The 461373-nt window shown below is 68.8% G+C and carries 440 protein-coding genes, 3 pseudogenes and 1 riboswitch (1 of these 444 only partly in view); of the genes and pseudogenes, 240 read left to right on the forward strand and 203 right to left on the reverse strand.

The features are described from left to right. Positions 1-104 precede the first annotated feature (104 nt). On the reverse strand, positions 105-644 hold the full coding sequence (locus SK803_RS00005; protein ID WP_319963574.1) for an MOSC domain-containing protein: 540 nt from the start codon (positions 642-644) through the stop codon (positions 105-107). Positions 645-907: 263 nt separating this feature from the next. Here SK803_RS00005 and SK803_RS00010 point away from each other — a divergent pair, with 263 nt between their 5' ends. From SK803_RS00010 to SK803_RS00045, 7 genes are all read left to right on the forward strand, one after another. Then, positions 908-1903, forward strand: coding sequence for a LacI family DNA-binding transcriptional regulator (locus tag SK803_RS00010; RefSeq protein WP_319963575.1), 996 nt, complete (start codon positions 908-910; stop codon positions 1901-1903). Positions 1904-2018: 115 nt separating this feature from the next. Further along, positions 2019-3662, forward strand: coding sequence for an ABC transporter substrate-binding protein (locus SK803_RS00015; protein WP_319963576.1), 1644 nt, complete (start codon positions 2019-2021; stop codon positions 3660-3662). Continuing rightward, complete coding sequence (locus tag SK803_RS46460; RefSeq protein ID WP_406601456.1) at positions 3662-4567, forward strand: ABC transporter ATP-binding protein; 906 nt, start codon at positions 3662-3664, stop codon at positions 4565-4567. Before SK803_RS00015 ends, SK803_RS46460 begins: the two co-directional genes overlap by 1 nt. Beyond that, positions 4564-5544, forward strand: a complete 981-nt coding sequence (locus SK803_RS00030; RefSeq protein ID WP_319963577.1) for an ABC transporter permease — start codon at positions 4564-4566, stop codon at positions 5542-5544. The genes SK803_RS46460 and SK803_RS00030 overlap by 4 nt, the downstream gene beginning before the upstream one ends. Positions 5545-5551: 7 nt before the next feature. Continuing rightward, positions 5552-6370: an ABC transporter permease gene (locus tag SK803_RS00035; RefSeq protein WP_319963578.1), complete on the forward strand. Its 819-nt coding sequence runs from the start codon at positions 5552-5554 to the stop codon at positions 6368-6370. Then, positions 6367-7323, forward strand: coding sequence for an ABC transporter ATP-binding protein (locus SK803_RS00040; protein ID WP_319963579.1), 957 nt, complete (start codon positions 6367-6369; stop codon positions 7321-7323). The genes SK803_RS00035 and SK803_RS00040 overlap by 4 nt, the downstream gene beginning before the upstream one ends. Beyond that, complete coding sequence (locus tag SK803_RS00045) at positions 7316-8650, forward strand: GH1 family beta-glucosidase (RefSeq protein WP_319963580.1); 1335 nt, start codon at positions 7316-7318, stop codon at positions 8648-8650. Before SK803_RS00040 ends, SK803_RS00045 begins: the two co-directional genes overlap by 8 nt. Before the next feature lie 66 nt (positions 8651-8716). On the opposite strand, the gene SK803_RS00050 is transcribed toward SK803_RS00045, so the two are convergent. Both SK803_RS00050 and SK803_RS00055 read right to left on the reverse strand, forming a co-directional pair. After that, positions 8717-9082: a DUF4345 domain-containing protein gene (locus SK803_RS00050; protein WP_319963581.1), complete on the reverse strand. Its 366-nt coding sequence runs from the start codon at positions 9080-9082 to the stop codon at positions 8717-8719. Further along, positions 9079-9459, reverse strand: a complete 381-nt coding sequence (locus SK803_RS00055; RefSeq protein WP_319963582.1) for a hypothetical protein — start codon at positions 9457-9459, stop codon at positions 9079-9081. Before SK803_RS00055 ends, SK803_RS00050 begins: the two co-directional genes overlap by 4 nt. A 19-nt stretch (positions 9460-9478) precedes the next feature. On the opposite strand from SK803_RS00055, the gene SK803_RS00060 reads away from it, so the two are divergent. The 3 genes from SK803_RS00060 to SK803_RS00070 all read left to right on the forward strand — a co-directional run bounded on the left by SK803_RS00060 (position 9479) and on the right by SK803_RS00070 (position 11661). Further along, the gene (locus tag SK803_RS00060; protein WP_319963583.1) at positions 9479-10108 is read left to right on the forward strand and encodes a helix-turn-helix domain-containing protein; all 630 of its coding nucleotides are present in this window, start codon (positions 9479-9481) and stop codon (positions 10106-10108) included. An 86-nt stretch (positions 10109-10194) separates the two neighbouring features. After that, entirely contained in the window at positions 10195-11445 is a 1251-nt protein-coding gene (locus tag SK803_RS00065; protein ID WP_319963584.1) for a lysine N(6)-hydroxylase/L-ornithine N(5)-oxygenase family protein, read from the forward strand. A gap of 21 nt (positions 11446-11466) precedes the next feature. Further along, the gene (locus SK803_RS00070; RefSeq protein ID WP_319963585.1) at positions 11467-11661 is read left to right on the forward strand and encodes an MbtH family protein; all 195 of its coding nucleotides are present in this window, start codon (positions 11467-11469) and stop codon (positions 11659-11661) included. On the opposite strand, the gene SK803_RS00075 is transcribed toward SK803_RS00070, so the two are convergent. Beyond that, complete coding sequence (locus tag SK803_RS00075) at positions 11651-12331, reverse strand: SDR family oxidoreductase (protein WP_319963586.1); 681 nt, start codon at positions 12329-12331, stop codon at positions 11651-11653. The two genes, SK803_RS00070 and SK803_RS00075, sit on opposite strands and share 11 nt — an antisense overlap. After that, positions 12328-13146, reverse strand: coding sequence for a DMT family protein (locus tag SK803_RS00080; RefSeq protein WP_319963587.1), 819 nt, complete (start codon positions 13144-13146; stop codon positions 12328-12330). The genes SK803_RS00075 and SK803_RS00080 overlap by 4 nt, the downstream gene beginning before the upstream one ends. A 65-nt stretch (positions 13147-13211) precedes the next feature. On the opposite strand from SK803_RS00080, the gene SK803_RS00085 reads away from it, so the two are divergent. From SK803_RS00085 to SK803_RS00095, 3 genes are read left to right on the forward strand one after another with little or no spacing between them, the layout of a single operon-like run. Next, complete coding sequence (locus SK803_RS00085) at positions 13212-13577, forward strand: GntR family transcriptional regulator (protein WP_319963588.1); 366 nt, start codon at positions 13212-13214, stop codon at positions 13575-13577. Further along, the gene (locus SK803_RS00090; RefSeq protein WP_319963589.1) at positions 13577-14452 is read left to right on the forward strand and encodes an ABC transporter ATP-binding protein; all 876 of its coding nucleotides are present in this window, start codon (positions 13577-13579) and stop codon (positions 14450-14452) included. The genes SK803_RS00085 and SK803_RS00090 overlap by 1 nt, the downstream gene beginning before the upstream one ends. Further along, on the forward strand, positions 14449-15105 hold the full coding sequence (locus SK803_RS00095) for a hypothetical protein (RefSeq protein ID WP_319963590.1): 657 nt from the start codon (positions 14449-14451) through the stop codon (positions 15103-15105). Before SK803_RS00090 ends, SK803_RS00095 begins: the two co-directional genes overlap by 4 nt. A gap of 4 nt (positions 15106-15109) precedes the next feature. Here SK803_RS00095 and SK803_RS00100 read toward each other — a convergent pair whose 3' ends face one another. Both SK803_RS00100 and SK803_RS00105 read right to left on the reverse strand, forming a co-directional pair. Further along, positions 15110-15601, reverse strand: a complete 492-nt coding sequence (locus tag SK803_RS00100) for a hypothetical protein (protein ID WP_319963591.1) — start codon at positions 15599-15601, stop codon at positions 15110-15112. Next, a complete protein-coding gene (locus tag SK803_RS00105; protein WP_319963592.1) occupies positions 15574-16413 on the reverse strand; it encodes a DUF1996 domain-containing protein in 840 nt (279 codons plus the stop codon). Before SK803_RS00105 ends, SK803_RS00100 begins: the two co-directional genes overlap by 28 nt. 191 nt (positions 16414-16604) lie before the next feature. On the opposite strand from SK803_RS00105, the gene SK803_RS00110 reads away from it, so the two are divergent. Next, positions 16605-18308, forward strand: coding sequence for a discoidin domain-containing protein (locus SK803_RS00110; protein WP_319963593.1), 1704 nt, complete (start codon positions 16605-16607; stop codon positions 18306-18308). On the opposite strand, the gene SK803_RS00115 is transcribed toward SK803_RS00110, so the two are convergent. Beyond that, positions 18292-20217, reverse strand: a complete 1926-nt coding sequence (locus tag SK803_RS00115) for an endo-beta-N-acetylglucosaminidase (RefSeq protein ID WP_319963594.1) — start codon at positions 20215-20217, stop codon at positions 18292-18294. The genes SK803_RS00110 and SK803_RS00115 overlap by 17 nt on opposite strands. Positions 20218-20458: 241 nt before the next feature. On the opposite strand from SK803_RS00115, the gene SK803_RS00120 reads away from it, so the two are divergent. Further along, positions 20459-21286 (forward strand): dienelactone hydrolase family protein, encoded by an 828-nt coding sequence (locus SK803_RS00120; protein ID WP_319963595.1) that lies wholly within the window; start codon positions 20459-20461, stop codon positions 21284-21286. A gap of 102 nt (positions 21287-21388) precedes the next feature. Here SK803_RS00120 and SK803_RS00125 read toward each other — a convergent pair whose 3' ends face one another. Next, complete coding sequence (locus SK803_RS00125) at positions 21389-21823, reverse strand: VOC family protein (RefSeq protein WP_319963596.1); 435 nt, start codon at positions 21821-21823, stop codon at positions 21389-21391. Positions 21824-21876: 53 nt separating this feature from the next. On the opposite strand from SK803_RS00125, the gene SK803_RS00130 reads away from it, so the two are divergent. Next, the gene (locus SK803_RS00130; protein WP_319963597.1) at positions 21877-22500 is read left to right on the forward strand and encodes a TetR/AcrR family transcriptional regulator; all 624 of its coding nucleotides are present in this window, start codon (positions 21877-21879) and stop codon (positions 22498-22500) included. A 58-nt stretch (positions 22501-22558) separates the two neighbouring features. Here the strand turns inward: SK803_RS00130 and SK803_RS00135 are convergent, their stop codons facing one another. The 4 genes from SK803_RS00135 to SK803_RS00150 all read right to left on the reverse strand — a co-directional run bounded on the left by SK803_RS00135 (position 22559) and on the right by SK803_RS00150 (position 27555). After that, complete coding sequence (locus tag SK803_RS00135; RefSeq protein ID WP_319963598.1) at positions 22559-25078, reverse strand: ABC transporter permease; 2520 nt, start codon at positions 25076-25078, stop codon at positions 22559-22561. Continuing rightward, complete coding sequence (locus SK803_RS00140) at positions 25071-25862, reverse strand: ABC transporter ATP-binding protein (protein ID WP_406601465.1); 792 nt, start codon at positions 25860-25862, stop codon at positions 25071-25073. The genes SK803_RS00135 and SK803_RS00140 overlap by 8 nt, the downstream gene beginning before the upstream one ends. Positions 25863-26045: 183 nt before the next feature. After that, positions 26046-26531, reverse strand: a complete 486-nt coding sequence (locus SK803_RS00145; RefSeq protein ID WP_319963600.1) for a hypothetical protein — start codon at positions 26529-26531, stop codon at positions 26046-26048. A 46-nt stretch (positions 26532-26577) separates the two neighbouring features. Continuing rightward, positions 26578-27555, reverse strand: coding sequence for an LLM class flavin-dependent oxidoreductase (locus tag SK803_RS00150; protein WP_319963601.1), 978 nt, complete (start codon positions 27553-27555; stop codon positions 26578-26580). A 38-nt stretch (positions 27556-27593) separates the two neighbouring features. On the opposite strand from SK803_RS00150, the gene SK803_RS00155 reads away from it, so the two are divergent. Genes SK803_RS00155 through SK803_RS00175 form a run of 5 tightly spaced genes read left to right on the forward strand, consistent with a single transcriptional unit; the run spans position 27594 to position 30242 of the window. After that, the gene (locus tag SK803_RS00155) at positions 27594-27863 is read left to right on the forward strand and encodes a GNAT family N-acetyltransferase (protein WP_406601457.1); all 270 of its coding nucleotides are present in this window, start codon (positions 27594-27596) and stop codon (positions 27861-27863) included. Between the two features lie 33 nt (positions 27864-27896). Then, positions 27897-28886 carry an MBL fold metallo-hydrolase gene (locus SK803_RS00160; RefSeq protein ID WP_319963603.1) on the forward strand — a complete coding sequence of 330 codons (990 nt, stop codon included), beginning with the start codon at positions 27897-27899 and terminating at the stop codon, positions 28884-28886. Further along, the gene (locus SK803_RS00165) at positions 28883-29608 is read left to right on the forward strand and encodes a lysophospholipid acyltransferase family protein (RefSeq protein WP_319963604.1); all 726 of its coding nucleotides are present in this window, start codon (positions 28883-28885) and stop codon (positions 29606-29608) included. The genes SK803_RS00160 and SK803_RS00165 overlap by 4 nt, the downstream gene beginning before the upstream one ends. Next, positions 29605-29757: a hypothetical protein gene (locus SK803_RS00170; protein ID WP_319963605.1), complete on the forward strand. Its 153-nt coding sequence runs from the start codon at positions 29605-29607 to the stop codon at positions 29755-29757. The genes SK803_RS00165 and SK803_RS00170 overlap by 4 nt, the downstream gene beginning before the upstream one ends. Positions 29758-29801: 44 nt before the next feature. Next, the gene (locus SK803_RS00175) at positions 29802-30242 is read left to right on the forward strand and encodes a ClpX C4-type zinc finger protein (RefSeq protein WP_319963606.1); all 441 of its coding nucleotides are present in this window, start codon (positions 29802-29804) and stop codon (positions 30240-30242) included. On the opposite strand, the gene SK803_RS00180 is transcribed toward SK803_RS00175, so the two are convergent. From SK803_RS00180 to SK803_RS00190, 3 genes are all read right to left on the reverse strand, one after another. Then, complete coding sequence (locus tag SK803_RS00180) at positions 30217-30657, reverse strand: response regulator (RefSeq protein ID WP_319963607.1); 441 nt, start codon at positions 30655-30657, stop codon at positions 30217-30219. The genes SK803_RS00175 and SK803_RS00180 overlap by 26 nt on opposite strands. Then, positions 30650-32107 carry a sensor histidine kinase gene (locus SK803_RS00185; RefSeq protein WP_455032239.1) on the reverse strand — a complete coding sequence of 486 codons (1458 nt, stop codon included), beginning with the start codon at positions 32105-32107 and terminating at the stop codon, positions 30650-30652. Before SK803_RS00185 ends, SK803_RS00180 begins: the two co-directional genes overlap by 8 nt. Positions 32108-32169: 62 nt before the next feature. Continuing rightward, positions 32170-33315 carry a PP2C family protein-serine/threonine phosphatase gene (locus tag SK803_RS00190; RefSeq protein WP_319963609.1) on the reverse strand — a complete coding sequence of 382 codons (1146 nt, stop codon included), beginning with the start codon at positions 33313-33315 and terminating at the stop codon, positions 32170-32172. A 66-nt stretch (positions 33316-33381) separates the two neighbouring features. On the opposite strand from SK803_RS00190, the gene SK803_RS00195 reads away from it, so the two are divergent. Beyond that, positions 33382-33882, forward strand: coding sequence for a GNAT family N-acetyltransferase (locus SK803_RS00195; RefSeq protein ID WP_319964040.1), 501 nt, complete (start codon positions 33382-33384; stop codon positions 33880-33882). Here the strand turns inward: SK803_RS00195 and SK803_RS00200 are convergent. From SK803_RS00200 to SK803_RS00215, 4 genes are all read right to left on the reverse strand, one after another. Then, the gene (locus SK803_RS00200; RefSeq protein ID WP_319963610.1) at positions 33817-34287 is read right to left on the reverse strand and encodes a YkvA family protein; all 471 of its coding nucleotides are present in this window, start codon (positions 34285-34287) and stop codon (positions 33817-33819) included. The two genes, SK803_RS00195 and SK803_RS00200, sit on opposite strands and share 66 nt — an antisense overlap. A 179-nt stretch (positions 34288-34466) precedes the next feature. After that, positions 34467-34877, reverse strand: coding sequence for a hypothetical protein (locus SK803_RS00205; protein ID WP_319963611.1), 411 nt, complete (start codon positions 34875-34877; stop codon positions 34467-34469). Positions 34878-34960: 83 nt separating this feature from the next. Continuing rightward, positions 34961-35704: an anti-sigma factor family protein gene (locus SK803_RS00210; RefSeq protein WP_319963612.1), complete on the reverse strand. Its 744-nt coding sequence runs from the start codon at positions 35702-35704 to the stop codon at positions 34961-34963. Beyond that, entirely contained in the window at positions 35701-36270 is a 570-nt protein-coding gene (locus tag SK803_RS00215; RefSeq protein WP_045315736.1) for a sigma-70 family RNA polymerase sigma factor, read from the reverse strand. Before SK803_RS00215 ends, SK803_RS00210 begins: the two co-directional genes overlap by 4 nt. 113 nt (positions 36271-36383) lie before the next feature. Between SK803_RS00215 and SK803_RS00220 the strand changes: the two genes are divergently transcribed. From SK803_RS00220 to SK803_RS00240, 5 genes are all read left to right on the forward strand, one after another. Beyond that, entirely contained in the window at positions 36384-36983 is a 600-nt protein-coding gene (locus SK803_RS00220) for a hypothetical protein (RefSeq protein WP_319963613.1), read from the forward strand. Positions 36984-37062: 79 nt separating this feature from the next. Continuing rightward, positions 37063-37773: a DUF4142 domain-containing protein gene (locus tag SK803_RS00225; RefSeq protein ID WP_319963614.1), complete on the forward strand. Its 711-nt coding sequence runs from the start codon at positions 37063-37065 to the stop codon at positions 37771-37773. Between the two features lie 163 nt (positions 37774-37936). Beyond that, positions 37937-38764, forward strand: coding sequence for a 4Fe-4S domain-containing protein (locus SK803_RS00230; RefSeq protein WP_319963615.1), 828 nt, complete (start codon positions 37937-37939; stop codon positions 38762-38764). Further along, positions 38761-40149, forward strand: a complete 1389-nt coding sequence (locus SK803_RS00235; protein ID WP_319963616.1) for an NAD(P)/FAD-dependent oxidoreductase — start codon at positions 38761-38763, stop codon at positions 40147-40149. Before SK803_RS00230 ends, SK803_RS00235 begins: the two co-directional genes overlap by 4 nt. Positions 40150-40484: 335 nt before the next feature. After that, positions 40485-42608 (forward strand): fibronectin type III domain-containing protein, encoded by a 2124-nt coding sequence (locus tag SK803_RS00240; RefSeq protein WP_319963617.1) that lies wholly within the window; start codon positions 40485-40487, stop codon positions 42606-42608. A gap of 40 nt (positions 42609-42648) precedes the next feature. On the opposite strand, the gene SK803_RS00245 is transcribed toward SK803_RS00240, so the two are convergent. Next, positions 42649-43542 (reverse strand): helix-turn-helix domain-containing protein, encoded by an 894-nt coding sequence (locus SK803_RS00245; RefSeq protein ID WP_319963618.1) that lies wholly within the window; start codon positions 43540-43542, stop codon positions 42649-42651. Positions 43543-43685: 143 nt separating this feature from the next. Next, positions 43686-44627: a beta-ketoacyl-ACP synthase III gene (locus SK803_RS00250; protein ID WP_319963619.1), complete on the reverse strand. Its 942-nt coding sequence runs from the start codon at positions 44625-44627 to the stop codon at positions 43686-43688. 80 nt (positions 44628-44707) lie between these two features. Between SK803_RS00250 and SK803_RS00255 the strand changes: the two genes are divergently transcribed. Continuing rightward, entirely contained in the window at positions 44708-45310 is a 603-nt protein-coding gene (locus tag SK803_RS00255) for a TetR/AcrR family transcriptional regulator (protein WP_319963620.1), read from the forward strand. On the opposite strand, the gene SK803_RS00260 is transcribed toward SK803_RS00255, so the two are convergent. The 4 genes from SK803_RS00260 to SK803_RS00275 form a co-directional block, all read right to left on the reverse strand. After that, on the reverse strand, positions 45297-46019 hold the full coding sequence (locus SK803_RS00260; RefSeq protein WP_319963621.1) for an alpha/beta fold hydrolase: 723 nt from the start codon (positions 46017-46019) through the stop codon (positions 45297-45299). The two genes, SK803_RS00255 and SK803_RS00260, sit on opposite strands and share 14 nt — an antisense overlap. After that, positions 46016-46480, reverse strand: coding sequence for a hypothetical protein (locus SK803_RS00265; protein WP_319963622.1), 465 nt, complete (start codon positions 46478-46480; stop codon positions 46016-46018). Before SK803_RS00265 ends, SK803_RS00260 begins: the two co-directional genes overlap by 4 nt. A gap of 328 nt (positions 46481-46808) precedes the next feature. Beyond that, complete coding sequence (locus tag SK803_RS00270) at positions 46809-47738, reverse strand: hypothetical protein (RefSeq protein ID WP_319963623.1); 930 nt, start codon at positions 47736-47738, stop codon at positions 46809-46811. A 244-nt stretch (positions 47739-47982) separates the two neighbouring features. Further along, positions 47983-49605 (reverse strand): C39 family peptidase, encoded by a 1623-nt coding sequence (locus SK803_RS00275; RefSeq protein ID WP_319963624.1) that lies wholly within the window; start codon positions 49603-49605, stop codon positions 47983-47985. A gap of 63 nt (positions 49606-49668) precedes the next feature. Here SK803_RS00275 and SK803_RS00280 point away from each other — a divergent pair, with 63 nt between their 5' ends. The 9 genes from SK803_RS00280 to SK803_RS00320 all read left to right on the forward strand — a co-directional run bounded on the left by SK803_RS00280 (position 49669) and on the right by SK803_RS00320 (position 59834). Then, entirely contained in the window at positions 49669-52218 is a 2550-nt protein-coding gene (locus SK803_RS00280; protein WP_319963625.1) for an AfsR/SARP family transcriptional regulator, read from the forward strand. Then, positions 52215-53195, forward strand: a complete 981-nt coding sequence (locus SK803_RS00285; RefSeq protein ID WP_319963626.1) for a methyltransferase — start codon at positions 52215-52217, stop codon at positions 53193-53195. Before SK803_RS00280 ends, SK803_RS00285 begins: the two co-directional genes overlap by 4 nt. A gap of 4 nt (positions 53196-53199) precedes the next feature. Continuing rightward, complete coding sequence (locus tag SK803_RS00290; protein ID WP_319963627.1) at positions 53200-54132, forward strand: hypothetical protein; 933 nt, start codon at positions 53200-53202, stop codon at positions 54130-54132. Between the two features lie 24 nt (positions 54133-54156). Next, positions 54157-55065, forward strand: coding sequence for a LysR family transcriptional regulator (locus SK803_RS00295; RefSeq protein WP_319963628.1), 909 nt, complete (start codon positions 54157-54159; stop codon positions 55063-55065). 115 nt (positions 55066-55180) lie between these two features. Then, the gene (locus SK803_RS00300) at positions 55181-56329 is read left to right on the forward strand and encodes a CaiB/BaiF CoA transferase family protein (protein WP_319963629.1); all 1149 of its coding nucleotides are present in this window, start codon (positions 55181-55183) and stop codon (positions 56327-56329) included. Next, on the forward strand, positions 56326-57069 hold the full coding sequence (locus SK803_RS00305) for a crotonase/enoyl-CoA hydratase family protein (RefSeq protein ID WP_319963630.1): 744 nt from the start codon (positions 56326-56328) through the stop codon (positions 57067-57069). The genes SK803_RS00300 and SK803_RS00305 overlap by 4 nt, the downstream gene beginning before the upstream one ends. Before the next feature lies 1 nt (position 57070). Further along, positions 57071-57790 carry an acetoacetate decarboxylase gene (locus SK803_RS00310; RefSeq protein ID WP_319963631.1) on the forward strand — a complete coding sequence of 240 codons (720 nt, stop codon included), beginning with the start codon at positions 57071-57073 and terminating at the stop codon, positions 57788-57790. Continuing rightward, positions 57787-58641, forward strand: a complete 855-nt coding sequence (locus tag SK803_RS00315) for a 3-hydroxyacyl-CoA dehydrogenase NAD-binding domain-containing protein (RefSeq protein ID WP_319963632.1) — start codon at positions 57787-57789, stop codon at positions 58639-58641. Before SK803_RS00310 ends, SK803_RS00315 begins: the two co-directional genes overlap by 4 nt. 2 nt (positions 58642-58643) lie before the next feature. Beyond that, the gene (locus tag SK803_RS00320) at positions 58644-59834 is read left to right on the forward strand and encodes an acyl-CoA dehydrogenase family protein (protein ID WP_319963633.1); all 1191 of its coding nucleotides are present in this window, start codon (positions 58644-58646) and stop codon (positions 59832-59834) included. Positions 59835-59837: 3 nt separating this feature from the next. On the opposite strand, the gene SK803_RS00325 is transcribed toward SK803_RS00320, so the two are convergent. The 4 genes from SK803_RS00325 to SK803_RS00340 are packed head-to-tail and all read right to left on the reverse strand — an operon-like array spanning position 59838 to position 62800. Next, positions 59838-60866 (reverse strand): ABC transporter ATP-binding protein, encoded by a 1029-nt coding sequence (locus tag SK803_RS00325; RefSeq protein ID WP_319963634.1) that lies wholly within the window; start codon positions 60864-60866, stop codon positions 59838-59840. Continuing rightward, positions 60863-61642, reverse strand: a complete 780-nt coding sequence (modB, locus tag SK803_RS00330; protein WP_319963635.1) for a molybdate ABC transporter permease subunit — start codon at positions 61640-61642, stop codon at positions 60863-60865. The genes SK803_RS00325 and modB overlap by 4 nt, the downstream gene beginning before the upstream one ends. Further along, entirely contained in the window at positions 61639-62391 is a 753-nt protein-coding gene (gene modA, locus SK803_RS00335) for a molybdate ABC transporter substrate-binding protein (RefSeq protein ID WP_319963636.1), read from the reverse strand. The genes modB and modA overlap by 4 nt, the downstream gene beginning before the upstream one ends. Before the next feature lie 10 nt (positions 62392-62401). Next, positions 62402-62800, reverse strand: coding sequence for a TOBE domain-containing protein (locus SK803_RS00340; RefSeq protein WP_319963637.1), 399 nt, complete (start codon positions 62798-62800; stop codon positions 62402-62404). Between the two features lie 306 nt (positions 62801-63106). Here SK803_RS00340 and SK803_RS00345 point away from each other — a divergent pair, with 306 nt between their 5' ends. From SK803_RS00345 to SK803_RS00360, 4 genes are all read left to right on the forward strand, one after another. After that, positions 63107-64222 (forward strand): hypothetical protein, encoded by a 1116-nt coding sequence (locus tag SK803_RS00345; RefSeq protein ID WP_319963638.1) that lies wholly within the window; start codon positions 63107-63109, stop codon positions 64220-64222. A 110-nt stretch (positions 64223-64332) separates the two neighbouring features. Further along, entirely contained in the window at positions 64333-65481 is a 1149-nt protein-coding gene (locus SK803_RS00350; RefSeq protein ID WP_319963639.1) for an ABC transporter substrate-binding protein, read from the forward strand. A gap of 61 nt (positions 65482-65542) precedes the next feature. Next, the gene (locus tag SK803_RS00355) at positions 65543-66808 is read left to right on the forward strand and encodes a hypothetical protein (protein WP_319963640.1); all 1266 of its coding nucleotides are present in this window, start codon (positions 65543-65545) and stop codon (positions 66806-66808) included. Then, entirely contained in the window at positions 66790-67839 is a 1050-nt protein-coding gene (locus tag SK803_RS00360) for a hypothetical protein (protein WP_319963641.1), read from the forward strand. Before SK803_RS00355 ends, SK803_RS00360 begins: the two co-directional genes overlap by 19 nt. Here the strand turns inward: SK803_RS00360 and SK803_RS00365 are convergent, their stop codons facing one another. Next, positions 67840-68805: an aldo/keto reductase gene (locus SK803_RS00365; protein WP_319963642.1), complete on the reverse strand. Its 966-nt coding sequence runs from the start codon at positions 68803-68805 to the stop codon at positions 67840-67842. A 177-nt stretch (positions 68806-68982) separates the two neighbouring features. On the opposite strand from SK803_RS00365, the gene SK803_RS00370 reads away from it, so the two are divergent. Then, entirely contained in the window at positions 68983-69987 is a 1005-nt protein-coding gene (locus SK803_RS00370; protein WP_319963643.1) for a polyprenyl synthetase family protein, read from the forward strand. Here the strand turns inward: SK803_RS00370 and SK803_RS00375 are convergent. Continuing rightward, entirely contained in the window at positions 69893-70744 is an 852-nt protein-coding gene (locus tag SK803_RS00375) for an NAD-dependent epimerase/dehydratase family protein (protein ID WP_319963644.1), read from the reverse strand. The two genes, SK803_RS00370 and SK803_RS00375, sit on opposite strands and share 95 nt — an antisense overlap. Before the next feature lie 15 nt (positions 70745-70759). Continuing rightward, positions 70760-71665, reverse strand: a complete 906-nt coding sequence (locus SK803_RS00380; RefSeq protein WP_319963645.1) for an NADP-dependent oxidoreductase — start codon at positions 71663-71665, stop codon at positions 70760-70762. 139 nt (positions 71666-71804) lie between these two features. Between SK803_RS00380 and SK803_RS00385 the strand changes: the two genes are divergently transcribed. Beyond that, a complete protein-coding gene (locus tag SK803_RS00385; protein WP_319963646.1) occupies positions 71805-73058 on the forward strand; it encodes a helix-turn-helix transcriptional regulator in 1254 nt (417 codons plus the stop codon). 45 nt (positions 73059-73103) lie between these two features. Here the strand turns inward: SK803_RS00385 and SK803_RS00390 are convergent, their stop codons facing one another. Next, positions 73104-73445 (reverse strand): iron chaperone, encoded by a 342-nt coding sequence (locus SK803_RS00390; RefSeq protein ID WP_319963647.1) that lies wholly within the window; start codon positions 73443-73445, stop codon positions 73104-73106. Between the two features lie 138 nt (positions 73446-73583). Between SK803_RS00390 and icmF the strand changes: the two genes are divergently transcribed. Further along, on the forward strand, positions 73584-76790 hold the full coding sequence (gene icmF / locus SK803_RS00395; RefSeq protein WP_319963648.1) for a fused isobutyryl-CoA mutase/GTPase IcmF: 3207 nt from the start codon (positions 73584-73586) through the stop codon (positions 76788-76790). Between the two features lie 6 nt (positions 76791-76796). On the opposite strand, the gene SK803_RS00400 is transcribed toward icmF, so the two are convergent. Beyond that, positions 76797-77477 carry an MOSC domain-containing protein gene (locus SK803_RS00400; protein WP_319963649.1) on the reverse strand — a complete coding sequence of 227 codons (681 nt, stop codon included), beginning with the start codon at positions 77475-77477 and terminating at the stop codon, positions 76797-76799. 4 nt (positions 77478-77481) lie between these two features. After that, complete coding sequence (locus SK803_RS00405; protein ID WP_319963650.1) at positions 77482-77916, reverse strand: nuclear transport factor 2 family protein; 435 nt, start codon at positions 77914-77916, stop codon at positions 77482-77484. Between the two features lie 82 nt (positions 77917-77998). Between SK803_RS00405 and SK803_RS00410 the strand changes: the two genes are divergently transcribed. From SK803_RS00410 to SK803_RS00420, 3 genes are all read left to right on the forward strand, one after another. Next, a complete protein-coding gene (locus SK803_RS00410) occupies positions 77999-78562 on the forward strand; it encodes a CGNR zinc finger domain-containing protein (protein WP_319963651.1) in 564 nt (187 codons plus the stop codon). A gap of 82 nt (positions 78563-78644) precedes the next feature. After that, a complete protein-coding gene (locus SK803_RS00415) occupies positions 78645-79802 on the forward strand; it encodes a hypothetical protein (protein WP_319963652.1) in 1158 nt (385 codons plus the stop codon). A 111-nt stretch (positions 79803-79913) separates the two neighbouring features. Continuing rightward, positions 79914-80603 carry a family 16 glycoside hydrolase gene (locus SK803_RS00420; RefSeq protein WP_319963653.1) on the forward strand — a complete coding sequence of 230 codons (690 nt, stop codon included), beginning with the start codon at positions 79914-79916 and terminating at the stop codon, positions 80601-80603. A gap of 91 nt (positions 80604-80694) precedes the next feature. Here the strand turns inward: SK803_RS00420 and SK803_RS00425 are convergent, their stop codons facing one another. After that, entirely contained in the window at positions 80695-81345 is a 651-nt protein-coding gene (locus tag SK803_RS00425) for a hypothetical protein (RefSeq protein WP_319963654.1), read from the reverse strand. Positions 81346-81502: 157 nt separating this feature from the next. Between SK803_RS00425 and SK803_RS00430 the strand changes: the two genes are divergently transcribed. Beyond that, positions 81503-83074, forward strand: coding sequence for a GAF domain-containing sensor histidine kinase (locus SK803_RS00430; RefSeq protein WP_319964041.1), 1572 nt, complete (start codon positions 81503-81505; stop codon positions 83072-83074). 8 nt (positions 83075-83082) lie between these two features. Here the strand turns inward: SK803_RS00430 and SK803_RS00435 are convergent, their stop codons facing one another. Then, a complete protein-coding gene (locus tag SK803_RS00435) occupies positions 83083-83733 on the reverse strand; it encodes a response regulator transcription factor (protein WP_319963655.1) in 651 nt (216 codons plus the stop codon). 84 nt (positions 83734-83817) lie between these two features. Between SK803_RS00435 and SK803_RS00440 the strand changes: the two genes are divergently transcribed. Then, entirely contained in the window at positions 83818-84621 is an 804-nt protein-coding gene (locus SK803_RS00440; RefSeq protein WP_319963656.1) for a universal stress protein, read from the forward strand. Here the strand turns inward: SK803_RS00440 and SK803_RS00445 are convergent. After that, entirely contained in the window at positions 84608-85165 is a 558-nt protein-coding gene (locus SK803_RS00445; protein WP_319963657.1) for a YceI family protein, read from the reverse strand. The genes SK803_RS00440 and SK803_RS00445 overlap by 14 nt on opposite strands. 208 nt (positions 85166-85373) lie before the next feature. On the opposite strand from SK803_RS00445, the pseudogene SK803_RS00450 reads away from it, so the two are divergent. After that, positions 85374-85562, forward strand: a pseudogene (locus tag SK803_RS00450) (MarR family winged helix-turn-helix transcriptional regulator); the annotation flags it as partial. 135 nt (positions 85563-85697) lie between these two features. Here the strand turns inward: SK803_RS00450 and SK803_RS00455 are convergent. Then, positions 85698-86642, reverse strand: coding sequence for a GlxA family transcriptional regulator (locus SK803_RS00455; protein WP_319963658.1), 945 nt, complete (start codon positions 86640-86642; stop codon positions 85698-85700). Positions 86643-86713: 71 nt separating this feature from the next. Here SK803_RS00455 and SK803_RS00460 point away from each other — a divergent pair, with 71 nt between their 5' ends. Beyond that, positions 86714-86863, forward strand: coding sequence for a hypothetical protein (locus tag SK803_RS00460; RefSeq protein ID WP_319963659.1), 150 nt, complete (start codon positions 86714-86716; stop codon positions 86861-86863). Here the strand turns inward: SK803_RS00460 and SK803_RS00465 are convergent. Then, entirely contained in the window at positions 86856-87980 is a 1125-nt protein-coding gene (locus tag SK803_RS00465) for a citrate synthase/methylcitrate synthase (protein ID WP_319963660.1), read from the reverse strand. The two genes, SK803_RS00460 and SK803_RS00465, sit on opposite strands and share 8 nt — an antisense overlap. Before the next feature lie 42 nt (positions 87981-88022). Between SK803_RS00465 and SK803_RS00470 the strand changes: the two genes are divergently transcribed. Further along, positions 88023-89144 (forward strand): citrate synthase, encoded by a 1122-nt coding sequence (locus tag SK803_RS00470; RefSeq protein WP_319963661.1) that lies wholly within the window; start codon positions 88023-88025, stop codon positions 89142-89144. Between the two features lie 103 nt (positions 89145-89247). Further along, positions 89248-90354 (forward strand): acyltransferase family protein, encoded by a 1107-nt coding sequence (locus SK803_RS00475; RefSeq protein WP_319963662.1) that lies wholly within the window; start codon positions 89248-89250, stop codon positions 90352-90354. Here SK803_RS00475 and SK803_RS00480 read toward each other — a convergent pair. The 9 genes and pseudogenes from SK803_RS00480 to SK803_RS00520 all read right to left on the reverse strand — a co-directional run bounded on the left by SK803_RS00480 (position 90317) and on the right by SK803_RS00520 (position 100918). Further along, positions 90317-92023, reverse strand: coding sequence for a 1-deoxy-D-xylulose-5-phosphate synthase (locus SK803_RS00480; protein WP_319963663.1), 1707 nt, complete (start codon positions 92021-92023; stop codon positions 90317-90319). The two genes, SK803_RS00475 and SK803_RS00480, sit on opposite strands and share 38 nt — an antisense overlap. After that, complete coding sequence (locus SK803_RS00485; protein ID WP_319963664.1) at positions 92013-92954, reverse strand: 4-hydroxy-3-methylbut-2-enyl diphosphate reductase; 942 nt, start codon at positions 92952-92954, stop codon at positions 92013-92015. The genes SK803_RS00480 and SK803_RS00485 overlap by 11 nt, the downstream gene beginning before the upstream one ends. A 25-nt stretch (positions 92955-92979) precedes the next feature. Further along, entirely contained in the window at positions 92980-94014 is a 1035-nt protein-coding gene (locus SK803_RS00490) for a family 2 encapsulin nanocompartment cargo protein polyprenyl transferase (RefSeq protein ID WP_319963665.1), read from the reverse strand. A gap of 27 nt (positions 94015-94041) precedes the next feature. Beyond that, positions 94042-95400 (reverse strand): family 2B encapsulin nanocompartment shell protein, encoded by a 1359-nt coding sequence (locus tag SK803_RS00495; RefSeq protein WP_319963666.1) that lies wholly within the window; start codon positions 95398-95400, stop codon positions 94042-94044. 54 nt (positions 95401-95454) lie between these two features. Then, positions 95455-96516, reverse strand: coding sequence for a terpene synthase family protein (locus SK803_RS00500; RefSeq protein WP_319963667.1), 1062 nt, complete (start codon positions 96514-96516; stop codon positions 95455-95457). A 40-nt stretch (positions 96517-96556) separates the two neighbouring features. Then, positions 96557-97591 (reverse strand): annotated as a pseudogene (locus SK803_RS00505) (terpene synthase family protein); the annotation flags it as partial. 35 nt (positions 97592-97626) lie between these two features. Beyond that, positions 97627-99033, reverse strand: coding sequence for a family 2B encapsulin nanocompartment shell protein (locus SK803_RS00510; protein ID WP_319963669.1), 1407 nt, complete (start codon positions 99031-99033; stop codon positions 97627-97629). Positions 99034-99437: 404 nt separating this feature from the next. After that, a complete protein-coding gene (locus tag SK803_RS00515; protein WP_319963670.1) occupies positions 99438-99905 on the reverse strand; it encodes a heme-degrading domain-containing protein in 468 nt (155 codons plus the stop codon). Then, a complete protein-coding gene (locus SK803_RS00520; protein WP_406601458.1) occupies positions 99902-100918 on the reverse strand; it encodes a Gfo/Idh/MocA family protein in 1017 nt (338 codons plus the stop codon). Before SK803_RS00520 ends, SK803_RS00515 begins: the two co-directional genes overlap by 4 nt. 28 nt (positions 100919-100946) lie before the next feature. On the opposite strand from SK803_RS00520, the gene SK803_RS00525 reads away from it, so the two are divergent. The 6 genes from SK803_RS00525 (at position 100947) to SK803_RS00550 (ending at position 108610) form a co-directional block, all read left to right on the forward strand. After that, positions 100947-101921, forward strand: coding sequence for an ROK family transcriptional regulator (locus SK803_RS00525; protein WP_319963672.1), 975 nt, complete (start codon positions 100947-100949; stop codon positions 101919-101921). 115 nt (positions 101922-102036) lie between these two features. Then, the gene (locus SK803_RS00530; RefSeq protein ID WP_319963673.1) at positions 102037-102837 is read left to right on the forward strand and encodes a helix-turn-helix domain-containing protein; all 801 of its coding nucleotides are present in this window, start codon (positions 102037-102039) and stop codon (positions 102835-102837) included. After that, positions 102834-103232 carry a VOC family protein gene (locus tag SK803_RS00535; RefSeq protein ID WP_319963674.1) on the forward strand — a complete coding sequence of 133 codons (399 nt, stop codon included), beginning with the start codon at positions 102834-102836 and terminating at the stop codon, positions 103230-103232. The genes SK803_RS00530 and SK803_RS00535 overlap by 4 nt, the downstream gene beginning before the upstream one ends. A 63-nt stretch (positions 103233-103295) precedes the next feature. Further along, on the forward strand, positions 103296-106709 hold the full coding sequence (locus SK803_RS00540) for a S8 family serine peptidase (RefSeq protein ID WP_319963675.1): 3414 nt from the start codon (positions 103296-103298) through the stop codon (positions 106707-106709). Positions 106710-106896: 187 nt separating this feature from the next. Next, on the forward strand, positions 106897-107805 hold the full coding sequence (locus tag SK803_RS00545; RefSeq protein WP_319963676.1) for a TIR domain-containing protein: 909 nt from the start codon (positions 106897-106899) through the stop codon (positions 107803-107805). A gap of 52 nt (positions 107806-107857) precedes the next feature. Then, positions 107858-108610, forward strand: a complete 753-nt coding sequence (locus tag SK803_RS00550) for a methyltransferase domain-containing protein (protein ID WP_319963677.1) — start codon at positions 107858-107860, stop codon at positions 108608-108610. A 107-nt stretch (positions 108611-108717) separates the two neighbouring features. On the opposite strand, the gene SK803_RS00555 is transcribed toward SK803_RS00550, so the two are convergent. Both SK803_RS00555 and SK803_RS00560 read right to left on the reverse strand, forming a co-directional pair. Beyond that, positions 108718-110379: a DEAD/DEAH box helicase gene (locus tag SK803_RS00555; protein ID WP_319963678.1), complete on the reverse strand. Its 1662-nt coding sequence runs from the start codon at positions 110377-110379 to the stop codon at positions 108718-108720. A 59-nt stretch (positions 110380-110438) separates the two neighbouring features. Continuing rightward, positions 110439-113561: a phosphodiester glycosidase family protein gene (locus SK803_RS00560; RefSeq protein ID WP_319963679.1), complete on the reverse strand. Its 3123-nt coding sequence runs from the start codon at positions 113559-113561 to the stop codon at positions 110439-110441. Positions 113562-113584: 23 nt separating this feature from the next. Here SK803_RS00560 and SK803_RS00565 point away from each other — a divergent pair, with 23 nt between their 5' ends. Together SK803_RS00565 and SK803_RS00570 are read left to right on the forward strand one after the other, a co-directional pair. After that, positions 113585-114430: a DODA-type extradiol aromatic ring-opening family dioxygenase gene (locus SK803_RS00565; RefSeq protein ID WP_319963680.1), complete on the forward strand. Its 846-nt coding sequence runs from the start codon at positions 113585-113587 to the stop codon at positions 114428-114430. 280 nt (positions 114431-114710) lie between these two features. Further along, complete coding sequence (locus SK803_RS00570; protein WP_319963681.1) at positions 114711-114911, forward strand: hypothetical protein; 201 nt, start codon at positions 114711-114713, stop codon at positions 114909-114911. Between the two features lie 117 nt (positions 114912-115028). On the opposite strand, the gene SK803_RS00575 is transcribed toward SK803_RS00570, so the two are convergent. Further along, a complete protein-coding gene (locus SK803_RS00575; RefSeq protein WP_319963682.1) occupies positions 115029-115280 on the reverse strand; it encodes a hypothetical protein in 252 nt (83 codons plus the stop codon). After that, a complete protein-coding gene (locus SK803_RS00580; protein ID WP_319963683.1) occupies positions 115262-115474 on the reverse strand; it encodes a zinc finger protein in 213 nt (70 codons plus the stop codon). The genes SK803_RS00575 and SK803_RS00580 overlap by 19 nt, the downstream gene beginning before the upstream one ends. 103 nt (positions 115475-115577) lie before the next feature. On the opposite strand from SK803_RS00580, the gene SK803_RS00585 reads away from it, so the two are divergent. Together SK803_RS00585 and SK803_RS00590 are read left to right on the forward strand one after the other, a co-directional pair. Beyond that, positions 115578-116408: a helix-turn-helix domain-containing protein gene (locus SK803_RS00585; RefSeq protein WP_319963684.1), complete on the forward strand. Its 831-nt coding sequence runs from the start codon at positions 115578-115580 to the stop codon at positions 116406-116408. A 10-nt stretch (positions 116409-116418) separates the two neighbouring features. Continuing rightward, on the forward strand, positions 116419-116580 hold the full coding sequence (locus tag SK803_RS00590; RefSeq protein WP_319963685.1) for a DUF397 domain-containing protein: 162 nt from the start codon (positions 116419-116421) through the stop codon (positions 116578-116580). Here SK803_RS00590 and SK803_RS00595 read toward each other — a convergent pair. The 4 genes from SK803_RS00595 to SK803_RS00610 are packed head-to-tail and all read right to left on the reverse strand — an operon-like array spanning position 116577 to position 123227. Beyond that, on the reverse strand, positions 116577-120209 hold the full coding sequence (locus tag SK803_RS00595; RefSeq protein ID WP_319963686.1) for a hypothetical protein: 3633 nt from the start codon (positions 120207-120209) through the stop codon (positions 116577-116579). The two genes, SK803_RS00590 and SK803_RS00595, sit on opposite strands and share 4 nt — an antisense overlap. After that, positions 120202-121128: a hypothetical protein gene (locus SK803_RS00600; protein ID WP_319963687.1), complete on the reverse strand. Its 927-nt coding sequence runs from the start codon at positions 121126-121128 to the stop codon at positions 120202-120204. The genes SK803_RS00595 and SK803_RS00600 overlap by 8 nt, the downstream gene beginning before the upstream one ends. Continuing rightward, positions 121125-121985 (reverse strand): AAA family ATPase, encoded by an 861-nt coding sequence (locus SK803_RS00605; RefSeq protein ID WP_319963688.1) that lies wholly within the window; start codon positions 121983-121985, stop codon positions 121125-121127. Before SK803_RS00605 ends, SK803_RS00600 begins: the two co-directional genes overlap by 4 nt. 9 nt (positions 121986-121994) lie before the next feature. Then, a complete protein-coding gene (locus tag SK803_RS00610; protein ID WP_319964042.1) occupies positions 121995-123227 on the reverse strand; it encodes a toll/interleukin-1 receptor domain-containing protein in 1233 nt (410 codons plus the stop codon). Positions 123228-123316: 89 nt separating this feature from the next. Between SK803_RS00610 and SK803_RS00615 the strand changes: the two genes are divergently transcribed. Continuing rightward, complete coding sequence (locus SK803_RS00615; RefSeq protein ID WP_319963689.1) at positions 123317-124174, forward strand: ornithine cyclodeaminase family protein; 858 nt, start codon at positions 123317-123319, stop codon at positions 124172-124174. 97 nt (positions 124175-124271) lie between these two features. On the opposite strand, the gene SK803_RS00620 is transcribed toward SK803_RS00615, so the two are convergent. After that, positions 124272-125492, reverse strand: a complete 1221-nt coding sequence (locus tag SK803_RS00620; RefSeq protein ID WP_406601459.1) for a family 16 glycosylhydrolase — start codon at positions 125490-125492, stop codon at positions 124272-124274. A gap of 199 nt (positions 125493-125691) precedes the next feature. On the opposite strand from SK803_RS00620, the gene SK803_RS00625 reads away from it, so the two are divergent. The 3 genes from SK803_RS00625 to SK803_RS00635 are packed head-to-tail and all read left to right on the forward strand — an operon-like array spanning position 125692 to position 128026. Further along, positions 125692-126870, forward strand: coding sequence for an MFS transporter (locus SK803_RS00625; RefSeq protein ID WP_319963690.1), 1179 nt, complete (start codon positions 125692-125694; stop codon positions 126868-126870). 32 nt (positions 126871-126902) lie between these two features. Next, on the forward strand, positions 126903-127466 hold the full coding sequence (locus SK803_RS00630; RefSeq protein ID WP_319963691.1) for a TetR/AcrR family transcriptional regulator: 564 nt from the start codon (positions 126903-126905) through the stop codon (positions 127464-127466). Then, positions 127463-128026 carry a hypothetical protein gene (locus SK803_RS00635; RefSeq protein WP_319963692.1) on the forward strand — a complete coding sequence of 188 codons (564 nt, stop codon included), beginning with the start codon at positions 127463-127465 and terminating at the stop codon, positions 128024-128026. The genes SK803_RS00630 and SK803_RS00635 overlap by 4 nt, the downstream gene beginning before the upstream one ends. On the opposite strand, the gene SK803_RS00640 is transcribed toward SK803_RS00635, so the two are convergent. Both SK803_RS00640 and SK803_RS00645 read right to left on the reverse strand, forming a co-directional pair. After that, entirely contained in the window at positions 127982-128404 is a 423-nt protein-coding gene (locus tag SK803_RS00640; protein ID WP_319963693.1) for a nitroreductase family deazaflavin-dependent oxidoreductase, read from the reverse strand. The two genes, SK803_RS00635 and SK803_RS00640, sit on opposite strands and share 45 nt — an antisense overlap. Beyond that, positions 128405-129199 carry a LuxR C-terminal-related transcriptional regulator gene (locus tag SK803_RS00645; RefSeq protein ID WP_319963694.1) on the reverse strand — a complete coding sequence of 265 codons (795 nt, stop codon included), beginning with the start codon at positions 129197-129199 and terminating at the stop codon, positions 128405-128407. It abuts the gene before it with no gap. 93 nt (positions 129200-129292) lie between these two features. On the opposite strand from SK803_RS00645, the gene SK803_RS00650 reads away from it, so the two are divergent. The 3 genes from SK803_RS00650 to SK803_RS00660 are packed head-to-tail and all read left to right on the forward strand — an operon-like array spanning position 129293 to position 132985. Next, positions 129293-130948, forward strand: coding sequence for an AMP-binding protein (locus SK803_RS00650; protein WP_319963695.1), 1656 nt, complete (start codon positions 129293-129295; stop codon positions 130946-130948). Between the two features lie 30 nt (positions 130949-130978). Next, positions 130979-131794 carry an SDR family NAD(P)-dependent oxidoreductase gene (locus SK803_RS00655; RefSeq protein WP_319963696.1) on the forward strand — a complete coding sequence of 272 codons (816 nt, stop codon included), beginning with the start codon at positions 130979-130981 and terminating at the stop codon, positions 131792-131794. 3 nt (positions 131795-131797) lie between these two features. After that, on the forward strand, positions 131798-132985 hold the full coding sequence (locus SK803_RS00660; protein ID WP_319963697.1) for a hypothetical protein: 1188 nt from the start codon (positions 131798-131800) through the stop codon (positions 132983-132985). On the opposite strand, the gene SK803_RS00665 is transcribed toward SK803_RS00660, so the two are convergent. Together SK803_RS00665 and SK803_RS00670 are read right to left on the reverse strand one after the other, a co-directional pair. Continuing rightward, positions 132963-133826, reverse strand: coding sequence for an AraC family transcriptional regulator (locus SK803_RS00665; RefSeq protein ID WP_319963698.1), 864 nt, complete (start codon positions 133824-133826; stop codon positions 132963-132965). The two genes, SK803_RS00660 and SK803_RS00665, sit on opposite strands and share 23 nt — an antisense overlap. A gap of 29 nt (positions 133827-133855) precedes the next feature. Further along, on the reverse strand, positions 133856-134524 hold the full coding sequence (locus tag SK803_RS00670; protein WP_319963699.1) for a nitroreductase family protein: 669 nt from the start codon (positions 134522-134524) through the stop codon (positions 133856-133858). A 71-nt stretch (positions 134525-134595) separates the two neighbouring features. Between SK803_RS00670 and SK803_RS00675 the strand changes: the two genes are divergently transcribed. Further along, a complete protein-coding gene (locus tag SK803_RS00675) occupies positions 134596-135501 on the forward strand; it encodes a LysR family transcriptional regulator (RefSeq protein ID WP_319963700.1) in 906 nt (301 codons plus the stop codon). On the opposite strand, the gene SK803_RS00680 is transcribed toward SK803_RS00675, so the two are convergent. Beyond that, positions 135491-136222, reverse strand: a complete 732-nt coding sequence (locus tag SK803_RS00680) for a glycosyltransferase (protein ID WP_319963701.1) — start codon at positions 136220-136222, stop codon at positions 135491-135493. The two genes, SK803_RS00675 and SK803_RS00680, sit on opposite strands and share 11 nt — an antisense overlap. Positions 136223-136303: 81 nt before the next feature. Between SK803_RS00680 and paaZ the strand changes: the two genes are divergently transcribed. Then, positions 136304-138325, forward strand: coding sequence for a phenylacetic acid degradation bifunctional protein PaaZ (gene paaZ, locus SK803_RS00685; protein WP_319963702.1), 2022 nt, complete (start codon positions 136304-136306; stop codon positions 138323-138325). Positions 138326-138537: 212 nt separating this feature from the next. On the opposite strand, the gene SK803_RS00690 is transcribed toward paaZ, so the two are convergent. Continuing rightward, the gene (locus tag SK803_RS00690; RefSeq protein WP_319963703.1) at positions 138538-140016 is read right to left on the reverse strand and encodes an FAD-dependent oxidoreductase; all 1479 of its coding nucleotides are present in this window, start codon (positions 140014-140016) and stop codon (positions 138538-138540) included. Positions 140017-140058: 42 nt separating this feature from the next. On the opposite strand from SK803_RS00690, the gene SK803_RS00695 reads away from it, so the two are divergent. The 4 genes from SK803_RS00695 (at position 140059) to SK803_RS00710 (ending at position 143856) form a co-directional block, all read left to right on the forward strand. After that, positions 140059-141318 (forward strand): NAD(P)/FAD-dependent oxidoreductase, encoded by a 1260-nt coding sequence (locus tag SK803_RS00695; RefSeq protein ID WP_319963704.1) that lies wholly within the window; start codon positions 140059-140061, stop codon positions 141316-141318. A gap of 113 nt (positions 141319-141431) precedes the next feature. Beyond that, positions 141432-141938, forward strand: a complete 507-nt coding sequence (locus SK803_RS00700) for a helix-turn-helix domain-containing protein (RefSeq protein ID WP_319963705.1) — start codon at positions 141432-141434, stop codon at positions 141936-141938. 26 nt (positions 141939-141964) lie between these two features. Further along, positions 141965-142867, forward strand: coding sequence for an SRPBCC family protein (locus SK803_RS00705; RefSeq protein WP_319963706.1), 903 nt, complete (start codon positions 141965-141967; stop codon positions 142865-142867). Positions 142868-143013: 146 nt separating this feature from the next. Beyond that, positions 143014-143856, forward strand: a complete 843-nt coding sequence (locus tag SK803_RS00710; protein WP_319963707.1) for an extensin family protein — start codon at positions 143014-143016, stop codon at positions 143854-143856. Positions 143857-144012: 156 nt separating this feature from the next. Here the strand turns inward: SK803_RS00710 and SK803_RS00715 are convergent, their stop codons facing one another. The 5 genes from SK803_RS00715 to SK803_RS00735 all read right to left on the reverse strand — a co-directional run bounded on the left by SK803_RS00715 (position 144013) and on the right by SK803_RS00735 (position 148763). Next, the gene (locus SK803_RS00715) at positions 144013-144639 is read right to left on the reverse strand and encodes a DUF4360 domain-containing protein (RefSeq protein WP_319963708.1); all 627 of its coding nucleotides are present in this window, start codon (positions 144637-144639) and stop codon (positions 144013-144015) included. Between the two features lie 400 nt (positions 144640-145039). Further along, positions 145040-145552 carry an ATP-binding protein gene (locus SK803_RS00720; RefSeq protein ID WP_319963709.1) on the reverse strand — a complete coding sequence of 171 codons (513 nt, stop codon included), beginning with the start codon at positions 145550-145552 and terminating at the stop codon, positions 145040-145042. 200 nt (positions 145553-145752) lie between these two features. Beyond that, a complete protein-coding gene (locus SK803_RS00725) occupies positions 145753-146373 on the reverse strand; it encodes a DUF4360 domain-containing protein (protein ID WP_319963710.1) in 621 nt (206 codons plus the stop codon). 447 nt (positions 146374-146820) lie between these two features. Beyond that, the gene (locus tag SK803_RS00730) at positions 146821-148101 is read right to left on the reverse strand and encodes a HAMP domain-containing sensor histidine kinase (RefSeq protein ID WP_319963711.1); all 1281 of its coding nucleotides are present in this window, start codon (positions 148099-148101) and stop codon (positions 146821-146823) included. Further along, complete coding sequence (locus SK803_RS00735; protein WP_319963712.1) at positions 148098-148763, reverse strand: response regulator transcription factor; 666 nt, start codon at positions 148761-148763, stop codon at positions 148098-148100. The genes SK803_RS00730 and SK803_RS00735 overlap by 4 nt, the downstream gene beginning before the upstream one ends. A gap of 25 nt (positions 148764-148788) precedes the next feature. On the opposite strand from SK803_RS00735, the gene SK803_RS00740 reads away from it, so the two are divergent. Beyond that, positions 148789-149349 (forward strand): hypothetical protein, encoded by a 561-nt coding sequence (locus tag SK803_RS00740; RefSeq protein ID WP_319963713.1) that lies wholly within the window; start codon positions 148789-148791, stop codon positions 149347-149349. Between the two features lie 59 nt (positions 149350-149408). On the opposite strand, the gene SK803_RS00745 is transcribed toward SK803_RS00740, so the two are convergent. The 3 genes from SK803_RS00745 to SK803_RS00755 all read right to left on the reverse strand — a co-directional run bounded on the left by SK803_RS00745 (position 149409) and on the right by SK803_RS00755 (position 152813). After that, positions 149409-150614, reverse strand: a complete 1206-nt coding sequence (locus SK803_RS00745; RefSeq protein WP_319963714.1) for a glycoside hydrolase family 88 protein — start codon at positions 150612-150614, stop codon at positions 149409-149411. Positions 150615-150826: 212 nt separating this feature from the next. Next, a complete protein-coding gene (locus SK803_RS00750) occupies positions 150827-151813 on the reverse strand; it encodes a GNAT family N-acetyltransferase (protein WP_319963715.1) in 987 nt (328 codons plus the stop codon). Positions 151814-151817: 4 nt separating this feature from the next. Continuing rightward, on the reverse strand, positions 151818-152813 hold the full coding sequence (locus SK803_RS00755; RefSeq protein ID WP_319963716.1) for an alkaline phosphatase family protein: 996 nt from the start codon (positions 152811-152813) through the stop codon (positions 151818-151820). Positions 152814-152935: 122 nt separating this feature from the next. Here SK803_RS00755 and SK803_RS00760 point away from each other — a divergent pair, with 122 nt between their 5' ends. Beyond that, positions 152936-153817: a Ppx/GppA phosphatase family protein gene (locus SK803_RS00760; protein WP_319963717.1), complete on the forward strand. Its 882-nt coding sequence runs from the start codon at positions 152936-152938 to the stop codon at positions 153815-153817. Here SK803_RS00760 and SK803_RS00765 read toward each other — a convergent pair. From SK803_RS00765 to SK803_RS00775, 3 genes are all read right to left on the reverse strand, one after another. Next, entirely contained in the window at positions 153814-154173 is a 360-nt protein-coding gene (locus tag SK803_RS00765) for an STAS domain-containing protein (protein WP_319963718.1), read from the reverse strand. The genes SK803_RS00760 and SK803_RS00765 overlap by 4 nt on opposite strands. Before the next feature lie 92 nt (positions 154174-154265). Continuing rightward, complete coding sequence (locus SK803_RS00770) at positions 154266-154496, reverse strand: DUF6480 family protein (protein ID WP_319963719.1); 231 nt, start codon at positions 154494-154496, stop codon at positions 154266-154268. Between the two features lie 20 nt (positions 154497-154516). After that, the gene (locus tag SK803_RS00775) at positions 154517-154912 is read right to left on the reverse strand and encodes an ATP-binding protein (RefSeq protein WP_319963720.1); all 396 of its coding nucleotides are present in this window, start codon (positions 154910-154912) and stop codon (positions 154517-154519) included. A 95-nt stretch (positions 154913-155007) separates the two neighbouring features. On the opposite strand from SK803_RS00775, the gene SK803_RS00780 reads away from it, so the two are divergent. Then, on the forward strand, positions 155008-155376 hold the full coding sequence (locus SK803_RS00780; RefSeq protein ID WP_319963721.1) for an STAS domain-containing protein: 369 nt from the start codon (positions 155008-155010) through the stop codon (positions 155374-155376). On the opposite strand, the gene SK803_RS00785 is transcribed toward SK803_RS00780, so the two are convergent. Beyond that, positions 155349-159497 carry a HAMP domain-containing protein gene (locus SK803_RS00785; protein ID WP_319963723.1) on the reverse strand — a complete coding sequence of 1383 codons (4149 nt, stop codon included), beginning with the start codon at positions 159495-159497 and terminating at the stop codon, positions 155349-155351. The two genes, SK803_RS00780 and SK803_RS00785, sit on opposite strands and share 28 nt — an antisense overlap. Positions 159498-159634: 137 nt before the next feature. Here SK803_RS00785 and SK803_RS00790 point away from each other — a divergent pair, with 137 nt between their 5' ends. From SK803_RS00790 to fxsT, 4 genes are all read left to right on the forward strand, one after another. Beyond that, on the forward strand, positions 159635-161020 hold the full coding sequence (locus tag SK803_RS00790; protein WP_319963724.1) for a PP2C family protein-serine/threonine phosphatase: 1386 nt from the start codon (positions 159635-159637) through the stop codon (positions 161018-161020). Between the two features lie 85 nt (positions 161021-161105). Further along, complete coding sequence (locus SK803_RS00795) at positions 161106-162737, forward strand: PHP domain-containing protein (RefSeq protein ID WP_319963725.1); 1632 nt, start codon at positions 161106-161108, stop codon at positions 162735-162737. Between the two features lie 36 nt (positions 162738-162773). Then, positions 162774-162986, forward strand: a complete 213-nt coding sequence (locus SK803_RS00800) for a hypothetical protein (protein WP_319963726.1) — start codon at positions 162774-162776, stop codon at positions 162984-162986. 55 nt (positions 162987-163041) lie between these two features. Further along, positions 163042-165606, forward strand: coding sequence for an FxSxx-COOH system tetratricopeptide repeat protein (gene fxsT / locus SK803_RS00805; RefSeq protein WP_319963727.1), 2565 nt, complete (start codon positions 163042-163044; stop codon positions 165604-165606). Here the strand turns inward: fxsT and SK803_RS00810 are convergent. Further along, the gene (locus tag SK803_RS00810; protein WP_319963728.1) at positions 165599-166207 is read right to left on the reverse strand and encodes an alpha-ketoglutarate-dependent dioxygenase AlkB; all 609 of its coding nucleotides are present in this window, start codon (positions 166205-166207) and stop codon (positions 165599-165601) included. The genes fxsT and SK803_RS00810 overlap by 8 nt on opposite strands. Before the next feature lie 37 nt (positions 166208-166244). Continuing rightward, positions 166245-166784, reverse strand: coding sequence for a TetR/AcrR family transcriptional regulator (locus tag SK803_RS00815; protein ID WP_319963729.1), 540 nt, complete (start codon positions 166782-166784; stop codon positions 166245-166247). A 49-nt stretch (positions 166785-166833) separates the two neighbouring features. Here SK803_RS00815 and SK803_RS00820 point away from each other — a divergent pair, with 49 nt between their 5' ends. Next, complete coding sequence (locus SK803_RS00820) at positions 166834-168432, forward strand: AMP-dependent synthetase/ligase (RefSeq protein ID WP_319963730.1); 1599 nt, start codon at positions 166834-166836, stop codon at positions 168430-168432. A gap of 76 nt (positions 168433-168508) precedes the next feature. On the opposite strand, the gene SK803_RS00825 is transcribed toward SK803_RS00820, so the two are convergent. Both SK803_RS00825 and SK803_RS00830 read right to left on the reverse strand, forming a co-directional pair. Then, positions 168509-169246 carry a PRC and DUF2382 domain-containing protein gene (locus tag SK803_RS00825; protein WP_319963731.1) on the reverse strand — a complete coding sequence of 246 codons (738 nt, stop codon included), beginning with the start codon at positions 169244-169246 and terminating at the stop codon, positions 168509-168511. 128 nt (positions 169247-169374) lie between these two features. After that, positions 169375-170079, reverse strand: coding sequence for an SDR family oxidoreductase (locus tag SK803_RS00830; protein WP_319963732.1), 705 nt, complete (start codon positions 170077-170079; stop codon positions 169375-169377). A gap of 84 nt (positions 170080-170163) precedes the next feature. Between SK803_RS00830 and SK803_RS00835 the strand changes: the two genes are divergently transcribed. Further along, the gene (locus SK803_RS00835; protein ID WP_319963733.1) at positions 170164-171021 is read left to right on the forward strand and encodes a LysR family transcriptional regulator; all 858 of its coding nucleotides are present in this window, start codon (positions 170164-170166) and stop codon (positions 171019-171021) included. Here the strand turns inward: SK803_RS00835 and ilvD are convergent. The 4 genes from ilvD to SK803_RS00855 form a co-directional block, all read right to left on the reverse strand. Further along, positions 170998-172686: a dihydroxy-acid dehydratase gene (gene ilvD / locus SK803_RS00840; RefSeq protein WP_319963734.1), complete on the reverse strand. Its 1689-nt coding sequence runs from the start codon at positions 172684-172686 to the stop codon at positions 170998-171000. The two genes, SK803_RS00835 and ilvD, sit on opposite strands and share 24 nt — an antisense overlap. A gap of 19 nt (positions 172687-172705) precedes the next feature. Then, on the reverse strand, positions 172706-173878 hold the full coding sequence (locus tag SK803_RS00845; RefSeq protein WP_319963735.1) for an alginate lyase family protein: 1173 nt from the start codon (positions 173876-173878) through the stop codon (positions 172706-172708). Positions 173879-174044: 166 nt separating this feature from the next. Further along, positions 174045-175511, reverse strand: a complete 1467-nt coding sequence (locus SK803_RS00850) for a DUF1996 domain-containing protein (protein WP_319963736.1) — start codon at positions 175509-175511, stop codon at positions 174045-174047. Between the two features lie 87 nt (positions 175512-175598). After that, positions 175599-176504: a DUF4142 domain-containing protein gene (locus SK803_RS00855; RefSeq protein ID WP_319963737.1), complete on the reverse strand. Its 906-nt coding sequence runs from the start codon at positions 176502-176504 to the stop codon at positions 175599-175601. A gap of 142 nt (positions 176505-176646) precedes the next feature. On the opposite strand from SK803_RS00855, the gene SK803_RS00860 reads away from it, so the two are divergent. The 8 genes from SK803_RS00860 to SK803_RS00895 all read left to right on the forward strand — a co-directional run bounded on the left by SK803_RS00860 (position 176647) and on the right by SK803_RS00895 (position 184075). Then, a complete protein-coding gene (locus SK803_RS00860; RefSeq protein WP_319963738.1) occupies positions 176647-177405 on the forward strand; it encodes an SGNH/GDSL hydrolase family protein in 759 nt (252 codons plus the stop codon). Next, positions 177402-177710 carry a hypothetical protein gene (locus SK803_RS00865; protein WP_319963739.1) on the forward strand — a complete coding sequence of 103 codons (309 nt, stop codon included), beginning with the start codon at positions 177402-177404 and terminating at the stop codon, positions 177708-177710. Before SK803_RS00860 ends, SK803_RS00865 begins: the two co-directional genes overlap by 4 nt. Positions 177711-177881: 171 nt before the next feature. After that, positions 177882-179282, forward strand: a complete 1401-nt coding sequence (locus tag SK803_RS00870; protein ID WP_319963740.1) for an ABC transporter substrate-binding protein — start codon at positions 177882-177884, stop codon at positions 179280-179282. A gap of 70 nt (positions 179283-179352) precedes the next feature. Beyond that, positions 179353-181170, forward strand: a complete 1818-nt coding sequence (locus SK803_RS00875) for a branched-chain amino acid ABC transporter permease (protein ID WP_319963741.1) — start codon at positions 179353-179355, stop codon at positions 181168-181170. Further along, complete coding sequence (locus SK803_RS00880; RefSeq protein ID WP_319963742.1) at positions 181167-181859, forward strand: ABC transporter ATP-binding protein; 693 nt, start codon at positions 181167-181169, stop codon at positions 181857-181859. The genes SK803_RS00875 and SK803_RS00880 overlap by 4 nt, the downstream gene beginning before the upstream one ends. Beyond that, positions 181856-182509 carry an ABC transporter ATP-binding protein gene (locus tag SK803_RS00885; protein WP_319963743.1) on the forward strand — a complete coding sequence of 218 codons (654 nt, stop codon included), beginning with the start codon at positions 181856-181858 and terminating at the stop codon, positions 182507-182509. The genes SK803_RS00880 and SK803_RS00885 overlap by 4 nt, the downstream gene beginning before the upstream one ends. After that, entirely contained in the window at positions 182506-183759 is a 1254-nt protein-coding gene (locus tag SK803_RS00890; protein ID WP_319963744.1) for a choice-of-anchor P family protein, read from the forward strand. Before SK803_RS00885 ends, SK803_RS00890 begins: the two co-directional genes overlap by 4 nt. Before the next feature lie 4 nt (positions 183760-183763). Beyond that, entirely contained in the window at positions 183764-184075 is a 312-nt protein-coding gene (locus tag SK803_RS00895) for a hypothetical protein (protein WP_319963745.1), read from the forward strand. Here SK803_RS00895 and SK803_RS00900 read toward each other — a convergent pair. Beyond that, positions 184072-184839 carry a methyltransferase domain-containing protein gene (locus SK803_RS00900; protein WP_319963746.1) on the reverse strand — a complete coding sequence of 256 codons (768 nt, stop codon included), beginning with the start codon at positions 184837-184839 and terminating at the stop codon, positions 184072-184074. The two genes, SK803_RS00895 and SK803_RS00900, sit on opposite strands and share 4 nt — an antisense overlap. Positions 184840-184966: 127 nt before the next feature. Between SK803_RS00900 and SK803_RS00905 the strand changes: the two genes are divergently transcribed. Then, positions 184967-186313, forward strand: a complete 1347-nt coding sequence (locus tag SK803_RS00905; RefSeq protein WP_319963747.1) for a cellulose binding domain-containing protein — start codon at positions 184967-184969, stop codon at positions 186311-186313. Between the two features lie 174 nt (positions 186314-186487). Further along, positions 186488-187504, forward strand: a complete 1017-nt coding sequence (locus SK803_RS00910) for an MFS transporter (protein WP_319963748.1) — start codon at positions 186488-186490, stop codon at positions 187502-187504. Here the strand turns inward: SK803_RS00910 and SK803_RS00915 are convergent. Next, entirely contained in the window at positions 187423-188124 is a 702-nt protein-coding gene (locus SK803_RS00915; protein ID WP_319963749.1) for an LLM class flavin-dependent oxidoreductase, read from the reverse strand. The two genes, SK803_RS00910 and SK803_RS00915, sit on opposite strands and share 82 nt — an antisense overlap. A 5-nt stretch (positions 188125-188129) precedes the next feature. Next, a complete protein-coding gene (locus SK803_RS00920) occupies positions 188130-188951 on the reverse strand; it encodes an NmrA family NAD(P)-binding protein (protein ID WP_319963750.1) in 822 nt (273 codons plus the stop codon). Between the two features lie 109 nt (positions 188952-189060). On the opposite strand from SK803_RS00920, the gene SK803_RS00925 reads away from it, so the two are divergent. Together SK803_RS00925 and SK803_RS00930 are read left to right on the forward strand one after the other, a co-directional pair. Further along, complete coding sequence (locus SK803_RS00925; protein ID WP_319963751.1) at positions 189061-189930, forward strand: bile acid:sodium symporter family protein; 870 nt, start codon at positions 189061-189063, stop codon at positions 189928-189930. 33 nt (positions 189931-189963) lie between these two features. Then, on the forward strand, positions 189964-191373 hold the full coding sequence (locus tag SK803_RS00930) for a carboxylesterase/lipase family protein (protein ID WP_319963752.1): 1410 nt from the start codon (positions 189964-189966) through the stop codon (positions 191371-191373). Here SK803_RS00930 and SK803_RS00935 read toward each other — a convergent pair. Further along, positions 191370-192884 carry a M28 family peptidase gene (locus SK803_RS00935; protein ID WP_319963753.1) on the reverse strand — a complete coding sequence of 505 codons (1515 nt, stop codon included), beginning with the start codon at positions 192882-192884 and terminating at the stop codon, positions 191370-191372. The genes SK803_RS00930 and SK803_RS00935 overlap by 4 nt on opposite strands. A gap of 168 nt (positions 192885-193052) precedes the next feature. Here SK803_RS00935 and SK803_RS00940 point away from each other — a divergent pair, with 168 nt between their 5' ends. After that, on the forward strand, positions 193053-195056 hold the full coding sequence (locus SK803_RS00940; protein WP_319963754.1) for an RNA-guided endonuclease TnpB family protein: 2004 nt from the start codon (positions 193053-193055) through the stop codon (positions 195054-195056). Here SK803_RS00940 and SK803_RS00945 read toward each other — a convergent pair. Together SK803_RS00945 and SK803_RS00950 are read right to left on the reverse strand one after the other, a co-directional pair. After that, positions 194973-195761, reverse strand: a complete 789-nt coding sequence (locus SK803_RS00945; RefSeq protein WP_319963755.1) for an ABC transporter permease — start codon at positions 195759-195761, stop codon at positions 194973-194975. The two genes, SK803_RS00940 and SK803_RS00945, sit on opposite strands and share 84 nt — an antisense overlap. Next, entirely contained in the window at positions 195758-196660 is a 903-nt protein-coding gene (locus tag SK803_RS00950) for an ATP-binding cassette domain-containing protein (protein WP_406601466.1), read from the reverse strand. Before SK803_RS00950 ends, SK803_RS00945 begins: the two co-directional genes overlap by 4 nt. Before the next feature lie 136 nt (positions 196661-196796). On the opposite strand from SK803_RS00950, the gene SK803_RS00955 reads away from it, so the two are divergent. Together SK803_RS00955 and SK803_RS00960 are read left to right on the forward strand one after the other, a co-directional pair. Next, positions 196797-197546 carry a TetR/AcrR family transcriptional regulator gene (locus SK803_RS00955; RefSeq protein WP_319963757.1) on the forward strand — a complete coding sequence of 250 codons (750 nt, stop codon included), beginning with the start codon at positions 196797-196799 and terminating at the stop codon, positions 197544-197546. 205 nt (positions 197547-197751) lie between these two features. Then, entirely contained in the window at positions 197752-198513 is a 762-nt protein-coding gene (locus SK803_RS00960) for a hypothetical protein (protein WP_319963758.1), read from the forward strand. Positions 198514-198605: 92 nt separating this feature from the next. Here the strand turns inward: SK803_RS00960 and SK803_RS00965 are convergent, their stop codons facing one another. The 4 genes from SK803_RS00965 to SK803_RS00980 are packed head-to-tail and all read right to left on the reverse strand — an operon-like array spanning position 198606 to position 204132. Next, a complete protein-coding gene (locus SK803_RS00965) occupies positions 198606-200021 on the reverse strand; it encodes a nickel/cobalt transporter (protein ID WP_319963759.1) in 1416 nt (471 codons plus the stop codon). Next, positions 200018-201322 carry a tetratricopeptide repeat protein gene (locus SK803_RS00970; protein ID WP_319963760.1) on the reverse strand — a complete coding sequence of 435 codons (1305 nt, stop codon included), beginning with the start codon at positions 201320-201322 and terminating at the stop codon, positions 200018-200020. The genes SK803_RS00965 and SK803_RS00970 overlap by 4 nt, the downstream gene beginning before the upstream one ends. Continuing rightward, positions 201319-202917 (reverse strand): DUF4331 domain-containing protein, encoded by a 1599-nt coding sequence (locus SK803_RS00975; RefSeq protein ID WP_319963761.1) that lies wholly within the window; start codon positions 202915-202917, stop codon positions 201319-201321. The genes SK803_RS00970 and SK803_RS00975 overlap by 4 nt, the downstream gene beginning before the upstream one ends. Positions 202918-202959: 42 nt before the next feature. After that, positions 202960-204132, reverse strand: coding sequence for a pyridoxal phosphate-dependent aminotransferase (locus tag SK803_RS00980; RefSeq protein ID WP_319963762.1), 1173 nt, complete (start codon positions 204130-204132; stop codon positions 202960-202962). A 678-nt stretch (positions 204133-204810) separates the two neighbouring features. Here SK803_RS00980 and SK803_RS00985 point away from each other — a divergent pair. Both SK803_RS00985 and SK803_RS00990 read left to right on the forward strand, forming a co-directional pair. Next, positions 204811-208317 carry an ATP-binding protein gene (locus tag SK803_RS00985; protein WP_319963763.1) on the forward strand — a complete coding sequence of 1169 codons (3507 nt, stop codon included), beginning with the start codon at positions 204811-204813 and terminating at the stop codon, positions 208315-208317. Positions 208318-208348: 31 nt separating this feature from the next. Continuing rightward, complete coding sequence (locus SK803_RS00990) at positions 208349-212122, forward strand: DNA topoisomerase (ATP-hydrolyzing) (protein ID WP_319963764.1); 3774 nt, start codon at positions 208349-208351, stop codon at positions 212120-212122. A 7-nt stretch (positions 212123-212129) separates the two neighbouring features. On the opposite strand, the gene SK803_RS00995 is transcribed toward SK803_RS00990, so the two are convergent. Together SK803_RS00995 and SK803_RS01000 are read right to left on the reverse strand one after the other, a co-directional pair. Beyond that, a complete protein-coding gene (locus SK803_RS00995; protein ID WP_319963765.1) occupies positions 212130-212849 on the reverse strand; it encodes a type 1 glutamine amidotransferase domain-containing protein in 720 nt (239 codons plus the stop codon). A gap of 61 nt (positions 212850-212910) precedes the next feature. After that, positions 212911-213462, reverse strand: coding sequence for a DivIVA domain-containing protein (locus SK803_RS01000; protein ID WP_319963766.1), 552 nt, complete (start codon positions 213460-213462; stop codon positions 212911-212913). Between the two features lie 96 nt (positions 213463-213558). On the opposite strand from SK803_RS01000, the gene SK803_RS01005 reads away from it, so the two are divergent. From SK803_RS01005 to SK803_RS01020, 4 genes are all read left to right on the forward strand, one after another. After that, on the forward strand, positions 213559-213930 hold the full coding sequence (locus SK803_RS01005) for a YchJ family protein (protein WP_319963767.1): 372 nt from the start codon (positions 213559-213561) through the stop codon (positions 213928-213930). Next, positions 213930-214610 (forward strand): hypothetical protein, encoded by a 681-nt coding sequence (locus SK803_RS01010; RefSeq protein ID WP_319963768.1) that lies wholly within the window; start codon positions 213930-213932, stop codon positions 214608-214610. The genes SK803_RS01005 and SK803_RS01010 overlap by 1 nt, the downstream gene beginning before the upstream one ends. A gap of 215 nt (positions 214611-214825) precedes the next feature. After that, positions 214826-217162, forward strand: coding sequence for a hypothetical protein (locus SK803_RS01015; RefSeq protein WP_319963769.1), 2337 nt, complete (start codon positions 214826-214828; stop codon positions 217160-217162). A gap of 193 nt (positions 217163-217355) precedes the next feature. Then, positions 217356-218234, forward strand: coding sequence for a carboxylesterase family protein (locus SK803_RS01020; protein ID WP_319963770.1), 879 nt, complete (start codon positions 217356-217358; stop codon positions 218232-218234). On the opposite strand, the gene SK803_RS01025 is transcribed toward SK803_RS01020, so the two are convergent. Continuing rightward, positions 218218-219225 carry a GDSL-type esterase/lipase family protein gene (locus SK803_RS01025; protein WP_319963771.1) on the reverse strand — a complete coding sequence of 336 codons (1008 nt, stop codon included), beginning with the start codon at positions 219223-219225 and terminating at the stop codon, positions 218218-218220. The genes SK803_RS01020 and SK803_RS01025 overlap by 17 nt on opposite strands. A gap of 93 nt (positions 219226-219318) precedes the next feature. Between SK803_RS01025 and SK803_RS01030 the strand changes: the two genes are divergently transcribed. Further along, positions 219319-220281, forward strand: coding sequence for a GlxA family transcriptional regulator (locus SK803_RS01030; protein WP_319963772.1), 963 nt, complete (start codon positions 219319-219321; stop codon positions 220279-220281). Next, a complete protein-coding gene (locus tag SK803_RS01035; RefSeq protein WP_319963773.1) occupies positions 220281-220901 on the forward strand; it encodes a DJ-1/PfpI family protein in 621 nt (206 codons plus the stop codon). The genes SK803_RS01030 and SK803_RS01035 overlap by 1 nt, the downstream gene beginning before the upstream one ends. On the opposite strand, the gene SK803_RS01040 is transcribed toward SK803_RS01035, so the two are convergent. From SK803_RS01040 to SK803_RS01065, 6 genes are all read right to left on the reverse strand, one after another. After that, positions 220887-221126, reverse strand: coding sequence for an AMED_5909 family protein (locus tag SK803_RS01040; protein ID WP_319963774.1), 240 nt, complete (start codon positions 221124-221126; stop codon positions 220887-220889). The genes SK803_RS01035 and SK803_RS01040 overlap by 15 nt on opposite strands. A 62-nt stretch (positions 221127-221188) precedes the next feature. Further along, positions 221189-222112, reverse strand: coding sequence for a helix-turn-helix domain-containing protein (locus SK803_RS01045; protein ID WP_319964044.1), 924 nt, complete (start codon positions 222110-222112; stop codon positions 221189-221191). Next, positions 222045-222587: a DUF6879 family protein gene (locus SK803_RS01050; RefSeq protein WP_319963775.1), complete on the reverse strand. Its 543-nt coding sequence runs from the start codon at positions 222585-222587 to the stop codon at positions 222045-222047. Before SK803_RS01050 ends, SK803_RS01045 begins: the two co-directional genes overlap by 68 nt. 2 nt (positions 222588-222589) lie before the next feature. Next, positions 222590-222820 (reverse strand): hypothetical protein, encoded by a 231-nt coding sequence (locus tag SK803_RS01055; RefSeq protein WP_319963776.1) that lies wholly within the window; start codon positions 222818-222820, stop codon positions 222590-222592. Between the two features lie 68 nt (positions 222821-222888). Then, the gene (locus tag SK803_RS01060; RefSeq protein WP_319963777.1) at positions 222889-223533 is read right to left on the reverse strand and encodes a response regulator transcription factor; all 645 of its coding nucleotides are present in this window, start codon (positions 223531-223533) and stop codon (positions 222889-222891) included. Further along, positions 223530-224585 carry a sensor histidine kinase gene (locus SK803_RS01065; protein WP_319963778.1) on the reverse strand — a complete coding sequence of 352 codons (1056 nt, stop codon included), beginning with the start codon at positions 224583-224585 and terminating at the stop codon, positions 223530-223532. The genes SK803_RS01060 and SK803_RS01065 overlap by 4 nt, the downstream gene beginning before the upstream one ends. A gap of 99 nt (positions 224586-224684) precedes the next feature. Between SK803_RS01065 and SK803_RS01070 the strand changes: the two genes are divergently transcribed. Both SK803_RS01070 and SK803_RS01075 read left to right on the forward strand, forming a co-directional pair. Further along, complete coding sequence (locus SK803_RS01070) at positions 224685-225545, forward strand: ABC transporter ATP-binding protein (RefSeq protein ID WP_406601460.1); 861 nt, start codon at positions 224685-224687, stop codon at positions 225543-225545. Then, the gene (locus SK803_RS01075) at positions 225545-226360 is read left to right on the forward strand and encodes an ABC transporter permease subunit (protein ID WP_319963779.1); all 816 of its coding nucleotides are present in this window, start codon (positions 225545-225547) and stop codon (positions 226358-226360) included. The genes SK803_RS01070 and SK803_RS01075 overlap by 1 nt, the downstream gene beginning before the upstream one ends. Before the next feature lie 335 nt (positions 226361-226695). Here the strand turns inward: SK803_RS01075 and SK803_RS01080 are convergent, their stop codons facing one another. From SK803_RS01080 to SK803_RS01095, 4 genes are read right to left on the reverse strand one after another with little or no spacing between them, the layout of a single operon-like run. Further along, the gene (locus tag SK803_RS01080) at positions 226696-227766 is read right to left on the reverse strand and encodes a molybdopterin-dependent oxidoreductase (protein WP_319963780.1); all 1071 of its coding nucleotides are present in this window, start codon (positions 227764-227766) and stop codon (positions 226696-226698) included. After that, on the reverse strand, positions 227763-228362 hold the full coding sequence (locus SK803_RS01085; protein WP_319963781.1) for a class I SAM-dependent methyltransferase: 600 nt from the start codon (positions 228360-228362) through the stop codon (positions 227763-227765). Before SK803_RS01085 ends, SK803_RS01080 begins: the two co-directional genes overlap by 4 nt. Continuing rightward, positions 228359-229024, reverse strand: coding sequence for a TIGR04282 family arsenosugar biosynthesis glycosyltransferase (locus tag SK803_RS01090; protein WP_319963782.1), 666 nt, complete (start codon positions 229022-229024; stop codon positions 228359-228361). Before SK803_RS01090 ends, SK803_RS01085 begins: the two co-directional genes overlap by 4 nt. Further along, complete coding sequence (locus SK803_RS01095) at positions 229021-229659, reverse strand: glycosyltransferase family 2 protein (protein ID WP_319963783.1); 639 nt, start codon at positions 229657-229659, stop codon at positions 229021-229023. Before SK803_RS01095 ends, SK803_RS01090 begins: the two co-directional genes overlap by 4 nt. Positions 229660-229780: 121 nt before the next feature. Here SK803_RS01095 and SK803_RS01100 point away from each other — a divergent pair, with 121 nt between their 5' ends. Further along, positions 229781-230965: a hypothetical protein gene (locus tag SK803_RS01100; protein WP_319963784.1), complete on the forward strand. Its 1185-nt coding sequence runs from the start codon at positions 229781-229783 to the stop codon at positions 230963-230965. Here SK803_RS01100 and SK803_RS01105 read toward each other — a convergent pair. The 4 genes from SK803_RS01105 to SK803_RS01120 all read right to left on the reverse strand — a co-directional run bounded on the left by SK803_RS01105 (position 230952) and on the right by SK803_RS01120 (position 235232). Beyond that, a complete protein-coding gene (locus SK803_RS01105) occupies positions 230952-231992 on the reverse strand; it encodes an NAD-dependent epimerase/dehydratase family protein (protein WP_319963785.1) in 1041 nt (346 codons plus the stop codon). The two genes, SK803_RS01100 and SK803_RS01105, sit on opposite strands and share 14 nt — an antisense overlap. 45 nt (positions 231993-232037) lie before the next feature. Next, positions 232038-233366, reverse strand: coding sequence for a HAMP domain-containing sensor histidine kinase (locus tag SK803_RS01110; RefSeq protein WP_319963786.1), 1329 nt, complete (start codon positions 233364-233366; stop codon positions 232038-232040). Further along, the gene (locus SK803_RS01115) at positions 233363-234034 is read right to left on the reverse strand and encodes a response regulator transcription factor (RefSeq protein WP_319963787.1); all 672 of its coding nucleotides are present in this window, start codon (positions 234032-234034) and stop codon (positions 233363-233365) included. The genes SK803_RS01110 and SK803_RS01115 overlap by 4 nt, the downstream gene beginning before the upstream one ends. Before the next feature lie 82 nt (positions 234035-234116). Beyond that, positions 234117-235232, reverse strand: coding sequence for a beta-1,3-glucanase family protein (locus SK803_RS01120; RefSeq protein WP_319963788.1), 1116 nt, complete (start codon positions 235230-235232; stop codon positions 234117-234119). A gap of 117 nt (positions 235233-235349) precedes the next feature. On the opposite strand from SK803_RS01120, the gene SK803_RS01125 reads away from it, so the two are divergent. Then, entirely contained in the window at positions 235350-236339 is a 990-nt protein-coding gene (locus SK803_RS01125) for an alcohol dehydrogenase catalytic domain-containing protein (RefSeq protein ID WP_319963789.1), read from the forward strand. Here the strand turns inward: SK803_RS01125 and SK803_RS01130 are convergent. Beyond that, positions 236257-237309, reverse strand: coding sequence for a YbfB/YjiJ family MFS transporter (locus tag SK803_RS01130; protein ID WP_319963790.1), 1053 nt, complete (start codon positions 237307-237309; stop codon positions 236257-236259). The genes SK803_RS01125 and SK803_RS01130 overlap by 83 nt on opposite strands. Beyond that, positions 237306-237596, reverse strand: coding sequence for a muconolactone Delta-isomerase family protein (locus SK803_RS01135; protein ID WP_319963791.1), 291 nt, complete (start codon positions 237594-237596; stop codon positions 237306-237308). Before SK803_RS01135 ends, SK803_RS01130 begins: the two co-directional genes overlap by 4 nt. A gap of 75 nt (positions 237597-237671) precedes the next feature. Between SK803_RS01135 and SK803_RS01140 the strand changes: the two genes are divergently transcribed. The 3 genes from SK803_RS01140 to SK803_RS01150 all read left to right on the forward strand — a co-directional run bounded on the left by SK803_RS01140 (position 237672) and on the right by SK803_RS01150 (position 239744). Beyond that, on the forward strand, positions 237672-238604 hold the full coding sequence (locus SK803_RS01140; protein ID WP_319963792.1) for a LysR family transcriptional regulator: 933 nt from the start codon (positions 237672-237674) through the stop codon (positions 238602-238604). Between the two features lie 107 nt (positions 238605-238711). After that, entirely contained in the window at positions 238712-239410 is a 699-nt protein-coding gene (locus tag SK803_RS01145; RefSeq protein ID WP_319963793.1) for an SDR family NAD(P)-dependent oxidoreductase, read from the forward strand. A 1-nt stretch (position 239411) separates the two neighbouring features. Then, positions 239412-239744, forward strand: a complete 333-nt coding sequence (locus SK803_RS01150) for an SgcJ/EcaC family oxidoreductase (protein ID WP_319963794.1) — start codon at positions 239412-239414, stop codon at positions 239742-239744. A gap of 9 nt (positions 239745-239753) precedes the next feature. On the opposite strand, the gene SK803_RS01155 is transcribed toward SK803_RS01150, so the two are convergent. From SK803_RS01155 to SK803_RS01170, 4 genes are read right to left on the reverse strand one after another with little or no spacing between them, the layout of a single operon-like run. Beyond that, positions 239754-242093 (reverse strand): glycoside hydrolase family 65 protein, encoded by a 2340-nt coding sequence (locus SK803_RS01155; protein WP_319963795.1) that lies wholly within the window; start codon positions 242091-242093, stop codon positions 239754-239756. Then, positions 242090-242767: an HAD family hydrolase gene (locus SK803_RS01160; RefSeq protein ID WP_319963796.1), complete on the reverse strand. Its 678-nt coding sequence runs from the start codon at positions 242765-242767 to the stop codon at positions 242090-242092. The genes SK803_RS01155 and SK803_RS01160 overlap by 4 nt, the downstream gene beginning before the upstream one ends. A gap of 7 nt (positions 242768-242774) precedes the next feature. Further along, complete coding sequence (locus SK803_RS01165) at positions 242775-242993, reverse strand: hypothetical protein (RefSeq protein ID WP_319963797.1); 219 nt, start codon at positions 242991-242993, stop codon at positions 242775-242777. Positions 242994-243018: 25 nt separating this feature from the next. Further along, the gene (locus tag SK803_RS01170; protein ID WP_319963798.1) at positions 243019-243720 is read right to left on the reverse strand and encodes a VIT1/CCC1 transporter family protein; all 702 of its coding nucleotides are present in this window, start codon (positions 243718-243720) and stop codon (positions 243019-243021) included. Positions 243721-243899: 179 nt separating this feature from the next. Here SK803_RS01170 and SK803_RS01175 point away from each other — a divergent pair, with 179 nt between their 5' ends. Continuing rightward, positions 243900-244544 (forward strand): hypothetical protein, encoded by a 645-nt coding sequence (locus SK803_RS01175; RefSeq protein WP_319963799.1) that lies wholly within the window; start codon positions 243900-243902, stop codon positions 244542-244544. 507 nt (positions 244545-245051) lie between these two features. Further along, positions 245052-245360: an iron-sulfur cluster biosynthesis protein gene (locus tag SK803_RS01180; RefSeq protein WP_319963800.1), complete on the forward strand. Its 309-nt coding sequence runs from the start codon at positions 245052-245054 to the stop codon at positions 245358-245360. Between the two features lie 72 nt (positions 245361-245432). Here the strand turns inward: SK803_RS01180 and SK803_RS01185 are convergent, their stop codons facing one another. The 6 genes from SK803_RS01185 to SK803_RS01210 form a co-directional block, all read right to left on the reverse strand. Next, positions 245433-245996, reverse strand: a complete 564-nt coding sequence (locus SK803_RS01185; RefSeq protein ID WP_319963801.1) for a LysM peptidoglycan-binding domain-containing protein — start codon at positions 245994-245996, stop codon at positions 245433-245435. A 186-nt stretch (positions 245997-246182) separates the two neighbouring features. Beyond that, entirely contained in the window at positions 246183-247127 is a 945-nt protein-coding gene (locus SK803_RS01190; protein ID WP_319963802.1) for a C40 family peptidase, read from the reverse strand. Between the two features lie 264 nt (positions 247128-247391). Then, on the reverse strand, positions 247392-248363 hold the full coding sequence (locus tag SK803_RS01195; protein WP_319963803.1) for a C40 family peptidase: 972 nt from the start codon (positions 248361-248363) through the stop codon (positions 247392-247394). An 80-nt stretch (positions 248364-248443) separates the two neighbouring features. After that, positions 248444-248761 (reverse strand): hypothetical protein, encoded by a 318-nt coding sequence (locus SK803_RS01200; RefSeq protein WP_319963804.1) that lies wholly within the window; start codon positions 248759-248761, stop codon positions 248444-248446. A 30-nt stretch (positions 248762-248791) separates the two neighbouring features. Further along, positions 248792-249097 (reverse strand): hypothetical protein, encoded by a 306-nt coding sequence (locus tag SK803_RS01205; RefSeq protein WP_455032238.1) that lies wholly within the window; start codon positions 249095-249097, stop codon positions 248792-248794. Positions 249098-249147: 50 nt separating this feature from the next. Beyond that, positions 249148-249492, reverse strand: a complete 345-nt coding sequence (locus SK803_RS01210) for a hypothetical protein (protein WP_319963805.1) — start codon at positions 249490-249492, stop codon at positions 249148-249150. Between the two features lie 79 nt (positions 249493-249571). Between SK803_RS01210 and SK803_RS01215 the strand changes: the two genes are divergently transcribed. From SK803_RS01215 to SK803_RS01245, 7 genes are all read left to right on the forward strand, one after another. Further along, positions 249572-250564: an ABC transporter substrate-binding protein gene (locus SK803_RS01215; RefSeq protein ID WP_319963806.1), complete on the forward strand. Its 993-nt coding sequence runs from the start codon at positions 249572-249574 to the stop codon at positions 250562-250564. A gap of 76 nt (positions 250565-250640) precedes the next feature. Next, on the forward strand, positions 250641-251783 hold the full coding sequence (locus SK803_RS01220; protein WP_319963807.1) for a sensor histidine kinase: 1143 nt from the start codon (positions 250641-250643) through the stop codon (positions 251781-251783). Further along, the gene (locus SK803_RS01225; RefSeq protein ID WP_319963808.1) at positions 251780-252436 is read left to right on the forward strand and encodes a response regulator transcription factor; all 657 of its coding nucleotides are present in this window, start codon (positions 251780-251782) and stop codon (positions 252434-252436) included. The genes SK803_RS01220 and SK803_RS01225 overlap by 4 nt, the downstream gene beginning before the upstream one ends. A gap of 160 nt (positions 252437-252596) precedes the next feature. After that, positions 252597-254240 (forward strand): hypothetical protein, encoded by a 1644-nt coding sequence (locus tag SK803_RS01230; protein ID WP_319963809.1) that lies wholly within the window; start codon positions 252597-252599, stop codon positions 254238-254240. Between the two features lies 1 nt (position 254241). Then, a complete protein-coding gene (locus SK803_RS01235) occupies positions 254242-256365 on the forward strand; it encodes an LPXTG cell wall anchor domain-containing protein (RefSeq protein WP_319963810.1) in 2124 nt (707 codons plus the stop codon). Between the two features lie 127 nt (positions 256366-256492). Then, positions 256493-257692 (forward strand): MFS transporter, encoded by a 1200-nt coding sequence (locus SK803_RS01240; protein ID WP_319963811.1) that lies wholly within the window; start codon positions 256493-256495, stop codon positions 257690-257692. A gap of 99 nt (positions 257693-257791) precedes the next feature. After that, the gene (locus tag SK803_RS01245) at positions 257792-258412 is read left to right on the forward strand and encodes a YCF48-related protein (RefSeq protein WP_319963812.1); all 621 of its coding nucleotides are present in this window, start codon (positions 257792-257794) and stop codon (positions 258410-258412) included. Here the strand turns inward: SK803_RS01245 and SK803_RS01250 are convergent. Together SK803_RS01250 and SK803_RS01255 are read right to left on the reverse strand one after the other, a co-directional pair. Then, positions 258339-260177 carry a recombinase family protein gene (locus SK803_RS01250; RefSeq protein ID WP_319964046.1) on the reverse strand — a complete coding sequence of 613 codons (1839 nt, stop codon included), beginning with the start codon at positions 260175-260177 and terminating at the stop codon, positions 258339-258341. The two genes, SK803_RS01245 and SK803_RS01250, sit on opposite strands and share 74 nt — an antisense overlap. Before the next feature lie 116 nt (positions 260178-260293). Then, a complete protein-coding gene (locus tag SK803_RS01255) occupies positions 260294-261016 on the reverse strand; it encodes a hypothetical protein (RefSeq protein ID WP_319963813.1) in 723 nt (240 codons plus the stop codon). Positions 261017-261633: 617 nt separating this feature from the next. On the opposite strand from SK803_RS01255, the gene cutA reads away from it, so the two are divergent. Beyond that, positions 261634-261960: a divalent-cation tolerance protein CutA gene (gene cutA, locus SK803_RS01260; protein WP_319963814.1), complete on the forward strand. Its 327-nt coding sequence runs from the start codon at positions 261634-261636 to the stop codon at positions 261958-261960. On the opposite strand, the gene SK803_RS01265 is transcribed toward cutA, so the two are convergent. Then, positions 261957-263438: a helix-turn-helix transcriptional regulator gene (locus SK803_RS01265; RefSeq protein WP_319963815.1), complete on the reverse strand. Its 1482-nt coding sequence runs from the start codon at positions 263436-263438 to the stop codon at positions 261957-261959. The genes cutA and SK803_RS01265 overlap by 4 nt on opposite strands. Positions 263439-263700: 262 nt before the next feature. Between SK803_RS01265 and SK803_RS01270 the strand changes: the two genes are divergently transcribed. The 3 genes from SK803_RS01270 to SK803_RS01280 are packed head-to-tail and all read left to right on the forward strand — an operon-like array spanning position 263701 to position 265387. Further along, positions 263701-264048: a hypothetical protein gene (locus SK803_RS01270; RefSeq protein WP_319963816.1), complete on the forward strand. Its 348-nt coding sequence runs from the start codon at positions 263701-263703 to the stop codon at positions 264046-264048. A gap of 14 nt (positions 264049-264062) precedes the next feature. Beyond that, positions 264063-264980, forward strand: a complete 918-nt coding sequence (pip, locus tag SK803_RS01275) for a prolyl aminopeptidase (RefSeq protein WP_319963817.1) — start codon at positions 264063-264065, stop codon at positions 264978-264980. Further along, positions 264977-265387: a DnaJ family domain-containing protein gene (locus tag SK803_RS01280; protein ID WP_319963818.1), complete on the forward strand. Its 411-nt coding sequence runs from the start codon at positions 264977-264979 to the stop codon at positions 265385-265387. The genes pip and SK803_RS01280 overlap by 4 nt, the downstream gene beginning before the upstream one ends. On the opposite strand, the gene SK803_RS01285 is transcribed toward SK803_RS01280, so the two are convergent. Continuing rightward, positions 265388-265906: a lytic polysaccharide monooxygenase auxiliary activity family 9 protein gene (locus tag SK803_RS01285; protein WP_319963819.1), complete on the reverse strand. Its 519-nt coding sequence runs from the start codon at positions 265904-265906 to the stop codon at positions 265388-265390. A 349-nt stretch (positions 265907-266255) separates the two neighbouring features. Between SK803_RS01285 and SK803_RS01290 the strand changes: the two genes are divergently transcribed. Together SK803_RS01290 and SK803_RS01295 are read left to right on the forward strand one after the other, a co-directional pair. Beyond that, positions 266256-268292 carry an ATP-binding protein gene (locus tag SK803_RS01290; RefSeq protein ID WP_319963820.1) on the forward strand — a complete coding sequence of 679 codons (2037 nt, stop codon included), beginning with the start codon at positions 266256-266258 and terminating at the stop codon, positions 268290-268292. Continuing rightward, complete coding sequence (locus SK803_RS01295) at positions 268289-269461, forward strand: helix-turn-helix transcriptional regulator (RefSeq protein WP_319963821.1); 1173 nt, start codon at positions 268289-268291, stop codon at positions 269459-269461. The genes SK803_RS01290 and SK803_RS01295 overlap by 4 nt, the downstream gene beginning before the upstream one ends. Here the strand turns inward: SK803_RS01295 and SK803_RS01300 are convergent. Beyond that, positions 269448-270095, reverse strand: a complete 648-nt coding sequence (locus SK803_RS01300; protein ID WP_319963822.1) for a DedA family protein — start codon at positions 270093-270095, stop codon at positions 269448-269450. The two genes, SK803_RS01295 and SK803_RS01300, sit on opposite strands and share 14 nt — an antisense overlap. Before the next feature lie 23 nt (positions 270096-270118). Between SK803_RS01300 and SK803_RS01305 the strand changes: the two genes are divergently transcribed. From SK803_RS01305 to SK803_RS01315, 3 genes are all read left to right on the forward strand, one after another. Further along, positions 270119-270910 (forward strand): cytochrome c biogenesis CcdA family protein, encoded by a 792-nt coding sequence (locus SK803_RS01305; protein ID WP_319963823.1) that lies wholly within the window; start codon positions 270119-270121, stop codon positions 270908-270910. Between the two features lie 7 nt (positions 270911-270917). After that, on the forward strand, positions 270918-271394 hold the full coding sequence (locus SK803_RS01310; RefSeq protein ID WP_319963824.1) for a redoxin domain-containing protein: 477 nt from the start codon (positions 270918-270920) through the stop codon (positions 271392-271394). Between the two features lie 152 nt (positions 271395-271546). Then, positions 271547-271840, forward strand: a complete 294-nt coding sequence (locus tag SK803_RS01315; protein ID WP_319963825.1) for an HPF/RaiA family ribosome-associated protein — start codon at positions 271547-271549, stop codon at positions 271838-271840. Positions 271841-271886: 46 nt separating this feature from the next. Here SK803_RS01315 and SK803_RS01320 read toward each other — a convergent pair whose 3' ends face one another. Beyond that, entirely contained in the window at positions 271887-274115 is a 2229-nt protein-coding gene (locus SK803_RS01320) for a PEP/pyruvate-binding domain-containing protein (protein WP_319963826.1), read from the reverse strand. 60 nt (positions 274116-274175) lie between these two features. Here SK803_RS01320 and SK803_RS01325 point away from each other — a divergent pair, with 60 nt between their 5' ends. Beyond that, positions 274176-274523, forward strand: a complete 348-nt coding sequence (locus tag SK803_RS01325) for a YciI family protein (protein ID WP_319963827.1) — start codon at positions 274176-274178, stop codon at positions 274521-274523. Then, positions 274523-275755 (forward strand): RNA polymerase sigma factor, encoded by a 1233-nt coding sequence (locus SK803_RS01330; RefSeq protein WP_319963828.1) that lies wholly within the window; start codon positions 274523-274525, stop codon positions 275753-275755. Before SK803_RS01325 ends, SK803_RS01330 begins: the two co-directional genes overlap by 1 nt. On the opposite strand, the gene SK803_RS01335 is transcribed toward SK803_RS01330, so the two are convergent. The 3 genes from SK803_RS01335 to SK803_RS01345 are packed head-to-tail and all read right to left on the reverse strand — an operon-like array spanning position 275654 to position 277942. Then, positions 275654-276205, reverse strand: a complete 552-nt coding sequence (locus tag SK803_RS01335) for a copper resistance CopC family protein (RefSeq protein WP_319963829.1) — start codon at positions 276203-276205, stop codon at positions 275654-275656. The genes SK803_RS01330 and SK803_RS01335 overlap by 102 nt on opposite strands. 52 nt (positions 276206-276257) lie before the next feature. Beyond that, entirely contained in the window at positions 276258-276770 is a 513-nt protein-coding gene (locus tag SK803_RS01340; protein WP_319963830.1) for a 2'-5' RNA ligase family protein, read from the reverse strand. Then, positions 276767-277942, reverse strand: a complete 1176-nt coding sequence (locus SK803_RS01345; protein WP_319963831.1) for an MFS transporter — start codon at positions 277940-277942, stop codon at positions 276767-276769. Before SK803_RS01345 ends, SK803_RS01340 begins: the two co-directional genes overlap by 4 nt. Before the next feature lie 120 nt (positions 277943-278062). On the opposite strand from SK803_RS01345, the gene SK803_RS01350 reads away from it, so the two are divergent. Continuing rightward, complete coding sequence (locus SK803_RS01350; protein ID WP_319963833.1) at positions 278063-278458, forward strand: ATP-binding protein; 396 nt, start codon at positions 278063-278065, stop codon at positions 278456-278458. An 82-nt stretch (positions 278459-278540) separates the two neighbouring features. Then, the gene (locus SK803_RS01355) at positions 278541-278942 is read left to right on the forward strand and encodes an ATP-binding protein (protein ID WP_319963834.1); all 402 of its coding nucleotides are present in this window, start codon (positions 278541-278543) and stop codon (positions 278940-278942) included. Positions 278943-278946: 4 nt separating this feature from the next. Here the strand turns inward: SK803_RS01355 and bla are convergent, their stop codons facing one another. The 4 genes from bla to SK803_RS01375 are packed head-to-tail and all read right to left on the reverse strand — an operon-like array spanning position 278947 to position 285270. Next, positions 278947-279840: a class A beta-lactamase gene (gene bla, locus SK803_RS01360; RefSeq protein WP_319963835.1), complete on the reverse strand. Its 894-nt coding sequence runs from the start codon at positions 279838-279840 to the stop codon at positions 278947-278949. 56 nt (positions 279841-279896) lie between these two features. Then, complete coding sequence (locus SK803_RS01365; protein WP_319963836.1) at positions 279897-280583, reverse strand: GntR family transcriptional regulator; 687 nt, start codon at positions 280581-280583, stop codon at positions 279897-279899. Positions 280584-280617: 34 nt separating this feature from the next. Then, on the reverse strand, positions 280618-284133 hold the full coding sequence (locus SK803_RS01370; protein WP_319963837.1) for a BTAD domain-containing putative transcriptional regulator: 3516 nt from the start codon (positions 284131-284133) through the stop codon (positions 280618-280620). Between the two features lie 21 nt (positions 284134-284154). Next, complete coding sequence (locus SK803_RS01375) at positions 284155-285270, reverse strand: alpha/beta hydrolase family protein (RefSeq protein WP_319963838.1); 1116 nt, start codon at positions 285268-285270, stop codon at positions 284155-284157. Between the two features lie 134 nt (positions 285271-285404). Between SK803_RS01375 and SK803_RS01380 the strand changes: the two genes are divergently transcribed. The 5 genes from SK803_RS01380 (at position 285405) to SK803_RS01400 (ending at position 290221) form a co-directional block, all read left to right on the forward strand. Then, entirely contained in the window at positions 285405-286784 is a 1380-nt protein-coding gene (locus tag SK803_RS01380) for an extracellular solute-binding protein (RefSeq protein WP_319963839.1), read from the forward strand. Positions 286785-286855: 71 nt separating this feature from the next. Then, positions 286856-287722: a carbohydrate ABC transporter permease gene (locus SK803_RS01385; protein ID WP_319963840.1), complete on the forward strand. Its 867-nt coding sequence runs from the start codon at positions 286856-286858 to the stop codon at positions 287720-287722. Further along, positions 287719-288540 (forward strand): carbohydrate ABC transporter permease, encoded by an 822-nt coding sequence (locus SK803_RS01390; RefSeq protein ID WP_319963841.1) that lies wholly within the window; start codon positions 287719-287721, stop codon positions 288538-288540. The genes SK803_RS01385 and SK803_RS01390 overlap by 4 nt, the downstream gene beginning before the upstream one ends. After that, a complete protein-coding gene (locus SK803_RS01395) occupies positions 288540-289523 on the forward strand; it encodes an ABC transporter ATP-binding protein (protein WP_319963842.1) in 984 nt (327 codons plus the stop codon). Before SK803_RS01390 ends, SK803_RS01395 begins: the two co-directional genes overlap by 1 nt. 5 nt (positions 289524-289528) lie before the next feature. Further along, entirely contained in the window at positions 289529-290221 is a 693-nt protein-coding gene (locus SK803_RS01400; RefSeq protein WP_319963843.1) for a phytanoyl-CoA dioxygenase family protein, read from the forward strand. On the opposite strand, the gene SK803_RS01405 is transcribed toward SK803_RS01400, so the two are convergent. After that, on the reverse strand, positions 290197-291330 hold the full coding sequence (locus SK803_RS01405) for a mandelate racemase/muconate lactonizing enzyme family protein (RefSeq protein ID WP_319963844.1): 1134 nt from the start codon (positions 291328-291330) through the stop codon (positions 290197-290199). The genes SK803_RS01400 and SK803_RS01405 overlap by 25 nt on opposite strands. Before the next feature lie 74 nt (positions 291331-291404). Here SK803_RS01405 and SK803_RS01410 point away from each other — a divergent pair, with 74 nt between their 5' ends. Further along, entirely contained in the window at positions 291405-292226 is an 822-nt protein-coding gene (locus SK803_RS01410) for an ABC transporter permease (protein WP_319963845.1), read from the forward strand. On the opposite strand, the gene SK803_RS01415 is transcribed toward SK803_RS01410, so the two are convergent. Further along, complete coding sequence (locus tag SK803_RS01415; protein ID WP_406601461.1) at positions 292195-293046, reverse strand: RNA-guided endonuclease InsQ/TnpB family protein; 852 nt, start codon at positions 293044-293046, stop codon at positions 292195-292197. The two genes, SK803_RS01410 and SK803_RS01415, sit on opposite strands and share 32 nt — an antisense overlap. A 57-nt stretch (positions 293047-293103) precedes the next feature. After that, the gene (locus tag SK803_RS01420; RefSeq protein WP_319963846.1) at positions 293104-293448 is read right to left on the reverse strand and encodes a transposase; all 345 of its coding nucleotides are present in this window, start codon (positions 293446-293448) and stop codon (positions 293104-293106) included. A 62-nt stretch (positions 293449-293510) separates the two neighbouring features. On the opposite strand from SK803_RS01420, the gene SK803_RS01425 reads away from it, so the two are divergent. The 6 genes from SK803_RS01425 to SK803_RS01450 all read left to right on the forward strand — a co-directional run bounded on the left by SK803_RS01425 (position 293511) and on the right by SK803_RS01450 (position 303878). Next, entirely contained in the window at positions 293511-294518 is a 1008-nt protein-coding gene (locus SK803_RS01425) for an ABC transporter substrate-binding protein (protein ID WP_319963847.1), read from the forward strand. Beyond that, positions 294515-295309 carry an ABC transporter ATP-binding protein gene (locus SK803_RS01430; protein WP_406601462.1) on the forward strand — a complete coding sequence of 265 codons (795 nt, stop codon included), beginning with the start codon at positions 294515-294517 and terminating at the stop codon, positions 295307-295309. The genes SK803_RS01425 and SK803_RS01430 overlap by 4 nt, the downstream gene beginning before the upstream one ends. 254 nt (positions 295310-295563) lie before the next feature. Further along, the gene (locus SK803_RS01435) at positions 295564-298479 is read left to right on the forward strand and encodes a PQQ-dependent sugar dehydrogenase (RefSeq protein ID WP_319963849.1); all 2916 of its coding nucleotides are present in this window, start codon (positions 295564-295566) and stop codon (positions 298477-298479) included. Positions 298480-298605: 126 nt separating this feature from the next. Further along, entirely contained in the window at positions 298606-300645 is a 2040-nt protein-coding gene (locus SK803_RS01440; protein WP_319963850.1) for a PQQ-dependent sugar dehydrogenase, read from the forward strand. Beyond that, entirely contained in the window at positions 300645-301574 is a 930-nt protein-coding gene (locus tag SK803_RS01445; RefSeq protein ID WP_319963851.1) for a hypothetical protein, read from the forward strand. The genes SK803_RS01440 and SK803_RS01445 overlap by 1 nt, the downstream gene beginning before the upstream one ends. Positions 301575-301847: 273 nt before the next feature. Next, complete coding sequence (locus SK803_RS01450; protein ID WP_319963852.1) at positions 301848-303878, forward strand: NB-ARC domain-containing protein; 2031 nt, start codon at positions 301848-301850, stop codon at positions 303876-303878. 132 nt (positions 303879-304010) lie between these two features. On the opposite strand, the gene SK803_RS01455 is transcribed toward SK803_RS01450, so the two are convergent. Both SK803_RS01455 and SK803_RS01460 read right to left on the reverse strand, forming a co-directional pair. Further along, positions 304011-304547, reverse strand: a complete 537-nt coding sequence (locus tag SK803_RS01455; RefSeq protein ID WP_319963853.1) for a DUF4232 domain-containing protein — start codon at positions 304545-304547, stop codon at positions 304011-304013. A gap of 90 nt (positions 304548-304637) precedes the next feature. Then, positions 304638-305813 (reverse strand): SGNH/GDSL hydrolase family protein, encoded by a 1176-nt coding sequence (locus SK803_RS01460; protein WP_319963854.1) that lies wholly within the window; start codon positions 305811-305813, stop codon positions 304638-304640. Between the two features lie 66 nt (positions 305814-305879). Between SK803_RS01460 and SK803_RS01465 the strand changes: the two genes are divergently transcribed. The 3 genes from SK803_RS01465 (at position 305880) to SK803_RS01475 (ending at position 308714) form a co-directional block, all read left to right on the forward strand. Continuing rightward, on the forward strand, positions 305880-306410 hold the full coding sequence (locus SK803_RS01465; RefSeq protein ID WP_319963855.1) for a class I SAM-dependent methyltransferase: 531 nt from the start codon (positions 305880-305882) through the stop codon (positions 306408-306410). A gap of 70 nt (positions 306411-306480) precedes the next feature. Next, positions 306481-308175, forward strand: a complete 1695-nt coding sequence (locus tag SK803_RS01470; protein ID WP_319963856.1) for a hypothetical protein — start codon at positions 306481-306483, stop codon at positions 308173-308175. 146 nt (positions 308176-308321) lie between these two features. Further along, entirely contained in the window at positions 308322-308714 is a 393-nt protein-coding gene (locus tag SK803_RS01475; protein ID WP_319963857.1) for a hypothetical protein, read from the forward strand. Positions 308715-308720: 6 nt separating this feature from the next. Here the strand turns inward: SK803_RS01475 and SK803_RS01480 are convergent, their stop codons facing one another. Beyond that, entirely contained in the window at positions 308721-309542 is an 822-nt protein-coding gene (locus SK803_RS01480) for a LysR family transcriptional regulator (RefSeq protein WP_319963858.1), read from the reverse strand. A gap of 82 nt (positions 309543-309624) precedes the next feature. On the opposite strand from SK803_RS01480, the gene SK803_RS01485 reads away from it, so the two are divergent. Next, positions 309625-310494 (forward strand): MBL fold metallo-hydrolase, encoded by an 870-nt coding sequence (locus SK803_RS01485; protein WP_319963859.1) that lies wholly within the window; start codon positions 309625-309627, stop codon positions 310492-310494. Between the two features lie 28 nt (positions 310495-310522). Here the strand turns inward: SK803_RS01485 and SK803_RS01490 are convergent, their stop codons facing one another. The 3 genes from SK803_RS01490 to SK803_RS01500 are packed head-to-tail and all read right to left on the reverse strand — an operon-like array spanning position 310523 to position 313289. Next, a complete protein-coding gene (locus SK803_RS01490; RefSeq protein ID WP_319963860.1) occupies positions 310523-310873 on the reverse strand; it encodes an MmcQ/YjbR family DNA-binding protein in 351 nt (116 codons plus the stop codon). Beyond that, complete coding sequence (locus tag SK803_RS01495; RefSeq protein ID WP_319963861.1) at positions 310873-312006, reverse strand: serine hydrolase domain-containing protein; 1134 nt, start codon at positions 312004-312006, stop codon at positions 310873-310875. Before SK803_RS01495 ends, SK803_RS01490 begins: the two co-directional genes overlap by 1 nt. Then, entirely contained in the window at positions 312006-313289 is a 1284-nt protein-coding gene (locus SK803_RS01500) for a serine hydrolase domain-containing protein (RefSeq protein ID WP_319963862.1), read from the reverse strand. The genes SK803_RS01495 and SK803_RS01500 overlap by 1 nt, the downstream gene beginning before the upstream one ends. A 112-nt stretch (positions 313290-313401) precedes the next feature. On the opposite strand from SK803_RS01500, the gene SK803_RS01505 reads away from it, so the two are divergent. From SK803_RS01505 to SK803_RS01515, 3 genes are all read left to right on the forward strand, one after another. Beyond that, positions 313402-314136 carry a carbonic anhydrase family protein gene (locus SK803_RS01505; RefSeq protein WP_319963863.1) on the forward strand — a complete coding sequence of 245 codons (735 nt, stop codon included), beginning with the start codon at positions 313402-313404 and terminating at the stop codon, positions 314134-314136. Positions 314137-314297: 161 nt separating this feature from the next. Then, positions 314298-315509 (forward strand): MFS transporter, encoded by a 1212-nt coding sequence (locus SK803_RS01510; protein WP_319963864.1) that lies wholly within the window; start codon positions 314298-314300, stop codon positions 315507-315509. 55 nt (positions 315510-315564) lie between these two features. Continuing rightward, positions 315565-316773, forward strand: coding sequence for an MFS transporter (locus tag SK803_RS01515; RefSeq protein WP_319963865.1), 1209 nt, complete (start codon positions 315565-315567; stop codon positions 316771-316773). Here SK803_RS01515 and SK803_RS01520 read toward each other — a convergent pair. Next, positions 316680-317273 (reverse strand): DedA family protein, encoded by a 594-nt coding sequence (locus SK803_RS01520; protein WP_319963866.1) that lies wholly within the window; start codon positions 317271-317273, stop codon positions 316680-316682. The genes SK803_RS01515 and SK803_RS01520 overlap by 94 nt on opposite strands. Positions 317274-317538: 265 nt before the next feature. On the opposite strand from SK803_RS01520, the gene SK803_RS01525 reads away from it, so the two are divergent. The 3 genes from SK803_RS01525 (at position 317539) to SK803_RS01535 (ending at position 321005) form a co-directional block, all read left to right on the forward strand. Beyond that, positions 317539-318321, forward strand: a complete 783-nt coding sequence (locus SK803_RS01525; protein WP_319963867.1) for a hypothetical protein — start codon at positions 317539-317541, stop codon at positions 318319-318321. Between the two features lie 88 nt (positions 318322-318409). Beyond that, positions 318410-319762 carry a gamma-glutamyltransferase family protein gene (locus SK803_RS01530; RefSeq protein WP_319963868.1) on the forward strand — a complete coding sequence of 451 codons (1353 nt, stop codon included), beginning with the start codon at positions 318410-318412 and terminating at the stop codon, positions 319760-319762. A 64-nt stretch (positions 319763-319826) separates the two neighbouring features. Next, positions 319827-321005: a sugar efflux transporter gene (locus SK803_RS01535; RefSeq protein ID WP_319963869.1), complete on the forward strand. Its 1179-nt coding sequence runs from the start codon at positions 319827-319829 to the stop codon at positions 321003-321005. On the opposite strand, the gene SK803_RS01540 is transcribed toward SK803_RS01535, so the two are convergent. Beyond that, a complete protein-coding gene (locus tag SK803_RS01540; RefSeq protein WP_319963870.1) occupies positions 320983-322092 on the reverse strand; it encodes a hypothetical protein in 1110 nt (369 codons plus the stop codon). The genes SK803_RS01535 and SK803_RS01540 overlap by 23 nt on opposite strands. 590 nt (positions 322093-322682) lie before the next feature. Between SK803_RS01540 and SK803_RS01545 the strand changes: the two genes are divergently transcribed. Both SK803_RS01545 and SK803_RS01550 read left to right on the forward strand, forming a co-directional pair. Beyond that, positions 322683-323600 carry a hypothetical protein gene (locus SK803_RS01545; RefSeq protein WP_319963871.1) on the forward strand — a complete coding sequence of 306 codons (918 nt, stop codon included), beginning with the start codon at positions 322683-322685 and terminating at the stop codon, positions 323598-323600. Next, positions 323597-324124: a histidine phosphatase family protein gene (locus SK803_RS01550; RefSeq protein ID WP_319963872.1), complete on the forward strand. Its 528-nt coding sequence runs from the start codon at positions 323597-323599 to the stop codon at positions 324122-324124. Before SK803_RS01545 ends, SK803_RS01550 begins: the two co-directional genes overlap by 4 nt. Here the strand turns inward: SK803_RS01550 and SK803_RS01555 are convergent. Next, positions 324111-325265 carry a metallophosphoesterase gene (locus SK803_RS01555; RefSeq protein WP_319963873.1) on the reverse strand — a complete coding sequence of 385 codons (1155 nt, stop codon included), beginning with the start codon at positions 325263-325265 and terminating at the stop codon, positions 324111-324113. The genes SK803_RS01550 and SK803_RS01555 overlap by 14 nt on opposite strands. 198 nt (positions 325266-325463) lie before the next feature. Between SK803_RS01555 and SK803_RS01560 the strand changes: the two genes are divergently transcribed. The 3 genes from SK803_RS01560 (at position 325464) to SK803_RS01570 (ending at position 329407) form a co-directional block, all read left to right on the forward strand. After that, entirely contained in the window at positions 325464-325853 is a 390-nt protein-coding gene (locus SK803_RS01560; RefSeq protein WP_319963874.1) for a hypothetical protein, read from the forward strand. A 24-nt stretch (positions 325854-325877) separates the two neighbouring features. Next, a complete protein-coding gene (locus SK803_RS01565) occupies positions 325878-326315 on the forward strand; it encodes an SRPBCC family protein (protein WP_319963875.1) in 438 nt (145 codons plus the stop codon). 80 nt (positions 326316-326395) lie between these two features. Then, on the forward strand, positions 326396-329407 hold the full coding sequence (locus SK803_RS01570) for an amidohydrolase family protein (protein WP_319963876.1): 3012 nt from the start codon (positions 326396-326398) through the stop codon (positions 329405-329407). A gap of 255 nt (positions 329408-329662) precedes the next feature. Here the strand turns inward: SK803_RS01570 and SK803_RS01575 are convergent, their stop codons facing one another. After that, a complete protein-coding gene (locus tag SK803_RS01575; protein WP_319963877.1) occupies positions 329663-330583 on the reverse strand; it encodes a DUF6461 domain-containing protein in 921 nt (306 codons plus the stop codon). Positions 330584-330701: 118 nt separating this feature from the next. Here SK803_RS01575 and SK803_RS01580 point away from each other — a divergent pair, with 118 nt between their 5' ends. Then, the gene (locus tag SK803_RS01580) at positions 330702-331640 is read left to right on the forward strand and encodes a phosphotransferase (RefSeq protein ID WP_319963878.1); all 939 of its coding nucleotides are present in this window, start codon (positions 330702-330704) and stop codon (positions 331638-331640) included. Here the strand turns inward: SK803_RS01580 and SK803_RS01585 are convergent. From SK803_RS01585 to metH, 3 genes are all read right to left on the reverse strand, one after another. Continuing rightward, a complete protein-coding gene (locus tag SK803_RS01585; RefSeq protein WP_319963879.1) occupies positions 331631-333553 on the reverse strand; it encodes a putative bifunctional diguanylate cyclase/phosphodiesterase in 1923 nt (640 codons plus the stop codon). The two genes, SK803_RS01580 and SK803_RS01585, sit on opposite strands and share 10 nt — an antisense overlap. After that, on the reverse strand, positions 333550-334584 hold the full coding sequence (locus SK803_RS01590; RefSeq protein WP_319963880.1) for a sugar ABC transporter substrate-binding protein: 1035 nt from the start codon (positions 334582-334584) through the stop codon (positions 333550-333552). The genes SK803_RS01585 and SK803_RS01590 overlap by 4 nt, the downstream gene beginning before the upstream one ends. Positions 334585-334677: 93 nt before the next feature. Continuing rightward, positions 334678-338250 carry a methionine synthase gene (gene metH, locus SK803_RS01595; protein ID WP_319963881.1) on the reverse strand — a complete coding sequence of 1191 codons (3573 nt, stop codon included), beginning with the start codon at positions 338248-338250 and terminating at the stop codon, positions 334678-334680. Between the two features lie 13 nt (positions 338251-338263). After that, positions 338264-338345: riboswitch (S-adenosyl-L-homocysteine riboswitch) on the reverse strand. A gap of 64 nt (positions 338346-338409) precedes the next feature. Here metH and SK803_RS01600 point away from each other — a divergent pair. The 4 genes from SK803_RS01600 (at position 338410) to SK803_RS01615 (ending at position 343126) form a co-directional block, all read left to right on the forward strand. Continuing rightward, positions 338410-339240, forward strand: coding sequence for a patatin-like phospholipase family protein (locus SK803_RS01600; RefSeq protein WP_319963882.1), 831 nt, complete (start codon positions 338410-338412; stop codon positions 339238-339240). 115 nt (positions 339241-339355) lie between these two features. Next, positions 339356-341038: a glycosyl hydrolase family 8 gene (locus tag SK803_RS01605; protein ID WP_319963883.1), complete on the forward strand. Its 1683-nt coding sequence runs from the start codon at positions 339356-339358 to the stop codon at positions 341036-341038. A 23-nt stretch (positions 341039-341061) separates the two neighbouring features. Beyond that, positions 341062-342687, forward strand: coding sequence for a HEAT repeat domain-containing protein (locus SK803_RS01610; RefSeq protein ID WP_319963884.1), 1626 nt, complete (start codon positions 341062-341064; stop codon positions 342685-342687). 19 nt (positions 342688-342706) lie between these two features. Then, on the forward strand, positions 342707-343126 hold the full coding sequence (locus SK803_RS01615; RefSeq protein WP_319964047.1) for a serine hydrolase domain-containing protein: 420 nt from the start codon (positions 342707-342709) through the stop codon (positions 343124-343126). On the opposite strand, the gene SK803_RS01620 is transcribed toward SK803_RS01615, so the two are convergent. Next, positions 343051-343497, reverse strand: a complete 447-nt coding sequence (locus SK803_RS01620) for a hypothetical protein (protein WP_319963885.1) — start codon at positions 343495-343497, stop codon at positions 343051-343053. The two genes, SK803_RS01615 and SK803_RS01620, sit on opposite strands and share 76 nt — an antisense overlap. Between SK803_RS01620 and SK803_RS01625 the strand changes: the two genes are divergently transcribed. Then, entirely contained in the window at positions 343481-344305 is an 825-nt protein-coding gene (locus SK803_RS01625) for a MerR family transcriptional regulator (protein ID WP_319963886.1), read from the forward strand. The two genes, SK803_RS01620 and SK803_RS01625, sit on opposite strands and share 17 nt — an antisense overlap. On the opposite strand, the gene SK803_RS01630 is transcribed toward SK803_RS01625, so the two are convergent. After that, positions 344302-345372 (reverse strand): methyltransferase domain-containing protein, encoded by a 1071-nt coding sequence (locus SK803_RS01630; RefSeq protein WP_319963887.1) that lies wholly within the window; start codon positions 345370-345372, stop codon positions 344302-344304. The two genes, SK803_RS01625 and SK803_RS01630, sit on opposite strands and share 4 nt — an antisense overlap. Before the next feature lie 81 nt (positions 345373-345453). On the opposite strand from SK803_RS01630, the gene SK803_RS01635 reads away from it, so the two are divergent. The 3 genes from SK803_RS01635 to SK803_RS01645 all read left to right on the forward strand — a co-directional run bounded on the left by SK803_RS01635 (position 345454) and on the right by SK803_RS01645 (position 350925). After that, entirely contained in the window at positions 345454-346314 is an 861-nt protein-coding gene (locus tag SK803_RS01635) for a DUF5829 family protein (RefSeq protein ID WP_319963888.1), read from the forward strand. Between the two features lie 875 nt (positions 346315-347189). Then, positions 347190-349871 carry a helix-turn-helix transcriptional regulator gene (locus tag SK803_RS01640; RefSeq protein WP_319963889.1) on the forward strand — a complete coding sequence of 894 codons (2682 nt, stop codon included), beginning with the start codon at positions 347190-347192 and terminating at the stop codon, positions 349869-349871. 40 nt (positions 349872-349911) lie between these two features. After that, positions 349912-350925, forward strand: coding sequence for an alpha/beta fold hydrolase (locus SK803_RS01645; protein WP_319963890.1), 1014 nt, complete (start codon positions 349912-349914; stop codon positions 350923-350925). Between the two features lie 16 nt (positions 350926-350941). Here the strand turns inward: SK803_RS01645 and SK803_RS01650 are convergent, their stop codons facing one another. Together SK803_RS01650 and SK803_RS01655 are read right to left on the reverse strand one after the other, a co-directional pair. Continuing rightward, the gene (locus SK803_RS01650; protein WP_319963891.1) at positions 350942-352378 is read right to left on the reverse strand and encodes an amidohydrolase family protein; all 1437 of its coding nucleotides are present in this window, start codon (positions 352376-352378) and stop codon (positions 350942-350944) included. A gap of 86 nt (positions 352379-352464) precedes the next feature. After that, positions 352465-353484 (reverse strand): sugar ABC transporter substrate-binding protein, encoded by a 1020-nt coding sequence (locus SK803_RS01655; RefSeq protein ID WP_319963892.1) that lies wholly within the window; start codon positions 353482-353484, stop codon positions 352465-352467. 177 nt (positions 353485-353661) lie between these two features. Between SK803_RS01655 and SK803_RS01660 the strand changes: the two genes are divergently transcribed. After that, positions 353662-355632 (forward strand): putative bifunctional diguanylate cyclase/phosphodiesterase, encoded by a 1971-nt coding sequence (locus tag SK803_RS01660; protein ID WP_319963893.1) that lies wholly within the window; start codon positions 353662-353664, stop codon positions 355630-355632. A gap of 6 nt (positions 355633-355638) precedes the next feature. Here the strand turns inward: SK803_RS01660 and SK803_RS01665 are convergent, their stop codons facing one another. From SK803_RS01665 to SK803_RS01680, 4 genes are all read right to left on the reverse strand, one after another. Further along, a complete protein-coding gene (locus SK803_RS01665; RefSeq protein WP_319963894.1) occupies positions 355639-356970 on the reverse strand; it encodes a M28 family peptidase in 1332 nt (443 codons plus the stop codon). Between the two features lie 56 nt (positions 356971-357026). Then, the gene (locus tag SK803_RS01670) at positions 357027-358037 is read right to left on the reverse strand and encodes a YbaB/EbfC family nucleoid-associated protein (protein ID WP_319963895.1); all 1011 of its coding nucleotides are present in this window, start codon (positions 358035-358037) and stop codon (positions 357027-357029) included. A 169-nt stretch (positions 358038-358206) separates the two neighbouring features. Beyond that, positions 358207-359511 (reverse strand): PepSY-associated TM helix domain-containing protein, encoded by a 1305-nt coding sequence (locus SK803_RS01675; protein ID WP_319963896.1) that lies wholly within the window; start codon positions 359509-359511, stop codon positions 358207-358209. Positions 359512-359576: 65 nt separating this feature from the next. After that, a complete protein-coding gene (locus SK803_RS01680) occupies positions 359577-360089 on the reverse strand; it encodes a hypothetical protein (RefSeq protein ID WP_319963897.1) in 513 nt (170 codons plus the stop codon). A gap of 72 nt (positions 360090-360161) precedes the next feature. Between SK803_RS01680 and SK803_RS01685 the strand changes: the two genes are divergently transcribed. Next, the gene (locus tag SK803_RS01685; RefSeq protein ID WP_319963898.1) at positions 360162-360596 is read left to right on the forward strand and encodes a GNAT family N-acetyltransferase; all 435 of its coding nucleotides are present in this window, start codon (positions 360162-360164) and stop codon (positions 360594-360596) included. On the opposite strand, the gene SK803_RS01690 is transcribed toward SK803_RS01685, so the two are convergent. Both SK803_RS01690 and SK803_RS01695 read right to left on the reverse strand, forming a co-directional pair. Next, complete coding sequence (locus SK803_RS01690; RefSeq protein WP_319963899.1) at positions 360550-360858, reverse strand: hypothetical protein; 309 nt, start codon at positions 360856-360858, stop codon at positions 360550-360552. The genes SK803_RS01685 and SK803_RS01690 overlap by 47 nt on opposite strands. A gap of 15 nt (positions 360859-360873) precedes the next feature. Further along, positions 360874-361446, reverse strand: a complete 573-nt coding sequence (locus tag SK803_RS01695) for a PadR family transcriptional regulator (protein WP_319963900.1) — start codon at positions 361444-361446, stop codon at positions 360874-360876. Positions 361447-361503: 57 nt separating this feature from the next. Between SK803_RS01695 and SK803_RS01700 the strand changes: the two genes are divergently transcribed. Then, positions 361504-361899: a nuclear transport factor 2 family protein gene (locus SK803_RS01700; RefSeq protein WP_319963901.1), complete on the forward strand. Its 396-nt coding sequence runs from the start codon at positions 361504-361506 to the stop codon at positions 361897-361899. Between the two features lie 101 nt (positions 361900-362000). Here SK803_RS01700 and SK803_RS01705 read toward each other — a convergent pair whose 3' ends face one another. Next, entirely contained in the window at positions 362001-363731 is a 1731-nt protein-coding gene (locus SK803_RS01705; RefSeq protein WP_319963902.1) for a metallopeptidase domain-containing protein, read from the reverse strand. A 61-nt stretch (positions 363732-363792) separates the two neighbouring features. Continuing rightward, the gene (locus SK803_RS01710) at positions 363793-364515 is read right to left on the reverse strand and encodes a class I SAM-dependent DNA methyltransferase (protein ID WP_319963903.1); all 723 of its coding nucleotides are present in this window, start codon (positions 364513-364515) and stop codon (positions 363793-363795) included. A 52-nt stretch (positions 364516-364567) separates the two neighbouring features. On the opposite strand from SK803_RS01710, the gene SK803_RS01715 reads away from it, so the two are divergent. Beyond that, positions 364568-365314, forward strand: coding sequence for a DinB family protein (locus tag SK803_RS01715; protein WP_319963904.1), 747 nt, complete (start codon positions 364568-364570; stop codon positions 365312-365314). Here the strand turns inward: SK803_RS01715 and SK803_RS01720 are convergent. The 4 genes from SK803_RS01720 to SK803_RS01735 form a co-directional block, all read right to left on the reverse strand. After that, positions 365295-366545, reverse strand: a complete 1251-nt coding sequence (locus tag SK803_RS01720) for a cytochrome P450 (protein WP_319963905.1) — start codon at positions 366543-366545, stop codon at positions 365295-365297. The genes SK803_RS01715 and SK803_RS01720 overlap by 20 nt on opposite strands. Positions 366546-366638: 93 nt before the next feature. Next, the gene (locus SK803_RS01725) at positions 366639-367115 is read right to left on the reverse strand and encodes a nucleotidyltransferase domain-containing protein (RefSeq protein WP_319963906.1); all 477 of its coding nucleotides are present in this window, start codon (positions 367113-367115) and stop codon (positions 366639-366641) included. Between the two features lie 97 nt (positions 367116-367212). After that, a complete protein-coding gene (locus SK803_RS01730; protein ID WP_319963907.1) occupies positions 367213-369543 on the reverse strand; it encodes a hypothetical protein in 2331 nt (776 codons plus the stop codon). A gap of 64 nt (positions 369544-369607) precedes the next feature. Beyond that, positions 369608-370135 carry an isochorismatase family protein gene (locus tag SK803_RS01735; protein ID WP_319963908.1) on the reverse strand — a complete coding sequence of 176 codons (528 nt, stop codon included), beginning with the start codon at positions 370133-370135 and terminating at the stop codon, positions 369608-369610. Positions 370136-370218: 83 nt separating this feature from the next. Here SK803_RS01735 and SK803_RS01740 point away from each other — a divergent pair, with 83 nt between their 5' ends. From SK803_RS01740 to SK803_RS01755, 4 genes are all read left to right on the forward strand, one after another. Then, entirely contained in the window at positions 370219-371091 is an 873-nt protein-coding gene (locus SK803_RS01740) for an SGNH/GDSL hydrolase family protein (protein WP_319963909.1), read from the forward strand. 158 nt (positions 371092-371249) lie between these two features. After that, entirely contained in the window at positions 371250-372158 is a 909-nt protein-coding gene (locus tag SK803_RS01745; protein WP_319963910.1) for a helix-turn-helix transcriptional regulator, read from the forward strand. A 97-nt stretch (positions 372159-372255) separates the two neighbouring features. Further along, positions 372256-372624 carry an STAS domain-containing protein gene (locus SK803_RS01750; RefSeq protein ID WP_319963911.1) on the forward strand — a complete coding sequence of 123 codons (369 nt, stop codon included), beginning with the start codon at positions 372256-372258 and terminating at the stop codon, positions 372622-372624. A gap of 11 nt (positions 372625-372635) precedes the next feature. Continuing rightward, a complete protein-coding gene (locus SK803_RS01755; RefSeq protein ID WP_319963912.1) occupies positions 372636-373910 on the forward strand; it encodes a tannase/feruloyl esterase family alpha/beta hydrolase in 1275 nt (424 codons plus the stop codon). Between the two features lie 30 nt (positions 373911-373940). Here SK803_RS01755 and SK803_RS01760 read toward each other — a convergent pair whose 3' ends face one another. Further along, the gene (locus SK803_RS01760) at positions 373941-374933 is read right to left on the reverse strand and encodes a LacI family DNA-binding transcriptional regulator (RefSeq protein ID WP_319963913.1); all 993 of its coding nucleotides are present in this window, start codon (positions 374931-374933) and stop codon (positions 373941-373943) included. Between the two features lie 123 nt (positions 374934-375056). On the opposite strand from SK803_RS01760, the gene SK803_RS01765 reads away from it, so the two are divergent. The 7 genes from SK803_RS01765 to SK803_RS01795 all read left to right on the forward strand — a co-directional run bounded on the left by SK803_RS01765 (position 375057) and on the right by SK803_RS01795 (position 383871). Continuing rightward, a complete protein-coding gene (locus tag SK803_RS01765; protein WP_319963914.1) occupies positions 375057-376097 on the forward strand; it encodes an ABC transporter substrate-binding protein in 1041 nt (346 codons plus the stop codon). Beyond that, complete coding sequence (locus tag SK803_RS01770) at positions 376087-377601, forward strand: sugar ABC transporter ATP-binding protein (RefSeq protein WP_319963915.1); 1515 nt, start codon at positions 376087-376089, stop codon at positions 377599-377601. Before SK803_RS01765 ends, SK803_RS01770 begins: the two co-directional genes overlap by 11 nt. Next, entirely contained in the window at positions 377558-378514 is a 957-nt protein-coding gene (locus SK803_RS01775) for an ABC transporter permease (protein ID WP_319963916.1), read from the forward strand. The genes SK803_RS01770 and SK803_RS01775 overlap by 44 nt, the downstream gene beginning before the upstream one ends. After that, on the forward strand, positions 378511-379479 hold the full coding sequence (locus SK803_RS01780; protein ID WP_319963917.1) for an ABC transporter permease: 969 nt from the start codon (positions 378511-378513) through the stop codon (positions 379477-379479). The genes SK803_RS01775 and SK803_RS01780 overlap by 4 nt, the downstream gene beginning before the upstream one ends. Positions 379480-379486: 7 nt before the next feature. Then, the gene (locus SK803_RS01785; RefSeq protein WP_319963918.1) at positions 379487-382201 is read left to right on the forward strand and encodes an AbfB domain-containing protein; all 2715 of its coding nucleotides are present in this window, start codon (positions 379487-379489) and stop codon (positions 382199-382201) included. A gap of 10 nt (positions 382202-382211) precedes the next feature. Beyond that, positions 382212-383285 (forward strand): S1 family peptidase, encoded by a 1074-nt coding sequence (locus SK803_RS01790; RefSeq protein ID WP_319963919.1) that lies wholly within the window; start codon positions 382212-382214, stop codon positions 383283-383285. A 79-nt stretch (positions 383286-383364) separates the two neighbouring features. Then, complete coding sequence (locus SK803_RS01795; protein WP_319963920.1) at positions 383365-383871, forward strand: SRPBCC domain-containing protein; 507 nt, start codon at positions 383365-383367, stop codon at positions 383869-383871. Here SK803_RS01795 and SK803_RS01800 read toward each other — a convergent pair. Then, positions 383868-384896 (reverse strand): NAD(P)/FAD-dependent oxidoreductase, encoded by a 1029-nt coding sequence (locus SK803_RS01800; protein ID WP_319963921.1) that lies wholly within the window; start codon positions 384894-384896, stop codon positions 383868-383870. The two genes, SK803_RS01795 and SK803_RS01800, sit on opposite strands and share 4 nt — an antisense overlap. Positions 384897-385063: 167 nt before the next feature. On the opposite strand from SK803_RS01800, the gene SK803_RS01805 reads away from it, so the two are divergent. From SK803_RS01805 to SK803_RS01815, 3 genes are read left to right on the forward strand one after another with little or no spacing between them, the layout of a single operon-like run. Then, positions 385064-385840, forward strand: coding sequence for a Tat pathway signal sequence domain protein (locus SK803_RS01805; protein WP_319963922.1), 777 nt, complete (start codon positions 385064-385066; stop codon positions 385838-385840). A 40-nt stretch (positions 385841-385880) separates the two neighbouring features. Then, positions 385881-386246 (forward strand): hypothetical protein, encoded by a 366-nt coding sequence (locus SK803_RS01810; RefSeq protein ID WP_319963923.1) that lies wholly within the window; start codon positions 385881-385883, stop codon positions 386244-386246. Beyond that, positions 386243-386677: a hypothetical protein gene (locus SK803_RS01815; protein ID WP_319963924.1), complete on the forward strand. Its 435-nt coding sequence runs from the start codon at positions 386243-386245 to the stop codon at positions 386675-386677. The genes SK803_RS01810 and SK803_RS01815 overlap by 4 nt, the downstream gene beginning before the upstream one ends. A gap of 28 nt (positions 386678-386705) precedes the next feature. Here the strand turns inward: SK803_RS01815 and SK803_RS01820 are convergent, their stop codons facing one another. Next, positions 386706-387092, reverse strand: coding sequence for a RidA family protein (locus SK803_RS01820; RefSeq protein WP_319963925.1), 387 nt, complete (start codon positions 387090-387092; stop codon positions 386706-386708). A gap of 96 nt (positions 387093-387188) precedes the next feature. Between SK803_RS01820 and SK803_RS01825 the strand changes: the two genes are divergently transcribed. Both SK803_RS01825 and SK803_RS01830 read left to right on the forward strand, forming a co-directional pair. After that, positions 387189-387557 (forward strand): winged helix-turn-helix transcriptional regulator, encoded by a 369-nt coding sequence (locus SK803_RS01825; protein WP_319963926.1) that lies wholly within the window; start codon positions 387189-387191, stop codon positions 387555-387557. Between the two features lie 32 nt (positions 387558-387589). Further along, positions 387590-388531, forward strand: a complete 942-nt coding sequence (locus SK803_RS01830; protein ID WP_319963927.1) for an NmrA/HSCARG family protein — start codon at positions 387590-387592, stop codon at positions 388529-388531. Here SK803_RS01830 and SK803_RS01835 read toward each other — a convergent pair. The 11 genes from SK803_RS01835 to SK803_RS01885 form a co-directional block, all read right to left on the reverse strand. Further along, entirely contained in the window at positions 388515-388928 is a 414-nt protein-coding gene (locus SK803_RS01835) for a MarR family winged helix-turn-helix transcriptional regulator (RefSeq protein WP_319963928.1), read from the reverse strand. The two genes, SK803_RS01830 and SK803_RS01835, sit on opposite strands and share 17 nt — an antisense overlap. 10 nt (positions 388929-388938) lie before the next feature. Next, on the reverse strand, positions 388939-389613 hold the full coding sequence (locus tag SK803_RS01840) for a DUF4328 domain-containing protein (RefSeq protein ID WP_319963929.1): 675 nt from the start codon (positions 389611-389613) through the stop codon (positions 388939-388941). Between the two features lie 82 nt (positions 389614-389695). After that, positions 389696-390031: a VOC family protein gene (locus SK803_RS01845; protein ID WP_319963930.1), complete on the reverse strand. Its 336-nt coding sequence runs from the start codon at positions 390029-390031 to the stop codon at positions 389696-389698. A gap of 64 nt (positions 390032-390095) precedes the next feature. Beyond that, the gene (locus tag SK803_RS01850) at positions 390096-390887 is read right to left on the reverse strand and encodes a carboxymuconolactone decarboxylase family protein (RefSeq protein ID WP_319963931.1); all 792 of its coding nucleotides are present in this window, start codon (positions 390885-390887) and stop codon (positions 390096-390098) included. Beyond that, on the reverse strand, positions 390887-392083 hold the full coding sequence (locus SK803_RS01855; RefSeq protein WP_319963932.1) for an RNA polymerase sigma factor: 1197 nt from the start codon (positions 392081-392083) through the stop codon (positions 390887-390889). The genes SK803_RS01850 and SK803_RS01855 overlap by 1 nt, the downstream gene beginning before the upstream one ends. Continuing rightward, a complete protein-coding gene (locus tag SK803_RS01860; RefSeq protein WP_319963933.1) occupies positions 392080-392451 on the reverse strand; it encodes a YciI family protein in 372 nt (123 codons plus the stop codon). Before SK803_RS01860 ends, SK803_RS01855 begins: the two co-directional genes overlap by 4 nt. Before the next feature lie 73 nt (positions 392452-392524). After that, positions 392525-392788, reverse strand: coding sequence for an ABC transporter permease (locus tag SK803_RS01865; protein ID WP_406601467.1), 264 nt, complete (start codon positions 392786-392788; stop codon positions 392525-392527). Positions 392789-392920: 132 nt separating this feature from the next. Beyond that, a complete protein-coding gene (locus SK803_RS01870) occupies positions 392921-393829 on the reverse strand; it encodes an LLM class flavin-dependent oxidoreductase (protein ID WP_319963935.1) in 909 nt (302 codons plus the stop codon). A 17-nt stretch (positions 393830-393846) separates the two neighbouring features. After that, positions 393847-394260, reverse strand: coding sequence for a hypothetical protein (locus SK803_RS01875; protein ID WP_319963936.1), 414 nt, complete (start codon positions 394258-394260; stop codon positions 393847-393849). A gap of 46 nt (positions 394261-394306) precedes the next feature. Further along, positions 394307-394594, reverse strand: coding sequence for a muconolactone Delta-isomerase (locus SK803_RS01880; protein ID WP_319963937.1), 288 nt, complete (start codon positions 394592-394594; stop codon positions 394307-394309). A gap of 198 nt (positions 394595-394792) precedes the next feature. Further along, on the reverse strand, positions 394793-395299 hold the full coding sequence (locus SK803_RS01885; protein WP_319963938.1) for a DinB family protein: 507 nt from the start codon (positions 395297-395299) through the stop codon (positions 394793-394795). Between the two features lie 116 nt (positions 395300-395415). Here SK803_RS01885 and SK803_RS01890 point away from each other — a divergent pair, with 116 nt between their 5' ends. From SK803_RS01890 to SK803_RS01910, 5 genes are all read left to right on the forward strand, one after another. Beyond that, the gene (locus SK803_RS01890) at positions 395416-396447 is read left to right on the forward strand and encodes a hypothetical protein (protein WP_319963939.1); all 1032 of its coding nucleotides are present in this window, start codon (positions 395416-395418) and stop codon (positions 396445-396447) included. Positions 396448-396520: 73 nt separating this feature from the next. Further along, positions 396521-397384: an RNA polymerase sigma-70 factor gene (locus SK803_RS01895; protein WP_319963940.1), complete on the forward strand. Its 864-nt coding sequence runs from the start codon at positions 396521-396523 to the stop codon at positions 397382-397384. A gap of 79 nt (positions 397385-397463) precedes the next feature. Then, positions 397464-398210 (forward strand): SDR family oxidoreductase, encoded by a 747-nt coding sequence (locus SK803_RS01900; protein WP_319963941.1) that lies wholly within the window; start codon positions 397464-397466, stop codon positions 398208-398210. Between the two features lie 120 nt (positions 398211-398330). Continuing rightward, on the forward strand, positions 398331-399311 hold the full coding sequence (locus SK803_RS01905; protein WP_319963942.1) for an SLAC1 family transporter: 981 nt from the start codon (positions 398331-398333) through the stop codon (positions 399309-399311). 66 nt (positions 399312-399377) lie between these two features. Then, positions 399378-400382, forward strand: a complete 1005-nt coding sequence (locus SK803_RS01910; protein WP_319963943.1) for a hypothetical protein — start codon at positions 399378-399380, stop codon at positions 400380-400382. A 12-nt stretch (positions 400383-400394) separates the two neighbouring features. Here SK803_RS01910 and SK803_RS01915 read toward each other — a convergent pair whose 3' ends face one another. Beyond that, positions 400395-403067, reverse strand: a complete 2673-nt coding sequence (locus SK803_RS01915; protein WP_319963944.1) for a helix-turn-helix transcriptional regulator — start codon at positions 403065-403067, stop codon at positions 400395-400397. A 106-nt stretch (positions 403068-403173) separates the two neighbouring features. On the opposite strand from SK803_RS01915, the gene SK803_RS01920 reads away from it, so the two are divergent. The 6 genes from SK803_RS01920 to SK803_RS01945 all read left to right on the forward strand — a co-directional run bounded on the left by SK803_RS01920 (position 403174) and on the right by SK803_RS01945 (position 408745). Then, complete coding sequence (locus SK803_RS01920) at positions 403174-403620, forward strand: VOC family protein (RefSeq protein ID WP_319963945.1); 447 nt, start codon at positions 403174-403176, stop codon at positions 403618-403620. Beyond that, positions 403620-405026, forward strand: a complete 1407-nt coding sequence (locus SK803_RS01925; protein WP_319963946.1) for a dihydrolipoyl dehydrogenase family protein — start codon at positions 403620-403622, stop codon at positions 405024-405026. The genes SK803_RS01920 and SK803_RS01925 overlap by 1 nt, the downstream gene beginning before the upstream one ends. Then, a complete protein-coding gene (locus SK803_RS01930) occupies positions 405023-405631 on the forward strand; it encodes a VOC family protein (protein WP_319963947.1) in 609 nt (202 codons plus the stop codon). The genes SK803_RS01925 and SK803_RS01930 overlap by 4 nt, the downstream gene beginning before the upstream one ends. Positions 405632-405789: 158 nt before the next feature. Beyond that, positions 405790-406758, forward strand: a complete 969-nt coding sequence (locus SK803_RS01935; RefSeq protein WP_319963948.1) for an NAD(P)-dependent alcohol dehydrogenase — start codon at positions 405790-405792, stop codon at positions 406756-406758. Positions 406759-406810: 52 nt separating this feature from the next. Then, positions 406811-408268 (forward strand): carboxylesterase/lipase family protein, encoded by a 1458-nt coding sequence (locus SK803_RS01940; protein WP_319963949.1) that lies wholly within the window; start codon positions 406811-406813, stop codon positions 408266-408268. Between the two features lie 27 nt (positions 408269-408295). Beyond that, positions 408296-408745 carry a tetratricopeptide repeat protein gene (locus SK803_RS01945; RefSeq protein ID WP_319963950.1) on the forward strand — a complete coding sequence of 150 codons (450 nt, stop codon included), beginning with the start codon at positions 408296-408298 and terminating at the stop codon, positions 408743-408745. Here SK803_RS01945 and SK803_RS01950 read toward each other — a convergent pair. From SK803_RS01950 to SK803_RS01960, 3 genes are read right to left on the reverse strand one after another with little or no spacing between them, the layout of a single operon-like run. Further along, entirely contained in the window at positions 408742-410355 is a 1614-nt protein-coding gene (locus SK803_RS01950; RefSeq protein WP_319963951.1) for an SDR family oxidoreductase, read from the reverse strand. The genes SK803_RS01945 and SK803_RS01950 overlap by 4 nt on opposite strands. Positions 410356-410357: 2 nt before the next feature. Beyond that, on the reverse strand, positions 410358-411254 hold the full coding sequence (locus tag SK803_RS01955) for a PDR/VanB family oxidoreductase (protein ID WP_319963952.1): 897 nt from the start codon (positions 411252-411254) through the stop codon (positions 410358-410360). After that, positions 411254-412111, reverse strand: coding sequence for a metal-dependent hydrolase (locus tag SK803_RS01960; RefSeq protein ID WP_319963953.1), 858 nt, complete (start codon positions 412109-412111; stop codon positions 411254-411256). The genes SK803_RS01955 and SK803_RS01960 overlap by 1 nt, the downstream gene beginning before the upstream one ends. Positions 412112-412182: 71 nt before the next feature. On the opposite strand from SK803_RS01960, the gene SK803_RS01965 reads away from it, so the two are divergent. Beyond that, complete coding sequence (locus SK803_RS01965) at positions 412183-412794, forward strand: TetR/AcrR family transcriptional regulator (RefSeq protein ID WP_319963954.1); 612 nt, start codon at positions 412183-412185, stop codon at positions 412792-412794. Between the two features lie 27 nt (positions 412795-412821). Here the strand turns inward: SK803_RS01965 and SK803_RS01970 are convergent, their stop codons facing one another. Continuing rightward, on the reverse strand, positions 412822-415377 hold the full coding sequence (locus SK803_RS01970) for a BTAD domain-containing putative transcriptional regulator (RefSeq protein WP_319963955.1): 2556 nt from the start codon (positions 415375-415377) through the stop codon (positions 412822-412824). A 63-nt stretch (positions 415378-415440) separates the two neighbouring features. Between SK803_RS01970 and SK803_RS01975 the strand changes: the two genes are divergently transcribed. After that, a complete protein-coding gene (locus SK803_RS01975; protein ID WP_319963956.1) occupies positions 415441-415956 on the forward strand; it encodes a DUF4386 domain-containing protein in 516 nt (171 codons plus the stop codon). Here SK803_RS01975 and SK803_RS01980 read toward each other — a convergent pair. Next, the gene (locus SK803_RS01980) at positions 415953-417542 is read right to left on the reverse strand and encodes a hypothetical protein (protein ID WP_319963957.1); all 1590 of its coding nucleotides are present in this window, start codon (positions 417540-417542) and stop codon (positions 415953-415955) included. The two genes, SK803_RS01975 and SK803_RS01980, sit on opposite strands and share 4 nt — an antisense overlap. Positions 417543-418458: 916 nt before the next feature. Here SK803_RS01980 and SK803_RS01985 point away from each other — a divergent pair. The 4 genes from SK803_RS01985 to SK803_RS02000 all read left to right on the forward strand — a co-directional run bounded on the left by SK803_RS01985 (position 418459) and on the right by SK803_RS02000 (position 420103). Beyond that, a complete protein-coding gene (locus tag SK803_RS01985) occupies positions 418459-418878 on the forward strand; it encodes a hypothetical protein (protein WP_319963958.1) in 420 nt (139 codons plus the stop codon). A gap of 376 nt (positions 418879-419254) precedes the next feature. Further along, on the forward strand, positions 419255-419596 hold the full coding sequence (locus SK803_RS01990) for a hypothetical protein (RefSeq protein ID WP_319963959.1): 342 nt from the start codon (positions 419255-419257) through the stop codon (positions 419594-419596). A 57-nt stretch (positions 419597-419653) separates the two neighbouring features. After that, positions 419654-419863 carry a hypothetical protein gene (locus tag SK803_RS01995; RefSeq protein ID WP_319963960.1) on the forward strand — a complete coding sequence of 70 codons (210 nt, stop codon included), beginning with the start codon at positions 419654-419656 and terminating at the stop codon, positions 419861-419863. 45 nt (positions 419864-419908) lie between these two features. After that, positions 419909-420103 (forward strand): hypothetical protein, encoded by a 195-nt coding sequence (locus tag SK803_RS02000; RefSeq protein WP_319963961.1) that lies wholly within the window; start codon positions 419909-419911, stop codon positions 420101-420103. A gap of 142 nt (positions 420104-420245) precedes the next feature. On the opposite strand, the gene SK803_RS02005 is transcribed toward SK803_RS02000, so the two are convergent. Next, positions 420246-421199 (reverse strand): class I SAM-dependent methyltransferase, encoded by a 954-nt coding sequence (locus SK803_RS02005; protein ID WP_319963962.1) that lies wholly within the window; start codon positions 421197-421199, stop codon positions 420246-420248. Between the two features lie 177 nt (positions 421200-421376). On the opposite strand from SK803_RS02005, the gene SK803_RS02010 reads away from it, so the two are divergent. Genes SK803_RS02010 through SK803_RS02020 form a run of 3 tightly spaced genes read left to right on the forward strand, consistent with a single transcriptional unit; the run spans position 421377 to position 424094 of the window. After that, positions 421377-421907, forward strand: a complete 531-nt coding sequence (locus tag SK803_RS02010) for a hypothetical protein (protein WP_319963963.1) — start codon at positions 421377-421379, stop codon at positions 421905-421907. Next, positions 421888-422532 (forward strand): response regulator transcription factor, encoded by a 645-nt coding sequence (locus SK803_RS02015; RefSeq protein WP_319963964.1) that lies wholly within the window; start codon positions 421888-421890, stop codon positions 422530-422532. The genes SK803_RS02010 and SK803_RS02015 overlap by 20 nt, the downstream gene beginning before the upstream one ends. After that, complete coding sequence (locus tag SK803_RS02020; RefSeq protein WP_319963965.1) at positions 422529-424094, forward strand: sensor histidine kinase; 1566 nt, start codon at positions 422529-422531, stop codon at positions 424092-424094. The genes SK803_RS02015 and SK803_RS02020 overlap by 4 nt, the downstream gene beginning before the upstream one ends. Here the strand turns inward: SK803_RS02020 and SK803_RS02025 are convergent. The 3 genes and pseudogenes from SK803_RS02025 to SK803_RS02035 all read right to left on the reverse strand — a co-directional run. Continuing rightward, entirely contained in the window at positions 424033-424899 is an 867-nt protein-coding gene (locus SK803_RS02025) for an SGNH/GDSL hydrolase family protein (RefSeq protein ID WP_319963966.1), read from the reverse strand. The genes SK803_RS02020 and SK803_RS02025 overlap by 62 nt on opposite strands. Positions 424900-424937: 38 nt before the next feature. After that, on the reverse strand, positions 424938-425777 hold the full coding sequence (locus SK803_RS02030) for an SGNH/GDSL hydrolase family protein (protein ID WP_319963967.1): 840 nt from the start codon (positions 425775-425777) through the stop codon (positions 424938-424940). 107 nt (positions 425778-425884) lie between these two features. Then, positions 425885-426118, reverse strand: a pseudogene (locus tag SK803_RS02035) (heavy metal translocating P-type ATPase); the annotation flags it as partial. A gap of 254 nt (positions 426119-426372) precedes the next feature. Here SK803_RS02035 and SK803_RS02040 point away from each other — a divergent pair. Continuing rightward, positions 426373-428307, forward strand: coding sequence for a potassium transporter Kup (locus SK803_RS02040; RefSeq protein ID WP_319963968.1), 1935 nt, complete (start codon positions 426373-426375; stop codon positions 428305-428307). A gap of 8 nt (positions 428308-428315) precedes the next feature. After that, positions 428316-428873 (forward strand): AAA family ATPase, encoded by a 558-nt coding sequence (locus SK803_RS02045; RefSeq protein WP_319963969.1) that lies wholly within the window; start codon positions 428316-428318, stop codon positions 428871-428873. Positions 428874-428975: 102 nt separating this feature from the next. Here the strand turns inward: SK803_RS02045 and SK803_RS02050 are convergent, their stop codons facing one another. Then, positions 428976-430748, reverse strand: coding sequence for an FAD-binding dehydrogenase (locus SK803_RS02050; RefSeq protein ID WP_319963970.1), 1773 nt, complete (start codon positions 430746-430748; stop codon positions 428976-428978). Positions 430749-430923: 175 nt separating this feature from the next. Between SK803_RS02050 and SK803_RS02055 the strand changes: the two genes are divergently transcribed. Continuing rightward, on the forward strand, positions 430924-432054 hold the full coding sequence (locus SK803_RS02055; protein WP_319963971.1) for a PucR family transcriptional regulator: 1131 nt from the start codon (positions 430924-430926) through the stop codon (positions 432052-432054). Positions 432055-432059: 5 nt separating this feature from the next. On the opposite strand, the gene SK803_RS02060 is transcribed toward SK803_RS02055, so the two are convergent. After that, entirely contained in the window at positions 432060-432476 is a 417-nt protein-coding gene (locus SK803_RS02060; protein ID WP_319963972.1) for a ribonuclease domain-containing protein, read from the reverse strand. Positions 432477-432711: 235 nt separating this feature from the next. Between SK803_RS02060 and SK803_RS02065 the strand changes: the two genes are divergently transcribed. Continuing rightward, a complete protein-coding gene (locus SK803_RS02065; protein WP_319963973.1) occupies positions 432712-433545 on the forward strand; it encodes a cellulose binding domain-containing protein in 834 nt (277 codons plus the stop codon). A 3-nt stretch (positions 433546-433548) separates the two neighbouring features. Here SK803_RS02065 and SK803_RS02070 read toward each other — a convergent pair whose 3' ends face one another. After that, on the reverse strand, positions 433549-434364 hold the full coding sequence (locus tag SK803_RS02070) for an alpha/beta fold hydrolase (protein ID WP_319963974.1): 816 nt from the start codon (positions 434362-434364) through the stop codon (positions 433549-433551). A 66-nt stretch (positions 434365-434430) separates the two neighbouring features. After that, complete coding sequence (locus tag SK803_RS02075; protein ID WP_319963975.1) at positions 434431-435003, reverse strand: TetR/AcrR family transcriptional regulator; 573 nt, start codon at positions 435001-435003, stop codon at positions 434431-434433. Positions 435004-435110: 107 nt separating this feature from the next. Between SK803_RS02075 and pcaH the strand changes: the two genes are divergently transcribed. The 5 genes from pcaH to SK803_RS02100 are packed head-to-tail and all read left to right on the forward strand — an operon-like array spanning position 435111 to position 438966. After that, a complete protein-coding gene (gene pcaH, locus SK803_RS02080) occupies positions 435111-435848 on the forward strand; it encodes a protocatechuate 3,4-dioxygenase subunit beta (protein WP_406601463.1) in 738 nt (245 codons plus the stop codon). After that, complete coding sequence (gene pcaG / locus SK803_RS02085; RefSeq protein WP_319963976.1) at positions 435841-436332, forward strand: protocatechuate 3,4-dioxygenase subunit alpha; 492 nt, start codon at positions 435841-435843, stop codon at positions 436330-436332. The genes pcaH and pcaG overlap by 8 nt, the downstream gene beginning before the upstream one ends. 2 nt (positions 436333-436334) lie before the next feature. Continuing rightward, positions 436335-437462, forward strand: coding sequence for a lyase family protein (locus SK803_RS02090; protein ID WP_319963977.1), 1128 nt, complete (start codon positions 436335-436337; stop codon positions 437460-437462). Continuing rightward, positions 437429-437800 (forward strand): 4-carboxymuconolactone decarboxylase, encoded by a 372-nt coding sequence (gene pcaC, locus SK803_RS02095; protein WP_319963978.1) that lies wholly within the window; start codon positions 437429-437431, stop codon positions 437798-437800. Before SK803_RS02090 ends, pcaC begins: the two co-directional genes overlap by 34 nt. Further along, positions 437797-438966 carry a 4-hydroxybenzoate 3-monooxygenase gene (locus SK803_RS02100; protein ID WP_319963979.1) on the forward strand — a complete coding sequence of 390 codons (1170 nt, stop codon included), beginning with the start codon at positions 437797-437799 and terminating at the stop codon, positions 438964-438966. The genes pcaC and SK803_RS02100 overlap by 4 nt, the downstream gene beginning before the upstream one ends. On the opposite strand, the gene SK803_RS02105 is transcribed toward SK803_RS02100, so the two are convergent. Further along, positions 438942-440183 carry a molybdopterin molybdotransferase MoeA gene (locus SK803_RS02105; RefSeq protein ID WP_319963980.1) on the reverse strand — a complete coding sequence of 414 codons (1242 nt, stop codon included), beginning with the start codon at positions 440181-440183 and terminating at the stop codon, positions 438942-438944. The genes SK803_RS02100 and SK803_RS02105 overlap by 25 nt on opposite strands. 62 nt (positions 440184-440245) lie before the next feature. On the opposite strand from SK803_RS02105, the gene SK803_RS02110 reads away from it, so the two are divergent. After that, entirely contained in the window at positions 440246-441493 is a 1248-nt protein-coding gene (locus SK803_RS02110) for an MFS transporter (RefSeq protein ID WP_319963981.1), read from the forward strand. Between the two features lie 154 nt (positions 441494-441647). On the opposite strand, the gene SK803_RS02115 is transcribed toward SK803_RS02110, so the two are convergent. Continuing rightward, positions 441648-441881 (reverse strand): hypothetical protein, encoded by a 234-nt coding sequence (locus SK803_RS02115; protein WP_319963982.1) that lies wholly within the window; start codon positions 441879-441881, stop codon positions 441648-441650. A 17-nt stretch (positions 441882-441898) separates the two neighbouring features. Between SK803_RS02115 and fdhD the strand changes: the two genes are divergently transcribed. From fdhD to SK803_RS02140, 5 genes are all read left to right on the forward strand, one after another. Continuing rightward, on the forward strand, positions 441899-442738 hold the full coding sequence (gene fdhD / locus SK803_RS02120; RefSeq protein ID WP_319963983.1) for a formate dehydrogenase accessory sulfurtransferase FdhD: 840 nt from the start codon (positions 441899-441901) through the stop codon (positions 442736-442738). A gap of 76 nt (positions 442739-442814) precedes the next feature. Continuing rightward, complete coding sequence (locus SK803_RS02125; protein ID WP_319963984.1) at positions 442815-443684, forward strand: ABC transporter ATP-binding protein; 870 nt, start codon at positions 442815-442817, stop codon at positions 443682-443684. A 1-nt stretch (position 443685) separates the two neighbouring features. After that, positions 443686-444765 (forward strand): ABC transporter permease, encoded by a 1080-nt coding sequence (locus SK803_RS02130; protein ID WP_319963985.1) that lies wholly within the window; start codon positions 443686-443688, stop codon positions 444763-444765. Positions 444766-444769: 4 nt separating this feature from the next. Further along, on the forward strand, positions 444770-445681 hold the full coding sequence (locus SK803_RS02135; protein ID WP_319963986.1) for a Gfo/Idh/MocA family protein: 912 nt from the start codon (positions 444770-444772) through the stop codon (positions 445679-445681). Between the two features lie 34 nt (positions 445682-445715). Continuing rightward, positions 445716-446834, forward strand: coding sequence for a macrolide family glycosyltransferase (locus SK803_RS02140; RefSeq protein ID WP_319963987.1), 1119 nt, complete (start codon positions 445716-445718; stop codon positions 446832-446834). Here the strand turns inward: SK803_RS02140 and SK803_RS02145 are convergent. Then, entirely contained in the window at positions 446809-447651 is an 843-nt protein-coding gene (locus SK803_RS02145) for an alpha/beta fold hydrolase (protein WP_319963988.1), read from the reverse strand. The genes SK803_RS02140 and SK803_RS02145 overlap by 26 nt on opposite strands. 109 nt (positions 447652-447760) lie before the next feature. On the opposite strand from SK803_RS02145, the gene SK803_RS02150 reads away from it, so the two are divergent. After that, positions 447761-448480 carry an SDR family NAD(P)-dependent oxidoreductase gene (locus tag SK803_RS02150; RefSeq protein ID WP_319963989.1) on the forward strand — a complete coding sequence of 240 codons (720 nt, stop codon included), beginning with the start codon at positions 447761-447763 and terminating at the stop codon, positions 448478-448480. Here SK803_RS02150 and SK803_RS02155 read toward each other — a convergent pair. Next, a complete protein-coding gene (locus SK803_RS02155) occupies positions 448443-449009 on the reverse strand; it encodes a DedA family protein (RefSeq protein ID WP_319963990.1) in 567 nt (188 codons plus the stop codon). The genes SK803_RS02150 and SK803_RS02155 overlap by 38 nt on opposite strands. A 120-nt stretch (positions 449010-449129) precedes the next feature. Here SK803_RS02155 and SK803_RS02160 point away from each other — a divergent pair, with 120 nt between their 5' ends. The 8 genes from SK803_RS02160 to SK803_RS02195 all read left to right on the forward strand — a co-directional run bounded on the left by SK803_RS02160 (position 449130) and on the right by SK803_RS02195 (position 456163). After that, positions 449130-451253 carry an XRE family transcriptional regulator gene (locus SK803_RS02160; RefSeq protein WP_319963991.1) on the forward strand — a complete coding sequence of 708 codons (2124 nt, stop codon included), beginning with the start codon at positions 449130-449132 and terminating at the stop codon, positions 451251-451253. A 99-nt stretch (positions 451254-451352) separates the two neighbouring features. After that, positions 451353-452729: a hypothetical protein gene (locus tag SK803_RS02165; protein WP_319963992.1), complete on the forward strand. Its 1377-nt coding sequence runs from the start codon at positions 451353-451355 to the stop codon at positions 452727-452729. Beyond that, entirely contained in the window at positions 452726-453028 is a 303-nt protein-coding gene (locus SK803_RS02170; protein WP_319963993.1) for a hypothetical protein, read from the forward strand. Before SK803_RS02165 ends, SK803_RS02170 begins: the two co-directional genes overlap by 4 nt. Then, positions 453025-453642, forward strand: a complete 618-nt coding sequence (locus tag SK803_RS02175) for an ESX secretion-associated protein EspG (RefSeq protein ID WP_319963994.1) — start codon at positions 453025-453027, stop codon at positions 453640-453642. Before SK803_RS02170 ends, SK803_RS02175 begins: the two co-directional genes overlap by 4 nt. A gap of 13 nt (positions 453643-453655) precedes the next feature. Continuing rightward, positions 453656-454000: a YbaB/EbfC family nucleoid-associated protein gene (locus tag SK803_RS02180; RefSeq protein ID WP_319963995.1), complete on the forward strand. Its 345-nt coding sequence runs from the start codon at positions 453656-453658 to the stop codon at positions 453998-454000. Then, positions 453997-454296, forward strand: a complete 300-nt coding sequence (locus SK803_RS02185; RefSeq protein ID WP_319963996.1) for a type VII secretion target — start codon at positions 453997-453999, stop codon at positions 454294-454296. Before SK803_RS02180 ends, SK803_RS02185 begins: the two co-directional genes overlap by 4 nt. Then, positions 454293-455108 carry a hypothetical protein gene (locus SK803_RS02190; protein WP_319963997.1) on the forward strand — a complete coding sequence of 272 codons (816 nt, stop codon included), beginning with the start codon at positions 454293-454295 and terminating at the stop codon, positions 455106-455108. Before SK803_RS02185 ends, SK803_RS02190 begins: the two co-directional genes overlap by 4 nt. Beyond that, positions 455105-456163, forward strand: a complete 1059-nt coding sequence (locus tag SK803_RS02195; RefSeq protein ID WP_319963998.1) for a serine hydrolase domain-containing protein — start codon at positions 455105-455107, stop codon at positions 456161-456163. The genes SK803_RS02190 and SK803_RS02195 overlap by 4 nt, the downstream gene beginning before the upstream one ends. 7 nt (positions 456164-456170) lie before the next feature. Here SK803_RS02195 and sucD read toward each other — a convergent pair whose 3' ends face one another. Then, positions 456171-457079 carry a succinate--CoA ligase subunit alpha gene (gene sucD, locus SK803_RS02200; RefSeq protein ID WP_319963999.1) on the reverse strand — a complete coding sequence of 303 codons (909 nt, stop codon included), beginning with the start codon at positions 457077-457079 and terminating at the stop codon, positions 456171-456173. Further along, on the reverse strand, positions 457079-458185 hold the full coding sequence (sucC, locus tag SK803_RS02205) for an ADP-forming succinate--CoA ligase subunit beta (protein WP_319964000.1): 1107 nt from the start codon (positions 458183-458185) through the stop codon (positions 457079-457081). The genes sucD and sucC overlap by 1 nt, the downstream gene beginning before the upstream one ends. A gap of 126 nt (positions 458186-458311) precedes the next feature. Here sucC and SK803_RS02210 point away from each other — a divergent pair, with 126 nt between their 5' ends. The 3 genes in view from SK803_RS02210 to SK803_RS02220 are tightly spaced (at most 32 nt apart) and all read left to right on the forward strand, a layout consistent with a single transcriptional unit that may run on beyond the window. Beyond that, positions 458312-460021 (forward strand): thiamine pyrophosphate-binding protein, encoded by a 1710-nt coding sequence (locus tag SK803_RS02210; protein WP_319964001.1) that lies wholly within the window; start codon positions 458312-458314, stop codon positions 460019-460021. A 14-nt stretch (positions 460022-460035) separates the two neighbouring features. Continuing rightward, complete coding sequence (gene frc, locus SK803_RS02215) at positions 460036-461277, forward strand: formyl-CoA transferase (RefSeq protein WP_319964002.1); 1242 nt, start codon at positions 460036-460038, stop codon at positions 461275-461277. Positions 461278-461309: 32 nt separating this feature from the next. Then, positions 461310-461373, forward strand: partial view of an acetate--CoA ligase family protein gene (locus tag SK803_RS02220; RefSeq protein WP_319964003.1) — the start only. The gene runs 2087 nt beyond the window's last position; the window shows 64 of its 2151 coding nt (coding positions 1-64); it begins with the start codon at positions 461310-461312; the stop codon falls past the right edge of the window.

Consider the following 461373-nt stretch of genomic DNA (forward strand, 5'->3'; position numbering starts at 1 on the left):
CCTGCTGGCGTTGACCGCCGCGATCTGGCACAACCGCGCCACCGGCCAGCCCGTCACCCGATCCCTGATCGCCTTCGATCACTGATCAGTTAGGACTTACTCGTCTAGACCTTCTCCAGCGGGCGGTGCGGTTCGGCGGGCAGTTCCACCTGGATCTCGTCACCAGGACTCACGACGCCGCCCACGAGCACGACCGACATGATCCCCGCGCGCCGGATCAGCTCGCCGGCCGACCCCTTGCCCACGACCTCCTTGAGCAGCCCCTTCGAGAAGCCGTCGATCTGCAGGCACGGGTTGCGCAGCCCGGTCACCTCGACCACGGCCTCGGGTCCCAAGTGGAGCAACGTCCCGGTGGGCAGACCCAGCAGGTCGATGCCGCGGGTCGTGACGTTCTCGCCGATCTCGCCCGGTTCGACGGCGTGACCCTTGTCCCGCAACTCGTCGAAGAGTTCGGCGTGCATCAGGTGCACCTGGCGCAGGTTCGGCTGCGTCGGATCCTGCGCCATCCGCGAGCGGTGCTTCACCGTGACGCCCTGGTGGACGTCGCCCTCGACGCCGAGCCCCGCGAGCAGGGTGATGCTCGAACGGACGGGCTTGGTGAACGTGTACTCCTCGTTGCGGCAAACCGCTGTGACAACCCCCATGCACCTGATTGTGCACGATCGGCGGCGGGGCTTTCAGTGCTCCGTTCGGCCTAGGGGCACCGGAAACGCGGACTCGATCAAGTAGTCTCAATTCGAGTCACCTGATCAGGTCTCACCTGCGGTGATGTGAGCCTCCGTGGAAACGCTCTCACGAAGTTCGGGCAAGAGTCTTGACTAATCCTCACGTCAGGCTGTTGACTCCGTCACACCTCGTCGGAACCGGTACCGAAACCGGTTTCAGAGGCGGCGGAAGGAAGTTCGGCATGCGTGTCACGATCGCAGAGGTCGCCCAACGCGCCCAGGTGTCCAAAGCGACCGTGTCACGTGTGCTGAACGGTAAGCCGGACGTGGACGCCTCCACCGCGCAGCGCGTCCGCAAGGTCATCGACGAGATCGGGTACGTGCCCAGCGCACGTGCGGTCGGCTTGGCGCGGGGTCGTACCCGCACGGTCGGCATGCTGGCGCCGTCGCTCACCTGGCCGTGGATGGGCGAGGTCCTCCAGGGGATCGTCGACACGCTCGAGGCCGACGGGTACGGGCTGCTGCTCTACACGATCAACCGCGGGCCGGAGTCGCTGAACCAGTTCGCGAACCACGTGTCCGCCAACGCTTTCGACGGCCTGCTCGTGGTCGAGCCGCCGGACACCCTGCACTACATCTCGACGCTCTACCGGGCGGGTCTGCCGGTCGTCATGATCGACGATCGCGGATCGCACCCGGAGTTCCCTTCGGTGACGACGACGAACCGGCAGGGAGGCGCGGATGTCGCGAGGCATCTCGTCGCGGCCGGCCGCCGCAGGTTCGCCGTCGTCACCGGACCACCGCACTTCGGGTGCACTCAGGCGAGGCTGGACGGGTTCCGGCTCGCTTTGGCGGAAGCGGGCCTGACGCTGCACCCGGACCTCATCGTCGACGGCGACTTCACCACCGAAGGCGGGGAAGTCGCCGTCGACAAGCTCATCGCGAGCGGAATCCCGTTCGACGCCGTGTTCGCCCACAACGACCTTTCCGCGGTCGGTGTGCTGCGGGCGCTGCGTGAGGCGGGCAGGACCGTCCCCGACGACGTGTCCGTGGTCGGCTTCGACGACGTCCCGGTCGCGAACCACACCGAGCCCCGGCTGACGACGATCCGCCAGCCGGGACAGGAGATGGGTGCCGCCGCCGCGCGGATGCTGCTCTCCACGCTGGAGGGACAGCCGATGCCCGACCATCCGCTGGTGCTGCCGACCTCCTTGATCGTGCGCGAATCCGCGCCCTGACCCACCCGCTCCACCACAACTGAACGAACTCGCCAGGCCACCGCATGCGGCCTGGCCAGTTCGCCGTACGCATGAGAGAGCGCTCTCATGCATCGTCGTATCGGGAGATTCCCCCATGCGCAGAACAATCATCGTCGCGTTAGCACTGGCGCTCGCGGCGACAGGTTGCTCCTCCGGCGGCGCTACCAAGGCCGCCGGAGTGTTGACCGTGGGCATGCCCAACGGGCCGCTGACCGAGAACCACAACCCGTTCCTGCCCACGTCGGCAGCGGGTTCGCTCGGCTACCGCTACCAGATCTACGAGCCGCTCGCGTTCGTGAACAACACGCGGCCTGCCCAGGAGCCCGTGCCGTGGCTCGCGACGAAGTGGGACTGGGCGGACAACTACAAGAAGGTCACCTTCACGCTCCGGGAGAACGTGAAGTGGTCCGACGGCAAGCCGCTCACCGCGGCCGACGTCGCCTTCTCGTACGAGATCCTCAAGAAGTGGCCGGCGCTCAACAACCGCGACTCGCTCAAGGTCGAGACCGCGACGGCGACGCCGGACGGCAAGGTCGAGGTCACGTTCGCCTCGCCGCAGTTCGTGAACCGCAACAAGGTCATCAGCGCGATGGTGATTCCCCAGCACGTCTGGAGCACCGTCCCCGACCCGACGACCTACACGAACCCGAACCCCGTCGGCACCGGCCCGTACCAGCTGAAGTCGTTCACCTCGCAGACCGTCACGATCGCGCGGCGGACCGAGTACTGGCAGGAACTGCCCAAGGTTCCGGAGATCCAGTACACCTCGTACAACGACAACACGGCGCAGACCACCGCGCTGGCGTCGGGTGCGAGCCAGTGGTCGTACGTCTTCATCCCGGACTACCAGAAGCTCTACGTCGACAAGGACCCGGCCAACCACAAGCTGTGGTTTCCCGCCGGTCTCGGCATCCACGGCCTGTGGCTGAACACCACGGTCGCGCCGTTCGACAACGCCGCGCTGCGCTCGGCCATGAGCGACGTGATCGACCGCGAAGCGATCTTCGTCCGCGGTGAGGCCCGCCTGTTCCCGAAGCTCGAGTCGCCCACCGGAATGCCGTTGCCCGCCGGTGAGTCGTTCCTCGCGCCGGAGTACAAGGACGCGCGGTTCAAGATCGACGTCGACAAGGCGAAGCAGAAGCTGGCGGGTGCCGGGTTCACTTTGGACGGTGGCGTGCTCAAGGCGCCCGGCGGCAAGCCGGTCACGATCGAGCTGACCAACCCGTCCGGCTGGTCCGACTACCTGACGGTGCTCGACATCATCAAGAGCGACCTGAAGAAGATCGGCATCGAGGCGACCGTGCGCACGCAGACCGCGGACGCGTGGACGACCGACTTCGCGAACGGCGCGTTCCAGGGCTCGTTGCGCTGGACCAACACCGGCGCGACGCCGTACGAGATGTACCAGAACATCATGGACGGCGCGGAGATCAAGCCGGTCGGGCAGACCGCGGCGGTGAACTTCGGTCGCTACAACAGCCCCCAGGCGACCGCTGCCCTGGCCGAGTACGCGAACGCCGCCGACGACGCGACGCGGGCGAAGAGCCTGGCGGTGCTGCAGAAGATCATGGTCGAGCAGGTGCCGATGATCCCGACGTCCGCCGGTCCGATCGGTGCGGAGTACAGCACGAAGAACTGGGTCGGCTGGCCGACCGAGGAGGACCCGTACGGCCCGCCGCAGGCCACCCTGCCCAACGCCCTGCAGATCGTCATGAAGCTGAAGCCCGCGGGGTCGTAATGAATGAAGTCGCGCTTGAAGCGAAAGGTCTGGTCAAGACCTACAAGCGCGTGCGCGCGGTGCAGGACGTCTCCATCGTCCTGCGCCGCGGGCGCGTGACCGCCCTCGTCGGCGAATCGGGATCGGGCAAGTCGACGGTGGCGAAGCTGCTGGCGCGGCTGGTGGATCCCACCGCGGGCGAGATCCTGCTGGACGGCAAGAAGGTGCGGCGGGTCCGGGAGTACCGGCGCAAGGTCCAGATGGTGTTCCAGGACCCGTTCGCCTCGCTCAACCCGATCCACACGATCCGCTACCACCTGACCCGGCCGCTGAAGATCCACAAGCGGCAGGAGACGGTGGAGGAGCTGCTGGAGCGGGTGAACCTGCCCGCCGACTTCGCCGCGCGGTACCCGCACGAGCTGTCGGGCGGTCAACGGCAGCGCGTGGCGATCGCGCGGGCGCTGGCTGCCCACCCCGAGGTGCTGCTCGCCGACGAGCCGGTGTCCATGTTGGACGTCTCGATCCGGCTCGGCGTGCTGAACCTGTTGCTGGACCTCAAGGAACGGCTGAAGCTCGCGGTTCTCTACATCACCCACGACATCGCGTCGGCACGGTACTTCGCGGACGAGACGTTCGTGATGTACGGCGGGCAGATCGTCGAGGGCGGCGACAGCGAGACCGTGACGCAACGGCCGGCGCATCCGTACACACAGCTGCTGATCGAGTCCGCGCCTGATCCGGAACGATCGGTGATCGCGCTGGACGCCCCGCCGGAGGAGGTCGCGGCGGTGTCCGCGGGCTGCCAGTTCGCGCCGCGCTGCCCGAAGGTGCAGTCGCGCTGCTGGACCGACGCGCCGCCGCGCACCGAGGTCGACTCCTACGGGCACTGGGCGGCCTGCTGGCTGTACGTGGAGGCGGCGGCATGACGTTCCTGTTGCGCCGTGCGCTGTTCTACCTGGTCACCCTGTGGGCGGCGATCACGGCGAACTTCATGTTGCCGCGCCTGCTGCCGGGCGACCCGGTGCAGGCGATGATCACCAAGCTCGGCGGCCGGTTGAACAGCGACGCGATGGCCTCGCTGTACATCCTGTTCGGGCTGGACGAGAAGAAGTCGATCTGGGAGCAGTACCTCGACTACTGGGGCGCGCTGCTGAAGGGCGACCTCGGGCTGTCGTTCACGTTCTTCCCGACGCCGGTCGCCGACGTGCTGTCGCAGTCGCTGCCGTGGACGCTCGGGCTGGTCGGCGTGACCACGATCATCGCGTTCCTGCTGGGCACCCTCATGGGCGTCTACGCGGGGTGGAAGCGCGGGTCGTGGATGGACTCGCTCATCCCGGTGACGACGTTCCTGTCGTCGATCCCGTACTTCTGGCTCGGGCTGATCGCGATCTCGGTGTTCTCCGTGACGTGGCCGCTGTTCCCGGCGTCCGGCGGGTACGCGGCCGGGCTGGTGCCGGAGTTCTCCGGTGAGTTCATCGGCAGCGTCCTGGAACACGCCGTGCTCCCCGGCATCACGATCGTGGTGAGCTCGGTGGCCGGCTGGATCCTGGGCATGCGCAACATGATGGTGACCGTGACGGCCGAGGACTACGTGCTGGTCGCGCGGGCCAAGGGCCTGTCGCAGCGGCGGATCATGTTCGCCTACGCCGCCCGCAACGCCGTGCTGCCGTCGATCTCCGGATTCGCGCTGTCGCTGGGTTTCATCGTCGGCGGCGCGTTGCTGGTGGAGATGGTCTTCTCCTATCCCGGCCTGGGATACGTGCTGTTCCAGGGCATCGGTGCGAAGGACTACCCGTTGATGCAGGGCGTGTTCCTGGTGATCACCCTGGCGGTGCTGGTGGCGAACCTGCTCGCGGACGTCGGCTACCTGCTGCTCGACCCGCGCACGCGGCGGGAGGGCTGATTCCGCGATGAACTTCAAGACCAAGCTGGGCCTGGGAATTCTGGCCTTCTTCGCGCTGATCGCCGTGATCGGCGAGTGGATCGCGCCGTACGACCCGTCCGCGATGGGTGACGACCTCCTGTCACCACCCTCGGGCGCGCACTGGTTCGGCACGACCATGACCGGGCAGGACATCTTCTCCCAGGTGCTCGTGGGCACCAGGGGAGTGATGATCGTCGGGCTCGTCTGCGGTGTGCTGGCGACCTTCCTGTCGATCCTGGTCGGGGTGACCGCCGGGTTCCTCGGTGGTGCCGCCGACGAGGCGTTGTCCATGCTGTCCAACGTCTTCCTGGTGATCCCGGCGCTGCCGCTGATCATCATCGTGGCCTCGATGCTGCCGTCGGCGGACACCGTGCTGATCGCGGCGGTGATCAGCCTGACCGCGTGGGCGTGGGGCGCCCGCATCCTGCGCGCGCAAACGATGTCGTTGCGGCGCAGGGACTTCGTGGAGGCCGCGCGAGCGTCCGGGGAACGGACCTGGCGCATCATCGTGTTCGAGGTGCTGCCGAACCTGCTGGCCGTGATCGGCTCGGGGTTCGTCGGCACGGTGATCTTCGCGGTCATGCTGCAGATCACCCTGTCGTTCGTCGGCGTCGTGTCGCTGTCGACCTGGAACTGGGGCACGATCCTGTTCTGGGCGCAGAGCAACCAGGCGCTCGGCCAGGGCGCGTGGTGGTGGTTCGTCCCCGCCGGCCTGTGCATCGCACTGCTCGGCACGGCGCTGGCGCTGATCAACTTCGGGATCGACGAGTACGCGAATCCCCGGCTGCGGAAGGTGCGCGCATGAGCCCGGTGCTGGAGATCCGCGATCTCTCGGTGGACTACGGAACCCTGCGAGCCGTGCACAACGTCTCGTTGACGTTGAACGCGGGCGAGGTCCTCGGACTGGCGGGGGAGAGCGGCAGCGGCAAGTCCACTTTGGCCTACGCCGCGACCCGCCTGCTGCAGACGCCGGGCAAGGTGCCGTCCGGCCAGGTGCTGTTCAAGGGGCAGGACCTGTTGTCGCTGACCGAGAAGCAGCTGCAGGTGCTGCGCTGGAACGAGATCGCGATCGTGTTCCAGGGCGCGATGAACGCCCTGAACCCGGTGATCTCGGTCGGCACGCAGATCGACGACGTGCTGCGCACCCACCGGCCGGGCATGAAGCGCCCGGAACGGACCGCGCGTGGCCGCGAACTGCTGTCGCTCGTCGGGATTCCGGTCGACCGGCTCGCGTCGTACCCGCACCAGCTGTCCGGTGGCATGCGGCAGCGCGTGATGATCGCGATGGCGCTGGCGCTGGAACCCGAGATCGTCATCATGGACGAGCCGACCACCGCGCTGGACGTGGTGGTGCAGCGGCAGATCCTCGGTCAGATGATGAGGCTGCGCGAGACGCTCGGCTTCTCGATCGTCTTCATCACCCACGACATCTCGCTGCTGGTCGAGTTCTCCGACCGCATCGCGATCATGTACGGCGGACGGGTGGTGGAGGAGGCTCCGGCGGCCGAGATCTACCGCGCCGCCAAGCACCCGTACAGCCAGGGGTTGCTGTCGTCGTTCCCCGCCCTGCGCGGGGCCAGGCGGGAGCTGAAGGGGATTCCCGGCTCGCCGCCGGACCTGCGCTCGATGCCCACCGGATGTCCGTTCCACCCCCGTTGCCCCCAGGCGCTCGACGTCTGTGGTGAGCGGATGCCGTCGCTGGAGATCGTCGAGGAACGGCGCCGGGTGGCCTGTTGGCTGGAGGACGTGCGTGTCTGAGGTGACCGCCGGGCTGCCGGCCGACTTCTTCTGGGGCGTGGCCACCTCCGCCTACCAGATCGAGGGCGCGTTCGACGAGGACGGCCGCACCCTGTCCATTTGGGACACCTTCTCCCGCAGGCCGGGAGCGGTGGCCAACGGTGAGAACGGCGACGTCGCCTGCGATCACTACCACCGGATGCCGTCCGACGTGGCGATGATCGCCCGGCTGGGCGTGGACAAGTACCGGTTCTCGGTGTCCTGGCCGCGTGTTCAGCCGGGTGGCCGCGGACCGGTCAACGCCAAGGGGATGGACTTCTACTCCCGGCTCGTGGACGAGCTGCTGGAGAAGGGCGTCGACCCCTGGCTGACGCTGTACCACTGGGACCTGCCGCAGGAGCTGGAGGACGCCGGCGGCTGGCCGCACCGCGACACGGCCTACCGCTTCGCCGAGTACGCGGGACTGGTGCACGACGCCCTGGGCGATCGGGTGCCCACCTGGACGACGCTGAACGAGCCCTGGTGTTCCGCGGTGCTGGGCTACGACACCGGACGGCACGCGCCTGGCCGCCAGAACTTCGCCGAGTCCATGCGAGCGGTCCACCACCTGTTGCTGGCGCACGGTCTCGCCGCGCAGGAACTGCGGTCGCGCGGCGTGGCGTCGTTGGGGATCACGCTCAACATGGGCGTCCACACGCCCGCGTCCGATGATCCTCGCGACGTCGACGCTGCCCGGCGTGCCGACGGGCTGGGCACCCGGATCTACCTGGATCCGCTGGTGCACGGGCGTTATCCGGAGGACGTGCTGGTCGACATCGCCGCCCGCGGCGCCGAGATACCGGCGCGGTCCGGTGACCTGGAGATCATCTCCACGCCGCTGGACGTGCTCGGGGTCAACTACTACACCTCGCACGTGCTGAAGGCGACCGATGACCCCGCCGCGGCCGAGGTGGTGCCGCAGGGCCGGCCCGTCACGGCCATGGACTGGGAGATCGTGCCCGAGGGGTTCACCTCGTTGCTGGTGCGGTTGCAGCAGGACTACGGCGTGCCGATGGTGATCACCGAGAACGGTGCCGCCTTCGACGACCTGGACGTCGAGGACGGGTACGTCGCCGACGTCGACCGGGTGTCGTACCTGGAGTCGCACATCTCGGCGGTGGCCGCTGCCGTCCGGGCCGGTGCGGACGTGCGCGGGTACCTGGCGTGGTCCCTGATGGACAACTTCGAGTGGGGCTACGGGTATGCCAAGCGTTTCGGCATCGTCCGGGTGGATTACGAGACTCAGGCGCGGACTTTGAAGCAGAGCGCGCAGTGGTACCGGGATCTGATCACGCGGTCCCGGGCTTAGGTTGCCCGTTCTCCGGCCCGGTCGTCGTGGAATCTCTGCGCCCCCACGGCGACTGGGCCGGTTCCATCACGCGACGCTGAACAGCAGCGCGGCGGTGACGACCTCGACCCAGAAGTAGAACCAGACCGGGTAGAACGGCGTGGCGGCGTCGGCGAGCCGGGAGAGCACCCGGCCGAGGGCCATGCCGGCCAGGGCGGCCCCGACGGTGATGACCGCGCCCGTGCGGATGCCGCCCACGTCCAGCGCCGCCGCGGCCAGCACCGCGGCGATCGCGACGCCGAACCCGCCGTAGACCGCGCGGATCTCGGACCGGCTCTCCGGTGTGCCGGCGACGATGCGGAACGGCCGGACGAGGGCTGCCGGTGCGACGAGTGCGTAGACGCCCATGCCGAGGAAGAACACTCCGGCGATGACGATGACCGCTGTCGTCATGCGCGCACTCCGGCCCTGAGCAGGACCGCTGCCGACGCCGGCACGAGCAGCGCCACGGCATCCACCTGCGCCACCCGGACCAGCTGGTGGTTCAGCGCCGGGGTGGTCAGCGCGAGGAGCAGAAAGGTGCCCGTGCTGACCGTGTTGCCGGTGATCGCGGCGGGACGCAGGGCCGGGCGGAACGCGGACACGATCGCGAACGCGCCGACCAGGGCGAGCAGGATCGCTCTGTGCCGCAGGAGCACCTCCAGGTCCGCGCCGGCCACATCGATGCCGTAGGCCGCTCGCATCCACTCCGGCGACACGGCGCCGGCACCTGGCAGCACGTTGATCAGGCCTGCTGCCACCAACAACGTTTGTCCCGCTCTGGTTCGCACGCGTGGAATCATCGGTCGCGTGACCGACGCCGCGCTTCCGGAAACGTGCTGCCCGCGGGAGCGGGCGACGATCTGGATCTGGCCCGGCCAGGCCGCCTACCTGGGACCGTCGCTCGACCTCGACCCGCACTCCGGTTCCGTGCACTGCTTCGCGCTGGGCGTCGACGCGCCGTTCCTGCTCCGGTGCGGTGGTGACGAGCGGAAGGTGCGCAGCGCCCTGATCCCGGCGCGGACGCGGCACCAGGTCGTCTCGGACGGCGGCCGGATGCTGTTCCTCTACCTGGAACCGGACCTCTCGGACGACCGGATCCGCACCGCGCTCGGCATCCTCCTGGCGCACCCGTGCCTGAGCGCGCCGCAGGTCGCGGCCGAGCTCAGCCTGTCGACTTCGAGGTTCCTGCACCTCTTCTCGGCGCAGGCGGGCACGAGTTTCCGCCGCTACCGGCTGTGGGCGCGGATGCTGCGCGTCGCGGCGGCCACGGCCGGGGGTGCGGACCTGACCAGGGCGTCCGTCGAGGCAGGGTTCGCCTCGCCGAGTCACTTCAGCGACAGCTTTCACGACATGTTCGGGCTGACCGCGAGCACGTTGCTCGGGAAGAACGCCCGCGTCGTCCTCGACTCCGGGTCGAACGGCGCTCCAGCGGCGTAGATCACGTCCGAATGTACTAGCTAAGGCATACCTTAGTTAAGTTAGGGTTACTTTACGCTGCCCGGGAGTGCCTGGAGAGGATCGCGATGGAACCGGTGTTAGACCTGGCCGGCATTGGCTTCGGCCCGTCCAACCTCGCTCTCGCGATCGCCGTGGAGGAGCACGAGCGGCCCGTCCGGGCGCGCTTCTTCGAGAGGCAGGCGCGGTTCGGCTGGCATCGGGGGATGCTGCTGGAGGACGCCACCATGCAGGTGTCGTTCCTCAAGGACCTGGTCACGCTGCGGAACCCGACCAGCGCTTTCAGCTTCCTGTGCTACCTGCGCGACCGCGGGCGGCTGGTGGACTTCGTCAACCACAAGAACCTGTTTCCGCTGCGCAAGGAGTTCCACGACTACTTCGAGTGGGCCGCGGAACAGGTCGCGCACCACGTCTCGTACGGCGCCGAGGTCACCGGGGTCCGCACCCACGACGACGGGTTCGAGATCACCGTCGGCGCGCAGTCGGTCAGGACCCGCAACCTCGTGCTGGCCACCGGGCTGGAGGCGAACCTGCCGGACGGCGTCGAGGCCGGCGAGCGGGTCTGGCACAACAAGGACCTGCTGACGCGGATCGACAGCCTGCGGGATCCCCGGCACGTCGTCGTGGTCGGTGCCGGGCAGAGCGCGGCGGAGACCGTGGCGTTCTTCCACGACCGCTTCCCCGCGGCCGAGGTGCACGGGGTCTTCGCGCGGTACGGGTACAGCCCCGCCGACGACAGCTCGTTCGCGAACCGGATCTTCGACCCCGCCGCGGTGGACGACTTCTACTCCGCGCCGGAGGAGGTCAAGCGCAGGCTGATGGGCTACCACGCCAACACGAACTACGGCGTGGTCGACCAGGACCTGATCGAGGAGCTGTACCGGCGGGTGTACCGGGAGAAGGTCGTCGGGCAGCAGAGGTTGTTGCTGCACAACACGTCCCGGCTCACCGACGTGAACCCGGACGGCAAGTGCGTGATCGAGTCGCTCGCGGACGGCGGCCAGCTGCCGATCGACGCGGACGTGATCGTCTACGCGACCGGGTACCGGCCGGCGAACCCGGTCAGGTTGCTCGGTGATCTCGCGGACCATTGCGAACGCGACGAGCACGGCCGGTTGAAGGTCACCCGCGACTACCGTGTCGTCACGAACAACGAGATCTCCGGCGGCATTTATCTGCAGGGCGGTACGGAACACACGCACGGCATCACGTCGTCGTTGCTCTCGAACACGGCCGTGCGCGTCGGCGAGATTCTCGACTCGGTTCTGCGGCGGGTGCAGCAGCACCAGGCAGAACTGAAGCTCCAAGCAGTCAAGTAGTTCCATCAGGAAGGGCTAGTGATGACCAACCCGTTCGAGGACCCGCAGGGCCGTTTCTTCGTGCTGGTCAACGAAGAGCAGCAGCACTCGCTGTGGCCGGCGTTCGCGGAGGTGCCCGCCGGGTGGACCCAGGTGTTCGGCGAGGAGAGCCGCGAAGCGTGCCTGGCGTACGTGGAGGAGAACTGGACGGACCTCCGTCCCGCCTCTATCCGCTGAGGTAGTCGCTGAACGTTCGCTCGCCCACCGCGCGGCCGGGAGTCAGGTTCCCGCCCGCGCGGTAGGCGCGGTACGTCGCTCCCGGCACCTTCAACGGCACCAGCGTGCGCTTCTTACCCGTTGCGGCCAAATAGGTTCGCGCGAGATCGACGGCTTCGCGGATCTCCGGCCCGCCCATCTCCGGGGCCGTGCCCACAGGTGCGCCTTGGGCCAGCACCGCCAGTTCCAGGGCCACCTCGGCCTCGTCGACGGGCTGGAAGGCGAACCCCGGCACGAGCATGAGCGGCAGCTTCGACGCGGCGTCGAACATCCTGCGCAGCAACGAGTGGAACTGCGTGGCCCGCAGGATCGTGTGCGGCACACCGGACTCGGCGATCACCCGCTCGGCCGCGTGCTTCTGCTTGTAGTAGGGGAGTGGGACCTGGTCGCAGCCGACGATCGAGATGTACACCAGGTACGCGGGTTTGGCCGCGAGCACCACCCGTGCCATGTCGACCTCGCGCCGGAACGACGTGGCGCAATGCACGACCACGTCCGCGCGCAGTGCGCCCAATCCGGTGCCCCGCAACAGATCCGTGCCGGTGGACCGGGAGACGGACCTGGCGCCGGGCAGTGCGGCGACGACATGCCGGCCGAGCGCGCCGTTGCCGCCCGTTACGACGAAGGTCATGCCTCCACCCTGACACGGTGGTAGTAGGCCAGCACGACGGTTCCGCAGACCGCGGCTGTCGCGCTGATCACCAGGCCTGCCTGCATGAGCCCGCTCATGCCCGTGCCCTCGCCCACCAGCTTGATGCCGATCCAGGCCGCGACGATCGGGTTGACCACGGTCTGCCCGGCCACGACGAGGTCCGGCGGGCCGGCCGCGTACCCGAGCTGGATGAACCAGGCGCCCACGAGGAACGCCACCGCCAGCCCGGTCAGCGACACCCACTCGATCGCCGGCAACGCGGTGGTGACGTCCCGGACCAGCACGGCGACCAGGCCGTAGAGGATTCCGGCACCCACGGAGAGCGAGAACGCCCGCACCGCCCCGGTGCTGAACGTCGCCGCGACCGTGCAGACCAGGACGCCGGCGACGACCAGCTGGCCTGCCTGCAGCACGATCTTCGGCGAGATCTCGGCCGGCACCGCCTCGCCCGCCGTGATGGACACGAACACGACGATCCCGGCCGTCGCCACCAGCACCGCCACCGCGAGCAGACCGGTCAGCCTGCGTGCCCGCGCGACGGCGATGAGCGGGATGGCGAGCGCGTTCAACGGCGCGACAACGGAAACCGGGGCCAGTGCCAGCGCGATGACCTGCAGAACCGCGCAGCCGAACAGCACCAGGAAGCCGTAGACCCAGCGGCGCGACGACAACAGCCGGTGCGCCGAGGTCAGTTTCAGGTCGGTCAGTTCCCGCACCCCGGCGTGCTGCCAGAGCGCGCCGAGCGCACTGCACCCGGCGGCGAGCACCGCGCACAGAATCGCGATCCCGACCACGTGGCCAATGCTACGCCGCCACTGCTATGGTTCATTACATGAGTAACGAACCGAGGAAGTAAGCCATGTTCGACGACCGGAGCCCGATCTACCGGCAGATCGCCGACCGGATCAAGGCGGACGTGCTCAGCGGGGCGTTGAAGGCGGACGAACAGGTCATGTCGACCAACCAGTACGCCGCTTACTACCGGATCAACCCGGCCACGGCGGCGAAAGCCTTTCAGCAGCTCGTGGACGAGCAGGTGCTCTACAAGAAGAGGGGGATCGGGATGTTCGTGAGCACGAGGGCTCGCGACATGCTGCGGGCACAGGGGAGGGAGACCTTCTTCGGCGAGGTCGTGGATCCGATGGTCGCGGAGGCGCGCGCCATCGGCATTCCGCTCGCCGAGGTCGTCCGCCGCATCGAGCAGCACGAGAACGGAGACGTGTGATGCGGGTTGACGTGCAGGGCGTGACGGTGCGCTACGGAGACGTCACCGCCATCGACGACATGAGCTTCTCGTTGTCCGGCAACAAGATCTACGGCCTGCTGGGCCGCAACGGCTCCGGCAAGACCAGCCTGATGTCCGCGCTCGCCGGTTATCGCAGGCCGCACGGATCGGTGCTGCTCGACGGCACGCCGGTGTTCGAGAACGCCACCGCGATGCGCCAGGTGTGCTTGGTGCGTCACTCCGCTGATGCGGCCGACAAGGGGGACAAGGTCTCGTACGTCCTCGAGTACGGGGCGGCTTGGCGTGACACGTGGGACAACGACTACGCGCTTGAGCTGACCGAGCTGTTCAAGATCTCGTCGAAGACCAAGGTGGGCGAGCTGTCGCTGGGGCAGCGGTCCGCGCTGGGCGTGGTGATCGGGCTGGCCAGCCGGTCGCCGCTGACGATGCTCGACGAGTCGCACCTCGGCATGGACACGCCGACCCGGTACGCGTTCTACGACGCGCTGCTCAACGACTTCATGGCGCACCCGCGCACGATCATCATCTCCACGCACCTCATCGAGGAGCTCGCCTCGTTGCTGGAGGAGGTTGTGATCATCGACAGCGGCCGCCTGGTGTTGCAGGAGGAGGCGGACGTGCTGCGGTCGCGTGGCACCGAGGTCACGGGGAACGCTTCGGACGTCGACGAGTTCACCGCGGGGCTGACCGTGCTGAGCGAGAAGTCGTTGGGGCGCACCAAGGCCGCGATGGTCTACGGCGCGCTCGACGACGCGCACCTCGTCCGGGCCCGTCAGCTGGGGCTGGAGCTCGGGCCGATCGCGTTGCAGGACCTGTTCGTCCACCTCACCGAACCGGTCGGAGGGAAGCTGTGAAGGTCTTCCGGCACCTGACCACGTCGCTGGTGTCGTTCGGCGCGATCGTGGCCGGCTGCGTCTTCCTGCTGGTGCTCGCCGTCTCGTTCGTCATCTCGCTGTTCGCCGACATCGTCTTCAGCGGGTGGATGCTGGTCACCGTGCAGATCGCGCGCTGGTTCGTGCTCTGGGTGGGTGTGTACACGATCCACAACGTGCTGCCGATCGCGATCGCGCACGGCCGCACGCGTCGCGAGTTCCTGGTGGCGGCGACCGGCTTCACCGCGGTCTTCGCGCTCGCGATGACGCTGCTGGCGTGGCTCGGGTTCCTAGTCGAAGGCGGCGTCTACGACCTGATGGACTGGCGGACCACCCCGCACGGGTCGCCGCTCGCGTACTTCCTGATGTTCCTGGTGTGGTGCGGTGTGGGCATGTTCGTCACCGCCGCGTTCGACCGGTGGGGCCTGGGCGGGGTGCTCTCGCTGCCGGTCGGCCTGGCGCTGGTGCTCGTGCCGGGGATCACGATGCCCGGCACCGGGGACATGCCGTTCATCAGGGACGCCCCGGACTTGCTCGGCTCCGGCTGGCACGTGGTGTCGCTGCTCGCGTGGGTGGTCGCGGTTGCCTGCACGTGGGCGGTCGCGCGGGACATGCCGGTGCGCGCGCGGACGTGACTCTTCACCCGCCGGCGAGCTCCGCGGTGCGGTGGCGTTCCATCAGCTCGACCACCTCCGCGGTCGGCTGGTGGGTGATCGCGGAACCGGCCGAGCGCAGCACCTCCAGCGACTCGGTGAGATGCGTGCGCACGAACTGCTTGCGCGCGTCCGGGCTGGTCGAGGCGAGCTGGATCTCCGCATCCGTTGGCATGCCAGGCATGTCGTGGCCCGCGTGGTTGTTCACGTACGGCGCGTCGAGCAGTTTGCGCAACTCCACGAGCTCGGTGCGGCGGTTCTCGATCAGCGCGGTGTTTCCGTCGAGCTCCACCAGTTTCAACGCCTGCTCGTCCGTCGCGATCGCGAGTTCGACGAACGCGCGTTCCGTTGCGCCGTAACCGTTGGCGGCAGAAGTGGGCGACGGCGGGCCGGCGGGTGTGGGTTCCTGCTGGCAGGCCCCGAGGAGGAGGCCTGCCAGCAGGACCACGATCAGCCGTGGTTGCCGGCGTGATCGCATTTCATCACCACGTTGATGCAGTTGCGGACGCGGCGCTCCATCTCGGCGCGCGGCCACACGTTGAAGAAGTCACCGTGCATCGTCTGCCCTGTGCCGGAGGCCAGACGCAGTCCCGAGGTGCTGCCGCTGACCGGATACCGCAGCACCATCCGCAGCTTCGGCACGGAAACCGGGTGCGAGGACGGGCATCCGCCCGCGACCGGGTAGGACATGTGCGACTTGTGGTCGGCCGAGTCGAGGTTGCGGCCGTCCCAGCACTGCGGGAAGTCCAGGTAGGTCTCCAGCATCGTGCCGGCCGGGCACGTCACGAAGTTCTTGGACGGGTTGACGTGCCCGGCGTGCAGACAGGACCAGCGGGCGATGCTGTCGTGGTCACCGGTGGCCTTCGCGTTGCCCGCGACGATCTTCAGCCCGTACGGCGTGGGCTGGATCGCTCCCGGGTTGTTCACTCCTTCGCCCAGGTAGTAGAAGGTCACACCGGTCGGGGCGATCGCCGTGTTGTTCCGGTACAACGTCGGCACCCAGTACGACGAGATGTCCGAGACCGGGTTGCAGTTGCCGGACTGTCCTTCCAGCGACTGCGGGGTGGTCGAGCGAGCGGTCGTCGAGTGGTTGCCGAAGAAGTCGTGCGAGTGGGACGCACCGGCGAGGTTCGGCAGGACGATCGGGTCGTCGGCCAGCCGGTGGCTGATCGGACACTCCGCGAGGAACTCGGCGACCCGTACCGGTTCTCCTTGCGCCGCAACGGGAATGCTCAGTGCGGCGGCGATCAGTCCGATGATGGCGGCTAGGTGCAGAACAGGCTTCTTCATTGAAGCTTTCCTCTCCACAGCAGGATTGGGAGAGCGCTCTCACGCAGATCGAGCATGACGCAGGCCGTAATCCGCAGTCAATCCGCAAGAAACGTTCAGTAAGTCCCGGTTTTCTTGACATCACGTGTCCGCTGCGTTGACGCTCAGGTCAGGAGGGCGCTCTCACGATCCCTCCGGCCCCAGGAGCATCCATGTCAGGAAGGCTTCACCGCGCAAGACTGCCGCTGCTCGTCGTCGCGGTCCTCGCGGCCGCGATGATCACCCCGGCTCACGCCGCCGGCCCGCTCATTTCCCAGAACCGTCCGGTCACCGCCTCCACCAGCGAGAACGCCGTCTTCGGTGCGACGGCGGCGGTGGACGGCGATCTCGGCACCCGCTGGTCCAGCGAGTTCAGCGACCCGCAATGGATCCAAATAGATCTCGGTTCCACCGCGAAAGTCGACCAGGTCACGCTCTCGTGGGAAACCGCGCACGCCAGGGCGTTCAGTCTCAAGATCTCCCCGGACGGCAACACCTGGAACGATCTCTACAACACGACGACCGGTCCGGGCGGCACGCAAACCCTGCCGGTCACCGGCACCGGCCGGTACGTCCGGCTCGACCTGACCCAGCGCGCCACCCAGTGGGGTTATTCGCTCTGGGAGTTCCAGGTGTTCGGCACCAGGGACACCGGAAACGCCGAAACCCTGCTCTCCTACGGCAAACCCGGTGCCGCGTCGACCTTCCAGGACGACCCGAACTGCGGCGGGTGCACGCCCGCCAAGGCGTTCGACCGCGACCCCGCCACCCGCTGGGCCACCAGCGCCACGACGGGCTGGGTCGACCCCGGCTGGATCTCGGTCGACCTCGGTGCCCCCGCCACGATCTCGAAGGTCGTCCTGCAATGGGATCCGGCGTTCGCGACCGCGTACCGGATCGAGGTCTCGGGCGACAACTCGAGCTGGCGCGAGATCTACTCGACCACCACCGGCCGTGGCTTCAAGGAGACGCTGACGGTCAGCGGCACCGGCCGGTACGTCCGGATGTACGGCACCGCCAGGTCGAACGGCTACGGCTACTCGATGTGGGAGTTCCAGGTCTACGGCACCGGCGGCAACCCGACGCCCGCCCCGTCGCTGCCGCCGAACCCGGCGTTCCCCGGCCGGCTGGTGTGGGCGGACGAGTTCAACGCGCCCGCGGGCACCGGGCCGGACGCCGCGAAGTGGCAGCCGGAGACCGGACCTGGTGTGAACAACGAACTTCAGTACTACACGAACAACAACAACGCCCGGCACGACGGCAACGGCAACCTGGTGCTGCAAGCACGGCGTGAGGTCATGCCGGGCAGCGCCTGCCCGCCGGACCCGGTCAGCGGCAGCACGACCTGCCAGTACACCTCGGCACGGCTGAACACCTACGGCAAGTTCACCTTCACCTACGGCCGGGTGGAGGCGCGGATCAAGGTGTCGTCGACGCAGGGGTTGTGGCCGGCGTTCTGGATGCTGGGCGCGGACTTCTTCGACAAGCGCACGCCGTGGCCCGCGTGCGGCGAGATCGACATCATGGAACACGTCGGCAAGGAGCCGAACCGGGTCTACTCGACGCTGCACGCGCCCGCGTACTTCGGCGCGGGCGGGGCAGGGGCGCCGCTCGACCTCGGCCAGCCGGCGTCCTCGGCGTTCCGGACGTTCGCGGTCGAGTGGGACTCCAGCCACATGACGTTCAGCGTGGACGGCAACAGGTTCTTCACCGTCGACCGGAACCAGCTGGAGACCACCCGCGGGCCGTGGGTCTACGACCACCCGTTCTTCATCATCATCAACAACGCGGTGGGCGGCGACTGGCCCGGCCCGCCGGGGGCCGGGACGCAGCTGCCGCAGGACATGGTGCTGGACTACGTCAGGGTGTTCCAGTGACGGAGATGCGAGCGGGCGGTGAGACGTCGAACGCCTCGGTGACCGCCTCGACCTCGATCTGCGCGGTCTCGCCGTTCGTCAGCGGGATGGCGGGCACGAAGTACGCGTCGTTCGTCGTGCCACCGAGGAAGATCCGCTCGGAACCGGTCCACTTGTAGACCCGGTACTGCCGAACGGAACCGGGCGAGCGAGTCCAGGTGAGCCGTGCCGACACCGTCGTGGCGTTGGTGCGGCTCACCTGCTCGACCCGCACGTTCGACGGCGCGACGGGCGGCGTCAGCACCGGGTTCGTGACGCCGATCCGGCCGATCAGCGCCGTCACCGCGGCACCGGGCAGCACCCGCAGCGAGATCTCGGTGAGCGTCGCGCCGGAGTGCTCGCCGAGTGGGAACACGCTGCGCCGCCACGCCCCGGAGACGCCGCCGAGGTCCAGGACCTTCTCCACGGCACCGAACCGCAGCACCGCCTGCAGCCGCGACGGCCCGGTGCCGGTGCGGTGGACGATCTCGAACTGGCTGCTCCCGGTCAGCTTCAACGACGTGGCGAACAGCCTGACGTCGTTGGCCGACAGGGGAGTACCGGTGATCTTCAGCGCGGTGCCGCCGTCGTACGGGTCGTCCCAGTCCAGCGACGGCACGACCTTGGTGCCGGTACCGGTGACGCTCCACCGCCACGTCGGCAGCACGTCCTGCAGCGACAGGTTGTTCCACGCCTGACTCGATCGCACGGTGCCGTTGACGGCGAACTTCCCGCCGTGCCCGGTGTTGAAGTTCGTCACGAACGGCAGCGAGGTGATCGGCGTCAGCTCGGTGATGTAGTGCGCGATGCCCTTCCAGTTCGCCGTCGTCGTGGTGTTCGACGGATCACCGTTGGGGCCGACCCAGAACCTGTTGTCGCGGGCGTAGAAGTCGGCGGGACCGGTCGACGACTTGAACGTCCACTCCGGACGGTAGAAGCCGAGCGAGGTCGTGTGCGGCTTGCCCTCGGGGAACACCGAGGCCCAGCCGATGCTCGTGTTGTAGCCGTTCGCCTCGACGTCCACACCGGACGCGAGGTCGTACGGGCTGCGGCCCATCTGCCGCGCGAGTGAGGCCGAGTTCGCCAGGCCCTGCGTGCTCCACCAGAAGTTCAGGAACATCTCGTCGGACTGCTCGAAGAACATCCGGTTCCGCTCGGTCAGCGCGTTCTGCCAGCTCACACCTCCGCTGTCGGTCATCGCGTCGTACCAGATGACCCGCAGCCCGCTCTTGCGCAGGTAGACGATGAAGTCGCGCATGTCGTTCGCGAGCTGGGTGTTGCCGCCGGCGGTCTCCTGGTTGAGGAACCAGCCGTCGAACCCGTGGTGGCGCGCGACCTGGATCATCTTGTCCGCCACCGGGAACCGGTCGCCCTCGCGCCTGACGAAGTCGCGGACCCACTGGATCTGGCCGCCGTACGCGGTCGGCGGGAGGAAGACGTTGCCGATCACGCGGACACCGTTGCGGTGCGCGGCGTCGGTGACGGTCGGGTTCGGCGCGAGGATCAGGCCCTCGGACGCGGAACCACCCCAGAACACCAGTTCGTCGATGTACTGCCAGTAGTTCGTGGCGTAGTAGTTCATGTCGAGCGAGCCCTGCGCCGGGTTGTTGCTCGTCGGCGCGTACGCCACCAGCGCCTGCACACGGGCTTCGTTCGGGTGGGCGTGCGCGTTGGCCGGTCTGGCCGGGACCACCCTCCGTGCCAGCGGGACGGTGCCGCGGTTGTACCTGGCGTCCCGGTCGGTCGCCGGATCCCAGTCGAGGATCGTGGCCGGGTGCCAGTAGGACGCGTACGGCTGCGCGACCTCGGCTGCGGACGCGGGAGTCTCGGACAGCAGACCGGTGAGCGCTGCTGTGGAGCTCAGGACGAGGAACTGTCTCCGGGTGGGCACGTGATCACCCTCGTGCGCCGTCTGATTCGCCGCATACCGCCGCTGCGGTGACTGAACAGGACGACAACGTCACGGTCTGCTGCGCTGGGTAACCGGCTCGTCCTCGATGACTTTCTGTCGAACATCGTCGAAATGTCCCGGTAACCATCCGAGTGGCCGAATCCCCGCCGGGCTACTGGGCGGTAGCGTGAGCCTCGCCGTCGCTTTTGGTTCCCCTGCAACCAATCGAGGTGTCCTCGTCGTGCGCATCAAAGCTGTGCTTGCGGCGCTCATCCTGGCGCTGATCCCGGCCACCGCCACCGCGGCGGCCAATCCCTACGAACGCGGTCCGGTACCCACGGCCGCATCTGTCGAGGCCTCCCGCGGCACCTTCGCGGTGACCTCGGCCGCCGTCGCCCGCCAGTCGAACTTCGGCGGTGGCACCGTTTACACCCCGACCAGTGGCCTCACGTTCGGCGCTGTCGCAGTCTCACCCGGCTTCACCGCCACCCAGTCGTCCGTCGCGCACTTCGGCCCGCGGCTGGCGTCCTACGGGTTCGTGGTGATCACCATCAACACCCTGTCCGGCTTCGACGACCCCGACAGCCGGGGCCGTCAGCTGCTCGCGGCACTGGACTACGTGGTCCGCACCAACCCCCGTGTCGACGCCTCGCGCCTCGCCGTGATGGGCCACTCCATGGGCGGTGGCGGAGCGTTGCGCGCCGCCGCGACCCGTCCCGCCCTGCAGGCCTCGATCCCGATGGCCGGCTGGCACACCACCAAGAGCTGGCCGACGGTCGCGGTGCCGACCATGGTGCTCGGCGGCCAGAACGATCCCACCGCACCCAACTCCCAGCACTCGACGCCGTTCTACAACTCGATGACGGCCGCACCCGACAAGGCGTTCCTCGAACTGCGCGGCGGCGACCACTCGGCGCCCCGCAGCGACAACGTGACGGTCCGCAAGTACACGCTGTCGTGGCTCAAGCGGTTCGTCGACGACGACCTGCGTTACGACCAGTTCCTGTGTCCGGCCCCGGTGGCGAACACGCTCATCTCGGCGTACCGGGACACCTGCCCGCACGCCTGATCGTCGACGGGTTGCTGTGCCAGAGCGCGACGGCCTGGCACAGCGCCCGCGGCAACACCGCGGGAATCGGCGCGGTTCTGCCTTTCGTGGCAACCGAAGCAGTCATGACTCTCGCACCATCAGACCGGCGCCTTCCGGGATCTCCAGCGGCACGGTGTAGAAGCGGACGTCGTAGCCGTCCGGGTCGGTGATGCCCGACAGCAACCAGCCGACCTGAGTCCGCATCACGCCGTTGTGCGCCACGCCCTGCGCGGCGAGGTGTGCCGCGAGCGCGTTGATGGCGTCCTCGCCCGGTACGCCGATGGCGAAGTAGTCGAACCCGGACGCCGCCGCGGCCTTGTCCGGGTTGAGGCGGATGGCGTAGCCCGGCCCGCCGTTGGGGTGGGCCAGCGCGATGCCCATCAGGACGCTCTCCTCGACGAAGTGCATGACGGGGACGTAGCCGAGGTGGTCCTGGTACCAGGCCAGCGACTTCTCCAGGTCGGACACCGGCAGCTTGATGTGGTGGATGCCCTCCAGAAGCGGTGCGTTGTTCATCCGTGACCCCTTGATTGCAGTGGAACTGCACTTATGCAGTTAGACTGCAACATGTGGCAGAAGACGTCAACAGGGATTTGCGGGCGGCGCGCCGGGCGGACACCGAGGTCCGGATCATCGAGGCGGCGACGGAGCTGTTCACCGAACGCGGCTACGTCGCCACGACACTCGCCGACGTGGCGAAACACGCCGGAGTGGGGGCTCGCACGGTGTACGTGCGGTTCGCGACGAAGGCCGTGCTGTTGCAGCGCTGCCTCGACGTGGCGATCGCGGGGGACTACCACCGCGTGGCCGTGCCGGACCGCGACTGGTTCCGGCAGGCGATGAACGCGCCGACGGTCGAGGAACGCATCGCGCGGATGGCGCGGATCAGCGCGATGCTGATGGGGCGCACCGGCCCGCTTCTCCAGGTGGCGCAACAGGCTGAGGCGATCGAACCCGAGATCGCCGAACGCGCGCAGGCGGCCCGCACGCAGACACATCAGGCCATCGGCGGCTTCTTCCGGAAGCTGGCCGCCGACGGCCTGATCTCAAAGCGGAACGTGGACTGGCTCGCGGAGACCGGTGCGGTGCTCGGCCAGGCCGAGACCTACCTGCTGCTCACCAAGACCACCGAGTGGACCATCGAGCAGTACGAGTCGTGGCTGGTGGAAACCTGGACCCGCCTCGTTGGCTAGTGGCGTCTGCAAGTACTCCCAACAGCGAGTTGGTGGTACTTGCAGACGCCGTCAGCCATCACTCGTAGGCGATCGCGTCCAGCACGTTGAGGCGCGCGGCGCGGATCGCGGGCAGGATCGCCGCGATCACGCCGACGAACGCCGCCACCACCAGGTACTGGACCATGGTGGCCCAGGGGAACCCGATCTCCGAGATGCCCTGGTCCTTCAACGCCTGCACGGTCGCGACGCCGAGCGCGAGACCGACCGCGAGGCCGAGCACCGCGCCGAACACCGAGATCACCACGGACTCGACGGTGATCATCCGCATCACCTGCGACCGCCGCATGCCGATGGCCCGCAGCAGACCCAGTTCACGGGTCCGCTCGATCACCGACAGCGCCAGCGTGTTGATGACGCCGAGCACCGCGATCAGGATCGCCAGCGCCAGCAGGATCTGGATCATCAGCAGGACCGTGTCGAACTGCGACGTCGTCTGCTTCACGAACGCGCTGCGGTCCTGGACGGTGATCTCCGGGTTGTCCGCGAGCAGCGGCTCGACCCGCTTCTGCACGTCCGCCGCCGACACTCCCGGCTGGACCTGCACGAACGCCTGGGCGATCTGGTCGGACCGGAAGTTCTTGCTCGCCGACTCCGGCAGCACGAGCGCACCCTGCAGCACCTGCGACTTCGCCCAGATGAAGCCGACCGTGAACGTCTGGGGATCACCCTTGGGCAGTTGCAGCGTGACCTTGCTGCCGACCGACCAGCCCTTCTCCGCCGCCATGTCCTCAGGCAGCGCGAGCTGATCGTTCTTCAGCGACCCCATGTCCCCGGACTTCGGCTTGAGCGCGAACATCGTCACCATCGCGGGCACGTCGGTGACGGAGACGGCGAACATCTGGTTCTCGCCCTCCAGCACGCCGTCCTGCGACCAGCCGAGCGCCGACTTGACGCCGTCGGTCTTCTCGATCCTGGTGAGCACGTCGCGCTGGAACGTCGCCGGTGAGCCCTCCGCCTGGCCCTCGCCGGAGATGATCAGGTCGGTCTGGAGCTGGCCGGAGGCGAGCTTCTCGATCGACTTGGTCGCCGACGTCAGCACCACGCTCACGCCGGTGATCAGCGAGATGCCGACCATCAGCGCGGCCGCGGTGATCGCGGTCCTGCGCGGGTTGCGCGCGGAGTTCCGCCGCCCCAGCAGACCCGGCATCGACCACGACAGCAGGCGGCCGATCAGCGACACCATCGGCTTGGACAGGATCGGGGTCAGCAACGCCACCCCGACGAACGCCACCAGGATGCCGCCGAAGATCAGCGGCAGCGACGCCAGGTTGAAGCCGAAGCCCAGCGCCGTACCGCCAGCGGCGGCCACGAGAGCACCGATGATCGTGATCTTCGTCAGCGGGCGGTCCGGCGTCGCCGCCTCCCGCATCGCCGCGACCGGCGCGATCCGCGACGCGCGCAGCGCCGGCATGACCGCCGCGATCACGGTGACGATCATGCCCACCGCGAACGACGAGATGATCGCCGACATCGGCACACCGATCCCCGCGAGACGCAGGTTCGTGCCGCCGACCGAACTGAAGATGTTCGCCAGCAGCGCCCCGATGCCGACGCCCGCCGCGAGGCCGACGATCGACGCGATCAGGCCGATCACCAACGCCTCCAGCACCACGGACCCGATGACCTGGCCGCGTGAGGCGCCCATCGACCGCAGCAGCGCCAGTTCCCGCGTGCGCTGGGCGACGATGATGGAGAAGGTGTTGAGGATGATGAAGATGCCGACGAACAACGCGATGCCGGCGAACCCGAGCAGCACGTAGTTGAAGAACTTCAGGCCCTCGTTGATCTGGTCGGACTGCTCCTTCGCCAGCGTCGCACCGGTCTTCACGTCGTAACCGGAGCCCATCCTGGCCGCGACGGAGTCGCGCAGCGCGTCGTCCGTCGTGCCGTTCGCCGCCGTCACGGTGATGCCCGAGTACGCGTCCTTCTTGCCCAGCATCAACTGCTGCGCGACGGGTTCGGTGAACGCCACCGCCAGCTCGCCGCCCATCGAGTCGCGGCCGCCCGCGTACTCGAAGACACCGGTGATCCTGAAGGTCTTCTTCGGCTCCAGCGTCAGCAACGAGATGTCGTCGCCGACCTTGAACCCACCGCTCGAAGCCAGGAACGCGCCGACGATCACCTCGTTGTCGGCCTGCGGTGCCTTGCCGTCGCGGATCTTCTCCTGGCCGGTGCCCGTCCAGTTGAAGCCGTACCGCGGCGCCCCGGACGTGGTCATGACCTTGCCGTTCTTGCCGATCGGCCGTGCGGAACCCTGCACGTCCCCCACGGCCGAAGCCACGCCCGGCACCGTCTTCACGTCGGCGATCGCCTGGGGCGCCAGCGGTTCCGGCTGCTTGCCCTTCTCCGCCTTCGGCGCCACCGAAACGTCCACATTGGCGAAAGCCGACGAGAACAGGTCGGTGAACGAACGCTGAAGCGTGTCGGTCAGCACGAACGAACCGGACACGAACATCACGCCCAGCACCACCGCGAGCGCGGACAGCACCAGCCGGAGCTTGCGCGACAGCAAGCTCTTGATAGTCGCCTTAAACATGCGGCACCGCGACGGAGTCGAGGTGCTTCATGGTCTCGAGGACCTCTTCGGCGTTCGGCGCCAGCAGCTCGCGGACGATGTGGCCGTCCTTGAGGAAGATCACGCGGTCGGCGTACGACGCGGCGTTCGGGTCGTGCGTGACCATCACGATCGTCTGCCCGAACTCGCGGGCGGACCGCTGCAGGAACCCGAGCACCTCGGCACCGGACTGCGAGTCCAGGTTGCCGGTCGGCTCGTCCGCGAACACGACGTCAGGCCGCGACACCAGCGCACGCGCACACGCGACGCGCTGCTGCTGGCCACCCGAGAGCTGCGTCGGCCGGTGGGTCAGCCTGTCCCTCAGACCCACCGTGTCGACGACGACGTCGAACCACGCCCTGTCGACCTTCTTGCCGCCGATCGCGAGCGGCAGCGTGATGTTCTCCTCCGCGGTCAGCGTCGGCAGCAGGTTGAACTGCTGGAAGATGAAACCGACCTTGTCGCGCCGCAGCTCGGTGAGACCGCGGTCCTTCAACCCGGTGACCTTGGTGCCCCCGACCCACACCTCACCGCTCGTGACGTCGTCCAGCCCCGCGAGGCAGTGCATCAACGTCGACTTGCCAGACCCCGACGGGCCCATGATCGCGGTGAACCTGGACTTCTCCAGGTCGACGCTCACCCCCGCGAGCGCGGTCACGGCAGCGTCGCCGGACCCATAAGACTTCCAAACGTCGACGGCTCTGGCCGCGACTCCATCGGACGCGCTCACTTTTCTGTCCCCTCCTATGGCTTTCGTGCGCACCATCTTCGGTGACACGGGCACACCGAAGGGTCAGGTCTTCCACTGAGATCGACCCTGAGATTAACCCCGGTGCCCCCGCCCGAGTCACCACGCTGAGAGAACTCTCAGCTGCGCTGCGTGTGCGGATGGTTGCTGCGGAGGAAACAATATTTCACTGCTGCGGCAATGTCTTCAGCCTTCGGAGGACTACGCCGTCAACTTCCGTCGCATGGGGACGGTCGGTTCCATCAGCCATGAAACCAATTCGACGCGCAGGCCTTCGCGCAACGCGTTCTCGGCGAGCCAGTGGTCCACGTCACCGAGGTAGGCACTCGCCGGCCGCGGCCAGCACGCCAGCCATTCTCCGAACGCCGCGTTGAACGCGATCGGGCCGCCCGGCGGTCGCACGCCGAGCACGAGCACGGGGTCCTCTCCAGTGGCCATGGAGGCGGCGATGTCGTACGCACCACCGAAGAGGATCCGATCCGCACCCAACTCACGGGCTTTGTCCGCCACCCCGAAAAAAGCCGACCCGCGCCCGTGTGCGCGCACCACGAACTGGTGCGCACGGAAGTCGGTGTCGAGGAACTCGTCGGCGTACGTGCCGTCATCGGCCAGCACCAGCACGTTGGTGCCGTCGGGGAGCGCCCCGACCTGCCCAGGATGCGTGATGCCGATGACGTTGATGCCCACGACCGCAATCCTGCCGCGCCAGTGTTAACCCTTGGCAGCGCTCACGTTAAACAAGTTTCGGCAGCACTTCCGCGCCGAACAGCCGGATCGTCTCGATGACCGACTCGTGCGGCATGCCCCCGATGTCCACCATCACCAGGTGCGTGTCGATGGACAGGTGCTCCGCCAACGCGTTCAGCCGCGCCGCCACCTCGTCCGGCGTCCCGCACACCGCCGAGCCGTCCATGATCGCGTCGACGTCGATGTCGCCGTCCCCGCGCCACGGATCCGCGAACCGCGCGTACTCGGCGAGGTGCGGCCGCCACCGCTCGCGCGCGTTGTCGTTCGCCACGAACACGTGACTCGGCACGCCGACCCGCCCGCCGGGGAAGTGCTCGCGGTAGCGCTCCACGACCTCGCGGTAGATCGACGGGTCCCGCAGCGTCGACGGCAGCATCAACGGCATCTCCAGCTCGGCCCCGAGATCCGCCGACACCGCCGACCCCGAGCCGATCCACACCGTCGGCCGCGGCGTCTGCACCGGCCGCGGGGTGGTGGTCACCTCGCTCAGCTGGCCGCGGAACTTGCCGTCCCAGCTCACCGACGGCTCCTCCAGCAGCTTGAGCAGCAACCGCAGGTGCTCCTCGAACCGCGCCCGCAACTCACCCGGCTGCACCCCGAACGCCGCGTCCGTCTGCTGGTCGACGCCACGCGCCACGATGAGCTCGGCCCGCCCGTTCGACAGCACGTCCAGCGTCGCCAGTGACTCGGCCACCAGCACCGGGTCGCGGTGGGCCAGCAGGGTCACGCCGGTGGAGAGCCGCAACGTCCGGGTGCGCGCCGCCACCGCCGCCAGCAGCAACTCGGGCGCCGACACGATGTAGCGGGTGAAGTGGTGCTCGCCGATCGCGACGCCCGCGAACCCCGCCTCCTCGGCCACCACGGCCTGCTCGACCATGGCGCGCAGCCGCTCGGCCTGGGGCACCTCCTCGCCCGTGCACGGATTGGGCAGGTGGTCACCCAGGATGAGCAGGTAGACGTCCATGCGGGCCATTTTCCATCGTCCGGGGCAAGATGGTTGACGTGGTCACCAACAACGAGGCCGAGAGCCGCTACGAGGTTCACGTCGAGGGTGCGCTCGCCGGGTTCCTGGAGTACCGGATCATCGGTGACGTCATCGCGCTCGTGCACACCGAGGTCGACGAGGCCTACGCCGGTCAGGGGCTCGGCGCCCAGCTCGCCAAGTACGCGCTGGACGACGCCGTCGCCCGGGATGTCAAGATCTCACCGCTGTGCCCGTTCGTGGCGAAGTACATCGACAAGCATCCGGAATACCGGGTTACTATCCGGTAGATAGTTGCGGGCGCTAACAATGAGGTGAGCGGCGTGTGGAGTGAGCCGGGCGCGTTCGAGGTGGCACCAGGTGTGCACCGCATTCCGCTGCCGCTGCCGAACGACGGGCTGCGCGCGGTCAACGTCTACGCGATCGAGGACGGCGACGGCCTCGTCCTGATCGACTCGGGCTGGGCGCTCGACGAGGCCCGTGACCAGCTCGAAGCCGCGCTCGGGACGCTGAACAAGGGCTTCGAGGACATCCGTCGCTTCCTCGTCACGCACGTGCACCGCGACCACTTCACGATGGCCGTGTCGTTGCGCCGGCTGTTCGGCAGCAAGATCGGCCTCGGTCTCGGCGAGCAGCCGTCGCTGATGCACATGCTGCACGGCCAGGACGACCAGCACGTCGCCGACCTGCGCAAATGGGGCGCCGGCGAGCTGGCCGAGACGTGGATCAAGATCATGCATCACGTCGACCGGGGTGAGGCCCTGCGCGACTACGAGGAGCCCGACGAGTGGCTCACCGCGTCGACGCTCGACCTCGAACACCGCAGGCTGGAGGTCGTCCCGACGCCCGGCCACACCCGCGGCCACGTCGTGTTCGTCGACCACACCGCGAAGGTGCTCTTCTCCGGCGACCACGTGCTGCCGCACATCACGCCGTCGATCGGCTTCGAGCCGTTGCGCCCGGAACTGCCGCTCGGCGACTACATGACGTCGCTCCGGCTGACCCGCGAGTTGCCGGACCTGAAGCTCCTGCCCGCGCACGGCCCGGTGACCGACAGCTCGCACGCCCGCGTCGACGAGCTGTTGCAGTTCCACGAGCAGCGGCTGGAAGAGATCCTGAAGGCCGTGAGCGGCAGCGCGTTCGAGACCGCCCGCAAGATCGGCTGGACCCGCCGCCAGCGCCGGTTCGACGACCTCGACATGTTCAACCAGGTGCTGGCCATCGGCGAGACGGCCGCGCACCTCGACGTTCTGGTCGAACGTGGTGAATTGACCCGAACGGACAACGCCGGCGTGCTCGAATACCAAACGTGACACCGCTTGAGCTGGCCGCCTGGACCTGGAAGATGCCCCGCAGGGGCCGGGGATTCTGGTTCTCGCTGGCGATCGACGTGCTGTGGCCGATCGTCGTGCTGTTCGTGCGCCTCAGGGTGCGCGGCAGGCAGCACGTGCCGGGCAACGGTGGCGTGATCCTCGCGTTCAACCACCTCTCCAACTCCGACACGGTCGCGGCCGTCGTGTTCGCGCTGATGTCGCACCGGGTGCCGCGCGTGCTCGCGAAGGCCTCCCTGTGGCGCACACCGGTCATCGGGTGGGTCATGCGCTCCGGCGGGCACATCCCGGTCGAACGGGGCACTGTGAAGGCCTCAGAGGCCCTCAAGCCCGCCGTGGACGCGTTGCGAAAGGGGGAGTGCGTGATGGTGTTCCCCGAGGGCACGTTCACCACCGACCCCGACCACTGGCCGATGAGGGGCAAGTCCGGTGTCGCGCGGATGGCGCTGGAGAGCCGTGTCCCGGTCGTACCGGTGGCCGAGTGGGGCACGCAGGACCTGCTGCCGAAGGGCACGATCCTGCCGAGGTTGTTGCCGCGCAAGAACATCGAGGTGGTCGCGGGCGCGCCGGTCGACCTTTCGGACCTGTACGACCGCGAGCTGACGGCGGAGGTGCTGGACGAGGCCACCGCGCGGGTCATGGACGCCATCACGACGATGCTGTCGGGCATACGTTCCGCGCAAGCGGGTAGCCCGAAGGCATGACCGCGTTAGAGGAAGTACTTGTCAGCAAGGACGTCGTCCGTCCGGGTGGGACGGGGATCTGGGCACCTGTCGTCCCCGAACCGCGTGAGGCTCAGCAGTGGGTGGTGCAGGCGGACGACGATCCGTCGATCGTGCGCAGCCTGGACTGAGTGACTGTCTAGCCACCCTAGACGCGTCTAGGTACGCTAGACGCATGACTCTCGACGAGGAATTACTGGCGGCGGCGCGCAAGGCCGGCACCGCGTCGGTGGCTGCCCAGGAGCAGGCCGACATCGCCAAGGCCGTCTACCACCACTCCGTGCTGCGACTGCACCGCGCCGGAGGGTCGATGCGCGAGATCGCGGAGGCGCTGAAGATCAGTCACCAGCGCGTGCACCAGATCGTCGAGCAGTCCAAGCGGACCGAGCGCTGCTGGTTCTGCGGGCGCGGCGCCGACGAGGTCGACAAGATGATGGCCGGCCCGGCCGCGCTCATCTGCGACGTCTGCGTCCGCGAGGCTCAGGTCGCCGAGACCGGCGACTGCTCGTTCTGCAGCGAGACCAGGGCTGTTCACCAGGGGGCGGAGGCGCGGATCTGCCGGTCCTGCCTGGACTTCAGCGCCGCGGTGATCAGCGGGGCAGCTTCACCACGGTGACGAAGAAGTCGTCGATCTGGCGGACGACCTCGATGAACCGGTCGAAGTCCACCGGCTTGGTGACGTAAGCGTTGGCGTACAGGCTGTAGCTGCGCAGAACGTCCTCTTCGGCCTCCGAGGTCGTCAGCACGACCACGGGGATCGACCGGAGCTCGGCGTCGGCCTTGACCTCGCTCAGCACCTCGCGGCCGTCCTTGCGGGGCAGGTTGAGGTCCAGCAGGATCAGCCCCGGCCGCGGCGCGTTCTCGTACTTGCCCTGGCGCCGCAGGAACTCCAGCGCCTCCACGCCGTCCTTCACGACGTGCAGCGTGTTGCGGATCTTGTGGTGCTCGAAGGCTTCCTGGGTCATCAGTGCGTCGCCGGGGTCGTCCTCGACGAGCAGGACGTCGATCACGTTCAGCGGTGACTCAGACATGTACTTCCTCAGCTTGTGAGACCGGTTCGGGGACAGCGGGCAGGGTGAACTCGAACCTGGAGCCGGAGTCCACATCGGTCTTCAGCCAGATCGTGCCGCCGTGGTACTCGACGATCTTCCGGCACATCGCCAGTCCGATGCCCGTGCCCGGATAGGCGTCCTTCGGGTGCAGACGCTGGAAGATGACGAAGATCCGGTCAGCGTACTCCGGCTCGATCCCGATGCCGTTGTCGCGCACCGAGAACTTCCACATCTCGCCGTCGCGCTCGACCTCGATGTCGACCACCGGGTCCGACGGGCCCTTGAACTTCAACGCATTGCTTATCAGGTTCTGGAACACCGCGCTGAGCAGAGTCGGCTCACCACGCACGGAAGGCAGGTCCTCGGCGACGACGACGGTGGCGCGGGTCTCCTCGATGCGCTCGGAGAAGCTGTCCACGACCTGGCGCACGATCTCGTTGAGGTCGATGACCATCTGCTCGCGGGTGATGCGGCCGACGCGGGAGAACGCCAGCAGGTCGTTGATCAGGCCCTGCATCCGCTTCGCGCCGTCGACGGCGAACTCGATGTACTGGTCGGCGCGTTCGTCCAGCTGTCCGCCGTAACGTCGTTGCAGCAGCTGGCAGAACGACGCCACCTTGCGCAGCGGCTCCTGCAGGTCGTGCGACGCGACGTAGGCGAACTGCTCCAGCTCCGCGTTCGAGCGTTGCAGCTCGGTCTTCGCCTCGTCGAGCGTGGCGAGCTCCTGCACGATCCGGCGGCGCATGGCGTTCACGTCCTCGCCGAGCATCACGGTCTCGCGTGGACCGGTCACGTCGATCTCGTGCTGGAAGTCGCCGGACGCGACCTGCCGGACCTCCTCGGTCAGCTTCGACAGCGGGGCGACCAGCAGGCGGTGCAACAGCAGCGACAGCCCGCCGATCACGGTGACCAGCAGCACGCCCATGCCGATCACCAGCCACAGCACCACTTTCGCCGCGTGGTCGAGCTCCGTGCGGGACTCGCGCCCGAGCTGGGCGATGTCGTTGTCCAGCGCCGCGACCTCGGTGCGGAGCTGGTCGAACAGCACCTTGCCGCGGTCGATGTCGTTGGCAGGCGTGATGGTGGGGCCGGACAGGCGGATGCCGATGATCGTGGGTTCCGCGTACTGCGAGCGCCACTGCCGCGCGAGCTCCTCGATGCGAGTCACCCTGCCGTTGACGTCGCCCACGAGGCGGCGCACGCCCTCGGCGGCCTCCACCTCGGCCGCACGCCCCTCCGTGTACGGCGTGAGGAAGTCGTCCTCGGCGGTCAGCACGAAACCGCGCAGACCGGTCTCCTCGTTGAGCAGCGCGCGGTTCAGGTCCTTCGCACGACGCCCGGCGGGTTCGATCTGGTCCACCGACCGCGCCCGCGTGTCGCCGAGCGCGTCCAGCGCCACGACCGTCGAGGCGATCGCCACCGCCGTCATGGCCAGCAGGACCGCGACGATGCCGATCAGCAGACGACTCGCTGGCAACTTCTCCGGCAGCGTCAATTTCCGTCCCTCAGCAGCAGAATGGCCACATCGTCGTCTAGCGCGCCACCGTTGAGCTCCGTCACCTCCGCGATGACGGAGTCCATCCAGTCCGGGCCGGCCTGCAGGTGCCGATGCAGGATGTCGCACAGGCGCTCGACACCGAGCCGGTCGATGTCGTCGGGTACCCGGCCCTCGATCAGTCCATCCGTGTAGCACGCCACAGCCCAGCCGGGCGGCAGCTGCACGTCCACACCGGTCCACGCGTAGTCGGGCAGCACCCCGAGCGGTACCCCGATCTTCGACGGGGGCAGGTCCACGATCTGCTTGCCCACCAGCAGCAACGGTTCGGGGTGCCCGGCGAGGAAGTAGCGCGCGGAACGCCGGTCCGGTGCCACCGTGACCATGCACGCGGTGGTGAAGATGCCGTCGCCGTGCCGTTCCGCGACCAGTACCTGGTCCAGCGTCCGCAGCACCTTCTCGGGCGGTTCACCGGCGAGCACCAGCGCACGCCACGCGATGCGCAGGCAGACACCCAGCGCGGCCTCGTCCGGGCCGTGCCCGCAGACGTCGCCGATGACCGCGTGCACGGTGCCGTCAGGCATGCCGACCGCGTCGTAGAAGTCGCCGCCGAGCAGCATCCGCTGGCCGCCGGGCTGGTAGCGGACCTCGAGGTCGAGGTCCGAGTTCTGCAGCAGCGGGGGAGGGAGCAGGCCGCGTTCGAGGCGGGCCCGTTCCGAGGCGAGCAGTTCGGCCTCGCGCAGCTTGCGTTGAGCGTCCTCGGCACGGCGCCGTTCGACCGCGTACCGGACGCCGCGCAACAGCAGTTCGCCGTCGACCTGGCCCTTGATCAGGTAGTCCTCGGCACCGGCGGCGACCGCCTCGATGCCCTCGCGTTCGTCGTCGAGCCCGGTCAGCACCAGGATCGCCGGCGCGTTCTGCTTGCCGAGCAGCCGGTGCAGGCCTTCCAGCCCCTGTGCGTCGGGCAGGCCGAGGTCGAGCAGCACGCACTCGGCGTCGCCGAGCATCCGCTCCGCCTCCGCGAGCGTGCCGGCCCGCGACAGGACGAAGGGCGCGCTCGCCTCGTCGAGCAACGCCTCGACGAGCACGGCGTCGCCATCGTCGTCCTCGACCAGGAGGACCCGCACGGTCTTCGTTCGCATCAGGTCGGAACTTTAACGTTATTGGGCTGCGGGGTCCGCGTCCGACCTACCAGGATGTCGGGCGTGTTGATCCGTCTCGCCCAACCAGCCGAACTGCCGTACCTCCAGGAGATCGAAAACGCCTCCGGAGAAGCGTTCCGCGACATCGGAATGCCCGAGATCGCGGACGACGACCCGATGTCCCTGGAGGACCTCGCCGAGCACGACGTGTGGGTCGCCATCGGCGCGGAAGGCGTGCCGGTCGCGTTCATCGCGGCCGGCGACGTCGACGGCGCCGTGCACGTCCACCAGGTCAGCGTGCATCCGTCGCACGCGCGCCAGGGGATCGGTGCCGCGCTGATCGAGCACGTCACCCGCAGCGAGCGCGCCGTCACGCTGACGACGTTCCGCGACGTGCCGTGGAACCAGCCGTACTACGAGCGCCTCGGGTTTCGCGCCATGGAGTTCCACGCCGTGGCCGAGGCTTCTCCCGGCCTGGCCGAGATCATGCGCGAGGAGGCCTCACGGGGACTCGATCCCGCGACTCGTGTCGCGATGGCCCTTCTCCCAGCGAAGGAACGACCCTGAGGTGATGGAAAGGCTGCTGAGCAGCCACACCAGCACGCCCGCGTCGTCGGTCACGCCGATCACCGGCAGGAACTCCGGCAGGAAGTCGATCGGCGACACCAGGTAGACCAGCGCCACCGCCCACATCACCACCTGGCTGCGCGGCAGCTCCGGATAGTTGCCGCCGCGCCAGGCCTTCCACAACCGCGGCAGGGCCTTCGCGCGCTGGATCGGGTTGCCGACCGGGCCTGGGCCCTTCTGCGCGCGCTTGCGGCGGTTGCGCAGGATTCCCAGGACCACGAACACCAGGCCCAGCGGGATCATCACCCAGCCGACGACGGCGGGGCTGAGCCCGCCCAGGCTCGCGGTGCGGAACAGCAGGATCAGCAGGCCTGCCAGTGAGATGAACGATCCGAAGACGACCACAGTGCCGCGGCCTCCAGCCTTTGCCTCGTATTTCGCCGTTCAGACGGGTGCATCGCGGTGCCGGCCCCGGATCCTCATACTGGTTGTCTGTGGGTGCGGGGCCGGTACCGCGAGGCGCCCTGCTGGGCGCCGAAAGACGCGGTGAAGGCTGGTGGCCGCGGCACGGGGCACGGGCTCCTTCAGCTCGGCTCCTGGAAGAGCATGGTCGGAATGGCCTTGTGGGGCTGCTTGAGCTCCTGTGGTTCCGGCTCCCGCAGGTCGATCACCGGCTCGGGTTCCTCGACGGGAACCTCTTTGACCGCCGGCTTGCGCGCAGCCTTCACCGGCGGGGGCGTGACCGTGTCCAGCGCGACGCGCGCGTTGGCGATCCACACCTTCTGCATGGCCTCGTCCTTGCTGCCGGCCGCCGTCGCGCTGAGTCCGGAGAGGACGCCGCGGATGCGTGGTACCAGAGCTGGATGACGCCGGATCGCCTGCCACACCGCGTGATCACCCGGTAGCCGGGCGGACACGAGCCGAGTGACCTGCGCGCGCAGCTCCTCAGTGGACAGATCGAGCCAGCGTTCGACCGCTGACGGGCCTATAGCCACGTGTAATGCCTCCCCAAAAACGACAACCGCCCCTACAGGATCTCACGGATCCCGCAGGGGCAGTGGTCTGGTGTCGGGAAGTGTCAGGAAGCGACGACTTCGAGGAGCGTCTTGCCGTTCTCGTCGACGATCCGGAACGTCGCGATCTCGTGCCAGCGCATGGCCACGTTCGCCTGCAGCCGGATGGTCTTCCGGTCGCCCGCCACCGGTTCCGGCGCGTACCAGGACGTGACCTGGGCGACGCGGCCCGCACGGCCAACGGCGACGAGAGAACCCCTGCTGGGACCGGACATGCCGCTGACCTCGATGTCCATCGAGGTGCCCCACGGCTCGTCGGAGGCGGTGATCTTCGTGAAGACACCGCTGTTGGGGTCCTGCTGCTGCACCTTCATCGACGAGTCGGTGGAGTTGTTCGCCACCGGAGTCTGCGACGTCGTCGTGTTCGTGTTCGGTCCGGCCGCCTGGTTCGAGCCGTCACCGCTGCCGCGCACGACCAGGGTCGTTGCGACGATCGTCACCGCCACGATGCCGGCGGCGGCGGCCGCGACACCCTGGGCGACGAACCACCGCCGGCGCTTCCTGCGCGCCGAGACGGCGTCGAGCATCACCCGCACCGACTTGCCGTCCGGGCGTTCCGGAGCTGTTCCGCGCAGCATTCCGCCCGCGTCGGCCTCGTCGATGAGGTCCGGCACCACCGCGAAGTCGCGCAGGTCAAGAGCACACCGCCGACATTCGGTCAGGTGGTTCTCGAACGCCTCCACCTCATCGGCATCGAGGATGCCGAGCACGTAGGCGGCGACGTCGAGGTGATCTGGTGCCGTTGTCACCGCGTCTCTCCCCGATCGTGCAACGCACGCCGCAACGCACGTAGCGCGTAGTACACCCTCGACTTGACCGTTCCCGGTGGCACACCCAGTGCCGCCGCGGCCTCACCGACGGTGCGGTCCCGCAGATATGTCTCGAGAATAGCCTCCCGATGTTCTTCAGAGAGACCGTTCATCGCCTCAGCGACGACGATCGCCGCGAGGGTGCGATCCTCTTCGCTGCCGGAGGGCGACTCGTCCGAAGGGGTCAGTTCGAACTCCTGCGGACGGACGCTTCTCTTACGTCTGTCGTCGATGACCAACCGCCTTGCCACCGTGAACAACCACGACCGCAAGAGCACGGGGTCACGCTCGAGTTTCTCGGCGTTGCGCCATGCCCTGACCAGGGTTTCCTGCACGATGTCCTCGGCCCACTGACGATCATGGCCCGTCAACCTCATGCAGTGTCCCAGCAGGGCACTGCCGAATTCCTCGTACAGCCGACGGATCAACTCTTCCTCGAGAGACCCCGGTCTTGGTGATTGCTCGTCTAACTCACGTTGACGTCTATGCCGCGCCACGGGGGACATCCTTGCCCTATCAACCGTCTCAAGTCGAGAGGCAAATATTCCTCACGAAGTTCGTGAACCGTTGCCGGAACGTGTCCGTACTCCTCGGTACCCCCGCCGAGAAAGGACTGCCGATGCGACGTGGACCAGCCATCACCGCCCTGGCGGCACTGGCTATCTCCCTCACGGCGTGCGGTAGCACCCAGACTCCCCCAGGGGGCGAGGTCGCTCCTGGTGCCTTGAAGGCGAAGCCCGCTGATCTGAGCGGCGCGAACATGTACTTCATCTCGAACACCGAGCAGATGGGGTGGTTCGTCACCGACGCCGACGGGCTTCCGCTCTACCGCTTCGACAAGGACGTCCCGAAGCCGTCCAAGTCCAACTGCGAGGGCGAGTGCGCGAAGGCGTGGAAGCCGGTCCTCGCGGACAAGGCGCCGATGGCGACCGGCGTGGATCCGATCTCGATGGGCGTCCTGACCAGGCCGGACGGCACCAAGCAGCTGACCATCGCGGGTTATCCGCAGTACACCTACGCCGAGGACAAGGCCGCGGGTGACATGAAGGGGCAGGGCAAGGGCGGGACCTGGTGGGTCACCGCCCCCAACGGCGCCAAGATCACCGGCGGAAAAGCGCAGAACAACAGCAACAAGAGCAGTAGCACGCCGAGCACGTCCCCCAGCTCCGGCGGCCGGACACCGCAGTCCGCGCCACCCCCGGCAGCGCCCGGCTACTGAGCGCCTCGCTCCTGGGCCTCACTGCTCGAGCCCCGAAATCCCCCTACCGACTCCCTTGGACAACGAGGACATCAAGACGATGACCAGAGCCCTCGCCACCGTCTTGGCGATGTTGTTCCTCTTCTCCGGCCTGACCGCCACGGCTGCAGCGCAGCCCGCGGACACCGGGGGAGTGATGGACACCCCGAGCGGACCGCTGACCGCGAACGACCGCGAACTGCTGAACAAGGTGCGCCAGGCAGGCCTGTGGGAAATGCCCATGGGTGAGCTCACGGCCACCAAGGCGTCGAACGCCAGGGTCAAGCAGATCGGCAAGATGATCATGCTTGACCACATGATGCTCGACAACCTGACGAAGAAGACGGCCGCGGGGTTCGGGCTCACCACCCCGGACGTGCCGACCCCCGCGCAGCAGTCGTGGATGGACGAGCTGAACGGTCTCGAAGGAGACGCGTTCGACCAAGCGTTCGTCGCGAGGTTGCGAGCGGCACACGGTCAGGTCTTCATGTTCATCGCGAAGGTGCGCTCCGGAACCCGCAACGACACCATCCGCGGGTTCGCGCAGGCCGGCATCGACGTGGTGATGAAGCACATGACGTTGCTGGAGAGCACGGGTCTCGCGGGTGATCAGTCCTTCGCGGAACCCCAGCCCGCCGGCGGCATCGTCAACGCCAGCCTGGCCTCCGGTGAGGGGCCGAACATGTGGGTGATCCTCACGGTCACCGCCGCGGGAGCGGTCCTCACGGTCCTCCTGCTCCGAGTACTCCGCCCGCGACGACCGGTGCGGTGAGTCTGCAAGACCCCGTTAGGCAACGGGAAACGGAGGTGGTGTCCCAAGGTCAGAGGCACTCCAACGCGGACCTGTTCCCACCCGCCCGGCCCTGATGTGTCCACTCCTGCACGACAGGACCGGGCGGGTTCCCGCGAGAAAGTCTTTTCCGGAGGAAGAGTTGTTGTCGAGCCAGATTCCGCTCCTGGTGGCCCAGGCCTCCGAGTTCGACTCGGGTGTCAAGAAGATGGCCCAGCTGTCCGCCAGGCTGGCTTACGTGATGATGTGCGCCACCTTGTCCTGGGGCGTGCTGATCGCGACCGGATGGGCCGAGAAGCTCACCGGCCGTGAAGGCCTGAAGAACGGGCACATGGTGCTCGCCTCGCTGGCGATCGCGTTCGGCTGCATCCACGCGATCGCATTCACACTGATCCAGACCGGCACGTTCAGCGTCATCAAGCTGATCCTGCCGTTCGTCGACGGCGGCCTGTTCCGGCACGCGCTGGGCATCCTCGGCCTCGAGGTCATGCTCGCGATCGCCGTACTGGCATCGATGCGACACAAAGTCTTCTACCGCAAGTGGTTGAGGTTCCACCAAACGGCGTACATCGCGGTGACCATCACCGTCGTGCACTCCTGGTTCGGCGCCATCGCGAACGGCAACCTGTCCGTTCTCTGGCTGGCCGGCCTCACCGTCCTCGTCCCGACCGCGACCCTGGCCCTGGCCCGGTTCCTGCCGCCGGAGGTGCTGATCCGCATCGGCATGCTCGACACCGAGCGCGGCAAGGAACCCGGCATCGGCGAGGGCGACGCGATGGACGTGAGCGTCAACAACGAGAAGTGCCACCGCTACGGCACCTGCCAGGCGGAGGCCCCCGATGTTTTCCAGTTGATCGAAGACAACCGCCTGACCTACAACCGCCGGCCGCCGGAGGAGCACTTCGCTCAGGCCCGGTCGGCAGCCCGCGCGTGCCCGATGCGCGCGATCGAGATCAGGGAGCGAGTGAAGTGAGCGAACGGATCGTGGTCGTCGGCGGCGGGCTCGGAGGAGTCCGTTCCGCGGAACGGCTGCGGGAGATGGGTTTCGACGGGCAGATCACGATCCTGTCCGCCGAGCGGCACCTCCCGTACCACCGCCCATGCCTGTCGAAGCAGATCATCACCGGAGAGTGGACCCCGGACGACTCGATGCTGTCGTTCTCGGGTGACCTCGACGCCGAGTGGCGGCTGAACTCCCCGGCCCTGCACCTGGACCCGAAGACGCAGTCCGTCTGGGTGCCCGGCGGCGAGGAGATCAAGTACGACGGCATGATCATCGCCACCGGCGTGGACGCCAGGGCGATGGGCGGAGCACCGCGCCACGACCCGCGGGTGCACGTGCTGCGGACCCTGGACGACGCGGTCGCGATCCGCAAGAACATCCGGCAGTCGCAGGGCCTCGTCGCCGTCATCGGCGGCGGGTTCATCGGCTGCGAGCTCGCCTGTTCGATTCGTCACATGGGCCGCGACGTGGCCCTGATCGTGCGCTCGCCCGCGTTGCTGGGCGGCGTCGTCGGTGACGACATCGGCAAGAAGATCACCGAGGCGCACGTCGAGCACGGCGTCCGTCTCGCCACCGGTGTCGGCATCAAGCACTGGGTGCGCCAGCCCGGCGGCATCGGCATCCACCTCTCCGACGGCCAGGTCTTCTTCGCCTCGTGCGTCGTGCTGGCCGTGGGCGCTTCCCCGGCCGTCGACTGGCTGCGCGGCTCCGGCCTGGTGATCGAGGACGGTGTGTTGTGCGACGCTACGAACCACGTGGTCGGCGCCGAGAACATCGTCGCCTGCGGTGACGTGGCCCGCTGGCCCAACATGCGCTTCAACGGCGTGGTGCGCCGAGTCGAACACTGGCTCAACGCCGTGGAGGGAGGCCGTGCCGCGGCCGAGAACCTCCTGGTGGGCCGACAGCACGCCAAGGCGTACACGCCGGTTCCTCGGTTCTGGACCGAGCAGTACGGCATGCGCGTCCAGGGAGCCGGCCTGCCCGTGCTGGGCACCGACACCACGGACGTCAACGGCCTCACCGGCTTCATTGCCGACGGCAAACTCGTCGGCATCGTGGGTCTCGAATCGCCCGGCAAGATCATCACCGAGACCCCGGAGCTGTTCCGTCAGAACCAGGTGGACCCGAACCGCTCGGTCTGGACGCAGCCAGAGGTCGAGGAGACCCCTGCCGCCGCGGCCGCCCCGGAAGTTCTGCCCACCACCCAGATTCCGGTTCCCGAACCGGTCGCCGCCCGCGCATCATCGGTTCCCCCGTCAGTCTCGTCGTCGATGTCCCCGCCTTTGCAGCGGCGGCGGCATTCACGTTCGAGGCCGGAGATGGTGCGAGTGGGCGGAGGACGCGCGAGGCCTTAACCAGGTCAGGAGGTTGTGTGCCTGCTGGCACAGGGCAAGCGGTGACGAGCGAACTCCGACGTCGCTGTCGTGGCCAGGTGGCGGACCGATGACGTCACGCGGCGATGCGCTCGATCCCGCGCCGGCAGGCCGAATCTCCATCTCGTGCGTCACCAACGGTGTGGCGGCTCGGCGGGCTCCCGAGCCGTCACACCGGCCTCGTTTCCCCCGCGTGTGGCTGGGGGCGAAACAAATCAGTGAAATCCCCGAACTGAACTGTTAAACGCGTTCGCGGCTGTCCGCGGGCCGGGTGCCGGACATATTTTCCCGGAACCCTGCCTGAAGGAGTTCCAGCCATGCAATTGCGCAGAATCATCGCCGCCGCGTGCGGACCGGTCCTCGCGATCGGTGTCCTAGCGGCAATCCAAGGCAGCCCGGCAGCAGCCGGACAGCCCGACACGCCGGGCGCTCCACCCGCCGCCGTGAACGGCGTCGCGAAAGCGTTGGGCATTTCGCCGCAGCAGGCCCGCACCCAGCTCAATGCGCAGGACGAGGCGCACAAGCGGTTCAAGAGCCTGCCGCCGTCCCTGCTCGGTCAGCTCGCCGGCCACTGGTTCGACGCCGAGGCCGGCGTGCTGACCGTGGCGGTCACATCAGACGAAGCCGCGGCCCAGGCGCAGGCGCGGGGGGTCAGGGCGACCAGGGTCCAGCGGAGCAAGGCGGATCTCGACCGGCAGCTCGACGAGGTGCGGACGTTGGTCGGCAACGGCGTGCCCGGGGTGTTCAGCTGGGGCGTCGACGTCAAGAACAACCAGGTCAGCGTCACGGTCAACACGACCAGGACGACCCAGGCCACCGAACGGTTCGTCGCCGCGGTCAGGAAGCTGGGGGTCAAGGCCGTCGAGACCGACTCCCAGCAGCGGCAGCAGGCCGGGACCGTGCAGACCGGCAGCCCGTGGTGGCCGGGGTCGGAGTCGAACTGCTCGGTCGGGTTCGGTGCGACGGATACCAACGGGGGCAAGCACTTCCTGACCGCCGGGCACTGCACGAACGACGCCGGCCAGGCCGCCTACGGGCAGAGCGGGCAGCAGAACCGCATCGGCACGTCGAACGTGGGTGGCTCGCGCAGTGTGAACGCGCGGGAGGGCGACATGGGGGTTGTCGCGGTGACCGAGGCCGGGTGGAACCTGTCCGCCGCGGTCAACACGTGGGGCGAGCCCGCGATCACGGTGACCGGATCGGCCGAGGCGATGGTCGGCGACCGGGTGTGCCACTCGGGCAACACGTCCAAGTGGAAGTGCGGCGAGGTCAAGTACACGAACAAGGCCGTCGACTACGGCGGCGGGCTGGTCATCGAGGACCTGACCTGGACGACGGCGTGCTCGCTCGGTGGTGACTCCGGTGGCGGATGGTTGCTCGGAGACAAGGCGGTCGGGCTGCACGACGGCGGGCCGTCGCAGTGCGTGCAGAACCCGGCCGACGACGACATGTCGATCTTCCAGCCGGTCAACGAGGCGCTGCGGAAGTGGAACCTCACGCTGGTCACCGGCGGTTCGAACGACACCACCGCACCCAGCGCGCCGGGCAACCCGCGGTCGACCGGAACCACCTCGTCCAGCGTCTCGCTGCAGTGGGACGCCTCGACGGACAACGTCGGTGTGACGGGTTACGACGTCTACAACGGCAGTGCGCTCGCCACGACCGTCACCACCACCAACGCGACAGTCACCGGGCTCAAGCCGGACAACGGCTACACGTTCACGATCAAGGCGAAGGACGCGGCGGGCAACGCGTCCGCGGCCAGTGCGGCCGTCAACGCGCGCACGCAACCGGGTACGGCGGACGGCGAGCCGCCCACGACGCCCGGAAACCCGAGGTCAACGGGTGTCACGGCGTCCAGTGTGTCGTTGGCCTGGGACGCGTCTGTCGACAACGTGGGCGTCGCGAGCTACGAGGTGTTCAACGGCAGTGCGCTCGCTACGACCGTCACCACCACCAGCGCGACGGTCACCGGCCTGACCGCGGACACGGCGTACTCGTTCACAGTCCAGGCGACGGACGCGGCGGGCAACAGGTCGAAGCCCAGCCCGGCGGTGTCGGCGCGCACGTCACCCGGTGACACCGGTGGCCGGACGTTCACCAACGACACCGACTACCCGATTCGCGACTTCCAGGTGGCGGTCAGCGCGGTGCGATCCACCGCGACCGGGACCGCGAACAACCCGATCACGGTCAAGGTGGGTGCCACGCACACCTGCCTGGAAGACCTGAACGTCACGCTGGCGGCACCGAGCGGCCGCTGGTACCCGTTGCTGCGGACGCCGGGAGGCAGCTACTCCTGCACGCCGTTCCCCGCGGGCAGGACGTTCACCGTGGTCCCGGTGGCAGGGGAGGCCGCGGGCGGCACGTGGACGTTGCGGATCGGGGACAACGGCCCTGGTGACGTCGGCGTGCTGAGCAGCTGGTCGGTCACGCTCTGACGACCAGCGGAGCGGGTCCCGCATCCCCGGCGGGACCCGCTCACCAACTCCACTCGAACCCGTAGCAGCCCGGCCCGAACCTCAGCGCGACGCCGATCACGGAGTTGCCCTCGTCTAGCCGCACCCGATGCGACTGCCGCGCGCCGTCGACGTCCTGCACGTACTGCGTGCAGGTGGCGGGCAGCGCGGCGGCGTCGAAGTTCACCTCCAGCGCGTACTCGTGCACTGGGCGGCGGAACTTGCGCTCGTAGTTCGTCGCCGGCGGGTACGGGGCGCGGTTGACCAGCTCGTGCTCGGTGATCACGCTCTGGCCGCGTCGCAAGGGGGCGCGGAACAGCAGTTCGGCCACCAGCAGGCCGTCGTGCGGGCGGGTGACCACGCGGCCGAGCCGGCAGTTGCGCAACGGCCTGATCAGCGGCATCGGCCGGTCGTGCTCGTCGAGGTGCAGGATCACCACCCACCGGTCCGGCCCGTCCTCCTCCGCGCGCAGCACCTGCCGTGACACGTAGGAACGCTCGCCGCGCTCCGGGCCCACCGTGACGTGGTCGTGCTGGCTGATCCGGGTGAGGCGGACGTCCCAGCGCGTGTCGACCTCGTCGACCACGTCGTCGATCACCGACGGGACCGGCCACAGGGCGCTGATCGCGTTGTCCTCACGGCGCCTGCCGCGGTGGGCGGGTGCGGCGAGCCGTTCGGCCAGCGTGCCGGGCTCGAGCGCGAGCACCTCCTCCAGGTGCCGCAGTGCCACCAGCGACGCGCGCCGCTCCGGCTGACTGCGCCCGGTCTGCCAGTAGCTCAACGTCGCCAGGCTCACCGACACGCCCCGGCGGGCCAGGTGGTCGCGGATCCGTTCCAGCGACAGGCCGCGCGCCGCGATGGCCGCGCGCAACGTGTCGGCGAACGTCGGTTTCGGCTCGCAGGGCGAAATCGACATGACGCCTCCTCGTGGCCGTGAGTTGTCCGACCGTATTCCGGAGGATGGCGCAACGGAAGACTTGACTTAAATGTGAACAGCGCAGTCAAGAGTTAGGCGTGCGAGGTGAAAACAATGCGATTGATGTCCTCTCTTGGCTTTTGCTACGGGCAGGTGATGACCTGGCCGGCCCACGACAGCCCGCCGCCGAAAGCGAACAGCAGCACCGGCTGGCCGGACGGCAATTCACCGCGTTCGACCATTTTGGACAGTGCGAGCGGCACGGACGCGGCGGAGGTGTTGCCAGAGCGCACGACGTCGCGCGCGATCACCACGTCGTCGCGCAGCTTCAGCTTGCGGGTCATGGCCTCGATGATCCGCAGGTTGGCCTGGTGCGTGACGATGCCGGCGAGGTCGGTGGTGGCGATGCCCGCCCGTTCGCAGGCCTGCGCCGCGACGGCGGGAAGTTCGCTGGTGGCCCAGCGGAACACGGACTGCCCTTCCTGGGCGAACCGCGGCTGCCACTCGTCGACGAGCCGCACGGCGTTGTTGCGGGTGGGGTCGGAACCCCAGGTGACAGGCCCGATCTGGGCGTCGTCGGTGGCGCTGATCACCGCGGCTCCCGCGCCGTCGCCGAGCAGGATGCAGTTGGCGCGGTCGGTCCAGTCGACCAGGTCGGACATCTTCTCGGCACCGACGACCAGTGCGTGCTTGGCCGCACCTGCCCGCAGCGTGTGGTCGGCGGTGGCGAGCGCGGTGCAGAAGCCGGCGCAGGCGTTGTTGAGGTCGAAGCAGACCGCGCTGGGGATGTTCAGCCGATTCGCCACCTGCGCGGCGATCGAGGGACAACGGTCCTTGGCGGAACAGGTCGCGACGATGACCTGACCGATGTCGGCGGGCTGCAGCCCGGACGCCGCGAGCGCCTTGGCAGCCGCCCCCGCCGCCATGTCGGTGACCGACTCGTCGTCGGCGATGCGTCGCGTCGAGATCCCGGTCCGCTGGCGGATCCACTCGTCGCTGGTGTCCACCATCTTCTCCAGGTCGGCGTTGGTCAGCACGCGTTCGGGCTGGTGATGGCCGAGCGCGACGACACGGGATCCGGACACGGTGAACTCCTTCGGCGAGGCTGCGACCCGGCGAATATAGCAACCGATCGGTCGGTAGCTAAAGAGGTTAGGATCTCACTGTGAGCCCGCGCAGATCGGTTGCCGACACCCTCGAGACGCGGCAGCGCATCCTCGACCACAGCCTCGCCATCGCCTCGGCGGAAGGTCTGGAGGGTCTGACGATCGGCCGGCTCGCCACCGAACTGGGCATGAGCAAAGCCGGACTGCTGGGCCACTTCGGCACGAAGGAGACCCTGCAACTCGCCGTCGTCGACCAGGCGGCGGAGGTCTTCCAGCGCGAGGTGCCGGGCCGCGTCAAGCAGGCACCGTCCGGCCTGCCGCACCTCCGGGCGGTCTGCGAGGCCTGGGTCTCCTACCTCGAACGCGAGGTGCTGCCCGGCGGCTGCTTCTTCACCGCCGCGACCACCGAGTTCGACGGCCGCAGCGGCCGCGTCCGCGACGCGCTGGCCGGCATGAACGCGTTGTGGCGCAGGGACCTGCGCATCCACGTCCGCCGCGCGATCAGCTTCGGCGAACTGCCCGCGGACACCGATGTCGACCAGCTGATCTACGAGGTGGTCGGGATCATGCTGGCGCTCAACCACTTCCTGCAGCTCGAACACGACAGCACCGCGCCGGCCCGTGCCCGCCTCGCCCTGGACCGCCTCTTCACCGTGCGATGAAGTCGTTGACGATGGCGGCTGTCCGCGCGGGCTGCTCGAACACCATGCCGTGCGTCGCGTCGATCTCGTGCACCTGGACGTTGGGGCACGTCAGCGGCAGGTCGCGGCGCAATCCGGCGCGGTGAGCGTCCATCAGTGGCAGCAGATCCGGCGGCACGGGCAGGTTCCTGGTGGCCAGCACGAGCAGGAACGGCGACTTGACCTCTGCGAACACGGGCAAGGCGTCCAGGAACTCCGGTGCCGTGCGCAGCGCGTCGGTGATCTCGCGGTTCGGCCGGGTGATCGTCTGTTGCTGGGCGGAGAAGATGGCGTTGAGCTTCGCGAGGTCCGCCTCGACCTGGCTGTCCGGCATCCCGGCGTAGTTCGCGGGATTTGTCGCGGCGGAACGATGTCCGTCCAGGCTCACGGCCGCCGGGCACTCCGGGTGCCTGCGCGCCCACATGCCGGCGAGGATGCCGCCGAGCGAATGCCCGACGACGACCGGGTTGTCGAGTCCGAAGTGGACGGTTGTGGCTTCGAGGTCGTCCAGTGCCGCCTCCCACTCCCACGGCCCGTCGGGCGACTCGCCGTGCCCACGCAGGTCGACCGCCACTTTGTGTCCGTTAAGTTGTGGCGCAAGCGTTTTCCACGCCTCTTTGCTGCCGCCTGCGCCGTGCAGGAGCAGGATCGGCGGTCCGCCGCCGCCGTGATCGGTTGCTGCGAGGTTCACTGCTCTCTCCTCAAGCCGAGTCGTGCGCGGATGGAGGCGACGGTGACGCCGCCGTCGGGGTGGCGGAGCAGCTTGTGGCGGTTGACCAGGTCGTGGACGCCCTGTCGGGTGATGCCGAGCATCGCGCCGGCCACCGCGAACGACACGCCGTCTTTGCTGGGGTGACCCGCGCGGCGTGCGGTGACGCGTCCGAGCGGCGTCGCCCACCAGGTGTCGGGCGGGTCGAACGGGGTGTCGCCGGGGTAGAGCACGGACATCAGGCGGATCACCACTCGTCTGGCCAGTGCGTCGTCCTCGCCGAGCAGCTGGGCCGCCCACATCTCCGCGTCGATCCTGACCCTTTCGCGGAGGTCGTCGAGGTCGGCTTGCGGCAGGAGGATCTCCAGCGGGTCGAGCAGCCGGATCCTGACGAGCCGGGTCAGGTCGTCTCTCAGGTCCACGTGCTCCGAGGTGGTCGCCACCTGATCGATGGTAGCAACTACTTGACACCAGACGTCAAGTAGTGGTCGACAACATGTTGGGGTGGCGAGCCGTGTGGTCGGATCATGTTGTGGCGCGGGTGGCGTTCACAGTTTTCTTTGACCCCCCGGTGATTCGGGTGGATGGGCTCTGATCTAGCATTTCGACGGGGCGCCCAAGGGGGTGCTGGGCTCATTGTCGGCCCATTTTCCACTGGTTGTGAAAAATGGGAGAAGTGTGTCCAAAATCAATTCAACAGGGAGTTGAACCGTGCGCGGCTTTGGTGGAGAAGGCGGCAGTGGTGGAGCTGATGACAAGTAGGCCTCCCGCCTACTTGATATCCAGTTTCATGCCCACACGTGCGCCGTTGCGCACGCGATCAGCGATCAGGCTGATCTCCTCGCGGCCGCTCGTGTTCGTGCGCCGTTGAATGGAATATCGCTCGGTACCCGACTTCAGGCCGACACCGTCCCAGTAGCCGCTGCAGCCAGGTGGCAAGACGACCGTGTACTCCAGATGTTCGGGTCCCGGCGAGAACCTCTTGACGAACTCCTCTGGCGCGCCCTGCACAAATGGCTGGCACTTCGCGGGAAAGCTGAACTCGGCCACCAGGCTGATCTCGGTGTCGCGAAGTGCGGGTTCGCTGAGGTGCACCAGCACCTTCAACCGCCCTCTGCTCAGCCAGCAGGTGGTCGCGTCGAAGCGGGTGCCGCCTTCGCCTTCGAGTTCGACGCTGCGGACGTGAACTTGGGTCTTGCGCTGGTACCTCGCCGGCCAGTCCCAGTTCGGGCCCTCCCAGAACGTCAGGAAGTCGAGGGCGTCGCAGTCCGGCACGGCGGTGAAGGTGATCTTGTCGTGGGTGTCGCCGTTCGCCTCGATCGTCACCACCTGCCTCCAGTCGGTGACGCGCCACGTGAAGTTGCACCGCTCGTGGAGCAGGTTGCAGTAGCGCAGCAGGAGCCGCCGGTCCAGTTCGGTGCGTCGCCGCCACTCCAGCTTGTTCGCGGCGAGAAGTGCGAACAACCCAAGGACGGCGACAATCACCGCGACTATCGCGGCAGCACGAATGCTGGTCCGCCCCAGCAAGGCCGACAAGATGCCGCCGAACGCCAGAATGCCGAGCAGGCCTTCCACGACACCGATGACACCGGCGTTGAGCACGTAGGACTGCAGGGCTTCCACAGTGGATCCCAGCATTGTGGATTGCCCTGTCTTCAACCGCTTGCGGCGTTTCCTGCGTATATTCGCTCCGAGCGTCATCGGCTACATCCTCATGGCCCCCTCGGCGGGTGCACCCGCTGCTGATTCGCACGATACTTCCGGGTCGAGGGGCCACGATCAGGTTCACACCAATGGGCAGGGTGGCTCTGCTCCGGATCGGTGACGCTGTCCCGCGGCAATCGGTTTCGCGTTAGAATCCTTGCTTCGCCGTGAGGTTTTGAACTGAACGGCCTAACCCCTCCTGCCTGCGTTGCGCGGACAGGAGGGAGATGTTCCAGCTGGATCAGGCCGCCCACATCTGAACGGGCGCGATGTAGTTCCACGTGTAGAGCTGGTTCGCCCCGTCGTAGCTGCCGTCAGTCCCCGCGCCATAGGTGTCGTGGACGTAGAACGAGCCGTTGTCGTGGTAGCCGATGACCACCGACAAGTGCCCGGCGGTCGAGCCCCACGTGCCGCTCATGATGACGAACTTGCCCTGGTCGAGGAACGCGCGGACCTGGGCCGGGGTGAAGTTGCCCTGCTGGACGGCGGCGCCGTTGCGGGCCAGGAAGTCGCGCTCGGACTCCCAGGAGGCGCAGGGGCGGGCCGGGTTGCCGCCGCAGTAGTAGCCGGTGATCCAGCCGTGGGCGCCCTTCCAGCTGCCGGTGCGCGACCAGTCGTTCATCGTGCGGTTGAAGGTGGTGCCGCGGTTGGAGAACTCGTCGGTGATGTAGCGGCCCCACTTCGAGTAGTGCGAGGACGGTTGTGAGACCTGGACGCCGAACTCGTTCGGAAGCTGGTAGGTGACGAGGTCGATCACCGCGCTGGTCGGGCCGCAGGACGAGTTGCCGTTGAACTCGTTGCGCGTGTCCCACAGCTGGTGGATGTACTCGGCGCGGTTCAGGCGGCCCATCGTGGTCACCTGGCCGTCGAGGGAGGCCGCCTTCAGGCCGGACGCCTTCACGTAGCCCTTCGCAGGGCTGCCGATGACGGCCTCACCACCCGAGATGCCGGTCAGCGCGTAGTTGAACGACAGGCCCTCGACCACCCGCGACGCCTTGCGGGTGGCCAGATCCTGCACGTAGACGCCGTTGAACCCGGCGAACTGGTCAGGTCCGCGCGTCTTGTCGGACACACAACCCATGACCTCGTACGCCACGCGCGACCCGTCGGTGCTCCACACCGCGCTGCGGTAGTGGTGGCGGGTCTCGCCGATCAACGGCTGGACGACGCCGTCCTCGGAGACCAGGCCCAGCCACTGCGGGTCGGCGCCGCCGCAGCGGTAGATCTCGTTGTGCTTGATGAAGCTGACGTGCCGTTCGCCGCGCACGTCCACGAGCTTGAAGTCGCGGTAGAGCGCTGTCGCGTCTGAGGTGACCAACGGCTTGGCGGCGCCGGACTTCAGGTCGAACCGCACGAGCGAACCGACGAACGTGCTGTCGTCGGCCGCGTCCGGGTGTTCCACGGCGAGCAGGCCGGTGCCGTCGGAGGTGAAGCCGAGGAGCTGGGGTGCGCGGCCCTTGAGCCTGCCCACGGGCACGCCGTCGACCACCACGTTCTCACCGTCGGCGTAAGCGAGGACCGAACCGTGGAAGACGGCCGAGGTGATCGCGCCGCGAGCCACGAAACGGGACTTGCCGTAGCGGTCAACTGTCTGCAGGACAGCACCGGACGTGCCGTCGAAGTCGGAGATCACGGCGGCCTGGGTGCCGTCGGCCGAGGAGGTCGAACGGACTGTGTAGGCGGGGTCGCTGACGTTGACGGTGGCTCTCTTCACGCCACCGACGAGCACGTCGTAGCCGGTGCCCGAACGGACGGCCACGGACTGGGACGGGCTCTCGGAGTAGGGCTCGGCAGCCTGGGCGGGGGACACGGCCGCGGCCAAACTGCCGAGTGCCACCACCAGGGCCAGTGCGGTTTTCGTCATGGGTCAAACGTGATGACGCGTGGCATGTGTCCGGTATGCGTCCGGTAGATACGATCAGGAGTTGTGGAGTTCCGGGTGCTCGGGCCGGTGGAGTGTTACGCCGATGACGGCGTGCGCCTGAGCCTTGGGCCGCCCAAGCAACGGGCCGTCCTCGCGCTGCTGCTCGCGCAACCGGGGCGGGTGCTGTCGGTCGACCGGCTGATCAGCGTGCTGTGGGACGACGCGCCGCCCAAGACGGCCCTCAAGAACCTTCAGGTGTACGTCTACCAGCTGCGCAAGATCGTCGGATCACGGCTGCTGTCGCGGCCGCCCGGCTATCTCATGTCGGTCGACCCTGCCGAGCTCGACCTCACCCGGTTCACCGAGCTGCTCGACGTCGCCCGCAGGGAACGCACGCCGCAGCGCTATCGGGAGGCGCTCGCGTTGTGGCGCGGGCCCGCGCTGGCCGACCTCGCGGCGTCCGGGTTGCTGCGCGGGGTCATCGCGCAGCTGGAGGAGTTGCGGCTGGCCGCGCGGGTCGAGTGCGCCGAGGCGGAGCTGGACCTCGGGCGGCACGTCGAGATCGTCGCGGACCTCAACGAGTGGGTGCGCGAGCATCCGCTGAACGAACGCCTGCGCGAACAGCAGATGGGCGCGCTGCACCGGGCGGGACGGCCGGCGGAGGCGTTGGCGGCCTACCAGGAGTGCCGAAGGGTGCTCCTGGACGAGCTCGGAGTCGAGCCGGGGGAGTCGCTGAGACGGCTCCAGGCCGAGATCCTGCGGGCGAAACCCGTTGGCGCGTCGGCGATCCGGCAACTGCCGCCCGACGTGGTCACGTTCTCCGGACGGTCGCGCGAGCTGACGTTGATCAAGGCGCAGACCCGCCGCCAGGACCGCGTCGCGGTGTGCGTGATCACCGGGCAGGCGGGCATCGGCAAGTCCGCGCTCGCGGTCAGGGCGGCGCACGAGATCGCGGCGGGCTTCCCGGACGGCCAGCTCTACGCGGACCTCTCCGACGGCGCCTCCGACCGGATCCTCAGCCAGTTCCTGCGGGCACTCGGCGAACGGCCCGGCGACGAGGAAGCCCTGCGCTACCGGTCTCTCACCGCTCAACGACGGCTGCTCGTGGTGCTGGACAACGTCGCTACCGCCGCCCAGGTCAAGCGCCTGCTGCCGACGGGTCCCGGCTCGGCGGTGCTGATCACCTCACGCCGCCCGCTCACCTCGCTGGACGGCGTCTCCTACGTCAAGCTCGGCGCTCTGCCGTTGGAGGAGGCCTTCCAGCTGCTGGAAGGTGTCGCGGGGAAGGTTGACGACGCGGCGGAACTCGTGCGCTGGTGCGGCGGACTGCCGCTGGCGCTGCGGATCGCGGGCGCCCGGCTCGCCGCCCGTCCACAGTGGACAGCGCCGTTGCTCGCCGCGCGGCTGGCGGACGAGGCGCGCCGGCTCGACGAGCTCCGGCTCGGTGACGTCGCGGTGCGGTCGGCGTTCGAGGTCAGTTACGCCGAGCTGGGTTCTCCGGCCGTGGCAAGGGTTTTCCGGCTGATCGGGCTGCTCGACGGACCGGATTTCGCGGTCGCGGCGGCACGGGCGCTGACCGACGTGCCGGACGTCGAGGAGCTGCTCGCCGAACTGGCCGACGCGCACCTCGTCGAGGAACCGGTGCCGGGCCGGTTCGCCCTGCACGACCTGTTGCGCCTCTTCGCCCGCGAACGCTGCCGTGGTTCGGAGTCGCCAGAGGAACGGTCGCTGGCGCTGGAGCGCCTGCACAAGCACTACCTGGAAGCCCTGGCGGACAACCCGACGGACCTCTGGCTCGCCGAGGAGCGCGACAACCTGATCGCCGCCGCCCACCAGGCCTCGCCGGCCGACGCGATCGCGTTCGCCGCCGGGCTGTCCTGGTACTTCCGCCGCCGCTCCGAGGTCGCGGACTGGGCCGCCCTGAACACCCTCGCGCTGGAAGCAGCCCGTTCGTTGGGGGACATCCGTGCGGAAGCGTTGGCGTTGAAGGAACTCGGCGCGGCCTGCGAGCGCGGGTTCAAGTTCGCCGAGGCGCAGCAGCACTGGGCGGCCGCGCTCACCCTGGCCCGCGCGCTGCACGACCGCCAGCTCGAAGCCGTGACGCTCAACAACCTCGGCATCGTGCACTGGCGCCGCCGCGACCTGCCCGCCGCGCTGACCTCGCTGGAAGCCTCGCTGACGTTGCGCGAGGAGCTGGACGACTCGCAGGGCGCCGCTTACGTGCGCACGAATCTGGGGCTGGTGCACGCGGCGCTGGGTGATCTGCCGGCCGCGCTGGTCTGCTACGAGGAGACGCTGACGACGTTCCGGGTGTGCGGCGACCGGTCTGGCGAGCTGCACGCGCTGGCGAACATGGCCGACGCTCACCGCCAGCTCGGGTCGTTGGACCGCGCCCTGGAACTCGCGGAGGAAGCGCTGCGGCTGGCGCGTTCGGTGGGGGACAGGCAGATCGAGGCTGGCGTGCTGCTCGATCGCGGCATCGTGCACGAACTGGCCGGCCGGACGGCGGACGCCAAGCAGTCCTATGGCGAGGCCGTCGAGTTGTCGCGCCGGATCGGGTTCCGCTGGGGCGAGTCGGAGGCAACACGGCGACTGGCGGGGATGGACGGATGAATCCGGGGCTGCTGATCGAACTGACGACCGGGTACTGGCGGTTCAAGGCGATGGCGGCCGCTGTCGACATCGGACTGTTCGCCGCCGTGGATCGGCGTGGTGCGGCCACCTCCGCCGAGCTGGCCGCGGATCTCGGTCTGCAACCACGTCCGCTGCGCGTGTTGTTGAGCAGCTGCACCGCGCTCGGGTTCCTCACCAAGGACGGTGATCGCTACCAGAACGCCCCGGTCGCGGCGGAGTACCTGGTTCCCGGCAAGGAGCAGTACTTCGGCGGGTTCGTGCGGTACAACGACATGGTCGGCTATCCCGCGTGGGGCAGGTTGCAGGAAGCGTTGCGCACCAACGCTCCCACGACTTCGCACGCTTCGTTCATGACCTCCGACCCGGTGGTGCTGGACAACTTCTGGGACGCGCTGTTCGCGATCTCGTCGTTCACCGCGATGGCACTCGCCGACGCCTATGACTTCGGGCGCCACCAGAACCTGCTCGACCTCGGTGGCGGGATGGGCCCGTTCCCGGTCGTCCTGTGCGAGCGTTACCCGGACCTGCGTGCGACCGTCTACGACCTCCCGCACGTCGCCGAGAAGGCCAGGGCGAAGGCCACGGACCGGATTTCCGTGCACGCCGGTGACTTCCTCGCCGACGAGGAGTTCCCGGCAGGGCACGACGTGATCCTGCTCAGCATGATCCTGCACGACTGGGACGAGCAGACATCGCGCGAGATCCTGGGAAAGTGTTACGCCGCACTGCCTTCGGGCGGCGCGATCATCATCTGCGAGCTGGTGCTGGACGACGACGAGACCGGCCCGCAGCTCGCCGCGCTGATGGGCCTCAACATGCTGGTGGAGACCGGCGGCGGGCAGAACTGGACCGGCGCCGAGTACCGCGAGTGGCTCACCGGTGCGGGTTTCCGCGACATCACCACGATTCCGATGCTTTCGGCCGGAGCGAACGCCGCGATCGTCGCCTACAAATAGGTGCATGACGAGAATCCTGATCTCGCTGCTGATCCTCCTGCTCACCCCGATCACCGCGCACGCGTCGACCCGCTGCGAACCGGTGATCATGGGCAACGGTCCCTCGCTGCACCCGGAAGGCGTCACCTACGACCCGATCCGGCACCGGTTCCTGGTCGGCTCCGTCACGCACGGCACCGTCTCCCGCGTCGAGAACGGCCAGGCCCGCACCCTCGTCGACGACCCGTGGCTGATCACCACGATGGGCCTCGCCGTCGACGCCCGCCGCGGCCGTGTCCTCGTCACCAACGCCGACCTGGGCCTCGCCGACCGCAGCAAACCGGAGACCACCAGGGCGTTCGCGGGCTTGGGCATCTACGACCTGCGCACCGGTCGCGCCCTGCACCGCCTCACGCTCGCCACCGGACCCGGCCACTTCGCCAACGACGTCGCGCTCGCCCCGGACGGCACCGCGTTCGTCACGGACTCCATCTCCGGCACGATCTACCGCGTCACCCCGGACGGCACGTCCTCGACGCTCGTCCAGCACCCCGACCTCGCGCAGCCGTCCACCGGCGGCTGGGGCCTCAACGGCATCGCGCACGTCGGCGACAAGCTCCTCGCGGCGCTGTCCGGCGCCCGCAAGCTCGCCGTCATCCCGCTGGCGAACCCGCGGAACGTCACCACCATCACGGCTCCGATCGGCGCCCCGGACGGCCTGCTGGCGTTGTCCCGCAACCGCTTGCTGCTCGTCGACAACACCGCCGCGAATCGGGTCGCCGAGGTCCGCACGCACGACCGGTGGCAGACCGTCGAGGTCGTCCGCGAGGTCGCATGGCCGGACAAAGCCCCCACAACGCTCACGAACACCCCGTGCGGTGCCTACGCCGTGGCGGGCAGGCTGGACGTGTTGCTGGGCGGTGGGCGCAGCGACGAGTTCGTGCTCAGGAAGGTTTGAGCCGGACGGCCTAGTGTTGATCGGGTGGAACTGCTGCATCTGAGGTACTTCGTGGCGGTCGCCGAGGAGCTCAACTTCTCGGCGGCCGCGCGGAAACTGCACATGGCCGCCTCGCCGCTGAGCCAGCGCGTCAAGGACCTCGAACACGAGCTCGGCAACCAGTTGTTCGACCGCAGCACCCACCACGTGGCGCTGACCGAGGCCGGTGCCGCCCTGTTGCCCATCGCGCGGGACGTGCTCGACCGGGTCGGATCCATCAAGTGGCAGCTCGACCAGGCCACGAAACCCGCCCGCGCCACGGTGTTCGTCGGCATGCCCGCCGGGATCCACCCGGCGCTGCGGGAGCGGGTGTCCCTGCTGGCCGAGCGCGTCGAGGAGCGGTTCGAGGTCAAGCGGTGGCCCGGCACGACCACGGACCTCGTCGCGGCGGTGAAGGAAGGGAAGCTCGCCCTCACGCTGGCACGTCTGCCGGTGCAGGAGGCCTCTCTCGACACCCTGCACGTGATGTCGGAACGACTTGGCGCGGTGGTGCCGGCCGACCAGTTCAAAGGCCGTGAATCGGTCAAACTGGCAGATCTCACCGGTCTCGCGTACGCGAAGTCGCCGGAAGAAATCACGCCCGCGTATTTCGAGCAGCTGGACCGGCAATTGGCCGAACTGGGCATCAAAAAGCGCATTCAGCTGAGCAACACCGGCTACCAGGGCACCTCGGAGATCGTGTCCAGCGGGCTGGGGTTCTCCGTCTCGATGCTGGACGAGGGCAGCGCGATGCGTGGCTACCAGCTGGAGAACATGGCGGTCCTGCCGTTCGAGGACTTCCGTGCCCAGCTCGACACCGGGCTGCTGTGGCGGCGCGATCGCGGCGATTCGGGCGATCTCGCCGAGATCGTGCGAGCCGCGCGGGAGGTTTTCGTGGAACCGCTGGTCAAATAGAGAATGGTGTGACCGCTGTGGTCATACCATTGTTCGTGACATGATCGTTCCCTTTCGTCGAATTCGCTACTAGCTTCGGTGCTGCAAGAACGAAGCAGGTGCGAAAGGACGAACGATGAAGGACATCACCGCCGGTCCGCTGGACGGCGTGCGCGTGATCGACCTCTCGACCGTGGTGATGGGCCCGTACGCGGCCCAGATCCTCGGAGACCTCGGCGCCGACGTGATCAAGATCGAGTCGCCTGTGGACACCGTCCGCAACGGCCGCTACCGCACCACGCCGGGCATGACGCCGCTGAGCCTCAACGTCAACAGGAACAAGCGCAGCGTCGCCCTGAACCTGAAGGACGAGGACGACCGCGAGAAGGCCCTCAAGCTGATCGACACGGCCGACGTGCTGATCACCAACATGCGCCCCGGCGCGCTGAGCAGGCTCGGCCTGAACTACGCCGACGTCGCCGAGCGCAACCCCGGCCTGATCTACGCCCACGCCCAGGGCTTCCGCGGCGACTCCGACCGCGCCGGGATCGCCGCCTACGACGAGACGATCCAGGGCGCGTCCGGCCTGGTCGACATCGCGAACCGCGCGATCGGGCGGCCCGTCTACCTGCCGACGATCATCGGCGACAAGGTGTCGTCGCTGACCATCGCCTACAGCGTGCTCGCCGCGTTGGTGCACCGGAACAACACCGGCGAGGGTCAGCGCGTCGAGATCCCCATGGCGGACACGATGATCGCGTTCAACCTCGTCGAGCACCTCGCGGGCCACGCGTTCGTGCCGGAGGAGGGACCGACGGGCTTCAACCTGTCGATGGCCAAGGGCCACCACGCCGTGCACACCAAGGACGGCCTCGCCTGCGTCGTGCCCTACAACCCGCCGAACTTCCGCGACTTCTTCGCCGCCGCCGGACGTCCCGACCTGGTCGGGGACCCGCGCGTCACCGGCGAGAAGATCGATCCCGCCGACAGCGACGACCTGATGGGCCTCGTCGACGAGTGCGCCTCCGCGCTGACCACCGGCGAGTGGGCCGAGGTGTGCGCCAAGCACAGCATCCCGTTCGGGCCGGTGCTGGAGCTCGACAAGGCGCACGAGGACGACTACGTCCGCGAAGGCCACCTGCTCGACGTCGTGCGGCACCCCACCGAGGGAGCCGTTCGCTCGATCGGCATCCCGGTCCGGTTCTCGGCCACGCCCGCCACCGTCCGCCGGCTCGCCCCGCTGCCCGGCCAGGACACCGCCGAAGTGTTGAAGGAGCTGTCATGAACGAGGTTCGCACCGAGCGCGTCGGTTCGGCAATGCTGATCACGATCGACCGGCCGGCGGCCCGCAACGCCGTCAACGCGGCCGTCGCCGCCGAGCTCTCCGCCGCGTTGGACGAGCTGGAAGCCAGTCCGGAACTGCGCGTGGGCGTGCTCACCGGAGCGGGCGGCACGTTCAGCGCGGGCATGGACCTCAAGGCCGCGTTGCAGGGCGAGTCGCCGGAGATCGCGGGTCGCGGGTTCGGCGGGCTCACCGAGGCCGAGCTGACCAAGCCGCTGATCGCCGCCGTCGAGGGTTTCGCGATGGGCGGCGGGTTCGAGATGGCCCTGGGCTGCGACCTGATCGTCGCCGCCGAGGACGCGAAGTTCGGGCTGCCGGAGGTGAAGCGCGGCCTGATCGCCGCCGGTGGGGGAGTCGTCCGCCTGCCGGAACGGATTCCGCACCACATCGCGATGGAGATCCTGCTGACCGGCGAGCCGATCGACGGCGTGCGCGCCGGGTCGCTGGGCCTGGCGAACCGGGTGGTGCCCGCCGGGGAGACCGCGGCCGTGGCGTTGCAGCTGGCCGAACAGATCGCGCTGAACGCCCCGTTGGCGTTGGCAGCCGTGAAGAAGGTGGTGCGTTCGGCTGATCGCTGGGCCGCGCAACGCACTGAGATCGCCCGGCTGATGATCTCCGCAGATGTTCGCGAGGGCATGACCGCGTTCGCCGAGCGCCGCGCTCCACAGTGGACGGGGCGCTGACATGCTCGGGATCACGCCCTTGACCGCTCCCGCGTTTCCCGCGGTGCGGCCCCGGTTCTTAGACCGCGAGTACCTGAACATCGTCTACCGCACGGATGCCGACGCGTTGCGTGCCGTGGTGCCCGCGCCGTTGGAGATCGACGAACCGCTGGTCCGGTTCGAGGTCATGAAGATGAACGACGTCACCGGCTACGGCCCCTACACCGAGGCCGGACAGGCGATCCAGGTGGTGTTCGACGGCGAACGCGGCGAGTACCTGCACGCGATGTACCTGGACAGCTTCGCCGCCACCGCGTCCGGCCGTGAGGTCAGCGCCTACCCGAAGGTGATGGGTTCGCCGACGCTGTACGCCGACAACGGCGCGCTGGTGGGGACGTTGGACTACGGCACGCTGCGGGTCGCCACCGCGACCATGGGCTACAAGCAGTTCGAACTGGACCGCCGCGAGGCTGAGGCGGAGATCACGGTTCCGACGTTCATGCTGAAGACCATCCCTGACTATGACGGAACGCTTCGGGTCCAGGAGCTCGTGCGCACGGAGATCACCGACGTCGTGGTCAAGGCCGCTTACACCGGGCCCGCGCGGTTGCAGCTGTTCCAGCACGTCCTCGCGCCGCTCGCCGACCTTCCCGTGCTGGAAGTCATGTCCGCCAGCCACATCATCACCGACCTGACGCTCGCTCCCGCCAAGCCGGTTCACAACTACTTGGAGGAAGCATGAAGCCCAAGAAGGAATCCAGCACCGTTGCAGTCGTCGGGGCAGGTGTGATCGGCCTGTCGTGGGCCCGCCTGTTCGTCGAGCACGGTCTGACGGTGCGGATCGCCGACCCGCGCCCCGACCTCGCTGAAGCCGTCCCGGACGGTGTGCGGATCGCTGCCACGGTCGCCGACGCCGTGCGGGACGCGGACTTCGTGCAGGAGAACGGGCCGGAGAACCTGGAGTTCAAGAAGAACCTGTTCGCCGAACTGGTCCGCGTCGCACCTGAGCACGCCCTGTTGCTCAGCTCGTCGTCCGCGATCCCGTCCACCGCGTTCGCCGAGGGCATCGACGGTTCGCGGATCCTGATCGGGCACCCGTTCAACCCGCCGCACGTGATCCCGCTGGTCGAGGTCGTGCCTGGTGCGCGGACTTCGGAGGAGTCCGTCCAGCGCGCCGTCGAGTTCTACCGCTCGCTCGGCCGCACGCCGGTCGTGGAACGCAAGGAGATCCCCGGTTTCGTCGGCAACAGGCTGCAGGCCGCGTTGTCCCGCGAAGCCGCTTACCTGGTCGAACAGGGCGTCGTCACACCCGCCGACCTCGACGCCGTCGTGACGAACTCGCTCGGCCTGCGCTGGGCGACCGTCGGCCCGTTCCTCGGCGCCCACCTCGGTGGCGGCCCCGGCGGCTACCGGCACCTCGCCGGGCACATCGGCAAGTCCATGCAGGGCCTGGAGCTCGGCACCCCCTCACAAGATCCCGAACGGCTGATCGAGGCCGTTGAAGACGCTTACGGCTCCTCCACGTACTCGGCGCTGGCCGAGGCGCGCGACCGCAAGCAGCTCGCCGTTCTGACGGCATTGGAGGAGAACTAGTCATGCAACGCTTGGAAGACCAGCTCGTCGCCGACTTCTACAACTACGAGGCGTTGCTCAGCGACGAAGAGCGCAAGATCCTGCTGAGCGCCCGCGAGTTCATGGCCACCGAGATCAAGCCGATGGTCAACGAGTACTGGGCCAAGGGCGAGTTCCCTCCCGAGCTGATCGAGAAGTTCCGCGGCGCGCGCCTCACCGCGTTGTCCTACGAGGGCTACGGCGAACACCCCGGAGCCGTCAGCAACCTGCTCACCGGCATGCTGGCCATGGAGCTGACCCGCACCGACGCGTCCGTGGCCACGTTCTTCGGTGTCCACAACGGACTCGCGATGTACTCGATCTACGCGGGTGGCGACCAGGAACAGCGCGACCGCTGGCTGCCGGCGATGGCCGCGATGGACAAGATCGGCGCGTTCGCGATGACCGAACCGCTCGGCGGTTCCGACGTGGCGGGCGGCATGCGCACCACGGCGAAGCGCGACGGTGACACGTGGATCCTCAACGGCGCCAAGAAGTGGATCGGCAACGCCACGTTCGCCGACTACGTGATCGTGTGGGCGCGCGACCTCGACGACAACAACGTCAAGGGGTTCGTCGTGGAGAAGGGCACGCCCGGCTTCGTCGCGGAGAAGATCGAGGGCAAGATCGCGTTCCGGATCGTCGAGAACGCCGAGATCACCCTCACCGACGTCCGCGTGCCGGAAGCGAACCGGTTGCAGCGCATCAACTCGTTCCGCGACGTGGCCGAGATCCTGCGCGCCACCCGCGGCGGCGTCGCCTGGCAGGCGCTCGGCGTGATGATCGGCGCCTACGAGCTCGCGCTGGCCTACGCCCAGGAGCGCGAGCAGTTCGGCCGCCCGATCGCCCGGTTCCAGCTGGTGCAGGACATGCTGGTGAAGTCGCTCGGCAACATCACCGCCTCGTGGGGCATGCTCGTGCAACTGGCCAGGCTGCAGGACGCGGGCATCTTCCAGGACGAGCACTCGTCGCTGGCCAAGGCGTTCGTCACCTCCCGGATGCGCGAGGTCGTCGCCTGGGCCAGGGAGATCTTCGGTGGCAACGGCATCGTGCTCGGCTACGACGTGGCCCGGTTCTTCGCCGACGCCGAGGCGATCTACTCGTTCGAGGGCACCCGCGAGATGAACACGCTGATCGTCGGCAAGGCGATCACCGGGCAGAGCGCCTTCGTCTGATCGCTAGCGGGGATAGGTGTGGATCTCCGTTGCTTTGAGTGAAACCCACAACAGGTCGCCGGGCTGCAACCGCAGCTCGGCGACTGTCGCTGTGGTGATGTCCGCGAGCACGGCGGGGGAGCCGTCGAGATCCACCCGAGTGGTGTGGGCGTGCTGCTCGATGCCGGAAACGACGGCCTGCCAGGTGTTTCGCGGACTGCCGGCGGGCTTCTCCGGGTAGAGGCTCACCGCGGACGGCGGGAACACCACGTGCACCGGGCCCTCCGCCGGTTCCGCGATGGTGAGCGTGCCGCCGTCGTCGAGGCGGACCTCGGTGCCGGACGCTGTGCCGCGATAGAAGTTGAGGCCGACGAGGTTGGCGACGTAGTTCGTGCGTGGCTGCCGGACGACCTCGCGTGGCGTGCCCTGCTGGACCACGCGGCCGTCTTCGAGGATGACGATCCGGTCGGCGAGAACCATGGCGTCCAACGGGTCGTGAGTGACCAGCAACGTGTGGCCGGGGTAGTTCTGCAGGTGCCTGCCCAGGTCGGAGCGCACGCGCAGGCGGGTGCCGGCGTCCAGCGCGGCCAGGGGTTCGTCCAGCAGCAGCAGTTCCGGTGACGTGGCCAGGGCGCGGGCGAGAGCGACGCGCTGGGCCTGGCCGCCGGAGAGCGTGCGGGGCTTGGCCTTCGCGAACTCGGCGAGCCCGACCTGGGCGAGCCAGCGCAGCGCGATCGCGTTGGCCTCGGCCTTGCGGGTGCCGCGGGCGCGCAGGCCGAACGCGACGTTGTCGAGCGCGCTCATGGTCGCGAACAGCAGGTAGTCCTGGAAAACCACGCCGACGGGCCGTTTCTCGGCGGGCAGCTCGTCCCAAGTGGACTCGCCGACGCTGATCCGGCCGCCGTCGAGCAGCCCGGCCAGGGCGCGCAGGGCGGTGGTCTTGCCGGCGCCGTTGGGGCCGAGCAACGCCACGACCTCGCCCGGCTCGATCGCGAGGTCGAGTTCGAGCGAGAAGCCTTCGCGTTGGACGCGGAGTTCGGCGTGCAGGGTCATGCGCGGATCCACTTGTCCCGCAGCCCGGCCAGCACCGCGACGGACACCAGCAGCAACACGATGCTGAGCACGATCGCGGCGTCCGGGTCGGTCTCCAGCGCCAGGTACACGGCCAGGGGCATGGTCGTCGTCTTGCCGGGGAAGTTGCCGGCGAACGTGATCGTCGCGCCGAACTCGCCGAGCGCGCGCGCCCAGCACAGCACGGTTCCCGCGACGACACCCGGCATGACGCTGGGCAGCGTCACCCGCCGGAACGTCAGCCAGCGAGAGGCACCGAGCGTCGCGGCGGCTTCTTCGTAGCGCGGATCGGCGGCCCTGAGCGCGCCCTCGACCGAGATGACCAGGAACGGCATCGCGACGAACGCCTCGGCGAGCACGACTCCCGTCGTGGTGAACGGAAGTGAGATCCCGAACCACTGATCGAGGTACTGGCCGACCAGCCCGCGCCGCCCGAGCACCAGCAGCAGCGCGACACCGCCCACCACCGGTGGCAGGACCAGCGGAACCGTGACGAGTGCACGCAGAACGCCCCGTCCCGGCAGTTCGCTGCGCGCCAGCAACCACGCCAGCGGCACACCGAGGACGAGACAGACGATCGTCGCGAGCGAGGCGCAGATCAGGGAGAGCTTGAGCGCCTCACCGACCTCCGCGCTGAACAGCTGGGACGGCAGCGTCGCCCAGGGAGCCTCGACGAGCAGGCCAGCCAGCGGCACGAGCAGGAAGGCGAGCCCGACCAGCGCGGGCAGGACCAGGGCGACCGGCAGCCTCGACCTCACGGCGCCGCGAAACCGGCTTCGGTCAGGACCTCGCGCCCCTTCTCGGACAGCACGTAGTCGACGAAAGCCTTGGCAGCAGCCGCGTTCGGCGCCTTGGCGGTAGGCGCGATCGGGTAGTCGTTGACCGCCTTGTCCGCCTCGGCGAAGTCCAAGCCCTCGACCTCGGCGTTGGCCTTCACGTCCGTGCGGTAGACGAGCGCCGCGTCGACCTCACCCAGCGACACCTTGGTGAGCACCGCCTTCACGTCCTGCTCCAGCGTGTCCGGCGCGGCGGTGATCCTGGCCCCCTCGAACACCTTCTTCGACGCCGCACCACACGGCACCTGCTCCGCGCACAACGCGATCTTCAGGTCCGCCTCGGCGAAGTCCGCCAGCCCGGTGATCCTGCCGGGATTGCCCTTGGGCACCGCGATCTGCAGCGAGTTCTTCGCGAACGTCGTCGGCGCCGCCGTGATCGCCCCGGTGTCGGTCACCTGCTTCATGTTCGCCGGCGCCGCGGACGCGAACACGTCGGCCGGCGCCCCCTGGTTGATCTGCTGCGCGAGCGCCGAGCTGCCGGCGAAGTTGAAGGTGACCTTCGAACCGGGGTTCGCGGCCTCGAACTCCTTGCCCAGCGTCTTGAACGACTCGGTGAGCGACGCGGCCGCGAACACCGTGATCCCCCCGGTCACGCCGGTGCCCGTCGGGGTGGCCGCCGGTGTCGGCGATCCGCAGCCCGCCAGCACCAGTGCCGCCGCGACTGCGAGCACGCTCCTCAACTCAGGCCTCCGGGATCTCGACGACGACGTGGGTGGACTTGATGGAGGCGACGGCGACACTGCCCACCTCGAGACCGAGCTCGTCCGCGGACTCGCGGCTCATCAGCGACGTGATGCGGAACGGCCCCGCCTGCATGTCGACCTGGGCCATCACCCCGTCCTTGATGACCCGCGTGACGATGCCCTTCATCCGGTTGCGCGCCGAAGCCGCCACCGTCGCCCCCGGCTCGGCGATGTCCGTCATGGTCTGGGCGAACGCGGCGAGCTCCGTCCCGCTGACCCCCTTGCGCCCGTTGTCGAGCACAACGGACTCCAGGCGTCCCTGATCTATCCACCGGCGCAGGGTGTCGTCACTGACCCCGAGCAGCGCGGCGGCCTCACTGATCCGCAGATTCGGCACAGGAGGGAGTGTATGTCCGCTTCCGCGGAGGATTCAACTGCGGTTGGCAGTGCCTGCGGCTTTGTGGTGGGTGGGTCATCTCAACCGCTGACATGGATGCCCACGCGAGCGCCAGCGTCGACGTTCCGTGCTCACGCGCGCTGCTCTCGTGGGCGGAGGTCGATCCGGAGTTCGGCGCGTGCGCGGCGCTGCTCGCCACTCGGTACAACGGGCGGGCCAGCCGGTACTTGCGAGACGTGTGCCAAGTGCGGTTCACGCGGACCTGGCTCCGGAAACTTTCTGTGCTCTGGCTACGACAACCGAGGCATGGACTCAAGCTTCGACCCGGCCGACTATCGGCTCCTCTGGCCGCGCTCGTTGTTCAAGAAGGCCGCTGTTGATCTACTCGGCAACCTCACTGCCGTCGAGTGGGATGACCGTTGTGCACTCCTGCTCAAAGACGCTTTCACCGGCCAGGTGAGCAGCGGCCCGTTCGACGCCTTCAGGCGGATCCCTGCACAACAAGACTCGTCGGGCCGGTGGAGCGGGCGCGGTCTCTCGGACAGGCAAAGGTTCCTCGAGCACCTGTGGCGCAACATCGACCTGGTGAACGAAGGCCGTTCGTCCCGCAAAAGGTACTGGTCACAGCGCAAGAACGGCGGTCGCGCGCTGACCGGGCAAGGGGAAACCGCGCTTGCATGTGTCGCGTTGATCGATGAGCTCGACACAAAGGGGTATTTCGAGGGGCTGCTCAAGAACAACAAGGTCGACGGTCCGCGGGAGGCGGGCTTGGCCGCCGTCTTCGAACGGGCGATCGGGGTTGGTGGCCTGTGGCCGCCGCAGGCGGATCGGCTCGCAGGGGACTTGGATCTATTTTGTGACGTGATCGAGGTTGTGCACGATCTGGTGGCTCGTCCCGTCGCCCGCTCCATTCCCGGCACTCGGCGGTACTCGGCCTTCTCCGTCGAGACTGGTCGTTCGGTTTATCGGTGGCGTGTCAACGAGTTGCTGGAGCTGAGCGATCTCGGGCTCCTGCTGGCCGATGAGGGTGAGGACATCGGTCGGATGGTGACCGTGACGCCTGACGCTCGGGGCGACCTCGTGGAAGCCGTCGCCGCCATGGAGGAAGGTGGCACAAAGGATCAGGTTGGCCACGCTGTGGCGTTGTTCCGTGCGCGTGGCGCGGACCGGCACCAGAAGCGGTCCGCAGTGGTCGTGCTCGCCCGAGTCCTCGAGAGCGAGCGGAAGCTCCTGAAGGACGAGTTGCTGAGCAAGGACGAAGGCGCACTCTTTCAGATCGCCAACCAGTTCGATCTCCGGCACCAGAACGAGAAACAGCTCTCCGGTTACGACGTTGCGTTCCTCGACTGGATCTTCTGGTGGTACCTCGCCACGATCGAGCTGGTCAACCGCCTGAGTATCAAACAACAGCAGGATCAATAACTTCAGTGTTGACCGAAAGTCATAGTTGTCGCGGGAACCCCACTTATCGGTGGCTTCTCACCTCGTGACCATCGGCGCTTCGCATCACCGCCGATGCTCATAGGGGAGTCATGCTTTCCAGGGTCGTAGCCGTCGTCCTCCTGCTCGCCACCGGATGTGCCGCGGAGCAGGGCGCCGGTCCCAGCGGCGAACCCGTCAAGATCGGATACCTCAACAACGCGTCCGGCGCGTTCGCCGTGCCGGAGCTGCAGACCGGCGCCGAGGTCGCCGTCGCCCACCTCAACCGCGGGGGCGGGGTCCGCAACCGTCCGTTCGAGCTCATCACCTGCCCCACGGACGGCACGCCCGAGCAGTCCGACCAGTGCGCCGCGAAGTTCGTCGCGGAGAACGTCGCGGTGGTGGTGCAGGGCGTGGACACCGGCGCCGACGCCGCGATGCCCAAGCTCGCCGCGGCCGCCATCCCGCTGGTCGGGCACGTGCAGTTCACGCCGGGCCTGATGAACCACAAGAACGCCTTCTTCTTCGGCGCCGCCGCCGTCGCGTACGGCACCGCGGCGCTCAAGTACTACGCCGACCAGGACGTGAAAACGGTGGCCTGGCTGCTGCCGGAGTCGCCGACCACCCGCGCCTTCACCGACACCGTGCTCGCCCCGGCGGCCCAGCGGTTCGGCCTCGGCTACCGCTCGGTCTACTACCCGGCGGACCACCCGGACTGGGAGAGTCTCGCCCGCACCGTCATGACCGCGGAGGCGTCGGGCAGCATCGCCGCCACCGAAGATCAGTGCACGCACATCGTCAGGGCGTTGCGGGAAGCCAGTTATGACGGACGGATCCTCGCCGCGTCGTGCACCGGGTTGTCGAAGTCCGTGGGGAACCAGTCGATCGGCGTCGAGCTGTCCGCCGACTTCTGGCACCCCACGGACCCGATGTCCGCGCCGCCCGCGAACCAGGACGAGATCGAGGAGTACCGGCAGGCAATGAAGGACGCCGGTCACGACGAACCGGTCGCTGGCGCGGTGGTGTCGTTCGCGGACATCATGACGCTCGCGCGCGTGCTGTCCACTTCGGACGGTACGCCGGAGCAGGCGTTGCGGGCCGTGAAGAACCTCGACAGCTTCCTCGGTCCGCAGATCACCTGTGACCACGCCTGGTTCGGCAACTCGGCGTGCAGCACCGCCGTTCTGTTCTACCGATTCCAGCCGAACGGGGCGCTGAAAGCCCAGATCCCGGACTTCATCGAGGTCGCCAAGCTGGGTTGAACGGGCCGTAACGAAGCCGTCCGCACCCGCGACAGGTAATCACTGGCTTCCGGGTGGAGACGTGACTTCCTTGAGTGGTGTTGACTTCGCGATCGATCGGCTCGCCGCGTTCCTCAGCGGCATCGCGTCGCCACCAACGCCGCAGGAGCTCGCCGCGGTGCGGGCGGGCGACGACCTCGAACTCGGCACGATGGCGTGCATCTACACCGCATCCGCCTGGTACACCGACCAAACCAAGTCGACGGACCTGGTCGGGATGACGTTGACACGTGCCGTGGAATTGGACGCCGTGGTCGGCGAGATCCGGCCGTTGATCGACATCGTGCTCGACGACGTGAACCTGCACGACGACGCGATGGACGCGTTCGAGCAGATCGACTCGTTCGTCGCCGACTGCGCGGACGCGAGCCTGGACGAGGCGATCGAGGTGCTCGGCGAGGTCAGGGACCGCGGGCACCGGCTCGCGATCAGGCCGCACTGCGTCGCCGCGCTGATGACCGCGTTGTGGTTGCGGTGGCAGGACATCGGCCGGTCGGAGGACCTCGGCGAGGTGATCGCCGCCGGCGGAGAGGAAGGCGGTGCGCTGGCCGGTGCCGCGATCGTGGAGCGCGGAGACGAGGACCGTCCGGCGTTCGCCACCAGCGAGGTGTGGCGGCAGGTTCGCTTCGACATCGCGATGAGGCTGCGTGGCGCTCGTGCCTCCGCGTATGCCCGGACGCGCGACGCCGTGCACTTGGACGAGGTGGTGCGCCTGGGATCGGTGGCGATGCCGTTCGTGGCAGGCAGCGACAAGCCGTACCTGATGGCCTCGCACGCCGACGCGTTGCAAACGCGGTATCGGTCGACCGGCGACGTCGAGGACCTCGACGGCGCGCTCACCGCTCGGCGCAGGCAGCGGATCCTGTTCCCGCACAACGAGGACGGCTGGCTGCACGCGACCGCGATGTTGTGCGACCTGCTGCACGACCGGCGTGAGATCGGTGAGGTGCCGACCGATCTCGACGAGATCATCGACCTCAACGACGACCTGCTGCGAGACCCGCGGATCCAGCCGGAGCACCGGAACGACCTGCTGTCGAACCAGGTCCAACGGCTGCGCGAGCGGTGGACCCGGTCGGCGTTCGAGGACGATCTCGGCAGGGCGGTCGCGCTCGGACGTGAACTGGCCGGCTCGGCCAGTGACCCCGGGACGTTGTCGTCGGGCCGAGACCGAGCTTTCCAGTGCCAGATGCCAGGTCTGCGGCAGGAGGTCGAGCTACCTCGGATTCGGCCACCTGGAACCGATGCGGGAACGAAAGGAAGTGCGCGATGCGACCCTCGGTCGTGATCAGCGGCAGCGGTGTCCTGGACCGTCGCTACGTGCCGGAGCTCAAGGACGGGGAGACGATCCCTGCCGCGAGCGAGGCGATCGGTCGTGAACTGGCCCTCGCGGGATTCGACCTGGTCGTCTTCTCCAGCAGCGAGAACTTCATCGAGCGACACGTGGTGAAGGGCTACCTCGGCGCGCTCGACGCCGAGCATCCTGGCAACATCGTCGCCCACACGCCCCTTGACCGCGAGGTGGACTTCGACGTCCCCGCGCACCTGAAACACGTGTTGAAGGTGCGGACGGATCCGGCTTCGGAGTGGGAGATCTCCTACTACCGGGCCTTGTTCAACGCGGACAGCCTGCTGCTGATCGGCGGTGGCCGGGCGACCCGGATCGCGGGTGTCATGGCGGTGGCGAGGAGGATGCCGATCGTCGCGGTCGCCTGCTTCGGCGCGAGCGCGCAGACCGTGTGGAGAACCTTCGGCGGACCCAAGAACGACGTCACCCAGGACGATCTCGACGTGATGTCGGCGAAGTGGAGCGATGATTCGGCCGCGCTGCTGGTGAAAAGCCTGCAGGGCCAGCTGGCCCGGCGCGACGAGCATCTGCGTGCGGAGGAGCAGCGGGAGAAGAGCGCCGATCGCTCACGCACCGTGCGCGGACTGGTCGCGATCTTGTCGCTCGTCCTGGCGGGGCTCTCCGTCGTGCTGGCGGCCAAGGCCCAGTCCACTCCCGAGGCCATCGCCTACCTCTTCGCCGGACCGGTGCTGGCGGCGGTCTTCGGCGCGATCATGCGTGACGGCGGGGAGAAGAGCCCGAACATCGTCTGGACGGCCGCGCGAGGTGCCGGCGCGGGAGCGGGCGCCATGCTGCTGTACGTGCTGTCACAGCAGCTGACGGCCGCGCCCGTGCTCGACGTCGAGGCTGTTCGTCGTTTCTGCTGGTTCGCGGTCCTGATCGGGCTGTTCGCCGGTGTCACGGTCGACCTGGTGTGGGCCAGGATGCGCAACGTCGACGTGCTGTCCGATCAGCCGACGAAGGTCAACTGATCAGGAGTGCCCCGCGATGCGGTGCGGCACATACGCTTCCTCCAGCAGCCGCACCTCGTCGTCGGTCAGCGACACCTCCAGCGACGCCACCGCGTCGTCGAGCTGCGCGGGCTTGGTCACACCGAAGATCGGGGCCGTCACGACCGGGTTGCGGTGCAGCCAGGCCAGCGCCACCTGTGCCCGTGACACGCCACGGGCGGCAGCCACCGCGGCCACCCGCTCGACGATCACGCGGTCCGAGTCGGCGTACAAAGTGGACCCGAACTCGTCGGTCTCGGCGCGCGCCGTCACGGCGTCCCAGTCGCGGGTAAGCCGGCCGCGGGCCAGCGGGCTCCACGGGATCACGGCGATGCCCTGGTCCGCGCACAGCGGCAGCATCTCGCGCTCCTCCTCGCGGTAGAGGAGGTTGTAGTGGTTCTGCATCGACACGAACTTCGTCCAGCCGTTCTGCCGTTGCGTGAACAACGCCTTGGCGAACTGCCACGCGTACATGGACGACGCACCGATGTAGCGCGCCTTGCCGGACTTCACCACGTCGTGCAGCGCTTCGAGCGTCTCCTCCAGCGGGACGGACGCGTCGAAGCGGTGGATCTGGTACAGGTCCACGTAGTCCGTGCCCAGGCGGCGCAGCGAGTTGTCGATCTCGGCGAAGATCGCCTTGCGGGACAGACCGGCGCCGTTCGGGCCCTGGTGCATCCGGTGGTTCACCTTGGTGGCGAGCACGATCTCCTCGCGGTTGCCGAACTCCCGCAGAGCGCGGCCGGTGATCTCCTCCGAGGAGCCGTCGGAGTAGACGTTGGCGGTGTCGAAGAAGTTGATGCCGGCGTCGAGCGCGGCCTTGATGAACGGCCGGGAGTCCTCCTCCGGCAACGACCACGGATGGCCGCCCCTCGACGGTTCTCCGTAGCTCATCATGCCGAGGCAGATCTCGGACACGTCCATGCCGGCGAGCTTGGTGTAACGCACGGTCAGCCCCTCAGGAAAAAGGCGGTCACGGTCGGGTGATGGTGGCGACAACCCGTTCAACATCAACGTAGTCCGGCTCGCCGGATCGTGCCTCTGTTCAACACGACAGTGGAAACCAGGCATGTGCACCTGACCAGCGGGTTTAGCTTCATTTCCCGGGGTCTGAGAGGAACGCGCATGACGAGCATCGACGTGGTCGCGCCGCCGCGGGACGTGCTGGAGCGCACCAGGGCCATGGTCGAGCCGCTGCTGCACGCCGTGCTCGCCCAGCTCCCGGACGAGACCCGCGAGGTGGTCGAGTACCAGCGAACGGACTTCGCCACGGCGGCCCTCACGCTGCTGGCCGCCGAGACGGTCGGCGACGTGGGCAACGCGATCAGGGTCGCGGTCGCCCTCGAACTGGCGCACCAGCACGAACAGCTGCACGCGGACCTGATGTCCCGCGCGGTCAGCCACGGCCACCAGCCGAGCGCGTGGGTGGAGTTCGGCGACGACCGGGTCGTGTCCGCGGCGGACGCGTTGCTGTCGCTCGCCTTCGCGCAGCTCACCAAGCCCGAGGTGATGGTCCTCAACGTCGCACTGCTGTCCGTTGTGGACGGTTATGTCCAGGAACTCGAGATGGACGAACGGGACGACGTCGACATGGCCGAACATCTGGGCGTGGCGGCGGCGAAGCACTCCGCGCTGACGGCCTGTGCGTGCGAGCTGGGAGCCCTGGCCGCCGGTGCGAGCAGGAGCCAGGCCGGTCACCTCAGGGAGTTCGGTGACGACATCGGCCTGGCGCGCAAGCACGTGGACGACGTGATGGCCATCTGGGGCGGCGCCGCGGTCAGCGGCCGCCCGCTCTACGACGACCTCGCGCACCGCCGCCGCACCCTCCCGGTCGTGGCCGCGATCAACGCCGGCACCGACGTCTACGCGACCGACGCCGAGCCCCGCGAGCTGGCCGATCTCGTCGATCGGGCCGGCGGGCGGAAGTGGTGCGAGCAGCAGGCCGAACTGCTGCTCGCCCGCGCCCTCAACCACCTGCGGCAGGTGAAGCCGAGGGCGCGGGCGGCGGACGAGCTGTTCGGGCTCGCCAGGGAGGTCACGACCGCCAGGTGTGCGCGGGCTCGAACCCCAGCACCCGTCGTGCCTTCTCAATCGACAGCAGAGTCTCGTGCGGACCAAACTCTCGCTTGAGCGGCACGCCGGGGTAGACCTTCGCCACCAACTCGTCGTTCGGCGTCGTCATGCACGTATCGGCGTTGGCGATGATGAACACGTCGAACCCCGTCGCATCGTGCGCGAGAGCCTTCCGCACGGCCTGAGCACCGTCACGCGCGTCGATGTACGACCAGAGGTTCCACTTGCGCGAGAGAGGGTCGGCGTCGAACGGGAAACGCTCGTAGTCGTGCGGCTCCATGACGTTCGAGAACCGCAGCCCGATGATCTTCATCTCGGGCTCCCACCGGCAGAACTGCTGGGCGAGCGTCTCGTCGACCAGCTTGCCCAGCGAGTACGACGTCTCCGGCCGTCCCGCGTACTCCTCGTCGATCGGGATGTACGGCGGGGGAGTGTCGAACGGCAGACCGAGCACCGTCTCGCTGGACGCCCACACGACATTGCGCACGCCTGCTAGCCGTGCCGCCGCAAACACGTTGTACGTGCTCGTCACGTTGTTGTGGAACGTGCGCGCGTTGGGCGCCACGCCCGGCCCCGGAATCGCCGCCAGGTGCACCACGGCGTCCAGCCCGGCGTACCTGTCGTCGATGCCGCTGATCGCCTCCACGACCTGGCCGTAGTCGGTCAGGTCGACCCGCGTGAACTCGCACCCCTGAGCTGCGGGAGGAGTGGCCTGGTCGAGGTTGTGGACCTCCCAGCCGTGCTCCAGCAGGTCGGCCACGACAGCTCGCCCGAGTTTCCCGCTGCCACCGGTCACCGCGACACGTTGAGTCATGGCTCAATTATCGCCTCACGACGACGTCCGCAGCACCAGCTTGCCGTTCGCGTGACCGCTCGCGCTCACCTCCTGCGCCTTGCCGGCGTCGGCCAGCGGAAGACTCTGCGCGACCCGCACCGCGAGCTTGCCGTCGGCGGCGAGGCGCGCGTACTCGGTGAGCCGGTCGCCGAACGGGCCACCGCCGGCGGAGAACGTGACGCCCAGGTCGGCGGCCTGGGGGTCGGCGATCGTGATGATCCGGTCGGTGCCGCCGCGCAGCTCGATCGACACCGGCAGGTCGCCCTGCCCGGCGGCGTCGTAGACGGCGTCGACGCCCTGGGGTGCGGCGGCGCGGACGCGGTCGGCGAGGCCTTCCCCGTAGGCGACCGGCACGGCGCCCAGTGAACGCAGGTAGTCGTGGTTGGCGGGGGAAGCGGTGCCGATGACCGTGGCGCCGCGGGCCACCGCGAGCTGGACGGCGACGGCGCCGACCACACCGGCGGCCCCGTGCAGCAGGAGCGTGTCGCCCTCGCCGACCTTCAGGGCGTCGAGCACGCGGACCGAGGTCTCGACGGCCACGGGCAGCGCGGCGGCGGTGTCCCAGTCGAGGTCCGCGGGCTTGGCGGCGAAGTCGGTGGCCAGCGCGTACTCGGCGTAGGCACCGGTGACGGTCCAGCCGAGCACCTCGTCACCGACCGCGACGCCCGTCACGCCGTCGCCGACCTCGTCGACGACACCGGCCGCCTCCAGGCCGGGGATCGCGGGGAAGGACGGCGCCATGTGGGGCATCCAGCCGTTGCGGATCTTGTGGTCGAGCGGGTTGACGGCTGCCGCCACCACCTTCAACCGCACCTGTCCGGGTCCGGCGTGCGGCTCCTCGACCTCTTGCAGGCGCAGGACTTCCGGGCCGCCGAACTCGCTGTAGGTGATCGCCTTCATCGTTGACTCCGGGTGTTCGTCATTTGGTTGATGTGTCAACCCTAGCGACCCGGCGCTGGTGCCCGAGCCGGTACTTCGGCTAGTCCCGGCTGTCCGAAAGGTCAGTCTGGAACCCGTCCGGACGGGCTACGCTCGAACCATGGACCTGCAGACGGCCGTCGAGGTGATTCAGGCGCCGCTGGGCGAGATGCTGCCCCGGTTGTCCGAGGCGATCGCCGAGACCATTCCCCACCGGGCGGTCGCCGAGCTGTCCAACTGCTCGTTCGCGCCGTTCAAGTTCCGCGGCGAGTCGCCTGGGCCGTCGGCCACGATCGCCGACCTCGACGCGCTGCGGCCGCTGGTGCCCGTGCGGGGGACCTGGCAGGGGCGAGCGGTCATGGCCGGTGCCGAGGTCCCCGTGGTGGTCCTGTCGAGCGCTGTCTCCGAGCCCAACGCGCTGCTGGTGCTCCTGCGCGCCGAGGACACGCCGGTGCCGGAAGAACTCCTGGCGCCGGCGCGAGCGCTGTTCGACGTGGTCACCGCGCACATGGAAGGCCTGCGCAACGAAGCCGTCCCCGCGACGCTCGCCGTGTCCCGGGCAGCCGCGGCGGCACGTGCCATGACCATCTCCGACCTGGGCGACGCCTACGGAACCGTGCTGACCGCACTGCTCGACGTGTTGCGCGACCGCACAGTGGACGCCGCCGCCGCCCGCACACGTGCCGTCGACCTCGCCGTCACCGCACTCGTCGACCTGCGGTCGCGGGCCGAACTCGAGCGGGCGCTGACCGAGGAACGCGCCGACGACGCCTTCCAGCGCCTCGCCGAGTCGTTGCGGAGGGTCCTGCGCGGCCGCGGCGTGCAGCTGGATTTGGGCACACCCGGTGCGGAAGAGGGCGCGGACCGCGTCCTGCCGACGGAGGTCGCCTCGACGGCCGGCGCCGTCGTCCGGTCGGCCGTGCACGCGATGCTGGACGACCAGCGAGGCGTGCGGCGCGTCCACATCGCCTGGAAGGTCGTCGCGACCGTGCTCAGGGCGACCGTGCGCGACGACGGCCCCGGCACCCTGTCCTGCGGCAGCCTCGACACCCGCCGCGTCCCGGAACGCCTCGGCCCGCTCGGCGGAAAGGTGGAGGTGGACGCGGTCCCCGGCTGGGGCACGACGGTGACGATCGAGGTCCCGCTCGGCCCACCGGAGAACCCGCGCGAGGACCCGCTGACCGTGCTGGGCACGCGGGAGCTGGAGGTGCTCGGCCACCTCGCCCGCGGCCGCCGCAACCGCGACATCGCCGGTGACCTGCACATCAGCGAGTCCACGGTGAAGTTCCACGTGGCGAAGATCCTGGAGAAGCTGGCCGTCGGCTCCCGCGGCGAGGCGGCGGCGCTGGCGCACGAGTGGGGCGCCGCGCGCTAGCCAACTCAAGCCTGCTGAACGTGGACGAGTTTCGGGCGCGGCGCGCTAGCCGATCTCGCCCAGGCGCTGCCGCACCAGGTCGCGCACCACGTCGTCGGGCAGCGGCGTCTCCGGCGTGAACCGGACAGTGCCCTTGGAGAGCGAGAAGCCGGCCAGCCGGTCGCGCACCGCGTCGACGGCGGCCGGGCTGAACGGGAACACGGCCAGGTGATCTTTCGAGGCCTTGAACCCGAGCAGCGGCTTGCCGTGGTGCCGCAGCGCCGCCATGCCGTAGCTCATGCCCTGCTCGGCGTCCGGCGCCGACTCCTCGGCCAGCGCGCGGACCCGTTCGAACGCGGCCCGCGCCGGAGCGTCGAGTCCGGCGAAGTAGTCGTCGACAGCGGCCATGGCGGCCACGCTACCTGCACGAAGTGCTCCGCGAGCGAATCTGTGGCCGGTCCGGCGAGCATGTGATGTTCCGGCTCGATACAGAGACCTGGACCACGCTCAGTTGCACGTCCAATAGTAGGAAGTCAAACTATTCTCATGGCGACCACTCTGCACAAGCCGGCGAACCCGGTGCGCTTTGTGACCGCGTCCAGCCTGTTCGACGGCCACGACGCGGCGATCAACATCATGCGGCGCATCCTGCAGTCGCAGGGCGCGGAGGTCATCCACCTCGGCCACAACCGGTCGGTGGCGGAGGTCGTCAACGCCGCGATCCAGGAGGACGCGCAGGGCATCGCCATCAGCGCCTACCAGGGCGGGCACGTCGAGTACTTCTCGTACCTGGTCGAACTCCTGCGGGAACGCGGCGCCGGGCACATCAGGGTCTACGGCGGCGGTGGCGGTGTCATCGTCCCCGAGGAGATCGAGCTGCTGCACTCGCGCGGTGTCGCGCGGATCTTCTCGCCGCAGGACGGGCAGACGCTCGGCCTGGCTCGCATGATCAACCTGATGATCGAGGAGTGCGACCACGCGCTGACGGCGCCGTTCAGCCACGACGCGTTGCTGACCGGTGCGGACGACGCCCTGGCGCGCGCGATCACGCACATCGAGGCCGGTACCGCCGAAGGCATCGAGACCACCCGCAAGGTGCCGGTTCTCGGCATCACCGGCACCGGTGGCTCCGGCAAGTCGTCGCTCACCGACGAGCTGGTCCGCCGGTTCCGGCTCGACCAGCAGGACAAGCTGCGCATCGCCGTCCTCGCGGTCGACCCGACGCGGCGCCGCGGTGGTGGCGCGCTGCTCGGCGACCGCATCCGGATGAACTGCCTCGACGGCGACCGCGTGTTCTTCCGTTCGCTGGCCACGCGCCGTGCGGGCAGCGAGATCCCGGACGGGCTGGAGCAGGCCATCGTGGCGTGCAAGGCGTCCGGCGCGGACCTGGTCATCGTCGAGACGCCCGGTATCGGTCAGGGCGACGCGGCCATCGTGCCGTTCGTCGACTTCTCGCTGTACGTGATGACGCCGGAGTTCGGTGCCGCGTCGCAGCTCGAGAAGATCGACATGCTCGACTACGCCGACGCCGTGGCGATCAACAAGTTCGAGCGCCGCGGTGCCGAGGACGCGCGCCGCGACGTCGCACGGCAACTGGTGCGCAACCGCGAGGCGTTCGGCGTGAAGTGGGAGGACATGCCGGTCTACGGCACGTCCGCTGCGACGTTCAACGACGACGGCGTTACGGCGCTTTACCAGTTCCTGCGTGACGGCCTCGTCGAGCACGGCCTCCAGGCAGAAGAAGGCGCGCTCGCGACGGTCAACGGCAAGACGTCCACCAGTGCGTCCACGGTCGTGCCTGCCGCACGCGCGCGCTACCTGTCCGACATTGCTGACACCGTGCGCGGCTATCACCGCAAGACCGACGAACAGGTCGCCGCGGTCCGCACGCACACGCAGCTCACCGGTGCGCAGAAGGCGTTGGAAGCAGCCGGAAAGGCCGTCGCGGACATCTCCGAGCTGGCCGACGTGGCGGAGCGCAAGGTCGACCGCGAGACCGCGGACCTGCTGGGAGGCTGGGAGCAGACCCGCGAGCAGTACTCCGGCGACGAGCTCGTGTTCAAGGTGCGGGACAAGGAGATCCACACCAGGTTGACGCGGGAGACGTTGTCCGGCAACCAGGTCCGCCGGGTCAGCCTGCCGCGCTACGACGACGAGGGCTCGCTGCTGAGGTTCCTGCGCAAGGAGAACCTGCCGGGCTTCTTCCCGTTCACCGCGGGCGTTTTCCCGTTCAAGCGCGAGGGCGAGGACCCGGCGCGCATGTTCGCCGGCGAGGGCGACGCGTTCCGCACCAACCGCCGCTTCAAGTACCTCTCCAAGGGCAACCCGGCCACGCGCCTGTCGACCGCGTTCGACTCGGTGACGCTCTACGGCCGCGACCCCGACACCCCGCCGGACGTCTACGGCAAGATCGGCACCTCCGGCGTCTCCATCGCGTCGCTGGACGACATGAAGGCGTTGTACGACGGCTTCGACCTCGTCGCGCCGACGACGTCCGTGTCGATGACGATCAACGGCCCGGCGCCGACGATCCTCGCGTACTTCCTGAACACCGTGATCGACCAGCAGGTCGAGAAGTTCAAGGCGGACAACGACCGCGAGCCGGACGCCGACGAGTACGCGCGGCTGAGGGCGTTCGCGCTGGCAGGCGTCCGCGGCACCGTTCAGGCCGACATCCTCAAGGAGGACCAGGGCCAGAACACCTGCATCTTCTCCACGGAGTTCTCGCTGCGGATGATGGCGGACATCCAGGAGTGGTTCATCCAGCAGCAGGTCCGCAACTTCTACTCGGTGTCGATCTCCGGCTACCACATCGCCGAGGCCGGCGCGAACCCCATCAGCCAGCTCGCCTTCACGCTCGCCAACGGCTTCACCTACGTCGAGTCGTACCTGGCGCGCGGCATGAACATCGACGACTTCGCGCCGAACCTGAGCTTCTTCTTCTCCAACGGCATGGACGCCGAGTACAGCGTGATCGGCCGGGTCGCCCGCAGGATCTGGGCCGTGGCCATGCGCGACCGCTACGGCGCCGCGGAGCGTTCGCAGAAGTTCAAGTACCACGTGCAGACGTCGGGCCGTTCGCTGCACGCGCAGGAGATGGACTTCAACGACATCCGCACCACCCTGCAGGCGTTGTGTGCCCTGTACGACAACTGCAACTCCTTGCACACCAACGCGTACGACGAGGCGATCACCACTCCCACGGAGTCGTCCGTCCGCCGCGCGATGGCCATCCAGATGATCATCAACAAGGAGTGGGGCCTGTCCGCGAACGAGAACTCGCTGCAGGGCTCGTTCGTCATCGACGAGCTGACCGACCTCGTCGAAGAGGCGGTGCTGATGGAGTTCGACCGCATCTCCGAACGCGGCGGCGTGCTCGGCGCGATGGAGACCGGCTACCAGCGCGGCCGCATCCAGGACGAGTCGATGCTCTACGAACAGCGCAAGCACGACGGCTCGCTGCCGTTGATCGGCGTCAACACCTTCCTGCCAGAGGGCGGCGAGCGCGAGGTCGTGAAGATCGAGCTCGCCCGCGCCACCGAGGAGGAGAAGGAGTCGCAGGTCGAACGCACGCGTGCGTACCAGGCGGCGCACCGCGACGAGGCCCAGAAGGCGCTCGCCCGTCTGCGTGAGGTGGCGCAGACGAACGAGAACGTGTTCGCCGTGCTGATGGACGCGGCGCGGGTGTGCACGCTCGGTCAGATCACCGAGGCGTTCTTCGAGGTGGGCGGCCAGTACCGCCGCAACATCTAGACGGCGCTAAACGGCGTAGGGCCGGCCGACGATCCACCCGCCCACGTGGTCGGGAAGCTCGTCGGTCGGCACCACCTCGACGGTGTCGCCGACCTCGACCACGCCGGGCTGGATCACCCAGCTGTCCAGGCACAGCACGCCACCGAACTCGTGCCGGATCCGGCGGTGCACGTCCAGGTCCTGCGCCCCGGTGTCGGGGTCGATCGTCGTGACCACGCACCGGGCCCGCTTCTGGTACATGCCGATCACAACGTCACCGACCGCCAGCGCGTGCCCCGGCCAGCTGTCCTCCTCGCCCGCCTCGACGCCGCCGATGAGGATGTTCGGCCGCAACCGCCGCACGTCGACGCCCGCCGCCTCGACCTGGCCGTCCGTGGCCACGAGGACGTTGAGCACGTCGAACCGCTCCGGCCCGGCGTAGCGGGTCAGCCTGCCGCCGTACGGGAGCACCAGCTCGTGCGCCGCCCAGCTGTCCCACGGGTGCCCGTCGACCAACGGGCCGTCCGGGCCGGTGGAGGCGGGGATGGTGAGCAGGCCGTACCGCGTGCGCCCAGTCAGGACACCGCGCGGCCCCTGCACGTGCACCAGCCGGTCGCCCTCAACCCCGTCGGAGGTGAACCTGGCCTCCTGCAGCGGTTCGCCGCCCAGCGACTTCACCGGGTAGCGCCACAACGCTTCGACATGCATCTCGCTACTCCGTCGGGATGTCGTAGGTCGACCCGGGGTCGATGCGGCGGTCGGATTCCGAGATCTTCACGTCGTTGATGCTCGCCTCGCGCCGCGACATCAGGCCGGACGGCGCGAACTCCCAGTTCTCGTTGCCGTAGCTGCGCCACCACTGGCCCTCGTCGTCGTGCCACTCGTACTGGAAGCGCACGGCGATGCGGTTGTCGCCGAACGCCCACAGCGACTTCCGCAGCACGTACTCGTGCTCGCGCTCCCACTTCTTCGTCAGGAACGCGACGATCTCGCCGGTGCCGCGGACGAACTCGGACCTGTTGCGCCACACCGAATCCGGCGTGTAGGCGCCGGCCACGCGGTGCGGGTCGCGGGTGTTCCAGGCGTCCTGGGCCGCCTGCACCTTGAGCCGGGCGGTGTCGGCGTCGAACGGGGGAACGAGCTTCACGAGAGGTCCTTCCAACGGTTGGGCGACGTTGTAAACGTTAGAACGTGAGCCTAACGGATGCAAGCCTGTGTTACCGTTAGACGTGCTGACGCCCGACGAACCCCGTCCGGTCCTGCTGATGAACACGGTGTGGGCCAATCGGTCACAGGTGCACGACGACCTGACCACTGTGAGCGGGCTTCGCGAGTTCCTGGGCGTACCGGCGGATCAGGGTGATCTCACGGCTTTTCGCGCACTGCGGCAGGCACTCCGCGACCTCGCCGGCGTGCTCACGGAAGACACGCGTGCGGTCGCGCAGGACCGTGACCTGGAACGCGCGGTGGGCGAGGTGAACCGTGCGGCGAGGAGTGCGCGGCAGTGGCCGCAGCTCGCCGTGCATGACGGGGAACTGTTGCGGCACAACGAAAGTGAGGGAACGCCTGCACGTCAGGCGCTCGCCTCGATCGCCGCGGAGGCAGTGGAGCTGTTCACCGGTGAGAACCGCGTTCTGTTGCGCGCCTGTTATGCACCGGGCTGCGTGCTGTACTTCGTGAAGGACCATCCACGCCGCGAATGGTGCTCGCCGTCGTGCGGCAACCGGGTCCGCGCGGCACGCCACTACCGGCGCAATCGGGGTGAATCCCCTGGTCCGAACGGGTTTTCCTGATCGCGGAGGCTACACAAGAGCCGCCCCAGTTCCGATATACGGAAGAACGAGTTGGGCGCGTTTTGTGTGGTGGTGATCCGCGATGTCCCGAGAATCCGTGCCAGGCCACGACATCGGCTATCACCTCGTCTGTTTCGACGAGACCGGCAACGAGCGGGGGCGTGAAAGCGCTGACGTCGTCTACGACGCCCGCGGTGGTGTCACCGATGTCTTCTTCTTCATCCACGGGTGGAACGGCGATGTGCCCGCCGCCCGTGAGCAGTACGGGCAGTGGGTCAAAACGATGGCCGACTGCCGCGCCGAACGTGAAGCGGCGCACCGGCTTCCCGGCGGCTTCAAGTCGTTGCTCGTCGGCCTGCACTGGCCGTCGAAGGCGTGGGGCGACGAGGACGTCCGGTCCGATGACTTCATCAAGGCGCAGGCGCAGCGCCTCGGCGGAGGTGCCGGCCGCACCGCCGCGGTGCGCACGATCGTCGAGGCCGCGCGCGAACATCCGTGCCGGATGTCGGCGACGGTCAAGCAGGCCTACGACTACCTGGAGAGCTCGGTTCCCGACCTGCCGGGCGACGACGGGATGGTGTTCGACGCCGAGCAGCTCTACCGGGCGTGCCTGGAGGATCCGGCGCTGGGCGGGATCCTGTCACCGTTGCGGATCCTGACGTTCTGGAAGATGAAGCGGCGCGCCAGGGTGTTCGGCGAGAGCGGTGCCGCGCGCATCGCCCGCGAGGTCGCCCAGGCCGCCCCGAACGCCCGCGTCCACCTGATGGGCCACAGCTTCGGCTGCATCACCGCGACCGCGATGGCGAACGTGGTGCCGGCCGCGACGCTGACCCTGGTGCAGGGCGCGATGTCGCTGTGGTCGTTCGCGGAACGGCTGCCCGGCGAGCCCGGCTCCGGTTACTTCCGCGGCGTGCTCGGCCGGGTACCGGGTCCGATCATCGTCACGACCTCCCAGCACGACCACGCGATCGGCCGGTTCTACCCGCTGGCCGCGAGGTCGGGCCGCCAGGTCGACCTGGACGAATACCCGAAGTACGGCGGCATCGGCTCGCACGGCGTGCAGGGCACCTACGTGCACGGGCACAACATCGGATCTCCTGGTGAGCTGAGCCGGGGGCAGGTGCACAACGTCGACTGCACCTCGGTGATCCGCCGTGTCGACGGGATCGCCGGTGCGCACAACGACATCTGCCACCCGGAACTGGCCCGCCTGCTGTGGCGGGCGGTGCTGACGCGGTAGAGGTTGTCCGTTTTCAGAAACACGCGTTTTCGTTGACTGCTCCGATGTCTCGGTTCTACGGTGGGTTGCACCGTCGCTGCCGAAAAACCTCGGAGCCGAGGACGGTAACAAATGTTTCGTCGTCCATTGTGGATAGCCGCTGCCTTCGTGCTGGCGCTCGTCGCGGGCATGACCCCGGCGCGAGCCGCGGATCCCGTGCTGGTGCCCATCTTCGACGGCAAGACGCTCGACGGGTGGACCGCCCACGCGAAGGACGCTTTCGTCGTGAAGAACGGCGCGATCCACAGCCAGAAGAACGCGTCGCGCGGCTGGATCTACTACAACAAGCAGCAGTACAAGAGCTTCCGCTGGATCTTCAAGCTGCGCCAGGTCTCCGGCAACCACAAGCCGACCGTGCTGATCTGGGGCAAGATCGCGACACCGGCGTTGAACGGTCTCGGCGCCATCCAGTTCCAGCCGCCCAACGGAGGTGCGTGGGACTACCGGCCGGGCCACAACAACGGCGGCGGCAAGCTGTTCACGAAGTACCCGCACCCGAGCTGGGACGTCAAGAAGTGGGCGCAGTGCGAGATCCTGGCCAATGGTGAGACCGGAATCGCGCGCATGGCGTGCTGCCCGCTGCCCGACGGCGCCACCAAGTGCAAGGCGCAGGAGGTCCTGAAGTTCGAGGACAAGAAGGAACCCGCCGGCCGCGAGGCGCCGCTGGCGATCCAGATCCACAACAAGGGCATCGAGGACGAGTACAAGGACCTCGTCGTCGAGTCACCGGTCGCCGACCCGACGAAGTTCATCACCACATGACCAACGAGAACGGAGCCTCCGGGTAGAGGGAACCGTGCCCGCCCCGCGCCGCGAGTCAGATGACCCCCGCGCGACGTGGGGCGGCCACGGTCTACTCCGCGCCCAGCCGCAGGACCATCTGCGGCACCAAGGTGCTGCCGAGGCACGGACGCAGGTCCGCGCGCAACGCGGACAGGCTGATCGGTTCCGGTGGCGGGGAGACGGCGATCCCGACCGTGCCCGCGGTCAGCACGACGCGTTGCATCGCCTGCCCCGCACGGATCTCCGCCGCGGCCCCCTGGTTGAACGTGCACAGGACCAGCTCGCACCCGTTCTTCACGTGCACCCACGCTCGCTCCACTTCGGCCGCGCGCGACAACAACCCGCGCCACAAGGCCAGTTCGGGGAACGCCGTCCACCTGCGACGGTTCGTGCGCAACGCGTGCAGCAAAGCCAGCACGTCCGAGCTCGGCTCCTGGTAACCGCCGAGCCGCACGGCCGCCGCCGCGTCCGAGGCACTCGGGCCGGGCAGCAGCGTCACGAGTGGACGGATCCCGTGTCCTTGCAGGGCCAGCCGGACGTTGAGCAGCGCGACACCGCACGCGATCCGCGTTTCCCTCGTGTGCGGTGAGGTCGTGTGCAGCTCGATCTGCTCGGAACGCACCTCGAAGCGCACGTCGGGCGTCGACGCTCTTGCGAGAGCCAGGACGCCGCGCACGTCCTCACCCGCGAGTCCGAGTGCGTCGGGCACAGCGATGGTCATGCCCACACTGTCCGGGCGGGGCCGTTGGCGGGCCACGGTCGAAGGTCCTCAATTGCTAGGGCCGTGCGGGGCCGAAAAGTGTGCGAATCTAGTCGTCGTGTCTGACGTGCCTGGTCGCCGTGACCTCGACGAGCTGCTCGACGAGGTGCGTGATCGCATGGACGAGATCGTCACCACCCGCGACCACATGCAGGAGCTGCTCGGCGCCGTGCTCGCCGTCGCGTCCGGGCTCGAGCTCGAATCCACGCTGTTGCGGATCGTCCAGGCGGCCGTCGACCTCGTCGGGGCCCGCTACGGCGCACTCGGTGTGCTCGGCACGCGTGACGACCTGTCGGAGTTCCTCCACGTGGGCGTGGACGCCGAGACCCGCTCGTCGATGGGCCACCTGCCGGAGGGCAAGGGTCTGCTCGGCCTGCTCATCAAGGACCCGACGCCGCTGCGGTTGCGCGATCTGGCCCAGCACGACATGTCGGTCGGCTTCCCGCCGAACCACCCGCCGATGCACAGCTTCCTGGGCGTGCCCGTGCGCGTGCGCGACGAGGTCTTCGGCAACCTCTACATGACCGAGAAGATCGACGCCGCCGAGTTCACCGCCGATGACGAGGCCGTCCTCCTGGCGCTGGCCGCGGCCGCGGGCATCGCGATCGAGAACGCCCGGCTGTTCGAACGCTCCCGCATGCGCGAGCGGTGGCTGGAGGCGATCGGCGAGGTCAACTCGGAACTGCTCGGTGGCGCGTCCGGCGAGTACGCCCTGCGCCTGATCACCCAGCGCACCGTGGAACTGACCGGTGCCGACTCCGCCCTCGTCGTGCTCGGCGACGGCCAGCACACGCCGTTGCGGGTCGCGGCGAGCGCGGGCGTGAAGATCGACGACTTCAACGCCTCCGACTACGCCGTCGACGAGGTCGTCCGCTCCGGCATCCCGCTGCTGGTGGACGACCTGGGCTCGGCGTTCGGCCCCGCCCTGGCCGTTCCGCTGCGCTCGGGCCCGGAGGTCACCGGTGCCCTGGTGGTGTTGCGGAAGGGCGGCGAGACGCGGTTCCTGCCCGACCAGGTGCCGGTGCTGGCGTCGTTCGCGGACCAGGCGGCGGTGGCGCTGGAGTTCGCCGAGCAACAACGCTCACAGCGCCTGCTCGACGTGCTGGAGGACCGCGACCGCATCGCCCGCGACCTGCACGACCACGTCATCCAACGCCTGTTCGTCACCGGCCTCACGCTGCAGGCGACCATGCGCCGCATCACCGAACCGGAGGTCGCCGCCCGCCTGCAGACCGCCGTGGAACAGCTCGACGAGACCGTGCGCGAGATCCGCACGTCCATCTTCGACCTGCACTCGACCGACAACACCTCGCTGCGGCGCAGGCTGCTGGACCTCGTCGCGGGCCTGACCGAGGACACGCACCTGTCGCCCGCGGTGCGGATGTCCGGCACCGTCGACAACTCCGTGCCCCCGGAACTCGCCGAACACGTCGAGGCAGTGGTGCGCGAGGCCGTCACGAACTGCGTGCGGCACGCCGAAGCGACCGAGCTGACCGTGCTGATCGACGCCGCCGAGGACGTCGTGATCACCGTGCAGGACAACGGCATCGGCATCCCGCCCGACACCGCGCGCAGCGGCCTGCGCAACCTCGCCCACCGGGCGTCGAAGTTCGGTGGCTCGCTCGCGGTGCGGGCGACGGAAGGCGGCGGCGCCTGTGTGGTGTGGAGAGTTCCGCTGTCAGCCGAGTAGTGGCGTGACTAGTGGGGCTTCTCGACGTCGTTGCGGAACTGCGAGGCGAACACGGCGGCCTGGGTGCGGCGTTGCATGCCGAGCTTCGCCAGCAGGTGTGAGACGTAGTTCTTGACCGTCTTCTCGGCGAGGAACATGCGCTCGGCGATCTGCCGGTTGGTCAGGCCCTCGCCGATGAGGTCGAGCACCGTGCGCTCCTGCTCGCTGAGCATGCGCAGCGGGTCGCCCTCCTCGCGTTCCCGGCGGATGCGGTTGAGCAGGGCCGAGGTGGTGCGGGCGTCCAGCAGGGACTGGCCGGCGGCGACCGTGCGGACGGCGTTGACCAGGTCGGCGCCCAGGATCTGCTTCAGCACGAAGCCGGAGGCGCCCGCCATGATCGCGTCGAACAGGGCCTCGTCGTCGGCGAAGCTCGTCAGCATCAGGCACTGCAGGCCGGGCAGGCGGCTGCGGAGCTCGCGGCACAGCTCGATGCCGTTGCCGTCGGGGAGCCTGATGTCGAGCACCGCCACGTCGGCACGGGCGGAGGGCACTTTGGCCAAAGCCTCCGCCACCGACGCGGCGTCGCCGACCACTTCGAGGTCGGATTCCTCGCCCAGCAGGTCCGCGATGCCGCGGCGGACGATTTCGTGGTCGTCGACCAGGAAGACTCGCGTCGCCATGAAGGTCACGGTAGCCCAAAGACCCTGACATGAGGGGACCAACGGCACGCGGCTCGCTACATCATCTGGGCTTACTTTGAGATCATGAGCGGTCTTCCCGTTGTCGTCGGAGTCGACGGTTCCTCGTCCGCGCTGGCCGCGGTGGCGTGGGCGGCTCGGTCCTGTGCGCGGCACTCGGTGCCGTTGCGGCTGGTGCACGCGTACACGCTGCCGACGCGGGGCTACCCCGAGGTCATCTCATCGGCGCGTGAGCTGCGGTCGGCGATGTACGACCAGGGGCGGATGTGGCTCTCTCAGGCCGTTGCCGTCGCACGGGCGGAAGCGCCTGATGTGCCTATTGAGCACGACCTCCGGATGGAACATCCCACGCCCGTGTTGCTCGCGGAGTCTGCACGCGCGCGGGAAGTCGTGGTGGGGTCGCATGGGCTGGGCGGGTTCACCGGAGCGCTGGTGGGCTCAACGGCTGTCGCGCTGTCGGCGCACGGAGAGTGCCCGGTAGTGGTGGTGCGAGGCAACGGACATGACGGGCCCGTGGTGGTGGGTGTCGACCTCTCGCCTGGTTCGGACCCGGCTCTGGGCTTCGGGTTCGAGGAGGCGGCGGCGGCCGGAGTGCCGTTGGTGGCGGCGATGGCGCACGTCGACGAACAGTCGTCACTGCTGAACACGCGAATGTCCGGGTGGCTGGAGAAGTACCCGGACGTCGCGGTGGAACAGCTCGTGGTGGGGGAGCGGCCGATCCCCCTGCTGCTGGAGCTGGGGGAACGCGCCGGACTGCTGGTGGTCGGTGCACGGGGGCGTGGCGGATTCGCCGGGATGCTGCTCGGGTCTACCTCGCAGGCCCTGATCTACCACGCCCCGTGTCCGGTGGCCGTGGTCAGGCCTGCTTGACCGCGGAGATCTCGAACTCGAGGACGACCTTCTCGCTCACCAGCACGCCGCCGGTCTCGAGCGCGGCGTTCCAGGTGACGCCGTAGTCCTTGCGGTTGATGGTGTGCGAGCCCTCGAAGCCCACGCGGGTCTGGCCGTACGGGTCGACGGCGACGCCCTCGAAGGCGAACGGGATCGTGATGCTCTTGGTGATGCCCTTGATCGTCAGGTCACCGGTGATCTCGAAGTTGTCCTCGTCGACCTGCTTCGCGGAGGTCGAGACGAACGTGATCTCCGGGTGGGTCTCGACGTCGAGGAAGTCGTTGGTGGTCAGGTGACCGTCGCGCTGCGCGTTGCGGGTGTCGATGCTCGCGACCTTCAGGGTCACCGCGGCGGTGGTGTTCTCCGGCTTGTCACCGTCGATGGAGATCTTGCCGTCGAACTCGTTGAACGCACCACGAACCTTGGTGACCATCGCGTGGCGTGCGACGAAGCCGATGCGGGAGTGCGAGCCGTCGATGACGTAGTCGCCGGTCAGTTCGGAGAGGTTGGTGGCGGTGGTCATGGTGGTGTGTCCTTCGGTTGCTCGATTTGGTTGAAGTGTCATCCACCCTGCCGGAACGTGGATGATGTGTCAACTATTCCCGTATGCTGAACGAGTGACACGATGGTTGGAACCCGAGCAGCAGCGGGCGTGGCGTGCGTACGTCCGCATGCAGGGGGAGCTCAACGCGCACCTGAACAGGCAGATGTCGGTCGATTCGGAGATCTCGATGGCCGACTTCGCCGTCCTCGTTCAACTCACGGACAGGCCGGACGGGCGTGTGCGCGTGTTGGAGCTCGCGCGGTACCTGCACTGGGAGAAGAGCCGCATCTCACATCACGTGGCCCGGATGGAGAAGCGCGGGCTGGTGCGCAGGGAGAACTGCAGCAGTGACGGGCGTGGCTCGTTCGTCGTGCTGACCGATCAGGGCCGGTCCGCGATCGAGGCGGCCGCGCCCTCGCACGCCGAGATCGTCCGGGCGCTGGTGTTCGACCAGCTCTCCGACACCGAGGTCGAGGCGCTGCGGGAGATCTCCGAGAAGATCTTCACGCGCCTAACGACAGGAGAATGTGCGTCGGTAATCGCTCGGGGCGACGCCGACGACCCGGTGGAAGTGATGCCGGAGGAGGGCGGCTGTCCCGAAGCCGGAGCGGGCCGCGACGGCGTCGACGTCCAGGTCGGTCTCCTCGAGTAGACGGCGCGCGTGCAGCACCCGCTGCAGTGACAGCCACTTGTTCGGGGTGGTGCCGGTCTCCGCGACGAACCTGCGCGCGAACGTCCGCTCGGACATGACGGCGAGCTTCGCCATCGTGGCCACCGTGTGGTTGTCCGCGATCGTGCCGAGTACCTGCTCCAGCACCGGTTCGAGGCTGTCCGAGCTGCACTCCGGGATCGGGAGCTCCACGAACTGGCGCTGACCGCCGTCGCGCTGCGGCGCCACGACCATCCTGCGCGCGATGATGTTGGCGACCTTGGTGCCGAGCTCCCGGCGGACCAGGTGCAGGCACGCGTCGATGCCCGCGGCCGTGCCGGCGCTGGTGATGATGTCGCCGTCGTCCACGAACAGCACGTCCGGATCGAGCTGGGCCTTCGGGAAGCGTTCCCGGAACCGCCGCACGTCGTGCCAGTGCGTGGTGCAGTGCCGGTCGTCGAGCAGGCCCGCCGCGCCGAGGATGAACGCCCCGCTGCACACGCTGAGCAGCGTCGCGTCGGTCTCTTTGAGCGCCTTGACCAGCTTCTCCGGATAGTGGTCGCGGACGCGCGCGGCCGGGAGTGCGACGAGGTCGACGCTCTGCAGCGCGTCGAACCCGTACTCCGGCGTGATGCTCACGCCGCGGATGCTCGTCGGCACCGGTTCGTGCGGGGTCTCGCCGCACACGCGGAAGTCGACCAGCGGCACGCCCTCCTCGGTCCGGTCGATGCCGAACACCTCGCAGAGCAGGCCGAACTCGAACGGCGCGACGCCGTCGATGAGGGGAACCGCCACCGATCGCAGCATGGCAGGATATTAGCGCGCCACGTCAGATCTGCCACTGTTGGCAGGATCTGGTAGGTCGCAAACTTAGTGCCATGACTCTTGCAGCGATCGTCCTCGCAGTGGCCGCCATCTCCGTCTGGCTCGACCGGCACCGTGACCGCACCGCCGGCCTGGCGGGTTCAACCGACGTCAACGACCGTGACCGCACCCGCGTGCGCAACGACCTGCGGTACCTCACCTGAGAGTGGGCCGCGTGATGGTCGGCTGGGGTCCCGTGTAGCGGGCGACCGGGCGGATGATCTTCGTGTCCTCGGACTGTTCGAGCGCGTTGGCACACCACCCGATCACCCGGCTGCACGCGAACGTCGGCGTGAACATCTCCCGCGGGATGCCGCACAGCTCCATCACCACGCCGGCGTAGAACTCAACGTTCGCGTACAGCTGCCGGCCGGGCTTGAGCTCGGCCAGCAGCTCGGTCACCCGCTGCTCGACGGTGACGGCGAACTCGGTCAGCGGCGTCGGGTTCTCCAGCGCGATCTCCTTGAGCAGACGTGCCCGCGGGTCCTCCGTCCGGTAGACGGCGTGCCCGAAGCCCATGATCCGGTCGCCCTGCTCGATGCGTTCCCTGACCCAGGCGTCGATGTTGTCCGGCGTCCCGATGAGGTCGAGCGCCTCCAGGGCCCGGTCCGGCGCGCCACCGTGCAGCGGTCCGGAGAACGTCCCGATCGCCGCGGTCACGGCCGACACGACGTCGGCGCCCGATGACGCGACCACGCGTGCGGTGAACGTGGACGCGTTGAACCCGTGGTCGATCGTGGCGATCAAGTACTGCTCGACCGCACGGCTCGTCCATGTTGACGGCTCCAGTCCAGTCAACATGTACAACCAGTTCGCCGACGTTGACAAATCAACCCTGGGGTTGACGGGATCAAGTCCGAGCTTGAGCCGGTGCAGCGCCGCGAGGATCGTCGGCGTCATCGCGCTGACCCGGAGCGCGTCCGCCTTCCTGGTGCTCATCGGCGCGTCCCACATCGGCTGCGCCGGCAGCATCGACAACGCGGTCCGGAGCCCGGCCAGCGCCGTGCAGCCCGAGCGTGCGATCGCCGGCAGCACCTCACTGATCGCCGCTGGTAGCTGCCTCAGCGCCGCGGTCTGCGTCGCGAACACTGCGGCCTCGTCCCGGCTCGGCAGGCGGCCCTCCGCGAAGAGGAACCACACCTCCTCGAACGACCGGGTCCTGGCCAGCTCGATCGCGTCGTGCTCGCGGTAGTGGTAGTAGCCGGCGGCACCGTTCACGTCCCCGATCAGGGTCGTGGTGACGACGACGTCTTTAAGCCCTTTGGGTGCATCAATCAACATGGACAACAGGCTCCGTCAACATGTCTTGTACAGTCAACGTTGATGGAATCAATGTTGACGACGAATCAAGCTGCCCGGCGCCTGGGCGTGAAACCGGCGACGGTCTACGCGTACGTCAGCCGTGGACTCCTGACCAGCACCAAGCTCAACCGGCAGAGCATGTTCGGCGTCGCCGAGGTGGAAGCCCTGGCGCAACGCACTGGTGCCCGCGGAGCAGTGGCCGCTGTGACCGATCGCATCCGCACCCGCATCTCGCTGCTGGAGAACGACCGCCTCTACTACCGCGGCCGTTCGGTACCGGAGCTCAGCGGCACCAAGCGCTTCGAGGACGTCGCCCACTGGCTGTGGACCGGGATCGACTCGACGGGCGTGCAGTTCCCCGAGGGCCAGGAGATCTGGATGGCCCTGCCCGAGAGCGCCACCCTGACCGACCGCATCCGCGTGGCCGTGGCACTGGCCAGCGCCGGCGACCCGTTGCGCTTCGACCTCGACCGCTCGGTCACCACGGCGAAGGCCATGATCGCCGACGTCGTCGAATCCCTGCCGCTGGTGGGCAAGCCCCAGGGCACCGACATCGCCGAACGACTGTGGGCCCGGCTGTCACCCCTGCCGCCACAACCGGACGTCCTGAACGCCGCCCTGATCCTGCTCGCCGACCACGACCTGGCCATCTCGACGATGGCCGCCCGCGTCGCCGCTTCGGCCCACGCGCACCCGTACGCCGTGGTGTCGGCGGGTCTGGGCGCGATGGAGGGGCAGAAGCACGGCACCGCAACGACGATCGCGCACCGGTTCCTGGCGCAGGCCGAGTCCGACCCGATGGGCACCGTCGCCGAGCACCTGAGGTCGGGCCAGCCGATCCCTGGCTTCGGCCACCGCGTCTACCAGGCCCGCGACCCGCGCGCCGACCACCTGCTGGCGCTGCTGCGCGGCCACGGTGATCTGGTGGCGGACAAGGTGATCGCCACCCAGCCGCAGATGTTCCCCAACGTGGACCTGGCGCTGGCCCAGCTGGGGCTGACGTTCAAGATGCCGGCGGACGCGGGGGAGGCGATCTTCGCGATCGCCAGGATCGTGGGCTGGATCGCGCACGCGATGGAGGAGTACCGGGAGCCGGGTCTGAGGTTCCGTACGCTCGGCGTCTACACCGGCGACCGCCCGTGACCTGGCGCTGAGTGGTCGACGCGAGGCCGAGCACCGACGCCGCGGGCGAACGGGAGCCGTCCGCCCCCTTGGCCGCTGGCGTTCCGCGGCCCGGAAGCGGAGCATGGAACGCGTGAGAGTGTCCGCTGTGGACAACCTGAAGGTGATCCTCGTGGCGTGGGTCATCGGCGGCCACGCGCTGCTGGGCTACGCCGCGATCGGCGGCTGGCCGTACGACGAGGTCAACGAGGTCACGTTCCGTCCCGGCGTCGAGACCGTGCTGGCGGCGTTGATCGGGCCGTCGGGGTTGTTCTTCATGGGCACCTTCTACTTCATGGCCGGGATCTTCACGCCCGGCTCGATCGAGCGCAAAGGCGCCGGGCGGTTCATCACCGAACGGCTGATCCGGCTCGGCACGCCGTGGATCGTCAGCGCCGTGGTCGTCTGGCCGACGTTCGTGTGGATCGCCTACAACGGGGCCGGGCGGAGCGTCTCGTGGTGGCATGCCTTCACGCACCGCGATCCGTTCCTGGACAGCGGGTCGTTGTGGTTCGTCGGGGTGTTGCTGATCTTCTCGATCGCGATTGCCCTGGGGCCGCCGATCAAAGAGCGCGCCATCACCCCGAAAACGGTGGTGGGCATGACGATGATGGTGGCGGGCACGACGTTCCTGACGCGGCTGGTGTTCCCGGCCCGCAGCGGACAGGTCGGCGACCTGCACCTGTGGTGGTGGCCGCAGTGCCTCGGCATGCTGCTGCTCGGCGCGATCGGCGGGCACAAGCTCGCGGAACGGGTGCCGGACGAGATCTACCGGATGACCCGCAACGTCGTCATCGCCACCATCGCGGTCCTGCCGATCGCCGCGGCGCTGCTCGGGGTGCTGGACCTCGCGCGGAACGCTGATCCGTTCCTCGGCGGATTCACCTGGCAGGCACTGGCACTTGCCCTCATCGAGGGAATCCTGGTGGTGGCGGGCAGTTTGTGGCTCATCGGGCTCGCACAACGCAGGCTGACCCGCCAGGGGCCCTTCGCCGAGGGGCTGGCGCGGTCCGCCTACGTCGCGTTCGTCGTGCAGGGACCGGTCCTGCTCAGCCTCGCGACCGCCATGCGCCCGCTGGAGCTGCCGGCCGAAGCCAAGGCGCCGCTGGTGGGTGCTGGGGCGATCGCGTTGTCGTTCGGGATCGGCTGGTACGTCACTTCACGCCGAGGCGCTTCAGCACGCTCGTCGTGATGCCGGCCGCGTCGAGCCCGTGCGCGCGCAGGATGCGGGCGCGAGAGTCGTGCGGCAGAAAACGGGGCGGTAGTGCGAAGGTCGCCACACAGGTCGACGTACCGGTCAGCGCCTGACCGAGCCGTGCGCCCAGTGCGCCCGTTGACGTCGTGTCCTCGACGGCGAGCACCAAACGGTGTTGGCCGCTGTACTTGACGAGGTGCGGATCCAACGGCGCGGTCCAGCGCGGATCGACCACGTTGACCCGCACGTCGTGGGCGGCCAGCTCCTCGGCGGCGGCCAGACACGGACCGGCGAGAGGGCCGACCGCGATCAGCAGCACCTCGGCGTCCGGTACCTCGTGCAGCAAGTCGAAATGGCTCACCCGGCGCACCGCGGGCACGTCGGCGCCGACGGAAGCCTTCGGGTAGCGCACGACCGTCGGACCGTCCGACACGTCGACGGCTTCACGCAGCAACTCGGCCAGCGAGGCCGGATCGCGGGGAGCCGCCAGCCGCAGACCGGGCACGACGGGCAGGATCGAGGCGTCCCACATGCCGTGGTGCGAGGCACCGTCCGGGCCGGTCACGCCGGCGCGGTCCAGCACGAACGTCACGGGTAACCGGTGCAGCGCCACGTCCATCAGCAGCTGGTCGAACGCACGCGACAGGAAGGTCGCGTAGACGGCGACGACCGGGTGCAGCCCGCCCATCGCCATGCCGGCGGCGGACGTCACGGCGTGCTGCTCGGCGATGCCCACGTCGAAGACGCGCGACGGGAACTTCGAGGCGAACGGCCGCAGCCCCACCGGTTCCAGCATCGCCGCGGTCAGGCAGACGACGTCGGGACGTTCCGAACCGATCGCCACGATCTCGTCGGAGAACGCGTCGGTCCAGGTCCGGCCGCCGGAGGCACCGGAAGCGCCGACCGCGTGCATCCGGTCGGCCTCGTCGGTCTCCGCGGCGTCGTAACCCTTGCCCTTCACGGTCTTGCAGTGCACGACGACCGGACGCCCCAGAGCTTTCGCCTCCCACAGGGCGTTCTCGACGGCGTGCACGTCGTGGCCGTCGACCTCGCCGATGTAGGCCAGCCCCAGCGCCTCGAAGAGACCGCGGGCCGACCCGTTCAGCAAGGACGCCGCGAACCCGCCGGCAGTCGGGTCGTAGGAGCGGCCGTTGTCGTTCAGCAGCACCACGACCGGACGGGAGGAGCCGCCGATGTTGTTCAACGCCTCCCAGCACATCCCACCGGTCAAAGCCCCGTCACCGACGATGGCCACGACCCGGCGCTCGGCACCGCCCAGCTCGAACGCCTTGGCCAGACCGTCCGCATAGGACAGTGCGGTGGAGGCGTGCGAGTTCTCGATGACGTCGTGCGCGGACTCGGCCGCGGACGGGTAGCCGGACATGCCACCGGCCTGGCGCAAGGAGTCGAAGTCCGAGCAACGGCCGGTCAGCATCTTGTGCACGTACGACTGGTGCCCGGTGTCGAACAGCACCACGTCGGTGGGCGAGGTGAAGACCCGGTGCACCGCGATGGTCAGCTCGACAGCGCCCAGGTTCGGCCCGAGGTGGCCGCCGGTCCGGTGCACCTTGGAGATCAGGAACGACCGGATCTCGCCGGACAACGTGCTGAGCGAAGCGGAAGGAAGTGCCCGGACGTCCGCGGGCGAGGTGATGTCAGCCAGCACGGCGCACCGCCAGCGGCAGCGTGAAGGCGATCGTCTCGGTCGCCGCCGTGTGCGTCGACACGGACACCGAGCCCAATGCCTCCAACGCGGACACCACCTCGTCCACCAGTTCGGGAGGAGCAGAGGCGCCGGCCGACAACCCCACCGTCGACACCCCGTCCAGCCAGGCCGGGTCGATCTCCGACGCGTCGTCGATCAGGTAGGCGGGCGTGCCGCCACGCACCGCCAGTTCGACCATCCGGACCGAGTTGGAGGAGTTCTTCGAGCCCACCACCAGCACCAGGTCCGACCGCGCGGCGACGTCCCTGATCGCGACCTGCCGATTCGTGGTGGCGTAACAGATGTCGTCGGACCCAGGTCCGCGCAGCTGCGGGAACTTCCGTTCCAGAGCCTCGATCACCTCGAGCGTCTCGTCGACGGCCAGCGTCGTCTGCGTCAGGTACGACACCGGGCCGGAGATCTCCAGCGCGTCGACGTCCTCGACGGTCTCGACCAGCACCATGCGTTCGGGAGCTTCTCCCAAGGTGCCTTCGACTTCCTCGTGCCCGGCGTGTCCGATCAGCACGATCGTGTCGCCGCGGTCGGCGAAGCGCCGGGCCTCCGCGTGCACCTTCGTCACCAGCGGACAGGTCGCGTCCAGCACGTCCAACGACCGTTCCACAGCTTCAGCACGCACAGCGGGAGAGACGCCATGTGCGGAGAAGACCGCCGTGGCACCACGAGGTACTTCCGACAGCTCCTCCACGAACACAGCGCCACGCGCCTCCAGCCCACGCACGACGTGGACGTTGTGCACGATCTGCTTGCGCACGTAGATGGGGCCGCCGCGCTGGTCGAGAAGTCGTTCCACGATCTCGATGGCCCGCTCCACCCCGGCGCAGAACGACCGGGGTGAGGCGAGCAGCACCGAACGCGGCGGGTGTTCCGTCATCGAGTGCCTTCCGAAGGATCTTGATTCAGTGGTCTCGGTGGGTGACCAGCTGGGCGAGCGTGCCGAGCTCCACGGCCGCACGCGCGGTCGGGGACGCCTCGCCGAGATGGAGCAGCGCCCGCGTGTGCAGCTCGTCGGCCTGCGTCTGGCTCCACGCGCGTCCGCCGGCCGCGTCGACCAGGTGAGCCGCCCGCGCAAGCGTTTCCGCGTTCATCTCCTGGGAACCGAAGTAGAACGACGCCAGCTCGGCGGAGGCGGGAACGCCGTTGGTCAGCGCGTACACGACCGGCAGGGACTTCTTGTGGTTCGCCAGATCCGAGTGCGCCGCCTTGCCGGTCACCACCGGGTCGCCCCAGATGCCGAGCAGGTCGTCCACGTGCTGGAACGCCAGTCCCAGCTCGGCGCCGTAACCGCGCATGGCCTCGATCTGCTCGTCGGTCCCGTCGCCGTACAACGCGCCCAGCGCCGTGGAAGCGCCCAGGAGCGCACCCGTCTTGCCGCGCGCCATCCGCTCCACTTCGGACACGACGACATCGGACCGCGTCTCGAAGTCGAGGTCGTAGGCCTGTCCGTCGAGCAACGCCACCACGGCGTCGCCCAGCGTCCTGATCGCCTCCAGCGCACGCGGATGTCCTGATGCCGCGAGGACGTCCACGGCCAGCGCCTGCAGCGCGTCGCCGGCCAGGATCGCCGCGTTGACGCCGAACACCGTCCACGCCGTGGCCCGGTGGCGCCGGGTCGTGTCGCGGTCCATCACGTCGTCGTGCAGCAGTGAGAAGTTGTGGATCAGCTCCACCGCGACCGCCGCCGGGACAGCGGCGGAGGCGGCGCCGCCGACGGCCTCGGCCGCCAGCAGCACCAGCGCGGGACGGATCGCCTTGCCGCCGTTCTCCAGCACCGGATTGCCGTACTCGTCGCGCCACCCGTGGTGGTACTCCGCGATCGTGCGCATCGACGGCGGCAGCTGCTCGACGGCCTTGCGCAGAGCCGGAAGCACGAGGCTCCGGCTCCACGCGAGCACCTCACCGGCGGGCCTGCCGGCCGCCAGTGGTTCGGTCATCCCAGGAGATGTCTCTGCTGTCATGACTTAGAGACCGATCTCCACGTTCTCCAGCACACCCAGCGCGTCCGGCACCAGCACGGCGGCCGAGTAGTACGTGGACACCAGGTACTTGAGCATCGCGTGCTCGTCGATGCCCATGAACCGCACGTTGAGGCCGGGCTCGTACTCGTCGGGGATGCCGGTCTGGCGCAGGCCGATGACGCCCTGCTTCTCCTCGCCCAGGCGCATCGCGAGGATCGACGTGGTGCCGTTCTTGTTGACCGGGATCTTGTCGCACGGCGCGATCGGGATGCCCCGCCACGACTGCATCGGCTTGCCCTCGAGCTCCACCGTCGGCGCGTAGAGCCCGCGGGACGACAGTTGCCGGCCCAGCGCGGCGATCGCCTTGGGGTGCGCCAGGATCAGCTTGGTGTTGCGGCGCCGCGAGATCAGTTCGTCCATGTCGTCCGGCGTCACCGGTCCGGACTGGGTGCTGACCCGCTGCTTGAGGTCGGCGTTGGCGAGCAGGCCGAACTCCTTGTTGTTGATGAGCTCGAACTCCTGCCGCTCGCGCAGGGCCTCGATCGTCAGCCGCAACTGGTGCTCGACCTGGTCCATCGGCTGGCTGTAGAGGTCCGCCACACGCGTGTGGACGCGCAGGATCGTCTGCGCCACCGAGAGTTCGTACTCGCGCGGCCGCAGTTCGTAGTCCACGAACGTGCTCGGCAGCGTCGGTTCGCCGTCGTGGCCCGACGCGATGTCGATCTCCGCCTCGCCGTGCTTGTTCGACGCGTTCGACGGGTTCGCCAGCTGTAGCGCGATGTGGTCGCGCAACGGCTCGATCTGCCCGTTGAGCTGGTTGAACATCGCCCGCGTCAGCACCACGGCGGTCGTCGGCGTCAACGCACGCGCGGTGAAGCTCCACTGCTTCTCGGTACCGGACAGCACCGGCTCGTCGCCGATGTACTCGCCGTCCGCGATCGTGCCCAGCGCCACGTCGTCGCCGTACTCGCCGAGGCCGGTCTTGGTGACCTTGCCGTGCGCGATGACGATGATCTCGTCGACGGACCCGCCGCGTTCGGCGATCACCTCACCCGGCTGGTACTCGCGCTGCTCGAAGCGGTTCGCCACCGCGGTCAGCGCTTCCTCGTCGTCGAACCCGCGCAGCAGCACGAACTCCGCCAGCTCCTGCGGCACGATCCGCACCTCGGAACCGACGCTGGTGAACGTCACCCGGCCGTCGCCGATCGCATAGGTGAGCCGCCGGTTGACGCGGAACGCCCCACCCTTCGCCTCGACCCACGGCAGCATCTTCAGCAACCAGCGGGGGGAGATCCCCTGCATCTGCGGCGCCGACTTGGTGGTCGTCGCGAGGTTGCGAGCCGCTGCCCTCGACAGGGACATCGGCTGGTCCTCGACCCCAAGACCCGGATCGGTAACGGTCACTGCGAATCCAATCTATTGACGAACAAGAACGGTGTTAGTGGTCGTGCCGACATGCTTTTCGTCGGCACGACCACTAACACCTGCTTTTGGGTGTATCTGGTGTGACTGGGTGCCGAGTCCTGCGGGGGAGTGGAACGACTTCCGGGTGGGGGAGGGGGAGAAGCTGAAACGGCCGGACCTCTGCGACCAGAGCAGCTCGCCTGCCAGCCACGACTTCAAAGCCTCGACATATCGGTGCAGCCCGGCCTTCGCCTCCGCGTCGAGGGCGTACTCGTCGGCGATCGAGGGAAGTTCGGCGATGATCGAGCCGATCTGCCGCAACCGTGCCGCGACGAGATCTCCGACCACGGACACGGCCTGTTGCGGCTCGCACTCGAAGAACTGCCGCACCGCCAGCACCGCGCTCGTCGTGCTGGCGCCGGAGCCGTAGACGGTGTCGAACCCGAGGATCTCCTGACGCAGACCGGGAACATCACCGAACGAGTCGACCAGCGCGCGCATCGTGGAGTTGCGCAACAACTCCGCGGGCAGGTCGGCGCCCACGGACTTCATCGCGAGCGCCGCGGACAGCTCACCGGCGTTGGTCTTGCGGCGCATCTCGACCAGGTCGATCGGGTCCGGCACCCGGCCCTGGGCGGTGTTGTGCAGCTCCCACAACAGTCCGTCCAGGAGATCCGTGACGCCCGCGCAATCGTCGTCGTCCAAAGTGGAACGGGAGACGAGGTCGGCCAGACCCTGCTCGGCCGGGTTCAGCGACACTGCCGATCCCGAGCCGAGAACGTCCTTGAGCCGTGCGATGAACGTCCTGCCGCCGGGCACGTTGCGCGTCCGGAGGAAGCCCTCGCGGAACGCGTCGTGCAGGTAGAAGCCCCACGTGTGCCAGTCGTTGATGTGTTTCAGGTCGTCCAGCGACGCCGTGGGGTGGGTCAGCGGGCCGAAGCCGCCGTAGTCCGCCGCGTCGTAGAACGCCTCGGACCACGGAGCGCCGCCCAGCATGCCCATGTCCCGCACCCACGTCTTGGTGTGCTGGCGCACCCGGTCGACGTGCGGCGAGAGCCTTGCCGCGAAAGGCATGTCGAACTCAACCACGGGCCGCCCCCAGCCACGCGGCGGACGTGCCCAGGCCGGTCGGCCCGCGCAGGATCGTGCGGAAGAACGCGCTGTTGCCCGCACCCGCGTTCTCGGCCTTGGTGTAGCGACCCGCGTGCAGGTGCCACTCGTGCCCGCCGGACTGCCAGTCCTGCAGGCCCTTCACGTACCTGAGCACGCGGGCCTGCTCCAGCGGGTCGACGCCGTGGTCGGTGAACAACGTCGGCAGCTCGGTGAACACGGTGTTCTCGAACTGGTGCAGTCGCGAGGTGAGCAGGCTGTTCACGGCCTCGACCGCGGTCTGCGTGTCGTGGCCGAAGAACTTCTCGAACACGAGCACTCCGTTGGAGTTCTCGCCCTCGCGCAGCACTTCCCGTTCGTACGAGAAGATGTCGTTGCGCAGGTGGATCGCGTCGGAGAACGTGTCGGACAGGACCCGCAGCGGCCGGGTGCCCGCGATGGATGCGGGCACCTCGGCTGCTTCGGAGACCTCCACCAGGTTCGCCGACCACGGCGCGCCGCCGACCTTGCGGCGCATCTCGATGTACTCGATGGGGTTGGCGACCGTGCCGCTCTCGATGTTCTTGATCTCCCACATGCACTCGAGCAGCAGGTTGTGGGTGCTCGTGGTGAACCGGCGCCGCCAGTCCTGCGACATCAGCGGAATCGTCCGCTGCCACAGGTCGACGAGCCCGCGTTCGGTCGGGTTCCGCGGCTCGGGTGACGGGTCCGTGCCGTTGATGGGCATGAACGCCGGCAGCCGGTCCAGATACGCCTTCGCCCCGGACACGTCCTTGGTCTGCTTGAACTCCGCGAAGAACTCGTCGTCGAAGTAGAAGACCCAGACGTACCAGTCCGTGATGAGGTCGAGGATCTCCGCGGGCGCGTCCGGATGGGTCCACGCGCACATGAACCCGTAGTCGTCGCCCGCGAGGATCTCGTCGGTCCACACCCCGGTGTCGAGCATCCCCATGTCCCGCGCCCACCGCGTCGAGTGGGCGCGGGCGCGTTCGAGGTGCGGGTTCATCCGCGCCGGGTGCGGCACGTAGAACTCCGGCATGGTGAAGGAAGCCGCCCGTCCAGAACTCAATTTGGCTAGCCCTCGCGACCGAGCTCGACGTGCTCCAGCACACCGATCGCGTCGGGCACCATGATGGCGGCCGAGTAGTAGGCGCTGACCAGGTAGTTGATGATCGCCTGGTCGTTGATCCCCATGAACCGCACCGAAAGACCCGGCTGGTACTCGTCCGGGATGCCGGTCTGGTGCAGGCCGATGACGCCCTGGTTCTGCTCGCCGGTGCGGATCAGCATCACCGACGACGTGCGGGTGTCCGAGATCGGGATCTTGTTGCACGGCAGCACCGGGATGCCGCGCCAGGCCGGCACCTGCTGGCCGTTGAAGTCGATGTGCTGCGGGTAGATGCCGCGCTTGTTGAGCTCACGGCCGAACGCCGCGATGGTGCGCGGGTGGGCGAGGAAGTAACCGGGGTCCTTCCACACGATCGACAGCAACTCGTCGAAGTCGTCCGGGGTGGGCGGGCCGGTGCGGGTGTGGATGCGCTGCTTGAGGTCCGCGTTGTGCAGCAGGCCGAACGACCTGTTGTTCACGATCTCGTGCTCCTGGCGCTCGCGCAGGGCTTCGATCGTGAGCCGCAACTGCTGCTCGACCTGGTCCATCGGCTGGTTGTAGAGGTCCGCGACCCGGCTGTGGACCTGCAGCACCGTCTGCGCGACGCTCAGCTCGTACTCGCGCGGCGAGAGCTCGTAGTCGACGTACGTGCCGGGCAGCACGGGCTCGCCGTCGTGGCCGGCCGACATGCCGATCTCGGCCTCGCCGAAGTCGTTCTGCGGCTTGTTGCGGCTGTTGAACGCCTGCTGGATGTGCGCGCGCAGGCCGCCCGCTTCGCCGTTGAGAGCCTGGAAGTCCTGCCACGACAACGTGAGCACGGTGACCGGGGTGACGGCCTTGGCGGAGTACTCCCACTCGCCCTGCGGCCCGGCCAGCACGGTCTCGCCGAAGTACTCGCCGTCGGCCAGGTTGCCGAGCACGGTCTCGCCGCCGTACTCACCGGTGCCGATCTTGTCGACCTTGCCGTGCGCGATCAGCACGACCTGGTCCTTCGGCCGGCCCTTCTCGACGATGACGTCGCCGATGCCGTACTCGTGCTGCGTGAAGCGGCCGGCGAGCGCGGCGAGGACGGCCTCGTCGTCGAAGCCGTGCAGCAGCGACAGCTCGGTGAGCTCCATCGGCACGACGCGGACCTCGGCGCCCGTGTTCGTGAACGAAACGCGGCCATCGCCCAACGTGTAAGTGAGACGGCGGTTGACGCGGTATGCACCACCTGCGGCCTGAACCCAGGGCAACACCTTGAGCAGCCAGCGGGAGGTGATTCCCTGCATCTGCGGGACGGACTTGGTCGTCGTGGCCAGATTACGTGCGGCGGCCGTGCCCAAACTCAGCTGCTGACGGCCCTCATTGAGGTCAGAATCCGTCACAGTCACAACCCACACCCACCTATCTCAATGCGCTAATGGTCCAATCGATAAGCCGGAATGGACGTTAGTTCTCGCGAATGAGAGCTGTGAAGGGGCCAAAAAGGCGACATTCGGGTGGGTGGTTTACGCCTACCGTTGCTACGGAGCGTACAACTACTGGCCCGCGCAACTACTCCGGTATCGGCAGGCGAGTGACCTGTCTCTATTCGTACATGTGTGGAATAGGGTACTCGTTTGGCCCAGTAGGATCACCCTTTTGAGCGCATTGGTGACGCATGTGCTGCTGCTACACAGCACCACTCCGAGTGGGTCGAAATCCACTCGAAGCGGTGTGTGCCAAAGCGCAATAACACCTCTCGGTACGACTTCGAACTCAGGTCCGAATTTTGTACCAACGACTATTCGTGCTATTACGCGTCACGGGAGTTCAGGAACGATTCCACCTGAGTCACGACGAACTCGTGGTCATCGGCCTGCGGCAGTCCGGAGACACCGACGGTGCCCACCGGTCCGGTGCCGCGCAGGATGACCGGGAAGACCCCGCCGTGCGCCGCGTACAGATCCGGGTCGAGACGTGACTCCGCCTCGAACGTCGTCCCCTTTTCGCGGAACGTTTCCCCGACGTAGAACGAACTGTGGCCGAACAGCTCGACCACGCGGGCCTTGCGCTCCAGCCACCTGTCGTTGTTCGGCGCGGTCCCGGGCAGTGCCGCGTGGAACAGCCGGTGTCCGTTGCGCTGCACCGAGATCGCGATCGGGAGACCCTGCTCGCGGGCGGCGTCGAGCAGGTGCAGGCCGAGCTCGATCGCGACGTCGTTGCCGAAGCGGGTGAACTGGAGACGCCGCTCCTGGGCGAGGAGTTCTTCGCTGGTGCTCACAGCTCCACCACCCGGTTCTCGCGCGCGGACGTGAACGCGGCCTCGATGACATCGAGCGCGTCGACCGCGCTGGAGGGGGCCACGGGGATCCGCCCGGCCCGCAGTTCGGCGTAGAAGGTCTGGTATGCACCGGGTTCCACGGGGATCTCGGTGGTGTGGTCGAGGATGCCGAGCCGGCCGGTGCGGGCCTCGCGGCCCCAGTGGGAGTCGGTCGGGCGGCGGCCCGCGGCGAGCGCGTCCTCCTGCTCGTCCAGGCCGTCGACCACGAACGCGCCCTCGCTGCCGAGCACGCGGAACCGCGGCCCGTTGTTCGCCGCGTGCGCACTGGCCCACAGGTGGGAGCGCACGCCGTTCTCGTGCGTCAACGCCACGAACACGTCGTCGTCGACCTGGACGCCGGGGCGGCGCAGGTCGAGTTCCGCGTAGACGCTTCTGACCGGCCCGAACAGCTGCAGCGCCTGGTCGACGAGGTGGGCGCCGAGGTCGTACAGCAGGCCGCCGGCCTCCTCCGGCGAGCCGAACTCGCGCCAGTTGTCCCAGATCTCCGGCACCCAGCGCTCGTATCGAGACTCGAACCGCCGAACTTCGCCCAGTTGGCCGATGATCTTGCGGACGGTGAGGAAATCGCTGTCCCAGCGGCGGTTCTGGAAGACCGTGAGCGGCACCCCCTTCGCCCGCGCCGAGGCCACGAGTTCCTTCGCCTCGGCGCTGCTGGGCGCGAACGGCTTGTCGACGACGACCGCGACGCCCTTGTCGATCGCGCGCTTCGCGTACTCGACGTGCGTCTTGTTCGGGGTGCCGACGACGATGAGGTCGAGGTCCAGCTCGAACAGCTCGTCCGCCGTGACGATCTTGGCCTCGGGGTGCGCGGCACGGGCCCGCGCCTGCCGCTCCGGGTTCGCGGTGACGATCGCGACGAGGTCCATGCCCTCGGTCGAGGCGATGAGCGGGGCGTGGAAGACCCGTCCCGCGATGCCGTAGCCCAGCAGTCCGACTCGTGTCATGCTTCTCATTAAAGCAACGCTGTTGCATAATCGCCACGTGGACCTCACCTCGCTGCGTTCGCACAACGACCGGACCGTGCTCCGGCTGGTCCGCTCAGGAGCTCTGAGCAGGGCTTCCATCGCCGCGGAGGCCGGGCTGACCCCGCAGGCGGTGTCGAAGATCGTGGCGCGGCTCATGTCGGCGGGGCTGCTGGAGGAGACCGGCGCGGTCCGCGACGGAGGCCGGGGCAAGCCCAGGATGTCGCTCCAGCTGGTCGCCGGCGGGGCGTACGCGTACGGGGCGTACGTCGACCGCGACGAACTGCGGGTGGTGCGGCTGGACCTGACCGGTGAGGTGGTGTCGGCGTCGGTCGTGCCGCTCGCGCCGATGTTCACCCCGGACGACGTCCTGGACGCGCTGGCCCCGTTGATCACCCCGGACGAGAAGGTGCTCGGGCTCGGCATCGGGATCGCGGGCCCGCTGGACTTCCGCGACGGGGTGGTGTCGCCGAACGGCCTGCCGGGCTGGTCCTCCGTGCCCCTTCGAGCGCTGGCGGAGAAACGACTCGGGCTCCCGGTCGTGGTCGACAAGGACACCAACGCCGCGGTGCTCGCCGAGGCGTGGCGAGGACCTCTGCGGGACGCGGCACTCGTGTTCGTCGGCACCGGCCTGGGTGTCGGGCTGCTGCTCGGGGGAGAGGTGCACCGCGGCGCGCGGTCGGGCGCGGGCGAGTTCGGGCACACCACGATCCAGCTCGACGGGCCGCTGTGCGTGTGCGGACGGCGGGGCTGCGTGGAGGCGGTGCACGCCGCCGCCACCGGAGCGGAGGCCGCGCGGGTGCTCGCCGCCGCGGTGACGAACCTGGTGCAGCTGCTGGACCTCGACCAGATCGTCCTGAGTGGACGGAAGGTGCTGGAGTCGCCAGAGCTGTACCTGCGGGCGATGCGGGACGTGGACGTGAGCGTCACGTCGTACGGGGCCGATCTGGTACCGGTGGGCGCAGGACTGCTCGTGCTAGGAGAATTGTTTTAGTGCCGTGGCCTGAAAACCTGCCGGCCATTTCGCGGTCAGACGGGTGCCGCGAGGTGCCCTGCTGAGCGTGAAGTTGCACGCCAGGTTTTCGGGCCACGGCGCTAGCATCGGACACGTGGACGTCGAGCACGTCGTCGGCCTGCCGCACCCGCGGCTGCGGCCGTTCGTGACGCGGTACTCCGGGTATCGGATGCGGACCGAGCCCGGGACGCACCGCGGCCTGCCGTCGCGCTCGCTCACGCTCGTCGTCACGCTGGACGGCACGGTCGACCTCCCCGACGGCCGGTTCGCCACGCTGTGCGGCGGGCTGCACGACGAGGCCGTGATCATCACGCACGACGGGTTCCAGCACGGCGTCCAGTGCGACCTCACGCCGTTGGGGATGCGGGCGTTCTTCGGCATGCCGGCCGGTGAACTCGCCGCGACCACGGTCGGCTTGGACGTTCTCGACGCACCGGCCGCTGAGCTGCGCGAACGGTTGCAGGACGCGACGACGTGGACCGATCGGTTCGCGCGGCTGGACTCGCTGCTCGGCAGCCTGGTCAGGCCGGTGCGGCAGCAGGTCGAGGTGGCGTGGGCGTGGCAGCGGCTCGCGTCCGGGGCGCCGGTCGCGGAGATCGCCGCCGAGGTCGGGTGGAGCCGGCAGCACCTCAGCGCGCGGTTCGCCGCGGAGTACGGCCTGACGCCCAAGGTGATGGGGCGCGTGATGCGGTTCGAGCGGGCGAACCGGATGTTGCGCGGCGAGCGGCGGCCCACGCTGACCGAGGTGGCCGCTGCCTGCGGTTACACCGACCAGGCGCACTTCAACCGGGACTGGCGGGCGCTGTGCGGGGCGACCCCGACCGAGTGGATCGCGGCCGAGCTTCCATTCGTACAAGGCAGCGAGCACGGTCAGGGCGCAGAGTTGCCGTCATGAGCACACCACCACCTACCTGTTGGCCCACTTTGTCCTATCAGGACGCTCCCGGCGCGATCCGCTTCCTCGTGGAGGCGTTCGGGTTCAAGGAACATCTCGTCGTGCCCGGTGAGGCCGACGGCGAGGTCGTGCACTGCGAGATGGTCTGGCCAGAGGGCGGCGGCGTGATGCTGGGATCCGTCGCCCGTTCGGTCGGCGAGGTCGAGGCGACCAGGGCCGGCGCCGGATCGATCTACGTGGTGACCGACCGGCCGGACGAGATCCACGCGCAGTGCACGGCCCGCGGTGCCACGGAGATCCGCGGTCTGCGCGACGAGGACTACGGCTCGCGCGGGTTCACCGTGGCCGATCCCGAGGGCAACCGCTGGAGCTTCGGCACTTATCGCGGAGCGTGAGGCAACCTTCACACGGCGTTTGGAGTCTCCTGGGTGGAGAGGTTCACACCTAGGGGAGGACACGTGCGCCTTGCACGATGTTTGGTGATCGCCGCGCTCGCCGCCGGGCTGCTCAGCCCGGCGGCGACGGCGCAGGCAGAACCGTTGAGAGCTCAGCGGACGTCGGCCATCACGCTCATCAGCGGTGACAGGGTCGTCGTCAACGAGCGCGGCGAACTCGTCCGGGTCGAGGGGCGGCCCGGCATGCAGTTCGCCCAGTACGTGCAGAACGACCACCAGTACGTGGTGCCGGCGGACGCGATCGACGCGGTGGGGCAGGATCGCGTCGACAAGCGTTTCTTCGACGTCACGTCGTTGCACGGCTACGGGTACACCGACGACAAGATCGACCGGATTCCGTTGCTGAGCAATGGTTTCCGTGCGGCCGGCGCGGTGCAGAAGAAGGACGCGGCCCAGCAGTGGACGGCGCGGCGCACGAATGCGTTGCGGGCGGAGAAGCTGTGGCTCGACGGCAAGTCGAAGATCTCGTTGAGCGAGAGCGTGCCGATGGTGGGCGCGCCCGGCGCGTGGCAGGCCGGGTTCGACGGCACCGGTGTCACGGTCGCCGTCCTCGACACCGGGTACGACCAGAAGCATCCCGAACTCACTGGCGTCGTCGCCGTGGCGAAGGACTTCACGCCGACGGGCATCCAGGACGACATCGGGCACGGCACGCACGTCGCGGCCACGGTCGCGGGGCGCGGCGGCCAGTACGTCGGTGTCGCGAAGGGCGCGAAGCTCGCCGTCGGCCGCGTCTGCGAGGCCGAGTACTGCTTCGACAGCGCGGTGATCGCCGGCATGGAGTGGGCGGCGCGCGAGGTCAAGGCCAAGGTCGTCAACATGTCGCTGGGCGGCGACCAGTCCGACGGCACGGACCCGTTGTCCCTCAAGGTCAACGAGCTCACCGCCGAGACCGGCTCGCTGTTCGTGGTGGCGGCGGGCAACTCGGGGGTCTACCGCAAGGTCGGTTCACCGGCTTCGGCGGACTCGGCGCTGGCCGTGGCCAACCTGACGAAGGCCGGTGGCGTCAACGAAGGATCGTCGCGCGGGCCGCGGCTGAGGGACTTCGCGGTCAAGCCGGACATCGCCGCGCCGGGCACGGACATCGTGGCCGCGCGGGCCGAGGGGACATTGCCGGAGCACGCCGTGGACGACCTGCACGCGCGGCTGACCGGCACGTCGATGGCGGCGCCGCACGTGGCGGGCGCGGCGGCGGTTCTCGCGCAGCGCAACCCTTCCTGGACCGCGGCTGAGCTGAAGGCGCACCTGATGTCGACGGTGAAGCCGATCGCGGACACGCCCGCGAACGTCGGCACCGGTCTGCTCGACGTCGAACGCGCGGTGAAGCAGCAGGTGCGGGCGTCGGCGGGCAGTCTGTCGTTCGGGCTGCTGGAATGGCCGCACACCGGGACGTCCACGAAGACGATCACCTACTCGAACGCGGGCACCGAGCCGGTTTCGCTGGTGTTGCGGCACAACCTCGGGGCGGACTTCACGGTGCCGGCCTCAGTCACCGTGCCGGCTCAGGGCAGCGCCGCGGTCGACGTGGTGCTGGATCCGCGCAAGGGTGACGGCACGTTCTTCGGGCACGTCAAGGCTTCCGGTGCGGGCGTCGAGCTGACCACGTCCGTCGGCGTGTACGTGCAGGAGGAACGGCACGCGCTGACGTTGTCGATGATCGGCCGCGACGGCAAGCCGGTCCCGTCCGAATTCGTCGTCGTGGTGAACATGACGACGCGGGAAGCGTCGGTGATCTCCATCGTGGACGGCACCGGCTCCGCGCGGTTGCCGGTCGCGGACTACGCGGTGATCGGCCGGATCGACGAGCTGACGCCGAACTACGCCTGGTTCGCCCCGGTCTCCGCGACCGAGGTGGCCGGCCGCGTCTCGCTGCGGGCGGACCTGTCCGTGACGCTGGACGCGAGGCAGGGCAAGCAGATCAGCGTCGAGCTGCCCGAACGCGACTCGGTCGTCTGGTACCGCGAGGCCCGGCTGCGCGTGCCGTTCGCACCCGGCAAGATCAGCGGTGTCGCGAGCGTCATCGACGGCCGGGTTCCGTTGTACGGCCTGTCCTTCGGCGCACCGCTGCCGGAGCTGACCTACGACTCCGGGCTCAAGGGCGGACAGCCCCTGATCTCTGTGCCCGGCGGGTTTCCGGTGCGCTACTACGAGAGCAGCAAGTACCTGCCGCCCGGTGAGCACGAGTTCGACGTGGCCGAGCGCGGCACGGACGTGCGCGGCAAGCTCGCCCTCGTCCGGCCGGAGGCCGAGGACGTATACGCGGTGGCCCAGGCGATGAAGGACGCCGGAGCGGCCGTGGTGCTGTGGGCGGGACCGGTGCCGTTCGGTTTCGACGAGCAGACCGCCGTTCCGGTGGTCACCGTCTCGGAACACCACGTGGCCGTCACGCCCGCCAAGCTCACGTTGCGCGCCATCGCGGGTTCGCCGGTCTCGTACACGTTGTTCCTGCAGGAGAAGGGCGCGTTGCCGGCCGGGACAAAGAAGATCCGGCACGCGGAGCTCGCCGAGGTCAAGGCGCGGTACCACACGTCCGGTGGCGACGGCTCGATCAACCAGCGCAACAACCCGCTCGTCAACGGTGAGCTCGGCATGGTGCTCGACGAACGGCTCTCCGCTCCCGCGCAGCGCACCGAGTACTTCAGCGCGGGCAAGGGAATCAGCTGGTACCAGGAGGGCTTCGACGGTCGCAGCTTCGGCGGCGGCGACGACCCGCTCACGACCTCGTGGGCGGACCTCGAACCGGTGACCTTCCAGCCTGGCAGGAAGTACGAGCGGACCAACCTCCGCGCGGTCTCGTCACCCCGGCTCGGCGGCTCGTCGCTCGTGACGTGGGCGGAGGGCGGCGGTGTCGACCGGGCGGGCGACCTGATCAACACCCGGATCTCGCCGTTCGGCGGCTCTGGCTGGGTGGAGAACTGGCGGCGCACCGGCGGCGGCTGGCTGGAACTGCGGCACAACGGCGTCACGCAGGGCTATTCCGACGTCCGGCGGGGTTCCTTCCACGCCCCAGCTCGCGACGGCAGGTACCAGCTCCTGCTGGACGCGTCGCGCGACACGTTGGCGTTGTCCACCAACGTGAAGACGACGTGGGAGTTCTCGGCCGCGGCCGACGGCAGGTTGCCGTTGCTGGAGGTCGACTACTCGGTGCCGGTCGACCTGCGCAACACCTGGAAGGCCGGTGCCCCGATGCCGGTGAAGTTCTCCGCGGCACGTCAGAGCGGAGCCGGCAAGGCGGCCCTGCGTGACCTGTTGGCTTACGCGTCGTTCGACGACGGGATCACCTGGGTGCCGGTGAAGTCGATCGTTCCCCCTGGTGGTCAGGCGGGCGGGTTCGTGTCGCTGCGCGTCGTCGCCAGTGACACCGAGGGCAACACGGTCGACCAAACGGTCCTGAGGGCGTACCGCCTTCGGGCGTAACCAGACGGCTGTTCGGTCGTTGTAACCACCTGCGGCACCTGCCTTGTCGTGCGCGAGACGAACCAGGGACGCGGCGTCTCGCCGCCCGAGGCAGGTGCCGCCATTTCGGGGCGAAACGATGTCGATCGCGGGCGCGATGAATTGGGCATCGCGCCCGACGACCTCGGATCGGACACCGTTGTCTCACGTGTTCATCAGCTACAGCCGCAAGCACCGGACGTACGTCCGGCGGCTGGCTGACCACCTCGTCCAGGTAGCCGGGGTCGAGGTCTGGTTCGACTACGAGCTGGTGACCGGAGAACGCTGGGACAACGTTGTTCGCCAGAAGATCGACGACTGCGCCGCGCTGATCGTGGTGATGACGCCCGACGCGGAGAACTCGCACTGGGTGGCCGAGGAGGTCGCGCGAGCGCGTGACCAGGGCAAGCTGCTGCTGCCGCTGCTGCTCAAGGGATCTCCGATCTTCGGCTTCATGACCGTGCACCACGAGGACGTGCGCGACAGGAGCATGCCGGGCGACAGGTTCGTCGCGGACCTGCGCAAGGCCGCCGCGCTGGAACCACGTCCACCGGTCGAACCGCCACCACGACGGCGAACCAGGTGGTTGCCTGCTCTGCTCCTCGCACTTGCCGTGACGGCCGCTTTCCCTCTGGGCAACATGGTCTGGTCGCTGGTCGACAACCCCCAGTCCACGGACAAGCAGACGAGCGCGGGATCGAGCACCACCACGGCACCGTCGACAACCACCACCATCACCACCTCGTCGACAGCGACCTCATCACCCACGTCGGATGCGGCAAAGGTAGTGGTCCGCATCTACAACAACGCCACCGTCGCCGGTCTGGCCGGCCGTGCAGGTGATGACGCGAGGAAGTTCGGCTGGACCGTGGCCGAGACCGGCAACTACACCAGCGGGATCATCCCCACCAGCACCGTCTACTTCGGCCCCCGCCCTGAGGAAGAGGCCTCTGCGAAGGAACTTGCGTCGCTTCTCCGCGCGAGGGCTGAGCCGAGGTTCGACGCCATCCGCAGCGCGGCTCCCGGTCTGATCCTGATCGTCACGAACGACTATCAGGGGCCGACGACGAACAGTTGACGTCGGAGTATTCCGGTGGCCTCAGCAGGGTGGCTGTGCTGACATTCAGGCCATGAGGTCGTTCGAGGAGCTGGTGGCGGAGGGCGCGGCGGTCCCGCTGGAGGGCTGGGACTTCTCGTGGTTCGAGGGCCGCGCCACCGAGGAACGCCCGCCGTGGGGTTACGCGGCGCTGATCGCGGAGAAGCTGGCCGCCGTGGAGTCCGCGCTGGACCTGCAGACCGGCGGGGGAGAGGTGACGGCGTCCGCGCCGGTGTGGCCTCCGCTGCTCGCGGCCACCGAGTCGTGGCCGCCGAACGCGGCCGTGGCCAAGCGGAACCTGCCGGACGCGTTCGTCGTCCAGGCGCCCGACGAGGGGCCGCTGCCGTTCCACGACGCGTTGTTCGATCTCGTGATCAGCCGGCACCCGGTGGTGACGCCGTGGGCGGAGGTCGCACGGGTGCTCAAGCCCGGCGGCACGTACTTCTCGCAGCAGATCGGCGCCGGTACGAACCGTGAACTGACGGACTTCATGATGGGCCCGCAGCCGGTGAGCGAGGCTCGCGGTGCGGAACGGGCGCGGGCGGACGCCGAGGCGGCCGGGATGGAGGTGCTGAGGCTGGAACCGGTGGCGTTGCGCGTGGCGTTCTTCGACGTCGGTGCGGTGGTGCACTTCCTGCGCAAGGTGCTGTGGACGGTGCCCGGCTTCACCGTCGAGGGGTATCGGGACCGGCTCCTGGACATGCACGAGCACATCCAGGAGCACGGTGAGTTCGTCAGCACCTCGACGCGGTTCCTGATCGAGGCGCGCGAGCGGCAGGAGAGGTAGAAGCGGGCGCAGGCGTGGCATGTCATGGCCAGGCCCGCCTGATCCGCTGACAACGAAAAACGGCTCCCTCCCCGTTCGCCGGGAGGGAGCCGTTTTCGTTGCCGGTACTAGCGGGGCTGGCGCTCGCGGCGGATCGTGACGCGCTTGCCCTTGATGGTGGCGTCGCGCAGCTGCTCGATCACGTCGGCCGCGGCCGTGCCCGGCACCTCGACCAGCGAGAACCGGTCCGCGATCTCGATCGCGCCGATGTCGCGGCCCTTGAGCCCCGTCTCGCCGGTGATGGCGCCGACGATGTCCTGCGGCCGGATGCCCGACGAACGGCCGGCGCCCAGGAACAACCTGGTCATGCCCTCGGACGGACCACGGCGCTCGCGGCGCGGGCCTGCCGGGGCACCGTCGCGGCGCGGACGGTCCTCGCGCGGGCGCACCTCCGGGATCTCCTCCTCGTCCGCGGCGGCACCCGAGGCCTCGTGGGCGAGCTTCACCGCGGCCAGCGCGATGTCCATGACGTCGAACTCGTCCGCCAGGGTCTCGACGACCACGCGGAACCGCGAGAGGTCGTCCTCCATCAGCGACTCCTGCAGCGAAGAGCGGGTCAGCTCCAGCTGACGGGCGCGCAGGTCGGCGACGGTCGGGACCTTCTCCATCGGGATCTTGGTCTTGGTCACGCGCTCGATGGTCTTGAGCATCGAGTTCTCGCGCGGCTCGACCAGCGTGATCGCGACGCCCTCACGGCCCGCGCGGCCGACGCGTCCGATGCGGTGCGTGTAGGCCTCGGGCGCGGACGGCACGTTGTAGTTGACGACGTGCGTGAGCTGCTCGATGTCGAGACCGCGGGCCGCGACGTCGGTGGCCACCAGCAGGTCGGCGGTGCCGCCGCGCAGCCGGCCCATCACGCGGTCGCGCTGCTCCTGGCTGATGCCGCCGTGCAGCGACTCGGCGCGGTAGCCGCGGCCGTTGAGCGTCTCGGTGAGCTGGTCGACCTCGTCACGGGTGCGGCAGAAGACGACGGCGGCGGTCGGCGACTCGACGTCCAGCACGCGGCCGAGGGCGGCGGGCTTGTGCTCGCGGCGCACCAGGTACGCGGTCTGCCGGACGCGCGGGGCCTCGCCCGGCTCGGTCTTCTCGCGCTCGATCTGGATCAGCACCGGCGTGCGCAGGTGGCTCTTGGCCATGCGGTCGATGCGCGGCGGCATCGTGGCCGAGAACAGCACGGTCTGCCGCTCGGCGGGCGTCTCGCTCAGGATCGCGTCGATGTCCTCCGCGAAGCCCATGTCGAGCATCTCGTCGGCCTCGTCGAGCACGACGACCTCCAGATCGCCCAGCTGCAGCGTGCCGCGCTGCAGGTGGTCGATCGCGCGGCCTGGGGTCGCGACCACCACGTCGACGCCGCGGGACAGCTCGCGCAGCTGACGGCCGATCGGCTGGCCACCGTAGATCGGCAGCACGCGCGTGCCCATGTGCCGGCCGTAGCGGTGCACCGCCTCGGAGACCTGCACGGCCAGCTCACGGGTGGGGGCGAGGACGAGAGCGAGTGGCTTCTCACCCTTGCCGATCTTGTCAGCGATGCGTTCGAGCAGAGGCAACGCGAAGGCCGCCGTCTTGCCCGTGCCCGTGGCGGCCTGCCCGAGCAGGTCGTTGCCCGCGAGCAGTGGCGGGATCGCTTCGCTCTGGATCGGCGTCGGCTCCTCGTAGCCCAGGGTGGTGAGTGCGTTGAGGATGTCGGAGCGCAGCCCCAGGTCGGCGAAACCGTTGTCGGCGGTGGTCATGGCGAGTATCTTCCCCCACCGCCCGACATCGCACTCACTCAGCACTCCTTCAGGCCAGGTCAGGCCACCTCCCGCAGGCTCACGCGGACGTCGGCGCTGCTCGTCACGCCGTTCACGGTGGCGGAAATCTTGACCTGACCAGGCCTTATCGCGGTGAGGACGCCGGAACCGGGATCGAGCCACGCCACGTGCCACGGCCTGACGCCGCTCCGCTCGCCCACGTGCAGACCGGGTGACCCTTCCCACACCGCGACCATCGGATACTTCACCGGCAGCGTCCGCGAACCCTGTTTCAACGTCGCCGCAACCGTTTCCCCGGTGCCGGACCTCAGGTTGGCCGGAGCCTGGACCTGGAGCGAGTCCACATGCGGCCGGATCTCGGCCTTGACGTTGTTCCCGGTGACGCCGACGAGCGTCCAGCCGGTGAACCCGCCCGCTTCCGCCGGTGCCTTGCCGGAGTTGCCGTTGATCACGCTCGGCACGCCGTCCACAGTGGACGCGAAGAACCCGCCGACGTGCCCGCCGATGAACGCCGTCGGTTTGTCGCGTTCGGACAGCAGCTTCTCGAAGTAGGCCGCCTCCATCCGGTCGGACAGCTGGCTCGTGCGCGCGGGCGTGGGGTCGCGCGGTGGGTGGTGCATCATCACGACGGCCTGGCCCTCGGCGGTGCCCAGTGCGGTCCTGAGCATGTCCATCTGGTCGAAGCCACCGCCTCTGAGGGTTCCGGTCGACGAGTCGAGCAGCACGAACCGCGTGCCCTTGTGGTCGAACGTGCGGTGGGTGGCGCCGAACTCGCGGCGGAAGTTGTCGATCGTGCCGGGGCCCATGATCTCGTGGTTGCCGGGCACGTAGTGCCAGGGGAAGTCGCCGAGTTCCTCGGTCAGGATCCGCCTGGCGAGCTTCAGGTCCTCCGGCGACGCCTCGTCGACCAGGTCGCCGTTGATCACGACGAACTCGGCGCCGGAGGCCCTGATCTCCTTCAGCGTGCGGCGGGCGGACCTGACCAGGTCGCTGTCCGGGTTGCGGGCAACGAACTGCGCGTCGGACATGACGGCGAACTTCCAGCCCGTCGCCGGTCCGATCACGTCCTCGCGCGGTTCCGGTGCGGGCGGCAGGGACACCTCGGGCGGGACTCGTGCGGTGATGTCGTCGACGAGCACCTCGCCTTGATAGGAACGATCCGCCTTGGTCTCGATCGTGTAGAACCTGTTGACCTGGATGGGGAACTTCAGCTCCGGCGGGACCGCGACCTCGAGCTGCTTCCAGCCGTTCCAGGTGATGTGGGGGCCGTAGAGCGAGCGTGACTGGCCGGTCGCGTCGGTGACGGTGAACGCCGTCCACTCGCCCTTGCCGCTGCCGTTCACCCAGGCCGCGAGCGAGAGGGGCTGCCCGTCGATCCGGAGCGGCTTCGGTGGCACGGCATAGGCCGTGCGCGTGCCGGACGACTGGGTGAAGTCGTAGCTCAGCTTCAGTCCACTGCCGGTGTGGCCATTGGGGTCCGATGTGACCGAACCGGTCGCGCGGGCCGATCCGAAGGTCCACTGTGGAGCGTCGTCGAACCCGGCGATCAGCTCGTCGTTCACCCCGACGGTGACCGCCAGCTGGGTCTCCTCGCCCTGGGAGCGCGCCTTGATCGTGGTCGCGCCGGTGGCGAGCGCCCTGATCCGCAGGTCCGGCGTGACCTCGACGATCTTCCGGTCGTAGCTGAGGTCGAGGTCGGCCCGCTCGATCGGCGCGCTGAAGCCCTTGGCGTCGAAACCGTTGATCTGCAACGGTTTGCGCTCGTCCAGGTGCAGGCTGATCCTGGTGCTCGCCGGTGCGAGCCGGGAGAGCTTGCCCAGCACGGTCAGTTTGGTGGTCTTGGTGGTGAGGCCGCGAAAGGCGGTGAAGGACGCCGGTCCTGCGTGGGGTGCCGCGTGGAAGGTGTCGCCGATCGCCCACCCGCCGGTCGCGCGCGTGACGTGCTCGTTGTTGGCGGCTGGACCGTACGTCTCGTCGTGGCCGCGCACGGTCATCCGGCGGGTCATGCCCGGGAAGACGCGCTTGTCCTTGGTCTGGACGTCGAACCCGACGAGCTTCCCGGTGCCGGCGGGGGAGTAGAGCGCGAGGCCGTTCGGGACAGGACGCTCACCGCCGTCCGACGGCGTGTTGACGACCTTCAACTCGGTCGTGCCGGGTTCGCGGGCGAGCATGGTCGACGAGCCGCCGCCGTCGAGGTTGAGGGCGTTGTGCGCGCCGAGCTCGATCATGGCGTCGGCGAGGTCGCGGAGGTTCAGGCCGAGCAGGAACGCGCCCTGCCTGCCGTCGACGGTCAGCATGTACATCTTCTTGCCGTTCTGCGAGAACCCGACGGCCGTGCGCGGGTGCAGCGGATCGGCCGGCGCGACGTTCCTGCCGTCCTTGACCAGCAGCTGCCGTCCGCCGATCGCGGTCCTGGGCTCGCTGCCGTCGCTGGTGCGGCTGCGGTAGTCGACAGTGAGCCTGTCACCCGGTTTGAGCGCCTTGAGAACATCCGCGCCCTTGTCCCGGCCCACGAGCGCGTAGCCCTGGACGGGTTCGGCGCTGGGCGTGCCGATGCGTTGCACGACGTCGTCTTTGACGATCACTTCGGCCGTGTTGGTCGCACCTTGCGTCGCGCGCGCTCTGCTGTAGGTGCCCCACAACGGGTTGAAGACACCGATCCCGTCCACGTCGATCCGCGCGCTGTTGAGCTGCGTCAGCTTGTGCGTGCCGTTGAGCGTGCCTTCGAAGAAGGTCTCCATGACGCTGCCGACACCCGCCGCGTCGATGCCCACGGCTCTGCCCTGCCCGGACTTCCTGAGCTGCCCGTTCTGGACGCCGATGCCCTCAGGTGCGTTGGAGTTGTTGATGTCGAAGAAGTCGCCGTTGATCGCCGCAACGGCTCTGGTCGTCTGCTGGGAGAGCGGCGCCGCCTGCGCGACCGTGCCGTTGTCGACGTAGCCGACCTGGGCCTTGGTGAGGTCGACGGCGAGCGCGTCACCGCGGATCCAGCCACCCGACCCGCCCGGCTCGTACCAGTCGAAGGAGCTCAGCGTGACACCCGCCGCGACGGGTCTCTCGGTCCGCTCGGTCTCGATCCGTCTCGTGATGTCGGCGTGAGCAGGGAAAACAGGCGCAAGTAGGGCAGCGGTGATGATCACCGCAAGTGCACGTCTCGTCACGCCCCGGAACCTAGACTGGCCCGGTGAAGAATCGCCTAACGGTCTGCGCCTCGCACCTGATCACCCTGCCAAGTGCTCCCCACGGCCCGGTCCGCGCAGCGATCGCCGCGGCCCGCGACGCCGTTGCCCGGTTCGACCCGGAGCTCGTCGTCTTCTTCGGCACCGACCACCGCCGTGCGTTCCGTTCTGTCGTCCCGACCTTCGCCGTGGTTCTGGAGGCAACGGCCCAAGGCGACGTCGCCGGCCCAGTCGGTTCGTACGACGTGCCTTCTTCTTTGGGACGTGCGCTGATCGCGGACCTGGTGGCACACGACTTCGACATCGCCACCGCCTACCGCGCCGAGTTGGACCACGCGTTCGGCCACACGACCCGCGACCTGCTGGTGTCGCTCGACGCGAAGCCCGTGCTTCCCGTCTTCATCAACTGCGCCTCACCACCACACGCCTCCTTCCGCCGTGCGGCATCGCTGGGACGCCGCGTCGGGGAGTTCTTCGCCGATCGGCGCGTGCTCTACGTCGGTTCGGGCGGCCTGGCCCACGACCTACCGGGCTTCCGTGAGCCTGAAACCGGCGTGGTGCTCACGGAGGAGGAGCGCCAGGCGTGGATCAAGTCGGTCAACGAGCGCGCCCGCTCCGAAGGCACGATCCGCTCGCTGGTGCAGGCGTGGGACGAAGCCTTCCTCTCCGGCATCGGTGACACGTCCTGGGAGTGGCTCGACACGATCGGCGACGACCTGGTCGAGCGCGGCGGCAACGGCGCCGCCGAGTGCCTGACCTGGACAGCCGCGTGGGCTGCCGGTGGTCAGGCGCTGACGACGCTCGCGCACGAGTTCGACACCAACGGCCGTGCGGTCGTGATGTCGCAGTAGCAATAGCTCTCCGCAAGGGCGCGATCCCCTTTCGCGTACCCGCGCGGAGAGCCGTAGTGACACAGACCGACGGTCACGCGCCGTGGCGATCTACCCGGTCGACCTGCTGGGGCGTCGCAACCGACGGCAGTCTCGATGCAGAGACGCGCCAACGGGTGATGCTGCGGCGGGTGTGCGGGGAGGTGCGGCGCTGCCGTCCGCTCTTCCTGGGCGTGCTGGGCGGTGAGTACGACTGGGTGTCGCCGACCCGTCTCGGGAAGGGAGCGCGCATCGCCGCAGGGTGGCAGATCTCGGTTTTCCGTTGTCCGTCACGGCGCTGGGGATCCTCCCGGCGGTGCGGGCGAGCCACTCCGACGGCGTGGCGCCGGTGTTGCTCGCGCGGGCCTCGGCTCGCGAGGAGCCCGAGCAAACGAGATTCCGGCAGCATCTCGGGAACCTGCCGATCAACTACGAGCCCGACACCTTCTCGGCTCCGTGCTAGCTGTGCCGGCGCCGCGCGACTGGCTGAACGACGAGCTACGGGCGCACCGATGGGCGGCGGGGCAGGAAGTCCAGCAGTTCGTTGGTAGGGACGCCGAGTCGGGCCACATCGGTGGGTTCATGGCTGGCGGGGCATGTCCACGGTGCACAGCGCGTCGGCCTCCGCCAAGTAGAGGCGGCCGAGGTCTATAAGGAGCGTGCCGAGCTCCCTATAGTGCTCCGCGCGCTCGACATCGGGAATAAGGCCGCACGTGCGCAACATATTCTGCGCGAGCAACTCGCCGAACTGTGGATAAGTCTTCACCACCTCACGCGAGAGGCGCTGAAGAGATATGCGCAGCAGGTCTTCGGTCAGGATTTCCGCGGCCATGGCAGGATCCCCTCGTACTCGCGCCAGACGCCGTCGCAGTCCCAGCAGGTCGGCCAGGTGTTCTTCTCGCGCCACATGCTCACCTGGTGCGGCACAACAGGATTGCCGCACAACGTCTCGACGGGCTGCCCCCTGGTCAGCTCGTCGGGGATGGCGTGACGTCGCCCCTCGTGGGGCGTCCAACGGAACTTCACCTATTTATTGTGCGTCTTGGAAGAGCTCCAAGCTAACGCCCTTTTGGGTTGTGTTGCCATCAAATGTTCTGGAATGGTCGAGAACGGGTCTACGGTCCTCGCCATGCCGAAAAGATTCTCCACTGTGAGGGGCCGTGAGTTCGGGGACGGCCTCCGTGCGGCCATCGCCGCCACGGGCATGACCGCGCGCAGGGTCGCCGAGCTCGCCGACTGGCAGGAAGCCAAGCTGTCCGACCTCGTCAACGGCAAGGGTGGCGCGACGGAACTGGAACTGGCCGTCCTGCTGGGCATCTGCCGGACGCCGTCGGCGGAACGTGAGCATCTGCTGACGCTCTTCCGGGCGACGAACGTCAAGGGCTGGCTCCAGGAGCACGGCGCTGCCGAGCCGATCCTGCCGCGCACGCTCGTTCAGCACGAGGCCACGGCGAAGACGCTGGTGAGCTGGCAGCCGTTGGTGGTGCACGGGATGTTGCAGGTTCCCGACTACACGCGGGCGGTGCTCGGGGCGAACCCGAACGTGCCGCAGGACGAGGTGGAGGAGCGGGTCGAGGCGCGGGCCGCGCGGAAGGAAGCACTTCGACCGGGGCTGAAGGCGACCTTCTACCTCCACGAGTCCGTGTTGAGGACGCCGGTGGGTGGCGAGGAGGTGATGCGAGCCCAGCTTCGACACTTGGAGCAGGTGTCGAAGCGGCCGTACGTCGTCGTCAGGGTCGTTCCGACGTCGATGGGCGCGCACGCCGGGCATTCCGGGCCGTTCTGCCTGTTGCGGTTCCACAAGGTCGAGCCGGTGGTGTTCGTGGAGAGCGAGAACGCGAGCCTGATCATCGAGGCGCCGCTGCCGCTGAAGAGCTATGACGCGGTCGTCGAGTCACTCGCACGGACGGCGTTGGACGAGGAACAATCGAGGAGTCTGATCAAAGACATCGCCGGCTGAGGAGACGTAGATGACCGAGTGGCGCAAGAGCACCCACAGCGCGAACGCCAGTGACTGTGTGGAAGTCGCCACCGGCATCGGGATTCGGGACAGCAAGGCGCCCACCGCCCACGTCGAGGTGGGCGCCGCCGCCTGGTCCTCGTTCCTGACGGTGGTGAAGCGGGACCGCTAGAGCTTCCGCACCGGGGCGGCCCTCGGGAGGATCCGTGTCAACTCCCGCAGCACCTCATCGTTGCGGTGCAGGCGGTTGTGGCTCGCCTCCACCTGTATCGCTCTCGAGGTCGCCGTGTCGGGATGGCACGCGGAGAAGGTCGGTACGTACGAGTCGCCCTGCCAGTGGTTGTCCCCCAACTGATCGGACACTCGAAGGTTGCGGCGCACGATCCGTGCCGTCACCGGGGTCGCGTGCCCCGTGCCGATGATGCAGTGCGTGTTGTCGAGCGCGTGTGGACGGCTCGACTCCGCACTGAGCAGGTCGGTCAGGAACGCCATGCCGTCCTCGACGCGGTGCCGGTCCAGCACGGGCACGGTGACTTCGTTGAGGGGCACGCGACTGCCGCGGTCGTCGACGCAGTTGTAGATCGGCAGCGTCTGGTACATCGACGGCAGGCTGCGCCAGAAGTCGGTGACGACGGGATCGTCCGCGCCGTTGACCAGTTGTTCGAGGTCGCGCATCGTGCCGCGGTACGGGGTGCCGATCATGATCATGCCCGCGGTGATCTCCGCGCCGCCGCACCGCTCGACGTACCAGCGCGCGGGCAGGCCGCCGGTGGAGACGCAGACGAACACGACCTGCGCGTCGGGATCGCTCTTCTCGCGCCACCCGGCGAGCGCGACCTCGACCTGCTCACCGATCCAGCGGCCGGTCCACCGGTGGGAAAGCCGCCAGTCGTACGGCAACAGCAGCAGGTTGCCCTTGCTTCGCGTGTAGCCGTGCGCGTGCAGGCCGTCCAGCAACCTGGCGTAGCCCACCAGGTCCAGTTCCCCGGCGACGACTCCGTCACCGGGGTGGTCGTCACCGATGTCGAGAGGCAGCGAGGCGAAGGCGACAGGTGCGCCGCCGGATGTCCGCAGGACGTTGTGCGTGACACCGGGTACGACGACGACCATGTCGTAGGAACGCATCGGACGGCGCGATGGTGCTGTCGTTGGTGCCTGTATCCGAGTGTCCTGCACCCATCGGGCGAGGTCGTCGGGCAGCCGGCGCATCGCGTCCGGCCAGACCTGGTCGGCCCGCTTCCTCTCGCCGACGGCGCGCAGACTCGACGTGAGCTGGTCCAGAGCGGAGCTGAGTTCGCGCCGGTACCTGCGCTCGTTGGCGACGAGCTGGGTGTAGGCCTGGACCGCGGTTTCCGCGCACTCGACGCGTTGGTCACCCGTGGTCGTGGTTGCGAGAGTTGCCGCGGCGGCACCGAGTTCCCGCAGCCAGCTCGGATCCTGCCGCGCGATCTCCCGGAAGTACGCCAGCGCGTCGGCGCCGCCGTCGATCACGTGGTGGCGCAGTGACCCGCGCAGGTACGGGCTCGAATCCCCGTACCGCAACACCATCGTCGCCAGCGCGAGGGCGATCTGCCTCGGCAGTTCTGGCGCTGACTGCTTGCGCAGATACGCGACGAGCTCGGGATGGCTGAGGCGGTGGCCTCTGACATTGCTCGCCACATAGGCGCTGAACCTGCTTACCAAGCGCGACACGAAGGTCCCGGCGAGATAATCCGGGGGATAGTCGCCGACCTCGGTGGCGCATGCGCGCCATTCCTCGATCGGCATGCCGGAGCCGTGTGACCACGCCAGCACCATGAACAGGAGGCGTTCGCCTCGGATGTCGTCCTCGAGTGCCGAGTGCAGCCTGCTGAGCACCTGATCGGCCCAGAAGCCTCTGGGGCGAGTGGGGACCGGGTCGTTTGCCAACTCGTGCGTCACGCGGCGGGTCAGCAGCGGTGGCAGCTCCAGGGTCTCGATGAGGTGCCAGGCCATGGCGTCGGCGTTCATGTCCGGGTGCACGTCGGTGAGCCTGCGGATCACGTGTGCTCGCAGGTCGTCCAGATCGATGTACGCGCCGGGCTCGGCGAGTTCCCGCAGCAGCGGTGCGGTGGGGCGCATCGTCACCACCGCGCGTCCGCCTCCGCTGAACAGCCACCCGATCGCCGACACCCACTCGGTGTCCTCGCTGTCCAGTCCGTCGACCACCACGACCGGAGGGACGAGCTCGGTGTCGAGAACGTCGTTGAGTTCTTCCAACGTGGAGAGCCGGACTACGGACACCTGTTGAGCGACTCCGTCGAGAATCGCGCTCTTGCCCGTTCCGGCTGATCCGGCGATCACGAACACGCCGGGCTCGCCGTCGCGCACCCAGCGGACCACCGAGTCCACCTCAGCGCTGTTGTCGAGCCACCGCAGCGTGTCGTCAGCGCGGCCGTGCAAGGGGTTGCGGAACATCGGCCCCGGCGTCTCGTTGCCCTGCATCAGGATGAGGCTCGAGAACTCGTCGTTGACGTCCCGGACGGTGATGTGCTGGTCGCCCGCCGACCATCGTCGCCTGGCCGCTGCGGCCGACGGGCCGGAGGTGAGCAACGTGGCCAGCTTCGAAGGCGGGGATTCCTCGTCGGTCGTTCCCGTGCTGACCAAAGCCATCCACACGTTCGGCACGTCCTCGAACACGTTCAGCCGCTGAGGGGCAGGATCGACCATCACGAGGATCTGCGTGGAGCCGGACGAGACGCACACCCGCAGAATCTCGTCGATGGGCACGCCGTGGTCCCACTCCTTCAAGTAGACGACGAGCGGTGCGTCGTTGCGCTGGTTCTCGCGCAACCACACTTCGAGATACCGGGCCACTTCGCGTTCCGTGTCGCCTAGCAAGGTCGTCAGGGTGTAGTCGTCGCCCAGAACGCCGTCGAGGGCTTCGAAGCCGTCCATCAGCGTCATCGACTTGACGCCGGGCACGACCTCGACAGCAACGAACTGGCCGGCGACGGACGATCCGGTGGCCAGTTCGAACACCGTGCCCCGCGCGGTTCTCACCCGGACCGTGCCCGCGGGAACGGCCACCGACGTGCTCGCGCCTCGCCGCACGGCCACCGTCGGGTTCGCTCCGACGTCCAGCAGGCGGGGATCGGTGTCGGGGACCATGATGCCGACCGTGTCGGCGTCGGGGGTGAAGTCGCCGATCTCCAGTGTGTTCCCGTTGCGGCGCAGCAACAGCCGGGCGTCGGGCAGCACGTCCACGATGTCCGAGAGGTCCGGACCGGACTCCGGGGCGCGCAGGAGGGTCAGTGGCGGAGCGGTTCCGTTGAGATCCGGGCGCACGACCTGGGCGAGCTTCCACGCGGTGAGGGACTCGCGGGCGTTGGCCGGCAACCTGTGCCAAGCGGCGGTGAACCAGTCCGCGACACCGCTGCGGTTCTCCCGCACCAACGCTTTCAAGGCGGGCAGCAGCTCTTCGTCGATCGCTTCGTCGCGGCCGTTGACAGCGAGCCAGGTGACTCGTTCCTCCAGTGCCAGAGCGGGCGACAGTCGCTTGTGGACGGACGAGAGCACCTCGCCGACGCGGTGCACCGGATCGGAGTCGGGGGTCGAGCGCAGCCACGACGTCAGCTTCGCGCGCAGGCCGACGACCGCGTCCTCGTCGAAGACGATGCCGTGCGGGCCGCGTGACCGCACCAGCGGGCTGAACCACAGGTCGGCTTCGGCGGAGACGTCGAACTTCGGGAACACCGCGAGCCGGACGGCGCGGATCAGTTCGGGTTCGATGCGGACCGCCACGCTGAGCGCGGTGGCCAGCTTCTCGTACGGCTCAACCACGTCGCACCGCCATGGAGGCGCGGCCCGCAGTGGTGCCGCGGTCCCAGAGCAGCACCGGCATCGAATCGGAAAGCCAGGCAGGCCGGCGGGAAGGCGGATACGGCGCGAGCCCGACGGGGGAACAGCCCGCCCGGCGGACCGAGGTGATGAACTCGCGCCACTCCGCGGGAGTGCCGCGGCGGTCGTGGAAGACAGGGCCGCCGATGCCGAAGTCCGACAGCAGCAACACGCGGGTACCGCGGCTCGGTGGGGTGTAGTCGCGCCAGGTTCGGCGGCCGCGGGGGCCGGTGCCGCGGGTCGGGACGTCGGCGAAGTACGCGACGGACGTCGTCTCCACACCGGCGACCGCGCGGATGCGGGTGACCAGGTCGTGCTGGTCGCGGGCGAAGAGCTCCATGGCCTCGCCGACGTCGACGAGCACCTGCACGCCGAACCTCAAGGTCGGGCGCGGGTGGCGGGGCAGGATGCGCATCGGCTTGCCCTGCGCCCACAGTTCGCTGATGGCTTCGACATCGGGCTCGCCGTCGTCGGTGAGCGTGGCGAGCAGCGCGTGCAGCACCGCGGCGGTGGTGCGCGGGGCCAGCAGCGGCGTCGGTTCGGGGGACTGGTCGGCGCCCGGCAGGGGGAGCGACGGGCCCGGCGCCCAGTCCGTGACGCCGGCGGGTTCGCGGCGGAGTTCGGGCAGCATCGGCACTTCCCCGAGCGCGGTCGCGGTGGTGTCGACGGTGTCGACGGGCTCCGGCGGTGCCGGGCTCGGCGTCGGGGCGGCCGGTTCGGAACCGGTGACCACAGCCGCCGGTTCGGCAGCGGCTGTCTCGGCGGACTCAGGCACCAGGCCGAGCATTTCGGCGGCACGACGAGGCTCCGCGCCCGCCGCGATCGCGCGCAGCAGGTCGCCGAGCCACACCTGGGTCGTCATCCGCCCGACTGCTGCTTCACGAGTGCCATGTCGCGAAGCTCCCGCCACTGCGGGCTGCTCGTGGTGATGCCCAGCTCACGGCACGCACGCAGCGCGTCCAGGAACTCGGCCGTGCTCGGCGGGCGGGAGGCCTCGCGTTCCATTTCCTTGCGCAGCTCGACGACGGACTCGGCGAGCTCGCGCGCCAGTTCCTCGTCGGGTGCGGTCATGCCGCCCTCGTAGGTGTCGAGGTGCTTGCGGGCGATGGCGACCAGGCCGTCCGCGTCGGGGTGGTCGAGCCACACGACCACGCATCGGCGCAGGAACGCTTGGGGGAGCTCGCGTTCCTCGTTCGTGGTCACGATGACGAGGTGACTGCCCTCTTCGAGACGGACCTCGTCGGCCGTCTCGGTGACCTTGAACTGGTTGGAGCCCAAGGGGGTCAGCAGGCCGTTGGGCACGTCGGGGTCGGCCTTGTCGATCTCGTCGACGAGCACGACCGAGTGCGTCGGCAACCTGCTGGAGTTGCTCTCGGTGTCCGTTGCGTGCCGAGCGGCCGACCGGCGCGCGAACGCCCACCACAGCACGCCGGGTTCGACGTAGTCGTGATCCTTGACCGGGCGGCCGAGCTGGGCGTCGGCCAGGCGGCGGACCGTGTCGAACGTCCACAGCAGGTCCTGTGCCTGGGTCCGGCTGGTCACCACGTGTTCGTAGTAGCGAGCGTCCTTCTCCCGCGCGATGTGCGCGGCGAGCGACGACTTGCCCGATCCGGGATCGCCCCGCAACAGCAACGGGCGCCCGGTCGCGTAGGCGATGTCGACCGCGAGCTCCAGCTTCGGCGACATCACGTAGGCCAGGCCATCACGACGATCCGGCATCCCCGCTCCTCAACTCGCGATTTCCTGTTGCAACGCCAGCAGCCGCCGTGTCACCCGCGACGCCAGCTTCTCCTGGCCCGCTCCCAGCGCGGGCAGCACGATCGCCTCGGCCAGCCGCCACTCGTCGAGCTGCGGCCTCCCGGCGGTCGACTCCCCGGTCAGCACGATCACGTTCAGCCAGCGGAACCGCTCCAGCAGCGTCCTGACCACACCGGCGACCGGCGCGAGCGGGGCGTGGTTCGGGTTGATCAGCAGGAAGCAGACCTGGCCGTCGAGAGGTTCGTCGTCGTCTTCGAGTTCCATGCCGGGCGGCAGGTCCAGCAGTTCGCGGACCGCGTCCAGGCAGTCCCGCAGAAGTTCGGTCGCCAGGCCCTCACCCACGACCGCGGACACTTCCTTCGTGCGGTAGCTCAACGAACAGCACGCGGCCCGGCGCACGTACTGCTTGGCCGTCTCGGGGTAACGGGCGTTGAGCACCGCGCACGTCCGGTGCTGTTCCGGCAGCAACGCGCGGGCGGCCTCACCGTCCACCCACGCCGGCATGACCAGGCCGACGAGCTGGCCGAGCTTGCCGGAGACGGGACGGGCGATGTGCTCCATCGCGGTGTGGATGCGGGCGGAGTGCATCGGCCCGAGCAACCAGTGGGCGAGGAACCGCTGTGCCTCTCGCACCGAGGGGAAGTCCCAGTCGTCCTGGTGCGCGTCGAGTGCTTCGACCGCCGCCCGCAACGGCTCGTGCTCGGTCACGTCACGGAGGCACGACACCACGTCGATCAGCCAGTGGCGCATGCGGTCCGTGGTGTCCGTGACAGGTGCCGACAGGTCAGGCAGGCGACCGGCGATGGCGCCAGCGAAGGACTTCGGGGTGGCGTCGTTGGAGACGAACTGCAGTTCGCGCAGGTCGCGGAGTTCCGGCGCACCTGTGTCCCTGGTCGGGGACAACATGGCCGGCACGATCGTCAGCGGGGAGCCGAGAGCACGGCGCCACAGCAGCAGGTTGATCTCGCGGCGGACCCAGTCGGACGCCAGCGCCCGGTCGCTCATCAGCACGACAGCGGCGTCGCAGTCCGCGATCCAGTGGTAGAGGACGCCGCGCCAGTCTTCGCCGCCGCGCAGGCCGTCCTCGTCGACCAGCACCTGCCAGCCGCGGGCGGTGAGCTCCGATTCCAGCTGATGGCGCATGACCAACGCGCCGGGATCGCCCTTGGTGCTGTGGCTCAGAAACACCGTCGGGCGATACACCAAGTTCGTTCTCCTCTGCGCGTGTTGCTCGACTAGTAGTTCGCACGGCGGGCGGAAATCGTAACGGCCCGGTCGTTACGATCCGAACCATGACCATGCCCGCAGCGATCGAAGCCGTCCGCGCCGCGTTCATCGGGCTCGCCGCGGAGGAGTTCGACCTGCCGCCGCGGCTGGCGTTCAGCGAGAGCGGTTCGCTCGTGATGGCGGTGCACCACCGGCCCACGCGGTCAACGGCGGTCAAGGTGATCAGCATCGAGATCGAGCGCGATCCGGTGATCACGGGCACGGTCGTCTACTCGCATCCGGACGGGCAGTTCGTCACGGACGCGGTGCCGCTCACGACGCTGCGGACCGGTGCTGTTGTTGGTGTGGCAACGGATTTGCTGGCCGACGAGGACGCCTCACACCTGGCGTTGCTGGGGGCTGGGGCGCAGGCGGCGGACCAGGTGCGGGCGGTGCATGCGGTGCGGCCGTTGAAGAAGCTTGTTGTGTTCAACCGGAACGCCAAGAAGGCTGAGGCGTTGCTGGAGGATCTCAAGGACGAGTTGCCGGACACGGTGATGGATGTCGCGTCCAACGCGGATGAGGCCGTTGAGAGTGCGGATGTCGTGTGTTGTGCCACGGCGTCGACGGTGCCGTTGTTCCGGTGCGACTCGTTGAAGGAACGGGTGCACGTCAACGCGATCGGGTCGTATCGGCCGGTGATGCGGGAGTTGCCCGAGAACCTGCTTGCCACGGCGGAAGTTGTGGTGGTGGACCAGGTCGAGGCGGCGTTGAGCGAGGCCGGGGAGATCATCCGGGCGGTGCGGAGTGGCGTGCTGCGGTTGGAGTCGCTGGTCGAACTCGGTGCGGCGCTGGGGAATCCGCCGCTCAGGGAAGGCCGGACGGTGTTCAAGTCGGTCGGGGTCGCGGTGCAGGACTGGGCGGTGGCAAGGCTGCTGGCATAGCAAGAAGCGCTGGACGTGAACCCATCCGCCGCAGGGGTTCACGTCCAGCGCTGTGATTCTCCTGGCCCGATCATGCGCTACCGGGCTGGGAGAAGCTTCACACCTGCCACTTCTGGCTGGCGACGCCGAGGCAGTCCCAGATGTGGAGTCTTGTGCCATCGGCCGAGGAGCCACCGACGGCGTCCAGGCACTTGTTGGCCTGCGGGTTCACGATGTCCTGTGCCCCGCTGACGACCCATTGCTGGGCGCCCGAGCCGTTGCAGTCCCAGAGTTGGACCACTGTGCCGTTGCCGGTGCCGCCGCCGTTGACGTCCAGGCACTTGCCCAGTGCGCGGATCGTGCCGTCGCCGGGACGGCTCCACTTCTGCGCCGCGTTGCCGTTGCAGCCGGTGATCTGGATGGGCGTGCCGTTGGCGGTGTTGGCCCAGGGCACGTCAACGCACTTGCCGCCGATGCCGCGGATCTCCGAGCCACCGCTGGGCGGCGGGCTGTCGTTGGAGACGCGGACCCAGTCGATCACGAGTTGCTGCGGGAACGTCGTGCTGGCGTCGGGGTAGCCCGGCCACTCACCACCGACCGCGAGGTTGATGATGATGAAGAACGGCTTGTTGAACACCCACGGGTTGCCGTTGACGTCGGTCGGGGTGTTGCGGGCGTAGACGTTGCCGTCCACCGACCACGTGATCTCGCCGGGCTTCCAGTCAACCGCGAAGTTGTGGAAGCCGTCGGAGAAGTTCGGGCCGTTGTAGGCGTGGGACTTGCCGCCCGCGCCGCTGTAACCGGGGCCGTGGATCGTGCCGTACACGGTGTTCGTCTGGTGTCCCAGGAACTCCATGATGTCGATCTCGCCAGAGCCTGGCCACGGGTTACCGCTGTTGATGTCCGCACCCAGCATCCAGAAGGCCGGCCAAATGCCCTTGCCGCGCGGCATCTTCATGCGCGCTTCGAACCGGCCGTAGGTCTGGGTGAACTTCCCGGCGGTGTTGATGCGGGCGGAGGTGTACTGACACCTGCCGTACCAGCAGTTGTAGTTGCCCGGGTTCTCGCGCTTGGCGGTGATCACGAGGTTGCCCTGGCCGTCGTGCGCCGCGTTCGACGTACCGGCCTGGTACCACTGGTGTTCTTTGTTGTTGCCGTTGTTGTTGCCAACTTCCATTTGCCACTTGCCGCCGTCGACACCGGTGCCGGCGGGGGCGTTGAACTCGTCGGCCCAGGTCACCGCCGCATTGGCAGGGGGAGCTTGGGTGGTGGTGGCGACGGTGATCCCTGCGGCCACCATCAAGGCGGCAGCGAGGGCCGTCCCGATGCGTCGCTGCATCGAACCGACCTTTCCGGGTGTTTAGTTGTGCGCCCAGTGGTTCGGAAGTGTTGTCGCGCCGTGACTCTCGGTCAACGTGTAAACGTTTTCACGAATTTGTCAGATGAGAGCGCTCTCAAGTGATCTAGAGCGTGACCAGCGGCTGGGCGGGCGATCAAAACCGGTTGCGGCGAGTTGTGGTGGACGACAGGTTCGAACCATGACTCGGGGAACGCTCTGGCTGCCGGCGGTGGCGTGCGGTGTCGCGGTCGGCAACGTCTACTTCCCGCAGGCGGTCACCCCGCTCGTGGCGGAGGGTCTGCGGCTGCCCGTCGACAGAGCGGCGCTCGTCGTCACCGCGGCGCAGATCGGGTACGCGTGCGGGATCTTCCTGCTGGTGCCGCTGGGCGACCGCGTGCCGTACCGGCCGCTGCTCGCGACGCTGTTCGCGGTGACCGGGCTGGGCCTCGCGACGGCGGGGCTGGCGCCGTCGTTCGGGCCGTTGCTCGCCGCGGGGGTCGCGGTCGGGGTGACCACGGTGATCGCGCCGATCATCGGCCCGATGGTCGCCGGGATGGTGGCGCCCGCGGCCAGAGGCGCGGCCAGCGGGACCATGCTCGCCGGGTCGATCGGCGGGATGCTGCTCGCCCGCACGTTCGGCGGAGCGCTCGGGGAGTGGCTGGGCTGGCGCGCGCCGTACCTGGTGGCGGCGGGGCTGGCCGTCGTGATGGCGGTGGCGCTGTGGCGGACGTTGCCGGTGACGAAGCCGCACACCCTGCAGTCCTATCCGGACCTGTTGCTGGAACCGTTGCGGCTGCTGCGAAGCGAACCGGAGTTGCGGCGATCCTGCCTGTACCAGGCCATGATCTTCGGGGCGTTCAGCGCGGTGTGGGGGAGTGTCGCGTTGCTGCTCACCGGGCCCTCGTACGGCTACGGCGCGCAGGCGGTGGGGCTGCTGGCGCTGGTCAACGCCGCCACGATGGCCGCCACCCCGATCGCGGGGCGGGTCGTGGACCGGCGCGGATCGGATCCGGTGAACCTCGTGTGCATGATCGCCGTGATCGGCTCGGCGGTCGTGCTGGCGTTCGCGACGGCGGGTGGAACCGGTGGGCTGGTCGCGCTGGTGCTCGGCACGCTGGTGCTCGACGTCGCGATGCAGTGCGGCATGGTCGCGAACTCGATCCGCATGTACGCGCTGAGCGACACCCACCGCGGCCGCCTGAACACCGCCTACATGACCTGCGCGTACCTCGGTGGTGCGGTGGGCTCGTGGCTCGGCGTGCGGGCGTACACGACGTTCGGGTGGCATGGCGTGTGCGGCCTTGTCGTCCTGATGGCGGCCGTGGCACTCGCACGCCACGCCGTCGCCGTCAGGAGTCGTAGCCGATCTCGCGCTTGACGAGTGAGGCTAATGCCATTAGCTTTTGGGCTATGGCCGTTCGCTCACGTCTCACCACCGCCAAGGTCGTGGACGCCGCGCTGGAGCTGGTCGACGAGCAGGGCGTCGAGGGACTGACGCTCGCCGCCGTCGCCGCTCGCACCGGTGTCGCCACGCCCTCGCTGTACAAGCACGTCGCGAGCCTCGGCGAGCTGCGAGGCCACGTCGGCCTGCGGGTGCTGGAGGAGATGACCGCCCGGCTCACCGAGACGGTCCTGGGCCGGGCGGGCGACGACGCCGTGGAAGCGCTCATGCACGCCTACCGGGCGTACGTCCAAGAGCGGCCGAAGCGCTACGCGGCCGCGCCGATGGATCCGCTGCACGACGAACTGCAGGCGGCGGCCGGCATGAAGTTCATGGAGGTCATCCTCGCGACGTTGCGGCAGTACGGCCTGGAGGGCTCAGTGGCCATCCACGCCACGCGACGGCTGCGGGTGATCGTGCACGGCTTCGCGTCGATCGAGTCCAACGGCGGGTTCGGCCTGCCGGAGGGGCTCGACGAGACCTACGACCAGCTCGTTCAGATGTATCTCAACGATCTCAGGGGGACATTGTGAGACTGACACTCGCCGCCGCCGGCCTGCTTTTCCTGCTGTACCCGGCATTCCGGCCGTGGGAGGACGAGACCACCGCCGCGGGTGCCGCGGCCGCGATGGGATCGAGCGCCTGGGTCGCGTCGCACCTGTTCGCGATGATCGGGTTCATCCTGGTGCCGATCGCGTTGCTGGAGATCCACCGCACCGCGGCCATCACGTTCTGGGTCGGCGCCGGGCTCACGTTGCCCTACTACGGCGCGGAAAACTTCGGCCTGCACGAGATCGCCGGGCAGCCGAACATCCTCGAGCTCGCCGAGGCCGTGCGCTACAACCCCGTAGCTGTCACGACTTTCGCCATCGGCCTGGTGACGATGGGCGTCGCGGCGGTCATGGTCGCGCTCAAACTCCGCACCACGGCGGCGATTCTGTTCGCGGCCGGGTTCGCGTTGTTCCTGCCGCAGTTCTTCACCCCGCCCGCGGCGAGGATCGCGCACGGCGTGCTGCTCGCGGTCGGTTGTGCGTGGCTGGCTTGGGAATCAACGCGGCGTGAGGCGAAAGACCCTCAGCTCGCGGCCACCTGACCGCTCGACGTAGTCCTGGAACGCGGGCCAGGCCGCCACCATCTTGCGCCAGGCGGCCTCTCGCTCGGCTCCTTCGAGGAGCGTTCCCCGCACGTCCCGAACGTCGCCGCGCACGTTCACCTGGATGTCCGGGTGCTTCAGCAGGTTCGCGGTCCAGCCGGGGTGGTGCGGCTTGCCCCAGTTCGAGCCGACGACCAGCATGCCGTCCCCGTCGGCGACGTACTGGACCTGGTTCTCGCGCCGCTCACCGGACTTCGCGCCCATGGTGATCAGGGTCAGCCCGGTCTGCTTGCTGAACGAGACGGTCATGACCTTGCCACCGGTCAGCTTGTACAGCAGGCGGTCGGTACCGATCACGGCCTTCTCGAACCAGGACATTCAGAGCGCTCCCGTCGACCTCGCCGCGTGGACGGCGGCGGTTCTGTTGTGCACCCCCAGCTTGCGCATCGCGCCCCGGAGGTAGGCCTTGACGGTTTCGGTGCTCAACCCGAGCTCGGCGGCGATCTCCCGGTTGGACGCACCGACCGCGGCCAGCCGAAGCGTATCGAGTTCGCGCGGGGTCAGTCCGGTGGGGACGGTGACGGCGGATTCCCCGCCGAGATCCTGGTGGACCCGGCGAAGGCGTTCGCGCAACGCGGGATCCCCGACGAGCTTGGCGACCTCGGCGAGCTCGCGCAGTGCGGCTTGCGTGTGCAGCGTCTGATTCTGCTGGGAAGGCATGTCCAGGTCCTGTGCGAAGCCCTGCGCGATGGCGCCGGCCATCCTGATGGCCCGGTCACCGACTGTCGTCTGCCCTCGCACGGCCCCGTAGAGCACGCCGTGGACGATGCCGCGGACCGCGACCGGGTAGGCGAACACGGAGGTCAGTCGCTCGTCGACGACGACCATCTGGTCGAACTCGTGGGTGATCGCGCGGGTGGAGGCGTAGTCGTTGACACGCACCGCCGTGCCCATCGCGATCGCCGTGCCACCCAGACCGCGGCCGGTGCCGACGCGCAGTCCGTGCAACGAGGTGCCGTGCGTGCCGAAGAAGTGGCTCAGCACCAGGTCACGACGAGGCGTGACGGCGCCGCCGAACACCACGGGCAACCCGGTGGCACGGCGGAGCATGTCCAGGCGTTGTGGCAACAGAGCCTGGAAACGGTCTGGCAGCACGCTGGCAGTTTCACCCACGAACGCACCCTCGAAAAGGGGTGCACCCCCATCCGGGGGTATCCCGCGGGCCCCGGTCCTCCCACCCTCTGGAGCCAGTGAAGGAGGCCACCGATGTCCAGCCACGACACCTACCGCGCGGCCCGCGACCTGATGCTGACCGACCCCGAGTCGTTCACCTGGCCGAGCTTCGAGAAGAGCTTCAACTGGGCGCACGACTGGTTCGACGTGATCGCCGAGGGCAACGACACCACGGCGTTGCACATCGTCGAGGAGGACGGGACCGGGCGCGCCTACACGTTCGACGAGATGCGCCGCCGGTCGAACCGCGTCGCGCGCTGGCTCGCCTGGCACGGCGTCGGCAAGGGCGACAGCGTGATGATCATGCTCGGCAACCAGGTCGAGCTGTGGGAGTCGATGCTCGCCGTGATGAAGCTCGGCGCCGTGATCATGCCGACCACCACCGCGCTGGGCCCCGCCGACCTCGCGGACCGGCTGCACCGCGGCTCGGTCCGGCACGTCATCGCGCGAAAGGAGGACGCGGACAAGTTCGAAGATGGTCCGGTCCTGATCGCGGTCGGCGGCGTCACCGCGGGCTGGCTGGACTTCACCGAGACCACGGAGGCACCGGACAACCCGTTGCCGCATCCCAAAACCAGGGCGGACGACCGGCTGTTGCTGTACTTCACGTCCGGCACGACCAGCAAGCCGAAGCTGGTCGAGCACACCCAGGCCTCGTACCCGGTCGGGCACGTCACGACCATGCGCTGGATCGGCATCAGGCCCGGCGACGTCCACCTGAACATCAGCTCACCGGGCTGGGCCAAGCACGCCTGGAGCTGCTTCTTCGCCCCGTGGATCGCCGAAGCGACGATCTTCGTCTACAACTACGCCCGGTTCGACGCGGCCGCGTTGCTCGGCCAGATCCGGGACAAGGCAGTCACCACGTTCTGCGCGCCGCCGACCGTGTGGCGGATGCTGATCAAGGCCGACCTCAGCGGCGGACCGGGCGCGCTCCGGGAGGTCGTGGCCGCCGGTGAACCGCTCAACCCCGAGGTGATCGAACAGGTCCAGCAGCAGTGGGGCCTCACGCTGCGGGACGGCTTCGGGCAGACCGAGACCACGCTGTCGGTCGGCAACGTTCCCGGCGCACCGGTGAAGCTCGGTTCGATGGGCACACCGCTGCCGGGCGTTCCGGTGGTGCTCGTCGACCCGATCAGCGGCGAACCGGCCCAGGAGGGCGAGATCTGCATCGACCTGAAGCAACGGCCGATGTCGCTGATGGTCGGCTACCACGGCGACGAGGAGCGCAACGCCGAGGCGATGGCCGGCGGTTACTACCACACCGGCGACATCGCGAGCCGGGACGAGGACGGCTACCTGTTCTACATCGGGCGCACTGACGACGTGTTCAAGGCGTCGGACTACAAGATCTCGCCGTTCGAACTGGAGAGCGTGCTGATCGAGCACCCGGCCGTCACGGAGGCCGCCGTGGTCCCGTCGCCCGACCCGCTGCGGCTCGCCGTGCCCAAGGCCTACGTGGCGTTGAGCGCGGGCTGGGAGCCGAACCGGGACACCGCGCTCGCGATCCTGCGGCACGCCCGCGCGAACCTGGCTCCGTTCCAGCGGATCCGGCGGCTGGAGTTCTTCGAGCTGCCCAAGACCGTGTCCGGCAAGATCCGCCGCGTCGACCTGCGCGCGCGGGAGGAACAGGGCGTCGGTGGAACAGGGGAGTGGCGGGACGACCAGTTCCCCGAACTGCGCCAGTAGGGCGCTTGCCCATGGTGATCTACTGGTCACATGGTGCGAAAGATCGCGGGCCGCCCGGCGGTGATCACCGGGGCCGCCTCGGGAATCGGCCGCAGCCTGGCGCAACGGCTGTCCCGGCACGGCTCACCGGTGGTCATCGCCGACGTCAACGAGGCCGGCCTGGAGGAGACCGCCAAGTCGCTGAACGGCCCGGTGCTGAGCCGGGTGCTCGACGTGCGGGACGCGGACGACTGGAAGCTGTTCGCCAAGGAAGTGCGGGACTGGCTCGACCTGCCCCTTGCCGCGGTGTTCAACAACGCGGGCGTTGCCACGTCCACGACTGTGCAGAACTCCGTGCCGGAAGACGACTCCTGGCTGTTCGACATCAACTACTGGGGTGTCGTCAACGGGACGCGGGCGTTCCTGCCGCAGCTCGTCAAGCAGAACTACGGCGTCATCGTGAACACCTCCAGCGTGTACGGGCTGCTCGGCATGCCGAAGAACAGCGCCTACTGCGCCGCGAAGTTCGCCGTCCGCGGGTTCACCGACTCGTTGCGCCAGGAGCTGCGCGGCACGGGTGTCTCTGCGGTCACCGTGCACCCCGGCGGCATCAAGACCAACATCGTCCGCAACGCCCGCATCCACACCGATCCCGACGGGCAGGGCCGGTCGCTGGAGGAGATGGCCGCCGACTTCGACAAGGTCGCGCTGACCACCCCGGACAAGGCGGCCGAGATCATCCACCGCGGCGTCGAACGCGGCAAGGCGCGGATCCTGGTCGGGCCGGACGCCTACGTGTTCGACGCGCTCTCCCGGATCGCCCCGACCTCGTACTTCAACGTGATGGCGCGCCTGTTCGAACGGTGAGGCATGATCCACGCCGTGGATTCCTCGACGGTGGCGCGGCGGACCGAACAGTGGTTCGTCCAGCAGGGTGCGCCGACCATGATCGAGGGCTATGGCTTCCGGTCGCACGTGCTGCCGCGGATGCTGCCCGCGCTGACGTTCGTCGCGGTGGGCAGCCTCGCGTGGCTCGTGCTGCTCAAGCCCACCGGCCTGTCGAAGTGGGTGCTGCTCGGCGTGATCGCCGCGGTGATGGTGTCCGCGTGGATCCTGCTGTCGTTGTTCGTGCGGCGGCTTCCGAGCTTCTCGCCGCGCACGACCGTGTTGTTGTTGGTCGCGTACGCGGCGATGCCGGTGATGGTGCCGGTGTTGCAGATGATCATCAACGACAAGCTGACCGCGCCAGGAGCTCCGGAGTTCGACCCCGAGTACAAGTGGCTCGTCGCCCTGGTGTGGTTCGTCCTCCTGTTCGGTCTGGCGTTCGTGGCGACGATGCTGGCGACCACGTACGGGCTCGGAGCGCTGCTCAAGGCGGCCATCCGGCACGTGATCGCCGACTTGAGAAACAGCGTGCACCTGCTCGGCCGGGCGCTGCCGCCGATGCTGTTCGTCACGCTGTTCCTGTTCTTCACCGGCGAGCTGTGGCAGGCGATGAACCGGCTGCGCTGGCCGCGGGTCAGCCTGGTCGTGCTGCTGTTCGCCGCGATCACCGTGCTGGCCGCGGCGGCGCGGTTGCGCGACGAGATCGGCAGGGTCGAGCAGGACCTGCGGCCGGAGATCCTGACCGCCGCGTGCAAGGGCACCCCGCTGGCCGGGGAGGAGATCGCCGAACCGTTGCAGCCCAAGCGGTTGAACCCGCGCCAGCAGCGCAACCTGCTGGTGATGCTCGCGATCCGGCAGCTCGTGCAGGCGGCCGTTGTCGGGCTCGGGCTGTTCGCGTTCTTCGTGGTGCTCGGTCTGATCGTCGTCACGCCGGAGATCGCCGAGCAGTGGATCGGGGCGCCGGCGGAGCCGTCGGTGATTCCCGGCCTGCCGTCGGCGATGTTGCGCAACGCCACGCTGTTCGCGGCGTTCGGCAGCATGTACTTCTCGGTGATCTCGATGAGCGACGGCGAGCACCGGCGGCAGTTCTTCGCGCCAGTGCTGGAGAAGGTCGAACGGACCCTGGAAGTGCGCGCGGTGTACCTGGAGGTCAGAAGGCGGGCTCAGGCCTGAGCATCGCGTCCCGGCTGGGCGGCGCCCCGAACTGACGGCGGTACTCGCGGCTGAACTGCGACGGGCTGTCGTAGCCGACCCGGTGGCTGACCGTCGTCACGTCCCGGTTCGTGGCGAGCAGCAACCTGGCCTCCTGCAACCGGATCTGCTTCTGGAACTGGATCGGGCTCATCGCTGTGACGGCCTGGAAGTTGCGGTAGAACGCCGACTCGCTCATGCCCGCGATCCGCGCGACGTTCTCGACCTTGAACGACTCGGCGAAGTTCTCGCGGATCCACTTCACCGCCTTGGCGATGTGGCTGAGGCTGCTGTCCTGCGACCCGAGCTGGCGCACGACCGCGCCCTGCTCGCCGGTCATGACCCGCCAGAGGATCTCCTGCTTGATCAACGGCGCCAGCGCCCTGGCGTCGCGCGGCTGGTCCAGCAGCCGCGCGAGCCTGGTCACGGCGTCGATCAGCTCCGGGGTGGCGTCGCTGACGGCCAGACCTTCCGGAGTACCCGGTGTCGTCGGGACGTCGTTGCTCAGCAGCAGGTCGGCCACCGCTTCCGGACGCAGGACCAGGCCGATGCCGAGCGCGGGTTCGGACGGGCTGATGTCGACGTAGTTGCCGGTGATGGGCATGTCGATCGACGCGACGAGGTACTGGCCCGCCCGGTAGTCGTAGACGCGGTCGCCCAGCGCGATGCGTTTGCGGCCTTGGGCGACGAACGCGAGGATCGTGCCGCTCATGCTCGGCGTCGGCGGACCGCCCAGGGTGGTCCGCGAGACCAGGACGTCGTCGATGGACGTGGTCAGGTCCGGCCGGGCGTGCTTGGCGAGCAACGCGCGTAGTTCGTCCACGCCGCCGATGCTCCCCGCTGGTGGGACGATCAGGCAAGTCCGTCGACGAAGGTGAGCGCCTCCGCGAGCGGTTTGCGGCGCAGGTCCGGCACCTCGCAGTCGTCGGCCGGGTAGCCGACGGGGAACAGGATGTACGGCCGTTCGCCGGGCCGTCCCAGCAGGTCGCTCAGGAACGTCATCGGGTTCGGCGTGTGCGTCAGCGTCGCCAGGCCCATCGAGTGCAGCGCCGCGATGAAGAATCCGCACGCGATCCCGACGCTTTCGTTGGTGTAGTAGGTCTTCCGGCCGTCCTGCTGCTTCTGCGCGAACGCCACCACCAGCCACGGCGCGATGTCCAGGAACTCCTTCGTCGCGTCGGTCTCCAGCGGTGCCAGCGCCGCACGCCACTCCGGGATCTCGCGCTCGTGGTAGAAGCGGCGTTCCTCTTCTTCCGCCGCCTCCCGGATGCGCGCCTTGAGCTCGGGGTCCTGGGTGGCGGCGAACCGCCACGGCTGCTGGTGCGCGCCGCTGGGGGCGGTGTTCGCGGCCAGGACCGCCAGCTCGATCGCCTCCGCCGGAACGGGATCGGGCGAGAACCACCGCACGGACCGGCGCCCGTCGAGCAGCTGGTGGAAGGCCCTGCCGCGGTCGAGCCCGTGCTCGATCGGCAGCCGTGGCGGTGAGTACGGGACGAACGGGTGGCGGTGCGGTCGGTTCACGGTTCGGACGATGCCCCGATCCGACTCTTCTGGCCAGCTCAAGTTTCTTGTCCGAGTTATATGGTCAGCTCATGAATCTGCCGAACGTGACGCTGCGGCAGCTCGAGTACCTGATCGCGGTGGCCGAGACCGGGTCGCTGACCACCGCCGCCGCCCGGTGCCACGTCTCCCAGTCGGCCATCTCGCTGGCGTTGAGCGAACTGGAACGCGCACTGGACCTCCGGCTGGTCGTCAGGTCACCACGCCGGGGCGCCGCGTTGACGGCGGCGGGCACGCAGGTCCTCGCCGACGCCCGCCGGGTGATCGGCGCGATGGGCGACCTGGGTCTTGAGGCGCGCGGACTCAGCCGGCAGGTCAGCGGGGTGCTGACGGTCGGCTGCTACGCGCCGATCGCGCCGTTCCACCTGCCCGCGGCGATCGCCACGTTCGAACGCGCGCACCCGGACGTGTCCGTGCGGTTCGTCGAGGGGAGCCTGCCGGAGATCGGCGAGGACCTGATCGCCGGACGCTGCGAGATCGCGTTCCTCTACGACCAGGACCTGCTGCCCGGCATCGCCTTCCGCACGCTGTACGACCAGGCGCCGAAGGTCCTGCTGCCGACCGGCCACCGGCTGCGCCGACGCCGTGCGGTCGCGTTGCGCGAGCTGGCGGACGACCCGTTCATCCTGCTCGACGTCTCACCGAGCGAGCGCTACTTCCGCTCGGTGTTCGCGGCCGCTGGCGTCGAGATGGTCGTGACTCATCGGGCTCGCAGCTTCGAGCTCGCCCGGTCGCTCGTGGCGCGCGGGATCGGTTACTCGATGACCGTCCAGCAGCCTGCCGTGAGCTCGTCGTACGAAGGGCTGGAGGTCGTCGCCGTGCCGTTGCGCGACGCCGTGCCCACCACCCCGGTCGTGCTGGGATGGGCCGGTGGCGGACCGCTGACGCGCCGGGCGCAAGCGTTCGCCGACCACTGCGAGACGTTGTTCAGGCCCTGAACTCGCCGAGGTCGACGCCGTGGCGTTCGAGGACCCGGCGCAGCTCGGGGTCGGGGTCGTGGACGGCCTGCCGGTAGACCGGTGGCCGCGTCGGGTGCAGGTCCGTCAGGTCGTGGTCGGCGTCCCAGCCGAGCCAGACCTTGTCGTACCAGTCCGGGACGATCTCGTGGGCGTGCCCGAACAGCCGCAGCTTCTCCCGCAGCTCGGCGTCCGTGCGCACGTACGACAGGTGCCGCAGCCAGATGTCCGAGAAGTGCGGTTCGGCGTCGACGTACCGCGTGCCGGTGAACCGGGCGCCCTTGCGGACCGCGATCGGGGCGGTCAGGTTCTCCGGCGGCTCGACGCGGTGCTCGATGGTCTTCCAGTACGTCAGCAGGTGGGCGCTGATCGCCGAGTGCTCATCCGCTTCGCAGAGATTGACCAGCTTGCCGAGGTCGGCGTCCAGCAGGATCTCGTCGGAGTCGAGGCACAGCACCCAGTCGCAGTCGGCCAGCGCGTCCAGGCCCGCGTTGCGGGTGTCCTGCTCGCTGCGCCACTCCGCCTCGACGACCTCGATCCGCGGGTCGAGCGGCGGGACCGGTGTGAGCGTGGTGGGCGCGCCGGACTGGGCACGGGTGCCGCGCAGCACCACCAGCCGGTCCACGACCTGGAGCAACTGGCCCGCGACCGCGGGCAGGAACCGCCACTCGTTGAGGACAGGAACGGCGGCGCCGAGCTTCATGGTGATCATCCTATCCACTGCTACCGTGCGGGAACGAGGTCGGCGCGGACCCGCCGGCCCAGCGTGAGAAGGGTTGGCTCGATGAGCTTGCTGCGCAGCTACGTGTCGGGTGGATGGCACACGCCTTCCGTGGAGGGCGCGCCGTTGCACGACGCCGTGACGGGTGAGGAGATCGCCCGGATCTCGTCCGCGGGCGTCGACATGGGCGCCGCACTGGCCTACGGGCGTTCGGTGGGCGGCCCCGCGTTGCGCGAGCTCACGTTCCACCAGCGCGCGCAGCTGCTGAAGGCTCTCGGGTTGTACCTGAAGGAGCACAAGGCCGAGCTGTACGCCTTGTCCGCGCGTTCGGGCGCCACCAGGTCGGACTCGTGGATCGACATCGACGGCGGCTTCGGCGTGCTGCTCGGGTACGCGTCCAAGGCCAAGCGCGAGCTGCCGAACGACAAGGTCTACGTCGACGGCCCGGTGGAGCCGTTGGGGCGTGGCGGCACGTTCGTCGGCCAGCACATCTGCACGCCGTTGCACGGTGTCGCGGTGCAGATCAACGCCTTCAACTTCCCCATGTGGGGGCCGTTGGAGAAGTTCGCGCCCGCGTTCATCGCAGGGGTGCCGTCGCTGATCAAGCCCGCCTCGCAGACGGCGTACGTGACCGAGAAGCTGGTCGAGCTGATGCTCGCGTCCGGGTTGCTGCCGGAGGGGTCGCTGCAGCTGGTCTGCGGGTCGGCAGGCGATCTGCTGGACCACCTGACGCCGCAGGACCTGGTCGGCTTCACCGGCTCCGCCTCGACCGCCCAGCACCTGCGCACGCACCAGGCCGTGATCCGGTCGTCCGTGCGGTTCAACGCTGAGGCCGACTCGCTGAACTGCTCGATCCTCGGGCCGGACGCGGTGGCGGGGACGCCGGAGTTCGACCTGTTCGTGGGTCAGCTGGTGTCGGAGATGACCACCAAGGCCGGGCAGAAGTGCACCGCGATCCGGCGTGCGCTGGTACCGGCCTCGTTGATGGACGCGGTGGCGGAGGCGACGGCGGCGAAGCTGGCCGAGGTCGTGATCGGCAACCCGGCCGACAAGTCGGTGAAGATGGGTGCGCTGGCCGGTCTGGAGCAGCGCGAGGAGGTCCAGCGGTCGCTCAAGGCGTTGCGGGAGAACGCCTCGGTCGTCTACGGCGACGGCACTCTGTCTCTTGTGGACGCCGACGCCGAGCGCGGCGCGTTCATGTCGCCGATGCTGCTGCGCGCCGCGGCCGACGCCGTGCAGCCGCACGAGGTAGAGGCGTTCGGGCCGGTGTCGACGCTGATGCCGTACGACTCGGTTGACGATGCGGTCGAGCTGGCGGCTCGGGGTGCCGGCTCGCTGGTCGGGTCGATCGTCTCCGCGGACACCGACTTCGTGCGTGACGTCGTGATCGGTGTGGCGCCGTGGCACGGACGTTTGCTGGTGCTCGACCGCGACGACGCGGGCGAGTCGACCGGGCACGGGTCGCCGTTGCCGATGCTGGTGCACGGTGGTCCCGGCCGGGCCGGTGGTGGCGAGGAGATGGGCGGCATGCGCGGCGTGCTGCACCACATGCAGCGCACCGCCGTGCAGGGCAGCCCGAAGGCGTTGTCCGCCATCACGAACCGCTGGGTGACCGGCGCGCCTCGTAATGAGGACTCGGTGCACCCGTTCCGCAAGACGTTGGCGGAGCTGCGATTGGGCGACACGGTGGTGGCCGGTCCGCGCGAGGTGACGCTGGAGGACATCGAGCACTTCGCGTCGTTCACCGGCGACACGTTCTACGCGCACATGGACGAGGAGGCCGCCGCGGCCAACCCGTTCTTCGGCGGCCGGGTCGCCCACGGCTACCTGGTGGTGTCGTTCGCCGCGGGCCTGTTCGTCTCGCCGGAGCCAGGGCCGGTGCTGGCCAACTACGGGCTGGAGAACCTGCGGTTCGTCACGCCCACGTTCCCCGGTGACACGCTGACGGTGACGTTGACCGTCAAGCAGATCACGCCTCGCGAGGACCAGGAGTACGGCGAGGTGCGCTGGGACGCGGACGTGGCGAACCAGAAGGGCGAGTCCGTCGCCAAGTACGACGTGCTGACGTTGGTGGCCAAGAACTAGCGCCCTGCGCCGCGTCCAGATCGGCTGAACGGCGTCTGCAAGTACCGCCAACTCTTGATCAAATCGCATCTAACTACACCCAACAAGCGGTTCCACGGTTCGTGGCCGCCGGAGCGGACAAGCTGGTTGGGTGTAGTTAGATGCTCGATGATCTTCGGTTGGTGGTACTTGCAGACGCCACCCAGCTGGCCGCGGATCAGCGATTCAGGCCACTAGCGGGGTTCGCGGCGGGGGAGGGGCTTGGTGGCAGGCCCCTCCAGCACCTCGCCGTCCACGTCGAAGCGCGAGCCGTGGCACGGGCAGTCCCAGCTGCGTTCGGCCGCGTTGAAACGCACCAGGCAGCCGAGGTGCGTGCAGCGCATCGAGACGGCGTGCAGGTCGCCGTCCTCGTCGCGGTAGACGCCGGTCTTGCCCAGGCCGTCGCGGATCACGTGCGCGTGGCCGCGGGGCAGGTTCTCGCTGGAGGTGGCGTCGGCGGGAACGACCCGGTCGCCGACCATCTGCACGGCCACCTCCGCGTTCTTCTTCACCAGTTCCGGCAGGGACTTCAGCGAGAAGCGGTGCGGGCTGAAGCGTTCGGCCAGGTCGTTCGGCTTGCCCGTGACCAGGTCCGCGAGCAACGACGCCGCGAACGTGCCGCTGGTGAGGCCCCACTTCATGTAACCGGTGGCGGTGAAGATCGTGTCGTTGCCCGGGGTGTAGGTGCCGATCATCGGCAGGTGGTCGTAGGACGTCGGGTCCTGAGCGGACCAGCGGTGGGTGACTTCCTGCACCTGCCAGTGCCTTCGTGCGAAGTCTTCGAGGCGGCGGAACGGTTCCACGGCCGGCTTTCCGGTCGGGTGGCTCTGGCCGGCCAGGATCAGCTTGTCCTCGTGCGCGGAGATGGACCAGGACGGGCTGCCGGTGCTGATCGCCAGGGTGGTCGGCGGGGTGGCGACGCGGGCGGCGACGCAGTAGGCGCGGGTCAGCTCCAGGCGGGCGAAGTACAGGCCGCGGTCCAGCGTCGGGTAGTGGGTGGCGATCACGATCTTCGCGGCCTCGACCTGTCCGTCCGCTGTGGACACTCGGTTGCCGGACACGTCGAGCACGCGGCTGTGTTCGCGGACGGCGCTGCCGTCGCCGTCGATCGCGGCGGCGAGACCCAGCAGGTACTTCACCGGGTGCAGCGCGATCTGGTCGTCCAGCCGGACGGCCGCGTGCACCTCGAACGGCAGGTCGCCGTCGACGCTCGCGCGCACGGGCAGGCCGACCTGGCGGGCGGTGATCAGCTCGTGGTCGACGTCGCTGACCTCCGACTCGGTGTAGGCGTAGGTCACCGCCGGGGCGCGGCGCAGGTCGCAGGAGATGCCTTCGGTTTTCACGAGGTCGGCGACCTGGGCGACGGCGGCAAGAGACGCCGCGGCGTAGTCGGTCGCGGCGGCCAGACCGTGCGTCCGCCGGATCTGTGAGTACACAGTGGACTGGAGGGCGGTCACCTTGGCCGTGTTGTTGCCGGAGACGCCGGACGCCACCCGGTCGGCTTCCAGCACCACGACCCGCAGGCCGCGGCGCTTGAGCAGCAGCGCGGTGGTCAGTCCGGTGATGCCACCGCCGACCACCGCGACGTCGAACTCGTGCTCGCCGGTCAGCGGTGGGCGCGGGGTCGTGGGCAGCGCGGAGAGCCAGAGCGACTGGTCAGCGGTGGTGGTCATGGCGGCCGGATACCCGGCGGGTGGAATGGGTATGCGACATCCATGGGCAAGCACCGGGTAGTCGTCGTCGGCGGCGGGTTCGGAGGGCTGGGCGTCGTGCGCGGGTTGAAGCGCGCGGACGTCGAGGTCACGTTGATCGACCGCACCAACCATCACCTGTTCCAGCCGTTGCTCTACCAGGTGGCGACGGCGTTGCTACCTGCCGGAGACATCGCACCGGCGTTCCGGGCGATCCTGCGCAAACAACGCAACGCGCGGGTGCTGCTGGGTGAGGTCACGGGGTTCGACACGAAGGCGAAGCGCGTCCACGTCGACCTGCCGGACGGCACGACGAAGAACGTCGAGTACGACACGCTCGTGGTGGCGGCCGGATCGAGGGACAGCTACTTCGGGCACGACGACTGGGCCGAGTCCGCGCCGCCGATGAAGACCCTGGAACAGGCCGTCGACCTGCGGTCGAAGCTGCTGCGAGCGTTCGAGACCGCCGCGGTGGCGGACGATCCGAAGCAGTGGCTGTCGTTCGCCGTGGTCGGTGCCGGGCCGACCGGCGTCGAACTGGCCGGGCAGCTCGCCGACCTGGCGCGCAGGGCGTTGAAGGGGCAGTTCCGCGAGATCGACCCGCGCGACATCCGGATCACGCTGCTGGACGCGGTGCCGCACGTGCTGCCGCCGTTCTCCGCGCCACTGCGCGAGCACGCCCGCGTCAAGCTGGAACGGCTGGGCGTGACCGTGATGACCAACGCCATGGTCGAGTCGATCGACGAGGAAGGCCTCACCACCAGGGACGGCGACCGGGTCGAGGCGCGGACGATCATCTGGGCGGCCGGTGTGCAGGCCTCGCCGCTGGCCCGCAAGCTCGCGGAGGCAACAGAGACCGACGTGGATCGCAAGGGCCGGATTCTGGTGAACCCCGCGGACTGCTCGGTCGCCCGCGACGTCTACGCGATCGGCGACATGGTCAACCTGAAGGACCTGCCGGGCATCGCCGAGCCCGCGCTCCAGGAGGGCCACCACGTCGCCCGCGTGATCAAGGCACGCCTGCAGGGCCGCGAGACCAAGCCGTTCAGGTACCTGGATCTCGGCACGATGGCGACCATCTCGCCTGGTGACGCTGTCGCGGACATCAAGAAGCTGCGGCTCAAGGGGATCATCGGCAAGGCGGCGTGGCTGGTCGTGCACATCGCGTTCCTCGTCGGGTGGCGCAACCGGATCGCGGTGCTGACGCAGTGGGGCTGGAACCTCGTCACCGGCCGCCGCACGCAGCCGATCATTCTGGAGCCGATGCATGCGATAGAGCGGTAATAGCAGGCGCGGCTACCGTCCACGAAAGCCGAAGGCCAGGGCCACGGCCCGTGCCGCGGCCACGGCATTGGGTCGGCTGGTGCTCTCCGTGGTGGACAAACGGAAGTGGACGCATGTCGAACCTGGTGAACCAACTGCCCGTCGAGGTGGTGCGGTGGCCGTTGGACGCGGCGACCCGGGAAGCGTGCCAGCGCAGCGGGACGTTGTGCCTGCTGGTGCTGGAGAAGAACGTGCCCGCGCCGGTCCTGACGGACATGCGGGAGGACTGGGTGCGCGCTCCGGTGCCGCACCAGGACCTCGCTGTGCGCATCGCGATGTTGCGGGCCCGTGCGGCGCGCTACGCCGTGCCGGAGCTGGACATGTCCGGCATCCTGCGCTTCCGCACGCGGTCCGTGGTGCTCTCGCCCACCGAACGCGCCCTGGTCGCCGAGCTGCTCAGACGGTTCCGGTCGCTGGCCTCGCGCGAGGACCTGCTGCTCTGCCTGCCCACCAAGGACGGCGACACCAGCAACGCCCTGCACCTGCACATCATGCGGCTGCGGCGGCGGATCGCGCCGCTCGGCCTGGTGATCAAGACGCTGTGGAACCAGGGCTACCAGCTGGGTCCGGCCGGTTCGTAGGGTTCGGCGCGGGGTAACCGCCCGGTGTGAACACGGAGCTGCTGAGCATCTACCTCAACGACCACCTGGCCGGGGCGATGGCGGGCACCGAACTCGCCCGCCGGATCAGCCGCACGCACCCCGAGCTGCGCATCCTCGCGGACGACATCGAGGCCGATCGCAAGGAGCTGCTCGACGTCATGACCGAGGTCGGCGTCGAGCAGCGCCCGCACAAGGTCGCGATCGGCTGGCTCACCGAGAAGGCGGGCCGGCTCAAGTTCAACGGCAGGCTGCTGGGCCGCTCGCCGCTGAGCGACGTCCTCGAACTGGAGACGCTGCGCATCGGCATCGAGGGCAAGTCCGCGATGTGGCGGGCGCTGCAGGCGCTGGGGGCCGTCGACGCGGAACGGCTGGAGCGACTGCTGCAGCGGGCGGCCGGCCAGGCGGAACTCGTTGAGACGTACCGGATCCACCTCGCGCCGAAGGCGTTCAACTCGCCGCACGTGTCCGGCGTCGACGTCGAGCGCGCGTTCACCGTCGCGTCCCCGCCCGAGGGCGTCGTCGAGTACCTGCGCGACTTCTCCCGCGCCGAGCAGTGGGATCCGGGCACGGTGACCTGCACGCGCCTCGACGGGGGGCCGGTCGAGGTCGGCTCGCGCTGGCGCAACGTGTCGACGTTCCTCGGCCGCAAGACCGAGCTGGTCTACGAACTGACCCGCGAGGACGCCCACGGCCTGCAGTTCGTCGGCCGCAACGACACGGCCACCTCCACCGACGACATCTCGATCACCGCGGGACCCGCGCCCGGCACGACCCGGATCGGCTACCACGCCCACGTCGAGTTCAACGGCCTCGCGAAGCTCGGGGCACCGGTCGCGAAGCTGGCCCTGGAGAAGCTCGGCAACGACACCGAGAAGAACCTGATCCGCGTGCTCGGCGGTGCGGGCTAGCGTCGGCCGCGCGGTAAAGAGAACGGAAAACCCCAGCTCAGCCCGGATTCCCCGGGCTGGGCATGATCCCTAGACTGCCTCGCGCCGGTTCGTGAGACAGGCCTTCCTCCTGTCCGCTCCGGCTAGGACACAGAGGGAGAACTGGGGTGTTCGAAAACAACGTCAGCAGGCGCGGCTTCGTCACGGGCGCGGCGGCTGTCGCCGGTCTCGCCGGCCTGTCCACCATCGCGCCGGGGCTCGCCGGTGCGGCTCCTGCCCAGCCCAACGAGCACGGCAACGACCAGCACACCGACGCCGAGATCCGGGCCGCCGAGGTCGGCGCGCTGGCGATGATGACGTTCCAGAAGATCGACGGCACGCCCGTCTACTACTGGCGCTCCAACCGCGGCAACACGACCGTGCGCAACTGGCAGGCCACCGACGCGTTCTACAACGCGCTCGTCGCGTGGATCCGGGACCTGCGTTCGCTCTCGTCGAGCTACGGCTCGATCAGCTACATCGTCTCCGCCGGTTTCTACGTGGACAAGCCCGGCCAGCACGGCGCCGGCACCGCGATGGACCTCGACCACGTGCGCTGGTCCAACGGCAACGTCACCTCGCCGCTCGACCAGCACCACGCGTCGGGCACCGCGGCGCTGCGCAAGCGCTACCTCGCGACGGAGGCCGTGTGCCGCCGCCGGTTCCGTTATGTGCTCGACGGCTGGTACAACGCCGACCACCGCGACCACATCCACGCCGATTTCGGTGGAATGCCGGTGCGCGTGCTCAAGGATTCCGAGGCCGACACCAAGTTCGTTCAGGGCACCTGCAACAACTTCCGCGCATCGGGCCTGGCGATCGACGGTATTTGGGGCCCCAACACGCAGAGCGCTTTCAACGGCCTGAAGTCGGCGCTCGGCGTGACGGGTGACCCGCACACCAGCAGCTCCGTGTGGCAGGGAATGCTGTCGAAGATTGCGACCAAGGGCTTCGCGAACCAGAACATCTGATCCGCGGCAGCCGAATCAGAAGCAGTCGAACCGAAGACAGCAGAAACGGCAAGGCCGAAGCCCGTAGACGCGGGGGCTTCGGCCTTGCCGTGCGAGGGCCTGCTCAATCGTTCAGCGGGGGTACTTCTGCCTGAGTGCCTTCATTCGGGGGCACTTTTACTTGGGGCACTTCTTCCACGCGAAGTGGTAGATGGTCTCGATCGAGCCGTCCGTCGAGTCCATCGCCATGAAGCTGGTCTTCTTCGGGTCCGACGTGCCCTTGTCCACGCGGAGCTCGGTGTTGATGTTGAAGTTCCGCTTCGCGCCGCACGGGTGGTAGATGATGGACGCGATGTCGGTCTTGTGCGTCACCTGGAAGCTGTCGCTCATCGCGCCGCTCCAGGTCTTCGACCGCTGGTCGTTGTCGGACATTCCCTGGAAGTAGTAGCTGGCCTTCTGTGTTCCCTTCGCACCCTTTTCCAGGTGTGCGAATCCTCTGTAGTCGGCCTGCGCGATGCCGTAGGTGAACCCGCCCGGCACGTTGACTTTGAGGTTCAGCTGGCAGTTCTTCCGGAAATCGGTCGGCTTCGCCTGCGGGCCGACCTGGGCCAGGTAGTCGCTGTAGGTGACCGTGAACGCCTTGTTGTCCGGGGAGACGGCGATGGCGGCCGTGCCGATGCGGCAGCCGGAGCCGTTGACGGTGACGACGTCGATGGTGATCTGGCCCGTCGGGGGCGGATCCGCGACCGGGGGAATGACGATGGTGGACAGAGCCAAGCCGGCCGCAGCCAACGTGCTAATCATGGGACACCTTTCCGAATGTGCAGGACATGTCGGGCGGCGTGGTACGAGACCGTATCGGAAAGGGTGTTAACGAACGTCCGCCAACCAGAGCAACATGGCCCATCGTTAGTGCAGGTGAATGCGCATCGACCATTTGTCACCATTTGTGTTGGATCGGTTACCGCACTAATGGGCGGGTCCGGGCCTGCGTCGGTCAATTTCCGCCCGTACCGAAAGAACGGCATTCAGAAACCTGATGGTCCAGGCCTCGCCCGAATGTAACACGCCTCGAACGGAGTACTGGGCGTCTGGGATGTGGAACTCAATTCGTGAAGCGTCCACACCTGTGAACCCCCGAGCACGACAAAGGCGCATCCACGGATGGATGCGCCCTTGTGGGTGAAACTCGAGATGAAGCGGTTTAGCGCTGGTTCCCGTTGCCCATCGAGCCGCCGAGGCCGAACAGGATGCGCTGGATGAGCTCCGGATCGACGTCCGGCTCGTCGCCCAGCGCCTCGGCCGCGGGGGAGCGGCGCTTCTCCCGCCGTGGCAGCGGCACGGCGTTGGCGTTCACGCCGGTCGGCAGCTGCAGCTCGCACCAGATCAGCTTCACGCCGTTGCCGAGTTGCAGCTCGCCGGTGCGCAGGTCAGGAGAGGTGGGCGGCATCGTGAACCTGGCCGCCTCGAGCTCGACCACCAGGTAGTCGCCGCTCAGCCGCAGCCGGAGTGTGATCAGTCGTGACGTTTTGGGGTCGGCGGATTCAATTGCGGCCTCGACCAGGGCGCAAGCCACGGCCGAGCACTCGCCGATCATGTTGCGGAGCCGCCATTCACCGAGCGTGAAGCGGACGAACAGATCTGCGCAGTTCACCGCGGTGGGCAACGCGATGAGTGTCAGGTCGTCGACCTGGGCAGTCTGGGCGTTCACCGGCATGCAGCCTCCGTTCGCGTGCGGCGCGCGATCCAGCGACGGTCACCCGAATGGCCGTCGCGGTGTGCGGGAATCTACATGGGTATACGCGGGAAGCAATGGCCTGGTTGACTCACCCGTCAAAAGTCACGTCCGGGTCACGGGTAGAGGCCCCGGCACTCACTGTGAGTAGAGCGCCGGGAGCACTCAGTGATCAAATTCGTTCAGCATCGCTTCCAGGCGAACTGGTAGCGGGTGTTGACGCTGCCGTCGGTCGAGTCCATGGACACGAACGCCGGCTGGTTCGAGGTGTTCGTGAACGCGCGGACCTCGGTGTTCACGTTGAGGTGCCGCACCATGCCGCACGGTGCGAAGACGATCTCCGCGACGTTGGTGGTGTCGGTGAACTGCCAGTTGTCGGTCTTGGGGCCGGCGATGTTGTGCGTGCTCGCCACCGTCGAGGACTGGCCCGCGAAGTAGTAGCTCGCCTTCTGGACGCCCTTCGCGCCTCTGGGTAATTGTGCGAACCCGCGGTAGTCGGCCTTCGCGATCCCGAAGGTGAAGCCCTGCGGGTAGTGCACGCGCAGGTTCAGCTGGCAGTTCTTGCGGAACTGCGTCGGTGTCGAACCGGCACCGGCCTGTGCCGTGTAGTCGCTGTACGTCACCGTGAATGCCGTGTTGTCGTCGGAGACCGCGACGGCGGCTGTTCCCGCGGGGCAACCCGAACCGTTGACCGTCACGACGTCGACGGTGATTTTTCCGGGAGGAACATCCGCGGCGCTCGACGCCTCGGGGGCGACGAGGAGTGACAGTGCCAAAGTCGTAGCTGCCATCACACTGAGCATGAGGCGCCTTCCATTTCGGGGGATGGATGGCGGCGGAGTGGCAGTGACGTTATCTTAAATGGACTTAAGGCGCGGACAGCCGACCGGGCGAACTTAAATATATTTAAAACGGATTAATCGTCTGAACGGTGGATTGGCGACGGCGGGCCGTGGGCTAACTTCGTGTCAGATCAGAAAAACGATCACACAGACCAAGGTGAATACACCGGTCCCCACACCCGGCGCCGAGAGCCCCGGCTGATCCACCTCGTTACACCGGTGTGGGAAGGCAAGCGCGCACTGCTCATCGGGTTCCTTCCTCCTGCTCGGAGCTCGGTGGTGCGGCAGCGGTGCCGCGCAGCCGGCTGGTGCCCGCCGGCGGCGTCGGACCCATCCCACGGTCCGAACGCCGCCGGCGGTGTTCTTTTTCCGGCCCTGCATCCCCCTGCCAGGGCCGGGGAACGGTCCCTAGAGCCTCCGGAGCCTCAATTGCACGCGCGCCCCACCCAGCGGCCCGCGGTCGACGTGGAGAGAGCCACCCGTGCTTTCCGCGGCGCGGCGGGCGATGTCGAGCCCCAGCCCGGTGGAACCACCACCGCTGGCGCCGCGTCGCACGGCCTGTTCGGTGTCCGCGATGCCGGGACCGGCGTCCTCGACCACCAGCGCGACCAGGTCGGCCTGGTGCACCAGCGTCACGGCGAACCGGGTGCCCTCCGGCGTGTACCGGAAGACGTTGCCCAGCAACGCGTCCAGCGCGGCGGCGAGGTCGGTGCGGGCGAGCGGCACGTGTGCGGGCCGATCGGCGCCACGGATCGTCCAGGGTCGTTCCTGGTCGTCGGCGAGCGCGGACCAGAACACCAGCCGGTCGCGCACGACGCTCGCCGCGTCGGCACCGGTGTCGTCGGGCTGCAGGCCGGAACGGGCCGCCTTGATGATCTCGTCGACCTCCCTCTCGAGGCCCTGGACGGCCTCTCGGACGCGGTCCGCGCCAGGACCCCTGCCGAGCGTGTCCGCGTCCAGGAGAAGGGCCGTGAGAGGCGTTCTGAGGCGGTGCGAGAGATCGGCGACCACCTCGCGTTCGGCGGCGAGCAGGTGCCGGACGCGCTCTGCCATGGCGTTGAACGCCTTGCCGACCTCTGCGAGCTCCGGCGGTCCCTTGACCGGCACGCGGACGGTGAGGTCGCCCTGGCCCATCCTGCGGGCCCCTTCGGCGAGCCGCCGGGTGGCCTTGACGGCCCGCGCGCCCAGCCGGTCGGCGACGAACACCGACCCGGCGACGAGCCCGACCGCGACCCCGGCCAGCAACCACCACGTGCCGATCACGCCGCGGGTCAGCTGTTCGTGCGGGACGAACGCCTCGATGATCGCGACCCCGCTGGCACTGGTGGCCAGCGGCTGGAGATAGGAGATGCCATCAGGCCGTTCGACCGTGGACGCCCTGGCGAGGTTTCGCGCCTCCTCGAGGTTGGCGCCGGTGATGTGCGAAGTGCCGTAGGTGCCGGCCGGAACGGCGATGTGCACGGCGAGCCGCTGCTGCGCGCCGTACTGAGTGGTTCTCATGGCCTGGCGGATGTCCGTGGGCTTCTGGGAGATCACCAGCACCGGGATGAGCGCGTTGGCCTGCTTCTCGGCCTCGCCGAGTGCGCGCTCGTACGCCGCGTTCTTGACGACGAGAGCGAGTGGGATGAGGAAGGCCAGCGCCACCATGCTGGTCGCCGCGAGAGCGACCAGCACCAGTGACCGCCTCATCTCGGTGCGACCAGACGCACACCGACACCCCGCACGGTGTGCAGGTAACGCGGCTGCGCGGCCCGTTCACCGAGCTTGCGGCGCAACCACGACAGGTGGACGTCGAGCGTCTGGTCGTCGCGGGTGGACGGCCACAGGCTGGCGAGGATGTCGGCCCGCGGCACCACCTCACCGGAGCGTGCGGCGAGGAAGGAGAGCAGTTCGAACTCCTTGTGGGTCAACGAGAGCTCTCGTCCGTCCACACTGGCCCTGCGGTGCTGGACGTCGATCTCCAGGCCGCCGATGACGAGCTGCTTGCTGTCCCTGGCCCTTCTGAGCACCGCCTGCAGGCGTGCTTCGAGGTGTTCGCTGGAGAACGGTTTGACGAGGTAGTCGTCGGCGCCCGCGTTGAGCAGGCGGATGATCTCCGCCTCGTCGTCGCGGGCGGTCGCGATGACCACGGGGGTGTTCGTGACGCCTCGGATCATCCGCAGCGCGTCACCGCCGTCGAGGTCGGGGAGCCCGAGGTCGAGCACCACGACGTCGTAGTTGTTGGCGGTGACTTCGCGCAAAGCCTCGATCGCGAGCGCGACACCGTGCACGATGTGGCCCTGGCCGGTGAGGGCGCGCGTGATCGCCGCCCGCACCACCGGGTCGTCCTCGACCAGCAGCACTGATGCCATGAGCCGCTACAGGAGGTTTGCCGCAGTGAGACGGTCGATCGGATACCTCGCCGCCTGGGCGGTGGTGACCGCTGTGGCCGTCGGCCTGTCGTGGTTCGGCATCCGGTCGGCGATGGAACCCACTCCCGTGGCCGGTGTGGGCGCCGCGGACGCCACTTCGGGCCCAGGTGTCCTGCCGATGCCGACCATCACGTCGATCAGCGTTGCGGTGCCCGAAGCGGGCCCCCCGATCAGCACGCCGCCTGTCACGCCCTCGTCCACCAGGCCTCCTGTGGTCAGTTCGTCAGTTCCGGTTCCTCCCAGTAGTACGGATGCGCGTCCCACCTCGGCTCAACTCCAGGAGGGGGAATGGCAGTCGGACGGCTCCTACGTCCACGCGTTCCACCTGCGAGGTGGTGACGTGGTGGTGCGGTACCGCTCAACGGGTGTGGAGGCGCTGTCGGCCACACCCGCGGACGGGTGGTCGGTGTCCGTGGAGCAGCCCGGTGGCCCGTTGGTGGTGAACTTCCGCAACGCCGCCGGCCGCCTCTCCCGGCTGGAAGCCACCTGGTCGAACGGCCCCACGGCACGCGTCGTCGAGCAGTAACGGCGTCTGCAAGTACTACCAACAGGGGGTGTTGGTAGTACTTGCAGACGCCAGAAGAGCTACAGGCCGATGGCCTTGGCGATCTGCGCGGGCTTGAGCACGCGCAGGATCGCCTCGTACAGGTAGTAGTCGCCGTACGGCAGCGAGACCTCGACGCCGTCCTCGGCCGGCCGGTTGCGGGTGCCACGCGCCATGATCGCCTCCGCGCGCGTCGACCTCGTGGTGAGGCAGGTGCTCGTCAAGCCGTCGAGGATCTTCAGCGCCCGCTCCCGGTAGCGGTCGCCGCCGGTCGCCCTGGACAGGTCGAGCAGGCCGCACGCCATGATCGCGCCCGCCGACGAGTCCTTGATGTCGTTGGCACCCAGCGGCGAGCGGTAGTCCCACACCGGCACGTGGTCCGGGGTGAGCACCGACAGCGCGAAGTCGGACATCTTGCGCGCGGTGTCGCGGAACTCCCGCAGGCCCGTGCGCCGGTACATCGTCGTGAAGCCGTAGATGCCCCACGCCTGACCGCGCGCCCAGCACGAGGTCGGGCTGTAGCCCTGCACGGTGTTCGGGCCGATCGCCGCGCCGGTGTCCGGGTTGAAGTCGAACACGTGCGGGGTCGAGCCGTCCGGGCGGACGAAGTGCGTCTGAGTGGTTCTGGCGTGGGCGATCGCGATGTCGAGGAACTTGCGGTCGCCGGTCTGCTCGGTGGCGAACGCGAGCAGGTCCAGGTTCATCATCGTGTCGATGATGACGCGGCCCGCGTTGCCCGGCGTGCCGAGCCGGCCCCACGCGCGGATGTACCTGCCGACCGGGTTCCAGCGCTGGATCAGCGTGTTCGCCGCGTCGATCGCGCCGTCACGCCACTTCGTGTCGCCGGTGAGCCGGTACGCGGTGACCCAGGACGGGTAGAAGAGGAACCCCAGGTCGTGGTCGCGCGGCTCGAGCCGGCGCGGAGCCAGCCGGTCGTTCGCGGCCTCGGCCAGCGCGCGCAGCTGGGCGTCGCCGCTGTCGAGGTGCGCGAGCCACAGCGTGCCCGGCCAGAAACCGCCGATCCAGCCGCCGTCGGCGACGTAGGTCCACTTCTCGGCACGGGTGATCTCCGGGAACGACGTGATGCCCGGTGCGACCGCCTTCAGCTTGGTGTTGCCGTAGTCGAGCGCCGCGCGGAGCTTGGCGGGGGAGGCAGCCGCTTCCCCGGCACCGAGCGCGACACCGGCTCCGGTGAGCAGAGGAGTGGCCGCGGCAGACGCCAGAAGGGTGCGTCGAGACAGATTCACGAGACCGTCCAGTCCCTTTCATGTCCTTGCGCCCGGCGTCACCCTGCCAGATCCGATCAAGGTCTGTAAAGGGAAGTCAAAATTGATTCCTTCGCCTTGTCGCAGGCCGCTGACCGGCCTAAAGGCCTGATGTCAGGCGAATCAGATACATGAACTCGCAGGATTCCGACGTTGTAAAATGAATTGTTCACAAGGGTGAACGAATTCGGTCCTCAGACCTGGAACAGAACGGCGTCGAGAGGGTGCGGGCGCAGGCCGTGCCGCTTCTTGAACACGGCGTTGCCCCTGCCGCCTTCGAGGGTGGTCCTGCCGAGGCTGATCGCGTGCTTGACCGACTCCGCGAACAGCACGCCGTACGGGCTGTAGCTGCCGTCGACGGCGTAGTCGACGCCGCACGTCCACGTGTGGAAGCGGGTGGCGTCGGTGAGACAGATGCCGGCCGCGACGAGCTTTCCGCGCTGCCGCACCTCGATCACGTGCGCGAGGTCGCCCAGTGCCCGCACGAACCTCGTGAAGGTGGAGCCGGGGTAGTACCCGTTGTTCTCGAAACGGCTCGCGGTCTTCACGCACAGCGGCGTGATCTCGTCGAGCGAGGCGTGGTCGACAGGGAGAACCTCGACCGTGACGCCCGCGTCCCTCGATCTTCGCTCGTTGCGCCGCAGGTTCGCTCTCGCGCGCAGACCCAGTCCCGAGAGGTAGTGCTCGTAGGTGGTGAGGTCGGTGACCCACCTGTCCGTGAGGTGGCGCGCGGGCAGGCCGGCCGCCCGCAGCGCCTGCGACAGGGCGTTGCCGCGCTGGACGTTCACGAACCCGCACCACCGCGCCCCGATGGCGGACGCGACCTGGGTCATGGCGTCCAGCAGCGTCGGCAGGACCTCGGTCTTGCCCGGCACATGTGCGTCGTAGCAGTGCCAGGTGTGGCTGAGCAGCGCGGGCTGGCCGAGTGCCTCCGGGTAGACCTCGTGCAGGCGGCGCAACGGATTCGCCGCCGACTGGAGGTAGGCCGGGATCACCGCGATCGGCCTGTCGCCGTCGCGCAGCACCAGGTACACGAACCCGTCGGCATTCGTCAGCGGCGCCTGCTCGTACGCGCTGATGTACGCGTGCTGGTAGAAGACCGGTGCGCCGCCGTCGGTGACGACCGAATCCCAATCGGCAGCATCGATTTCGCTTATGGAGCTTAAGATTTCGATGCGCACGCGTTTACTGTACGGCCTGCCAGACCGCGTAGGGCACGTCGATTTCGTCGCGGCTCAGGCCACCGTGCTCGAACTTCGCGGACGGATCGGGGATCGGGAACCTCGGCGAGGCCGCGACCGCGACGACCGGACCGGCCTCCGGCTGCGGCAGACCGAGGTCGGCGGCGTGGTGCACGGTGGCCGTCGCACCCAGAGTCGTTGCCACGCGGTCGAAAACGGCCTCCAGGCGATCCGCCTTCGGGTACAGCCACCGGGTTCGTCCCGCGCCGCCCGACGGGATCACGCACTCCTCGCGCACGATCGCGTCCCAGGCCTCGACGAGCTCCGGGTCGGGATCGACGGCGACCTGACCGTGGTCCGAATGCGCGACGACGGTCCAACCCTGTGCGGCCCAACGGGAAGCGTGCGCGTCGAGGCGCAGCATGGCCTCGTGCACCGATTCGTCGTACCCGTGGCGGTGCACGTGGTCGTCGATGTTGACGTAGGTCCAGAGGAACCTGGCGTCCGGCCGGGTCTTGTCCTGGGCCTTGTCCAGGTCGGCCACGACGTTCGCGACGAGCAGCGGCGGGTCCTCTGCCTGGGCGGTGAGTTTGTGCCGCGGGGGCGCGGGTATCCGGTTGCACCCTCGCAGGAGGGCGTGCGCCCACGTGCCTTCGAGCAGGTCCAGTTCCCGGGCGAGGACGGTGGCTCCGTGCCGTTCGAGCACCGTCGGCAGGTCCGGGATCGCGGGCATGCCGTTGATCGCGTGGACGAGGCCGGATCCGTTGCGGTACACCGTTCCCGGCACGCGGTGGACGTCGGGCGGAGCGCCGGTCAGCGCGGTCAGCAAAGCCGTCGCGGACGTCGTCGGCATCGTCGAGGAGAGGGTGGAGATGGAGGCGGAGAGCCACGACTGTTTGGCCACGTCCGAGGAGAGGCCGTCCACTGCCAGCACGATCACGCCGCGTTGTGCCTTGCCGAGGGCGTTTTCGAGCAGGGCAGGGATCTCCGCCAGTGACATCGGGCGACTGTAACGCATCTCATCAGGCCCGGATTGCCTGTTCGGTGGCCAAGTTCCGCAGAATGGGTGCCGATGAGGTGAAGAACACTTGGTAAAAAGTATTCGGTGAAGGAAGGTGGCGGATGTCGGTCGGGGTTCTGGACGTCGGGTGCTTCAGCGCACACCTGGTGGTCGTGGAACGAGACCTGATGCGTCCGCTGGTGTCCCACAAGGTCCGGCTGAGGCTGGACCGGGAACTGGATTCCGAGGGGGCCATCAGCCGCGACGGCATCGAGTCGTTGTGCGCCGCCGTGCTCGCCGCGCGCAAGAAGGCGGGCGACGTTCCCTTCCTGCCCTTCGCCACCTCGTCCGTGCGTGACTCCACGAACGTCGACGAGGTCATGCGCAAGGTGCACAGACGCACCGGCGTCGAGCTGAAAGTGTTGTCGGGCAAGGAAGAAGCACGCTATTCGTACACCGCGGCGCGGCACTGGTTCGGCTGGGGCGCCGGTCCGATGGTCGTGCTGGACGTCGGCGGTGGCACCGTGGAGCTGGCGGCCGGATCCGGCGCCGAACCCGAGTTCGCGGTGTCGTTGCCTTTGGGGGCAAGGACTTTGACCAGGTCCGGGCTGACCGTGCAGGACATGCGAGCCGAGGTCCACGGCCGGATCTCCAAGGCTTTCCCGCGCGATGAGAGCGCTCGCGCGGTGGGATGCTCCAAGGTGTTCGAGCAACTCGCCCGGCTGGCCGGAGCGCGCACCGATCCGTACGCGCCGCGGCAGCTTCGGTTGAAGGACCTGGAGAAGTGGATTCCGCGGCTGGCGAAGCTGTCGGTTCGCGAACGTGCCGCTCTGCCGGGGATCTCGCGGCACCGGGCCCAGCAGTCACTGGCGGGCGCGGTGGTCGCGGAGGGGTTGATGATGGTCGCGGGACACGAGGTGGTGGACATCTCGCCCTGGTCCACCAAGGAAGGCCTGCTGCTGGATCTCGTGGAGCGGTCGCGCGGGCGCCGTTCGGCGGCTTAGCCCGCTCCGCAGCCGCGCAGCGCCGTCACGGCGTCGTTCACGTCGCTGAACAACAGCAGCAGCTGGTCCACGGCCGTCATTTCCAGGGGACGCAACACGACTCTGCTGTCGCTGACGACGCCGAACTTGACGCCGAGCTCGTCGGCCTGGTGCTGGGTCTCCACCAGCGTGCGGATGCCCTCGGACCCGAAGAAGCGCACTTCCCGCAGGTCTATGACCAGCGCGGGCGGCTTGCGGTCGAGCAGCTCGGCGAGCCTGCTGTTGACCGGCGCCGAGGACATCATGTCGATCTCGCCGGTGAGAGCGACGATCGGGATGGACTGGACGTAGGTAGTTCTCTGTCGAAGCTGGTTCATAAGGACTCCCGTCCGGACCGACCGTACGCGTCTCGCGGTGAGGACCACAACCTGAACCGGTTCTTCCAGGCACGTCCCCGCGAGTCACGGAACTAGCCGAGCAGGAAGGCCTTGGTCAGCAGCATCGCGGCCACCAGCACGGCGAACAACAGGATGATCGCGATCACAACGCGCCCGGTGGTCGCCTTGGGCGGAGTTCGTTCGCGATGGGACAGACCCGAGGTCTGCCCGGACTCCGGCGGGGTGTCTCCCGGTCGCACGCCGCCACCGGGCTCCAGCCCTGGCGTGCGGTCCGGGTCGGGGTCAGGCGGGGTGGCGGTCATACGGGTTGAAGTACCCGTTCTCAGGCTTCCAACTCGGCCCACACGACTTTTCCGCGCCCGTCCGGAATGATGCCCCAGCGCACGCTCAGCGCCTGAACCAGCTGCATACCGCGCCCCCTCGCACTGTTGGGGTCCACGGGTCTGAGCTGAGGCTGCTTCGAAGACTCGTCGTGCACCTCGACGAGCATGCCGGCGGGCTTTCTGCTCACGGAGAGTGTGATCGGTCCCTCACCGTGATCGATCCCGTTCGACACGAGCTCGGTCACCACGAGCTGCGCGTCGTCGGTGAGGTCCTCCGAGAGGCCCCACGAGGCAGCGGCGTCGCGCACCACCTGACGTGCACGAGCGCACGACCCGCCCTCGGCGGTCAGGATCACCCGCACCTCTGCCAGTGGGTCGTTCAACACAAGGCGCATCGTCGCACATCCGGCGCGTCGTTCGGATCTTTCAGCCCCCCGGTGGTCGCATGGTCGGACGTCGTGCTGCACGATTTGGGTCGCACGAGTCGGGCGTGGCGGAAGGAACGGCGACGATGGAGCTCAACGTCGGCAGCGAGGTCCAGCGGGGATGGCGAGTGCTCGTCGTCGCCGGTGAGCTGGACATCGACACCGTCCCCGTGCTGGCCGCACGGCTCGATTCGGACGTGACCGGGACGCACGCCGTCCTGGACCTGTCCGGGTTGCAGTTCATGGACTCGACCGGGCTGGCACTGGTGCTGGAGTGGCATCGCAAGCTCGCCGACGCCGGAGGTCAGCTGCGGATCGCCTCGGTGCAGGGGCCGGTCCGCCGGTTGTTCGAACTGGCGGACGTGGCCGGGGTGCTGAGCCTGCACGACACGGTGGATCTGGCGGTTCAGGCCTCCGCGGAGACTCCCAGGTAGTAGGCGATCAACCGGATCAGGTGCTCGGTGTCGACCGGCTTGGTCACGTAGTCGGTCGCGCCGGAGGCCAGTGACTTCTCGCGGTCGCCCTTCATGGCCTTCGCTGTGACGGCGATCACCGGCAGGTCCGCGTAGCGCTCCATGGCGCGGATGGCCGAGATCGTGGCGTTGCCGTCCAGCTCCGGCATCATGATGTCCATCAGGACGATGGCCACGTCGTCGTACTGCTCCAGCGCACGCACGCCCGTGATGCCGTTGTCGGCGAAGATCGCTTCCAGGCCGTGCAGCTCCAGCACACTCGTCAGGGCGAAGACGTTGCGCAGGTCGTCGTCGACGACCAGCACCTTTTCGCCGTGGAAGCGCATTGAGCCGGACGAGGCCAGCACCGGCGGCGCCGCCACGATCGGGGTGGGTTCCGGCAGCACGACGGTGTCGGAGATCAGCTTGCCGAGCGGCAGGCACAGGGTGAACGTGGAGCCGATGCCCGGCTCGGAGCGGACCCGCAGGGCGCCGTTGAGCAGCTGGGCCAGCTCCCGGCTGATGGACAGGCCCAGACCCGTGCCGCCGTACTTGCGCGACGTGGTGCCGTCGGCCTGCTGGAACGCCTCGAAGATGACCGCGAGCTTCTCGGCCGGGATGCCGATGCCCGTGTCGTGCACGTCGAACGCCACTGTGGACGGATCGTCCATGCGCACGTGCAGGCGGATGCCACCGTCATGGGTGAACTTGACGGCGTTGGACAGCAGGTTGCGCAGGATCTGCTGGAGGCGGTGTTCGTCGGTCCGCAGGGTCTCCGGCACGTTCGGGTCCACCCGGACGGAGAACTCGAGGTTCTTCTCCGCGGTCAGCGGCAGGCAGAGGGTCTCGACGTAGCGGACCAGCTCGTCCAGCCGGACCGGGTCCTCGTGCAGCGTCATGTGGCCCGCCTCGACCTTGGTGAGGTCGAGGATGTCGTTGATGAGCTGCAGCAGGTCGGAGCCGGACGAGTGGATCGTGCGGGCGAACTCGACCTGCTTGGCGTTGAGGTTGCCGTCGAGGTTGTCGGCCAGCAGCTTCGCCAGGATCAGCAGCGAGTTCAGCGGCGTGCGGAGTTCGTGGGACATGTTCGCCATGAACTCGGACTTGTACTTCGACGCGGTCTGCAGCTGACGCGCGCGGTCCTCCAGCTCCTCGGAACCGGCGCGGAGCTCGGTCGTGAGGCGCTGGGACTCGACCAGCAGGGCGTCGGTGCGGGAGTTGGCGAGCATCGTGTTCACGTTGACGCCGATGGCCTCTTTGAGCTGGTCCAGCAGGTCCAGGTGGACGTCGGTGAACGTGTTCAGCGAGGCCAGCTCGATCGCGCCGAGGGTCTCGCCCTGGAACAGGATCGGCAGGATCACCAGGTTGACCGGCGCGGACTCGCCCAGCGCCGACGACACGGTCAGGTAGCCGGGGGGCACCTGGGTGACCAGGATCGTCTTCTTCTCCAGTGCGGCCTGGCCGACGAGCGACTCGCCCATCGTGACGCGGGTGGAGCGGGCGTTGTCCAGCCGGAACCCGTACGAGGCGGTCAGCTCCAGGGTCTGCTTGCTGTCGTCGTCCTCCTGGACCTGGAAGAACGCGCCGTGATGGGCGCTGACCAGCGGCGTCAGTTCGCTCATGATCAACGACGCCAGCGCCCGCAGGTCGCGGTGGCCCTGCATCAGGCCGGACAGGCGGGCCAGGTTGGTCTTGAGCCAGTACTGCTCGCGGTTCGCGCGGGTGGTCTCCTTCAGGTTCGCGATCATCTGGTTGACGTTGTCCTTGAGCTCCGCGAGCTCGCCGGACGCGTCGACGGTGATCTGCCTGGTCAGGTCGCCCGCGGTCACCGCGGTGGCGACGGCGGCGATCGCGCGGACCTGGGTGGTCAGGTTGGACGCCAGCTGGTTCACGTTGTCGGTCAGCTTCGACCAGGTGCCGGCCACGCCGTCGACCTCGGCCTGGCCGCCGAGCTTGCCCTCCGTGCCGACCTCACGGGCGACACGGGTGACCTCGTCCGCGAACGACGACAGCTGGTCGACCATCGTGTTGATGGTGGTCTTGAGCTCGAGGATCTCGCCGCGGGCCGAGACGTCGATCTTCTTCGTCAGGTCGCCCTGCGCGACGGCCGTGGTGACCTGGGCGATGTTGCGGACCTGGTTGGTCAGGTTGTCCGCCATGAAGTTCACCGAGTCGGTGAGGTCCTTCCACGTGCCGGCGACGCCGGACACGCGCGCCTGGCCGCCCAGGATGCCCTCGGTGCCGACCTCGCGGGCGACACGGGTGACCTCGTCACCGAACGCGCGCAGCGTGTCGACCATGCCGTTCAGCGTCTCGGCGAGGGCCGCGACCTCGCCCTTCGCCTCGACGGTGATCTTCTTCGAGAGGTCGCCGTTCGCGACGGCGGTGGCGACGGCGGCGATGTTGCGGACCTGGTTGGTCAGGTTGTCCGCCATCAGGTTGACGTTGTCCGTCAGGTCCTTCCACGTGCCGGCGACGCCCTGCACGCGGGCCTGACCGCCCAGGCGGCCGTCGGTGCCGACCTCGCGCGCGACGCGGGTGACCTCCTCGGCGAACGAGCTGAGCTGGTCGACCATCACGTTCAGCGTGGACTTGAGCTCCAGGATCTCGCCGCGCGCGTCGACGGTGATCTTCTGCGACAGGTCGCCGTTCGCGACGGCGGTGGCGACGTGCGCGATGTTGCGGACCTGGTTGGTCAGGTTGTTCGCCATGAAGTTGACGTTGTCGGTCAGGTCGCGCCAGGTGCCCGCGACGCCGGGCACCGTCGCCTGACCGCCCAGCCGGCCCTCGGTGCCGACCTCGCGGGCCACGCGGGTGGCCTCGTCGGCGAAGCTCGACAGCTGGTCGACCATCGTGTTGATGGTGGTCTTGAGCTCGAGGATCTCGCCGCGGGCGTCGATCGTGATCTTCTGGGTCAGGTCGCCCCGCGCGATGGCGGTGGTGACCGAGGCGATGTTGCGGACCTGGGTCGTCAGGTTGTTCGCCATGACGTTCACCGACTCGGTCAGGTCGCGCCAGGTGCCGGCGACACCGGGGACCTGCGCCTGACCACCGAGGCGGCCGTCCGAGCCGACCTCGCGGGCGACACGGGTGACCTCGTCCGCGAAGCTCGACAGCTGGTCGACCATCGTGTTGATCGTCGACTTGAGCTCGAGGATCTCGCCGCGGGCGTCGACCGTGATCTTCTGGGTCAGGTCGCCCTGCGCGACGGCGGTGGTGACCTGAGCGATGTTGCGGACCTGCGTGGTCAGGTTCTCCGCCATGAAGTTCACGTTGTCGGTCAGGTCGCGCCACGTGCCGCCGACACCGGGCACCTTCGCCTGGCCGCCGAGCTTGCCGTCCGTGCCGACCTCGCGGGCGACGCGGGTGACCTCGTCCGCGAACGACGACAGCTGGTCGACCATCGTGTTCAGCGTGTTCTTGAGCTCCAGCATCTCGCCGGAGACGTCGACCGTGATCTTCTGGGTCAGGTCGCCGTTCGCCACCGCGGTCGCGACCTGGGCGATGTTGCGGACCTGGTTGGTCAGGTTGTTCGCCATCGAGTTGACGTTGTCGGTCAGGTCGCGCCAGGTGCCGGCGACGCCGGGGACCTTCGCCTGACCACCCAGGCGACCGTCCGTGCCGACCTCGCGGGCGACGCGGGTGACCTCGTCCGCAAAGGACGACAGCTGGTCGACCAGGCCGTTCACCGTCGACCCGAGCGTGGCGAACTCACCGCGCAGCGTCTGGTCCGACATGCGCTTGGTCAGGTCGCCCTCGGCGACGGCGGCGAGCACCCGGCTCAGCTCACTCGTCGGCCGCACCAGGTCCTCGACCAGGCCGTTCACCGAGTCGGCCATCAGCGACCAGCCACCGGCGGTGCCCGCGGGCGCCACCCGTTCGGTGAGCCTGCCCTCCTGGCCGACCGCCTGCCGGACCCGGCCCAGCTCACCGGCGAGCCACTGGTTGCGCTCCGCGATCTCGTTGAACACGTCCGCCAGGGCCGACAGAGGCCCGTTCCCCGGCACCACGAGCCTGCGGCGGAAGTTGCCGTCACGCAGATCTCTCATGGCGGAGAGAACCCGTTCGAGGGTCGCGTCCGTCTCTTCGTTGGCCGTGGTCACTCCAAGCCTCCGTGCCTCGGTGGTCGCAGCCAAGCCTGCCACGTTAGGTTGGGAGCGAGGTAACTTGATGCCGCGATGCACGCCAACTACCCGCAGGAGGCCGTGATGATTCGGCCGAGTGCGCTGGACAACACCGGATGAGCAGCGCCGTGGGGATCGACCTCGACGGCTGGCAGCGCCTGGTTGACGGGCTCCGCGAAGCCGTCCTCGTCGTCGACCCCGCCGGGGTGGTCCGCGTGCGCAACGCCGCGGCCGCCGCGCGGTTCCCCCGCCTGGGCCTCGGCGGGCACTTCGACATGCACGTCGCGGGCCGCCAGCACGACCTCGGCGAGGGCTGGAGTGCCTGGTACTTCACGGACTCCGCGCTCGATCACGCCCATCTGCGGCTCGCCGGCGGAACCTCGCGCGAGGCGACGCTGAAGACGATCGTGCGGCTCGCGGCGGAGCTGCTGGGGGAGCACTGCGTCGCCGTGGTGCCCGCGACGCGGGATCGCCTGGAGTGGTGGCGGTGCGGCGGCGGGGAACCGACGGTCTTGCGGTCGCCACGGCGGGCGACCTCGATCTCCGAGGTGCTGACGGGCACCTCCACACTGACCAGGATCACCTCTTTGGGTGAAGGTAGCTGGGGAGTACCTGAAGATTTCGGCTGCGCGCTGGCCGTGCCGCTGGGCGTCGGCGGCGCGCTGGTCGTGCTGCGCCAGGGTGACTTCGCGCCGAACGACGTCGAGCGCATCCGGCTGTTCGGCAAGCACGCGGCCGTCGCGCTGGAGTCCGCGTCGAAGCTGACCGAGCAGCAGCGGACGATCGACGTGCTGCGGTCGGCGTTGCTGCCGTTGCCGTTGCCCGAGGTGCGTGGCGTGTCGATGGCCTCGGTGTTCATCCCGGCGCACCAACGCGCGTTGGTCGGCGGCGACTTCTACGACGTGCACCCGCGCACGGACGGTTCGGCGACGTTCGCGCTGGGCGACGTCTGCGGCCACGGCCTGGAAGCCGCGGTCCACAGTGGACGTGTGCGGCAGTCGTTGCAGGCGCTGTCGCTGGTCGAGACGAACCCGGTGCGGCTGCTGCACCTGCTGAACACGTCGTTGCGCGCCACCGGTTCGAAGCTGTTCACCACGATCGTCGTGGGTGAGATGGTGCCGCTGTCGACCGGCGGCATGCGGCTCTCGCTCGCGTCCGGCGGGCATCCCGTGCCGTTGGTCCTGCGCGCGGACGGCACCGTGCAGGAGGTGAGCGCTCCTGGTGCGATTGTCGGCATCCTGTCCGATGTCCGGTTCTCCGGCGAGCAGATCACGCTGGCGCCGGGGGACACGCTGGTGCTGTATTCCGACGGCTTCACCGAGGCCCGCGCGCACACCGACCGCACCGAGCTGTTCGGCGAGCAGCGGCTGCGGGCGGTGCTGAAGGAGTGCAAGGGGCTGTCCGCGGAGGAGATCGCCCGGCACTGCGAGGAGGCCGTGCTCAAGTGGCTCGACCGCGATGACCACGACGATCTCGCTCTGCTGGCCGTCCAAGCCCAATGATCCGGGCGCTGTGAATGAAATTCCCGGTACAAGCGTTCATGAGCCGTTCGTTTGCCACGACAGATTGACCGGCTGAGATCTGCCCATGTCCCACTCTCACGATCACTCGCACGGTGATCACACGCACCACCACCACGAGGTAGAGCCGGTTGAGGGCAGCTGGCTCGACCCCGGGGACGACCGGCCGTCGTCGGTCGAGCGCCGCAAGTTCCTCGCCGGCCTGGGCATCGCGGCCGGTGCCGTCGGTGCGGTCGCCGTCGGCACGGGCAAGGCCGAGGCCCACGTCCCCGTCAACCCGTGGGGCGGCGGTGAGCGCTGGTACTCCGGCGACCACCACATCCACACCCAGTACTCAGACGACGGCCAGTACACGATCGCGCAGCAGGTCGGGAAGGCCCACGAGTTCGGCCTCGACTGGATCGTCATCACCGACCACGGTGGCGTCGCGCACCAGAAGTTCTCGATCGACCAGATCACGCCGGACATCGAGCGCGTCCGCCGGTCGCAGCGCGACGTGCTGGTCTACCAGGGCCTGGAGTGGAACATCCCGGGCGCCGAGCACGCCACCGTGTTCATGCCGCCCGGCAAGCACACCGTCGACATCCTGAAGGCGTTCGAGCTGTCCTACGACGGCCGCATCGCCGGCAACGGCGAACCTCTCGCCCTGGCCGCGCTGCGGTACCTGGAGGCGCAGGTCCTGTCCGGACGGACCGAGATCGCCCTGATGTTCGCGAACCACCCGTCCCGGCGCGGCGTGGACAGCCCGCACGAGATCCGCGGCTGGCGCGACGCGGCCCCCGGCGTCGCGGTCGGCATGGAGGGCGCGCCCGGCCACCAGGCCGCCGGCATGCCGAAGTCCGCGGGCGGCCCCGGCCGTGCGCGCGGCTACTACGACACGCCTGCCCCCGGACCGGAGTCGTTCCCCGGCTACCCGTTGGAGTCCTACCGCACGCACGGCGGTTTCGACTGGATGACCGCCAAGGTCGGCGGCCTGTGGGACTCCCTGCTCGCCGAGGGACGCCCGTGGTGGATCACCGCGAACTCGGACGTGCACCAGGTGTTCGGCGACACCCTCACACCGGGCAAGCAGGACTACGCCACGACCGGTTCGAAGGGCGCGCCGATCGACTCGGGCGTCAAGCAGACCGGCTACGGCGACTTCTTCCCCGGCCAGTACGGCGCGAACGTCGTCGGCGCCCGGTCGAAGTCCTATGTGGACATCATGCGCGGCTTGCAGTCCGGCAAGGTGCTGACCGTGCACGGCCGCCTGATCGACGGCCTGGAGCTGCGCGTGCGCTCCCGCGACGACCTGCGCGGCGTGACGCTGGGCGGGCGGACGTTCGTGCGCCGCGGCGGCGACGTCGAGGTCACGATCGAGATCGACCGCGCCTCTGGCCCGAACTTCGCGGGCGCCAGGCCCGTCCTGGCCAAGGTCGACCTGATCTCGGGCCCGGTGACCGGCCCGTCCGCGGACCGCGACCGGTTCCTGGCGCCGGAGACCGCGGTCGCGAAGACGTTCGAGGTGCCGCGCACGGGCAAGATCCGGTTCACGCACACCTTCAAGAACATCGAGCGGTCGTTCTACCTGCGGCTGCGGGGAAGCGACGGCAAGCGGCTCACCTCGTCCGGTGACCCGATGGTCGACGAGATCGCGAACTCGGACCCCTGGGCGGACCTCTGGTTCTACGCCAACCCGGTGTTCGTGGACGTGATCTGACGCCTTCTGTCCTTTGAGGACCGCTGGTCGCCGGCGGTGCTGAACACGGTTGCCGCCGTGCTCAGCCCGTCGGCGCGCGGCTCCGATGACGGACAGCAGCTGCAGCTTCTCGTAGCTCTCGCTGCCCGGCGTGGCGGTGTAGACCAGCAGGTAGTGGGACTGGAACGGGTCGAGCAACGTCTGGCAGTGCAGTTCCAGCGCTCCGACGCCCGGTGGTCCGGCGCCGCGGTCCGCGCTGGAGTCCGCTGATGCCTGCACGCTTGGAATTGCAACAATCCGGGCGGCTCAAACGATCTGAGAGGGCATGGCGGACGGCAATCCCCGGCGGGTGTTCATCAGTCACACCTCGGAGCTGCGCAGGTATCCGGCGGGCAAGTCGTTCGTGGCGGCTGTGGAGTCGGCGGTGAACCGTGCGGGCGACGCGGTGACCGACATGGCCTACTTCGCCGCGCGCGACCAAGCCCCCGCGGAGGTGTGCCGTGAGGCGGTGACGGGCGCGGACGTGTACGTGCTCATCGCCGGGTTCCGCTACGGGTCGCCGGTGCGGGACCGGCCCGAGCTGTCCTACACGGAGCTGGAGTTCGAGGTGGCGAGCGAGCTGGGGCTGCCGCGGTTGGTGTTCGTGCTCGACGATGACGCGGAGGGACCTGGCGGGTTGTTCCGCGACCCTGAGCACGGGGCGCTGCAGGAGGGTTTCCGGCGGCGGCTGCAGGACAGCGGCGTGACCACGGCCTTCGTGTCCTCGCCGGACGGACTTGAGACAGCGGTGCTGCACGCGTTGACCACCCTGCACCGCCCGCAGACCGCCGTGGCGGGCAGAGTCGTGACGCGCGTGTGGAACGTGCCCAGCCGCCCGGCCACGTTCACCGGCAGAGAGGGCTTGCTGGCGGAGTTGCGGCAGACGCTGGCCGGTGACGGTCCCGCGGTGGTCAGGGCACTTCACGCGATGGGCGGAGTCGGCAAGACCACCACCGCCATCGAGTACGCCCACCGGTTCGCCGGCGAGTACGACGTCGGGTGGTGGATCTCCGCGGAGCGTCCTGAGCTGATCCCGGAGCAACTGACCGACCTGGCACAGGCGTTGCGGCTGGCGGTGCCGGGTGAGCCGGTCGAGGTGGTTCTCGCACGACTGCTGGGCCACCTGAAGAACCACCCGAGGTCGCTGCTGGTGTTCGACAACGCCGAGTCGCCCGGCGACCTGGCACGGTTCCTGCCGGGTGGTGCGGTTCGGGTGCTGATCACGTCACGCTGCCCGGATTGGCAGGACGTGGCGACCCAGGTCGAGGTCACGGTGTTCTCGCCGGAGGAATCCGCCGCGCTGCTGAGGAAACGGGTCGTGGGCCTCGGTGATGCCGATGCACGACGGCTCGCAGAGGCGTTGGGACACCTGCCGCTCGCGCTGGATCAGGCTGCCGCTCTGCTCGCGGACGGCGGGTTGACCCCCGACAGCTACCTGAAGCTCCTGGAGACCCGAGCTGTCGAGCTCCTGGGTCATGACTTCGCCAACAGGAACACCGTGGGCGGCCGACTGTCGGTGGCGGCGTCGTGGTCGGTCGCCTTCGAGGCTCTCGCCGCCGGCGACCCGGCTGGGTTGCAGCTGCTGAACCTGATGGCGTGGCTGGCGCCGGAACCCGTTCCGCTGACGTTGATCACCGATCACCCGGACGTGCTGCCCGAGCCGCTGGCCACCGTCGCCGCCGACCCCCTTGCCGTTGCCTCGACCCTGCACGGCCTCAAGCGCCGGGCGCTGGCTCGTGTCGAACCCGGCAGCATCCTCCTGCACCGCATTCCCGCCGCTCTGCTGCGAGACGCGGTGCACGACAGTTCGTCCGTGTCCGCGCCGGACGCCGGATGGCCCGCTCTTGCTTTGCGCCTCTTGAGCGAGGTCGTTCCTCGCGATCCGTGGAACAACCCGTCTGGGTGGCCCGTCTGGCATCGGCTGCTCCCTCATGCCCTGACTGCCACCGCACCTGATCGGGGCACTCTCCTCGCGTCGGAGGTTGCGTGGCTTCTCGGTCGCACGTCTGTGTATCTGCGTGCTCGCGGTCAGCATCGTCAGGCTCTGGATCTCGCCCAACGTGCATACGACCTGAGTGGTCCTCACGGGGAGAACGACGATCGCGAAGTTCTCATCTACGTCGACAATCTCGCTGTTTCCCTTCGAGACGTCGGGGAGTATCCGAAAGCACGGGCGTTGGACGAGGGCCTCGTCCAACGCAGTCGTCGCGACTTCGGCGACGACCACCCTTCCACTCTCCGAGCTGTCAACAGCCTTGCCTTGGATCTCCGCGGTCTGGGAGAACACCTGAAGGCGTGGGAGTTGAACGCGGAGAACCTTCAGCGACGGCGCCAGGTGCTCGGTGATGATCACTCTGACACCCTTGGATCGGCTACCAACCTGGCCTGCAGTCTCCGCGATCTGGGTGAGTATGCGAAGGCGCGGGAGTTGGACGAGGACACTCTTCGTCGTTGCCGTCGGGTGCTGGGTCATGATCACCCCGACACCCTCATGTCCTCCTACAACCTTGCCGGAGTCATGTCGGATCTGGGTGAGTATGCGAAGGCGCGGGAGTTGGGCGAGGACACTCTTCGTCGTTGCCATCGGGTGCTGGGTCATGATCACCCCGACACCCTCATGTCGGCCAGCAACCTTGCCGGATTCATGTCGGATCTGGGCGAGTATGCGAAGGCGCGGGAGTTGGACGAGGACACTCTTCGTCGTCGCCGTCAGGTACTGGGTGACGACCACCCCGATACCCTCAGGTCCGCCCGCAACCTTGCCATCGACCTGCGTCACCTGGGGGAGCACCATGCGGCGGAGGCCCTCGAACAGTGGGCCAAAGACCGCGAGAGCCGTTCTGCTACCTGACGCCGTGCGGGCGGAACTGGATGCTGATGCGCGGCCCCACGACCTTCGCGGTCTTCGGGATCGCGTGCTCCCAGGTCCGTTGGCACGAGCCGCCCATCACCAGCAGGTCCCCGTGCCCCAACGCGTACTTGTGCGTCTCACCGCCGCCGCGCGGCCGCAGCAACAGAGCCCGCGGCGTGCCGACGGACAGGATGGCGACCATCGTGTCCTCGGTCTGCCCGCGACCGATCGTGTCGCCATGCCACGCCACGCTGTCGCGCCCATCGCGGTAGTAGCAGAGACCGGCGGTCGTGAAGGGCTCGTGCAGCTCGGGCAGGTAGTGGGCCGAGAGCGCTGAGCGGGCTGTGGTCAGGACGCCGAACGGCAACGAACCGCTGTAGAAGCAGAGCAGACGCGGCACGTCCACCACGTTGTCGTACATCTGCCGGCGTTCGGCGCGCCACGGCACCTCGTCGACGAGTTGGTCGAACAGTGCGTCGGCGCCCGCGAGCCAGCCTGGCTGGACGTCGATCCACGCGCCGTGGCCCAGTTCGGTGCGGCGCGGGTCGAGCGGGGCCAGTTCCGGCTCCGCGTCCAGGTCGAACAGGGATCCCTGGCGCATGGATCGCAGGATAATCGAACATGTGTTCTACGGCCAGTCAGGGCTTCAGGACGGCCCAGACGGCGTCCGCGACGATCTCGCGGGCTTCGGCCAGGTCGAACACCCCGAGCAGGAACCGGCGCACCGACTCGTGCGCCGGTCCCATCACCACGGTCTCCAACGCCCACGGCGGGACCGTGCGCAGTTCGCCGGACGCCATCCGGTCGAGGAACCAGGCCAGCACCGGCGCGAACTCCGCCATCTTGGCGGCCGGGTCGGCGTGGTCCGGTGCGGCGTAGAGGAAGCGGGCCCTGCTGGGGTTCGCCATGACCCAGTCGAGATAGTTCAGGGTCACGGCGCGCACGCCCGCGGAGGCCGTCGGTGCGTCGAGGGCGGGGAGCATCGCGGCGACGCAGCGGGCGTAGCTGTCGGCGTAGAGCTGGGCGAAGACGCCTGCGCGGCTGCCGAAGTGGTGGTAGATGCTGCCGTTCGACATGCCGGACCGCTCGGTCAGTGCCGCGATCGTGACGGCGTCCAGGCCGCCTTCTTCGACGAGCTTCAGTGCCGCGTCGAGGAGAGACTGTCTTCGGTCGGCCACGAGGGTTAGAGTACCGCTCTGGAGCAACGCTCCAGAGAAGGGGAGAGCAATGGCGCTGTCGATTCCCGACCTGCTGCGCGAGCGGGTCGCCCGCACGCCCGATGCCGAGGCGATGCGGTATCGCGGCGAGAGCGGCTGGGTCTCGCTCACCTGGGCTGAGCTGCAGGAGCGTGTCGCCGCGGAGGCGTTCGGGCTGCGGGGCGCCGGTCTGGGCAAAGGGGACCGGGTCGCGTTGATGGGCGGCACGAGCATCGAGTGGATCGTCACCGATCTCGCTGTGCTCGCGGCCGGTGGCGCCACCACGACGATCTACCCGAACAGCACGAAGAGCGAGGTCGCGCACATCGTCAGCGACTCCGGCAGCCGCATGGTGGTCGTCGAGACCGACGAGCACGCGGAACTGATGCCCGCGGACGTCGAGGTGCTGCGGTTCGGCGCGATTCCGCGGGGCGAAGGCGACTACGACGCGTTGATCGGCGAGATCGCGCCCGGCGACCTGGCGACGTTGATCTACACGTCGGGCACGACCGGCACGCCCAAAGGCGTCGAGCTCACCCACGACAACTGGCTGACGACGTCGGAAGCCATTGCGTCCCTTGGCATTCTGCAGCCCACCGACCTGCACTTCCTGTGGTTGCCGCTGTCGCACGCGTTCGGCAAGGTGCTGACGATGGCGATGATCGCCGCGGGCGTGCCCACCGCGATCGACGGCAAGGTCGAGCGGATCGTCGACAACCTCGGCGAACTCAAGCCCACGATCGTGGCCGCCGCGCCGCGCATCTTCGAGAAGATCCACGGGCGGATCGTCGCGGGTGCGCGGGCCAAGGGCGGGCTGACCGAGAAGATCTTCCGGTGGGCCGATCGTGATCACGGGCCCGCGACGCGCTGGCTCGCGGATCGGTTGGTGTACCGCAAGTTGCGCGACCGCGTCGGTGGGCGGATCCGGTACTTCGTGTCGGGCTCGGCACCGCTCGCCGGGGAGATCGCGGAGTTCTTCGAGCGGGCCGGGATCACGATCCTCGAGGGCTACGGGCTCACCGAGTCGTCCGCGGGGTCGTTCTTCAACCGGCCGGGCATGATCAAGATCGGCACGGTCGGGCCGCCGATCCCGGGCATGGAGGTCAAGATCGCGGACGACGGCGAGGTCCTGCTCAAGGGGCCCGGCGTCATGCGCGGCTACCACAACCGGCCGGACGCCACCGCCGAGTCGGTGGTCGACGGCTGGCTGCACACCGGGGACATCGGCGAGCTCGACGACGCGGGGCGGCTGAAGATCACCGACCGCAAGAAGGAGCTGATCAAGACCTCGGGCGGCAAGTACGTGGCGCCCACCCGGATCGAGAGCATGATCAACGCGGCGTCGCCGTACATCAGCAACGTGATCGTGCACGGCGACCGCCGCAAGTACTGCGTCGCGCTCGTGACGCTCGACCCGGACACCGCGAACGGCCTGACCAACGCGGACGACGAGGTCGAGAGCGCCATCAAGTCCGTCAACGCACAGCTCGCGCGGCACGAGACGATCAAGCGCTTCGCCGTGCTGGAGCACGACTTCAGCGTCGAGGACGGGTTGCTGACCGCGTCGCTGAAGCCGCGTCGCCGCGAGATCGAGAAGCGCTACGCGGACGTTCTCGACAGCTTGTACTAGGCCAAGGCACCAGCGAGCCGCCCACCGGCGGAAGTGGTGGGCGGCTCGCTGGTGGTTCCGCAAGCGGTCGTCGCGGTCAGCGGCGGCCGCGCGGTTCGTCGTCGCGTTCGACCTCGACGCGTTCCTTGCGGACCTCGCCCTTGATGTCCTTCTGCTCGGTGACCGCGTCTTTCTCCAGCCGCACCCGCTCCACGGCCTCGGTGCGCTTCTGCACCACCGGTTCCTCGCGGTGCAGGGTGATCTCCGCCTGTTCGTCGGCGAACGCCTTGCCCGTGCTGCCTTCCGCCGGCTCGCGGACGACCCTGACCTCCTCGTGCGTCACCGGCACGGTGACGTTGCGCTGTTCGGTGACCGTGTGCTTGACCAGCCGCACCCGGCCCGTCTCGACGCTGCGGGTGCCGACGTCGAGCTTCTCCTCCGAGAGCGTGACCTCTGCCGCGTCACCGGTGCCCCGGCCCCGGCCGGCGAGCCGGTCGTGCTCGCCGGTCTTGGCCTGCGGGATCCTCATCCCGTAGTGCCGGTAGAGCGCTTCCTGCTCCTGGTCGGACATGTGGTCGCCCGAGGTGTGCAGGCTCGGCGCTTCCTTCACCTGCTCCTTGGTGACGGGGACGGTGATCGCGCCACCCGCCACCTGTCCCTGCTGGATCGGGACGAAGCTCTCCTTCATGCCGAACAGTCCGGTGTGGACCTCTGCCCACATGGGTTTGCCGGTGCCGTCTTCCAGCCACACCCGCTTGACCGAACCGATCTTCTCGCCCCTGTTGTCGATCACGTCGCAGTCGTACAGGGCCTGAACGTGCGTCTGATCGATCATCGCGCTGTCCCTCCGCGTTGGCTGTCGGCTTGCAAACGCGAAATACCCGCCGCTGTGAGCTCGATCTCGGGTGCCCTCCGACCGGGTTACCGCGCCCTCACGAGCAATTCAGTCGAGTGGGTGACCTTTCACCAGGCGACGACGCCCTCGTCGTCGAAGAAGCCGCCGCGCGGCCCGTCGTCCGGCAGGGTGGCGAGCCGGAGCGCGATCGCGGCGCCCTGCTCGGGCGTCCGCGGTGAGGCGAAGCCGGTGAAGTCGGTCGCGACGTAGCCGGGGCAGCAGGCGTTCACGATGACGTTCGTGTCGGCGAACGCCCGCGCGTACTGGACGGTGATGCTGTTGAGCATCGACTTCGACGGCGCGTACGCGGCCATGATCGGACCGGTTCGCAACGCCAGCGAACCCATGTTGCTCGACACGTTGACGATCCGCGGCGAGGTGGCGCGGCGCAGCAGCGGGAGCATCGCGTTCGTCACCCGGACCACGCCGAACACGTTCGTGTCGAGGACGGTGCGGACGACGTCGAGGTCGAGCGTCGCAGGGTCCTGCGCTCCCGCGTCGGTTCGCCCGCCGATGCCGGCGTTGTTGACGATCACGTCGAGTCGCTCGATCGTCGCCGCGGCCTCCCTGACGCTGTCGTCGGAGGTGACGTCCAGAGCGATCCCGAACGCGTCGATTCCGTTGGCGCGCAGGCGTTCGACGGCGTCCTTGCGGCGGACGTCGTCGCGTGCGCCCACCGCGACCCTGAAGCCGATCGCGCCGAGCCCCTGGGCGATGGCGAAGCCGATTCCCTTGTTCGCGCCGGTGACCAGCGCGGTTCTCGTGTCCTTCACGCCTCCATGCTCGGCGGGCCGCCCGCCCGCTGTCCAAGATCGATTCAGTAAGCTCTGATACCTGCCGGGTATTAGGCTTCGGTCGTGGACGATCTCGAAACCCGCGAACTCCGGTACTTCGTGGCCGTCGCGGAGGAGCTCCACTTCGGACGCGCCGCCGAACGGCTCGGGATCGCGCAGCCGCCGCTCTCCCGGGCGATCCTCCAGCTGGAACGGCGGCTCGGCGTCAAGCTCCTCGACCGGGACCGTCGCGGCGCGGCGCTCACCGACGCGGGCCGGGTGCTGCTGCGGGAAGCGAGAACGGCCCTCGACGCGGTCGCGGCCGCTGTTCGCCGGACGCGCCGCGCGGGGGACCCGGAACGGCCGCTGGTGCTCGTGACGAAGGCCGGAGCGTCCCACGAGCTGTTGCGCGTGCTCCTCGACGCGCTGGCGGGTGAACCCGGCGCGGCGCCGGTCGAGGTCCTCCTGTGCGAGGTGGGGGAGCAGGCCCACCGGCTCCGCGACGGGCAGGCCGACGTGGCGCTCATGCACCGCCCGTTCGACGACCTCGCCGGGTTCGACACCGAGGACCTCCACACCGAGGGCCAGGTCGCGATCGTGCCCGCGGCGCATCCGCTCGCGGCACGTGATCAGCTCACGATGGCGGACGTCCGCGACGTGCCGGACCTGCCGATCGCCCGCTGGCCCCGGCTCGACGGGACCTACCCGGACGGGCCGGGACCGGAGGTGCGCACCCAGTCGCAGCTCGCCCAGCTCGTGGCGCTCGGCAGGGCCCTGCTCGTCATCCCCGCCTCCAGCCGCGCCTGGCAGTGGCCGGAACACGTCGCGGTGCCCGTCGTCGACGCGCCGGACGTCACCACGGTGATCGCCTGGCCGCGGGGCGGTCACGCCGCGGCCAGGCTCCGTGACACCGCGCGTCTAGTCGCAGACCGCCCCGCGTGACGCCGAACCGACGAGCTTCGCGTACTTGGCCAGCACGCCGCGTTCGTAGCGCGGGGGCAACGGCGCCCAGCCCTCGCGGCGGCTCTCCAGGTCAGCGTCGACGTCGAGCGTGCCGGACGCGACGTTGAGGGTGATCTGGTCGCCGTCGCGGACGAACGCGATGGGCCCGCCGTCGACCGCCTCCGGTGCCACGTGCCCGACGCACAACCCCGTGGTGCCACCGGAGAACCGGCCGTCGGTGAGCAGCAGGACGTCCTTGCCGAGACCCGCGCCCTTGATCGCCGCGGTGATGGCGAGCATCTCGCGCATGCCCGGCCCGCCCTTGGGGCCCTCGTAGCGGATCACCACGACGTCGCCGGCGGTGATCGTGCCGTCCTCCAGCGCGTCCATCGCGGCACGTTCGCGGTCGAACACCCGCGCGGTGCCGGTGAAGACGTCCGAGTCGAAGCCGGCCGACTTGACCACGGCGCCCTCCGGGGCGAGCGAGCCCTTCAGGATGGTGATGCCGCCGGTGTGGTGGATGGGCTTGTCGAGCGCCCGCAGGACGAGGCCGTCGGGGTCGGGTGGCGCGATGTCGGCGAGGTTCTCCGCGACCGTGCGGCCGGTGACGGTGAGGCAGTCGCCGTGCAGCAGACCTGCGTCCAGCAGCGCCTTCATCACCACGGGCACGCCGCCGATGCGGTCGACGTCGGTCATCACGTGCCGCCCGAACGGCTTCACGTCGGCCAGGTGCGGCACCCGCGCGCCGATGCGGCTGAAGTCGTCCAGGGTGAGCTCGACGCCGGCCTCGTGCGCGATCGCGAGCAGGTGCAGCACCGCGTTGGTGGAGCCGCCGAACGCCATGACGACGGCGATCGCGTTCTCGAACGCCTCACGCGTCATGATCTGGCGCGCCGTGATGCCCTTGCGCAGCATCTCGACCACGGCCTGGCCGGAGCGGCGCGCGAACCCGTCGCGGCGCCGGTCGGTGGCAGGGGGAGCGGCACTGCCGGGCAACGACATGCCGAGGGCCTCGGCCGCGCTGGCCATGGTGTTCGCCGTGTACATGCCACCGCACGCGCCCTCACCGGGGCAGATCGCGCGTTCGATCAGGTCGACGTCCTCGCGGCTCATCAGCCCGCGCGCACAGGCCCCGACGGCCTCGAACGCGTCGATGATCGTGACTTCCTTCTCGGTGCCGTCGGTCAGCGTGACCCGGCCGGGCAGGATCGACCCGGCGTAGAGGAACACGCTCGCCAGGTCGAGCCGCGCCGCCGCCATCAGCATGCCCGGCAACGACTTGTCGCAGCCCGCCAGCAGCACCGAGCCGTCGAGCCGCTCGGCCTGCATCACCGTCTCGACGCTGTCCGCGATCACCTCGCGCGACACCAGCGAGAAGTGCATGCCCTCGTGGCCCATCGAGATGCCGTCCGACACGGAGATCGTGCCGAACTCCAGCGGATACCCGCCCGCCGCGTGCACGCCGTCCTTGGACGCCTTCGCGAGGCGGTCCAGCGACAGGTTGCACGGCGTGATCTCGTTCCACGACGAGGCGACGCCGATCTGCGGCTTCTCCCAGTCCTCGTCGCCCATGCCGACGGCCCGGAGCATGCCGCGCGCGGCGGTGCGCTCCAGGCCGTCGGTCACGTCGCGGCTGCGTGGCTTCACGTCCGGTGTTTCGGTCATGAGGGCACGCTAGTCGGTCCTAGCTGGGGTTGGCTGCGTGAGTCAGCGTCTCCCAGGCGATGAACAGGTTGTCGGTCCCGTGTGGACGATGGGACTCGGTGTAGAGCTTGGTGTTCGCCATCGCGATGCCCAGCCTGGTGTTCAACGCGTTGTAGCTGACCTCCGGGGTCGGGCCGAGCTCACGGCTGTACGAGCCGCCGCACAGCCAGGAGGGCACCGGTTCGCCGTTCTGGTACTTGGTGTGCAGGCCCCACGCGTGGCGCATCCGTTCCCGGATCTCGCCCCAGATGTCCTGGCCCTGGTGCCGTGCGGTCTCCGCGAAGTGCGAGGCAGCCGAGAGCCCGTACGCGGTGTGCGCGAAGTCCCGGCAGGTCTCCTGGGTCAGGCCGTCCACGAACGTGGACTGGTTGTGCCAGTAGGAGATGATCTCCGCGCGGGTGTCGATGCCGCTGCCCGGCGGCGTCTTCGGCAGTGCGCCGTCGGTGGTCAGGTAGATGAACGCCTGGATGCGGGTGCGGAAGATGCCGACGGCCTTGTCGTAGGCCGCCCTGTCCTCCAGGAACACCGCGATGCCGAGTGAGGCCTCCATCATGCTGAGTTCCCAGTTGCCGTTGGTGTTCGCGCGGCCGTTCTGGATCTCGGGGAGGTAGACGTCGCGGAGCATGGTGCCGAACCTGGCGCTGTTGGGCCAGGTTCCGTAGACGTGCTTGATGATCTCCGCGGCCTTGGGCCAGCTCGAGGCGGACCACGCGGTCTGCAGCGGGGCGTTCGAGTTGGTGTGGTCGCGAATCGTCGCCGACCAGGCGTCCATGATCTGGATCGCCTTGGCCGCGTACCTGTTGTCGCGCGTCACGTACCAGGCCAGCGACAGGGTGTAGGCGGCGAGAGCGTCCTCGCGTTCGTCGGTGCAGCCGTAGTTCGGGTTGCTGACCGGGCCGCACTCGACGACGGCCCTCGGTTTCGGCGTGCGGTTCAGGTCGGCGTACTTCGAGGCCATCATGCGGTCGTAGGCGAGTTTCCACGGCTGCGCGCCGGCCTGGACCTTGGCGCGCACGAAATCCAGCTGTGGCCGGGAAACAACGACTCCCGGGTGGACGAACGTCGCCGGCGCCGCCGAAGCGGACTGACCGGTGACCGGTACTACGAGAGAGGCCAGCAGTGCGATCAGCACCGCGCAGGAACGGGTGACCATGGGCTCAGTGTTAGTGGTCTATACCTTTACGTCAATCTTCCCGGTACGAGGTTCACGTCGGTGAACAGTTCAGACTCGTGAACACAGCGGATTCGCTGCCGCGCAACGAAAATCCCCCGGTGCGCGGGAGGTGCACCGGGGGATTTCGGTCAAACGGTCTTCAGCGTCACTCGCGGCACTTCTTGCCGGTGTTCACGCAGTTGACCAGGCGGTTCATGATCTGCTGCGACATCACGTTCGCGAAGTCGTCGTGGTCGGAGAAGGGGTTGTGCTCTTCCTCCGGGAACGAGTCCACCGCGTACCGGCCGGCCTTCTGGATCTCCAGCGGGATGTTGTAGGTCAGCGAGATCCGCAGCTGCGGAACGGCCTTCGTGCCCTTCTTGCACTTGCCGTTCGCGTCCGGGAACGAGATGTGGTCGCGGTGGTTCGCCGAGTCGATGTTCTTGCCGTCCCAGCAGCTCGGGAAGTCGTGGACGCGCTTGACCTTCGAGCCCTGCGGGCAGATCGGGTACTTGTTGATCAGCACCTTGTCCTCGAAGCCGGTGCAGGTCCACGAGTCCTTGGCGTTCTTGGTGCCGTTGGTCGAGACCTTGGCGTCGCCGTAGAGCACGCGCAGGAACTTCGGCATCGCGACGACCTTGCCGGTGGGTGAGCCGCGGAACTGCAGGTCGACGACCTCGGGGCGCTGGATCTCGCCCTCGTTGCCCTCGAGCTCGTTGTTCGCGTTCTCCTCGGGGTTGTTCTGGTTCTTCTTGTTCTCGACGCCCTCGGCCTGGGCCTCGTTGTTCTCGGCGCCGTTGTCGAGCGCGGCGGCCTCGTTCGCTTCCTTGACCGCGCAGGCGGCGGCGGGGTTCAGGTCGGGGGCCTGCTTGCCCTGGCGGCTGAACGCCAGCATCATCCGGTTCAGGATGGCGGCGCGCTTCTCACGCGTCGGGCCGACGATGACGTTGTCGACGTCCTGGGCCTTGGTCTGCTCAAGCTTCTTCTCGGCCTCGTCGGTGACCTTCTCGACGTTCGCGAGTTCCTTGTCGATCTCGGCCTGGGCGGCGTCCGGCACGTCCTCGGGGAGCAGGGACGCGACGTCGGGGCACTCGAGGCGGGCAGCGGCCTTGTCGGCCTTGTCCTTTTCCTGCTGAGCCTTGTCGTCCTTCTTCGGCGGCGCCTGCTCTTCCTCCGGAGCCGCGGCTTCCTCTTCCTCGCCGTCGTTGATGCGCACGACGGGCCAGAAGTAGGCGGACTTGTCGCCGTTCTTGCAGGTCGTGCCGGCCTTCTGCAGCGACTTGTTGTTGGAGTCCGCGTTCGTGGACAGGTTGCCGACGTAGTCGTGCAGGTGCTGGGCGCCGTTGCGGACACCGGGCTGCGCGATGAAGTTGTCCGGGTTGAAGTGCCCGTTCTCGTTGCGGCCGCAGTTGACCGTGAACGTACCTGTGGTGGCGTCGTTCTCCGGCTTTGGTTTCTTGACGTTCGGCTTCACCTTGGTGATGTCGACAAACTGGGACTTGTCCGCACCGTCGGCGAGCGCGGCGCCATCAGAAGAACTGATGGCCACCACCGCGGCACCGCCAGCGACCAGCGCCATCGCCGCTGCGGCGGCGGTCAGCCAGATCGTGGATTTCCTACGGTGAAAAGCCATTTGCCACCTCGTGTAGTCCGATAAAACGGCATGGTGAAGATGACGGCGGTTAGCCGTGTTGTTCGGGTTGAACTTCGGTGTGCGTTTTTAGTACGAGCGAGATTTCCGCCGTGTCTTCTTGGAACGGGATATGAATCGCATCCCAACCAGCGCGAGCGCGAGCACCGCTATCGCACCGAAGAAAACACCGTTGTTGTCCCCGAACACGCCTTGCTCGGCGGTGCGGGTGAACTTGGTGCCCTCCGGCACGGTCGGGATCACGCCGTCGGTCGGGTTCGCGGAAGCGTCCGCGTTGTTCGCGTTGTCCCCGGTCGGTTCCGGTGCCCCGGAGGCCGCGGGTGGGGGTGCGAGCGGCTGCGGGGACTCCAGTCCGGCGAAGTCGACGCGACCGGTCTCCTCGAGCACCTTCATGTGGTCGAAGACGGTGATCATCGCTTGCGTGGAAAGGATGCGGACGAGTTCGTTCTTCGTGCCCGCCCGGATCTGCGCGGCATAGGCGTAGACCTTGCCGTGGGCCGCGCGGAGCCGGTTGGCGAAGACGACGTCGAACTCGTCGCCGTTCGCCGCGTCCATCTCGGCGAGCCAGCCCTTCTGCTCGTCGCTGGCCTCCGTGGGCAACGTGTGGCCGAGCAGTACGCCCGCCCGGTTCACCACGTTGTCCAGCAGCGTGTGGCCCTCGATGAGGTGCTTGCAGGCTTCCTGGATCTTCGGCTGGTCCGCCCGCTTGGCCTTGCCCTTCTCGCCGGCGGGCTTCTCCCACAACCCGGCCTGCTTGACCCGGTTCAGGAAATCCCGGTCGGCGGGTCCGAGCGGACCCCACTGCGTCTGCACGGTCTCGTCACCCGTCCCGGCGCTACCGGGAGGCGGGGTGGAGATCGGCGTGGACGGAGTAGTAGTAGCGGGCTGGCCGGCAGCGCTCCCGGTGTTGAGCAGCACGGCCAGCGCACAGCCGGCCAACGCGACCAGTAGTCGCGTCGGCTTCGCCAAGTCCATGGGGAGTCGCACGAACGGGGATACGGCCAGGAATGGGAGTGCGCCTCAGTTCGAGACACCGCCGTTATCGAACCGTTATCGAGTCCAGCGCAACCCCGCTCCGGCTGCACGGCTGTCACCTGCACGACTTAGGGTCGTGAGCATGAGCAAGCGTTTTGTGGCGTTGGGGGACTCGTTCACCGAGGGAGTGGGCGACGACGACGCCAGCCGTCCGAACGGTGTGCGCGGCTGGGCGGACCGCGTGGCCGATGTCCTGGGGTCCGCCGATCCGGAGTTCGCCTACGCCAACCTGGCCGTCCGCGGCCGGTTGCTGCCGCAGGTGCTCGGCGAGCAGCTCGAGCGCGCTCTCGCGATGAAGCCCGACCTCGTCTCGCTCTACGCGGGTGGGAACGATCTCATGCGGCCGAAGGTGGACATCGACGCGTTGATGCGCCGATACCGCGCGGCCGTCGCGCGCGCACACAACGCGGGCGCGCGGGTCATCCTCTTCACCGGTGTGGACGGTGCCGACGACCCGGTGTTCCGCAAGATGCGTGGTCGCGTGGCCATCTACAACGAGCACGTGCGCGCGATCGCCGTCGAGCACTCGTGCGTTCTGGTCGACATGTGGGCGATGCGCCAGCTGCGTGACCGTCGCATGTGGTCGCCGGACCGGTTGCACCTCAACTCGCTGGGGCACGCCGAGGTCGCCATTTCCGTTCTCGACGGTCTTGGCGTCCCGCACTCTCTGGAACGGGCGGTGCTCGGTGTCGCTCCGCTGGTCGACCGCCGCGTCCGGCGAGCGGAGGACATGCGGTGGGCGCGCGAGCACGTCGTGCCGTGGGTGATGCGGCGGTTGCGCGGCGAGTCGTCGGGCGACGTGATCCGGCCGCGCCGGCCGGAGCTGCTGCCGCCGTCGTGAAGATCTACGCGCGGCAGGCCGTCGGTTCGACCTGGAAGTACCACGAGACCGATGACGAGGGCTGGGACCACCGGACGGTGTCGCTGCGGGAGGACTGGACGCCGGTGGTCGCCGCCGCCCTCGCCGAGGCGCGCCCCAGTTCCGAGCGCGACTGGGGTCAGGTGGCGTGGGTCAGCGTGGACGAATGGCTCCGCCGGCCCGATGTCGAGCTGATCACCGCAGTGAAGTTCGAAGAGGTCTGGAGCCTGGCTCGCGGTGCGCTCGGCCTGCCGGTGGAGGTCCGGCCGTACCGGGGCAACGAGTAGAACGTGTTCCTTGGGCCGAGGTGGACTAACGACGCAACCTCGCTTTGGTGACGACTTTTCCGCTGATTCTTTGCAGATAGAACGTGTTCTAAAATCGGTGTGCTCCACCTGGGTGAAATCGCTGGTGGGAGGCTCGGCCTGGATTGATGCAGAGCCCTAGCGTTCGTCCGCATGCATCGCAGGGCTGCGCTGATCGCTTTGACGGTCTGCGCGTTGATCGCGGGCTGCGGAAGCAGGCTCACCGACGAGCAACGCGCGGCACTTGTCGTGCCTCAAGGTGGAGGCTCGGGGACACAGGAAGGCACCGCGCAGGGCGAGGACGGCGCGGTGCCCGGCACCGACGGCACCGCGGGTCAACCGGGCGCGAACAACCCGCAGCAACCCAACAAGCAGCCGAACCCGCCGGGGAGCATCGCGGGCGGCTGCCAGGGCACCGGTGGCGCCACGGACAAGGGCGTCACGGCCGGCGAGATCACGATCGCCAACATCTCGGACATCAGCGGCCCGGTGCCCGGCATCTTCCAGTCGGCGCAGCAGGCCACCAAGGCGTTCGTGGAGTACTTCAACGCCACCCAGGGCGCGGTCTGCGGGCGCAAGCTCAAGCTCGTCTCGTTCGACTCCCGCACCGACAGCGGCGGCGACCAGCAGGCCACCTCACAGGCCTGTGAGCAGGCGTTCGCGCTGGTCGGGTCGATGTCGGCGTTCGACCAGGGTGGCGGACCGGCTGCGGCGGGGTGTGGCATCCCGGACCTGCGGGCCTCGACGGTCACCGCGCAACGGCAACGCACGGCCGTGAGCTTCGGTGTCGCGTCCAACGTGGTGAACCTGGTGTCGTCGGCGGGCCCCGACCTGGTCAAGTCGAGCTTTCCCGGCGGCATCAACGCCGCGGCGTACCTCTACCTCAACGCCGACGCGAGCGCGCAGAACGCCCGCAGCATGCAGAAGGCGGCCGAGGCGCGCGGGATCAAGTTCGTCTACTCGCAGGCCATCGACATCACGGACGTCAACTACGCGCCGTACGTGGCCAAGCTGAAGGAGACCGGAACCAAGATCGTCTACTGGATCGGGTCGGCGCAGTACGCGGTGCGGTTGCAGCAGGCCATGCGGCAGCAGGGATACACGCCGGAAGCGTTCATCACGGACCCGACCGCGTACGACCCGCAGTACATCCGGCAGGGCGGCGCGGCGGTCGACGGCACCGTCGTCTACACGAACGGCGCGCTGTTCGAGGAGTCCAACGCCCAGGTGGCGCTGTACAAGCAATGGCTCGGCCGGGTGGCGCCCGGTGCGGCGCCGTCGTACTTCGGGATGTTCGCGTGGGCCGCGGCACGGTTGTTCGTCACGACGGCGGCGAAGGTGGGGCCGCAGCTCACCCGCAAGGCGATGCTGGACGCGATCCGCGGGGTGCACGACTTCACGGCCGAGGGGATGGTGGCGCCGCAGGACGTGGGCGGGAAACGGACTTCGGCCTGCATGACGCTGGTGCGGTTGAAGGGCGGGGCGTGGTCACGGCTCGCTCCGGCGTCCGGGTACTCGTGCGGTTCGCTGATCGACACGGGGGTGGGCGGATGACAGGGATGTGCGCCGGCCTGGCCGCTTCGGTCGCCGGCCTGGCCGCCGCCCTCGTCACGGGGAGCGGCGCATGACCGCCCTCCTCGCCTACACGATCTTCGGCCTCGTCACCGGCGGCGCGTACGCCGTCGTCGCGGGCGGGCTCGTGCTGACCTACAGCACCTCCAAGGTGTTCAACGTCGGGCACGGCGCGATCGGCATGGTCATGGCGTTCCTCTACTGGGAGCTGGCCGAGAACCGCGGGCTGCCGCAGTGGCTCGCGTTGCTGATCGTGGTCGGCGGGTGCGCGCCGCTGTTCGGGCTGGTGATCGAACGGTTCGTGATGCGCCGGCTCGCGGGCGCGCCGGTCGGGATCACGCTCGTCGCCGGGGTGGGGGTGCTGGTCGGGTTGATCGGGGTGGCGCAGGTGATCTGGCCGCCGCAGGCACGGCCGGTGCGGCCGTTCCTCGACCAGCTGGGCGTCCACATCGGACAGTCGTTCGTCAGCGGGCACGACCTGGTCACGCTGGCCTGCGCGGTGCTGGTGGCGGGCGGGTTGTACGTGCTGCTGAACCGGACGCGCACCGGGCTCGCGATGCGGGCCTGCGTGGACGCACCCGAGTTGGCCGCCCTCTACGGGACGCGGCCGCAGCGGCTGTCGGCGATGAGCTGGGCGATCGGGTCGGCGTTGGCCGCGTTGGGCGGCATTCTGCTGACACCGGTGGTGCAGCTCGACTACGTGACGATGACGCTGCTCGTGATCACCGCGTACACCGCGGCGCTGGTCGGGCGGTTGCGGAGTCTGCCGTGGACGTTCGTGGGTGCGCTGGGGCTCGGGCTGGTGCAGTCCTACGCGGTGGCGTACCTGCCGTCGTCGCCGGCCTGGATCGCGTTCCGGGCGGCGATTCCGGCGTTGCTGCTGTTCGTCGTGCTGCTCGCGATGCCGCAGTCGCCGTTGCGGATCGGTGGTGTGCGGGGATCACGTGGGCCGGCGGTGCCGAACGCGCTGACGACGGGTGTGGGCACGGGGCTGTTCGCCGGCGTGGTCGTCGTGCTGGCGCTGCTGGTGGACTCGGTGGTGGCCGGGCAGCTCGCGCTGGCGCTGGTGTTCGGGATCGTGCTGCTGTCGATGGTGCTGCTCACCGGGTACGGCGGGGTGGTGTCGCTCGGGCAGTTCACGTTCGTCGGCGTGGGCGCGGTGACGGTGGCGCGCCTCGGGTCGACCTCGGTTTTCACGTTGCTGCTCGGTGCGGTGGTCGCGGCCGCGGTCGGCGCGCTGATCGCGTTGATCGCGTTGCGGGTCAGCGGGCTGTACCTGGCGTTGGCGACGCTGGGGTTCGCGCAGCTGATGGACAAGCTCGTGCTCCAGTCGCCGATCGCGTTCGGGGTGCGGGGCAGTCTGCAGGTGCCCAGGCTGGTGGAGTCCGCGACCGCGCAGCTGTTGCTGGCCGCCGCGGTGTTCGCGCTGGTCGGGATCGGGGTGCTGGCGGTGCGGCGGGGACGGCTCGGACGCCGGATGATCGCGGTCAAGGACAGCTCGGCGGCGTGCGCGACGCTCGGGATGAACGTTCGCTGGATCCGGGTCTGGGTGTTCTCGCTGTCGGCCGCGATCGCCGGGCTGGCGGGCGGGCTCTTCGCGCAGCTGCGGGAAACCGTGGCGGCGAGCGACTTCCAGCTGTTCAACAACCTGCCGCTGCTGCTGTTCGCGGTGATCGCCGGCGTGACGTCGGTGTCGGGTGCGCTGCTCGGCGGGGTGCTGCTGATGCTGCTTCCGGTGCTGCAGAGCGGTTTCCCGACGTTTGCGGGCGTGGCGGTGGTGCTGCTCGGCGTCGCGGCGGCCGGGCTCGCGCGTGACCCCAACGGGCTGGTCAGCTGGTTGTTCCGGGCCTGGACCTGGCGGCGCGCATGAGCACGTTGCGGGTGGAGGGCGTGACCGTGCGCTTCGGCGAGGTGGTCGCGGTCAACGACGTGACGCTGAAGGTCACTCCCGGCGTCACCGGGCTCATCGGGCCCAACGGCGCGGGCAAGACGACGTTGTTCGACGTGATCAGCGGGTTGCGCAAGCCGACGTCCGGCCGGGTGTTGCTGGACGAGGAGGACATCACCGCGAGGGGACCGCACCAGCGGTCGCGGCTCGGGGTGGCGCGGACGTTCCAGCGGCTCGAGGTGTTCGGGTCGCTGACCGTGTGGGAGAACGTCGTGGTGGCGCTGGAAAGCCGGCGCAGGCCCTCCCGGCTGGCGTCGGGGCTGCTGGAACGGGTCGGGATCGCGGAGTTCGCCTCGAACCAGGCCGACACCGTGCCGACCGGCGCCGCGCGGCTGCTGGAACTGGCCCGCGCGCTGGCCACCGATCCCTGCCTGCTGCTGCTCGACGAGCCGTCGTCCGGGCTGGACCGCGCCGAGACCGACGCGTTCGGTGAGTTGCTGCGGGAACTGGTGGGGGAGGGGCGGGCCGTCGTTCTCGTGGAGCACGACATGGACCTGGTGATGAGCTACTGCGACCGCGTGCACGTGCTGAACCTGGGCAGCCTGCTGACGTCGGGCACGCCGTCCGAGATCCGCGCGCACGAGGGAGTCCGGGAGGCGTATCTCGGATGATCGATCTGACGGACGTCCACGCCGGGTACGGCCGGATCGAGGTGCTGCGCGGGGTGTCGCTGACCGTGCCGCGCGGCACGGTCACCGCGTTGCTGGGCCCGAACGGCGCCGGCAAGTCGACCCTGGTCAAGGTCCTCAGTGGACAGTTGCGGGCCACGTCCGGACACGTGCACCTCGGCGGAGTGCACGTCAACGACGCGGCGCCGGACGAGCTGGCGCGCGCGGGGCTGTGCACGATCCCGGAAGGCCGGGCGATCTTCCCGAACCTCACCGTGGCGGAGAACCTGCGGCTGATGCGGGGCGATCCGGCTGTGGTCTACGAGCGGTTTCCCAAGCTGAAGGCGCGGCAGCGGCAGCTCGCGGGCTCGATGTCCGGCGGTGAGCAGCAGATGCTCGCGTTCGCCCGCGCGTTGATCACCGACCCGGCCGTGCTGGTGATCGACGAGCTGTCCATGGGACTCGCGCCGGTGATCGTCGCCGAGCTGTACGAGGTGGTGGGGGAGCTCGCGTCCAGCGGGGTCACGATGCTGATCGTCGAGCAGTTCGCCGAGACGGCCTCCGCGGTCGCTGATCAGGTCGTCGTGATGACGCACGGCGAGATCTCTTCCGACAACGACCTGGCCACCGTCTACTTCGGAGGGACATCGTGAGGTACGCGCTCGTTCTGCTGCTCCTGCTGCTGTCCCCGGCACCCGCGCGGGCCGCCGACATCGGCGGGTTCACGCTGTCCGCCCGCGCGACGCCCGTGTCCGTGCTGCTGACCACCGACCTGCTGCCGGTGCCCGCGGAACCGCAGGGCGAGGTGCACCTGTCGTACACGCAGACCGAACTGGGATCGGGCCCGATCGGCAGGTCGGTGGCCAGCTCGCTGTGGCCGGGCGCGGCCGTGGGCACGGGGTTGCCGCAGCTGCTCGGGTTCGCCTATCCGGTGCAGGCCAACGCGGCGCACCCCGGCGGCCCCGCCGACGAGTCGAAGTCGGGCATGCGGGCCGGTGCCTCCGCCTCGAAGGCCGAGTCCTACGCGGGCGCGAAGCAGGAGGTGCCGTTCCTGCTCACCGCCGACGGACTGGCGTCGACCAGCGTGAGTTCGGTGTCCGGCACCGAAGCGCGTTCTGCCGCGGTCTCGTCCGCGCAAACGATCACGTTGCTCGCCGGTCTGGTCGTGCTGTCCGGAGTCCGCTTCGAGTCCGTCGCGGTCAGCGACGGCAGCAAGGGGAGTGGCACGAGCACGTTCTCGGTCGCGGAGTTCACCGTGCTCAAACAGAAGTTCCCGGTCACGGCACCGGGCGCGCCACCGGACGGGTTGCTGAAGGCGTTGGAACCGCTGGGAATCACACTGACCTGGCCATCGGCGGCCACGAAACTCGAAGGCACGGCGGCGACCTCCACCAGCCGCGGCCTCAAGCTCACCGTCGACGTGCTGGCGTTGCGGACCAAGCTCGGCCTCGGCGGGATCCTGGACGGCATCGTGGCGCCGTTGCTGCCCAAGGAACTGGTGCCGCTGCTCAACCCGTTGCGCAAGATGGAGATCATCGTCGGCGACACCGAGGCGGTCGCGAACGCCTCCGCCTCCGCACCGTTGACCCCGCCGGATGTTCCTGCGCCGCAAGCACCTCTCGTCCCACCACCACCGGCTGACGGCGCACAGGCACCTTCGCCTGACTCACCGCCGGTGGCCGGAGTCGCGCCACCCCGGGCCGTGACGCCGGTCGCCTCGGCCCGCGCCAAACCCCGCTCGTTGCTCGACTTCCCCGGCGTACCGGCACTTCTGGTGCTCACCGGGCTCGGCGTGGCCGCGGCGGGCGCGTTCGGCATGAAGTCGTTCGGCACGTTCCTGCTGGGCGGCGCTCCTTGTCCCTCCGGACACCCCACCGGTGTCCCAGACCTGCGCAACGGGTGAACCCATGACCATGCAGGACAGGCGTCGGGCGCGGATGCGCAGCGGGCTCGGTCTGATCGGCACGATGCTCATGACGGCGGGCATCGCGGCGATCCTCTTCGCCTGGTGGGGTGTCGCGCACACCGGGTACGTGTTCGAGCAGATCCCTTACGTGGTCTCGGGCGGGATCCTCGGGGTCGGGCTGATCGGGGTCGGCGGGTTCCTCTACTTCGGATCGTGGCTGACGAAGCTGGTGGAGGAGCAACGGCAGACCACGTACGCCTTGTTGCAGCTGCTGGAGGAACGCGACTCGGATCGCGACTCGGAACGCGTCTAGCGCGCCGTCAGGGAGTACGCGGGTAGCGGCACGTTTCCGCTGCGGAGCCTGATCTGGCGGAGCAGCTCCTTCGCCAGTCCCTCCGGCGCCTCCGCCAGCGCGATCTGGATCTCCCAGTCCGCGTCCTGCAACGCACTGGTGTCCACGTCGACCACCTGGTCGACCTGCCAGCCGGCGCGGTCGAGCGCGGCGAGCAGGGTGGCGCGGGTGAGCGGGGCGCGGATGTTGCCGCCGGTCTCGCCCATGCGGTCCTGCGCCAGCACGGCCAGCAGGTGCGGGATCTGGTCCGGGCGCGCCGGCTGCGGGTCCCACTCGGCGAAGCAGAGGCGGGAGCCCAGGTCGCGGGCCTTGGCCAGGGTGCGTTCGAGCAGGTCGCCGGACGCGAAGTACCAGGAGCAGTGGGCGAGCACGACGAGGTCGTAACCGGTTCCGACGTCGTCGGTCAGCACGTCCGTCTCGTAGCGCATGTCGATGCGGGAGCCGAGCGGTCCGGCGAGCAGGTGGCGCGCGGACTCGCCGACGGTGACCGGTGCGCCGTAGTCCGGCGGCGCGACGTCGACGCCGACGACCGTCCCGTTCGGACCCACGAGGTCGGCGAGGACGGCGGTCATGTCGCCCTGCCCGCAGCCGATCTCCAGCACCGTCGCGCCGGAGGGGATCTGCCAGGTTTCGGCCAGTTCCAGGCGGTATCCGGTCTGGGTGAGCTGGATGTCCGGATTCGTGGGCGCGGCGGCCATGAGCTGCGCGATTTCTTGGGCATTCATCGGGTTGGAGCCTAAGAGAGCGGTTCCACGACCGCATCCGATCAGGAGTGTTCACACCCTTGAACCATTGGTCCAGACCAGTTAACGTGCTCCGCATCACGTTCCCCCTGCACGTGAATGGAGCACCATGAAGAAGTTCCGCTGGCAGTTCCTGACCATCGGCCTGGCTGTGGCCGCGGTGGTCGGAGGCGTCGTCGCCGCTCCCGCGAGTGGCGCGACCGGCGTGACGGCGGCGTTCACCAGGACGTCGGACTGGGGCAGCGGCTACGAGGCCAAGTACACGATCTCCAACAGCGGCGGGTCCGCGCTCACGTCGTGGACCGTCGAGTTCACGCTGCCGAGCGGGCAGTCGATCGCGTCGCTTTGGGACGGTTCGTACGCCGCCAACGGGCAGAACATCACTGTCCGCAACACCTGGAACGGCAACGTGCCGGTCGGTGGCAGCACGAGCTTCGGCTTCACCGTCCGCGGTTCCGGTGGCACCCCGTCGAACTGCAAGATCAACGGTGCGTCGTGCGACGGCAATGGCAACCCGACCACGACCACAACCACCACGACGACGACCACCACGACGACGACCACGTCGAACCCGCCGTTGCCCGGCACCGGCCGCGGCGCGCCCTACCTGTACCTGGGCTGGGGCAACCCGCAGAGTGCGACGGACGTCATGAGCCAGACCGGCGTCAAGTGGTTCACGCTCGCGTTCGTGCTGTCCAGCGGCGGGTGCACCCCGGCGTGGGACGGTCAGCGCGCGCTGACCGGTGGTGCCGACCAGCAGACGATCAACGCCATCCGCGCGGCCGGTGGCGACATCGTGCCGTCGTTCGGCGGCTGGAGCGGCAACAAGCTGGGCCCGAACTGCTCCACCCCCGAGGCACTGGCCGGCGCTTACCAGCAGGTCATCAACGCCTACGGGTTGAAGGCGATCGACATCGACATCGAGAACTCCGACGAGTTCGAGAACACCGTCGTGCAGGACCGGATCATCACCGCCCTGCGGATCGTCAAGCAGAACAACCCCGGCATCCAGACGATCGTCACCTTCGGCACCTCGACCACCGGACCGAACTTCTACGGCAACCGGCTGATCGACCAGGCCAAGGCGCTGAACGCGAACATCGACGTGTTCACGATCATGCCGTTCGACTTCGGCAGCTCGAACATCCGCACCGACACCATCGGCGCGGCCACCGGGCTGAAGAACAAGCTCAAGTCGACCTTCGGCTGGAGCGACGCCGAGGCGTTCAAGCACGTGGGCATCTCGGGCATGAACGGCCTGTCCGACCAGCGCGAGCTGACCACGGTCGACGACTGGACCGCGATCCGCGACTGGTCGAAGTCCAACGGCCTCGGGCGACTGGCCTTCTGGTCGGTCAACCGCGACCGCGGCGGCTGCGACGGTCAGGTGGCCGCGAACTGCTCGGGCATCGGGCAGTCCGAGCTCGCGTTCACGAAGATCACCGCTGGTTTCTAGAAGTCACCGCTGGTTCCTGAGTGACCACGAGCCGTCAGCGCCATTTAATCGGTGGCGCTGGCGGCTTACTCTTGGGCCATGCGACGACGACATTGATCTTCAACTGATCTATCCAGAACAGCGACGGCGTGGGCGTGGTGTTCGCACCTCATCCCGATCTACGCGCTGTACGCGTTGCTCTTCGCCGACAGCGGGCTGTCCGACGCCCAGATCTCGGTGCTGCTCGCCATCTGGTCACTGACCGCGGTGGTCTTCGAGGTGCCGTCCGGTGCGCTCGCCGACCGGTTCTCGCGGCGCGGCTCTCTGGTGGTCGCCGGTGCGCTTCAGGCCACCGGGTACGCGGCCTGGGTGCTGTTCCCGTCGTTCTGGGGTTTCGCGGCCGGTTTCGTGCTGTGGGGCCTTGGCGGAACGCTCACCTCTGGTGCGTTCGAAGCCCTGCTGTACGACGGGCTGGCGGCCAACGGTGACGAGGACCAGTACGGACGGCTCAACGCCAGGGTCGACACCATCGAGCTGATCGCCCAGGTGCCGGTCGCGGTCGTCGCCACCGCGCTGTTCTCCTTCGGTGGCTACGAGTTGGCGGGCTGGATGTCCGTTGCGATGTGCCTCGGGTCGTCCGTGATCGCGCTCCGGTTCCCCGAACCTGAACGCGACTCCGAGGACGACGAGGAGCCTGGCTACTTCGCGACGTTGAAGGCCGGCCTGCGCGCGTCGATCCCGATCAAACGTGCCGTGCTGGCAGTGGCTCTGGTGTACGCGCTCGACGCGTTCGAGGAGTACTTCACGCTGCTGGCCCAGGACTGGGACGTCCCCACGGTGTGGGTACCGCTGGCGACGATAGGCGTGCCGCTGATGGGTGCGGCCGGTGCCTCACTGGGTGGACGACTGCCGTTCCGCGGCTGGGTGCTGTTCGCCTCGGGCACGCTGCTGATCGTGGCCGCGTGGCTGGCGGTTCCGCCGGCGATCGTCCTGTTGGGACTGTTCTACGGCCTGTACCGGTTCGTGCTGGTGCACGTGGAAACCGAGCTCCAGCACCGGATCGAGTCCGATGCCCGTGCGACGGTCACTTCGGTCGCCGCCATCGGGTCGGAATTCGTGGCGTTCGCGGTCTACGGCCTGTGGGTGCTCGGGTCGGCGGTGGCGATCGGTGTGCTGGTCCTGGTGGTCGCGCTGGTGATCTGGCGGAGGTGATCGAGGCTCCTGACGTGGATCAGCAACCGGTCGGGGTGCAGGCGCAGGGCGTCGTCGAGGGTGTCCTCGGTGGCCAGCACGCCGAGCCTCGGGTTCGCGGCCTGCTCGCGGTACCGGGCGACGTGGCCGGTCTGGCCGGCGAACACGAACAGGCCGTCATCGTGCTCCGCCGCGAGGTCCGCGATCTCGGGCGAGCGCGTGCAGGCGTGCCAGACGTAGGGCCTTGAAGGCCACAGCGTTCTGAGGGTTTCGTAGTGCTCGATCGTGAGAGGCAGGCCGTACTCGATCTCCTTGCCGAACCAGCCGAACACCTTCGCCGTGTTGCCGCGGCCGAGCACGAGGTCTGTTCGGTCAGGGGCCAGGAGGTCGAGTGTGGCGTACTCGGCGGCGATGCGGGCCGGGTCGTTCGTGGTGATCAGCGTGGTGGCGGTGGAGAGTCGCAGCCGGGTCGTCCTCGCCGCGATGTGTGCGAGCAGGGTGGTGGGGGAGGACGAGTTGTAGGGCGGGTTGTGGTGCTCGCCCACCGCGAAGACGTCGAAGCCCGCCTGCTCGGCGGCGACGGCCAGGTCGGCGATCTCGTTCGGGGCGAGGTCGCCTGCGGTGAAGACGCCGATCTGCACGGTGGTCAGTGTGCCTCGGACAGGAACGCGGCGAAGGTGCGCAGGCCGGGATGCAGGGCGCGCAGGGCCTCGACGTCGACGGGCGGTTCCGCGCGGTCGGCGAACACCTTGCGCAGTTCCGGGTCGTCAACCTGGATCTGCTCGTACGGCACGCCGATCAGCCCGGCGATCTCCAGCGGCGTCAGCAGGTCGCCGGCCAGGGTCAGCGACGAGCCGGCGAACCGGGCGGGGTCGGCGAAGACCTGGGCGGCGATGGCGCCGATGTCGTCCACCGCGATCAGGTGGTACCGGACCGCCGGGTGCAGCAGGTGGGTCAGCCGAGTCATGCCGGGTGAGTGGAGGCCGTCCATGAACGTCGTCGGCCGCAACACCGTCGTGGGCAGGCCGATGTCCGCGATGTGCTGCTCCACCTCCCACTTGCTGTCGAACGACGCGACGCCGGACTGGGACGTCGAGGCCACCAGTGAGGCGTACACGAGATGTGGGACGTCCGCGGCCAGGGCGGCGTCGGCGACGTTGCGGCCCCATCGGGTCTCCACGGCGGGGGAGTAGCCCTGCGGGGATCGGGGGTCGTGCGGCGCGGGCTGAACGCTGAACACCGCGTCGGCACCGGAGAACGCGCGCTTGAGCGAGTCCGGGGAGTCCTGATCGGCTACGACCACGGCAGCGCCGGTGACCTGCGCCGACGGGTCGCGGGTCAGCGCGCGGACGTTCCAGCCGGCCTCGACGAGGTGCCGCACGACCGCCCCGCCCTGCTTGCCGGTCGCCCCGGTCACCACCGCGGTCTTCATCATCTGCCCCCAGAAGGTTTTCTGCAGAACTATCACGGATCCAGGGGATGGTGCCGCCACCTGGCCGATTCCATCAGCCGGGGCGTAACGCCAGGATCTTCCGAACAGATCAAACTGCACAAGCTGGACAATCGCGGAGGCCGCCGTGCTCGTCGTACAGATCTTCCTGCCACTGGCGCTGGCCTTGGTGATGTTCGGTCTCGGCCTCACCCTCACCACGGAGGACTTCGCCAGGGTCGCGAAGTACCCCAAGGCCGCGGTCATCGCGCTCGTCTGCCAGGTGGTCGTCCTGCCGGCGATCTGCCTCGGGCTGGTGCTCGCGTTCGGGCTCAAGGGCGTGCTGGCGGTCGGCATGATGCTGCTGGTCGCGTCGCCGGGCGGCACGTCGGCGAACCTCTTCAGCCACCTCGCGGGCGGGGACGTGGCGCTCAACATCACGCTCACCGCGATCAACTCGGTGCTCGCGGTCTTCACGTTGCCGCTGGTGGTCGGGCTGAGCATGGCGCACTTCATGGCGGACAGCGCCGAGGTCGGGTTGCAGCCGGCGAAGTTCGTGCAGGTCTTCGCGATCGTGCTGGTGCCGGTGGCGATCGGCATGCTGGTGCGCCGCAAGTTCGAGGCGTGGGCGCTCAAGATGAACGACCCGGTGCGGATCGCGTCGGTGGTGGTGCTGGTGCTGGTCATCATCGCGGCGATCGCCCAGGCCTACCAGCAGCTGATCGACAACATCGCGACGCTCGGCCCGGTGGCGCTGTTGCTGAGCATCTTCAGCCTGCTGATCGGCTACTACGTGCCCAAGGCGTTCAACGTCGAGCGCAAGCAGGCGATCGCGTCCGCGATGGAGATCGGGATCCACAACGCCACGATCGCGATCACGCTGGCGTTGACGGTGCTGAACGACGAGACGATGGCGATCCCGGCCGCTGTCTACGGAGTGCTGATGTACGTGCCGGCGGCAGTAGCGGCACGGTTGTTGTCCCGCAACAGGGCTGTGGCCCCCAATCCCGGGGTCTAAAGCGTTTGCGGGCGCCGCTAAGTTGATCGGTACATGCGATCAACAACCATCATCTTCGCAGCGGCGCTCGCCGCAACCACTTTCACGGCCCCGGCGCGAGCCGCAGGCGACACCATTCGCACCGACACCGGATTCGTGTCGGGAACCACCATCGACGCCCAGCGCTCGTTCCAGGGCATCCCGTTCGCCGCGCCGCCGACCGGCGAGAACCGCTGGCGCGATCCACAGCCCGCGAAGCCCTGGCAGGGCGTCCTCAAGGCAGACAAGCCCGGTCCTCGTTGCGAGACCGACGAAGACTGCCTGTACCTCAACGTCACCGCGCCGCCGAAAGCCGCGAACCGGCCGGTCCTGGTCTGGATCCACGGCGGCAGTTTCACCAGCGGCGCCGGCTCCGACTACGGCGTGGACCAGTTGGTGCGCAACGGATCCGTCGTCGTCACCATCAACTACCGGCTCGGCGCCTTCGGGTACTTCGGCTTCCCCGGCCTCGACGGATCGGGCGCGTTCGGCCTGCGCGACCAGCAGGCCGCGCTCGGCTGGGTGCGGCGCAACATCCGGCAGTTCGGCGGCAACCCGCACAACGTCACGCTGTTCGGGGCGTCGGCGGGCGGGCTGTCGGCGTGCGCACAGCTGACCTCGCCGAAGACCCGCGGCCTGTTCCACCGGGCGATCATCCAAAGTGGACCGTGCCAGTTCGGTGTCCCGGCAGGCGAGAACAACGTCCAGCACACTTGGGTCAAGCGCGAAGACGTCGAACGGGCCGGAGCCCAGGCATCGGGCTGTGCGGACATCGCGTGCCTGCGCCGGCTCACGGTCGAGCAGGTCAAAGCGCTCACACCGCAGTTCTCGTCGCCCGCGTACGGCACGGAAGCCCTGCCGGAGAACCCGATCACGGCACTGCGCGAAGGCCGCTTCCACCGGATCCCGGTGCTCGCGGGCACCGCACGCGACGAGTTCTCGGTGTTCGCCGCGATGTTCTACCCACCGCTGGACGCCGCCGGGTACGAGCAGGCGCTGGTCGAAGGCTTCGGCGGGGCCTTGGCGAAGCGGATCCTGGTCGCCTATCCGCCGCGCGGTGGCGACGAACGGGTGCCGCTCTCCGCGGCGCTCTCGGCCATGACCTCGGCCTGCCCCACCGCCGAGCTGCGCGCGCAGACGCACGCGTTCGGCTACGAGTTCGCCGAACCCGAGCCGCCGATGATCTTCCCGGGCATGCCGGACTTCCCGTACGGCGCCTACCACGGCTCGGAGCTGCCGTTCCTCCTGCGGTACGCCGGTGTCGAGCTCGCCGGGAAGCAGCAGAAGCTCTCCGAGGAGATGGTGCGGGCGTGGACCCGGTTCGCGCGGACCGGACATCCCGGCTGGTCACGCCAGGACGTCCGGCTCTTCGCGACCGAGCAGGTCGCACCGGTGGATCACCGGTGCGACCTCTGGGCCGGTTAGGAAGTAGCACCCAGCGGTGCGCGCCCGTGCGACTTGCCGGGCGCGCGCACGTTGTTCACCGTCGAGGTGTCGAAGGCGAACGTGATCACCGCGGTGGCGATCGCGTCGGCGTTGACGTCCAGTGCGGTCAGGTTCAGGTTCGTCCTGTTGTCGCACGGCTGGTGGTAGCACGGGTCGAACGCGACACCCGCGGTTCCGCCGTACCGGGCGGCCTGCGCGGCGGTCTTCACGTCCTCGGCGCCGGTGAACAGGCCACCCGCAGGGATGTTGACGGCGATGAACGGGCCGTAGTCCGAACGTCCGGAGAAGTCGGTGTCCTCGGACGGAAGTCCTCGGCCGGCGTAGAACTTCTCGAAGACGTCCTCGATCTGCGCCGACCCCGGCGGGATCGGCACCGGGGCGGTGCCGCTCGAGTCGTCACCGTCGTAGATGCCGTAGAAGTGGTTCGGCGAGCCGACCATGTCGAAGTTCAGGTACAGCGCGATCTTGTCCTGGTCGGTCTGCGGCAGCGTGGCGACGTAGTGCTCGGACCCGAGCAGACCTTCCTCCTCCGCGCCCCACCAAGCGAAGCGGACCTTGGCGTTCGTCTTGACCTGGCTCATCTGGATCGCGGTCTCCAGCAACGCCGCGGAGCCGCTGCCGTTGTCGTTGATGCCAGGCCCGTCCTGGACGCTGTCCAGGTGCGCGCCCGCCATGACGACGTTGTTCGCGTTGCCCGCGCTGGACTCGGCGAACACGTTCCAGGCCGTCCGCGTCTCCTCGGTGAAGTCGACCTTCACCCGGACCGTGGCGCCCGGCGTGAGCACGATGAGCTCCTCGGCGGCGGCGTAGGTCGCGAACACCACGGGAATCGCGAGACCCGGCGTGTCACCGATCGGCGTGACCAGGCCGGTGCGGCCGGGCTGGCCCTCGTTGAACAGGATCACCGCCGACGCGCCCGCGGCCTGGGCGTTCAGCGCTTTCACGTTGAACCCGCACGTGCCGCGCTGCATCATGGCGACCCGGCCGGGGACGAACCCGGCGAAGTCGGCGGCCTCGCAGCCGCTGGAACTGGTGTTGGGCACGGGCGCGGGTGGCACGATCACGTCGACGGGCTGGATGACGCCCGTGACGTCACCTTCGGCCGTCGGGACGAAGCCGTTGCGGTTGAAGTCGGTGTCCCGCTGGAACACGCGCGGGACCGGCGCGAGACGGTCGAGCCGCGAGTTGTCCTCCACGTACGGGAAGTCGAAGGCCTGCACGCTCGGCGAGTAGCCGGCCGCGTTCAGTCGCGACACCACGTAGTTCACCGAGGCCTGGTATCCAGGACGTCCGGCCGCGCGGTCGCCGTTGGCGTTCGCGATGGACTGGAAGGCGTCGAGGTGCCGCAGCACGCCGTTGAGCGTCACGGCTTTGGTGAGTTTGGCAGGGGAGTTGTTGTTGGGATCAGCGAGTGCCGGAACGGTCACGGTGAGTGGTAGCACCAGCGCTACGACCGAAACCAGCGCCATGCGCCGAGGACGTTGAACCATCGGTATGCCTCCATGCGTACTTCGCCGCCGAATGCATCCCCCGAGGGTCCTTATCTGTGCGAAGTGTCATGTGTTACACCGTTGCTACCGGAGGTGGGCCTCGGCGAACTCCTTGCGCCTGTGCACATGCCGTCTGGTTCGGCCCTAAACCGTTGGTACGGTGCCGGTGTGCAGCTTCGGTACAACTACCGTGTTTATCCGACGCCGGGTCAGCAGACCTGCCTGGCCATGGCGTTCGGGTGTGCGCGGGTGGTGTTCAACGATGGGCTGCGAGCGCGACTGACCGCACGGGAGCAGGGTTTGCCCCGCATCTCGGACGGCGAGCTGTCCAAGCAGGTCATCACCCTGGCCAAGTCGCGGCCCGAGCGGGCATGGCTCGGAGAAGTCTCGGCGGTGGTGTTGCAGCAGGCTTTGGCGGATCTGAACACCGCATACCGCAACTTCTTCGCCTCGACCTCAGGCAAGCGCAAGGGCCGGAAGGTGGCGCCGCCGCGGTTCCGGTCCCGCAAGGACAACCGGCAGACGATCCGGTTCACCGCCAATGCCCGGTTCAAGGTGCTGGGCAGCGGACGGCTGCGCTTGCCGAAGATCGGCGATCTGGACGTGCGCTGGTCGCGCGACTTGCCTGCCGAGCCCAGTTCGGTCACGATCGTGAAAGACGCGGCTGGGCGGTATTTCGCCTCGTTCGTCGTACAGACCGTCGGCCAGCCGCTGACCGATGCTGGCTCGGAGGTCGGCATCGACCTGGGGCTGACCCATTTCGCGGTGCTTTCAGACGGCACGAAAGTGGCCGCGCCGAAGTTTCTGCGCCGGGCAGCCCGCAAGCTGCGCCGACTTCAGAAGTCCTTGAGCCGCAAGGTCAAGGGGTCGAACAATCGCAAGAAGGCCGTCGTCAAGGTCGCCCGGGCACACGCCCGAGTGGCCGATACCCGGCGGGACTGGCAACACAAGCTGTCCACGGCGATCATCCGCGACAACCAAGCGGTGTACGTCGAGGACCTGTGCGTCGTCGGTCTCGGTCGCACCCGACTGGCCAAGAGCGTCCACGACGCGGGGTGGGCCAGCTTCACCGCCATGCTGGAGTACAAAGCCGCCCGGTGCGGGCGCACCTTCGCACGAGTGGACCGGTACTACCCGTCCACGCGGATGTGCTCCGCTTGTGGCCACGTCAACGACAAGATGGCGTTGACGGTCCGGTCCTGGAACTGCTGCTGCGGAGCAATCCACGACCGGGATGTGAATGCCGCCATCAACGTGCTCGCCGCCGGACGGGCGGAGAGCCTAAACGACCGTGGAGCGCACGTAAGACCGGCACCAGTGCCGGCAGCGCGCCGGGAAGCGGTAATCCACCTGGGCGCTGGGCGTTCCAAGCGCAGCGCGGAGGGAGTCCCCGTCCACCAGGGCGGGGAGAACGTCAACGGAGGTGGGTGTTTGTTCCCGTTGCTGCAGACCGCTGTTCGCGTCGAACCCCTGGAAGGAGAGGGCCTCACCAACGTCCTGCACCTCGTGACGCTGGCCGACGGCCGCAAGGCCGTGCTGCGCCAGCCGAAGGTCGCGCGCGACCTGCCGAAGTTCGTGGTGCCCGGCGCTCCGGAGGTCCTCGCGCACAACGGCCGCGGTGACGTGCTGGTCGAGTACGTCGAGGGCCGGACGCTCGCCGACGCGCTGCCGGTGTCCGACGAGGTCTGGCTGAGCATCGGCCTGGCGTTCCGGAAGATCCACCGGATCGGCCTGCTGCACAACGACGTGAACCTCTACAACATCATCGTCGGCGACGCCGAGGCGACGCTGATCGACTGGGACAACCCGGGCCAGGGCAACCCGCTCGACGAGCTGGCGGCGTTCGAGGAGCACCTCTACCTGCACGGAACCGTTTTGCCCCAAGCGTTCTGGACCGGCTACGGGCACACGCCCGACCTGAACCTGTTGCGCGTGCACCGCATCGCCGGCTGCATCGGCTGGCTCGCGAGCGAGGACTGGCGGCAGTGGGAGGAGGACCGGGCGCTCAAGCCGGAGATGCTGGCCAGGGTCCGGAACTGGCGGCGGCTGCTCGCGCGGTGGCTCGCCGACCAGTTCCGGAACGACTTCCTAGCGGCTGAGGTCGCGGTACTTCAGCACGGACAGCGGCCAGAAGATCGCCACGAACACCGCAGGCCACAGCACAGCCAGTAGCAGCGAGTGCTGCGCGGCCCAGGAGTCGCCGCCGACGCCGGGGTTGCCGAACAGCTCACGTGCCGCCGCCACGGTGGACGACAGCGGGTTCCACTCCGACACCACCCGCAGCCAGCCCGGCATCAGCTCCGGCGAGACGAACGTGTTCGCGAACATCGTCAGCGGGAACAGGAACATCCACGACGCCTGCGCCGCTTCCGGCTTCACCAGCAGGCCGAGGTAGATGCCGATCCACACCAGCGCGAACCGCAGCCAGAGGAACAGCGCGAACGCCACCAGCGCGTTGAGCAGCCCGTCGTGGAACGCCCAGCCCATCACCAGCCCGCACAACGCCAGCACCAGCAGCTCCAGCGAGGAGTTGACCAGGTCGGCGATGCTGCGCCCGGCCACCACGCCGGTCTGCGACATCGGCGAGGCGCGGAACCGGTCCGTCACGCCCCGGTCGGCGTCCATCGACACCATCATCATCGTGGTGCCGACGCCGAACGCGATGGTCTGGCCGAACATGCCGGGCAGCAGGAACTCGATGTAGTCGCCGCCGCCGAACACGTTCATCGCGCTGCCGAACACCAACCCGAAGATCAGCACCGAGATGATCGGGTAGGCCAGGTTCGCGAACACCCTGACCGGCTCGCGCAGCCAGTGGATCAGGTCCCGCTTGGCGACGATCCACGAGTCGACCGCCGCGTACTTGATCGCGTTCACGCCCGCACCTCCGCCTTGTGCCCGGTGATGGCGAGGAAGACCTCGTCCAGCGTGGGCCGCCGCAACGCGATGTCCTCCGCTTCCACGCCGCGAGCCGCCAGCGCGGACGTCACCCGCGTCAGCGCCGCCACCCGGTCGGCCACGGCCGCGCTCACCCGGAAGCCGTCCGGGTCGACCTCGGCGTCCGGCCCGAGCACGTCCCGCACGACCGGCAGCTCGTCGGCCGTGCGGACCACGACCTCGATCCGGTCGCCGCCGAGCTTGGACTTGAGCTGGTCCGGCGTGCCCTGCGCGGCCACCCGGCCGGTGTCCATCACGACGATCTGGTCCGCGAGCTGGTCGGCCTCGTCCAGGTACTGCGTCGTCAGCAGCACCGTCGTCCCCTCCGCGACGACCCGCTTCACCTCCCGCCACACCTCGCCGCGGTTGCGCGGGTCGAGACCGGTCGTCGGCTCGTCCAGGAACAGCACCGACGGCCGTTGGATGAAGCTCGACGCCAGGTCCAGGCGCCGCCGCATGCCGCCCGAGTACTGCTTGGCGCGTTTGCCCGCCGCGTCGGTGAGCCCGAACTGCTCCAGCAGCTCGTCCGCCCTGGCTTCGGCCTGGCGCTTGGAGAGGTGGTAGAGCCGCCCCCACATCACCAGGTTCTCCTTGCCGGTCAGCACGTCGTCCACGGTGGACTGCTGGCCGTTCAACGCCACCTGGCGCCGCACCTGGGGCGCCTCTCGCGCCACGTCGAAGCCCGCCACCTCGGCGCGGCCGCCGTCCAGGCGCAGCAACGTGGCCAGGATGCGCACCGCCGTCGTCTTGCCCGCTCCGTTCGGGCCGAGCAGCCCGCACACCGTTCCGGCGGGTACGGCGAGGTCGAACCCGTCCAGCGCCGCTTTCTTGTCGAACATCTTCCGCAGGCCTTCCGCGAGCACCGCGTGTCCCACGACTTCACCCCCGTGACCTAACTGTGTACTAAGTAAGCAGAGTGTACGTTGTACACGGTTCTAGGATTCACATGCAAGCGAGTTGTGAAGAGGGGGCTGGGTGAAGAGCGATCGGAACCGGAGCGTGCGGCTGTTGTGGGAGCCGCCGGCCGAACCGACCAGGGGACCGAAGGCGGCGCTGAGCCAGTCGCGGGTGGTCGAGGCGGCCATCAAGGTGGCGGACGCCGAGGGCGTCGACGCGCTCACCATGCGCCGGGTCGCCGAGACCCTGGGCTTCACCACCATGTCGCTGTACCGGCACGTGCCCGGCAAGTCCGAGCTGCTCGACCTCATGGTCGACGCGGTGTGGGGCGAGACCGAGAGCACGCCGAAGGGGCCGTGGCGCGACGGGCTCGACTTCTTCGCGCGGCAGATGTGGGCGATGTACCGCGCGCACCCGTGGATGCTCCAGCTGACGACCTCGCGGCGGATGCCCGGCCCGCACGCCATGACCCGTCAGGACGCCGCCTACGTGGCCGTCTCCGAGCTCGGCCTGCGGTCGGAGGAGATCGTCGCGGTCGTGACGGCGGTCGCCCAGTTCGTCGACGGCGTCGGCCGGACGATGGCGGACCGCGTGCAGGCCGAACGGGAGACCGGCGTGTCCGAGGAGGACTGGTGGAACGGCCGGGAGTCGCTCTGGGAGCACTTCACGCCGGACCGGCTGCCGATGATGACGCACATCTGGAACACGGGCGGCTTCGAGCGGCTGCTGGACGAGTTCGAGTTCGGCCTCGCACGGGTCCTGGACGGCCTCGCGGTGTTCATCGAAGCCGAGGAACGACCGCAGGTTCGTCGAGGGACGTGCCTGTAGCCATTCAAGACACTTGAGTCGTCCGATCGAGTGAAAAGAGCTGCTCAGAGCGGCTCTGAACGGTAGTCGGGCGGTTACGTAATGCCATTGTTATGAGCAATCAGAATGAACTCGTTCGCAAACTGAACCAACCCCTCCTATCTGCCCGTTTTCCTTGTGACACCGTTTCGCCGCGGGGGTCGAATCGGGACGACGAGGAGGTCGTATGACAGCTGGCGCGCACGACGCGGTCACCCTTGGCTGCTACGCGCTCGGCGTTCTGGACGCGCACGAGAGTCTTGGCGTGGAGCAGCACCTGAGGGACTGTCCGTCCTGCCGTGCGCAGGTCGCCGACTTCCATCGGATCCGCAGGGTGCTCGACGAGATACCTCGGGAAGCATTCCTGCACGAGCTCGAACTCGAAGCCGACCTGCCCAAGCCCTCGGATCTGGTGCTGCAGCGCACGCTGCGGCAGATCCGGAACGAGTCGGTCATCCCGCAGCCGCGGGTGGCGGATCTTCGTCCTAGAGCAAGCCCGGTGCCGGTGGAGGACCTTCCCGAACCGCAGCACGCCAAGGCCCGGCGCTGGCCGGGCTACCTCGCCGCCGCGGCAGTAGCCGCGGTGGTGGCGTTCGGTGGCGCTGCGGTGCTGATGCAGAACCAGGCGCCGGGGACCAGTGTCGCCTCGACTCGCACGGGCGAGGCGACGGCGGGCGGGATCAGGATGGTGGCGGAGATCGCTCCGTCGTCGCAGGACCGCTACCTGGTCACGGCCAGCATCGACGGTCTGCCGGTCGCGCAGAAGTGCAAGCTGATCGTGGTCGGGATGGACGGCACGAAGTCCGAGGCCCTCGTGTGGACCACGACCGAGAAGCAGCGGGTCGACGGCTCCAAGGTGCGGGGCTGGGTCAGCGTGGCACCGGACAAGGTGAAGTCGATCTCGGTGGAGAACGCCGATGGCAAAGCGTTCGTGGTGGCGAACCTGTAAGCACGGAAACGCCTGTAAGGACAGAAACGAGCAAGGGCCCGGATTCGAACCGAATCCGGGCCCTTCTCACACTCTTCTCACATTGGTGTAATTCAGACGGCCTGCAATGTGAGCCACGCTCCCACGACGATCACCATCGCGGCTGTGCCGACGGGTGCGTAATGCGAGAGCGCGCGAGTAGCACGACCGTCCAGGAATTTCTCGACGCGCTCCCGCGCCTTCACGAGCAGCAGCCCGACGGCGGTGAGCGTGGCGGCCATGCCGAATCCGTAACCGACGACCAGCAGGACACCGAACCACGTCCGGCCCAGGGCCATGGCGCCGAGGAGCACGACGAGCGCCGACGGTGACGGGACGAGGCCGTTGGCCGCGCCCATGCCGATGAGGCTCGCGCGGCTGTACCCGTGGCCGTGCCCATGACCGTGTCCGTGGCCATGACCGTGCCCATGTCCGTGCCCATGTCCGTGCCCGTGCCCGTGACCGTGGCCGACGCCGGCCAGCGCGGGTTCGCGGGTGGTGCTCAGGGCCGAGCGCAGCAGCATCACGCCGATCACCGCGATCAGCAGTCCGCTGACCAGCCCGAGCCAGCGCAGCACCTGCTCGCCGGCCAGCGCCGACGAAGCGCTGATGATCAGGCCGAGGACCAGCACACCACCGGTGTGCGTGGCCGTGACCGACGCACCGACGACGAACGCGTCGCGCGGCCTGCCCTGACGGCCGGCCAGATAGGCGGCGATGAGCGTCTTGCCGTGACCGGGCAATGCCGCGTGCGACGCGCCGAGCAGCAACGACAGCAGGAGCGCGAGGAACCCGAGCCACGGCGTGAGCTCGTCGCTGCCCAGGATGTCGTTCAGGGCCGACGCGGTGACGCTCAACGACTGGATGGGGGAGCCGGAGGCCTTCTTCGGCTCCGACCCGCTGCCCGGTTCGGCGGTGAAACTGACCGAACGGACATCCATCGGGCTGCTGAGCAGGTCCTCCGGATACGCCCGCAGCTCGTTGCTGATGCTCTCGGTCGGCACCTGCGACTCGGCGAGCCTGATCCCGGTGCCGGCCGCGGTGATCTCCCGCCAGCCGACCCGGTCGACGTTCGACTCGTCGCGGAACTCGAGCCTGGCCGGCCGGTCGAGGTCGACCTTGGCGGTGAACTCGCAGACCAGCCGGGTGGTGATCAGGTCGGCCTGGCCGACCGGGTGTTCCTTGGTGGCGCTGGAGAGCGACCACGAGATCTGCCGGCCGTCCACCGTGGACCGGTCGGTGCGCGAGACCTCGTCGCACCACTGCCGGGCGTCCCGTGCCTTCAGGTTCTCCTGCAGCGTCGGGATCTCCGCCACGTCGACCACGGATCTGAGATCGACGCGGTCGGGGTGCAGGTGCAGCCCGTGGTAGTGGTTGACGCTGAAGTTGCCCAACGGGTGCGCGGACGCCTCACCGTTGATGAAGAAGATGCCCGCCAGCAGCAGGGCGACGACCAGGACGGGCCGGACGACCCAGCCCGACAGACTCACCGGCCGCCTCGCAGTTCGGCGAGCTTGCGACCCGCCTTCAGCGACTGCAGCGGGGAGAAGTTCGCGTTCAGCCGCAACGCCTGCACCAGCGCTTCCTGCGCCTCTGCTATCCGGCCCAATGCCGCGAGGATCATGCCGCGGTGGTAGGAGAACGTGGCGTTCTGCCAGCCCAGGGCGATGGCCCGGTCCGAGTAGCTCAACGCCTCCGCGTCCCGGCCGTTCACGTGCAGCGCCCAGGCCATCGCGTCGGCCACGAAAACGCTCTGCCGGCGGCTCCACTCGGCTTCCGCACGGCGCAGCGCCTGCATGCCATCACCGCGGTCGGCGGCGACGAGGGCCGCGGCCAGATCGTCGGAAGCACCCTGTGACTCCATCAGTCGCTGTTGCTCGGACAGCACGTCGTACTGCCTGGCGGCCTCTTCCGGCTTGCCGTTGGCCTCCAGCAGCTCCGCGTACTCCTGCAAGTACTGCGGCAGCGGCGCGCGGGCCACGAGCCTGCGGTAGGCGTCCAGCGCCACCGGGGCGTCGCCCCGTGCCGCCTCGACCTTCGCCATGCCTTGAGTGAGAGTCATGTCGTCTCCTCTCGCCGCCAGTCCCTGCGCGTAGTGCTGAGCGGCTTCGTCGAGCCGGTTGTGGTCGAACGCGAGTTCGCCCAGCCGGTAACGGCAGAACGCGATCTCCTCGGGCGTCGCGGCCGCGGTCAGCGCGCGCGTCATCGCGTCGCGGGCGCCGTCGACGTCGCCGTGGAGTTCGAAGTGGAAGGAAGCGCGGGCGAACGACGCCGTGTTGGGCTTGAGGTCCAGCATCTTCTGCACCGCGTCCTGCGCGCCCGCGTCGTCGCCCAGCTGCGTCAACGCGTCGGCCAGCACGCCGTACGCCTCCGCGGAGGACGGCAGGGCGGCGATCGCCCTGTTCGCCCAGTCGCGGGCGGCGGAGAAGTCGTGGCGGGCGTTGGCCAGCGTGCCCATGCCGATGGCGGCCAGACCCGTGTCGCCCGCGTTCTTCAGCGCGCCTTCGGCCTTCGCGTAATACGTCGGGTCGGCCGTCACGCGCGCCAGTTCCACATAGGACGAACCGAGCTGAGCCCAAGCGGACTTGTCCTGGGGCAGGCTGTGCAGGCGCTGCTGCAACTGATGCACCACGCGGTGCATCTGGTTCTGCTGCGCCACCGCGGGAACCACATCGGTGACAGGGGGCGCGCCCCCGGCCCTGCTGTCGGCAGGACCGGAGGCGGCGAGGTAGGCAAGCGCCGCGGTGACCAGGAGAACCACCGCGACGGCCTGCCGTTGTTGGTACTTCACTTCGAGTGCGACCCGTACTTGCGGATCGATGCCTGGCGCTTGCGCCACAGGAAGAAGCCGGCGCCGAACACGAACGCCGAGCCCACCGCGGTGGTCATCGCCATCGGGTCCAGGTTGCCGATCCTGCCGACCGGGTTGACCGCGACGTCGGCCGTGGTGCCCGACGCGTTGACGGCGGTGCCGTTGCGGGGCAGCCCCACGTACGGGAAGTTCGCTTCGAACGGCTGGTCGTTCGCGTCGACCTTGTCACCCGTGGCGAGCGCGTCGACGAGCTTGCCGGACGCCGCGGCACCCTCCATCGCCTGGACGGCGATGTCGACCACGTCGTCGGTCAGGCGCCGGCCGTTCGGGAAGCCCTGCGTGTCACCGGCGAGCAGGCCCAGGCGGTTCGGCTGCGGGTTCGGGTCGATCATCATGTTCAGCCGCAGCATCTCAGAGGGGCGGAACCGCTTCGCGTCCACGTCGGCGTTGTTGACCTGCGAGTTGAGGTCCGCGTTGATCTGCCCGCCGAGCTTCTTCGTGATGCCCGTCAGGAAGATCTCCGCCAGGTCGTCGCGCTGGCCCTGCGGTGCCGGGATCTTGTAGATCGCCTCGATCAGCTTCGGCAGCTCCGGGTTCACGACCCGGTCCACCAGCTCCTTCACGCCGGCGTCCTGGTCGGGGCGCAGGCCGTTGAACGCGTCCTTGAGACCCGCGGGGGCCACGACCTCGTTCACCAGCGGGTTGCCCAGGCGGGACACCTGCACGAAGTCACCCGTCGCCTCCGCCTTGCCGGGCGAGAGCTTGAGCGAGCGGCGCTGCGTGGTGCTCCAGATGCCGATGTTCGGGTTGCGGTGCGCGTCGTTCTTGAGCGCCAGCGCCTGCTTGGGCAGCTGGATCGCGATCGTGTTGACGTTGTAGCCGCGCAGCGTGTCCTGGCCGACCTCGCTCAGGTTGCCGCCGTAGAGCAGGTCGAACACCCGCAGGTCGGCGAAGAACGCGTCCTCGGACGGGCCGACGTAGACCTTGCCGCCGCCGGGGATCTGCACGCTCGCCTGGTCGCGCAGCTTCTTGAAGTCCGGCATCGACGCGGGACCGTTCGGCGACGGTGCCACCGGGGCGTCCTTGACGAGCTGGACCTTCTGGCCGTTCTCGTAGATGGCCTCGATGCTGTAGCGCTGCCGGAACAGCAGGTTCTCGTCGTCGAGCGAGTCCACGACACCGTTGGCGTACAGGAACGTGTTGTTCTTGCGCCGGTCGTCGTTCTGGAACTGCCAGCGCAGGATGACGTCCGCCTTGGCGTCACCGTCGTTGTCGATGTTGAAGTCGTACTGCGCGTCCTCGGCCCACGGGAAGAAGTTGGGGCCGCCGTTGGGTTCCTGGAACCCGGACCAGTTGCCGACCAGCGTCACGGTGTCCTTGTGGTCAGGACTCACGAACGCGTAGAGGTCCGTGTTGTCCACGGCCGGATCACCCGCGATGAGCGGTGCCTCGCGGTGTGACGAGGCAGTGGCGTTCGTACCGCCGAACATGGCCGCGTTGAGCAGTGTGGCGGCCACCAGCGCGGCCGCAGCCACCTGGCCGCGCCGACCGCTGAGGGCGTGCGGTGATGACATTTCTGGACAACCTTTCGGAGGAAATGATTCAGGGCCCATGGGTTAGGCGCTGTGCATCAGCAGCGACGGTTCGCTGGAATGGCTTGCATGAACGGCGTGGCTTGTCCACCTCGCTTGCGTGAAGTCGCGAATGCCTTCGACGAGTCGTTCGACGTCCTGCTCGGGCCGGACGACCAGCCGGGCGAACTTGCTGGTCATGCCGAGCTTGTTGCCGCATTCGCGGATGAAGACCTGGTGCTTGGCCAGCAGGTGGTCGCGCAGCTCACGGCCGTCCATCCCGCCGCCGAGCTTCACGAACAGGAAGTTCGCCTGCGACGAGTAGACGGTCAGATCGGGGATGCGCGACAGCTCCATGCCCATGCGGTAGCGGTCACGGCTCAGCAGTCGCAGGCTCTCGGCGTATTCCGCCTCGTGCTCGGCCAGCATGAACACGACGGTTTCCGCGAGAGAGTTGAGATTCCACTTCGGCAGCGTCTTGCGCATCTTTCCGGCCAGTCCCGGGTTCGCGACCAGGTAACCGAACCGGATGCCGTGCAGGCCGAAGTTCTTGCCGAGGCTCTTCAGCACGACCACGTTGGGCCGGATGGACGCCTCGGCGGCGACCGAGGGATTGCGCTCCACCTCGACGAAGTCGATGAACGACTCGTCGATCACGATCAGGTCGAGGTCGCTGAGCTCGTCCATGAACCGGACGATCTCCCGGCGCGGCAGGTAGCCGCCGTCGGGGTTGTTCGGGTTGCAGATGACCGCGACCCTGCTGCCCCGCGTGCGGATGAACTTGATGTACTCGTCGATGTCCAGCTCGAAGTTGTTGCTCTCCTGGAGCAGGAACATGTCGACGCGCTTGTTGCTCTCCATCGGCTGGTCGGTCCACCGGCCGAAGGTGGGGATCGGGATCGCGATGCTCTCGTGGATCCACAGGTGGTCCATCCACGTGATGAGCTCGGTCGAGCCGTTCGACATCGCGAGCGTCGCCGGGTTCAGGCCCAGCACTTTGGACAGCTGATCAGCGATCTTGCTGGAGTCGCTCGGGTAGAACTTGAGCACCGACTCCAGGTTCTTGGACAGCTCCTCGAACATCTCCGGCGTCGGGAAGTACGGATTGCACGGGATGCAGAAGTCCACGAGCTCCCCGGCACCGGTCCGCGACAGCTCGAAGTAGGACGGGCTGTGCGCGGTCTGCTGGAAGAGACCCGAGTCCACACCATGCCGCACGCGACCACTCCGTCCTTCGATCCGTTACCGACAACGGGGCATACGTGCCGTTGTTCATCCCGGTTCACGGGTCAGTTTCGGGAAGGTCTCGGAACGGTCTCGTGCGCAACCCCGCGCAGTCCGATGCATCGTCTGATCTGACGCGGTCCGTCACGGTGATCGGCAGGCTCTCCTCGACGTGATCGTTCGCGGGGGTCGTCACGCCGGCGGAACCCGTGGGGCGGACTGTCCACACCGGACAGATCGGCGGCCGGCCGCGCGGGACGAGCGGTCGCAGTTCGGGCCCGGTCGGGGTTGGCGAACGCCGTTTGGGGGTACCCCGCGCGGTCACGGGTGCGCGAACCACGTCCTTCTCGGGTCGTGGACGCCGTGACGCAGGCGGCCGTTCACGACCGAACGCTCGCGGAACTCGTCACTCTGCGTGTCCTGGAAGACCGGAATCTCATCCGGGCGCGCGGCCGGCCGCCGAACTCGACGCCCTCGCTGGTCAGCACGGCCCTGAGATGCGGGTACTCCAGAACTGGACCACGACTCCACCCCGCGAGGAGACCGTGGCGCCCGGCATTGTGACGCACCACCCAAGGCGGTTTCCACCTCCTTGACGGGCGTCCTGCGAAAAATTGTCGGTCCGTGCGGATACCCTGCTGGCAGTCCGCACACAACCTGGGAGAAATACCCGTGACCGCAGAGACCCTGTACGGGGCCGACGACCTTACGCATCTAGAAGGTCTGGAGGCCGTCCGCAAGCGGCCCGGCATGTACATCGGGTCCACCGACAGCCGGGGCATCAACCACCTCTTCAGCGAGATCGTCGACAACTCGACCGACGAGGGCGTTGCGGGCTACGCAACGAAGATCGTCGTCACGCTGCACGCCGACGGCAGCGTCCAGGTCGACGACAACGGCCGCGGCATCCCGACCGACGTGCACGCGAAGTCCGGTCTGTCCGGTGTGGAACTGGTGCTCACGAAGCTGCACGCCGGCGGCAAGTTCGGCGGCTCCGGCTACAAGACCTCCGGCGGCCTGCACGGCGTCGGCGCCTCGGCCGTCAACGCCCTCTCCCACCGCTTCGACGTCACCGTGCGACTCGGCGGCAAGGTGCACGAGATGTCGTTCGCGCACGGCGTCCCCGGCGTCTTCGACGGCCCCGGCCCCAAGGCGAAGTTCACCCGCCAGTCCGGTCTCCAGGTCACCGGCAAGATGAAGCGCGGCGAGTCGACCGGCACCTCGATCCGCTACTGGTACGACGCCCGCTACTTCGAGAACAACGCCGCGCTGGACGTCGAAGCCGTCCGCACGAAGATGCGCAACACCGCGTTCCTCGTCCCCGGCGTCACCTACGTCCTGAAGACGGCACTGGAAGACTCGATCTCCGAAGAGGTCTTCCACTACCCCAACGGCCTCACCGACATGGTCGACTTCCTGGCCCCGTCCGGCGACCGCGCCGTCTCCGGCACCCTGGTGATCACCGGCTCCGGCACCTACTTCGAGAACGCCGCCGACCAGAACGGCGTGATGCGGTCCAAAGTGGAGCGTCAAGCCGAGGTCGAGGTCGCGCTGCGCTGGGGCACCGGCTACGAACGCACCGTCGAATGCTTCACCAACACCATCCGCAACATGCACGGCGGCACCCACCGCCGCGGCTTCGACCGCGCGGTGCTGAAGTCCGTCCAGGACGCCATCTCCAAGACCCGCGGCCTCCTCAAGCCCAAGGAGGACATGCCGACCCTGGACGACGTGCTGGAGGGCATGACCGCCGTCATCCACGTCCGCATCCCCGAACCGCAGTTCACCTCGCAGACCAAGGACGAGCTGTCCACCGCCGGCATCACCAAGGTGCTGCAGGGCATCGTCGACCGGCAGGTCCGCGCGTGGACCGAGGACCGCAAGACCAAGGTCGAGGCCAAGACCGTGCTGCAGAAGGTCGTCGACGCCTCGCGCGTCCGGCTGACCCAGAAGCAGCAGAAGGACGCCGCGCGCCGCAAGACGGCGCTCGAGGGCGCGGCGATGCCGGCCAAGCTCGTCGACTGCCGCACGACCGGGGTGTCCCGCTCCGAGCTGTTCCTCGTCGAGGGCGACAGCGCCCTCGGTTGCTTCACCGCAGAGACGCAGGTCGCGCTGGCCTCGGGCAGGTCGATGTCGTTCCTGGACCTTGTCGAGGACTGGCAGCGAGGCGTGACGCACTTCGGCTATGCGACGAACAAGGCTGGCCGCGTCGTCGTCGTTCCGCTGGTCGAGCCGCGAGTGACGAAGAATGACGCGCCGCTGGTTCGCGTGACGCTGGACAACGGTGAGTCGGTGAGGTGCACGCCGGACCACCTGTTCCGGCTGCGTGACGGCTCGTACCGCCGCGCGGACGCCCTGCAGCCCGGAGACTCGCTGATGCCGCTGTACCGGTCGGTGTCCTCGAAGGCGGAAGGTCACAACCTCGACGGCTACGAGCGGATCTGGATGAACGACCGGCAGGAGTGGGTCTACACCCACTACCTGGCTGATGCGTACAACCTGCGCCACGGCTTCGACAGTGCTGAGGACGGCAACGTCCGCCACCACGTCGACGTGAACAAGCGGAACAACGACCCGCGCAACCTCAAGCGGATGACGTGGGAAGACCACGCCGCACTGCACGCCGCGATGATGGGCGAGCACGTGCACGCCGGCTATCGCGCATGGCTGGCTGCCGGTGGCAACGAGTTCAAGTCCGCGATGCTGTCAGAGCAGTGGAAGAACCCGGAGTTCCGGGCTTCCTGCCTGGCCAGGCTCGCGGAGCGCAACCAGGATCCGGAATTCCGCGCTCGTATCGAGCAGGGCTTCCTGGACTGGTACTCGTCACTCAGCGACGACGAGAAGGCCGCGTACGCCGAGCGCATGCGTTCGTTGCAGGCCGAGTACTGGGCGAAGCCCGAGCACCGTGCCGCAGCTGCGGCACGGGTCCGTGCGTTCTTCGATCAGCCTGGCAAGCGTGAAGAGTGGCGCGAGCGTTCGCTGGCTCAGTGGCAGGACGAAGAGCTGCGCGCGTGGCGTTCCCGCACGACGGTCGAACAGTTCTCGGATCCGGCGGAGCGCGAGCGCCAGCGTGACGCGGTCATCGCGTGGCATGAGAACAATCCGGAGTTCGGCCGCGAGCACTCGGCGCGGATGAAGCAGCGGATGGCAGACACTTCCACCGGCCACCTGGAGAAAGTCCAGGAGGGCCGTCGCCGGTACGTCGAGTCGACGCCGCGCGCTGAGCGGGTCGCCAAGCAGGTTGAAGGCCGTCGAATCGCCGCGCTCAAGCGGATGGTGCCGATGCTGGACACGCCGTCGAACTTCGAGCTCGCGTTGTCCTACGAGCTCGACCGCAGGGTGAACGCGAAGACCGGCCTGAGGTTCCTGAAGGTGCTGGCCGACTACGACGACGACTTCGCCAGGTTGCGCGAGGCGGCGTCGATGGTGAACCACTCGGTCGCCTCCGTGGAGGCGTTGCCGGAGCGCGAAGACGTCTACGACCTGACCGTGGACGGCTATCACAACTTCGCTCTCGAAGCCGGTGTGTTCGTCCACAACAGTGCTCGCATGGCCCGCGTCTCCGAGTACCAGGCGCTGCTTCCGTTGCGCGGCAAGATTCTCAACGTCCAGAAGGCCTCATTGGCCGACACGCTGCGCAACGCCGAGATCGCGTCCATCGTCCAGGTGCTCGGTGCCGGCACAGGTCGTACGTTCGACCTCACGCAGATGCGGTACGGCCGGGTGATCCTGATGGCCGACGCAGATGTCGACGGAAGCCACATCCGAACGCTGCTGATCACGTTGTTCGCCAAGTACATGCGCCCTGTGATCGAGGACGGCCGCCTCTACGCCGCGATGCCTCCGCTGCACAAGGTCATGACCCGGGGTCGCAACGCCGAAACGCACTTCACCTTCACCCAGCGTCAGATGGAGCAGACCGTCGCGAAGCTGGAAAAGGCCGGCAAGACGGTGGTCACACCGGTGCCCCGGTTCAAGGGCCTGGGCGAGATGGACGCGGACGAGTTGTGGGAGACCACGATGAACCCCACCACCCGCTCCGTCCGGCGCATCACGATGGACGATGTCGAAGCCGCTGAGGGAGCACTCGAACTGCTGATGGGCGAGAAGGTCGAGCCGCGCCGCAACTGGCTCGTCGAGTCCGCCGCACGGGTCGACCAGTCGGCCATCGACCTCTAAGCCTTCCAGAGACAGACGGAGTTACGAAGTCATGGCACGCCGCAAGGGACCCACGACCAAGGTCGACCCCGCCGCGTTCGACCGGGCCGGCGCCCAGGTGCTCGACAACCCGCTGAAGACGGAGATCGAGGACTCGTACCTGGAGTACGCGTACTCGGTCATCCACTCGCGGGCCCTGCCGGACGCGCGGGACGGCCTCAAGCCGGTGCACCGCCGCATCCTGTTCTCGATGCACGAGCAGGGTTACCGGCCCAACCACGCCTACGTGAAGTCGGCCCGCGTGACGGGTGACTGCTTCGTGAAGGGTGCGCTCGTATCCACACCGGAGGGGCTGCGGCCGATCGAGGAGATCGAGATCGGCGATCTCGTGCTCGACGGGCACGGCACGCCGGTGCCGGTGAGCGAGGTGTACGAGAATCCGGTCTCCGACCTCGTGCGGGTCACCTGGTCGAACGGGCGCACGATGCTCGTCACGCCGGGGCAGCGGTTCCGGACCGTCGAGTCCGACCTGTCGATCGGGTGGACCGCGGCGAAGGACCTGGCCGGGCGGCAGACGATCGCCTTCGGTGCGGACCGGCAGGGCCTCGTGTCGGACGGCGGTGACGTCGGCGCGTACGTGCAGGGCCTCATCGTCGCCGAGGGGTTCGCCGTCGACCGCAACCGTGCCACTGACGGCCGCGTGCGCATCCACATGTGTGACGTCGAACCGCTCGACGTGGCGCACGGGTGGGCGATCCTCAACGGTGTCAACGTCTCGCGCGGGAAGCGCGTCGCGAAGAACCCGAAGCACAAGGACCAGCACATCCTCACGTTCGCGCGTCACGACGCGTTGCTGGAGACCGCGACGCCGCGCAGTGCCGAGAAGGCCGTGCCGCCGAGCGTGCTGGCCGACCGGTCGGCGTGGGCGCCGTTCATCGCCGGGTTCTTCGACGGCGACGGGTACGTGCGCAAGCAGAACCGCGAGATCGTGCTGGTCAGCACGAGCCGTCGGCTGATAGACCAGTTGCACGGCATGCTCGCCGACGCCGGCATCCACGGGCACCACTGGTCACGCGTCAGCACGCGCGGGCACAAGACCCTGCTCGGTCTGTCCATCTCGGGCCGCGACGCCGCCACCCTCGCACTCGCGCTGCTGCCCTGGACGAAGATCGGCTACAAGCAGGACGGCCTGCGCGAGGTGCTGTCCATCGGCTACCGCTACGGCGGCAAGCAGGGCAACGACCGGCTGCCGTGCGCGCCGGTGATGGCCGAGTTCTCCGCCGCTCACCAGGGCGGCGGCTGGTTCCGCGACACCGGTGGTGTGGCGTTCCGCGCATCGCTCGGCGCCGAGGTTCGGTACGGCAAGAACCGGCTCGGCAAGGCGCTCGCAGATCGCTCCTTCCCGTTGTGGCGGGCGCACGAGCAGGGCTGGATCGAGAAGCTGCGCCGGATCGGTTCGCCGCTGGCCGCGCGACTGGAAGCCTTGTCCGGCTTCGGCTTCCTCGAGGTGGTGTCGGTCGAGCAGGCTGCCCCGGACACGACCTACGACATCCAGGTCGCCACCGAGGAACACGCGTTCGTCGTTGACGGCCAGGTCGTGCACAACTGCATGGGCAAGTATCACCCGCACGGCGACACGGCGATCTACGACGCGTTGGTCCGCCTGGCACAGGACTTCAGCCTCAACGAGCCGCTGATCGACGGCCACGGCAACTTTGGTAGCCCAGACGACGGACCGGCCGCGGCGCGGTACACGGAGTGCCGCATGTCCCCGGTCGCGATGCAGCTCGTCGGTGAGCTCAACGAGGACACGGTCGACTTCCGGCCGAACTACGACGGTTCGCTGGAAGAGCCGAGCGTGCTCCCGGCGGCGTTCCCGAACCTGCTGGTCAACGGCACGTCCGGGATCGCGGTCGGCATGGCCACGAACATGATCCCGCACAACCTCCGCGAGGTGATCGGGGCGGCGCGGTGGCTGATCTCGCACCCGGACGCGAGCCTCGACAAGCTCATGGAGTTCGTGCCGGGTCCCGACCTGCCGACCGGCGGCATCCTGCTGGGCCTCGACGAGGTCAGGAAGGCCTACGAGACCGGCCGTGGTGTGGTCCGGATGCGGGCGAAGGTCGAGATCGGCCTGCTCGAGGGCAGCAGGGGCCGGCAGGCGATCACCGTCACGCAGCTGCCGTACGGCGTGGGCTCCGAGCGGATCGTCGAGAAGATCACCGACGAGGTGAACAAGTCCAAGCGCCTCACCGGCATCGCGGACGTCAAGGACCTCACCGACCGCGAGAACGGCATCCGGCTCGTCATCGAGTGCAAGGTCGGCGTGAACCCGCAGGCGCTGCTCGCGGACCTCTACCGGCTGACGCCGATGGAGCAATCGTTCGGCATCAACAACCTGGTGCTGGTCGACGGGCAGCCGCAGACGCTCGGCCTCAAGGAGTTGCTGGAGGTCTTCCTCAAGCACCGCTACGAGGTCGTCACGCGCCGCACGAAGTTCCGCCGCCGCAAGCGCGAGGAACGACTGCACCTGGTCGACGGCCTGTTGCTGGCGCTGATCGACATCGACAAGGTCATCAGGCTGATCCGGGGCAGCGAGAACGCGGCTGCCGCCAAGGACGGCCTGATGAAGCAGTTCAAGCTGTCGGAGATCCAGGCCTCCTACATCCTCGACACGCCGCTGCGCCGCCTCACCAAGTACGACAAGCTCGAGCTCGAGAACGAGCAGGAGAAGCTCCGGCAGGAGATCGCGGAGCTGACCGCGATCCTCGAGGACGAGGGCGTGCTGAGGAAGCTCGTCTCGACCGAGCTGGCCGCGGTGGCGAAGGAGCTCGGCGGCGATCGTCGCACCAGCCTCATCGACGGTGACCTCAAGGAGGTGCTGGCGGCGTCCAAGCCCGCCGGCCCGCTGGAGGTCGCGGACGACCCGTGCCAGGTCATCCTGAGCGCCACCGGCCTCGTCGCGCGCACCGCCGCGGAGTCCGAGGAGGCGTCGGAGGGCAAACGCCGGGCGGGCCGGGTGAAACACGACGCCGTCGCGGCGACCGTGCACTCGACCGCACGCGGTCAGGTCGTGCTGATCACGAACCTGGGCCGCGCGTTCAAGACCGACGTGCTGCCGTTGCCGGTGCTGCCCGAGCAGAGCGGCACGGTGTCGTTGCGTGGCGGTATGGCGGCAAGTGAGCTGGTGCCGCTGGAGAAGGGTGAGAAGGTCGTCGGCATCGCGCCGCTCGACCCGAAGGACTCTCCCGGCCTCGCGCTGGGCACCAAGCTCGGCACCGTGAAGGTGTGCGTGCCGGAATGGCCTGTGCGCTCGGACGAGTTCGAGGTCATCACGCTCAAGGACGGCGACGAGGTCATCGGCGCCACCTGGCTCACCGACGGCAGCGAGACCCTCGCGTTCGTCAGCTCGGACTCGTCGCTGCTGCGCTACGACGCGAAGCTCGTGCGGCCGCAGGGCCTCAAGGGCGGCGGCATGGCCGGCATCAACCTGTCCGGTGACGCGTACGCGGTGTTCTTCGGTGCGATCCGCACGGACGACAGCGAGCACGGCGAGCCGATGGTCGTCACGTCGTCCGGCCAGAGCGTGAAGGTCACGCCGTTCAGCGAGTACCCGGCCAAGGGGCGCGCCACGGGCGGTGTGCGGTCGCAGCGGTTCCTCAAGGGCGAGACGCATCTGGTGCTGGCCTGGATCGGCACGCGGCCGGCTGGGGCGGACGACAAGGGCACTCCGGTGGAGCTGCCCGCCATCGACCCGCGGCGCGACGGCTCCGGCCACGCGCATCCCGGCCCGGACGTGATCGGGCACCTGGTGGAGCGGGACTAGAGGCCGTTCAGGGGTGAGCTTCGAGCAGGTCGGCGAACGTGCGGGCGAACAGGTAGGCGTCGCCCGGCCAACGCGCTGAGACGTAGTTCCCGTCGCGGACGACGAACGCGGGTGTGTCGTCGGTCGCCGTGCCGCGGCGGGACAGTTCGAAGGGGCCGCGTTCGAACCTCGCGCCGGCGGCGATGACCTCGTCCTGCACGTAGGCGGGGTAGGTGCGGTAGTAGCGGCCGCGTCGCCAGGCGGTGGCGAGGTAGGCGGTTCGTTCCATGTACTTGGGCAGGCAGGTCGTGCGCCTGCCGGTGAGCACGCCGGCTCGGGCCGGCACGAGAACGCCGTGGCAGATGGCGCCGACCGGGCGGTCGAGTGACCAGAACTCGGCGACCTTGTCCTGCAACGCGGAGGAGCCGAGGTACTGGCGCATGCCGGGCGCGTGTCCGCCGGGCAGGACGAGGCCGTCGTACGCGGCGGGCTCGATCTCGGACCAGGCGATCGGCGTGCGGTACTCGGGCGCCGCGGTCAGTTCTTCGTAGAACCGCTTGGGCTCGGGCTCGGCGCCGAGCTGTCCGAGGAGAACTCCGGTGAGCAGCAGGGGGTCCGCCTGGGGTGGCTGCCCGCCGTGCTCGGTCGCGAAGACCACGTCGTGGCCGCGGTCGGTCAGCAGCCGCCAGGGGACGGCGACCTCCGTGACGTCGAAGTCGTGGTCGGGGAGGGGCAGCAGGATCCGCACGGCGGAATTGTGCCAGCCGGGCTGGGGCGCTTCGGGTGTCCCAGCCCGGCCTTGCGTGCCGCTAGTCCATTCGCAGGCTGTCCACCTTCGCCTCGGCGATGATGCGTTCTGCCTCGTCCCGGGCCACGTTGCGCAGTTCCGCCAAAGCGCGCATGGCTTCCGCGCGGCGCGCCGACATCGCGAGCCGGAAGTCCTCGCGGATTTCTTCGCGCTTGTCCGCGGCCTCCTCGTCGAGCAGCCTGGCGCGTTGTTCGGCCTCTCCGACGATCATCAACGCCTTGAGCTGGGCGTCCCGGATGACGTCTCGGCGTTCTTCCTCGGCCAGGGCGACCATCCGGGCCAGCCGTTCTGGCAGGCCTTTCGGGTCGATCGGGGTCAGGCAGATGCGGTGCAGGCCGTCCTGCAGTGCCGCGTTCTCCTCCTGGACCGTCATCAACCTGCTGGCCAGGGCGTCGGCTCTGGCTTCTGACGCGTCCCGGTCGGCGGTCACCAGACGCAGCTCGGCTTCCAGTTCGGCGACGTAGTCGTCCACCTCGTCGCGGTCGTAACCGCGCCAACGCAGTCCGAACCACGTGCGCAGCGGTACGAGCTCTGTCCTGCTCTCGACACTCACTTGCCGTCTCCTCTGCCTCCCGCGAGTCAGTCTTGACAAGGGGTACGTACGAGGTGCGGCATCGGTTCTAACGGGTTCACCAGGCACAATGTCGGCGTGAACAACAAACTGTGCCCCTGCGGTACCGGCCAGTCCTATGTGGACTGTTGTGGTGCGCTGCACTCGGGAGCCCGTACCGCGGGCACCGCCGAGCAGCTGATGCGTTCGCGTTACAGCGCTTTCGCGGTGTCCGATGAGGACTACCTGCTGCGCACGTGGGCCTCGAAGCACCGCCCGGCGAGCGCGGGAATCGACTCGGCGGACCGCTGGTTGAAGCTCGAAATACTGGCCACGGAAAACGGCGGACTTTTTCAGAACGAGGGTGTCGTCGAGTTCCGGGCGCACTACGTCGGGGGCGTTGTGCACGAGCGGAGCAGGTTCGTCAGGGAGAACGGTCAGTGGGTTTACGCCGAGGCGGAGACGGAGTGATGGACGCCGTGGTGAAGGTTCTGAACCGGTTCAACGGGCCGCCCGGAATGGGCAACGGCGGTTATTCGGCCGGCCTGCTCGCGGCGCACGTCGATTCCTCGGCTGTGAGTGTCCGTTTGCGCAAGCCCGTGCCGCTGGACCGCGAGATGGAGGTGCGCGACGGGCAGCTGCTCGACGGTGAGACCGTGATCGCGTCCGCCGAGCCCACCACGCTGGAGCTCGACGTTCCCGCCGCTCCGACGCTGGAGGAGGCGCGGAAGGCCGCCGCGAAGATGCCGTGGCGCGACAAGCACCCGTTCCCGACGTGTTTCGGGTGCGGTCCCGGCAGGGAGGACGGCATCGCGGCGCTGCTCGGTCCGTTGGACGGGCGCAGCGAGTGGGCCGGTGTCTGGCGGCCGACGGACGTGCTGCCCAACGACGGCGTGAACGTGCTGCCGGAGATCGTCTGGGCGGCGCTCGACTGCCCGTCGGCGCAGCCGGTGGCCCCGGACGGCGGTCCCGCGTTCGTGCTCGGCACCTTCGTCGCGCAGCTGGAGCAGCCGGTCGAACTGGGCGTGGACCACGTGCTCATCGCGTGGGAACTTGGGCGCGATGGTCGCAAGGCCTACTCCGCGTCGGCCATCATCGGCCCTCACGGTGTGTGTGGACGAGCGCGGGCCGTGTGGGTATCGATTGGATGAGGCCAAATAACCCGACTGGGTGACAAGAGTGCTCCGCGTCTTGATAGCGTGCACCCCCGTTGCCCGGTTAAGCCGAAAGGGCGAGTGAACGGGATGGCACGGAGGTGATCAGGCGCTTGATGGGCCGACGTGCCGCCGCCCATGGCGACCAGCAAACACAGACCCAGAGTGCAGGGCAGAGTTTCGGGGTTCAGGCCACGAACACTGACCACGACATGGATCTGTACCCCGTCGAGCAGCCCCCGGCAGCGGTGACGCCGCCGGAACCGGTACCCCAGCGATCGCCGTTCGCGGCGAGCTTCGTCGGGGCGACGCTCGTTGTTTCCGCACCCGAGGGCCCGAGTCAGGGCGCGTCGGGTCTCGCGCGCACGCTGCCGGTCGACCACGGCCGCACCGTGGTCGTGGTCGACTTCCCGAGCGGCGACCAGAGCACTTTCTGGCCGCACGTCGTGGCGGCTTTGAGCGGTCGCGGGCCGATCCGGCTCGCGGTGTCGCACGCCGGCACGATGCGCCCGACCGCGCCCGCGCAGTGGCTCGCCGAGCAGCTGCAGGCCGAGGTCGTGGCCCCGGACGGCGTGCTGACCACCGTGCCCGGCGCCGCGTTCGTCGTGGGCACCCAGGGTTACGGCAGCTGGCTGAAGTTCCAGCCGAACGCCTCGCCGATGCCGTTCGGGCGCCGTTTCCCGGTGCCGCAGTGGGAGGCGATGGACCCGAACTCGCCGTGGCCGACGGGCGAGATCGGCATCTCCGAACCCATTCCGTCCGGACTGTGGCTGCGCGCGCAGCAGCCGCCGTTCGACCCGTCCGCCCAGGACTCGCGGCCGATCGTGGCGCTGCCGTGCCGCGACAACGTGCTGACCGTCGTCGTCGGTGGCCCCGGCCAGTCGGCGATCCCGACCGAAGAGGTCGTCCGCCTGCTGACCGCGCTGCCCCAGGCGGCCCGGTCACGCGTGCGGCTCGTCCCGTACGGCATCGACACCGCTCTCGGGCAGCTGGTCGCGGACCAGGTCGGCGAGCCGATCGCGATGTTCACCGGTCTGCCGGTCGGCAACCTGCGCACCGGCGGGCCCGCGGTGATCGCGGTCGATCCGCGCGGGCAGCAGACGTGGCGGCCGTTCGTGACCGAGGTGATGTGCACGCCGAACGAGAGCGTTCCGGCGGTCTCCGGCTATCGCACGCCGGTGCAGGGCCTCTCCGAGGTCGCGCCCGGCGTGTTCTCGCTCGGCGACGGCGTTGTGCTCGAGGTCGTGCCGTCCGGTTTGTGGGTGCGTGAGCAGGAAGAGCCGTACAACGCGGCTGAGGTGCGTTCTCAGCCCGTTGACCCGGAGTGGGCGCGTCTGACCGTGGGCACGCCTGGGCGCACCACGCCTGGTGCGGTGGCGGTGCACGGCGCTGCTCTCGTGGAACGTCTTGAGCCCGAGGTGCGCAAGCTGCTGCGTCTCGTGTTCTGCGACTCCAAGGTGATGGCACCTCCGCCGCCTCCGCCACCCCCGGCGCCCGCGGCTCCGGCGAACAGTTCGCTCACCGGAACTCCCGCGCAGATCGCGTCGGCGCTGGGTGCGGCCGCGCACGCGTTGTCGACGAGGGACACGGCGGACAACGGCACCGGCTTCTTCACCGCCGTCACGCCGGCCGAGCCCGAACCCGCCTACGCCACCATGGACCCCGGTCCGGCGATGGCGGCCGTGACGTCGCACGCGCTGGACGACCCGGACGAGGCCGCGTTCCCGTCGGACGACCCGGACTCCGCCCCGGTGCGGTTCCGCGTGGACGGCCCGCTGCCTCTCCAGCCGCTGGCCTCCTGGGAGGCCCCGCCCGAGAACAACGGCGAGCGCGAGACGGTGCCGCCCGATCACAGCAGCTCGGACGTGGAACGCGACACGGTCCGCAGGGCTCTGGGCGAGCGCTACGGCGCGCACGCGGCGACGGTCGTCCGCCTGCTCTCCCAGCGCCCGGACGCCGAGGAGGACCCGACCGCGTTCGAGGCCATGGTCACCGACCTGACGGCGCTGCTCGCGTGTGTGTCGCAGGACGAGGAAATGGTCGTCGACACGCTGCGCATGGGCCGCCTCGGCCGCTTGCGCCCGTACGTCGCGTGCATCGTTTCCGGCCTGAACCGCCTGCCCGTGCACTACGGCGTGGCAACGGTGTGGGGCGTCAGCGGACCGACCGGCCCGCGCCGCTTCCGCAGCGGTGACGTGCTGGTCGAGCACGGCCTGCTGGACGCCATCGCGAACCCGGCCACGCGCATCGAGGGCGCGACCGAGTTCCTGCTGTGGTCGGTCACCGGCCGCAGGGTCGAGGTGGCCGATCGCGTCGCCGTGGCCACCGAGGAACGCGTGGTCTTCCCGCCCGGCACACCGTTCCGGGTGCTGGCGGTGGCCGAGGCCGAGGGCGATCACCCGCAGCAGGTGTTGCTGCAGGAGATCGCCGGGGCGGCCGCGGACCAGGAGATCGCGGGGATGCGGCCGAGCGTGCTCTCGCAGCTGGAGCGGGCGGCGGCGAACCTGCGGGTGCTGCCGGTGTCGCACCGGGTGACGGTGGAAGCCTGACGCGGGGGAGTCGCCATGGCTGACGCGTGGGCGTTGGCAGGCCTGATGCGCGGGTGTGTCGGCAGGCCTGACGCGCGGGAGTCGCCAGACTTGACGCGCAGGAATTGTCAGACCTGCCTGAGACGATAGGAGTGGGGACTCGACGCCCCCTGGAGGGGGTCGAGTCGGGATCGATTCCGAAGAGGGGCGGACGGTGAGCGCGCACTTGGGCATCCGGTACGCGGAACCACCGTCCGGCTCGCTTCGCCTTCAACCGCCGGTGGACTGCGACGGCGAGCCGACCGGCGAGTTCGGCGACGCGCACACGCTCAACGTCTGGTCCGCAGTGGACAGAGCGGCGGACGGTCCGGCGCCGGTGATCTTGTGGATCCACGGCGGTGCGAACACCGTTGGCTCGTCAGCACAACCGGAGTACGCCGGCGACGCGCTGGCCAGCCTCGGTGTGGTGTTCGTGAGCTGCAACTACCGGCTCGCGGTCGACGGATACGGTGCCCTGGAAGGCTTCCCGCACAACCGCGGCCTGCGAGACGTCGTCTCCGCGCTCAGGTGGATCCAGCGCAACATCGCGCGCTACGGCGGAGATCCGGGCAACGTCACGGTCGCCGGGCAGTCGTCCGGTGCGCAGACCGTCGCGAGCCTGATGGTGATGCCCGAGGCGAAAGGCCTGTTCCACCGGGCGATCGCGCACAGCCTGGCCGGGCGGTTCTTCACACCTGACGAAGCCGTCGACGTGCAGCGGAAAGCAGAACCGGACGTCGTGCTGTACCAGCCGATCGTGGACGGCGACACGTTGCCGCGCACGCCGCTGGAAGGACCGTACGACGTGGATCTGCTGGTGTGCCACACGACGGACGAAGATCCCGAGCTGTTCCAGAAGCCGACCATGCGACTGGCGGACGAGCACGGCAGGGCGTTCCGGTCGATCTACGCCAAAGAACCGGCCCACCACGGCGCGGACGTCCCGGACATGTTCCGCGGCGACATCGCGCGGGCGTGGGCGAGGTTCGCCCGCGACGGTGATCCGGGGTGGCCGCGGCACGAGCTGAAGCGCTGGGTCAGCTCTCCGTCGTGAGGCCGAGCGTGCCGTCGAGTCGTGGCACGCACGCGCCGTCGCGTTTGTCGGCGGCCAGGAACTCGGTCAGGCAGCGGGCGATCTGCTCGTGGCCGCGGGCGTTGGGGTGGAAGGACTCCTGCAGCGCGTGTGAGGAACGTTTGTCGTTCTTCAGGCCGTCCCAGTCGACGGTCAGCCTGGTGAACCACTCCTCGTCCTGATGGTCCGAACCGCCCCGGCACGCTTCGTGGCCGTCGCCGGCGCGGGCCAGGTCGAGGAAGCGGGCGTTGACCTTGTCCGCGGCGGTGCGCAGGCCGTTCGAGAGTTCCGGCACGGCCTCCTCGACGACCCATTCGAGGTCGGAGGTGCGCAGCGGGCAGCCGGAGAGGTTCTGCAGCGAGCGCGGCATCTTGGGGGAGACCGGCGCCGCGTACGACTGGACGATCAGCTGGTACGAGGAGTCGAGGTAGCCGGAGTCGCGCATGGTCTGGCGGACGGCGCGCAGCGTGTTCTCCACCTTGGGGACCATCCGCCGCACCCGCTTGGACCACTCCGAGGCCACCGACGACGTGCAGTCGCTGCGCTTGCCCCACGCCTCGAAGCACTTGTTGAGGACCTCGGCGAAGCGCGGGTCGTCGTTCGCGCCGATGGCCACGACGATCGCGACGACCTTGTTGGCGCCGGCGATCTCGCGCAGCTTGGGCAGCTGCTCGTTGCGGAGCTTCTCGGAGTTCGCGCCGGAGCAGGCCAGGTTGATCTTCTGGTCGGCCTCGATCACGGTCTTCATGATCGACGCCTCGCGTGAGCGATGGCACCAGTTGCCGCCGTCCTCGCCGTTCGTGCCCGGCTCGTAGTCGCCGGCGCCCTCACCGGACATCGTGCTGTCGCCGAGTGCCACGACGGCGGTCCTGGTCTCGCGGTCCGGTTCGGAGGGCGGTGGGAACGGGTGGTCGCTCACGATCAGCAGGATCGCGAGCAGGCCGATCGTCACGAGGGCTGGGACTTTCCGCATCGCGCGTCAGTTTACCGATCAACTTCCCGCGGTGTCCGGATCCGAGGGAGTTATGGCGTTGCCGCCACGCCCCGTCATGAGGAAGGTGGAGGTGTGGGGAAACTGAGGGAAATAGTGGTTGTTGGTTATGACCGCACTGCGTTGCTGGACCTGGCGGGACCGGTCGAGGTGTTCCAAGCAGCGAACCACGTGGAGCAGAGGTACCACGTCACGATCGCCACGCTGGGGGGCGAACCGTTCACCGCGACCGCAGGCGTGCGGATCGAGGCCGGCGAGGACCTCTGCACGCTGGACCGCCCGATCGACACGTTGCTGGTCGTCGGTGGCTGGGGCTACGACGCGGCCGCGGCCGATCCGATGCTCACGACCAACCTGCGGCGGCTCGCGTTGAAGTCGCGCCGGATCGCCGGTGTGTGCACCGGGGCGGTGGTGCTGGCCGGGGCGGGGTTGCTGAAGGGCAAGAAGGCGACCACGCACTGGGCGTTCACCAGCGAGCTGGCCAACCGCGGCGTCGAGGTGGAACCGGACGCGATCTTCGTGTGCGACGGGCAGGTGTCGACGTCAGCAGGGGTGACGGCAGGCATCGACCTCGCGCTGGCGATGGTCGAGCAGGACCACGGACCCGCGCTGGCCCGCCGGATCGCGCAGTACCTGGTCGTGTTCCTGCAGCGGTCGGGCGGGCAGTCGCAGTTCAGCGTGCACACCCGCACGCGGCCGGTGTCGGACGGCTCGCTGCGCGCGTTGCTCGACGACATCCACGCGGACCCGACCCGTGAGTGGACGGTGCCGGTCATGGCGCGCAAGGCGATGATGAGCGTGCGGCACTTCGCCCGCGTCTTCTCTCGCAGCGTGGGCATCTCGCCCGCGCAATATGTCGAACGAGCCCGCGTCGAGGCCGCCGCCGACCGGCTGGCGAGCACCGGCGACTCGTTGGACCTCGTCGCCCGCGAATCGGGGTTCGGCTCAGCCGAGACCCTGCGCCGGGCCTTCCTGCGCGTGCTCGGCGTGTCGCCGGGCAGCTACCGCGCCCGTTTCCGGACAACTGGGGTTGCCTGATGGATGCCACTTTCGTGCTCTACCCGAACATGACGGCGCTCGACTTCGTCGGCCCGTTCGAGGTGCTCGCCAGCGTGCCGGTGATCTCCGCGCGGTTCGTCGCCGCGACGCTGGACCCGGTGAAGTCCGACAACGGGCTCGTCGTGACGCCGACCGACACGTTCGCCTCGCTGAAGTCGACCGACATCGTCGTGGTGCCGGGTTCCGGGCACTGGCGCGAGCTGCTGAAGGACTCCGGCGGCGTCGTCGAGTGGTTGCAGGAGGTTCACCCGACGACGAAGTGGACGACGTCGGTGTGCACGGGGTCGACGCTGCTCGCGGAGGCCGGGCTGGTGTCGAAGGCGACGACGCACTGGGCGGCGCGCGAGGACCTGGAGGTGCGCGGCGTCGAGGTCAGCACGGATCGGGTGGTGTTCGACGGCAAGGTCGTGAGCGGCGCGGGCGTGTCGGCGGGCATCGACATGGCGTTGCGGCTGGTCGAGGCCGAGTTCGGGGAGATGGTGGCCCAGGCGGTGCAGGTCGGCATCGAGTACGACCCGCAGCCGCCGAGGTCCTACGACTCGATCCCGCCGGAGATCGCGACCGGCCTCAAGGCCGCGTTCGACTCACGCCAGGGCTGACCGCGTCTCGATGACCTCGGCCTTCTCGCGTTCGCGGGTGGCCCAGAACATCGTCTCGTGGAAGTGGCCGCGGTCGATCTCGGCGACCCTGGCGTAGACGGCGGCGCTGCGGCGGTGGTACTCCGCCCAGGTCCGCGTGCTTGCGCTCGGACGTGGCATCAGGCGGCTCAGCGCCTCGTGTGCCTGCATGAGGGTCTGAGCCTCGTTGGCCGTCTTCCAGTCCATGGAGTGTTTGTACGAGGACCGGCTGGTGTGAGGCCAGCCGGTTTCTCGCAATTTCTCGTGGACTACCCGGTCGGAGGATCTTCGTCGACTTCCGGGGAAAGGTCGTCGATGACCCGCATGATGATCTGGCGGGCGGCGCGGCCGTAGCTGGCGATGCCGGCGAGGGACTCGAAGATCTTGCCGTAGAGCTCGATCTCCTGGGGCTGGGCGAGGTTCAGGCCAGCTGAGTATGTCTCGACCTCGACCATGTGGTCATCGAGCAGCCAGAAGCCGTTGCAGGGCATGATCTCGTAGAGAGTGTCGAAGCTGATGATGCCAAGTTTCAAGTTGGGCAGTGCAGACAACGAGACCAAGCGGTCAAGCTGTCCGAGCATGGCTTCGGTTTCGCAGTAGCGATATCGCAACGCGGCCTCAGTCACCACGAAGTGGAACCGCTTGTCCGGCTGGTACAGGATCTCCTGTCGTCGCATCCGAACGCGGACTGCTTCGTCAACGTCGTCGGGCACCCCGTTGACGCGGACACCTTGGCTGAGGCAAACCTTGGCGTACTCCGGCACCTGAAGTAGCCCTGGAACGACGTCCTGTTCGAACACTCGGAAGAAGCGAACGTCGGACTCCATCTCGACACGTTTGACCTGCTGGTGGCTCATGCCGGTTCTCAGCACACGTCGCCACTCGGCATGTCGCTCTTCAAGAGTGTGGAGGGTGGCGAGCAGTGCTTCGGTCTCATCCTGGCCACCCGTTGATCTGGCCCAATCACGGATGTCGTCCTCGGTAGGTGTCTGACGGCCGTTCTCCAGCTTGGAGATCTTCGACGGCGGCCATGCCAACGACTCCGCCAGTTGCTTGCCGCTCATTCCTGACCGGTGGCGCAACTCGCGGAGTCGTTTTCCCAGCGCGGTACGTGCCTCGTGGACGTTAGACGCCCCGGATGTCGTGTTCCGCGGCAAAGTCCTCCCGTCGCACTGCGTGATGCCAGGCTGCATCACGCCAGTAGTTGTGCTGGACAATCTGGGCGTGGTCGTCGTCGATGACCTCGACGCTGATCAGGCGATCATTGGTGTCATCAAAGTGCATCCGCACCAGCTTGCGCGAGTCGAACAACCAGTAGTCGTGGTTGGGAAGACCCACTTCGTCAGCCTTGTTGCGAACGAGATACCGGATGTCCTCGCCCGCGCCCACGGTCTGTCGTGAGCTCCAGAGGCTGTACCTGGTGTAGTCGCTGGGAGGGATGTTCACGACCCGCACCCGTTCGAACCGGCGGCCTTCCGCAGTCGCTTTCCGGACGTTTGGCAGCCACCAGCCCTCCCATTCATCCTCCACCAGATCCCCGGCGAGGAAGCGTGCAAGCTCGTCTTGTTCGTCCGGTGCGTTGTATCGCTCCCGAACCTCAAGTCGGAACGCCGTGTGCTCGAAGCTCCTGAAGAGCTCGTCGAACTCAACGCTGGGATACGGGAACATGTTCAGCGGTCCGCCTTCTGTGCCTCTTCGAGGTAGAAGCGGAGCACCTCTTCGGGCACTTCGACCACAGCTTCTCCCTCGGGGATCGGTCCGATGTCCGCGAGGGCTTGTTGATCGGTCACCACCCAGCCCTGGGCGAAGTAGGTCTTGCGATCGGTGCGATCGGATACGAAGAGGGTCGGCGAGCCGTTGATCTTCGACTGCGGGTCCTTGCCCAGGAAGGTAGCGCGCATCGTGGCCTCCATTTCTAGAACTTGCTAGAAACGGTGGCAGGTTTGACCTCGAACGGTCAATGACCCGGTCAGGTGAGCCCGGACTGGACGGCGAACACGACGAGCTGGGCGCGGTCTCGTGCGCCCAGCTTCACCATCGCCCGCGACACGTGCGTGCGCACCGTCGCGGGCGAGATCACCAGCACGGCCGCGATCTCGTCGTTGGACGCGCCGGACGCGACGTGCCGCATGATCTCCCGTTCGCGTTCGGTCAGCTTGTCCAGGTGCGGCACGGGCCTGGCGGACGCGCCGGACGCGAACCGGTCGATCACGCGGCGCGTCACGGAGGGCGAGAGCAGCGAACCGCCGTCGGCCACCACGTGCACGGCGCGCAGCAGGTCGGTCGGGTCGGAGTCCTTCACGAGGAACCCGGACGCGCCGGTTCGCAACGCCTCGAACACGTACTCGTCGAGGTCGAACGTCGTGAGCATGACGATCTTCACCTCGGCGCAGGCGGGGTCAGCGCTGACGCGGCGGAGTACTTCGAGACCGTCCATCAGGGGCATCCGGATGTCCAGGAACACCACGTCGGGCTTGGTGGACTGGATCAGCGACAGCGCCTCGCGGCCGTCGACAGCCTCGCCGGCGAACTGGACGCCGTCCTCGGTCTCGATCAACGTCCGCAGTCCCATCCGGACCAGCGGCTGGTCGTCGGCCACCACCACGCGAATCATGAGGGCAACGGTATCCGGGCGATCACCGCGAAGCCGTGCGATCCGTCGACCTGGAGCGTGCCGCCCAATGCTTCGGCGCGTGAGCGCATGCCGGTGATGCCGTGGCCTTCGGTGAACTCGCTGGGCGTGCCGGTGTCGGCGATGTGGACGACGAGTTCGCCGCGCACGGTGTACACCTTCACCGACGCGGTGGCGCCGGGGGAGGAGTGCCGCAGGACGTTGGTCAGCGACTCCTGCACGATCCGGTAGACGGCCAGCTGGTAGGTGTCCGGCAGCTCCACCTCGTCGACCTCGACCGACAGGTCGAGTCCTGCCTCGCGCATCCGTGTGGCGAGGGCGGGGATGTCGGCGAGGGTGATGGTCGGTGTCAGGGGAGCAGATCCGCGCAGAGTGTCCAGTTCGGACCGGAGGCCGTCGAGGGCTTCTTTTGACGTGTCGCGGATCGCTTCCAGGGACGCGCGGGCCTTCGCGGGGTCCTTGTCCAGCACGTACAGCGCGACGCCGGCCTGCATGGCGATCACGGAGAGGCCGTGGCCGACGACGTCGTGGACCTCCTGGGCGAGCCGCAGCCGTTCGGAGATCACGGCGCGCTCGCGAAGGTCCACAATGGACCGGCGGCGCAGCCTCATCAGCACGCCGGCGGCGGCGGGCAGCAGGATCCAGCCCGCCGACCAGGTGATCCACGAGGTCAGCGAGTCGTTCCACCACGGCAGGATGGCCAGCGCGTACACGAGGGCGCATGCGGCGGCGTGTTCGATGCGCGCGTACATCGCCACCGCGTACATCGCCGCGACGCCGCTCATCAGGATCGGCCCGAACGGGTAGCCCATCGCCAGGTAGATCGCGATGGACACGGTGGTCAGGCCGAACGTCCACAGCGGACGGACCGAGCGGAACAGCAGGCCCGCCGCGGCCACGGTGATGAGCGCGTAGGCGAGGACGTCGAGAGACTCCGCGCCCTGCAGGCGTGCGGCGAACCGCGTCCCCGCGAGGCCGAAGAAGAGCAGCGCCAGCGTCAGCGCCACGTCCTGCCATCTGATCCTGAACCGCATGGTGCCGACGATACGACCGAGCACGTACGCAGATGTGCGTATCTTGATGACGCTCCGGTGCGGACGACCCCGGCGGTTCCGGGGAACACGATTGGTCCCATGATCGTGACGACGGAGAAGCTGACGAAGCGCTACGGCGACCGCGCCGTGGTGGACGAGGTCAGTCTGTCCGTGCGGCGGGGCGAGGTCTACGGATTCCTCGGTCCCAACGGCGCGGGTAAGACGACCACGATCCGCATGCTGCTGGGGCTCGTGAAGCCCACCAGCGGTTCAGCCAGGGTCCTCGGTGAGGCACCTGGCACTCCCAAGGCGTTGCTGAAGGTCGGGTCGCTGATCGAGGGGCCGGGTTTCTACCCGTACCTGTCCGGCCGCGACAACCTGCGCGTGCACGCCCACCGCAGGGGAGTGGGCAGGACGCACGTGGAGGCCGCGCTTGAGCAGGTGGATCTGGTGGGTGCGGCGGACGAGAAGTTCCGCCGGTACTCGCTGGGTATGAAGCAACGGCTCGGCGTGGCCGCGGCCCTGCTCGGCCGGCCCGAACTGCTGATCCTGGACGAGCCGACCAACGGCCTCGACCCGGCGGGCATGGCCGACATGCGCGACCTGGTGCGGGCGTTGGCGGCACAGGGACAGACCGTGCTGCTGTCGAGCCACCTGCTCGGCGAGGTCGAGGAGATCTGCGACCGGGTCGGCGTGATCTCGCGGGGCAAGTTGGTCGCCGAGAGCACCGTCGAACAGTTGCGTGGCGACACCGTGCTGCTGATCAAGGCGGATCCGATCGAGAAGGCGCACGTGCTGATCGAGGGCAGCTCGCTGCACGGCGATGTGCTGCACGTGCGGGAGACGGACGCGGGGGCGTTGATCCGGACCTTGGTCCACGCCGACGTGGACGTGCAGGAAGTCCGGCCGCTGCGCCGGACGTTGGAAGAGGTCTTCTTCGAGATGACGGGAGCGGCGTGATGGGCAGCGTCAAAGCAGAGCTGCTGCGGCTGTGGAAGTGGCCGGCGACGTGGGTGCTGATCGGCGTCTGGCTGGTGATGACGCTGACGTTCGGCTACGTGTTCAACTACCTCGCGCTCAACGGCGGCACCAACACGCGCGACCTCTCGCAGCAGCAGCTGATCAGCTCGATGCAGCCGGAGAACGTGGGCGCGGCCGTCGTGCGCGGCCTGCCGATGTTCGGCGGCGCGATCATCCTGGTGCTGGCTGCCTTGGCGGTCGGCAGCGGATACGGCTGGGGCACCTGGAAGACGACCCTGACCGCCGGTCCGCGCCGGGTTTCGGCGATGGCCGGCACGCTGGGCGCACTGGCCGTCATCGTGGTCGTCCTGGTGGCGCTGACCTTCGTGGTCGACCTGGGCGCGGCGATCACCGTGGCGTCGGTGGAGGGCTGGGACTGGAGCCTGCCCGGTGTCGACGCCTTGGAGGCGTTGGGCGCGTCACTGCTGATCGCCGCCATGTGGACGGGCTTCGGGGTGTTCCTCGGCGTGGTCACCAAGGGGCCCGCCCTGGCCGTCGGGCTCGGGCTGATGTGGGCGATCGTCACGGAGAACCTGTTGCGGGGCGTCGGTTCCCTCCTCGGCCCGGTCGAGTCGCTGACCAAGGTCCTGCCCGGTGGTTCCGCGGGCAATCTCGCCGGTGCCGTCGGCGGATCCGGTGCGCCCGGCGTGCTGAACGACCTGAGCGGCCCCACCGCGGCGCTGTTCCTCGCCGGGTACGTGGTGTTCTTCCTGGGCGCGGCGACGCTGCTGAAGGTGCGCCGCGACCTCGTATAGGGCCACGGCGGCCCAGATCACGCCGAGCACGACCGCGACTCCGGCGGGGTAGTCGCGGTCGTGCAGTCCTGGGTTGACCGGACCGCCGTACTCCCGCCACAGCAAGGGAATCGCGAGGATCGTGATGATCCCGGTGGTGACCAGGCCGATGCCGATCGAGGCCCGTTTGACGATGAGGCCGGACGCCCCGACCAGCGGGGCGATCAGGAAGTCGTGGAGCACCACTCCGCCGCCCAGCCACGCCAGCAGCTCGATGGTGATCTGGGGGAGGAGCAGCCACGCTCCCCAGGCCGCCAGTGCGACTCCGGCAGCCCCCAGTGCGATCCTCGTGGCCGTCATGCCTGTACCTCCAGCGACGTGACCCACTTCGTCTGCAGGACGCCTGGGCGGTTCGGTGCGATCAGCCGGCAGGGATAGCCGTGGTCGAGGGTCAGTTCCTCGCCGTCGAGCTGGAGCGCCAGCAGAGTCAGCGGGTCCTGGGCGAACGCCTCTGGCAGCGTGGTGGCCCGGTACAGCCCGTCCTTCTCCAGCGACTCGACCCGGACGTCGCCCTTCTCGACCAGGTCGGCGATCCGGACGCCGGTCCAGGTCGCGTTCTGGCTCCAGCCCTCGACGCAGGCGATCGGCAGCTCGACCGTTGTCTGGGGCATGGCTCGCAGGTCTGCCAGTGAGAAGCTCTTCGCGCCGGCGTTCAACCGCCAGTCCCGCGGTACCACGATGTTCGCGGCCTTCGCCGTGCGGTTCACCGGCAGCGCGCCCGGTGATCGCCAGGCCAGCGCCGAGACGTTGCGCAGCCACGGCACCGTGACACCCGCCGTCGCGACGACCGCGACACCCGTCGTCAGCGCGGTGGTGCGCAGGAAGGCCCGGCGGGACAGGATGGTCTTCTCCTCGGACGCCGGTTCGAGCGTGCGGCGGATGAGCGGGATCTTCACCGCGATGTGCACCAGGAGCGACCCGGCCACGATCCACGCCACCGCGTAGTGGGCGGTGGGGAAGTAGAACGACCACGGGTAGTTCTGCGCCGCGTTGAACAGCCCGGTGACCAGCTCGAAGAACGACGCCGCGATCAGCACGAAGATCGAGGCGCGCTCCAGGGCGTGCGGCACGTTCCTGATCAGCGGCCGTTCGAACAGCTTCGGGTAGACGCTCCACAACTTGGCCAGCAGCAACGGGATCGACGCGACCCCGGAGATCACGTGCACCCCCTGCGTGACCCGGTAGAGGTCGACCGGGCGGGTCGGCCACGGCCAGTCGTGCTGCACGCCGTGGCTGATCAGCCCGGTGACGAAGCACAGCCCGAACGTGATGCCGAGCCACGTGCCGACCCGGCTGGTGACGCCGGTGTGGTGGGCGGGAGCCTTGAACTCCGGTTCCCTCGCGAGCAGTTTCGCCGGGAGTTTCACAGCCGCTCCCAGCAGCCGAACCAGCGTCCGGCGCGTTCCGCCTGCCACAGCAGGAAGAACCCGTCCGCCGGCACCGACTCCGCGTCGCTCCACGCCCACGGGAACCACTGGCCCTTGCTGCCCACGGTCCGCACCCGCGCCTGGCCGATCGTCAGCCCGGATCCTGGCTGCTCGACCTCGACGACGACGGTTCCGCTGGGGCGCAGGAGTTGCCCGACGCGGCGCAGGAGGGCCGCGGGGTCGCCGCCGATGCCGATGTTGCCGTCGGCGAGCAGGACGTGCTGCCAGCGGCCTTCGCCGGGCAGGAGGTCGAACACGTCGCGGCGGATGGCGATGCCGCCGCGAGCGGTGGTGCGCCGGATGGCTTCGGGGGAGACGTCGACGCCGAGCGCTTGGACGTTGCGGGCCAGGAGGGCGGCGACGAGACGGCCTGGGCCGCAGCCGACGTCGAGGGTGGGGCCGGTGCAGGCGTCGAGGAGGACGGAGTCGCCGCCGTCGGCGTCGGCCTGCCAGCGGGCGACACTCAGCTCGCGAGGGGTGGTTCCGGCGAGGTCGAGCCAGCTGGGGGTGCCCTGGAGGGCTTGGTCGAACATCATCGCGCCACCGCCGCGATCTGAGTCAGCGTGGCGGCGAACCGGCTGTGCGGCACCTGGGCCGCCACCGCACGAGCGTCCACCATGGTGTCCACATCGGACAGAATCGGCAGGTTCCTCACCCGTAGTCCGTCGGGCGCTCCGGGGGTTCGCGTCCAGCCCTGCAACGCTTCCAGCGTCCGCAGTCCCGTGTCCGCCTGCGACATCGGCACGTCCCGCAGCACCTCGGCGCGCCGAGGGTCCCGCAACCCGAGCGCCCACCAGCCGCCGTCGAGCGCGAACCCGAGCGCCGCCTCGTCGAACTCGGCGCACGACTCCAGCAACTCCGGCGTCACCTGCGGGGTGTCCATCCCGATCTGCAGCACCGGCATCCCGAACCGCGCGACGTCGGCGTGCGCGTGCACCAGCCGGTCGGCGAACGTCCAGCCGCGCTGCGGGATCACCACGCACTCCGCCAGCGCGTCCCGCACGTCCTCGCGCCGCACCACGCCGGCCAGCGCCACCACGGGCACCGCGCCGGGCGTCGACAGCGCGGCGTCGAGCGTGTCGAGCAACGAAGCCGCTGCCACGTCCGCGGCTTCCTCCGCGGTCAGCGGCGGGCACAGGCGGGTCTTCACCTGGCCGGGCACCGGTGACTTGGCCATGATCAGCAGGCAGAACCTCATCGCAGCACCCCCGCCATGTCGCGGGCCGCGCGCAACGTGCCGCGCACCGAGCCCGACACCTTGGAACGCGTACCGGCGGCCCGTGGTCCGTAGGTCACGTCGACCTCGCGCACCCGCCAGCCCGCCTCGCCCGCGCGCACCAGCAGTTCCAGCGGGTAGCCGAAGGCGCGGTCCTGCAAGTCCAGTGCCAGCAACGCTTCCCGGCGGCACACGCGCAGGGGCGCGATGTCGTGCACGTCCAAGCCGCGGCGCCGGAGCAGGCTGGAGATCACGGCGTTGCCGGCCCGCGCGTGCCACGGCCACACGCTCGAACTCACCGGCACCCGGCGGCCCACCACCAGGTCGGCGTCCGTCAGCAGGGCGGCCATGCGGGGCAGTTCGGCCAGGTCCAGCGAGCCGTCGGCGTCCGCGAACGCGACCAGGTCGGAAGTCGCGGCCAGCAGGCCGGTGTGCACGGCGGCGCCGTAGCCGCGGCGTGGTTCGTGCACGACGTGAGCGCCGTGCGCGGAGGCGATTTCAGGGGAACCGTCCGTGGAACCGTTGTCCACGATGATCGCGCGGTATCCGGGAGGCAGGGAGGCGAGGACGGCCGGCAGTGCGGCGGCCTCGTCCAGACAGGGCAACACGACATCCATGTGTCCACCCTGGACCATGGGAAAGTGTTGTGGTGCTTACGGAATTGTGACGCACGAAAGAGTTCTTACGGTTGTCTTGCGTGGTCGGCGAGGACTCGCGCGAACCCCTAAGTTGGGCGCGGTGCGTCTAGTCATCGCCGGTCTGCTCGTCGCTGCCGCCATCATCGCCGGGTTCGTCGTCAACGCCCACGATCCGAACCTCATCTTCGCCGCGGCGGCGCCACTTTTCGGCGACTGGCAGCCACACGTCGGCCCCGGCACGCCCATCGCGATCCTGATCGCGTTCCTCGTCGTCGCCAAGGGGCCTGAGCTCGCGCGGCACCGGTTCGCGCTGCCGATCGCCTATGCCACCTCGGTGGCGTTCACCTTCAGCCTGGCGATGATCGACGGCTGGGGCCGGTTCGTCACCAGGCTCACGACCGACGACGAGTACCTGCACGAGGTACCGGGCATCACCGACGTGCCGGCCATGCTCCGCGGATTCGCCGCGCGCATCCCCGACTTCCAGCCCGACTCGTGGACCACCCACGTCTCCGGGCATCCGCCAGGCGCGCTGCTGACGTTCGTCGCGCTGGACCGCGTCGGGCTCGGCGGGGGAGCGGCGGCGTCGCTCTTCTGCATCCTGGTCGGGTCGCTCGCCGTCGTGGCGATTCCCTGCGCGATCAAGAACAACGCGGTGCTGCCGTTCCTCGTGCTGTTCCCCGGCGCGGTGTGGGTCGGGGCGTCGGCGGACGGCATGTTCATGGGCGTCGCGGCCGTCGGGCTCTACCTGCTGACCAGGTGGCCGCTGGTGGGCGGCGTCGTGCTCGGCTGGTGCCTGTTCCTGTCGTACGGCCTGGTCCTGCTCGCACCGCTCGCGCTCGCCGCCGTCTGGCGCCAGGGCGAACTCGGCCGCCGGATCGGGCTGGCCGTCGTGGGCGCGCTCGCGGTGGTGGGAGCGTTCGCGATAGCGGGATTCTGGTGGTACGAGGGCTACGAGCTGGTGAAACTCCGCTACTACCAAGGCATCGGTGACACCCGGCCGTACTGGTACTGGGTGTGGGCGAACCTCGCGGCGCTGGCGCTGGTCATCGGCCCGGCAGGGATCAAGGGTCTGCGCAAGGACAAGTGGGTCGCCGGCGCGGCCGCGGCGATCCTGGCGGCCGACCTGTCCGGGCTGAGCAAGGCCGAGACCGAACGGATCTGGCTGCCGTTCGCCGTCTGGCTCCTCGTCGGCACGGCCAAGCTGGACAACCAGAAGAGGTGGCTCACCGCGCAGGCCGTGACGGCCCTGGCGGTGAACCACCTCGTGCTCACGAACTGGTGACCGGCTCCCGCTGCGACGCGAAGGCGAACTCCCGCACGCCGTCCTCGAAACCGACCTGAGCCTCGAAACCCAGCACGTCCAACGCCTTCGCGGGCGAGGCGACGACGTGCCGGACGTCGCCTGCCCGCGCTCCGCCCACGATCGCGGGCGTCGGGCCGTCGCACGCCTCCGCCAGGGCGAAGGCCAGCTCACCGATCGTGTGCGGCGAGCCGGAGCAGACGTTCACGGCCTCGAAGCCGGGACGCGGAGACGACAGAGCCAGCGCGTTGGCCCGCGCGACGTCGGTGACGTGCACGAAGTCGCGGCGCTGCCGTCCGTCCTCCATCACCCGAGGGGCGACGCCGTTCCGCAGGGCCGACCGGAAGATCGACGCGACCCCGGCGTACGGGGTGTCGCGCGGCATCCGCGGGCCGTAGACGTTGTGGTAGCGCAACGCCCACACGCTGCCGCCGGTCTGCCGGGCCCACGCCACCGCGAGGTGTTCCTGCGCCAGCTTCGTCGCGGCGTAGGTGCTGCGCGGCTCCAGCGGAGCGTCCTCGGGCACCAGCTCCGACACGACGAAGTCGCCGCAGAAACACCGCGGCTCGTACACACCTCGCGCCAGGTCGTCGGCGGACCGCTCGGCCCGGACGATCCCGTGCGACAGGCAGCGGTACCGCCCCTCGCCGTAGACGACCATCGACGACGCCAGCACCAGCCGGGAGACTCCGGCCCGGTACATCTCGGCGAGCAGCACCGCCGTGCCGAGGTCGTTGTGCCGCGCATAAGAGGGCGCGTCGAACGGATCCACGCCGTGGCCGACCATCGCGGCCTGGTGGCAGACCGCGTCCACAGTGGACAAAAGAGGTTGTAGCACCTCGGGCGAGGTGACGTCGCCGACCACCAGTTCGTGGTCCAGCACTGGAACGGCGCCGTGCGCCTCGGGCAGCAACGCGTCGAGCAGCACGCAGTCGTGGCCTTGTGCGGCCAGCTCGTCCGCGACGTGCGACCCGATGAACCCGGCCCCGCCGGTGATCAGTACTCGCATGCACCGACGGTAGGACCGCGCGGGGCAACCGGCGCCCTCGAGCGGCTAGCCGTCAGAACTCCGTAAGACCAGTTCGACGACGAACCGCGCGCCGTGAGGCACACGATCCTCCACCCACACCCGCCCGCCCAGCCGCAGGACGTGCTCGCGGACCAGCGCGAGCCCCAGCCCGCTGCCCGTGTCGTCACCCCGGCTGCCCGCCATGACCCCGCGCGCGAACCGTTCGAAGATCTGCTCCCGCAACGGCTCGGGCACCCCCGTCCCGGCGTCCTCCACCTCCAGCCGCACCCGCGGGCCGACCGCCCGCACCGACACCAGCACCGCCCCGCCTGCGTGCCGTTCGGCGTTGTCGAGCAGGTTCGTCAGCACCCGGTCGAGCCGCCGCCGGTCACCCAGCACGACCGCGGGCTCCAGTTCCAGGGCGACCGGCGATCGAGTCGCGATCACGTTGCGCACCAGCGCGTCCAGCGCGATCTCCTCCGGCGGTGGATCGTCGGTCTGGTCGGCCCGGGATATCTCGAGCAGGTCGACGACCATCCGCGCGAACCTGTCGACCTCCGAGGTCAGCAGCTCCAGCGCGGTCCCGGCGGTGCCGGGCAGGTGCTCACGGCGCCGGCGCAGCACCGCGCCCGCGTTCACCATCGTCGTCAACGGCGACCGCAGCTCGTGCGACACGTCCGAGGCGAACCTGGCGTCCCGCAGGGCCCGTTGTTCCAACGCGTGCGCGGTCGAGTTGAACTTCGCGGCCAGCGCGGCCAGGTCGGGGTCGTCCTGGTCGGGCAGCCTGGCCCGGAGATCGCCGCCGGCGATGCGCACCGCCGCTGAGCTCAACTCCGCCAGCGGTCTCAGCGCCCGTTTCGACGCCCACGAGCCCAGCGCCGCGCCGAGCAGCGCGGACCCGATCGTGCCCGCGATCAGCACTGCCCCGAGGAACCCGAACGTGCGGTCGAGCTGCTGCAACGGGAACAGCTCGACGTAGACGGCGTTGCCCGCCACCGGACGCGCCACGGCGATGACGGGGAGCCCGCCCACGGTCACCCTGGTCCGGCCGGGCGGGTGCTCCACCAGCTCGTCGGGCAGCTGGGAGGGCTCGATCATGCGGCCCGCCGTCACCATGCCCTCCGGGCTGAGCACCAGGATCGACGAGTCCGGGCCGGTGGTGAGCCCGGTCAGCAGCTCGTCGAGCCCCGGCGAGGACAGCGACTTCTCGACCAGCCGCACGTTGACCTCGGCCTGCCGGGTCGCGCTCGCCTCCCGCTGCCGCAGCATGTAGCCGGAGGCGAGGTTCCACGTCGCGAACGCCAGCACGCTCGTCACGACCAGCAGGCCGAAGCCGAACGAGAGGGTGACCCGGCAGCGCAGCGTGAGTCTCACGAGCGGATCCGATACCCGGTGCCGCGCACGGTGAGCAGCAGCGCCGGATCGTCGGGGTTCGCCTCGATCTTGCGGCGCAGTCTCCTTATGTGCACGTCGAGCAGGCGGGTGTCACCGAAGTAGTCATATCCCCATACCTTTTGCAGCAACTGTTCCCTGGTGACGATTCGGCCGCCCGCACCAGCGAGTTCCAGCAACAGGCGAAATTCCGTCCTGGTGAGATGAACGCGTTCACCCGCACGGTGCACAAGACCTTCCTGCGGACGGATTTCCAGATCGCCGATCCGAACGGCGTCGTGACCGGGGCCGCGCCTGCGCAACAACGCGCGGATCCGGGCCGCGAGAACGCTGGCCATCAACGGTTTCGTGACGTAGTCGTCCGCCCCCGCCTCCAGCCCGGCGATCATGTCACGGGCGTCGGCGCGCGCTGTCACCACGATTATCGGCAGGTCACCGCGTGATCGGAGGGTGCGGACGACCTCCAGGCCGTCCACGCCGGGCAGGGTGAGGTCCACCAGCACCACGTTGAACTGTTCTGTCTCCAAACGCCGTAATGCCTCTTCGCCCGAACCTGCCTCGTCAACGGTGAATCCCTCATCGGACAAGGCAAGGCTCAACGCCTGCCGGATTCGCTCGTCGTCTTCGACCAGCAGGACCCGTACGCACACAACGACTCCACTGTGTGAGAGCCGCGGCGACGGCGTCTCACACAGTGGAGTGAAAGTCGATCAAAAGCAAGAACGTTTCGGATCAGAATGCGGTTAGCGTGACTTTTGCCGAACGCGGGTTCGGTTCGTGGACAAGTGACTCGAACGCGCCGACGTCATCGAACGCGAAGCCGTACGCCTTCCCGTCCACCATGTTCTGGTGCACGATCTTCGAGAAGTGGTTCGTGGGCGTCCGGGTGTAGAACTGGCTCGCGTTGTACGTCGGCTGGGTGTGGATGAAGCCGAGCGTGGAGCGGTTGAGCGCCGCGCACAGCGACCGCGAGATCGCGCCGACGTCGTTGTTCGGAGCCGCGAGCCGGCCGTCGCAGTTGAGGACGTCACGGGTGGACGGCTGCTGGAACGACGCGACCTGCTGGCCGGACGTGTTGGTGAAGTTGAGGACCCCACCGCTGGTGCGGCCGGTGAACTTGCGGTTCGGCTCGTTCTGGAACGGAACCACGGTCAGCGGGGTGTTCTGGTAGGTCGCCCACGTGCTGCTGACGTAGTTCGCGAAGTACGAGCCGGAGAAGACGCCCGCGTCGAGCCCCTTGCTCGGGTTCAGCACGCGCAGCCGGGTGCCGTCACCTCGCGTGTAGATCAACCGCGACCAGTCGCCGCCCAGCTGCTGGTGCTGGTCGAAGATCCGGTTGCGGCCGTTGGAGACGACCTGACCGGTGCGCTTGGTGGCACCGGCCTGCGAGGTCGCCTCGACCGCGTGGGGGACCGAGAACATGTCCACCTGGGAGCTGTTCAACCACAACCCGCCGCCGTTGTAGGTGAACTCGCTCCAGTCGAAGAGGATGTCGCGGTTCGGGTCGCCCGCGGCCCACGGCGCCGGCTGCACCAGGCCGTTCGGCACCAGGGAGAACTTCAGCTTGTCCCGGAAGGACATGTAGAGCCGGCCGCCGGCGAGGTTGATCGGGATCTGCAGGGTCCGGCTGCCTCCGTTGCCGGGGCCGGGGATCGACACGTCCGGCGCGGGCGTGGGCGGGATGCCGCCCCCGGACCACGCGGTGAACTGGCCGTTCGCGTTCACGTACCCGAGCCGGCCGCCCATCTCGCCGAACACGTACAGGTGGACCGCGTCGCCGCGGCCGGAGTTGTTCGTGACGGTGAGCGGGAGCAGGTTCGGTGGAGCGGCTTGCACAGGTGCAGACATCGTTGTCAGCCCTAGTAGGGCCGATGTCGCGAGCAGCAGAAGCTTGCGCATCGACTATCTCCTCACTGAGACAGGGTGTCGTGAGAGCGCTCTCATATTCAGCGTGATCGTGTTGATATGTCAAGAATGGTCTTCATGCGCGCGCTGACGGTGGATCTTGCACGAGCCGGGTCTTTGTCGTTGACCGAACTGCCCGATCCGGTGCCCGGACCGGACGAGCTGCTGGTGGAGGGCGTGGCGATCGGGATCTGCGGGACGGATCGCGAGATCGTGCGCGGCGAGTTCGGGGTGGGAAGGACTCTGGTGATCGGGCATGAATCGCTGGGGCGCGTGGTCAGCGGACCAGGGTTCGCGCCCGGTTCGCTGGTCGCCGGGGTGGTGCGGAGACCGGATCCGGTGCCCTGCGCGGCGTGTGCGCGCGGCGAGTTCGACATGTGCCTGAACGGCCAGTACACCGAGCGCGGGATCACCGGCCTCGACGGCTACGGCTCGACGCTGTGGACGGTTCCCGCTGCTTATGCCGTCGGTGTCGGTTCTTCGACAGGAGTGCTCGTCGAGCCGGCCTCGGTGGTGGTCAAGGCCTGGGAGCAGCTGGACCGGCTGGCGCGGTTCCCGTTCGAGAGCGTGCTGGTGACCGGGGCGGGGCCGATCGGGCTGCTGGCGGCGTTGATCGGGGTGCAGCGCGGGTTGGACGTGCACGTGTTCGACCTGGCCGCCGACGGGCCGAAGCCGGCGCTGGTGGAGTCGCTGGGCGCGACCTATCACCGCACGCTGCCGGATCACCGGGTCGTGATCGAGGCGACCGGGGCGCCGTCGCTGGTCGCGCAGGTGCTCGGACGGGATCTGGTGTGCCTGACCGGGGTGCCGTCCACTGAGGTCGTTCCCGTCGATCTCGGACAGGTCAACCGGGATCTGGTGCTGCACAACGGAATCGTGTTCGGGACGGTCAACGCGAACGTGCGGCACTACCGGGAGGCGTCGGCGGTGCTGGATCGCGCGGACGACGCCTGGTTGCAGTCGATGATCACTCGACGGGTTCCGCTGGAGTCCTGTGCGGAGGCGTTCGAGTCGCGGCCCGGCGACGTGAAGGTAGTGCTGGAGCTGTGAGTGCGGCCGCCGCCACGATCCCGGCGGCGAGCAGCAGCGCCTGGTGGTAGCCGTGGTGGAGCAGGGGAGTGGCGACGAGCGGGCCGATGATCTGGCCCGCGGAGTAGCCCGTGGTCAGCACCGCGGCCGCGCGCGGGAAGCCGAGGTCGGCGCCGGTCTTCAGCGAGGAGGCGGCGATGGTGAGGAACGTGCCGCCGAACAGCACCACGGAGACCAGTGCCGCCGTGGTTCCGCCGATCAGCGCGGGCAGCGCGATGCCCATCGCCTGCACGGCCAGGATCACCGGGAGCGGGATCCCGCGGGTGATCAGGACGGAGAGGGCCGCGGCGACGCCGACGAGGACCCAGGCGCTGCTGCCGAGCGGTCCGCCGATCGCGGCGACCAGGAACGTGCCCGCGATGATGTAGCCGACGCCTTCGAGGGTGTAGCTGGTGAACAGCGCGCCGAAGCCCTTCTTCCTGGTTCCGGCGGCCTGAGGCTTCCGCGCCTCCGGCTGGAGCGGCCAGGCGAGCACGGTGAGCAGAGCGGACAGCGCCGCCGCCACCCACCAGGCGAACTCCCACCGGGCGTGCGCCAGCACGATCAGGCCGGACAGCGCGATGCCGATCCCGACTCCGCTCAGGCCCCAGCCCGGGCCCGCGTTCACGGCCGCCACGAACACCACCGCGCTCGCGATTCCGGCCAGCAGCCGCAGCACGAACCACGCGGCCATGCTGTGGGTGAGCGGCATCCCGGCGAGGGTGGCGACGAGCAGCACGAGCGACACGCGGTTCGCGGTCCGTGACGGCGCCCGGACGATCGTGGCCAGCGCGCCGGCGAAGTAGCCCAGGTAGTTGGCGGTGGCGAGGCTCGCCGCCGAGGCGGCGCTCAGACCGGCCTGGCTCGTCATCAGCGGGAGGATCGGGGTGTAGACGAACCTTCCGATGCCCATGGCCGCCGCGAGCGCTGCGCCGGCCTCACGGGCGCTCACGAACGTCCGGGGTCGTTCGGGTGAGGCTGCACGGCCCTGACCGCGAACGTCATCCACGGGCTCAACGGCAGGGTGCCGAGGACGTTGGCGTGAAGGTCGTCCTCGTCCTCGGCCCGCCACAGGCCGATGCTGCGCATCTCGCCGATCGGCCGCCACAGCCGCACGAGGTTGCCGGTCGCGGTGAGTTCCTTTGCCCGCACGGCTTCCGCGGTCCGCCGGTCGTCCACTTCGGACTGCCTCGTGCCGTCGGGGATCGTGGTGGTGATCTCGACGATGAACTCTCTCATGCCCTCATCGTCCGACCGGGGCGCGGCGGGCGCCACGACCGGCTTTCTCCTTGGTGGGAGCTTCAGCCTCCTAAGATGCGCAACGTGGAACTGCGTCAACTCCGGTACTTCCTCGCGGTCGCCGAAGAGCTGCACTTCGGCCGGGCCGCGAGCCGTCTGCTGATCGCGGGGCCGTCGTTGTCGCAGCAGATCAAGGCGCTCGAACGCGACCTCGGCGTACCGCTGTTCGCCCGCGACCGCCGCACCGTCGCCCTCACCTCCGCGGGCGCCGCACTGGTGCCGGAGGTGCGGGCGCTGCTCGAACGGGCCGATGAGCTGCAACGTCACGCACGGCAGCTGTCCGGATCACGGCCGGTGCGGATCGGGTACGTGAACTGGCTGCCGCCCGACCTGTCCGCGCGCACGGCCGGTGTCGCGCAGCTCTACGTGGACGCGTGGGTGGTGCCGTCGCACCAGCAGGCCGCACGGGTCGCTGACGGAAGCCTGGACCTGGCCGTGTGCTGGGTCCGCAAGAACGATCTCGCCCAGCTGGGGCTGACGGCACGGCTCATCGGGGCGGACCGGCTCTACGCCGTGGCCGTCGGCACGGACACGAGCCCGGTGCGGGCCAAGGACATCGCGGTGCTCGTGGACGACGACGTCACGTCGTGGCAGTCCTGGAACGACTACGCAGAAGAGTTCGCCGAGGACACTGGCGCTGTCGTCCGGCGGATCCACAACGGCGCCATCACGGGCCCGGCGTTCTTCGACCACGTCAGGGTGTGCACGACCCCGGTCCTCAACTCACCGAAGGGGCAGACCACGCCGCTGCCACCGGATCTGGTGCGACGGCCGGTGATCGACCCCGAGGTGCTCTGGACGTGGTCGCTGGTCCGCCACACCGACGAGGTTCGCGCGGACGTCATCGCCGCGGCGGAGGCCATCGCGGCCGGCGCGGGCGACCTCAGGCCGGCCCGCGACGGCGTGTGGCTGCCCGCGGACGACCCCTGGCGTGCACTGCGAGGCTGAGCCTCTCACGAAGGAGGAAACGGGTCGCAATTCCGCGAAATGAACTCGCGGGTGCGCGCCGTTGTGGCTGTCAGTTCCACTTCTTCTCCTTCGAAAGCGAGCCAGAAATGAGCAAGGTTGCGATCGTCACGGGAGCGTCGCAGGGAATCGGTGCGGCTCTCGTGCCGGCTTATCGGAAGCTCGGCTATTCGGTCGTAGCGGTGTCGCGGTCCATCGATTCCTCGGATGATCCCGAGGTGCTCGCGATCCGCGCCGACCTCTCGAAGCCGGGCGAGGGCGCGCGGGTCGTCCAGGAGACGCTGGCGAGGTTCGGCCGGGTCGACAGCCTGGTGAACAACGCCGGCATCTTCGTCGCCAAGCCGTTCACCGAGTACACCGACGAGGACTTCGCCACCGTCACCGGCACGAACCTGGTCGGGTTCTTCGACATCACCCGCAGTGCCGTGGCGGCGATGGAAACGAGCGGCGGGCACGTGGTGAACGTGTCCACGACCCTGGCCGAGCACGCGTTGTCCGCGGTCCCGTCCGCCCTCGCGTCGCTGACCAAGGGCGGTCTCAACGCCGTCACGAAGTCGCTGGCGGTCGAGTACGCGGCACGGGACATCCGCTTCAACACCGTCGCGCTCGGCATCATCCGCACGCCGATGCACGCCCCCGAGACCCACGAGGCGCTGGCCGGACTGCACCCGGTCGGCCGCATCGGTGAGATCGAGGAGGTCGTGGAGGCGATCACCTTCCTGGAACAGGCCGGCTTCGTCACGGGCGAGATCCTGCACGTCGACGGCGGCCAGAGCGCGGGGCACTGACATGAGCATCGAAACTGTCATGGACCGGTGGAAGGACGCCGTGGACGCGCACGACCCCGAGCGCGTGGCGTCGAACTTCACCGAGGACGCCATTTTCCAGGGCCTCAAGCCGTACGGGATCGGCCGTGCGGCAATCGCCGAGTACTACAGTCACCAGTCGATCGGCCTGAAAGCCGACTACGAGGTTCTGGAAACTCGCCGGCTGGCCGATGATCTGACGCTCGGCTATCTGGAAGTCGATTTCTCGTTCATCGACAAGCCGACGATCAACGTGAACCTGAGCGTGCTCATCAAGGGAGACCTGATAGCGCACTACCAGGTCTCCCGGCTCTGAGTCACCGCGTCAGTGCCTGCGCGGCTCCCGGCCGAACGGCGACTTCGGCCGTTCGAGTTCGGGAGCCTTCGGGATGGGCATGGTCACGGGCTGGGCCGCCGTGATCGTGATCGGCTCGCCGTGGTGCCTGGTCTTCAGTTCGGTGCCGTCCACGATCCGGTAGGTGGCCTCGGTCTCGCACACGTCGATCGAGATTCTCGTGCCCTGGAAGGCCATCCGGAACGAGAACCGGGTGAGCGCGGCCGGCAGCCGCGGCGCGAACGTCAGCTCGCCGCCGTGGTCTCGCATGCCGCCGAACCCGGCCACCAACGCCATCCACGCACCGGCGAGAGACGCCATGTGCAGGCCGTTGTTGACGTTGTTGTGGAGGTCGTGGAGGTCGGTGTACGCCGCTTCCACGAGATAGTCGAACGCCAGGTCCAGGTGTCCGACCTCGGCCGCCAGCACCGCCTGCGTGCCCGCGGACAACGACGAGTCGCGCACGGTCCGTGCCTCGTAGTAGGCGAAGTTGCGGGCCTTCTCCTCGGGCGTGAACGCGTCGCCGCGCAGGTGCATCGCGAGCACCAGGTCCGCCTGCTTCACCACCTGGCGGCGGTACAGGTCGAAGTACGGGAAGTGCAGCAGCAGCGGGTACTTCTCCTCCGGCGTGTTCTCGAAGTCCCACTCCGCGTGCTTGGTGAAGTTGTCCGCCTGCGGATGCACCTGGAGCATCTCGTCGAACGGGATCGCCATCGCGTCCGCGGCCCTGCGCCAGGCCGCGATCTCTTCCTCCGACGCGTTCGCCTTGTCCGGGTGGCGTTCCGCGGCGTCGGCGGCGGCACGCAGGTTCTGCTGGGCGATCAGGTTGGTGTAGACGTTGTTGTCCACGATCGCCGAGTACTCGTCCGGTCCGGTGACGCCGTCGATGCGGAACCCGTCGTGCTGGTCGTGGTGGCCGAGCGAAATCCACAGCCGTGCGGTCTCAACGAGAATCTCGGTGGCCTCGTCGCGGTCGAAGCACTCGTCGTTCGTGGCGTGGAGGTACTGCTGAGCGGCGTAGGCGACGTCGCCGGAAACGTGGAACGCGGCCGTTCCGGCGGGCCAGTACGCCGAGCACTCCGCGCCGTTGATCGAACGCCACGGGAACGCGGCACCCTTGAGTCCCAGCACCTTCGCCCGGTCCCGGGCCTTGTCCAAAGTGGAGTGCCGCCACCGCAGCGCGTCACGGGCCGCGTCCGGCAGCGTGTAGGTGAGCACCGGCAGCACGAACGTCTCGGTGTCCCAGAACGCGTGACCGTCGTAGCCGGGCCCGGTGAGACCTTTACCGGGAATGGCGCGGGTCTCACCGCGGGCCCCGGCCTGCAGGATGTGGAACAACGCGAACCTGATCGCCTGCTGCAGCTCGTCGTCGCCGTCGATCTCGATGTCGGCGACCTGCCAGAAGTCGTCCAGGAAGGCGCGCTGCTCCCCGACGAGCCCGTCCCAGCCGGTCTGGCAGGCACCGGCGAGCGCGGCCTCGACCTGGGCGCGCAGGGCCGGCGTCGAGCGCTTGCCCGACCAGCCGTAGCCGAGGTACTTGGTGAGCTTCAGGCAGCTGCCCGCCTTGACGTCGACCGCCGCGGTGTACCGGGCCAGGTCGGCTTCGACGCGGATGTCCGTGCGGAGGTCGTTGTACCGCTCGTGTTCCGGTCCCACGACCTCGATCTCGTGGTCCATCGCCGCGGCCATCCGCAGCCCGGACGCCTTGGTCTGGTGGCACAGCACGGCCCGCGACTTCTCGGCCATCATGAACTCGTTGACCAGCGGGGCGTCCAGCGCCGCGGCCACACGGGGATCGTTGGTGCGGTGGATGGTCGGCTCGTTGGTCAGCAGGTCGGACTGGACGACGAGCTGCACGTCGTCCATCGGCTCGACCTCGTACCGGATCGCCGCGACCGCGCGTTGCGTGAACGACACGAGCCTTTCGCTGCGCACGATCACACGGCGGCCGGTCGGTGACTCCCAGACCGTGCGGCGGCGCAGCGTGCCGGAGCGGAAGTCGAGCGTGCGTTCGTGCTCGATCGCGTTGCCGTAGCGCATGTCCAGCGGCTCGTCCTCGACCAGCAACCGGATGATCTTGCCGTCGGTCACGTTGACGACGGTCTGCCCGGCTTCTGGATAGCCGTAGCCCGCTTCCCCGTACGGCAGCTGGTGCTCTTCGTAGAAGCCGTTGAGGTACGTGCCCGGCAGGCCGCGGGGTTCGCCCTCGTCGAGGGTGCCGCGCATGCCGATGTGACCGTTGGCCAGGGCGAACGTCGACTCGGTCCGGTGCAGCTGGTCCACGGCGAGGCCCTGCCAGCGCAGTTGCCACGGTTCGGTCGCGTAGCTCATGAGAGGAGTTCGTCCAGTTCGTTCACGACCACGTCGGCGCCGTTGGTCTTGAGGGCTTCGGCCTGGTTGCCGCGGTCGACGCCGACGACATGGCCGAAACCGCCGTCGTGTCCCGCTTTGACGCCCGAGAGCGCGTCCTCGAAGACCGCGGCGTGTTCTGGTGCCACACCGAGTCTTCTGGCGCCCTCGAGGAACGAGTCGGGCGCCGGTTTGCCGTGGAGGTGCTGGTCGGTGATCACGTTGCCGTCGACGAGCGCGTCCACGAACTCGGTGAGGTTGCCCGCTTTCAGCACCTTGGTGGCGTTCGCCGACGACGTGACGACGCCGATCGGGAAGCTGGCTTCGCGCGCGGCCCGCAGGTAGCGGACCGAGCCGGGGTAGGGCGTGATGCCCTCCTCGTCGATGATCTTGTTGACGACGTCGTTCTTCTCGTCGCCGATGCGGCGGATCTCGGGTTCGGGCGGGGTGAGGCCGCGCGAGGCCAGGAAGCTCCTCACGCCGTCATAGCGCGGTTTGCCGTCGACGTAGGTCAGGTAGTCCTGCTCGCTGAACTGCTGGCCCATGTTCTCGAACGTCTGCCGCCACGCCTTGCGGTGCAGGACCGCCGTGCTGGTGAGCACGCCGTCGAGGTCGAACAGCAACGCCGTGATCTTCTCCGGGATGCCGAGGCTCATGCTTCGATCATGCACCCGTCTCGCCGACATCGCTTCGTTCTTCTTTGAGGCGTTCGTCGAGCGGTCGCGGGTGGGCCTGCTCGTATTCGGTCATCCCGTACTTGTTCGACTCGGCCCAGCCTTCCTCCGGCTCGGTCTCCAGCGGGTCGTGCTTGAGGTTGTCCTCGTCGAGGGCCTCGAAGCTGTCGGTGTCATCGGACACGTACGCGCCACGTTCTTCACTCATGTCCGAGGCAATACCCAGTTCGGCGCTATCCGATGCTTTGGCCGACCAGCGAACCGATGGCGTAGGTGACGCCCATCGCGATCAGGCCACCCGCGACGTTGCGAATGATCGCCCGCTGCCTGTTCGCGCCGCTCAGTCGCGCGCTGACGAAGCCGGTGAGGGCGAGGGTGACGATGGCGGCGACGACCGTGACGGGGACGCGGAAGCTCGTCGGGGTCAGCGCGATCGCGGCGAGGGGGAGCAGCGCGCCGATGGTGAACGAGATGAAGCTCGCGACGGCGGCGCCCCACGGGTTGGTCAGCTCGTCCGGGTCGATGTGCAGCTCGGCCTCGGCGTGGGCGCCCAGGGCGTCGTGCTTCGTGAGCTGCTTGGCGACCTCTTCCGCGGTGTCCGGGTCGAGGCCCTTGTTCTCGTAGATCTCCGCGAGTTCTTCGAGCTCCTCCTCCGGCATTTCGCGGAGCTCCTGGCGTTCCTTGGCGAGGAGGGCGCGTTCGGCGTCGCGCTGGCTGCTGACGGAGACGTACTCGCCGCTGGCCATGGACATCGCGCCCGCGAAGAGGCCGGCCAGGCCCGCGACGAGGATCTGGGTCCGATCGGTGGTGGCACCGGCGACGCCCACCACGAGGCTGGCGGTCGAGACGATGCCGTCGTTCGCGCCCAGAACGCCTGCTCTGAGCCAGTTCATCCGGTCGCCGGTGACCTCGTCATGAGGCTCGTGGTGGGCCATTTCCGCAGGCTAACGCGGGGATGCGGGTTTCCGGGGCCGACCACGCCGCTGGGCCGGTCAGACGTACTCCAAACGAGGTGTTTTGCCTGATCAGAGGCCATGAGTTCAGTTTTTGTCAGACCCCCGTGGCACCATGTCGAACAGATGTTCGTGTTGCGTGCTAGAGGAGGTCAGTCCCGATGCAGATCGATCCCCGCCGCTGGCCGGGCCGCGTGGTGCCTGCCACCAACGCCGACGTGGACATCGCCGTCGAATCGCTGTGCACCCGCGCCTCGTGGCCGGACGCCGACCGCCGCTGGGTGCGCCGCCTGCTGGAGCCGTGGTTCCTGGCGGGCTGGAGCGTCGACGCGCTGCTGGTGGCCGTCGACACCAAGCCCGACGGCACCCGGCAGGGCCGCCCCCGCTCCCGCGCCCAGGTGGCGCACGAGTTCCTGCGCGCCCGCCTGCGCACCTGGACCACGGACGGCTCGACGCTCGCCCGCCCGCCGCTGGCCGGCATCTCGCTGGGCGAGTGGTTCCGGGTGAACCGCCGCAACGCCGCGCTGCACGCGCCGCGCTCCCGTGAGGCCCTGACCTCGGACGGCGAGCGCGCACGGGCGGAGTCGCGTGCCCTGGCGCACCGCCGCGACCCGGTGGAGCGCAGCCGCGAGAAGGGCCGCCGTCGTCAGGAGGTGCTCGACAGCCTGCTGGTGCCCGGTCAGGAGGTGCCGTCGTTCGCCGACTCGTGGCGCCTGGTCGCCGAGCTGATTCCGGTGCCGCGGGTGTGCTCGGCGTGCGGGCACGTGCGCAACGAGGTGGCGCGGCAGGCCCATCGCGTGGCTTAGGCCGTGTCCTGCAAGTCCGTTCGACGAGAGTCACGGGCGAGAGCGGCAACGCCATGACGCGGTTGTGGGCGATGGCGCCCGCCCAGCCGCGGATCACGCCGCGGTCGGTGGGTTCGCTCACCTTCTGCGAGCGCTCCTCGCGGGTCACGCGGTGAGACGAGGCTTGCAGGACACGGCCTGGTCCCCGGAGTCGCTGGTTCGCAACCAGTCATCCCGATCGGCTCGGTGGCGTCTGCAAGTACCGCCAACTCTTGATCAAATCGCCTCTGACCACACCCGGCAAGCAGATTCGCGGTCTGCGGCCGCTGGAGCGGGCCTGTTGGGTGTAGTCACACGCTCGATGATCTTGAGTTGGTAGTACTTGCAGATGTCACGAACCGACCGTGAACCAGCGGCTGAGGCCACGCCCAGAGGGCTGTTGACCTGCGTCTTTGGAGTTTGGTGGTTGAAGTCGGCGCGAGCTGGGAACACGGAACGAGTTTCTTGTTTCCTGCCGAAGGGGCCGACATGCTCGAAGTCACGCCGATGGCTGCCGAGGTCATCAACGAGCTGACGTCTCAGTCAGAGGGCACCGCCGACGACGTCGGCCTGCGTTTCGCCCTCGCCGCCGACCAGAACAGCCAGGCCGCCCTCGAACTGTCGCTCAGCGAGGTCGTCGACGGTGACGAGGTGGTTGCGGCTCCCGCGGGCGCCAAGGTCATCATGGAACCGGCTGCCGCCCAGTACCTCGAGGACAAGGTCCTCGACGTGCGCGAGGACTCCGAAGGCAACCCTGCCTTCGCCATCGCCCGCCAGGAGGGTCAGGCCACCACCTGACTTTCCCGCCGTGAGCGCGGAACGGGCCGGCCCCACAACGGCGTGGGCCGGCCCGTTCCGGTTATTCCCTGGTCAGGGGATCGTCAGCACCTGACCGGGGTGGATGAGGTCCGGGTTCGCGATCCCGTTGGCCGAGGCGATCTCGCCGTAGCGGTTGCCGTCGCCGTAGTGGCTCTGGGCGATCGCCCACAGCGAGTCGCCGCTCTGCACGGTGTAGGTCACCACGGCGGGAGCGGCCGGAGCCGGGGGAGCCTCTTCGACCACGGGCGCGGGCGCCGCGGCCTCGGGCGCCGACTGCGGGGAGTCGGTGTCGGTGTGGGTGGCCCACTTCGGGCTGCCGTCGCCGCCGACGACCACCAGGTTGCGGTCGTTCTGCAGGACCAGTCGCGCGCCGGGGTTGCCCGCGGTGTCGGTCGCCCACACGGCGTTGTCGTCGCCGGCGTAGAGCACGAAGTTGCCGTCGTCCTGCAACGCGGCGCGGACCGCGCCCTTGCCGTCGGTGCCGCTGGCCCACACCGTGCCGGTGTTCTCCGACAGCACCAGGTTCCCGTCGGACTGCAGCGTCAGCGTGTAGCCGTTGGGGGTGGTGAGCTGCTCGCCGCGGGTCAGTTCCTGCCCGGCTTGCAAGGTGTCCAATGAACGCTCCACTTCGGACTTCGACGACCGCCGGGACCGGCGGCGTCCGAAGCGGAACCTAGCCATCGCGCACTGACCTCGCCGGGTGGCGCGGCCACGTGCACCCGCTGGAGTGAAGCCCTGTGTGGAGAAAGCAAAGCGCCCCTTCCCGGCGAACCGGGAAGGGGCGCTTCACAAATCGGGTTGTCAGCCCTCGATGCGACGGATGACGCTGATCGGGCCGATCGAGTCGATGTCGGCGATCTTCACCGGCACACCCTCGGTGGACGCGTGCACCGCACGGATGCCGTCCACAGCCATGGCCACGTGGGACTGGCTGGAGTAGTAGACGATGATGTCGCCGGCCTTGGCCTCACCGCGGCCGACCGGGCGACCCGCGGCCGCCTGGGCGTAGCTGGTGCGGCCGATGGACACGCCGGCCGAGGCGTACGCCTTCTGGATCAGCGACGAGCAGTCCCAGGTGTCCGGACCGTTCGAGCCGTAGACGTAGGGCTCGCCACGCTGGTCGAGCGCGAACTGCAGCGCACGGCCCGCGGTGCCCGGAGGCACCGAGATGTTCGACATGTCGCCGGACGAGGCCAGCTGGTTCTTGACGGTGTTGCTCAGCGACCGGTACTGCGCCTGCGCCTCGGCGAGCTGCTTGTCGAGGTCGGCCTTCTTGACCTCGATCTCGGCGAGGAGCTTCTTCGAGGCCTCGGTGGCCTCGTTGGCCGTCTTCGTCGCGTTGTCCGCGGCGTTGACGGCGTCGGTGAGCTTCTGCAGCGCCTCGGCGTTGTCGGCCGCGAGGATGTTGATGGCCGACATGCGGTTGAGGAAGTCCTGCTGCGAGTCGCTCACCAGCAGTGCGGAGATCTGGCTGAAGCGCGCGCCGGAGTTGGTGGCCTCGGTGAGGAGGTCGACCTGACCGCGGAGGGACTCCTCAGCCTTCTGGGCGGTGGCCAGGTCTCCCTTGGCCTTGTCCAGTTCCCCCTGCTTGGCCGCGAGGTCGCCCTGGGCCTTCAGGTGGTCCTGGTTGAGCTGGGAGGCCTTTTCGGACAGCTCGTTGTACTTCTTGAGCGCGTCCGCGGCCGAAGGCTGTGCGGTGGCCGGGGCCGTGGGGATCACTGCCGCGACGACCGCTGCCGTCGCCACGAGTGCTCCACGCACGGTGCGGCGTGAGGGTTGCGACACCACGTCGCGGGTCCTCCTTTGTCCTGGCAGCCGCCCCGCGAAAACTACTGCGCGTGAGGCGGCAACCTTGGCGTGTGCCCCGAGTGGGTTAACTGCTGGGCCGAAGGTCTCGGACAGGTTACGGAATGACCTTGTCCTCGTCCACCACCGGGTCCTCAACAGTTCACCGAGCAGCACGCTCTCACAGACGTCTACGTCGGTTTATCGCGGGGTGGGAGAGAAGCGTCACCCGACGACCCGGCGAATCACCGAAATGGGTCCGATGGAGTCGATGTTGGCGATTTTCACCGGCACGCCCTCGGTGGACGCGTGCACCGCGCGGGTGCCGTCCACGGCCATGGCCACGTGCGACTGCCCGGAGTAGTAGATGATCAGGTCACCCGGCGCGACCTCGCCACGGCCGACCCCGCGGCCCACCTTCGCCTGGTCGTAGGTGACGCGGGGGATGGTCACCCCGGCGGACCGGTAGGAGGCCTGCATCAGCGACGAGCAGTCCCACGAGTTGGGCCCGTTCGAGCCGAACACGTACGGCTTGCCCTGCTGGCTCAGCGCGAAGCTCAACGCCGCCCCCGCCGCGCCGGCGGGCACGGACACGTTGACCGCGGGGCCGGGAGCCGCCAGCGTCTGCTTCTGCGGCGCGGACAGCGACTGGTACTTGGTCCGCGCGGCCGTCACCTGCTGGTCCATGGCGACCTTGCGGGTGGAGACGTCGGTGGCGAACTTCTCGGCGGCCGTCGCGGCGGTGGTGGCGTCGGTGCGCGCCTTCTGCGCCGCGGTCAGGGTGGCGTTCATGCGGTCCACCGCCGCGTTCTGGTCGGTGGCGATGATGTTCATCGCCTGCATCCGCTCCAGGAAGTCCTGCTGGGACGTCGACGTCAGGAACGCCGACAGGTTGTTGAGCCGGGCGCCCTCGAACGACGCCTCGGTCAGCACGTCGACCTGTCCGCGGTACTGCTCGGACTCGGCCAGCGCCTTCTTCTCCGCATCGGTGGCGGCGATCACGATCGCGTTCGCCCTGGACAGGTCGCCCTGGGCCTTGAGGTGGTCCTGGCTGAGCTTCTCCGCCTCCCGCGTCAGGTCGGTGTAGGCCTGCAGCGCGTCGTTGGCGGGCTGGGCGTGCGCCGAAGGCATCGACACCACCGTCGCGGCGACCACGGCGGCCAGAGCGGTTGTCCTTGCAGCACGTCGGCCGGGCACGCGGCCTCCTCAGGAGTCGGAAACAACTACTGAGGAGGCGTACGGCCGAACAGCCGACAGGGTTCAGGTCGATCGACGGATCAGGCGGCCCGGTGTGCCTCGATCGAGGCACGGCACGCGGCGATCAGGCGGGCGGTGGCGGCGCTGCCCCCGCGCCCACAGCGGGGGCAGCGCATCGCGACATCGCCGGTGAGCTCGTCGACCACCACGCCGAGTTCGGCGTCGCAGCCTCGGCACCAGCGGTGCCGCGTGACCGGGTTGACGTGCACGGGAGAGGACACGCACCGGTGGATCCAGCCCCCGTGCACGTGGCAGGTCAGGCGGTCGTCGGGCGCCAGCGCGCCTTCGTCCTCGGCGTGGTCTTCCTCGACCAGCGTTGCGATCAGCGTGGCGATCATGGCGTCCTCCGATTCCGTTTCCTGCCTCTGCTACCTCGTCGAACCAGCGAGGCCCGAATCGACACGGGACGCCAGCTTTTTCAGCGCCAACGCACAACCGAGCCCCACGCACGTGAGAGCGAGCCAGGGCATCCACGGCACGCCCGCGCGCGCAGCGGCGTCGAACGCGATCCCGGTGAGCAGGTTGCCGAGCAGGATCCCGACGCCCACGACCGTGTTGTAGAGGCCGTAGTGCGTCGCCACGAGCCGGTCACCCGACAGCGAGACGATCCTGTCCATCTCGAACGGGAACACCACCATCGTCCCCAGCGCGAGCAGCGCCGCGCACAGCAGCAAGCCCGGCCAGCCGCCGAGGATCGCGGGGAGGGCGCGCGGGGGGTGAAGGCCTATGTCCGGGAGATGCCGAGGACTGTCAGCAATGTTCGGCCTGAGCTGATGCGCTCCGAAGGCCGTGTGTCCGATGTGGAGGTCATGTCCGGTGCCGGGATGACGGAGGTCTCGCCGAGAACGGGAGCGGGGACGGAGGCGGCCTGAACCGCGGCCTGGGCGGGCGTCGCGGAGGACAGGTGAGAGGTGCCGCCGTGGCGGCAGAACTCCCCGGAGATGCCCGGCGTGAACGCGCCGTGGTGGGCGGGCTCCGGCGGGCAGGCGGGATGCAGCGCGAACGCGGCGAGCAAGGTGAGCGCGATGGCGACGGCGAATCGACGCACCGTCGTCAGTTGGTTCCGCACGGTCACCAACCTACCGGTAATGCCGATCTCGTAAAGCTACTTGATAGGTTAGGCAAGCCTAAACTCAGGAGGTGGACAAGTGCGCAGGACAGTCGCCGCGGTTCTGCTGCTCGGCCTGGTGGCCGGGTGTGGCGGGAACGCTCCCACGGAGCAGCAGGGTGGCCAGTGGTCGTTCAAGGACGACCGGGGCAAGGAGATCACCGCGCCCAAGCGGCCCGAGCGCGTGGTCGCGCAGGTCTCCGCCGCCGGTGCGCTCAAGGACTACGGGATCAACGTCGTGGGCACGTTCGGTCCGCTCAAGCGCCCGGACGGCAGCACCGACCCCGAGGCGGGCAGCATCGACCCGAGCCAGGTCACGGACATCACCGGTCCCGGCTACGGTGAGATCGACTTCGAGAAGTTCGCCGCGCTGAACGCCGACCTGGTCGTCGCGGGCTACTACCCGGAGGTCACCGGGCTCTGGCACCTCACCGCCGAGTTCGAGGAGAAGGTGCTCAAGGTCGCCCCGACCGTCGGCATCGGCCAGTCCAAGATCCAGCTGCCGGACGGCATCAAGCGCTTCCGCGACCTCGCGAAGTCGCTCGGCGCCGACACCGAGTCGGCACAGGTGAAGGCCGACGAGGAGGCGTTCACCAAGGCCGCCGACCGGTTGAAGGTCATCGGCAGGAAGATGACGGACGCGAAGCAGAAGATCCAGGTCGTCGGCGCGGACCCGAAGCTGTTCTACGTCGCGGTGCCCGCCCGCAACCCCGACCTCGACTGGTACGCCAAGGAGCTCGGCCTGCCGCTGCTCACGCCTGACCAGCCCGACACCGAGGGCGGCGGCTACTTCCAGTCGCTGTCGTGGGAGAACTCCGGCGCCTACAAAGAGCACGTGATCATGTGGGACACCCGTGCGCACGTGCTCAGCCCGGAGAAGATGAAGGAGGGCCACCCGGTCTTCCAGACGCTGCCCGCCGTGCAGGCCAACCGGTTCGTGGAGTGGAACGCCGTGGCGCCGCTGAGCTACTCCTCCTACGCCAAGATCATGAACAAATTGGCTGACCAGCTGGACGCCGTACTGGCGAAGTGACGCGACCGGCCCGGTTCGGGTGAACCGGGGTCGTTGAGCCGGGCAGGGTGGCCGGGCTGCCGAATAATCGCGAGATGTGATCTCGGCACGCCTGGCCGCCCGGCCGCTGCTCGCCGACAGCCTGCTGGCCGCGGTGGTGCTGCTGTTCCAGCTCGGGCTGGCGCACGGGCTGTACCGGTACCCGCTGACCTGGTGGGCGCTGGTCGAGGTGTCGACCGCCGGCGCCCTCGTGCTGCGCAGGCGGAACCCGATCCCCGTCATGGTGTTCGTCCTGGCCGTGTGCGGCTTGACGAGCCTGTCCGGCCACAACGCCAACACCGTGATCGTCTCGGTCCTCGTCGGGGTGTACTCGGCGTCGATCGCGCTCCGCGCGCGGTGGGCGATCGTGCTGGTCGTGGCGGTGCTGGCGGTGGGCACCCTGATGCCTCCGCCGCCGCTCGAACTCCTCGTCTACCCCGACTACACCCGCGCCATCATCGACTGGTGGACGATGGTCGTCATCACCGCGTCGCTCGGTCAGGCGACGCGGCACAGCAGGCGTCGTGCTCTTCGCCTGGAGCACGCGCTCGGCCTGCTGGACGACGCGCATCGGCGTCTCGCCGAGGACGCGGTCGCGGTGGAGCGCAACAGGATCGCCCGCGAGATGCACGACATCGTGGCGCACGGGCTGAGCCTGATCGCGGTGCGCGCGGGTGTCGCCCGCATGCTGCCCGCGGACTCGGCCCAGGTGTCCGAGGCGATCGGCGTGATCGACAAGACGTCCCGCGAGTCGTTGGCCGAGATGCGCACCGTGCTCGGCGTCCTGCGTTCGTCCGAACAGGACGGTGGAGGGCCGCAGCCCGGCCTCGACCACATTCCGGCACTGGTCGAGCGGGCGCGCGAGTCCGGTTTGGACCTCGACGTCGTGTGCGAGGGTGATCCTCCCGACCTGTCGCCGGGACAGGCGCTGGTGGCATACCGGATCGTGCAGGAGGCGCTGACGAACGTGCTCAAGCACGCCGGCCAGGTGCGCACGGCGGTGCGGTTGCACTGCGAGCCCGGCCGGGTGGTGATCGACGTCTTCAACGAGGCGCCCGATTCCGTGCCGGACTCCGTCCGAAGTGGACATGGACTGGTCGGCATGCGGGAACGGGTGGGCATGTACGGGGGAGTCGTGCACGCCGGTCCGGCCGACGGCGGGTTCCGGGTGACGGCCGAGCTGCCGGTGGAGGCGCGATGAGCACGTCGGTGCTGGTGGTCGACGACCAGGTGCTGGTGCGCGCGGGTTTCGTGGCGCTGCTCGGTGCCCAGCCCGACCTGGAGGTCGTCGGTGAGGCGGGCGACGGCGAGGAGGCCGTCGTGCTGGCGGCCTCGTTGCAACCGGACGTCGTGGTGATGGACGTGCGGATGCCGCGGATGGACGGTGTCACGGCCGCGCGGGAGATCCTGGCTTCGGGTGGTTCCTCCGCCATCCTGATGCTGACCACGTTCGACCTGGACGAGCACGTGTTCGCGGCGTTGCGCGCGGGTGCGTCCGGCTTTCTGCTGAAGGACACCCCGCCGGAAGAACTCGTGCGCGCGGTGCGTCTTGTTGCCTCTGGTGAGGCGTTGCTCGCTCCGACGGTCACGAGGCGGCTGATCAGTTCGTTCGCCGCGCTGCCCTCGGTTTCCGCGGTGCCGCCGGAGTTCGCGTCGCTGACGGAACGCGAGCACGAGGTCGTGCTGCTCGTGGCGCGCGGTCTGTCGAATGCGGACATCAGTGGCAAGTTGTTCTTGTCCGAGGCCACGGTCAAGACGCACCTCAACCGCGCGATGACCAAGCTCGGGCTGTCGTCGCGCGCTCAGGTCGTGGCCGCCGCCTACGAGTCCGGCCTGCTCAAACCGGGCGGCTGAAACTTTCGCGGTATGCGTTTTGCGGGTATTTGAAACCTGCGCGGTACATTTTTGACCGCTCTTCACGGTATTGTTTGCGACGACATTCCCCCGCATTCTTTTGGCAGGCACCAGCACTGACCAAGGAGAGTGTTCCATGCGGGGGAAATTCGCAGGTAAATTGCTGCTGATATCGATCGCGGTCTCCGCGTTCGCATCGGCGGGCTTCACTCCGGTCGCGTTCGCGGACGACGTCCAGCTCGTGGCGCAGGACTTCCCGGCGACGACCCGGTTCGCGGACGACGTCGACTGGGACGGCGTGAAGGCGGCGTTCGGCCTCGACGACGCGAGCGTCGTCAAGACCGGCCCGGTCTTCGCTCTCGCCAGGGTCGCGAAGCTGCGCGGCATCCCGTTCCGCGACTTCATCGGCCAGCTCGCGGACGGTCCGAACGTCGAGCCGATGAACCCGGACTGGCTCAAGCGGGTCGCGCCGCCCAAGGGCTACACCGTGGACACGACGCCGGCGGTGGGCGCGATCGCCTACTTCCCGAAGGGCACCACGCTCACCCGCACCGGTGTCCGCAACGCCGGGCCCGCGACGTACCAGGGTGGTCACCTCGCTTATGTCGCCGGCATCAACGCCGACGGCGGCCTGCGGATCGAGGAATACGGCTACTACACGGGTGAGGGATACCAGACGTATTCCATGCCCGCCTCGTCAGTGCACGAGTTCATTCATCTCGCGAAGTCGACGAAGCCGAGCGACTGGATTGCCGGCGATTTCGAGCCGTCGTCGCCGGGTGTACCGCGCGATATTCCGAACGATGTGCCGTTCGGCAACAACTACCCGGTGGACGACGTCGCGAAGGACCTGAAGGTCCCCGCGGAAAAGGTGGCCGACAGCGTCCTGCAGTGCGGCACGTTCGCCGAGTGGTGGGTCGCGAACCAGCTGGGCACCAACAACGGAGGCCTCCAGCAACGGATCCAGGACCGGGGCGCGATCCGCGGTGTGAGCGCGGCGCCGGGTGGTTCGGCGGCCAAGCTCGACGAGCACTACGGCGACTACGGCGTGCGGGTCGACCGCACCGCGGCCGTCGGCGCCATCGCGACCTGGGAGGCGGAGAAGCCCGGCGAGCCCGGCCACGCCGCCGTCGTGACCCGCGTCTACCGCCTGCTCAAGTCCGACAAGGAGAAGGCGGACCAGCTGGGCGAGGACGCCTACCCGGACACCGGCGCGTTGAAGAAGCTCATCGACGCCGCCCGTGCCGCGAAGGAACCGAAGCTCACCTACGTCCTGATGGAGGACTACAACGGCTTCGGCGGCCCCAACAAGTACGGCCAGAAACTGCGCCCGGCCGAGGACGCCGACCACTACGTCCACCTCGCGACGTCCGTGGACGCCGCCACGCCGCTCACGCCGAGGGAAGAGATCGCCAAGCGGTACAAGCGCAACGCCGAGATGCGGCTGCGCCTCGGCAATCCGACCGACCGGTTCGAGGTCGACGGGACCAAGACCACCCAGCACTTCGAAACCGGCTCCGTCACCTACGACTCCGCCACCGGCAAGGGCGAGTACTCCGCGCCCAAGCTCAGCGCGGCCCAACAGCAGTCGCTGAAGGACAACCCAGCGGCCGCCCCACCGGCGCGCACCAACGAACAGCGCCTGGCCGCCCAGATCAAGCAGTTGCAGGACACCGTCCGCGACATCACGGCCAAGTACGAGGGCCGCAAGCCCTCCGGCCCGCTGTCCGCCGCACTGCTCGGCATCGCCGACAAGATCATCCAGCTGCAGGCCAAGCTCGCCACCACGACGCAGGAGAAGTGACATGTTCCGCTACAAGATGCTCTCTTCCATCTTCGCCGCAGGTGGCTTCGCTCTCGCCGCAGCCGTCTCGCTGGCCGGCCAGGCCCACGCCGCCGAGCCCGTCGCGGCGCCCGACCTCTCAGCACTGCAGGCCGAGGCCAACGCCCTGGAAGCCGAACTGGCCGCGCTGGCGGCCGACGTCGACGAGTTGGAGCCGACTGGTTCGTCTCCCGACTCGGCGGCGCAGGGGGCGGCCGGTGACCAGCAGGCCGCGCCTGGGGACCCGGTTGCGCCGCAGCCAGAGCCGGAACCGCAGCCGCAGCCCGAGCCGCAGCCGGAGCCCGAGCCGCAGCCCGAGCCGCAGCCGCAGCCGGAGCCGGAGCCGCAGCCCGAGCCGCAGCCGGAGCCGGAGCCGGAGCCGCAGCCGGAGCCCGAGCCGCAGCCGCAGCCCGAGCCGCAGCCGCAGCCGCAGCCGGAGCCCGAGCCGGAGCCGGAGCCCCAGCCCCAGCCGCAGCCCGAGCCCCAGCCGCAGCCGGACTCGCAGCCTCAGCCGGGCACTCCGGATGCGGCGGGGTCGGACAGCTTCGACGAGGCGTTCAGCGGCCTGATCAACGACGTCGTGTCGGGCTTCGACGCGGTGCTGGACAGCGCGGACAAGGCACTCGACGTGCTGCCGGACGCCGAACCCGAGCCCGAGCCGCAGCCGCGGCCCGAGCCGCAGGCGGATGCCGCGGCACCGGACTCGGCTGAGGCGGATCCGCTCGACGATGCGTTGGGCGCACTGATCGACGGCGTCGTGTCCAGTGTGGACGCAGCGCTGGACGGCGCTGACAAGGTGCTCGACGAGCTGCCGGATGTCGAGCCGCAGCCTGAACCACTGCCGGACTCCCAGCCGGTGCCGGATGCCGCTGCTCCGGATTCGACTGGCGTGGATCCGCTCGACGATGCGCTGGGCGCACTGATCGACGGTCTCGCGGCCGGTGTCGACTCGGTGCTGGCCGACGTGGACAAGGCGCTCGACGAGCTGCCCGAGGCGAAGTCGGAGGTTGTCACTCCCGACCCCGTGGTGGAGTCGGATCCGATTGGTGAGGCGTTCAGTGATCTGGTCGATCGTGTTGTGTCTGGTGTTGATGCGGCGCTGGACAGTGCGGACAGGGCACTCGATCAGCTTCCCGACGTGGAAGCGCAGCCCGAGCCGCAGCCGGAGTCACAGCCCGAGCCGGACCTCGTCGGTGATGCTGTCGCTGACCTGGTGAACGGTCTCGCGGCCGGTGTCGACTCGGTGCTGGCCAACGCGGACAAGGCGCTCGACGAGCTGCCCGGCACCGAGCAGGCCCCGGCGGGCGACGCCGTGGACGACGCGCTGGGCAAGTGGCTCAACAACCGTGTCGACGAGGCGTTCGCCCGGATCGACGGCTTGTTCGACGAAGTCAACCGCGTGCTCGACGAACTGCCCGCCGAACTGCCAACCGAACTGCCCGCGGAGACGCCTGCCGAGGTGCCTGCTGAGCTACCCGCCGCGCAGACACCGCAGGACGAGCCCGTGGACGACTCGTGGGACGACTGGTTCAGCGGTTTGATCGACGCCGCCGGGACCGGCTTGGACGAGGTGCTGGACGACGCGGACCGTGCGCTGGACCAGATCCAGCCGGAACCGGAGCAGGCTGACGCCGATCCGGCCGCCCGGATCCAGGCATGGGTCGACGACCTGATCAAGCAGGTGGAGCGGGAGCTCGACCGGGTGCCCGCCGAGCTGCCCGAGACCTGGTTCGACGGTCTGCCGGACACGGTCGACACCGTGTTCCACACCGTGCACAACTGGCTCGACCTGGTCGACTGCGAGGTCGATCGGATGTCCGAAGTGGACACGGAGGAGGTCGGGACGGGGCCTGGGGCGGAGTCCGGCACCGGGCACGCGGCCGAGTTCAAGACCCTGGCCGAGCCCAAGACCGTGACCGCGGCCGTGCCTCAGGTCGAGCCCGCGGCCGTGCCGGTTCCCGAGTTCAAGGCTGATGCGCGGGAGGAGGTGAAGAACGCGCCGCTCGCGTACACCGGCAGCAGCGGCATGGTGCCCACCGGCCTCGCGGGACTCGGGCTGTTGGGGGCGGGGCTGGCGCTGGTGCGCCGGCGCAGGCGGACGGTCTGACCGGCAACGGGAACTGAGGGGTGGGAGCGCAGGGGCTCCCACCCCTCAGTCGTGTGCACGGCTCCGTCTTCGCGCCCGGCGCGAAACTCCGTGGCCAACCGCACGCACCGCCGACATCATGAGCCGCGTGCTGACCTTGCTGCGCGCCAACCGGCACCTCCGTGTGCTCACCGTGTCGCGCACGATCTCGGTCGTGGGGGACGCGCTCAGCCTGGTCACGCTGATGCTGCACGTGCAGTCCGTCGCGGGGAAGGCGATCGCGGTGGCCGCGCTGCTGCTGGTCGGCGACTTCGCGCCGTCGTTGCTCAGCCCGGTCACCGGGCTCATCAGCGACCGGTTCGACCGGCGTACGGTGATGATCGCCTGCGAGGTCGCCCAGTGCGCGCTGCTGGCGGTCATCGCGTTCACACTGCCGCCGTTGCCGATCCTGCTGGTGCTGGTCGGCGTCCGTGCGATGCTCGGGCAGATCTTCATCCCGGCGTCGCGGGCGGCCGTGCCGAGCCTGGTCGCGGAGAAAGATCTTCCGCGGGCCAACACGGTGCTGGGCTTCGGTTCCAACAGCGCGGACGTCCTCGGGCCGTTGCTCGCCGCCGGGCTCCTGCAGTTCATGAGCACCCGTGGCGTGCTGCTCGTGGACGCGGTGTCGTTCGGGGTGTCGGCGTTGTTGCTGTTGCGGCTGCCGAAGCTGATCGTGCCGGGGGAGCCGGGCGGTTCGGTGTTCACGGACGTGAAGGAAGGGCTCGGCGCGATTTGGCACGGGCGGGCGTTGCGGATCGTTTTCCTGGGCTTCTGCGGGGTTGTCGCGTGCACCGCGATCGACGACGTCGCGATCATCCAGCTGAGCAAGGACACGTTCCACGCGTCGGACAGCGCGGCCGGAGTTCTCCTTGCCGCGGTGGGCATTGGTCTGCTGGCCGGGTTCGCGTTGCTGGCCAGGGGAGCCACCCGGATCGGCATGGTCGCGTTGCTCGTGACGGGTTTCGTGGTGAGCAGCGCCGGCAACCTGCTGACCGGTTTCGCCTGGGGCGTGGCGGCGGCGTTCGCGGTGCAGACGGTGCGCGGGCTCGGCATCGCGGCGATGGACGTCGCGCACAGCACGCTCATCCAGCGGCTCGCGCCCGCTGACAAGGTGGGCAGGGTCTTCGGCAACTTCTACGGCGGAATCGGTGTGGCGGCGGCGATCGGCTACATCGGCGGTGGTCTGCTGCTGGACGCGGTAGGCCCCGAACTGACCTTCGTCCTCACCGGCGGTGCGGGCGTTCTGGTGGCCGTTTGGGTGGTTGCCGCTTCACCAGGAAGAGGTGTTGAGTGGGAATCAGCCTCTTGAGGGGAGAAGGCGATGTGGGGGAAACGCATTGCTGTCTTGGCAATCTCACTGTTGTCAGCCGCTGGAACGACATCCGTCGCGCACGCTGCAACCGGGGTCGTGCCGGCGTCGACGTCGTGGGTGTCCGCTGATCGCGGCTGGGTACTGGGGCTCGACACCCTGTGTCAGACCGCGAAATGCCCGCAGCTCGTCCGCACGCTCGACGGTGGGGCGTCGTGGACTCGGGTGACGACTCCGGCGCTGTCCGTGCCGGAGACCGACCGGCTGCGGGTGGCCTTCGCGAACGACGCCGCGGGCATGGTGACCGACGGCGAGCAGCTGTTCGTCACGAGCGACGGCGGCACCCGGTGGACACCGTCCGGCATCAAGGGAACCGTTGGGGCGCTGGGATTCGACAACTCCGGCTTCCTCGCGGTGATCTACGACGGGACTTCGTCACGGCTGTTCCACCGCGAGCTGTGGTTCGGCCCGTGGCAGCCGGTGCCGGGCATCGAGGTCAAGGGTCAGGCGTTCGGTGCCATCGCGGACGGCCAGGTGTCGCTGGCGAAGTTCGGTGAGACGAACCGGTACTGGACGCGGTCACCGGCGGGGTGGCTGGAGGAGCCCGCGCCGTGCACCGAGTTCGCGGCGACGCGGCTCGGCACGGTCAGCACCGGCCGCTATGCGTTGTGCAGCTTCGATCCCGGCTGGGGGCGTTTACAGCATCGGCACAAGCGCTAGACACACTGTGATCTGCCGTTTTGCGCGCGACGGCGGTGCTGTTGATCGTTTCGGCGATGCTGATGATCTCGGGCATGGTGTCGGCGGGCAGGCGGACGTTGATGGTCACGTGGTCGCCGTCGTCGGTGATCCGGACGGTGAGGCTGACGGCCTCGAAAAGCTTGCGTAGCAACGGTTCTGGCGCATCTGACAGGTTCCCGGTGAGGTAGGGGAGCGCGTCCAGCAGGTCCACGTCCGCCGCGTCGGGCCGGGTGGGTGCTGTGTCGTCGGCGGCGTCCAGTGTGGCGACGGCGGACAGGGCGGCCTGCCGTTCGGCTTCAAGATCGTTGTAGGTGGCGCGCAGCGCCCGGGTGAACGGATCGTCAGGGTCGCCGTCCTGAGCTTGGCGCATGATCGTGTTCTGTCGGCGGGCGACGTCGGCGAGCACCCGCCGTAGGCGATCACGTTCCGCGTCGCGTTGCCGGGCTTCCCATTCGTCCACAGTGGACAGGTCGGCGGCGAGCATCGCGCGTCGCTCGGGGCCGAAAATCCGTTCGGCGAGAAACTGGGATACTGCGCTCATGACGTCGTCTTGCCGGATGTATTCCGCCTTGCGGTGTCCGGAGTATTTGTCGGGGCGGCCTCGGTTGTTGTTCTTCGGCCAGCACGTGTAATAGGTGGCGTCGTGGCGGACGGTACCGTTCATTCGTCGTCCGCACTGGCAGAACAGCAATGCTCGGTACAGGTATGTGCGCAGTGTTTCCGGATGGACGTTCAAGGCGTTGCCCTCTCGCGAACCGCGCCGTTTCCGGCGGTTGGCGCTGAGTTCGTCGTACATCCATTTCGGAATCAGTGGCTCATGCGCGGGTTCGGGTGACCACACCCACAAAGCCGGATCGTTCACCTTGCCGTTGCGTGAGCGGGACGCGCGCCGGTTGAAAACCTGATATCCGGTGTACTTCGGATTGCGCAGAATTTCGTAGACCGACATTTTGCCCCACGCGCCGCGTGTGCGCTTTCCGTCGGCCGCAACGGGCGGCGGGTACTTCAGTGGGTCGGCGTTCAGTCGGTCGGCAATAGCGCCGTACCCGATGCCTTCGTGATATCGCCACAAGGCTATTTGAGTTACGGTCTCGGCGTGTGCCCCGTCAGGTTCGAGGCGGGTTTTTGTCTGTCCTCTTTCCGCTTTCGACGGGTTGGGGTGCCGGTACGTCTTGGCCTTGTATCCGTACGGTGGTTTGCCGATGTTCCATCCCTCGCGCACATGCGTGCACATCCCGCCCCAGGATTGTTCAAGGATGTTCAGCACTTCGTATTCCGCGACGGATTGGTTGATGCGTCGTTGCAGAATGCGCTGCGCGCGGCTGCCGCTGAGCGTGATCGGCTCGTTCGAGGCGAACAGTGGTACACCGGCATTTTCGAGTTCCCGCTCGATCGACAGCCCTTCGAACGTGCGGCGAGCGACACGGGCGACGCTTTCACAGATCACCACGTCGAAACGTCGTCCGGGGTGACTGGATTCCGCCAGCAGGTCAGCGACTCCGCCGTCACGCGGAATCGGGAGATCGTACTTGGCGTAGTCGGTGCCCTGTCCACGCTCGTCGAGTTCGAGCCGTCCGGATTCCACGTCGTAGAAATGCGCGACGATCACCCATGATTCCGGGAGTGCGGCACGACTGTTGCCCAATTGTCGCATGGCAGATTGACGCGGGTCCTGATGATCGTCAGTCGAAGTGCGTCCCAGCCATGCGACACGGATTTCGTTCCGCAACAGCGTCAACGGCATGCCCAAGGGAGACACCGCGTAGTCCGACAAGCCGGACGGCCCGGAAGCAGGAACTGAAACGGCACGGCGGGTTATTCCAGGGATGGGAGGGTTGCCCGCTGTATCATCCGCTGTAGTCACGCTGCTTTCCTTTCGTCGCGGGAAGGTTGTCCATCTTGTTCGCCCGCCCAGGTCAGCAATTCGGCGAGCGCGGCGGCGAGGTCCCCGCGAATCCGTTCACCCTCAGCCTCGCCGACATGGGTAACCGTGCCGGAGAAAGAACGATCCGGCTTGCCTCTGCGTTTTTGATCGTACCGCCACCCGGTGTCGCTGGTCACGGATTCCGGCCGAATTTCACCCGAAGTACCAGACGTTTTTCGCAGCGGAATCACCACGGCGCTGTCCTGGTCGGGGACCGGGGTGGATTTCCCGGCGGCCAGGTCGAACACGGCGATCTGTCCTGCGGACCGCCCCAGTTCGAGCGCTTCGGCCAAGGTCGGAACGACCACCGAAACGTCCAGGTGGACGCGCCCGGACTCGGGATCACGCCAGCCGCCCAGGACGCGCCGGGGAAGCCTGAGCGCGCGTTGCGCGGTGGTCAGGTAGGCAGCGAGATCCCGAGCGGTGATCGGGCGGTCGTGAGTCCGTTCGTAGAACGGATCCACTGACACGGCATAGCCGTCGCCGACGGCGGCCCCGGTGGCGGGATCGATGGTGAAGCCGCCGTCGGGTACCGACAGGGCAGCAGCTAGCGACGCCAGGTGCGCCGCAGGCAGCCGCAATGGCCGCTCAGCGCCGCTGTGCGGCATTGGATCGGGCTGGCTGCTGTCCGGATAGGACTGGACGGGTTCAGCGGGCATGAGCGGCGCTCCTGGCGGACGGTGCGGCAGGTCGCGCGCGACGCGACCCGGTGTCGCCCCTCAACTCCAAAAATGACGGTGTTTTTCCACCTCGGAGATCGAATCGTTACTACTGGACCGATCAACCTGACTGCGTTCGATCGCGCCGTGTCGGCGGCGTGCACGGGCTGCCCCGCAGCGACACCCCTGCATCACTTTCATTCCGTGGGGGTGAGTCGGGCGTTGCATCGGTAGGGCCCGCAAACCCTTTGACCAGGCGGAAAAGTGCGCCGAGGGGCTACCCGTCTAAAAGGACACTCGACAGGTAGTACGGCAGGTAGTTCGACAGGAAGCCCCGCCGGGCGGATGCGCCGCCCGGCGCGAACGTGGGTCACATGACGTTCCCGTACATGAGTCTGGGATACCAGCGGAACCCCTTGCGCCATGCGTGAGCAGGGCAAAGGTCACCCTGCGGGGGTGGCGCTCTAACGTGAACCCCAAGATGAACCCCCGTATGAACCCCAATGTGAACCCCCAACGGCACCGGTCATCGAGTCCATATTGGACAGTGGAGGCTTCCTGGCCTGCGCGTTAGTAGTTTGCTAGTAGTGACACCGAGCGCGGCTATGCTGTGACGCGTGTCTGACTACCTTCAGGTGACCGTCGTTGCCGACAGCAAAGAAGTCGCCACGAGCCTCGCTCGATCGGCGGTCACCACGCGCCATGCCGCCAGCGCTCAGGTGGTCGGCCCGATCACCTCGGTCTACTGGCACCACGGGGAGCTGGGCGAAGGTCAGGAGTGGCAAGCCATCCTGAAGACCACCAAGGCCCGCTACCCCGCCCTGCGCGATCACCTGCTGTCCGAACACCCTTGGGACAACCCGGAAATCACCGCCGTCGAAATGCTCGGTGGAACCGACGAGTACTTCGACTGGCTCAGGCGCACGGTCGAACCAGTCGACTAAGCGCGGACTCGGTCAAGCACCTGGGCGACACCTGCCGACGCCTTGAACTCTTGGAGCCGATCAACAACGCCGTTGATGCGCTCAAGCGGGCGAACCGAGCCGACTCCCTGGGCAAGCCGTACCGACTCCTGAGTGACCAGTGCCGCGCGCTCGATCTCCTTGCCGTCGATCAGCGCGTGCGCCAGCGACGTCATGTAGAGCGCCTTGTCCCGCGCTTGGGTGTCGTCGAATCGCGCCAACGCAGTATCGAGCGTGGTCACAGCGCGAAGCGGACGCCTCAATTCCGCCCAGCAACGACCCGCCATGATTTCGATCTCGTTGTCGTCAATCCAAAACACCCAGTCCGGCTCTGGGTGATCGCTTCGAACCCTGACCGCTACTTTGGCGTCTTCCAGTGCTCGTTCAGTTGCCTGATAGTCACCTGCGACGGCGTAAGTCCAGGCCTTGCGTTCAAGTAGCAAAGCTCGAACCTTGGGTGTGGCGTCTTTCTCCGCTGCCGTGAAGGACGCTTCAGCGAGGCTGATGTTCGGGCCGCTGGTACTGACTTCCTGATACGCGAGGAAGGCGAGAGCGTTTCCAGCGAGCACGTCGTCTTTGGCTTCCTTCGCAGCCTTCAGGCTGTCGCGATAGTGCCGTGTGGCTTCCGCCTGCATGCCAGCGTCGAACGCCGCCCAGCCGGTCATCTGTGCTTGCTCCGAGATCACGCTGACAAGCGCCGTGCGCATCTTCGGCGTGCAACTGACCGACTTCACGTATGCCTTGGTTGAGGCGAGTTCAGAGGCATAGAGGCTGTACGTGTCCCTGCCGCCCAGGTAGTTGTCCAGACGACGCAACCGCGCCGTGCGGTCCAGAAGATATTGCCAATCGGACTCGCCCGCGCGAGGTGACAGGGCGGGACCGAATGTGGTCGTCATGCTGAGCATTGTTCCCGCAGCAGCACCCATGAATTCGCGCCGGTCCACCTGAACCCTCACTTCTCTCGTCGCCTCGATCGCAATTGCCAACTCGCCGACCGTGATACCGAGAGCTTTGGCGATCCTCGGACGCAACCACGCTTGTGGCGCGCATTCGCCACGTTCCCATCGCCCAACCGTTTGGCAGTCCACACCGACTGCCTCCGCAAGTCTTTCTTGCGAGAAGCCGACCCGTTTTCGGGCGACAGCAAAGGCACTGTCCGGACGCGGCGATTTCCGCTCGCCTTTCCCTGTGCTCGTCACCGACTGCTCAGGGGCGGAAAGAAGTTCCTCAATGGGCGTCTCGAAGTATCGCTCCAGCAATCGGACAGTCGACGTGCGCAACTGGTCTGGCTTCAGCTTGCCAGTGCACAGTCTCTGGGCGTGCCGAAGACCCAGGGTTGCAATCTCGCCAGTCTCACGGGCGAAGGTTTCGAGCCGGTCGACGAACTCGTCGACCGTCAGTCTGCGCTGCCTGATGCGCAGTGCGAGGACCGTCCGCGAAGCGCCCTTTGAGGTGGTCATGTGAAGCCTCCAGTTCACAGGCCCCGACTACGCCAGCGAGCCGATCGGTGACCAAGTGTAGTCCCGCAGGTCAGGGGACTTGAACGTCTGATTGGGTATCGCGAACGGCACCGCGACACCACGACACGAACACGACTTAGACATGACCTGGCGCAATCGGGAGGTGGCTGGGTTCAGTCCTGCGGCTTGCCCCTTCGACGTCGGCGGACCACCCCCAGCGTCGCAGATATCCGCAGCTCACAAGGCTTCTTGCTTCGTGCCGATGCTGTACGGGTCGCGCTTCGGGAACATGACCAAGGAGCTGCGCAAGTCCGAGGGCGGGCCGTTCAAAACGGTGAGCGTGCCGCCGCGTGAGGGCATCACGACGGGCTTCGCGATCTCACCGGAGGCGGCACTCGTGGCCGCGACCGGGCGGGACTGGTCATTCGTGCACCGCGGTCCCGGCGAGAAGTGGGACACGCTGCTCACCCTCGGCGGGCCGTCGTTCGAGGACCTGGCTTTCTCCGACTCACGGCACGCCACGTTGGTCAGGGGCGGCCCTGGTCAGGAGTTCGCCGAGGTCTACCGGTCCGACGACGCCGGGGTGAACTGGAAGCTGCTCAAGATCTAGTTAAGCTGGAAACCATGGAGCCTTGCGAACACGGCATGCTCGACGTCGGCGACGGCAACCAGGTCTACTGGGAGGTCGTCGGGAATCCGGACGGCAAGCCTGCCGTGTTCCTCCACGGCGGGCCCGGCGGTCCGGCGAACGGCGCGCGCAGGTCGCTCGACGCCGAGAAGTACCGGGTGGTGATCTTCCACCAGCGCGGCTGCGGCAGGAGCACACCGCACGCCAGTGACCCGGCCGCGGACATGAGCGTCAACACGACCGACCACCTGATCGCCGACATGGAGATGCTCCGCGAGCACCTCGGCATCGAGAAGTGGCTGGTGTACGGCGGATCCTGGGGCACCACGCTCGGCGTCGCCTACGCGCAACGCCATCCTCACCGCGTCTCCGAGATGATCCTGATCGCCGTCACCCTCTCCTCCGCCCGTGAGCTGGATTGGCTCTACAAGGGCGTTTCCCGGTTCTTCCCGGAGGCCTGGGAGCGGTTCAGCGCACACGTCGGCAACGCGCCGGACGTCGTGCGGGCGTACGCCGAGGTGATGGAGAACCCGGATCGCGCGGTGCGGGAGCAGGCCGCGATCGAGTGGTGCCGGTGGGAGGACACCGTGCTGTCGCTGGAGAACTTCGGCAAGGCGAACGTGTTCGGTGACAGGGCGTCGGACGACGTGATCGCGCTCGTGCGGATCATCGCGCACTACTACGCGAACCTCGGCTTCGTCGGCGATCTGCTGAGCGACGCCGGCAAGCTCGCGGGCATTCCGGCCGCGTTGATCCACGGCCGCCGGGACATGAGCTGTCCCGCGGACACCGCTTACGCGCTGGCGAAGGCGTGGCCGGATGCCGAACTGACCCTCGTGGACGACAGTGGCCACAAGGGCAGCCCCGCGTTCGCGGAGGCGATGCAGTCCGCGGTCAGGAGGTTTTCCCCATGACACAACGGAAGCCGCCGGGCATGGGCTTCGAGTCGTGGATCGACAAGCAGATCCGCGAAGCCCAGGAACGCGGTGAGTTCGACGACCTGCCCAGCGCCGGGAAACCGTTGCCCGGCGCGGGTGAGCCTCTCGAAGAGGACTGGTGGATCAGGAAGAAGGTGCGGGAGGAAGAGGGCACGACAGGGTTGCCCCCTTCCCTGGTCCTGCGCAGGCAGGCCGAGACCGCCAAGGCCCGTGCCCTGGCGGCCCCGACCGACGACGAGGCGCGCGCGATCATCGGGGAGATGAACGCGAAGATCCTCGACGCCTTGCGGAAACCGTTGTCCGGTCCGCCGTTGAACCTCATGCCGTTCGACGTCGAGCAGGTGGTGCTTGAGCGGAAGGGGAACTCAAGCGCCCGTCGGTGATCAGCTCGCGTTGACGTCGATGCAGGAGTAGAACGCGTTCGCGGTGTCGCCGATGTTCCAGATGGCGAGCACCTTGTGGCGTCCGGCCGACCCCAGGTTGACGCTGTGCTGCACGGTCGCCGGCGGCTGCTGGTTGTTGCCGCTGAACGTCGCGACCTTGCGGCCGTCGACGAAGTACTCGTAGTCACGAGTGCGGTGCCGCGCGGTGAACGTCCAGTTGAACGTGGCCGTGCGGCCCACGTTCGAGACCTTCCAGCCCTTGTTGTCGTTGCTGAGCACGGAGAACTGCGACAGGTTGGCGTGGCAGCTGCGCAGGTTCTTCGGGCCTTCGACCGACTGCGGCTCCCACTGGATGGCTCCGCAGTCCTTGACAGTGCCGCTGGCACATTGCGCCTGGCGGCTGGCCGGCGACGAGATGTAGCCGTGGGCGAACGCCGTGCCGGTCGGGAGAGCCACGACGAGCAACGGTGCAGCGAGAACGCCGGCCATGGCAGCCGCAACCCTGCGTCCAATTTTCATGTGACTTCCTTTGCCTTGATGTGCTTGTGCGTGCTGGTACATCGCGGCGGCGGTTGAAGGTCTAGACCATACCGCGCGTAATCGGGAGGCCACAAGACGTGTTGATAGATCAGTCAGGTAAGCGACGGACGCTCAGCTTTGTACAGCACCGAATTTCGGCTCTCCGGTGAGCGAAGCCGTTGGGTTCTGGGAGGTTTTGGGCGGCTTCGAGCCTTCTTGGGGTCACCGAGCGTGGTCGACCGCGGTGTGCCGCACCCATTTCGCACCAGTGCCGCAGTGGCGACGACCTGCTGTCAATCGCGATTGCGCGACATTTCTTCGCGATGCGTTCGCTCATAGAATCGCGCCCATGTGGTCGTCGGTGAGTGCGCGGACTCGTCTGGTGGGACGGGAACGCGAGTTGACCGCCGTGCGACGACTCCTGCGCAAGCACCGCCTGGTGGCGCTGGTCGGTCCCGGCGGGTCCGGGAAGTCGCGGCTGGCGGCCGAACTCTGCCCGGTGGAACCCGGCACCGCCGTCGTCGAGCTGGAGTCCGTGCACCGGCCGGACCTGCTGTGGCACGTGATCGCGTTCTCACTGAACGTCTGGGAGGAGCCGGGTTCGCCACTGCACGCGACCGTCGTCCGCGCGCTGTCCGAGCACCGGGTCCTGGTGCTGGACAACTGCGAACACCTGATCCGCGAGGCCGCCGCGGCCGTCACCGAGCTGCTGGCGCACTGCCCGCGGCTGCGCGTGCTGGTGACGAGCCGCGAACCCCTCGATCTGGCCGGCGAGATGTGCGTCGACGTCGGCCTGCTCCCTCCCGCCGACGCCCGCGCGCTGTTCGTGGCATGCGGTGGTTCCCCGGAACTGGCCGATTCGGTGGTCGACCACCTGCCGCTGGCGATCGAACTCGCGGCGGCCAGGACGGACGTGCCCGCGCGCCACCGCGACCTGGACGCGGTGATCAGGTGGAGCTACGACCTGCTCGATCCGGCCGAGCAGGCCGCGTTGCGCCGGCTGTCCGTGCTGGTCGGCGACTTCGACCTCGAGCTGGCCGCCGCGGTCTGCGCCGGTGCCGACGACGTGGTGCAGCTGATGGCAACGTTCCGCGCCAAGTCGTTGGTGGTCCGCTCGCAGTCGTCCTCGCGCAGCGCGCGGTTCCGCCTGCTCGAGTCGATCCGCCTGTTCGGCCTGGCCCGGCTCGCGGAGTCGGGAGAGACCGACGCGACGGTCGACCGCCTCGCCACCGCGCTGACCCGCATGATCCGCACGGTCGCCGCGGCCCCGTCGATCAGCGACGAGACGAACACCTGGCTGGGCGGCCACGAGCACCAGCTCCTGCACGTGATCGCCCGCCTCCCTCCCTCCGACCCGCGGCACACCTGGCTGGTCGCGGCCGTCGTGCACGTCTGGCACCTGCGCGGTTCCTACGTCGAGGCCATGCGCCTGGCCTCGACGACGCTGGCGTCCGGCCCGCTGTCGTCGCACTCGGAGGTCCTGTTGTTCCGCGCGTCCTGGCTGGCGGGCACGGCCGGCGACGGCGCGGAGGCGCTCCGGCTGGCCGAGGCCCTGGTGGCGCACCCGTCGACCCGGCATCCCATCTGGGAGGCGCGGGCGTGGAACACGCTGGGCCACGCGCGTTCCAAGGTCGGCGACCTCGACGGGGCTCGCTCGGCCACCGAACACGCTGTCGTGGCCGCACGCGCACAGGGCAACGAACGGTTGTTGATGACGTTCCTCAACAACTACGCCTGGCTGCTCATGCGGATCGGTGACCTGGACGCCGCGTCGGCGGTGATCGACGAGTCGCTGCGGTGGGGTGCGCTGGACGGCCACCGTTGGATGTTCGCCAAGCACACGGCGGGCGCGATCGCGTTGCGGCGTGGTGCGCTCGACCTGGCGGAGCAGCACTTCGTGGTCGCTCTGCTGGAGGGGTCGTCCTCGTGCGCGGCGCTGTCCGGTGTGCTGGAAGGCCTCGGCATCGTCGCCGCGCACCGGCAGCAGCCGGAGCGCGCCGTCGTGCTGATGACCGCGGCCGCCGCGACCCGCCGTTCGCGCGCCGCGCGGTCGGAGCCTCCGTGGACGCACATGGTCGCCTCGGCCCGCGAACTGGCGGTGCTGGAGGCAGGGGAGCGGCGTGCGGCACGGGCCCGGCAGCTGGGTGAGCGGCTGGATTTCGCGGGGTTGCAGGAGTACGTGAGCTCGGTGCGGCGCGACGATCCGCTGACCTCGCGGCAACAGCAGATCGCCGACCTGGTGGTGGACGGGCTGACCAACCAGGAGATCGGGACGAGGCTGGGGATCTCAACCGGGACCGTGCGGTCGCACGTGACGCAGATGCTGACCAGGCTGGGGCTGTCCTCGCGAACGCAGCTGGCGGCACGGACGGCGCGCGTGCGATGACGTGTGAGGACTGCGGCGCCCCGCTCACCGCACCCGCCAAGTACTGCTCAGGAGCCTGCCGCCAGCGCGCCTACCGCCGCCGCGCCCGCGAGGTCGTGCACACCTCCCCGCGGCTCGACACCTTCGTCGGCCGTCACGCCGAGCTGGCCGGCCTCACCAAGCTCCTGGCGCGCCACCGGATCGTCACGGTCGTCGGACCGCCAGGTGTCGGCAAGTCGCGGTTCGTGCAGGAGGCCGTCGCCCACCGGCAGCACGCCATGGTGGTCGAACTCGCGGACGTCACGCGGGTTCCCGACCTGCTGGCGACCGCGCCGAACCCGGGGCTGCTCGTCCTGGACGGCTGCGAACACGTCCTCGGGGACTGCGCCGAACTCGTCGCGCGCCATCCGGCGCTGCGCGTGCTGGCCACGAGCCGCGAGCTGCTCAACGTCCCCGGCGAGCAGGCGTACCGGCTCTCGCCGCTCGGCCCGCACGAGGCGAGGCGGCTGTTCCGCGATCGGGCGCTGGCGTTCGACAGCGAGTTCGACGAGAGCGCCGACCTGCTGGACGCCGTGTGCGAGCGGCTCGACCGGTTGCCGCTCGCGCTCGAACTCGCCGCGCGGCTCATCCGGGTGCTGACGCTGGAGGAGATCGAGGCCAGGCTGGACAACCGGTTCGCCGTCCTCACCGCCGGACCGCGTGACGCCTCACCGCACCACCGGTCGCTGCACGCGGCGATCGACCACAGCTACCAGCTGCTCACCGAGGCCGAGAAGACCGCCCTGCAGACGTTCGCGATGTTCCCCGACGGCATGACCGAGGAGCTCGCCGACGCGCTCGTGCCGGACGGGTGGGAGATCGCGAAGCGTCTGAAGGAACGCTCACTGCTCGAGAACGGCGAGCGGCTCACGATGCTCGAATCGGTGCGGCTGTTCGCGTTGCCGCAGGGCTCGGTGAACCTCACGGCCAGGCAGGAGGAGCGGGACGAGCCGGAGCTGAGACCGTTGTCGTGGCGCGACGAACGGCTCCTCCAGGTCGCCGCGATGGTCGCGGAAGGCCTGACCAACCGGCAGATCGCGGACGGGCTGCACGTGTCCCTGCGGACGGTCGAGGCGGACGTGCGCGACCTCAAGACCGTCCTGGGAGTGCGGTCGCGCGCGCAGATCGCCGCGTGGACTACGCAGTCCTGACAACTTCTTCGGCTGGTTCTTCCAGCTTTTCCGCCGCCTTCGCGAGCCGCCGCTTCACGATGAAGACACCGGCCACGCCCGCCACCACGGCGATCGCCAGGCCCGCGTAGGAGAAGCCCTTCAACCACTTCTCGGCCACCACGCCGAGGTAGTAGACGGCCGCCGTGGTGCCGCCCGCCCACACCACGCCGCCGAGCGCGTTCGCCACCAGGAACTTGCCGTAGTTCATGTGCAGAGAACCGGCCAGAGGCCCGGCGAGAATGCGCAGCAATGCCACGAAACGGCCGAAGAACACCGCCCACGCGCCGCGTTTCTGGAACACCGTGCGAGCGTGGTTCAGCTGCGTTTCACCGAAGTGCTTGGGGAATTTTCGGCCCATCCAGGCGAACAGGCGAGGCCCGCCGCGCCGGCCGATGAGGTAGCCGAAGTTGTCGCCGATGATGGCGCCCGCGCTCGCCCACACGCCGATCCACAACGGGCTCAGATCGTCGTGCTGCGACGCCAGCAGCGAGGCCGTGACCAGCACGATCTCGCCAGGCAACGGGATGCCGAGCGACTCGAAGCCGATCACCAGGCCGACGATCACGTACACGAGCAGAGGTGGAATGGCTTCGAGCCACTGTTCGATCGGCACGTCGCAACACTACCGTCGCCATCGTGAACGAGCTCGCGCTCGCGGTCGTCGCGGGAATGGTCGCCACGGTCAACCCGTGCGGATTCGCCATGCTGCCCGCCTATCTGGCTCTGGTGGCCCGCGACAATCTGACGAGAGCCTTTATGTCCGGTTTGGTGATGACGGCCGGATTTGTCACCTTCTTCGGACTGTTCGGTCTTCTCGTCACGCCGCTGGCGGGCACGCTCAAGCGCTACCTGCCGTTCGTGACGGTCGTGATCGGCGTGGTGATGATCGTCGTCGGCGTGCTGCTGGTGATCGGCAAGGACCTGTACCTGAGGTTGCCGAAGCTGCAAGCCGCGCCGAAGAGCCTCTGGTCGATGTACGGCTACGGCATCGCGTTCGCCATCGCCTCTCTCTCGTGCGCGATCGGGCCGTTCCTCGCCGTGGTCGGCGCATCGCTGCAGACCGGCGGTGCTGCGTTCCTCGCCTATGCGTTCGGTATGGGACTTGTGGTCACCGCACTGGCCGTCGCGGGTTCGGTGCTCGCACCGCAGATCCGCAAGCTCCTCCCACACGTCAGTCGCATCGGCGGTGTGGTGCTCGTGGTGGTGGGTGCGTACGTGACCTACTACGGCATCTACGAGCTGCGGCTGTTCCTCGCCAACGGCAGCGCGGTCGACCCGGTCGTGCGGGCCGCCGGACGGTTCCAGAACACGCTCGTGCAGATCGTCTCGGCACTCGGGCCGTGGCCGTTCGTGGTGGTGCTGGCGACAGCGGGGGCGTGGTGGCTGAACCGGAGGAGGCGCAAGGCCGTACGCCCAGACAGGAGGTGAGGAGCCGATGCGCTTCCTCGGAGTGCTGCTGGGAGTCGTGCTGCTGCTCGCGGGATGCGGAGAGAAGGCGCCGCCCCCGGAGAAGTTCCAGTTCACCGCCAAGACCCTGGAGGGTGCGGAGTTCCGCGGCGACAAGCTCGTCGGTCAGCCGGCCGTGCTGTGGTTCTGGACGCCCTGGTGCCCGTCGTGCAACGCCGAGGCGAAGACCGTCGCGGAGATGGCCAAGCGCCACGACAAGGTTCAGTTCGTCGGCGTCGCGGCCGAGGACCAGCTGGACGCGATGAAGAAGTTCGTGAGCGACCACGAGATGAACGGTTTCCCGCATCTGGCCGACCTCGACGGGTCCGTGTGGAAGAGGTTCGGCGTGACCGCTCAGCCCACGTTCGCGTTCGTCAAGACCGACGGCTCGGTGGAACTTCTCACCGGCGCGCCCACCGAGGAGCAGCTCGACCAGCGCGTATCCGCTTTGCTGCCGAAGAGTTGATCCAGTCACATCACTAGGCCTCGCAGCCGCACCATCTCAGTAGAAAGACCCTGCGCTGTCGGGACCAACGCCTGGTTCGGCGTTGCGATCGAATTCGTATCGTCGAACTGGCCCCGTGGCGGTGCCGCGCGGCCTTGAGGAGGCAGGTGTCGATGGACTACATCCAGGTCTCGCTCGCGGAGGCCATTCCGGAGCAGGCCAGGGACTACGCGTCGGCGAGGATCGGTTCGCTGGACCGGTACGCACCGGACAGGGTCGACTTCGCCTGGGTCAACCTGACCTCGGACAAGTCCGTGATCCACGCGCACGCCCGGCTCGACCTGAAGTGGGTCGAGGTGCAGGCGTACGCGGAGGCCGACACGGTCACCGAGGTGATCGACCTGTTGCGGGAACGCATGCGGCGTCAGCTCGTCGCGATGCACAGCCGCGTTCCCGTGCACAACTGACCTCGGTGAACTGAACCCACCACTCGGCGGCGGACGGGTGGTGGGTTCACCGCACCCGTTTCACGGTTCCCCTGGCCCCGTCCACCTGGATCCGGTCTCCCGTGGCGATCCGGGTCGTGGCGTTCCCGCAGCCCACCACGGCCGGAATCCCGAGCTCCCGCGCCACGATCGCCGCGTGCGAGAGAGGCGCGCCGACGTCGGTCACCACCGCGGCGGCACGGGTGAACAGCGGCGTCCACCCGATGTTCGTCACCGTGGTCACGAGAATCTCGCCCTGCCGCAACGACTCGCCGTCCTCGACCCGCGCCAGCACGCGTGCCACGCCTTCGACCACGCCCGCCGAGCCGGGGAATCCCGTGACGTCCGACGGCATCGGCACGTCGGCGGTCGCGTCGTGGAGATCGGCCCGGCGGTTCGGTGAGGCCGCCCACGACTCCGGATCGAATCGTCCGCGAATCACCGCCGGATAGGGCGGCAGCGCCCGATAACGCTCGTACGCGGCCCGTTGCGCGGGCACCCGGTCCAGCAACTTCGTCTCGCCGTCCAGAACGCGCAGCACGTCGTCGATCGGCAGGAAGAACAGGTCGTCACCGGACGACGTCAGCTCCCCGGCCCGCAGCACGAACGCGCGCATCACCCAGAACGCCCGCACCATCTCCGACCGGGCCTGCTCGCGCGCCCGCGCACCGTCGCCGATGCGGTCGAGCCGCTTGCGGATCTTCTGGGCCGCCGCGGGGTGTTTCGCCACCAGCCGGTGCCAGGCCCCGGCTCGTGCTTCACGTTGACGTGCCAGCAGGGCTTCCGGGTCCGCCAGCGTCTCCAGCTGCCGGGAGATCCAGTCCGGATCCTCCGCGGGGCGTGGCGCGTAGATCTCGAAGTCGTTGGCGGACCGATGTCCCCAGCTCTGGGCGAAGGTGTCCCGATCGATCTCGCCCGACCGCAGCCGCGCGAGCCCGACCAGCGGACCCAGGCTGGCGAGCCCCGCGCCGTCGTGGAATCCGGTCAGCAACGTGGCCGCGTCCTCCTCGCCGGCCAGTTCGACGAGCCTGCGCCGCAACGCCGCCGGCCCGCCCGCGATCATCCGCGCGCCCGCGTCCAGCACCGGGCAGACGAACCGCAGCAGCTGGTCGAGATCGCGCCGCCACAGGCCGAGCAACGCGGCGGGCGTTGTGCAGGCGGCGATCGCCTTGTGGGCAGCGGCGCACCGGCCGGGGTTGTCGCGGACCAGCCGGGGCAGCCGCGTCCGGTAGAGGATCTGCTGCTTGATCGGCCCTCCCGCCCCGCGCAGCACCGCACCCAGGATCGCGAGCCGCGACATCGGCAGCGGCGGCACCGTCACGCCGGCCGGGATGCGCCCGAACGTCTCCTCGCCGGAGCGCCGCATCTCGTCGGCCCTGCCGATCGCCGTGCCCAGCGCGGTGTACGTGCTGATGTTGAGGTAGAAACGGCCGCCGATGTTGCCGGAGATCCGGTGCGGTCCGATCGCGACACTCGACAGCACCTCGACCAGCGACCACGTCACCGGCGTCATCACCTCGGGGATGGCCTCGCCGACGTTTCCGTTGGACCACAGGTAATCGCCGTCGAGTGAGTCGTTCCACTCGACCCGCGACGATGTGATCGGCCGCGCCTGCAGAATCCAGAACCTCTTGCCCGCCAACGCCCACTCGACGTCCATCGGCATCCCGTAGAGCGCCTCGATCCGCTCGCCGAGCGCGATCAGTTCGCTCTTCTGGGCGTCGTCGAGCAACTCCGCCGAATCCGCCTCACCGCTCACCAACGCCTCACCGAGCCCGCGCACCGCGTTGATCACCGGCTCGGCGCGCCCGGTCACCGGATCCGCGGTGAACAGCACGCCGGACACGTCCGCGGGCACCATCCGTTGCACGACAACGGCCATCTCGGCCGACTCGATCCCGTTCCGCTCGCGGTAGGCGACGGCCCGCTCGGACCGCAACGAGTCCCAGCACTTGAGGACCGCGTCGAACAGCCCGCTCTCGTCAACGTTCAGCACGGTGTCGTGCTGGCCGGCGAACGACAGGTCCGGCAGGTCCTCCGCGGTGGCCGACGACCGCACCGCCACCGGCCCGCCCAGCTCCCGGAACGCCTCCAGCACGCCGTCCGCCGACCGCTCGCGGTAGGCGCGGGTCGTGAGGTGGAATCCGGCGGGCACCGGCAGCCCGGCTCTGGTCAGCCGCGCCAGGGAGGCGCCCTTGCCCCCGACCGTCGCCAGGTCGGCGGCCGGGTCGTCGAGCGGAAGGATCAACGGGATCATGTCGTCATGGTCGTCGAAACGGGCCGCCCGCGTTCGTACAAAGGGTGAAAGGAGACCACCATGACGCAGCAGTACCTGCTGAGCATCTACCAGCCCGACGGCGAGGCGCCTCCGCCAGAGGTGCTCGGCCCGATCATGGAGAACCTCGCCGCGCTGAACGAGGAGATGCGGGCCAAGGGCGCGTGGGTGTTCGCCGTCGGCCTGCACCCGCCGTCGACCGCGACCGTGCTGAACGCCAAGGACGACGACGTGCTGATGACCGACGGGCCGTTCGTCGAGGGCAAGGAGCACATCGGCGGGTTCACCGTCATCCGGGCCGCCGACCTGGACGAGGCGCTGGAGTGGGGGCGCCGGCTCGCGACCGTGCTCAGGCCGTTGTCCATCGAGGTCAGGCCGATCCAGTCCTGATGATCGAGGAGATCTTTCGCGCGGAGTACGGCCGCGCGGTGTCCGTGCTGACCCGAGTCCTCGGCGACATCGACCTCGCCGAGGAGGCGGTGCAGGACGCCTTCACCACGGCCGCCGAGCAGTGGCCGGTCAAGGGCGTCCCGCCCGCGCCCGCCGGTTGGATCATCACGACCGCCCGCAACCGCGCGATCGACAAGCTGCGCCGCGAGACCAAAGGCCACGAGAAGCACGCGCAGGCCGCGTTGCTCCAGCACGAACCGGAAGCGGAGGAGGTGGGGGACGTGCCCGACGACCGGCTGCGGCTCATCTTCACCTGCTGCCACCCGTCGCTGGCGTTGCAGGCCCAGGTCGCGCTCACCCTCAAGCTTCTCGGCGGCCTCACGACGGGGGAGATCGCCAGGGCGTTCCTGGTGCCGGAACCCACGATGGCGCAACGGATCGTGCGCGCTAAGGGCAAGATCCGCGCGGCCCGCATCCCGTACCGGGTGCCGCGCGACGCCGACCTGCCAGAACGCCTGAAGGCCGTGCTCGCCGTCGTCTACCTGATCTTCAACGAGGGCTACCTGGACAAGGCCGGGCTGGCGGACGAGGCGATCCGGCTCGGACGGGTGCTGGCCCAGCTCATGCCGGACGAACCCGAGGTGTGGGGGCTGCTGGCGTTGATGCTGCTCGTCGCGTCACGCAGGGAGGCCCGGCTGCGCGACGGCGAGATCGTCCTGCTCGCCGACCAGGACCGAGAACTGTGGAACGCGGGACTGATCGCCGAGGGACAGGACGTCGTGCGCCGCTGCCTGCGCTGGAACCGGCCCGGTCCGTACCAGATCCAGGCCGCCATCAACGCCGTGCACAGCGATCCACCTACCGACTGGCATCAGGTCGTGGCGCTCTACGACCAGTTGCTGACCTTCACCCCGAGCCCGGTGGTGGCGTTGCATCGCGCCGTTGCGGTCGCCGAGACAGAAGGCCCGGAGAAGGCGCTGCACCTGGTCGACGCGTTGGACCTCGACCGCTACCACCTGTTCCACGCCGTGCGCGCGGATCTGTTGAAGAGACTCGGCCGGGACCCGACCGCGGCACTGGAGGCCGCACTCGACCGGGCGGAACATCCGGCCGAGCGCGACCTCCTGCGCTCACGACTGGGGCTTGCGGCGGCGGACCAGCAGGATCACACCGACGAGGACGATCAGCACGACCACGATCCACAACCAGGCCGGGACACCACCGGACTCTGAGGGCGCGGTCGACGGAGGAGCGTTGGACACCGGGGCGCTCATCGTCACCGACGAGGGCGGGGCCTCGGAGGACGTCTGCGCGGCGACGTTCATGGTGAAGGTGAACGTGCCCTGGACGACGTCGCCGTCCTCGGACTGCGCCTTCCACGCAAGCGTGTGCGCGCCCGCCTTCGCGGCCGCGGTGTCGAACTTCGCCGTGATCGTCTTGTCCACGACGTTCGACTGGGTGATGGGCCACTTGGCGCCGTCCGGCCCCGTGATGGTGACCGCGTCCCCGTCGGGCAGGCTGATGACGTCGCTGAACGTCAGCTCGATCTGCTCGGGCAGGGCGTCCAGAGCCGCGCCGGACGCCGGATTGCTGCTTTTGAGCTCGGCGTGGGCCTGCGCGGGGACGGCCACGGCCGTCGCGGCGAACAGTGCCAGCACGAGCGCGCTGAAGAAACGCCTCACCAGCCGCAGCGTAGTGGTACGGGGTTCCTCATCGGGTCGCACAGTTTCGTTGTCAGTCAACAGTGGGAGCCGGGCGTTCCAGCTCGAACCGGGCGAGGTCCTCGAACCGCGGCCTGCCCGGTGAGCTCCGATCGGCCACCAGCGCGATCCGATCCGCGACCCACGAGGCGTTGATCGCCTGACCTGCCTGCCCTGACGGCACCCGGCCGCGCGCGAGCACCACGAAGGTCTGGAACGGCTGTGGATGGGTGACCGGCACGATCGGTGCCGTCGCCTCGAACACCACGGCCCCCAGCTCGTCCAGACCGGACACCGGCACGCTGATCCATCCTGAGCGCGGCCGCGTCCGGGGCCCGAGGACGCACCGGGTGGCCGGTGCGCCGTCCAGCTCCTCGGCCAGCGCCTCGGCCAATTCCGGCATCACCCGGTCGGGCACGGTGCCCAGCGGCCGCACCTTGATCAGCCACTGGGCGGGCGCGGACCACTGGATGCCCGGTGCGCGGTCGAGCGCACCGAGCACCTCGACGATCTCCGGCGGCGGCCAGATCGCGACGGACAGCCTCACGCCACCGATTGTGGGACACGCGGCGTGAGTTGGGGCAGCGCCAGCACGCACGCGAGGGCGGCGGCCGCCCCGGCGGCGATCACCGGCGCGACCGGTGCCACGTCGTAGAGCAGGCCGCTCAGCATCGGTCCGATGATGAACGCCAGCCCGTTCGTGGCGCAGACCAGACCGGCGACCAGGCCCTGGTGCCGCGGCCCGACGCCGAGCGAGGCCGCCGCGGCGAACCCGGTGACCGCGAGTCCGAGCCCGACCGCCACCACGAGGTACGCCGCCGCCACCAGCCACAGCGACTGCGAGACCGCCAGCACGGCGTAGCCCGCCACCGCGATCGGCGCACCGGTGCGCATCAACCGGCCGGCGGGCCACTTCAGCAGCGGCACGACCACGCCCTGCGTCACGACGAGCCCGAGAGCGGAAGCGGCCACCACGGCGCTGACCGCGAGTGAGGAGGTGCTGTACATCAGCTGTTGCTTGGCGAGCAACGTGACGACGACCTGCGAAAGCCCGAACGACAGGAACATCAGGAACCCGACGCCGAACGCCGGCAACATCGCCCACGGCTGTGTCTGGACCACCTGCTGTGGACGTTCGACGGGTTTGACGGCGACCAGAACGAAGATCGTGACCAGCAGCGCGAGCACGGGCGCGACGGAGAGCGGCAGCATCAGCGAGACGGCGGCGAGCACGCCACCGACCGGCGGCCCGATCAGAGCCGACAGCCCTTGCGCCGCACCGACGAGACCGACAGCCCTGGTGCGGTCGCCTTCCGCCACGGTGAAAGTGCCCGCGACGGCGAGCGCGGCGACCGGCAGCACGGCGAGCCCGGCACCCAGCAGCGCGCTGCGGAACACCAGCACGGACGTGAACGTCAGGTCGGGTGTCAGGGTCTCGTCGAGACCGAACGTGACGGTGGCGGCGAACCCGGCGAACCCGGCCATGGCCAGGCAGAGGCCGGCGAGCAGTGCGCGGCGGAGCCCGATGGCGTCCAGCGCCCACCCCCAGAGCGGGCTCGCGAGGGTCACCGCCACGGAGGCGATCGTGATCACGAGACCCAGCTGGGTCGCGGTGAGGCCGAGGTCGAGGGACAGTGGAGAAAGGGTCGGAACGAGCAGCTGTTGCGTGAAGAACATCGCCAGCAGTGCGACCAGCAACGGCAGCAAGGATCTGGGCACGTGGTTCCCCCTGAGGTGCGACGGCGCAGTGAGGGTAGTTCAGCCACCTGAACGATTGGTTTGGCAGCCGATGCACCTGGGTAACCCGCGCCCGAACTGATCAACTGACCGAGGAGCGGTTTGGCGCACGATCACGCAGCGACGACGGGTGACGCGGCAGATCTGCCACTGGGCAGGCAGCGGCCCTCCCTCGCGGCGGTCAGGCGCTGGGTGCGGCTGGAGCTGATGAGGGAGGACGCCGACAGCGTGGCCGACGTGCTGTTGGTGGTGAACGAGCTCGTGAGCAACGCCTACCGCTACACGTCCGAACCGTCCTTCTTGCGCGTGGTCGTGGAGAAGTCCAAGATCCGCGTCGAGATCGTGCACGACTCCCGTGCCCACCCGCCGCTGCGCAAGGTCTCGCGGCCGCAGCGCGGATATGGCCTGGTCCTGGTGGCCCGGCTGTCCGACCGGTGGGGTGTCGAGCAGGCGCAGGGCGACACCGTGGTGTGGGCCGACCTTCCGAGGTTCCCGTGATTCCAGTTCGGTGGGTTTCGATCTGCTCGCGCGTGGGTACGGATCCTTCTGCCTTGAACGAACAGGGCGCGGAGGAATGCTGATGGGTATCGCAGGACGGTCCAGCGAACGACTGGACCTCGTCCTACCGGAGGGGGCCATGCCGCTCGCGACCGTGCGGGCGGAGGTGCGACGCCTTCTGCTGGGGATGCACGAGAACGTCGTGGTCGATGTGATGGTGGTGGCCACTGAGCTCGTGAGCAACGCCTACCACCACGGCGCGCCACCTCGTCACGCCCGCATTCTTCGCCTGCCGGAACGCGAGGTGGTGCGGGTGGAGGTCGACGACGGAACGCCCGGACGGTTCCCGCAGCTCGGGCGAATGGGGTTCCTGGGGCGGCGGCAGCGGGGATTGTTGCTGGTGAACGGCTTGGCGCAGGTGTGGGGGCATTACCGGTACCCCGACATGAAGACGGTGTGGGCCGACGTGTCGTCGGTCCGCTGAGGGGTCAGATGAGGGTTTTCACGACGTAAGCGGCCGCTTCGGCGATGAGCGCCTCGTCGTACTTCGCGTCCGCGGACGCCTTGCTCGACATGATCGCGATCAGGATCGGCTCCCGGCCGGGCGGCCACACGACGGCGATGTCGTTGGCCGTGCCGTAGTCGCCGGTGCCGGTCTTGTTCGCGACCCTGCTGCCCTGCGGCACGCCTGCCCGGATCCGCCTGGCCCCGGTGGTCGAGCGCTCCAGCAGGTCCTTGAGAAAGTCGCGCTTCTCGGGCGCGAGAGCGTCACCGAGCACGAGCCGCTGGTAGTCCGTGCCGAGCGACCGCGGCGTGGCGGTGTCGCGCGGGTCGCCGGGCGTGGCCGAGGTGATGTCGGGCTCGATCCGGTCCATCCGGGTCTCGTTGTCGCCGAGTTCGCGCAGGTACCTGGTGAGTTCAGCGGGGCCGCCGACGTCGCGCAGCAGCAGGTTGCCGGCCGTGCCGTCGCTGTAGCGGACCGCGGCGTCGCACAGGTCGCGGATCTTCATGCCGGTCCCGACGTGGTCCTTGGTGATGGACGAGCTCTTCATCAGGTCGGCTTCGGTGTAGGTGACGACGTCGTCGAGGTGCGTCATCGGGTTGCGGTGCAGGACCGCGGCCGTGGCGAGGCCCTTGAACGTCGAGCAGAACGCGAACCGCTCGTCCGCCCGGTGCTCGATCGTGTTGACACCGGCCGCGTAGACGCCCAGCCGTGCGTCGTACTTCTTCTCCAACTCGACCAGCGCGTCGTGCCTGATCGGCGCCGCGCTGGTCGTGGTCGTCGCCGGAGGTGGGGCGCTCGTCGGCGTGGCGGGGGTGGCCGCGCAGCCGGCGAGGGGGAGCAGGGCGAACGTCTTGAGCACTGTGCGTCGAGCGGTCACGCTCTCACGCTATTTGATCTCGGAATTGCGCAGCGGAACGCCCTCCACGACCTGGTCTAGCCCAAGGCACGACCGGCGAGCACCGGTGGTGTCACGCTGGCCGCATGCATCGTGAGGTGCGTGCGATCACCCCGCAGGACGACCCACGACCGTTCGACCGGCACGCCGCGAAGGTCGTGGGCCATCCACGCGATCGACAGAACCGGGGTGGCGGGACGGACTTCCAGCATCCCGGCGAGGCGTGGGGTGGCGAGAGCGGTGGTGCACCACGGGTGCAGCTCGCCGAACCGGATCTGGTACCTGTCCGACAGGAACTTCCGCAGCGGCGCACCGCGGTCGTAGAGCTCGGCGAAGCCGGGGAACTGGGAGGCGCGCAGGTACGTCGATCGCACGCCGATCGGTTCGTCCCCGCGGATCAGGACCGACTCGACGTTGATCACGTCCTGCGCGCCGATCGTGCGCACCACCACCGACTCGCGGGTGGCGAGGTCCTGCACGAGGGCGTCGAGGCTCAGCCGGTGGACCTGCTTGCGGGGCGCGACGGAGGTGCCCTGCCTGCCCGCCCTGCGGATGAGCTTGCCTTCCAGCACGAGCTCGTCCAGCGCCTTGCGGATCGTGGTGCGGGACATGCCGAACAGCTCGGCGAGCTCGCGTTCCGGCGGGAACGGGGTGTTGTCGGGCAGCTCGCTCAGCAGGTCGAGCAGCCTGGTCTTGGCCTGGTAGTAGCGCGGGATGGCGGACACACCCGGACGCTATTTCCGTCCGATAACCAGCGACTCATCGTGCCTCGCCGGCGTCGGGAACCGAGCCGATCTCGCGGTACGTCCGGACGGCTTCGTCCCGGTCCCCGGAGAGATGGGCGACTGCCGCGTCCCGCCAGCGCGACCACGACACCTCCGCCAGACTGTCCGGCCCGTGCCCGGCGGCCGCGAGCACGATCGGCAGGCTGACGCCGATCGGCCCGGTGATCTGCCGTCCTGGCAGCAGTGTGAGCAGCTCGTCGACCCACGCGTGCACGGGCTCACCGCGGGCGAGAGCGACTCTGGCCCGCAACGCCAGCGGGTGCTGGAGTTCGCCGGGTTGGCCTTTGCCGCGGGCGAGGTCGAGTGCGGTGTCCGCGTCCTCGGCGGCCCCGGTGAGATCACCGGTCAGCAACCGGATGCGTCCCCGGATGGCGTGGAAGTACGACTGGGCGGGGGAGCCGGCGATCGACTCGTCGAGGTTCGCCAGCGCCTCGGCGTAGGAGCCGTCCCAGAACAGCTCGACGTACCGGGACGAGTCGAGCCACGAGATGGTGTAGCTGTCGCCGTGCCGCAGCGCCGCCACCCGCGCTTCCGCTCGCACGGCCAGGCGGGCGCGGGCGTCGCCGAGCATGGCGTGGGCGGTGCCCATGTTGAACAGGCACAGGCTCGGTGAGACACCGGCTTCGCGCCGTTCGGTGACGGCCTGGCGCATGTCGTCGACGCCGGCCGGGTCGCCCTGCTTGACCCGCGCGAGCCCGAGCGCCTCCAGCGCGATCGCCCGTTCGGTGCCGGTCGCACCTGTCAGGGCCGCCCGCGCCGCCGTGATCGCGTCGTCCAGCCTGCCCACCAACGTCAACGAGTGTGCGAGATGGGCCTGCACGGTGAACACCCGCTCGTCCGGCTCGGCCAGCGCCAGGAACTCGATCGTGCGGTCCAGGTGCCGTCCGGCCTCCGCGTAGTCGCCGTGGTGCCAGCAGGCCCGCCACGACACCCTGGAGGCCTCCGCGGCGCCCGCGAAGTCCTTCCTGGCCAGGTGCAGCGAGACGGCCTCGGTCAGTTCGTCGATGCCACCGCCGTTCCACGCCAGGCTCGATCCCAGCAACGTCAGCAGCTCGACCCGGTCCGCGTGGCCGGGCGGGCACACCGCCAGTGCGGCCTGGTAGCACCGGATCGCCGTGTCCCTGGCGGCCAGCGCGGTGGCCTTGCGTCCGGCCTCGGTGAGTGCCGAGCGCGCCTTCTGGCCCATGATGTCGCACGGGCGCCCAGCGGCCTCCGCGAGCCACACCGCTTCCTGGAAGTGGTACGCCAGCAGCGGAACGTGCTCCAGCGGCAGCGCCTGCACCCATTCGGCCGCGTGGTAGTGCTTCATCGCCTTGGTGGTGCGCGGAACCCGGTCGTAGGCGACGTCGCGCACCAGCACGTGGCTGAACGCGTACTCGACCTCGCCGACCACGTTGCTGGTGGGCCTGCGCTTGAGGAAGTCCCGCTGCCGCAGCACTTCGAGGCAGCGTGCGACCTCGGCGACGTCCCGTTCCGCGACCGCCGCCACCGCGCCCGGCCACACCGTCCGGCCGATCACCGCCGCGTCCTGCAGCACGACCTTCTCCAACGGCGGCAACGAGTCCAGCCGCGCGCCGATCACCGTCTGCACGGTCTCCGGGAGGGCGTCCGGTGCGCCGTCTCGCAACATCCGCACGTACTCACCGGCGAACAACGGGTTGCCCGCCGAGCGTTGCAGCAGCGCGGACAGGTCGGCCGCCACGTCGTGCCGGGTCATCAGCATCTTGAGCAGCAGGCTGGTGTCCTCTTCGGACAGTGCGTCGAGCGCGACGACCCCGCTCCAGGACGGACGGCGTTCCAGCAGCTCCGGCCGTGCCGTCACGAGGATCAGCAACGGCACGTCGTCCGCGGTCTCAGCGAGCCCGCGCAGGAAGTCGAGCAGCAGGTCGTCGGCCCAGTGCACGTCTTCGATGATCACGGTGAGCGGTTCCGCCGCGAGCTGCTCGACCATGCGGGTCCACGCCATCAGCACGTCGCTGCCCTGCGGGCTCACGCCGACCAGCGCGGACAGCTGCGTGACCAGCCACGGGTCGTCGCTGATCGCCTGGATCTTGGCGGTGACGACCTTGGCGGAGTCCGTGTCGAAGATCCGCGCGTGCGCCCGGACGATCTCCGCCAGCGGGGCGAAGACGTCGTTGCGCCCGAACACCGGCGTGCGACCGGTGAGCGTCCGGCGGCCCGCGGCGAACTCCCGCACCAGCCTGCTCTTGCCCGCGCCCGGCTCGCCGACCAGCGTGATCAGCCTCGGCCGGTGCGTGCGTCCGACCTGCTCGAAGGCCTCCCAGAGCGTCGCCATCTCGGTCGACCGGCCGACGAACGGCGCGTCGTCCCCGGTGGGCGCGAGCACGCGGTCGGTCGTCGAGCAGGTCCTGACCTCGCCCTCGGCCGCCGTGGCGACCAGCCGCAGGCACGCGTCGAGCACCGTGCCGCTGACCTCGAGGCGGTCGCCGGACGTGACGAGCGCGGGACCGGTGGACACCGCGGCCGAGGCCGGACGACCGCCCACGACCTCGAACGCCGCGCGCACCGCCCGTGCCGCGTCGTCCTCCCGGTTGACCGGGGCGCCGAACGCCGCGCAGACCGTCGAACCGAGCGTGGTGACGACGACTCCGCCGAGGTCCTCGATCTGCCGGCGCACCGCGGCGACCGAGGCTTCCAGCTGCTCGTCGGCCGCCTCGTCCGCGCCGGTCAGCACCAGCCGCACGACGAGCACGCTGACCTTCTTGCGCTCCAACAGGGTCATCGCCTGCGCGGCGGTCACCGCGAGTGCCGGGTCCTGGGTGAGGATCGCCTGTTCCAGCGCCACGAGCTCGCGGCCGGGATCGATGCCCAGTTCGCCGGCGAACCGTTCGCGGGCCGTCCGGAAAGCCGCGAGAGCGTCGGCTTGGCGTCCTGAACGGTAGAGCGCGAGCATCAGCTGGCCCTGCAAACGTTCTCTGAGCGGGTGGTCGTGCACCAGCGCTTCGAGTTCCGCGATCACCTCGCGATGCCGGCCGCACGCCAGCTCGGCCTCGAACCTGTCCTCCACCGCCACGTCACGCAGGTGCGTGATCTCCACGAGCGCGGGCCACGCGACGCCGTCCGCCACGAGGTCCGCGAGCACCGGCCCCCGCCACAACGCCAGCGCGTCACGCAGGAAGACGGCTCGTTGCTCAGGTCCCGCGGCCGTAGCGGCCCTGGCCAGACCCGCGCGGAACCGGTGCAGGTCAACGCGATCCGGTTCCGCGCGCAGCAGGTAGCCGGGCTTGCGGGTGACGAGGTCGATTCCGGCCTTCCGCAACGCGGACACGACGTTCAGCAGGATCCCGCGCGCCGTCGGCGGATGCCCGTCCGGCCACAACGCCTCGGTCAGCTCGCTGATCGACACCACCCGGCCCGCGTTGAGCAGCAGGAACCCCAGCGCGGCCCGGCGGGTGAACCCGCCGATCCGCAGTTCCCCGCCGTCCACGCGGACCTGCAGGGGACCGAGGACGTTGAACTCGACAGCCATTGGTTCGGACCATACCGCTGATCAGCCCACCAGGCGGATCCCCGGATGACGTGCCCGGTCGAACAGCGTGGTGCCCCGGTGCTTCAGGTGGAGGTCGAAGAACGCGCCCACGTAGTCCCGCTGGGCCTTCAGCGCGTCCTGCGGGTTGATCGTCCCAATGAGACCGACACGGCGTTCCTGGCTCACCGCGCCGATCTGCGGCACCGACCACTGCAGGTCGCTGAACCCGTAGTGCGCGCCGTTGTCCAGGTGCACGTCGCGCTTCCACCCGCGCTGGTTCGGCCAGAAGTCGGCCCACGACCTGGTCAGGCTCGTGTCGACGTGTGACAGCTCCCGCTCGCCGAGGTCACCGCCGAACAACAGGAACGGCCGGTCCAGGCCCCGTTCGACCACTTCACCTGGCGCATAGGTGCCGCCGTCGCCGGTGTGCTCCATCGCGCCGTCGATGTTGACGCCCGCGTCGAACCTGCGATCGTGCGCCATCGTCTCGCCCGCCGTGTAACCGCCGAACGAATGCCCGGCGATCCCGACGCGGCTCGTGTCGGCCCACCTGTGCAGGCTCGGCAGCCTGTCGAGCACGAACCGCATGTCGGCGACGCGCGTGTCGATGACCTTCTTCGTCGTCTCCGGGCTGCCGTCGATCGCGCCGTACTCGATGCGGTCACCGGGGAACTCCACGGCCAACGCCTCGTGCGTGTGGCTCACCGTCACCACGACGTACCCGCGGCCGGCCAGGTCGTCGGCCGCGGTCGCGTAGAACTCGCGCGGACCCTGAAGCCCCGGCGAGAACAGCACAACCGGCCACTTGGCCTTGATCGGTGGAGCGTCCACCCGGGCCTGCCGGAGCGTCCCGGACCAGTCGACCGTCCCAGCCGGAACGTCGAGGAACGCGGGGCTGGAGATGATCGGGTCGGCGGCGGTGGCGAGGCCTGGGGTGAGCCACGGCGCCTGCTCGCCCCTGCGCTGGGCCGGGTAGCTGACGGTGACCATCAGTTCCCGGTTCTTCGCCGGTCGGAACGGGTCGAGGCGGGTGGAATCGACGAGGTGGGCGTCGAACGTGCCGACCGGCAGTGGGCCGGTGAGCTGCGGTGTCACCAGGGTGGAGGCGGTCAGGACGGCCGCCAGCAAGAGCTGCATAGTTGATCTACCCCCTTCGCGCGGCAGCCTTCCAGCCGCCCACTGAGAGGGCGCTGAGAGCTTGTGGGCGAGGTGATCGAGTGCCATGTTGGGACCTGACGTACCAGCTGGTCCTCTGGGTGGGGAGATCACGGATGCGGCGAACGAGGATGTTCGGGTTGCTGGCGGTGTGCGGTCTGCTCGCGGGCTGTCTGGGGCAGACGCAGGAGGGCGACAAGGCGCAGAACGCCGACGCCAAGGAGATCACGCTGACGATCGTCGCCAACGCGGCGGCGGGCGGGAAGAACGCGCGCGGGGCGAACTGGATCCAGAACTGGGTGATCCCGAAGTTCACCGAGCAGCAGAAGGCCAAGGGCGTCACCGCGACGATCAAGTTCGAGCAGAACGGCGCCGGCGACGAGGACTTCAAGACCAAGGTCGCGCTCGACCTCAAGACCGGCGGTGGTGGCGACATCATCGAGATCGACGGCATCTGGCTCGGCGAGTTCGCCCAGGCCGGGCAGATCAAGCCTCTTGGCGACGTGGTCGGCAACACCGACTGGGACGGCTGGAACCAGATTCCCAAGGCCGTGCAGGGACTCGGCGAGTTCGACGGCAAGCGGTACGGCGTGCCGATGGGCACCGACGGGCGTGTGTTGTTCTTCAACAAGAAGCTGTTCGCGCAGGCCGGACTGCCCGCGGACTGGCAGCCCAGGTCGTGGCAGGACGTGCTGGACGCGGGCGCGAAACTCAAGACGTTGCCGGGCGTGACGCCGATCCAGCTCAACGCCGGTACCGCGATGGGCGAGGCCACGACCATGCAGGGCGTGCTGCCCGCGTTGGTCGGCGCCGGCAAGCCCATTTACGAGAACGGGAAGTGGCAAGGTGATTCGGCCCAGCTGAAGGACGTTCTGGGGCTGTACCAGAAGGTCTACGGCGGTGGGCTCGGCGATCCCGTGTTGCAGCAGGAGGCCAAGGGGCGCGATCGGTCGTTCACGCTGTTCGGCGAGAACAAGATCGGCATCCTGCTGGAGAGCGACTACTTCTGGCGTTCGGTGGTGGAGCCCAAGAACGGCGTGGCGAAGATGGCCGACCGCGACACCGCGGTGGGCTGGGCGTTGGTTCCGGCCAAGCAGGCCAAGGCCGGTGTGGGCGGGCAGGACTTCGTGAGCATGTCGGGTGGTGGCGTGCGGGTGATCAACCCGAACACCAACTACCCGCGGCAGGCGTGGGAGTTCATGCAGTTCCTCAACTCCGCGGAGGCCGTGAAGGAGTCGCTGGCGGGCGCCGCGCAGCTCACCCAGCGCCAGGACGTCAACGACGAGGTGCTCAAGGGCGACCCGATGCTGACGTTCATCTCGGAGAAGGTCTTGCCGATCACCCGGTACCGGCCGGGCCTCGCCGACTACCCGAAGGTGTCGGCGGCGCTGCAGCAGGCCACCGCGGACGTCGTGGCGGGCAAGAGCCCGGACGAGGTGGCCACGGCCTATCGCGCGGCGCTCATCAAAGCCGTAGGCGAGGGCAACGTTGGCTAGTGGCGTGTGCAAGTACCACCAACGCGCAGTTGGTAGTACTTGCACACGCCACAACAGCAGGCGGGGGTGGGATGGATAGCTCGGGCCTGGGCGTGCGGAGGGCCCTCGGCTTCGTTGCGCCGGCGCTGGTGCTGATCGGGGTCTTCCTGGTCTTCCCGGCGCTCTGGACGCTCTACATCGGCATCACGAACTACCAGCTCACCGGCCCCGCGGCGGCCAACCCGCGGATCGTCGGGCTGGACAACGTGGTCGAGGCCGTGCGCGATCCGTTGTTCACGAACTCGGTGTGGCTGACGGCGTTGTTCGTGCTGTTCTCGGCGGTGCTCGGGCAGAACGCGCTGGGCTTCGGGCTGGCCTGGCTGTTGCGCAACGTCCGGCCGTGGCTGCGCCGGACCGTCGAAGGCTTCGTGCTGCTGTCGTGGATCCTGCCCGGCACGGTCGTGGCGTACCTGTGGTTCGCGGTGCTGAGCCGCGACACCGGCACGCTGGGCCTGCTGCTCGGCTCGCCGGAGACCGCGTGGCTGGTGCAGTACCCGATGACCAGCCTGATCATCTTCAACGTGTGGCGCGGCACGGCGTTCTCGATGCTGCTCTACACCTCGGCGCTGGCCGCCGTGCCGCCGTCGCAGATCGAGACCGCGCGGCTGATGGGCGCGTCCGGCTGGCAGACCGTGCGGGACGTGGTGTTCCCGCACATCCGCGGGCACGTGCTGACCAACACGTTGCTGATCAGTCTGTGGACGGCCAACGACTTCACGCCGTTCCTGCTGACCGCGGGCGGGCCGAACCACCAGTCCGAGGTGCTGCCGGTGCTGATCTACCGGCAGGCGCTGGAGGGCGGGCAGCTCGGGTACGCGTCCGCGATGTCGATGCTGTTGCTCGTCGGAAACCTCGCTGTCGCACTGGTCTATGTGAGACTCTTGCGGAGGCGGGCATGAGTCCTCTGTGGATGGTCCGGCGGATCGGCTTCTACGTGCTGATCACGCTGGTGCTGGCGTTCTTCGCGGTGCCGATGCTGTGGCTGGCCTCGGCGCCGTTCGACTCGAAGCCCGGGCTCGGGTTGCGGTGGCCGGACTGGACGTTCGCCAACGTGGCCGCGACCTTCGAGCACCCGTACGCGCTGACGTCGCTGGTGAACTCGTTGGTGCTGTGCGTGGTCGCGACTGTCGTGACGACGGTTCTCGCTGCTCTGGCGGCGTATGCGTTGTCGCGGGTGCGGATTCCCGGCCGGGATCTGCTGCTGTACCTGCTCTTGCTGCTCTCGTCGGTGGTGACGGGCACGGCCGCGATGGTGCCGATCTTCGTGATGATGCTGCAGCTCGGCCTGATCAACTCGCAGTTCGGCACGGCGCTGGTGATCGCGGGCGGCATGCTGCCCGCCGCCATCTTCATCCTGAAGGACTTCATGGACGCTGTGCCGCGTTCGTACGAGGAGTCGGCACGGGTGTTCGGAGCCTCGCCGTGGCAGGTGCTCGGTCACGTCGTGCTGCCGGTCGCGCGGCCTGGTGTCGCAACGATCTTCGTGTGGGCGTTCGTCAACGCCTGGGGCAACTTCCTGCTGCCGTTCCTGCTGATGCGCGACGTTGGCCAGCAGCCGGCGGCCGTGCTGCTGCGAACCCTGTACGACGAGGGCGGCAGCGCCAACCTGACGGTGATCCCGGTGTTCTCGCTGCTGTACTCGATCCCGGTGGTCGTGCTGTACCTGTTCGTGAGCAAGCGGTACGGGTTCCGATTCCACGGAGGCATCAAGAGCTGATGGCGGGCATCACGATCGAGGAGCTCTCCACCGTCTACCCCAACGGGGTGCGGGCGGTGGACGCGCTGGACCTCGAGATCTCCGACGGCGAGCTGTTCGCCCTGCTCGGTCCGTCGGGCTGCGGCAAGACCACGTTGCTGCGCACGATCGCCGGGCTGGAGGCCGCCTCCGACGGTGCCGTGGCGATCGGGGAGCGTGACGTCACGCGGCTGCAGCCTGGTGATCGGCGGATCGCGATGGTGTTCCAGGACTACGCGTTGTTCCCGCACATGACCGTTGCGGAGAACATCGCCTATCCGTTGCGGGTGCGGGGTGCCGCGAAGTCGGTGCAGCACGAGACCGCGGTGCGGACGGCCGACGGGCTGAGTCTCGGGGCATTGCTGGATCGGCGTCCAGGGCAGCTTTCCGGTGGGCAACAGCAACGGGCGGCGCTGGCTCGCGCGGTCGCCGCGTCGGCAGAGGTGCTGTTGCTGGACGAGCCGTTGTCCAATCTGGACGCCCGGTTGCGGCTGGAGGCGCGGACCTTCCTCAAGAAGCTGCAGCGCGAGTTGGAGCTGACGACCGTGTTCGTGACGCACGACCAGGCCGAGGCCTTGGCGCTGGCGGACCGGATCGCGGTGATGGACGCCGGCAAGATCCGGCAGCTCGGGACGCCGCGTGAGGTGTTCCAGCGGCCGGCGGACACGTTCGTCGCGAACTTCATCGGGTCGACGCCGATGAACCTCGTGCCGCGCGGGGATGTCGTTGTCGGTGTTCGGCCCGAGTACCTGTCGCCTGCTGCTGACGGCTTGTTCACCGGTTCAGTGTCCATTGTGGAAAATCTCGGCGTCACGTCGTTGGTGACGTTGGACTGCGGCGAGGACCAGATCGGTTACATCGTGCCCGAGGACGACGAGCCTTCAGTTGGCACCACCGTGACGGTGGACGCCCCGCCCGCACGTGTTCTGCGCTATGACAAGGAGACCGGCCTACTCGTGAGGTGATCCCGATGTTCCAGACCGACGGCTACGAGACGCACTCCAGCGTGCTGGCTCCCGCGAAGTTCGAGGCACTGGCAGCACACTTCGAGGCCAAGCTGGCGGCTTTGCCGGAAGGTCAGCGGCCCGAACACATGGACGTGCCGCACCTGACCGACCCGGCGCTGTTCGAGTGGCTGCTGGACCCGGACGTGCTGGACCTCGTCGAGTCGCTGATCGGCCCGGACATCGCGCTGTTCTCGTCGCACTTCATCTGCAAACCCGCCTGTGACGGCAAACCCGTGCCGTGGCACCAGGACGCGCACTTCTGGCGCGACAGCATCTCGCCGGCGGGCGACGCGATCACCGTCTGGCTGGCGATCGATCCGTCGACCGTCGAGAACGGCTGCCTGCGCGTGATTCCCGGCAGCCACCTCGCGCCCGTGGCCCATCAGGGCAACGAGGACTCGTTCTTCAACCAGGAAACGGCGGTCGACGAGGCACGGGCCGTCGACGTGGAGCTGGAGCGCGGTGCGTGCAGCGTCCACTCGGCCATGCTGGTGCACGGCAGTCCGCCGAACCGCAGCACGTTGCGGCGCTGCGGTTACACCATGCGGTACATGCCGACCACGGTCCGGTTCCTGAAGTCCGGCGAGCACAGGATCTACCTGGCGCGCGGCCGTGACCGCGCAGGCAACACCTACAGCTCGATCGAGAGCTCCTGAACGACAGCCTCGTCCACTTCGATCCCCAGCCCTGGCCCGGTGGGCACCTGCGCCCTGCCGTCCTCGACGGTGATCCCTGTGGCGTAAGGGGATGAGATGAACTGGCGCCCGTTGAGGTCGGCGGGTCCACCGATGCCGTGAGCGGAGAACAGGTGCAGCGATGCGGCCAGCCCGATGTCCGAGTCGGTCAGCCCGGAGCCGAGGAGCCTGACGCCGCAGTCCTCGGCGAGCTGGCACAACCGGCGGCTCAACGTGAGCCCGCCCGACCGTTGCACCTTCGCCACGGCGACGTCGACCGCGTCCAGCTTGACGAAGGTCGCGAGATCGCTGGGGTGGCGCAGGCTTTCGTCCAGCGCGACGGGCAGGGGAGAGGCGGCGCGCAGACGACGTTGGCCCACAACATCGTTGGCGGGCAGCGGTTGTTCGAACGCGAACACGTCGAACTCCTCAAGCCTTCGGGCAATCCGCAGCGCCTCGTCGACCGTGTAGGCCTGGTTCGCGTCGACCCACAGCGGTGCCTCGGGCGCGATCTCGCGCACTGCCCGCACCACGTTCAGATCGGTGCGCTCGTCGTGCAGCCCGATCTTCACCTTGAACGACCGGTAGCCGTGGTCGATGCCTTCCCGCACGCAATCGGCCACCTCGGCGGGTGTTTGGCCGGAGACGATCCACGCCAGCTCGATCCGCTCATGCCGTCGTTGACCCCACAGCGTGCCGAGCGAGACGCCCAAGGCGCGGCCGATCAGGTCGTGCAGCGCCACGTCCACGGCGGACTTGGCCAGCGGCGCGCCGATCGAGAAGCCGCGGTTGATCGTGCGGTCGAAGACGCGGCTGATGCCGTCCAGCTGCCACACCGGTTGGCCGATGATCGCCGGCGCCAGATAGCGGGTGATGGTCGTGAAAATCGATTCAGCCGTCTCATATGTCCAGGCGGGGATCGGAGTTGCCTCGCCCCACCCGTGCACGCCATCGGCGCTGACCTTGACCAGCACCCGAATGCTCGGCCGACCTGCGACGGCGACACTGCCACCCGCTACGCCGAACGACCGGATCGTGGGCAGCGCGACGGCGTGGACGTCCACTCGGTCGATGGTCTGGTCCAGCTTCATCAGTCCTCCGTCTTGACCGGTCAGTGGACCGGACATAGCGTACGGGAAAGCGCTTTCCTACCCGAGGGAGCTTCGTGAACACGGTTCCGGCGGACCGCTGGCGCGGCCTCGTAGAGCGAACGTGGCGTCCGGCCGCGCTGCTGGCCGCGTGCCTCGCGATCTGGCACCTCATCACCGTCACCGGCCTGGTCGAGGCCTACCTGGTGCCGTCGCCGGGCAAGACCTTCGACCTGCTGATCGACAAGTGGTCGTACCTCTGGGGCCACACCTGGGTGACCACCTACGAGACGATCCTGGGGTTCGTCATCGCGGGCGTCCTCGGCGTGCTGGTCGCCGTCGCGATGGTCTATTCGCGGACGATCGAGAGCACGGCCTACCCGCTGCTGTTGTTCGCGCAGGTCATCCCCAAGATCGCCATCGCGCCGCTGTTCGTGGTGTGGCTCGGCTTCGGCTTCGAGCCCAAGGTCATCGTCGCCGTGCTGATGGCGTTCTTCCCGGTTGTCATCTCGACCGTCACCGGTCTCAAATCGGTCGACACCGAGATGCTCGAACTCGCGTCCACGATGGGCGGCGGGCCGGTCAAGACGTTCGTGAAGATCCGCTTCCCGGCGGCGTTGCCGCACCTGTTCGCCGGACTCAAGGTCGCCGTGACGCTCGCCGTCACCGGTGCCGTCGTCGGTGAGTTCGTCGGTTCCAACGAGGGCCTCGGCTACGTGATCCTGCAGGCCAACGGCAACATGGACACGCCGATGCTGTTCGCGGGCCTGATCGTCACGTCGTTCGTCGGCGTTCTGCTCTTCCTCCTGCTCGACCTCGCCGAGAAGCTGATGCTGCCCTGGCACGCCAGCCGGCGAGGCGCCGCCGTCACCACCCTTCTAGCGAAAGGCGGATCTTGACTTGTCCATCGGCCTCGCGGCCGATGGTTCCTGGTTCCGTCTCCGCGATGGGAGGTTGTGACAGGTGCTTCGCCGACTGTTGCCGGGTTGGTCTGACCCCGTCTCCGCAGGCTGTCACCGCCAGTCCGGCGGTCAGGATGTTACGTGCCGCGTTGACGTCCCGATCGTGGGTTTCTACGCAACCAGCGCAGGCCCACTCCCGGACGTGAAGTGGCAGGCTCTCGGTGCGCAGTCGGCACTTCGAGCAGGTCTTGCTCGACGGGAACCATCTGTCGACAGTGATCAGATCACGGCCGTACCAGGCTGCCTCGTACTCCAGCATGGATCGGAACTGCGACCAAGCCGCGTCGGAGATGGCGCGCGCGAGGTTGTGGTTGCGCAGCATCCCGGCCACGTTGAGATCCTCGATCACGATCGTTTGGTTCTCACGAACGAGTCGAGTGGTGACCTTGTGCAGGAAGTCCCGGCGCCGGTCGGCTATCCGGGCGTGGACTCGAGCGAGTTTGCGGCGGGCTTTGCCGTGGTTGGCGGAACCGGTGATCTTGCGGGACATGTCTCGGTGAGCGCTTGCAAGCTTGGTTCGCTCCCGCTTCTCGTGTTTCGGGTTCGTGATCTTCTCGCCGGTGGACAGGGCCAGCAGCGCCGTGATCCCAGCATCGACACCAACTGTCGCGGTGGTGGCCGGGTATTGGGCGACGACGGCTTCCACCAGGATCGAGACGAACCAGCGCCCGGCTGGGTCCAGCGATACCGTGACAATGGACGGAGCCGAGTCCCGAGGCAGCGGCCGGGACCACACGATGTTCAGCGGTGTGGTCATCTTCGCCAGGATGAGGTTGCCATCGCGCCAGCGGAATCCCGACCGGGTGTACTCGGCCTACGCGCGGGACTTCTTACGGGATTTGAACCTCGGATAGCTGGCGCGCTTGGCGAAGAAGTTCGTGTATGCAGTCTGCAGGTGTCGCAGTGTCAGCTGCAACGGAACGCTCGACACCTCAGCCAGAAACGACAGTTTCGGATCGCGCTTCCAGCCGGTGAGCATCGCCGAGGTCGCGGAGTGGTCCAGTTGCCGCTCCTCGGCGCGCCAGAGATCGATATGTGCTTGCAGGGCACTGTTGTAGACCAGCCGCACGCAACCGAACGTGCGCAGCAACTCCCGCACCTGTTGTTCCGTCGGATAGAAGCGGTACTTGAACGCCCGCTTCACCAACGTCGCCGCCACACCTCACATGCTGGCAGTCCACGACGTCGTGCCGCTCGCCGGGGTACGCGATTGGAGATTCGATGAAGAAACTGCTCGCAGGCCTTCTCCCCGCGATGCTGGTGGTTGCCGCCTGCGGAGGCGGTGGCGGTCCGACGTCCGAGGGCGGCGGTGAGGCCAAAGACGTCACGCTGACCCTCAACTGGTACCCGTACGGCGAGCACGCGCCGTTCTACTACGGGGTCAAGCAGGGCATCTACGAGAAGCACGGCATCAAGCTCAAGATCCAGGCGGGCCAGGGTTCCGGCAAGACGGTGACCGCGACCGGCGCCGGGCAGACGGACTTCGGCTGGGCCGACACGTCCGCGCTCGCCACGGCCGTCGAGCAGGGCGTGCCGGTCAAGAGCATCGGGGTGTTCCTGCAGACCACGCCGGCGTCGGTGCAGTTCTTCACGGAGAAGAACATCAAGAAGCCCGCCGACCTCAAGGGCAAGTCGGTCGCGACGACCGCGGGTGACGCGCTGACGAAGACGTTCCCCGCGTTCCTCAAGCAGAACGGCATGTCGGAGTCCGACGTCTCGATCCAGAACATCGACCCGGCGGGCAAGATGGCCGCGGTCATCTCCAACCGCACCGACGTGTTGCTCGGCTTCGCCTCCGACCAGGGGCCGACGATCAAGGAGAAGTCCGGCAAGGACGTGTCGTACCTGCGGTTCTCCGAGTTCGGGTTGAACTACTTCAGCAACGGGCTGCTCACGTCGAAGACCATGCTGCAGAAGGATCCCGACCTGGTGAAGAAGATGGTCGCGGCGACGCAGGAGGCGTGGGCCGAGGCCGAGAAGTCACCGGAGGCCGCGGCCGAGTCGATGAAGGGCGCCGCCGAGCAGCTGCCGTCGCCGACGGTCGTGCTGGAGCAGTTCAAGACCACGCTGACGTTGCTGCACACCGATGCCACGAAGGGCAAGGCGCCGGGCGTCAACACGCTGGACGACTGGAAGAAGACCATCGACACCTTCAAGCAGACCGGCATCATCAAGGAAGCGTCCGAGCCCTCGGCGTACTGGGAAGAAAGCGTGGCCCCGAAGGGATGAGCGTGACTCTGGGAACCACCACCTCCGCCGTCTCGATCAACGACGTCTCCGTGCGCTTCCAGTCGAAGCGCACGGAGGTGACCGCGATCCAGCACGTCTCGCTCGACGTCGCGCCGGGCGAGTTCGTGTCCATCGTCGGCCCGTCCGGCTGCGGCAAGTCCACCTTGCTGAAACTGGTGTCCGGCTTGCTGAAGCCGTCCTCGGGCTCGGTCACGTTGCTGGGCGAGGAGGTCCGCGGGCCGCGGCACGACATCGGGTTCGTGTTCCAGCGGGCGGCGTTGCTGGAGTGGCGTTCCGCGCGGCGCAACATCCTGCTGCAGGCCGAGATGCGCGGCATGAACTCGGCCGAGGCGGGCAAGCGCGCCGACGAACTCATTGAGATGACTGGACTGTCGGGGTTCGAGAACGCCCTGCCGCACGAGTTGTCCGGTGGCATGCAGCAGCGCGTGGCGTTGTGCCGCGCGCTGCTGCACCAGCCGCGGGTGCTGCTGATGGACGAACCGTTCGGCGCGCTGGACGCGTTGACCCGCGAGCAGATGAACGTCGAGCTGCACCGGGTGTGGCGGGAGACCGGCACGACGGTGTTGCTGGTGACGCACTCGATCGCGGAGTCGGTGTACCTGGCGAACCGGGTGATCGTGCTGACGCAGCGGCCGGCGGTGGTCAAGGAGGTCATCGAGGTCGATCTGCCGAGCGAGCGAGACTATTCCGCGACGATGGCCCGTCCGGAGTTCGCGTCGGCCACCGCGCACATTCGAGACCTGTTGGGGGCCGTGACAGGGCACGATTGATCTCGTGCCCTGACCTCGGCGCTGACGAAGGAGAGGGTGAAGGTAAGCGGCACTGGCGTCCGCACCTGCGCATCTCCCGCGCTTCACCTTCTCCTGCCTCTGATGACGCTGTCGCCGGCGACCGGCTACCTCGTGCTGACTCAGGGCTGACGAGGCGTGACCGCCGCACTTGTGACCGGGGTCGCCCATGGGTAGAGTCTGGCTCGCCGCCGCGTGGTAAGCGCTTTCCAAGCCGATCCACGAGGTGGTGTGCGATGTCCAGACGATCGCTCTCGATCTTTGCCGCGCTGGCTGTCGCGGCGGCCACCCTGGTGCCACCGGCGGCGGCCCAGCCCGGCCCCGTCTCCGATCCACTGCCGACGCCCGCACCGTCCGGTGTCGGCCTGAAGCTGCAGGAGATCGCGCGGCTGCCGCAGTCGTCGACGACGCCCACTGCCGGGGACAGCAGGCTCAAGCAGTACAACCGGGTCAACTACCTCGGCGAAATTCCGGACGGCTCCGGCCGGTTCTACGTGCCGGACATGAACGGCAAGCTGTACACGCTGAACCGCGACGGCAGCGGCCAGCGCACGTTCCTCGACGTCCGTGCCACGATCGGCGGGAACTTCCACAACCACCAGGGACTCGGCAGCGGGTTCGGGTTCGTGGCGTTCCACCCGCAGTTCACGACGAACGGCAAGTTCTACACCGCGCACACCGAGGCGAAGGACGCGCTGAAGAACCGCAAGCCGGATCTTCCGTCGGCGTCGAACGCGGTGGTGCACGGCGTGATCACCGAGTGGACCGCCACCAACCCGAAGGCGGCGACGTTCGCGGGCACCCGGCGTGAACTGTTGCGCATCGGGTTCGAGATGTACCTGCACGGGTTCCAGGAGATCGGCTTCGGCCCGGACGGCCTGCTGTACCTGGCTGTGGGCGACGGTGGCATCGGTTACCGCTCGGACGTCCCGCAGGACGTGAAGGTGCCGCAGGGCAAGATCCTGCGCATCGACCCGGCCGGAACCAACAGCGGCAACAAGAAGTACGGGATCCCGCCGTCGAACCCGTTCCTGGGCCGGCCGGGTGCGCTGGCCGAGCTGTACGCGATCGGCATGCGCGACCCCTACCGGTTCAGCTGGGACTCCGGCGGCACGCGCAAGATGTTCCTGGGGCACATCGGGGAGAAGGTCGTCGAGTCGGTCTACGAGGTCACACCCGGCGCGAACCTCGGCTGGGGCCAGCGGGAAGGCCATCTGACCTACCGCCGCAACGACTCCAAGTGCCAGCTCTACCCGTTGCCCGCCGACGACGCGAAGTTCGGCTACACCTATCCGGTCGCGGGCTTCGACCACAACCGGCCCAACGGCGGTTGCGGGGACAGTGGCAACGCGTTGATCGGCGGCTTTGTCTACCGCGGCACGGCGATTCCCGCACTGCGGGGCAAGTACGTCTACGGCGAGGGCGTGAAGGGCCTGCTGTACTACGCCGACGAGAAGGACATGCGGGCCGGCGCGCCGATCGCGAAGACGTTCGAACTGGCGGTGTACGACTCGGCGGGCAAGCGCACGACGATGAAGACGCTGGCCGGCAAGAGCCGCGTCGACCTGCGGCTCGGCACGGACGCCGCCGGTGAGCTCTACGTGCTGGCCAAGGCCAACGGCAAGATCTGGAAGGTCACCGGGACGATCCAGACGCTGGAAGCCTGTGAGTCCGGCAGCGACGTCGTCAGCGGGGTCAACTCGGCCTCCGACTGGAAGCCCGTCACGCCGTCGCGCTGGCGGTTCCCCGGCAACGAGGTGGTGCTGTCGAAGGCGGGTGCGGCGCGGCCGGGTCCGCGGCGCCCCAACGAGTACGCGGTCGTCAGCAAGGGGCCGGCGTTCGGCAACGTGACCGTCGACGCGCAGGTGCGGCTGGACACGCCGGTTTCGCAGAAGGACCGCGACGTGGTGATCGTGTTCGGTCATCAGTCGGACAACCGCTTCTACTACGTGCACCTGTCGTCGGACAACAAGATCTACCCGCACAACGGGATCTTCCTCGTCGACAACGCCGACCGGTTGCGCATCGACGACCAGTGGAACGGCTCTGTCGGCGCCCCACCAGCCATCACGGACATGAAGTGGCACCGCGTCCGCATCACACATTGCGTGGACACGGGGGTGATCGCGGTCTATCTCGACGGTTCCTCACAACCGTTGATGACCGCGACCAACACGGTGCTGAAGTCCGGACGCGTCGGCTTCGGCTCGTTCGACAACATCGGCCGCGTCGCCGACCTCAGGATCAGCGGAAAGGCCGCGCACTCCGCGTTGTCCGCCCCGGACGACGTGTCTCCCGGCATCGCCTCCGCGGTCGTGAACCACTACGACTTCGAGCATCCGCTGGCGAGTGATCCGAAGAAGGAGGACGACATCGGCCGGGCCGACTCGCGCACGCCGATCTCGCTGGTCAACGGTGGCGCGGCGATGCGCACGGCCGACGGCGCGTTCCCGGGTTCGACGACGTCGTTGCAGCTCAAGCAGGTGCGGCCGAACAACAAGAGCAACGACGACTGGAAATCCGGTGTCTACAGCTCCGGCGGGGTCGCGTCGATGAAGGCGTTCAGCAAGGCGCGCTCCATGTCGATCATGACCTGGGTGAAGGTCACCGGCGAGGCGCCTGCCCGCAACTCGAACAGCTCCGGCACCGGCGACTTCTACGGCGCGATCGGGTTCGCTGGAATTCTCGCGGGTGACTCGGACGGCCACGCCGCGCGGGCGTTGCTGGAGACGGAGAACCACGATGGTGCGATGCGGCTGATCGCGTTGGCGCGCAGGGTGGACGGCAGCGACAAGCAGTACTGGGTGTCCAGTGCCGACTGGAAGACGTTGATACCGCCGGGGAAGTGGGTGTTCCTCGCGGGCACGTTCGACTTCGACAACGGCACGATCGGCCTCTACGTCGACGGCAGGCCCGTACCCGGCTCGTACGCGGTCAAGGGTGATCCGTGGAAGATCATCGGAGCACCCGAACCGGACGTGACGTCGTCGGCGAACCCGCGCGGGATCAAGATCGGCGGCAGTCACCCGCAGAACAACCGCGAGGTCAACGCCTGCAACTGCCGGTTGGACAGCCTGATGCTGCTGGACCGCGCGGTGACGGCCGACGAGGTGCGCGGCCAGTACGAGTGGGTCACCAAAGGCCGGGGGTGAGGGGGTTGTAACCACCTTATTAGCTAGGTAGATTCCGGTGGGCCGCTGCTTGGAAAGCGCTTTCCGCTGCCGTGCTGCACGGCCTGGCCCACAGGGTGGTGGGGAATGTACAGACGGTTTTCCCGGTTGGCTGTCACAACATTCGTGCTCTCAGCGTTGTTCGTGCCCATCGCTTCGGCCCAGTCCGATGCGCCGATCGCCGATCCACTGCCGACGCCGGGTGCCTCCGGCATCGGCCTGGAGCTGACCGAGGTCGCGCGGCTGCCCGCGTCGCAGCCCGTGCCCCCACCGACCGACGCGCGGCTGCGCCGGTACAACCGGATCAACTACCTCGGTGAGCTGCCCGACGGCTCCGGCCGGATGTTCGTGCCGGACATGAACGGCAAGCTCTACCTGCTGGACAACGGGGTTCAGCACGCCTACCTGGACCTGGGCGCGGTCGTCGGCCCCGACTTCCACAGCCACCGCGGTCTGGGCAGCGGTTTCGGGTTCGCCGCCTTCCACCCGAACTTCAAGCGCAACGGCAAGTTCTACACCGTGCACACCGAAACCGGTTCCGCGCTGACGTCGAAGAAGCCGGACTGGGCTTCCCCCGTCGGCAACCAGGTGCACGGCGTGATCACCGAGTGGACCGCGTCGGATCCGCGTGCCGACCTGTTCTCCGGCACGCACCGCGAGATCATGCGCGTCGGCTACGCGTCGTTCATCCACGGCTTCCAGGAGATCGGCTTCAACCCGAACGCACGCTGGTGGGACGAGGACTACGGCCTGCTCTACCTGGCTTCCGGCGACGGCGGCATCGGCACCGAGACCACGCTGCCACAGGACCTGGCGCTGCCACAGGGAAAGATCCTGCGCATCGACCCGGCCGGCAAGAACGGGATCAACGGCCAGTACGGCATTCCGCGCGCGAACCCGTTCGTGCGCACGGCGGGCGCGCTGGGCGAGATCTACGCGTACGGCATGCGCGACCCGTACCGCTTCAGCTGGGACCCGCAAGGCTCGCACAGGATGTTCCTCGGTCACATCGGCGAGAAGGCCGTCGACTCGGTCTACGAGGTGCGCAAGGGCGCCAACCTGGGCTGGAGCGAGCGCGAGGGCATCTGGTCGTACCGTCGCGGCGACCCGTCGTGCGGTGTGTTCCCGTTGCCCGCCGACGACGCCAAGTACGGCTTCACCTATCCCGTCACGGCGTTCGACCACAACCGGCTCGCCTCCTCACGGCCGTGCGCCGACAGCGGCAACGCGTTGATGGGCGGCTTCGTCTACCGCGGCTACAAGATCCCTTCGTTGCGCGGCAAGTACATCTACGGCGAGGGCGTGAAGGGCCTGATCTACTACGCCGAGGAACGCGAGATGCGCGCCGGCAAGCCGATGGCCACCACGCGCGAGATGATGGTCTACGCAGGTGGCCAGCTGACCACCATGAAGGCGTTGGTGAACGACCCGAACCGCGTCGACCTGAGGTTCGGCCAGGACGCCGCCGGTGAGCTTTACGTGCTGGCCAAGGCCAACGGCAAGATCTGGAAGGTGACGGGTGCGCGCACCTTCGCCTCGTGCCGCTCCGGCCACGACTACGTTTCCGGTGCCTCGTCGGCCCGTTCGTGGGAGCCCGTAACGCCTTCGCTGTGGCAGTTCCCCGGCCGTGAAGTCGTGCTGGCACAAGCCGGTGTCGCGCGGCCAGGGCCGCGCCGGCCGTTCGAGTACGCGGTGCTGAAGAAGGGCCCGGCGTTCGGTTCGGTGCAGGTGGACGCCCAGGTGCGGCTGGACACCCCGGTGGCGGAGTCGAACCGGGACGTGATCATCGTGTTCGGGTACAGGTCCGACACCGAGTTCTACTACGCGCATCTGTCCTCGGACAACAAGATCTATCCGCACAACGGGATCTTCGTGGTGAACAACGCGGACCGGCTTCGCCTTGACCACCAATGGGATGCGCCCCGCTCCGTCGGCGCCGCACCCGCGATCTCCGACACGGCGTGGCATCGCGTGCGGGTCAAGCACTGCGCCGATTCGGGAGAGATCGCGGTCTACGTGGACGGTTCGCCGTACCCGCTGATGACCGCGGTGGACAGGACCTTCTCGTCCGGGCGGGTCGGGTTCGGCTCGTTCGACAACATCGGCCGGCTGCGCGACCTGCGCGTGCGGGGCAAGGGAGTGCGGTGATGAGACGACTGCTGGTGCTGGGTCTGGTCGCGGTGTTCAGCGTCAGCCTGGCCGCCCCGGCCCAGGCCACGTTCGGCACCGTGCTGCCCACCCTGACGCGAAACCTGGTGTCCTACTACGACTTCGAACACCCGGTGCGCGGCAACAAGTCCCTGGAACAGGACCGCGGCCGCTCCGGCACCGCGCTGTCGCTGATCAACGGCGGCGCCGACATGCGGGTGCGCGACGGAGCTTTCCGAAGGAGCCGCAACTCGTTGCAGCTCAAGCAGATCAACCCGACGGTCGCCGGCAACGACGACTGGAAGGCGGGCCTGTACAGCGAAACCGGCGTGCCGTCGCTGAAGGCCTTCAACGGCGCCCGCCAAGCGTCGATCATGGGCTGGGTGAAGATGACGGGCCAGAACCCGGCCCCGAACTCGAACTCGGCAAACCCGTCCGACCTCTACGGCGCGATCGGCCTGGCCGGCGTGCTGACCGGTGACTCCAACGGCCACGCGGTGCGCGCGCTGCTGGAACTGATCCAGGTCAACGGCGAGCTGAAGCTGGTCGCGCTGGCCAGGCGGATCGACGGCGGCGACTCGCAGACGTTCGCCGCCACCGAGGACTGGCAGAAGTTGCTGCCGCAGAACGAATGGGTGTTCCTGGCGGCGACCTTCGACTTCGACACCGGCGCGATGGTGCTGTACCGCAACGGAAAGCCGTTGGCGGGCAAGTACGTCGTGGCTGGTGACCCGTGGAAGCTCGAAGGCGAACCCGAACCGGACGTGGCGTCGGCGACCGATCCGCGCGGCCTCAAGATCGGCGGCAGCTACCCGCAGAACAGCCGCGAGGGCAACGCCTGCAACTGCCGGATGGACAGCCTGATGTTCCTCGACCGCGTGGCGAAGCCGTGGGAGGTGGCGGCGCAGTACTACTGGATGAAGAGCTGACCTCACCTCTTCACCATCGAGTGGAATCGCTGTAATGCCAATGCATTGCGGCACGAAGTGCAGAAGACGTCGTGGCCCTCGCCCGCCGGTGGTGAGGGCCACGAAGATCATCGGTTGGCCCGCGTTCCGTGAGCGGTAATCATCCTGCGCCGAGCGGAACGACACCAACATGCCCGGCCGATCACCAATGCCGAACTCCACCGATTCCGCCTTTGGGTGACGTCGTAGATCCGCTAGCGTGCGGGCTTCCGCCGAGTCCAACGGAGTGCCCGCGTGAACGTTGGAGTGCCGCCAGAGCGCGGTACCACGACCAACAAGATGGACGGCGCCGGCAACGTGGTGCAGGCCGCCGAGCTTCGCGACGTGCACTTCCACGGCGTGCCGGACGGTGGGTCGCAGCCGGGTCTGGTCTCGACCATCGCACCGGTCGACCTGCTGCCGGGCAAGGTCTTCGGCCGCGAGCAGTTGGTGGCACGCCTCGTGGAGGTCACGCAGCGGGCCGACGGTTCGCACGTCGTCCTGCACGGCACCGGCGGCAGCGGCAAGACGGCGGTGGCGCTCTCGCTCGCGCAGCGTCTCGACAAGGACTTCCCGCGCACCCGCGTCTGGTGGGTCGACGGGTCGTCGGAGAACAGCCTGTCGGCCGGGCTGCGCGAGGTCGTCTACGACGCGGACCCGCACCATCGCGTCGAGGAGGTCATGCGTGCCTGGCGTGGTGAGGGCTCGGCGCCGAACCTCCTGAAGAAGGTGCTGGCGGAGATTCCCGGCAGATGGACGCTGATCATCGACGGCGCCGACGACCAGCGCCTGCTGACGCAGTGGCGACCGGCTCTGCAACACGACACCGGCACTGTCGTCATGACGACCCGGCACAACAAGGCCAAGGAGTGGAGTCGCTGCGCCGAGGTGCACCAGGTGAGCACGTTGCACGAGGAAGCGGCAGTCGAGATGCTGCGCGCGCTGGCTCCCGGCTCAGGAACACCGGAGCAGGCTCGGGAACTGGCCTGCACGCTGGGTTTCCTGCCGCTCGCGCTCCGCCTGGCCGGAAGCTACCTCAGCTCGGTGCCGTCGTTGCCCACCACCGCCGGACTGGCGTTGCCGGAGAGCTTCGAGCAGTACCGTCTGGTGTTCCACGAACGATTCGGTGAGCTCGACCAGTTGCACGAGATAGGAAGCGACCTGGCCGAGCGCGACCTGCTGTCGCGGACGTGGGAGTTGTCGCTCGACCTGCTCGCGGACCTCGGCATGCCGTGGGCACGCCCGCTGTTGCGCTGGCTTTCGTGCTTCGAACAGGCTCCCATTCCGTGCGATCTCGCCAACGCCGCGATCCTGACCAGGTCGTCGTTGTTCAAGGGCATCACCGGGATGGACCTGATCCACGCCTTCGTGTTCCTGACCAACTTCGGCCTGGTCGAACAGGTTTCGGTGTGGGGCATGCGGTCCTCGGCGGCCACCACGAAGTGCTGGGTGCTGCATCCGGTGATCCGCGAGGCGAACCGGCACCAGCCCGACGTCCAGCAGGACCTTCAGGCCTATCTCGCACTGTGCTACGCGACGCTCGACGGCTACACGAGCTTTCTCTCCGCGGAGGTGCAGCAGGACCTCTCGACGTGGGCGGTGCTCAGCCCGCACTGCGAGTTCGTGGTGGAGTGGATCCACCGCGACCGGGCGAGGCTGCCCGTACCCGAGGACTGGGAGCTGCTGGGCACGAAGCTGTCCTGCGTGGTCGCCAGGTTCTCCACCCTGTCCGGTCAGCACGATCGCGCGGAGGCGATCTTCCGGCACGCTCTGGTGGTGCGGCTGCGGCACCTGGGCGAGACGCATCCCGAGGTGCTCACCGCCCGCCGCAACATCGTGCTGTTGCGGTGGGACCGGCACCGGGGCGAGCAGTCGCTCGCCGAACTCGTGCTGCTGGCCGAGGACACCCGGTCCGCGCTGGGCGAACGCGATCCGCTCACCATCAGCTGCCAGCTGGACCTCGCACTCGCCCACGCCCAGATGGCGGAGCAGGACGCGGCCGACCGCGTCGTCGACGACTACCGGGCCATCGTGCGGCTGAGCGGTGAGCTCTACGGCCGGACGGAGACCACCGCACTGTCAGCGCAGATGAACCTGGTCACCGAGCTCGGCCGGCGTGAGGACGAGTCCTGCCCGGCCGAGCTGCTGAGGCTGCTGACGATGATCGAGGAGGTCGAGAACGCGCCCGACATCGCGGGCCAGGTGCCGTTCAGTCTCGGCAAGCTGCGCGCCGCGGTGATGAACCTCCTGCAGAACAGTCGCGGCTGGAGCGAACCGCAGAACTGAGCAGGTCGCCACAGTTCTGCCCGTCAGGTTGGGTGTGGTTGAGGGCGATTCGATCAAGTGTTGGTAGTACTTGCAGACGCCTGTCGGGATCAACGAGTCCAGAGGTTTCGGGCAAGACCTCAGGCCAGGTGCTCAGTCGAACACCAGGACGCCCTGGGTCGCGGGCTGCATCGTGCCGACCTTGGCCTCGCTCACCTTCATCCTGCTGATGTCGGCGATCGGCTGACCGTCGGTGCCGATGAACGTGACCTTCGCGGGGCCCATGCCCGGCAGCTCGGCCGTCATCGTGTTGATGGCGAACGAGTTGGTGTCGTCGTCGACGTCGAGCTGCACGCCGGCGAACGCGGTCTGACCTGGCTGGAGCGTGATCGACGGGCCCTCGCCGGGCACCAGCTTCTGCTCCACCGGGATCGCCGCGGGCTCGTTCGCGAGGTTGGTGAAGGCGAGCTTCGGCCAGCCCTGGAAGGTGATCGGCGCCGAGCCCTGGTTCGTCGCGGCGAGCAGGCCCAGGCCAGGCTTGCCCTGCATGGTCAGGTCGACCTTCACCGTGGGCTCCTGCTTGTCGCTCACAGAAGTGGTCGTGGGTGCCTGGCTCTGGGGCGACGGACTCGGCGTCGAGGCCCCACAGGCCGTGACCGCGAGAACAACAGCGAGGATCGTGACACGCATTCGTTCAACCCCTTGGAGCCCGGATCTAGTTGATCTCCATCGAATAGCCCGGCCACGGGGCGTGGCAAACCTCGGCCGCCCGATCGGGTGTCACAGCGTGGCGATCTTCACCGCCTTCGCCATCGCCTCGAACCCCTTGTCGCCGGGGTGCAGGTGGTCGCCCTGGTCGTAGTCGGGCCTGATCCGCTGCGGGTCCGCCGGGTCGCGGATCACCTGGTCGAAGTCCACGACCGCGTCGAAGTCCTTGCTGGTGCGGATGTACGAGTTCACGGCCTGCCGCACGCCTTCGAGCTCGTCGGTGTAGCTGTTCCAGCCCTTGAACGGCGTGATGGTCGCGCCGATCACCCGCAGGCCGCGGTCGTGCGAGCGCTGGGCGATCTGCCGCAACGCGGCGATGATCTTCGCGGGGTTGGTCTCGTGCGGGGTCTGCTGGATGTCGTTGATGCCCTCGAACACGATGACCGAGCGGACGCCGGACTGGGTCAGCACGTCGCGGTTCAGCCGGGCCTGCGCGTTCGGGCCGGATGAACCGCCGTCCAGCAGGAGACGGTTGCCGCTGATGCCCGCGTTGAGCACGCCCATGCGGGTGTTGATCCGGTCGGCGAGCTGGTCGGGCCAGCGCAGGTTCGCGCCCCAGGTCGAGTTGGCGCCGTCGGTGATCGAGTCACCCAGCGCGACGACGCTGCCCTGCAACGACGACGAGCGCACGTCGACGCCTGAGACGTAGTGCCAGACGCTGGTGCGTTCGCGGAAGGCGGCGGCGGACTCGTCGGCCGTGTGGTTGCCGTCGCGGGTGAAGTACGAGTTCTGCATGGACAGCTGGTGGTGCGTGACCGGGCCGCCCGGCGACGGCGTGTAGACGGTCACCAGCAGGTCGGAGTCGGCGGGGACGGTCAACGCCACCCCGTCGCTGACCACGTCGGCACCGGGCGCGGCCGTGATCGACTGGGAGCCGCCGAACGTCAGCGTGCGCATCGTGCCGGGCACCGCGAGCGGCGTGTCCGGACCGGCCGCGCGGGCCACCGTGACCTGGCCGAACACCGTCGGGGTGCGGCCGTAGGCGTTGGAGAGCCGGACACGGATCTCCTTGCCGCCGGCGCTGACGTGCACGATGTTGCGGATCGAGAAGTTCGGGTAGCCGTTGTCGGTGCCGGGCACGGCCGAGGACGGCGCGGTGGCCCAGGTGCCGACCCATCTGGCCGGTGCGGCCTGCGCGGGGGAGGCCACCGCCACGAGCAACGCCACTGCCAGCAGAAAGCGCGTCATGCACTTGACCTTGGCAGCGCTCCCACCGCTCCGGTATCCGCCGATCTTCGGGTCTACCCTGCACCCGTGTGGAATGGAGCTGACTACCAGCGCAGGTTCGATTCGCTCGCCGAGTCGGGTGTGGACGTGCACGGCGAGGCCACGTTCGTGCGCGCGTATGAACCGAAGACCGTGCTGGACGCCGGGTGCGGCACCGGCAGGGTCGCGATCGAGCTGGCGAAACACGGCATCGAGGTCGTCGGCGCGGACCGCGACGAGTCGATGCTCGCGCACGCGGCCGAACTCGCGCCCGGCATCACGTGGGTGCGCTCCGACCTGGCCGAACTCGACCTCCAGCGCACCTTCGACGTCGTCGTCATGGCCGGCAACGTGCCGCTGTTCACCGAGCCCGGCACCCAGGACAGGCTCGTCGCGGGCGTCGCGAAGCACGTCGGGAAAGTGCTGATCGCGGGCTTCAGCCTGAACCGCGGTTACACCGTCGAGGAGTACGACGAGCACTGCGCGCGGGCTGGGCTGAAGCTGGTCGAGCGGTTCGCCACGTGGGACCGGGAGGAGTTCCGCGGCGGCGACTACGCGGTGTCGGTACATCTGTCTTGATTGGGCCAGAACTCTGGTCTTGCGTCCGTCCCACGGTGTAGGTCTGGTTGATCTACTACCAGGGGGATTCATGCGCTTGCTGGGAGCGATCGCCGTCACGGCACTCGTGTTGAGCGGGCAGACAGCCGTGGCGGCACCGGCGCCGGTCCAACCGGACCCGTTGCTGGCCTTCCTGGCTGAACCGGGCACCGACCTGGCGAAGGCGTCACGGGCGCGTGAGGCCAGGACCAGGGCGCGGGTCCTGAGCGCGGCCAAGCCCGGCTACACCTACGCCGAACGGGAACCGGTGTCGGCGCGCGGCCGCAACGACAGCCCGTGGCTCGCGGAGTCCACGGACTTCCGCAAGCACCGCAGCGCGTTGTTCACCGGCTCGCTGCTCGCGGACCCGACCATGCCTGCGGTCGCCGAGTTCGCCGAGCCCAACGACACGCAGGCGACCGCGAGCGACACGGGCGTCGGCACCGCCCACCGCGCGATCCGCACGAGTGGCCGGATCACCGGCGCGGACCAGGACTTCTACCGGTTGCGCGGTGCGGGCCGCACAACCATCGACACCCGCACCGAGGGCAGCGACCTCGACACCGTGCTGACCGTGTTCGACGCGGCGGGCAAGGAGATCGCGTCGAACGACACGGTCGGCGTCAGCACCGACGCCCGTCTTGAGACCGAACTCGCCGCGGGTGCCGACTACTTCGTCCGCGTCACCGGCACGCTGAACACCTCAGGTGCTTACGAACTCACGCTCGGGGCCGGCGAAGGCAAGGGGGACAAGGACTTCTTCGCCGTCGACCTCAAGGCGGGCGACGTGATCGGCGCGTCCGTCACGGGTGCGGCGCGCAGGGTCGCCGTGCACGACATCAGGGGCCGCGAGGTGATGGGCTCGCGGCAGGACTTCTCCGGCGTCTACCCGAAGGAGAACCCGCTGCCCGGCGGCGGCAACGCGGTCGCGGACTACCTGGCACCGCGCGACGGCCGGTACTACGTCGGGGTCGAGGACGGCACCGGTCGCTACGAGCTGACGGCGAAGGCGTTCCGTCCGGGGAGCGAGAAGGCCGGTCTGCAGACCGTGTTCGTGGACTTCAACGGCGCGCTCGTCGACACGACCGTCTGGGGCGTGCCGGGCGAGAAGCAGCTGTCACCGCTCGCGAAGTTCCTGGCGAACTGGGGACTGTCGGCGGCCGACGAGAACGCGGTCGTGTCCGCCGCGGTCGACACCATCCGGGAGAACCTGGCGCTGCACGGGAAGTTCGGCGTCAAGCTGCTCAACAGCCGCGACCACGCCGATCCGTGGGGCCGGCGGAACGTCAGCCGCCTGGTGATCGGCGGCACGATCGCCGAGTCCGGTGTGGAGACCGTGGCGATCGCGCAGAGCATCGACCCCGGCAACTTCGGGCACGAGGAAACCGCGATGGTGCAGCTCGACCTGCTCAGCCAGCCCGCGGGCGCGGCCGTCTCGCTCAACACCTACATCACGCCCGCGAGCGACAAGACGAAGTTCGTCGGACGCGCGTTGGGCAACATCGCGGCACACGAGCTGGGACACCTGTCCGGTTCGTGGCACCAGCACCAGTTCAACGCGCACGACACGCTGATGGATCAGGGCGGCAACCCGAAGGCGATGTTCGCGGTGGGCGCCGACGGCATCGGTGGCAACGCCGACGACACGGACATGGACTTCGGCGAGGACGAGTTCGTGCCGAACGAGGGCTTCACCGGTGTCGAGGACGCGGCGAGTCGCACCCGATGGGGGTACAGCCGCGGCTAGCGCGCGTGGAGGACGCTGACCAGAGCGAGAAGACGCAGGCCTGGGCTCATGTCACAGATCAGGTGTTCCGGAGTTTCTCGGCGTGGCGGCCCGGCGGCGGCGTTACGGTGTCCGCAGTCGGAGTGGTGTGAGGGCAGGAGCCTGGCGTGACGTCGTGGACCGAAGTGATCAACTATGTCCGGGTCAGGTACGAGGTGCTGGAGGAGACGGGCGACTGGCTGCGCTTCCGGCTCGGCACCGAGGGTGAACGGACGCAGCAGGTCTCGGTGCACCACCTGCCGGACCTCGACGGTCAGGAGTGGGTGGAGATCTCCTCGGCGGTCGGCCGCGCGGACGAGATCGACCTGCGCCGCTTCCTCGAGCTGGCCGGTGCGCCGGAGCTCGGTGGAGCCGCTGTGGTGGACGGCCTCGCGCTGCTCAAGCACGTGGCGCCGCTGGAGGACCTGAGCATCCGCGAGGAGTTCGAACGCCCGCTCACCCTCCTGGTCGGCCGCGCCGACACCCTGGAGCACGAGCTGACCAGCGGCGACCACTTCTGACAGGGGTTATCCGTACGCCTTGGCCGCCGCCTCGATGAACGCCCTGGTCAGCGGGTCGTCCTTCGTCCACGCGAGCACGACCGGGCTGGGTGCCAGGTCGGCCAGCGGGACGACGGTCAGCTCGTCGCCCAGGTCGTGGCCGAGCGGCGCCAGGCCGACGGATCCGTTCCACAGCACGGATTGCACGCACTCCTGGACCGCGCGGACGATCGGCCCCCGCCGGGGTTCGCCGCCGTTCCAGTAGTTCTGCCAGATCTCGTCGGTGCCCGCCGGGAACTGGAACCAGTCGCGGCCGGCGAGATCATCGGTGGTGAGGCGGTCGCGCCGGGCGAGCGGGTCGTCCGCCCTGAGCACCGCGCCGACCGGGTCCTGGCGCAGTATAAGGGTTTTCAGGCCGGTCTCGTCGAACGGGCCGCGGGTCAGGGCGACGTCGACCTGGCCGGTGCGCAGGCCGCAGGTGGGGTCGGTCAGGTCGGTCTCGCGGATGCGGATCTCGGCGCCGGGGCGCCGCTGCCGGAACGCGGCCGCGAGCCGGGCCGCGCCGTGGTCGCCCAGCAGGCCGACGGTGATGGTCGTGCGCGCGAGCTTGGTGCGGACGCGGTCGGCGTGGTCGAGCAGCGCCCGTGCCTCGTCGAGCAGGGTGCGGCCGGCCTCGGTGAGCGTGACGCCGGCGGGGGAGCGGTGCAGCAGCGTGGTGCCGAGGTCGTTCTCGAGGTGCTTGATCGCCCGGCTCAGCGGTGGCTGGCTCATGTGCAGGCGTCGCGCGGCCCGGCCGAAGTGCAGCTCCTCGGCGACCGCGACGAAATAGCGCAGCGTCCGCAGCTCCATGATCAGGCACGATACTCGCTCGGTATCGGCGGTGCCGAGCCGGTCTTGGACGCCGGCCGGGGTGCGGCGGTGGAGTGGGAGCATGAACCTTCCAGACCCCGCCGTCCAGGTTTCCGGCGCCGTCGACATCGCCCCCGACGTCCTGGCGATCCCCGGCGACCACGTTGCTCTCGTGCCCAACATCGGTGTCATCAGCGGCACCGAAGCGGTTCTCGTCGTCGACACGGGACTGGGTCTCGCCAACGCGTCCGAGGTGCTCGAGTTCGCGTCGGAGGTGGCCCGCGGGCGGCGGATCTACCTGACGACCACGCACTTCCACCCGGAGCACGCGTTCGGGGCTTCCGTGTTCGGGGGCTCGTACGTGGTGAACCGCGCGCAGGCGGATGACCTGCGCCGCAAGGGATCCGGCTACCTGGAGATGTTCCGCGGGTTCGGTGGTGCGATCGCCGAACGGCTGGCGGACGTCACCGTCCCCGTGCCGGACGTGGTGTTCGACGGCGTGCGCTCGCTCGATCTCGGCGGCCGGACCGTGCTGCTGCGGCCGACCGGGCGCGGGCACACGTTGGGAGACCAGGTGATCGAGGTGCCGGACGCGGGCGTGCTGTTCACCGGCGACCTGGCGGAGACCGGGCAGTTCGCGATCTTCCCGTGGTTCCCGCCGCACGACACCGACGTGTCCGGCCTCGCGTGGATCGACGTGATGGACCGGTTGATCGCCGCCGAACCTCGCGTGGTCGTGCCAGGGCACGGCACGACGGGTGGTCGCGAGGTTCTGGAGGGCGTCCGGGACTACCTGCGTGAGCTGCGGGACGAGACCTGGCTGCGGCGCGACTCCGCGATGACGGAGGCGGACGTCGTGGCCGAGGTGCGGGCGGTGCTGATCGAGCGGCATCCCGACTGGGCCGGTCAGGAGTGGATCGAGCGCGGGGTCGGGTGCCTGTGCGCCGAATGATCGCTGCGCTCAATAGCTTCAGTGTTGACTAAATGTAGTCCTCGCCGAGGCGGGCGCGGATGACCTTCTTCGGCACGCACATGACCCAAGCGCCGATGACGAGCTCGGTCATCTCCTCCACGTCCAGCTCGGCCATCGACGCGTGCACCCACTGGAACCGCATGTCGGACTGGCTCGGGAACGCGAACTTGACCGGGTCGCTCGCGACCAGCGCTTCGCGTTCCTCGCGCGGATAACCGAAGCCCAGCACGGTTTCGTCGCGGGACAGGGCCGCGTAGACGATCTGGCCCACGCGGAACTTCACGCGGTCGCGGATGAGGTGCTCGGTGGTGCGCGGCAGCGTCAGTGCCACGGCGCGGATGTCGGCGACGGTGACCATCAGGCAATCCTCCACGCGGCGGAGCCGTTGTGCAGGAAGCCGGCGCGACCGAGTTCGTCGGATCCGACCAGCGACATGACGTGGTGGCCGTCGGGCTTCGGTTCGGCGGTGATGATCGTGTTGTCGCCCAGCCGGACGACCTCGACGGCGGGCTTGCCGGGGAAGCGTTCGGTGCGCGCGTGGTAGGTCAGGAACGCGCGTCCGTTGTCGGTGGTGAGAGTGAGGTCGTACAACGTGTTGCGGTAGGTGCCGCACATCCAGTCGTCGACCGGGGTGGGGTCGGCCGGTGGTGACGGCGGTGGCGCGTACTCGATGCCGGCCGCGGTGAAGATCTCGTGGGCCAGCGGTTCGCCGCGCGGGCTGTCGGTCAGCACGGCCACCGCCAGGCCCTGTTCCGGTACGACGCGCAGGAACGACTTCTGTCCTTTTGAGACACCGGTGTGACCGACCGCGCCGCCGGGGTACAGCATCCAACCGAGGCCCCAGCCGGTGATTCCGCCGCCGAAGTCCGGGATCTCACCGAGCTGGGGTTCGCGCAGCGCGGCGAGGGCCGGGTCGGTCAGGTGCGGGCGGACGAACTCCAGCAGGTCGCTGGCGGTCATCTCGAGGTGCGAGCTGCCGGGCGCGATGGCGTTCGCCGAGACGGACCGCAGGCCCAGCGGCGCGACGAGTTCGGCGTGCAGGACGTCGTCGTAAGGCTTGCCGCGCAACACTTCCACGAGCCTGCCGAGCACCCTGAACCCGCTGTTGGAGTACGAGAACACCTCGCCGGGCGGGAACCAGTGCTCCGCGTCGGCGATGGCGGCGACGAACTCCTCCATGCTGCCGGTGTCGGCGAAGTGGTTGCTGTCGAGGCCGCCGGTGTGGGTGAGCAGGTGGCGGGAGGTCAGGGAGTCGGCGGCGCGGTCGCGCAGCCGGAAGCCGGGCAGGTAGTCGCGGACGGGCCGGTCGAGGTCGAGCGCGCCTTCGTCGACCAGGCGCTGGATCAGGGTGGCCGTCCAGATCTTGGTGATCGAGCCGATCCGGAACGGCGCGTCGGTCGTGGCCTCGGCGGTGATCTCCCCGTCGGCCAGCACGGCCACCTGCGCGTTGGGTACGTCGTACTTCGCGGTGAGCTCGCTGAGGTTCCCCATCAGGCAATCCTGTAGCAGGCGTTCGTGTTGTGGAGCCACTTCGGGCGGCCTTCGGAGTCGCGGCCGACGAACGTGGCGACGTAGTGCGTCCCGAAGTCCGGTTCGAGTGTGATGATCGAGGTGTCGTCGAGGCGGACGACCTCGTCGCGCCGGTGTTCGCCGATGAACTCCGCGCCGAGCGCGTCTCGGGGCACGTAGCTGAGGAACGCGCGGCCGTCTTCGTTGGTCAGCACGTAGTCGACCTTCGTGCCGCGGTAGGTGCCGAACATGGTGTCGTCGAGGGGTGCGGGGTTCGCGGGCGGTGTGACGCGGGGCGGGGTCTCGACGCCGGCGAGTTCGCGCAGGGTGTGCGTGAAGACCTCGTGGGCCAGCCCAGGGCCGCCGAGGCTGTTGGTCAGCACCGCGACCGCGACACCTGCTTCCGGGACGACGCGCAGGAAGGCCTTCTGGCCCAGCGTTGTTCCGGTGTGGCCGACGACGCCGTCGCCGAGCAGCATCCAGCCGAGTCCCCACCGCGGGACGCCGAGGTTCGGCGGCACGGTCACCTGGGGTTCGCGCAGGACGGCGAACTCGTCGGTGAGGTGCAGGCGGACGAAGGTGAGCAGGTCACGGGCGCTCATGGCGAGCTGGGCGCCACCGGGGGAGTTGGAGTAGGCGAGTGCCCACGTCCTGACTGGTGCACCCTGGTCGTGGCCGACGGCGGCGCGGTGCAGGATCGCCTCGTAGGCGTTGGTGGAGACGGTGTTCAGGCCGAGCGGCGTGACCAGGCCGGAGCGCAGGACGTCGTGGAACGGCTTGCCGCGCAGCACCTCGATGAGCCGGCCGAGCACGGCGTACCCGGTGTTGCAGTAGGAGAACATCGCGCCGGGCAGGAACAGCTGTTCGGCGGTGGAGAGGGTGGCGACGAACCTCGCGATCGCGCCGTCGTCCTGGCCGGTGTCGGTGAACAGGTTGCCGTCGATCCCGTTCGTGTGGGTGAGGAGGTGCCGGGCGGTCGCGGACTCCGTTGCCACGGGGTCGCTCAATTCGAATTCCGGCAAGTAAGAACGAATCGGACAATCCAGATCAAGAACACGTTCGTTCACCAATTTCTGGGCCAAAGTCGCCGTCCAGATCTTCGTGATCGAGCCGATCTGGAACACCGAGTCGGGCGTTGTCTCAATTCGCGTGTGCAGGCTCAGCAGGCCCGCCGCGTGGTCCTCGATCTCCCCGTTCGCAAGTACTGCGACCTGCGCACCTGGCACTTTGTGACGCTGGATCAGTTCAGCGAGATTCCACCCCATGGAAAGATCCTATAGAAAACGGGACTGTTCGCGGCCGGGACGAATTCCGGAACTGTGAGAGCGTGGCCACAGTTCATTCCGCTTTTCACCCGATCGGGTGAAAAGTAGAGCAATGAACCCAAGACGGTCCCTTCCGGCTCTTCTTCCGCTCGTGCTCGCCGCGTCCTTCTTCGCGGTCGGCACGGCTGAGTCGGGGACACCGAAGCAGAGTCCCGTCAACGTCACGCCGAACGCGATCCGGTTCGACCCGCACGCGCCGAAGCTGGACGTGACCTATGGGAGCTCCGCGCTCGAACTGAAGTACGTCCGCAAGGACACGGCCGACCCGAACGGTTGCACGATCCGCAACCACGAGGAGACCGAGGAGGCGGAGGTCGAGCCCGGATCGGGTCACGTCACCGTCGCCGGCACCCGGTACGACCTGGTGCAGTTCCACTTCCACACGCCGTCCGAGCACCAGTTCGCCGGCCGCGACACCCCGCTGGAGATGCACCTCGTGCACCGCAGCGCGGAGGGCAAGCTGCTGGTGGTCGGCGTGCCGCTGGTCGTCGGCGGGCACTCCGTCGTGGACGACGTGCTGGCGAGGCTCTCGCCGGAGTGCGGTGCGCCGGTGGACATCGAGCCGATCGACCTCAACCGGTTGCTCCCGGTCGGGCACCACACGCTGCACTACACCGGGTCGCTCACCACGGCGCCGTTCACCGAGGGTGTCGAGTGGTACCTCACCGGCGAGCAGCACGTGTCGGCCGCGACGATCGCCCGGTTCAAGGGGCTGTTCACGGCGGGCAACGCCCGTGCGCCGCAGCCGCTGAACGGACGGACCTTCGTCGAGGTCCCGCGGATCTGATCCACCGCTGACGAGACAAGGCCGGTTCCCGCCGTGGGGCCGGCCTTCTCTCGTGGGTGGGCCCGCGTGACGCGCTTCACCGATTCAGGAGTCGCCTGCAATTGCCCGCGTGTGCAACTATTGCTCGCGCGGACAACCTACGACTTCAAGGATTGTGTGACATGCCTGTCGCTCTGCTCGCCCTCGCGATCAGCGCTTTCGCCATCGGCACGACCGAGTTCGTGATCATGGGTCTGCTCCCCGACGTGGCCACTGACCTGGGCGTTTCGATTCCCTCGGCGGGGCTGCTGATCTCCGGTTACGCGCTGGGTGTGGTGATCGGCGCGCCGGTGCTGACCGTCCTCGGTGGTCGCTTGCCCCGCAAGAAGATGCTGCTGGGCCTGATGGTGCTGTTCATCGTCGGCAACCTGGTCTCCGCGACGGCCGACACCTACGGCGTGCTGATGAGCGGACGGGTCGTCGCGGCGCTGGCGCACGGCGCGTTCTTCGGCGTCGGTTCGGTCGTCGCGGCTGATCTCGTCGCGCCCCAACGCAAGGCGAGCGCCATCGCGTTGATGTTCAGCGGTCTGACGTTGGCGAACGTGCTGGGCGTGCCGATGGGGACGGCGCTCGGTCAGGAACTGGGCTGGCGCTCGACGTTCTGGGCGGTGAGCGCGCTCGGTGTGATCGGCCTGCTCGGCATCCTGTTCCTGGTGCCGCAGCAGCAGGCGCAGGCCGGCAACCTGCGCGGTGAACTCGCCGTGTTCCGCAACCCGCAGGTGTGGCTCGCACTGCTGGTGACCGCGCTCGGGTTCGGTGGCGTGTTCGCGTCGTTCACCTACATCGCGCCGATGATGACTGAGGTCGCGGGCTTCTCTCCGGGTGCGGTGACGTGGTTGCTGGTGCTGTTCGGCGTGGGCGCGTTCGCGGGCAACCTGCTGGGCGGCAAGGCTTCCGACCGCTCGGTGATGAAGAGCCTGGTGGTCATCCTGGTCGCGCTGGCGGCAGTGCTCACGGCCTTCGTCTTCGCCGCGCACTCGCAGTGGGCCGCCGCGATCACCATCGCGCTGCTCGGTGTGGCCGGGTTCGCCACGGTGCCGCCGTTGCAGATGCGCGTCATGCAGGCCGCGGAGGGCGCGCCGGCGCTGGCGTCGGCGGCGAACATCGCGGCGTTCAACCTCGGCAACGCCGCCGGTGCGTGGCTCGGTGGTCTCGCGATCGGGAAGGGCCTCGGTTACACCGCTCCGAACTGGATCGGCGCGCTGCTCGTCGTCGGGAGTGTGGCGGTGGCGGTGGTTTCGGTGCTGCTCGGCCGTCGTGTGAGCAGGCGCACCGCCGCGGAGCCTTCTGAAGCGCGTCAGAAAGACCGTAAAATCGTTCCAGTAGCTAACTAGTCCGCAGCTGACCAGCACTGAGATCTGGGGCCACTCCTTGAACACCACCCGCGCCATGACCGCGCTCGCGCTCGGCGGGTTCGGCATCGGTACGACCGAGTTCGCGACGATGGGGCTGCTGCCCCAGATCGCGGAGACCTTCAAGATCCCCGACTACGAGGCCGGCCACGCCATCAGCCTCTACGCCGCCGGTGTCGTCGTCGGCGCGCCGCTGATCGCCGTGCTCGGCGCCAAGCTGCCGCGCAAGGGCATGTTGATCGGCCTGATGCTGGCCGTGGCGCTGGGCAACGGGTTGTCGGCGGCGGCTCAGGACAAGACCCTCCTGCTGCTCGCCCGGTTCGTGGCCGGGCTGCCGCACGGCGCGTTCTTCGGCATCGCGGCGGTTGTGGCGGCGACGCTCGTTGTTCCCGAACGACGGGGGACGGCGGTCGCGCGCGTGATGGTGGGACTGACCGTGGCGAACCTGGTGGGCGTACCGCTCGCGACGGCCGCGGGTCAGCAGATCGGCTGGCGGACCGCCTACCTCGCGGTCGCGGTGATCGCGATCATCACAGCCGTGGCGATCGCGGCCTGGGTGCCGCGGGTGCCGACAGTCGAGGGCGCGTCGATGAAGGGCGAGGTCCGCGCGTTCAAGCGGCCGACGGTGTGGTTCGCGATCTTCACCGGCATGATCGGCTTCGGCGGCATGTTCGCCGTCTACTCGTACGTCGCCCCGCTCACCACCGAGGTCGCAGGGCTGCCGGCGAGCGCGGTGCCGTGGATGCTCGCGGTGTTCGGGCTCGGCATGACGCTCGGCGCGACGTTCGGCGGGCGGTTCGTGGACCGGTCCTCGATGGGTTCGGTGTTCGGCGGTCTGATCGCGGTCTGCGTGATCCTGGTCCTGTTCGGACTGACCGCGTCCATCCCCGCGTTCATGTTCATCTTCTTGTTCCTGCTCGGGTTCGTCATCCAGATCCTGGCCGCCGCGCTGCAGATCCGGCTGATGGACGCCTCGCCGGACGCGCCGTCGCTCGCGGCCTCGTCGAACCACTCCTCGCTCAACGTCGCGAACGGCGCGGGCGCGTGGCTCGGTGGCCTGGCGATCGCCGCGGGCTGGGGTTACCCGTCCACGGCCTGGGTCGGTGTCGCACTGTCGTTGGCAGGCCTGGCGATCGCGGTCGCCTCGGTGCTCTACGAACGGCGCGCCTTGACGCGGGAGACCACGAACCAGCCGATGGCGATGGCCAGCGCGACCAGCACCGCCGTCGAGACCCATCCCAGGTAGCGGTCGACCAGCTCGTAGTTCTCGCCGAGCGCGTACCCGGCGAGGATCAGAGCGGTGTTCCACACCAGGCTGCCCGCCGCGGTGTAGAGCGTGAACTTCACGACCGGCATCCCGGACACCCCGGCCGGGATGGAGATCAGGCTCCGCACCACCGGCACCATCCGCCCGACGAACACGGCTTTGGTGCCGTGCTCGTCGAACCACGCATCCGCTTTGTCCACATCGGACACCTTCACGAACGGCACCCTGTCCGCGATCCGGCGCAACCGCTCCAGCCCGAGCCACGCGCCCAGGCCGTACAGGGCGAGCGCGCCGACGACCGAACCCGCGGTGGTCCACAGGATCGCGGCGATCAGCGAGATCTTGCCCTGGCCCGCGGTGAACCCGGCCAGCGGCAGGATCACCTCGCTCGGCACCGGCGGGAACACGTTCTCCAGCGCGACCGCCAGCCCCGCGCCGGGCGAGCCCAGCGCCTCCATCAGGCGCGTGATCCACTCCATGGTCGTCGAATTACCCGTTCTGCCCGGCCCCTCAACCCTCTCGCGAGCTTCCGCGCCCGCCGGGACCAGGCGGGGACCGGTTATGAGGAACGATCGCGATTCCAACCGAACTAATCCGATGAATCTTGTCACTCGTCGTCAAGTTCGGTCACTTTCGTTGACATCGCAGGTCGAGACCTCCTACCTTCGACGGCGTAAAGAGGCATCGCTCCGCCGCCCGATGTGCTCCCCCTGTCGTACGCCGCCAGGAAGGACGCGCCGAACGATGGAATCGCGCATCACCCGCAGGGCCGCGCTCACTGCCGCAGCCCTGATGCTCGTCACCGTGAGTCCCGCGCACGCGGCACCCGCGTGGAGCCCGAACCCCGCGACCGACGGCCTCAAGGCGTTCGAGGGCATCGAGGTCGACCGCGGCAACAAGTTCCCCGACCGCAAGGGCAAGTACATCGTCGTGCAGGGCGATCACTACCGGTTCAACATCTGGAAGAACGACCGCGACACGACCGGTGGCGGTGACCGCCAGCGCACCGAGTCCAAGGGCATGGTGAGCAACGGCAGCGCCATCAAGATGAAGAACGGCGAGACTTGGGTCATCTCGTACGAGATGTACATGCCGTCATCACTGCACGGCACGAGCAAGTTCACGCACATCTTCCAGACCAAGACGCCCTCGACCAACGGTGGGCCGTGGACGACCCTGTCGTTGAGCCGCAGCGGTAGCACCGAAACGATCCGGGCGCGCGCGTTCAGCACGTCCGGTGCGCCGGACATCGCTTCGACCAACCTGGCGCCGTTGCGCGACAAGTGGGTCACTGTCGAGTGGACGATCACGCCGGGTTCCAGCGGCACGGTCGGTTTCGTGCTCCGCAACGGCACGGGTGCCAACGCGCCGATCGCGGTGCAGGGCAAGCGGTCCGGTGTGCGGATCCCGGACGAGGGTGACTACGTCCGGCCGAAGTGGGGCATCTACCGCTCGGTCGAGAGCGCCTCGTCGGACATCCTCGACACCTACATCAACTTCCGGAACTACACGGCCACCAAGAAGTAGAACGTGGGTCGGGTGGCCCGCTGATCGCCCGCAGGTCTACCGTTGTTCGCCTTCACTTCCCCGTGGGAAGCAGACTCGGAGGTCAACGGTGCGAGGCGCGATCGCGGCGGGCCACCCGCTCACCGCACAGGCGGGCGCGGCGATGCTGCGCGCCGGTGGGAACGCCGTGGACGCGGCCGTCGCGGCGATGCTGACGTCCTGCGTCACCGAGCCGTTGCTGACCGGGCTGGGCGCCGCCGGGTACATGATGATCGCTCCGGCAGGCGGTACCCCTGTGCTGCTGGACTTCTCGGCCGAGGCACCCGGCCGCGGCGCCACCGGCGCCAGGGCTCCGCTCGACCCCATCACCGTCCACTTCGGTGACGCGCAGCAGGAATTCCACGTGGGACCGTCATCGGTCGCCGCGTTCGGCATGCCCGCCGGTGCCGCGATTGCCGCCACCTACGGCCGTGCACCGCTGCACGAACTCGTGACCGCCGCGGCGACGCACGCCCGTGAAGGCCATCGGGTGAACCGGTACCAGGCGTACGTCACCTCGTTGCTGCTGCCGCTCGCCCACAGCGCGGGCCTGAACGCGTTCGAGGAAGGCGAAATCCTCGTCCAGCCCGAAGTCGCCGACGCCCTCGAACGGCTCGGCAACGACGGCGCGGCGCCGTTCTACACCGGCGACATCGCGGCCGCGATCGCCGACACGATCAGCGCGAACGGCGGCGACCTCAGCCGCGCCGACCTGGCTGCCTACGAAGTGGTCGAGCGGGAACCCCTGCACGTGCGGCACCGCGGCCGTGACATCCACACGAACCCACCACCCGCGGCGGGCGGTGCGTTGCTCACGCAGATGCTGGAAGCGTTGCCGGACAACCCGTCGCAACAAGACCTGATCCGCGCGCTGGCGACCCCGAAGGCGCACCTGAACCGCCTCGGCTCCACCACGCACATCTCGGTGCTCGACGCCGACGGCAACGCCTGCTCGGTCACCACCACGAACGGCGCGGGCTCGGGGATCTCGATCGCCGGCGTGCACCTGAACAACATGATGGGGGAGGAGGACCTGTCGCCCGACGGGTTCTTCAGCCACGCGCCCGGCGACCGGCTGCCGTCGATGATGGCGCCGACCGTCGTCACGAACCACGGCGGCGCGGAACTCGTGCTCGGCAGCGCGGGGTCGAGCCGGATCTGCGGCGCGATCCTCCAGGTGCTCGTGAACGTCCTCGACCGCGGCATGCCCGCCCAGGACGCCGTCGACGCGCCCCGGATGCACCTCAGCGGGGACCACCTCCACGTCGAACCGGGAATTCGACCGGAAAGCGAGCTCCCGGTGACCTTCTTCCGGGCGCCGAACATGTTCTTCGGCGGCTGCCAGGTGGTCGAAATGACCGGATCAGGCCTGCTCAGAGGTGGTGCAGATCACCGCAGGGACGGTGCGGTCCTCGTTGTGTGAGACTTTGCCCGCATAATGAGATATCTGGTTTCCTGATTGATCGCTCAACGAGCACGATGGACCGGTGACGGCACTCAGCGAGAGAAGATCCTCGCCGCTCCTGTCCCGTACGTTCCTCCAACTCTCCGCGATCAGCGTCGTGACCGGCGTGTCGATGGCGTTCGCGTTGCCGTTCAACTCGCTGTTCCTCACCAGCGAGATCAAGGTGACGCCGTTCCAGCTCGGCTTCTTCCTGATCGTCAGCCCGCTCGCGATGGTCGCCGCCAGCACGATCATGGGCAGGCTGTCCGACGGCCGGGTGCAGCGCCGGTACATGCTCGCGGTGGGCGGTGTCGCCGGAGCGATCGGCTACGGCCTGTTCGCGGTGCTGCGCGACTACTGGTTCCTGCTCGGCACGTCGGTGATCTTCATCGCGATCACGGGATCGTTGCTGCCGCAGCTCTTCGCGTACGGCCGTCAGGTCTCACAAGGACCGTCGATGGTCGTCAGCGTCCTGCGCACGCTGCTCTCCGTCGCCTGGGTCGCCGGACCGCCGGTCGCCGCGCTGCTCGTCGCGAAGACCGGCTGGGTCGGGCTCTTCGCCTCCACCGCCGCACTTCTGCTCGGTGTCGCGGTGCTGGCCCTCACGCTTCCCGTGCCGCCCGCGGCGCCCGTGGAGGACGAGGTCGAGGAGGTGGCCGGGCAGGCGCGCGGCAACATGCCGGTCGTCTCGGCCGCGTTCGTGTTCCTGCAGGGTGCCGTCGCGCTCGCGGTGGGCGGCCTGCCGTTGTTCATCACGACCGAGCTGAACGGCACCGCGGGTGACGCGGGGCTCGCGATGGGTCTGTGCGCGGCGCTGGAGATCCCGATGATGCTGTGGTTCGGCTCGCTGGCGAACCGGATGTCGCAGCATAAGCTCGTGGTCATCGGTGCGGCGATCTCGTTGAGCTACCACGGCCTGATGGTGTTCACCGACTCCGTGTGGCAGGTGATGAGCGCGCAGCTGCTGCACGCCACCGTCATCTCGTTGGTCATGGGCGTGGGCATCACCTACTTCCAGAGCCTCGACCCCGGCCGGCCCGGCCACGCCACGACGATGTTCAGCAACACCCAGATCGTCGGCGGCATGGTCGCCGGCGCGTTGCTCGGCGTGTCCCAGCAGCTGGGGTTCCGCTGGGTCTACGGCTTCAGCTTCACGATGTGCGTGCTGGGGCTCGCGCTCCTGCTGGTCGCGGGCAGGCTCACTGGATCGTCGAGGCGGTGACCTTCGGCTTTTCTCCCACGCCGAGGTAGAAGATCCCCTTGATGGTCTCGAAGCCGAGGCTGGGGTTGCGGCGCAGCGTGGAGCTCTCGACGGACATCGAGCCGGACTTGTCGTTGCTGACGAAGAACACCGCGCCGCCGCCCTCGTTGGCGGTGTTGTCCTCGATCAGCGACCCCGCGACCCGCAGCGTGAACGTGTTGCCGTCGTTGTAGATCGCGCCACCGCTGCCGCCACCCGGCGTGCCGCCGCGCGCCGGGTTCGCCCCTTTGCCGATGGCCTTGTTGCCCTTCATCAGGCTGTTGAGCACCACCCACGACGCGCCGATGCTGCTCAACGCACCGCCGTTGGAGCACACGCCACCCTCGAACGTGCTGCTGGTGATGTAGACGGGCACCTTGTCGGCCCAGTCGGTCACCCGGATCGCGGCCCCGCCGAGGTCCGGGCCGTTGGTGTCGCACTTGTTGCCGGCGAAGCGGGAGTTCACGACCTTGAGCTGACCACCGCGCACCATGATCGCGCCGCCGCCCCCGCCGTCGGCCGTGTCGCCCGTCGAGTTGCCGTCGGCGAGGGTGATGTTCTGGACCACCAGCCTCGGCGCGTTGTGGTCGAGCACCCGGCGCTGTCCCTGGCCGCTCAACGTGATCCGGCCGCCGCCGTCGAGGACGGTCTTCGCGCGGACCTTCGCGGTCGCGGCCATGGGGATGGTGAACGGGTTCGGCCCGCAGTCGAAGGTGATGACCCCGCCGGCGGCGAGCGCGTCGACCACGGCCTGCGAGGTGCAGGACGCGGGAGCGCCGGTGCCGACCACGCGGGTGGGCTTGGAGGTGTCCTCGGCGGCGGCTTCGGGTGGCACGGCGGCGCCACCGTTCGGGTTGCCGAACTTCGCGACGGGAGGAGGTGGGGGCGGCGGAGCGGGCGGCGGGGGAGCGGCACTGCTGTTCGGCGGTGGAGTCGTCGTCACGACGGTGACGGTCTGCGACGTCGACGTCGTGGGCAGTTGCGGGGCGGCGACGGGATTTCCCTGGACGGCCGTGCCGCAACCCGCCACGAGGGCGGCCAGCAGCACGACGACCTGTCTACCTGACATGGGTCGGCACCCTAAGCGGCGCAGGGAGCCTTGGCTACCGCCGCTTCGGCCAGTGGGATCGCGTCCTGCGGAAGCCTCGCGACCGCCGCTTCGGCCAACTCGATCGCGCCAGGGCACAGCGTCGACGGATCGGCGACGTCCTTGTCCCCCACTGCCGGGCCTCGTCCGCGAGGAGGTCGGCGAACCCGCCGGGAACGCGCTGAACGACAACCTGATGCGGGAACTCGTCCTGTCGACGACGCTCGTGCCGCCAGATCTCGCGTTGATCGACGCCCTCTCCTGAACCGGTTCCGCTGCTCTGAAACGCTGCGAGATCAACGCGTTCTGCAGGTGTTTCCCGACTGTGACCCGCGTACCGGAACAAGATCCGGTTTTTTCGGCCCGGCGAGGCTGGTGTCCGCAGGTGCGGGACGGTGCTTAGCCTGACTCACGAGTCAGGAATGGGGGTCCGCCTGGTCCAGCGATTGTGACGGAACGTAGACGAAACGGCCTAACGGTCGACACAGCGTGCGGTGCATTGAGTTCAAACGACCCGTTCGCGAAAGAACCACGCGTTCGGGTGACCCTGTGGTGCTGGCACACTGCGCTCCGTGCCGACCCAGTTCCCCGACGAACCGACCGAGCGTCATCTGGCGCCCGACCCAGAGTTGATGGAGGCTGCCCGCGCCAGGGGCCGCGAACGATGGGCCGCGGCAGGCGATCTGCCGGCGCAGGAGGAGAAGCCGCCGCACCGTCCGCTCAACCGGCGCGTCGCCGTGATCGCCGCCGTCACCGCGCTCCTCGTCCTCACGGGAATCGCGGTCGTGACGTTCAGCAGCGGGTCCGGTGACGGCGGCACGGACATCGCCGCGCCCTCGCACAGCTACGTGCCCGGCCTCATCACGCCGCCGGAGGCGTTGCCGGAAGAGTCGAGCAACGTGAACTCGACGCTCGCGTCCTCGGCGCTGGGCCTCATCCCGACGACGACCACGCCGCAGGCCGCGCCACCGCCACCGGCCGGCAACGACACCGGCAACCGCGCTCCCGCTGGTGTCAAGTCGCTGACCATGGGGCCCGGTTGTGGCGGCTACAGCAACGTGGGCCTGTACCGCGACGGCCGCAAGGGCTGGGTCGACCACGGCGACGGCAAGTGCGGCTCGACGTTCGTGTCGATCCCGATGTCCGGCGACTCCCGCCGCGACGACGCCTCCGCCTACGGGCAGTGGACGTTCGCCATCTCCGGCACGTGCGACGTCTCCGTGCACGTCCCGAACGGCAACCTCGAGGAGGTCGGGGGTAACCCGACCGTGTACTACGTGTTCGACCGCAACGGCGTCGGCGGCACCCCGATGGCCTCGTTCGCGATCAAGCAGGTCGACAAGCGCGGCCAGTGGGTCAGCGCTGGCAAGTTCAAGTCCAGCGGAAACCTCACCGTGCAGCTGCTCACCCGTGGTCAGGACTGGAACAACTCCGGACCCACCTACGCCCATCACGCCGCGAGTGCCATCAAGGCAGACTGCACGGCGTGAGAGATCTCCATCTGGTCCGGCACGGCGAGGCGACGAAGGACGAGTCCAGGCTGACCGCACGCGGCCGGAAGCAGTCCGAGCTGCTCGCGGAACGGTTGCGCGGCACGGGTTTCGCGGCGGTGCACCACGGTCCGCTACCGCGTGCTGCCGAAACCGCGTCGATCCTCGCCGAGGTGCTGAAGGTGCCCTGCCGGGTCGAGGCGGCGGCCGATGACTTCGTGCCGCACTTCGTCCCCGAGCACGACGAGTTCTTCGACCAGTTCCCCGAGTCCGAACGCACTCGCGGGCCCGCACTGGCGCACGAGGCCGAGACGCGGTTCGCGCGCCCCGGCGACGGCCCGGTGCTGGTGGTGACCCACTCGTTCCTGATCAGCTGGCTGGTGCGGGACGCGCTGGACGCCCCGCCGGAGCGGTGGCTGACGCTGAACCACGACAACGCCGCGCTGACCGTGATCCGCTACCGGAGCGGCGAGTCGCCTGCCCTGGTGCGGTTCAACGACTCAGGCCACCTCAGCTCGCTCTGAGGGTGAGCAGGGTGATCTCGCTGGGCGCGAACACGCGCATCGGCGGGCCCCAGAAACCGGCGCCGCGGCTGGTGTAGAGCTGGGTGCGTTCGCTGTGCCTGCTCAGGCCGGCGACCACCGGCTGCTGCAACCGCACGAGGTAGTGGAACGGCCAGATCTGGCCGCCGTGCGTGTGCCCGGACAGCTGCAGGTCCACGCCCGCCTCGACGGCCTTCTTGATCTCCGACGGCTGGTGCGCGAGCAGCACGACCGGCGCGGTGCCGTCGGTGCCGCGCAGGGCCGTGGAGAGGTCGGCGGCGTGGCCGGGCTCGCCGGAGTGGCTGGCGGTGATGTCGTCGATGCCCGCGAACACCAGGCGGGCGTCGCCCTGCTCCAGCGTCACGTGCTCGTTGCGCAGCGCCTTCCAGCCCAGCCGCGTCATCAGGTCGATCCAGCCCTGCGCGTTCGAGTAGTACTCGTGGTTGCCGGTGATGTAGAAGCGGTGCTTCGTGTTGACGTCGCCGAGCGGGGTGGCCTGCTCCAGGCGCTGGTCGGCGGTGCCGTCCGCGATGTCACCGACGTGCACGGCGACGTCGGCGTTGAGCTTGTTGACCGCGTCGACCATGCCGCGTGACCACTTCGCGCGGTTGATGGCGCCGTAGTGGGTGTCGGTGATGACCGCGACGGTCAGGCCGTCGAACGCCGGGTCGAGGCGCGGGATCGTGACGTCCTGGCGCTTGATCCGCGGCACGCGCATGGCCTCGTAGACGCCGTAAACCGTGACCGCGGCGATGAGGACTGCGAGCAGGACCGCGATCAGGCGGGAGCGGAACGGGTTCTCGACGCCGCCGACGGCCAGGGCGAGCCTGAGCACGTCCGAGATCAGCGTCCAGACGAACGCGATCCAGACGAAGCCGAGCAGGAACTGGGAGATCCGCGCGGCGCGGTCGGAGTTCCGCTTCGTGAACAGCACGATCATGGAGATGGCAGCCGCGGCGAAGATGACCGCGGCGATCGGGCGAACCGGGTCGGGCCACTCCGCACTGGCCGCGAACAGGCCCTCGAACGGGACCCAGAACAGCAGTGTCGTGACCGTCAGGAGGACGAGCGTGAAGACCACCCGCCGTACCGTGATGCGGGGGCGGGCCGCGGTGGTCGTCATTCGTCCATCCTCCAGAGTCGCTGTCTCAAACCATCTCAACGCACGGACGGCTCTCTTTGTTCGCCCGGGATGCCGTAGACGTCCGTCACACGTGTTTTCGAGGCATTTCGCGGTGTGCGACGCAACCGGCGGCGCGACCGCGAGTCCTCATATCAGTACCGCCACAACCGCCTGACCGACGACATTAGAGTGGGCCACATGATCTTCTACACCGACGAGGAGAGCCGCACGCTGCGCACCGCCGTGTACGGCGCGATGCTGCTGGTCTCCCACGCCGACCCCGGCCCCGTGCTGGAGGAACGCTTCGCCGGCCTGCGTGCCCTGTCCAACCTGTCGCCCGACCTGCGCACCGTCCTGGGCGGCGCCCGCCCGTCCGTGCCCGCCGGGACCGACGAGGAGATCGAGCCGGTCATCCTGGAGGCCCTGCGCCGCACGATGAAGACCCTCACGGCCCGCTCGCCCGAGGACGCGGCGTCGTTCCCGCACGCCGTGCTGGCGATCTGCCGTGAGGTCGCGGAGGCCGACGGCGTCGTGGTGGACGCCGAGGACGCGATGGTCGCCCGCATCGAGGGTGCGCTCGCTCTCTAGTCCTGCTGGGACTAGCCTCCGGCCATGAGTGTGGACGTGCGGCCCGAGGTCGTCGTGCGGAGGCCGCGGGCCGAGGTCGCGGCCTACATGTTCGATCCCGCCCACGACCTCGCGTGGACAGGTGGAATCACCGCGTCGCGCCCTGATCAGACCGGGTTGCTGGTGCAGGGCGCCACGGTCGTGCGGACGGCGAAGTTCCTGGGGCGGACGTTCGACTACGGCTACGTGGTGACGGCGCACGAACCGGACCGGCTGATCGAGATGAAGGTCGAGAAGCCGTTTCCGATGACCGTGCGGTACGAGCTGGAGGACGTGCCGGGCGGGACGAACGTCGCGATCCGGGCAACGGGGTCGCCTGGCGGGTTCTTCGCGGTCGCGGAACCGTTGATGCGCTGGCAGGTGCGGCGCAGCATACGCGCGGATTTGGGTCGTCTCAAAAGAAACGTCGAAGCGGCTCACTAGACCGAACGGTCGATAGCGCGCGGCTCCTTCAGTGGCAGGCTGGATCTCGTAGGGGATCAACACTGGGGAGTGCCGCCGTCATGGAACTGTCGCGTCGTGAACTGCTGACTCGCACCGGCCAGGCCGCTGCCGTCGCCACCGCCGCGTCCACGCTGACCATCGGCACCGCCGAGGCGTCCGGCACCGGGGTGAAGCTGACGCAGGGCACCAACATCTCGGTGTCGCGGTCGCGGGACGGCAAGTGGCTGGCGATCGACCTCGTGACGGCGATCTGGGTGCTGCCGGCCGCGGGTGGGACGGCGCGCAAGCTGACCGACGAGCTGCAGGACGCCACGTTGCCGTCGTTCGGGCCGGGCGGCCAGATCGCGTTCCAGTCCTATCGGGACGGCAACTACCACCTGTACGTGATGGGGCTCGACGGCGGTGGTCTGAAGCAGCTCACGAGTGGCAGGTTCGACCACCGCGAGCCCGCGTTCTCGCCGGACGGCACGAAGATCGCGTTCGTCAGCGACCGGGCCGGAAGCTACGGCGTGCACGTGCTGGACGTGGCGACGAATGCGATCACTCAGCTCACCGGCGTGCCGGACGAGGCCGCGGCGCCGCAGTGGTCCGGTGACGGCACGCGGATCATCGTCACCGTCGGCAACGCCGCGGTCGACGTGGTGTCGTTGGACGGCAAGCGCGAGCGGCTCGTCACGGCGCCCGCGGGTGCGCAGCTGTTCGGCGCCGCGTTCGGTCCGGGTGACCAGCCGAGCTACACGCGGATGCGGCCCGGTCAGGCCGATCTGATGCTGGGTGCCACGGCGGTCGTCACCGGGCAGGACGTGTTCGGGTTCGCGCCGATCTGGGACGGCGACAGCGTGTTGTACACCGCCGACGGCGTCATCCGGTCGCGCTCCAGCGGGTCCACAAAGGACATTCCGTTCGAGGCGACGGTCCCGGTGCGCACGACGCGGCGGCCGCACCGCACGAAGAACCTCGTCGGCGGTGCGGTCAAGGGCATCGCGAGCCCGGTCGTGTCTCCGGACGGCAGGAAGATCGCCTTCCGGGCGTTGAACGCGATCTACCTGCTGAGCGACGGCAGGGCCAAGAAGATCACCAACGGCAGGTACTTCGACTCGGACCCGGACTTCTCGCCGGACGGCACGAAGCTGATCTACGCCAGCGACCGCACCGGCGTCGCGCAGCTGCGGGTCCGCGACCTGAACACGGGCGACGACAAGGTGTTCGCGCTGGCGCCGCACGCGCAGCTCATGCCGCGGTACTCGCCGGACGGCACCAGGGTCGCCTACCTCGACCAGGACGGCCAGCTGTGGATCGCGGACCAGCAGGGCCGCCGGCAGGTCACGCCGACGCTGTTCCAGCCGGGCAGGCCGACCTGGTCGAAGGACGGGAACACGGTCGCCCTCGCCGCGGTGAAGCCGTTCTCGCGCCGGTTCCGCGAAGGCACCAGCCAGGTCCTGAGCGTCGACCTGGTCAGCGGCGAGCTCAAGTACACCGAGCCCATGCCGTTCCGCTCGATCGCGACGCGCGGCGACGACGGCCCGGTGTGGTCGCCGGACGGCAAGCACATCGCGTTCGTCGTGGAGAGCGTCGCGTGGGTCGTTCCGGTGGACGCCAAGGGAACCTTCCTCGGCGAACCGCGCCAGGTGACCCGCGAGTTCACCGACTCGCTGGCGTGGCAGGGCAACGACGCGTTGGTGTACCTGAACAACGGCAGACTGCGAAGGTCCACACTGGACGGCAGGCCCACGACGATCCGGCACGACCTGAGCTGGCGCAGGCCGCAGGCGCCTGAGCGCAAGGTGATCCGCGTCGGCGCCTACTGGGACGGCGAGGCGCACGAGCTCAAGCGCAACGTCGACATCGTCGTGGAGAACGGTGCGGTCAAGGAGATCCGGCCGCAGCACGGCCGCGCCGACGTCGACGCCTCGGGCCTGACCGCGATCCCCGGCCTGATCGACGCCCACAACCACTGGCACCTGCGCGGCCGCCAGTGGGGTGCGCGCCAGGGCCTGGTGTGGCTGGCCTACGGCATCACGACGGTCCGTTCACCCGGCGACCCGGTCTACCAGATGGTCGAGACCCGCGAGGCGCTCGCCGCGGGATCCCTTGTCGGGCCGCGGTTCTACGCGACCGGTGAAGCCGTCGACGGTTCCCGCGTCTACTACAACTTCATGCGCCCGACGCTCAACAAGGCCCAGCTCGACCTCGAACTGCGCCGCGCCCACGAGCTCGACTACGACATGATCAAGACCTATGTGCGCCTGCCGGTCGAACTGCAACGCGCGGCCGTGCAGCGATCGCAGGTCCCGCTGTCCTCGCACTACCTGTACCCGGCGGCCAACATCGGCATGGACGGCATGGAACACGTCGGTGCCACCAACCGCCTCGGCTACTCCCACACCATCACCCGCCAGGGCCGCGCGTACCAGGACGTGGTCGCGCTCTTCACCAGCTCCGGCATGTCGATGACACCGACGCTGTTCCACTCGCGCGCCTTGTACGACAAGGACAAGTCGCTCGCCACCGACGAACGCACCCGCGTGCTCTACCCGCCGTGGGAGTACGAGCGGAACCTGGCCGACGCCAACAACCAGGGCACCCCGGCCGGCACCTCGTCCCGCGCGATCCTGCGCGGCTGGGTCGAGTTCGCCCTGAAGGTCCACCGCGGTGGCGGCCTCGTCATCTGCGGCACCGACGCACCACTCGACAGCCCCGCCACCGCCACGCACATGAACCTGCGCGCACTCGTCGAATACGGCTTCACCCCACGGGAAGCGCTCATCACCGCCACCCGCAACCCGGCCAAGTGGCTGGGCCTGCCCCTCGGCACGATCCGCGCGGGCGCACCCGCGGACATCGCGTTCGTCGAGGGCGACCCGCTCACCGACATCAGGGCGGCGGCGAACGTCAAGCAGGTCATGGTCGGCGGACAGCTCCACCGCGTCGGGGACCTGCTGGAGCCGTACCGCGGCGAGCAGCCGACCTTCGGCGCCTACGCCGCGGACCTGCCGGCCCTGCCGTCAGCCGAGAACAAGCACTGGTGGCACGAACCGGAGTGGGCGGAACGCGTCTGCTGCGACCACTGAGCACCTGGCTAGAAGTCCTGTCCGGAACCTCAGCGACCCGTTGGCGCCGAGAGCGTCTGCAAGTACCACCAACTCTTGATCGAATCGCCGTCAACTACACCCGACCTGTTCCGCATCCCGCAGCACCGGCACCAGGTTCTCGGGCCCGAAACGCCCCGTTGGTAGTAGAAAGATGCCTGTTGATGTTGAGTTGGTGGTACTTGCAGACGCCATCGGGCCCGACGCCGAACCGCCCCGCGAGTAACGGACAAGACTTCAGGCAGCCTGCTTAGGGCCACGGCACCAGGCCAGGTCCGGCCGGAACGCGAAGGACAGCTCCTGGAGCAGCCAGCCGAACCGGTGACCACGTGCGCGCTCCTGGTCGCTCATCCGGCCACGTGCGCTGTTGAGCGACCTGCTCGCGCGCCGTGACAGCGTGGACCACTCGCGCACGTGTTGTCCCAGCTCGCTTTCCGGCGTCACGACGACGTGCTCGCCGCGCCGGGCCGCCGCCAGTGTCTCGACCAGACCGGGCGTCCGCGCCAGGTCCAGTTCCGCGATGATCTCCTCGGCGGTGTGCTCGGAGGGGGAACCGGATGGACGGTGGCGGCTGAACCAGTGGTCGAAGTGCATGCTCGGCAACGGCGCGACGAGCTGGCCGAACGTCGGCGCGACCCCGGTGATCAGCTCGGCCAGCCGCAACGCGCCGCTGATGCCGGCATCGTGCTCGCCCTCCTCGTCGTCGGGGTCGAACCCCGCCTCGCGCATCAGGCCGAGCAACCGTTCGGTGTCCGCGCCGTAGTGCACGGGCGGGTAGTTCACGTCGAAGCCGCCGACGAGCGTGCCGTCCACAGCGTGGTTGAAGCTCGACGTCGCGTAGTCGTGCCGTGACAGCGAAACAGCTTCAGTGCCCCGCGACAACGCGACGGTCAGGTGCGCCAGCCAGAACCCCGTCGGCTGGACGAGCACCATCCACTCGCCGAGCGCCAGCGCGCAGACCACTTCCGGGTAGCCGTCGTCGAAGTTGCGCAGCGCGCAGATCTGCTCCGGTGTGCGCTCGGCCAGGGTGTCCGGCAGGCCGCCGATCCGCCGCATTGCTTCGAGAGGTTCGACGTCGCGGACGAACGCGAGCGAGAAGATCTCGCCCAGGAACGGCTGTTCGCCGGGATGGGCGTCAGCCCAGGAATGGTCGCGCATGTGATCCCCCAAGGCTCGCCGGTCCAGCGCCGCGCGTCGAAGAACAGCCCGAGCCTGGCGCGTTGGGCCCACCATAAATGATCTGCACACACCACAGGGGTCGTGACACGATCGTGCCATGACAGCGTTCGCGACCCCAGAAGACATCGCCCACCGCACCGACGCCGCCAAAGAAGCAGCCGTGGCCGCGGGTCGCGAACTAGGTCTCGAGATCACCGAGGGCAAGGTCCTCTACGAACTCTTCTCCGTGGTCGTGCACCTCGCGCCATCCCCGGTGGTGGCCCGGATCCCGACCGTCCTCCCGCACACGACCACCCTGGCAGATCTGGCCAAGCGCCAGCAGCAGGAGCTGGACGTGGCGCAGTGGCTGCACGACCAGGGCACCCCGGTCATCCCACCGAGCCCACTGCTGGAGCGCAAACCGGTCCAGAAGAACGGCTTCTCGATGACCTTCTGGCCGTTCACCGACGAGGACAAGACCAAGGAACCGGACTACGTCAAGAACTCCGAGCTCACCGCGGACCTCCACAAGGCCCTGAAGAACTACCTGGGCGAACTGGACTTCCTGTCCTCGGCGGAACCGAGGTTCGTGACGGAGGCGCTCGACAGGCTCGACAACAGCCCGGACATCGTCGACCCGCAGGACCTCGCCAGGGCCAAGCAGGAATGGCAGGTCCTCGAACCGCTCGTCAGCGACGAAAACGCGTTCCGGAAGGCGTTTCCGAACGTCGACCTGCAGCCGATCCACGGCGACTCGCCGCCCGCGAACATCTTCGCGAGCACGAACGGCCCGTTGTTCTCCGACTTCGAGCTCATCACGCGCGGCCCGGTCGAGTGGGATCTCGGCGGCCTCGGCCTGGAGCTCGAAGCCGCCTACGACCGCGGTGCCGCCAGGAACGACCTGCGGCCGCTCGACAAGGACGTCCTCAGGTTCGTCAACTCGGTCGGCGCGATCCGGGTGATCGCCTACCTGTCGTGTGCGGACCAGTTGCCCGCCATGGTCGAGTTCATGAAGCCGTTCATCAACCAGTGGCGGGACACCGACCCCTACGCGTGAGCGGCCGCGCGATCTCCCAGCCAGGCGACGATTTCCTCGGCGGGCAACGGCTCGCTGAGGAAATATCCCTGGACCACGTCACAACCGGCCTTGGCCAAGGCCGTCCAGGTGTCCTGGTCCTCCACGCCCTCGGCCACGGCCTGCAGGCCGAAGTTGCGGGCCAGGGCAACGAGAGCGTGCACGATCGCGCTGTCGCCGGCGTCGGTGCACATGTGCGTGACGAACGACCGATCGAGCTTCATCTCGTGCACCCGCATGCTCCGCAGGTACGAGATCGACGAGTACCCGGTGCCGAAGTCGTCGATGGACAGCCGCACGCCGAGCTCGGTCAGGCCGCGCAACACCTCCACCGCGCGGTCCGGGTCCGAGATGATCGCGGACTCGGTGATCTCCAGCGTCAGCAACCGCGCGGGCAGCCCGTGGCGCTTGATCAGGTCGGCCACGTCACCGGGGAACTCCGTGTGGTGCAGGCAGGCCGCGCCCACGTTCACCGACACCGGCACCTCCCAGCCCGCGTCCGACCACGCGCGGCACTGGCGCAGCGCGGCGTCGATGACGTAGCGGGTGAGCGGCTCGATGAGGCCGTTCTCCTCGGCGATCGGGATGAACTCGTCGGGACGCACGAGTCCGCGCGTCGGGTGCTGCCAGCGGGCCAATGCCTCGACGCCGCACACCGCGCCCGTGTCGGCCAGGGCCTTGGGCTGGTAGTGGAGGAACAGCTCGCCGCGGTCGATCGCGTGCCGCAGCTCGGTCACGGCGGTCAGGTGTGCGGCGCCGCGTTCGTGCAGGCGTGCGTCGTACACGGCCACACCGGACTTCTCGCGCTTCGCGGCGTACATCGCGATGTCCGCGTGCCGCAGCAGTTCGTGGCCGTCACCTGAGTCGGACGGGCACAGCGCCACACCGACGCTGCCCGCGATCTCCAGCTCCAGACCCTCCAGCGTCACCGGCATGGCCAGGGCCTGCAGGATCTTCTCCGCCACCATGCCGGCGTTCTCGGCCGAGCCGACGCCGGGCAGCAGCACGGCGAACTCGTCGCCGCCCAGCCGTGCCACCAGGTCCGTGTCGCGCACAGCCCAGGAGAGGCGGTTCGCCACCTGGCGCAGCAGCAGGTCGCCGGAGTGGTGCCCGAGCGAGTCGTTGACCTCCTTGAACCTGTCCAGGTCCACGATCAGCAACGCCAGCGGCTCGTCCTTCTTGCGCGCCTTCACCACGGCCTGTTCCATCCGGCGCGCGAGCAGCGTCCGGTTGGCCAGACCGGTCAGGGCGTCGTGGTGGGCCTCGTGCTCGTTCTTCGCGGCCTGGCGCAGGATCTTGCGGCGGTGTCCCAGCAGGACCATGCCGAACAGTCCCACCAGGAACGCGTCCAGCACGAACGCCACGATCTGGGCGACGCGCAGCTGCGAGTTCTTCTCGTCGGCCGCGCTCAGGTACTCGGTGGTGTCGAGCCGCTGGGCGCCGATCGTCGAGGAGATCTGGCGGCGCAACGACGAGTGCGCGAGCCCCGCCTGGTCGGCCTGCAACGGGTCCTGGCCTGCGATGACCTTGCGCAGGATGTCCGTGGTCTGGTCGTAGAGGGGCAACAACCGTGCCGCGACCGCCATGTCGTTCGGCTGGCCCTGCGTGCGCAGCCACTCAAGCTCGTCGCGCGCGGAACCGACCGAGTTCTCCAACGGCTCGATGGTTTGCTCTGTGCGTGCGACCTGGATGTCGCGTAAGGCGTTGTCGGCGACGTTGATGTGCTCCAGCACGCGGCTCCACCGCTCACTGGAGTTGTTGAGCGCGCGGACGTGCGCGGTCGTCGCCTGCGCGCTGACGCTGCTCCACAGCGCCAGACCCGCGAGGGCGAGCAGCCCGAGCGTCAGCCCCACCGTGGCCACGCGTGCGGTGGCCCGGCCTTCCCAAAAGCTCACCGTGCCTGCTCCAACGGTCGCACCCAGCTCGCCGGATCCTCGACGAAGCTGTCGATCTGAGGCTGGAAGAAGTCCTTGCGCGCCTTCTCCGACTCCTGCCGGTGCAGGATCTGATCGAGGTTCGCGGTGGTCACCGTCAGCCCCGGCGTCTCGACCCAGCCCGCGGGCAGTGCCGCCGCACCTGTCGCGTGCCGGGCGAGCAACCAGCCCGCCACGGCGCCCTTGAGGTAGTGCTCCGGGGAGATCGTCGCCACCATCGCGCCGTCCCGCACCGCCTGCAACGTTCTCGGGTCGACCCCGAAACCGCCCACCAGCCACTTCGCCGACCTCTCGGTCCGTATCGCGGCGAGGTTGACCCCGTCGCAGTCGCCCGTTCCAACGAACGCCAGGGCGTTCGGGTTCGCTGCCACCAATCGCTGCCACGCGTCGCGATTCGCTTCGTCATCACGTTGCGTGTCGAACGGGCCCAGCACCAATACCCTCGGTAGTTTCTCGGCGAATCGACCCCGTAGTCCGTCGGCCCGGTCGTCGAACCCGGCGAGTCCCGGCGCGGTGTTTCCCACCACCACTGTTCCGGTCGCGTCCGGGGGCAATCGGCGCATCAACTCGTCAGCCAGCTTTTCGCCGAGTTCGTAGTTGTCGTTACCGACGTGCAGTTTCACCTTGGAACTCGCGGTGAGGCGCATGTCCACACCGACGACGGCGACGTGCTGGGTCAACGCCTCACCGATCGACGGTGCCATCAGCGCCGGTTCCGACGTGGCGACGGCGATTCCGCCTTTCGCCGCCATCGTCAAATCCCGGAACAACTCGACTTCCTTGTGCCCGTCCTGCCCCGGCGGGCCCGTCACGGTCGCGCTGACACCACCGATGCGGCCGACTCCTTCGTGAAAACCGCTGGTCATCTCCTGTGCGAAGGAACCGCCTGTGCGCTTGACCACGAAACCGACGTGCGGAAGCGCCTCCGACTTCGCGGCACCACCGCACCCGGATAACAGCACCAGACCCAGCAGCAGTGCCGCAGCTCGCATGGCGGCCGATGCTACATCGCTTGGTGCCAAATCGGGATAACGCCCAGCACTGTGCACAACAGAACCGGGAAGCGCTTTCACGTTGCGGAACTGTCAGGCGGGTTCGTAACCCAGGTTCGGGCGCAGCCACTGCTCGACCTCGGCCACCGGCTTGCCGTACCGGCGCGCGTAGTCGACGACCTGGTCACGGCCGAGCCTCCCGACGGTGAAGTACTTCGCCTCCGGGTGCTGGAAGATCAGGCCGCTCACGCTCGCCGCCGGGTTCATCGCGAACGACTCCGTGAGCGAGACGCCGATCTCCTCCGCGCCGAGGAGATCGAACAACTCGCGCTTCACCGCGTGGTCCGGGCAGGCCGGGTAGCCCAGCGCCGGCCTGATGCCGCGGAACTTCTCGGCGTGCAGGTCAGCGAGCCGCGGTTCGGCGTCCGGCTCGAACCAGTCGCGCCGCGCCCGCAGGTGGATCCACTCGGCGAACGCCTCGGCGAGCCGGTCTGCCAGCGCCTTCACCATGATGGCGCGGTAGTCGTCGTTCTGGGCCTCGTACTTCGCCGCCAGCTTCTCGGCGCCGAGGATCGTCACCGCGAACCCACCGAGGTGGTCGCCCTCCGGTGCCACGTAGTCCGACAGGCACCGGTTCGGGCGCGACAGCGGCTTCTTCGTCTGCTGGCGCAGCATCGGGATTCGCACACCGTTGCCGAGCAGGATGTCATCGCCGTCGGAATGCGCCGGCCAGTAGCCGTAGACGCCCCTCGCGGTGAACAAGTCCTCCGCGATGATTTCGTCAAGCAACGTAGTCGCGTCGTCATAGAGCTCGCGCGCGACCGGCTGCTCCAGGATCGCCGGGAACTTGCCTTTGAGTTCCCAGGCGAGGAACAGGAACGTCCAGTCGATGAACTCGCGCAGTTCGGAGAGCGTCGGAGTCATCACGCGAGTTCCGGTGAATGCCGGGGTCGGCAATTCGGAGAAATCAACCTTCTCCGAGTTCGCCCGCGCGGCTTCGAGCTTGAGCAGTGGCACCGACTTGCGGTTTTCGTGCTGCTCGCGCAGCCGGGCCTGCTCGACGCGGTTCGCGATGTTCAGCTCGTGGCCGCGCCGGTCGTCCAGCAGGTCGGACACGACGCCGACGACCCGTGACGCGTCGAGCACGTGGATGACCGGCTCGTCGTAGACCGGTGCGATCTTCACGGCCGTGTGCTGGCGGGAGGTGGTGGCGCCGCCGATCAGCAACGGCAGCTTCATGCCGCGCCGCTGCATCTCCTCGGCGACCGAGACCATCTCGTCCAGCGACGGCGTGATCAGCCCGGACAGGCCGATGACGTCGGCGTGCTCGCGGATCGCGGTGTCGAGGATCTTGGCGGCCGGGACCATCACGCCGAGGTCGATCACCTCGTAGTTGTTGCAGCCCAGGACGACGCCGACGATGTTCTTGCCGATGTCGTGCACGTCGCCCTTGACCGTGGCGAGCACGACCTTGCCGTTGCCGCCGGCCGTCGCTTTCGGCTCGTTCGCCATGAACGGCTCCAGGTACGCGACCGCGCGCTTCATCACGCGGGCGCTCTTCACCACCTGGGGCAGGAACATCTTGCCCGCGCCGAACAGGTCGCCGACGATCTTCATACCGTCCATCAGCGGGCCCTCGATCACGTCCAGCGGACGCGGCAGGGCCTGCCGGGCTTCCTCGGTGTCGTCCTCGATGAAGTCGACGACGCCGTGCAGGATCGCGTGCTCGAGCCGCTTGCCGACCGGGGCCTCGCGCCAGCTCAGGTCCACGACGCGCTTCGTGCCGGGCCCCTTGACCGTCTCGGCGTGCGTGACGAGCCGGTCCGTGGCGTCCTCGCGGCGGTCGAAGATGACGTCCTCGACCAGTTCCAGCAGGTCGGCTGGGATGTCCTGGTAGACGACGAGCTGGCCGGCGTTGACGATGCCCATGTCCAGGCCGGCCTTGACGGCGTGGAACAGGAACGCCGAGTGCATGGCCTCGCGGACGACGTCGTTGCCGCGGAAGGAGAACGACAGGTTCGAGATGCCGCCGCTGATGCGGACGCCCGGACATCGCCGCTTGATCAGCGGCAGGGCGTCGATGAACGCCTTGGCGTAACCGTTGTGCTCCTCGATGCCGGTCGCGACGGCGAGCACGTTCGGGTCGAAGATGATGTCCTCGGCCGGGAACCCGGCCTGCTGCGTGAGCAGGTCGTAGGCGCGGCCGCAGATCTCGACCTTGCGCTCGGTCGTGTCGGCCTGGCCCTGCTCGTCGAACGCCATCACCACGACGCCGGCGCCGTAGTCGCGGATCGTGCGGGCCTGTTCCAGGAACGGGCCCTCGCCCTCCTTGAGGCTGATCGAGTTGACCACGCCCTTGCCCTGCACGCACCGCAGACCTGCCTGCAGCACGCTCCAGCGGGAGCTGTCGATCATCACCGGGATGCGGGCGATCTCCGGCTCGGTCGCGATCAGGTTCAGGAACGTCGTCATCGCCTGCTCGCCGTCGAGCAGGTCGGCGTCCATGTTGACGTCCAGCAGGTTCGCGCCGCCGCGGACCTGGTCCAGCGCCACCGCGAGCGCCGCCTGGTGGTCGTCGGCCTCGATCAGCCTGCGGAACTTCGCCGAACCCGTGACGTTGGTGCGCTCACCGATCATCACGAAGCCGGTGTCGGGGCCGATCTCGAACGTCTCCAGGCCGCTGAACCTGGTGGTGTCACGGGGTTCCACCACCGTGCGCGGGGCCGTGCCCCGGACGCTGTCGGCGATCGCCTCGATGTGCGCGGGGGAGGTGCCGCAGCAGCCGCCGACGATGTTCACGATGCCGTTGCCCGCGAAGTCCTTCAGCAGGGCCGCGGTCTCGTCCGGCGTCTCGTCGTAGCCGCCGAACGCGTTGGGCAGTCCGGCGTTGGGGTGGCAGGCGACGTAGGTGTCCGCTAGCCGCGCGAGGTCGGCGACGTGCGGGCGCATCTCCTCCGCGCCCAGCGAGCAGTTGACGCCGACGACCAGCGGCTTCGAGTGCGCGATCGAGTCCCAGAACGCCTCGACGGTCTGGCCTGACAGCGTGCGGCCGGACAGGTCGACGATCGTCACCGAGATCCACAGCGGGAGGTCGGGCGCCACCTCGCGGGCCGCGGTGATGGCGGCCTTCGCGTTGAGGGTGTCGAAGATCGTCTCGATCAGCAGCAGGTCGACGCCGCCTTCGTGCAGCGCCGCGATCTGTTCCGCGTAGGAGGCCTTGACCTGCTCGAACGTGACAGCGCGGAAAGCGGGGTCCTCGACCTTGGGCGACAGGCTGAGGGTGACGTTGAGGGGGCCGACCGAACCGGCGACGAACCGGCCGCCGAACTCGTCCGCCGCCTGGCGGGCCAGCCGGGCGCCCGCGAGGTTCATGTCGCGCACGCGGTGTTCGAGCCCGTAGTCGGCCTGGCCGATCGACGTGGCGGTGAACGTGTTGGTGGTCGTGATGTCCGCGCCCGCCGCGAGGTACTGCCGGTGCACGTCGAGCACCAGGTCCGGGCGCGTGAGGTTGAGCAGGTCCGGGTCTCCCGCGACGTCCAGGTGGTGGTCGGCGAACTCCGTGCCGTAGTAGTCGGCGGGGGCGAGCTTCGCCTGCTGGAACATCGTGCCCCAGGCGCCGTCCAGCACCGCGATCCGCTGGTTCAGCAGGGACTTGAGACCATCCACGCGCGCTCCCGAAATGTCGGAAGCGCCCTTGCACGTGGTGGAACGATGCCGAGCGTGGCAGGCGACCATGGCCCGTTGCAGCGCTTCTCGGCCTCGCCTTTCAGATTACCAAGCCCGACCATGGACCAAGAACTCGTCTCACTCCATAGGATGGCTGTTGTGACCGGAAAACGCGCGTTGGTCCTCGGCGGTGGCGGTGTCACCGGAATCGCTTGGGAGGCAGGGATTCTGCACGGACTGGCGGAACGCGGCGCCGACCTGTCGGACGCCGACCTGTTCGTCGGGACGTCCGCCGGGTCGGTGGTGGCCACGCAGTTGGCGGGCGGTGTGCCGCTGACTGACCTCTACGCGGGTCAGCTGTTGCCGCCCGATGGGGAGATTCCGGCGCGACTGACCACGTGGATGGTGGTGCGGTACGCGCTTTCTTACGTGATGCCGGGCTCCGCGGCGGAAAAACGCGCCCGGCTGGGACGAGCGGCGTTGAAGGCCCGCACGCCGTCCGAAGACTCGCGGCTGGAGGTGTTCCGGTCCCGACTGTCCATCCAGGACTGGCCGGACCGGGAGTTGAAGGTGACCGCTGTGGACGCCGCGGACGGGAAGTTCGTGGCGTTCGACCGGGACAGCGGGGTGCCGCTGGTGCGGGCGGTCGCGTCGAGCTGCGCGGTGCCGCTGGTGTGGCCGCCGGTGACGATCGACGGCCACCGGTACATGGACGGCGGCATGCGCTCCGTTGCCAACGTGGACCTCGCCGCCGGGTACTCGAAGGTCGTGGTCGTGGCGCCGTTGACGCGGTCGGCGAGTCCCGCCGCGACCCCGCAGGCGCAGGCCGCGAAGCTCGGCGTGCCGTCGATCGTGGTGAGCCCGGACAAGACCGCGCTGGCCGCGATCGGGACGAACCTGCTGGACCCGGCTCGTCGCAAGCCGGCCGCCGAAGCCGGGTACGCCCAGGCCGCCTCGGTGGCGGAGGCTGTTCGCCAGGTCTGGAACTGATCACTGTCCGAACGCGCAACAACTGGTCGGTACCTCTTGTCCAGGTGCTCTGACCTGCATAGCGTCGCCCACCACTCGCATTGACAGCTTTGTTAACTAATTGCTGGAGGCGGCCGTGGGCGGTAGAACGACGGCATTGGGGGCGGCCGGGCTCGTGCTCGGTCTCCTCGTGGCAGGGGTGACCAGTGCATCGGCGGCGGATCCACTGGTCTCCCGCGGCAAGGCGGTCACGGCCTCCTCGTCCGAGGGATCCGGCTTCGAGGCGGCCAAGGCGGTCGACGGCAGCACGTCGACCCGCTGGGCCTCGGTGGAGGGCCACGACCCGGAATGGCTGCGGGTCGATCTCGGCTCGGAGCACGCGATCAGCCGGGTCAAGCTGAACTGGGAGGCCGCGTACGCCAGGTCGTACCGCGTGCAGACCTCTCCTGACGGCTCGGCGTGGACCGACGTGTTCTCGACCAGCACCGGTGACGGTGGCATCGACGACCTGACCCTGTCCGGTTCTGGCCGTTACGTGCGCGTCTACGGCACGGTGTACGGCTATTCGTTGTGGGAGTTCGAGGTCTACGGCCTGGACGGCGGCACCAACCCGCCGACGACCACGACTCCTCCGACCACGACCACCACACCGCCGCCCTCCGGCCTCGGCTATCCGTTCGGCAGCAGGCAGACCTCGTACGCTGCGGGCATCCTGCGCCCGTCCGGCAGTACGTCCACATTGGATGCGAAGATCGTCGATTACTACCAGAAGTGGAAGTCCGCGTTCGTCAAGCAGAACTGCGGCAACGGCTGGTACCAGATCATCTCGCCGGACGCGGAGTTCCCGTACGTGGCCGAGGCGCAGGGCTACGGCATGGTGATCACCGCGACGATGGCGGGCGCCGACCCGGACGCGAAGAAGATCTTCGACGGCCTGCTGAAGTACAAGCTCGCGCACCCGTCGGTCAACAACCCCGACCTGCTGGCCGCCGAGCAGGACCCCGCCTGCAAGAGCGTCAACGGCAGCGACAGCGCGACCGACGGCGACATGGACACCGCCTACGGCCTGCTGCTCGCCGACAAGCAGTGGGGCAGTGCCGGCACCTACAACTACAAGCAGCTCGCGGTGAGGAACGTCAACGCGATCAAGAAGAGCCTGATCAACCCGAACACGAACCTGCTGCTGATGGGCGACTGGTCCGGCCCGGACAACAGCAGGCAGTACTACGGCTCCAGGTCGTCCGACTGGATGGCCGACCACTTCCGGGCGTTCCGCAGGGCGACCGGCGACTCGGCCTGGGACACCATCCGCGCCAAGCACCAGGACCTGATCGCCTCGCTGCAGTCGAAGTACGCGGCGGGCACCGGCCTGCTGCCGGATTTCGTGCAGGACACCAACTCCACGGTCAAGCCGGCCGTGGGGGAGATGCTCGAGGAGGCCGCGACCGACGGCAAGTACTGGTACAACGCCTGCCGCGACCCGTGGCGCATCGGCGCGGACGCGGCACTGACCGGTGACGCCAAGTCGCTGGCGGCGGCGCGCAAGCTGAACACGTGGATCAAGGCCAAGACCGGCGGCGACCCCGGCAAGATCGCGGTCGGCTACCAGCTCAACGGCACGCAGATCAACAGCGGCAGCGACTCGGCGTTCGTCGCGCCGTTCGCGGTGGCGGCCACGACGGATCCGGGCAGCCAGGCCTGGCTGGACGCGTTGTGGAACAAGATGGTCAGCACGCCGATCGCCACGGACACGTACTTCGGCGCGAGCATCCAGCTCCAGGTGATGATCACGGTGTCCGGAAACCACTGGATCCCGTAGATCTTCGGGGTTTCAATGGCGCGATGGGGATCGCTAGAGCGCGCCGCATCGCGAGGCGGGCACACCAGGGGCAGCTCAGGTACGACCACGAGCTGCTCCTGGACCAGCTGGAACGGGTCGCCGACGCCGTCGCGGAGCAGGGCGGCGACTGGGTGGCCGTACAGGCGGCGTGGTTGCACGCGGTTCCGGCGTCCGTGGAGGACCTGGTGCTGCAGGGCGTTCCCTCACGGGTCGTGCAGGTCGTGAAGGCGTTGCGGTCGTACGGTTGGTCGGCACCCGCCCAAGTGCGGCACCGCGCGGCGCTGGTGCGCGAGGCGATGAATGCGGATCGCACCGTCGTTTCGCCGTCGCCTGCGGAGCCGGCGGACCTGCGCACCCTGCCGGAACTGCTCGCGGAGTACGGGGAGACGCGCGACTACCGGATCCAATGGGCGATCAACAGGTTGCTCGGCGAGCCGAACGACCTGAACCCCTCGGTGATGGCCGAACTGGCAGAGCGGTGGTGGGACTCCGCGGACGACTGGGAGGCCGGCGTCGCTGTCCGGTTCGCTCACCGAGCAGGCCTGCTCGACCGGGAACGCTTGCTGCGCACGGTGGCCGACGGGGTTCCGGCCGCGGCCGAGACCGCGATCGGTTTGCTGGAAGGAGAGGGCGACGGGCGCGAGATCGAAGTGCTGCGTACGGCCTTGCTCAGACCGGAGTTGGAGTGGCTGGGCGTTCGCACCGCCGTGCGCGTGAGGCTGACCGCGATCGGCACGCCTGAGGCGGTGGCCGCGCTGCGGGAGTCGGAGTTCGATCTGGTGGACATGCCGTGGCGGCACGACCGGGACTGGTTGCATCGCAACGGGACGCGCCTGATCCCGCGGCTTGTCGAGCTGCTGCCCGATCCTTACTGGTGGCATGACGCTCCCGTCGCGCTGGCCTCGCTGCGGGCCACCGAGGCGGTCGGCCCGATGTGCGAGACCGTGCGCGTCGCCGAGCACCCGATCCCGATGATCCAGGCACTGGGCGGCATCGGTTCCGCCGAAGCGGGGCCGACGCTGGTGTGGCTGCTCGGGCACGAGAGCGCGGAGGTGCGTGCAGAAGCCTTGCAGGCGCTCAGCCGGACCGGGGGCGCGGACGTGGTCGAAGTGGCGATGGCGGCGTGTGACGATCCGGATGTCCAGGTGCGGGACCGGGCGGCTCGGGTGCTCGCCCGGCATGCCGACGGCCGTGCGGTGACGACGTTGATCCGCCTCTGCGACACCGCGCGTGCGGCTGAGGCGGCGGACGCGTTGACCCGCATCGGTGACCCTCGGGCGTTGCCGACGCTGTGGAGCCTGTTCTCGCACCACCACGACAGGGCGGTTCGCCACGCGGCGGGGCGAGGCCTGGTGCGCATCGAAGGCGAACAGCGGTGGAGTTACGTGAATGATCCTCGGGTCGAGCGGGCCTACATGTGGTTGCTGGGCCACAAGCCGGATTGGCACCGCGGTGCCCTGGTGATCGGGACCAAGCACTCCGACGCGATGGTGCGAACCCGTGCTGTGGAGGCGTTCGGCCGCCTGCGCGATCCCGCGGGAGCCGAACACGTCCGCCCGCTGATCGCCGACCCTGACCGGCGGGTCAGGGCTGCGGCGAGGGCCGTGACGAGACTTCTCGGAGATTGAGACCGCCACCCGCTTCGACATCCCCGGCGCCGCTGTCGGCGTCTTCCACGACGGGCAGGAGCACTTCTTCAGCCACGGCGTGACGAGCATCGAGAACCCGTTGCCGGTCGACGAGAACACGCTCTTCCTGCTCGGCTCGGTCACGAAGACCTTCACCGCCACCGCGATCATGCGGCTGGTTTCGGACGGCCGGGTCTCGCTGGACGCGCCGGTGCGCACGTGCGTGCCGGAGCTGAAGTTGCTGGACGACCGCGAGTTCACCGTCCGGCAGCTGCTCAACCACACCTCCGGACTCGATTGGGGCACCCTGGTCGACACCGGTGAGGGTGACGACGCGCTGGCCGGGCACGTCGCCGAGCAGACCTACGAGCAGGCGATGGCGTCGTGCTGCTGGAGCCGCTCGGGCTGGGCAACAGGCACTTCGGCCGGGACGCGGTGATGACGCGCCGGTTCGCCGTCGGGCACGAGAAGGGCGAGATCGCCCGGCCGTGGCGGCACTGGCGCGCCAACAACCCCGGCGGAGGCATCGCGGCGTCGGCGGCGGATCTCCTTGCGTGGGCCCGTTTCCACCTCGGTGACGGCGACGGGATCGACCTGGCCGAGATGCGGAAGCCGACGGCGTTCCTGCGCGGCAGCAACCTCGGCGACGCCATCGGGGTCGGCTGGTTCCTGCGCGAGATCGACGGCGTGCAGGCGATCGGGCACGGTGGTTCGTCCAACGGGCAGTTCGCCGAGCTGCTGATCGTGCCGTCGCGGAACTTCGCGGTGGCGTCGATCGCGAACCAGGGGCCGGATGGGGATTCCGTTCAACCAGGCGATGGTCCGTCGCGCGTTGGAGCACCACGTCGGAATGCTGGACCGGGACCCGGAGCCGTTGCCGTACAACGCTGTCGCGGCGCAGGAGGTCGCGGGCGGCTACGACAACGACGCGATGGTGATGACCATCGACGACACCGGTTCCGGGCTGGTGCTGGAGGTGCTGATCCGGCCGGAGATCCGGAAGTCCGCGGAGATGGAGCTGCCGGCCGACCACGCGCCGTTCCCGATGGGGCTGCTGCCGCGCGACGAGTACGTGATCACGGAAGGCGCGTTCACCGGGCAGCGCGGGTTCTTCACGCGCGACGCCTCCGGTTACCACCGCTACTCCGCGCAGGACGCCATCGACCTGGTCAAGATCCGCACGCTCGCCGAGGCCGGGGTGCCGCTCGCCCGCGAACGGGTCGTACGGCTGCGGGCGGGCAACGCGTTGTTCCTGTCCGCCGAGGCCGCCGCGTTGCTCGACCGGCTCAGGGAGATCGGGGTGAGCGAGCGGGGCGTGCGGATGGAACGCGAGGTCTGGGTGCTCATGCAGGCCGTCGCGCCGGACGAGGCGGCGGTGTGGCTCGCGGACAAGACCGAGTCGCTCGCCGATCCCGAGTTCCAGCAGATCTACCTCGGCTACGACGAGGCTTTCGACTGGTCGCCGGACGATCCGCGGCTGCCCGCGCCGGCGACGCGGGCGGCCGCGTGGATGTCGTCCCGGCCGGAGATGCCGCTGGTGGATCCGGAGATCACCTCGCTGGCGATGTCCGCGGCCGGGGCCTCGTCGCCCGCGTGGAACCGGATGGCCGGGCTTTAGCACAGGGTGCGCAGGAAGGCCGGTCCGCCTTCCTCCTCGTTCAGTCCTTTCTCGACGAACGCGATGTTGTGGTGGAACGAGATTCCGCTGATGTTGCGCTCCAGGTAGGAACCTCCGCCGCGCGGATCGCCCACCTCCGCCCGGTTCAGTCCGTCCACAAAGGATTTGAGCATGCCCATGGACGTGCCGTGGCCCGCCTCGGGGTGGCCGCCCCAGTTCGGCCAGTACGCGGTCTGCAGGTCCTCGACCACGTAGAGACCGCCCGAGCGAACGTGCGGGAACAGGGCGTGGAACGAGATCTGGACGTGTTCGTTGAGATGGCTGCCGTCGTCGACGATCACGTCGAACGGGCCGAGCTCCCGGCCCAGCCGGTCGAGGAACTCGGCGTCGGACTGGTCGCCCTGGATCGCCATCAGCCGCGGACCCGTGACGTTCTTGGCCGTGGTGTCGAGGCCGTGCACCAGCCCGCGCCGGAAGAACCGCTGCCACATCCGCAGCGAACCGCCACCGCGATCGGGGTCGTCGTAGCCGCCGATGCCGATCTCCAGCACCCGCACGGGTTCGGTGCGCAGCCGGGCGAAGTGGCGTTCGTAGTGCTGCGTGTACCAGTGCAGGTCGCCCCACTTGTCCGAACCGAACGCCACGGCCAGCGACCCGAGGTCCTCGCTGCCCGGCCTGAGCGCGGACAGCACCGCGTCCACCGCGGGCCCGATGCCGGTGCGGGCGCGGAACCACGCGCCGGGGTTGGCCGGATCCACCTCGCCCTCGGGTGTCCGGACCGCGAGACTCGGCCACGGCCGTTCGTCGGTGCCGTAGAGACCGCGCACGGCGTCCGCGAGGTCGAGCGCGATCACGACCTCAGCACCAGTCGTGAGGTGGCTCGTGATCTTACCGTCGAACCGCAGGTCGAGCCGGACGTCCGCCTTGATGTCCTTGATCTCGTCGGCAACGGCCCGCGCGACCGCTGCCGGCGTGAGCCGGCGAATCGTGTCGTCCAGCAGATCACGCCCGGCGGTGGCGGCCTGCAGCAACGGAGCGAGAACAGCCCACCGTTCGGTGTCGAACACAGAGTCCCCTCATCTGACTTGAGTCCGGCTTGAGTGCCCCGGTCATACGATCCCAGCATGGGGATCCGACGAGTGTCATGCATGATCTTGGCCATCCTGCTGGTGCTGGCCGCCGCGGGACCGGCGCAGGCAGGAGAGCGTCAACTGTTGTTCTACAACCACGCCTGGGGAACGTTCGGCCGCGCCACCGCCGACGCGGTCGAGCACTCCGCCTACCTCAAGAAGTTCGCGGACTTCGAGGTCCGCACCACCACCGGCGCCGACGGCAAGGTGTGGACAGGCCGGTACCTACGCGGCCGCGAGACCTACCTGGAGGTCTTCGGCATCGGCGACGTCCCCGGCAAGGACGGCGAACTGGGCGCCGCCGGCCTGGGCCTGTCGACCGAACGCGACGGCGACCTCGACACCCTGAAGACCAAGCTGCGCGCCGCGGGCCAGAAACCGATCGACTACCTGCAGACCCGCGACTTCGGCGACGGCAAGCCGGTGCCGTGGTTCGACTCGATGTTCCTGGTCGAGCAGTACGACAGGTTCGGCGCCTGGGCCATGGAGTACCGCGACGAGTACCTGAACGACCCGCGCAGCAAGGTGGGCCCCGCCCGCTTCCCCGGCGACGTCACCCGCGAGCGCTACCTGCCGGACACCTACCAGAACCGGCTGATGCGCGACATCACGCTGATCCACCTCGCCGTCACCGCGACAGACCTCGCCGCCACCCTGCCGCTGCTGCGCGCCGGCGGGTTCCTGGTGGTCTCGTCGCCGGGCGGAGTGGTGGCGTCGCGCGGGGGCACGACCATGTGGCTCGACTCGGTGCCGGACGGGCAGACCGGGCTCAAGCGGGTGGAGTTCTCGCTGAACCGCGCGGCGGGGCGGCATGTGGAGCGGCTCGGTACTTCCACGCTGGTCGTGGGTCCGGGTGCGCGGGCGGTGTGGACGTTCTGAGGCTTCGCGGCGGGTTGGTCGCCGTTGGGGTTCGACGGGGCGGCACGTGCGTGCGGGTACTGGGTGCGCGGGCGTCTCGCCGTGCAGGCTCGGCGGCGGGTGCGTGGTCGTGGTTGGTGGGGTCGGCCGTGTGGCCGTGCACGTTTGACGGCGGGAGCGGGTGCGTCGGAGGTGGGTGCGGGCGCGCAGGTTTCTCGCGAGCACGTTCGACCGTGGGTGTGTTCGTACGTGGTGGGTCCTGGACGCGCGGGCGTCTCGCCGTGCAGGTTCGGCGGCGGTGCGTGCTCGTAGGTGGTGGGGTCGGCCGTGTAGCCGTGCACGTTTGACGGTGGATGCGTGCGCGCTGGTGGCGGGGTTGGTCGTGTGGCGTGCGCGTCCGGCGGTGGGTGCGTGCGCGTTGGTGGTAGGGCTGGCCGTGTGGCCGTGCGCGTTCGACGGCGGTTGCGCGTGCGCTGGCAGTAGGCCCTGGGCATGTGGGTGGTGTGTGTCTGGCCGTGCGCGCTCAACGGTGAGCACGGCCACCTTTCTGCGGACTTGGGCAAGCGGGCGATCTGGATTTCATGACGTCCGTGCGGTGTATGGCTGTTGGCGTTTCGACGGCGGGAGCGGGTGCGTCGGAGGTGGGTGCGGGCGCGTGTGTGGTGCGTGGCGTCTGGCGGTGCACCTTCAACGGCAGGTACGTGCGTTGGCCGAGGACTGGGGCGTCAGCAGTCCACGTTTCATCGGCTGACCGCCCGCGCCCCGGCGGACCTGGCCGAACGACCGTTCGCGATCGGCGGCGACACGTCCCCGCTGGTCATGGGCCTGGGCGGCGGGTGGCGGTGACTTTCTGACACTCTTGGTCCATACGGATCAACGAACGGGGTGTCGGGCGGGTGTCGCTGGTCGGGCGTGAGCGGGAACGGGAACGGCTTGCCGCCGTGGTGGCGTCCGGCGGGGCGTTGCAGATCGTCGGCGAGCCCGGCGTGGGCAAGTCGGCGCTGCTGTCCTGCCTCGACGGTCACCTGGTCGTGGGTGTGGAGGCCGAGCGGGACCTGCCGTACGCCGGACTGCACCAGGTGTTGCACCCGTTCCTCGATCTGTCCACTTTGTCCGGCGTGCGGCGCGGTGCCTTGGAGGTCGTCTTCGGACTGTCCGAGGGTGTTGCGCCGCCCGTGCATCTGGTCGGGCTGGCCGCACTTGAGCTGTTGAGCGAGGCCGGGCGCGTTGTGCTGGTGGACGACGCGCAGTGGCTGGACCGGGCTAGTCAGGACGTGCTGGGTTTCGTGGCGCGGCGGCTGACCGGCGCCGCGCTCGTGGCGACGGCCCGGGCGGCCGTGTTCGCGGGCGTGCCCACGCTCTCGTTGGAACCGCTGACCGCTCACGACGCCGACGCGTTGCTCGCCTCGGTCGCGCCCGATCTGGACGCCCAACGCCGGGCGTGGGTGCTCGGGCAGGCGGCCGGCAATCCGTTGGCGCTCACCGAACTGCCCTTCGGCGGCAACACGCTGGAAGAGACGTTCGCGGCGCGTGCCTCGACGTTGCCTGCCGATGTGCGGGCGGCGTTGCTCCGGGCGGCCCTCGGCGGGAGTGCGGCGGATCTGGAGCTGGCGGTCGAGGCCAGGTTGGTCGATCGGAACGGCGCGTTCCGGCATCCGTTGATCAGGTCGGCGGTGGTGCGGGCGGCGAGCGCTGCCGAACTGCGGGAAGCGCACGAAGCGCTCGCGGCCGCGACGGACCAGCCGGACCGGCGGGCGTGGCATCTGGCCGGTGCGGTGCGTGGCAGCGACGAGAAGGTGGCCTGCCTGCTGGAGAAGACGGCGGACCGCGCGCTTCGGCGTGGCGGCGCGGCGGCTGCGGTGAGCGCGTTGGAACGGGCGGCGCGGCTGGGTGATGGTCGCGAACGGGCCCGGCGGCTGTTGCGGGCGGCCGAACTGGCGGCGGAGGCGGGCAGCCGGGACGACGTCGAACGGATCCTGCTGGACGTGCACGGGCTGGACCTCACGCCGCGCGAACGGGCGTTGGTGACGTGGTTGCCGACCGCGTTCGACGACGGCGTGGGGGAAGGCGCGGCCGGGCCGAGTGAGCTGGTCGGGCTGGCCGAGGCGGTGGTCGGGGACGGCGACGTCGAGCTGGGGATGCGGATCTTCTGGAGCGTCGCGATGCGGTGCTTCTGGGTCGAGCCGGGCGCGGCCGTGCGCGAACGGATCGCCGGGGTGGCGCGCCGGCTGCCGATCGACCCGCAGGACCCGCGGATGCTGGCCATGACGGCGTACGTGTGCCCGGTCGAGCAGGGCGACGCGGTGGTGGCGGGGCTGCGCGCGATCCGGGGCGATCGGGGCGCGGTGTCGACGGGGCCGCGTGGGGTCCAGGGTGACGGTGCGGACGTGTCGGTGGGGCCGCGCGGGGTCGGCGGCGGTGACGACGTGGCGGCGCCGACCGTCCACGGCGCGAAACCAGCAGGTGCTGACCGGCGCGCCGAGACCTGTTCCGAGCCGGACGCCGACGACCCCGACGACCCCGCCACCTTCCGGCTGCTCGGCAGCGCGGCGCTCCAGGTCGGGGCGTTCGAGGAGTCCGTCCGGTTCTCCCTTGCCGCACAACGGGGCCTGCGCGCCCAAGGCCAGTTCGGGCTGCTGACCCGTGCGCTGGCCGTCGAAGCCTGGAGCCGGACGCGGCTGGGCGACATCGCCGCCGCCGAACCCGCCGCCGCGGAGGCCGCCAGGCTCGCCGAGGAGACCGGGCAGCCGTACATGCGTGGTCTGGCGGCGGCCGTGCTGGCTGAGATCGCGGCGCTGCGAGGCGACTACGAGCTGGCCGCGGGCAGGGCCGCCGAAGCCGAACGGATCGGGCTCGCCGCGGGCGCGCGGCCCGTCCTCGCGACGGTGCAGCTGGCCAGGAGCCTTGCCGCGCTGGGGGAGGGGCGGTACGGCGACGCGTTCGCCGCTGTCCGACGGGTGCACGACCCCGCGGATCCGGCCTACCAGCTGGCGTTGCGCCGGTACGTGTTGCCCGAGCTCGTCGAGGCCGCCACTCGCAGCGGCAACTCCGACGACGCTGGCAAGATCGTTGAGGAGCTCGACACCGCCACCAGTTCGCCCGCGCTCGCCAGTGGGCTGAGGTATGCGCGGGCTTTGCTGGCGGAGGACGGTCACGCCGAGGCGTTGTTCATGGCCGCGCTCGACAACCGGAGTTCGCCGTGGGAACGGGCGCGGACGCAGCTGGCGTTCGGGGCGTGGTTGCGCCGGCAACGCAAGACGACGCAGGCGCGGCCGCATCTCAAGGCCGCGAAGGAGGCGTTCGAGGCGTTCGGCACCAAGGACTGGGCGGAGCGGGCGGGCGAGGAGTTGCGGGCGTCCGGTGAGTCGCGCAGTGGCAACGGCGAGTTGACCGAGCACGAGTTGACCATCGCGCGGATGGCGTCGGACGGGTTGACGAACAAGGAGATCGGCGAGCGGCTGCACCTGTCGCACCGGACGGTCAGCACGCACCTGCACCGGATCTTCCCGAAGCTCGGGGTCGCGGCGCGCACCGATCTCAAGCAAGCCCTGCTGACGTACGACGACACCGTCACGTGACGGGCGCGAACGCCACCCCCTGACCCCTACGGTCGAGGTCATGATCAGCAGGCGACAGTTCTCCCAGGCGCTGGCCGTGACGGGCGTGGCGGCACCCCTCGTCGCAGCAGCAGGAGCAGGAACCGCGAACGGACAGACCGCGCGGACCATGCAGTCAGGCAAGCCCGCGTGGGGTGCGATCAAGCAGGTCAGGGCCGGGTTGCTGGACGTCGGCTACGCGGAGATGGGCCCGGCGGACGGCCCGGTCACGATCCTCCTGCACGGCTGGCCGTACGACATCCACAGCTTCGTCGACGTGGCACCGGCACTCGCCGCGCAGGGCCACCGCGTGCTCATCCCGTACCTCCGCGGCTATGGCCCGACGCGATTCCTGCACGCACGCACGAAGCGCAACGGGCAGCCGGCCGCTGTCGCGAGCGACCTGATCGCCTTCATGGACGCGCTCAAGATCCAGAAAGCCACGCTCGCCGGGTTCGACTGGGGTGCGCGGACGGCGTGCGTCACCGCGGCGCTGTGGCCGGAGCGGGTCAAGGCGCTGGTGTCGGTCAGCGGGTACCTGATCATCAGCCTCGCCGCCAACCGGGAACCGCTGAGCCCGCAGGCCGAACTGGGCTGGTGGTACCAGTTCTACTTCTCCACCGAGCGCGGCGAGAAGGGCTACACGCAGAACACCTACGAGTTCAACAAGCTGATCTGGAAGCTCGCCTCGCCGCGGTGGAACTTCGACGAGGCCACCTACGCCCAGAGCGCGACGGCCTGGAAGAACCCGGACCACGTCGCGATCGTCATCCACAACTACCGCTGGCGGCTCGAACTCGCGGAGGGCGAGCACCGCTACGACGGCCTCGAACGGAAGCTGCGGGCCAGGCCGGCGATCAGCGTCCCGACGATCACGATCGCCAGCGACTTCGACGGCCCGAACAAGAGCGGCGCGGGCTACCGCGACCGGTTCACCGGACGCTACGAGCACCGGATCCTCGACGGAATCGGCCACAACGTGCCGCAGGAGGCGCCGGAGGCGTTCACCCGCGCCGTGCTCGACGCGAGCCGCTGAACACCTCCGGCAGCCTTCACACCACGGGCGGGGTCAGGATTCCGCCGGCGGACGTGCGGATGCGGAGGGAGGAAGTCTTCGCATCACGCACGATCCGGCCGACGTCGTAGCCGACGAGCTTGCCGCCGCGCTTCACGATCCGGCCGTCCGAGAACACGGTGTCGACGTTGGCAGGGGTCGCCGCCTGCACCAGCGTGGTCTCGAACAACCCGCCCGGCGCCAAGTTGATGTCGTTGGCGCGCACCAGGATCACGTCCGCGCGCTTGCCGGCGGTGATCGACCCGGTGACGTCGCCGAGCCCCAGCGCGCGGGCACCGTTCAAGGTCGCCATCTCCAGCACGTCGCGGAAGCCGACCTCCGGCAGACCGGCGGAAGGCGTGCCCTGCCACGGAATCCCGGTGTTCCAGACGAGCCGCATCGTCTCGAACATGTCCGACGGCGCGATGGACGTGGCGTCCGAGGACAGCGACACCGGCACGCCGGCCCTGCGGAACCGCAGCAGCGTGTCGCGCGGATCGCCCGCCGTGCCCAGCCGGAACTCCGAGTGCGGCGACCAGGACAGCGGCGTGCCGGTCCGCACCATGATCTCCATGTCGCTGTCCAGCGCCGTGACGTAGTGGCACAGCAACGTCTTGGGCCCGAGCCATCCCCGCCGTTCGTAGTCCGCGGCGTCCACCGTCCGCGGCGGTGCCTGACCGGCGTGGATCGCGACCGGCAGGCCGCGCCGCAGGACCGCTTCCATGTCCGCGAAGAACGCCGGCTCGTTGCTCTGCGACAACCCGCGCACGTTGACGCCGAGATGCACCAGCCCGTCGAACGCGCTGCCGCCGGCGAAGTACTGCTGCCGTACGCGATCCACGTCCGTGAGATCCATCGGTACGTCACGCGACATCTGGTCCACGTGCCCGTAGGAGAACCGGGCGCGCAACAACCCGTCGCGGTGCGCGCGGAGTTCGGCGTCGGCGTGCGCGGGGGACCGGGTGTTGTTCGACCAGTTGTGCACGGTGGTCACACCCGCGTTCGCCAGTTCGGCCAACCCGAGCAGCACGCTGCGGTAGACGTCCTGGGCGCTGTACAACGTGGACGTGGCCCGCTTGGCCGCGAAGTACGGGAAGCCGTCGGCCACGAAGTTGCGGCCCAGCGCGCTCCACATGTGGAAGTGGGTGTTGACGAAGCCGGGCATGACGATCATGTCGGTCGCGTCGACGATCTTCGCCCCGCGGGCGTTCAGGTCCTTGCCGACGGCCTCGATCCTGCCGTCGTCGATCAGCACGTCGGCGCGGGGCAGCACTCCGAGCGCCTTGTCGACGGTGACGACCGCGCCACCCCGGATCAGGTACCGGCCGCGGCGCGCGTCATCGTTGTCAGCGGAGCCGGCGGCGGGCACCGCGGACGTGGCCGAGATTGCTATTGCGGCACCAAGGGATTTGGTGAGTGTCCTTCGGTTGATCATGCGGCCTCCAAAGACGGGGAGAGCCTGCATGCTCGCTCCAGATCAGCGCCGTGTCACGAGCGTGGAAGATCCATCGTGCAAACGGCTCATCGCGCCTGGTCGAGTGGACGAAGGTGCTTCGTCGGATCCGCCGTGAGCGCGTCCATCTGCGGCCGGGCGGCCTCGAGCTTGCTCGTCCCGGACGCCTGCCGGCGGATGATCTCGTCCACGTTGGACGCCTGCACCAGCAGTCCCGGTGCGACGAACCAGCCCTCCGGCATCTTCCGGCCGGACTTGGCGTGCTGGGCCAGCATGTACCCGGCCACCGCGCCCTTGAGGAAGTGCTCGGCCGACACCGACGCGAACAGGTGCCCGTCCTTGACGCCCTGCAGCGCCTTGGGATCCACGCTGAACGCTCCGGCCAGCCACTTGGCGTTCTTCTCCGCGTGCACGGCGGCGAGGTTGATCGCGTCGACGTCACCGGCGCCCAGCAGCGCGAGGGCGTCCGGGTTCGCGTCTGCCAGCCGTCGCCACGTCGCGAGGTTCGCCGTCAGGTCGCGCCCGGTGTCGAGAGGCCCGATGACCTGCAGCTTCGGCAGTCGTTCGAGCAGCCGCGCCCGCATCCCGAGCGACCGCTGGTCCAGCGCGGGCATCGCGGGGGAGTTGCTGCCGATGACGATCTTGCCAGAGCTGTCCGGCGGCAACCGGTCCGCCGCGGCGTCCGCGAGCAGCTTGCCCATCTCGAAACTGTCGTTCTCGATCATCAACGTGACCCTGCTGCCCGGCGCGACCTGGCCGCCGGCGACCGCGATCACCGGAACGCCCTGCTCGATCACCTGCGCCATCGGCTCGGCCACCAGTTCCGGCGCGACGGCCGACAGCCCGATGCCGCCCTTCGCCCGCGTGGCGAGGTCACGCAGCAGTTCGACCTGCCTGAGGCCGTCGTGCGTGTCCGGCCCGGTGATCTCCGCCGTGACGCCACCGGCGATGGTCGAGCCCGCCCGGAAGCCCTCGCTCATCTCCTTGGAGAAGTCGCGGCTGTTGTTCTGGGCGATGAATCCGATCGTGGGAGGGTCATCGGACGTCTTCGCCGTGCCGCACCCGCTCACCCCCGCCGCAGCGATCAAAAGCGCAGGTAGAACGAGACGGGCCAGACGAACCACGGGGAAGCCCCATCCGTAGGAAGTTGGAAGCGAACGAGAGTAGTGCACGGTGCGAACGAGGTGTCGGCTTGCGTGCAATCCTTTGGCTGCGTACCAATAGCACCTTCGCCGGAAAGCGATGTCCACCGTGAGGCGTTCTGGATGCTGTCCAACTGGGTCGAGGCCCGCACCACCGCGCAGACGACCGTCGTCAGTCTGACGATCGGCTTGGCCGCGCTGGCGGGTCTCGCGCTGTGGACGAGTCTCAGCATGCAGCGCGCGGCCACGCACCTGCACGAGCTCAACGAGATCAGCGACCGCTGGGGTCTGGTCGTCCAGAACGTCGACGTCGCCGACCACGCCCTCATCGACTACCTGCGCTCCGGCACGCCCGTGATGCGCCAGCCCGTCGCGAACGCCGCCGGTGCCGCCGACGAGAGCCTGCGCTGGCTGCGCGACAACGGCGGCACCGCGGACATCCGCGCCGCCACGATCGTCGGTGACCTCTACGGCGACTACTCGACCCTGCTGCGCGAGGCCGTCTCGGCCGGCGACCGGGGCGACACCACCGGCGCCCTGCGGAAGGCGGACCAGGCCGAGCTCACGCTGGTCTCGTTGCGCAAGCAGCTCTCCACGGTCGTGCAGCTGAAACGCCTGGAGACCAGCGAATACCTGCGTGCCGCGGAAACCCAGAACGGCCGTCTCCGCCTCGCCGCCCTCATCGCGTTCATCATCGACCTCGGCCTGGTCGGGCTCTGCGGCGTGGTGCTGCTCGGGCACCGCCGCAAGATCCTCCGCCAGGCTGCCAAGAGCGAGCACGAGGCGATGCACGACGCGCTGACCGGCCTCGCCAACCGGACCCTGCTCACCCAGCGCACCGAGCAGGCCATCCGCCGCTCCAACCAGAACGGCGATCCGCTCGGCCTGTTCCTGATCGACCTCAACCGCTTCAAACCGATCAACGACACCCTCGGCCACGCGTTCGGCGACCGCCTGCTGCAACACGTCGCGAACCGGCTGACCGGCGCCGTCCGCGACGTCGACACGGTGGCCCGGCTCGGCGGCGACGAGTTCGCCGTCCTGCTGCCGTCGGTGAACACCTCCGCGAACGCCCTCATCGTCGCCGAGCGGGTGCACCGGGCGCTGGAGGAAGCCGTCGACCTGGACGGCTTGTCGGTCGACATCGGCTGCAGCATCGGCGTGGCGATGTACCCGAACGACTCCTCGGACGCGCACGAGTTGTTGAAGCACGCCGACATCGCCATGTACGCGGCCAAGCGCGCCCGTCTGGGCACGTCCGTCTACGAACCCGGCCGCGACGACCACAGCGCAGCCCAGCTCACCGTCATCAGCGACCTGCGGCACGCCATCGACCACGGCGAACTCGTGCTGCACTACCAGCCCAAGGCCGACGTGCGCACCGGATCCGTCTGCGGCGCCGAGGTCCTGTGCCGCTGGCAGCACCCGCGGCTCGGCCTGCTCGGCCCCGACCGGTTCATCCCGGCCGCCGAGGAGACCGGCCTGATCGAGCCGCTGACCCAGTACGTGCTCGACCACGCGCTGGCCCAGTGCCACACCTGGCACCTGGCCGGCTGGGACGTCCCGGTCTCGGTCAACGTCGGCGCCCAGTGCCTGCACGACCTGACCTTCCCCGACCAGGTCGCCACCGCGCTGAAACTGCACGGCCGCCCACCGGAAGTGCTGACCCTGGAGATCACCGAGAGCGCGATCATCGCCGACCCGCACCGGGCGAGCGAAGTGCTGTTGCGCCTGCGGGAGCTCGGTGTGCGGCTGTCCATCGACGACTTCGGCACCGGCTACTCGTCCATCGCCTACCTGCGCACGATGCCGGTGCACGAGATGAAGATCGACCGCTCCTTCACCACCAACATGCGCACGGACGCGTCGAGCGGCGCGATCACCCGCTCGTTGCTCGGCCTCGCGCACAACCTCGAACTCGAGGTCGTCGCCGAGGGCGTCGAGGACGAGGAAACGTGGAACGCCCTCGCCGCCCTCGGTTGCGACATCGTGCAGGGTTACTGCCTGAGCCGGCCGTTGCCGGCGGACGAGTTCGAGACCTGGCTGCGGGACCGGACGCTCACCGAGCTGACCGTGCCCACCTCCACGCCGTGATCCCGGCTACCGCTGGCAGGCCAGCCGGTAGGCCGCGGCGCCGATCAGCTCCAGTGACACCTGCAGCCGCTCCAGGCTGATGTTGTCGCGGATCGTGTCCTCCGGCGTGTGGTAGATCGGCTCCAGCAACGCCGGCCCGCCCTCGCCGCGCCAGCTGAAGTTCGCCGACGCCATGCCCTTCTCGTGGAACGGCACGTGGTCGCTCGACCCGCGCGCCACCGGACCGTGCACCCGCGGGTCGTACCCGAGGCGTTGAGCCGCCGCCCGCACCCCGGCGGTCGTCGCGTTGTCGGCGCCGTCGACGGACAGCAGCCAGTACGCGGTGGCCGGGTCGTGACTCGTGGCGACCATGTCGTTCTGGAACACGCCCTTGATCCGCGCGATCTCCTCCACTGGCAACTGCGAGACGTAGTGCCGCGACCCGAGCAGGCCCTGTTCCTCCGAGCCCCACAACGCGAACCGCAAAGCCTTGTGCGTAGGCAGGTACCGCAGCACGCGCGCCAGTTCCAGGCACAGCACGGTTCCGCTGCCGTCGTCGTTGGCGCCCGGCGACCCCGGCACGCTGTCGTAGTGCGCGGTGACCATCACGACCCCGTTGTCCCGCCACGGGAACGTCGCAGGACGTTCCGCGATCACGTTGTAGGACGTCAGGTTCGGGTGGTGCGTGGTGGTGATCGTCAGCTCGCCGGAGCCGGAAGCGCGCAGCTTCTCCGTGTGCACCTGGGCCAGTCCGATGACCGGCACGGTGACGTTGCGGTCGAGGGTCGGCGAGAACGCGCTGGACTTGTTCGCGGTGGCGGAGATCCGGCCGAGGATCACGGCCACCGCACCGCGTTCGATCGCCGCGTGCACGTGCGCCGAACCGGCAGGAGCGTTGACGTAGAACGCGATCTTGCCCGTGAGGTCCGGCAGTTGCCCGTCCACCACCTCGACGAACGGCGCCTTGACCGTCACGCCGAGTGATCCGAACCGGGACGCGCCCGCCTGCCCGAGGCCCGGGAGGTCGGCGAGGTACTTGTCCGGCACCGTGAACGGCTGCGTCGTCACCTGGTACCGCAACGCCTTGAGCTCGCGGACGAGGTAGTCGCGGGCCCGGTGCTCGGACGCGGTGCCCCCGATGCGCGGCCCGATCCTGTCGCTCAGCACCTTCAGGTGTTCCAGCGCGTGACGGGCCCGAACCCTTGCCACGACGGGGAAATCGCCGAGATCCAGGTTCGGCGGGTGGGACGCGCCCGGTCGTTGTTCGGTCGCCGCGAGCGCGCCCGCGGGGTTGGCCACGACGGCGGCCACCCCGGCCGCCGCCGCGAGGAAGTCACGTCTGCGCATCTCGTCCCCCATCTCACGATGTTCCAGCCAGCAGAACGTAGGCAGGACGGGAGGCGGCGGACAACCGACTAGTGGCTGGCTTTGGCCGCGGCGTGCTCGAGGACGAGGTCCTGGACCTGACGACGTGCGTCCGTTCGGGCCTTGTCCACGCACGCCATCAGATGCGTGGCGAGCACTTCCGGTTCGAGGTCGCGTACGGCCGGGCTGAGCGAGACGCCCGTCGTGACACCGTTCGAGTCCACGGTCACGGTGACGCCGCCACGCGACGCCTCGCCGCTGACCGCCGCGAGCAACCGGACCAGGTCGAGGTAACGGCGGCGCTCGCGCTCCTCAGCGGCCACCCCGCGCTCCTCCCACCACGAGAGCCTGCGGCGCAACAACGCTTGCGTGGTAGCGGGATCGGCCACGGGAACCGTCCACGAACCGGACGCGGTGTGCAGCACGACCGCGTTCGCCTCGGTGCTCACGCGCAGGATGCGCGCGAACGCGACGCCGACGTCGAGCCGGCCGCCGGACCGCGTGGTCCAGTCGACGCGGTCGGTGCCGATCACCACGCGCGAGTCGTGGCCCTCCAGCACGAGCGGGAACGCCGTCGAGCCGAGTTCCAGGATCGGGGCCGAGAGCAACGAGCGATGGGCCAGCCGGGCGAGCCACGACGCCGAGCCCGCGCCCAGCACCCCGGCCGCGCACAACGCCTTCACCGCGATGGCCGCGCCGGGACTGAGCCGCAACGCGATGCCCGAACCCGGCAGCACACCGAGCACCAGCTGCGCGCCGGTCATCAGGGTGGTCGCGGGCAGCCACGAGTGCGGGTCGCTCAACCCGTTGCGGCGCAACCAGCTCAGCAACGCCCACGCGCACGCCGCCGCGGCGACGGCCGGAATCGCCGACCACCACGGCATGACCCGCTGTCCGGCGGAGGTCATCCCGGCGAGCACGATGCAGACCAGCCCGATCGCGACGGGCAGCACACCGGCGGAGAGGATCAGCAACGTCCTGGTGCGGCGCCAGCGAGCGGCCAGCGCGTGCACGACCTGGGGATCGTTGATCAGGGGAATGGCGTGGGGAAGTAACGTCATTTGCGCGCCCCTCGTCGGCTCTCCGCCGTCACGCGATGTGACGTGCGGGCCGACCAGGCTTCCCGGCGCACCTGCGCGTAAATATGCCGTAAATGTCCAGATCAGGCAAGACTTGTCCACTGTGGACAGTGTGGCGCACGAGCCCGTGCGCCACACCGATCCCGTTGGGTCAGGCCGTCTTCGCGCGCCTGCCGAGCACCGCGTCGATCGCCAAGAAGACCACGAGACTGACGCCGAGCAGCGGCACGAACCACCCGACGACCAGCGCGCCGGCACCCAGCCCGACCAGCGCGGCCGGCGGGGCCTTGCGCCACTGGCCGCGCGGCGTGGGCCGGCCGAAGCCGCTGGTGGGCCTGCGCTTCCACCACATCCGGTAGCCGAGCACGACCAGCCAGACGAGCCCGCCGCCGAGGAACAACAGCAGCAGCTGGTTGGGCCAGCCGAACAGCACGCCCATGTGGCCGTCGATGCCCCACCTGGTCAGCTTCGCGCCGAGCGGGTAGTCGGCGAACTTCACCGAGCTGACCACGGCGCCGCCCTGGACGGCCACCGAGTCGACCTGCGTGGGCAGGCCGGGCTGGATCTCGGCCACCTTCCAGGCTCCGCCGGGGGACTTGGGCAGGCCGATCTCGACCTTCCGGGCGTCGATGCCCGAGGCGCGGGCCGCCGAGAGCACGGTGTCGACGTCGCTGTGGCCCGAGCCGGCCGACGTGTGCTCACCGTGCTCGCCGTGATCGCCACCGCCGGTGCCGCCGGGCATCTTCAACGCCGGCGTGGTCCAGCCGACGGCCTTGCGCAGCGACGCGACGTTCTCGCCGGCATACGCGGACCACGTGAGGCCCGTGGCGGACAGGAACAACGCACCGGCGAGCACCCAAACGCCGATCAGGCCGTGCGTGCGGATGCGCTTGCTGTTGCGAGCCCGCGTGATCCACAGAACGAGACCGCCGAGCGCGACGACCCACAGCCAGGAAGCGGCGAGTTCGCTGTAGAGGCGGCCGGGTTCGCCGAGCAACAGGTTGCGGTGCAACTGATCCAGCGTGGTGCGCAACGGCAGCACGCCGCTCGTCCCGTAGACGACGAGATCACCGGTGACCCGTCCGGTGCCGGGATCGACGAACACGGCCCGGCGTTCGGACTCACCCAGTCCCTCCTCGGAGAACAGCACGCGGGTGGTGTCGCCCGGTTCCGGAGCCGGGCGCACCGCGACCAGCGACCCCTGTGGCGAGGTCGCGACCGCGGCGTCGATCTGCTTCGAGAGCGGGAGTTGTTGCGCTGAAACGGGAACGCGGAGCTCGTCCGAGTAGACCCAGGACTCCAGCTGAGGGGTGAGGGCGTAGAGCACGCCGGTCAGCGCGGCGATGAGGACGAACGGGCCGACGAGCACGCCGGCGTAGAAGTGCAGGCGCAGGAAGAGTCCCCGCCACGCGAACGATGTGCGTGGCGGCGCGGCTGTGGTGGCTGTGTCGGTCATCCGGGCACTCCAAATGGGCGTGAACAGGGGCAGGACCGCCCGTCAGGCGGCCCTGTGAAGGGGATTCAGACCTGTTCAGCCGGAGGACCGCGCCACGACAGCACGTCCAGGAAGGTGATCGTGGCCGGTACGCGGCGAGGCGTCGCGACGACCAGGGGTGCCGTGGCGGGCGGGGGAGTGAGCCTGCGGGGCAGCACCGCCGCGATGGCGCGGGCCAGTGAGAGCACCGTGCGTTCGGCGACGGCGAGCACGGCGACGGTCAACACGGTCGCCACGACGTGCGAAGCGACCATGCGTGAGGGATCGGGTTCGTGCGAGTGCCGGGACACGGCGAGCGACACCATGAGGTGCATCGCCAGCTGTCCGCCGCCGACCAGCATCAGCAGCCGGCCGGGGGTGAGCTCGTGCCGGGCGAAACCGGCGCAGGCCCACGTCAGCAGAGCGACGAGGGAGAAGACCAGGCCGGCGTCCGGCAAGCGGCCGTCCGCCGACGAGTGCGCGAACACGGCGAGTGCCCCGGTGACGATGCCGACAGCCGCACAGCGCGCACGGCGCAGCGGGACTGGTGGCAGGGTCACGACCAGCAGCTTAGCTGGCGAATTGGTCGAAACCACCCTACGAATGTTTCGGTCTCACGGTTCAATGCGGCGGTGATTTCTTACCGGACAGACGTCAGCGACCTCACCGAGGACAAACTCGCCGGGTTCTTCGTGGGATGGCCCACACCGCCGTCGCCCGCACAGCATCTCGCCGTGCTGCGCGGAAGCTATCGCGTGGTGATCGCGCTGTCGGACGACGAGGTCGTCGGGTTCGTGAACATGATCAGTGACGGCGTGCTGACGGCGTTCGTCCCGTGGCTGGAGGTGCGGCCGGACTTCCAGGGCCAGGGCATCGGCACGGAGCTGATGCGGCGGATCCTGGCCGAGGCCGAGCACCTCTACTCGGTGGACCTGACGTGTGACGACGAGCTGCGGCCGTACTACGAACGTCTCGGCATGATCGCGTTCACCGGGATGGGCGTGCGCAACCGCGCCGCCATCAGATTCCCTCCAGGTCCAGCGTCTGCTGGTGCGGGCCGCCGGTGAACGAACTGGTGAGCAGGCCGGCCGACCGGCACCGCCCGCACGTCACCGGCGAGGTCGTCGCCTTGAAGCGGGTGAAGTCCCAGCTGCCCGTGCCGACGTGACAGCCGGGGCCGGGCACCTCCAGCCCGAGCCAGCCCTGCAACCGCACGGCGTGCACGACATCGGACCCCTCGAGGTAGCCGTTGAGCCGCCCCGCGAACCGGTTGCGCGCCTCTTCCGCGGGTGCGCTGAGTGCCTCCTGCAACAACGAGATGCCGTTCATGAACCCGATTCAACCTCACGTGGGCGCGTCGAGCCGGGCACCACGCCGCTCCAGCACGGTGAGGCTCCGCGCGCACCACCGCACGTTGTCCCGCTCGAACGACAAGCCGCGCAACAAAGTCAGGTACGGCCCGACGCGTTCTGCCTCGGCGAGGAACTCCTCCTCGGTGCGTTCGCCGAGCAGTTTGGCCTTGAGGCGTTCGTAGCGCGTGATCTTCGCCTCTGCCCACTGCTTGCGTTCTCGCAGCGACGCTTTCACCGCCTCCAGATCGCCGGAGTCCGCGGCCATCACCGCGACCAGCAGCTCGTCGCGGATCGCGGTGGGCTTGTGCGGCTCCGCCGTGAACGCCGCCAGCGCCTCCAGGCCCGCCGCGGTGAGGGAGAACAGCCGCTTGTTCGGCCGGCGCTCCTGCTCGACGGTCCTGGCCTCGATCAGCCCGTCGGTCTCCATCCGGTCCAGCTCGCGGTAGAGCTGCTGCGGCGTGCACATCCAGAAGTTCGCCACGGACGCGTCGAACGCCTTGGCCAGGTCGTAGCCGGACGCCGCCCCGTCGAGCAGGGCGGCCATCACGGCATTGCGCAGCGACATACCCGCAGGTTACGGTGCATCGACCTAGTCAACAAGTTGAGTATGCGAGGGCTGGCAGTGAACGCATTCCGCAAGGCAGTCGAAGCACGCGACACCGACGCGATGGCGGCCTGCCTCGCGGACAACGTGGTGTTCACCAGCCCGGTCGCCTTCGCGCCGTACCCCGGCAAGCCGCTGACCGCCGCGATCCTGCGCGGCGTGATGCGGGTGTTCGAGAACTTCCGCTACGAGCGCGAGATCATCGACGGCCGGAACCACGCCCTGGTGTTCCGCACCGAGGTGGGCGGCAAGGAGATCCAGGGCTGCGACTTCCTGCACCTCGACGAGAACGGGCTGATCGACGAGTTCACCGTGATGGTGCGCCCGTTGTCCGGCGCCCAGGCCCTGTCCGCGGCGATGGCGGCCCAGTTCGAGCAGATCAAGGCCGAAGCGCTAGGGCCTGCGTCGCCCTGAGCACCTCTCGCCAGCTCCAAGTGGCGTCTGCAAGTACTACCAACACTTGATCGAATCGCCGTCAACTACACCCAACCCGACGGGCTCCTCCGGCAGCCTGCCTAGAAGCGTTCGACTCCTAAAGCGGTCAGCGCCAGGTCGAGGTTGCTCAACCCCTGCAGGTTGCGCTTGGTCTGCGCGGCCAGCTCCACGATCGCCACGTTGCGCTGGTCGTCGGCCGACATCTTCTTGAGCGCCTCGTCATCGCGAAGCCCGTTCTCCCGCAGGAACACCATCACCGCGCCCACCCCGGCGAGTTCCGCGTCGCTGTAGGCCTGGTAGTCCTTCTGGTTGCTGAGCGAGGCCATCACCACGATCAGCGTGTTGCGCATGTCGTCGCGGGACATCGTGTTGAGCTGGTGCTGGGTGCGGAACCGCCCGGCCAGCAGCACACCGCGGCCGTAGAACGGGGTCGAGCCGGGCCGGCGGCCGCGGGTGGCGAGGTCGCTGCCGAGCGCGATCTGGGCCAGCTGCAGGTTCGTGAACCCCTGCAACGCCTGACCGGCGCCGGTTTGAGCGCCGAGTTCGACGATCGCCACGTTGCGCTGGTCGTCGGCGGTCATGCTCTTGAGCGCCGCGTCGTCGCGGAGTCCGTTGCGCCGCAGGAAGACCATGATCGCGCCCATGCCGGCCAGCGTGTCGTTGTCGTAGCGCTGGTAGTCGTTCTGCTTGCTCAGCGAAGCCATGCACACGATCAGGGTGTTGCGCATCTGGTCCTGCGTCATGGTGTTGAGCTGGTGCTGGGTGCGGAACCCGCCTGCCAGCAGCACGCCGCGGATCGGGAACGAGACCACCGACCCCGCGCGCACCTCCACGTCGACGAAGTCGTCGGTCACGGTGGTGAGCCGCAGGGCGAAGTCGCCCGCGGAACAGGCCCAGTCGCCGAGCGCGAGGCCCGCCGCGCCGTCGTAGCGGATCCGGCCGTCGGGGTTGACGGAGTGCACGACCAGACCTTCGTTCGTGATCGCCTGGTCGTAGGCCTCCGTGGCCGCGCGCCGCACCTCCACGCAGAACACCCGTCCGTCGTGCCGCTGCGACGGCACCGCGATCAGCACGGGCCTGCCCGAGCCCCGTGCCGTGTAGTCGGGCTTGTACAGCCGCACTTTCGCGGGCAGGCCGCGCACGTGCGCCACCGACGAGCTGTCGCGGAACCGCGCGTCCCGGTACAGGTGCGCGCCCGGCACCAGCGGTCCGACGATGAGGTTCGCCGGTATGCCCGCGTACGGCGATTCCTTGTTCAGGTCGCCGTCGGGCAACTCCGCGACCGACTTGCGGATCCAGCTCGCCCGCGCCGAGCCGTAGGCGCGGGCGCTCATCACGGAGTACGGCGAGGTGTACGACGCCCCGTTGAGGTCGAGTTCGTGGCCGAGGCCGAGGCCGTGCCCGAGTTCCTGGCACGCCGCGTCGAACGGCGTGATCGAGTCGACCACGGTCGCCCTGATCTGCTTCTGCTGGCCGTCGGGACCCGGAACCCACACCCAGCCGCCGCCCCACCAGCCGGTCGGGCGCGCGAGCCAGATCAGCAGGACGTCCGTGTGCGCCCAGTCGACCTGCGTGGCGGCCTTCACCACCGCGTCCTGCAGGTCGTCCCGGTCGTCGTTGGTCACCTGACCCGGGTCGGGGATGACGACCGGGTCGTACACCTGACTGCTCACGTCGAAGAGCCCGCGCGAGCACCGCCACCAGAAGTCGCCCAGGCTGTGGGCGATGCCCGGACGCATCCAGTTCTCGAACTGTTCGCGTGACCAGACACTGTCCGTGGCCGCGTACTTCACCGGAACGACCGCGATCATGATCGCCTCCTCTGTGCCGCCTCAGGTGGACACAGAGGAACTCGACCGTGGCGCGAGAACGTTACGCGGCGACTTCGTACACGCTCACGTGCCGCCTGCTGTCCGCCGTGAAGGGCTCACCGTTCCAGCCTCCCCAGCGGTCACGCAGCCGCAGCCCCGCGATCCGCGCCATGAGATCGAACTCGGCCGGGTACGTCAGCCGCTGCCGGATCGGGCCGAACCGGATGCCGTTCGCGGTGATCTCCACGTGGTTCTCGTCGAGCATCTGGGTCACCGGGTCGTACCGGTTGACGTCGAACCCGACGCGGTCGACCTCCAGCGTCTCCACGTCGATGAACTGGTCGCGCGGCCGCGCCGCCCAGCTCGGCAGCCCGGACTCGATCACGAACACGCCACTCGGTTCGAGGTGGCGTGCCGCGTTCTCGAAACAGCGGACCTGGTCGTCCTGGGTGAGGAGGTTGCAGATCGTGTTGTACACCAGGAACACCAGCTCGTACGTGCGGCCGGTGCCCACGCGGGACATGTCGCCCATCGTCACGTCGACGGCGTCGCCACCGGGTTTCTCCCGCATCTTCGCGACCATGTCGGGGGAGAGCTCGATGCCGTCCACCGCAACGCCTTCCGCGGCGAGCGGCAACGCGACGCGGCCGGTGCCGATCGCGAACTCCAGGGCGGTTTTGCCGAACCCGGCGAGGAATCTGACCGTGTCGGCCTCGTCGCCACGGGGCGAGTTGTCGTAGGTGGCAGCTGCTTCGGCACTGAAACTCGGGTTGAATCCCTGCACGAATCCCACGCTAGCCTCGGCGGCCACCGAATTTTCCGGCTAGGTTCCCGTCATGGACTTCGCTGGGGAAGATCTGCGGGATTCGCGGTTCGAGTTCGTCGACCTGAGCGGCACGACGTTCCGCGAGGTCAAGCTGGACCGGGTCGTGATGCGCGGCGTCGAGGTGCTCGATCTCGACATCGACGGGTACATCGGCAAGCTCGTGGTCAACGGGGTGGACGTCGGGCCGCTGGTCGAGGCCGAGCTCGACCGCCGGTACCCGGAGCGGCCCAAGATGCGGCCGACGGATCCGGCGGGCTACCGCGAGGCGTGGGAGATCATCGAACGGTTGTGGGCGGGCACGCTCGAGCGTGCCCGCGGCCTCGGCCCCGAGCTGTTGCACGAGTCGGTGGACGGTGAGTTCTCGTTCATCGAGACGTTGCGGCACCTGGTGATGGCGACGGACTCGTGGATCCGGCGAGCGCTCCTCGGTGAGCCGGCGCCCTGGCATCCGCTCGGCCTGGGGTGCGCCGGGATGGAGGACATCCCGAACATCCCGCGGGACCGCGCGGCCCGTCCGTCGCTCGACGAGATCCTCGCGATCAGGCGCGACCGGATGGACGGGATGCGCGACGTGCTGGCGAACCTGACCGACGAGCAGCTGAACTCGGACACCGTGCCGGTGCTGGAACCCGAAGGCTGGCCGCCGTCGAAGAGCTATCCCGTGGCCAGGTGCCTGCGCTGCGTCCTCAACGAGGAGTGGCAGCACCGGCTCTTCGCCGAGCGCGACCTCGACCTGCTCACGGCACGTCCCACGTGATCGGTAGGTGCTTCACGCCGAAGATCGTCGACGTGGTGCGGACGTGCACCTCTTCGGCGGGCACGGCGAGCCTCAGGCCCGGCAGGCGGCGCAGCAGTTCGCGGAAGGCAACGGACATCTCGATGCGTGCGAGTTCGTTGCCCAGGCACTGATGCACGCCGTGGCCCAGCGAGAGATGCCTGGTGCGCGGGCGGTCGATGCGGAACTCGTCGGGCGCCGGGCATTCCGCCGGGTCGCGGTTGGCGGCGATCACCGAGCACATCACGGTGTCGCCCTCTTCGATCGTGACGCCGCCGATTCGCACTTCCTCCAACGCGTACCGCACGATCCCGGTGTCGACAATGGACAGATAGCGCAGCATCTCCTCGACGGCGGTGTCCATCAGGCCGTCCGGATCTTCGCGCAGGGCAGCGAGTTGCCCGGGGTGGTCGAGCAACGCGAGCACGCCGAGGCCGAGCATGTTGGTCGTCGTCTCATGGCCGGCGATCAGCAACAGGTTCGCGAGGCCGACCATCTCGTCGTCGGACATGTCGCTGGTGTGGGCCAGTTCGGACAGCAGGTCGTCCTCACGATTGGCGCGCTTCACCTGCACCAGGCCCCACATGTAGCGGTGCATGCGGGTGCCGACCTCGATCAGCCCCTCCAGGTCGGTGGCCATGTCGAGCAACTCGATGGTGTCGTCCTGGAAGTGCCCGCGGTCGGCGACCGGCACGCCGAGCAGTTCGCAGATCACCAGTGACGGCACGGGCAGCGCGAAGTCGCGGATCAGGTCCGCCGGCGGGCCCGCGGCGATCATCGCGTCGATCTTGGCCGCGACGATCTGCTCGATCTGCTCGGTCAGCGCGCGCATCCGGCGCATGGTGAACTGCCGGGCGAGCAGCCTGCGGTACCGGGTGTGCTCCGGCGGGTCGGTCGTGATGAACGACCCGGAGCGGCTCTCGGCGGCCGCGAACTTGTCGCGCATCTCCGGATCGAGCTTGTCCCGCAAGCGTTTGACCTTGTACCGGTCGGCGCTCATCCGCGGGTCGGACAGCAGCGCGCGGGCGGCGTCCTGACTCGTGACGAGCCAGAGCGGTTCGTCGTTGTGCTCGATCTTGTGGATCGGGCCGGCCGCGCTGAGTGCGGCGAGACGCGGCGCGGGGTCGAAGGTGCTCGCGCGGTCCATGAGGTCGGCCGGTAAGACGGGTCTCATCGCGTCGAGGGCGGCGTCGGGCGGCGGGGCTGTTGTCATGGGCGAGTTCTAGACCGCGGCAAACTGGGGAAAGAACTGAACCGGCGCGCGTTCCGGAACCTTTGCACTTTTGGGCGGCCGGCCATCGGAATTTCAAATGGGTTCCGCCAGCTTCCGCAGCAGCGCCAGGTCGTGCAGATCCCGTTCGCGCGCCTCGTACCCCTGGTGGAAGTGGATCTGCTGTTCCACGGACAGGCACGGCACGGTGACGCCGAGGATCGTGCCGGTGACGAAGGCACTGGCGGGGTAGCGGAACGGTTCGCCGGGCGTCAGCGAGGACTGCTCAGCGCTGCCGTCCGGAGCGAACCGCAGCGGGTGCAGGTCGATCTCACGGCCGGCGGGATCGGTGAGCACGAACCGCACCGGCCGCCACGACAGGGTTTCGGCGAACCCGAGTTTGCCGAGTGCTGCGAGCACTTCCGGTTCCTGGTCCTCGCGGTGCATCAGATCGAGGTCTTCGTGCGGGCGGGTCTGTTCGCCCACCAATGCGTCGATGCCCCAGCCACCGCCGACCCAGATGTCGTTGCCGTCCAACGCCGCCAAGATGTCGAGCACGTCCTTCGCGATCACCCGCGAAGGAAATCATCGGAATCTGAAGCGGTCCACCACTTTTGCCCGTGGCGCGGCCGGTGGCCCGCCGGTGGTGTCACCGGCGGGCCACCACCCGTCACGACGTCGGCACGGAGTACGTGCGCTTGACGTCACCGGACACGATGCCGTCCGGCGTCCGGCTCGACACCGTCAGCTCGAACGACCCGCCGGGCGTGTAGGTGAACCGCGCCTTGCCGTCCTCGCCGACCGGGACGACCGTCGGCGCACCGAACGAGATGGACCACAGCACCTCGTGCGAACCGGGCAGTGCCGGTGTCACCACGAACTCGACCGGCTGGTTCGGACGTGCCGTCACCGGTCCGCCGTCCGGGAACTGCGGGCTGGTCACGGTGGGCGGCAACGGCTTCACCTGGAACATGTACGACTGCTCGTCGGTCTCGAAGCCGCTCTCGGTCACGCCGCGCACGTAGAGGTAGTGGTAGCCCGGCTTCTTGGGTGCCCACTGGATCTGCGTGCCCGTGGTGGCCTGCCACGGATCGCCGTTGAACCGGTACTCGTACGACACGACTGGGATCCGCGGCGACGAGAACGTGAACGTGCCCGCCTGGCCGGGAGCGCCCTGCGGCTCGTACTTGTAGTCGTTGCTCGTCACCGTGGGCGCGGGTGCCTCGGCGACGACCGTGCCGTCACCCCAGCCGGACCGGACGCCGGCCGCGTTGACGCTCGCCACCAGCACGTCGTGGTAGCCCTTGGTCGTCGGCGTGTACTCGAACGTCAGCGAACCGTCCGCGGCCGCGGGCAGCACCTTCTCGGGATCGTCGCCGATCTTGTACACATAGGACACGACACCGTCCCTGCTGGGCGACACGGTGATCGTGCGCTTCTGGCCGACGATCCCGTCCCACGGGTCGACGTCGACCCACGGCCGCAGCTGATCGACGTAGAAGTTCGTGTCGTGCACACCGGACTTGGTTCCGGCGTCGTCGACCGTCCACACCTTCAGGGCGTGGTACTCGCTGCCCGGCACGGTGAACAGGAACGTGTGGCGCCCCTTGCGGTCGTCGCCGACGGGCACCGACTGCTCCTGGCCGCCGTCGAGCTGGTAGACGAACCGCGTGGCACCGTCCTGGTTGGCGTTGAACACGACTTCGCCCGGCGTGCCGAGCTCGAACTGCGGGAGTTGCACCCACGGCCCGGTCGTGCGCACCCAGTACCGGTAGGTCCTGGTCTCCGACCGCAACCCGGCTCGGTCGAGGGAGCGGGCCTGGATCGAGACGGGGCCGTCGGTGGTCGGCGTGATGGTGATCGTCGCCTTGCCGCCGGGGGCGTCCGCGGCGACCCGGCCGGACGGGATGCCGAGACCGTCGTACTCGAACGCGACGACGTCCGTCACGCCGTTCGCGCTGAAGGTGAAGTCACCCGGCATGCCCTCGCCGCCGTCACCGGGCGGACCGCCGTTCTCCCGGAAGGTGGCCGAGGAGATCATCGGCGGCGTGGCAGGGGCGGTGATGTCGGCGGTGAACCGGCACGGCGCGGACCACTCGGAGTTCGTGAACCCGTCCTCGGTGCGCACGGCGAACGCGTAGGTGCCACCGTCCTGGACCAGGCCCGCGGGGAACAAGGTGTCGATCGACCCGGGAGCCCAGGGGGCCACGACCTCGATCCGCTGCTCCGGCGCGTGCACCGGCCAGAACGCCACCCGCCCGCTGACACCGCCGTTGTCGGGGTCGGCGTCGTGCAGGGTCGCCTTGACACGTGGCGTGAGGCTGGGGATGACCGGCGTGGTGGTGCCGTTGCAGGTGTGGATGTCGATCTTCAGATCGGTCGGTGTGCCCGGCGGCGTGTTGAACGTCGCGTTGAGCCGCCCGGTCGGGTCGTAGGTGCGGCCGTACTCGACCTCGCCCTGGAACTGCTCGGCGATCCGGAGCGCGAACGTGATCGTCGTCTGGCCCTTCTCCAGGGCCTGCTTGACGGGCTCGACGACGTTCCAGGTGACCGCCTGCGACACGCAGTCCTGGTCGGGGACCGGGTTCGGCGCGACGTTCGCGATCTCCGCGGGCTGGTCAGCCCAGGTGATCTTGTTCTGCGGCCGCACGACCCACATCTGCGTGGAGCGCGGCTTCGTGCAGTCGTTCGCGGCCTTCTCCGGCGTGCGCAGGTTCGCCGTGAACAGCTGGGTGCCCTTGAACCGCGTGATGTCGAAGGTGAGGTACGACTTGCCGATGTGGTGCTTGTCGTCCCGCCAGGCCCCGACTCTCTGGTCGCCTGTCGTGATCTCCTCGTGCGGCCGCTTGGAGTCGGTGGTGGACCACTTGACCGGGAGGGGCATGGCCCAGTTCGGTTGCTGGGCGGCGTTCGCGGTACCCGGTGCCACCACGACGAGCCCTGTCACCAGCGCGGCGACGAGTGCCCCGGCGCCATGCCGGGGTCTGCCAGACGTTCTCACTGATCCCCCTAGAGACGAACTTCCGGCGGATCGTGTCATCCCGGATCGCGGTTTGTCACCGGGATCAGAAGAAGATCTCCGCTGTGGAGCGCACGGTCACGGTGCCGCCGGGATGGATCATCGCGCTGAGCAACCGGTTGTGCCGCGCGATGATCTGTTCGGCGGTGAGTCCGGCCTCCTGGTCACCGTTCGCCGCGGTCGAGTGGCCGTCCTCGACCAGCACCACGTCGAACCCGTGGCTCACGGCGGACCGCGCGGTCGCGTCCACGCAGTAGTCGGTGCCCACTCCGGTCAGCACGACGGTGTCGAAGCCGTCGAGGACCTCCGCGAGGGCGCTGCGGTAGAAGCCGTCGACCGCGCTCTTCTGGACGACGATGTCGCTCGGGTGCAGGCGAAGGCGTTCGCAGAGCCGCGTGCCGGGCGCCTCGGGCGCGAACATGGCGCCGCCGATCTGTTGCAACGCGACCACCGGCACTCCGCGTTCGCGTGCCCTGTCCGCGAGCCCGGCGATCCGGTCCGCCAGCTCCTCGCCCCGCCACATGTGGGGGATCAGCACTTCCTGCATGTCGACGATCACCAGCGCCGCCCTCATCCGGCCACGGTATCTCGATTGGCGGCGCGCCGATGCCCGGCTGGGGCAGGATGGTGACGGCACAACATCAACATGGGGGTTCCGTGAAAAGAACTATTGTTGTCCTCACCGCTGTTCTGGCCGCTCTGGCGATCGCTCCCACGGCCAATGCCGCGCATTCCACGTCTGTCGTGGTGCTCGGCGACTCCTACGCGTCCGGCACGGGGGCCGGCGACTATCAGGACGGAACGGCCGGCAACTGCTGGCGCAGCAACAACTCCTACGGCGAACAGGTCGCCGCACGGCTGCGCGCCGCGGGCAGGCTCGGCTCGTTCACGAACGTGAGCTGCAGCGGTGCCGCCACCGCCGACTTCTCCCGCCCGTTCAAGGACCGCCCGGCCCAGCTCGACGCCCTGAAGCGCGACACCGGCCTCGTGCTGCTCACCGTCGGCACCAACGACATCGACTACTCGACCTACGGCGGCACGTGCGTCCAGGCCGACTGCACCGGTGCTCCCACGGACGCGATTCTGGCCAGGCTGCCCCAGATGGGCAGCAACGTCACCGCCCTGCTCACCGAGATCGGCAAGCGCAGCCCGTACGCCCGCATCGTGCTCGTGGGCTACGGCCGCCAGGTGTCCACTTCGGACAACCCTCCCGGCGCCACTCTCGACCCGATCTGCGGCGACGGCATCCTCACCACCGCGGAACGCCGTGAGGGCAACGAGGTCGCCGACGGCCTCGACGCGACGCTGCGCTCGGCGGTGACCGCGGCCCGGCGTGCGGGCGTGTTCGTGACCTTCTCCAGTCCGTTCTCCCGCCCCGACACCTTCAACGGCCACGCGCTGTGCGAGTCGGGCACGCCGTTCCTGCGCGGCTTCGACGCGCTGGCGCCCGGACAGGAGGGCCCGGAGGCTGTGTTCCACCCGAACCAGCAGGGTCAGGCGGCGCTGGCCACGCTCGTCCGGACTTACTGAGCTGAACTTGCCGGGCTGAACTCGCCGGGCTGAACGGCGGAACGCTCCGCGGTGGCTTGAGGCAGAGCGTTCCGCCTTCTGGTTCGGCGGTCTGGTGTCAGCGGAAGCGACCGTCCTGGCGATGGACACCGCCGGAACGGGCGAGGATCGTGCAGCACGTGGAGCAGGTCGTCGAGATGACGGACTTGGACGAGGCGCACGAGGTGCTGAGCTCGGCGTACACGCGGTTGCGGTTCAACAGCGGTGATCGGCGTCCGTCGCTGCGACTGGAATCGCGCATGCTCGGGCCGGTCCGGTTCGACCGGCTCAGTGGTCACATCGGGTTCGAGGCTCTGGGCGACCCGCTCGATGCCTACGTCTTCGGGCATCTGACGTCCGGCCGCCTCTGGTACCCCTCGGACGGCGAGGACCGATTCGTGGCGTCCGACGACGTCTTCCTCGCGATGCCTCCCGGCCGGCCGTTCGCGGTGGGCGCCGAGGACCCGCAGGCGGCAATGGTGGTGTTCGGCCAGGACGTCGTGGACGAGGTCGCGGATGACGTTCGCTTCGATGGCTGCCGTCCTCTCTCGCCTGCCGCTGCGGCCGCGTGGCGGTCGACGTGCCTACATCTGCAGAACGAAGTACTGCCGGTGTTCGAGAACAATCCGCTTGTCGTGGCGAACGCGATACGGCTGTTGGTGGCCACCACACTCGCAACGTTCCCCAACAGCACGCTGATGGACTGGACGGCCGCAGACCGTCGTGATGCGCACCCTCGGACCGTGCGGCGCGCTGTCACGTTCATCGAGGACAACGCCGCGAAGGACATCACCGTCGCCGACATCGCGCGTGCCGCACGCGTGTCCATTCGCGCGATACAACTCGCGTTCCGCCGTCACCTCGACATGACGCCGATGGCCTACCTCCGCCGCGTGCGCCTCTCGTGTGCTGACGCCGACCTGCGTGCCGCGAACGGGACTGTCACGATGATCGCCGCCAGATGGGGTTACGCCCGTCCGGGTGTCTTCGCCGCTCACTACCGCGCCGCCTACGGGGTTTCGCCGTCGCAGACCCTGCGGTCACGCTGACGCGCTTCGCTTTCCCGGTCGTGCCTTCGTTTGCGCTGCTATCGCTCGGCGCCGAGGTGCGGTCAAGTGAACGCCCGCTCTTCGAGGGTGAGGTCCGATGACCGGCTGTGAGACCAGCCCGTTCGCCGTGCAGACGCAGCGCTCGGGCACCAGTTTCGTGGCCACGTGCCGCGGCGAGATGGACGTGACGACGTGCGACCTGTTCTTCGCGGCGGTACTGCCCGGCATCACCGACACCGCGACCAGCCGCGTGTCCGTCGACCTGGCCGAGGTGACCTTCCTGTCGGCCAGCGGCCTGCGCAGCCTGCTGCTCCTGCTGTGCGCCGCGCACTACAGCGGCAAGTCGTTCGACCTCCACCGCACCCAGCCGCAGGTGCGCCGCGTGCTGGACCTGTTCGGCTTCACCACCTTCAAAGCGGGCCTTGTGTGGGAGGCAACCATGTCGCCGAAGGGCCGCGCTCACTAGCTTGACCAGCTATGTTGCTCCCGCTGGTACTGGTACTCGCGCTGACCCCGCCCACGGCCGCGGTGCCGGTCACCGTGCCGGGCGCCGAACATCAGCAGTTCGCCCGCCTGGCCGACCTCACCACCACCGGCACCACCCTGTCCGGCCACACCGACCCGGCCGACTGGGCAGGCCTCACCAGCACGGCCCTGCCCGTGCCGTCCGCCGTCCCCGGCATCCAGATCGACGGCTACTTCCCGGACACGTCCCGCACGAACACCAACCACGGCTGGCAACACGACGCGCAGTTCGTGCTCAGGCTGCCCGACCGCTGGAACGGCGGCCTGGTCGTGACCGGCGCCCCCGGCGTGCGCGAGCAGTACGCCAACGACCGCGCCATCTCCGACTGGGTCCTCTCTCGCGGCTACGCCTTCGCCGCCACCGACAAGGGCAACACCGGCGCGCAGTTCTACCGCGACGGCCGCGCCATGGAGGAGTGGAACCACCGCTTCACCCAGCTCACCACCGCCGCCCGCACCGCTGTCACCCGCCGCTACGGCCACGCCCCACGCCGCACCATCGCCACCGGCATCTCCAACGGCGGCTACCTGGTCCGCTGGCAACTCGAGAACCGCCCCCACCTCTACGACGGCGGCGTCGACTGGGAGGGGACACTGTGGACGGTCGACGGGCCGAACCCGTTGACGTTCCTGCCTCCCGTGCTGCGCGCGTACCCGGCCTACGTCGCCGGTGACCCGTCGGCACATGCCGCGATGGTGGCGGCCGGTTTTCCCGCGGGTACCGAGTTCCTGTGGGACTACCACTACCGCTACTACTGGGATCTCACGCAACGGATCTACCGCGAGGAGTTCGATCCGCGGTTCGATGGTGACCTGGAGGCCGGGGTTCCGTTCTGTGCCTCTGGAACGCCTTCCTGCGATACTGACTACTCGTATGCCTCGCGACGTCGAATCGCCGGGCCGGCGGTGTCGCGGGTCGCGTTGACCGGCCGCGTGAAGCGGCCGTTGCTGACGGTGCACGGGACGTACGACGTGTTGCTGCCGATCAGCCAGGATTCGGACGTGTACGCGGCCATGACGCCTGATCGGCTGCATCGGTACTACCGGGTCGAGCAGGGGACGCACGTGGACGGGCTCGTGGACGCTCATCCGGATCGGTTGCGGCCGTTGGCGCCTTGTCATCGATCGGCGTTCGTGGCTTTGGAGCGGTGGCTGGACGGGGTGGCGCCACCGGAGTCCGCGACGTTGCCACGGCCGACGGATGTGTCGACCTGCCCGCTGTCGTGATCGTGATGCGGTGAAGGCCCCGCCCGAACGTCACCGGACCACCGTGCTCTCCCTGACCAGCAACGAGAACGGCGTCTGCACGTCGTCCAGCACCAGATCGGGCGACCCGGCCCGCGCGTGCAGCAGATCGACAGCCGCGGAAGCGATAGCAGCCTTGTCCGGAGCGATCGACGTCAACGAAGGGGAGCTGTAGACGCTCTCCTCGTTGTTGTCGAACCCGACGATCGCCAGGTCACGCGGCACCCGCACGAACCGCTCGGCGGCGGCCCGCATCGCCCCGATGGCCAGCAGGTCGTTGAAGCAGAACACCGCGTCGGGCGGGTTGCGCATGTCCAGCAACGACTTCATCGCGGCGGCGCCGTCCGCGCGGTGGTAGTTCAGGGCGGGCACCACGAACGACGGGTCGAAGTCGAGGCCGGCCTCGGCCAGCGCCGCTCGGTAGCCCTCCAGGCGCAGGGCGGCGGTGCCGCGTTGCGGGTGGGCGCCGATCGCGGCTATTCGGGTGCGGCCCAGCGAGATCAGGTGGCGGACGGCGGCCATGGAGGCGGCCACGTTGTCGATGCCCACGCGTGAGATCGGGACGTCCACGGCGTGCTCGCCCAGCAGGACCGCGGGGACGGACAGCTGGAAGTCGTCCGCCTGCAACGCCTCCGGGCTCAGGATCGCGGCGTCCACCAGGTGCGGGCCGAGTGAGGCCAGGGCCAGGCGTTCGCCGGACAGGGTGCCGAAGGTCTGCTCGATGAGCACGTTCCACTCGTGTTCCTGGGCGGCGGCGATCACGAGGCCGGCCAGTTCGGCGAAGTAGGGGATGGAGAGTTCGGGTAGCACCAGTGCGATGAAGCCCGTGCGGCCTCGGCGCAGGTTGCGGGCGCCCAGGTTGGGGCGGTAGCCGGTGGCCTCCAGGGCTGCTTCCACGCGGCGGCGGTTGTCGGGTTTGACGAACGAGTAGCCGTTGACCACGTTCGACACGGTCTTCACCGAGACGCCCGCCAGCCGGGCGACGTCCTTGAGCGTGGCCAACACAGCCTCCAGAAGAAGTACCGGGAAAAGTACCGGGAACTCTCGGTCTTTACATCGTTGGAACAACGATGCAAATCTAGCGGTGAGAGCGCGTCCACGCACAGCCCGTGTATGTAGGAGCCAACGATGTCTCGCATCCTGCTGATCGCCGTCACCGCACTGCTCGTCACGAGCTGCACCAGTAGAGAGAGCCCCACGACCGCGTCCAGCGGTGGGCCGGCCGCGTCCGCCGCGCAGCAGCAGAGCGCTGGTCCTGGCTGTGCGCGGAGCAAGATCGGGTACCCGCAGGTCGACGTGAAGGGTGCGATGGTCGGCTTCTCCCAGTCGGAGAAGGAGGCGAACCCGTTCCGCACCGCGGAGACGCAGTCGATCAAGGACGAGGCCGCGAAGCGGGGCGCCGAGCTGCTGTACACGAACGCGCAGAGCGACCTCAACAAGCAGATCAGCGACATCAAGTCGTTGATCGACCGCGGGGCGAAGCTGCTGATCGTGGCGCCGCTCAACTCCGACGGCCTGCAGCCCGCGTTCGACGCGGCCAAGGCCAAGCAGGTCCCGGTGGTCACCATCGACCGCAAGGTGACCTCGCAGCCCTGCACCGACTACCTCACGTTCATCGGCTCCGACTTCGTCGAGCAGGGCAAACGGGCCGCACAGCAGATGATCAAGGCGACCGGTGGTACCGGCAAGGTCGCGATCCTGCTCGGCGCGTCGGGCAACAACGTCACCACCGACCGGACCAAGGGCTTCAAGGACGGGATCGCCGGCACCAGCGGCCTGCAGGTCGTGGCCGAGCAGACCGGCGAGTTCGACAGGTCCAAGGGGCAGGCCGTGATGGAACAGCTGATCCAGAGCCACCCGGACATCACCGCCGTGTACGCCGAGAACGACGAGATGGGCCTCGGCGCCGTCATCGCTCTCAAGGCCGCGGGCAAGCAGCCGGGCAAGGACGTCAAGGTCGTGTCCGTCGACGGCACGCGCAACGCCGTGCAGCTCGTCGTGGACGGCAGCTACACCGCGGTGGTCGAGTCGAACCCGCGCTTCGGGCCGCTCGCGTTCGACACGCTGGAGAAGTTCGGCAAGGGCGACGAGATCCCGCAGAACATCGTGATCTCCGACGACGAGTACGACAGCACGAACGCCCAGCAGAAGCTCGGCAATGCCTACTGATCCGGTGATCGAGGTCGCCGGCGTCACCAAGACCTTCGCCGGCGTCCGCGCACTCGACGACGTGGACTTCACGCTCCACCGGGGCGAGATCCACGCGCTGGTCGGTGAGAACGGCGCCGGCAAGTCGACGCTGATCAAGGTGCTGACCGGCATCCACACCCCGGATGCCGGTCGCGTCGAGCGCCACGGCCACATCTCCACGATCTACCAGGAGGTCAACCTCGTCCCGCTGATGAGCGTGGCCGCCAACCTGTTCCTGGGCCGCGAGCCGCGCAACCGGTTCGGCCTGATCGACCGCGCCCGCCGCGACGCCGAAGCCTCCGAACTGCTGCGGGGCTACGGCATCACGGCGGACGTGCGCAGTCCACTCGGGACACTCGCGGTCGGCGAACAGCAGATGGTGGCGCTGGCCAGGGCGGTCGAGGCGAACGCGGACGTCGTGATCATGGACGAACCCACGTCGTCGCTCGAACCGCGCGAGGTGGAGACGCTGCTCGACGTCGTGCGCAAGCTGCACGAGGAGGGCATCGCGATCATCTACGTCAGCCACCGGATGGACGAGCTCTACCGGATCTGCGACACCGTCACGGTCCTGAGAGACGGGCGGAACGTGCACAGCGGTTCGCTCAAGGAACTTCCGCGCATCGAACTCGTCTCGCTGATGCTCGGCCGATCGGTCGGCGAGATCGAGAAGCACGGCACCACGGCGTTCGGCGAAAGTCACCACGCCGACGCCCAGCCCGTGCTCGAAGCGCAGGGCCTGACCAGCAGGCCGCGCATCAGGGGCGTCGACGTCTCCATCCGGCCCGGCGAGGTCGTCGGCCTCGCCGGGCTGCTCGGATCGGGGCGTACGGAGACCGCGAAAGCGATCATCGGCGCCCTCCCGCTGGACCACGGCACCGTGCTCGTCGCGGGCAAACCGGTGCCGCACAACGTGAAGGCGGCGACCAGGGCCGGCATCAGCATGCTGGCCGAGGATCGCAAGACGGAGGGGATCATCCCGAACCTGTCGGTGCGCGAGAACATCGTGCTGGCCGCGCTGCCGAGGCTGAGCAGGTTCGGCGTGATCAGCAGGTCCAAACAGGACCGGATCGTCGACACCTTCGTCAAACGTTTGCGCATCAAGGTGTCCAGCCCCGAGCAGAAGGTCGCGGAACTGTCCGGCGGCAACCAGCAGAAGGTGTTGCTGGCCAGATGGTTGTGCACCGAACCCAAGATCCTGCTGCTCGACGAACCCACGCGCGGCATCGACGTCGGCGCCAAGGCGGAGGTGCAGGCGCTGATCGACGAACTCGCGCGGGAAGGCCTGGCGGTGCTGCTGATCAGCTCCGAACTCGACGAACTGCTCGACGGCGCGGACCGGCTCGTCGTGCTGCGCGACGGGGAGGTCGCGGGGGAGCTGGAGGGAGCCCAGCTCACCCGGGAACACGTGCTCAAGGCCATCGCGGCGGAGGTGATGGATGACGCTGACAGCCGACAGAACAGCCACCAGAACAGCCACTAGGACGCGCTGGTTGCAGGACAACGGTGTCTACCTCGCCGTTGTCGTCCTGCTGCTGTTCAACGCCCTGTTCACCGCCAACTTCCTGACGCTGGGCAACTTCACCACCCAGCTCGTCCAGGCCGCACCCGTCCTGATCGTCGCGCTCGGCATGGCGCTCGTGATCGGCACCGAAGGCGTCGACCTGAGCGTCGGCGCGGTCATGGCGCTGGCCGCCGCGATCATCCCGCTCTACCTCGGCGCCGGTCCGCTCGTCGCGATCACGATGGCGCTCGTGGTCGGTCTGCTGGCAGGAGCCTTCAACGGCTTCCTCGTCGCCAGGGTCGGCATCCAGCCGATCGTCGCCACCCTGGCCCTGCTGGTGGGCGGGCGTGGCCTGGCGCTGGTCATCGCGAACGGCCAGCTGGTCCAGCTGCACGACCCGGCCTTCCTCGCGCTCGGCACCGACGACGTGCTCGGCATCCCGATCGGCGTGCTGCTGGCGGGTTTGCTGGCGCTGCTGGTCGCCGGTCTCACGAACCGCACGACGTTCGGCCGCCAGCTCGTCGCGATCGGCGGCAACCGCAAGGCCGCGACACTGGCCGGGCTGCCCGTCAACCGGGTGCTGGTCGGCGTCTACGCCATCTGCGGCGTGCTGGCGGCGGTCGCCAGCGTGCTGGCCACCTCCAGGCTCGCCGCCAGCGACCCGGCGGACATGGGCCTGCTGATGGAACTGTCCGCGATCACCGCGGTGGTCGTCGGCGGCACCCCGCTGACCGGCGGCAAGGTGCGCGTGCTCGGCACGGTGTTCGGCGTGATCCTGATGCAGCTCGTCCGGGCCACGCTGATCAAGCACAACCTGCCGGACTCGATCGCGCAGATGATCCAGGCCGCGATCATCATCGCCGCCGTGTACGTGGCACGGGAGCGCCGATGATCACCACGACCACTCCCGCCGTTCCCAGGGCGGCAGCGAGGACCAAGGTCCTGCAACGCCAAGGCGCCGCCGTCGCCCTCGTGCTGATGGTCGCGGTGTCCTGGCTGGTGTTCCCGCGCTTCGGCAGCCTCGACAACCTGCGCGACCTCGCCCTGCAGGGCTCGTTCCTCGCGGTGATCGCGATCGGCATGACGTTCGTGATCATCACCGGCGGCATCGACCTGTCCGTCGGCTCGCTCTACGCTCTGGGCGGCGTGCTGGCGGCCTGGGGCTCGCAGTACGGGTTCCTGGTCGCGCTGGCCCTGCCGTTGCTCGTCTGCGGCCTGATCGGGCTGGTCAACGGCCTGCTGATCGCCCGCACGAACATGGCGCCGTTCATCGTCACCCTGGCGTCCCTGCTGTTCGCCCGCGGACTCCTGCTCGCGATCACCGACGAGGGCTCCACCACGTACAAGATCGCGGGAGACAGCGCGTTCGTCGAACTGGGCAGGGGCACGGTGCTCGGCTTCGGCTATCCGATCTTCATCGCGGCCGTGCTCGCCGTTCTCGGTGGAATGGTCCTGAACCGCACGAGCTTCGGCCAGAACGTGTTCGCCACCGGTGGCGCCGAACAGTCGGCGATCCTGCTGGGTGTTCCCGTCGCCAGGACCAAGATCCTCGTCTACACGACGAGCGGCACGCTGGCGGGTCTCGCCGGAGCCCTGACCGCCGCTTATCTCCAGTCCGGGGTCACGGTGATCGGTGTCGGCACCGAGCTGGACGCCATCGCGGTCGTGGTCATCGGTGGCACCCTGCTGACCGGTGGCATGGGCACGGTCCTCGGCACGGTGATCGGCGTCGGCCTGATCAAGGTCATCCAGAACGTCATCAACCAGATCGGCACGCTCGACAGCAACTACCAGTCGGTGGTCAGCGGCGTCTTCCTGCTCATCGTCGTTGTCCTGCAACGGATACTCCGAAGATAGGAGAGCCATGACCAGACGCGTCCTGGGCGTGTTGGTCTCGACCCTGATCGCAGCTACCTTCCTGACGCCAACAGCGCACGCGGTGGAGTGGGTACCGAAAGTCCCTCCGCTCTCGACCCCCTGGACCTCCCAGGCGTCGCCGACCAACGCCCTGCCCGAGTACCCGCGCCCGCAGCTCGTGCGCACCGAGTGGCAGAACCTCAACGGTGTCTGGGAGTTCGCCGGGGCACCGAACCTGAGCAACCCGCCCATCGGCAGGCCGCTGGCCGAGGGCGTCCTCGTGCCGTACCCGATCGAGTCCGCGCTGTCGGGCATCAAACGGCACGAGGACAACATGTTCTACCGCCGCACCTTCACCGTTCCGTCCACCTGGAACGGCCGGAAAGTGCGGCTCAACTTCGGTGCCGTGACCTGGGAGACGAGGGTCTGGGTCAACGGCAGGCAGGTCGGCACGCACACCGGCGGTTTCGACGCGTTCTCGTTCGACATCACGCCCGCGCTCCAGGCCGGCGCGAACGAGATCGTCGTCGGCGTCAGTTCACCGGTGGACGGCAGCCGTTATCCGATCGGCAAGCAGCGCCGGAACCCGAGCGGGATCTTCTACACCGCGGCGTCGGGCATCTGGCAGACCGTGTGGCTGGAACCGGTGCGAGCCGCGAACATCACGCGCCTCGACACCACCCCGAACGTCGGCGCGGGCGCCCTCGACCTGGTCGTGCAGGGCACCTCCGGGCAGTCGGTCACCGCAGAGGTCCTCAGCGGCGGACAGGTGGTCGGCCGGCAGACCGGCACGACCGGCAACCTGCTGCGGGTTCCGGTGCCGAACGCCAGACTGTGGTCGCCGGACGACCCGTTCCTCTACGACCTGCGCGTGACGCTGGCCGGCGGAGACGTCGTGACCGGCTACTTCGGCATGCGCTCGCTCGGCAAGGCGATGGTCGGCGGCGTCATGCGGCCGTTGCTGAACGGGAAGTTCGTCTTCCAGAACGGCACGCTGGACCAGGGCTACTGGCCGGACGGCATCTACACCGCGCCGACCGACGAGGCGTTGCGCTTCGACCTCGAACGCCAGAAAGCACTGGGGTTCAACATGGTCCGCAAGCACATCAAGGTCGAACCGGCGCGCTGGTTCTACCACGCCGACCGGCTCGGCCTGATGGTCTGGCAGGACATGCCGTCCGTCGACTCGGTCGACGAGGCGCCGAACTCGCACGCCAACTACGAGTCCGAGCTGCGCCGGATGATCGACCAGCTCAAGGGCATCACGTCGATCGTGCAGTGGGTGCCGTTCAACGAGGGCTGGGGCGAGTACGAGGCGGGCCGGATCGTGAACCTGATCCGGTGGATCGACAACACCCGCCTGATCAACCACAACTCGGGCTCCAACTGCTGCGTCTCGGACCCTGATCCGGGCAACGGCGACATCATCGACGACCACGCCTACCAGATCACGACGGCGAACCGGCTTCCCGACGCCACCAGGGTCGCGATGCTCGGCGAGTTCGGTGGCCTGGGCCGCAGGGTCGTGGGCCACGAGTACCAGCCGGGCGCGGGATTCGCGTACGGCGCCCTGTATCCGGACGAGCAGTCGCTGACCAAGCGGTACGAGGAGATCGTCAAGCAGGTCGCGCGCCTGATCCACACGCGCGGGCTGTCCGCGGCGGTCTACACCGAACCGTACGACGTGGAGAACGAGGTCAACGGCTTCTACACCTATGACCGGCGCGTGCTGAAGATGACCGAGGCACGGGTGCGGGACATCAACCAGAAGGTGCTGGCGGTCGCGAAGGGCATCGCGGTGGGCCCGGACGACCTGGCGTCGTTGCGCGTCACCACCACCGGCTACACCGACCGGTACCTGCGCCATCAGGACAGCCTCGCGCGCACCGACGTGATCAGCACGGACCTGGGCAGGCTGGACGCCACCTTCCACGTGCGTCCCGGTCTCGCCGACGCGGCCTGCTACTCGTTCGAGTCGCGGAACTTCCCCGGCCAGTTCCTCAGGCACAGCAACGGACGCATCCGCACGGACGTGAACAACGGCACGATCGCCGCCGACGCCACGTTCTGCGCGCGGGAAGGCTCCGGCGGCACCGCGCTGGAGTCGTACAACCTGCGCGGGCAGTTCGTCCGGCACTACAACGAGAGCGTGTACCTGGCGCGCTCCGGCGGCCCGAACCCTTGGGACACACCGAACTCGTTCGCCGCGGACACCACGTGGGCGATCGGCGTCGCGTTGTGGCACAGCGGCGCGGACCTGCCGGTCGACCAGGCCAGGTCGTTCCGGGTGACCACGCCCGGCTTCACGGACCGCTACCTGCGGCACCGCGAAAGCCTGGCGCGCACGGACGTCGTGACGAGCACGAGCGACGGCCTGCTGAAGGGCGACTCGACGTTCGTCATCAGGCGCGGTCTCGCCGACCCGACCTGCTACTCGCTCGAGTCCCGCAACCTCCCCGGCAACTTCCTGCGGCACGCCGACTTCCGCGTTCGCCTGGGCACCAACGACAACACCGACCTGTTCCGCCGTGACGCCACGTTCTGCGCCCAGCCGGGCACCGGCGGCGTGCGGCTGGAGTCGGTCAACGAGCTCGGCACCAACATCCGGCACTACCTGGAGGAGGTCTGGGTCGCCTCGAACGGCGGCGCGCACACGTACGACAACCCTGCCTCGTACAACCAAGACGTGAGCTGGGCCGTGAGCTCACCTTGGGCACCGTAGGAGAGAAAACATGCTGCTACGCATAGTTTCCGTGTCCGCGATCGTGCTGAGCACGATCACCGTCCCTGCCGCGGCGGCGTCGACGGAAGTCGTCGACGCCATGAGCCGCGACTTCGGCATCACCGCCGCGCAGGCGCTGACCAGGATCCGCGACGAGAAGGTGGCGCTGAAGATCGCGCCCGCCGCCCAGGAAGCCGCCGCCGACGCGTACGGCGGCAGCTGGTTCGCCGACGGCGAGCTGCAGGTCGCGGTGACCGACCCGGCGAAGGCCGACGCGGTCAAGGCCGCGGGCGCCCAGCCGGTGCTGCGGACGAAGACCTTCGCGTCGTTGAACGCGGTGAAGAACGGCATCGACAGACTGTCGAAGGCCGGTTCGGTGTCGAAGGACGTCGCCGGGTGGCGGGTCGACGTCCAGCGCGGCGCCGTGGTGGTCGACGCCCTGCCGGGTGCCGACCTCTCGGGGCTGCCCGAGGACGTCGTCGTCAACACCGAGGGCGTGCAGCGGCCGCAGCCGTTCGCGGCCGGCACCGTCGGCGGTGACCCGTTCTACACGGGCAACGTCCGCTGCTCGATCGGCTTCTCCGTGCACGGCGGCTACGTCACCGCCGGGCACTGCAACGTCGGCGCCTGGAACGTCTACGGCTGGGACCGGTCGTGGCAGGGCGAGTTCGTCGGCTCTTCCTTCCCCACCAACGACTACGGCTGGGTCCGCACCGGCGGCGGCTGGTGGAACGTGCCGGTCGTGCTCGGCTGGGGCCAGGTGAGCGACGCCCTGGTGCGCGGCTCGTGGGAGGCCCCGCCCGGTACCTCGGTGTGCCGGTCGGGCTCGACCACGCACTGGCACTGCGGCGTCGTCCAGGGCCGCAACGAGACCGTGAACTACCAGCAGGGCGCGGTCTACGAGATGGTCGGCACCAGCGTGTGCGCCGAGCCGGGCGACTCCGGTGGCTCGTTCATCACCGGTGACCAGGCGCAGGGCGTGACGTCCGGTGGGTACGGCAACTGCTCGAGCGGTGGCCGCACGTGGTTCCAGCCCGTCAACGAGATCCTGCGTGTTTACGGGTTGACGCTGCTGACCGCCTGATCGGCCGATGACCGCCGGGACACAGACGCGTATTTTCTTCACGTCTGTGTCCCGGCGGATCTTTCTCTGAGGTGGTCACGTGCTGGCAGCCGGTCTGGTGCTCGTGATGGTGGTGAGCGGTTCCCCGCTGGATCCCCGGGAACCCGGTGAACACTCGGTGGTCTACCGCGTCGACACCGTCATCTCGGCACCTCAGGAGCGGATCTACGGGCTGATCACCGACTTCTCCGGCTACTCGCGCTGGAACCCTTGGGTGACCAAGGCCGTGGGCGGCACCTCACCGGGTGACGAGGTGAAGGTCGACGTGATCCTCGGCTCGGTCACCATGGCGGCGAAGCACACCGTGCTCAACGGCGTGCCCGGTCAGCGGTTCTGCTGGAAGGACGCGGGCTGGAACGCCTGGTTCGTCTACGGCCAGCGTTGCCGGACGCTCACGTCGCAGGCCGACGGAACCGTGCTGGTGTCCAACGAGCTGCTGATCGACGGCGTGCTGTCCGGCGGGGCGAACCACTTCATGGGCAAGGCGATGCGCGACGGCATGCAGGCGGAGAACGCTGCTCTCAAGCGAGCTGCCGAATCGTCTTAGGTGAACAGAATCCGCTTGGCCGCGGCCTTCCCGAGTGGCGTGCGCAGCCCGGTGAACGCCAGCTCGGCGAGGCTCGGCTGACGGACGAGCGACAGACCGCGCCGCATCGTCGATCGGATGAGGTAGCGGCGTCGCAGCGCCGCGCCGTAGTGCTCCAGCACGTACTTGTTGCCGCTGCGCAGGTAGTCGAACGTGACCGTGGCGGCGAGCTCGGACATCCGCATGCACGGATCGAGCCCGCCGGCGGTGAGCGGGGAGACCGCGCCCGCCGCGTCGCCGACCAGCAGACCTTGCGGTGACACGATGTTGCGCAGCAGCCCGCCGACCGGAATCGGCCCGCCCCGGCGCTGGACCGGCCCGGCGGGTTCCGGTGTCGGGAAGCTGTCGCGGAACCGTCGCAGCAGCTGGGGGAGTGGCGCGGTGAACCGGTCGGCGCGGCCCGCCAGCCCGACGTGGGCGTGCTCGCCGTCGTCGATCACCCAGGCGATGTAGCCGGGCGCGAGCCGCGGGTCGACGACGCAGTGGAACGTCGGCGTGGAGCCGGTCCTGATCGGGTAGACCTCCTCGATCCCGGTGATCAGCTGCCGGTTGACGTCGAGGCCGAGCTTCTTCGCGACGGTCGAGCGAGCGCCGTCCGCGCCGATGGTGAACCGGGCTTTGGCCGCCTTGAGCGGATAACCGGCGTTGAGGTGGACCTGCGCGCCGGCCCGTTCGGCGTCCTTCACCGCCTGGGCGTAGATGCCCGCCATGTCGCCGACCCGGAACTCGTCGCGATCGCTGACCAGTTCGACCGGTTCCTCGAGCGACGGCGGGTAGAGCAGCACTCGCCGCACGGCAGGTCCGAGGTGTGACAGCTCGTAGTCGGTGAGGGTGCGCCGGACGAAGATGCCCGTGGTGCGGATGCCGGTGTCGAGGCTGGTCCTGCGTTCACAAACCGCCACGTCGAGGCCTGCTTCGGCGAGCAGGCGGGCGGTGTTGAGCCCGGCCAGCCCTGCGCCGACGACGAGCACGTCCACGGTGTCCATGCCTGACCGTAGAACTGGTCCACCGGGCGATTCCCGTTTCCCGGCAACACCTTCACCGGATCTGCACGGTTCCTCCACAAACCTGAGCCCTTGACACGTCGGAGGTCTGTCGCGATCGTGGTGGGTACCGCCGCCTCGAACCGCCGCCCTGGTTCGAGGAGGAGCCGATGGAGCTGTTCAACCGCCGCACGGCGATGCGAGGGGCGCTCGCCATCGCGGCGACGCCGTTCGCGGCCGGTGTCGCGTCCGCAGAGGTAGGAGCAACCGCGTTCACGGAGAAGTGGGGCCCGAATCCGGGTGTCGACGGGCTCAAGGCGTTCGTGGGCATCGAGGACGACCGCTCGAACTCCCACCCGTCCGCCACGCACATCTTCGCGGAGCAGGACCAGTACCGGTTCGTGATGCACAAGTCCGATCGGGACGGTTCGGACCGGCAGCGCAACGAGGTGCGCGCGATCCAGAAGAACGGCAGCCGCCAGGACATGAAGAAGAACGAGACCTGGCGCTTCAACTACCAGATGTACATGCCGAGCTCGTTGAAGGGCACCACCAGCTTCACGCACATCTTCCAGGTCAAGCACACCGGGGTCGCCTCACCGGTGATCACGGTGTCGTTGTTCCGCTCCGGTTCCACCGAGTCCATCGAGCTGCGGCTCTTCGGCGCGGGACAGTCGAAACTCGGCAGCACCGCGCTGGCACCGCTGCGCAACAAGTGGATCGACGTGGAGATCGAGATCAAGGTCGGCGACTCGGGCAGCGCGCGGTTCGCGTTGAAGGACAGCGGCACCACCGTGGTCAACGCGTCGCGCACCGGCATCGACATGTGGCTGGGCGGTGACCAGGCGCATCCGAAGTGGGGCATCTACCGGTCCATCAGCGACTCAGCGCAACTGCAGGACACCTATCTGTTGCTGCGGAACATGAAGGCGTACCGGAACGAATGAGGTGTTCCCTGACGGCCGTTCGGAGGTGAGAATTACTCGCGTGGGGGATCTGCACGGACGAACCGTCGAGAGCAGGGCCGGTGTCGCCGCCTTTCTGGCCGGCGTGTGGCTGATCGCCGCGCCACCGGTCCTGCACTTCAGCGCGGCCACGCACGCTTTCCGGCCCTACTGGTGGTCCATGGGGCTGGCCGTCGTGCTGATGCTGCTCGGCATGGTGCGGGCGATGGCGCCGTTGGACGTGCCGTTCGTCCAGCCGTTGTCGATCGCTCTCGCGCTGTGGCTGATCATCGTGGCGCTGCGGGCGGGAGACGGCGGGCTTTGGGCCGTTTGGCTCAACCAGCTCATCGCGGCGGCGGTGATCGCGCTGTCGGCCGGGCTGGCTCTGCTGATCAGCATGCGCAGATGAGCCTGAGGCACGTGCCGTCGGACAACTGCCTGATCTGCCAGGGCGAACAGGAAGTCGTCATCGGCATCCACGAGCGCGGACCGCACGAGCGGATGCACGACTACAAGCGCGTGCTGTTCTGCGCGGCCTGTGACATCGGCGAGCTTCGGGCGTTCAGCTACGACGACTTCGTGGTGTTCGGTGAGGAAGAAGACGTCATGGTGTGGTCGGCCGTTGTCGGGGCCGAGGACGTCGAACGGTTGCGGTCCCTTTTCGCGTGTCTTGCTCCGCTGAACCACCAGTGCGGGTGCGCCCAGCACGTCCGCGCCTACGACACGAGCATCAGGGCTGCCAAGACCCTGTTGCCGGAGTACGGGCCCGACCGGCACAGTCCGGCCGGGCGTACCACCGTGTCGATCGGGGTGACCGACGGTCTCGCGGAGTTCTGCTGATCAGCAGCGCTCACCCGGTCCTGGCGAATCAGTCGATCACGGCCGTCGCCTCGATCTCGACGAGGTGCTCCGGCACGTCCAGCGCCTGCACCCCGATGAGCGCGGCGGGCGCCTTCGAGGTCTCGCCGAGCCGGGTCATGGCGTTCTCGATGCCCTTGAGCAGCTCCGGCATCTTGTCCGGCGTCCAGTCGACGACGTAGATCCTGACCCTCGCGAGGTCGCTGAACGTCGCGCCCGCGGCCTTGAGCGCGGTGTGCACGTTCACATAGGCCTGCTCGACCTGCGTGGCGAGGTCCGGTTCGGTGTCCCAGGCGACCTGGCCTGCCAGGTAGACGGTCTTCGACCCGGTGGCGACGGCGACGTGGTGGTAGACGTCGATCTTCGGCAGCTCGTCGGAGTTGATGAGCGTGATCATGGCCCTCTTCCTGCTCTCTTGTGGTTACTCGGTAACCGTAGGAGAGTGGGCCTCGACCTGGAAGAACGCACTTTTTCGTGAGCGAGGAACCAAAAGGTGAGCAAGCAGCTCAGCGGGGATCTGGCCCGCGCGGATTCGCTGGCGCGCGAGATCTTCTCGGACATCGCCAACAAGTGGGCGCTGCTGATCGTCGAGACCATCGGCGACTCCACGAAGCGCTTCACCGAGCTGAAGACCGAGGTCGACGGCATCAGTCACAAGATGCTGACCCAGAACCTGCGGCTGTTGGAGCGCAACGGGTTGGTGACGAGGGTCGTGCATCCGACCGTGCCCCCGCGCGTCGACTACACGCTGACCGAGCCTGGCCAGGCGTTGCGGGCGACCGTCGACGCGATGTGCGCCTGGACGACGCGGTATCTGAGTGAGATCGAGGAGGCGCGGAGTCGCTTTGGTCACTCTTCTTGATAGTCACTCGATAGTGACTATATGGTGGAGGCATGACCGAGAAGAAGATCATTGCTGTGGTGGGTTCGACCGGCGAGCAGGGCGGGGCGGTCGCACGGGCGTTGCTGGCTGACGGGGAGTTCGCGGTGCGCGCGCTCACCCGCGACACCGAGTCGGCCGCCGCGAAGAAGCTCGCCGAACTGGGGGCCGAGGTCGTCGCCGCCGACCTGTACGACGTCGACAGCCTGCGGAGGGCGTTCGACGGCGCGTACGGGGCGTACCTGGTGACGCCGTTCTTCACGCACATGTCGGCGGCCAAGGAGCTGGAAGAGGTCACGAACCTCGTCGAGGCGGCCAAGGGCCTGCGGCACGTCGTGTGGTCGACGCTGGAGGACACCCGCGAGGTGATCTCACTCGACGACGACCGGATGCCGACGCTCGACGAGAAGTACAAGGTGCCGCACTTCGACGTGAAGGGTGGCGAGGCGGACGCGCTGTTCGAGCAGGCCGGGCTGCCGACGACGTACGTACGGATGTCGTTCTACTGGAACAACTTGCTGCGTGACATGGCGCCGCACCGCGCGGCCGGCGGTGCGCTGACGCTGTCGTTGCCGATGGGGGAGAGCAAGATCTCCGGCATTGCCTCCGAGGACATCGGCAAGGCGATCGTGAGCGTGCTCAAGCGGCCGTCCGAGACCATCGGGCACACGATCGGGCTGGGCTCCGAGCACCTGACCGGCGAGCAGGTGGCGGAGGCGTTCAGCGAGGTGCTGGGTGAGACCGTGCGGTACGAGCCCATGTCCCACAACGACTTCCGTGCGCTCGGCTTCCCGGCGGCGGCGGAGCTGGGCAACATGTTCCAGTACTACGCGGAGTTCTCCGACCACATCCTGCCGCGCCGCGACGCCGGGCTGACCCGCGAGATCGTGCCCACCTGGCTGACGCTCAAGGAGTTCCTCTCGCTGCACCGCGAGGAGATCACGGCCGGCCAGTGATCTCCGCGAACACCTTCTTGAACTCGGCGAACCGCTCGAGCCCGACCTGACGGGCCAGCCGGTCCTCGATGTCGGCGATGATCTTCCTGGCCTGGACCATCTGGTCGCGGCCCAGTTCTGTCGGCACGACCAGCTTCGCCCGCCGGTCCGCGGGATCGGGCCGGCGGACGACGTAGCCGAGGCGCTCCAGCTCGTCGATCAGCGTGCCCACGACCTGCTTGTGCTGGCCGGAGCGTTCGGACAGCTCGCTCGCGCGGGTGCCGTCGGGGGCGATGTAGGCCATGATCGCGCCATGGCGTGGGCGCAGGTGCTCGTGGCCCGCCTCGGACAGGCGGGTGAAGAGCTCCTTGTGGAAGCCCGAGAGCAGATGCGCGGAGAGCACGCCGATGTCCGACATGCCGAGCATGTTATCCCGGCAGCGGGTCAGTCCGAAGAGGACTGAGCGGAGTGCTTTGGAAGTCCGAGATCCGGTGCACCACCTGCACGGCGAGGACGGCGGCGACGACGCCGACGGCGGCGCTGATGGTGCTGAGGATCGCGGCGATCTGGAAGGACTCGGTCGTCAACCGGCCGTTCTCGAAGAACCGCACGTATGCCAGGTCGAAGAGCCACATCAGGATGTAGGCGGTCCACCAGCGGGTGGTCGTCCTGGACTGCACGCGTTGTCGCAGCGGTACTTCCTGTTGCAGGGGATCGCTGGCCCGCCAGATGTCGTCGACGACGAGCTTGGGGAACCAGAGGTTCACGACCGGCACGAACCAGCCCAGCCAGACCCACAGACGAGTGTGACGGTGTTCGTCGGCGTGCGTCAGGCGCTCGGCGTTGATACGCGCGTTGTACAGCCACATGATGAACACGACGATCGCGACGAGTGCGAGCAGGGTCAGCGGCCAGTCGATGAGGGCGTTGACCTGGTCGACGGTCCTCAGATCGGCGCGCATCGCGGTGCCGGCCCGGTAGTCGCTGACGGTCGAACAGGTGAACCAGCCGACCGCCGCCTCGGCGATGTTGCCGAGGGCGACGAGTCCGACGAGAACGGACGCAGCGAGACCGAGGCCTCGCACGGGTCTGAAGTGCCCCATGCACGTCAGACGCGTCCAACCCCCGGGAATGTTGAGTGGCCCGCCCGCGAGGACGGGCCACTCGGCAACTCAGCCCTGTGACTCAGCTCTGGGGTTCGTAGAGGCTGAACGGCGTGCCCTGGTCGTCAGAGCAGTGCGCGATGCGGCCGACGTCCGGCACGGTCTGCACGTCCTCGCTCTTGCCGCCGAGCTCGGCGACCTTGCGGACGGACGCGTCGATGTCCGTGGTGTGGAAGTAGATGCGCGGCTGGGTGAGCTGCGCGTCCTTGGCCGCGATGGCACCCGACGCACCGTTGGTGATGAAGTGGTAGTCCTCGCCCATCGGGCTGGTTTCCCAGCCGAACACGCCTGCGTAGAACGCCCGCGCCCGTGCCGTGTCGTCGGCGGGCAGCTCGAACCAGTTGACCTGTCCGGACATCTCGATCGCTCCTTCGGTTGTCGTGCTTTGAGCGAAGGACGAGCGGACGGGCCGGAACTCGACATCAGCCGCCGAGAATTTTCCGGCCCGTGTCGTAGTGGTCGAGAGCGGCGCCAACGGCGGCGGCGACGGTCACCTCGAAGATCTCGTCCTCGGTGTGGTCCTGCTTCAACCGGGCGACGTCGTCCGAGGTGATGCGGTAGGAGGCCGTGCGAACCGTTGCCGCGTAAGAACCCCAGGCATCACCGGCCGCGGCGGCCTGCCGGAGTTCGGCAGAGGTGTGCGCGGGAGCTTCCAGCACGGCGTGGCGCAGCGAGTCGGGAGTGCCCACGCCCTTGCCCGTCAGGAAACCGGGGAAGCGGTAGCCGAAGCGGTGCAGCGAGCGGGTTCCGGACTCCAGCTGGCCGGGCAGCAGCTCGAACCCGAACGCGTTGGCGAGCCGGTTCACCACCTGCCAGATCAGGCTGACGTTCAGCGCGTCCACGGCGGCATCGTGCGGCAGACCCGAGGGCGGTGTCAGATCGTCGAGAAACGCCAGCGCGGCAACCAGTTCCGGCCGCAACGGCGAAGGATCACCGGCGATCTGGACCAGTTCGGTGTGCGTGACCGCGCAGTACGGGCACTGCAACCGCTCTGCCGTGCGCATGGCCATGTACTCGCGTTGGCCCGCCGTCCAGAACGACGGCCCGCGCATTGCCTTCGCGCTCAGGTCGAGGAACACCGCACCGAAGAAATCGGGGCGGTACAACAGGGTTTTCGGCACGTCGGACATCGGTACCCGCGAGACCAGCGAGGTGAGGCCGAAGAACATCCGCGCGGGCAGGTGGTGGCCGCGGTCGAGCACGGCGAGTCGCATCAGGAGACCTCCAGGGAACGCAGGCGCCCGGCGAGGAAGCGCCGATCGGCGGGACTGGTCGCCAGGTCGTGGGCAAGCCGGTACGCGGCAACGGCTTCGTCGCGCCGGTCGAGGCGGCGCAGCAGGTCGGCGCGGGCGGAGTGCAGCAGGTGGTACTCGCCGAGGCCGGTGATGCGGTCGATCAGCTTCAGGCCCGCGAGAGGTCCCTCGGCCATCGCGACGGCGACCGCGTGGTTGAGCTCGATGACCGGAGTCGGTGCCACAGCGAGAAGTTCGGAATACAGGGCGACCACGCGAGGCCAGTCGACGGGATCTTGCGCGTGCAGCGCGGCGATCACGGCGTGCAGCACGTACGGGCCTGGTGAGCCGAACCGCAGCGCACGGTCGAGCAGCGCCATGCCCTCGGAGATCTCGTCGACGTTCCAGAGCGTCCGGTCCTGGTCCGCGAGCAGCACGACGTCACCGCCGGACGAGAGCCGGGCCGCGCTGCGGGAGTTGTGCAGCAGCATCAACGCGACCAGCCCGTGCGCCTCCGGTTCGTCGGGCATCAACGCCGCGACGAGCTTGCCGAGCCGCAGCGCCTCCGCACGCAACTCCCCGTCCGATGTCGTATACCCCCGCGTGAAGATCAGGTAGAGCACCGCGAGCACGCCCTGCAGACGTTCGGGCAGCAGGTGGTCGGCGGGCACCTCGAAGGTGATGCCGGCGTCGCGGATCTTGCGCTTGGCCCTGACCAGCCGCTGGGCCAGGGCGGGTTCGGCCACGAGGAACGTCCGCGCGATCTGCGCCGCGGTGAACCCGGCGACGGCCTGCAGCGTCAGCGCCACCCGCGACTCCTCGGCCAGCGCCGGGTGGCAGCAGGTGAAGATCAGGCTCAGCCGTTCGTCGCCGAGGTCGACGAGCTGCTTCTCGGTCACGGTGACCACGTCCGGTGGCGGCTCCGGCAGCTTCGTGCGCGCCATCCGAGCATGCCGGAGCCGGTCCACGGCGTGGTTGCGGGCGACGGTGAGCAGCCAGGCGAACGGGTCGTCCGGCACCCGCGAGCGCGGCCACTTCCGCAACGCCTGCGAGCACGCCTCCTGCAGCGCGTCCTCGGCCAGCTCGAAGTCGCCCAGCACCCGCACGAGCGCCGCGAGCATCCGGGTCCGGTGCTCGCGGTACACCCGTTCGACCGCGGCCGACGCGAGGTCGCTCATGCCACCCCGTGGTTGAGGCCGGGGATGTGGTCGACCGGGCGCACCTCGATCGTGCTGCCGAACTGCGCCTGCGGGCACATCTCCGCCAGCTCCAGCGCCTCGTCCAGGTCGCGGCAGTTGAGCAGGTAGTACCCGCCGAGGTGCTCGTGGGTCTCGGCGAACGGCCCGTCCGTCAGCATCGCCTTGCCCGCCTGCACCCGCACGGTGGTCGCGGTGCTGACGGGCTTGAGCGGGTCACCGGACACGTACACGCCCCGGCGCCGGCACTCGTCGGCGAACGCGTTGACCCGCGTTAGGATGTCCTCGAACCGCGGATCACCGGGCTTCGGCCGGTCCTCGCAGTTGTAGATCAGGAACATGTAGTGCATTGCGTGCCCTCCAGTCGTCGTTCCGAGGACGAACGAGGTCTCTGGATCTCGACATTCGAGCACGCAATGTTTCTCACGGCGCGGCGAGCGCCTCCGTCGGGGTCAGCCGCGACGCCCTGACCGCCGGACACACGCCCGCGACCACGCCGGTCACCACGGCCGCACCCAGCCCGGCCCCGACCATCTCGATCGGGATCACCGCAGGCCAGCCGTGCGCGAACGCGTACCCGGCCGTCCCAGCGAGCCCGAGCAGCACCCCGGCCACGCCACCGAGCACGCACAGCACGACCGACTCGGTCAGGAACTGCGTGCGCACCTGACCCCGGTTGGCGCCCAGCGCCGTGCGACATGGGCGGCGGCTCCAGTGGTGGCCCCAGGATCAGCGGTGGCGTGGTGGTCGGCGTGAACACCCAGAGCTTCCGGATCGACGACGTCCGCCACCTGGGCGGACCGCAGTTCTCCTGGAAGATCACGGCACCGCTCTACCAGCGGGCGTCAGCGAGCCACTGATCGACGCGATCAGCTCGTAGCTGCGACGGCGGTCCGCGTGGTGGTGGACGGGTGTGGTGATCATCAGCTCCTCGGTGCCGGTCTCGTCGAGCACCGCCTGGAGCCTGCGCGTGATCGTCTCCGGCCCGCCGACCAGCACGCGGCCGTCGTCGGGCTGCGCGGGCGTGTCCTCGGGGCTGGGCAACAGGATCCGGTTGCCTTCGCCGCGGCTGCGCACCTTGGCCCTGATCGGCCCGGCCAGCCACTCGGCCCGTTCGTCGTCCTCCGCGCAGATCACCGACACGCTGACCAGGTCGGCGTTGCAGGTCTGGCCGGGGCTGAGGTGCCGGGCGAACGCGAACGGCACGCCCAGCTCCTCGGCCAGCGCAGCCGTGCCGGGCGACGAGCCGAGCAGCCACAGCCGCGGCACGTTCCCGCCCTGCACCGGCACCGCGACGGTGCCCGCGGGGTCGAGCAACGCCCGCAGCTCTTCCAGTTGCTCGCGGTAGGGCGCGGAACTCCGCCGCAACGCGGACACCACGTGCGGCGCCCCACCCGGCGCCCGGCCGACACCGAGGTCGATGCGGCCGGGGTGCAGCGCCGCGAGCGTGCCGAACTGCTCGGCCACCACGAGCGGCGGGTGGTTCGGCAGCAGCACGCCACCGGCCCCGACGCGCAGGCGTTCGGTGCGTGTCGCCAGATGTCCGACGAGCACGGCGGGGGAGGAGCTGGCGACCCCGCGCATGCCGTGGTGTTCCGGCACCCAGTACCGGTGAAACCCCAGCTCCTCCGCCAGCTCCGCGAGGTCGGCCGTGTTGAGCAGCGCCTGCCGCGGTGTCGAGCCCTGGACGATCGGAGACGTGTCCAGCACCGACAGGCGAATCCCCATACCTGCCAGAGTACGAGCTAGCAGCGCTCGTCCGTTTGTCCCCAGTAGACGCCGCCGTCGCCCCACACCTCGCCGTAAGCCCTGGTGCACTTGGTGAGCGTGTTCGTGCCCTTGGACCAGACGTTCTGCTTGTTGGTGCCGTTGACGTTGCTGCCGTAGTCGCGGTCGCCGTTGACGACCATGGTGGCACTGGAGAAGAAGCTGCCCGGCTTGGACGCGTGCGAATCCCACACGTAGGTGTAGGCCCAGTTCTTGCCGCAGCCCTTGAACTGCTTCACCGAGGCGAGGACCGTGCTGCCCTTCATCACGTACCCGGTGGAGCCGATCTGCACGGTGCCCGCACAGCCCGGCGCGGACTCGGCCTGGGCGGTGCCGACCGCGGCCAGTGCGGAGAGCACCACGGCGGGCAGGATCAACATGACTTTGCGCATGCCCCACGGTGGCGCGGGGCGGTTGGTCAGCGGTAAATCGTGCCGGTCATGGTTGAGCCGCCAGATCGGAGGGGTGCTGCGCCAGTGGCGTCACTTCGACCCTCATGAACTCCCACAGCGGCAACGACGACAGGAACGCGTGCAACTCGTCGTTGGACGGCACGTCGAAGACGCTGATGTTGCCGGACTGCCCGACGATCCGCCACAGGTGCGGCCACACGCCGAGTTTTTGCAGCTCCAACATCCGATCCTGCTCCGCTGCGACGAGTTCGGCGCGGCGGTTCGGATCGAGGTCGTGTGGCAGGGAAACGTCCATCCGCACGTGGAAGAGCACGGGTCACCTCCTGGTTGAGGGGCCAGATCGCCGTCGTCGTGGCAGGGAATACCCGCCACCGCGGCGATCGAAGCCACGGCGGCACTCGCGTTGTCCACCACCGCGGGCGATCATCTGGTGACGCGATGCGCCTGCTGAGGTTCGTTCAGGGAGGACAGATGTCCGCTCGGATGCGCGACCCGGTGGCCGAGCGGAGTCTCACGCCCCTGTGACGCCGTCGATGCCCTCGCGCAGGAAGTCCGCGTGGCCGTTGTGGCGCGCGTACTCGTGGCAGAGATGGTGCATGACCAACCGCAGGGACACCTGTTCTGCCCACCGCGGCTGATAACCCGTCACGTCCAGCGATTCCGCTTCGCGCTCGATCTTGCGTGCGTGCTCGACCTCGTTCTGCCACGCGTCGAAGGCCTCGGTGCGGCTCGATTCCGAGGCGTCGTAAGCCACCTGGTAGTCGTTGACGTCCGACCACACCAACGGAATGTCCTCACCGTTGATGACCTTGCGGAACCAGGTGCGCTCGACCTCGGCCATGTGCCGCACCAGGCCGAGCAACGTCAGTGTGGACGGTGGCATGGAGCGGCGGCGGAGGTCCTCGTCGGACAGGCCTTCGCACTTCATCGCGAGGGTGGCGCGGTGGAAGTCGAGGAACGTGCGCAGGGTCTCGCGCTCGTCTCCCCGCAGTGGCGGTTCGGGGCGTTCGATGGTCACGCGGCCAGTCTCGCATTCCGCTTGGGCCGTTCGGGTGGTGATCGATCACCACGGCAACCGGCCACGAGCGGAGGGCGTGTCGGTGCCGTCGTCCAGTGATTCGGGGGGAATCCCAGATGCGCAGTCTCGCGCTCATCGCGGCAATGGGTTTGGCCTGCACCACTTCGGCAGCACCGGCTGTGGCGGCCGCCGATCCGGCGCCGTGCACGTGGGTCGTGTCGAAGGTGCTGACACCGGACGGGTACAACCCGGACTTCACGCAGATCGAGGGCACCGACAGCCACGGCAACTACTCGGGCACCTCGCTGCGGCCCGGCGCCAACACGTTCGACCTCGTGCTCTGGACCAACGGGCAGCCGCGGGTCGTCGACGGGCTGCAGCACCTGCTGTACCTGCAGATGGCCGACGAGAACTCGGCGGGCACCGTGTTGTTCAGCGCCAGCTGGCCCGCGCGGCAACGCCGGGTGGCCATGCTCTACTCGGGCGGGCACCAGGGCGCGGGCTCGTTCACCGAACTGGTCCCGCCGGCCGGTTACCGCGTCTCCGGCGTGACCGCGCTCAACGAACGCGGGGACGCGTTGGGCCACGGCGAGAGGATCTCGGACGGACAGGCCGTTTCCCTGCTGTGGTCCACGCTCGCGGCCGGTCCGATCGTCATCGACTCCTCACTCGGCACGCCGGAGGATCTGGACGACGACGGCACGGTGCTGCTCAGCGGCCGTGATGGCAGGTCTGCCTCGCTGTGGCGGCACGGTCAGGTGATCCCGCTGGCCGCGGATCCCGCCAAGCAGCTGTTCGTCGAAGCGATTCGCAACGGCAAGGTGGTCGGCTACCAGGTCGAGTCGCCGTGGCCGGACTCGCAGTCCCTGTTGTGGGACAGCGACGGCAACGTCCGGTACATCGAGGACGGTGGCACGGCGTTCGCCATCAACGCGAGCGGGCTGATCACCGGTGAACGCTCGACGATGACGGGCAGGTCGTCGGTCTGGCGGGACACCACATTCCTGGGTGAACTGCCGGTGCCCGACGGCGTCACCTTCGTCTCCGAGCTGTTCGTCGCGGGCGACGACGACAGCCTCTACAGCAAGGCGAGCAACTACGGTCCGCTGCGCTGGAACTGCCGGCCGGGGGTCGGCGACCCGAGCTGACGTGCGGGGCGACACACCACCGCCCTCTCCTCATCGGCGCTAACGTTGCCGGTGAGGAGAGGGGAGCGGTTCGATGACGACGCTCGAGCAGGCCGAGTCGGCGTTCGCGGCGGCCCGGCCGAGGCTGTTCGGCATCGCGTACCGCATGACCGGCAGCGTGGCGGACGCCGAGGACCTGGTGCAGGAGGTCTGGCTGCGCTGGCAGCTCGCGGACCGCGACGCCGTGCTCAACCCCGAGGCCTACCTGGCGAAGGCCATCACCCGGCTCGCGATCAACGAGTCGCAGACCGCGCGGGCCCGCCGCGAGACCTACGTCGGGCCGTGGCTGCCCGAGCCGGTGGACACGTCCGCGGACCCGCAGGTCGGCGCCGAGCAGGGCGCGGTGCTGGAGCTCGCGGTGCTGATGCTGCTCGAGAAGCTGACACCGACCGAACGCGCCGCCTACGTGCTGCGCGAGGCGTTCGACTACCCGTACCGGGAGATCGCCGAGATCGTGCAGACCAGCGAGGTGGCGACGCGGCAGCTGGTCAGCCGGGCGCGCAAGCACCTCGCGGACGAGCGGCGGGCGCCCGTCGAGCGGGCTGACCAGCGCAAACTGCTGGAGGCGTTCGTCGCGGCCGCGCAGGCCGGTGACCTGGAGGCGCTCGAGAAGCTGTTCGCGCAGGACGTCGTGAGCTACTCCGACAGCAACGGCGCGATCCGGGCCGCCGGCCGTCCGCTGTTCGGCGCGGCCTCCCTGGCGAAGATCATCTCCGGCTGGGCGCCGTCGTTCTGGGCCGGTGCGGAGGTGTCGTTCGTCGAGGCGAACGGGCTCCCCGCGGTCCGGTTGCGCAAGGACGACAGCACCTACGCGGTGATCACCGTGTCGGCCTCCGAGCACGGCATCGATCACGTGTTGTGGCTGGTCAACCCCGAGAAGCTGGGTGCGTTCCGGTAGGCCTGTCACAACTTCGGGGGCTGTCCTGTCTTAGCTCGTGAACACCCGCACGGGGCGGGTTCACGAGAGGGACGGACCCATGAGGATCGTTGTCATCGGCGGCACCGGGTTGATCGGCAGCCAGGTCGTGAAGCGGCTCGGCGAGCACGGCCACGACGCCGTGCCCGCGTCCCCGAACAGCGGCGTCAACACGGTGACCGGTGAGGGCGTCAAGGAGGTTCTGGAGGGCGCCGACGTGCTCGTCGACGTGTCGAACTCGCCGTCGTTCGCCGACGACGACGTCATGAACTTCTTCACCACCGCCACGACCAACCTGACCCAGGCCGCCAAGGACGCCGGTGTCGGCCACTACGTCGCGCTGTCGATCGTCGGCACGGACGAGCTGCCCGAGTCGGGCTACCTGCGCGCGAAGGTGGCGCAGGAGAAGCTCATCACGGAGTCCGGCCTCACGTACTCGATCATCCGCGCGACCCAGTTCTTCGAGTTCGCGGGTGCCATCGCGAACTCGGCGGAGGTCGACGGCGCCGTGCACCTCCCGCACGGTGGTGTGCAGCCGATCGCGGCGTCGGACGTCGCCGCGGTGGTCGGGCGGACGGCGGCGACCGAGCCGGTCAACGGCGTGCTGGAGATCGGCGGGCCGGAGGAGTTCACCATGGACGGCTGGATCCGCACGGTTCTCAGCCACCGCAACGACGAGCGCGAGGTCGTGAGCGACCCGCGGGCCAAGTACTTCGGCACGTTCCTGACGGGCAAGCAGCTCGTGCCGAACGCGGGTGCGCAGCTGCAGCCGACCAGCCTGAAGGACTGGCTGGCCGCGGGCAACTGAGCTTCCAGTGACCAGGGGTGCGGCCGGTGCCGGGCGCACCCCTGGCCGTGCACGTCGTCGAATGCCGACCAGTGTGTTCCCCTGGCGCGAGCAGGGGGTTGCCTGACCGACCGTGGTTCCATGACCACGACTCTCGCCCCGGTGAAGGCCCCGAGCTGGGCACTGCCGATCAGCCTGTTCTCCATCCCGCTCGGCCTCGCCGGTCTCGGCGGCGGCTGGACCGCCGCCGCCCAGTTGCTGGACGCTCCCGCGTGGCCCGCGTCGGTGGCGTTCGGCGCCGCGACCCTGATCTTCGCGGCGTTCACGCTGGCGTACCTGGCCCGCACGGTCAGACCGCGCAACGGCGGCTTCCACGTCGACCTGCGCCACCCTCTCCTCGGTCCGCTCACCGCGTACCTGCCGGTGATCGCGATCCTGCTGACAGCCCACTACGCCAAGGCTTTGGGCGCGGTGGCCCCGTGGCTGATCTGGCTCGCCGTCGCCGGTCTAGCCCTGAACGCCGCCGCGCTGTTCGCGCACTGGCTCAAGCACCCGCTGGACCAGAACGCCCTGCACCCCGGCTACTTCCTCCCGGTCACCGCGGGCGCGTTCATCGCCGCCATCGGTTTCGTGAGCGTCGACCAGCACGGCGCCGCCGTTGGCGTGTTCGGCATCGGCATCTTCTTCTGGCTGTTGCTCGGCGCGGTGATCACCTCCCGCCTGTTCTTCGGCTCGGAACTCCCGCTGCCCTTCAAACCCGTGCTCTCGATCCTGTTGTCCCCGCCTGGCACCGCGAGCGTCGCCTGGTTCGCGATCACCCGCGGCGCCGTCGACGACCTGCAGACCGCGCTCGGCGGCGTGACCCTGTTCATGCTGCTGGTGCAACTGTTCTTCGTGCGCGACTACCTGCGCCTGCCGTTCAGCACGCAGTACTGGGTGTTCACGTTCCCGATCGCGGTGCTCGGCAACATCGGCGTCAGGTACTCCGCCGGGCTGCGGTTCCCCGGCTGGCAACTCGCGGGCTGGGTCTCGCTTACCGTGTCCAGCGCGTTGATCCTGGCGATCGTGGTGGCGTCGCTGCGGCTCGGTGCGCGATCGGTCACATCTCGTCGTACCGGCTGATCGGCCCTTACCTCGGTGATCACTCCGCTGTAACGTCGGCGTGACTCACAGATCTGGGGGGATGAGATGAGTCGATCAACTGGTTTTGTGTTGTCCGCGGCTTTGGTGGCAACGGTTTTCGCCTCCACACCAGCGCACGCGGCCACGACGGTCACCGAGTTCGGCACGCTTCCCGGCACCACCGTCCAGGAAGCGGCCGCGATCAACGACGCGGGCGTCACCGTGGGATCCGCGACGGTCGACGGCAAGGTCCGCGCGGTGAAGTGGGACAGCGACGGCACGGTGACGGACCTCGGCGGTCCAGCCGATGCGGGGTTCGTCAGAGCGAAAGCGATCAACAGCACGGGCGCCGTCGCGGCCGAGACGTCCGCGCCGGGTTCCGCCACGGTCGCGTTGCGGTTCAACGTGGACGGCACCCACACCGTGCTGAGCGCGGCGCCCGGCCACCGGACCACTTACGTCACCGGGATCGACGATTCCGGCGCTGTCTACGGCTGGAGCCTCGACACGTCGAACATCGACTCGTGGCGTGCGTGGCGGTGGGACGCGAACGGCGTGCGGAGCGAACTGCCGATGCCGGCGGGTGCCTCCGGGAGTCAGGTCAACGCGGTTTCTCCCAACGGTTTCGCGACCGGCTGGGTCTACCTGATCAACGAGCCGACGCGCCCGGTGCGCTGGAACCCGGACGGGTCGTTCACCCTGCTGCCCGCGCTGCCCTCCGGCGGCACGGCCATGGGTCTCGGCGTGAACCGGCACGGCGACGTGGCCGGCTACGCGGAGGACAGGAACAGGGCCACGTTCACGGTGAGGTGGAACCGAGACGGATCGGTGACCCAGCTCGGCGACAGGAGCCTTCTGGTGTCGATCAACGACAACGGGTCGGTGATCGCCACCGTGAGCTTCCGGGCGACTTTCTGGAGCGCCACCAACGAGAAGCGCGAACTCCCCTGGCCGACCGGCAAGTACTTCGGGCGGCTCACCGGGATCAACAACGCCGGCGTGGTCGTCGGCTTCACGGGTGACGACTATCCGGAGTGGCCCAAGCAGGCCTTCAAGTGGGTCGTCAGCTGATCTGGGGCGTGGTCAGAACCTCGCGTCGCGCAGCTGGCGGCGCGAGGTCACACCGACCTTGCCGAACACCTTGCGCAGGTGCCATTCCACGGTGCGCGGGCTGATGAACAGCCGGGTGCCGATCTCCGGGTTCGAGTAACCCTCACGGGCCAGCCGCGCGATCTGGTACTCCTGCGCGGTCAGCTCGTCGGTGGGCTCGGCGGTGCGCTTGCGGACCGTTTCACCGGTGGCCTGCAATTCGCGGTGAGCGCGCTCGGCGAACATCGGCATGCCTGCCGCCCCAAGCATTTCGTGGGCGGTGCGGAGGTGCTCGCGGGCATCGACGCGCTGGCCCTCGCGGCGCAGCCACTCGCCGTACAACAGGTGCGCGCGGGCGAGTTCGGTCTTCAGGCTCGTGCGGGCGAAGTGGTCGATCGACTCGCGGAAGCCATCAGTGTCCCCGTTCAACGCGCGCAGGCGAGCCTTGACGCCCAACGACCAGGCGGTGTCGACCAGCGGCTCCGCACGTTCGAGTGCCTCGGCGACCAGAGCGGTGTCGCCGGTGCGGGACGCGGCCTCCGCCAGTTCCGTGGCGACCAGGCAGCTGTAGATCAGGGCGTCGGAGTGGAACACGCGCAACGCGGCGTCGCGGGCCAGGTCGTGGCGGCCGAGTCCGTTGTGGAGGATCGCGAGCGTCCAGTCGGCGATGGTCGCCAGGCGTCCCTGGCCCTCGGCGCGAGCCCGCGCCCCGGCCGCGGTGGCGATGTCCTCGCCGCGGAAGGCGGCCTGCAGCAGCACGGCGTAGGCGACCGGCGGGGTGCCGGTGACCTCGGAGATGCGCTGGTCCTCCTCGATCAACGCCTGCGCGGCGGCCGGTTCGCCGGCCATGAGTTCGTTGTCCGCCAAGAAGTTCAGCGCGAACTGCAGCTGCACGAGGGCACCGGCGTCGCGGGACGTGCGGACCTGTTGCCTGGCGAACTCGCGCCGCGTGTCGAAGTCCCACATCTCGCTCGCGATGATGCCGCCCGCGCGGTTGCCGAACAGCCACGGCAGGCGGCTGATGTCGTCGGCGCCTACCTTCAACGCACGCACCTCCTCCAGCGCGCGCTTCATGTGCGGCACGGACGCCGCGTAGCCCGAGGCGACGCGGGTGGTGAGGGCCACGAGCACGAGGTCGATCGCGCACGGCGGGGTGCGTGGCGGGGGAGCGGTGCGGGCGGCGTCCTCCAGCGGCGAACCCGCCCAGATCGCGGCCGACATCGCCTCGAGGTGGGTCACGCGGGCCAGGTCGGCGTCGAACGGGGCGAGCCGGCGAGCCGCGCTGAACAACAGAGGTGCGGCGTCGGCGACCCGGCGCTGGTCGAACGCGATGTGCCCGCGCAGGTGCTCGATCTCGGCGCTGCGCCGCTCGTCCGGCGGTCCGGCCTCGACCGCGCTGAGCAGCCGCAGCGATGCTTCGAGCGCGCCCGCGTCCCGCTTGGCCCGTGCCGCCGCCAACTCCCGGGAGGCGCGGCGGCCGGGCTCGGGGGTGAGCACCGCTGCCTGTTCGAGGAACGCGGCCGCGGCCAGCAGGCCACCACGGGCCTGGGCGCGCGACGCCGAGGTCTCCAGGTCGGCGGCCACCTCCTCGTCGGGTGAGGTGGTGCCGTGCGCGCGATGCCACGCGCGGCGGTCCGGGTCGATGGCCGGATCGGTCACGTCGGCGAGCGCCCGGTGCACCCGCTGCCGGTCCACAGTGGACGCCGACCGGTACACGGCGGAGCGCACCAGCGGGTGCCGGAACTGGACCCGCGCGCCGAACTCGATCAGCCCGGTGCCCACCGCCGCCGCGGCCGGGTCGGCGCCGAGCCCGAGCAGGCCGGCCGCGCGCCACAGCAGGGTCGCGTCACCGAGCGGTTCGGCGGCGGCGGTCAGCAGCAGCAGGCGGGTGTCGGCGGGCAGCGGTTCGATCTGCCGGACGAAGCTCTGCTCGATGCGGCTGGTGAGCGGCTCGGCGTCCAACCCGTCGACCAGCTCGGCGGTCGTCCACGCCCGCGGCAGCTCCAGCAACGCGAGCGGGTTGCCACGTGCCTCGGCGACGATCCGGTCGCGCACCCGGCCGTCCACCGGCCCCTTGATCACCGACTCCAGCAACGAACGGGCGTCGGCGTCGTCCAGCCCGCGCACCAGCAGCTCGGGCAACCCGTCGAGGTAGTCGTTGCCTTCACGCAACACGAAGACCAGCGCGATCCGCTCGGCGAGCAGTCTCCGCGCGACGAACCCGAGCACCGCGGACGACATCGAGTCGAGCCACTGCGCGTCGTCGACCAGGCACACCAGCGGCTGCTCGTCGGCGACCTCGGCGAGCAACGTCAGCACCGCCAGTCCCACCATGAACCGCGTGGGCCGGGGCCCGGCCGCCATCCCGAACGCGGTGCCGAGCGCCTCCCGCTGCGGCGCGGGCAGCCGGTCCAGCCGGTCGAGGAACGGCGCGCACAACTGGTGCAGCCCGGCATAGGGGAACGCGCTCTCGGACTCCACCCCGGCGGCCCGCGCGACCCGGAACCCCGACGCCCGCCCCGACACGTGGTCGAGCAGCGCGGTCTTGCCGATCCCCGCCTCGCCGCGCAGGACCAGCACCTGCCCGGCACCGGTCCGCGCCTGCGTGAGGAGGCGGTCCAGCGTCTCGCCCTCGGTGCGTCTGCCCAGCAGTCCCTCGTCCGGCACGGGTCCGAGCCTACGTGCCAGTGGGTGACCAGGGTGTTCCACGGGTTCGAAGGACGCCCTGGTGGGACGACTCTTGCGGTACACGAAACGAAGGAGTTGAACCCCGATGGACTACAAGTTCGAGGTCGCGGTCATCCCGGTGAGCGATGTCGACCGCGCCATCCACTTCTACAAGACGCTCGGCTGGCGCTTCGACGCCGAGTTCGCCAACGACGAGGGATACCGCCTCACGCAGCTCACCCCGCCCGGATCGCCCGCGTCGATCATCTTCGGCAACGGCGTGACGAACGCGGCGCCCGGCAGTGCCGAGGGGCTGCACCTGATCGTCGACGACGTCGTCGCCGCCCGTGAGGACCTGATCGGGCGCGGCGTGGAGGTCAGCGAGATCTTCCACGACAAGACGGGTGTCTTCCACCACGCCGGCACCGAGGGCCGGGTCGAGGGGCCTGCCGCCGGCCGCTCCAGCTACGGGTCGTTCGCCTCGTTCAGCGACCCCGACGGCAACGGCTGGGTTCTGCAGGAGGTCACGACGCGCCTTCCCGGACGTGTGTGATGACCCAGTACGACGTGATCGTCATCGGCGGCGGATCACCCGGCGAGCACTTCGCCGCCGCCGTCGCCGATGGTGGCCTGCGGGTCGCACTGGTCGAGCGCGAGTTGCTCGGCGGTGAGTGCTCGTTCTGGGCGTGCATTCCGTCCAAGACGCTGCTGAGGCCGGGCGAGGTCGTGGCGGCCGCGCTCGACGTCCCTGGCGCGAAAGAGGCGGTCACCGGGCAGGTCGACGTCAAGGCCGCGCTGGCCTGGCGTGACTTCATGGTCTCGTCCTACGACGACGAGGGCGGCGAGAAGTGGGCGCGTGAAGCCGGCATCGACGTGTTGCGCGGTGACGGGCGCATCGCCGGCCCGAACACCGTGGCGGTGGGCGAGCAGACCTACACCACCGGGCACATCGTGATCGCCACCGGCTCGGAAGCGTTCATCCCGCCGATCCCCGGCCTGCGCGAGCTGGACGTGTGGACGAACCGCGAGGCCACCGGCGTCAAGGAGATCCCGGACAGGCTGCTGATCCTCGGCGGCGGACCGGTGGGCGTCGAGATGGCGCAGGCGTTCCGGCGGCTCGGTGCCGAGGTCGCCCTGGTCGAGGGCGCGGACCACCTGCTGCCCCGCGAACCGGAGGCGGTCGGCCGCGCGCTCGGGGTGGCACTGGCAGCGGACGGCGTCGAACTGCACCTCGGCGCGCACGCCACGGCAGCGTCCAAGGACGGCGACGAGTACGTGCTCGACTTCCCGGACGGCAAGCAGTTGCGCGGCGACAAGCTCCTCGTCGCCACCGGCCGTCGCCCGCGGGTCACCGGCATCGGGCTCGAAACCGTTGGTGTCGAACCGAATCCGCACGGCCTGGTCACCGACGAGCGGATGAACGTGGCGGACGGCGTCTGGGCGGTCGGCGACGTCACGGGCCAGTGGAACCTGACCCACGTCGGCAAGTACCAGGGCCGCGTCGCCGCCGCGAACATCCTCGGCAAGCCAGCGGCGGTCGACTACAGCGCCGTGCCGAGGGTCGTGTTCACCGACCCGCAGGTCGCCGCAGTCGGTGCCGCAGAAGGAAAGTACACCGCAACAGCTCACCTGTCCGGCGTCGCTCGCACGGCCACCTACACCCGTGAGTACGCCACGCGACCCGGCTTCCTGACCCTCGTGTCCGACGGCGAAGTCCTCATCGGCGCCTACGCCATCGGCCCCGAGGCGGGCGAGTGGCTCCAGCAGGCCACCGTCGCGATCCGCTGTGACATTTCCAGAAGCGGCGTGATTTTTCGGCACGCGAGAAAAGCGCTCGCGTGCCGAAAAATCACGAGGGTCCCGCTGTCCGTGCTGCTCGACGTCATCCAGCCGTTCCCCACCTTCTCCGAGGCGTTCCTCAACGGCCTCCGTGATCTGGCAAAGGAAGTAGCGAAGTGAAGAACCTCCCCAAGAATCTGGCAGAGATCGACATGAAGCTCGAAGTCACCGTCATCCCCGTCGCCGACGTGGAGCGCGCCAAGGTGTTCTACAGCCGGCTCGGCTGGCGGCTGGACGTCACCCCGCCGTGGGTCGTGCAGTTCACCCCGCACGGTTCGAACGCGTCCATCCACTTCGGTGAGGGCGTCACGACCGCGGAACCCGGTTCCGGCAGGCACTTCCTGGTCGTCTCGGACATCGTCGAGACGCACGAGGCGCTGCTCGCCGCGGGCGTCAAGGTCGGCCCGCTCTTCCACGGCGGCCCGGACGGTCCCGTCGAGGGCGCGGACCCAGAGCGGCGCAGCTACTTCACGCGCGCCGAGCTCAGCGACCCGGACGGCAACCTGTGGATCCTGCAGGAGGTCACGACCCGCCTGCCCGGCCGTGTCGACGCCGACGACACGTCCTACGGGTCCATCACCGACCTGGCCTCGGCGTTGCGCAGGGCCGCGCTGGCCCACGGCGAGCACGAGAAGCGCAACGGCGGCGAGTTCGACGAGAACTGGCCTGACTGGTACGCCGAGTACATGGTCAAGGAACAGACGGGCCAGGAGCTGCCGCTCTAGATCGCGGGAGTGATCTCCGAAGTTGACAGAGCGCTGCGCGGAACGCCGACCAGGTCGGCGTTCCGCGCTCTTCGTGCTGCGGGTGGCCCTAGGGGGCGTCCCTGATGTGGACAGGCGTTGTCGCGGCATAACTTCCTGGCAAGCGAGGGAGGCCGCGAATGAAGGCGATCGTTCAGGACAGATACGGCTCGGCGGACGTGCTGGAGCTGCGCGAGGTCGAACGGCCCGTGCCGGCGGCGGGCGAGGTGCTGGTGCGCGTGCGGGCGTCGTCGGTCAACGCCGCCGACTGGCACATCATGCGCGGCGACCCGTACTTCGCGCGGTTGTTCCTGGGGCTGCGCGGGCCAAAGGCACGGATCCGGGGCATGGACTTCGCGGGCGTGGTCGAGGCCGTCGGGCCCGGTGTGAGCGGGATGCTGCAGGTGGGGGACGAGGTGTTCGGCGAGGTCGAGGGGGCCTTCGCCGAGTACGTCCGGGTGCCCGCGGGGTTGGTGGAGCGCAAGCCCGTGAACCTCACGTTCGAGCAGACGGCGACGCTGCCGCTGGCGGGCAACACCGCGTGGATGGGGCTGCGCGAGTTGCAGGCGGGGCAGCAGGTGCTGATCAACGGCGCGTCCGGCGGTGTCGGGTTGCTGGCGGTGCAGATCGCCAAGGCGCGCAAGGCGATCGTGACCGGGGTGTGCAGCACGCGCAACGTCGAGCAGGTCCGTGCGGTCGGCGCGGACGTGGTGATCGACTACCGGACCGAGGACTTCACCAGCGGTGACGAGCGCTACGACCTCGTCTTCGACCTCGTGGGCAACCGGTCGATGAGCGCGTTGCGCGGCCTGCTGACCCCGGACGGCGTCCTGGTGCTCTCCGGCGGCGGCAGCTTCACCGGCGGCGCGCTGTTCGGCCCGTACGGGTTGATCATCCAGGGCAAGCTGCTCGGGCCGTTCACCCGGCAGCGGCTCGTGGTGCTGGAAGCCAAGCCCAGCAAGGAGAACCTGGCCGCGCTGCGCGACCTCGCCGAGTCGGGGAAGCTGGTGCCGGTGATCGAGCGGACCTACCCGCTGACCGACGCGCCCGACGCGATCCGGCACGTCGAGTCCCAGCACGCGCGGGCGAAGGTCGTGGTCACGGCTTGAGTGGTGGAAATTGCCTGGCGCTTCAGGCGTCTGAGCGACGACCATCCGCGTCATGGTCGAGGTTCGAGCAGGCGGCGGAACGGTTCGAGGCGCTTCGGAAGCAGGTGTGTCGGTCTTCCGCGGCATCCCGTTCGCCGCGCCCCCGGTCGGCGCCCTGCGGTTCGCCGCACCCCAACCGGCGCCGGCGTGGGAGGGCGTACGGGAGGCGTTGACGTTCGGACCACCACCGCCGCAGGCCGCGGTGTTCGGCATGGACGAGCTGGGGGAGTCCGGCGACGAGTGGCTGACCGTGAACGTCTGGTCGCCCGATCTCGCCGGTGATCTGCCGGTCATGGTGTGGATCCAGGGCGGTGCCTACACGATCGGCATGTCCGGCCTGCCCGAGTACGACGGCACGCGGCTGGCGTTGGACGGCACCGTCGTGGTGACGTTCAACTACCGCGTGGGCATGGAGGGGTTCGCGGCGATCGAGGGAGCACCGGCGAACCGCGGCCTGCTGGACCAGGTCGCGGCGCTGGAATGGGTGCGCGACAACATCAGCGCGTTCGGCGGCGATCCGGGACGCGTGACGATCTTCGGTCAGTCGGCGGGTGGAGGCTCGGTCGCGGCGTTGCTGGCCATGCCCCTCGCCGCCGGGCTGTTCCACCGCGCGATCGCGAGCAGCGTGCCGGGCGTGTTCTTCACGCCGGAGCTGGCCGCCGACATCGCTCTGGTGTGTGCCGCCGAACTGGGCCTGCGCCCGACGGTCGCGGACTTGTCCACTGTGGACCCGGCGATGCTGCCGATCGTGGGCGACGAGGTCATGGCCAAGATCGGGCAGTTCGCCGATCGCTGGGGCCAGGCCGCGCACAAGGTCATCCCGTTCGCGCCGGTGGTCGACGGCGACGTGCTGCCGGTGGCGCCGTGGGAGGGGCTGACCGGTGACGTCGACCTCGTCGTCGGCCACACACGCCACGAGCAGCGACTGCTCACCGCGATCGAGGGAATGCTCGGCCAGGTGACGCGGGAGCAGGCCGCGGAGGCTCTGCGGGTGCTCGCACCGGGCCTGACGTATCCGGAGCTGGGGCCGGACGAACTGTTCGAGGAGGTCTGCTCGGACTGGCTGTTCCGGATGCCGTCGCTGCACCTCGCGGAGGCTCAGATCGCCGCGGGCGGCCGGGCGCACGTCTACGAGGTGACCTGGGAGCCGCCCGACCGGTTCGGGGCCTGTCACGGGCTGGACGTGCCGCTGGTGTTCGGCAATCCGGGGCGCGGGCAGACAGCGGCCGTGCTCGGCGACATCACCCCGGCGACGGAGGAGCTGTCCGCGCAGATGCGGACGGCGTGGTCGTCCTTCGCGATCCACGGCGATCCCGGCTGGCCCGCCTACGACCCGGCGGAACGGCTGACGCGGATCTTCGACGTGCCGCCGGCCGTGACCGCGTATCCGGAGGAGGTGTCGCGGCGGATCTGGGCGGGGCACCGCTTCGCGCCGCTGCAGCTGATCGGGGGAATACCCGCCGCCGGCTGACGTTGTACGCGCCGGAAGGGAGGTTCGATGAGGGACAACGACTTCGCGGTGCACGACAGCACGGGGTACGACTTCAACGCATACCAGCCGAACGGTGAGGTGGCGGCTGATCGATGGGTCACCGCCACGCACCTGTTCGACGCCGGGCACGTGGACACCGCGGCCGACAAGTGGGACCGCGCGCAGTTGCTGTTCGAGGCCAGGGATTACGTCAAGGCCGCGCAGCTGCTGGCCGAGGTCGTCGAGGAAGTGCCGTTCCAGACGGACCTCTTCCTGCTGCTGGCCCGCGCCTACTTCCACTCGGCGCAGCTGGGCAAGGCCGAGGCGCGGCTCCGCGTGATCGTGGACCGCGACCCGGTCGAGCACTACGCCCACCTGTTGCTGGGGCGGACGCTGGAGCGGCAGGGACGGCCTGAGGAGGCCGCGCCCTGGCTCCGGCTGGCCGCCGCGTTCGGCGGGGACCTGGCCGAGGTCTAGCCGACGTCCAGCTTGGCGAACGCCCGCAGCAGCCCCGGCGCGACCCGGCTGGCCAACCGCGCGGCCTTCGCCTCCGCCGTCACCGGCACCACCGGCCGGTTGCGGCGGACGGCGCGCACGATCTCCGTCGCGACACCCTCTGGGCCGAAGCCGCGGCGGGCGTAGAGGCGGGACGCGCGGTCCTGCTTGCGGCTCTGTTCCTCGGCACTTACGCCGGAGAACGTCGTGGTGGCGGTGATGTTCGTGTTCACCACGCCCGGACAGATCGCGCTGACGCCGATGGCGTGCGGCGCGAGTTCGGCCCGCAGGCAGTCCGACAGCATGAACACCGCTGCTTTGCTGGTGGCGTACGCGGAGAGGATCTTCGACGGCAGGTAGGCCGCCGCCGAGGACAGGTTCACGATGTGGCCGCCCTCTCCGCGTTCGACCATCAGCTCGCCGAACGCCCGGCAGCCGTGCACCACGCCCCACAGGTTGACGTCCAGCACCCGTTGCCACTGCTGGGTCGACGTCGACAGGAACGACCCGGAGTGACCGATACCGGCGTTGTTGACGACGACATCGGGCACGCCGTGTTCGTCGGCGACCTGCCGCGCCCAGGCCCTGACCACCTCTTCCGACCGCACGTCGACCTCGTAGGCGTGGCCGTTGACCATGTCCGCGGTCTCCTTGGCCGCGGCGAAGTCCACATCGGACACCACGACGTTCGCGCCGGCCTTGGCGAACGCGACCGCTGTCGCCCGTCCGATGCCGCTGCCACCGCCGGTGATCACGACGAGTTCGCGCGGGGGAGTGGAGTCCGCGACGAACTCGCTGATCATCCTGGCGAGCGGCGCGGGGTGGCTGAGCGGCGCCCAGTGCCCGGCGGCGATCCTGCGCCGGCGCAGTGACGGCACCCAGCGCTCCAGGTCGAGCGCCTCGGTGCGGATGTAGCGGTCGTGGGTCGGCTGGATCACCTGCACCGGCATGGGCGCGCGCCGGTTCCGCGGCGAGCCCATGACCTGGCGGATGTTGGCCCGGTACAACGAGATCCCGCGCACGGCGTCCCGGGTGATCGTCTTGGTGGGCGTCGTCCTGACGCCTTCGAGCCGTCGCAGCACGCTTCCCCAGCGCGGGCCGAGGTACAGCCGCCAGAACAGCGGCGCGAGCACCGGCAGGTGGAACGCGCCGATGTACCAGGACCGGAAGAACTGCCGGATGTGCGCGACCGACAAGCGTTTGCGCGACCAGTGCCCCATGTGGTCGAGGCAAGGCCCGGAGATCGACGTGAACGTGCTGATCCGCGCGCCGGGCGTGGTCACGGCCTCCCACGACTGGATCGAACCCCAGTCGTGGCCTACGACGTGCACCGGTTCGTCCGGGCTGACCTCGTCGATCACCGCGAACAGGTCCTTCGCCAGGTGCTCGAGCCGGTAACCGTCCTCAGTGGACGGCGCCGTCGACTCGCCCGCGCCGCGCACGTCGTAGGTGACGACCCTGAAGTCCTTCTCCAGCAATGCGGCCACGCGATCCCACACGGCGTGGGTGTCGGGATAGCCGTGCACGAGCACCACGGTCGGCCCGTCCGTGCCGCGCACCTGCACGGCGAGTTCGACTTCCCCGGAACGCACCTTCACAGTTCCTCCAGAACTAGCCGGTCACCGGTGGGCCGGTCCACGCAGATCCGCACGCCGCCGACGTCGCACGTGCCGCAGAACCCCTGCCGGCACGAGTAGGCGACCGCCGGGCGGAAGTCCCTGATCACGTCCAGCGCCGACCGGTCGGCCGGCACGTCCAGGGATACCCCGCTGCGCCGCAGTTCGACCGTGAACGGGCGGCCGTCCACGATCGGCGGCGGGCTGAACCGTTCGAAGTGCAGCCATCGGGACGAGAACTCGGCGCGCACCTGCTCCAGCATCGACGCCGGACCGCAGCAATAGACGGCGCCACCGGGCGTGGCGTCCCCGAGGAGCGCCTCGCCCCGGCCGATCCGCACGTCGACGCGGCCGACCGGCAGCTCGTCCAGGAACGGCATGGCCGCCATCGATCGCCCGCAGTACACGAGCCGCCAGTCCAGGCCCCGGCGCGCGGCCTCGTGGACCATCGGCAGGATCGGTGTGATCCCGATGCCGCCCGCCACGAACACGATCGGCCCGATCCCGGCGAACGGGAACGCGTTGCGCGGCCCGCGCACCTGGATCCGGTCGCCGATCTTGAGTCCCTGCACCTCGCGCGAGCCGGCGCCGACGTCGCGCACCGCGATCCGGTAGGTGTTCTCGGCCGGATCACCGCACAGCGAGTACTGGCGGCGCAGACCGGACGGCAGGTGCAGGTCGACGTGACAACCGGGCTGCCACGCGGGCAGCGCCGCCCCGCCGAACCGCAGGCTCACCACGCCGTCCGCGACCTCAGCGCGTTCGACGACGTTGAGCCACAACGCATCCCGTGCGACGCCAGGACGCGCCCGCCCGCCGAACCGCGTGACGGCCGCGTCGTAGAGGTTGCCGAACCTGGTCAGGCCACCCAGCATCAGTGCGCCTCTCGTGCCGCGGGCGAGGACGCCAGGTAGGCGATGGCCTGACTCGTGGAGCCCTCCTGCTTCGGGTGGTACGCGGGGTGGAAGTACCGCAGGAACGCCCGGAAGATGTCCGACAGCTTCGGCAGCAACCCGCGCCGCCCCGCCCGCATCGACTCACGCCAGGTCAGCCGCACCTTGGTGGTCCTGTCGGCCCGCACCATGAACCGCGCGCCGCGCACCCACAACCAGAACAGCACCGGCGCCACGAGCAACATAGTCCGCGCGCGCCGCACGTACCGGCGATCGAGGTGGCACATCAGGTCGTACGCGACACTGCGGTGCTCGACCTCCTCAGCCGCGTGCCAGCGCAACAGGTCGAGCATCACCGGGTGGATGCCCGCCCTGTCGAGTGCGTCGGCGTTCAGCATCCAGTCGCCCAGGTACGCCGTGAAGTGCTCGACGGCGGCGACGATCGCGACCCGTTCGATCAACTGCTCGCGCGCCTGTTCCTCGTTCAGCCCGGCCTTGGGCCCGAGGATCCGCCGGAACACGTGCTCCGTCTGCCGCGTGAACGGCCGCGGGTCGAGGCCGTTGGCGAGCAGGTGATCGAGCACCTCGCTGTGCGCCTCGGCGTGCATCGCCTCCTGCCCGATGAACCCGAGCACGTCCTCGCGCAACGTGTCGTCGTTGATCAGCGGCACCGCCTGCTGGAACGTGCGCACGAACCAACGCTCGCCCTCTGGCAACAGCAGGTGCAGAACGTTCATGACGTGCGTGGTGACCGGCTCGTCCGGGACCCAGTGCATCGGCAGGGTCGACCAGTCGAACTGCACGTCACGCGGCTGCAGAACGAGGTTGTCCGGCTCCATCGCAGACCTCCCGGCAATTACTACGCCCGCGTAGCTTTGTGAAAGCTACGCCACCGTAGCAATATGGACCGGTGAACACAACGCGCCGGAAGTACGCTCGCCGCCTCCCACCGGAGCAGCGCCGCGAGCAACTGCTGGACGCCGCCCTGAGCCTGATCCCGGCCGGCTTCGACACGGTGACCATGGAATCCGTCGCCAAACAGGCCGAAGTCACCAAGCCCGTGCTCTACGACCTGTTCGCGAACCGTGCGGAACTCATCAGCGCCCTCCTCGAACGCGAGGCCGCCCGCGCCACCGACCAGGTCATCGCCGCCCTGCCCACCGACTTCGCCACCCGCTCGCCGGACGACGCGTTCGCCGACGCCGTCCGCGTCTTCGTGAACGCCGTGGTCGAGGCCCCCGACCGCTGGCGCCTGGTGCTCCTGCCACCCGAGGGCACGCCGCACGAGTTCCGCGCCCAGGTCGAGCTGGTGCGCGCGGGCGTCCTGGCTCAGATCGAGGAACTGGCGGCTTTGGGCCTGAAGGAACTGGGCGGGCTGGACGACCTGGACTCCGGGCTGCTGGGGCACGCGATGCTGGCGCTGGCCGAGATGTCCGGACGGCTGGTGCTGACCGAGCCCGAGAAGTTCACGCCGGACCGGTTGGTGGCTTTCGTGTCACGGATCGCGCACGGCTTGCGGTGAGCGCGTGTGGTGTTGGCCGGGCCGGGTTCACGCCTGGCCGGTTGGTGGTCTTTGTGCCGTGAGCCGCGCACGGTCTGCGCTGAGCACCGCGCGCATGTAGAGCAACGCCTCGCGGTCGTCCATCCTCGCCGACGTGGTGGTGAGCCCGTTGACGAGCCGTTGTGCGGCCAACGCCCCGAAGTCGTTGGCGTGCTGCAGATAGCCGAGCACCCTGGACGCCTCGTCGCGCATGCTCTCCTTGGTGATGGCGATGAACTCGACCGCCACCACGCTGGCCGCCACCAAGTTGCCGGTCTCCAGCAGCTCGTCGATGTGCGCCGCGAGCAGTTCGAACGCCTTGCCTTGGTCGCCCCGGCGGAACGCCCGGCGCGCCTCGGTGGTCTTGTTGGCCGACAACGTGCCCGGCGGCAGCTCGACGTCCGCCGCCTCGTCGAAGAACGGATCGGGGTCACGGCCCTGGAACATCGCGCTGTAGCCGAGCGTCTGCAACGTCCAGTGCAGCAGCGTGGGTGGGCCCAGCCTCCGATACCGGTCCGCGAGCTTCGAGACCGTCCTGTCGACGTGCCCGAACTGCCCGATACCCAGCAACGTGCCCGACGGCATCAGCTCCAGGAACGCCCTGAGGTGCGGATCGTCCACTGAGGACAACGCTTCGGGCAGGCATTGTGCGAGCCCTTGGCCGTCACCAGAGGCATAGGCGCGGGCGTACCGGCTGAGCGGATGGTCCGGCGTGTCGGGCAGCGCGGCCGGACTGGAGCTCTGGGTGTTCCGCTCAGCCACCCAGACCAGCCAGAACCCGCCGGGTGCGAGCTGCTCGGCCCAGTCGCCGATCTCCCGGCGCCCCCGCAGCGGCAACTCCGTCACGACAGGTCGCACCAGCGCATCCGCGAGCGCGAGATCCCCGGACTCGAGCGCCCACGTCACCGCCGCACGCAGGTTCGGCCACAACTCCGCGAGCCGTCCGACACCCTCAACCTCGCCGGGCCCGGCCAACAGCTCGCCAACGGCCGAAACCTGCCGCAGACACCACGACGCGTGCAGTGTCATCGCCCCAGCACGATCGACCAAATGCTCAGAAGCGAACTGCCGCAACGGTTCCAGCAACCGGAACCGGCGCCCGAACGGTCCGAAGCGGACAGAAACCATCGACCGCTCAACCAGATCGCCGAGCACGGAATCGTCCGCGACCGCATCAAGGTCGAAGGGCGCCGCGAACACCGAAAGCCGGCAGAACAACGCACGCTCGGCCGCCGACAACAGGTCGTAGGACCACTGAACCGCGGCCCGCACCGTCCGATGCCGTGCCGACCCCGTCCGCCGCACCCCGATGTCGAGCCGGGTCAGCAGCTCGGCGGGCCGATGACTCCGCACGCGCGCCGCTGCCAGCTCGATCGCCAGCGGAATCCCGTCCAGCAGCCCGCACAGGTCCGCAACAGAACCATCGCCCACGTACGAGGGGTCGGCAGCGCGCGCACGAACGTCAAACAGCTCAACGCTCGCGTCACGATCCAACGGCGACACAACAACAACCTGCTCGTCGGCAACGGAAAGCCGTTCCCGTGAGGTAGCCAGAACCTGCACCGACGAACACACAGCAGCGGCGAACGTCGCAGCGCCGTCAAGCACGTGTTCGCAGTTGTCCAACACCAACAACGACGGCCGTGCAGCAATCACGGCCTGAGCCACCGTCGCGCCAGGGCGTTCAACAATCCCCAAAGCATCCGCAACGGCTCGAGGCACATCCGAAGAAGAGCTGATCTCCGCCAACGACACGAAAGAACCGTCGAAAGCCGAAGCCAGCCGCGTCTTGCCGATCCCGCCCGGCCCCACCAACGTGACCACCGGCGCCCGCCGCAACGCCCCGGCCACCGCGGCAAGATCAGCAGCACGGCCGATCAACACCGGCGCCGGCACCTCGGCCTGAGCCAGCACCTGCTGTTCCGCCGCCCGCAACGAAGGCCCGGGCTCCACCCCGAGCTCCTCCACCAGATGCTGCCGAACCCGTTGATACACCGCGAGAGCGTCGGCCTGCCGACCACTCCGACAGAGCGCCGTCATCAACAGCGCCGCGAGCTCCTCACGGGTCGGATAGGCAGACACGAACGAAGACAGCTCACCAACAACAGAGCGCGGATCCGCAGACACACGGCGCGAGAAGTCCATCTCGACCGCGCCCAACCACTCCTCGGTGAGCCCCGCAACGGCCCCGGCCAGCCCCGGCGCATCCAACCCGGCCAACGGCACCCCGCCCCACGCCGCAACGGCCGCGGCGGCATCACCGGCACGAAGAAACGAGCGGAACAGCTCCACATCGGTCGGCACATCAAGCCGATAAGCGGCACCGACCCGTGCGATCGCGGAAGGTCCCAGAGCCTTCCGCAGCTGAGCGATGTGCCACTGCAGCGCCTTGGCCGAGGGCGGCGAGTCACCCCACACGAGATCGATCAGGCGCGAGACGGGCAGCGGCACACCGGGCGACAAGGCCAGGGCCGCCAGCACCGTCCGAGACCGGGGCGGACCGACGTCGATCGGCACGCCGTCGTCGCCGACAGCGTGGACACCGCCGAGCAGACCGATCCACACCGCCGAATTCTCACACACCAGACGCACACCAACCGCACACCGCCAATGGCCAACCTCAGCGGCATGACAGCACGTGTTGTTGGTTCCCTCTTCATCACCGCAACGGCCGCCGGAGTGGTCAGCGCCGCCACACAAGGCACCACCCGTGGGCTGTGCGTGTTCATCATGGCCGTGGCCATCGCATTCATCGCACCGACGTTGTTCCCGATCCTCAAACAACACGGCGAAGGCCTGGCGATGGGGTACGTCGTCGCCAGGACACTCGAAGTCGTCCTCCTGATGACAGCCATCGCCCCGATCGCACAAATCCAGATCGACGAACTGTGGGGCCACGCCAGCGCGATCTACTTCTGCGTCAGCGTCGCACTTCTGAACACGCTGCTGTTCCGGTCGAGGCTCGTACCGCGCTGGATCTCCGTGTGGGCACTCATCGCCGTGGTGCCCTACCTCGGAGGCGCGGCGCTCGTGCTGTTCGACATCCTCCAACAGACACAGGCAGGCGCGCTCTTCGTGCCGTTGGCGATCAACGAGATGGTGCTCGCCGTCTGGCTGTTGGTGAAGGGATTCAGCAAAGGCTAGATCTTCCGCACGGCACCGGAGAACCCGGCGACGAACAACGTCGCGAACGCCCAGCCGAGGATCTGCAGCACGATGCCCGCCACCGTGCCGATCTGCTGGGCGAGCCCGTAGTGCTCGAAGTCGCAGCGCAGACGCCCGCTTGTGTTGATCAGCGGGATCGACAGGTCCGCGGCCAGCCGGATCGCGTCACCTGTGCTGCAGGCGATCCCGTCGCCGTCGCCGCCGAGGCCCTCCACCAGCAGCGCGGGCCGGCTGATCCAGCCGTTGGCCCTTGCGATCAGCGTGAACACCACCGCGACTCCGACGACCGCGAGCAGTCCGGCCAGCGCGCGACCGGGTTTGTAGCCGTGCCCGGTGAACACCCTCTTGATCACGTGCCAGCATCGGGTGCCCCAACTCGGCCGGTACCGGCGCCGGAACCGTTCCTCCTCCAGGGCGATCAGGACCTTCCTGGCCCGTCCGGCCTTGCCCGCGTCCCGCATGATCGTGGCCAGGTGCTGGAACGGCTCGCTGTCGAACGGCTCGGCGTGCGTGCTGAGCCAGTGCGGCCAGTTCGGGCGCATGGATTCTTGGGACAGCGAGTTGTACTTCAACCCCACCAGCACGACTTTGTCGTCGACGCCGCACCAGTCCTGGTCCGAGGTGCACACGGTCTCGTCGGGCAACCGGAGTTCGTTGACACGGGCGCACTTCAGGTCGAGCGTCAAATGCTTGCCGCCGGTGTTCTCCAGCACCGCGTGCGTTCGCGTGCGGTCGTCGTCGGACCTGCCGTAGGACAGGCCGGTGGTGGCCCGCCCCTCGCCGAGGTCCAGCCTCGCGCCGATGCTCGCCGACATGAGGTGTACCGTCGCCAGTTCGTCCGACATCGCACGCGCCTCGAATCCCGAAGAGAGCATCAGCGAGCCCTCGACGCGCAGCCCCTCGGCGTTGAGCGCCGGTCCGCGGACGTTGCGCACCACCGTGCCGTCGAGCCACAGGTCGCCTTCGACCCTGGCGTTGACCAGCTGGATCGCACCGGTGTCGCAACGAGTGCTGACGTTGCCGTGACGGAACCGGAACGCACGCCCGACCCGCAACCCCTCCGCGTGCAGGCCGGGACCGACGCCGAGGTTGTGCAGGCGCGATCCGTCCAGTTCCAGGTTGTGGCCTATGTCGGCGCCGAGCAGCCGCACCGTGCCCATGGAACCGGCCGTGGTCGTGCGCAACCCGCGCAGGTAGACCGACCCGGCCACGCTGATCCGGTCCGCGAGTAGTTCGGGCAGCTCGCAGCCGTTCACCTCCAGCCATGGCAGCCGCGCGTCGCTGGCCCAGATGGCGCAGTCCAGCAGGCAATCCTTCAACCGCAACCCGACGTCGGACCGCAGCCGGTCCAGGCACAGCGGTTCCCTGCCGCTGGTGACGATGCGTGCGTTCCTGAGCCGAACACCCCGGTGGTGCACCGGAAAGGTGCCATCGAGCAGCCGGCTGACCAAGGTCGCCTGGACGTGGTGCCAGCCGTCGGAGGTGCTGGGCGGCGGAAGCTTCGCGCAGTCGAGCTCGAGTCCGCCGGCCGCGAACTGGATCAGCGCGATCTCGGCGAGGTTCATGACCCGTCGCCCCTCTGGCCAGGGGGTGGAAGAGGCGGGGCAGCGTCGGTGGCTCACCACCGGGCTCGTTGCTCGCTACTTCGGCGGTGGCGAGGTCAGCGACGAGTACGTCGAACGTCGGATCGAGGTAGTAGCCGCTGTGCCCGCGCAACGGCGACCGCGGCCGGTCGGGCCAGGAGGCGACGGATTCCGGATCGCGGAGCCGGATCTCGTTGCCCAGCCGCTCGTACCATCGCGTCTGGCTGATCTTCGTGTGAGGCAACGGACCGAAGCTCTTCCAGCCAGGAGAGGACATCGGGTAGTTCGTCTTGGCGGAATCCGGCCACACCACGACATGCCCGCCCAGCGGGTCGGTCCAGCGGTGCACGTTCCACCAGCGGCCGGCGAACTTCCTGTGGATGCACGCCAGCTCCTCGTACCCGAGATAGCGCGGGAAGAGCCTGGCGAACGCCCACTGCAACTGTGAGCCGTATGTGATCAGCCGCAACTGGTCGTTGGGTGCCTCGGGATCGCGGTCGAGGAGGAGAGCGGCAGCCGCGCACACCACACTGCCCTGGCTGTGTCCGGAAAGGACGACGACGTTGTCCTTGCTCACGAGGTGCTTCGCCCGGTCGTACAGCATCAGCGTGGCGCGACCGCCGTACGGTGGCGGACAGATCGGATGCGCGTACCGGGGCCAGAACGAGATCAGGTCCCACACGACACCGACGGCGGTCCGCATCTTCTGTCCCTGCCAGGACTTGACGCCGATCAGGACCACCAGGGTCACCAGGCCCGAGAGGACCCAGCCGCCGAGCTCCGCCAGGTCCTTGAACGGGTCGATGTCCGGCCTGCTCCCGAGCATCTGCCTCAGCGCGAAGACGCCCGCCGCGGTGACCAGGCCGCCGCCCAGAACGCAGATCGTGCCCAGCGCCCAGTGGTAGCGGTACTTGGTCCGCGCAAGCCGCCACGAGGTGACGACCTTGCCGATGGCACGCGGTTGCGGAACGTCGCCGGTCTCGGTCACCACGACGCCGTCATCTTCTTCGCCGCGATAGTCCTTGCGCACCAGGAGATCCAGCTCCTCGCTGTGCAGGTGGAGCGCACACCACAGAACCCCACCGCCGAGGAACACGACCGCTCCGGCGATCAGGATCCACCGCCACGTCGTGGAGACGTCGTAGGCGATCACGACCGGCACGCAAGTTGCCCCTGCCAGCAGCACAACCGCGGCGCTGAAGTGCTTCACCAGCGCGGCGGCGAGCAGCGGCAGGAGCAGCACGAGGAACACGACGGCCAGCAAGCCCCACAGCTGCACGCCGGTCCAGTAGGTCGCGCTCAGCTCGAACTCCCCTGAACCAGGGATCTGGCGGGTGCCGTTCGCGAGAAACGGGAGCGGTCCGATCGGGTTGCCGAGCAGATCGGCCACCCGGTAGGTCAGGCCGCCGCTGAACCCGGCGCCGAGCATCGTCGCGAACATCGCGATGAAGAACGCCCCGAATCCGAACCACATCGGCTTGAACGCCCGGTGCGGTGCCGTCGGCCGCTCGTCCTTCGGTCCGCGGCAGGACGATGCCATGGCGAGGAGCAGCAGCACGGCGAGTCCACTTTGGACAAGCGCGACGACCTCGAACCCGGCCTGCGGCAGCTCGATCGCCTTGGGCTTGGCCACCTCCCACAGCGCCAGGACGCTCGCGGCCGAGGCGAGGGCGAAGTAGCCGAGCGAGATCCACTTGAGCGCGACGATCCAGGGCGGAACCTGCAGCGGGTCGCGAGATCGCCGGTTCTGGCACGGCTTGGCGCTCGGCACGACGCAGACGACGACCATCACCAGGACGATCATGGCCGCACCAGGCATCACCGCGGCCCACCACCGCCAGTCCCACTGCTCGATCCTGTTGCCGGGCACTTTCGTGTTCAGCATCCCCGCGTGCAAGACGCCGGCTGTCGCGCAGGCCGCGGCCACGTGCAGGGCGCGCAACACCGGTGCCTTGGGCGAGGTGTGCCAGAACTTCTTGTCCCGCATGCTGCCGGCCTCGGGTTCCCACTCGCCGGACTCGGCGTTGGGGCTGTAGAGGAAGGTCTGCCGGCCGAACCACCACAGCAGCAGGATCACGAGGAGCACCGGTGCCATGCCCAGCGCCAGCTGCCACCGGTACGGCCAGTCGTCCATGAAGTTCAGCCACTTGTTGTCCTGCAAGCACGTCGCCCTGCTCGCGCACTGCCGCACGATCAACTCCAGCGACACGTACACGACGTTGGTCACCAGCCACGAGGTCAGCACGAGACCGAGCAGCCGCAGGACCCCGTCGGGGAACTTCCGCTTGCTGAGCAACATGTAGCGCGACAGGTTCAGCAGAGCGAACGGCAGCAGCAACAACCACAGCGTGCGGGTGGCACTGCCAGAGGTGAAGCGGCCCCAGTGGAACGCCTCGACCTTCCTGGGCCTGCCGCCCGCCACGACCGGATCGGTCTTCTGGAAGAAGCGGGCCACGTCGTCGCCCCACACCTGTTCGGGGAAGGGGTCGGCGAGCATCGACTCGGGTGGTGTGCCGAACACGCCGTGGACGCGCAGTTCGTAGACATTCGGAACCGGTCTGGCTGGATCCTCGGACATACGCCCACCTGCCGTAAACCTCGCGAGGCTGATGGGTGAGTCATCGGGCGTCCGTCCGCGCTGTTAGCGCCCGAGTCCTGTTCGTGACCGCGATTCGGCCGTTGATGTCAACGGCGCGTCCGAACGTGGGTGAGCAGCGCCAGCCCGGTCGGCTCACGGCCGACGGACACGTCGCACCCCGGCAACAGCGCCCGGACAGCTGCCTCGTCGCGCTCGATCAGCTGCCACTCCATCAGGTACTCCAACGGCCACCGGAACGGGTTGCCCGGCGTGACGCTGGAGAAGTAGAACGTGCCGCCCGGACGGCAGAGACGAGTCAGCACGGCCTCGGTCAGCCGCACGGCCGCGCGGTCGTTGAGGTAGTCGTACAGACCGTTGACGAGCACGAGGTCGAACGGGCCGAGCTCGGCCAACGGGTTCAACGCGCGGAAGATGTTGCCGGGAACGACGGTGGTGAAGTCGTTGAGCAGGCCGAGGCGCTTCTGGGCCAACGTCAGGGCGTCCGGGTCCACGTCGGTCAGCACGAACCGGTCGCCCGGCCGCACGATGCCCGGCGGGATGGAGCGCAGGTCGGGCGCGGCACCGGACGCGATCAGCAGCACCGAGCGCGGGCCGTTGCGCGGGGCGGTCAGCATGTCGCCGATCAGCCGGGTCTGGTGCATCACCCGGTTGCGCACCTGCTGGGTCATCGGCGAGCTCTGCAGCATGGCCTCGACGTGCCAGGCGAGGGTGTTCGGCGTGACGTTGTTGGCCTGGGCCAGCACGTGCTCGACGAGGCGGTAGTCGCTCGGGTAGCCGCGGGTCCACTCCTCTTCGCTGCGCATGAACGGGGTGCGCGCGCAGGCGGAGCGGACGGGCTGGACGACCGCGGCGATGTCCTCGTCCGGGACACCGGTCTGCGCGCTGGCGCGGATCTGGTCGCCCAACGTGCGGAAACGGCCTCCGAGCAGCTTCTGCGAGGCAGGATCGGAGAGGTTCAACTCCTTCTCACTGCGCAGGAAGCCGTCGACGGCGTCGCTGAGCCGGTGCAGGGCGTCAGTGCTGTGCGGGAGCACGGTCATCGAAAGAACACTCTTCCTCGCTGTGGCAACGGTTCCAGAGCCTGTCAGGCGGCGCGTCCGACGAACAGAGGCTTTCGGGTAATACGGGGATAACCCTGCCCACAGTTCACGGGATGCCCTCGTAGTTTCGGTGATCGGGAACGAGAACCCTGGGAGCCACTCGAAGGGAGTTCTGACATGGAGTGGCTCAACGAGCTCGGGTCGTGGGCGTGGGCCCGCCACCACAACGAGCTCAGCTGGTACATCCGGCCGCTGTTCCTGCTGCCGTTCGCCTACTTCAGCTACAAACGCAGCTGGTGGGGCCTGGCGCTGACGCTCGTCGCGCTGGCGACGAGCATGGCCTGGTTCCCGGCGCCAGAACATCCGACCGCGGGTGCGATCGAGATGCTCGCCGCCGAACGCGAGTACCTGCTGGGGGAGTGGACGCCCGCGAAGATCGCGATCGCCTTCCTCGTCCCGGTGATGCTCGGTGGTCTGGCCGCGGCGTTGTGGCGGCGTTCGCTGGTGTGGGCGCTGGTCGCGATCAACGGCGGTGGGCTGTTCAAGATCACGTGGACGTTCGTGGTGAGCGACACCGCGGGCGCGATGCAGCACCTCTACCCCGCGGCGGCCGGGCTTGTCGTGGTGAACGCGGTCCTGGTGTTCGTGTGGCGGCGCAGGCACCCGGCGCACGTGGTTCCATCGGCGCATGCGGGTAGCACTGGCTGACGACGCGGCGCTGTTCCGCGAGGGCGTGGCGCGGCTGCTCACCGACGCGGGGTTCGAGGTGGTGGCGAAGGTCGGCGACGCGGCGGGGCTGCTGGCTCTGGTGCACGCCGACCCGCCGGACGTCGTGGTCGTGGACATCCGGATGCCACCGGGCTTCACCACCGAGGGCCTCGACGCCGCGCAGGAGATCCGCAGGACTCATCCGGACATCGGGGTGCTGGTCCTTTCCGCGCACGTCGAGCCGCACTACGCGTTGCGGCTGCTCGATTCGGACGCCCGCGGGGCCGGTTACCTGCTCAAGGACCGGGTGGCGGACGCGGCCGAACTGGCCGACGCGGTCCGGCGGGTCGCGGCGGGCGGCCTGGTGATCGACCCCGGCGTGGTGGCGACGCTGGTGGGCAGGCGGCGGGTGGACGATCCGCTGGAGTCGTTGTCGGAACGGGAACGCGAGGTGCTCGCCGTGATGGCCGAGGGACGGTCGAACCAGGCGATCTGCGAGCGGTTGTTCCTGAGCCCCAAGACGGTCGAGGCGTACGTGCGGTCGGTGTTCACGAAACTCGGGCTGCGGCAGGGACCTGACGACAACCGGCGGGTGCTGGCCGTGCTCGCCTACCTGCGGCGATGAGAATCCTCTGGTTGGGCACCGGATTCCTGGCACTGGCCGCGCTGGTGTGGGGCGGCTACGAGGTGTCGGTGCCGGCCGTGGTGCTGAACCTGGCTGTTGGGCTCGCGTTCATCGGTGCCGGGATCGAGGCCGCGGACCGGCGCCCGGACAGCGTCGCAGGGCAGCTGATGATCGCGGTCGGGCTGGCGTGGTTCGTCCGGCTGACCGGGGCGATCGAGAACGACGTGGCGTTCGCCGTCGGAGTCGCCACGAAGACGCTCTACCTGGCGGTGCTCGGGCACCTGCTGGTCACCTATCCGAGCGGACGGATCACGAGTCGTTGGCAGCGCGTGGTGGTGGGTGTCGCCTACCTGCTGACGGTGCCGGTGAACGTGGCGTGGCTGCTGTTGGCGCAGGTCGGCGGACCGCAGAACATCGTGGTGATCCGCGAGGTCTTGTCGCCGGGCGTGCCTGCCGTCGCGGTCGTCGTGATGATCAGCGGGATCGTGCTGCTCAGCGCGTTGCTGGCGCGGATGATCACGCGCTGGCTGCGGTCGGGGAGCGTGGCACGGCGCGATCTTGGCCCGGTCGTGTGGGGTGGCGCGGCCATCGTGCTGACGGTGGTCGTCACGTACGTGGCGGCGTTGATCGGGTTGCCTCCGGCCGTGCAGGTGCTGTTGCAGTGGTCGACCGAGATCGTGCTGGTCGGGTGGCCGCTGGCGTTGCTCTACGGGCTGGTGCGGGCGCGGCTGGACCGGTCGGCGGTGGGGGAGCTGGCGGTCTCGCTGGGCGCCGGGCTGCCGGACGATCTGCGGTCCGTGCTGGCCCGCACGTTGCACGACCCGTCGCTGGAGATCGTCTACGGCGAACTGGCGCCGACCTCCCGTGGCGTCACCTACCTGGAGGCGGGTGGCACGCGGCTGGCGGCGCTCGTGCACGATCCCGCGCTGGATCCCGTACTGGTGCGCGGTGTGGCTGCGAGTGCGGCTTTGGCCGTGCAGAACGAGATGCGGGCGCAGCGGATCGTGGAGGCCGCGGACGAGGCGCGCAGGCAGGTCGAACGCGATCTCCACGACGGCGCGCAGCAGCGGCTGGTGTCGGTGCTGCTGACGTTGCGGCTGGCCGAGAACGCGCCCGAGCTGCTGGTCGCGGTACGGGAGGAACTCGCCAGGGCGCTGGACGACCTGCGTGAGCTGGCCCGCGGCATCTACCCGGTGCTGCTGACCGACGCCGGCCTCGGACCGGCGCTGTTGTCGCTGGTGGAACGCTCCGCGGTGGCTGCGATGCTCGTCGGCGTGCCGGAAGAGCGGCTTTCGCCCGTCGCCGAACGCACCTGCTACTTCGTGGTCGCGGAAGCGCTCACCAACGCCGCCAAGCACGCCCAGGCCCGTGAGGTGCGGATCGAGGTCACCTGCGTGGACGGGCGGGTCGCGGTCGAGGTGAGCGACGACGGAATCGGCGGCGCTTCCGGAGTGCGCGCGCTGGACGATCGAGTGGCGGCGGCGGGAGGGCGGCTCACCGTCACTTCGTCGGCGGGGTGTGGGACGACGGTGCGGGCGGAGTTCCGCGACCTGCCGCGATGACGGCGTCCGCGATGGCCTGATGGCCTGCCGGTGTGGGGTGCACATCGGTGTCGTCGCAGTAGTAGGTGAACGCGCACACCTCGGCGACGGAGGCCGGGATCTGGCCGTACTTCGGATCCTCGGTCAGCTCGGTCAGCGCACCGTAGCCGCCGGTCATACCGGTGACGTCGACGAACGTCGCGCCGAACTTCGCGTACTCGGCGGCGATCTCGCGGTTGAAGTCCTCGTACAGCGCGACCGACGTGCGGGCGAGGGCCTCGCCGTCCGGGAGGGCCGGGTTCACCCACGCGCCGAGGAACACGTCCGGGTAGCTCAGCCCGACGATCTTCACGTTCGGCGCCACCTCGCGGAACCTGGTGAGCGCGGTGGCGATGTTGGTCTTGGTGTCGACGAACGCCGAGGTCGCGCAGTCCATCGGGTCCTGGGCCACCGCGCACGGTTCCAGCAGGTCGTTGCCGCCGATCACCATCGTGACCAGGTCGACCTGGCCGGAGCGCAACGTGTCCGCGGCCTCGTCGACCTGCGTCCTGCCGGCGGCCTCGGGTTCGCAGGCCTCCTGGGTCAGCAGGTCCGCGGAGGTGGCGCCGTTGCAGGCGAGGTTGACCAGCCCGAGGCCCGACTGCCGGGCGACGATCTGGGCGAACCCCTCGCTGGTGCCGTTCGGCCCGACCCCGGTGGCGTAGGAGTCGCCGACCGACACGTACAGCCGCTGCCCGGCCTCGACGATGGTAGGAGGAGCCGCACTCGGGGAACACGCGGTCAGTACCGTGACCGCACAGGCCAGGACCAGCACAAACCTCCGCACACCCCGAGAATACGAGATCACCCGTGAGGCCGCCGTGATCAACGGCTCGCGGCGGTGACGGCCTCCGCGATCGCCTGGTGGCCCGCGGGCGTCGGGTGCACGTCGGTGCGGTCGCAGAAGTAGGTGAGCGCGCACACCTTGGCGACGGAGGCCGGGATCTGGCCGTACTTCGGGTCCTGGGTCAGCTCGGTCAGCACGCCGTAACCGCCGGTCGCGCTCGTGACGTCGGCGAACTTCGCACCGAACCGGCCGTACTGGGCCGCGATCTTGGTGTTGAAGTCCTGGAACATCGCGACCGACAGCTGGGCGAGGTTCTTGCCGTTCGGGAACGACGGGTTCACCCACGCGCCGAGGAACACGTCCGGGTAGGTCAACCCGACGATCTTCACGTCCGGCGCGGCCTCCCGCAGCTCGCTGAGCGTGCCGGCGACGTTGGTCTGGATGTCGGCGACGGTTCTGGTGGCGCACGCCAGCGGTTCCTGGGACAACGCGCACGGCGCCAGGTCGTTGCCGCCGATCACCACGGTGACCAGGCCGACCTTGCCGCCTTTCACCACGTCCACCGCGGCGTCGAGCTGGGTCTTGCCTCCCGCGTCCGGCCCGCACGCGGGCTTGGAGGCGAGATCGATCGACGTCGCGCCGTTGCAGGCGAGGTTGACCAGCTTGAGCCCGGACTGTTTGGCGACGATCTGGGCGAAGCTCTCGCCGGTGCCGCCCGGAGCGAACCCGGTGGCGTAGGAGTCGCCGATCGACAGGTAAACCTGCTGCTCAGAGGTCTGCGCGCTGCTCTGCGTCGGCGTCGGGGCGGGCGGCGGCGGGGTCGAGCTGCACGCGGCCAACGCCGCCAGCAACGCCACGACCAGCGCGAACCTCGGCACACCTGCTCCTGTCCATCGGGAACTGATGTGCCGAGGCTACGAAACGCGCCGTGTGGGCCCTGTCAGCGGAAGCGGCGCAACCGCAGGCTGTTGCTCACCACGAACACCTAGGAGAACGCCATCGCGGCACCCGCGATCATCGGGTTGAGCAGGCCGAGTGCCGCGAGCGGCAGTGCGGCGACGTTGTAGGCGAACGCCCAGAACAGGTTGCCCTTGATCGTGGACAGCGTGCGCCGTGACAGCCGGATCGCGTCCACCGCGGCGTTCAGGTCGCCCCGCACCAGCGTGAGGTCGCTGGCCTCGATCGCGACATCTGTGCCCGTGCCACCTTTATACCCTAGAGGGGTATGAGTATGTCAAAGGTGGGCGCCACTGAGCCGCCTGACTTCACGGCACTTCCGCGGGTGCCCATCGCGGCACCGCACTGACCTGCCGCTTCGCCGCGTCACGGCGTTGTCCGTGTCGCCTTGTGCCAGTCGTGGTGCCCCGGACCGGGCCAGGCCGCCAAGAACGCGTATAGATCACCCGGTAGCGCTCTGCGACGGACCTGAGCGGCGGTTATCTTGCGGGCACCAGGCGGTCGAGGGGGTTGCTCGTGGCTGATCAGCAGACTGCGGACACGCCGTCCCGCCAGAAGCTCGCGCACGACACCGTCCGGCTCGCGGTGATCGTCGGGGCGCTCGGTGTCGTGTTCGGCGACATCGGCACGAGCCCGATCTACACGATCCAGACCGTGTTCAACCCCGCCGACCCGCACCCGGTGCCGGTGAGCGTCGACAACGTCTACGGGGTCGTGTCGCTGATCTTCTGGTCGGTCATGATCATCGTGACCATCACCTACGTGCTGCTGGCGATGCGCGTCCACAACGACGGTGAGGGCGGCATCATGGCCCTCATCACGTTGTTGCGCCGATGGAAGGCCAAGCAGGGGCGCAAGGCGGCGGCGACGCTGGCGGCGTTGGGGATCTTCGGCGCGGCGTTGTTCTTCGGCGACAGCATGATCACACCGGCGATCTCGGTGCTGTCCGCGGTGGAGGGGCTGAAGATCGTCGAGCCGGAGCTCGAACGGTTCGTCGTGCCGATCACCGCGGTGATCATCGTGGGGCTGTTCCTGGTGCAGCGCAGGGGAAGTGCGACGGTCGGGCGGTTCTTCGGGCCGGTGATGATCCTGTGGTTCGGCGCGATCGGCGCGGCCGGGATCACGGGGATCGTGGGCCATCCGGAGATCCTCAAGGCGTTGTCGCCGACGTACGCGCTCGGGTTCTTGTTCGGGCACTTCGACATCGCGTTCTTCGCGTTGGCGGCGGTCGTGCTGGCGGTGACCGGGGCCGAGGCGCTCTACGCGGACATGGGGCACTTCGGGCGGCCGGCGATCGCGCGCGGGTGGCTGTTCCTCGTGTTGCCGGCCTGCGTGCTCAGCTACCTGGGGCAGGGCGCGTTGATCCTGGCGGACCAGAAGAACATCAGCGGGCCGTTCTTCCTGCTCGTACCGGAGTGGGGGCGCTGGCCGATGGTGGTGCTGGCGACGGCGGCGACCGTCATCGCGTCGCAGGCGGTGATCACCGGCGCGTACTCGGTGGCGTCACAGGCCGCGCAGCTCGGGTACCTGCCGCGGTTGCGGATCGCGCACACGTCGGAGTCGACGATCGGGCAGATCTACGTGCCGTGGATCAACTGGGTGCTGATGGTGTCGGTGCTGACGCTGGTGTTCGCGTTCCGCAGCTCGGCGGCGCTGGCGTTCGCGTTCGGCATGGCGGTCACCGGCACGATCACGATCACCACGGCGCTGTTCCTGTTCATCGCGCGCTGGAAGTTCGGGGCGCCGGCCTGGGTGATCGGGCTCGGGTGCGTGGTGCTGCTGGGTGTCGACCTGCTGTTCCTCGCGGCGAACCTGACCAAGCTGCTGCACGGCGCGTGGCTGCCGTTGCTGATCGGCCTCACCGCGTTCACGGTCATGACGACGTGGCAACGCGGCCGGGCGATCGTCACCAAGGAACGCCGGGAGGCGGAAGGGTCGCTGCAGGCCTTCATCGAGGAACTGCACGAACTGTCGCCGACGCGCGTACCGGGCACCGCCGTGTTCCTCAACCGTGGCAAGCAAACCGCGCCGCTGGCCATGCGCGCGAACGTCGAGCACAACCAGGTGCTGCACGAACGCGTGGTGATCGTGTCCATCGAGACCGAGCCGGTGCCGCGGGTGTCGGCGGAGCGGCGCGTCGAGGTCGACGACCTCGGGTACGGCGACGACGGCATCATCCACGTGAGCGCCAGCTTCGGGTACATGGAGACGCCGGACGTGCCGGCCGCGCTCGCGTTGCTGGATCCGGCGCGGACCGAGGGCGAGCTGAACCTAGGCCAGGCGCGGTACTTCCTGTCGAAGATCGAGCTGCAGCGCGGGAAGTCGCCGACGATGGCGGGCTGGCGCAAACGGCTGTTCGTCGCCACCTCGTACATCACCGCGGACGCAGCCGAGCACTTCGGATTGCCCCGAGAGCGAACAGTGATCATGGGCGCCCACATCGATGTTTAGGTAGAGCCATGACGGAGCCCTACCTGAACCTGCGGCCGACCACCGAGAGTCCCCAGGTGGTGCTCGTCGCGGGCATTCCCGGCACGGGCAAGAGCACGCTCGCGGAGTCGTTGGCCCGGCAGCTGAAGACGCCGATCTTCTCGATGGACTGGGTGATGGGCTCGCTGGTGCTGGCGCGCGCGATCACGGACGAGAACGCCGAATCCGTGGTGGACCTGCAGCTCACTTCCCTGGTGGCGAGGCATGTCCAGCTGGGGATCGACGTCGTCGTGGACGCGGCCGGACACACCCGTGAAGTGCGTGACCAGTGGCGTGAACTCACCGAACGGCTCGGTGGCGTGTTCGTCGGCGTCGAGTGCGTGTGCTCGGACGAACAGGTGCACCGCGAACGGGTCGAGGGTCGCAGCCGGGGCATTCCTGGTTGGCACGCAACGGTTCCGTGGCAGCACGTCGAGCGAATGCGCGGCTTGTGGGAGCCGTGGGAGGAAGACCACCTCGTGCTCGACTCTGCGGTCGAATCCCCGGACAGCTCGGTGAAACGGGTGCTGGAAGTGCTGGGGAAGTGACGCAGGTCAGCGCCCCGATCGGTTCGTGGCCTGGCGGTCAACAGGGGAGACCGCAGACCCCGCCGTGGAACTTCTCGGGGCGCTGACCAGGATCCTGGCCCGCTAGGCGCTTTCGGCGGCCGCGGCCCGTCCGGCGGACCGCCCGGAGAACAGGCAGCCGCCGAGGAACGTGCCCTCCAGCGCGCGGTACCCGTGCACGCCGCCGCCGCCGAACCCGGCGACCTCGCCCGCCGCGTAGAGACCGGGAATCGGCTGGGCGTTCGGCCCGAGCACCCGGCTCTGCAGGTCCGTCTGCAGGCCACCCAGCGTCTTGCGGGTCAGGATGTTCATCCTGATCGCGATCAACGGGCCGGCGCCGGAGTCCAGCAGCTTGTGCAGCCCTGCCGTGCGGGCGAGGCTGTCCCCGCTGTAGGCCAGCGAGTTGCGGATCCCCATCACCTGGATGTCCTTGGAGAAGGGGTTGTCGACCTGCTGGTCGCGGATGGTGATCTGCCGGCGCAGCTCGTCCAGGTTGATCAGGTTCTGGCCGGTCAGCTGGTTCATCCCCGCGACGAGGTCCGGCAGGTTGTTCTTGATGACGAAGTCGACGCCCTTGTCCATGAACGCCTTCACCGGCGGCGGCGTGCTGTTGAACAGCCGCATCGCGATGTAGGCGGCGAGGTCCTTGCGGGTGATCTCCGGGTTCTGCTCGGATCCGGAGAGCACGAACTCCTTGTCGATGATCTTCTTGTTGAGGACGAACCACGAGTAGTCGTAGCCGGACTTGCCGATCAGCTCCAGCGTGCCGAGCGTGTCCAGCGACGGGATTCCGGGGTTCGGGAACCGGCGGCCGCGCGCGTCGAGCCACAGCGACGACGGCGCGGCCAGCACGCGGATGCCGTGGTCCGGCCAGATCGGCGTGTGGTTGATCATGCCCTCGGTGTAGTGCCACATGCGGTCGCGGTTCACGATCCGGCCGCCGGCCAGCTCGGTGATCGCGAGCATCCTGCCGTCGACGTGTGCGGGCACGCCGGTGATCAACCGCTGCGGTGCCGGGCCGAGACGTGACGGCCAGTTGCGCCGCACCAGGTCGTGGTTGGCGCCGATGCCACCCGAGGTGACGATCACCATCGGGGCGTGCAGCTCGAAGTCACCGACCTTGGTGCGGGAGCTGGGCGTGCCGCGCTTGGCGGTGCTGGGTTCCAGGACGGTGCCGCGCACACCGGTGACGGCGCCGTTGGTGGTGATCAGGCCGTCGACCTGGTGCCGGAACTTGAAGGTGACCTTGCCGTCGCGGACGGCGTCGCGGACCTTCTTCTCGAACGGCTCCATCACGCCGGGGCCGGTGCCGAGCGTCATGTGGAAGCGCGGCACCGAGTTGCCGGGCCCGTCGGCGAGCTGCCCGCCGCGCTCGGCCCAGCCCACGATCGGCACCCACCGCACACCCAGCCCGTACAGCCAGTCGCGCTTCTCGCCGGCGGCGAAGTTCAGGTAGGCCTCCGCCCACTTGGCGCCCCAGTAGTCCTCGCCCGTGGGGTCGTTCACCCCGCGGTCGAACCCGGCGGTGTTGAACCAGTCGGCGCGGGCCAGTTCGATCGAGTCCTTGATACCCGCGGTCCGCTGCTCGGAGGAGTTGACGAAGAAGAGCCCACCGAGCGACCAGAACGCCTGGCCACCCAGGCTGGCCTCGGGTTCCTGATCCAGCAGCAGCACCTTGCGGCCCGCCGCGGCGAGCTCGGAGGTCGCCACCAGCCCGGCAAGGCCGTGCCCGACCACGATCACGTCCGCGTCGACTCTCGGCGCCGCCCCGGCGACCACCTGCCCCAGTGTGGCGCTCGCCGCGATCGCGCCACTCGCGGCAAGCAGGTTGCGGCGGCTGATGTTCAGGTCTGACATCGCAGGGCCTTCCTCATTGAAGACTGTGCCGTTGAAGTGCAGGGCCAACGCGAATTACTCTCGCGTAAAGCAACTAACCAGCAACCGCCGAGCGGGGGATAGGGTCCCGCCACCAAACGGCGACGGCTGTGTTGTGGCCGTCACACAACCTGCGTGCGGAGGCGTTGTGCCGGGTATGTCCGCGATGGTCCGGCAGGTGCTCGAAGCGGTCGCCGCCGACGACAAGGTGGTCGAACGGGTCGTCGACGCCGCGCGAAGCTACTCGCCCGAGGTCGCGCGGCTGCCCGCGGAGGAGAACCGGCGGCACATCGCCTTCCTGCTGTCCGAGGGGATCGCGCACCTCGAACGCGGTGGGGCACCCGATGACGGCGACTTCTCGGCCGCACTGTCGCTGGGCGCCGACCGTGCGGCGCAGGGCGTGTCCATGGCGGGGCTGCTGCGCGGTGTGCACGCCGGACGCACCGAGCTGATCCGGGCGGCCGTGGAACTCGCGCGGTCGTTGGGGGTCGCCGACGGCACGATCCTGGACTTCATGATCGACCTGGACCACTACGTCGGCGCCGTCGAGCGGCACATCATCAGCGGGTATCACACGGCTGAGCTGCAACTGTCCCGCACGGCCCGCGATCTCAACGCCCAGGTGCTGCGGCGGCTGCTCGTGTCCGGTGAGTTCCCGGACGCCTCCGAACTGGCGCGCGCCGGCCTACGTCCTGATGGGCGCTATCACTGCGTTGTCTCCGGTGTCACGGATCCGAGCCACGCGCGGACGTTGGAACAGCGCCTGCACTCGTTCGGCGGCGTGTACGGGCTGGTGGAAGGGCGTTTGGCCGGACTGACGCACGTGCCGCCGTCGTGGTCGGACGATCTGCTCGTGGTGTCGCCCGCGACCCCCTTGAAGTCGTTGCGGGGGACCTACTCGATGTGCACGCAGGCGCTGGCCGCCGCCGGGGCCTCGCTGGGTGTGCAGCAGCTGACGGATCTCGCTGGTGAGACCGCTCTCGCGGCGTTCCCGGGACTCGCCGGCACGCTGGCGGACTCGCTGCTGGGCCAGCTCGACCCGAAGAGCACGTTCCACCACGAGATGGTGGCGACGGCGTTGTGCTACCTGGACAACGGCGGCCGGCTCAGTGCGACGGCCGCGGCGCTGCACATCCACGCGAACACCGTGCGGTACCGGCTCGACCGGCTGGTGGAGCTGACCTCGGTCGATCTCGGCGAGAACCCGGACGCACGCCGGTCGCACGTGCTGACGACGCTGCACACCTGGTGGGCGCTGCGGTCGTGGATCGACCGCAGCGCCAGGTGAAGCTCTCAGGTGGTGATGCGGTAGAAGTTCGCGTAGTGGTCCGGCGAGAAGTAGACGTAGCCGTTGGTGCGGTCCCGGACGATCCGGTACGCGTCCCGCGAAGCACCGCAGGCCCGCGGGTAGACGTCGAACTCCTGGTAGGTGTGGCCGGCCGGCAGCTGGCCCTCGCGGTTCTGGAACGTGCCGCCCGCGAAGTTGCACTGCCCGTTCGGCCAGTCGTACCAGTCGCGCTGGGTCGGGTAACCCTTCGATCGCCACGTCGAGTTGGCGGTGACGGCCGCCGAACATCGCGACTGCGTGCAGGAGTTGTAGACGGCGGCGTCGGCGGCGGGCGTGACGACAGTGGTCACGCCGAGCACGGAAGCGACGATCGCGAGAGCGGTGAACAGGCGACGTGTCCAGTGCGGTTGCAGGGTTTGCACTTCAGACCTCCATCGGCAGGGATCGTTGGACGTCGTGATCTTTTCCGTTGATCACCACGAGCCGGTGAACGGCGGGGAACCATCCGTGCAACGGCTGTGACCGCTTCACGTTCGCACAAATGGCGCAGCCATGGGCCAAACATCGGCTCTTCACCGATCACAGCCTCTGAACGCCCGAGTTGATCAACTCCGAACAGCCGATTGCATGCGCTGCCACCGGCGATAAATTTGTCCTATGGCAGCACGGAAGCACTTGTTGGTGCTGTTGACCCTGTTCCTCGCCGCCTGCACGGCAGAGCAGGGCGGCACGCCTCACCCCGCACCACGAGTCTCTTCTCCTCCGCCGGTGGAGAACCTGCCGTCCACAAAGGTGCGGTCCATCTTCGACGGCCGCACGGTCGAACTGGCGGACGGCACCCGCGCCCGCATCTCGCTGCTGGCCGAACCGGCCTCGTGCACCGCTGCCGCGGCGCTGGACTTCGCGACGAAGACGTTGCTGGACAAGGAAGTCCGCGTCAACAGCATCACGCCCGGCGAGGTGTCGCTGATGCTGCCGGACGGCACCGACTTCGCGCTGGCGGCCGTGTCGGCCGGGATGATGCGCACCTCCGGCGTGGACGGAGGCCCGCTGATGGACGCGGAAACCAGGGCGTCCAAGGCGAAACTCGGGCTTTGGGCGGAGGAGTGTCCAACCTCGACTCCCGCGCCACCGCCGCCCACCTCGACTTCCGCCGCTCCGCCGCCCGCGTCGCCCTGCGTGGTCGTCTACCGGATCACCAGCACCTGGCCCGGCTCGTTCCAGGCGGAGGTGACCGTGCGCAACGTCAGCGGTGCCCTGATCGACGGCTGGACGTTGCGCTGGCAGTTCACCGACGGCCAGACCGTGACGCAGATGTGGAACGCCACGGCATCCCAGTCCGGCGCCGATGTGAGCGTGACCAACGCCGGCTACACCTCGCTGATCGTGGCCGACGGCTCGATCTCGCTCGGGTTCAACGGCACCGTGAACGGCCTCAACGCCGTGCCGACCACGTTCACGCTGAACGGCGCCGCCTGCACCACGGGCTAGTCGCTAGTGCTTCTGCCACCACTCGATGACGACGCGGGCGTACTCGTCCGCGTTCTCCTCCCACGCGAAGTGGCCGGCGTCGATCAGGTCCAGCCTGCTGTTCGGCAGCCGTTCGTGCAGGTACTCGGCGTTCGACACCGGCACGACCGGGTCGTGCTCGCCGTTGATCAGCTGGACCGGCGTGGTGATGGCGGGCAGCAGACCCCGCAGCGTCCGCAGGTCGGTCGGGTAAGCGCGGACGTACGCCATCTGCTCGACGAACCGCCGCGGTCCCTGGTACGCGGCGAGGTAGTCCTGCCGCACCACGTCCGGCAGCTCGTAGCCCTCGACGGCGTCCATGGCGATGTTCACCACGTCCTTGGGTCCCAACGCCTGGTACGGCGCGAGGTCCGCGTCGTGCACCCACTCGTGCAACGGGCTGCCCAGGTCGGTGGGGACGAGGGCGCCGCCGCTGCCGATCACGACACTGCGGAACCTCTCCGGGTGCGCGGCCGCGGCGAACAGCGACGCGCTGGTGCCGACGTCCGGGCCTACGACGTGCGGCTTTTCGAGCTCGAACGCGTCGGCGATCTTGACGATGAACTCGCCCATGGCGCTGGGGCTCATGAGGTCCTCGCGCAGCTCGGAGTGCCCGAAGCCGGGCAGGTCGACCGCGATCAGGTGAGCGTGTTCGGCCAGACGTGACCAGGTCGCGTCGTAGGCGTAGATGCTCTCCGGCCACGGGCTGAGCAGCAGGGCGGCGGGCTTGTCCGCGGCGCTCTCGGCGTACCGGATCGACAGTCCGTCGATGGTGCGGAAGCGCGGGTTGATTTCGTTCATGACTCCAATATGACCGGTCGTCTTGAAATCGTCAAGGGTTGAGACGACCGGTCATATTCGATCTGCTCAGTGCAGGAGGACGTCGAACGCGACCGTGAAGAACGCCTGGAACGACGACCCGTCCTTCGCGGCGCGCTCACCCACGATCGCGCCCTCCCAGGCGTTGACCAGGAACCGGCCGAGCGTCGCGGCGTCCTGTGCCGGCGTCACCGACCCGTCCTCCTGCGCCTCACGGATCGCCGCCGTGATCGCCCCGGCCCAGTGGTCGAAACCGTCCTGGACCCCCTCGCGGATCGCCGGGATGTGGTCGGCCGCCTCAACGCTGAAGTTGCCGTACACACACCCACGCTCGTAGTCGAACTCGACGATGTCCTTGGCGAGGAACTCGAAGTGGTCCCGCAACCTCGTCAGCGGTGCCACTTTCTTGTCCGCCAACGTCTCGAGGTGCCGCGACTCGCCGTAGCGGTCCATCACGACGAGGGCGAGCGCTTCCTTGCTCTCGAAGTGGTTGTAGAACGAGCCCTTGGGCACGCCGGCGCTGTCGGTGATCAGCTTGACGCCCGCCGCGTTGTAACCGTGCTTGTGGAACTGCTCGTACGCGGCGTCGACGATCTGCTCTCGCACACTCGGCCTGGGCATACTTCCAATATGAGCGGTCGTCTCGGCCGCGTCAAGTCGGTCCGGCTTCCGTTCAGCGGAAACCTCCAGTCGACGACCTCGGGTTCTCCTGCCTAGCGTTTGGTCGTGTGACGACCAGCCAGCACGAGATCAGCGACGAGATCGCGAAGCTCCAGGCCGACTCACCGAAGGGTGCGCCGCTGCTGGACTTCCCGCCGTACCGCAGCACCCTGCTGCGCCACCCGACCAAGGAACTGCAGCTCGTCGATCCCGAGGGCGCCGAGTTGCTGGCCCCGGTGTTCGGGCACTCCGACGTCGACGCCGTCGAGTCCGACCTGACCATTCAGCGCGGTGGCGAGCCGATCGGTGAACGCATCCGCGTGCACGGGCGCGTGCTCGACGGCGATGGGCGTCCTGTCCGGCGTCAGCTCGTGGAGATCTGGCAGGCCAACGCCGCCGGCCGCTACTCACACCAGGGTGACCAGCACCCGGCGCCGTTGGACCCGCACTTCACCGGTGTCGGCCGCTGCATCACCGACGACGACGGCTGGTACTCGTTCACCTCGATCAAGCCGGGGCCCTATCCGTGGCGCAACCACCACAACGCCTGGCGGCCCGCGCACATCCACTTCTCGTTGTTCGGCACGGACTTCACCCAGCGCCTGATCACGCAGATGTACTTCCCCGGCGACCAGTTGCTGGCGCTGGACCCGATCGCCCAGTCGATCACCTCACCGGGCGCCCTGTCCCGGCTGATCGCGACCTACGACCACGCCCAGTCCGAGCACGAGTGGCTGCTCGGCTACCGGTGGGACATCGTGTTGACCGGCAGCCACGCGACCTACCTGGAGCCGTCCGATGACTGAAACCCCCGGGCAGACCGTCGGCCCGTTCTTCCACCACGCGCTGGCCTACCCGGGCGACTCCGAGCTGGTGCCGTTCGGCTCGGCCGGATCCGTTGTGCTGCACGGACACGTCTACGACGGCGAGGGCACGCCGGTGCCGGACGCGATGATCGAGATCCGGCAGGCCGACGCGTCCGGCGTGGTGCCGAAGGTCGGCGGGTCGTTGCGGCGGCGCGGGGCCGGGTTCACCGGTTGGGGGCGGTGTTGCACGGACGGCGCCGGGCACTACTGGTTCAGCACCGTTGAGCCGGGGTTGCCGTTCTTCGCGGTGACGGTGTTCGCGCGCGGGTTGCTGGATCGGCTCTTCACGCGGATCTACCTGCCCGAGGCTTCCGGCGCTGTCGACGGGTTGGTGGCCACGCGCGAGCCGGACGGGCGGCTGCGGTTCGACATCCATCTGCAGGGGCCGTCCGAGACGGTGTTCTTCAAGTTCCCGCGGACCTGATCATGTTGCCGGGGTCGTATCGCGCTGCCGGGCTGGTGGATGACGCCGCGCTGGTGCGGGCGATGCTGTCGGTCGAGGTCGCTTGGACTCGGGTGCTCGGTACTTCGGTTTCGCTGGGGTCCTGGGTTCCCGTGCTGGATCCTCGTGACGTCGAGGCCGCGGGGAATCCGGTGTTGCCGCTGGTTTCTGCTTTGCGTGAGCGGGTTTCCGATCCGGTCCACACTGGACTGACCAGTCAGGACGTGCTCGACTCCGCGCTCATGTTGCTGGCGCGCGGGGTGTTGACGCGCGTTTCCGCTGATCTGGAACGGGTTGCTGGCGCGCTCGCCCGGTTGGCCGACGAGCATCGGGCGAGCGTGATGGCGGGGCGGACGTTGACGCAGTTCGCAGTGCCGATCACGTTCGGGCTGAAGGCAGCGCGGTGGCTGGTGGGCGTGCTGGACGCGTTGGACGAGCTGGATGTCGTGGCACGGAACCTGCCGGTGCAGTGCGGGGGAGCGGCGGGGACGCTGGCTCGGGTGGGGCCGGATCCGATCGCGGCTGCTTCCTCGTTCGCCGAGCACCTGGGGCTGGTGTGGCCTGGGATGCCCTGGCACACGTATCGCGCGCCGGTCACGCGGCTCGGGGATGCGGTGGTGCGGGCTTGTGACGCGCTCGGGGTGATGGCCGCGGATCTGCTGACGTTGGGGCGGCCCGAGATCGGTGAGGTTCGTGAGGGTGCGGTGGCGGGGCGGGGTGGGTCGTCGACCATGCCGCACAAGCGGAATCCGGTGCTGTCGGTGCTGGTGAACAGCGCGGCCTTGCAGGCGCCGCAGCTGGGGGCGCAGTTGCACCTTTGTTCGGCGCGGGCGGTCGACGAACGTCCGGACGGAGCCTGGCACGCGGAGTGGCCGGCGTTGCGGTCGTTGCTGGAGCTGGCGGTGGTGGCGGCCTCGCAGGCGGTGGAACTGGTCGAGGGGCTTGAGGTGCACGCCGACGTGATGGCGCGCCGGGCTCGTGAGGCAGCGGGCGAGCTGTTGGCGGAACGGGGCGGTGGCACGGATCCGGCCTCGTACCTCGGGGCCGCGGAGTCGTTCGTGGACCTGGTTCTGGAGCGATGGGAGAAGCGGTGTCCTACGACGACGGCATGAAGGTCCGGCGTGAGGTGCTCGGGGACGCGCATGTCGATCGGGCCGCGCCGGACGAGTTCACGCAGGACTTCCAGGAGTTCATCACCCGGTACGCGTGGGGCGAGATCTGGACGCGGCCTGGGCTGGACCGGCGGATGCGCAGCGCGATCACGCTCACGGCGTTGATCGCGCGGGGACATTGGGACGAGTTGAAACTGCACGTCGCCGCGGCACGGCGCAACGGGTTGAGCGCCGAGGAGATCGGCGAGGTGATCTTGCAGAGCGCCATCTATTGCGGAGTACCCGCGGCCAACCACGCGTTCGCGGTGGCACGGCAGGCCTTGAAGGAGTTCTCATGACGCGCACCCAGGTCGGCATCGTCGGCGCGGGACCGGCCGGGCTGATGCTCTCGCACCTGTTGTCGCTCAACGGAATCGACAGCGTCGTGGTCGACAACAGGACGCGCACGGAGATCGAGCACACGGTCCGCGCCGGCATCCTGGAGGCCGACAGCGCGCGGTTGCTCGTCGACACCGGGGTGTCCGATCGCGTGTTGCGCGACGGACATCCGCACGAGGGAATCGACCTGCGGTTCGGCGGCGAGAGCCATCGCGTCGACTTCCGCGCGCTGGTGGGCGAATCGGTCTGGCTCTACCCGCAGACCGACGTGTTCGTGGACCTCGCGAACGCCCGCGTGCGCGACGGCGGCGACGTGCGGTTCGGCGTGAGTGACACGTCGGTCGACCTCGACGAACCCGCGATCCGCTTCACCGACAGCGACGGCGTCCGCCAGGAAGTGCGCTGCGACCTGCTCGTGGGCGCGGACGGCTCGCGGTCGATCTGCCGGGCCCAAGTGCCAGAATCCCTGCGCACACACAGCTTCCGCGAATACCCGTTCGCCTGGTTCGGCATCATCACCGAGGCCCCGCGCAGCGCACCCGAACTGGTCTACGCCCACTCGCCGCGCGGGTTCGCGTTGATCAGCCAGCGCACCGCGACCCACCAGCGGATGTACTTCCAGTGCGACCCGGAGACCGACCCCGCGTCCTGGTCGGCCTCGCAGATCTGGGAGGAACTGCAGGCGCGGGTCGCCGGACCGGACGGGTTCACGCTGAACGAGGGCCCGATCACCGAGAAGACGGTGCTGCGCTTCCGTTCGTTCGTCGCGGAACCCATGCGCCACGGCAAACTCCTCCTCGCCGGCGACGCCGCCCACACCGTCCCGCCGACCGGCGCGAAGGGCCTCAACCTGGCGCTGGCCGACGTGAAGGTCCTGGCCGAGGTCATCGAACGCGCACTGCTCAAGAACGACGTCGACGCTCTGGACGAGTACGGCCCGCGCGCGCTGGACCGCGTGTGGAAGGCGCAGCACTTCTCGTACTGGATGACGACCATGCTGCACGCCCTGCCCGGCGCGACGGACTTCGACGTGCGGCGGCAGCTCGGCGAGCTGCGATCGGTGGTCGGGTCGGAGGCGGGGTCGAGGTTCCTGGCCGAGGGCTACACCGGCCGCTGGCCCGCATAGGCGAGCAGCTCCACCTCGCCACCGACGTGACCGGGCGGCACAACGGCGAGCGCGTCGGCGAGCGCGGCACCCCACAGCGAGCCGGGGCGGTCGTGGCCGACGGGGACAGCTGTTGCGCCCGTTCTGGTGACGGGGATCAGGCGGGTGTCTCTCAGGTGAGCGCCGACGTCCGGGAGCCAGGCGGTGATCGGCGGGCGGACGGTGCGGCCGCCGAGGGCGTCGAGGAGTGGCTGGAGCAGGGTCAGGACCGCGGCCAGGGCGGCGAACGGGTTGCCGGGCAGGCCCACCACGCGGCGGCCGTCGGGCAGGACGGCGAGCAGCATCGGGTGGCCTGGGCGGCAGGAGACGCCGCTGACCAGGATCTCGGCGCCGAGGTCCGCGAGTACGCGGCGGAGATGGTCGGCCGGGCCCACTGAGGTGGCGCCGCAGGTGACCAGGACGTCGGCTTCGGCGGTGGTGAGGGTGCTGGCGGGGGTGGGCGGGTTGTCGGTTTCGGTGGTGGTGAGGGCGCTGGCGGGGGTGGGCGGGTTGTCGGCTTCGGCGATGGTGAGGGTGCCGGCGAGGGCGGACGGGTCGTCGCGCAGGTGGGTGGTGCCGAGGAGGTCGGCTCCGGCGAGCAGGCCGGGGAGCATCGGGCTGATGGCGTCGCGGACTCGGCCGGGGTGGGGCGGGCCGGAGTGGAGGAGTTCGTCGCCGGTCACGATCACGGCCACGCGGGGGCGGCGGTGGACCAGGAGGGTGTTGTGGCCGGCGGCTGCGGCCAGGCCCAGGACGGCGGGGGTGACGGGGGAGCCGGCGGGGACGAGCTCGTCGCCGGCGGACCAGTCCTCACCGCGGCGGCGGATGTGTTTGCCGGGCTGGGAAAGGGCTCCCCGCACCAGCGCTCCTTCGACCGCGCACAGCTCCACCGGGATCACGTAGTCCGAGCCGTCCGGCACCGGCGCACCCGTCGCCACCGCGAACGCCTCCCCGGCACCCAGCCGCACACCAGGCACCGGATCGCCGGCGGCCACCCGCCCGACAGCAGTCCACGGGCCGGGCCCGCACACCGCGTACCCGTCCATCGCCGAGGTGTCGCAGGTCGGCTGGTCGGCGAGGGCCCGCACGGCTGAGGCGAGCGCGAGGCCCAGCCCGTCGGCCAGGGGTACCTCGACGGCGTCCAGCGGCTTTGCCGCTTCCCGTGCCGTCTGACGGGCCAACGTCCAGGGCATGTTCATCAGGGCTCCCGTGGTATAGCCTACCTCATACTGTATGCAATCCTCGGGACGGGGTGAAGGGCATGCCAGTCGCGACTTACGTCCGTGATCACGTCGGCAGGCTCTACCGGGTGGGTGAGACCGACGTCGAGGTGTCGGGGCGCTCGCGCCGGGTGGTGTTGTGGGCGGCCTGGGCGGCGATGCTCGCGGCCGGCATCGGGCAGTACGGCTTCGGGGTGTTGATCCCGCAACTGCGGGACCGGTGGAGTGTGCCGGAGTTGTTCTGGGCCTTGGCGTTGTGGACCGTGTGTCAGGCGGGCACTGCGTTTCCGGCGGCCTGGTTGAGGCAGCAGAACAGACTCACGGCCACCGGTGCCATGTGGATCGGCGCGATCCTGTGCGGAACCGGGCTCTTGACGCTCGGGCAGGGGCAGCTGGTCGGATATGCCGTGCTTGGCGGGATTGGCGCCGGTCTGGTTTACGCGACGTGTCTGGGCACGGTCGTTCGCTGGTATCCGGAGCGCGTCACCAGGAAGGTCGCGTTCGTCAGCGCGGCGTTCGCGTACGGGTCGGTGCCGTTCGTGATCGCCGCCGGGATTCTCTTCAGCGACGTCAACGGATTCCTCACGCAGGCCGCCATCGCGATCACCGTGATCGTCGCGGTCGCGGGTGCGGTGCTGAAGGACCCGCCCGAGCACTGGTGGCCGCCGCACGTCCAGCCGCGCGAGTGGGCGCTGGACCGGGCGCGGGTGCCGAACCGGGCGGCGCTCAAGGAGTTCAGGCCGGAAGAGGCCATGCGGTGCGGCACGTTCTGGTGGCTGTACGGCGGTATCGCGTTCGCGGCGGCGGTGTCGCTTTACGACCTGGCGTATCTGCCGTTGTTCGTGGGCGACAAGGTGCTCGGGGCGATCGCGTTGGCCACGCTCGCTGCCGCCACCGGCACCGGACGCGTGCTGGTCGGGTGGATCTCGGACCGCATCGGGCGGCGGAAAGCGCTGGTCTGGACGTTGGCTACCGGTGGAGTGGCGCAGTTCGTGTTGTTGTACTCGCAGAACACGGCGGGGCTGTTGATCGGCGCGACGCTCGCGGGCCTCGGCACCGGGTGCTGTTACTCGCTGCTGGTGGGCGTCACCAGGGAGTACTTCGGCGAGACGAACGGCGCGCAGAACTTCGGTGTGCTCTACACCGCGAAGGCCGCCGGTGCGCTCCTGGCAGCCGTCGTCCTCGCTTCCCAAGGGCCCGCGTTCGCGTTCATCGCGGCCGGGGTGCTCGGGCTGGCCGGGGCGGTGCTCACCAGGCACCTGTCGCAACCGGGAAGGCCGCGGCTGTGAGCCGCGTGCCCCGGCTCGCGAAAGGCTGGCACCGGACGCCCGCGGACGGCTGTTGCCTGATGGAACTGACGTCGTTGCTCGCGGGCGAGGTGTGGTCGGACCGGCCCGCCTGCGTGCATCCGGTGCTGGCGTGCGTGGCGCGGTGCGTCAACGATCAGTCCACTGAAGACGGTCGCCGCGAGCTGTTGCCGTTCGCCACCAAGGTGATCGGGACGGAGAAGGGGCCGACGCGGAGACTCGTCACGCACTGCGTGCGCAGAGCCGGGATCGCCGTGCCGTGGTGGTGGCCGCGCGACTGGGTCGTGGCCAGGGCGGTGCGGGCGATGACCGGGGACGAGGTGTTGCGGCGCTTGCTCGACGAGTGCGTCGCGATCTGCCGGGAAGCCACCGAGAAGGAGGACCCACGTGGGACGGGTGACGAGCAGGCGGCGCGTGGTGCGGCTGGTGGACGACGCGGCCACCTCGCGACCGGACACGCTGGCGGTCGAGGAACCGCTGGAGATCCGCGTGGGAGGCAGGTCCCTCGCCGTGACCATGCGCACGCCGGGTGACGACTTCGACCTCGCCGCGGGCTTCCTGGTCAGCGAAGGCGTCGTGCGCAACCCGTCCGACATCGCCTCCATCCGCTACTGCGCGGGCGCGACGAGCGATGGCGGCAACACCTACAACGTGCTGGACGTGGGTCTTGGCGAAGGCGTCGCGCCACCTGACCCGTCGATCGAGCGCAACTTCTACACCACCTCGTCGTGCGGGCTGTGCGGCAAAGCCAGCCTGGACGCCGTGCGCACCACCGCGACCTGGCAGGTGGCGGCCGACCCGATCCGGCTCGACCCGAGGACGATCACCGAGTTCCCGACGAAACTCCGTGCCGCGCAACGGGTCTTCGATCGCACCGGCGGGCTGCACGCGGCCGGGCTGTTCGACGCCGGCGGCAACCTCCTGTGCCTCCGGGAAGACGTCGGCCGGCACAACGCGGTGGACAAGGTCGTCGGCTGGGCCACCCGCGACGGACGGCTGCCGCTGACGAGCACGGTGCTGATGGTCAGCGGCCGGGCGTCGTTCGAGCTGGTGCAGAAGGCGGTCATGGCCGGGATTCCGGTGCTCACCGCGGTGTCCGCGCCGTCGTCGCTCGCCGCCGACCTGGCCGAGGAGATGGGCGTGACGCTGGTCGGGTTCTTGCGGGGCACGTCGATGAACGTCTACACGGGAGGGCATCGCCTCGGCGTCACGGCCGGGGCGCGTTAGTCCGTAAGGAGTCCTCCGCGCGGATGATGCCGCGCGGCGGACGCGATCTTGAGCGAACCCGCATAGCGTTCCCCCCATGTTGACTGTGAGGGGGATCAGCCGGAGCTTCGGCGATCTTCGGGTCCTCGACGAGGTGAGCTTCGACGTCCGGCCTGGCCGCATGACGGGCTTCCTGGGCGCCAACGGATCCGGCAAGACGACCACGATGCGGATCGTGCTGGGGGTGCTCGCCGCGCACGGGGGTTCGGTGAGCTGGCAGGGCCAGGAGATCACGCCGCAGAACCGGCCGCACTTCGGCTACATGCCGGAGGAAAGGGGCCTCTATCCCAAGATGAAGGTGCGCGAGCAGATCACCTGGCTCGGCCGCCTGCACGGTGTCGAGAGGACGGTCGCGCAGCGCAACACCGACCAGCTGCTCGAGGACCTGGAGCTGACGGACCGGGCGAACGACCGGCTGGAGCAGCTGTCGCTGGGCAACCAGCAGCGCGTGCAGATCGCGGCCGCGCTGGTGCACGACCCCGAGGTGCTGATCCTGGACGAGCCGTTCTCCGGCCTCGACCCGATCGCCGTCGAGACCGTGCTGGACGTGCTGCGCAAGCGCGCGGCGGGCGGGGTGCCGGTGCTGTTCTCCAGCCACCAGCTGGCGATCGTGGAACGGCTCTGCGACGACGTGGTGATCATCTCGAAGGGGCGGATCGCCGCGAAGGGGTCGCGCGAGGAACTCCGGCAGACCCACGCGAGCGACCGCTACGAGATCGTCGTCGCGCAGGACGCCGGCTGGGTCCGCGACGTGCCCGGCACGACGATCCTGGAGCTCGACGGGCCGCGCGCGGTGTTCGAGTCCGCGCCACAGCAGGTCCTCAAGGCCGCTCTGGATCGCGGCGAGGTCCGCTCGTTCACGCCGGTCGTGCCCACGCTCGACGAGATCTTCCGGGAAGTGATCTGACATGGCCGCGGGTACGAAGAAGGCGACATTCGCTCAGGCGACCTGGCTGGTCGCCGAGCGCGAGATGAAGACGTTCGTCAGCACCAAGGGTTTCTGGATCGGGTTCCTCTTCACGATCGTCGGGCTGTTCGCGCTCACCGTGCTGCCGACGGTGTTCGGTGGCGACGACCCGAAGGTCGCGGCGGTCGGCTCGGCCGTGCAGGTGGTGCAGGGCAAGCAACTCGACGTCCGCGAGGTCGGCGACGTCGCCACCGCGGCGGAGCTGGTCAGGACCGACGAGGTCGAGGCCGCGATCGTGCCGGACGGCCGCGGGATCAAGGTCCTCGCGCTGAACGACCCGCCGAACGACGTGATCCGGCAGCTCGTCGAGGCGCCTCCGGTGGAACTGCTGGACGCCTCCGCGGTGAGCTCCGACCAGCGGTTCGTCACGGTGCTGGTGTTCGGGCTGGTGTTCCTGATGTTCGGCATGGGCGGCGCGGCGATCGCGCAGAGCACCGTGACCGAGAAGCAGACCCGGATCGTGGAGATCCTGGTGTCGACGGTGCCGGTGCGGGCGTTGCTCGCCGGCAAGATCCTCGGGCACACGATCCTCACGCTGTGCCAGGTCGTCGTGCTGGCGCTGGTGGCACCGATCGCACTCAGGGTGGCCGGGCAGGCAGAACTGCTGGCGGTGGTGGCGCCCGCGCTCGGCTGGTTCGTGCCGTTCCTGATGCTCGGGTTCGTGCTGATCTCGTCGATGTGGGCGGTCGCGGGGTCGCTGGTCAGCCGGCAGGAGGACCTCGGCTCGACGATGGGCCTGGTGATGATCGCCGTGATGGGCCCGTACTTCGGCGTCCAGTTCTTCTTCGAGAACCCCGCGGTGCTCAAGGTGATGTCGTTCGTGCCGTTCACGGCAGGCGTCGCGATGCCGGTGCGGTTGTTCGCGGAGCAGGCCAAGCCCTGGGAGGCACTGGTGTCGCTCGGGATCCTGGCGACGACCGTCGTGGTGATCCTGCTGGTCGCGTCGCGGCTCTACACCGGCTCGCTGATGCAGACCGGCGCACGGGTCAAGCTGTCGCGAGCCTGGGCACCGGCAGAATAGGCGCATGACCGCTGATCCGATTCGCCTCGCCGTCGTCGGCCTGGGAGCCATGGGCACCCGGATGCTGACGGCGGCGCGGGCACATCCCGACTACACCGTGGTCGCGGGTGTCGACGTCGCACCCCGCACGCTCGACGTCCCCGTCGTCACCTCGCTCGACGACGTGCTGTCCGATGTGGACGCGGTGTACGTCTCGACGCCGCCCGCGTCGCACGCGGAGCTGGTGCTGAAGGCGTTCCAGGCCGGCAAGGCGGTGTTCTGCGAGAAGCCGCTCGCGGTCGACCTCGACGAGGCTCGCACGATGGCCGAAGCCGCCGCGAACCGGCCGAACGCGGTGAACTTCGCGTTGTCGGACATGGTGGCGACCATCGAGATCGAACGGCGGCTGGCGGAGCTGGGCGCGCTGCGGGGCGTGGAGATCAGGCTGCAGTTCCCGCGCTGGCCGCGGGCGTTCCAGGCGGAGGCGGCGTGGCTCGCGCGGTCCGAGCAGGGCGGGTTCGTCCGCGAGGTGTTGTCGCACTTCGTCTACCTCACGGACCGGCTGCTCGGGCCGTTGACCGTCGAGTGGGTGTCGTCGGACTTCCCCGAGCCCGGTGCGGCCGAGGTGGCGGCGCGCGGAGGGCTGCGGGGCAGTGGCGTGCCGGTGCACGTGTCGGCGTTCTCCGGGCTGGCCGGGCCCGAGATCTACGAGTGGACCGTGTGGGGCACCGAACGGTCGCTGCGCCTGGACCAGTGGGCGCTGCTGTCCACTTCGGACGGTGGTGGATGGGAACCGGTGCCGCTGGAGCAGACCGGGTCGGACTATTCACGGCTCACCCTGTTCGCGCAGGCCGTCCGCGGCGAACACCCGCGCGACCTGGCCGACTTCGCGAGCGGGCTGCGGGTGGCCGAGGTGATCGAGGCGTTCCTGCGCTGAAAAGAATTTGACCGGGTTCGGCAGGATCGGGCCAATGGGGATCCTGTTCGTCACGCTCTCAGGCCATGGCCACGTCACACCGACGCTCGCGGTGGTGGAGGAACTGACCAAACGCGGCGCCGAGGTCGAGTACGCCACCGGCGCCGAGCACGCCGAGGCGGTGACCGCGGCCGGTGCGCGCTGGGTGGAACTGCCCGCGCTGCCGGACTTCCACCCGGTCACCGCGAACCCGATCGACGAGTGGTTTCCGCACTACTTCAGGGCGATGAGCAGGGTCTACCCGGTGCTGCTCGACCGCTGCCGCACCGACCGGCCCGACCTGATCTGCTACGACTCGACGAACTGGCCGGCGCGGCTGGTCGCGCGCACACTCGGTATACCGGCTGTACGCACGCTGCCGCACAGCGCGTCGAACGAGCACTACACGTTGATGGACGCCGGTCTGGCCTGGTCCATCGCCGGCGACCTTGCGCGGTTCGTCGCCGAGAACGACCCAGAGAACGACATCGAGCTCGACATCCCGAGCACCATCGAGGCGCCGGAGGCGTGCAGCGTGGTGTTCGTGCCGCGCGAGTTCCAGCCGCTGGCGGAGACCTTCGACGAGTCGTTCCACTTCGTCGGGCCGGTGCTCGGCAGCCGGCTGGACGAGGAGTGGTCACCGCGCCGCGCGGACCTGCCGCTGCTGTTCGTCTCGCTCGGTTCGGTGATGAGCGACCACGACTTCTACCGGGCGTGCGTCGAGCAGTTCGGCGACGGCGGCTGGGAGGTCGCGATGACCGCGCGGGGCGTCGGCGAAGTGCCGGAGAACATCGATGTGCGGCCGGGGTTCCCGCAGCCCGCCGTGCTGAAGCACACCGACGTGTTCATCAGCCACGGCGGCATGAACTCCACGATGGAGGCGCTGCACCAGGGTGTGCCGCTGGTGATCGTGCCGCAGACGCCGGAACAGGCCGCCAACGCCGACCGCGTGGTCGAACTCGGGCTGGGGGAACGGGTCGACGATCACGCGGGCCTGCGCGCGGCGGTCGAGCGGGTGGCCGGGAGCGGCACGATCCGGCGGAACCTCGACCGGATGCGTGCCGCTGTTGGGGCCGGTGGCGGCGCCGCACGGGCCGCCGAGGTGATCCTCAGCCGAGTACTTCGCGCAGCTTGACGCCGAACTCCTCTGGCTTGCCCGCGTAGCCGAACTCGCCGCCCATGAACCCGCCGTGGTGACTGGGGAACACGACGGCTTCCTGGCCGAGCAGCTTCGCGGTGTGCACGGCGGTGCGTGCGGTGAACGCGTTGCCCGTCTCCTCACCGACGGCGATCACGACACGGGTGGGCGCGGCCGCGAGGGCGTCGGCCTTCACCTGGTAGTCCGTGATGGCGAGGGAATCCCGCGACAGCAACGGGTTGTCGCGGGAACCGTCGTCGTCGGCGGACATGCCGAACTGGGCCGGGTCGGCCACCGGCAGCGCGAAGTACTCGTCGGTGTACTCGCCCTGCCACGACGACATGACCATGAACTGTGCCATGCCCGCGCCGGACCCACCTGCGAAGTAGGCGTCGATGAACCCGTCGCGCGCACGGCGGGCGGCCTCCGCGTCGGGCAGCACGTCGATCAACGGCGGCTCGTGCGCGACGAGCGTGACCACGTCGTCCGGGTAGGCCGCCACGAGTTCGAGGGCCGTGACCGCGCCGCCGCTGGACGCGAACAGGTCGACCGGACCACCGACGGCCTGGATCACCGCGTGCACGTCGGCGGCCTGGATCTCGGGCGTGTTGGCGGTGCTGCCGTCCGAACGCGTGCTTCTGCCGATGCCGCGCGGGTCGTAGGTGATCACCGTGCGGTCGCGGAACTGCTCCTTGAGCGCCGCGAAGCCGCTCGCGTCCATCGGCTGGCCGATCATCATCAGCGGACGGCCGCCCTCGCCGTGCACGTCGTAGGTGATCGCTGCGCCGTCGGTTTCCAGAACGTGGGATTTCATTCGGTTCTCCCCAGTGGAGTCAGGTCTGAGCAGCCTAGTCACAGATGTGAATTCCGGAGGGCTGACAAACTGATCGACCTGCATGTATTCCGCTGGTATCAAGGCTCGCATGACACGAACAGCAGTGGTGACCGGCGGCGGCACGGGCATCGGCAAGGCGGTGGCGGCGCGGCTCGTCGAGCAGGGCCTGGACGTGGTGATCACGGGCCGGCGGGAGGACGTGCTGAAGGCGGCGGCCGAGGAGATCGGCGCTCGGGCGGTGGCGTTCGACGCGTCGGATCCGGAGGCGGTGCAGGCGGCGCTGGACGACCTGCCGTCGCAAGTGGACGTTCTCGTCAACAACGCGGGTGGCAACGTGGCTCGTCGCCGTCCCGCACCTGGGAACCTGACCGACGTGCGGGATCTGTGGGTCGCGAGTTACGAGGCCAACGTGGTCAGCGCTGTGCTCGTGACGACCGCGCTGGAGCCGCGCTTGGCCGACAACGCCCGCGTGGTCACGCTCGGCTCGATCGCGGGCCGGCGTGGGTCGGGTTCCTACGGTGCGGCCAAGGCCGCGGTCGAGGCGTGGACGGCGGATCTCGCGTTCACGCTGGGAGGCCGGGGAATCACCGTCAACGTGGTGTCGCCGGGCGTCACCGACGACACCGAGTTCTTCGGCGACACCCTGAGCGAGGAGCGGCGCAAGAAGCTCGTCGGCAACGCGGCGAACGGCCGCGCGGGCACCCCGGCGGACATCGCCGCGGCGATCACGTTCCTGACTTCACCGGAAGCCGGGCACGTCACCGCGCAGGTCATCGGGGTGAACGGCGGAGCCGGGCTCGGACGCTGAGCCCGATCACCGCGACCAGGACGACCAGCAGCGCGATCCAGGAGAACTCGGCGAGGTAGTGCTCGGCCGCCTCGCCGACGAAGTACACAGCCGCTGTCGTGCCACCGGCCCACGCGATGCCGCCAGCTGCGTTGGCCAGGAGGAACTTCCCGTAGTGCATGCCCATCGTGGCTGCCAGCGGACCGGAGAGGATCCGCAGCAACGCCACGAACCGGCCGAAGAAGACCGCCCAGGCGCCGAACCGTTCGAACAGCGCCTGGGCGCGGCCGATCTTGTCCGGGCTGAAGTGGCTCGGGAACTTGTCGCCCGCCCACCCGAAGACGCGCGGCCCGAACCGTTTGCCCAGCGCGTATCCGATGCTGTCACCGATGATCGCGCCCACCGACGCGGCGATGCCGACGATGAGCGGCGAGACGCCGTCGTGGTGTGAGGCCATGAGCGCCGCCGCGACGAGAACGATCTCGCCCGGCAACGGGATCCCGATGCTCTCGATACCGACCACCAGGCCTACGACGACGTAGACCAGCAACGGTGGAACGGTGTGGAGCCACTGGGTTAGCACAACTTCGATCTTCCCCCTCCGTCCGGATCCGTGCAGTGAACGCGGGGGTCTCGATAAGGTGCTGATCACCGGGATGAGGGGGCGGTTGTGGCGAGCCAGTTCGGCTTACTGCTGCGTCAGTGGCGGCAGCGGGCGGGATTGAGCCAGGAGGCGCTCGCTCAGCGCGCCGCCGTGGGCATTCGCACGGTGCGCGGGCTGGAGACGGGCGAACGGACCGACCCGCGGATGGGCACCGTGCGCGCGCTGGCCGACGCGTTGGAGCTGACCGGGGCCGAGCGGTCCGAGTTGTTCGCCGCCGCCGGGCGCCACGAGCCCGTTGTCGTCGCCGAGCCGGTGCGGTTCGACCCGCTGGCCGAGGCCGTGGAGACGTTGAAGGTCGCGGTCGAGGCGCGGTGGCGGCGCGAGGAGGAGCAGGGCCAGATCCACGACCCCGTGCCGTTGCCGGTGCGGTGGGACGCGGCGCCAGAGACGTTGCGGGACAGCTGGCTCAACATCGGCGGCGAGGCCGCGCTGGACGGGCGGCTGGACCAGGTCGTCGAGGTCTACCGGAGGGTCGGGTCGCGGCGGCTCGTCGTGCTGGGGCGTGCGGGGTCCGGCAAGACGGTGCTGACCACGCGTTTCGTGCTCGACCTGCTCGGCGCCCAGGATCTCCGCGACCCGGTGCCGGTGATCTTCAGCCTCGGATCGTGGCATCCGGACCGCGTCGGGTTGCGCGACTGGATGGCCGAGCAGCTGACCCGCGATCACCCGTTCCTCGGGGCCCCCGGACCCAGCGGCGGGACGTTGGCGGCAGCGTTGGTGGACGCCCAACGGGTGTTGCCCGTGCTGGACGGGTTCGACGAGATCGCGGCCGGGTTGCATCGGCCTGCTCTCAACGCGTTGAACACCACCACTCTGCCGTTGCTGCTCACGAGCCGTGTGGACGAATACCGGGACGCGGTCGCGGGCACGGACGTGCTGACGTCGGCGGCCGCAGTGGTGCTGGCTGACCTGACGTGCGACGACCTCGCGGACTACCTGCCGCGCACGACGCGTAAGGCCGGACCGGGCGGGAACGTCTGGAAGCCCGTGCTCGACGAGGTGCGCAACGGCGGTGTGTTGGCTGAGGTGCTCACGACGCCGTTGATGGTGGCGCTCGCACGGCGTATCTACAGCGACACGCCTGACCACGATCCAGCCGAACTGCTGACCTTCGGCACCGCCGACGAGATCGAACGGCACCTGCTCGGCAGCTTCGTGCCCGCCGTCTACGGCGCCGACGCCGAACAGGTGCGGCCGTGGCTCGGTCACCTCGCGCTGCATTTGAACCGGCTCGGGACCCATGACATCGCGTGGTGGCAGGTCGGGACCTCGTCACGCAGGCGCGCGTCGATCATCGGGCTCGCCGTCGGGGTCGCGGTCGGCGTGACGGACCTGGTGGTCGAAGCCGTCATGGTCGGTGCGCTGATCATCAGAGGGCTGCTGTTCGCGTCGATGATCGGGCTGGCCACGGGGGTGGTCTTCGGGCTGGCGCACTGGTACGTGGCCCGGACCGCGCCGCTCGAACCCGTGCGGACCCGGTTGAGGCTGCGCGGCCGGTTCGGCAGGCGGGTGTGGCTGCGAGGACTGCTCGGGCTGGGGTTCGGCGGGGCGGTCGGCGCCGCGTACGGGGTGGTGCGGGCGGTGGCGTTCTGGCTGGTCACGCCCCTGTACGAGATGACTTCGGGGGTTCTGGTCGACGTCGGTGTGTTCGCGCTGGTGTTCGGGCTCGGCGCCGGAGTGGTGTTCGGCCTGGTCGCGGCGCTCGAATCGCCGCTGGACGTGCGCTCGGCGGGCAGCCCCGACGACCTGATCGAGGCGAACCGGCGCCACGTGCTGCGGCTGGTGTCGCTGTTCGTGCCGGTGTTCGCGGTGTTCGTCACGATGGCCACCGGAGCTGTCGCGTTCGGCCTCACGGCGTTGCGGTTCGAGGTCGTGTGGTCGCCGATCACGGCGCTGAACCTCGGCCTCGTCGGCGGTGTCGGCGGCGGCCTGGCCTATGTCCTGAGCCTGACCGCGTGGGGGCAGTGGGTCGTGTTCGCGCGCGTCTGGTTGCCGCTGACCGGACGGCTGCCGTGGCGGCTGCCGGCCTTCCTCGACGACGCGTACCGGCGTGGCGTGCTGCGCCGGGCGGGCGCGGTCTACCAGTTCCGGCACGCCCGCCTCCAGGATCATTTCGCGCGTTTGCGCTGATGGGAGGGACCGGCCACAAGTGGCCGGTCGTCTGGCCTGTCCTTCGTTCGGCCCCGCTGTGATCGTTTGCCGGGCCGGACGAGGGAGGGGAATCCAGGGGTGTCAGGCAACGAGTCACCGCCAACCGAGATCAACTGGGAGGCGTACAGCCACGAAGAACTGCACAGGATGCTGTGGCAGGACGCCGACGTCGCGGACGTGAGCACGGTCGCCGACGAGTGGACGCGCCACCGCGCCGCGTTGGACACGCACGCCGAGGTGCTCCGTGAACAACGCACCGCGCTGCTTCACGGGTGGCACGGCGCCGCGGCGGAGGAGGCCGCGGCCAGGCTCGCCACGCTGGCCGAGCGGATCGAGAAGATCAGCGAGCTGGCGGCGGCGGGGCAGCAGGCCGCGCAGGACTCGGCGGACGCGCTGGCCGCGGCGAGGGCAGCGATGCCGCCACCGCCGCCGGCGGGGACGACGATGCCCGCGTTCGCTGGGCCGCCGGCGGGACCGGCGGCATCGGCTGGTCCCGCGGGAGTGGGGGCGCAGGAGGCGCCGATGCCGGTTGCGCCTGGCCCGTTCGGGTCGCCGAGCGTGCCGACGCCGGTCGGGTCGCCGCTGGCGCCGGGTCCGTTCGAGCTGCTGAGCGCACCAGGCGAGTTCGGGTCGCCGAGCGTGCCCGCGTCGTTCGGAGCACCGCTGGCGCCGGGTCCGTTCGAGCCGCTGAGCGCACCAGGCCAGGTCGGGTCGCCGAGCGTGCCCGCGTCGTTCGGAGCACCGTTCGTGCTGCCGAACGCGCCCGCACCGCTCACCACACCAGCTGCGTTCGACCTGCCGACGGCCCCGGCCGCGTTCTCGCTGCCGAGCGCGCCTTCGCCGTTCTCGCTGCCGAGCGCACCCGCACCCTTCGCGTTGCCGAGCGCTCCGGCGATGCCGGCCGGTTCGCCGGGGTTCAGCTTCTACTTCGGCGTCGCCACGGCTGACCAGCAGAAGGCCCAGGCCGTCCGCGCGATGCAGACCTACGAGTCCAGCCTCAACGGCAGCGGCCGCCTCATCGACGACGCCCGCGGCAACGTCCCCCAGGCCGCTTCCACGGCCCAGGCGGCGGCAGCGACACCCGTGAGGACACCCAGCTCAGGTGGCGTGCCCTGGCAACGGCTCGTAGGCGGCGGCAGCGGTGGTTCGGTCGCCACGACGCGAGGTTCAGTCATCGGTGCCGGGAGCCCGATGAGTCCGGTGAGCCAGCAGACCCAGCTCAGCCCAGGCATGCGCACGGGCGTGATGTTCGGTCAGGCAGTTGGGCCGACGATCACGGGCTCGCCCATCGCGGACGCACGGTCTGCCGCACAAAACGGCGCGATGGGACAACCGCTCGGTGGCGCGCGCAAGGACGACGACCAGGAGCACGAGAACCAGATGCCGACGCTCGACCACGGACTGTTCGCGGTGAACGAGCGTGTGTCGCCGGCAGTGATCGGAGAGGAACAGTGACCAGCTTCGAGGTCGCGCCGGACGGGCTGCAGGACCGCATCAAGACGTTGACCAGGCTGGCCGAGCTGACCGGTGACTTGGTGGCGACCGCGAGCAGGCTGGCCGAGCGGCAGCCGTTGCTCGGGACCGCCCCGCCCGCCCAGGACCTGTCGAAGAGGCTCAAGGCGGCGGGGTCGGGGCTCGCGGGCGAGGTGGGTGCGGCCGAACGTGAGGTGCGGGCGTTCCAGGAGATGCTCGCGCAGATCAGGAACACCTACACCGAGACCGACGCCGAGCAGGCGCGCAAGGCGGGGCGATGATCGCCTTCGACCTGGTGGAGATGGACCTGCTCGCGACGCACGCCGGGGTGCGCTGGCCGTTTCCGTTGCGGGTGCCGTCGTTCGGCAAGCTCGCGGACGAACGCGCGACGCTGCTCGCCGAGGCGGGGCACGGGCTGCAGGCGCGGGGGCTGGCGGAGGCGCACGGACCGACGGGTATGGCTGCGGCACTCGTCACCGCGCTGTGCGAGCACACGGCCGTGGTCGACCTCGTAGTGCGAGGAACTGGTGCCGTCGCGATGGTGCACGGCGACGAGGCGATCGTGTGCACGCAGTCCGAGAGCACGGTCCGGGTGATGCACGTCGAGGCGGAGACGCTGGGCGATGAGCTGGTGGCGTTGGTGCCGGAACTGCGGCCAGCGCAGGTCATGCCGATCACGCTACCGCCCGGCGCGAAGTTCGACCTCGAGGTCGTCGGGCAGGGCCAGGCCGGCGTGACGAGGGGCGGCCAGCGGCAGGAAGTGTCCTGGTTGGACAGTGCGGGTGGCCGGGTCAGGGTGGATGTGGGCGACGACGGCTGGGTCAGCGTGAATCCCATGCGGCACAACGACCTGGTCCGTGCGATAGGTGAGCTCGCCGCGGTTGCGCGAGCCTAGAAGAGGGGGAGAAGTGGATCCAGCACAGTGGCTGGCGGACTACCAGGAACGCCTGGAACGAGTGGCCTACAGCGCGCGCAGCGCCAGTGCGAGCCTGGCCGAGGTCGGGGCGAGCGCGACCTCGCCGCGCGGTGAGGTCACGGTGACCGTCAACGCGGGCGGCGTGCTCGGCGACGTCGCGCTGACGCCGGCGGCACGCAAGCTCGACGTCGACACGCTCGCGATGCTGATCGTCAGCACCGCGCGGGAGGCGCAACGACTGGCGAGCGCCCGGATGACCGAGGTGATGGCGGACTACCTCGGCGAGAGCGACGCACTGCACCAGGTCACGAAGCACCTGCCGGAGGCCGTGCGATGAGTTTCGTCGTCGATCACGAGCAGCTGCGGCGCCACGCCGCGACGCTCACCGGGTACGCGGACCAGCTCTCCGCGACGGGAGGACGGCTGCCCGACCAGCTCGGCGGGGAGTCGCTGGGGTCGTTCGCGCAGTTCATGACCACCGGCCTCAGCGGCGCGATGGGGGAGACCATGGGCGGCTTCGCGCACGTGGCGTCCACAATGGACCAGGTGGGCGAAGGCATGCGCCGCACCGCGGAGACCTACCAGCGCACCGACGAACGCAACGCCGAGACCGTCACGGGGGCCGGCCGATGACCGCCACCGCGACGGACGCGGGCACGATCGCCGCACTGCTCAACGAACTCCGCACCACCACCAACGCCATCGCCGGCGACGAATGGCTGTCGGCGGACCTCGCGGCCACGCCCAAGGCGCCGATCAGCGAACTCGGCTCGAACGGCAAACCGTTGCAGGCCTTGGACAGCGCGGGCGTCGGCTTTCTCACGCCGATGATCTCGTTCCTGGAAGAGCCGCTGAACCAGCTCAAGGGCAACCCGGACGGCGTCCAGCAGGGCGCGGGGGAGTTCCAGAACGCGGGCAAGGCGGCGAGCACGCTGGCCGACGAGTACAGCGCGAAAGCGAAGAGCGAGACCGACAGCTGGACCGGTGACAGCGCGACCGACTACGCCAAGACCGGCAAGGAACTGGTCGACGGCGTGCTGTCCGTCGCCGAGACCGCGCTCACCAACGCGAGCGCGCTGATCAAGGCCGGTGAGGTGGTGGCCCAGGTCGTCGCCGAGGTCACCCGGCTGATCACCGAGGCGATCGGCAAGATCGTGCCGATCATGACCGAGGCGATCGCGGCGGCGCCGTCGACGTTCGGGCAGAGCATCGCCATCGCCATCCCGCAGTGCGTGCAGATCGCCGTCGACTGCGGGGTCAAGATCGCGGCCAAGCTCGGCGAGTTGCTGGCGAGCGGCGAGAACCTCATCAAGCTGGTCGAGGGCGCGCAGGCCGTGCTGAAGATCGTGAAGCAGGCGCTGTCGGTCATCGGCGAACAGGCCCAGAACGGTTCAACACAGAGCGGTTCGGCGAAGCTGCCGACGGCCAAGGGGGCGACCGCGTGAAGCGCATCGCCGCGCTCGTCTGCGCGTTCCTGCTCGTCGGTGTCGCACCGGCGAAGGCCGACGACGGCGTGCAGACCGTGCTCAACCAGTACCAGGCGCAGGCCGGTCCGGGTGCCGCCGTGCACTACCGCGGCGGCACCCTGTCGGCCGGCACCGCGAAGATCCACGAACAGCGTGTGATCACGGCCGCCGACCACTTCCGGATCGGCAGCCAGACCAAGACGTTCACCGCCGCGGTGATCCTCCAGCTCGTCGACGAACGCCGCGTCGAGCTGGACGCGCCGATCTCCCGGTACCTGCCCGGCGTCGTCACCGGCAACTACAACGGCGACGTGATCACCGTTCGCCAGCTGTTGCAGCACACCAGCGGCCTGGTGAACTACGTCCGCGACGCGCAGGCGAACCCCGACGGCACGTTCACCCTCGCGGAACTGGTCCGCTCGGCCATGGACGAGCCCGCCCAGTCCGCACCCGGTGCCGCGCAGAACTACTCCAACGTCGGTTTCCTGGTGCTGGGCATGCTGATCGAACGCCTCACCGGCAAGCAGGCCGGTGACGCGATCACCGAGCGGATCATCAGCCCGCTCGGCCTGACGCGGACGAAGTTCCCGGCACCGGGAAACCGCGCGCTGCCGGCGCCGTTCCTGCCGGGGTACCTCGGCGGCCGCCTCGGCCCGATCTTCTTCTGGACCGAGGCGACCACCGCGATCGAACTGTCGTTCTGGAGCACCGCAGGCTCGATGTCGTCCACTTTGGACGACCTGCAGCGCTTCTACCGGGCACTGATCAACGGCCAGGTCGTCTCACCCGCGGCACTCGCCGAGATGAAGCAGACCTGGGGCCAGAACGGCACGTACGGGCTCGCCCTGGTCAAGCTGCCGCTGACGTGCGGTGGTGTGGCGTGGGGTCACAACGGCGCCCTGCTCACCGGCCACCACTCGTTCACCCTGGTCACCGACGACGGCCGGTTCGCGTCGGTGGTGACCAACACGAACGGGATGAACTCGACACCGTCCTCGTTCGACGTGGCCAACAAGGCGCTCTGTTCCAGCTAGTCGGGTGCTAGCTGGTGAGGATGGCCCGTGCGAGTGCGGCGGTCTCCGACGGCGTCTTGCCGACCTTGATCCCGACCGCCTCCATGGCCTGCTTCTTGGCCTCCGCCGTGCCCGAGGACCCCGAGACGATGGCGCCCGCGTGGCCCATCGTCTTGCCCTCGGGCGCGGTGAAGCCGGCGACGTAGCCGACGACGGGCTTGGACACGTTGTCCCGCACGAACTCCGCCGCCCGTTCCTCCGCGTCACCGCCGATCTCGCCGATCATCACGATCAGCTCGGTCTCCGGGTCGGCCTCGAACGCCGCGATCGCGTCGATGTGCGTGGTGCCGACGATCGGGTCGCCGCCGATGCCGACGCACGTGGTGAAGCCGAAGTCCTTCAGCTCGTGCATCAGCTGGTAGGTCAGCGTTCCCGACTTCGACACCAGCCCGATCGAACCGGGCTTGGTGATGTCGGCCGGGATGATGCCCGCGTTGGACTTGCCTGGACTGATGATGCCGGGACAGTTCGGGCCGATGATCCGCGTCGACTTGCCCTGCTTCGACATGCCCTGCTTCGACATGCTCTGGGCGTGCGCCCAGAACTGTGCCGTGTCGTGGACAGGGACACCCTCGGTGATCACCACCGCCAGGCCGATCCCGGCGTCGATCGCCTCGATCACCGCGTCCTTCGTGAACGCGGGCGGGACGAAGAGCACCGACACGTTCGCGCCGGTCTGCTCCATCGCCTCGCTGACCGTGCCGAACACCGGCAGCGTCACGTCGCCGAAGTCCACGGACGTGCCGGCCTTGCGCGCGTTCACGCCGCCGACGACCTGCGTGCCGGCCGCGAGCATCCGCCGGGTGTGCTTGGCGCCCTCCGACCCGGTCATGCCCTGCACGATCACGCGGCTGGTCTCGTCGAGGAAGATCGCCATCAGGACTCCCTACCGGCGCCGGCGAGCGCGGCGGCACGGTATGCCGCGTCGTCCATCGTGTGCGCCACGGTGATCAGCGGGTGTCGTGCTTCGTCGAGGATGCGGTGGCCCGCCTCGGCGTTGTTGCCGTCGAGCCGCACCACCAGAGGCTTGTCGGCGCGATCGCCCAGCAGCCCGAGTGCCTGCACGATTCCGTCGGCCACCGCGTCGCACGCGGTGATGCCGCCGAAGACGTTCACGAACACGCTGCGCACCGACGGGTCGGACAGGATGACGTCGAGTCCGTCGGCCATCACCTGGGCCGAGGCGCCGCCGCCGATGTCGAGGAAGTTCGCGGGCGCGGCACCGGCCAGCGCCACCACGTCCAATGTGGACATGACGAGGCCGGCGCCGTTGCCGATGACGCCGACCGAGCCGTCGAGCTTGACGTAGTTCAGGCCCTTCTCGGTGGCGCGCACCTCCAGCGGGTCGCCCTCGGCGCTCGCGTCTGGACGAGAGTGCCGGAAGGAAGCGTTGTCGTCCAGCGTCACCTTGCCGTCGAGCGCGACGATCCGGCCGTCTTTGGTTCGTGCCAACGGATTGACTTCGACGAGTGTTGCGTCCTCGGAAACGAAGACCTTCCACAGAGCGGAAGCGACCGCGTTCACCTCTTCGGCGATTTCCGGTGGGAACACCGCAGATGCGTCGAAGGTCGAAGCTGGCATTCGAGTGATGGAGTCCGTCATCTCCTCGATCTCCATGCCGCCGGTGGCCGACGCCATGCCGATGAACGTCCTGTTGGCACGATCGAGAAGGAATGACAGGTAGTACTCCTCGGCGATCTCGCTCGCCTCGGTCACCAGCACCTTGTGCACGGTGTGGCCCTTGATGTCCATCCCCAGGATGGCGGAGGCCGCTGACGCTGCTTCGTCGGGCGTCGAAGCGAGCTTGATGCCGCCGGCCTTGCCGCGCCCGCCGGTCTTCACCTGAGCCTTCACCACCACGGTGCCGCCCAGGGTTGCGGCTGCCTCGCGCGCGGATTCAGGAGTGTCCGCCACGAAACCGCGCGGAACGGGCACTCCGCGGCGCTCGAAGAGGTCCCGCGCCTCGTGTTCGAAAAGATCCACCGTCTACGTCCTCTCGCCGAAAACTTGCGGCCATCTATGGACATCCGGTTGGTAGCGGAGTAACGATATGCCTACCTCATACGGTATGCAATCTACAGTCGAAGCGCCAAGGGGAGCTGATCGCCGATGACGAGTTCCGCGGAGGCAGGGTTGGACTCTGGGTCGGACTCTGGGTCTATTTCGGGAGGTCACTTGGTGGCCAAGGCGCTCAAGGCCGAGGGCGTCGACACGATCTTCACGCTGTGCGGCGGGCACATCATCGACATCTACGACGGCTGTGTGGACGAGGGCATCGCCGTCATCGACGTCCGGCACGAACAGGTCGCGGCACACGCGGCCGACGGCTATGCCCGCATCACCGGCAAGCCCGGTTGCGCCGTCGTGACCGCGGGACCCGGCACCACCGACGCCGTCACGGGCGTCGCCAACGCGTTCCGCGCGGAGAGCCCGATGCTGCTGATCGGCGGCCAGGGTGCGCTGAGCCAGCACAAGATGGGCTCACTGCAGGACCTCCCGCACGTCGACATGATGACGCCGATCACCAAGTTCGCCGCGAACGTCCCGCACACCGCCCGCATCGCGGACATGGTGTCGATGGCGTTCCGCGAGGCGAACGCCGGCGCGCCAGGCCCGGCGTTCCTGGAGATCCCGCGCGACGTCCTGGACGCCAAGGTGCCGGTGAGCACCGCACGAGTACCGGAAGCGGGCCACTACCGCGCGTCCACGCGCAGCGTCGGTGACCCGGCGGACGTCGAGAAGCTCGCGGACCTGCTGGTGCACGCCAGGAAGCCGGCGATCCTGCTGGGCAGCCAGGTGTGGACGACGCGCGCCACGGACTCCGCGATCGACCTCGTCCGCACCCTCAACATTCCCGCGTACATGAACGGCGCGGGTCGCGGCACCCTGCCCCCTGGCGACCCGCACCACTTCCAGCTGTCGCGCCGCTACGCCTTCGACAACGCCGACGTGATCGTCATCGTCGGCACCCCGTTCGACTTCCGGATGGGGTACGGGCGCAGGCTTTCCGCGAACGCGACGGTCGTCCAGATCGACCTCGACTACCGCACCGTCGGCAAGAACCGCGACGTCGACCTCGGCATCGTCGGCGACGCGGACCTGGTGCTCTCCAGCGTCACGCAGGCCGCGTCCGGTCGCGAGGACAACGGCGCGATGGGCCGCAAGGTGTGGCTGGAGGAACTGCAGGCGGTCGAGGAGAAGGCCCGGCAGAAGCGCTCGGAGCACCTGCTGTCCGAGGACCTGCCGATCCACCCTTACCGCCTGGTGAGCGAGATCAACGACTTCCTCACCGAGGACTCCATCTACATCGGTGACGGCGGCGACGTGGTCACGTTCTCCGGCCAGGTCGTGCAGCCGAAGTCGCCTGGCCACTGGATGGACCCCGGTCCACTCGGGACGCTCGGCGTCGGCATCCCGTTCGTGCTGGCGGCCAAGCTCGCCCGGCCGGACAAGGAGGTAGTGGCGCTGTTCGGTGACGGCGCGTTCAGCCTCACCGGCTGGGACTTCGAGACGCTGGTCCGCTACAACCTGCCGTTCGTCGGCATCGTCGGCAACAACTCGTCGATGAACCAGATCCGCTACGGCCAGGCCGCGAAGTACGGCCTGGAGCGCGAACGCGTCGGCAACACGCTGGGCGACGTCAAGTACGACCAGTTCGCCAAGATGCTCGGCGGCTACGGCGAGGAAGTGCGCGATCCCAAGGACATAGGCCCGGCGCTGCAGCGTGCCCGCGAGTCGGGCAAGCCCTCGTTGATCAACGTGTGGATCGACCCCGACGTGTACGCGCCCGGAACCATGAACCAGACGATGTACAAGTAGGTGAGCTGACCAAAATGGGTAAAACTCCGACCAAGGCCCTGGAGGGCGTCAAAGTCCTCGACATGACGCACGTGCAGTCCGGACCGTCGTCGACCCAGCTGCTCGCCTGGCTGGGTGCGGACGTCATCAAGCTGGAAACGCCGGGACGCGGTGACATCACGCGCGGCCAGCTGCGTGATCTGCCCGAAGTGGACAGTCTTTACTTCACGATGCTCAACTGCAACAAGCGGAGCATCACGCTCAACATGAAGGCCCCGGAAGGCAAGGAGGTCTTCGAGAAGCTCGTCGCCGACGTCGACGTCCTCGTCGAGAACTTCGGACCCGGTGTCGTCGAACGGTTCGGCTACCCCTGGGAGAAGCTGCACGAGCTCAACCCCGAGCTGATCTACGCGTCGATCAAGGGCTTCGGACCCGGCCGCTACGCCGACTTCAAGGCGTACGAGGTGATCGCGCAGGCCATGGGCGGCTCGATGAGCACCACCGGCTTCGAGGACGGCCCGCCCCTCGCGACCGGTTCCCAGATCGGTGACTCCGGAACCGGAATCCACCTGGTGGCCGCGATCCTGGCCGCGCTGTACCAGAGGACCAACACCGGGCGCGGCCAGCGCGTCCAGGTGGCCATGCAGGACGCCGTCCTGAACCTGTGCCGGGTGAAGCTGCGCGACCAGCAGCGGCTCGCCCACGGGCCGCTGGGGGAGTACCCGAACGAGCAGTTCGGGGACGCGGTGCCCCGTTCCGGCAACGCATCCGGTGGTGGCCAGCCCGGCTGGGCGGTGCGCTGTGCCCCCGGCGGCCCCAACGACTACATCTACGTGATCATCCAGCCGGTCGGGTGGAAGCCGCTGACCGAGCTGATCGGCAGGCCCGAGCTCGCCGAGGATCCGGCCTGGGCCACGCCCGAGGTCCGCTTGTCCAAGCTGGACAAGGCGTTCGCGCTGATCGAGGAGTGGACGGAGAAGCACACCAAGTGGGAGGTGATGGACAAGCTCAACGCCCACAACATCCCGTGCGGACCCATTCTGTCCACAAAGGAGATCATCGAGGACGAGACGCTGGCCGAGCTGGGCACCGTCGTCGAGGTCGACCACCCGGAGCGCGGCACGTTCAAGACGGTCGGCAATCCGCTCAAGCTCTCCGACTCGGTCGTCGAGGTCCAGCGCCCGCCGTTGCTCGGTGAGCACAACGACGAGGTGCTCGGCGCGTTGGGCTACAGCGCCGACCGGCTGGCCGGACTCCGCGCGGCCGGCGTCATCTGACCGCCCAGAACATCCCAGGGAGACGAAATCTCATGCCGGACAACGGCTACGACCGCGCCGCGGTCGAGAACGTACTCGCGAAGGTGCGGGCGGAGG

Source organism: Lentzea miocenica, from assembly GCF_033949945.1.
Classification (GTDB): domain Bacteria; phylum Actinomycetota; class Actinomycetes; order Mycobacteriales; family Pseudonocardiaceae; genus Lentzea; species Lentzea miocenica.

Coding starts and splice junctions, on each gene's coding strand:
- SK803_RS00535 (WP_319963674.1), top strand. CDS start 102,834: ATGAGCACACCACCACCTACCTGTTGGCCCACTTTGTCCTATCAGGAC.
- SK803_RS00075 (WP_319963586.1), bottom strand. CDS start 12,331: ATGACCTTCGTCGTAACGGGCGGCAACGGCGCGCTCGGCCGGCATGTC.
- SK803_RS00870 (WP_319963740.1), top strand. CDS start 177,882: ATGCATCGCAGGGCTGCGCTGATCGCTTTGACGGTCTGCGCGTTGATC.
- SK803_RS00190 (WP_319963609.1), bottom strand. CDS start 33,315: ATGCGAACGAAGACCGTGCGGGTCCTCCTGGTCGAGGACGACGATGGC.
- SK803_RS02075 (WP_319963975.1), bottom strand. CDS start 435,003: ATGCCCAGGCCGAGTGTGCGAGAGCAGATCGTCGACGCCGCGTACGAG.
- SK803_RS01735 (WP_319963908.1), bottom strand. CDS start 370,135: ATGAGGGCGGCGCTGGTGATCGTCGACATGCAGGAAGTGCTGATCCCC.
- SK803_RS00950 (WP_406601466.1), bottom strand. CDS start 196,660: ATGTTCGACAAGAAAGCGGCGCTGGACGGGTTCGACCTCGCCGTACCC.
- SK803_RS01325 (WP_319963827.1), top strand. CDS start 274,176: ATGACGCAGCAGTACCTGCTGAGCATCTACCAGCCCGACGGCGAGGCG.
- SK803_RS01125 (WP_319963789.1), top strand. CDS start 235,350: ATGTCAAGAATGGTCTTCATGCGCGCGCTGACGGTGGATCTTGCACGA.
- SK803_RS00495 (WP_319963666.1), bottom strand. CDS start 95,400: ATGTCCCTGTCGAGGGCAGCGGCTCGCAACCTCGCGACGACCACCAAG.
- SK803_RS00380 (WP_319963645.1), bottom strand. CDS start 71,665: ATGAAGGCGATCACCTACAGCGAGTTCGGCGGCCCGGAAGTCCTGCGC.
- SK803_RS00930 (WP_319963752.1), top strand. CDS start 189,964: ATGCGATCAACAACCATCATCTTCGCAGCGGCGCTCGCCGCAACCACT.
- paaZ (WP_319963702.1), top strand. CDS start 136,304: ATGAGCTTGCTGCGCAGCTACGTGTCGGGTGGATGGCACACGCCTTCC.
- SK803_RS00585 (WP_319963684.1), top strand. CDS start 115,578: ATGCCGAAAAGATTCTCCACTGTGAGGGGCCGTGAGTTCGGGGACGGC.
- SK803_RS01310 (WP_319963824.1), top strand. CDS start 270,918: ATGCGCTTCCTCGGAGTGCTGCTGGGAGTCGTGCTGCTGCTCGCGGGA.
- SK803_RS00430 (WP_319964041.1), top strand. CDS start 81,503: ATGGACGAGATCGTCACCACCCGCGACCACATGCAGGAGCTGCTCGGC.
- SK803_RS00720 (WP_319963709.1), bottom strand. CDS start 145,552: ATGCCGGTGAACGCCCAGACTGCCCAGGTCGACGACCTGACACTCATC.
- SK803_RS00035 (WP_319963578.1), top strand. CDS start 5,552: ATGAACTTCAAGACCAAGCTGGGCCTGGGAATTCTGGCCTTCTTCGCG.
- SK803_RS02110 (WP_319963981.1), top strand. CDS start 440,246: ATGCCAGTCGCGACTTACGTCCGTGATCACGTCGGCAGGCTCTACCGG.
- pcaC (WP_319963978.1), top strand. CDS start 437,429: ATGGGAGAAGCGGTGTCCTACGACGACGGCATGAAGGTCCGGCGTGAG.
- SK803_RS00590 (WP_319963685.1), top strand. CDS start 116,419: ATGACCGAGTGGCGCAAGAGCACCCACAGCGCGAACGCCAGTGACTGT.
- SK803_RS01045 (WP_319964044.1), bottom strand. CDS start 222,112: ATGCAGCCTGGCATCACGCAGTGCGACGGGAGGACTTTGCCGCGGAAC.
- SK803_RS00090 (WP_319963589.1), top strand. CDS start 13,577: ATGCGGGTTGACGTGCAGGGCGTGACGGTGCGCTACGGAGACGTCACC.
- SK803_RS01095 (WP_319963783.1), bottom strand. CDS start 229,659: ATGGATGTCGTGTTGCCCTGTCTGGACGAGGCCGCCGCACTGCCGGCC.
- SK803_RS01035 (WP_319963773.1), top strand. CDS start 220,281: ATGGATGCCACTTTCGTGCTCTACCCGAACATGACGGCGCTCGACTTC.
- SK803_RS01255 (WP_319963813.1), bottom strand. CDS start 261,016: ATGCCCGCTGAACCCGTCCAGTCCTATCCGGACAGCAGCCAGCCCGAT.
- SK803_RS00180 (WP_319963607.1), bottom strand. CDS start 30,657: ATGTCTGAGTCACCGCTGAACGTGATCGACGTCCTGCTCGTCGAGGAC.
- SK803_RS00615 (WP_319963689.1), top strand. CDS start 123,317: ATGACCATGCCCGCAGCGATCGAAGCCGTCCGCGCCGCGTTCATCGGG.
- frc (WP_319964002.1), top strand. CDS start 460,036: ATGGGTAAAACTCCGACCAAGGCCCTGGAGGGCGTCAAAGTCCTCGAC.
- SK803_RS00640 (WP_319963693.1), bottom strand. CDS start 128,404: ATGTCCTGGTTCGAGAAGGCCGTGATCGGTACCGACCGCCTGCTGTAC.
- SK803_RS00125 (WP_319963596.1), bottom strand. CDS start 21,823: ATGAACAACGCACCGCTTCTGGAGGGCATCCACCACATCAAGCTGCCG.
- SK803_RS01140 (WP_319963792.1), top strand. CDS start 237,672: ATGCGCAACGTGGAACTGCGTCAACTCCGGTACTTCCTCGCGGTCGCC.
- ilvD (WP_319963734.1), bottom strand. CDS start 172,686: ATGACCGAAACACCGGACGTGAAGCCACGCAGCCGCGACGTGACCGAC.
- SK803_RS02140 (WP_319963987.1), top strand. CDS start 445,716: ATGGGGATCCTGTTCGTCACGCTCTCAGGCCATGGCCACGTCACACCG.
- SK803_RS01765 (WP_319963914.1), top strand. CDS start 375,057: ATGTCTCGCATCCTGCTGATCGCCGTCACCGCACTGCTCGTCACGAGC.
- SK803_RS00895 (WP_319963745.1), top strand. CDS start 183,764: ATGACCATGCAGGACAGGCGTCGGGCGCGGATGCGCAGCGGGCTCGGT.
- SK803_RS00030 (WP_319963577.1), top strand. CDS start 4,564: ATGACGTTCCTGTTGCGCCGTGCGCTGTTCTACCTGGTCACCCTGTGG.
- SK803_RS01635 (WP_319963888.1), top strand. CDS start 345,454: ATGATCTTGGCCATCCTGCTGGTGCTGGCCGCCGCGGGACCGGCGCAG.
- SK803_RS01390 (WP_319963841.1), top strand. CDS start 287,719: ATGAGTCCTCTGTGGATGGTCCGGCGGATCGGCTTCTACGTGCTGATC.
- SK803_RS00605 (WP_319963688.1), bottom strand. CDS start 121,985: ATGCCGGATCGTCGTGATGGCCTGGCCTACGTGATGTCGCCGAAGCTG.
- SK803_RS00660 (WP_319963697.1), top strand. CDS start 131,798: ATGATCCACGCCGTGGATTCCTCGACGGTGGCGCGGCGGACCGAACAG.
- SK803_RS00315 (WP_319963632.1), top strand. CDS start 57,787: ATGAAGCCCAAGAAGGAATCCAGCACCGTTGCAGTCGTCGGGGCAGGT.
- SK803_RS00140 (WP_406601465.1), bottom strand. CDS start 25,862: ATGGTGCGCACGAAAGCCATAGGAGGGGACAGAAAAGTGAGCGCGTCC.
- SK803_RS02070 (WP_319963974.1), bottom strand. CDS start 434,364: ATGAACGAAATCAACCCGCGCTTCCGCACCATCGACGGACTGTCGATC.
- SK803_RS00175 (WP_319963606.1), top strand. CDS start 29,802: ATGACTCTCGACGAGGAATTACTGGCGGCGGCGCGCAAGGCCGGCACC.
- SK803_RS00085 (WP_319963588.1), top strand. CDS start 13,212: ATGTTCGACGACCGGAGCCCGATCTACCGGCAGATCGCCGACCGGATC.
- SK803_RS00755 (WP_319963716.1), bottom strand. CDS start 152,813: ATGTCACTGGCGGAGATCCCTGCCCTGCTCGAAAACGCCCTCGGCAAG.
- SK803_RS01840 (WP_319963929.1), bottom strand. CDS start 389,613: ATGGGGCACTTCAGACCCGTGCGAGGCCTCGGTCTCGCTGCGTCCGTT.
- SK803_RS02150 (WP_319963989.1), top strand. CDS start 447,761: ATGACACGAACAGCAGTGGTGACCGGCGGCGGCACGGGCATCGGCAAG.
- SK803_RS01520 (WP_319963866.1), bottom strand. CDS start 317,273: ATGGAGTGGATCACGCGCCTGATGGAGGCGCTGGGCTCGCCCGGCGCG.
- SK803_RS01155 (WP_319963795.1), bottom strand. CDS start 242,093: ATGAGCTACGCGACCGAACCGTGGCAACTGCGCTGGCAGGGCCTCGCC.
- SK803_RS01415 (WP_406601461.1), bottom strand. CDS start 293,046: ATGACCACACCGCTGAACATCGTGTGGTCCCGGCCGCTGCCTCGGGAC.
- SK803_RS01815 (WP_319963924.1), top strand. CDS start 386,243: ATGAGCCTGAGGCACGTGCCGTCGGACAACTGCCTGATCTGCCAGGGC.
- SK803_RS02005 (WP_319963962.1), bottom strand. CDS start 421,199: ATGACCGTGCTCCCGCACAGCACTGACGCCCTGCACCGGCTCAGCGAC.
- SK803_RS01400 (WP_319963843.1), top strand. CDS start 289,529: ATGTTCCAGACCGACGGCTACGAGACGCACTCCAGCGTGCTGGCTCCC.
- SK803_RS00360 (WP_319963641.1), top strand. CDS start 66,790: ATGCGACCCTCGGTCGTGATCAGCGGCAGCGGTGTCCTGGACCGTCGC.
- SK803_RS01785 (WP_319963918.1), top strand. CDS start 379,487: ATGACCAGACGCGTCCTGGGCGTGTTGGTCTCGACCCTGATCGCAGCT.
- sucD (WP_319963999.1), bottom strand. CDS start 457,079: ATGGCGATCTTCCTCGACGAGACCAGCCGCGTGATCGTGCAGGGCATG.
- SK803_RS00370 (WP_319963643.1), top strand. CDS start 68,983: ATGACGAGCATCGACGTGGTCGCGCCGCCGCGGGACGTGCTGGAGCGC.
- SK803_RS01285 (WP_319963819.1), bottom strand. CDS start 265,906: ATGAAAATTGGACGCAGGGTTGCGGCTGCCATGGCCGGCGTTCTCGCT.
- SK803_RS00445 (WP_319963657.1), bottom strand. CDS start 85,165: ATGACCACCGCCACCAACCTCTCCGAACTGACCGGCGACTACGTCATC.
- SK803_RS01370 (WP_319963837.1), bottom strand. CDS start 284,133: ATGGCTGTCGAGTTCAACGTCCTCGGTCCCCTGCAGGTCCGCGTGGAC.
- SK803_RS01470 (WP_319963856.1), top strand. CDS start 306,481: ATGCGCTTGCTGGGAGCGATCGCCGTCACGGCACTCGTGTTGAGCGGG.
- SK803_RS01775 (WP_319963916.1), top strand. CDS start 377,558: ATGACGCTGACAGCCGACAGAACAGCCACCAGAACAGCCACTAGGACG.
- SK803_RS01875 (WP_319963936.1), bottom strand. CDS start 394,260: ATGCGCAAAGTCATGTTGATCCTGCCCGCCGTGGTGCTCTCCGCACTG.
- SK803_RS02045 (WP_319963969.1), top strand. CDS start 428,316: ATGACGGAGCCCTACCTGAACCTGCGGCCGACCACCGAGAGTCCCCAG.
- SK803_RS00220 (WP_319963613.1), top strand. CDS start 36,384: ATGCGACGTGGACCAGCCATCACCGCCCTGGCGGCACTGGCTATCTCC.
- SK803_RS00935 (WP_319963753.1), bottom strand. CDS start 192,884: ATGGTTCAACGTCCTCGGCGCATGGCGCTGGTTTCGGTCGTAGCGCTG.
- SK803_RS01525 (WP_319963867.1), top strand. CDS start 317,539: ATGGAATCGCGCATCACCCGCAGGGCCGCGCTCACTGCCGCAGCCCTG.
- SK803_RS01265 (WP_319963815.1), bottom strand. CDS start 263,438: ATGACCACCTCAAAGGGCGCTTCGCGGACGGTCCTCGCACTGCGCATC.
- SK803_RS00435 (WP_319963655.1), bottom strand. CDS start 83,733: ATGGCGACGCGAGTCTTCCTGGTCGACGACCACGAAATCGTCCGCCGC.
- SK803_RS00885 (WP_319963743.1), top strand. CDS start 181,856: ATGATCGATCTGACGGACGTCCACGCCGGGTACGGCCGGATCGAGGTG.
- SK803_RS00070 (WP_319963585.1), top strand. CDS start 11,467: ATGACCAACCCGTTCGAGGACCCGCAGGGCCGTTTCTTCGTGCTGGTC.
- SK803_RS01385 (WP_319963840.1), top strand. CDS start 286,856: ATGGATAGCTCGGGCCTGGGCGTGCGGAGGGCCCTCGGCTTCGTTGCG.
- SK803_RS01720 (WP_319963905.1), bottom strand. CDS start 366,545: ATGACAACAGCCCCGCCGCCCGACGCCGCCCTCGACGCGATGAGACCC.
- SK803_RS01120 (WP_319963788.1), bottom strand. CDS start 235,232: ATGTCTGCACCTGTGCAAGCCGCTCCACCGAACCTGCTCCCGCTCACC.
- SK803_RS00860 (WP_319963738.1), top strand. CDS start 176,647: ATGAGCAAGCGTTTTGTGGCGTTGGGGGACTCGTTCACCGAGGGAGTG.
- SK803_RS01070 (WP_406601460.1), top strand. CDS start 224,685: ATGATCGTGACGACGGAGAAGCTGACGAAGCGCTACGGCGACCGCGCC.
- SK803_RS01040 (WP_319963774.1), bottom strand. CDS start 221,126: ATGGACTGGAAGACGGCCAACGAGGCTCAGACCCTCATGCAGGCACAC.
- SK803_RS01460 (WP_319963854.1), bottom strand. CDS start 305,813: ATGACGCGCTTTCTGCTGGCAGTGGCGTTGCTCGTGGCGGTGGCCTCC.
- SK803_RS00415 (WP_319963652.1), top strand. CDS start 78,645: ATGTCCCGAGAATCCGTGCCAGGCCACGACATCGGCTATCACCTCGTC.
- SK803_RS01645 (WP_319963890.1), top strand. CDS start 349,912: ATGATCAGCAGGCGACAGTTCTCCCAGGCGCTGGCCGTGACGGGCGTG.
- SK803_RS00715 (WP_319963708.1), bottom strand. CDS start 144,639: ATGATTAGCACGTTGGCTGCGGCCGGCTTGGCTCTGTCCACCATCGTC.
- SK803_RS00880 (WP_319963742.1), top strand. CDS start 181,167: ATGAGCACGTTGCGGGTGGAGGGCGTGACCGTGCGCTTCGGCGAGGTG.
- SK803_RS00300 (WP_319963629.1), top strand. CDS start 55,181: ATGAAGGACATCACCGCCGGTCCGCTGGACGGCGTGCGCGTGATCGAC.
- SK803_RS00625 (WP_319963690.1), top strand. CDS start 125,692: ATGACTCGGGGAACGCTCTGGCTGCCGGCGGTGGCGTGCGGTGTCGCG.
- SK803_RS00820 (WP_319963730.1), top strand. CDS start 166,834: ATGGCGCTGTCGATTCCCGACCTGCTGCGCGAGCGGGTCGCCCGCACG.
- SK803_RS01435 (WP_319963849.1), top strand. CDS start 295,564: ATGTCCAGACGATCGCTCTCGATCTTTGCCGCGCTGGCTGTCGCGGCG.
- SK803_RS00675 (WP_319963700.1), top strand. CDS start 134,596: ATGAATCTGCCGAACGTGACGCTGCGGCAGCTCGAGTACCTGATCGCG.
- SK803_RS01890 (WP_319963939.1), top strand. CDS start 395,416: ATGCGCAGTCTCGCGCTCATCGCGGCAATGGGTTTGGCCTGCACCACT.
- SK803_RS00575 (WP_319963682.1), bottom strand. CDS start 115,280: ATGGCCGCGGAAATCCTGACCGAAGACCTGCTGCGCATATCTCTTCAG.
- SK803_RS00240 (WP_319963617.1), top strand. CDS start 40,485: ATGCAATTGCGCAGAATCATCGCCGCCGCGTGCGGACCGGTCCTCGCG.
- SK803_RS01165 (WP_319963797.1), bottom strand. CDS start 242,993: ATGAGTGAAGAACGTGGCGCGTACGTGTCCGATGACACCGACAGCTTC.
- SK803_RS02100 (WP_319963979.1), top strand. CDS start 437,797: ATGACGCGCACCCAGGTCGGCATCGTCGGCGCGGGACCGGCCGGGCTG.
- SK803_RS01590 (WP_319963880.1), bottom strand. CDS start 334,584: ATGCGAGCTGCGGCACTGCTGCTGGGTCTGGTGCTGTTATCCGGGTGC.
- SK803_RS01135 (WP_319963791.1), bottom strand. CDS start 237,596: ATGAGAGAGTTCATCGTCGAGATCACCACCACGATCCCCGACGGCACG.
- SK803_RS02210 (WP_319964001.1), top strand. CDS start 458,312: ATGACGAGTTCCGCGGAGGCAGGGTTGGACTCTGGGTCGGACTCTGGG.
- SK803_RS01075 (WP_319963779.1), top strand. CDS start 225,545: ATGGGCAGCGTCAAAGCAGAGCTGCTGCGGCTGTGGAAGTGGCCGGCG.
- SK803_RS01675 (WP_319963896.1), bottom strand. CDS start 359,511: ATGACCGACACAGCCACCACAGCCGCGCCGCCACGCACATCGTTCGCG.
- SK803_RS01200 (WP_319963804.1), bottom strand. CDS start 248,761: ATGATCGCCACGCTGATCGCAACGCTGGTCGAGGAAGACCACGCCGAG.
- SK803_RS00425 (WP_319963654.1), bottom strand. CDS start 81,345: ATGACCATCGCTGTGCCCGACGCACTCGGACTCGCGGGTGAGGACGTG.
- SK803_RS00150 (WP_319963601.1), bottom strand. CDS start 27,555: ATGGACGTCTACCTGCTCATCCTGGGTGACCACCTGCCCAATCCGTGC.
- SK803_RS01430 (WP_406601462.1), top strand. CDS start 294,515: ATGAGCGTGACTCTGGGAACCACCACCTCCGCCGTCTCGATCAACGAC.
- SK803_RS00245 (WP_319963618.1), bottom strand. CDS start 43,542: ATGTCGATTTCGCCCTGCGAGCCGAAACCGACGTTCGCCGACACGTTG.
- SK803_RS01490 (WP_319963860.1), bottom strand. CDS start 310,873: ATGGTCACCGTCGCCGACATCCGCGCCGTGGCACTGACGCTGCCGCGC.
- SK803_RS01500 (WP_319963862.1), bottom strand. CDS start 313,289: ATGGGGTGGAATCTCGCTGAACTGATCCAGCGTCACAAAGTGCCAGGT.
- SK803_RS01510 (WP_319963864.1), top strand. CDS start 314,298: ATGCCTGTCGCTCTGCTCGCCCTCGCGATCAGCGCTTTCGCCATCGGC.
- SK803_RS00225 (WP_319963614.1), top strand. CDS start 37,063: ATGACCAGAGCCCTCGCCACCGTCTTGGCGATGTTGTTCCTCTTCTCC.
- SK803_RS01670 (WP_319963895.1), bottom strand. CDS start 358,037: ATGACGTTACTTCCCCACGCCATTCCCCTGATCAACGATCCCCAGGTC.
- SK803_RS01025 (WP_319963771.1), bottom strand. CDS start 219,225: ATGCGGAAAGTCCCAGCCCTCGTGACGATCGGCCTGCTCGCGATCCTG.
- SK803_RS01065 (WP_319963778.1), bottom strand. CDS start 224,585: ATGCGGTTCAGGATCAGATGGCAGGACGTGGCGCTGACGCTGGCGCTG.
- SK803_RS01105 (WP_319963785.1), bottom strand. CDS start 231,992: ATGCGAGTACTGATCACCGGCGGGGCCGGGTTCATCGGGTCGCACGTC.
- SK803_RS00795 (WP_319963725.1), top strand. CDS start 161,106: ATGTCCCACTCTCACGATCACTCGCACGGTGATCACACGCACCACCAC.
- SK803_RS00390 (WP_319963647.1), bottom strand. CDS start 73,445: ATGGCCGCTGTCGACGACTACTTCGCCGGACTCGACGCTCCGGCGCGG.
- SK803_RS01380 (WP_319963839.1), top strand. CDS start 285,405: ATGCGGCGAACGAGGATGTTCGGGTTGCTGGCGGTGTGCGGTCTGCTC.
- SK803_RS02020 (WP_319963965.1), top strand. CDS start 422,529: ATGAGAATCCTCTGGTTGGGCACCGGATTCCTGGCACTGGCCGCGCTG.
- SK803_RS00110 (WP_319963593.1), top strand. CDS start 16,605: ATGTCAGGAAGGCTTCACCGCGCAAGACTGCCGCTGCTCGTCGTCGCG.
- SK803_RS01425 (WP_319963847.1), top strand. CDS start 293,511: ATGAAGAAACTGCTCGCAGGCCTTCTCCCCGCGATGCTGGTGGTTGCC.
- SK803_RS01280 (WP_319963818.1), top strand. CDS start 264,977: ATGACACAACGGAAGCCGCCGGGCATGGGCTTCGAGTCGTGGATCGAC.
- SK803_RS01565 (WP_319963875.1), top strand. CDS start 325,878: ATGAGTGTGGACGTGCGGCCCGAGGTCGTCGTGCGGAGGCCGCGGGCC.
- SK803_RS01050 (WP_319963775.1), bottom strand. CDS start 222,587: ATGTTCCCGTATCCCAGCGTTGAGTTCGACGAGCTCTTCAGGAGCTTC.
- SK803_RS01160 (WP_319963796.1), bottom strand. CDS start 242,767: ATGAGCCTCGGCATCCCGGAGAAGATCACGGCGTTGCTGTTCGACCTC.
- SK803_RS00460 (WP_319963659.1), top strand. CDS start 86,714: ATGACTCTTGCAGCGATCGTCCTCGCAGTGGCCGCCATCTCCGTCTGG.
- SK803_RS01980 (WP_319963957.1), bottom strand. CDS start 417,542: ATGAACCTCGCCGAGATCGCGCTGATCCAGTTCGCGGCCGGCGGACTC.
- SK803_RS00105 (WP_319963592.1), bottom strand. CDS start 16,413: ATGAAGAAGCCTGTTCTGCACCTAGCCGCCATCATCGGACTGATCGCC.
- SK803_RS00790 (WP_319963724.1), top strand. CDS start 159,635: ATGAGCAGCGCCGTGGGGATCGACCTCGACGGCTGGCAGCGCCTGGTT.
- SK803_RS01705 (WP_319963902.1), bottom strand. CDS start 363,731: ATGATCGCGGTCGTTCCGGTGAAGTACGCGGCCACGGACAGTGTCTGG.
- SK803_RS01805 (WP_319963922.1), top strand. CDS start 385,064: ATGGAGCTGTTCAACCGCCGCACGGCGATGCGAGGGGCGCTCGCCATC.
- SK803_RS01905 (WP_319963942.1), top strand. CDS start 398,331: ATGACCACGACTCTCGCCCCGGTGAAGGCCCCGAGCTGGGCACTGCCG.
- SK803_RS01820 (WP_319963925.1), bottom strand. CDS start 387,092: ATGATCACGCTCATCAACTCCGACGAGCTGCCGAAGATCGACGTCTAC.
- pcaG (WP_319963976.1), top strand. CDS start 435,841: ATGACTGAAACCCCCGGGCAGACCGTCGGCCCGTTCTTCCACCACGCG.
- SK803_RS00470 (WP_319963661.1), top strand. CDS start 88,023: ATGGAATCAATGTTGACGACGAATCAAGCTGCCCGGCGCCTGGGCGTG.
- SK803_RS01960 (WP_319963953.1), bottom strand. CDS start 412,111: ATGGAGCCGGACAACCTCGTTCTGCAGCCGCGTGACGTGCAGTTCGAC.
- SK803_RS00135 (WP_319963598.1), bottom strand. CDS start 25,078: ATGTTTAAGGCGACTATCAAGAGCTTGCTGTCGCGCAAGCTCCGGCTG.
- SK803_RS01975 (WP_319963956.1), top strand. CDS start 415,441: ATGACAGCACGTGTTGTTGGTTCCCTCTTCATCACCGCAACGGCCGCC.
- SK803_RS01780 (WP_319963917.1), top strand. CDS start 378,511: ATGATCACCACGACCACTCCCGCCGTTCCCAGGGCGGCAGCGAGGACC.
- SK803_RS01755 (WP_319963912.1), top strand. CDS start 372,636: ATGTTGCTCCCGCTGGTACTGGTACTCGCGCTGACCCCGCCCACGGCC.
- SK803_RS02130 (WP_319963985.1), top strand. CDS start 443,686: ATGGCCGCGGGTACGAAGAAGGCGACATTCGCTCAGGCGACCTGGCTG.
- SK803_RS00825 (WP_319963731.1), bottom strand. CDS start 169,246: ATGATCGATCAGACGCACGTTCAGGCCCTGTACGACTGCGACGTGATC.
- SK803_RS00600 (WP_319963687.1), bottom strand. CDS start 121,128: ATGACGACCCAGGTGTGGCTCGGCGACCTGCTGCGCGCGATCGCGGCG.
- SK803_RS01330 (WP_319963828.1), top strand. CDS start 274,523: ATGATCGAGGAGATCTTTCGCGCGGAGTACGGCCGCGCGGTGTCCGTG.
- SK803_RS00050 (WP_319963581.1), bottom strand. CDS start 9,082: ATGACGACAGCGGTCATCGTCATCGCCGGAGTGTTCTTCCTCGGCATG.
- SK803_RS01910 (WP_319963943.1), top strand. CDS start 399,378: ATGAGTCGATCAACTGGTTTTGTGTTGTCCGCGGCTTTGGTGGCAACG.
- SK803_RS01580 (WP_319963878.1), top strand. CDS start 330,702: ATGACAGCGTTCGCGACCCCAGAAGACATCGCCCACCGCACCGACGCC.
- SK803_RS02190 (WP_319963997.1), top strand. CDS start 454,293: ATGACCGCCACCGCGACGGACGCGGGCACGATCGCCGCACTGCTCAAC.
- SK803_RS01060 (WP_319963777.1), bottom strand. CDS start 223,533: ATGATTCGCGTGGTGGTGGCCGACGACCAGCCGCTGGTCCGGATGGGA.
- SK803_RS00320 (WP_319963633.1), top strand. CDS start 58,644: ATGCAACGCTTGGAAGACCAGCTCGTCGCCGACTTCTACAACTACGAG.
- SK803_RS00275 (WP_319963624.1), bottom strand. CDS start 49,605: ATGACGAAAACCGCACTGGCCCTGGTGGTGGCACTCGGCAGTTTGGCC.
- SK803_RS00520 (WP_406601458.1), bottom strand. CDS start 100,918: ATGAGAAGCATGACACGAGTCGGACTGCTGGGCTACGGCATCGCGGGA.
- SK803_RS00345 (WP_319963638.1), top strand. CDS start 63,107: ATGGACTCAAGCTTCGACCCGGCCGACTATCGGCTCCTCTGGCCGCGC.
- SK803_RS00270 (WP_319963623.1), bottom strand. CDS start 47,738: ATGACGCTCGGAGCGAATATACGCAGGAAACGCCGCAAGCGGTTGAAG.
- SK803_RS01455 (WP_319963853.1), bottom strand. CDS start 304,547: ATGCGTGTCACGATCCTCGCTGTTGTTCTCGCGGTCACGGCCTGTGGG.
- SK803_RS00385 (WP_319963646.1), top strand. CDS start 71,805: ATGGACCTGCAGACGGCCGTCGAGGTGATTCAGGCGCCGCTGGGCGAG.
- SK803_RS01170 (WP_319963798.1), bottom strand. CDS start 243,720: ATGGCCCACCACGAGCCTCATGACGAGGTCACCGGCGACCGGATGAAC.
- SK803_RS02185 (WP_319963996.1), top strand. CDS start 453,997: ATGAGTTTCGTCGTCGATCACGAGCAGCTGCGGCGCCACGCCGCGACG.
- SK803_RS01770 (WP_319963915.1), top strand. CDS start 376,087: ATGCCTACTGATCCGGTGATCGAGGTCGCCGGCGTCACCAAGACCTTC.
- SK803_RS01395 (WP_319963842.1), top strand. CDS start 288,540: ATGGCGGGCATCACGATCGAGGAGCTCTCCACCGTCTACCCCAACGGG.
- SK803_RS01180 (WP_319963800.1), top strand. CDS start 245,052: ATGCTCGAAGTCACGCCGATGGCTGCCGAGGTCATCAACGAGCTGACG.
- SK803_RS01145 (WP_319963793.1), top strand. CDS start 238,712: ATGAGCAAGGTTGCGATCGTCACGGGAGCGTCGCAGGGAATCGGTGCG.
- SK803_RS00010 (WP_319963575.1), top strand. CDS start 908: ATGCGTGTCACGATCGCAGAGGTCGCCCAACGCGCCCAGGTGTCCAAA.
- SK803_RS01405 (WP_319963844.1), bottom strand. CDS start 291,330: ATGAAGCTGGACCAGACCATCGACCGAGTGGACGTCCACGCCGTCGCG.
- SK803_RS01445 (WP_319963851.1), top strand. CDS start 300,645: ATGAGACGACTGCTGGTGCTGGGTCTGGTCGCGGTGTTCAGCGTCAGC.
- SK803_RS01315 (WP_319963825.1), top strand. CDS start 271,547: ATGGACTACATCCAGGTCTCGCTCGCGGAGGCCATTCCGGAGCAGGCC.
- SK803_RS00005 (WP_319963574.1), bottom strand. CDS start 644: ATGGGGGTTGTCACAGCGGTTTGCCGCAACGAGGAGTACACGTTCACC.
- SK803_RS02010 (WP_319963963.1), top strand. CDS start 421,377: ATGGAGTGGCTCAACGAGCTCGGGTCGTGGGCGTGGGCCCGCCACCAC.
- SK803_RS00325 (WP_319963634.1), bottom strand. CDS start 60,866: ATGACCCTGCACGCCGAACTCCGCGTCCAACGCGAAGGCTTCTCGCTC.
- SK803_RS00065 (WP_319963584.1), top strand. CDS start 10,195: ATGGAACCGGTGTTAGACCTGGCCGGCATTGGCTTCGGCCCGTCCAAC.
- SK803_RS01560 (WP_319963874.1), top strand. CDS start 325,464: ATGATCTTCTACACCGACGAGGAGAGCCGCACGCTGCGCACCGCCGTG.
- SK803_RS01495 (WP_319963861.1), bottom strand. CDS start 312,006: ATGGGGAACCTCAGCGAGCTCACCGCGAAGTACGACGTACCCAACGCG.
- SK803_RS01610 (WP_319963884.1), top strand. CDS start 341,062: ATGGGGATCGCTAGAGCGCGCCGCATCGCGAGGCGGGCACACCAGGGG.
- SK803_RS00680 (WP_319963701.1), bottom strand. CDS start 136,222: ATGAAGCTCGGCGCCGCCGTTCCTGTCCTCAACGAGTGGCGGTTCCTG.
- SK803_RS01555 (WP_319963873.1), bottom strand. CDS start 325,265: ATGACGACCACCGCGGCCCGCCCCCGCATCACGGTACGGCGGGTGGTC.
- SK803_RS46460 (WP_406601456.1), top strand. CDS start 3,662: ATGAATGAAGTCGCGCTTGAAGCGAAAGGTCTGGTCAAGACCTACAAG.
- SK803_RS01010 (WP_319963768.1), top strand. CDS start 213,930: ATGGACGCCGTGGTGAAGGTTCTGAACCGGTTCAACGGGCCGCCCGGA.
- SK803_RS02055 (WP_319963971.1), top strand. CDS start 430,924: ATGTCCGCGATGGTCCGGCAGGTGCTCGAAGCGGTCGCCGCCGACGAC.
- SK803_RS00695 (WP_319963704.1), top strand. CDS start 140,059: ATGGGCAAGCACCGGGTAGTCGTCGTCGGCGGCGGGTTCGGAGGGCTG.
- SK803_RS02015 (WP_319963964.1), top strand. CDS start 421,888: ATGCGGGTAGCACTGGCTGACGACGCGGCGCTGTTCCGCGAGGGCGTG.
- SK803_RS01235 (WP_319963810.1), top strand. CDS start 254,242: ATGTTCCGCTACAAGATGCTCTCTTCCATCTTCGCCGCAGGTGGCTTC.
- SK803_RS00690 (WP_319963703.1), bottom strand. CDS start 140,016: ATGACCACCACCGCTGACCAGTCGCTCTGGCTCTCCGCGCTGCCCACG.
- SK803_RS00170 (WP_319963605.1), top strand. CDS start 29,605: ATGACCGCGTTAGAGGAAGTACTTGTCAGCAAGGACGTCGTCCGTCCG.
- SK803_RS00735 (WP_319963712.1), bottom strand. CDS start 148,763: ATGGCATCAGTGCTGCTGGTCGAGGACGACCCGGTGGTGCGGGCGGCG.
- SK803_RS01485 (WP_319963859.1), top strand. CDS start 309,625: ATGAACCTTCCAGACCCCGCCGTCCAGGTTTCCGGCGCCGTCGACATC.
- SK803_RS00375 (WP_319963644.1), bottom strand. CDS start 70,744: ATGACTCAACGTGTCGCGGTGACCGGTGGCAGCGGGAAACTCGGGCGA.
- SK803_RS01995 (WP_319963960.1), top strand. CDS start 419,654: ATGCCCAGCGCCAGCTGCCACCGGTACGGCCAGTCGTCCATGAAGTTC.
- SK803_RS01250 (WP_319964046.1), bottom strand. CDS start 260,177: ATGCCGTTGACGCTGTTGCGGAACGAAATCCGTGTCGCATGGCTGGGA.
- SK803_RS00620 (WP_406601459.1), bottom strand. CDS start 125,492: ATGCAGCGACGCATCGGGACGGCCCTCGCTGCCGCCTTGATGGTGGCC.
- SK803_RS01800 (WP_319963921.1), bottom strand. CDS start 384,896: ATGGACACCGTGGACGTGCTCGTCGTCGGCGCAGGGCTGGCCGGGCTC.
- SK803_RS00845 (WP_319963735.1), bottom strand. CDS start 173,878: ATGGTCACCCGTTCCTGCGCGGTGCTGATCGCACTGCTGGCCTCTCTC.
- SK803_RS01290 (WP_319963820.1), top strand. CDS start 266,256: ATGTGGTCGTCGGTGAGTGCGCGGACTCGTCTGGTGGGACGGGAACGC.
- SK803_RS00500 (WP_319963667.1), bottom strand. CDS start 96,516: ATGCCTTTCGCGGCAAGGCTCTCGCCGCACGTCGACCGGGTGCGCCAG.
- SK803_RS00455 (WP_319963658.1), bottom strand. CDS start 86,642: ATGCTGCGATCGGTGGCGGTTCCCCTCATCGACGGCGTCGCGCCGTTC.
- SK803_RS00725 (WP_319963710.1), bottom strand. CDS start 146,373: ATGCTCAGTGTGATGGCAGCTACGACTTTGGCACTGTCACTCCTCGTC.
- SK803_RS00185 (WP_455032239.1), bottom strand. CDS start 32,107: ATGACGGCGGTGGCGATCGCCTCGACGGTCGTGGCGCTGGACGCGCTC.
- SK803_RS01695 (WP_319963900.1), bottom strand. CDS start 361,446: ATGTCGCTGCGCAATGCCGTGATGGCCGCCCTGCTCGACGGGGCGGCG.
- SK803_RS01895 (WP_319963940.1), top strand. CDS start 396,521: ATGACGACGCTCGAGCAGGCCGAGTCGGCGTTCGCGGCGGCCCGGCCG.
- SK803_RS01150 (WP_319963794.1), top strand. CDS start 239,412: ATGAGCATCGAAACTGTCATGGACCGGTGGAAGGACGCCGTGGACGCG.
- SK803_RS01945 (WP_319963950.1), top strand. CDS start 408,296: ATGAGGGACAACGACTTCGCGGTGCACGACAGCACGGGGTACGACTTC.
- SK803_RS00440 (WP_319963656.1), top strand. CDS start 83,818: ATGAGCGGTCTTCCCGTTGTCGTCGGAGTCGACGGTTCCTCGTCCGCG.
- SK803_RS02145 (WP_319963988.1), bottom strand. CDS start 447,651: ATGAAATCCCACGTTCTGGAAACCGACGGCGCAGCGATCACCTACGAC.
- SK803_RS00215 (WP_045315736.1), bottom strand. CDS start 36,270: ATGTCCCCCGTGGCGCGGCATAGACGTCAACGTGAGTTAGACGAGCAA.
- SK803_RS00285 (WP_319963626.1), top strand. CDS start 52,215: ATGAATCCGGGGCTGCTGATCGAACTGACGACCGGGTACTGGCGGTTC.
- SK803_RS01690 (WP_319963899.1), bottom strand. CDS start 360,858: ATGAACGGCATCTCGTTGTTGCAGGAGGCACTCAGCGCACCCGCGGAA.
- pip (WP_319963817.1), top strand. CDS start 264,063: ATGGAGCCTTGCGAACACGGCATGCTCGACGTCGGCGACGGCAACCAG.
- SK803_RS01715 (WP_319963904.1), top strand. CDS start 364,568: ATGGACTTCGCTGGGGAAGATCTGCGGGATTCGCGGTTCGAGTTCGTC.
- SK803_RS00310 (WP_319963631.1), top strand. CDS start 57,071: ATGCTCGGGATCACGCCCTTGACCGCTCCCGCGTTTCCCGCGGTGCGG.
- SK803_RS00990 (WP_319963764.1), top strand. CDS start 208,349: ATGGCACGCCGCAAGGGACCCACGACCAAGGTCGACCCCGCCGCGTTC.
- SK803_RS01375 (WP_319963838.1), bottom strand. CDS start 285,270: ATGCAGCTCTTGCTGGCGGCCGTCCTGACCGCCTCCACCCTGGTGACA.
- SK803_RS01830 (WP_319963927.1), top strand. CDS start 387,590: ATGACCGAGAAGAAGATCATTGCTGTGGTGGGTTCGACCGGCGAGCAG.
- SK803_RS00100 (WP_319963591.1), bottom strand. CDS start 15,601: ATGCGATCACGCCGGCAACCACGGCTGATCGTGGTCCTGCTGGCAGGC.
- SK803_RS00775 (WP_319963720.1), bottom strand. CDS start 154,912: ATGCGCCTTGTGTTGAACGACCCACTGGCAGAGGTGCGGGTGATCCTG.
- SK803_RS01175 (WP_319963799.1), top strand. CDS start 243,900: ATGCAGATCGATCCCCGCCGCTGGCCGGGCCGCGTGGTGCCTGCCACC.
- SK803_RS01015 (WP_319963769.1), top strand. CDS start 214,826: ATGGATCTGTACCCCGTCGAGCAGCCCCCGGCAGCGGTGACGCCGCCG.
- fxsT (WP_319963727.1), top strand. CDS start 163,042: ATGGCGGACGGCAATCCCCGGCGGGTGTTCATCAGTCACACCTCGGAG.
- SK803_RS01860 (WP_319963933.1), bottom strand. CDS start 392,451: ATGCACTACATGTTCCTGATCTACAACTGCGAGGACCGGCCGAAGCCC.
- SK803_RS02175 (WP_319963994.1), top strand. CDS start 453,025: ATGATCGCCTTCGACCTGGTGGAGATGGACCTGCTCGCGACGCACGCC.
- SK803_RS00855 (WP_319963737.1), bottom strand. CDS start 176,504: ATGGACTTGGCGAAGCCGACGCGACTACTGGTCGCGTTGGCCGGCTGT.
- SK803_RS00420 (WP_319963653.1), top strand. CDS start 79,914: ATGTTTCGTCGTCCATTGTGGATAGCCGCTGCCTTCGTGCTGGCGCTC.
- SK803_RS00400 (WP_319963649.1), bottom strand. CDS start 77,477: ATGCATGTCGAAGCGTTGTGGCGCTACCCGGTGAAGTCGCTGGGCGGC.
- SK803_RS01850 (WP_319963931.1), bottom strand. CDS start 390,887: ATGCGACTCGCCGTGCTCGACCGCGGCCACCACCTGCCCGCGCGGATG.
- SK803_RS00290 (WP_319963627.1), top strand. CDS start 53,200: ATGACGAGAATCCTGATCTCGCTGCTGATCCTCCTGCTCACCCCGATC.
- SK803_RS00810 (WP_319963728.1), bottom strand. CDS start 166,207: ATGCGCCAGGGATCCCTGTTCGACCTGGACGCGGAGCCGGAACTGGCC.
- SK803_RS00760 (WP_319963717.1), top strand. CDS start 152,936: ATGTCGGTCGGGGTTCTGGACGTCGGGTGCTTCAGCGCACACCTGGTG.
- SK803_RS01665 (WP_319963894.1), bottom strand. CDS start 356,970: ATGGGGGACGAGATGCGCAGACGTGACTTCCTCGCGGCGGCGGCCGGG.
- SK803_RS01320 (WP_319963826.1), bottom strand. CDS start 274,115: ATGATCCCGTTGATCCTTCCGCTCGACGACCCGGCCGCCGACCTGGCG.
- SK803_RS00765 (WP_319963718.1), bottom strand. CDS start 154,173: ATGAACCAGCTTCGACAGAGAACTACCTACGTCCAGTCCATCCCGATC.
- SK803_RS00015 (WP_319963576.1), top strand. CDS start 2,019: ATGCGCAGAACAATCATCGTCGCGTTAGCACTGGCGCTCGCGGCGACA.
- SK803_RS01925 (WP_319963946.1), top strand. CDS start 403,620: ATGACCCAGTACGACGTGATCGTCATCGGCGGCGGATCACCCGGCGAG.
- SK803_RS00485 (WP_319963664.1), bottom strand. CDS start 92,954: ATGACGGAACACCCGCCGCGTTCGGTGCTGCTCGCCTCACCCCGGTCG.
- SK803_RS01660 (WP_319963893.1), top strand. CDS start 353,662: ATGCTGTCCAACTGGGTCGAGGCCCGCACCACCGCGCAGACGACCGTC.
- SK803_RS01090 (WP_319963782.1), bottom strand. CDS start 229,024: ATGAGGTTCTGCCTGCTGATCATGGCCAAGTCACCGGTGCCCGGCCAG.
- SK803_RS01955 (WP_319963952.1), bottom strand. CDS start 411,254: ATGCTGGGTGGCCTGACCAGGTTCGGCAACCTCTACGACGCGGCCGTC.
- SK803_RS02125 (WP_319963984.1), top strand. CDS start 442,815: ATGTTGACTGTGAGGGGGATCAGCCGGAGCTTCGGCGATCTTCGGGTC.
- SK803_RS00490 (WP_319963665.1), bottom strand. CDS start 94,014: ATGACCGAACCACTGGCGGCCGGCAGGCCCGCCGGTGAGGTGCTCGCG.
- SK803_RS00350 (WP_319963639.1), top strand. CDS start 64,333: ATGCTTTCCAGGGTCGTAGCCGTCGTCCTCCTGCTCGCCACCGGATGT.
- SK803_RS01900 (WP_319963941.1), top strand. CDS start 397,464: ATGAGGATCGTTGTCATCGGCGGCACCGGGTTGATCGGCAGCCAGGTC.
- SK803_RS01055 (WP_319963776.1), bottom strand. CDS start 222,820: ATGCGCGCTACCTTCCTGGGCAAGGACCCGCAGTCGAAGATCAACGGC.
- SK803_RS01270 (WP_319963816.1), top strand. CDS start 263,701: ATGCTGTACGGGTCGCGCTTCGGGAACATGACCAAGGAGCTGCGCAAG.
- SK803_RS00700 (WP_319963705.1), top strand. CDS start 141,432: ATGTCGAACCTGGTGAACCAACTGCCCGTCGAGGTGGTGCGGTGGCCG.
- SK803_RS00555 (WP_319963678.1), bottom strand. CDS start 110,379: ATGACCACCGCCGACAACGGTTTCGCCGACCTGGGGCTGCGCTCCGAC.
- SK803_RS00040 (WP_319963579.1), top strand. CDS start 6,367: ATGAGCCCGGTGCTGGAGATCCGCGATCTCTCGGTGGACTACGGAACC.
- SK803_RS01225 (WP_319963808.1), top strand. CDS start 251,780: ATGAGCACGTCGGTGCTGGTGGTCGACGACCAGGTGCTGGTGCGCGCG.
- SK803_RS00655 (WP_319963696.1), top strand. CDS start 130,979: ATGGTGCGAAAGATCGCGGGCCGCCCGGCGGTGATCACCGGGGCCGCC.
- SK803_RS01855 (WP_319963932.1), bottom strand. CDS start 392,083: ATGAGCGACCTCGCGTCGGCCGCGGTCGAACGGGTGTACCGCGAGCAC.
- SK803_RS01515 (WP_319963865.1), top strand. CDS start 315,565: ATGACCGCGCTCGCGCTCGGCGGGTTCGGCATCGGTACGACCGAGTTC.
- SK803_RS01940 (WP_319963949.1), top strand. CDS start 406,811: ATGGTCGAGGTTCGAGCAGGCGGCGGAACGGTTCGAGGCGCTTCGGAA.
- SK803_RS01835 (WP_319963928.1), bottom strand. CDS start 388,928: ATGTCGGACATCGGCGTGCTCTCCGCGCATCTGCTCTCGGGCTTCCAC.
- icmF (WP_319963648.1), top strand. CDS start 73,584: ATGGCGACCACTCTGCACAAGCCGGCGAACCCGGTGCGCTTTGTGACC.
- SK803_RS02065 (WP_319963973.1), top strand. CDS start 432,712: ATGGCAGCACGGAAGCACTTGTTGGTGCTGTTGACCCTGTTCCTCGCC.
- SK803_RS00730 (WP_319963711.1), bottom strand. CDS start 148,101: ATGAGGCGGTCACTGGTGCTGGTCGCTCTCGCGGCGACCAGCATGGTG.
- SK803_RS01480 (WP_319963858.1), bottom strand. CDS start 309,542: ATGGAGCTGCGGACGCTGCGCTATTTCGTCGCGGTCGCCGAGGAGCTG.
- SK803_RS01295 (WP_319963821.1), top strand. CDS start 268,289: ATGACGTGTGAGGACTGCGGCGCCCCGCTCACCGCACCCGCCAAGTAC.
- SK803_RS01845 (WP_319963930.1), bottom strand. CDS start 390,031: ATGTCCGGACAGGTCAACTGGTTCGAGCTGCCCGCCGACGACACGGCA.
- SK803_RS00630 (WP_319963691.1), top strand. CDS start 126,903: ATGGCCGTTCGCTCACGTCTCACCACCGCCAAGGTCGTGGACGCCGCG.
- SK803_RS01540 (WP_319963870.1), bottom strand. CDS start 322,092: ATGTCAGGTAGACAGGTCGTCGTGCTGCTGGCCGCCCTCGTGGCGGGT.
- SK803_RS00975 (WP_319963761.1), bottom strand. CDS start 202,917: ATGTCATCACCGCACGCCCTCAGCGGTCGGCGCGGCCAGGTGGCTGCG.
- SK803_RS00875 (WP_319963741.1), top strand. CDS start 179,353: ATGACCGCCCTCCTCGCCTACACGATCTTCGGCCTCGTCACCGGCGGC.
- SK803_RS02135 (WP_319963986.1), top strand. CDS start 444,770: ATGACCGCTGATCCGATTCGCCTCGCCGTCGTCGGCCTGGGAGCCATG.
- SK803_RS01870 (WP_319963935.1), bottom strand. CDS start 393,829: ATGGGGATTCGCCTGTCGGTGCTGGACACGTCTCCGATCGTCCAGGGC.
- SK803_RS00850 (WP_319963736.1), bottom strand. CDS start 175,511: ATGGCTTTTCACCGTAGGAAATCCACGATCTGGCTGACCGCCGCCGCA.
- SK803_RS00900 (WP_319963746.1), bottom strand. CDS start 184,839: ATGAATGCCCAAGAAATCGCGCAGCTCATGGCCGCCGCGCCCACGAAT.
- SK803_RS01570 (WP_319963876.1), top strand. CDS start 326,396: ATGGAACTGTCGCGTCGTGAACTGCTGACTCGCACCGGCCAGGCCGCT.
- SK803_RS01085 (WP_319963781.1), bottom strand. CDS start 228,362: ATGATGTTCGACCAAGCCCTCCAGGGCACCCCCAGCTGGCTCGACCTC.
- SK803_RS01790 (WP_319963919.1), top strand. CDS start 382,212: ATGCTGCTACGCATAGTTTCCGTGTCCGCGATCGTGCTGAGCACGATC.
- SK803_RS01625 (WP_319963886.1), top strand. CDS start 343,481: ATGGGGATTCCGTTCAACCAGGCGATGGTCCGTCGCGCGTTGGAGCAC.
- SK803_RS01355 (WP_319963834.1), top strand. CDS start 278,541: ATGGGTATCGCAGGACGGTCCAGCGAACGACTGGACCTCGTCCTACCG.
- SK803_RS00475 (WP_319963662.1), top strand. CDS start 89,248: ATGGAACGCGTGAGAGTGTCCGCTGTGGACAACCTGAAGGTGATCCTC.
- SK803_RS00465 (WP_319963660.1), bottom strand. CDS start 87,980: ATGTTGATTGATGCACCCAAAGGGCTTAAAGACGTCGTCGTCACCACG.
- SK803_RS00960 (WP_319963758.1), top strand. CDS start 197,752: ATGACAGCTGGCGCGCACGACGCGGTCACCCTTGGCTGCTACGCGCTC.
- SK803_RS00550 (WP_319963677.1), top strand. CDS start 107,858: ATGAGGTCGTTCGAGGAGCTGGTGGCGGAGGGCGCGGCGGTCCCGCTG.
- SK803_RS00905 (WP_319963747.1), top strand. CDS start 184,967: ATGAAGAAGTTCCGCTGGCAGTTCCTGACCATCGGCCTGGCTGTGGCC.
- SK803_RS01505 (WP_319963863.1), top strand. CDS start 313,402: ATGAACCCAAGACGGTCCCTTCCGGCTCTTCTTCCGCTCGTGCTCGCC.
- SK803_RS00305 (WP_319963630.1), top strand. CDS start 56,326: ATGAACGAGGTTCGCACCGAGCGCGTCGGTTCGGCAATGCTGATCACG.
- SK803_RS02050 (WP_319963970.1), bottom strand. CDS start 430,748: ATGTCAGACCTGAACATCAGCCGCCGCAACCTGCTTGCCGCGAGTGGC.
- SK803_RS01920 (WP_319963945.1), top strand. CDS start 403,174: ATGGACTACAAGTTCGAGGTCGCGGTCATCCCGGTGAGCGATGTCGAC.
- SK803_RS02090 (WP_319963977.1), top strand. CDS start 436,335: ATGTTGCCGGGGTCGTATCGCGCTGCCGGGCTGGTGGATGACGCCGCG.
- SK803_RS01575 (WP_319963877.1), bottom strand. CDS start 330,583: ATGCGCGACCATTCCTGGGCTGACGCCCATCCCGGCGAACAGCCGTTC.
- SK803_RS01935 (WP_319963948.1), top strand. CDS start 405,790: ATGAAGGCGATCGTTCAGGACAGATACGGCTCGGCGGACGTGCTGGAG.
- SK803_RS02105 (WP_319963980.1), bottom strand. CDS start 440,183: ATGAACATGCCCTGGACGTTGGCCCGTCAGACGGCACGGGAAGCGGCA.
- SK803_RS01750 (WP_319963911.1), top strand. CDS start 372,256: ATGACCGGCTGTGAGACCAGCCCGTTCGCCGTGCAGACGCAGCGCTCG.
- SK803_RS00770 (WP_319963719.1), bottom strand. CDS start 154,496: ATGACCGCCACCCCGCCTGACCCCGACCCGGACCGCACGCCAGGGCTG.
- SK803_RS01650 (WP_319963891.1), bottom strand. CDS start 352,378: ATGATCAACCGAAGGACACTCACCAAATCCCTTGGTGCCGCAATAGCA.
- SK803_RS00650 (WP_319963695.1), top strand. CDS start 129,293: ATGTCCAGCCACGACACCTACCGCGCGGCCCGCGACCTGATGCTGACC.